Origin of the sequence: Thaumasiovibrio subtropicus, from assembly GCF_019703835.1 — a bacterium.
GTDB classification, from domain to species: Bacteria; Pseudomonadota; Gammaproteobacteria; order Enterobacterales; family Vibrionaceae; genus Thaumasiovibrio; species Thaumasiovibrio subtropicus.
Genome location: NZ_AP023054.1, coordinates 2,709,939 through 3,171,311, shown reverse-complemented (window position 1 = coordinate 3,171,311; position 461,373 = coordinate 2,709,939). Strand labels below are relative to the sequence as shown.

Annotated in this window: 393 protein-coding genes, 32 tRNA genes, 3 rRNA genes, 1 other RNA gene, 7 pseudogenes and 1 other annotated feature (2 of these 437 running past the window's edge); of the genes and pseudogenes, 216 read left to right on the top strand and 220 right to left on the bottom strand. The window is 47.1% G+C overall.

Annotated elements, in window-relative coordinates:
* Positions 1-242, top strand: the 3' portion of a protein-coding gene (locus tag TSUB_RS14095; RefSeq protein ID WP_087022242.1) for a hypothetical protein. It extends 49 nt beyond the left edge of the window; the window shows 242 of its 291 coding nt (coding positions 50-291); the start codon falls outside the window, past its left edge; it ends in the stop codon at positions 240-242.
* A gap of 217 nt (positions 243-459) precedes the next feature.
* On the opposite strand, the gene TSUB_RS14090 is transcribed toward TSUB_RS14095, so the two are convergent.
* From TSUB_RS14090 to hemL, 14 genes are all read right to left on the bottom strand, one after another.
* A complete protein-coding gene (locus TSUB_RS14090) occupies positions 460-1,875 on the bottom strand; it encodes a phosphoglucomutase/phosphomannomutase family protein (protein ID WP_087022239.1) in 1,416 nt (471 codons plus the stop codon).
* An 82-nt stretch (positions 1,876-1,957) separates the two neighbouring features.
* Positions 1,958-4,363 carry a glycoside hydrolase family 94 protein gene (locus TSUB_RS14085; RefSeq protein ID WP_087022236.1) on the bottom strand — a complete coding sequence of 802 codons (2,406 nt, stop codon included), beginning with the start codon at positions 4,361-4,363 and terminating at the stop codon, positions 1,958-1,960.
* A 27-nt stretch (positions 4,364-4,390) separates the two neighbouring features.
* Positions 4,391-6,316, bottom strand: coding sequence for a beta-N-acetylhexosaminidase (locus TSUB_RS14080; protein WP_087022233.1), 1,926 nt, complete (start codon positions 6,314-6,316; stop codon positions 4,391-4,393).
* Entirely contained in the window at positions 6,313-7,209 is an 897-nt protein-coding gene (locus TSUB_RS14075) for a glucosamine kinase nucleotide-binding domain-containing protein (RefSeq protein ID WP_246616374.1), read from the bottom strand. Before TSUB_RS14075 ends, TSUB_RS14080 begins: the two co-directional genes overlap by 4 nt.
* Positions 7,202-8,920, bottom strand: a complete 1,719-nt coding sequence (locus tag TSUB_RS14070) for a glycoside hydrolase family 9 protein (RefSeq protein WP_087022227.1) — start codon at positions 8,918-8,920, stop codon at positions 7,202-7,204. Before TSUB_RS14070 ends, TSUB_RS14075 begins: the two co-directional genes overlap by 8 nt.
* 8 nt (positions 8,921-8,928) lie before the next feature.
* Entirely contained in the window at positions 8,929-9,921 is a 993-nt protein-coding gene (locus TSUB_RS14065) for an ABC transporter ATP-binding protein (protein ID WP_087022224.1), read from the bottom strand.
* Positions 9,922-9,951: 30 nt separating this feature from the next.
* Positions 9,952-10,923, bottom strand: a complete 972-nt coding sequence (locus tag TSUB_RS14060; RefSeq protein ID WP_087022221.1) for an ABC transporter ATP-binding protein — start codon at positions 10,921-10,923, stop codon at positions 9,952-9,954.
* A complete protein-coding gene (locus tag TSUB_RS14055) occupies positions 10,920-11,978 on the bottom strand; it encodes an ABC transporter permease (RefSeq protein WP_087022218.1) in 1,059 nt (352 codons plus the stop codon). The genes TSUB_RS14060 and TSUB_RS14055 overlap by 4 nt, the downstream gene beginning before the upstream one ends.
* Before the next feature lie 2 nt (positions 11,979-11,980).
* Positions 11,981-12,967, bottom strand: a complete 987-nt coding sequence (locus TSUB_RS14050; RefSeq protein WP_087022215.1) for an ABC transporter permease — start codon at positions 12,965-12,967, stop codon at positions 11,981-11,983.
* A 129-nt stretch (positions 12,968-13,096) separates the two neighbouring features.
* Positions 13,097-14,767, bottom strand: a complete 1,671-nt coding sequence (locus tag TSUB_RS14045) for an ABC transporter substrate-binding protein (protein ID WP_087022212.1) — start codon at positions 14,765-14,767, stop codon at positions 13,097-13,099.
* A gap of 846 nt (positions 14,768-15,613) precedes the next feature.
* Positions 15,614-18,991 carry a hybrid sensor histidine kinase/response regulator gene (locus tag TSUB_RS14040; RefSeq protein ID WP_087022209.1) on the bottom strand — a complete coding sequence of 1,126 codons (3,378 nt, stop codon included), beginning with the start codon at positions 18,989-18,991 and terminating at the stop codon, positions 15,614-15,616.
* Positions 18,992-19,193: 202 nt separating this feature from the next.
* Positions 19,194-20,219 (bottom strand): 16S rRNA (guanine(1207)-N(2))-methyltransferase RsmC, encoded by a 1,026-nt coding sequence (rsmC, locus tag TSUB_RS14035; RefSeq protein WP_087022205.1) that lies wholly within the window; start codon positions 20,217-20,219, stop codon positions 19,194-19,196.
* 87 nt (positions 20,220-20,306) lie between these two features.
* Positions 20,307-21,392, bottom strand: coding sequence for an AI-2E family transporter (locus tag TSUB_RS14030; protein ID WP_087022202.1), 1,086 nt, complete (start codon positions 21,390-21,392; stop codon positions 20,307-20,309).
* Positions 21,393-21,558: 166 nt separating this feature from the next.
* Positions 21,559-22,848: a glutamate-1-semialdehyde 2,1-aminomutase gene (gene hemL / locus TSUB_RS14025; protein ID WP_087022199.1), complete on the bottom strand. Its 1,290-nt coding sequence runs from the start codon at positions 22,846-22,848 to the stop codon at positions 21,559-21,561.
* Positions 22,849-23,098: 250 nt separating this feature from the next.
* Between hemL and erpA the strand changes: the two genes are divergently transcribed.
* Complete coding sequence (gene erpA, locus TSUB_RS14020) at positions 23,099-23,440, top strand: iron-sulfur cluster insertion protein ErpA (RefSeq protein WP_087022197.1); 342 nt, start codon at positions 23,099-23,101, stop codon at positions 23,438-23,440.
* A gap of 66 nt (positions 23,441-23,506) precedes the next feature.
* Here the strand turns inward: erpA and TSUB_RS14015 are convergent, their stop codons facing one another.
* Both TSUB_RS14015 and TSUB_RS14010 read right to left on the bottom strand, forming a co-directional pair.
* A complete protein-coding gene (locus TSUB_RS14015) occupies positions 23,507-24,754 on the bottom strand; it encodes an MDR family MFS transporter (protein ID WP_087022194.1) in 1,248 nt (415 codons plus the stop codon).
* 499 nt (positions 24,755-25,253) lie between these two features.
* A complete protein-coding gene (locus TSUB_RS14010) occupies positions 25,254-26,570 on the bottom strand; it encodes a peptidoglycan DD-metalloendopeptidase family protein (protein WP_087022191.1) in 1,317 nt (438 codons plus the stop codon).
* Between the two features lie 142 nt (positions 26,571-26,712).
* Here TSUB_RS14010 and tyrS point away from each other — a divergent pair, with 142 nt between their 5' ends.
* Complete coding sequence (tyrS, locus tag TSUB_RS14005) at positions 26,713-27,900, top strand: tyrosine--tRNA ligase (RefSeq protein WP_087022188.1); 1,188 nt, start codon at positions 26,713-26,715, stop codon at positions 27,898-27,900.
* 87 nt (positions 27,901-27,987) lie between these two features.
* Here tyrS and pip read toward each other — a convergent pair whose 3' ends face one another.
* A complete protein-coding gene (pip, locus tag TSUB_RS14000; protein WP_087022185.1) occupies positions 27,988-28,935 on the bottom strand; it encodes a prolyl aminopeptidase in 948 nt (315 codons plus the stop codon).
* Positions 28,936-29,580: 645 nt separating this feature from the next.
* Between pip and TSUB_RS13995 the strand changes: the two genes are divergently transcribed.
* Positions 29,581-29,781: a YodC family protein gene (locus TSUB_RS13995; protein WP_087022182.1), complete on the top strand. Its 201-nt coding sequence runs from the start codon at positions 29,581-29,583 to the stop codon at positions 29,779-29,781.
* Between the two features lie 35 nt (positions 29,782-29,816).
* On the opposite strand, the gene TSUB_RS13990 is transcribed toward TSUB_RS13995, so the two are convergent.
* The 5 genes from TSUB_RS13990 to mtnN all read right to left on the bottom strand — a co-directional run bounded on the left by TSUB_RS13990 (position 29,817) and on the right by mtnN (position 34,533).
* Positions 29,817-30,641: a hypothetical protein gene (locus TSUB_RS13990; RefSeq protein ID WP_087022179.1), complete on the bottom strand. Its 825-nt coding sequence runs from the start codon at positions 30,639-30,641 to the stop codon at positions 29,817-29,819.
* A gap of 548 nt (positions 30,642-31,189) precedes the next feature.
* On the bottom strand, positions 31,190-31,804 hold the full coding sequence (locus TSUB_RS13985) for a TRIC cation channel family protein (RefSeq protein ID WP_087022176.1): 615 nt from the start codon (positions 31,802-31,804) through the stop codon (positions 31,190-31,192).
* 141 nt (positions 31,805-31,945) lie between these two features.
* Entirely contained in the window at positions 31,946-32,830 is an 885-nt protein-coding gene (gene btuF / locus TSUB_RS13980) for a vitamin B12 ABC transporter substrate-binding protein BtuF (protein WP_087022174.1), read from the bottom strand.
* A 41-nt stretch (positions 32,831-32,871) separates the two neighbouring features.
* A complete protein-coding gene (locus tag TSUB_RS13975) occupies positions 32,872-33,822 on the bottom strand; it encodes a cobalamin biosynthesis family protein (protein ID WP_343231772.1) in 951 nt (316 codons plus the stop codon).
* Between the two features lie 18 nt (positions 33,823-33,840).
* Positions 33,841-34,533, bottom strand: a complete 693-nt coding sequence (gene mtnN, locus TSUB_RS13970; RefSeq protein ID WP_087022299.1) for a 5'-methylthioadenosine/S-adenosylhomocysteine nucleosidase — start codon at positions 34,531-34,533, stop codon at positions 33,841-33,843.
* Positions 34,534-34,791: 258 nt separating this feature from the next.
* Between mtnN and TSUB_RS13965 the strand changes: the two genes are divergently transcribed.
* From TSUB_RS13965 to TSUB_RS13950, 4 genes are read left to right on the top strand one after another with little or no spacing between them, the layout of a single operon-like run.
* The gene (locus tag TSUB_RS13965) at positions 34,792-35,415 is read left to right on the top strand and encodes a CDP-alcohol phosphatidyltransferase family protein (protein ID WP_087022166.1); all 624 of its coding nucleotides are present in this window, start codon (positions 34,792-34,794) and stop codon (positions 35,413-35,415) included.
* Positions 35,405-37,159 carry a bifunctional alpha/beta hydrolase/class I SAM-dependent methyltransferase gene (locus tag TSUB_RS13960; protein WP_159064924.1) on the top strand — a complete coding sequence of 585 codons (1,755 nt, stop codon included), beginning with the start codon at positions 35,405-35,407 and terminating at the stop codon, positions 37,157-37,159. The genes TSUB_RS13965 and TSUB_RS13960 overlap by 11 nt, the downstream gene beginning before the upstream one ends.
* On the top strand, positions 37,156-38,211 hold the full coding sequence (locus TSUB_RS13955; protein WP_087022160.1) for a patatin-like phospholipase family protein: 1,056 nt from the start codon (positions 37,156-37,158) through the stop codon (positions 38,209-38,211). Before TSUB_RS13960 ends, TSUB_RS13955 begins: the two co-directional genes overlap by 4 nt.
* A gap of 10 nt (positions 38,212-38,221) precedes the next feature.
* Positions 38,222-38,965 (top strand): SDR family NAD(P)-dependent oxidoreductase, encoded by a 744-nt coding sequence (locus tag TSUB_RS13950; RefSeq protein WP_087022157.1) that lies wholly within the window; start codon positions 38,222-38,224, stop codon positions 38,963-38,965.
* Between the two features lie 60 nt (positions 38,966-39,025).
* Here the strand turns inward: TSUB_RS13950 and TSUB_RS13945 are convergent, their stop codons facing one another.
* From TSUB_RS13945 to gltB (TSUB_RS13920), 6 genes are all read right to left on the bottom strand, one after another.
* Positions 39,026-39,724 carry a phosphatidate cytidylyltransferase gene (locus tag TSUB_RS13945; protein ID WP_087022154.1) on the bottom strand — a complete coding sequence of 233 codons (699 nt, stop codon included), beginning with the start codon at positions 39,722-39,724 and terminating at the stop codon, positions 39,026-39,028.
* A gap of 137 nt (positions 39,725-39,861) precedes the next feature.
* Positions 39,862-41,274, bottom strand: a complete 1,413-nt coding sequence (locus TSUB_RS13940) for an FAD-dependent oxidoreductase (RefSeq protein WP_087022151.1) — start codon at positions 41,272-41,274, stop codon at positions 39,862-39,864.
* Positions 41,275-41,286: 12 nt separating this feature from the next.
* Positions 41,287-45,750 (bottom strand): glutamate synthase large subunit, encoded by a 4,464-nt coding sequence (gltB, locus tag TSUB_RS13935; RefSeq protein ID WP_087022146.1) that lies wholly within the window; start codon positions 45,748-45,750, stop codon positions 41,287-41,289.
* 371 nt (positions 45,751-46,121) lie between these two features.
* The gene (locus TSUB_RS13930; RefSeq protein WP_087022142.1) at positions 46,122-48,035 is read right to left on the bottom strand and encodes a methyl-accepting chemotaxis protein; all 1,914 of its coding nucleotides are present in this window, start codon (positions 48,033-48,035) and stop codon (positions 46,122-46,124) included.
* 282 nt (positions 48,036-48,317) lie between these two features.
* Positions 48,318-49,787 (bottom strand): glutamate synthase subunit beta, encoded by a 1,470-nt coding sequence (locus TSUB_RS13925; RefSeq protein WP_087022139.1) that lies wholly within the window; start codon positions 49,785-49,787, stop codon positions 48,318-48,320.
* Positions 49,780-54,324, bottom strand: a complete 4,545-nt coding sequence (gltB, locus tag TSUB_RS13920; protein WP_087022136.1) for a glutamate synthase large subunit — start codon at positions 54,322-54,324, stop codon at positions 49,780-49,782. Before gltB (TSUB_RS13920) ends, TSUB_RS13925 begins: the two co-directional genes overlap by 8 nt.
* A 600-nt stretch (positions 54,325-54,924) precedes the next feature.
* Between gltB (TSUB_RS13920) and mnmL the strand changes: the two genes are divergently transcribed.
* Genes mnmL through arcB form a run of 3 tightly spaced genes read left to right on the top strand, consistent with a single transcriptional unit; the run spans position 54,925 to position 60,100 of the window.
* Complete coding sequence (gene mnmL / locus TSUB_RS13915; protein WP_087022133.1) at positions 54,925-55,866, top strand: tRNA modification radical SAM protein MnmL/YtqA; 942 nt, start codon at positions 54,925-54,927, stop codon at positions 55,864-55,866.
* A 41-nt stretch (positions 55,867-55,907) separates the two neighbouring features.
* Positions 55,908-57,764 (top strand): GGDEF domain-containing protein, encoded by a 1,857-nt coding sequence (locus TSUB_RS13910; protein ID WP_087022130.1) that lies wholly within the window; start codon positions 55,908-55,910, stop codon positions 57,762-57,764.
* Positions 57,761-60,100, top strand: a complete 2,340-nt coding sequence (gene arcB, locus TSUB_RS13905; protein ID WP_087022127.1) for an aerobic respiration two-component sensor histidine kinase ArcB — start codon at positions 57,761-57,763, stop codon at positions 60,098-60,100. Before TSUB_RS13910 ends, arcB begins: the two co-directional genes overlap by 4 nt.
* Positions 60,101-60,179: 79 nt before the next feature.
* Here the strand turns inward: arcB and arcA are convergent, their stop codons facing one another.
* Positions 60,180-60,899, bottom strand: a complete 720-nt coding sequence (gene arcA, locus TSUB_RS13900) for a two-component system response regulator ArcA (protein ID WP_087022124.1) — start codon at positions 60,897-60,899, stop codon at positions 60,180-60,182.
* Between the two features lie 792 nt (positions 60,900-61,691).
* Here arcA and TSUB_RS13895 point away from each other — a divergent pair.
* On the top strand, positions 61,692-62,183 hold the full coding sequence (locus TSUB_RS13895; RefSeq protein ID WP_087022121.1) for a putative 4-hydroxy-4-methyl-2-oxoglutarate aldolase: 492 nt from the start codon (positions 61,692-61,694) through the stop codon (positions 62,181-62,183).
* A 77-nt stretch (positions 62,184-62,260) separates the two neighbouring features.
* On the opposite strand, the gene TSUB_RS13890 is transcribed toward TSUB_RS13895, so the two are convergent.
* Both TSUB_RS13890 and aceK read right to left on the bottom strand, forming a co-directional pair.
* Positions 62,261-62,740: a hypothetical protein gene (locus tag TSUB_RS13890; RefSeq protein WP_087022118.1), complete on the bottom strand. Its 480-nt coding sequence runs from the start codon at positions 62,738-62,740 to the stop codon at positions 62,261-62,263.
* 110 nt (positions 62,741-62,850) lie between these two features.
* The gene (aceK, locus tag TSUB_RS13885) at positions 62,851-64,566 is read right to left on the bottom strand and encodes a bifunctional isocitrate dehydrogenase kinase/phosphatase (protein ID WP_087022115.1); all 1,716 of its coding nucleotides are present in this window, start codon (positions 64,564-64,566) and stop codon (positions 62,851-62,853) included.
* A gap of 399 nt (positions 64,567-64,965) precedes the next feature.
* Positions 64,966-65,079, top strand: a sequence feature (Thr leader region).
* A 43-nt stretch (positions 65,080-65,122) separates the two neighbouring features.
* Between aceK and thrA the strand changes: the two genes are divergently transcribed.
* From thrA to thrC, 3 genes are read left to right on the top strand one after another with little or no spacing between them, the layout of a single operon-like run.
* Positions 65,123-67,582, top strand: a complete 2,460-nt coding sequence (thrA, locus tag TSUB_RS13880) for a bifunctional aspartate kinase/homoserine dehydrogenase I (protein WP_087022112.1) — start codon at positions 65,123-65,125, stop codon at positions 67,580-67,582.
* 2 nt (positions 67,583-67,584) lie between these two features.
* Positions 67,585-68,541, top strand: coding sequence for a homoserine kinase (gene thrB, locus TSUB_RS13875; RefSeq protein WP_087022109.1), 957 nt, complete (start codon positions 67,585-67,587; stop codon positions 68,539-68,541).
* Positions 68,538-69,818 carry a threonine synthase gene (gene thrC, locus TSUB_RS13870; RefSeq protein ID WP_087022106.1) on the top strand — a complete coding sequence of 427 codons (1,281 nt, stop codon included), beginning with the start codon at positions 68,538-68,540 and terminating at the stop codon, positions 69,816-69,818. Before thrB ends, thrC begins: the two co-directional genes overlap by 4 nt.
* A gap of 42 nt (positions 69,819-69,860) precedes the next feature.
* On the opposite strand, the gene TSUB_RS13865 is transcribed toward thrC, so the two are convergent.
* On the bottom strand, positions 69,861-70,241 hold the full coding sequence (locus TSUB_RS13865) for a VOC family protein (RefSeq protein ID WP_087022296.1): 381 nt from the start codon (positions 70,239-70,241) through the stop codon (positions 69,861-69,863).
* Positions 70,242-70,409: 168 nt separating this feature from the next.
* Complete coding sequence (grcA, locus tag TSUB_RS13860; protein ID WP_087022102.1) at positions 70,410-70,790, bottom strand: autonomous glycyl radical cofactor GrcA; 381 nt, start codon at positions 70,788-70,790, stop codon at positions 70,410-70,412.
* A gap of 355 nt (positions 70,791-71,145) precedes the next feature.
* Here grcA and nfo point away from each other — a divergent pair, with 355 nt between their 5' ends.
* Entirely contained in the window at positions 71,146-71,988 is an 843-nt protein-coding gene (gene nfo, locus TSUB_RS13855; protein ID WP_087022099.1) for a deoxyribonuclease IV, read from the top strand.
* Between the two features lie 278 nt (positions 71,989-72,266).
* Here nfo and TSUB_RS13850 read toward each other — a convergent pair whose 3' ends face one another.
* A complete protein-coding gene (locus tag TSUB_RS13850; RefSeq protein ID WP_087022096.1) occupies positions 72,267-74,042 on the bottom strand; it encodes a tetratricopeptide repeat protein in 1,776 nt (591 codons plus the stop codon).
* A gap of 169 nt (positions 74,043-74,211) precedes the next feature.
* Positions 74,212-74,628 carry a sel1 repeat family protein gene (locus TSUB_RS13845; RefSeq protein WP_087022093.1) on the bottom strand — a complete coding sequence of 139 codons (417 nt, stop codon included), beginning with the start codon at positions 74,626-74,628 and terminating at the stop codon, positions 74,212-74,214.
* Positions 74,629-75,095: 467 nt separating this feature from the next.
* Here TSUB_RS13845 and ung point away from each other — a divergent pair, with 467 nt between their 5' ends.
* Positions 75,096-75,755, top strand: a complete 660-nt coding sequence (gene ung / locus TSUB_RS13840) for a uracil-DNA glycosylase (RefSeq protein WP_087022090.1) — start codon at positions 75,096-75,098, stop codon at positions 75,753-75,755.
* Positions 75,756-75,927: 172 nt separating this feature from the next.
* Positions 75,928-76,464, top strand: a complete 537-nt coding sequence (locus TSUB_RS13835; RefSeq protein ID WP_246616372.1) for a hemerythrin domain-containing protein — start codon at positions 75,928-75,930, stop codon at positions 76,462-76,464.
* Positions 76,465-76,566: 102 nt separating this feature from the next.
* Here TSUB_RS13835 and TSUB_RS13830 read toward each other — a convergent pair whose 3' ends face one another.
* Positions 76,567-76,749, bottom strand: a complete 183-nt coding sequence (locus TSUB_RS13830; RefSeq protein WP_087022087.1) for a DUF3545 family protein — start codon at positions 76,747-76,749, stop codon at positions 76,567-76,569.
* A gap of 253 nt (positions 76,750-77,002) precedes the next feature.
* Between TSUB_RS13830 and TSUB_RS13825 the strand changes: the two genes are divergently transcribed.
* Both TSUB_RS13825 and yaaA read left to right on the top strand, forming a co-directional pair.
* The gene (locus TSUB_RS13825; RefSeq protein WP_087022083.1) at positions 77,003-78,463 is read left to right on the top strand and encodes an alanine/glycine:cation symporter family protein; all 1,461 of its coding nucleotides are present in this window, start codon (positions 77,003-77,005) and stop codon (positions 78,461-78,463) included.
* A gap of 70 nt (positions 78,464-78,533) precedes the next feature.
* Positions 78,534-79,319, top strand: a complete 786-nt coding sequence (gene yaaA, locus TSUB_RS13820) for a peroxide stress protein YaaA (protein ID WP_087022081.1) — start codon at positions 78,534-78,536, stop codon at positions 79,317-79,319.
* A gap of 91 nt (positions 79,320-79,410) precedes the next feature.
* Here the strand turns inward: yaaA and panC are convergent, their stop codons facing one another.
* The 7 genes from panC to sfsA form a co-directional block, all read right to left on the bottom strand.
* Positions 79,411-80,298: a pantoate--beta-alanine ligase gene (gene panC, locus TSUB_RS13815; protein WP_087022078.1), complete on the bottom strand. Its 888-nt coding sequence runs from the start codon at positions 80,296-80,298 to the stop codon at positions 79,411-79,413.
* 12 nt (positions 80,299-80,310) lie between these two features.
* Positions 80,311-81,102, bottom strand: a complete 792-nt coding sequence (gene panB, locus TSUB_RS13810) for a 3-methyl-2-oxobutanoate hydroxymethyltransferase (RefSeq protein ID WP_087022075.1) — start codon at positions 81,100-81,102, stop codon at positions 80,311-80,313.
* Between the two features lie 24 nt (positions 81,103-81,126).
* Positions 81,127-81,627 carry a 2-amino-4-hydroxy-6-hydroxymethyldihydropteridine diphosphokinase gene (folK, locus tag TSUB_RS13805; protein ID WP_087022072.1) on the bottom strand — a complete coding sequence of 167 codons (501 nt, stop codon included), beginning with the start codon at positions 81,625-81,627 and terminating at the stop codon, positions 81,127-81,129.
* Positions 81,624-83,021 (bottom strand): polynucleotide adenylyltransferase PcnB, encoded by a 1,398-nt coding sequence (pcnB, locus tag TSUB_RS13800; protein ID WP_414718384.1) that lies wholly within the window; start codon positions 83,019-83,021, stop codon positions 81,624-81,626. The genes folK and pcnB overlap by 4 nt, the downstream gene beginning before the upstream one ends.
* Positions 83,022-83,126: 105 nt before the next feature.
* On the bottom strand, positions 83,127-84,011 hold the full coding sequence (gene gluQRS, locus TSUB_RS13795) for a tRNA glutamyl-Q(34) synthetase GluQRS (protein WP_087022067.1): 885 nt from the start codon (positions 84,009-84,011) through the stop codon (positions 83,127-83,129).
* A 57-nt stretch (positions 84,012-84,068) separates the two neighbouring features.
* Positions 84,069-84,518 (bottom strand): RNA polymerase-binding protein DksA, encoded by a 450-nt coding sequence (gene dksA / locus TSUB_RS13790; RefSeq protein ID WP_087022064.1) that lies wholly within the window; start codon positions 84,516-84,518, stop codon positions 84,069-84,071.
* A gap of 134 nt (positions 84,519-84,652) precedes the next feature.
* Entirely contained in the window at positions 84,653-85,357 is a 705-nt protein-coding gene (gene sfsA, locus TSUB_RS13785; protein ID WP_087022061.1) for a DNA/RNA nuclease SfsA, read from the bottom strand.
* 135 nt (positions 85,358-85,492) lie between these two features.
* Between sfsA and hrpB the strand changes: the two genes are divergently transcribed.
* Together hrpB and mrcB are read left to right on the top strand one after the other, a co-directional pair.
* Positions 85,493-87,985 (top strand): ATP-dependent helicase HrpB, encoded by a 2,493-nt coding sequence (hrpB, locus tag TSUB_RS13780; RefSeq protein WP_087022057.1) that lies wholly within the window; start codon positions 85,493-85,495, stop codon positions 87,983-87,985.
* 143 nt (positions 87,986-88,128) lie between these two features.
* Positions 88,129-90,480 carry a penicillin-binding protein 1B gene (gene mrcB, locus TSUB_RS13775; RefSeq protein WP_087022054.1) on the top strand — a complete coding sequence of 784 codons (2,352 nt, stop codon included), beginning with the start codon at positions 88,129-88,131 and terminating at the stop codon, positions 90,478-90,480.
* A 64-nt stretch (positions 90,481-90,544) separates the two neighbouring features.
* On the opposite strand, the gene TSUB_RS13770 is transcribed toward mrcB, so the two are convergent.
* The 10 genes from TSUB_RS13770 to TSUB_RS13725 all read right to left on the bottom strand — a co-directional run bounded on the left by TSUB_RS13770 (position 90,545) and on the right by TSUB_RS13725 (position 94,233).
* Complete coding sequence (locus tag TSUB_RS13770; RefSeq protein WP_087022051.1) at positions 90,545-91,807, bottom strand: cyclic di-GMP phosphodiesterase; 1,263 nt, start codon at positions 91,805-91,807, stop codon at positions 90,545-90,547.
* A 432-nt stretch (positions 91,808-92,239) separates the two neighbouring features.
* Positions 92,240-92,315: transfer RNA gene (locus tag TSUB_RS13765), tRNA-Asn, on the bottom strand.
* A 47-nt stretch (positions 92,316-92,362) separates the two neighbouring features.
* A tRNA-Phe gene (locus tag TSUB_RS13760) sits at positions 92,363-92,438 on the bottom strand.
* Between the two features lie 7 nt (positions 92,439-92,445).
* Positions 92,446-92,521, bottom strand: a tRNA-Thr gene (locus tag TSUB_RS13755).
* A gap of 10 nt (positions 92,522-92,531) precedes the next feature.
* Positions 92,532-92,607, bottom strand: a tRNA-Asn gene (locus tag TSUB_RS13750).
* Positions 92,608-92,732: 125 nt separating this feature from the next.
* Positions 92,733-92,808 (bottom strand) — tRNA-Phe (locus tag TSUB_RS13745).
* Between the two features lie 1,057 nt (positions 92,809-93,865).
* A tRNA-Phe gene (locus TSUB_RS13740) sits at positions 93,866-93,941 on the bottom strand.
* A gap of 7 nt (positions 93,942-93,948) precedes the next feature.
* Positions 93,949-94,024, bottom strand: a tRNA-Thr gene (locus TSUB_RS13735).
* 10 nt (positions 94,025-94,034) lie between these two features.
* Positions 94,035-94,110: transfer RNA gene (locus tag TSUB_RS13730), tRNA-Asn, on the bottom strand.
* Positions 94,111-94,157: 47 nt separating this feature from the next.
* Positions 94,158-94,233: transfer RNA gene (locus tag TSUB_RS13725), tRNA-Phe, on the bottom strand.
* A gap of 246 nt (positions 94,234-94,479) precedes the next feature.
* Here TSUB_RS13725 and TSUB_RS13720 point away from each other — a divergent pair.
* The 12 genes from TSUB_RS13720 (at position 94,480) to TSUB_RS13665 (ending at position 107,373) form a co-directional block, all read left to right on the top strand.
* Positions 94,480-94,743: an STAS domain-containing protein gene (locus TSUB_RS13720; protein ID WP_087022048.1), complete on the top strand. Its 264-nt coding sequence runs from the start codon at positions 94,480-94,482 to the stop codon at positions 94,741-94,743.
* Between the two features lie 21 nt (positions 94,744-94,764).
* Positions 94,765-95,124, top strand: a complete 360-nt coding sequence (locus TSUB_RS13715) for a response regulator (protein ID WP_087022290.1) — start codon at positions 94,765-94,767, stop codon at positions 95,122-95,124.
* A gap of 28 nt (positions 95,125-95,152) precedes the next feature.
* Positions 95,153-97,279, top strand: a complete 2,127-nt coding sequence (locus TSUB_RS13710) for a chemotaxis protein CheA (protein WP_087022045.1) — start codon at positions 95,153-95,155, stop codon at positions 97,277-97,279.
* Positions 97,280-97,487: 208 nt separating this feature from the next.
* Complete coding sequence (locus TSUB_RS13705) at positions 97,488-97,979, top strand: chemotaxis protein CheW (protein WP_087022042.1); 492 nt, start codon at positions 97,488-97,490, stop codon at positions 97,977-97,979.
* A 2-nt stretch (positions 97,980-97,981) separates the two neighbouring features.
* Positions 97,982-98,437 (top strand): chemotaxis protein CheW, encoded by a 456-nt coding sequence (locus tag TSUB_RS13700; RefSeq protein WP_087022039.1) that lies wholly within the window; start codon positions 97,982-97,984, stop codon positions 98,435-98,437.
* Between the two features lie 64 nt (positions 98,438-98,501).
* Entirely contained in the window at positions 98,502-101,624 is a 3,123-nt protein-coding gene (aer2, locus tag TSUB_RS13695) for an aerotaxis transducer Aer2 (protein ID WP_414718383.1), read from the top strand.
* The gene (locus TSUB_RS13690) at positions 101,609-102,469 is read left to right on the top strand and encodes a CheR family methyltransferase (protein WP_087022036.1); all 861 of its coding nucleotides are present in this window, start codon (positions 101,609-101,611) and stop codon (positions 102,467-102,469) included. Before aer2 ends, TSUB_RS13690 begins: the two co-directional genes overlap by 16 nt.
* 6 nt (positions 102,470-102,475) lie before the next feature.
* Positions 102,476-103,117 (top strand): chemotaxis protein CheD, encoded by a 642-nt coding sequence (locus TSUB_RS13685; RefSeq protein WP_087022033.1) that lies wholly within the window; start codon positions 102,476-102,478, stop codon positions 103,115-103,117.
* On the top strand, positions 103,117-104,172 hold the full coding sequence (locus TSUB_RS13680; protein WP_087022031.1) for a protein-glutamate methylesterase/protein-glutamine glutaminase: 1,056 nt from the start codon (positions 103,117-103,119) through the stop codon (positions 104,170-104,172). The genes TSUB_RS13685 and TSUB_RS13680 overlap by 1 nt, the downstream gene beginning before the upstream one ends.
* A 12-nt stretch (positions 104,173-104,184) precedes the next feature.
* Positions 104,185-105,333, top strand: a complete 1,149-nt coding sequence (locus tag TSUB_RS13675) for a methyl-accepting chemotaxis protein (protein WP_246616371.1) — start codon at positions 104,185-104,187, stop codon at positions 105,331-105,333.
* 9 nt (positions 105,334-105,342) lie between these two features.
* Positions 105,343-105,642 carry an STAS domain-containing protein gene (locus tag TSUB_RS13670; RefSeq protein WP_087022028.1) on the top strand — a complete coding sequence of 100 codons (300 nt, stop codon included), beginning with the start codon at positions 105,343-105,345 and terminating at the stop codon, positions 105,640-105,642.
* A 51-nt stretch (positions 105,643-105,693) separates the two neighbouring features.
* The gene (locus TSUB_RS13665) at positions 105,694-107,373 is read left to right on the top strand and encodes an ATP-binding SpoIIE family protein phosphatase (RefSeq protein ID WP_087022024.1); all 1,680 of its coding nucleotides are present in this window, start codon (positions 105,694-105,696) and stop codon (positions 107,371-107,373) included.
* A 69-nt stretch (positions 107,374-107,442) separates the two neighbouring features.
* Here the strand turns inward: TSUB_RS13665 and mltC are convergent, their stop codons facing one another.
* From mltC to mutY, 3 genes are all read right to left on the bottom strand, one after another.
* On the bottom strand, positions 107,443-108,573 hold the full coding sequence (gene mltC, locus TSUB_RS13660; RefSeq protein WP_087022021.1) for a membrane-bound lytic murein transglycosylase MltC: 1,131 nt from the start codon (positions 108,571-108,573) through the stop codon (positions 107,443-107,445).
* Between the two features lie 89 nt (positions 108,574-108,662).
* Positions 108,663-108,935, bottom strand: coding sequence for an oxidative damage protection protein (locus tag TSUB_RS13655; RefSeq protein ID WP_087022018.1), 273 nt, complete (start codon positions 108,933-108,935; stop codon positions 108,663-108,665).
* The gene (mutY, locus tag TSUB_RS13650) at positions 108,932-110,014 is read right to left on the bottom strand and encodes an A/G-specific adenine glycosylase (RefSeq protein ID WP_087022015.1); all 1,083 of its coding nucleotides are present in this window, start codon (positions 110,012-110,014) and stop codon (positions 108,932-108,934) included. Before mutY ends, TSUB_RS13655 begins: the two co-directional genes overlap by 4 nt.
* A 534-nt stretch (positions 110,015-110,548) precedes the next feature.
* On the opposite strand from mutY, the gene TSUB_RS13645 reads away from it, so the two are divergent.
* From TSUB_RS13645 to TSUB_RS13625, 5 genes are all read left to right on the top strand, one after another.
* Complete coding sequence (locus TSUB_RS13645; RefSeq protein ID WP_087022011.1) at positions 110,549-111,160, top strand: peptidoglycan recognition protein family protein; 612 nt, start codon at positions 110,549-110,551, stop codon at positions 111,158-111,160.
* Entirely contained in the window at positions 111,151-111,573 is a 423-nt protein-coding gene (locus TSUB_RS13640) for a hypothetical protein (RefSeq protein ID WP_087022008.1), read from the top strand. Before TSUB_RS13645 ends, TSUB_RS13640 begins: the two co-directional genes overlap by 10 nt.
* A gap of 233 nt (positions 111,574-111,806) precedes the next feature.
* A complete protein-coding gene (gene trmB, locus TSUB_RS13635; protein WP_087022005.1) occupies positions 111,807-112,538 on the top strand; it encodes a tRNA (guanosine(46)-N7)-methyltransferase TrmB in 732 nt (243 codons plus the stop codon).
* 89 nt (positions 112,539-112,627) lie between these two features.
* Entirely contained in the window at positions 112,628-113,548 is a 921-nt protein-coding gene (gene glsB / locus TSUB_RS13630) for a glutaminase B (RefSeq protein WP_087022002.1), read from the top strand.
* A 30-nt stretch (positions 113,549-113,578) separates the two neighbouring features.
* Entirely contained in the window at positions 113,579-114,313 is a 735-nt protein-coding gene (locus TSUB_RS13625) for a DUF2884 family protein (protein WP_087021999.1), read from the top strand.
* 51 nt (positions 114,314-114,364) lie between these two features.
* Here the strand turns inward: TSUB_RS13625 and hemW are convergent, their stop codons facing one another.
* The 7 genes from hemW to TSUB_RS13590 all read right to left on the bottom strand — a co-directional run bounded on the left by hemW (position 114,365) and on the right by TSUB_RS13590 (position 119,319).
* Entirely contained in the window at positions 114,365-115,516 is a 1,152-nt protein-coding gene (gene hemW / locus TSUB_RS13620) for a radical SAM family heme chaperone HemW (RefSeq protein WP_087021995.1), read from the bottom strand.
* A gap of 44 nt (positions 115,517-115,560) precedes the next feature.
* Positions 115,561-116,151, bottom strand: coding sequence for an XTP/dITP diphosphatase (locus TSUB_RS13615; RefSeq protein ID WP_087021992.1), 591 nt, complete (start codon positions 116,149-116,151; stop codon positions 115,561-115,563).
* Positions 116,152-116,251: 100 nt separating this feature from the next.
* Positions 116,252-116,686: a DUF4426 domain-containing protein gene (locus TSUB_RS13610; protein WP_087021989.1), complete on the bottom strand. Its 435-nt coding sequence runs from the start codon at positions 116,684-116,686 to the stop codon at positions 116,252-116,254.
* Positions 116,687-116,864: 178 nt separating this feature from the next.
* The gene (gene yggU, locus TSUB_RS13605) at positions 116,865-117,158 is read right to left on the bottom strand and encodes a DUF167 family protein YggU (RefSeq protein ID WP_087021986.1); all 294 of its coding nucleotides are present in this window, start codon (positions 117,156-117,158) and stop codon (positions 116,865-116,867) included.
* Entirely contained in the window at positions 117,155-117,712 is a 558-nt protein-coding gene (locus TSUB_RS13600) for a YggT family protein (RefSeq protein WP_087021983.1), read from the bottom strand. The genes yggU and TSUB_RS13600 overlap by 4 nt, the downstream gene beginning before the upstream one ends.
* Positions 117,713-117,740: 28 nt before the next feature.
* A complete protein-coding gene (gene proC / locus TSUB_RS13595; RefSeq protein WP_087021980.1) occupies positions 117,741-118,559 on the bottom strand; it encodes a pyrroline-5-carboxylate reductase in 819 nt (272 codons plus the stop codon).
* Positions 118,560-118,608: 49 nt separating this feature from the next.
* Complete coding sequence (locus tag TSUB_RS13590) at positions 118,609-119,319, bottom strand: YggS family pyridoxal phosphate-dependent enzyme (protein ID WP_087021977.1); 711 nt, start codon at positions 119,317-119,319, stop codon at positions 118,609-118,611.
* A gap of 24 nt (positions 119,320-119,343) precedes the next feature.
* Here TSUB_RS13590 and TSUB_RS13585 point away from each other — a divergent pair, with 24 nt between their 5' ends.
* Both TSUB_RS13585 and TSUB_RS13580 read left to right on the top strand, forming a co-directional pair.
* The gene (locus tag TSUB_RS13585; RefSeq protein ID WP_087021974.1) at positions 119,344-120,390 is read left to right on the top strand and encodes a type IV pilus twitching motility protein PilT; all 1,047 of its coding nucleotides are present in this window, start codon (positions 119,344-119,346) and stop codon (positions 120,388-120,390) included.
* A gap of 12 nt (positions 120,391-120,402) precedes the next feature.
* A complete protein-coding gene (locus tag TSUB_RS13580) occupies positions 120,403-121,521 on the top strand; it encodes a PilT/PilU family type 4a pilus ATPase (RefSeq protein WP_087021971.1) in 1,119 nt (372 codons plus the stop codon).
* Between the two features lie 55 nt (positions 121,522-121,576).
* On the opposite strand, the gene TSUB_RS13575 is transcribed toward TSUB_RS13580, so the two are convergent.
* The 3 genes from TSUB_RS13575 to TSUB_RS13565 all read right to left on the bottom strand — a co-directional run bounded on the left by TSUB_RS13575 (position 121,577) and on the right by TSUB_RS13565 (position 125,958).
* Positions 121,577-122,440, bottom strand: coding sequence for a U32 family peptidase (locus TSUB_RS13575; protein ID WP_087021968.1), 864 nt, complete (start codon positions 122,438-122,440; stop codon positions 121,577-121,579).
* 18 nt (positions 122,441-122,458) lie between these two features.
* A complete protein-coding gene (gene ubiU / locus TSUB_RS13570; RefSeq protein WP_087021965.1) occupies positions 122,459-123,454 on the bottom strand; it encodes a ubiquinone anaerobic biosynthesis protein UbiU in 996 nt (331 codons plus the stop codon).
* A 464-nt stretch (positions 123,455-123,918) separates the two neighbouring features.
* Entirely contained in the window at positions 123,919-125,958 is a 2,040-nt protein-coding gene (locus tag TSUB_RS13565) for a sensor domain-containing protein (RefSeq protein ID WP_087021963.1), read from the bottom strand.
* Positions 125,959-126,164: 206 nt separating this feature from the next.
* Here TSUB_RS13565 and ubiT point away from each other — a divergent pair, with 206 nt between their 5' ends.
* From ubiT to rimI, 4 genes are all read left to right on the top strand, one after another.
* The gene (ubiT, locus tag TSUB_RS13560; protein WP_087021961.1) at positions 126,165-126,689 is read left to right on the top strand and encodes a ubiquinone anaerobic biosynthesis accessory factor UbiT; all 525 of its coding nucleotides are present in this window, start codon (positions 126,165-126,167) and stop codon (positions 126,687-126,689) included.
* The gene (locus tag TSUB_RS13555; protein WP_087021958.1) at positions 126,673-127,176 is read left to right on the top strand and encodes a GNAT family N-acetyltransferase; all 504 of its coding nucleotides are present in this window, start codon (positions 126,673-126,675) and stop codon (positions 127,174-127,176) included. Before ubiT ends, TSUB_RS13555 begins: the two co-directional genes overlap by 17 nt.
* Positions 127,177-127,313: 137 nt before the next feature.
* Positions 127,314-127,715 carry a DNA polymerase III subunit psi gene (locus tag TSUB_RS13550; protein WP_087021955.1) on the top strand — a complete coding sequence of 134 codons (402 nt, stop codon included), beginning with the start codon at positions 127,314-127,316 and terminating at the stop codon, positions 127,713-127,715.
* On the top strand, positions 127,705-128,175 hold the full coding sequence (rimI, locus tag TSUB_RS13545) for a ribosomal protein S18-alanine N-acetyltransferase (RefSeq protein WP_087021952.1): 471 nt from the start codon (positions 127,705-127,707) through the stop codon (positions 128,173-128,175). Before TSUB_RS13550 ends, rimI begins: the two co-directional genes overlap by 11 nt.
* Positions 128,176-128,228: 53 nt before the next feature.
* On the opposite strand, the gene arsB is transcribed toward rimI, so the two are convergent.
* Complete coding sequence (gene arsB / locus TSUB_RS13540) at positions 128,229-129,278, bottom strand: ACR3 family arsenite efflux transporter (protein ID WP_087021950.1); 1,050 nt, start codon at positions 129,276-129,278, stop codon at positions 128,229-128,231.
* Between the two features lie 186 nt (positions 129,279-129,464).
* Here arsB and prfC point away from each other — a divergent pair, with 186 nt between their 5' ends.
* Both prfC and TSUB_RS13530 read left to right on the top strand, forming a co-directional pair.
* Positions 129,465-131,048: a peptide chain release factor 3 gene (gene prfC, locus TSUB_RS13535; RefSeq protein ID WP_087021947.1), complete on the top strand. Its 1,584-nt coding sequence runs from the start codon at positions 129,465-129,467 to the stop codon at positions 131,046-131,048.
* A gap of 115 nt (positions 131,049-131,163) precedes the next feature.
* Positions 131,164-131,319 carry a hypothetical protein gene (locus TSUB_RS13530; RefSeq protein ID WP_192867849.1) on the top strand — a complete coding sequence of 52 codons (156 nt, stop codon included), beginning with the start codon at positions 131,164-131,166 and terminating at the stop codon, positions 131,317-131,319.
* Positions 131,320-131,392: 73 nt separating this feature from the next.
* On the opposite strand, the gene TSUB_RS13525 is transcribed toward TSUB_RS13530, so the two are convergent.
* The 4 genes from TSUB_RS13525 to TSUB_RS13510 form a co-directional block, all read right to left on the bottom strand.
* Entirely contained in the window at positions 131,393-132,358 is a 966-nt protein-coding gene (locus TSUB_RS13525) for an ABC transporter permease (RefSeq protein WP_087021944.1), read from the bottom strand.
* A complete protein-coding gene (locus TSUB_RS13520; RefSeq protein ID WP_087021942.1) occupies positions 132,358-133,464 on the bottom strand; it encodes an ABC transporter permease in 1,107 nt (368 codons plus the stop codon). The genes TSUB_RS13525 and TSUB_RS13520 overlap by 1 nt, the downstream gene beginning before the upstream one ends.
* Positions 133,461-135,020 (bottom strand): ABC transporter ATP-binding protein, encoded by a 1,560-nt coding sequence (locus TSUB_RS13515; RefSeq protein ID WP_087021939.1) that lies wholly within the window; start codon positions 135,018-135,020, stop codon positions 133,461-133,463. Before TSUB_RS13515 ends, TSUB_RS13520 begins: the two co-directional genes overlap by 4 nt.
* Before the next feature lie 105 nt (positions 135,021-135,125).
* On the bottom strand, positions 135,126-136,124 hold the full coding sequence (locus TSUB_RS13510) for a BMP family lipoprotein (RefSeq protein ID WP_087021936.1): 999 nt from the start codon (positions 136,122-136,124) through the stop codon (positions 135,126-135,128).
* Positions 136,125-136,460: 336 nt separating this feature from the next.
* On the opposite strand from TSUB_RS13510, the gene TSUB_RS13505 reads away from it, so the two are divergent.
* The 9 genes from TSUB_RS13505 to TSUB_RS13465 all read left to right on the top strand — a co-directional run bounded on the left by TSUB_RS13505 (position 136,461) and on the right by TSUB_RS13465 (position 146,089).
* Positions 136,461-137,240, top strand: a complete 780-nt coding sequence (locus TSUB_RS13505; RefSeq protein WP_087021934.1) for a TatD family hydrolase — start codon at positions 136,461-136,463, stop codon at positions 137,238-137,240.
* Positions 137,241-137,467: 227 nt separating this feature from the next.
* Positions 137,468-138,715 carry a NupC/NupG family nucleoside CNT transporter gene (locus TSUB_RS13500; protein WP_087021932.1) on the top strand — a complete coding sequence of 416 codons (1,248 nt, stop codon included), beginning with the start codon at positions 137,468-137,470 and terminating at the stop codon, positions 138,713-138,715.
* A 218-nt stretch (positions 138,716-138,933) separates the two neighbouring features.
* Complete coding sequence (locus TSUB_RS13495; RefSeq protein WP_087021929.1) at positions 138,934-139,104, top strand: XapX domain-containing protein; 171 nt, start codon at positions 138,934-138,936, stop codon at positions 139,102-139,104.
* 346 nt (positions 139,105-139,450) lie between these two features.
* Positions 139,451-140,224 carry a deoxyribose-phosphate aldolase gene (gene deoC / locus TSUB_RS13490; RefSeq protein ID WP_087021926.1) on the top strand — a complete coding sequence of 258 codons (774 nt, stop codon included), beginning with the start codon at positions 139,451-139,453 and terminating at the stop codon, positions 140,222-140,224.
* Between the two features lie 82 nt (positions 140,225-140,306).
* Complete coding sequence (gene deoA / locus TSUB_RS13485; RefSeq protein ID WP_087021923.1) at positions 140,307-141,641, top strand: thymidine phosphorylase; 1,335 nt, start codon at positions 140,307-140,309, stop codon at positions 141,639-141,641.
* A gap of 12 nt (positions 141,642-141,653) precedes the next feature.
* The gene (locus TSUB_RS13480; protein ID WP_087021920.1) at positions 141,654-142,874 is read left to right on the top strand and encodes a phosphopentomutase; all 1,221 of its coding nucleotides are present in this window, start codon (positions 141,654-141,656) and stop codon (positions 142,872-142,874) included.
* Positions 142,875-142,901: 27 nt separating this feature from the next.
* Positions 142,902-143,627 (top strand): purine-nucleoside phosphorylase, encoded by a 726-nt coding sequence (deoD, locus tag TSUB_RS13475; RefSeq protein ID WP_087021917.1) that lies wholly within the window; start codon positions 142,902-142,904, stop codon positions 143,625-143,627.
* A gap of 428 nt (positions 143,628-144,055) precedes the next feature.
* A complete protein-coding gene (locus tag TSUB_RS13470; RefSeq protein WP_087022281.1) occupies positions 144,056-145,033 on the top strand; it encodes a DUF1852 domain-containing protein in 978 nt (325 codons plus the stop codon).
* 21 nt (positions 145,034-145,054) lie between these two features.
* Positions 145,055-146,089: a methionine synthase gene (locus tag TSUB_RS13465; RefSeq protein WP_087021914.1), complete on the top strand. Its 1,035-nt coding sequence runs from the start codon at positions 145,055-145,057 to the stop codon at positions 146,087-146,089.
* Between the two features lie 135 nt (positions 146,090-146,224).
* On the opposite strand, the gene TSUB_RS13460 is transcribed toward TSUB_RS13465, so the two are convergent.
* The 3 genes from TSUB_RS13460 to TSUB_RS13450 form a co-directional block, all read right to left on the bottom strand.
* Entirely contained in the window at positions 146,225-146,572 is a 348-nt protein-coding gene (locus TSUB_RS13460) for a hypothetical protein (protein WP_087021911.1), read from the bottom strand.
* On the bottom strand, positions 146,569-146,943 hold the full coding sequence (locus tag TSUB_RS13455; protein WP_087022278.1) for a tlde1 domain-containing protein: 375 nt from the start codon (positions 146,941-146,943) through the stop codon (positions 146,569-146,571). The genes TSUB_RS13460 and TSUB_RS13455 overlap by 4 nt, the downstream gene beginning before the upstream one ends.
* Positions 146,944-147,196: 253 nt before the next feature.
* Positions 147,197-147,802: a YtjB family periplasmic protein gene (locus tag TSUB_RS13450; RefSeq protein WP_087021908.1), complete on the bottom strand. Its 606-nt coding sequence runs from the start codon at positions 147,800-147,802 to the stop codon at positions 147,197-147,199.
* 281 nt (positions 147,803-148,083) lie between these two features.
* Between TSUB_RS13450 and serB the strand changes: the two genes are divergently transcribed.
* A complete protein-coding gene (serB, locus tag TSUB_RS13445; RefSeq protein ID WP_087021905.1) occupies positions 148,084-149,061 on the top strand; it encodes a phosphoserine phosphatase in 978 nt (325 codons plus the stop codon).
* A gap of 43 nt (positions 149,062-149,104) precedes the next feature.
* Here the strand turns inward: serB and TSUB_RS13440 are convergent, their stop codons facing one another.
* Positions 149,105-151,471 (bottom strand): PilZ domain-containing protein, encoded by a 2,367-nt coding sequence (locus tag TSUB_RS13440; protein WP_087021903.1) that lies wholly within the window; start codon positions 151,469-151,471, stop codon positions 149,105-149,107.
* A gap of 137 nt (positions 151,472-151,608) precedes the next feature.
* Here TSUB_RS13440 and radA point away from each other — a divergent pair, with 137 nt between their 5' ends.
* Positions 151,609-152,985, top strand: a complete 1,377-nt coding sequence (gene radA, locus TSUB_RS13435) for a DNA repair protein RadA (protein ID WP_087021900.1) — start codon at positions 151,609-151,611, stop codon at positions 152,983-152,985.
* Positions 152,986-153,405: 420 nt separating this feature from the next.
* On the opposite strand, the pseudogene TSUB_RS13430 reads toward radA, so the two are convergent.
* The 4 genes and pseudogenes from TSUB_RS13430 to ettA all read right to left on the bottom strand — a co-directional run.
* Positions 153,406-153,690 (bottom strand): annotated as a pseudogene (locus TSUB_RS13430) (type VI secretion system PAAR protein); the annotation flags it as partial.
* Positions 153,691-153,880: 190 nt separating this feature from the next.
* A complete protein-coding gene (locus TSUB_RS13425) occupies positions 153,881-154,879 on the bottom strand; it encodes a M23 family metallopeptidase (RefSeq protein ID WP_087021895.1) in 999 nt (332 codons plus the stop codon).
* A gap of 12 nt (positions 154,880-154,891) precedes the next feature.
* The gene (locus TSUB_RS13420; protein WP_087021892.1) at positions 154,892-155,260 is read right to left on the bottom strand and encodes a PilZ domain-containing protein; all 369 of its coding nucleotides are present in this window, start codon (positions 155,258-155,260) and stop codon (positions 154,892-154,894) included.
* A 241-nt stretch (positions 155,261-155,501) separates the two neighbouring features.
* Positions 155,502-157,169, bottom strand: coding sequence for an energy-dependent translational throttle protein EttA (ettA, locus tag TSUB_RS13415; RefSeq protein WP_087021889.1), 1,668 nt, complete (start codon positions 157,167-157,169; stop codon positions 155,502-155,504).
* 433 nt (positions 157,170-157,602) lie between these two features.
* Here ettA and sltY point away from each other — a divergent pair, with 433 nt between their 5' ends.
* Positions 157,603-159,564, top strand: a complete 1,962-nt coding sequence (gene sltY / locus TSUB_RS13410) for a murein transglycosylase (protein WP_159064923.1) — start codon at positions 157,603-157,605, stop codon at positions 159,562-159,564.
* A gap of 160 nt (positions 159,565-159,724) precedes the next feature.
* Positions 159,725-160,030, top strand: a complete 306-nt coding sequence (gene trpR, locus TSUB_RS13405; RefSeq protein WP_087021883.1) for a trp operon repressor — start codon at positions 159,725-159,727, stop codon at positions 160,028-160,030.
* 129 nt (positions 160,031-160,159) lie between these two features.
* Here the strand turns inward: trpR and TSUB_RS13400 are convergent, their stop codons facing one another.
* Positions 160,160-160,798, bottom strand: coding sequence for a helix-turn-helix domain-containing protein (locus tag TSUB_RS13400; RefSeq protein WP_087021880.1), 639 nt, complete (start codon positions 160,796-160,798; stop codon positions 160,160-160,162).
* Positions 160,799-161,183: 385 nt separating this feature from the next.
* Here TSUB_RS13400 and TSUB_RS13395 point away from each other — a divergent pair, with 385 nt between their 5' ends.
* Positions 161,184-161,654: a BLUF domain-containing protein gene (locus TSUB_RS13395; RefSeq protein WP_087021877.1), complete on the top strand. Its 471-nt coding sequence runs from the start codon at positions 161,184-161,186 to the stop codon at positions 161,652-161,654.
* Positions 161,655-161,699: 45 nt separating this feature from the next.
* Here TSUB_RS13395 and TSUB_RS13390 read toward each other — a convergent pair whose 3' ends face one another.
* Positions 161,700-162,806 carry a M20/M25/M40 family metallo-hydrolase gene (locus tag TSUB_RS13390; RefSeq protein WP_087021874.1) on the bottom strand — a complete coding sequence of 369 codons (1,107 nt, stop codon included), beginning with the start codon at positions 162,804-162,806 and terminating at the stop codon, positions 161,700-161,702.
* Between the two features lie 173 nt (positions 162,807-162,979).
* Positions 162,980-163,603: a cupin domain-containing protein gene (locus tag TSUB_RS13385; RefSeq protein WP_087021869.1), complete on the bottom strand. Its 624-nt coding sequence runs from the start codon at positions 163,601-163,603 to the stop codon at positions 162,980-162,982.
* Between the two features lie 133 nt (positions 163,604-163,736).
* Here TSUB_RS13385 and TSUB_RS13380 point away from each other — a divergent pair, with 133 nt between their 5' ends.
* Both TSUB_RS13380 and TSUB_RS13375 read left to right on the top strand, forming a co-directional pair.
* Positions 163,737-164,681 (top strand): AraC family transcriptional regulator, encoded by a 945-nt coding sequence (locus TSUB_RS13380; RefSeq protein WP_087021866.1) that lies wholly within the window; start codon positions 163,737-163,739, stop codon positions 164,679-164,681.
* Positions 164,682-164,798: 117 nt separating this feature from the next.
* Positions 164,799-166,949: a TonB-dependent siderophore receptor gene (locus TSUB_RS13375; protein WP_087021862.1), complete on the top strand. Its 2,151-nt coding sequence runs from the start codon at positions 164,799-164,801 to the stop codon at positions 166,947-166,949.
* A gap of 278 nt (positions 166,950-167,227) precedes the next feature.
* On the opposite strand, the gene TSUB_RS13370 is transcribed toward TSUB_RS13375, so the two are convergent.
* From TSUB_RS13370 to TSUB_RS13360, 3 genes are all read right to left on the bottom strand, one after another.
* Positions 167,228-168,739 carry a PTS transporter subunit EIIC gene (locus tag TSUB_RS13370; protein ID WP_087021859.1) on the bottom strand — a complete coding sequence of 504 codons (1,512 nt, stop codon included), beginning with the start codon at positions 168,737-168,739 and terminating at the stop codon, positions 167,228-167,230.
* 178 nt (positions 168,740-168,917) lie between these two features.
* Positions 168,918-169,331, bottom strand: a complete 414-nt coding sequence (locus TSUB_RS13365; RefSeq protein WP_087021856.1) for a hypothetical protein — start codon at positions 169,329-169,331, stop codon at positions 168,918-168,920.
* Entirely contained in the window at positions 169,303-169,899 is a 597-nt protein-coding gene (locus TSUB_RS13360) for a hypothetical protein (protein WP_087021853.1), read from the bottom strand. The genes TSUB_RS13365 and TSUB_RS13360 overlap by 29 nt, the downstream gene beginning before the upstream one ends.
* A gap of 294 nt (positions 169,900-170,193) precedes the next feature.
* On the opposite strand from TSUB_RS13360, the gene TSUB_RS13355 reads away from it, so the two are divergent.
* A complete protein-coding gene (locus TSUB_RS13355; protein ID WP_087021850.1) occupies positions 170,194-172,041 on the top strand; it encodes a M3 family metallopeptidase in 1,848 nt (615 codons plus the stop codon).
* 118 nt (positions 172,042-172,159) lie between these two features.
* Here the strand turns inward: TSUB_RS13355 and TSUB_RS13350 are convergent, their stop codons facing one another.
* Together TSUB_RS13350 and TSUB_RS13345 are read right to left on the bottom strand one after the other, a co-directional pair.
* A complete protein-coding gene (locus TSUB_RS13350) occupies positions 172,160-172,903 on the bottom strand; it encodes a lipoate--protein ligase family protein (RefSeq protein WP_087021847.1) in 744 nt (247 codons plus the stop codon).
* Positions 172,904-173,018: 115 nt separating this feature from the next.
* Positions 173,019-173,417, bottom strand: coding sequence for a hypothetical protein (locus TSUB_RS13345; protein ID WP_221274545.1), 399 nt, complete (start codon positions 173,415-173,417; stop codon positions 173,019-173,021).
* Positions 173,418-173,955: 538 nt separating this feature from the next.
* Here TSUB_RS13345 and TSUB_RS13340 point away from each other — a divergent pair.
* Positions 173,956-175,398 (top strand): annotated as a pseudogene (locus tag TSUB_RS13340) (chitinase); the annotation flags it as partial.
* Between the two features lie 60 nt (positions 175,399-175,458).
* Here the strand turns inward: TSUB_RS13340 and TSUB_RS13335 are convergent.
* Complete coding sequence (locus TSUB_RS13335) at positions 175,459-176,421, bottom strand: LysR substrate-binding domain-containing protein (RefSeq protein ID WP_087021841.1); 963 nt, start codon at positions 176,419-176,421, stop codon at positions 175,459-175,461.
* 296 nt (positions 176,422-176,717) lie between these two features.
* Here TSUB_RS13335 and TSUB_RS13330 point away from each other — a divergent pair, with 296 nt between their 5' ends.
* Complete coding sequence (locus tag TSUB_RS13330; RefSeq protein ID WP_087021838.1) at positions 176,718-177,440, top strand: DUF1223 domain-containing protein; 723 nt, start codon at positions 176,718-176,720, stop codon at positions 177,438-177,440.
* Between the two features lie 31 nt (positions 177,441-177,471).
* On the opposite strand, the gene TSUB_RS13325 is transcribed toward TSUB_RS13330, so the two are convergent.
* Positions 177,472-178,281, bottom strand: a complete 810-nt coding sequence (locus TSUB_RS13325) for a cobalamin-binding protein (RefSeq protein WP_087021835.1) — start codon at positions 178,279-178,281, stop codon at positions 177,472-177,474.
* A gap of 207 nt (positions 178,282-178,488) precedes the next feature.
* On the opposite strand from TSUB_RS13325, the gene TSUB_RS13320 reads away from it, so the two are divergent.
* Positions 178,489-180,159 carry a SulP family inorganic anion transporter gene (locus tag TSUB_RS13320; RefSeq protein WP_087021832.1) on the top strand — a complete coding sequence of 557 codons (1,671 nt, stop codon included), beginning with the start codon at positions 178,489-178,491 and terminating at the stop codon, positions 180,157-180,159.
* A 52-nt stretch (positions 180,160-180,211) separates the two neighbouring features.
* Here TSUB_RS13320 and TSUB_RS13315 read toward each other — a convergent pair whose 3' ends face one another.
* Positions 180,212-181,054 (bottom strand): class I SAM-dependent methyltransferase, encoded by an 843-nt coding sequence (locus TSUB_RS13315; protein WP_107924991.1) that lies wholly within the window; start codon positions 181,052-181,054, stop codon positions 180,212-180,214.
* Positions 181,055-181,432: 378 nt separating this feature from the next.
* On the opposite strand from TSUB_RS13315, the gene TSUB_RS13310 reads away from it, so the two are divergent.
* Positions 181,433-181,840, top strand: coding sequence for a hypothetical protein (locus TSUB_RS13310; protein WP_087021829.1), 408 nt, complete (start codon positions 181,433-181,435; stop codon positions 181,838-181,840).
* Between the two features lie 222 nt (positions 181,841-182,062).
* On the opposite strand, the pseudogene TSUB_RS13305 reads toward TSUB_RS13310, so the two are convergent.
* The 8 genes and pseudogenes from TSUB_RS13305 to TSUB_RS13270 all read right to left on the bottom strand — a co-directional run bounded on the left by TSUB_RS13305 (position 182,063) and on the right by TSUB_RS13270 (position 187,731).
* Positions 182,063-183,328, bottom strand: a pseudogene (locus tag TSUB_RS13305) (DUF2075 domain-containing protein).
* Positions 183,329-183,461: 133 nt separating this feature from the next.
* Positions 183,462-184,539, bottom strand: a pseudogene (locus tag TSUB_RS13300) (IS3 family transposase).
* Between the two features lie 37 nt (positions 184,540-184,576).
* Complete coding sequence (locus TSUB_RS13295) at positions 184,577-185,188, bottom strand: hypothetical protein (RefSeq protein WP_087021826.1); 612 nt, start codon at positions 185,186-185,188, stop codon at positions 184,577-184,579.
* Positions 185,181-185,408, bottom strand: a complete 228-nt coding sequence (locus tag TSUB_RS13290; RefSeq protein ID WP_087021823.1) for a helix-turn-helix domain-containing protein — start codon at positions 185,406-185,408, stop codon at positions 185,181-185,183. Before TSUB_RS13290 ends, TSUB_RS13295 begins: the two co-directional genes overlap by 8 nt.
* Before the next feature lie 387 nt (positions 185,409-185,795).
* Positions 185,796-186,308, bottom strand: coding sequence for a formyl transferase (locus TSUB_RS13285; RefSeq protein WP_221274544.1), 513 nt, complete (start codon positions 186,306-186,308; stop codon positions 185,796-185,798).
* Positions 186,309-186,469: 161 nt separating this feature from the next.
* Positions 186,470-186,913, bottom strand: coding sequence for a hypothetical protein (locus tag TSUB_RS13280; protein WP_221274543.1), 444 nt, complete (start codon positions 186,911-186,913; stop codon positions 186,470-186,472).
* A 43-nt stretch (positions 186,914-186,956) separates the two neighbouring features.
* The gene (locus TSUB_RS13275) at positions 186,957-187,499 is read right to left on the bottom strand and encodes a DUF6879 family protein (protein WP_221274542.1); all 543 of its coding nucleotides are present in this window, start codon (positions 187,497-187,499) and stop codon (positions 186,957-186,959) included.
* On the bottom strand, positions 187,492-187,731 hold the full coding sequence (locus tag TSUB_RS13270; RefSeq protein WP_202819783.1) for a hypothetical protein: 240 nt from the start codon (positions 187,729-187,731) through the stop codon (positions 187,492-187,494). Before TSUB_RS13270 ends, TSUB_RS13275 begins: the two co-directional genes overlap by 8 nt.
* Before the next feature lie 525 nt (positions 187,732-188,256).
* Between TSUB_RS13270 and TSUB_RS13265 the strand changes: the two are divergent.
* A pseudogene (locus TSUB_RS13265) lies at positions 188,257-189,406 on the top strand (IS3 family transposase).
* A gap of 28 nt (positions 189,407-189,434) precedes the next feature.
* On the opposite strand, the pseudogene TSUB_RS13260 reads toward TSUB_RS13265, so the two are convergent.
* The 3 genes and pseudogenes from TSUB_RS13260 to TSUB_RS13250 form a co-directional block, all read right to left on the bottom strand.
* A pseudogene (locus tag TSUB_RS13260) lies at positions 189,435-190,355 on the bottom strand (IS30 family transposase); the annotation flags it as partial.
* Positions 190,356-190,445: 90 nt separating this feature from the next.
* Entirely contained in the window at positions 190,446-191,552 is a 1,107-nt protein-coding gene (locus TSUB_RS13255; protein ID WP_087022970.1) for a site-specific integrase, read from the bottom strand.
* Positions 191,553-191,824: 272 nt separating this feature from the next.
* Positions 191,825-192,289 carry a hypothetical protein gene (locus TSUB_RS13250; protein ID WP_087022968.1) on the bottom strand — a complete coding sequence of 155 codons (465 nt, stop codon included), beginning with the start codon at positions 192,287-192,289 and terminating at the stop codon, positions 191,825-191,827.
* 246 nt (positions 192,290-192,535) lie between these two features.
* On the opposite strand from TSUB_RS13250, the gene TSUB_RS13245 reads away from it, so the two are divergent.
* Positions 192,536-192,745, top strand: coding sequence for a helix-turn-helix transcriptional regulator (locus tag TSUB_RS13245; RefSeq protein ID WP_202819782.1), 210 nt, complete (start codon positions 192,536-192,538; stop codon positions 192,743-192,745).
* 1 nt (position 192,746) lies between these two features.
* Positions 192,747-193,508: a hypothetical protein gene (locus TSUB_RS13240; protein ID WP_087025766.1), complete on the top strand. Its 762-nt coding sequence runs from the start codon at positions 192,747-192,749 to the stop codon at positions 193,506-193,508.
* Between the two features lie 913 nt (positions 193,509-194,421).
* Here TSUB_RS13240 and TSUB_RS13235 read toward each other — a convergent pair.
* From TSUB_RS13235 to smpB, 7 genes are all read right to left on the bottom strand, one after another.
* Positions 194,422-195,315: a DUF3732 domain-containing protein gene (locus TSUB_RS13235; RefSeq protein ID WP_221274541.1), complete on the bottom strand. Its 894-nt coding sequence runs from the start codon at positions 195,313-195,315 to the stop codon at positions 194,422-194,424.
* Between the two features lie 288 nt (positions 195,316-195,603).
* Positions 195,604-195,975, bottom strand: a complete 372-nt coding sequence (locus TSUB_RS13230) for a hypothetical protein (protein WP_221274540.1) — start codon at positions 195,973-195,975, stop codon at positions 195,604-195,606.
* A gap of 488 nt (positions 195,976-196,463) precedes the next feature.
* Complete coding sequence (locus TSUB_RS13225; protein WP_221274539.1) at positions 196,464-196,721, bottom strand: hypothetical protein; 258 nt, start codon at positions 196,719-196,721, stop codon at positions 196,464-196,466.
* Positions 196,722-197,414: 693 nt separating this feature from the next.
* Positions 197,415-197,909 carry a hypothetical protein gene (locus TSUB_RS13220; RefSeq protein WP_221274538.1) on the bottom strand — a complete coding sequence of 165 codons (495 nt, stop codon included), beginning with the start codon at positions 197,907-197,909 and terminating at the stop codon, positions 197,415-197,417.
* A 64-nt stretch (positions 197,910-197,973) separates the two neighbouring features.
* Positions 197,974-199,185 (bottom strand): integrase domain-containing protein, encoded by a 1,212-nt coding sequence (locus TSUB_RS13215; RefSeq protein WP_087018756.1) that lies wholly within the window; start codon positions 199,183-199,185, stop codon positions 197,974-197,976.
* 168 nt (positions 199,186-199,353) lie between these two features.
* Positions 199,354-199,721: a transfer-messenger RNA gene (ssrA, locus tag TSUB_RS13210) on the bottom strand.
* Between the two features lie 121 nt (positions 199,722-199,842).
* Positions 199,843-200,325: an SsrA-binding protein SmpB gene (smpB, locus tag TSUB_RS13205; protein ID WP_087018755.1), complete on the bottom strand. Its 483-nt coding sequence runs from the start codon at positions 200,323-200,325 to the stop codon at positions 199,843-199,845.
* 167 nt (positions 200,326-200,492) lie between these two features.
* Between smpB and TSUB_RS13200 the strand changes: the two genes are divergently transcribed.
* Both TSUB_RS13200 and TSUB_RS13195 read left to right on the top strand, forming a co-directional pair.
* On the top strand, positions 200,493-200,927 hold the full coding sequence (locus TSUB_RS13200) for an SRPBCC family protein (protein ID WP_087018753.1): 435 nt from the start codon (positions 200,493-200,495) through the stop codon (positions 200,925-200,927).
* On the top strand, positions 200,917-201,237 hold the full coding sequence (locus tag TSUB_RS13195) for an RnfH family protein (RefSeq protein WP_087018751.1): 321 nt from the start codon (positions 200,917-200,919) through the stop codon (positions 201,235-201,237). The genes TSUB_RS13200 and TSUB_RS13195 overlap by 11 nt, the downstream gene beginning before the upstream one ends.
* A gap of 90 nt (positions 201,238-201,327) precedes the next feature.
* On the opposite strand, the gene bamE is transcribed toward TSUB_RS13195, so the two are convergent.
* The 3 genes from bamE to nadK form a co-directional block, all read right to left on the bottom strand.
* Positions 201,328-201,684: an outer membrane protein assembly factor BamE gene (gene bamE, locus TSUB_RS13190; RefSeq protein ID WP_414718339.1), complete on the bottom strand. Its 357-nt coding sequence runs from the start codon at positions 201,682-201,684 to the stop codon at positions 201,328-201,330.
* 374 nt (positions 201,685-202,058) lie between these two features.
* Positions 202,059-203,723, bottom strand: coding sequence for a DNA repair protein RecN (recN, locus tag TSUB_RS13185; protein WP_087018748.1), 1,665 nt, complete (start codon positions 203,721-203,723; stop codon positions 202,059-202,061).
* Between the two features lie 199 nt (positions 203,724-203,922).
* On the bottom strand, positions 203,923-204,813 hold the full coding sequence (gene nadK, locus TSUB_RS13180) for an NAD(+) kinase (protein WP_246616463.1): 891 nt from the start codon (positions 204,811-204,813) through the stop codon (positions 203,923-203,925).
* A gap of 183 nt (positions 204,814-204,996) precedes the next feature.
* On the opposite strand from nadK, the gene grpE reads away from it, so the two are divergent.
* The 6 genes from grpE to TSUB_RS13150 all read left to right on the top strand — a co-directional run bounded on the left by grpE (position 204,997) and on the right by TSUB_RS13150 (position 211,810).
* Complete coding sequence (gene grpE, locus TSUB_RS13175) at positions 204,997-205,620, top strand: nucleotide exchange factor GrpE (RefSeq protein WP_087018744.1); 624 nt, start codon at positions 204,997-204,999, stop codon at positions 205,618-205,620.
* Positions 205,621-205,907: 287 nt separating this feature from the next.
* Complete coding sequence (dnaK, locus tag TSUB_RS13170; RefSeq protein WP_087018743.1) at positions 205,908-207,836, top strand: molecular chaperone DnaK; 1,929 nt, start codon at positions 205,908-205,910, stop codon at positions 207,834-207,836.
* A gap of 89 nt (positions 207,837-207,925) precedes the next feature.
* Positions 207,926-209,065 carry a molecular chaperone DnaJ gene (gene dnaJ, locus TSUB_RS13165; protein WP_087018741.1) on the top strand — a complete coding sequence of 380 codons (1,140 nt, stop codon included), beginning with the start codon at positions 207,926-207,928 and terminating at the stop codon, positions 209,063-209,065.
* Positions 209,066-209,294: 229 nt separating this feature from the next.
* Positions 209,295-210,515, top strand: a complete 1,221-nt coding sequence (locus TSUB_RS13160; protein WP_087018739.1) for a multidrug effflux MFS transporter — start codon at positions 209,295-209,297, stop codon at positions 210,513-210,515.
* Positions 210,505-210,843, top strand: a complete 339-nt coding sequence (locus TSUB_RS13155) for a DUF2799 domain-containing protein (RefSeq protein ID WP_087018737.1) — start codon at positions 210,505-210,507, stop codon at positions 210,841-210,843. The genes TSUB_RS13160 and TSUB_RS13155 overlap by 11 nt, the downstream gene beginning before the upstream one ends.
* Before the next feature lie 307 nt (positions 210,844-211,150).
* Entirely contained in the window at positions 211,151-211,810 is a 660-nt protein-coding gene (locus TSUB_RS13150) for a helix-turn-helix transcriptional regulator (RefSeq protein ID WP_202819740.1), read from the top strand.
* A 39-nt stretch (positions 211,811-211,849) separates the two neighbouring features.
* Here the strand turns inward: TSUB_RS13150 and TSUB_RS13145 are convergent, their stop codons facing one another.
* The 4 genes from TSUB_RS13145 to TSUB_RS13130 form a co-directional block, all read right to left on the bottom strand.
* Complete coding sequence (locus tag TSUB_RS13145) at positions 211,850-212,572, bottom strand: ATP/GTP-binding protein (protein ID WP_087018733.1); 723 nt, start codon at positions 212,570-212,572, stop codon at positions 211,850-211,852.
* Entirely contained in the window at positions 212,569-213,546 is a 978-nt protein-coding gene (locus tag TSUB_RS13140) for an AvrD family protein (protein WP_087018731.1), read from the bottom strand. Before TSUB_RS13140 ends, TSUB_RS13145 begins: the two co-directional genes overlap by 4 nt.
* Positions 213,547-213,947: 401 nt before the next feature.
* A complete protein-coding gene (dapD, locus tag TSUB_RS13135; protein ID WP_087018729.1) occupies positions 213,948-214,979 on the bottom strand; it encodes a 2,3,4,5-tetrahydropyridine-2,6-dicarboxylate N-succinyltransferase in 1,032 nt (343 codons plus the stop codon).
* 251 nt (positions 214,980-215,230) lie between these two features.
* A complete protein-coding gene (locus TSUB_RS13130; protein ID WP_087018727.1) occupies positions 215,231-215,527 on the bottom strand; it encodes a YebG family protein in 297 nt (98 codons plus the stop codon).
* Positions 215,528-215,606: 79 nt separating this feature from the next.
* On the opposite strand from TSUB_RS13130, the gene TSUB_RS13125 reads away from it, so the two are divergent.
* Positions 215,607-216,293 (top strand): DNA-3-methyladenine glycosylase I, encoded by a 687-nt coding sequence (locus TSUB_RS13125; protein WP_087018725.1) that lies wholly within the window; start codon positions 215,607-215,609, stop codon positions 216,291-216,293.
* Here the strand turns inward: TSUB_RS13125 and TSUB_RS13120 are convergent.
* Positions 216,290-217,183, bottom strand: coding sequence for a LysR family transcriptional regulator (locus tag TSUB_RS13120; protein WP_087018722.1), 894 nt, complete (start codon positions 217,181-217,183; stop codon positions 216,290-216,292). The two genes, TSUB_RS13125 and TSUB_RS13120, sit on opposite strands and share 4 nt — an antisense overlap.
* 144 nt (positions 217,184-217,327) lie before the next feature.
* On the opposite strand from TSUB_RS13120, the gene TSUB_RS13115 reads away from it, so the two are divergent.
* From TSUB_RS13115 to recD, 4 genes are all read left to right on the top strand, one after another.
* On the top strand, positions 217,328-218,320 hold the full coding sequence (locus TSUB_RS13115; RefSeq protein WP_087018720.1) for a TDT family transporter: 993 nt from the start codon (positions 217,328-217,330) through the stop codon (positions 218,318-218,320).
* Positions 218,321-218,429: 109 nt separating this feature from the next.
* On the top strand, positions 218,430-221,786 hold the full coding sequence (gene recC / locus TSUB_RS13110) for an exodeoxyribonuclease V subunit gamma (RefSeq protein WP_087018758.1): 3,357 nt from the start codon (positions 218,430-218,432) through the stop codon (positions 221,784-221,786).
* A gap of 235 nt (positions 221,787-222,021) precedes the next feature.
* Entirely contained in the window at positions 222,022-225,732 is a 3,711-nt protein-coding gene (recB, locus tag TSUB_RS13105) for an exodeoxyribonuclease V subunit beta (RefSeq protein WP_087018718.1), read from the top strand.
* Positions 225,729-227,747, top strand: coding sequence for an exodeoxyribonuclease V subunit alpha (gene recD / locus TSUB_RS13100; RefSeq protein ID WP_087018716.1), 2,019 nt, complete (start codon positions 225,729-225,731; stop codon positions 227,745-227,747). Before recB ends, recD begins: the two co-directional genes overlap by 4 nt.
* A gap of 22 nt (positions 227,748-227,769) precedes the next feature.
* Here the strand turns inward: recD and argA are convergent, their stop codons facing one another.
* Positions 227,770-229,095, bottom strand: a complete 1,326-nt coding sequence (gene argA, locus TSUB_RS13095; RefSeq protein WP_087018713.1) for an amino-acid N-acetyltransferase — start codon at positions 229,093-229,095, stop codon at positions 227,770-227,772.
* Positions 229,096-229,258: 163 nt separating this feature from the next.
* Here argA and TSUB_RS13090 point away from each other — a divergent pair, with 163 nt between their 5' ends.
* Positions 229,259-229,624, top strand: coding sequence for a DUF2850 domain-containing protein (locus TSUB_RS13090; RefSeq protein WP_087018711.1), 366 nt, complete (start codon positions 229,259-229,261; stop codon positions 229,622-229,624).
* Between the two features lie 21 nt (positions 229,625-229,645).
* Here the strand turns inward: TSUB_RS13090 and TSUB_RS13085 are convergent, their stop codons facing one another.
* A complete protein-coding gene (locus TSUB_RS13085) occupies positions 229,646-229,879 on the bottom strand; it encodes a hypothetical protein (RefSeq protein WP_087018709.1) in 234 nt (77 codons plus the stop codon).
* A 233-nt stretch (positions 229,880-230,112) separates the two neighbouring features.
* On the opposite strand from TSUB_RS13085, the gene mltA reads away from it, so the two are divergent.
* Together mltA and tcdA are read left to right on the top strand one after the other, a co-directional pair.
* Positions 230,113-231,171, top strand: a complete 1,059-nt coding sequence (gene mltA / locus TSUB_RS13080) for a murein transglycosylase A (protein WP_087023507.1) — start codon at positions 230,113-230,115, stop codon at positions 231,169-231,171.
* A 71-nt stretch (positions 231,172-231,242) separates the two neighbouring features.
* The gene (tcdA, locus tag TSUB_RS13075; RefSeq protein WP_087023509.1) at positions 231,243-232,046 is read left to right on the top strand and encodes a tRNA cyclic N6-threonylcarbamoyladenosine(37) synthase TcdA; all 804 of its coding nucleotides are present in this window, start codon (positions 231,243-231,245) and stop codon (positions 232,044-232,046) included.
* A 106-nt stretch (positions 232,047-232,152) separates the two neighbouring features.
* On the opposite strand, the gene csdE is transcribed toward tcdA, so the two are convergent.
* Complete coding sequence (gene csdE, locus TSUB_RS13070; protein ID WP_087023511.1) at positions 232,153-232,581, bottom strand: cysteine desulfurase sulfur acceptor subunit CsdE; 429 nt, start codon at positions 232,579-232,581, stop codon at positions 232,153-232,155.
* Between the two features lie 9 nt (positions 232,582-232,590).
* A complete protein-coding gene (csdA, locus tag TSUB_RS13065; RefSeq protein WP_192867865.1) occupies positions 232,591-233,790 on the bottom strand; it encodes a cysteine desulfurase CsdA in 1,200 nt (399 codons plus the stop codon).
* 329 nt (positions 233,791-234,119) lie between these two features.
* On the opposite strand from csdA, the gene TSUB_RS13060 reads away from it, so the two are divergent.
* Genes TSUB_RS13060 through rlmM form a run of 4 tightly spaced genes read left to right on the top strand, consistent with a single transcriptional unit; the run spans position 234,120 to position 237,177 of the window.
* Positions 234,120-235,022, top strand: coding sequence for a transcriptional regulator GcvA (locus TSUB_RS13060; protein WP_087023515.1), 903 nt, complete (start codon positions 234,120-234,122; stop codon positions 235,020-235,022).
* An 11-nt stretch (positions 235,023-235,033) separates the two neighbouring features.
* Complete coding sequence (locus TSUB_RS13055) at positions 235,034-235,648, top strand: alpha/beta family hydrolase (RefSeq protein ID WP_087023517.1); 615 nt, start codon at positions 235,034-235,036, stop codon at positions 235,646-235,648.
* Positions 235,649-235,701: 53 nt separating this feature from the next.
* Positions 235,702-236,073 (top strand): DUF423 domain-containing protein, encoded by a 372-nt coding sequence (locus tag TSUB_RS13050; RefSeq protein WP_087023519.1) that lies wholly within the window; start codon positions 235,702-235,704, stop codon positions 236,071-236,073.
* Between the two features lie 9 nt (positions 236,074-236,082).
* A complete protein-coding gene (rlmM, locus tag TSUB_RS13045) occupies positions 236,083-237,177 on the top strand; it encodes a 23S rRNA (cytidine(2498)-2'-O)-methyltransferase RlmM (protein ID WP_087023521.1) in 1,095 nt (364 codons plus the stop codon).
* 91 nt (positions 237,178-237,268) lie between these two features.
* Here rlmM and xni read toward each other — a convergent pair whose 3' ends face one another.
* The 5 genes from xni to queF form a co-directional block, all read right to left on the bottom strand.
* Positions 237,269-238,057 carry a flap endonuclease Xni gene (gene xni, locus TSUB_RS13040; RefSeq protein ID WP_087023523.1) on the bottom strand — a complete coding sequence of 263 codons (789 nt, stop codon included), beginning with the start codon at positions 238,055-238,057 and terminating at the stop codon, positions 237,269-237,271.
* Between the two features lie 135 nt (positions 238,058-238,192).
* Entirely contained in the window at positions 238,193-239,548 is a 1,356-nt protein-coding gene (gene ppnN / locus TSUB_RS13035) for a nucleotide 5'-monophosphate nucleosidase PpnN (RefSeq protein WP_087023525.1), read from the bottom strand.
* Positions 239,549-240,287: 739 nt separating this feature from the next.
* Entirely contained in the window at positions 240,288-241,850 is a 1,563-nt protein-coding gene (locus TSUB_RS13030; protein WP_087023527.1) for a GGDEF domain-containing protein, read from the bottom strand.
* A gap of 172 nt (positions 241,851-242,022) precedes the next feature.
* Complete coding sequence (locus TSUB_RS13025; protein ID WP_087023529.1) at positions 242,023-244,266, bottom strand: tetratricopeptide repeat protein; 2,244 nt, start codon at positions 244,264-244,266, stop codon at positions 242,023-242,025.
* A 201-nt stretch (positions 244,267-244,467) separates the two neighbouring features.
* Positions 244,468-245,313, bottom strand: coding sequence for an NADPH-dependent 7-cyano-7-deazaguanine reductase QueF (gene queF, locus TSUB_RS13020; RefSeq protein ID WP_087023531.1), 846 nt, complete (start codon positions 245,311-245,313; stop codon positions 244,468-244,470).
* Between the two features lie 63 nt (positions 245,314-245,376).
* Here queF and syd point away from each other — a divergent pair, with 63 nt between their 5' ends.
* Together syd and TSUB_RS13010 are read left to right on the top strand one after the other, a co-directional pair.
* Positions 245,377-245,931, top strand: a complete 555-nt coding sequence (gene syd, locus TSUB_RS13015; protein WP_087023533.1) for a SecY-interacting protein — start codon at positions 245,377-245,379, stop codon at positions 245,929-245,931.
* Between the two features lies 1 nt (position 245,932).
* A complete protein-coding gene (locus tag TSUB_RS13010) occupies positions 245,933-246,709 on the top strand; it encodes a Zn-ribbon-containing protein (protein ID WP_087023535.1) in 777 nt (258 codons plus the stop codon).
* 7 nt (positions 246,710-246,716) lie between these two features.
* Here the strand turns inward: TSUB_RS13010 and TSUB_RS13005 are convergent, their stop codons facing one another.
* The 5 genes from TSUB_RS13005 to TSUB_RS12985 form a co-directional block, all read right to left on the bottom strand.
* Positions 246,717-247,106, bottom strand: a complete 390-nt coding sequence (locus TSUB_RS13005; protein ID WP_087023537.1) for a hypothetical protein — start codon at positions 247,104-247,106, stop codon at positions 246,717-246,719.
* Between the two features lie 68 nt (positions 247,107-247,174).
* Complete coding sequence (locus tag TSUB_RS13000; protein WP_087023539.1) at positions 247,175-247,450, bottom strand: hypothetical protein; 276 nt, start codon at positions 247,448-247,450, stop codon at positions 247,175-247,177.
* Positions 247,451-247,545: 95 nt separating this feature from the next.
* Positions 247,546-247,782: a DUF2789 domain-containing protein gene (locus TSUB_RS12995; RefSeq protein WP_087023541.1), complete on the bottom strand. Its 237-nt coding sequence runs from the start codon at positions 247,780-247,782 to the stop codon at positions 247,546-247,548.
* A gap of 296 nt (positions 247,783-248,078) precedes the next feature.
* Positions 248,079-248,384 carry a DUF3301 domain-containing protein gene (locus TSUB_RS12990; protein ID WP_087023543.1) on the bottom strand — a complete coding sequence of 102 codons (306 nt, stop codon included), beginning with the start codon at positions 248,382-248,384 and terminating at the stop codon, positions 248,079-248,081.
* A gap of 60 nt (positions 248,385-248,444) precedes the next feature.
* Entirely contained in the window at positions 248,445-249,482 is a 1,038-nt protein-coding gene (locus tag TSUB_RS12985; protein ID WP_087023545.1) for a DUF3549 family protein, read from the bottom strand.
* A gap of 580 nt (positions 249,483-250,062) precedes the next feature.
* On the opposite strand from TSUB_RS12985, the gene TSUB_RS12980 reads away from it, so the two are divergent.
* Positions 250,063-250,938: a hypothetical protein gene (locus tag TSUB_RS12980; RefSeq protein ID WP_087022883.1), complete on the top strand. Its 876-nt coding sequence runs from the start codon at positions 250,063-250,065 to the stop codon at positions 250,936-250,938.
* A gap of 85 nt (positions 250,939-251,023) precedes the next feature.
* Here the strand turns inward: TSUB_RS12980 and TSUB_RS12975 are convergent, their stop codons facing one another.
* The gene (locus tag TSUB_RS12975; protein WP_087022885.1) at positions 251,024-251,857 is read right to left on the bottom strand and encodes an alpha/beta fold hydrolase; all 834 of its coding nucleotides are present in this window, start codon (positions 251,855-251,857) and stop codon (positions 251,024-251,026) included.
* A 122-nt stretch (positions 251,858-251,979) separates the two neighbouring features.
* On the opposite strand from TSUB_RS12975, the gene TSUB_RS12970 reads away from it, so the two are divergent.
* The 4 genes from TSUB_RS12970 to TSUB_RS12955 all read left to right on the top strand — a co-directional run bounded on the left by TSUB_RS12970 (position 251,980) and on the right by TSUB_RS12955 (position 254,408).
* On the top strand, positions 251,980-252,369 hold the full coding sequence (locus TSUB_RS12970; protein ID WP_087022887.1) for a helix-turn-helix domain-containing protein: 390 nt from the start codon (positions 251,980-251,982) through the stop codon (positions 252,367-252,369).
* A 284-nt stretch (positions 252,370-252,653) separates the two neighbouring features.
* Positions 252,654-253,076 carry a YqcC family protein gene (locus tag TSUB_RS12965; RefSeq protein ID WP_246616368.1) on the top strand — a complete coding sequence of 141 codons (423 nt, stop codon included), beginning with the start codon at positions 252,654-252,656 and terminating at the stop codon, positions 253,074-253,076.
* Between the two features lies 1 nt (position 253,077).
* Positions 253,078-253,854 (top strand): tRNA pseudouridine(65) synthase TruC, encoded by a 777-nt coding sequence (truC, locus tag TSUB_RS12960; RefSeq protein WP_192867857.1) that lies wholly within the window; start codon positions 253,078-253,080, stop codon positions 253,852-253,854.
* An 89-nt stretch (positions 253,855-253,943) separates the two neighbouring features.
* Entirely contained in the window at positions 253,944-254,408 is a 465-nt protein-coding gene (locus tag TSUB_RS12955) for a flavodoxin (protein ID WP_087022890.1), read from the top strand.
* 217 nt (positions 254,409-254,625) lie between these two features.
* Here TSUB_RS12955 and TSUB_RS12950 read toward each other — a convergent pair whose 3' ends face one another.
* The 3 genes from TSUB_RS12950 to map form a co-directional block, all read right to left on the bottom strand.
* Positions 254,626-255,003, bottom strand: a complete 378-nt coding sequence (locus tag TSUB_RS12950) for a DUF3461 family protein (RefSeq protein ID WP_087022892.1) — start codon at positions 255,001-255,003, stop codon at positions 254,626-254,628.
* A 188-nt stretch (positions 255,004-255,191) separates the two neighbouring features.
* Positions 255,192-257,804, bottom strand: a complete 2,613-nt coding sequence (glnD, locus tag TSUB_RS12945) for a bifunctional uridylyltransferase/uridylyl-removing protein GlnD (protein ID WP_087022894.1) — start codon at positions 257,802-257,804, stop codon at positions 255,192-255,194.
* Between the two features lie 141 nt (positions 257,805-257,945).
* Positions 257,946-258,791, bottom strand: coding sequence for a type I methionyl aminopeptidase (map, locus tag TSUB_RS12940; RefSeq protein WP_087022896.1), 846 nt, complete (start codon positions 258,789-258,791; stop codon positions 257,946-257,948).
* Positions 258,792-259,086: 295 nt separating this feature from the next.
* Between map and rpsB the strand changes: the two genes are divergently transcribed.
* The 18 genes from rpsB (at position 259,087) to tilS (ending at position 280,011) form a co-directional block, all read left to right on the top strand.
* Positions 259,087-259,818, top strand: a complete 732-nt coding sequence (gene rpsB, locus TSUB_RS12935) for a 30S ribosomal protein S2 (protein ID WP_159064947.1) — start codon at positions 259,087-259,089, stop codon at positions 259,816-259,818.
* A 119-nt stretch (positions 259,819-259,937) separates the two neighbouring features.
* Positions 259,938-260,783 carry a translation elongation factor Ts gene (tsf, locus tag TSUB_RS12930; RefSeq protein ID WP_087022900.1) on the top strand — a complete coding sequence of 282 codons (846 nt, stop codon included), beginning with the start codon at positions 259,938-259,940 and terminating at the stop codon, positions 260,781-260,783.
* 90 nt (positions 260,784-260,873) lie between these two features.
* Entirely contained in the window at positions 260,874-261,602 is a 729-nt protein-coding gene (pyrH, locus tag TSUB_RS12925; RefSeq protein ID WP_087022901.1) for a UMP kinase, read from the top strand.
* A 49-nt stretch (positions 261,603-261,651) separates the two neighbouring features.
* A complete protein-coding gene (frr, locus tag TSUB_RS12920; RefSeq protein WP_087022903.1) occupies positions 261,652-262,209 on the top strand; it encodes a ribosome recycling factor in 558 nt (185 codons plus the stop codon).
* A 73-nt stretch (positions 262,210-262,282) separates the two neighbouring features.
* Positions 262,283-263,044 carry an isoprenyl transferase gene (locus TSUB_RS12915; protein ID WP_087022905.1) on the top strand — a complete coding sequence of 254 codons (762 nt, stop codon included), beginning with the start codon at positions 262,283-262,285 and terminating at the stop codon, positions 263,042-263,044.
* Positions 263,045-263,079: 35 nt separating this feature from the next.
* Positions 263,080-263,925 carry a phosphatidate cytidylyltransferase gene (locus TSUB_RS12910; protein ID WP_192867858.1) on the top strand — a complete coding sequence of 282 codons (846 nt, stop codon included), beginning with the start codon at positions 263,080-263,082 and terminating at the stop codon, positions 263,923-263,925.
* 42 nt (positions 263,926-263,967) lie between these two features.
* Positions 263,968-265,164: a 1-deoxy-D-xylulose-5-phosphate reductoisomerase gene (gene ispC, locus TSUB_RS12905; protein ID WP_087022909.1), complete on the top strand. Its 1,197-nt coding sequence runs from the start codon at positions 263,968-263,970 to the stop codon at positions 265,162-265,164.
* Positions 265,158-266,513 (top strand): sigma E protease regulator RseP, encoded by a 1,356-nt coding sequence (gene rseP, locus TSUB_RS12900; RefSeq protein ID WP_087022911.1) that lies wholly within the window; start codon positions 265,158-265,160, stop codon positions 266,511-266,513. Before ispC ends, rseP begins: the two co-directional genes overlap by 7 nt.
* 57 nt (positions 266,514-266,570) lie before the next feature.
* Positions 266,571-269,018 (top strand): outer membrane protein assembly factor BamA, encoded by a 2,448-nt coding sequence (bamA, locus tag TSUB_RS12895; protein ID WP_087022913.1) that lies wholly within the window; start codon positions 266,571-266,573, stop codon positions 269,016-269,018.
* Positions 269,019-269,042: 24 nt separating this feature from the next.
* The gene (locus TSUB_RS12890) at positions 269,043-269,540 is read left to right on the top strand and encodes an OmpH/Skp family outer membrane protein (protein ID WP_087022915.1); all 498 of its coding nucleotides are present in this window, start codon (positions 269,043-269,045) and stop codon (positions 269,538-269,540) included.
* 9 nt (positions 269,541-269,549) lie between these two features.
* Positions 269,550-270,581, top strand: a complete 1,032-nt coding sequence (gene lpxD, locus TSUB_RS12885; RefSeq protein WP_087022917.1) for a UDP-3-O-(3-hydroxymyristoyl)glucosamine N-acyltransferase — start codon at positions 269,550-269,552, stop codon at positions 270,579-270,581.
* Between the two features lie 84 nt (positions 270,582-270,665).
* Positions 270,666-271,118, top strand: a complete 453-nt coding sequence (fabZ, locus tag TSUB_RS12880) for a 3-hydroxyacyl-ACP dehydratase FabZ (RefSeq protein WP_087022920.1) — start codon at positions 270,666-270,668, stop codon at positions 271,116-271,118.
* The gene (gene lpxA, locus TSUB_RS12875) at positions 271,118-271,906 is read left to right on the top strand and encodes an acyl-ACP--UDP-N-acetylglucosamine O-acyltransferase (RefSeq protein WP_087022922.1); all 789 of its coding nucleotides are present in this window, start codon (positions 271,118-271,120) and stop codon (positions 271,904-271,906) included. The genes fabZ and lpxA overlap by 1 nt, the downstream gene beginning before the upstream one ends.
* A gap of 1 nt (position 271,907) precedes the next feature.
* Positions 271,908-273,059 (top strand): lipid-A-disaccharide synthase, encoded by a 1,152-nt coding sequence (gene lpxB, locus TSUB_RS12870; RefSeq protein ID WP_087022923.1) that lies wholly within the window; start codon positions 271,908-271,910, stop codon positions 273,057-273,059.
* Positions 273,046-273,648 (top strand): ribonuclease HII, encoded by a 603-nt coding sequence (rnhB, locus tag TSUB_RS12865; RefSeq protein WP_087022925.1) that lies wholly within the window; start codon positions 273,046-273,048, stop codon positions 273,646-273,648. The genes lpxB and rnhB overlap by 14 nt, the downstream gene beginning before the upstream one ends.
* A gap of 157 nt (positions 273,649-273,805) precedes the next feature.
* Positions 273,806-277,285 (top strand): DNA polymerase III subunit alpha, encoded by a 3,480-nt coding sequence (gene dnaE / locus TSUB_RS12860; RefSeq protein ID WP_087022927.1) that lies wholly within the window; start codon positions 273,806-273,808, stop codon positions 277,283-277,285.
* Positions 277,286-277,339: 54 nt separating this feature from the next.
* A complete protein-coding gene (accA, locus tag TSUB_RS12855) occupies positions 277,340-278,299 on the top strand; it encodes an acetyl-CoA carboxylase carboxyl transferase subunit alpha (RefSeq protein WP_087022929.1) in 960 nt (319 codons plus the stop codon).
* A gap of 365 nt (positions 278,300-278,664) precedes the next feature.
* Positions 278,665-280,011 carry a tRNA lysidine(34) synthetase TilS gene (gene tilS / locus TSUB_RS12850; RefSeq protein ID WP_087022931.1) on the top strand — a complete coding sequence of 449 codons (1,347 nt, stop codon included), beginning with the start codon at positions 278,665-278,667 and terminating at the stop codon, positions 280,009-280,011.
* A gap of 40 nt (positions 280,012-280,051) precedes the next feature.
* Here tilS and TSUB_RS12845 read toward each other — a convergent pair whose 3' ends face one another.
* The gene (locus TSUB_RS12845) at positions 280,052-280,504 is read right to left on the bottom strand and encodes a phosphate-starvation-inducible PsiE family protein (RefSeq protein WP_087022933.1); all 453 of its coding nucleotides are present in this window, start codon (positions 280,502-280,504) and stop codon (positions 280,052-280,054) included.
* Positions 280,505-280,779: 275 nt separating this feature from the next.
* Between TSUB_RS12845 and TSUB_RS12840 the strand changes: the two genes are divergently transcribed.
* Complete coding sequence (locus TSUB_RS12840) at positions 280,780-282,120, top strand: sodium-dependent transporter (protein WP_087022935.1); 1,341 nt, start codon at positions 280,780-280,782, stop codon at positions 282,118-282,120.
* Positions 282,121-282,179: 59 nt separating this feature from the next.
* Here the strand turns inward: TSUB_RS12840 and TSUB_RS12835 are convergent, their stop codons facing one another.
* The 10 genes from TSUB_RS12835 to TSUB_RS12790 form a co-directional block, all read right to left on the bottom strand.
* Entirely contained in the window at positions 282,180-283,286 is a 1,107-nt protein-coding gene (locus TSUB_RS12835; RefSeq protein ID WP_087022937.1) for a hypothetical protein, read from the bottom strand.
* On the bottom strand, positions 283,274-284,374 hold the full coding sequence (locus TSUB_RS12830; protein ID WP_087022939.1) for an ATP-grasp domain-containing protein: 1,101 nt from the start codon (positions 284,372-284,374) through the stop codon (positions 283,274-283,276). Before TSUB_RS12830 ends, TSUB_RS12835 begins: the two co-directional genes overlap by 13 nt.
* Positions 284,371-285,663, bottom strand: coding sequence for a F390 synthetase-related protein (locus tag TSUB_RS12825; protein ID WP_246616367.1), 1,293 nt, complete (start codon positions 285,661-285,663; stop codon positions 284,371-284,373). Before TSUB_RS12825 ends, TSUB_RS12830 begins: the two co-directional genes overlap by 4 nt.
* Positions 285,660-286,523, bottom strand: coding sequence for an MBL fold metallo-hydrolase (locus TSUB_RS12820; RefSeq protein WP_087022942.1), 864 nt, complete (start codon positions 286,521-286,523; stop codon positions 285,660-285,662). The genes TSUB_RS12825 and TSUB_RS12820 overlap by 4 nt, the downstream gene beginning before the upstream one ends.
* The gene (locus tag TSUB_RS12815; RefSeq protein ID WP_087022944.1) at positions 286,492-287,481 is read right to left on the bottom strand and encodes an NAD-dependent epimerase/dehydratase family protein; all 990 of its coding nucleotides are present in this window, start codon (positions 287,479-287,481) and stop codon (positions 286,492-286,494) included. The genes TSUB_RS12820 and TSUB_RS12815 overlap by 32 nt, the downstream gene beginning before the upstream one ends.
* Positions 287,478-288,440 (bottom strand): 3-oxoacyl-ACP synthase III family protein, encoded by a 963-nt coding sequence (locus tag TSUB_RS12810; RefSeq protein WP_246616366.1) that lies wholly within the window; start codon positions 288,438-288,440, stop codon positions 287,478-287,480. The genes TSUB_RS12815 and TSUB_RS12810 overlap by 4 nt, the downstream gene beginning before the upstream one ends.
* Before the next feature lie 470 nt (positions 288,441-288,910).
* Entirely contained in the window at positions 288,911-289,099 is a 189-nt protein-coding gene (locus TSUB_RS12805) for a DUF4250 domain-containing protein (RefSeq protein ID WP_087022948.1), read from the bottom strand.
* Position 289,100: 1 nt separating this feature from the next.
* Positions 289,101-289,304, bottom strand: a complete 204-nt coding sequence (locus TSUB_RS12800; protein ID WP_087022950.1) for a YaeP family protein — start codon at positions 289,302-289,304, stop codon at positions 289,101-289,103.
* 55 nt (positions 289,305-289,359) lie between these two features.
* Positions 289,360-290,232, bottom strand: a complete 873-nt coding sequence (locus TSUB_RS12795; protein ID WP_087022952.1) for a GGDEF domain-containing protein — start codon at positions 290,230-290,232, stop codon at positions 289,360-289,362.
* A gap of 4 nt (positions 290,233-290,236) precedes the next feature.
* Complete coding sequence (locus TSUB_RS12790) at positions 290,237-291,436, bottom strand: patatin-like phospholipase family protein (protein WP_221274537.1); 1,200 nt, start codon at positions 291,434-291,436, stop codon at positions 290,237-290,239.
* A 300-nt stretch (positions 291,437-291,736) separates the two neighbouring features.
* Here TSUB_RS12790 and TSUB_RS12785 point away from each other — a divergent pair, with 300 nt between their 5' ends.
* The 3 genes from TSUB_RS12785 to TSUB_RS12775 all read left to right on the top strand — a co-directional run bounded on the left by TSUB_RS12785 (position 291,737) and on the right by TSUB_RS12775 (position 296,414).
* Positions 291,737-293,212, top strand: coding sequence for a winged helix-turn-helix domain-containing protein (locus tag TSUB_RS12785; RefSeq protein WP_159064948.1), 1,476 nt, complete (start codon positions 291,737-291,739; stop codon positions 293,210-293,212).
* Positions 293,213-293,318: 106 nt separating this feature from the next.
* Positions 293,319-294,491 carry an outer membrane protein assembly factor BamB family protein gene (locus TSUB_RS12780; protein ID WP_087019216.1) on the top strand — a complete coding sequence of 391 codons (1,173 nt, stop codon included), beginning with the start codon at positions 293,319-293,321 and terminating at the stop codon, positions 294,489-294,491.
* A 351-nt stretch (positions 294,492-294,842) separates the two neighbouring features.
* Complete coding sequence (locus TSUB_RS12775) at positions 294,843-296,414, top strand: BCCT family transporter (RefSeq protein ID WP_087019213.1); 1,572 nt, start codon at positions 294,843-294,845, stop codon at positions 296,412-296,414.
* Between the two features lie 64 nt (positions 296,415-296,478).
* Here the strand turns inward: TSUB_RS12775 and TSUB_RS12770 are convergent, their stop codons facing one another.
* From TSUB_RS12770 to tsaA, 5 genes are all read right to left on the bottom strand, one after another.
* Positions 296,479-297,192 (bottom strand): 3'-5' exonuclease, encoded by a 714-nt coding sequence (locus TSUB_RS12770; protein WP_087019209.1) that lies wholly within the window; start codon positions 297,190-297,192, stop codon positions 296,479-296,481.
* A 3-nt stretch (positions 297,193-297,195) separates the two neighbouring features.
* Entirely contained in the window at positions 297,196-299,073 is a 1,878-nt protein-coding gene (locus tag TSUB_RS12765) for a DUF294 nucleotidyltransferase-like domain-containing protein (RefSeq protein ID WP_087019206.1), read from the bottom strand.
* A gap of 106 nt (positions 299,074-299,179) precedes the next feature.
* Positions 299,180-300,790 (bottom strand): putative bifunctional diguanylate cyclase/phosphodiesterase, encoded by a 1,611-nt coding sequence (locus tag TSUB_RS12760; RefSeq protein ID WP_087019203.1) that lies wholly within the window; start codon positions 300,788-300,790, stop codon positions 299,180-299,182.
* A gap of 180 nt (positions 300,791-300,970) precedes the next feature.
* Entirely contained in the window at positions 300,971-302,686 is a 1,716-nt protein-coding gene (locus tag TSUB_RS12755; RefSeq protein ID WP_087019200.1) for a proline--tRNA ligase, read from the bottom strand.
* Positions 302,687-302,733: 47 nt separating this feature from the next.
* Positions 302,734-303,435, bottom strand: a complete 702-nt coding sequence (tsaA, locus tag TSUB_RS12750) for a tRNA (N6-threonylcarbamoyladenosine(37)-N6)-methyltransferase TrmO (RefSeq protein ID WP_087019197.1) — start codon at positions 303,433-303,435, stop codon at positions 302,734-302,736.
* Between the two features lie 115 nt (positions 303,436-303,550).
* On the opposite strand from tsaA, the gene TSUB_RS12745 reads away from it, so the two are divergent.
* The gene (locus tag TSUB_RS12745; protein ID WP_087019194.1) at positions 303,551-303,814 is read left to right on the top strand and encodes a type B 50S ribosomal protein L31; all 264 of its coding nucleotides are present in this window, start codon (positions 303,551-303,553) and stop codon (positions 303,812-303,814) included.
* A gap of 54 nt (positions 303,815-303,868) precedes the next feature.
* Positions 303,869-304,012: a type B 50S ribosomal protein L36 gene (ykgO, locus tag TSUB_RS12740; RefSeq protein WP_087019191.1), complete on the top strand. Its 144-nt coding sequence runs from the start codon at positions 303,869-303,871 to the stop codon at positions 304,010-304,012.
* 111 nt (positions 304,013-304,123) lie between these two features.
* On the opposite strand, the gene TSUB_RS12735 is transcribed toward ykgO, so the two are convergent.
* The 3 genes from TSUB_RS12735 to metN form a co-directional block, all read right to left on the bottom strand.
* On the bottom strand, positions 304,124-304,954 hold the full coding sequence (locus TSUB_RS12735; RefSeq protein WP_087019189.1) for a MetQ/NlpA family lipoprotein: 831 nt from the start codon (positions 304,952-304,954) through the stop codon (positions 304,124-304,126).
* 89 nt (positions 304,955-305,043) lie between these two features.
* A complete protein-coding gene (locus TSUB_RS12730; RefSeq protein ID WP_087019187.1) occupies positions 305,044-305,730 on the bottom strand; it encodes a methionine ABC transporter permease in 687 nt (228 codons plus the stop codon).
* Positions 305,720-306,754 (bottom strand): methionine ABC transporter ATP-binding protein MetN, encoded by a 1,035-nt coding sequence (metN, locus tag TSUB_RS12725; protein ID WP_087019185.1) that lies wholly within the window; start codon positions 306,752-306,754, stop codon positions 305,720-305,722. Before metN ends, TSUB_RS12730 begins: the two co-directional genes overlap by 11 nt.
* A 394-nt stretch (positions 306,755-307,148) precedes the next feature.
* Here metN and gmhB point away from each other — a divergent pair, with 394 nt between their 5' ends.
* The 10 genes from gmhB (at position 307,149) to TSUB_RS12675 (ending at position 314,014) form a co-directional block, all read left to right on the top strand.
* Positions 307,149-307,706 carry a D-glycero-beta-D-manno-heptose 1,7-bisphosphate 7-phosphatase gene (gmhB, locus tag TSUB_RS12720; protein WP_087019183.1) on the top strand — a complete coding sequence of 186 codons (558 nt, stop codon included), beginning with the start codon at positions 307,149-307,151 and terminating at the stop codon, positions 307,704-307,706.
* A gap of 347 nt (positions 307,707-308,053) precedes the next feature.
* Positions 308,054-309,604: ribosomal RNA gene (locus tag TSUB_RS12715) — 16S ribosomal RNA — on the top strand.
* 194 nt (positions 309,605-309,798) lie between these two features.
* A tRNA-Glu gene (locus tag TSUB_RS12710) sits at positions 309,799-309,874 on the top strand.
* Positions 309,875-309,897: 23 nt separating this feature from the next.
* Positions 309,898-309,973: transfer RNA gene (locus TSUB_RS12705), tRNA-Lys, on the top strand.
* Between the two features lie 28 nt (positions 309,974-310,001).
* A tRNA-Ala gene (locus TSUB_RS12700) sits at positions 310,002-310,077 on the top strand.
* 30 nt (positions 310,078-310,107) lie between these two features.
* Positions 310,108-310,183: transfer RNA gene (locus TSUB_RS12695), tRNA-Val, on the top strand.
* A 283-nt stretch (positions 310,184-310,466) separates the two neighbouring features.
* Positions 310,467-313,350, top strand: a 23S ribosomal RNA gene (locus TSUB_RS12690).
* Positions 313,351-313,438: 88 nt separating this feature from the next.
* Positions 313,439-313,554, top strand: a 5S ribosomal RNA gene (rrf, locus tag TSUB_RS12685).
* Together the 16S, 23S and 5S rRNA genes with 6 tRNA genes alongside form the textbook arrangement of a ribosomal RNA operon.
* A 13-nt stretch (positions 313,555-313,567) precedes the next feature.
* Positions 313,568-313,644: transfer RNA gene (locus tag TSUB_RS12680), tRNA-Asp, on the top strand.
* Between the two features lie 293 nt (positions 313,645-313,937).
* A tRNA-Trp gene (locus TSUB_RS12675) sits at positions 313,938-314,014 on the top strand.
* A gap of 139 nt (positions 314,015-314,153) precedes the next feature.
* On the opposite strand, the gene TSUB_RS12670 is transcribed toward TSUB_RS12675, so the two are convergent.
* A complete protein-coding gene (locus TSUB_RS12670; protein ID WP_087019497.1) occupies positions 314,154-314,609 on the bottom strand; it encodes a MarR family winged helix-turn-helix transcriptional regulator in 456 nt (151 codons plus the stop codon).
* A 93-nt stretch (positions 314,610-314,702) separates the two neighbouring features.
* On the opposite strand from TSUB_RS12670, the gene TSUB_RS12665 reads away from it, so the two are divergent.
* From TSUB_RS12665 to TSUB_RS12655, 3 genes are all read left to right on the top strand, one after another.
* Positions 314,703-315,854: an Acg family FMN-binding oxidoreductase gene (locus TSUB_RS12665; RefSeq protein WP_192867836.1), complete on the top strand. Its 1,152-nt coding sequence runs from the start codon at positions 314,703-314,705 to the stop codon at positions 315,852-315,854.
* Between the two features lie 275 nt (positions 315,855-316,129).
* Entirely contained in the window at positions 316,130-316,459 is a 330-nt protein-coding gene (locus tag TSUB_RS12660) for a DUF1904 domain-containing protein (RefSeq protein ID WP_087019494.1), read from the top strand.
* Entirely contained in the window at positions 316,459-317,313 is an 855-nt protein-coding gene (locus TSUB_RS12655) for an endonuclease/exonuclease/phosphatase family protein (protein ID WP_087019491.1), read from the top strand. The genes TSUB_RS12660 and TSUB_RS12655 overlap by 1 nt, the downstream gene beginning before the upstream one ends.
* 17 nt (positions 317,314-317,330) lie before the next feature.
* On the opposite strand, the gene TSUB_RS12650 is transcribed toward TSUB_RS12655, so the two are convergent.
* The 3 genes from TSUB_RS12650 to gloB form a co-directional block, all read right to left on the bottom strand.
* Complete coding sequence (locus TSUB_RS12650) at positions 317,331-318,020, bottom strand: YIP1 family protein (RefSeq protein WP_087019488.1); 690 nt, start codon at positions 318,018-318,020, stop codon at positions 317,331-317,333.
* Positions 318,017-319,603 (bottom strand): LysM peptidoglycan-binding domain-containing protein, encoded by a 1,587-nt coding sequence (locus TSUB_RS12645; RefSeq protein WP_087019485.1) that lies wholly within the window; start codon positions 319,601-319,603, stop codon positions 318,017-318,019. The genes TSUB_RS12650 and TSUB_RS12645 overlap by 4 nt, the downstream gene beginning before the upstream one ends.
* A 69-nt stretch (positions 319,604-319,672) precedes the next feature.
* On the bottom strand, positions 319,673-320,431 hold the full coding sequence (gene gloB / locus TSUB_RS12640) for a hydroxyacylglutathione hydrolase (RefSeq protein WP_087019483.1): 759 nt from the start codon (positions 320,429-320,431) through the stop codon (positions 319,673-319,675).
* Positions 320,432-320,466: 35 nt separating this feature from the next.
* Between gloB and TSUB_RS12635 the strand changes: the two genes are divergently transcribed.
* A complete protein-coding gene (locus TSUB_RS12635; RefSeq protein ID WP_087019480.1) occupies positions 320,467-321,231 on the top strand; it encodes a class I SAM-dependent methyltransferase in 765 nt (254 codons plus the stop codon).
* On the opposite strand, the gene rnhA is transcribed toward TSUB_RS12635, so the two are convergent.
* Positions 321,228-321,695 carry a ribonuclease HI gene (gene rnhA, locus TSUB_RS12630; RefSeq protein ID WP_087019477.1) on the bottom strand — a complete coding sequence of 156 codons (468 nt, stop codon included), beginning with the start codon at positions 321,693-321,695 and terminating at the stop codon, positions 321,228-321,230. The two genes, TSUB_RS12635 and rnhA, sit on opposite strands and share 4 nt — an antisense overlap.
* Positions 321,696-321,742: 47 nt before the next feature.
* Here rnhA and dnaQ point away from each other — a divergent pair, with 47 nt between their 5' ends.
* Together dnaQ and TSUB_RS12620 are read left to right on the top strand one after the other, a co-directional pair.
* On the top strand, positions 321,743-322,486 hold the full coding sequence (dnaQ, locus tag TSUB_RS12625) for a DNA polymerase III subunit epsilon (protein WP_414718337.1): 744 nt from the start codon (positions 321,743-321,745) through the stop codon (positions 322,484-322,486).
* A gap of 8 nt (positions 322,487-322,494) precedes the next feature.
* Complete coding sequence (locus tag TSUB_RS12620; protein WP_087019474.1) at positions 322,495-323,748, top strand: TIGR03503 family protein; 1,254 nt, start codon at positions 322,495-322,497, stop codon at positions 323,746-323,748.
* A gap of 76 nt (positions 323,749-323,824) precedes the next feature.
* Here TSUB_RS12620 and fadE read toward each other — a convergent pair whose 3' ends face one another.
* Positions 323,825-326,278, bottom strand: coding sequence for an acyl-CoA dehydrogenase FadE (fadE, locus tag TSUB_RS12615; protein ID WP_087019471.1), 2,454 nt, complete (start codon positions 326,276-326,278; stop codon positions 323,825-323,827).
* Positions 326,279-326,614: 336 nt separating this feature from the next.
* Between fadE and lpcA the strand changes: the two genes are divergently transcribed.
* Together lpcA and TSUB_RS12605 are read left to right on the top strand one after the other, a co-directional pair.
* Complete coding sequence (gene lpcA / locus TSUB_RS12610) at positions 326,615-327,193, top strand: D-sedoheptulose 7-phosphate isomerase (protein ID WP_087019468.1); 579 nt, start codon at positions 326,615-326,617, stop codon at positions 327,191-327,193.
* Positions 327,194-327,214: 21 nt separating this feature from the next.
* Positions 327,215-328,042 carry a class II glutamine amidotransferase gene (locus tag TSUB_RS12605; protein WP_087019466.1) on the top strand — a complete coding sequence of 276 codons (828 nt, stop codon included), beginning with the start codon at positions 327,215-327,217 and terminating at the stop codon, positions 328,040-328,042.
* Between the two features lie 72 nt (positions 328,043-328,114).
* Here TSUB_RS12605 and purN read toward each other — a convergent pair whose 3' ends face one another.
* Together purN and purM are read right to left on the bottom strand one after the other, a co-directional pair.
* Positions 328,115-328,759, bottom strand: a complete 645-nt coding sequence (purN, locus tag TSUB_RS12600) for a phosphoribosylglycinamide formyltransferase (protein ID WP_087019463.1) — start codon at positions 328,757-328,759, stop codon at positions 328,115-328,117.
* Between the two features lie 3 nt (positions 328,760-328,762).
* A complete protein-coding gene (gene purM / locus TSUB_RS12595; RefSeq protein WP_087019460.1) occupies positions 328,763-329,803 on the bottom strand; it encodes a phosphoribosylformylglycinamidine cyclo-ligase in 1,041 nt (346 codons plus the stop codon).
* Between the two features lie 300 nt (positions 329,804-330,103).
* Between purM and upp the strand changes: the two genes are divergently transcribed.
* Entirely contained in the window at positions 330,104-330,730 is a 627-nt protein-coding gene (gene upp / locus TSUB_RS12590; RefSeq protein ID WP_087019457.1) for a uracil phosphoribosyltransferase, read from the top strand.
* A gap of 81 nt (positions 330,731-330,811) precedes the next feature.
* Here upp and TSUB_RS12585 read toward each other — a convergent pair whose 3' ends face one another.
* Complete coding sequence (locus tag TSUB_RS12585) at positions 330,812-332,035, bottom strand: uracil-xanthine permease family protein (RefSeq protein ID WP_087019454.1); 1,224 nt, start codon at positions 332,033-332,035, stop codon at positions 330,812-330,814.
* Positions 332,036-332,582: 547 nt separating this feature from the next.
* Here TSUB_RS12585 and TSUB_RS12580 point away from each other — a divergent pair.
* On the top strand, positions 332,583-333,668 hold the full coding sequence (locus TSUB_RS12580; RefSeq protein WP_087019451.1) for a DUF2066 domain-containing protein: 1,086 nt from the start codon (positions 332,583-332,585) through the stop codon (positions 333,666-333,668).
* Positions 333,669-333,738: 70 nt separating this feature from the next.
* Here TSUB_RS12580 and TSUB_RS12575 read toward each other — a convergent pair whose 3' ends face one another.
* The 4 genes from TSUB_RS12575 to bepA all read right to left on the bottom strand — a co-directional run bounded on the left by TSUB_RS12575 (position 333,739) and on the right by bepA (position 336,643).
* The gene (locus TSUB_RS12575; protein ID WP_087019447.1) at positions 333,739-334,161 is read right to left on the bottom strand and encodes a DUF2069 domain-containing protein; all 423 of its coding nucleotides are present in this window, start codon (positions 334,159-334,161) and stop codon (positions 333,739-333,741) included.
* Complete coding sequence (wrbA, locus tag TSUB_RS12570; protein ID WP_087019444.1) at positions 334,158-334,727, bottom strand: NAD(P)H:quinone oxidoreductase; 570 nt, start codon at positions 334,725-334,727, stop codon at positions 334,158-334,160. The genes TSUB_RS12575 and wrbA overlap by 4 nt, the downstream gene beginning before the upstream one ends.
* Positions 334,727-335,077, bottom strand: a complete 351-nt coding sequence (gene arsC / locus TSUB_RS12565; RefSeq protein WP_087019441.1) for an arsenate reductase (glutaredoxin) — start codon at positions 335,075-335,077, stop codon at positions 334,727-334,729. The genes wrbA and arsC overlap by 1 nt, the downstream gene beginning before the upstream one ends.
* A 120-nt stretch (positions 335,078-335,197) precedes the next feature.
* A complete protein-coding gene (bepA, locus tag TSUB_RS12560; protein ID WP_087019438.1) occupies positions 335,198-336,643 on the bottom strand; it encodes a beta-barrel assembly-enhancing protease in 1,446 nt (481 codons plus the stop codon).
* Between the two features lie 209 nt (positions 336,644-336,852).
* Here bepA and TSUB_RS12555 point away from each other — a divergent pair, with 209 nt between their 5' ends.
* A complete protein-coding gene (locus tag TSUB_RS12555) occupies positions 336,853-337,080 on the top strand; it encodes a sulfurtransferase TusA family protein (RefSeq protein WP_087019435.1) in 228 nt (75 codons plus the stop codon).
* A gap of 4 nt (positions 337,081-337,084) precedes the next feature.
* Positions 337,085-338,158: an AI-2E family transporter gene (locus TSUB_RS12550; RefSeq protein WP_087019432.1), complete on the top strand. Its 1,074-nt coding sequence runs from the start codon at positions 337,085-337,087 to the stop codon at positions 338,156-338,158.
* A gap of 61 nt (positions 338,159-338,219) precedes the next feature.
* On the opposite strand, the gene bcp is transcribed toward TSUB_RS12550, so the two are convergent.
* Together bcp and TSUB_RS12540 are read right to left on the bottom strand one after the other, a co-directional pair.
* Positions 338,220-338,687 (bottom strand): thioredoxin-dependent thiol peroxidase, encoded by a 468-nt coding sequence (gene bcp, locus TSUB_RS12545; protein ID WP_087019429.1) that lies wholly within the window; start codon positions 338,685-338,687, stop codon positions 338,220-338,222.
* 9 nt (positions 338,688-338,696) lie between these two features.
* A complete protein-coding gene (locus tag TSUB_RS12540; RefSeq protein ID WP_087019426.1) occupies positions 338,697-339,230 on the bottom strand; it encodes a glycine cleavage system transcriptional repressor in 534 nt (177 codons plus the stop codon).
* A 467-nt stretch (positions 339,231-339,697) separates the two neighbouring features.
* Here TSUB_RS12540 and dapA point away from each other — a divergent pair, with 467 nt between their 5' ends.
* Together dapA and bamC are read left to right on the top strand one after the other, a co-directional pair.
* Complete coding sequence (gene dapA / locus TSUB_RS12535; RefSeq protein WP_087019423.1) at positions 339,698-340,576, top strand: 4-hydroxy-tetrahydrodipicolinate synthase; 879 nt, start codon at positions 339,698-339,700, stop codon at positions 340,574-340,576.
* A gap of 14 nt (positions 340,577-340,590) precedes the next feature.
* Positions 340,591-341,625, top strand: a complete 1,035-nt coding sequence (gene bamC / locus TSUB_RS12530; RefSeq protein ID WP_087019420.1) for an outer membrane protein assembly factor BamC — start codon at positions 340,591-340,593, stop codon at positions 341,623-341,625.
* A gap of 78 nt (positions 341,626-341,703) precedes the next feature.
* On the opposite strand, the gene lipA is transcribed toward bamC, so the two are convergent.
* From lipA to leuS, 12 genes and pseudogenes are all read right to left on the bottom strand, one after another.
* Complete coding sequence (gene lipA, locus TSUB_RS12525; RefSeq protein ID WP_087019417.1) at positions 341,704-342,669, bottom strand: lipoyl synthase; 966 nt, start codon at positions 342,667-342,669, stop codon at positions 341,704-341,706.
* The gene (gene lipB / locus TSUB_RS12520) at positions 342,669-343,316 is read right to left on the bottom strand and encodes a lipoyl(octanoyl) transferase LipB (RefSeq protein ID WP_087019509.1); all 648 of its coding nucleotides are present in this window, start codon (positions 343,314-343,316) and stop codon (positions 342,669-342,671) included. The genes lipA and lipB overlap by 1 nt, the downstream gene beginning before the upstream one ends.
* Positions 343,317-343,454: 138 nt before the next feature.
* The gene (ybeD, locus tag TSUB_RS12515) at positions 343,455-343,727 is read right to left on the bottom strand and encodes a DUF493 family protein YbeD (protein ID WP_087019416.1); all 273 of its coding nucleotides are present in this window, start codon (positions 343,725-343,727) and stop codon (positions 343,455-343,457) included.
* 115 nt (positions 343,728-343,842) lie between these two features.
* Complete coding sequence (locus TSUB_RS12510; RefSeq protein WP_087019413.1) at positions 343,843-345,006, bottom strand: serine hydrolase; 1,164 nt, start codon at positions 345,004-345,006, stop codon at positions 343,843-343,845.
* A gap of 253 nt (positions 345,007-345,259) precedes the next feature.
* Positions 345,260-346,030, bottom strand: a pseudogene (locus TSUB_RS12505) (septal ring lytic transglycosylase RlpA family protein); the annotation flags it as partial.
* The gene (mrdB, locus tag TSUB_RS12500) at positions 346,030-347,154 is read right to left on the bottom strand and encodes a peptidoglycan glycosyltransferase MrdB (RefSeq protein WP_087019407.1); all 1,125 of its coding nucleotides are present in this window, start codon (positions 347,152-347,154) and stop codon (positions 346,030-346,032) included. The gene mrdB and the pseudogene TSUB_RS12505, both read right to left, overlap by 1 nt.
* A complete protein-coding gene (mrdA, locus tag TSUB_RS12495) occupies positions 347,151-349,091 on the bottom strand; it encodes a penicillin-binding protein 2 (protein WP_087019404.1) in 1,941 nt (646 codons plus the stop codon). Before mrdA ends, mrdB begins: the two co-directional genes overlap by 4 nt.
* Positions 349,092-349,097: 6 nt before the next feature.
* Entirely contained in the window at positions 349,098-349,568 is a 471-nt protein-coding gene (gene rlmH / locus TSUB_RS12490; RefSeq protein WP_087019401.1) for a 23S rRNA (pseudouridine(1915)-N(3))-methyltransferase RlmH, read from the bottom strand.
* Between the two features lie 7 nt (positions 349,569-349,575).
* Entirely contained in the window at positions 349,576-349,893 is a 318-nt protein-coding gene (rsfS, locus tag TSUB_RS12485; protein WP_087019398.1) for a ribosome silencing factor, read from the bottom strand.
* 96 nt (positions 349,894-349,989) lie between these two features.
* The gene (gene holA, locus TSUB_RS12480; RefSeq protein WP_087019396.1) at positions 349,990-351,024 is read right to left on the bottom strand and encodes a DNA polymerase III subunit delta; all 1,035 of its coding nucleotides are present in this window, start codon (positions 351,022-351,024) and stop codon (positions 349,990-349,992) included.
* Between the two features lie 3 nt (positions 351,025-351,027).
* Entirely contained in the window at positions 351,028-351,588 is a 561-nt protein-coding gene (locus TSUB_RS12475) for an LPS-assembly lipoprotein LptE (RefSeq protein WP_246616365.1), read from the bottom strand.
* A gap of 127 nt (positions 351,589-351,715) precedes the next feature.
* Positions 351,716-354,295 carry a leucine--tRNA ligase gene (gene leuS, locus TSUB_RS12470; RefSeq protein WP_087019393.1) on the bottom strand — a complete coding sequence of 860 codons (2,580 nt, stop codon included), beginning with the start codon at positions 354,293-354,295 and terminating at the stop codon, positions 351,716-351,718.
* A gap of 119 nt (positions 354,296-354,414) precedes the next feature.
* Here leuS and TSUB_RS12465 point away from each other — a divergent pair, with 119 nt between their 5' ends.
* On the top strand, positions 354,415-354,894 hold the full coding sequence (locus tag TSUB_RS12465; protein ID WP_087019503.1) for a zinc ribbon-containing protein: 480 nt from the start codon (positions 354,415-354,417) through the stop codon (positions 354,892-354,894).
* 77 nt (positions 354,895-354,971) lie between these two features.
* Here the strand turns inward: TSUB_RS12465 and TSUB_RS12460 are convergent, their stop codons facing one another.
* The 6 genes from TSUB_RS12460 to miaB all read right to left on the bottom strand — a co-directional run bounded on the left by TSUB_RS12460 (position 354,972) and on the right by miaB (position 361,398).
* Positions 354,972-355,550, bottom strand: a complete 579-nt coding sequence (locus TSUB_RS12460) for a lipid-binding SYLF domain-containing protein (RefSeq protein ID WP_087019390.1) — start codon at positions 355,548-355,550, stop codon at positions 354,972-354,974.
* A gap of 282 nt (positions 355,551-355,832) precedes the next feature.
* On the bottom strand, positions 355,833-357,371 hold the full coding sequence (lnt, locus tag TSUB_RS12455; RefSeq protein ID WP_087019387.1) for an apolipoprotein N-acyltransferase: 1,539 nt from the start codon (positions 357,369-357,371) through the stop codon (positions 355,833-355,835).
* Positions 357,372-357,382: 11 nt separating this feature from the next.
* Entirely contained in the window at positions 357,383-358,252 is an 870-nt protein-coding gene (gene corC / locus TSUB_RS12450) for a CNNM family magnesium/cobalt transport protein CorC (RefSeq protein ID WP_087019384.1), read from the bottom strand.
* An 87-nt stretch (positions 358,253-358,339) separates the two neighbouring features.
* Positions 358,340-358,804: an rRNA maturation RNase YbeY gene (ybeY, locus tag TSUB_RS12445; protein WP_087019382.1), complete on the bottom strand. Its 465-nt coding sequence runs from the start codon at positions 358,802-358,804 to the stop codon at positions 358,340-358,342.
* Complete coding sequence (locus TSUB_RS12440; protein ID WP_087019381.1) at positions 358,801-359,910, bottom strand: PhoH family protein; 1,110 nt, start codon at positions 359,908-359,910, stop codon at positions 358,801-358,803. Before TSUB_RS12440 ends, ybeY begins: the two co-directional genes overlap by 4 nt.
* Positions 359,911-359,973: 63 nt before the next feature.
* Positions 359,974-361,398, bottom strand: coding sequence for a tRNA (N6-isopentenyl adenosine(37)-C2)-methylthiotransferase MiaB (miaB, locus tag TSUB_RS12435; protein WP_087019378.1), 1,425 nt, complete (start codon positions 361,396-361,398; stop codon positions 359,974-359,976).
* Positions 361,399-361,695: 297 nt separating this feature from the next.
* Between miaB and TSUB_RS12430 the strand changes: the two genes are divergently transcribed.
* Entirely contained in the window at positions 361,696-362,856 is a 1,161-nt protein-coding gene (locus tag TSUB_RS12430; protein WP_087019375.1) for a 2-octaprenyl-3-methyl-6-methoxy-1,4-benzoquinol hydroxylase, read from the top strand.
* 183 nt (positions 362,857-363,039) lie between these two features.
* Here TSUB_RS12430 and TSUB_RS12425 read toward each other — a convergent pair.
* The 20 genes from TSUB_RS12425 to lolB all read right to left on the bottom strand — a co-directional run bounded on the left by TSUB_RS12425 (position 363,040) and on the right by lolB (position 369,649).
* Positions 363,040-363,114 (bottom strand) — tRNA-Gln (locus TSUB_RS12425).
* A gap of 32 nt (positions 363,115-363,146) precedes the next feature.
* Positions 363,147-363,231, bottom strand: a tRNA-Leu gene (locus TSUB_RS12420).
* Positions 363,232-363,327: 96 nt separating this feature from the next.
* Positions 363,328-363,412 (bottom strand) — tRNA-Leu (locus TSUB_RS12415).
* A gap of 47 nt (positions 363,413-363,459) precedes the next feature.
* A tRNA-Gln gene (locus TSUB_RS12410) sits at positions 363,460-363,534 on the bottom strand.
* A gap of 32 nt (positions 363,535-363,566) precedes the next feature.
* A tRNA-Leu gene (locus TSUB_RS12405) sits at positions 363,567-363,651 on the bottom strand.
* 96 nt (positions 363,652-363,747) lie between these two features.
* A tRNA-Leu gene (locus tag TSUB_RS12400) sits at positions 363,748-363,832 on the bottom strand.
* A 47-nt stretch (positions 363,833-363,879) separates the two neighbouring features.
* Positions 363,880-363,954 (bottom strand) — tRNA-Gln (locus tag TSUB_RS12395).
* A gap of 32 nt (positions 363,955-363,986) precedes the next feature.
* Positions 363,987-364,071: transfer RNA gene (locus TSUB_RS12390), tRNA-Leu, on the bottom strand.
* 87 nt (positions 364,072-364,158) lie between these two features.
* Positions 364,159-364,235 (bottom strand) — tRNA-Met (locus TSUB_RS12385).
* 42 nt (positions 364,236-364,277) lie between these two features.
* Positions 364,278-364,352 (bottom strand) — tRNA-Gln (locus TSUB_RS12380).
* A gap of 31 nt (positions 364,353-364,383) precedes the next feature.
* Positions 364,384-364,468 (bottom strand) — tRNA-Leu (locus TSUB_RS12375).
* A gap of 70 nt (positions 364,469-364,538) precedes the next feature.
* Positions 364,539-364,615: transfer RNA gene (locus TSUB_RS12370), tRNA-Met, on the bottom strand.
* A gap of 53 nt (positions 364,616-364,668) precedes the next feature.
* A tRNA-Gln gene (locus TSUB_RS12365) sits at positions 364,669-364,743 on the bottom strand.
* 27 nt (positions 364,744-364,770) lie between these two features.
* Positions 364,771-364,855: transfer RNA gene (locus tag TSUB_RS12360), tRNA-Leu, on the bottom strand.
* A gap of 34 nt (positions 364,856-364,889) precedes the next feature.
* Positions 364,890-364,966, bottom strand: a tRNA-Met gene (locus TSUB_RS12355).
* Between the two features lie 393 nt (positions 364,967-365,359).
* Positions 365,360-366,451, bottom strand: a complete 1,092-nt coding sequence (gene ychF / locus TSUB_RS12350) for a redox-regulated ATPase YchF (RefSeq protein WP_087019372.1) — start codon at positions 366,449-366,451, stop codon at positions 365,360-365,362.
* A 34-nt stretch (positions 366,452-366,485) separates the two neighbouring features.
* Positions 366,486-367,076 (bottom strand): aminoacyl-tRNA hydrolase, encoded by a 591-nt coding sequence (gene pth / locus TSUB_RS12345; protein WP_087019368.1) that lies wholly within the window; start codon positions 367,074-367,076, stop codon positions 366,486-366,488.
* 111 nt (positions 367,077-367,187) lie between these two features.
* Positions 367,188-368,135 (bottom strand): ribose-phosphate pyrophosphokinase, encoded by a 948-nt coding sequence (locus TSUB_RS12340; RefSeq protein WP_159064879.1) that lies wholly within the window; start codon positions 368,133-368,135, stop codon positions 367,188-367,190.
* 39 nt (positions 368,136-368,174) lie between these two features.
* The gene (ispE, locus tag TSUB_RS12335) at positions 368,175-369,023 is read right to left on the bottom strand and encodes a 4-(cytidine 5'-diphospho)-2-C-methyl-D-erythritol kinase (protein ID WP_087019365.1); all 849 of its coding nucleotides are present in this window, start codon (positions 369,021-369,023) and stop codon (positions 368,175-368,177) included.
* Complete coding sequence (gene lolB / locus TSUB_RS12330) at positions 369,020-369,649, bottom strand: lipoprotein insertase outer membrane protein LolB (protein ID WP_159064878.1); 630 nt, start codon at positions 369,647-369,649, stop codon at positions 369,020-369,022. Before lolB ends, ispE begins: the two co-directional genes overlap by 4 nt.
* A 119-nt stretch (positions 369,650-369,768) precedes the next feature.
* On the opposite strand from lolB, the gene hemA reads away from it, so the two are divergent.
* Genes hemA through kdsA form a run of 6 tightly spaced genes read left to right on the top strand, consistent with a single transcriptional unit; the run spans position 369,769 to position 375,068 of the window.
* Positions 369,769-371,022 (top strand): glutamyl-tRNA reductase, encoded by a 1,254-nt coding sequence (gene hemA / locus TSUB_RS12325; protein ID WP_087019360.1) that lies wholly within the window; start codon positions 369,769-369,771, stop codon positions 371,020-371,022.
* Between the two features lie 15 nt (positions 371,023-371,037).
* A complete protein-coding gene (prfA, locus tag TSUB_RS12320) occupies positions 371,038-372,126 on the top strand; it encodes a peptide chain release factor 1 (RefSeq protein WP_087019357.1) in 1,089 nt (362 codons plus the stop codon).
* A 15-nt stretch (positions 372,127-372,141) separates the two neighbouring features.
* Positions 372,142-372,987, top strand: a complete 846-nt coding sequence (gene prmC / locus TSUB_RS12315) for a peptide chain release factor N(5)-glutamine methyltransferase (RefSeq protein WP_087019354.1) — start codon at positions 372,142-372,144, stop codon at positions 372,985-372,987.
* A 2-nt stretch (positions 372,988-372,989) separates the two neighbouring features.
* Positions 372,990-373,370 (top strand): SirB2 family protein, encoded by a 381-nt coding sequence (locus TSUB_RS12310; protein ID WP_087019350.1) that lies wholly within the window; start codon positions 372,990-372,992, stop codon positions 373,368-373,370.
* A 12-nt stretch (positions 373,371-373,382) separates the two neighbouring features.
* Positions 373,383-374,195 (top strand): SirB1 family protein, encoded by an 813-nt coding sequence (locus TSUB_RS12305; RefSeq protein ID WP_087019347.1) that lies wholly within the window; start codon positions 373,383-373,385, stop codon positions 374,193-374,195.
* 18 nt (positions 374,196-374,213) lie between these two features.
* The gene (kdsA, locus tag TSUB_RS12300; protein WP_087019344.1) at positions 374,214-375,068 is read left to right on the top strand and encodes a 3-deoxy-8-phosphooctulonate synthase; all 855 of its coding nucleotides are present in this window, start codon (positions 374,214-374,216) and stop codon (positions 375,066-375,068) included.
* 85 nt (positions 375,069-375,153) lie between these two features.
* Here the strand turns inward: kdsA and TSUB_RS12295 are convergent, their stop codons facing one another.
* Positions 375,154-377,034: a methyl-accepting chemotaxis protein gene (locus tag TSUB_RS12295; protein WP_087019341.1), complete on the bottom strand. Its 1,881-nt coding sequence runs from the start codon at positions 377,032-377,034 to the stop codon at positions 375,154-375,156.
* Between the two features lie 308 nt (positions 377,035-377,342).
* Between TSUB_RS12295 and TSUB_RS12290 the strand changes: the two genes are divergently transcribed.
* From TSUB_RS12290 to TSUB_RS12275, 4 genes are all read left to right on the top strand, one after another.
* Entirely contained in the window at positions 377,343-378,662 is a 1,320-nt protein-coding gene (locus TSUB_RS12290; RefSeq protein WP_087019338.1) for a Na+/H+ antiporter NhaC family protein, read from the top strand.
* A 248-nt stretch (positions 378,663-378,910) separates the two neighbouring features.
* On the top strand, positions 378,911-380,584 hold the full coding sequence (gene ushA, locus TSUB_RS12285) for a bifunctional UDP-sugar hydrolase/5'-nucleotidase UshA (protein ID WP_087019335.1): 1,674 nt from the start codon (positions 378,911-378,913) through the stop codon (positions 380,582-380,584).
* 108 nt (positions 380,585-380,692) lie between these two features.
* Positions 380,693-381,166, top strand: coding sequence for a Cys-tRNA(Pro) deacylase (gene ybaK, locus TSUB_RS12280; RefSeq protein WP_087019332.1), 474 nt, complete (start codon positions 380,693-380,695; stop codon positions 381,164-381,166).
* 336 nt (positions 381,167-381,502) lie between these two features.
* Positions 381,503-382,627, top strand: coding sequence for a hypothetical protein (locus TSUB_RS12275; RefSeq protein WP_087019328.1), 1,125 nt, complete (start codon positions 381,503-381,505; stop codon positions 382,625-382,627).
* Between the two features lie 82 nt (positions 382,628-382,709).
* On the opposite strand, the gene smrA is transcribed toward TSUB_RS12275, so the two are convergent.
* The gene (gene smrA, locus TSUB_RS12270; RefSeq protein ID WP_087019324.1) at positions 382,710-383,291 is read right to left on the bottom strand and encodes a DNA endonuclease SmrA; all 582 of its coding nucleotides are present in this window, start codon (positions 383,289-383,291) and stop codon (positions 382,710-382,712) included.
* 115 nt (positions 383,292-383,406) lie between these two features.
* Positions 383,407-383,547 carry a DUF3149 domain-containing protein gene (locus TSUB_RS12265; RefSeq protein ID WP_087019321.1) on the bottom strand — a complete coding sequence of 47 codons (141 nt, stop codon included), beginning with the start codon at positions 383,545-383,547 and terminating at the stop codon, positions 383,407-383,409.
* Positions 383,548-384,040: 493 nt separating this feature from the next.
* On the opposite strand from TSUB_RS12265, the gene TSUB_RS12260 reads away from it, so the two are divergent.
* Both TSUB_RS12260 and TSUB_RS12255 read left to right on the top strand, forming a co-directional pair.
* Positions 384,041-384,117, top strand: a tRNA-Pro gene (locus TSUB_RS12260).
* 319 nt (positions 384,118-384,436) lie between these two features.
* Positions 384,437-384,513, top strand: a tRNA-Pro gene (locus TSUB_RS12255).
* A 232-nt stretch (positions 384,514-384,745) separates the two neighbouring features.
* Here TSUB_RS12255 and TSUB_RS12250 read toward each other — a convergent pair.
* The 4 genes from TSUB_RS12250 to TSUB_RS12235 form a co-directional block, all read right to left on the bottom strand.
* Positions 384,746-385,375, bottom strand: coding sequence for a DUF1007 family protein (locus TSUB_RS12250; protein WP_087019319.1), 630 nt, complete (start codon positions 385,373-385,375; stop codon positions 384,746-384,748).
* A 115-nt stretch (positions 385,376-385,490) separates the two neighbouring features.
* Positions 385,491-387,401, bottom strand: coding sequence for a hypothetical protein (locus TSUB_RS12245; protein ID WP_087019316.1), 1,911 nt, complete (start codon positions 387,399-387,401; stop codon positions 385,491-385,493).
* 271 nt (positions 387,402-387,672) lie between these two features.
* The gene (locus tag TSUB_RS12240) at positions 387,673-389,550 is read right to left on the bottom strand and encodes a hypothetical protein (RefSeq protein ID WP_087019313.1); all 1,878 of its coding nucleotides are present in this window, start codon (positions 389,548-389,550) and stop codon (positions 387,673-387,675) included.
* Positions 389,551-389,765: 215 nt separating this feature from the next.
* Complete coding sequence (locus TSUB_RS12235) at positions 389,766-392,495, bottom strand: insulinase family protein (RefSeq protein ID WP_087020356.1); 2,730 nt, start codon at positions 392,493-392,495, stop codon at positions 389,766-389,768.
* A 186-nt stretch (positions 392,496-392,681) separates the two neighbouring features.
* On the opposite strand from TSUB_RS12235, the gene sixA reads away from it, so the two are divergent.
* Entirely contained in the window at positions 392,682-393,152 is a 471-nt protein-coding gene (sixA, locus tag TSUB_RS12230; protein WP_087020414.1) for a phosphohistidine phosphatase SixA, read from the top strand.
* 194 nt (positions 393,153-393,346) lie between these two features.
* Here sixA and TSUB_RS12225 read toward each other — a convergent pair whose 3' ends face one another.
* On the bottom strand, positions 393,347-393,892 hold the full coding sequence (locus tag TSUB_RS12225; RefSeq protein WP_087020359.1) for an elongation factor P hydroxylase: 546 nt from the start codon (positions 393,890-393,892) through the stop codon (positions 393,347-393,349).
* Positions 393,893-394,259: 367 nt separating this feature from the next.
* On the opposite strand from TSUB_RS12225, the gene TSUB_RS12220 reads away from it, so the two are divergent.
* The 4 genes from TSUB_RS12220 (at position 394,260) to TSUB_RS25200 (ending at position 398,796) form a co-directional block, all read left to right on the top strand.
* Entirely contained in the window at positions 394,260-395,159 is a 900-nt protein-coding gene (locus TSUB_RS12220) for a hypothetical protein (RefSeq protein ID WP_087020362.1), read from the top strand.
* Positions 395,160-395,363: 204 nt separating this feature from the next.
* The gene (locus TSUB_RS12215) at positions 395,364-397,367 is read left to right on the top strand and encodes a YjbH domain-containing protein (RefSeq protein ID WP_246616363.1); all 2,004 of its coding nucleotides are present in this window, start codon (positions 395,364-395,366) and stop codon (positions 397,365-397,367) included.
* Between the two features lie 185 nt (positions 397,368-397,552).
* Positions 397,553-398,638 carry a chorismate synthase gene (aroC, locus tag TSUB_RS12210; protein WP_087020368.1) on the top strand — a complete coding sequence of 362 codons (1,086 nt, stop codon included), beginning with the start codon at positions 397,553-397,555 and terminating at the stop codon, positions 398,636-398,638.
* A 26-nt stretch (positions 398,639-398,664) separates the two neighbouring features.
* Complete coding sequence (locus TSUB_RS25200) at positions 398,665-398,796, top strand: PA3496 family putative envelope integrity protein (protein WP_281422911.1); 132 nt, start codon at positions 398,665-398,667, stop codon at positions 398,794-398,796.
* Between the two features lie 62 nt (positions 398,797-398,858).
* Here TSUB_RS25200 and TSUB_RS12205 read toward each other — a convergent pair whose 3' ends face one another.
* Together TSUB_RS12205 and smrB are read right to left on the bottom strand one after the other, a co-directional pair.
* Entirely contained in the window at positions 398,859-399,239 is a 381-nt protein-coding gene (locus tag TSUB_RS12205; RefSeq protein WP_246616362.1) for a hypothetical protein, read from the bottom strand.
* Positions 399,240-399,248: 9 nt separating this feature from the next.
* Positions 399,249-399,791: an endonuclease SmrB gene (gene smrB / locus TSUB_RS12200; protein ID WP_087020371.1), complete on the bottom strand. Its 543-nt coding sequence runs from the start codon at positions 399,789-399,791 to the stop codon at positions 399,249-399,251.
* A gap of 50 nt (positions 399,792-399,841) precedes the next feature.
* On the opposite strand from smrB, the gene prmB reads away from it, so the two are divergent.
* The 38 genes from prmB to TSUB_RS12010 all read left to right on the top strand — a co-directional run bounded on the left by prmB (position 399,842) and on the right by TSUB_RS12010 (position 441,426).
* The gene (gene prmB, locus TSUB_RS12195) at positions 399,842-400,774 is read left to right on the top strand and encodes a 50S ribosomal protein L3 N(5)-glutamine methyltransferase (protein ID WP_087020374.1); all 933 of its coding nucleotides are present in this window, start codon (positions 399,842-399,844) and stop codon (positions 400,772-400,774) included.
* 5 nt (positions 400,775-400,779) lie between these two features.
* The gene (locus TSUB_RS12190; RefSeq protein ID WP_087020377.1) at positions 400,780-401,046 is read left to right on the top strand and encodes a YfcL family protein; all 267 of its coding nucleotides are present in this window, start codon (positions 400,780-400,782) and stop codon (positions 401,044-401,046) included.
* Between the two features lie 707 nt (positions 401,047-401,753).
* Positions 401,754-402,881, top strand: coding sequence for a polysaccharide export protein (locus TSUB_RS12185; protein WP_087020380.1), 1,128 nt, complete (start codon positions 401,754-401,756; stop codon positions 402,879-402,881).
* A gap of 102 nt (positions 402,882-402,983) precedes the next feature.
* Positions 402,984-405,155: a polysaccharide biosynthesis tyrosine autokinase gene (locus TSUB_RS12180; protein WP_087020383.1), complete on the top strand. Its 2,172-nt coding sequence runs from the start codon at positions 402,984-402,986 to the stop codon at positions 405,153-405,155.
* A gap of 299 nt (positions 405,156-405,454) precedes the next feature.
* A complete protein-coding gene (gene pseB / locus TSUB_RS12175; protein ID WP_087020387.1) occupies positions 405,455-406,468 on the top strand; it encodes a UDP-N-acetylglucosamine 4,6-dehydratase (inverting) in 1,014 nt (337 codons plus the stop codon).
* A 19-nt stretch (positions 406,469-406,487) separates the two neighbouring features.
* Positions 406,488-407,651, top strand: a complete 1,164-nt coding sequence (pseC, locus tag TSUB_RS12170; RefSeq protein ID WP_087020390.1) for a UDP-4-amino-4,6-dideoxy-N-acetyl-beta-L-altrosamine transaminase — start codon at positions 406,488-406,490, stop codon at positions 407,649-407,651.
* Positions 407,651-408,343, top strand: coding sequence for a pseudaminic acid cytidylyltransferase (gene pseF / locus TSUB_RS12165; protein ID WP_087020393.1), 693 nt, complete (start codon positions 407,651-407,653; stop codon positions 408,341-408,343). The genes pseC and pseF overlap by 1 nt, the downstream gene beginning before the upstream one ends.
* Positions 408,340-409,425, top strand: a complete 1,086-nt coding sequence (pseG, locus tag TSUB_RS12160; protein ID WP_087020396.1) for a UDP-2,4-diacetamido-2,4,6-trideoxy-beta-L-altropyranose hydrolase — start codon at positions 408,340-408,342, stop codon at positions 409,423-409,425. The genes pseF and pseG overlap by 4 nt, the downstream gene beginning before the upstream one ends.
* Positions 409,422-410,072 (top strand): formyltransferase family protein, encoded by a 651-nt coding sequence (locus tag TSUB_RS12155; protein WP_087020399.1) that lies wholly within the window; start codon positions 409,422-409,424, stop codon positions 410,070-410,072. The genes pseG and TSUB_RS12155 overlap by 4 nt, the downstream gene beginning before the upstream one ends.
* On the top strand, positions 410,062-410,757 hold the full coding sequence (locus TSUB_RS12150) for a formyl transferase (protein WP_087020402.1): 696 nt from the start codon (positions 410,062-410,064) through the stop codon (positions 410,755-410,757). Before TSUB_RS12155 ends, TSUB_RS12150 begins: the two co-directional genes overlap by 11 nt.
* 1 nt (position 410,758) lies before the next feature.
* Positions 410,759-411,814 (top strand): pseudaminic acid synthase, encoded by a 1,056-nt coding sequence (gene pseI, locus TSUB_RS12145; RefSeq protein ID WP_087020404.1) that lies wholly within the window; start codon positions 410,759-410,761, stop codon positions 411,812-411,814.
* Positions 411,807-412,484: a PIG-L deacetylase family protein gene (locus TSUB_RS12140; RefSeq protein WP_202819748.1), complete on the top strand. Its 678-nt coding sequence runs from the start codon at positions 411,807-411,809 to the stop codon at positions 412,482-412,484. Before pseI ends, TSUB_RS12140 begins: the two co-directional genes overlap by 8 nt.
* A 205-nt stretch (positions 412,485-412,689) precedes the next feature.
* Positions 412,690-413,502 (top strand): hypothetical protein, encoded by an 813-nt coding sequence (locus TSUB_RS12135; protein ID WP_221274536.1) that lies wholly within the window; start codon positions 412,690-412,692, stop codon positions 413,500-413,502.
* A complete protein-coding gene (locus TSUB_RS12130; RefSeq protein ID WP_221274535.1) occupies positions 413,490-414,092 on the top strand; it encodes a capsular polysaccharide export protein, LipB/KpsS family in 603 nt (200 codons plus the stop codon). Before TSUB_RS12135 ends, TSUB_RS12130 begins: the two co-directional genes overlap by 13 nt.
* A 256-nt stretch (positions 414,093-414,348) precedes the next feature.
* Positions 414,349-415,542 (top strand): oligosaccharide flippase family protein, encoded by a 1,194-nt coding sequence (locus tag TSUB_RS12125; protein ID WP_221274590.1) that lies wholly within the window; start codon positions 414,349-414,351, stop codon positions 415,540-415,542.
* Positions 415,543-415,770: 228 nt separating this feature from the next.
* Complete coding sequence (locus tag TSUB_RS12120) at positions 415,771-416,550, top strand: ATP-grasp domain-containing protein (RefSeq protein ID WP_221274534.1); 780 nt, start codon at positions 415,771-415,773, stop codon at positions 416,548-416,550.
* A complete protein-coding gene (locus TSUB_RS12115) occupies positions 416,534-417,631 on the top strand; it encodes a hypothetical protein (protein WP_221274533.1) in 1,098 nt (365 codons plus the stop codon). Before TSUB_RS12120 ends, TSUB_RS12115 begins: the two co-directional genes overlap by 17 nt.
* 92 nt (positions 417,632-417,723) lie before the next feature.
* Positions 417,724-418,842, top strand: coding sequence for a glycosyltransferase family 4 protein (locus TSUB_RS12110; protein WP_221274532.1), 1,119 nt, complete (start codon positions 417,724-417,726; stop codon positions 418,840-418,842).
* A gap of 26 nt (positions 418,843-418,868) precedes the next feature.
* Positions 418,869-419,666, top strand: coding sequence for a glycosyltransferase (locus TSUB_RS12105; RefSeq protein ID WP_159064888.1), 798 nt, complete (start codon positions 418,869-418,871; stop codon positions 419,664-419,666).
* A gap of 366 nt (positions 419,667-420,032) precedes the next feature.
* Positions 420,033-421,037, top strand: coding sequence for an NAD-dependent epimerase (locus TSUB_RS12100; RefSeq protein WP_087019852.1), 1,005 nt, complete (start codon positions 420,033-420,035; stop codon positions 421,035-421,037).
* Positions 421,038-421,511: 474 nt separating this feature from the next.
* A complete protein-coding gene (locus TSUB_RS12095) occupies positions 421,512-422,678 on the top strand; it encodes a nucleotide sugar dehydrogenase (RefSeq protein WP_087017482.1) in 1,167 nt (388 codons plus the stop codon).
* Between the two features lie 1,938 nt (positions 422,679-424,616).
* A complete protein-coding gene (locus tag TSUB_RS12090) occupies positions 424,617-425,594 on the top strand; it encodes a hypothetical protein (RefSeq protein ID WP_221274531.1) in 978 nt (325 codons plus the stop codon).
* 92 nt (positions 425,595-425,686) lie between these two features.
* On the top strand, positions 425,687-426,202 hold the full coding sequence (locus TSUB_RS12085) for a hypothetical protein (protein ID WP_221274530.1): 516 nt from the start codon (positions 425,687-425,689) through the stop codon (positions 426,200-426,202).
* Between the two features lie 852 nt (positions 426,203-427,054).
* Entirely contained in the window at positions 427,055-427,681 is a 627-nt protein-coding gene (locus tag TSUB_RS12080; RefSeq protein WP_221274529.1) for a hypothetical protein, read from the top strand.
* Complete coding sequence (locus TSUB_RS12075; RefSeq protein ID WP_087024097.1) at positions 427,678-428,904, top strand: glycosyltransferase family 4 protein; 1,227 nt, start codon at positions 427,678-427,680, stop codon at positions 428,902-428,904. Before TSUB_RS12080 ends, TSUB_RS12075 begins: the two co-directional genes overlap by 4 nt.
* 38 nt (positions 428,905-428,942) lie before the next feature.
* Positions 428,943-429,710: a glucose-1-phosphate cytidylyltransferase gene (rfbF, locus tag TSUB_RS12070; protein WP_087024099.1), complete on the top strand. Its 768-nt coding sequence runs from the start codon at positions 428,943-428,945 to the stop codon at positions 429,708-429,710.
* Positions 429,711-429,714: 4 nt separating this feature from the next.
* Entirely contained in the window at positions 429,715-430,812 is a 1,098-nt protein-coding gene (gene rfbG, locus TSUB_RS12065) for a CDP-glucose 4,6-dehydratase (protein ID WP_087024101.1), read from the top strand.
* Between the two features lies 1 nt (position 430,813).
* On the top strand, positions 430,814-431,242 hold the full coding sequence (locus TSUB_RS12060) for a dTDP-4-dehydrorhamnose 3,5-epimerase family protein (protein ID WP_087024103.1): 429 nt from the start codon (positions 430,814-430,816) through the stop codon (positions 431,240-431,242).
* 6 nt (positions 431,243-431,248) lie between these two features.
* Positions 431,249-432,184 carry an NAD-dependent epimerase/dehydratase family protein gene (locus tag TSUB_RS12055; protein WP_087024105.1) on the top strand — a complete coding sequence of 312 codons (936 nt, stop codon included), beginning with the start codon at positions 431,249-431,251 and terminating at the stop codon, positions 432,182-432,184.
* 10 nt (positions 432,185-432,194) lie between these two features.
* Positions 432,195-433,094, top strand: coding sequence for a glycosyltransferase family 2 protein (locus tag TSUB_RS12050; RefSeq protein ID WP_159064983.1), 900 nt, complete (start codon positions 432,195-432,197; stop codon positions 433,092-433,094).
* Positions 433,091-434,071 carry a DegT/DnrJ/EryC1/StrS family aminotransferase gene (locus tag TSUB_RS12045; protein ID WP_087024109.1) on the top strand — a complete coding sequence of 327 codons (981 nt, stop codon included), beginning with the start codon at positions 433,091-433,093 and terminating at the stop codon, positions 434,069-434,071. Before TSUB_RS12050 ends, TSUB_RS12045 begins: the two co-directional genes overlap by 4 nt.
* Before the next feature lie 18 nt (positions 434,072-434,089).
* A complete protein-coding gene (locus TSUB_RS12040; RefSeq protein WP_087024111.1) occupies positions 434,090-435,073 on the top strand; it encodes a lipid II:glycine glycyltransferase FemX in 984 nt (327 codons plus the stop codon).
* 116 nt (positions 435,074-435,189) lie between these two features.
* A complete protein-coding gene (locus TSUB_RS12035; protein WP_221274528.1) occupies positions 435,190-435,819 on the top strand; it encodes a polysaccharide deacetylase family protein in 630 nt (209 codons plus the stop codon).
* Between the two features lie 141 nt (positions 435,820-435,960).
* The gene (locus TSUB_RS12030) at positions 435,961-436,800 is read left to right on the top strand and encodes a glycosyltransferase family 2 protein (RefSeq protein ID WP_221274527.1); all 840 of its coding nucleotides are present in this window, start codon (positions 435,961-435,963) and stop codon (positions 436,798-436,800) included.
* On the top strand, positions 436,794-437,954 hold the full coding sequence (locus TSUB_RS12025; RefSeq protein WP_087017660.1) for a glycosyltransferase family 4 protein: 1,161 nt from the start codon (positions 436,794-436,796) through the stop codon (positions 437,952-437,954). Before TSUB_RS12030 ends, TSUB_RS12025 begins: the two co-directional genes overlap by 7 nt.
* Positions 437,929-438,876 (top strand): UDP-glucose 4-epimerase family protein, encoded by a 948-nt coding sequence (locus tag TSUB_RS12020; RefSeq protein ID WP_087017658.1) that lies wholly within the window; start codon positions 437,929-437,931, stop codon positions 438,874-438,876. Before TSUB_RS12025 ends, TSUB_RS12020 begins: the two co-directional genes overlap by 26 nt.
* Positions 438,877-438,879: 3 nt before the next feature.
* On the top strand, positions 438,880-439,431 hold the full coding sequence (locus TSUB_RS12015) for a sugar transferase (protein ID WP_087017656.1): 552 nt from the start codon (positions 438,880-438,882) through the stop codon (positions 439,429-439,431).
* A gap of 84 nt (positions 439,432-439,515) precedes the next feature.
* The gene (locus tag TSUB_RS12010) at positions 439,516-441,426 is read left to right on the top strand and encodes a polysaccharide biosynthesis protein (RefSeq protein WP_087017654.1); all 1,911 of its coding nucleotides are present in this window, start codon (positions 439,516-439,518) and stop codon (positions 441,424-441,426) included.
* A 34-nt stretch (positions 441,427-441,460) separates the two neighbouring features.
* Here TSUB_RS12010 and TSUB_RS12005 read toward each other — a convergent pair whose 3' ends face one another.
* Together TSUB_RS12005 and wecA are read right to left on the bottom strand one after the other, a co-directional pair.
* Entirely contained in the window at positions 441,461-441,625 is a 165-nt protein-coding gene (locus TSUB_RS12005; RefSeq protein WP_159064810.1) for a hypothetical protein, read from the bottom strand.
* Positions 441,626-441,877: 252 nt separating this feature from the next.
* Positions 441,878-442,969 (bottom strand): UDP-N-acetylglucosamine--undecaprenyl-phosphate N-acetylglucosaminephosphotransferase, encoded by a 1,092-nt coding sequence (gene wecA / locus TSUB_RS12000; RefSeq protein WP_087017664.1) that lies wholly within the window; start codon positions 442,967-442,969, stop codon positions 441,878-441,880.
* 606 nt (positions 442,970-443,575) lie between these two features.
* Between wecA and TSUB_RS11995 the strand changes: the two genes are divergently transcribed.
* Positions 443,576-444,925, top strand: coding sequence for an MBL fold metallo-hydrolase RNA specificity domain-containing protein (locus TSUB_RS11995; RefSeq protein ID WP_087017652.1), 1,350 nt, complete (start codon positions 443,576-443,578; stop codon positions 444,923-444,925).
* Positions 444,926-444,987: 62 nt separating this feature from the next.
* The gene (galE, locus tag TSUB_RS11990; RefSeq protein WP_087017650.1) at positions 444,988-446,010 is read left to right on the top strand and encodes a UDP-glucose 4-epimerase GalE; all 1,023 of its coding nucleotides are present in this window, start codon (positions 444,988-444,990) and stop codon (positions 446,008-446,010) included.
* 65 nt (positions 446,011-446,075) lie between these two features.
* Here the strand turns inward: galE and mnmC are convergent, their stop codons facing one another.
* Complete coding sequence (mnmC, locus tag TSUB_RS11985) at positions 446,076-448,097, bottom strand: bifunctional tRNA (5-methylaminomethyl-2-thiouridine)(34)-methyltransferase MnmC2/FAD-dependent 5-carboxymethylaminomethyl-2-thiouridine(34) oxidoreductase MnmC1 (RefSeq protein WP_087017648.1); 2,022 nt, start codon at positions 448,095-448,097, stop codon at positions 446,076-446,078.
* Positions 448,098-448,589: 492 nt separating this feature from the next.
* Between mnmC and fabB the strand changes: the two genes are divergently transcribed.
* The gene (gene fabB / locus TSUB_RS11980; protein ID WP_087017646.1) at positions 448,590-449,804 is read left to right on the top strand and encodes a beta-ketoacyl-ACP synthase I; all 1,215 of its coding nucleotides are present in this window, start codon (positions 448,590-448,592) and stop codon (positions 449,802-449,804) included.
* A 192-nt stretch (positions 449,805-449,996) separates the two neighbouring features.
* Here fabB and TSUB_RS11975 read toward each other — a convergent pair whose 3' ends face one another.
* Entirely contained in the window at positions 449,997-451,091 is a 1,095-nt protein-coding gene (locus TSUB_RS11975; RefSeq protein WP_087017645.1) for a glycosyltransferase family 9 protein, read from the bottom strand.
* 333 nt (positions 451,092-451,424) lie between these two features.
* On the opposite strand from TSUB_RS11975, the gene TSUB_RS11970 reads away from it, so the two are divergent.
* The 10 genes from TSUB_RS11970 to TSUB_RS11925 form a co-directional block, all read left to right on the top strand.
* Complete coding sequence (locus tag TSUB_RS11970; RefSeq protein ID WP_087017643.1) at positions 451,425-452,201, top strand: DeoR/GlpR family DNA-binding transcription regulator; 777 nt, start codon at positions 451,425-451,427, stop codon at positions 452,199-452,201.
* Between the two features lie 279 nt (positions 452,202-452,480).
* The gene (locus tag TSUB_RS11965) at positions 452,481-452,924 is read left to right on the top strand and encodes a PTS sugar transporter subunit IIA (protein ID WP_087017641.1); all 444 of its coding nucleotides are present in this window, start codon (positions 452,481-452,483) and stop codon (positions 452,922-452,924) included.
* A gap of 12 nt (positions 452,925-452,936) precedes the next feature.
* Complete coding sequence (locus tag TSUB_RS11960; RefSeq protein WP_087017639.1) at positions 452,937-453,236, top strand: PTS sugar transporter subunit IIB; 300 nt, start codon at positions 452,937-452,939, stop codon at positions 453,234-453,236.
* A 161-nt stretch (positions 453,237-453,397) separates the two neighbouring features.
* Complete coding sequence (locus TSUB_RS11955) at positions 453,398-454,675, top strand: PTS ascorbate transporter subunit IIC (RefSeq protein ID WP_087017637.1); 1,278 nt, start codon at positions 453,398-453,400, stop codon at positions 454,673-454,675.
* 11 nt (positions 454,676-454,686) lie between these two features.
* Positions 454,687-455,541 (top strand): sugar phosphate isomerase/epimerase family protein, encoded by an 855-nt coding sequence (locus tag TSUB_RS11950; protein ID WP_087017635.1) that lies wholly within the window; start codon positions 454,687-454,689, stop codon positions 455,539-455,541.
* Positions 455,535-456,173 (top strand): dihydroxyacetone kinase subunit DhaL, encoded by a 639-nt coding sequence (gene dhaL, locus TSUB_RS11945; RefSeq protein ID WP_087017634.1) that lies wholly within the window; start codon positions 455,535-455,537, stop codon positions 456,171-456,173. Before TSUB_RS11950 ends, dhaL begins: the two co-directional genes overlap by 7 nt.
* Positions 456,174-456,176: 3 nt before the next feature.
* Entirely contained in the window at positions 456,177-457,178 is a 1,002-nt protein-coding gene (locus TSUB_RS11940) for a dihydroxyacetone kinase subunit DhaK (protein WP_087017631.1), read from the top strand.
* 2 nt (positions 457,179-457,180) lie between these two features.
* On the top strand, positions 457,181-458,125 hold the full coding sequence (locus TSUB_RS11935) for a class II fructose-bisphosphate aldolase (protein WP_087017630.1): 945 nt from the start codon (positions 457,181-457,183) through the stop codon (positions 458,123-458,125).
* Complete coding sequence (locus tag TSUB_RS11930; protein WP_087017628.1) at positions 458,122-459,477, top strand: L-fucose/L-arabinose isomerase family protein; 1,356 nt, start codon at positions 458,122-458,124, stop codon at positions 459,475-459,477. Before TSUB_RS11935 ends, TSUB_RS11930 begins: the two co-directional genes overlap by 4 nt.
* Positions 459,477-461,373, top strand: the 5' portion of a protein-coding gene (locus tag TSUB_RS11925) for a beta-galactosidase (RefSeq protein WP_087017626.1). The gene runs 320 nt beyond the window's last position; only the first 1,897 of its 2,217 coding nucleotides appear in the window; the start codon lies at positions 459,477-459,479; its stop codon lies beyond the right edge, outside the window. Before TSUB_RS11930 ends, TSUB_RS11925 begins: the two co-directional genes overlap by 1 nt.

The window sequence follows — 461,373 nt, the reverse complement described above, 5'->3', positions numbered from 1 at the left end:
CGAGCGGCTGCTCTACCACTAAACTTGCCTTAAACTGCCAAGGGGAAGCTGTGGATGTGGAGTTTGAGGCTGAGACAAAAGCCTATATCTATCGCAATCGAGATATTCGTTTAGCGCAGCACAGTGGCTACGATAAAGCGGGGGTCTTTCAAGATGATCGAGGCGATACCCGTTTGATCGACCAAGGGGATAACTGGTACTTAAAATGGGATGACGATCGGATGATCTGTCATAAACGGTAGGAAGATCATTGCAGGTCGATGTCGTTGAAAAAGGTAAAAAAAAGGTAGCCCAAAGGCTACCTGCGTTTCGCCCAAACCTACATGACTGACCCTAACGGCTGGCGAACAAGTTAAGTAACAGCTAATTGGTTTCCGCTGTCTGTACAAACCACACCTCGACAGACATTGGTTACCGAAACCCCCATTGCTGGGGGGAAAACACATCAAGGAGTGTGAATTACTGCTCTAAAAAGAAGGTGCGCATCTGGTTAACAATCGCTTCTGCTTGTGGCTGATCTTCCATTTCGGAGAACAGTCGTAGTAGAGGCTCTGTACCAGAGAAGCGAGCAAGTGCCCAGCCACCATTCTTGAAGTACACTTTTAAACCGTCAGCATAGCTGACTTTTTCAATATCATAGCCGAAGTCAGGCAGCGCCTTTTCGACATAAATGCGGTTGTGAATCTCAGGCTTTTTGCTGGCCTTAAAGGTGCAGTCGCCTTCTGCGGTATACGCAAAGCCGTAACGGCCGTAGATTTCATCCAGCATTTCAGAAAGCTTCTTGCCTGTGACACTGATCATTTCAACCAGTAGGCTTGAGGCAAAAACGCCATCCTTACCTTTGATATGGCCGCGGATAGTCAGACCACCCGAACTTTCACCACCAATCAAAGAGTCATCTGCTTCCATCTGCGAGCTGATATGTTTAAAGCCGACTGGGACTTCAAAGCTCTTCTCGCCATGGTCGGCAGCAATTTTATCGAGAATATGGCTGGTGGCAATATTGCGTACCACGGAACCTTTCCAGCCCTTGTATTTCAACAGGTAGTAGTAAAGCAGGATTAGTACTTCATTTGGATGAATAAAGCGTCCTGTCTCATCTATGATACCCAATCGGTCCGCATCACCGTCGGTACCTATACCTATATCGTATCCTTGCGTTGCGACGAGGTGTTTTAGACGGTACAGGGTTGCAGCACTTGGCGATGGCATCATGCCACCAAACGCTGGGTTTTCACTGTCGTTAATGACGTCGACGTCACAGCGACCGGAAATAAGCACTGTTTGTAATGCATTTTTTGCTACACCGAACATTGGGTCGATGAGCACACGTAGGTTTGCTTTTTTAATCGCGTCGATATCAATAAAGTCGACAATGGAATCGACGAAATCGTTCATTGGATTGATCTGTTCGATCAGTTTTTGTTCGATGGCTTCTTCGAAATCGATGGTTTTTACATCGTCAGCGCTGAGGTTAGCGATTTGCTGTTCGATTTTCGCCGTGATGATTTCGTCAGCGTCGCGACCCCCTTTGATGAAGACTTTGATGCCGTTGTAGTCCGCAGGGTTGTGAGAGGCGGTGATACACGCAGAGTAGTCGGCATTCATCTCTTTCGCTTGAAACATCACGATCGGTGTCGGTACATATTTGCCGATGTAGCTCACGTCAACGCCGTTGGCAGCCAATACTTCGGCGAACCAGCGACTGGCTTTGTCTGAAAGAAAACGACGGTCAAAACCAATGACGAAACCATTTTTGGTTACGCCTTCATCAATCATGATGTTAGAGAGTGCTTGTGCGACTAACTGAACATTTGCTTTGGTAAATTCGTCACCGATAAAGGCGCGCCAGCCTCCAGTACCGAATTGAATCATGGTGTTCTCCTTGACCTGAACTGAGCAGGTTGATGCATCTTAAAAGTGGTAGCGGCACATTGGCCGCTACCCAAATAGGGCATTAGCCCATCACAACAACAACTTCGTTTACGCTACCCGCTGGTTGCGCTGGAATCGCACCTTCAACTGCTTCACCATTGAGGGTGATAGACACAACGCCTTTGCTAACGTTGTTCGGGTTTTCAACTTTGATGTTGAAGACCGCATCACGCCATTCACGGCGAACTTCGAAACCAGGCCATGCAGTTGGAATACATGGGTCAACAGTTAGGCTATCGAAACCGGTCTGCACACCCAAGATGTAGTTAGTGACTGCAAAGTAAGCCCAACCAGAGGTACCAGTTAGCCATGGGTGGTTTGCACGACCGTGGTTTTCGTGGTCGCGACCCATGATGAACTGTACGTAAGAGTAAGGTTCAGCAATACGCTTCTCGATGATCTCGTTTTGGTTGTATGGGTTGAGTGCATCGTAGAACTTCATTGCACGGTCACCGCGGCCCAATTTGGTTTCTGCAACCCAAGCCCAAGGGTTCGGGTGAGAGAAGATCGCGCCGTTCTCTTTCACGCCTTGGTAAACACGGGTAACGAAACCGATGTCATCATTTGGTGTCGCGAATGAAGGCGCATTAAGGTGCAAGCCATACTCAGAGAACAGGTTCTCATCTACCGCATCCATCGCTTTCTCACCGCGCTCTTGAGAGACGGCACCAGACAATACCGCTAGGGTGTTAGACTCAAGGTGTACACGGCCTTCTTCTTGCTGAGCGGTACCAATTTTCTCACCATTCTTAGTAAGACCACGGATGTACCAGCCACCTTCGTCGTCCCATAGGTGCTCTTCACAAGCTTCACGTACGTTGGCTGCCATCTCGGTGTACTTCTGTACGGCTTCGTCGTCACCACGGTGCTTCGCAAGCTCTACAAACTCTTGCAGTGCCCAGAAGTGTAGGAACGAGACCATTGAAGACTCACCGCCACCTAGGTTTAGACAGTCGTTCCAGTCGGCACGAAGACCTTTACAGATACCGGTTTGACCGACGTACTCGGCAGAGAAATCCAGTGCCGCTTTCATGTGTTCGTAAACTGTTGCGTCGCCGCCGTTTGCGTATGGAATCACTTCGTCAATGAAACCGAGTTCCCCCGTTTCTTGAACAAACTTACAGATGGTCGGTACCAGCCATAGGTGGTCGTCAGAACAGGTATCTTCGATACCGTGGATCTTGTCGTCATCACTTGGTGTTGGTACGACTGTTGGCGATTTTGATGGCTCAACGTCCGCTTTTTCTGGATCGAACCAGTCTGGATCGAAGAGGTGCAGACCGTAACCTTCTTTCACTTGACCACGTAGCAGGTCAACAAGGCGCTTACGTGTCATTTGTGGGTTAGAGTGTGGTACAGAGATCGCGTCTTGCGCGGTATCACGGTATCCAAGACCAGTACGGCCACCGACTTCGATGAATGAGGCAAAGCGAGACCAAACCACACAAGTTTCTGCTTGGTACAGTGTCCAAGCGTTGATCATGGTGTCTAGGCCTTCGTTTGGCGATTTCACTTGGAACTTGTCACAACGGCTGCCCCAGTGATCTTTAATGCCAGCAAATGCTGCGTCAACGTTAGCAAGATCTTGGTATTTAGCACGTAGACGTTGACCTTCGCCTTTACCAATACCGAGAACAAAGGTAAAGCGTACTTCTTCACCCGGCTGAATAACGAACTGCTTGTGCAGTGAGCCACAGTGGTTGTAACAGGTTTGAACGTGGTTAGAGCATTTACCGTTTTCTAGCGCGATTGGGTTCGCTTCGTCACGGTATAGACCGATGAATGAGTCACGTTGGCCATCGTAGCTATCTGGGTCGAAGCTTGATGCCATAAAGTAGTAGCCATCTTTATCGTTGGTGTTGTAGTACAAGTCGTACTCAATCACACCCTCATTGTATGAGGTACCCGCAGAGTAAAGACTCATCTGATGGTTTTGGTTGTCAGACTGGATGTGGCTGAATGAGAATTCGACGAAAGAGAACGCACTGATGGTACGCGGCTGATCACTGTCATTCTTAATGGTGATGTCCCAAACTTGGCAATCTTCGCCTTTTGGTACGAACAAGGTTTTTTGTGCAGTGATGCCGTTGTATTCACACTTGAACTTAGAGTAAGACAAGCCGTGGCGTACTTCGTAGTTTGCTTCCTCTAGGCTTTTTGCAACAGGCTGCCAAGAGATAGACCAGTAATCACCCGACACGTCATCACGCAGGTACACATAGTGTCCTGGGCGATCAAATGTCGCATTCGGGCGGAACTTAGTGACGCGGTTGTACTCTGGAGAGCGGAAGAAAGAGTAACCACCTGCGTTATGAGAGATAACTGTACAGAATTCTTCAGTACCTAGGTAGTTCGTCCATGGCGCCGGCACGTCAGGGCGAGTGATAACATATTCGCGATTGTCGTTATCAAAATAGCCGTATTTCATCGTTACTATCCTTTGCGTAATAATCAGTTATTGGTTGTTATCAAGATGACGGTACTGAATACCCATCTTGTCCAAGTAGTTAAGGTGTTGGTTTAATCTGAGGGCAAAATGTCCCCAGTCACGTTCTTCACTCCACGCTACTTCTGCCACTGCAAACAAACGTGGATAAAGGAGATAATTTATCTGTTCTGGTGTTGCGACTGTCTCTGACCAAAGTGCGGTTTGAATACCGAGCACTTTGTGCAGCAGGTCTTGAGGCACCTTACCAAGCGGGTCGTAGTCGTACACTTTTTCAATCGGTAATTGACCTGCCCAATCGACACCCGCTTCATCGACATAGTCTCCTTGTACTAAATCAAGATAGAGAGACTGCGCGGGCTGCATGACAACATCGTACCCTTGCTCAATGCACTTCAAACCGGCTTCTTCACTTAGCCATGAATAAATAACGGTTTGCTTGCTGACCTTGTCACCATGCACGGCTTCTTCCCAACCCAGCATGCGTTTACCGCGTTGTGATAGGAAGTTTTCTGTGTGACGTAAGAGATGACCTTGCAGTTCCATCGGATCTTGATAACCGTGCTGGGCCATCAATTCGGCACAAGCTTGGCTATCTGTCCAAACGCCTTTAGGCACTTCATCGGCACCAATGTGGACATATGGCGCTGGGAACAAGGCGCAAACTTCTTCGAGGACAGTCTCAATGAAGGTATAAGTGCCTGCGAGAGCGGGATTTAAAATGTTGTCGGTATAGTTCTGGATGCTGACATACTTAGAGTGATCGTCAGGATCAACCAGCATGTCAGGGAGTGATTTAATCGCGGCGCGACAGTGGCCCGGGATGTCGATCTCGGGGATCACAGTAATACCACGCGCACTGGCGTAGGCAATGACTTCTCGAATCTCATCTTGGGTGTAGTAACCACCGTGACGGGATTCGAACTGGCTGTATTGCGCTTGCAGCACTTCATTAGGGCCACGCCACGCACCAATTTCCGTTAAGGCAGGCAGGGCTTTAATTTCAATGCGCCAACCTTCATCATCGGTAAGATGCCAGTGGAAAGTATTAAATTTAAGCCGTGCGAGTTGACCGATCACTTGTTTGACTTGCTCAAGCGAATGGAAGTGTCGCGCACAGTCGAGCATCATGCCGCGATAGCCTAAGCGCGGGGCGTCACTGATCTGTAAACAGGGTAGCGTGAATGCGCCACCTTCATTTGCGGTTAGTGGAATCAGCTGCAACAAGCTGGCGACGGCGGCAAAGAAACCCGCTTTATCACTGGCTTGAATCCAAATCGCTTCTGGTTCAACTAATAGCTCGTAGCTGCCCGAGGCGAGTTTACTGCGCTGTTCAACATGAATGTTGCCAGCACCTGACGTGGTACCCGTTGAAATCTGGATGTTGCACTGTTGCTCTATTTCCTCCTGCAACCAACGAGCTGCAGGCGATGTTGCTTGGTCACCCCTAATGACACAATGGGTGTCTAGGGTGAAAGTGCCTTGTAATACTTGCAGCGCCGCTGGTTGAGGAATAATGGAAATTGCCGCTGTTTCTCTCCCGTTTAAAGAAGACCCGGCGCCACGGCAATGAGCATCGGGTCCCAAACTGAGTGGCGTGACCTGCACGGGATACAGAGTCTCTCCGCTGCGGATGACCGCAGAGGGAATGCCATAAATCATCAAAGTAAGATGGGGAAGGTTGACCTCAAACTCAGTATAAAAATGCTGATTTGGTGCTAGGCTGCGCGACGTACTAGGGGGGGTAAGTCGGCAAAAGCTGCCAATTTGTTCGAGGTCACCTTGACTGAGTGATCTAACGTTAATGCGACGGGCATAGCTAAACTCTAACTGCCAGTCATTGAGAGGAACGTCGCTGAGATTACTTAAGCTCAGCGCCAGACGACTACCGGTCTCGGTATTGTCGATTAAGGTTAGATCTAAGCGGAGATTCATACCATACACTCGACGTTATAGAGGTTATGACTTTTCCCTGCCATCAATAGTGCGCCATCCATTGCGTCACCTTGTGGTTGTGCGATACGTGCTTGATACGGTGGCGAAAGCCAAAGATGCATTCGCTCGGCAATACCGCCCATCAAACATGCTTTTTCTGCCCCTTTACTGAACAAGCCATCGAGTAACATTTCAATGTCACGTGCAGTTTGTTTCAGTAGCGCAATGGCAAGGGCATCGCCAGAGTTGGCGTAGTGAAAGATCTGCGGAGAGAACATCCCATAGTCACGCGGCTTCGCTGTCTTAGACCAGCGGACAATGGCGTCAATGTCATGATTGAAATGCGCTAACACTTCTTGAGCCAAGCGAGAGTCGGGTTTGATGCCATCTGCGATCAAGAGGGATTCTTGAATGAGGCGAAGCCCCATGATAGCACCGCTACCATGATCGGATATCGGGAACTCTCGACCACCGACCACATGCTGTTGACCATCTTTGATCATCAAGCCAACTGAGCCCGTGCCTGCAATGAGAATTGCCCCATCTTTTCCTGCCCATGCGCCTAAACACGCGCCGTAGCCATCCGTATTTAGCGTTAAGTGAGCGAAAGGGTGAGGCAGGGCCATAAAGGCTTGCCATGCTTGGAACTCTTCTGCGCCTGCAAGAGCAAGGCCAACGGCCATGTCTGCAAAGCTATCAGTCGATAAGTTGGCTTGTTGTGCCGCAGCGCCAATAGCATCGAGGATCGATTGCATCGCTGCTTCAGCACCGAGCATGATGTTCGCACTGCCTGTTTTGGCTTCGCCGAGTAGTTGACCGTTGAGATCGGTGATGCGTGCACGGCAAGAGGTGCCGCCACCATCGATACCAACCAGATACTTAAAGTTAGCCACGTAGAAACTCCTTACGTTGCGCAGCAACGGCGAGTAAGAACCAAGCGCCATGTGGGATCCATTGTTCACCCCAGCGCCAGTTTTGCAGCATGTCGTCTTTTTGTCCGGCAGGTTTAAAGGCAATATCAGCTTCATTCTCAAAACCTGAGGTGATGCCGTTACATACGCCACCTCGGGCATTAAAGAAGCCGAGCTCCGGTAAGTAATCAGGATTGTTATGGCCGTGACCATCGATCATCGACATATCATAAGGGTTAAGTCCCACCACCCAGTTCAAGCAGCTAGCGCCATACTCGCGTAATGCGGTTTGCAGCTCGGCATTGTTGACGACGTCGATGGCTTGATAAGCCATGGCTGCAAGCGAGGCGATGCGTGCATTCTCGCCCTGCCACCAGTAGCCAGACTCGTTATTATGTGGCACGAAGAACTGGCTCTGTTTGTCGCCATCGACCGCTTGGGTGTATTGACGTGGATACCCAAATGGGTTGTGCACTTCACGGGTGATGTTGATTTCAAATTGCAGTGCCTGCGTGACGATAGTCGCGATATCCGCGCAGCGCTCTTCGTCTGTTTCAATTTGCAGGTATTGCATTAATGCGATGACAGGTAAGCCCGCTTCCGCCGCGTGATAATACGGACGTGTGTCGTTGGCTAACCAAAAATGTGTTTGATTTTCGTCACTGGCTTGACGTGCAGACAGGCGCTGCGCCCATTGGCGAGATTCGCTGAGGTAACGCTCATGTTGCGTCGCACGATACAGTTCCACTGCTGCCACTAAGGCACAGTATTCATCGATGATGTTTTCTTCACCATCGTCTAAGTATGCGAGATTGTGCTCACGCAAGTGCCAGTAACCCAGCTCAGCAGCAGTGAGATAATCATTAAGTGGCTCAGGTTGCGAGCCATAAAGTGTTTGATAGGCAGGATGGTTTTCCAATGCAGCCGCTTTAGCGAGTGCTGCAATGGTCATACCGCCACCCTGACGGAATCCGGCTTGATAGTTGTCGAACTTATGTCCGAGTTGGGTTTCATAGGCACACACTTCACGTTGCGTGATGTCTTTGCTCCACTTATCAAATACCGTCATATAGAAGTAGCCATCACTGGCTTGAAGACGCTTCAGAAACTCGCAGCCAAAGAGGGCTTCATCGAGCAGACGGGCTTGGGTGAAAGCGGGCATGTCATCGGAAATGTGTAGCGCTTCCAACATGTTCCACACCACCATTGGTGTTTGTTGTGGATTCAGGAAGTTGGCATAAGACAGATGACTAAGGTACTTGCTGACATCCCCCGAGGCATCATACCAGCCACCACGGACATCAACGGTCTTGTCGCTGCCAAAAATAGGTGCGTTGCGATCGGCTTCTTCGAAACGGCCAGTGCAGCGCTGAGATTTGAAATAGTGCAACAGATCCGAGAAGGTACGTTGCATCAATAGCCCCTCGGCAATTCGGAAAGTATGGGAGCGCTCGGCTCCCATTTGTAGATAGTAATCCCCTTCCGTTTCAAGGCTGTCAAAATTGACAACTGCGTGATGGCCTGTATGCCATTCGGCAACTTGACCACCCGCCGTGAGGGGCAGCTGTAACACAACACGATGATCGTCGGCATTACGCACTTCAACCTGCTGGTCGGGGGCAAACTCACCAGTAATAACGGCGTGTTTTGGGCCTAGACGTTCGTAGCCGATGTGGTTAGTTAACAGCTGCATGGTGACTCCTAGTTTTCGTACAAGTAACAGCGAACGAAGTGGTTTTCAGATAGCTGGGTGACACCCGGTAGTTGCTCGCGACACTTGTCAGTCGCTTGTTGGCAACGACCGGCAAATGGACAACCCATTGATTCTGGCGTCCACAGTGGGATCTCACCTTTATTACCTTTTAGCTTTTCGTGGATCGATTTTTTCGGATCCGGAACAGCGGAGACAAGGAGCTGAGTATATGGGTGTTGTGGATCGTGGATGATCTCTTCCGTATCGCCCCACTCAACCATGTGACCGACGTACATGACCGCAAGATCTTCGGCGATGTAGCGAGCCGTCGCGATGTCGTGCGTGATGTACAGCAGTGCCATTTCACGCTCAAACTTCATCTCTTCCATCAGGTTAAGTACACCTGCACGGATAGAGACATCCAGCATTGAGGTTGGCTCATCAGCCAGTACCACTTCAGCACCAACCGCGATGTTACGGGCTAAATTAACGCGCTGACGTTGGCCACCAGAAAGCTGGTGCGGGTATTTTTGAGCTGTCTCTTTCGGTGGAATAAGGCCCACTTGCTCGAGTAAGTCATAAACGCGCTCTTCAAGTTCTTTCTTGTTGCCTGATACTTTGTTGTGAATGAGCAGTGGACGCGCAATGTGGTGAAAAATGGTGTGGGTAGGGTTCAGCGAGCCGAACGGGTCTTGCCATACCATTTGAACGCCCTGACGGTATTCCATCAGGTCCGCTTTTTTATTGATGTCTGCAATGTCGCGACCGAAGTACTCGATATGGCCTTGCGTAGGCGCATACATTTTCGCAATCATTTTCGCAGTTGTAGATTTACCTGATCCAGATTCACCGACCACGGAGAGGCCGCGGCTCTTGTACATCTTGAAAGAGACATCATTGATGGCACGCATCCTTGAGCTCTTTAGAGAGTTAGAGTTAATCGGAAAGTCTTTTACCAGGTTTTTGCCTTCAATTATTGGTTTTGTAGTAGGTAAGCTCATCATTGTTTCCTTAGGTCTACTGGTAAAGCTTTAGCGATTTGTGAACAGGTGGCAGTTAGATAAACGGCCAGGTTCAATCTGCTGTAGCTGGGTTGGCTTACTGAAGCAAGCATCGTGTGCTTTACTACAACGCGCCTGGAAGCGGCACCCTTGTGGGATTTCCAGCAAGTTCAGTGGGTTACCCGGAATACCAGTAAGACGTGTCTTAGGACCAGTCAATGGTGGGAACGAGTTACCTAACCCTTCTGTATACGGGTGATACGGGGTTTCTAGAATCTGCTTAGATGGTGCAACTTCGATTAACTGTCCTGAGTACATGATGCCGATACGGTCAGAGAACTCGACCATCAATGACAAGTCATGAGTAATGAACAGAATAGAGAAGCCAAACTCTTCTTTAAGGGCATAAATCTTCTGTAGGATTTCACGTTGAACCACCACATCCAAAGCGGTGGTTGGCTCGTCCATGACGATCATTTTCGGATTTAGCGCTAGGGCGATCGCGATAACAAGACGCTGACGCATACCACCAGAGAACTGGTGCGGGTAATCGCGTAGACGGCTTGGGTGGATATCGACGATTTCCAATAGACCTTCCGCGCGGCGAATAGCCTGCTCGCGGGTCATGTTAGTGTGACGCATAATCACGTCACAAAATTGCTCTTCCATGGTAAGTACTGGGTTGAGCGCGTTCATCGCGCTCTGGAATACCATAGACATTTCTTTCCAACGGAAGTCGCTAACTTGTTGCTCTGAGTACTTCAGGATGTCTTCGCCATCGAAGAAGATCTCACCGCCAGTGATAAATGCTGGTGGCTTATGCAGTTGCATCAGTGAGAAGGCAACCGTTGACTTACCACAGCCTGACTCACCAGCCAAACCAAACACTTCACCTTTGCCAATATCGAAGCTTACGTTGTTTACTGCGCGGACATCGCCCGCGTCAGTAATGTAATCCACACACAGGTTGCGGATTGAAACTAATGGTTCTTGCTTGCTCATTTGTCACCGCTCCATGCTGCATTGTTAGGAATCGCGTTTTCACTTTTCTCGTTTTCAACTTCTCTTTCTTTCTGCATTTTCGCCCAGCGCTTCATGCCTTTTTGTGCACGTAACTGCGGGTTAGCAATTTCGTCGACAGCAAAGTTCAGCATCGCAAGACCGATAGCAACAAAGATAAGCGCGAGACACGGTGCGACAACTTCCCACCAAGCGCCAACCAACATAGAAGAAGAGGTACGCACGTTATAAAGCATGGTGCCCCAGCTCACTGCGTTCGGGTCACCTAGACCTAGGAACGACAGCGTAGATTCCATCATGATTGCGTACATCACCGAACCGATGAAGCTAGCACCAACGATAGAGATAAGGTTAGGCAGCAGTTCAACGAAGATGATGCGCCATGATGACTCACCCAGTACTTCAGCAGCTTTTACAAATTCTTTTTCACGTAGCGACATGGTTTGGGAGCGGACAACACGTGCGCCCCATGCCCAGGAGGTACAACCGATTACCACCGCGATAGTCAGTGGCCCCGCTTGACCGATAAAGGCCGCGATAACAAACAGCAGTGGGAATTGCGGTATTACCAGCATGATGTTCATGGCAGCGGTTAAGATGTCATCCACGCGTCCACCAAAGTAACCAGCTGAAATACCGATAATGGTAGCGAGGAAACAAACCACCAGACCCGCACCGAAACCTACACCGAGTGAGATACGTGTGCCGTAAACAAGTTGTGACCAGATGTCACGACCCATACGAGACGTACCGAGAACATGGTCTGCTTTCTTCGCAATGCTGATGGTACGACGGTTTTCGTTCTTAATGTCTTCTGCAACGTGGCCACCTAGTGTCGTTGCGATCCAGCCATCATGATTTGATAGTGCTGCTTTATACACAAATGACGGATGCTCATGCGGTGTACCGACACGCTTGTTAGGCGCATGAGAGGTCAAAAGTGGCGCAAAGATAGCTGCTAGGATAAAGGCGCCGACAATAAAGGTGCCGAACATTGCCTTCGGGTTACCACGCAGGATTTTCCAAAGTGCTTTCATGATTATTTACCTCCCTTACGAAGGCGAGGATCCAGGAATACGTATGCCAGGTCTGCCAACAGGTTAAAGAACAGCATGAAGATGGTCATAATGAACAGTTGTCCTTGCAGTACCTGGTAGTCACGCGCGTTAATCGCGTTAAGCAAAACGGTACCTAGACCCGGGTAGTTAAAGACGATTTCGATAATCAGCTGACCACCAATCGCCATACCTAGCGCCATAGAAAGTGCAGTAACAGAAGGCAGTAGGGCATTTCGCGCTGCGTAGTTGAAGACGACACGGTTTTCACTCAGGCCCTTACCTTTCGCCATGGTGATGTAGTCTTCATTCAATAGGTTAATCATGTTGTTACGCATGTTGATCAGGAAGCCACCAATCTGAATGATGGTTGCACAGAACAAGGGTAGTACGGCGTGGTAAGCCACCGTCTTATAGAACTCCCAGCTTGTCCAATCAGGTAGCATACCTGGTGTGTAAGCATAACCAGTCGGGAACCAGCGGGTCCCTACCGCGAAAGTAAACATAACAAGGATGGCGGTAACAAGCGCGGGAACGGCTTGAACGGCAAGCATTGCTGGGGAGATAAAGGCATCATATTTTGAGCCACGCTTCCACGCCGCGAAGATACCGAAGATGGACCCCAAGCAGAAAGACAAGATTACAGCCGTACCTGCAAGGAAAAGAGACCAACCTACAGAACCTGCAAGAATGTCGTTAACCGTCTGTGGATAGGTCGCGACGGAAATACCCAGTTCCCAAGTAAAGATACTTTTAATGTAGGTTAGGTACTGAATATAAATAGGGCCATCAACGAAACCGAGCAACTCTTTCATTGCTGCGATACGTTCTGGTGTTACCTGCACGCTAGCGTTGGCAAACATCATGGTAACTGGGTCACCTGGCATTGCCCGCGGAATAATAAAGTTAAGCGTTGCTGCAAAAAGCAAAGCCATCAAATAAAAAGATAAACGTCTTAGAAAAAATCCCATAACTCACACCTCTGCCATCCAATTTGCATCGGATTAAGGACGTAAAACCCCCTGACGCAGAGCGCCATAAATTCAATAAAGAGTGGGGGAAGTGGCGGTGCGCAAGGGCGCGCACCGCAATTTAGTTGGTTACTTCTTAGGTTTCAGGTCAAGTACTTGTAGAACACGCTCACCGATACCAGCCCATACCATTGGACGGCCTTTCGGATTGTCTTCGTTCCACCAACCAGTAAAGCGAGTTTCGTTGTACTGGAAGTTGTACGCACCAGACATAACAGGGATGGTTACTTGGTTAGAAGCAATCACTTCCTGAATTTGGTGTGCAATCTTAACTTGCTCTGAACGATCAGCAGTCTTGTAGAAGCTGTCTAGCAGCTGGTCTAGCTTCTCGTTTTCGAAGTAGTGACGTGCGAAACGTGGGTTACCGTCACCGTCTTGCAACGCAGAGTTGTAAGAAGAGTTCCAGTATACGTGTGGATCCGCACCGTGGAAGTAGTTGGTGTATGCAACATCGTAAGACGCTTCAGTCATAGATTGGTTATAAACTGAGAAGTCTGGAGTACGTGCAGTTGCTTTAATACCAACTTCTGCAAGTTGCTCAACAGCAAGCTGTACAGTGTTGTTGAAGTCAGTCCAGCCATTTGGAGATTGAATAGCTAGGTCGATCTTCTTACCAGATGGAGTTTCTACGAAACCGTCACCATTAGTATCTTTAAAGCCAGCTTTCGCAAGTAGTGCTTTCGCGCCATCTACATCGTAAGTCATGTATGGCTTGTACTTGTTGTGAGTCTCTTCGTTTGACCAAGACTCAAATGCGTAGCCAAGACCAGAAGCGAAGTCATTCACTACACCGCTACCGTAGAATGCGATATCGATGATAGTTTGACGGTCAAGAGACATTGAGAATGCACGACGGAAATCAATGCTGTTGATCGCTTCGTTGTTACCTGCGTTCGGTGTTTTGTAGTTCAACATGAACGCTTGAGTACCCGCTGGCGGATACCAGTATTTGTGGTTCGGGTTCGCAGCAGCGTAAGTACGGTCAACATCAGGAACGAACGAACTTGTCCAGTCCAGCTCAGAGTTGATGATCATACCAAGTAGCTGATCGTTATCTGCGATTTGAGGAACACGTAGACAGTCAACGTCTAGGTTCGCTGCATCCCAGTATTGTGGGTTACGACACTGGATGTATAGCTGAGGAGTAAAGGTGTCGATTTCAGTAAACGCACCAGTACCAACTGGGTTTTCGTTGGTGAAGGTCGCTGGGTCTTTAACGTCTTTCCATACGTGCTGAGGTACGATAGCAACACGAGAAATCTCGTATGGTACGTTAGAGTTCGCTTCAGTGAACTTGAACACGACTTCGTGATCGCTCACTTTCTCTACTGACGCAATCCAGTTGTTGATACCAGTTTGGTCTAGCTCAGTCTTCTCTTTGATCATGCCGTAAGTGAACACGATGTCGTCAGCAGTGAATGCTTGACCGTCAGACCACTTAACGCCTTTACGGATCTTAAAGGTTGCGCTCATCAAGTCATCAGCCAAGCTGTAAGATTCAGCAAGACGCATAACTGGCTCGTTACCTTTCATTTCGTTGAAGATAACTAGCGGCTCATAGATGAACTCAGAAGTTGTGTGTAGGTTAGTTGCTAGGTACGGGTTAAAGTTACGTACCATTGTAGGGTAAAAGTTTGGTACTACAGTCAGTTCACTGCGCGCAGCAGAAACTTGTGGCGCAGTTAGTGCAGTTGATGCTGCAAGTACTGCTAAAGCAATTTTAGTTTTATTGGCAAGCATAGCTGTTCCTTAACTCTGTGCTTATGTTTCACTTATGAGTAAGTGGCATGTAATCCGGCCACTTCTTGAGCTTGTTTTCTCTTCGTTAGTGATGCGATGAGAAATGGCCTACAAGCCCAAGCACTGTTAAGGAAACTACTTGCTGGGTAAATCGTCAATTGAGCATCCCGTTAAAAACGTCAAAACACGTTACCGCAACGTCATTTTCGTTAAAATGCATATTATTGCTTATTTTTTACCCACTCTGTTTTGTGAAGTACCTCATGTTAATCTTGTAGATAGAATGTTTCAGGTTAGTATTCGCTAACCCTGATGGTCCTTTTCAGCAAGGCTTATGACAAGGGTCTGACATTTGTGTGATCTGTTTATAAATGAGAACCGTTGTTATTTTATTCCGGAAATTATGAAGGGTGAAAATGTTGTGAGTTGCTTCTCATAACCTTAATTTAAATCTGACTAAGTCGAAAATTGATAACAATCGTCGCTAGATCTGCAGCTGAAACATACAAAAAACGAAGTGGTTTGGAACTTATTTTGCTATCAAAATAGCGCTGTTTTGCCTCGTTTTGAATGCGATAGATGCTAGATAGTTAGATGACCATTTTGGCGTTGAGGATGAGTGAAATGGCCTCAAGCGGATGCTGCCGTACGCTTATTAGGCATGAATACGGAGCGTTTATCAGGTATGAATACAAAGCATAGAACGGAGCAAAGAGTCACAAAGACATGCTCACTTTTGAGGTCGCTTAGGCAGAGTGAAGGCAGGCTGAAGGGCTAAAAAAAAGCGCCATAATGGCGCTTTAGTTTGGATTATTGCTTTTACTCGTGTTTTGATGAGCGCTTCGACTAGTGCTGCATATAGTGATGCAGTTTGTCTCGGTAAGACTCGAGTTGAGCGCGTTCTGGTGACGGCTGCTCTACGCGATCTAAGACGTAGTTAAGGGTGTTGAGCACGGTACGCCAACGGGGTGATTTGGGCAGGGTATCGATATGCAGATACTTGTCTAGCGTCCGTGTCTGTAGCGTGCTTCGGTCGAGATAGACGCGCCATAGACCACTCTCTTCTGCGAGGGCAAACTTTGTTTTACCTGTATTCCCTTCCCACAGCACCAAGCACTCGTTCATCGCTTTGACGGAGAGCTCCCGAATGAGGTCTGCTTTACTCTTCTCGTCTTGGCTCAACTTGTCAGCGAGACGAGTAAACTCGCCACCCAGCTCACGAAGCTGTTGAAGGTTCGATTTATCGCCATCAAAAGCGAATTCAGACAAGACCTGAAGTGCATTTTCGAGCATTTCGACCCGATATTGGTTTGATGGTCCCATCTGAGACAACACAATCATCATGTGTAGCCCTGAAGCTTCAGGCATCGGCAGCAAGTTCGCAGGCCAAGAATGCAGCGTGCCCTGGAGCTGGAAGTGCAAGGTTTCAACTTCTCCCCATTGCTCAAGCTGCGAGCTATCTGTGATGTAATCTTGGATATTAAGACGCTCTAAGATCTCTGCGGGGGTATTGAGAAGCTGCGCGGCTGCAAGGTTGGCATAGCGGATGCGGCCATCTTCTTGAATACAAACAATCGCCTCTGCCGTCGATTCTAGCAGGTTAAGCAGTTTGCTTTGGGTATCCAGTAACCCTTGCTCCACTTGTTTTCGGTGCTCAATCTCACTGAGGAGGCGTTGATTCGCCTCTTGCTCTTCTAGCATGCGTGCAGCACGCAAATGCGCGTGGATTCGAGCAAGTAGCTCCTCTTTGTTAAAGGGCTTATGTAAGTAATCACTCGCACCGACCTCAAAGCCCTTAATGCGGTCTTGTGGCTGGCTAAGTGCGGAAAGCATGATGATAGGTAGTGCTTCCGTTTCGCTGTTAGCACGTAAGCGGGCACACACTTCATAGCCATTTAGTTCCGGCATCATGACATCAAGTAACAGCGCCTTCGGCTTCTCTTTTTCAATCAACGCTAAGGCTTGGACACCGCCTTCTGCGGTCATCACGCGATAACCTGACATCCGCAGGTAGTTGGTGACGATCTGCAAATTTACCGGCTCATCATCGACAACGAGAATCAGATCCCCATCGCTGTTTTCATGCTCTTGCTGGCATTCCTCGACGGCTGAATTCTCTAGCTGAGGTGCATTGAAATGGTGAGCGAGGGCTGGTGAATTCGCTTTTTGCTCATCGGTCGCGCGATTTAAGGTGAAGCTAAATGTCGCGCCGACCATAGGTTGGCTGCTGACATACAAGTGTCCGCCCATCAGCTCAATCAACTGACGGCTGATCGTGAGGCCAAGGCCAGTGCCCTGACGGTAACGGCTACTGTAGGTTGAGGCTTGAATGAGCGGCTCAAAGATGTGCTCCAACTCTTCTGCTGGAATCCCTTGCCCTGTGTCGACAACCTGCACGCGCACTTGGTTATCAAGGACATCCGCAGACAATACTATCTTACCTTCCGTGGTGTATTTGATGGCGTTACCAACCAAGTTGTATAGCACCTGCTCTAAACGCTGCTCATCAGCACTGATCAAGGGCAGGTCATTAGGGATTTGATTGATGATGCGTACCGGTTTATCCCCCAAGAGGTGTTGAGAGAGCTCAAGCACTAAGCGCACCGCGGTGCTGACATCAACGGCATGCTGGTTCATCTCGAGGTTGCCATAGCGCATCTTGTGGTAATCAAGCAGATCGTCCACTAAGTTACTCAAGCGCTGCCCACTATTAATGATCATCTGTAGCTGCTGCAATTGCTGGGTCGGCACTGGACCATTAATTCCGGCTTGCAACGACTCGGCGATACCAATCATGCCATGCAGCGGGGTACGGAGTTCATGGGAAGTCGTCGCAAGGAAGTCATCTTTGAGTTTGTCGGCGGTTTCGAGCTCTTGGTTTTTCTGTTGGATAAGCTGAATGTTGTTCTCAAGTTCGCTATTTTGCTCGCGGATGAGGAGTAATTTTTCGCGTACAGAGCGTTGCATTCGCGCGAAGCTTATCGCAAGTCGGCCAATTTCATCGGGTCGGTCTGTGCCATCAATGTCCTGATCGAGATCGCCAGCCGAAACACGCTCTGCAGCCCAAGTAAGGCGCAGCAGGGGCGCGGTAATGGAGTTAGATAACCAGTGAGAGACCAAGATAACCAGTACGATGGCGGCTGTCATCGCGACGAGGAAGACTTTTTCCAGCTGTTCTATATGTGCAAACGCCTCTTTCTCGGGCAGTTCTACCATCAGTATCCAAGGGTTGCCAAGAATATCCACTGGGGTGTAGGCACTTAATACGGGAAGTCCAGATAGACTGTTAAGACGCTCCACTTGCGCGGACTTGTTAACTAGTGCCGCCATGTAATCCATTGAGGGGAGTTCAGGCATCTCGGCTAAGTTGTGGGCGCGAAGGACATTGTCTTGACCGATTAAAACAGTGTTGATGTAGCTCAGCTCTTCTACTTTTTCATCGATGAGCTGGTCCATCCCTGTGGTTGGTAGCTTAAAGAGAATGTAACTGTGCAGATAACCTTGTTGAATAACCGGTGCAGCAAGCCAAGCCACGTTCATTTTTAAATTGACGTCATAGCTGAAGTCAGTAAACACAAAGGGCCCTTTGCTTTCCAGCTCGTCCTCTTTATCTGTCATCGCTTGGATGTTGGCAAAAGTCTGCCCGGGCGCAGTCTGTGCAAACTCACCTTCTAGTAAATTTTCCCCAAACAGGTGGTCTTTGGTCACCGAATAGCCAACATTGCCGTTTATGTCGACCAGATAGATATTTTTAAATTCAGAGCGAGAGAGGTAGTCCTCAAACGCGGTGTGATAGCGTTTGTGGATCAAGCGATAGCGTTGGTTAGCAATATAGAGATTACCTTCCGTGCTGAGATCGACCTCTTTCCCGGTGAGCACGCCCTTAATGTAATCACTCTGCGCAATATCTCGCGCATCTTCTTCCGTGTTGGCGAGTTGGTTAAATGCGCCAATCAAACCATAAAACCGCCCGCCACTGGCATTGGCCAGCTCTGAACTGGCGAACGCCTGTGCTTCTTGCTTTTTGTTGTCAAAATAGCGCTCGATTTGACGAGATTTGTTATCTCGAAGCAGGGTGAGGTGGTTAAAGGTCTGGTTTTCGAGGTCTGAGATGTGCGAGTTGAGGAAAAACAGGGCAGTCAGTGTCAGTGGTGTGATACTGATCACCAAAAATGCCATCATCAACACGTGCTGTAAGCGATTGAAAGATCTGAAGAGTTTCATGAATGCCCTAGCGCCGAAGCTATTCCGTTAAAATCTCCGGCAAAAACGTCAAAATAGAGACCAGAGTGTATCCGGTCTTATTTTATGCTGGCAACTAAGTCGGCAATAAAGTTTGCTATGCACCACGTTTGCGATACGGAAAAGCGATGTATGAGTAACAAATGACCCATTCTAAAGAGGGGCTAAAAAAATCGCTGTGATATCAAGCGCACTTTTCTGCAAAGTAGATCTTGAAGCCATCACGGCTAGCAAGGGTTTTGCATTCGCCAAATTGCTTCTCAATAATCGGCGGGTATTGCAGAAAACTGTTGGCCACGATGCAAAGTGTGCCATTTTGACGGAGGTGTTTTGGCGCATCAGCGAGCAAGGTCTCTGTTGCGCTATAGCTGGTTTTTAAGCCAGCGTGAAACGGAGGGTTGGAGATTAGGAAGTCAACATTGACGTCAATATCGCTATAGACATTACTTGCAATGACGTTACCCTCAAGGCCATTTTGACGGAGGGTTTGTTGAGCGGAGGCGATAGCTAACGCACTGATATCACACATTGTCACGTCAATATCGTTAAACTTCGCTTTCATCCATGCACCAATGATGCCGGCGCCACAGCCAAAGTCGAGTACCTTGCCTGACAAAGCGGGCATATTTTCAAGCAGGAGGCGTGTGCCTTTATCAAACTCACCATGGCTAAAGACGCCGGGAAGAGAGTGAATGGTCAAGGTCACATCACCTAGCTGTAGTGGATAGTGTTTGAACCACTGATTGAGGTCGAACGGCTGAGGTTGGTGCTGACAACTGCCCCAGTAAAAGCTACACCGACGTGCACCATCATGCTTGATGAGTTTGGCATAGCTCGCCGACATTTTTTCTGCACTTTTAACGCCCGCGCGGTTTTCACCTACCACGCAAAGTTCGGTGTCAGCGGGTAATTGGCCGACGGTCATCGCGAGTAAATACTCTGCTTCAGCTTTTGCCTTTGGCCAGTACATTAGCACGGTATCGACACCCGCTAAAAAGTCATCGCTGATTTGGGCGGCAAACTCGCAACGATAGCTTTGTTTCAGTGATAAGTAATTGAGGTAATTTGTGGTAAATATTCGGACTGAAGCCGCGGTATCACTCAGTTCTGCTGGCAATGAGCCATCAAATTCGCCAATGATCAGCACATGACGAGACGCTAAAAAAGCAAGTTGACGTTCAACGACTTGGCTCGGTGCAGACAGTGACATGAATTACCTCAGACTATAACGATATCGGGCGCGGATTGTCCCACAATCCGCGCCCGCTGAAAACTGCTAATCGGCCTGCTGTTTGGCTTAGCAGGTATCTTGTTTCTCCAAGAACTCTTTAAACTCACTTTGGTAGAGCTTAAACAGGACGATAGTCAGCGCAAAGATGATAGGACCATAGATCAAACCAAGCAGCCCAAACAATTGCAAACCACCCATAATCGAGAAGAAGATCAGTAGGGTATTCATGCCAGAGTTACCTTGCATGAGAAAAGGGCGTAGCAAATTGTCGATAGAGCCGACGACCACCGCACCCCAAAATGCCATGAAGGCCGCCCATTCCCAACTTCCGATCAGTAACAGGTAGATGGCTGTTGGTACCCAGATGAGCGCCGTACCGACCACGGGGATAAACGAGGCAAACGCCATCATGGTGCCCCAGAAGAGACCCGGGAAGCCGACCAGCCACATCGCAAAGCCACCCGCCAATCCTTGGGCAATCGCGGTGAGAAATGAACCCAAGATCGCTGATTTAGAGATGTTCTCTAGCTCATCAAGCAAGACATCTTCTTGGCTGCGTGATAGCGGGATCGCTAAACGCAAGTTATGAACGATCTTTTCATGATCGCGGAGCAAGAAGAAGAGAATAAAGAGCATCAGGATGAAGTTGATCACCAGGTTGGTCACGTCGCCGACAATCTTCGCACTGATGTTGAGCATTTGAGAGCCCATACTGGTCGCAAACGTAGTGGCTTTTTCCACTAAGTTTTGAGGATCTAAGCCATCGAGCGGTGAGTATTGGTCGATGAGTCGAAATGTCGTCTCGACATAAGGATGTTCGACAATGGTTTGTGCACCCCCACTTCCTAACCATGCAATGGTGTTTTTCGAGAAAGTGACACCTTGATTCAAGATGGCAATCAAAACCAGAATGACCGGAATAACAATAATGAAGGTCATAATGCTACAGGAAGCGAGTGAGGCGAGGTTTTGCTTGTTGCCGAGTCGTTTCTCGATCCGATCATGAACCGGATAAAAGAGTAACGACAAGATAAAGGCCATCACAATCGGGCCAAGGTAAGGTTGAACAAGTCGATAACTGGCATAGACTGCCACGAGCAGGGCACCAATCAATATCCAATGACGAGGCTCAACTTTGAGTTGTTTACTCACAAAAGCTCCTTATTTGCGACAGGCTGTAGTGATTTATCGTAACGCGTATTGATGACAAAAAAGCCACCTTATCAAAGGTGGCTTCAAAACGGTAGATGACTAACTCACTGATGCTACTGTTACTTTGTTTAACTCAACATGAACAGCGGGCGAGGTACTTGTCACATTAGCCTTTTGCTAACGCGGCAAAGGCGTTATCGGCAGCGTTCAGTGTCGCCTCGATCTCTTTGTCGCCATGCGCAAGCGACGTAAAGCTCGCTTCAAAGGCTGACGGCGCAAGGTAAATGCCTTGATCCAACATCAGGTGGAAGAAGCGCTTAAACTTCTCTACGTCACATTTGGCGACATCTTCGTAAGTGCTGACTGCTGTTTGCTCGGTGAAGAAGAAACCGAACATACCGCCGACTTGGTGAACCAGTAAAGGCACGCCGTGTTTGTCAGCGAGAGCTTTAAAACCGTTCGCGAGCTGCGCTGTGATTGCTGCTAGCTTTTCTTCATTGCCTTCCGCGCGGATCAAACTCAAGCTCGCGCGGCCAGCCGCCATCGCGATTGGGTTACCGGAAAGGGTACCCGCTTGATAGACAGGGCCAGTTGGGGCAATAAATTCCATGATGTCACGACGGCCACCAAATGCGCCGACAGGCATCCCGCCACCAATCACTTTACCGAGAGTGGTGAGGTCTGGTTTCACCTTGTAGTAAGCTTGTGCGCCACCCAGAGCGACACGGAAACCTGTCATGACTTCATCGAAGATCAGCACAGCACCATACTCATCACACAGGGAACGAAGGCCAGGCAGGAAGTCGGCTTTTGGTGGAATACAGTTCATATTGCCAGCTACAGGCTCGACAATAATACAGGCGATTTGCTCAGGGTTAGCCTCAAAAGCGGCTCTCACTGAATCAAGGTCGTTAAAGGTGCAGGTCAACGTGTGTTTGGCAAAATCTGCGGGTACGCCCGGTGAGCTTGGGTGACCTAAGGTGAGTGCACCTGAACCGGCTTTAACCAATAGGCAGTCGGCATGACCGTGGTAGCAGCCTTCGAACTTGATGATTTTGTCACGATTGGTGAAACCGCGGGCAAGGCGGATCGCACTCATGGTCGCTTCGGTGCCTGAGTTCACCATACGAACCATTTCCATGGAAGGAACCAGCTCACTGACCAGTTCGGCCATGGTGATCTCTGCTTCAGTCGGCGCACCAAAACTTAAACCATGTTGGGCTGCATTGACGACTGCATCACGGATCTCTGGGTGATTGTGACCTAGGATCATTGGCCCCCATGAACCGACATAATCGACATAAGCTTTGTCGTCGGCATCATAAATATACGCACCTTCAGCGCGTTGGATGAAGACAGGGTCGCCACCGACGCCCGCAAATGCTCGGACAGGAGAGTTCACTCCACCCGGAATAGTTTGTTGAGCTTTGGCGAAAAGTTCTGCCGACTTAGTCATTGTTGTTATCCTTTGCAACGATTTTCGACGATTGTACCCAGATGTGTCGGGGATGACTATGCTCAGTTGATGAATCTTGAAAGGGGTAGCATTTTGCTGCTCAATTGACGGTATGGCTTTCAGGTGCTTGGGTGAACATCGGGATGGGCTGGCGGATGCGGCTAATCTGAAGATTAAATCGGGTAATACTTGAACGACTTAGTCAGGTATTAGATAATCCTTCCCCAAACGGCAATGTTGGAGAAGATAAATGAGCGATGTAGATTTGCCACTAAACTTCAGTGACGCAGCGGCAAACAAAGTGAAAACACTGATTGCCGAAGAAGAAAACCCTGAGTTGAAGCTGCGTGTGTATATCACGGGTGGTGGTTGTAGCGGTTTCCAATATGGATTCACCTTTGACGAAAACGTGAACGAAGGTGATATGACCATCGTTAAAAACGAAGTCACCATGGTGGTTGACCCAATGAGCTTGCAGTATCTCGTTGGTGGCACGGTTGACTACACGGAAGGACTAGAAGGGTCGCGTTTCTTCGTTGATAACCCGAATGCGCAAACAACCTGTGGCTGTGGGGCGTCTTTCAGCGTGTAACCCTTATTCAGAACAGCAAAAAGCCAAGCAGCTCGCTTGGCTTTTTTTATGTCTGCGGAACCTGAATCATTGCTCGGTGAGCGGTGAGGATCGTTGCACAAGATCTTCGGTGTGTTCCGCGCGCCAGTAAAGCCAAAACATCATGGCGCAAAACAGTAAGCAGACGGCAAACAACCAAAAGGCACTGAGCGATTCAATGATCATCCCGCCAACCAATGGCGAGACCGCAAAGCCCAGTGAGTAGAGCGCGGTTGCCCCAAAGTAAGATCCTCTGAGGTGGGCAGGAGCTAAGCGATCAATTTGCACATTGAGGGTCGGAAAGGCGACCACTTCCCCTAAGCTGAGAATAAAGCAGGCGATACCTAACCCGATCAAGGAGTCGGTCGGCGATAGCATAAAGCCTATCTGCGAAATCGCCATGAGCACCATGCCCAGACGCGTGCGCGCAAATAAAGGCACATTTTCCAACCACTTCAACATCGGAAACTGGAAGAGGATGATGGTTAAAGTATTGACCAGTACTAAGGTGGGAATAATTTGCCCTGCGGTTTCTTGATTCGATCTCACAATGATTTGCGGGATCGAAGAGTCTAACTGGGCATAGACAAACATCATCAAGAAGTTAGCCATCATCAGCAGCACAAAGATCTTGTCTTTGCTGATTACCCGCAGGGTGGCGAAAAAGTGCGGAAGCTGAGAGCTATCGGGCTTATCTGGCTTCGCGGTGCGCTCAATGCCAATTAATAGCCAAACACTGTAAACCACATAGGTCGCGCCAGTAATAAAGAAGAGATTTTGCGGCTCACTCAGCGCGAGGGTTACCCCAATAAGCGGCCCGAATGCGCCGCCAATATTGAGCAAGAAGTAACGGATATTGAGGGCGAGCTCGCGATCTTTGAGATCAGCGAGATTATCGCCGATGACCGCTTTTGAAGGCGCTTCAATCATAGGGCGCATTAGCCCAGTGAACATGAGTAAGATGTAGAATTGCCAAATCTGATCCGCAAGGGCGATGCCCGTATAAGACGCCGCAGCGATCCAGCTTCCCAGTACCATGACCCATTTTCGACCAAACTTATCGGATAGGTAGCCAGAGTAGAGGCCAGCAACGGCACCGACAAGGGCGGAGGCGGCGAGCATGGCACCGACTTGGGTCGCAGAGGCGCCGTAGTCTTGATAGAGAAAAATGATCAGGAAAGGCCAAGCCATAAAATAGCTGGTTCGCGCCAACAACACTCCGGTTAAGATAGTCCAGATGGGAAAGTTAAAGCGTTGAATACGTTGCCATTGAAAGAGACTATCTTGATTAGCCACTCATCCTCCTTGACGAGTAAGCATCACTATCAATGTGATGCTGATCATATTTTGTTCGTTGGTCTGTCAGTATATGATCATGAATACAAAAGGAAAGCGCTATTTTTTGTTGGTTTTTTATTCGTTTGGTGGATGGTTTTTCTTCATGCTGGCGGGCGAGTAGAGATAAAAAATGCCGCTTATACTCAAGTCACCTCAAGATGCTTGTTCAGCGAGAGTTTCTAGGTTTGCCATCGCGGCACTGCTTTGAAGGTCTAGTCGACTACATCAAAAAGCAGTAACAAGGGTGGCGAGCCTCGAAAACTCGCCCTTCGGGAAGTGACTAGCGCCCCGATTTCTGCGTTAAATGTGTTCGAACGGGGAAAGCCATTCCTTCACACCTTTGCCTTGGTATCTTTACCTTGACTTAGACGCGCTAGACCGCTTCTGAATCCTGCATCTTGAGGTAACTTGAGTATATAAAAAGCGGCATCTTTGCGGGTTGGTAAGCAGGGAACGCTTAATTTGCCACGGTCAAACCATCGATCAACATTAAGTTGCCCGCCAAAAGCTCATTGAAATGGCCTAACTGCGCGAGCTGGTTTTGTGCGTGACGTAAGAAAACAGTGTGTTCTTCCCCTTCCAATGACTCGGATTTTGGCAGTTCAACCGTACGTGGGTTTTTATGCACGCCATTAACTAAGAACTCGTAATGCAAGTGCGCGCCAGTAACACGGCCTGTTGCGCCGAGTGTACCGATCGTATCCCCCTGACGAACGCGATCACCCGCGCGTACCATGCGTTTCTTGAGGTGCAAGTACTTGGTCATATAGGTTGCACTGTGGCGGATAAACACATAGTTACCGTTGTATTTGTTGTAGCCTGATTCCGAAACAACGCCGTTACCTGCCGCCCAAATCGGTGTGCCGACCGGGGCAACATAGTCTGTACCACGGTGTGGGCGGACTTGGCCTGTCACCGGATGAAGTCGGCGAGGGTTAAAGTTCGAGCTGACCCGACGAAAATCGAGTGGGGCACGCAAGAACGCCTTTTTCATCGCGCGGCCTTCTTGATCGTAGTAGTCACCATTCGCAGCGCGAATAGCCGTAAAGGTGTCACCTAAGTTGGTAAACTGCGCCGCAAGGATATTGCCGCGGCCCATGTATTCCCCTTCAGACCAACGCTCTTCAAACATCACGCGAAAGCTGTCTCCGGCACGAATATCGAGGGCAAAGTCGATATCCCAACCAAACAGTGTCGCGATCTCCATGATTTGATTTGGGGTAAGACCCGCCGCAATGCCTGCGTTCCAGAAGCTTGAGGTAATTTCCGCTTGGGCAAAGTTTAATTGGGTATCGATGTTGCGGCTTTCAGTACGAGAGGCGAAAGTCGTGTCATCGATGCGATCGACAATAAAGGTGTCAGTGCTACTCTTGCGCTGACGCAGTTGCTGCAGTTTACCCTCATCATCGAGACCAAACTGGAGCTTGACCCCGGGGCGCAACTTGACCAGAGATTGTGTCCCTTCGTCACTGTTGACTAAAAAGTGCAAAGTGCGCGCACTTAGGCCGACTTTCTGGAAAACGATCGCCATACTTTCGCCTGAGGCGATGGTATGGGTTTTCCATTGCAGCTCGTTATCGTTACTGCTTGATGCTTGTTGTTCAGGCATCGCGGGTAGGTCGAGTTCGATGGGGTAGCGCACATCTGTTTCATAAGTATAAAAGTCAGCGGGTGGCTTACTTTCTGCTGGAATCAGTAGGGCGGTGGAGAGCGCAACAGCCGCAACAATGGCGATGAGTGCGGGAATTTTTTTGCTTTTCGATGACTTTGACATTGTGCTTTGCTGAGACGGATCCATGACTTCAAAACGTAGCGAGTAAAAATATGACAGCAAATAGTGTAACTGGTTTCAAAAATATATGCGATTCAAGTACACTGTTCCGCCTTAGTTTACGCAATTATTGGAGCACAGACACATGGCCAGCATTGAACAGGCGCTAGCTGAAATTAAACGTGGGGTTGAAGAACTGATCCCTGAAGAAGAACTGATTGAGAAGCTGAAAGAGAATCGCCCTCTTCGCATCAAGTTGGGTGCCGACCCAACAGCGCCAGATATCCACCTAGGCCATACTGTTATTTTGAATAAACTACGCGCCTTCCAAGATTTAGGTCACGACGTGACATTCTTGATTGGTGATTTCACCGGTATGGTAGGCGACCCAACAGGTAAGAACACCACACGTCCGCCGCTGACACGTGAAGACGTACTGGCAAACGCAGAGACCTACAAAGAGCAGGTCTTCAAAATTCTCGACCCAGCAAAAACTAAGATTGCTTTCAACTCAGAGTGGTTATCTGAGCTGGGTGCCGATGGCATGCTAAAGCTTGCGGCTAACCAAACTGTTGCTCGTATGCTTGAGCGTGACGACTTTAAAAAGCGTTATGCGGAAGGGCGTCCTATTGCGATTCACGAATTCATGTATCCACTGCTCCAGGGTTATGATTCCGTCGCGATGGAGACTGACGTCGAGCTAGGTGGTACGGACCAGAAGTTCAACCTACTGATGGGTCGCGAGCTGCAAAAAGCCAATGGTCAGAAGCCACAAGTTGTGTTGACCATGCCACTATTGGTTGGCCTTGATGGCGAGAAGAAGATGTCGAAGTCTGCGCACAACTACATTGGCGTGAGCGAAGCACCTTCAGAAATGTTCGGTAAGATCATGTCAATCTCTGATGATCTGATGTGGAACTACTACGAACTGCTCTCTTTCCGTCCATTAGAAGAGATTGCGCAGTTTAAGACAGACATCGCTAACGGTAAAAACCCACGCGATGTGAAGATCTTACTGGCGAAAGAGATCATTGCACGTTTCCACTCTGAGGCCGATGCTGATGCCGCAGAGCAAGAGTTCATTAATCGTTTCCAAAAGGGCGCGATGCCTGACGAAATGCCAGAGTTCACCTTTGAAGCGGGTATCGCGATTGCGAACCTACTGAAAGAAGGTGGCCTAGTCAACTCTACCTCTGATGCGATGCGCATGATCCGCCAAGGTGCAGCGAAGCAAGATGGTGAGAAGATCGAAGACACGAAATACGTACCTGCTGCGGGCACCTATGTGTTCCAAGTCGGTAAGCGTAAGTTTGCTCGCGTCACCATCGCTTAATCAGCCGTCACGCTGAGCGATATAGAAGAAACCCCGCGCTACGGCGCGGGGTTTTTTATTGGCGCTACGCTTTGCCCCATACCTTGGTTAACACTGCAAGCGATCAATTCCCTCAACCAGCGCTTGGATCATCTTGGTCCCGCCGTGGCCCTCTTCTTCAACGATCAAGAGTTCACTCTTCGGCCATGCCTGATGCAAAGACCACGCGGTATGAGGGGGAGAGCTGATATCCATGCGGCCATGGATCAGTATGCCCGGCATGGCCGCCAGTTTGGTCATGTTATCGAGTAAGTGGTTGTCTTTATAAAAGCCACTGTGGCGCCAATAATGGATCACTTGAGTGGCAAAAATGGCGCGGAACTGCGCATCGTTGAAGGCACTGTATGGGCTAAACCCTGGGTCAAGGGAGACATGAACGTCTTCCCACTGGCACCACGCATCACAGGCGGCTTGCCTGACACGTGGGTCTTCACTGGTGACCTTGGTGTAGTATGCCTCAATCACGGATTGGTCAGCTGAGGGGCTGACGGCATTCACAAAGGTTTGCCACTGCTCGGGGAACAGCTTACCCATGCTTTCAGTGATCCAATGTACTTCGTCTGCTGTGGTTAAAGTCACCGCAGCAAGGGCAAGTGCGCGGACCTGTTGTGGGTGGGCTTGGGCATAGGCGATAGCGAGTGTCGTGGCCCATGACATACCGCACACCAGCCAGTGGTCAATGCTCAGGTGTTGGCGGAGCTTCTCAATGTCAGCGATGAGGTGTTCGGTGGTGAAGCGCGTCAACTGATCGAGCGCTGCAGTAATTAGTGGCGTGCTTCTGCCACAACCGCGTTGTTCAAATGAGACAATCAGCGTGGTCTCGGGATTGAAAAAACGCCGGTAGCCCGTTTTTAACCCCGCCCCCGGCCCACCATGCAAATACAACGCAGGTTTCCCCATAGGATTCCCCGACGCTTCCCAATAAACTTGCATGCCATCGCCGACATCCAGTAAACCGCTATCAAAGCATTCTGATCTTGGGTAAAGAAAATCCATTTTTCCGGCTCCTTGGTGGTGGTAACAACATAGCGGGGTGCTGAATAAGGGCTGCGGATATTACAGTGTCCGTAGCGCGGCGCAAGGGATGAGTAAGATAAGTGTGAATATAAGCAGTTTGTCACTATAGGGTTGAGTTTTGATAATGGACTGCGAGATGAGAACCATCTTCTGGAGGGGATGAGTAAGTTAAGGCGACATTGAAAGCTGCGTGATAGTGATGGTATTGAATCAAAGCGAGTGCAGTGCTTTTGGGTTAAGTTTCTGCTTAATATAGAAGTGCCCCAAAGTGTTGGAAGCATAATTCGAAACAGCGCCACCAATACTACAAATAAAATCATCAAGCCTCGCTAATGTGAGGCTTATTCATGTCTGTTAGCTCGTTCACCAAGGCTGACAAACGAGAGTTTGTCCCGAAATGTTTTACGGAATTGAGTTGTACTCGTTTAATTTTTACATGCTACTCAGTGTAGTGTACCCGAAATGCGAACCTAACTTGTTCGGATATGTTTTGAGTGGAGTCAATTGACTATATCTAAGAAATGCACCTCAATGCTAACGTTAAACTTAGATCACGTTTTAGTTATTGTAACTTGGTTATGCTCAATATGTATGTGGTTGCTTATTTATGGGTAGGTGAATAGTATGGAATTTCAAGAAGGCGATGTTGTTCGACTTAAGTCTGGTGGTCCAGATATGACAGTTATTGAAGTAGATGAAGAGTATGGTTGTTCTTGCCAATGGTTTGATACGAAAGGAAACCTAATGAACTCAAACTTTAACCCCAAAGCGTTGGAAAAACCTAGTGATGATGTAGATATTGTATTTGACGTGATTAGGGGCTAATAAATGATTGGCGGCGGAGAAGCCGCCTTTACCCCCTATTTCAGACGTCCCACGACTTCGTTCATTGTATAGTGAACAAACTCACGCCCAAGTGGAGTTAATTCCCATCGTTTCACATCTTCAAATGGGGACTCTCTGACGTTAGAAGATGACGTTGAGCCTGATGACTTACTCTTCAAATACTGCCCATTGTGATTTGTTTGTCTCTGCTGCCATATAACACCTCCAGTGTTGAGCTCTCTCATAACTAAACCAAACAATCCTGCATCTGAACAGTCGTCACGTGGGACGCTATCAGAGAACGATAACCAAATGCTTCGTTTTGTTATGCCGACGCTTGCAGAAGAAGCTATCGCTTTGATGACCATAAAGTGAATCTCATTATATTTGTCTATCCATTCATTGAAGAGCCTTATCTGGTCATCAGGACATAACCTACTCGTAGCTGCATTTGTCAGTAGGTTCATAATATATCTTCTTTTGTCATTGGTCTCAGCTTCGTCCCAAGAACGGAAAGCTTTTCGAACTAGAGATAAGTAACTTTCTGATTCTAGACGTGAGTCTAGTTCTTCTTGATACTCATTAACTCGTTTGGAGAAGTCATTGAGGTCGTTATATAGCGCTTCTATTTTAACCTTGTGCGTATACAACCATTCTTGATGAAGTCGATTAACTTTACTCTGTTCTCTATCGTTGTGTATATTATTTCCGGCAGCAATCACCCCTCCGACCCATGGTATTACACTCATGGCATTAGCTGCTACCTTAAGAGTACCCTTATGTTTGCCTCCCTCAAGAAGGGCAAGGTCATGGATGATAAACTCCTCTGTTCTGTAACCACTCTCTACGATGTCTGTCATATACACTCCGCATAAAGTTAATATACAACTGGGTGTTTATAGGGTGGTACTGTAGAGCAAGTGAGAAGACAACAGCTTAACTTAGCTCACAGAATTAAGAATTAGTGCTGGAGAAAGAGTTAACTGAAAGATTTCACCATTGCAAGGACAAGACCAATCAAGTGGGTTCCTCTTTTGGTATTCGGATAAATTGTATATATGGTTGGTATAACGAAGTGGTACAAAGGGAAAATTTGGTGTGTTTTTAACTCTTTGTTTAGTAATGCTTTATACTTGCTGGCTTGCAATCGAGAGTTCGAATCTTATGTCTATGCACTTTTTTAACACGTTTCTGTCCAAAACGCGCTTCATACTTTATGACCGCGCCCGCTTCTCCATTGAAAATCATGGAACATTTTCGCTTGGTATAAACGTCGATGTTTTCCGCCAATAGGAGAATGGGAGAGATATAGAAGGTGAGATTGTTTAGGCTTGATCGCCTTTGATGTTGTTGTCTTTGTGCAGCTAGAAGTGATTGCCAGCACGGTTCCGTGTGCTGGCGGAAGGCGTTACGGTTGCTTAAGGGCAAACGTTGGCAAGGATAAATGCCATTTGATGGCGGCTAAGCGAATCGTCAAGGTCGTTACGATACCCGCGAGCATAGCGGCGTTAGTTGGGGCTGAGAGGGCGAGCGCGCCGGTGTGGACAATACCCCCCGCAATACAGGCGGTGGCATACACCTCAGTCCGCAATACCATGGGGATTTCACGCGCCAATACATCACGAATAATACCGCCACCACACCCTGTCATGCAGCCCATGATCACGGCCACAATCGGATCAGCGCCAAACGCGAGCGCCTTTTCAACCCCAATCGCGACAAAGACGGCCAGACCGATGGCATCTGAGACAGGCAATAGATACCAAGGTAAGCGCTTGGGGTTCTTGATCAACACCATGGATAACACCGCGGTGATCATAATGATCCAGATATACACTGAGTTGGTGATCCAGAATACAGGGGTAGCGCCCAACGCCATGTCGCGAATCGTACCGCCACCGATTGCGGTGACTGCAGCCAGTACCATCACACCAAAAGGATCCATCCGTAAACGTCCAGCGAGAATCACGCCGGAAATGGCAAAAATTGCCGTCCCAAAAAGGTCTAACACATAAATCAACATAGCGGTAATCACACCACGAATAGGAACAGGAGTGATGATTGTAAAGAAGATTTATGCGGAGGCAAGACCAATTGCTGGGGAAAAATTGCGCCACATCATTAGGATGGCGAAATCCTTCTCCAGCAGACGAAATGAAGGCGATTACTCGCCTTGATCTTGGGGGCTTTCTTGTGAAGAGAGCGGTTCAATATCAGGGTGCAACTGTCGGCAAACTTCTTCAGCGGCATACAGACTACGCGGGGTTGCGCGGTTGAGCCACGCACTGTTGAGCTGGATGATGCGATCGTTGTCGACCGCAGGGAGTTTGCCCTGCCAACGCTGCCACATTGTGGCATCAATATTGTGGTCACTCGGCATAAAGATCACATCCGGCTGACGATACAGGATCTGCTCAATATTGATCTGTGGGTAGGGAACGCGGCTATCGGAAAATACGTTCTCACCTTGGCAGAGTTCAAAAATAGGCCCGGGCCACGCAGCGGCGTTCATGGTCATCAAAGGCGTGCTGGCGAGTTGATAGAAAAAGCGGGTTGCGTCTGCATCCGCATAACGCTGACGCAGGGCATTCAAATGCGCAGTAAATGCTTTTGCTGCTTGCTGGCCTTGCTCTGGATGCGGTGAATACGTGCTGAGCGTGTTTAAAATGACGGCGATCTGTTCTAAATCCGTGGGGTAAGTATTTAGCACTTCATAGCCTAGTTGGCGCAATTTCAGCAGTTGCTGGGCTGGGTTTCCACCTTCCCACGCCAAAATTAAATCGGGGTCTAAGGCAACAACGCGTTCTAGATTGATGCCACGATGATTGGCGATACGTTCAATGTGATTGGCCGCTTCAGGGTAATCACTGTGCTCACTGACACCGATGATGTAGTCACCTAGACCCGCGGCGAAAGCTAACTCTGTGCCTTGTGGTGATAAGGTGACGATTTTCAGTGGTTTGGCTGGGGCGCTTTGTGCCACAGCGAATGATGAGGTGAATAAAACGTGGCAGAAAAACAGGGATAACAGCAGAGTAAGATTTCGCATCATGACATCTATATCAGTGGTAAGGGTGTGATAAGTGGCGGCTAGAAGACGAGCAACCAAGCGGAACAGAGACCTAACCAGCACCAAAGACGCCAGTAGAGTAGCTGTTGTAATTGAGCTATATGCAGTGCCGCGGGGGCGATAGGCCCACCGACGGTTGGCCGCTCGCGGCGTTGTTCGGCATAAATCGCAGGTCCACCGAGAGACAGTGTTAACTTGCCCCCTGCTGCGGCTAATAGCCAGCCGGGCCCCGGCAGTAGCCAGCGTTCGCCTTGATCCCACAGGGTTTTGATGGTGCCAGTGAGGTTGCGACCAAATGCGAGTAGCAGGGCAAAAAGCCTTAGCGGGATGATTTCAACGGTGGCAAGAATACGGACTGCGGGGAGGCCAAAGTCTTGAAACGCCAATCTGGATGGTGACCAACAACGGGCCATCGACATGGCGAGACGATACAAAATAGCGCCGATACCGCCGGCGAGGCAATACCAAAATAGGACACAGACGACTTGGCGACCATAGGCGAGTAGCAAGGTTTCGGCACTCGCTTTACCTAAACCAACCCGAGACAGCTTGTCGGTTTCGCGGTTTAATTCCAGTGAGAGAAGATGACGGCAGTAGCCAATTCTATCTTCGGCTAACCCTTTACTGAGCCGCTTCGCAAGCTGGTGCGGGTGTTTCCATTCGATCGCAAACCAAAGCAAGGTGAGGTTGAAGAGTGAATCGAACAAGACAAACTGCTTCATTGCCACCAAGGTGATCAACACCGTTAGCCACATCACAGACCAAGCCAGTAAGCCGGAAAGCTGGCGTTGTTTGGCGTTGTCTTTGGGGTTGTTTACTTTGGTCGCAACCGCGATAGCGGTTTGATGCCAAAGGCGAAGGGGGTGAAATTCAGGGGGAATGGGGATCAACCAATGCAACAAAATGGCGCCCCACATTGCTAGCAGGGTGCCATTCTCAAGAAGCAGTGTCATTAGTCCATTAATTGTCACGCTGCTTGTTGCCTCCGATTACTGGTTCAGCAGTTCAACCATTTTCACCGCCATGGCGGATGAGCTTTTCGCGGCGATAGGGAGGAACTCATTGAAGTCCATTGGCGACTCTTTGTCGACGACGTCAGAGATAGCGCGTACCACAACGAAAGGCGTGTTGAACTGGTGACACACTTGCGCAATGGCTGCGGCTTCCATTTCGGCTGCAACAATGCTTGGGAAGTGTTGGCGAATGTAGTCGATTTGTTCTTTCTTGCAGATAAAGGCATCGCCAGAACAGATCAAACCGCGCACCGCGTGGGTCTCGTTATCAAGGGCTTGCTCTGCCACTGTCATCAGTTTTTCGTCTGCGGTGAACGCCGCTGGCTGTTGTGCCATCTGACCCATTTCGTAACCAAACGCGGTCACATCGGCATCGTGATGACGTACTTCACTAGAGATAACTACATCACCCATGGTCAAAGAGCTATCAAAACCGCCTGCCGAGCCTGTGTTAATAACCACATCGGGTGAGAAGCGCTCAAGCAGTAATGTGGTACCAATCGAGGCGGCGACTTTACCTATGCCCGATTGAAGTAATACCACATCTGCGCCGTTGAGTTTGCCTTCAAGCAGTTTGCATCCGGCAACATCGGTCGTTGCGGCATCGGTTAGCAACGATTTCAGGATGGTCATCTCCTGCTCCATCGCGCCAATAATAGCGATTTTCATATTCGGTTCCGTTTCACTCGGTCGTTTTTGTAGATAGGTCAAGAGTGTAGCATGAGTTGGTGACGAAATAGAGCTGCGGGTGGCATTGGTCGCGGTGAAAACGGCCGTTTTTGCCTTGCTGTTCACAATATTAGACAGCATTGAGGTGCATCTTCTCGAATGATAGTCGCAGAGTCGTTATTGTCAGCAGTGATAACTGTACAAGGTTAACTCAAGGTGTTAATGGATACCATAACCGCCTGAATAACAAGGAATGTGATGAGTGTTTACCGATTAAAACCCGCTTTTCAGCGCCTATTGGCACCTTGTGTGCACGGGCTCGCGCGACGCTCAGTCACTCCTAATCAAATCACTGTGGCGACGTTGCTGATCACGGTTGCGGGTGTCGGGGCCATTGCGCTATTGCCGCCCCCTTATTGGTTAGGGCTGCCCTTACTGCAGTTTCTTCGCATGGCATTGAATGCGATAGATGGTCAACTGGCTCGTTTGTATAACCAAATAACGCCGCGCGGCATGTTGCTCAATGAAGTGGGCGATTTGCTGGCGGATGCGGTGGTTTGGCTGGCATTTTTAAGCCTCGGTGTACTGAGTCCTTTTTGGATTGCGGTGGTTGCATTGTTAACGTGGCTGACAGAATTTATCGCCGTGCTGGTAGCGCCAGTGACTGGGGAGCGCGCCAATCATGGCCCGATGGGAAAAAGTGATCGGGCAGTGGTGACTGGCGTGTTCGCGATTATTATCGCAGTGCAACCAAACTGGCTAGTCTACGGTGATGTGGCGTTGATTTTAGTGGCAGGGCTACTCTTGGTGACCGCGAGTCGTCGAGCGATGAAGGTGTGGTCTTTGGTGCCAGAGCAAAAGGATGAAAATAATGGAGAGTAAGCAACACTTTTATGCAGAGGATGGCACCAAGCTAATCTATCGCACGTGGACACCGGAAACACCGCGACATCGCGTGATTGTGATGTTGCACCGCGGTCATGAACACTCCGGAAGAATGGCAGAGATGGCGGCGTTTTATTGTCAGCAGGGCTATCTGGTGTATGCGTGGGACGCGAGAGGCAATGGCGAGTCTGAGGGGGAGCGTGATGCGGCTGATCACTTCACCGATTTTGGTCGTGACTTGCAAACGTTTATGGCACTCGTGGAGACGCAAAGCGGTATTCGGAGTGAAGAGACGGTGCTTATCGCGAGCAGTATGGGAGCAGTGATTGCGGCCAGTTGGCTACATGATTATGCCCCGAGCATTCGTGGACTTATCCTCGCCACTGCGGCATTTGATATTCGACTCTATGTGCCTTTTGCGATGCCAATGCTGAAGTTGGCGCGCAAACTGGGTGTGATGCCAACTGTGTCGAGCTACGTAAAATCGAAGTTGCTGACGCAAGATCGTCGAGAGCAGTTTGCTTATAACGATGATCCGTTGATTTCTTCCTCGATCGCAACCGATCTTTTGATCGACACCCACTACACCGCGCAGCGACTACTTGATGATGCGGGGGCAATCACGACGCCGATCATGATGCTATGTGCTGGGCGCGATTTTGTGGTGTCACGTCGCGCCCAACGACGCTTTTACGAACGACTTGGCAGTTCAATGAAGCAGTGGCGTTACTATCCTGATACCAGCCATGCGATTTTTCATGACTGGCAGCGGCCTGAGGTCTTTGCCGATTGTTTGAGGTTCATTGAAACCCTGTTCGAGCGTGAGTTGCCACCAGTACTGGCAGTGAATGATGATCAACAAGGCTATAGCCGCGACCGTGCTGATGCGGTTCGTTTGCCTTCTTATCACCCCGAGTACGGTTTAACGCGCTTGTCGCTTCATACTTTAGGTAAACTCAGTGAGGGTATCCGTTTAGGCCATAAAACGGGGTTCGACTCAGGGCAGACCTTGGATTATGTCTATCGTAATCAGGCCGCTGGGCGCAGTTTCCTCGGTAAAATGATTGACCGTACCTACCTCAACAGTCCGGGCTGGGTCGGCATTCGTCGTCGAAAACAGTTGCTGGAGTCCTTGCTCACGCGCTACCTCCCTGAATCCGCAACAGCAAGTGTGCTCGATATTGCCGCCGGAAATGGCCGTTATCTTCTCGATAAAGTCGCCTCCCAACCGGCATTGAGCGCAGAGCTGAGAGATTATGCGCCGGAGAACATTGCCGTAATGACGCAGGCTGTTGAAGAAAGGGGGCTAACGGAACGCGTTCGCGTGGTGGAAAAAGATGCCTTTGATCTCGCGAGTTATGATCAGCCCGCGCAGTTTCAGCTTGCTGTCGTCTCTGGATTATTTGAATTGTTTACAGACAATGAACCGCTCTCTGTTGCCTTGTCGGGTATTGCGACTCAGTTGCAGACGGACGGTATTTTGCTTTATACCAATCAGCCTTGGCACCCGCAACAAACATTAATCGCGAAGACTTTGACCAACCATCGCGGGCAACCGTGGTTCATGCGTTGTCGCACCCAAGCAGAAATGGACCAGCTCGTGATGGCGGCAGGATTTGAGAAAGTCGCGACCTATGTGGAACCGGGTGGTATGTTTACGGTATCGGTTGCACGACTTTCATCTACATCTTCGTCAGAAGCGCCACTCGCCGAGCAGGATGTTGAGAGCAACTTAGCATGATAGACGAGCAGCCTTACCAGCATGCACTTGTGTTTAGTGGTGGCGGGGCGCGGTATGGCTACTATTTAGGGTGGTATGCGGCGGCATTGCGTTATGCACGTAAGCCAGATCTTATTGTGGCGAGCTGTGGCGGGGCGATTGCGGCGGCGTTGGTGCGCGCGTTTCCCACTGATCCCCAAGCCCTTTTTGAAGCCCTCGCCAGTAAAAACATGTATCGGTTGCAACAGGCGATACAGCCCCATTCGCAGGCTAATATAGCGACACTGTTTGGCCAGTTAGTTGAGCGAAAGTTGCACCCTTGGGTCACATCGGTTTACCCCGATATTGATGCGTTAGCCCTGTTTGATATTGCGGATATTGCCGCGTGGCTTGCCTTGTTACCGACAGAAACCTCGACGGCAGATTCGCCTGACTGGATTATTACTGCCGGAAAGTTGCTCTATGCTGCGGAACAACAAGGTCATCGTCGCGAACCCCATGGTGATCCGCTCTACGCTGAGCAATGGTTGACGACATCTGCGGTGAAGAAGCGTTGCGCGCATATTGCTATGGAGGCTGCCATGGTTGCAGCACAAAAAAGTGGTACCGTGCTTTCGCAAGCACAATGGAGTGATGCCTTGCCGTTAGCCAGTGCAGTAAGGGCATCGATTGGCGATATCGGTTATCTGCCGACGTTTTCATTTCAACAGACACGCTATATTGGTGGGATGGTCAACTTGTTTCCGCTGGCCTTGGCAAAGTGTCTTGCCCAGCGCGTCAGTGCCGAGAGAAAAGCGCCGTTTAATCCTCACATTGCCACGCCACTCTTTCAGCGCTTTTTTGGGGTCGACCCCAATCAAGGGCGACGGCATTTTCATGCTTTGCCTGCCGATCATTGGCTAGACACAAGTGACAACAAAGCGCGAGTCCCCGGCGTGGGGAAACGGATTGATTGGTTGAAGCAACACATCGCCTTGCGACCCGCCGTCGGTTATTCGGCGTACCGACAACAGATGGAGACACAGTGGCGGTATGGTTTTCAACGCGCAGTGCGTGCTTATTTAACACGGTGAAGGAGCGCGTGTGCAAAAAGTGACAATCATAGGTGGGACAAAAGGCATCGGGCTCGCTTTGGCACAGCATTATGCGCAGCAGGGGAGGCAGGTCACCGTTTGGGGAAGAGATGAGAGCCATGTGATAACGCCTCAGCGATACGAATTTCCTATTGCGGCAGTGGTGGTGGATATTACTGATCGCACTGCGTATCAGCATCAGCTTGCGCAACTGGTATCTGCGCCGCCTGACTTACTCATCTATTGCGCTGCATACTATGAGAAGGATGACCTTAGCCGCGAGGATAGGGGTGTACGTGAACGAATGCGCCGCGTCTGTTTGGAAGGGATGGTGGAAGCATTCTCGCTAGTTGGAGCGGCAATGGTCACACGAGGTCGCGGGCATTTAGTGGCAATCTCATCGATTGCGGGGCTGCTTCGCCCTGAGACAACGTCATATTATGGCCGATTAAAGCGGGCGATGATTCAACAGGCGCAAGTGTTTCAACATGCATTGGGGGATGAAGGGATCAAGGTGACTTGTGCGATTCCGGGATACGTTGATACCGCCCGGTTGCGTGAACTCAACGGTGATGATTTATCATCAAAGCCGTTTGTTGTCAGTCAGCAGCGTGCGGTTGCAGAGATCACTAAGGCTATTGCGATTGGCGCTCATCAGGTGATTTTTCCGCGTCGAATGCTGGGGTTAGCTAGGTTGCTTAATAGACTGCCAGCCTCTTGGGTGATTGCCATTCAAAACAAGCGCAGCCGTTAGGGCCTATATCCTCAAACCACTTCAAAATAAAGGATTCACAAGCCGCCTAGCGCACTGAGTTTACGCCCACAGTATCAACCAAAGCGCGGGTGTGCTCAGCAATAAGCTATCAATGCGATCCAGTATCCCGCCGTGGCCGGGAATTAACGTCCCCATATCTTTAATACCTTGTTGCCGCTTATAAGCGGAAACAAGTAAGTCTCCTGCAATCCCCAAGCTTGATAGTAAAGCGCCGTAACTGGCGGCGCGTAGTGGCGAAATCTCTAATAACCACGGGGCAATGAAGCCGGCCAATAGGGTACTAAACAGCACGCCGCCAATCGCACCTTCTTGTGTTTTATTAGGGCTGACCGCCTCATACAGTTTGTGCTTGCCCCAGCGTTTACCACACAGATATTGAAGGACATCATTACCTTGGGTAAGAAGCAACAACAGCACGAGGAGAAGCGTTTCTCCGCGTAGCGCTAAAGTGATAAATAAACCAAGGTGTAAAGCGGTAAGCAAGCTGACACAAAGCGGCATTGTCCAACCACGGGCGAGTTGCGTATTTCGGTAGATCTCTGCGCTAGCCAGTAGGGCGATGACACTCCAAAGTAGCGTTAAACCATTCGGAATCCCTACTGCACACAACAAGATCGAGAGCATCCAGCTCCAGCTGCGGATACGTAAAAACAGACTGCTGCGCTTATCTTTAACAATAAGCTGGCCAATCAAACTGAAGGATAACGTGATGAAAACAATGATAAATGCCGGAGTCATGGTGCCATTCTATTGCTATGGGACTGACATTATGGCGTAGGGGGGAGACGTTAAACCCTTTCAATAGTGAGAAAGGTGAACTTGGTCGGAGAAACAGCGCCGCCAGAGCGGCGCTGTGCTAGAAGTAAAACTGCGGGTTACACCTCAAGGTAATCTAAGATGCCTTCGGCGGCTTGGCGACCTTCCCAGATAGCCGTCACTACTAAGTCTGAGCCGCGCACGGCATCCCCCCCTGCAAAGATTTTCGGGTTAGTGGTTTGGAACTTAAACTCACCATGCTCTGGGGCGATGACGCGTCCCCATTGGTCATGATCAACCCCGAACGCATCTAGCCAAGGCTTTTCATGGGGTTGGAAGCCAAAAGCCATGATCACCGCATCCGCATCTAAAGTGTGCTCACTGCCTTTCACGGGCTCGGGTCGACGACGTCCTGCGTCATCAGGCTCCCCCAATGTTGTCCGAACGACACGGACACCGCTAACCTTGCCTTGCTTATCCACCTCTAACCCCAAAGGTTGCAGGTTAAACATGAAATTGACGCCTTCTTCCTTGGCATTTTTTACTTCACGTCGTGAACCGGGCATGTTTTCTTCATCTCGGCGATACGCACAGATCACATTGCTCGCGCCTTGGCGAATAGAAGTGCGGACACAATCCATTGCGGTATCCCCGCCGCCGAGTACAACAACGCGCTTGCCTTTCATATCAATAAAAGGCGTGGTTTGCGGTAAATCCATCACTTCATTGGTATTGGAGACCAAGAAGGGCAGCGCATCGTAAACGCCGGGAGCGCCTTCATTCTCTAACCCTGCGCGCATATTTTTATAGGTACCGACCGCAAGAAACACCGCATCGAACTCATCAAGCAGCGATTGCATGGTGACATCTTTACCGACATCGGTATTGAGACGAAACTCGATGCCCATATCCGTAAACACCTCACGACGGCGTATCATCACTTCTTTTTCAAGCTTGAAAGAGGGGATTCCAAAGGTAAGCAATCCGCCGATTTCAGGGTAGCGATCAAAGACAACGGGTTTGACGCCATGGCGCACCAGTACATCTGCGCAGCCAAGCCCCGCAGGGCCTGCACCAATCACCGCGACACGTTTATCGGTCCATTCGACCCCCGACATGTCAGGACGCCATCCCATATCAAAGGCTTTGTCGTTAATGTACTTTTCAACATTGCCAATGGTGACGGCACCAAAGTCTTCATTCAGTGTACACGCGCCTTCACAGAGGCGATCTTGCGGGCAAACGCGCCCACAAACTTCAGGCAAGGTGTTAGTTTGATGTGAAAGCTCCGCAGCTTCGAAAATACGTCCTTCATTGGCGAGCTTTAGCCACTGTGGGATGTAGTTGTGGACCGGGCATTTCCATTCACAGTAGGGGTTACCGCAGCCTAAACAGCGGTCTGCTTGCGCTGACGCTTGTTGCTCGGTAAAAGGTTCATAAATCTCAACGAACTCAATTTTGCGAATATCGAGCGCCTTTTTTGGCGGGTCGATGCGGGCAACGTCGATAAATTGGTAAACGTTCTGGCTCATACAGACTCCTTTCTACTGGGCTTGAACGCGCAACTCGGCGGCTGAGCGGCTTTGATGACCTAACAGGGTGTTAATATCGGCGTTTTTGGGTTTTGCCAGATAGAAACGCAGTAGCCATTGATCGAAATCGGCAAGGATGTCGGCGGCGCGGCTCGAGCCTGTGAGTTCAAGGTGTTGGTCAATTAACCCACGTAAATGTTCTTGGTGAATAGGGAGTGTGCTAATGGGCACCGCTTCAACCGACTCGGTATTAATTCGGCCGACAAAATCGCTTTGCTCATCAAGAATATAGGCAAACCCGCCTGTCATGCCGGCGCCAAAGTTGACACCGGTATGACCCAGAATGGCGACAATGCCGCCTGTCATGTATTCGCAGGCGTTGTCACCCGCACCTTCGACCACCGCAATGGTGCCTGAGTTACGTACCGCAAAGCGTTCTCCCGCTTTGCCCGCAGCAAAGAGCTTGCCGCCAGTGGCACCATAGAGACAGGTGTTGCCCATGATGGTGGCCTGATGGGATTTAAACGCGCTACCAGGATGAGGACGTAGCGTCAGCAAGCCCCCCGTCATGCCTTTGCCGACATAGTCATTGGCGTCGCCCGTTAAATGCATATTGAGTCCGCCCGCGTTCCAAACGCCAAACGACTGTCCTGCTGTGCCGGTTAGGTGAAGCGTAATTGGATCGCTCGACATGCCTTGGTTGCCGTATCGGCTAGCAATTTCACCAGAAAGGCGCGCCCCGACAGAGCGATCTGTATTGCGAATGTTATGCCAGAAACTGGCACCACTGCGGCTCTCTATCGCCGGTAGCGCCTCGTGCACAAGGCGATTGCTGAGCTCGGCATTGTCGTAAGGGGCATTGGATTCAGAGCAGTACAAAGTCTTGCCTGCTTGTGGCTCGACGGTCGCTAAGATGGCGCTGAGATCGAGTTTTTGCTGTTTGGCGGTTAAGCCGGGTAAGACTTCAAGGAGTTCTGTACGACCGATGAGATCGGTGAGTTTCTCGACCCCCAGTTGAGCCAATAACTCGCGGACTTCGTTAGCCAAGCCTTCAAAGTAGGCCATGACTTGTTCAGGCAGGCCTTTGTAGAAGTCTTGACGCAGCTTTTCATCTTGCGTAGCGACGCCAGTTGCACAGTTGTTGAGATGACAGATACGCAGATATTTACAGCCCAGCGCGACCATGGGCGCGGTGCCAAAACCAAAGCTTTCTGCCCCTAAAATGGCTGCTTTAACGACGTCGAGCCCAGTTTTTAGTCCGCCATCCACTTGAAGGCGAATTTTATGGCGCAAGCCGTTTGCAACGAGTGCCTGTTGGGTTTCAGCAAGGCCTAACTCCCAAGGGCTGCCCGCGTATTTGACTGAGGTGAGTGGGCTAGCGCCAGTACCACCGTCATAACCAGAGATGGTGATCAGATCGGCATAGGCCTTAGCGACACCGGTTGCGATAGTGCCGACACCGGGCTCAGAGACGAGCTTGACCGAGACCATCGCACTGGGGTTGATCTGTTTGAGGTCGAAGATCAACTGCGCCAGATCTTCGATGGAATAGATGTCATGATGCGGTGGCGGCGAAATGAGCGTGACACCGGGCACGGAATAACGCAGCTTGGCGATTTCGGTTGTCACTTTGTGGCCCGGCAGTTGCCCACCTTCACCTGGCTTGGCGCCTTGCGCGACTTTGATCTGGATGACATCTGCATTGGAGAGATAATGGGGCGTCACGCCAAAGCGTCCAGACGCGACCTGTTTGATCCTTGAGTTTCTTTCGCTGTTAAAGCGGCGTGGATCTTCGCCCCCCTCGCCTGAGTTGGAATAGCCGCCTAAACGGTTCATCGCAATGGCTAACGACTCGTGCGCTTCTGGGCTTAACGCGCCAATCGACATGGCCGCGGAGTCAAAGCGTTTGTAAAGGTCGCTCGCCTGCTCAACCTTGTCGATGGGGAGTGGTTGTTCGCTTGGTTTGAGCTTGAGTAGATCGCGGAATGCGGCAGCAGGGCGCTCATTGACGGTTTTTGCGAACGTCGCATAGTCGTTGGCACTGCCAGATTTAACCGCTTGTTGCAGTTGGCCAACAACATCGGGGTTATAGGCATGGTACTCGCCACCATGGACATATTTGAGTAACCCGCCGTTATCAACTGGACGGCGTTTTAGCCAAGCGCGGCGAGAAAGATTGTAGAGATCTTGCTCGAAATCGCTGAAGTTGGCCCCTGATATACGGTTAGCAACGCCGTGGAAGCAGAGATCAACCACGTCTTGGTGAAGTCCTACGGACTCAAAAAGTTGCGAACAACGGTAGGAGGCAATCGTCGAAATCCCCATCTTCGACATGATTTTGAACAGCCCCTTATTGATGCTGTTTCTAAAGTTGAGCATGACATCGCGATAGGACGTGGCGATCACGTTACTGTCGACCATCTGCGCCAGTGACTCATAGGCTAAATACGGGTAAACCGCGGTGGCGCCAAAGCCGAGTAGCACCGCAAATTGGTGTGGGTCGCGTGCGGTTGCTGTTTCGATAACGATGTTGGCATCGCAACGCAAGTGTTGATCAACTAAACGCTTTTGCACCGCGCCCACCGCCATGGCTGCGGGAATGGGTAGGGTTTCTTTACTGATATTGCGGTCTGAGAGTAAGACCATCACCGCACCTTCACGCACCGCTTTCTCCGCATTATCACAAAGCGTCTGGATAGCCTGCTCAAGACTCGCTTGCTGCGGAGGGTAGTTTATATCGATGACTTGGTGCTTGTAGTGTGGTCCTTCGAGGTTGATCAATTGCTGCAAATCAGAATAGAGCAGCACGGGTGAACTAAATGCGATGCGATGGGCATGACCATCCGCTTCACAAAAGACATTCATCTCTTGGCCGATGCAGGTTGCCAGTGACATCACATGCTTTTCACGCAGCGGATCTATCGGCGGGTTGGTCACTTGCGCAAATTTCTGGCGGAAGTAGTCAGTGACGAGGCGCTCTTTACTGGATAGCACCGCCATCGGTGCGTCATCTCCCATCGAGCCTGTGGCTTCTTGGCCCATTTCCCCCATGACGCGCAGCACTTGGTCTAGCTCTTCATTGCTGACCGCAAAGAGCTTTTGATAAATCTTCAGTTTGTCCGCGTCGAAATCCCGTTGTCCTACCTGCTCATCTGCCAGTGATTCAAACGGGGTTAAGCGGTGTACATTGCTGTCCATCCACTCTCTGTAAGGGTGACGGCTTTGCAGTTCATTATCGATATCTTCTGAGTGCCACAGTTTACCCGTACGGGTATCAATGACGAGGAGTTCCCCCGGGCCCACACGGCCTTTTTCCGCGACTTCATCAGGGGCGTAATCCCAAATGCCGATTTCGGATGCCAAGGTAATGAACTTGTCTTTGGTGATCACATAGCGAGCAGGACGTAGGCCATTGCGATCGAGGTTACAGGCGGCATAACGGCCATCTGACATGACAATGCCAGCTGGGCCATCCCAAGGCTCCATGTGCATGGAGTTAAAATCGTAGAATGCGCGCAGAGCCGGATCCATGTCGGGATGGTTTTGCCAAGCGGGTGGCACCAACATACGCATGGCTCGGAACAAGTCCATTCCGCCCGCGAGGAAAAGCTCTAGCATATTGTCGAGGCTGGAAGAGTCAGAGCCTGTTTCATTGACGAAAGGCGCGGCACTTTGTAAGTCGGGCAGGAGCGGTGAGGCAAACTTGTATGCTCTCGCTCGTGCCCATTGGCGGTTGCCTTCGATGGTATTGATTTCGCCATTGTGAGCGAGATAGCGGAATGGCTGAGCCAGTGGCCAGCGTGGCTGTGTATTGGTTGAAAAACGCTGGTGGAAGAGGCAGATAGAGGTTTCTAGTCTGAGATCGGCTAAGTCGAGATAGAAGCGAGGTAAGTCAGCCGGCATGCAGAGCCCTTTGTAGACGACGACTTGCGTTGAGAGACTACAGATATAAAAATCGCTATCTTCAGCTAACCGTTTTTCGATACGACGACGGGCAATATAGAGGCGGCGTTCGAGATCTCGTGGTTTCCAACCCGCGGGGGCGTTCACTAACACTTGCTCAATTTGCGGTAAGGATTTGCTTGCGATTGGCCCTAATACAGCAGGCTCTATGGGTACATCTCGCCACGCTGCAATCGTCGTGGTCTCTTGGGCGAGTTCTTGACTGATGACATCACGCGCTTGTTGCGCTTTGACAGGATCGCGGCTAAGAAAAATCATCCCCACGGCAAACACGTTGGCGAGTTGCCAGCCGCTCTCTTCAGCAATGGTTCTGAAGTATTCTTCGGGCTTTCGAAGTAGAAGGCCACATCCATCGCCCGTTTTACCATCTGCAGCAATGCCGCCACGGTGTGTCATGCGATCCAGCGCCGAAATGGCCGTCCTGACTAATCGGTGGCTTGTTTCACCCTCCATGTGGGCGATTAACCCAAATCCACAGTTGTCCTTTTCAAGGCTCGGGTCATACAGTGTCATAGCATTTCTCCCTACATCACAACGGCCACCTCCTGTAACCAGTCGGCGGTACGCTTTGCTACTTGTCTGTCGCGAAGGTACCCAGTGTGTGGGGGAGCTATCCTGCTCAACGATACCTTCCAGTGTTTGTGTTCTTTTTTGATTATTAGATTAATAATTGCTCGACCCGACAAATTAACAATATCTCAACAAGTGGTCAACATGGCGCATAACTCTTAAAGGGGCATGCGTTTATGAGTATGTTCAGTGTAGACGTATTTCTAGAGAGGAGAGGTGGGTCATGGAGCAGAAAGACAGAGGGGAACGATGGGTGATCTCTGTAGCCAATATCAGAAATGGCGCACCCCGACGCGGTCGGGGTGCGAATCGGGTTAGAGCTTGAAGCCGCTCACTAGCGTATCAAGTCGTTGCGATAGGGTGCGCAGTGATTCGCTGGCATCAGCAAGTTGTGCGGCGCTGTCGGCACTGTTCTGCGTATTGTGATTGATGTCTTCGATATTGGTATTAATCTCGTTGACCACGGATGACTGCTCTTCTGTTGCAGTCGCTACTTGAATGTTCATATCCGATATCAAGCTAATACGGGCTGAGATCGCTTGAAGCGCCTGTGAGGCTTTGTCAGCGCCTTGAGCTCCTTCCTCACTCAGAGATTTACTTTGTTCCATCGCGCCGACCGCTTTTCCTGCTTCACTTTGGAGGCGATTAATCATCTCTTGTATTTCATCCGTCGAAGCGGCAGTGCGACTTGCGAGACTGCGCACTTCGTCGGCGACCACAGCAAAACCGCGACCTTGCTCACCAGCACGTGCGGCTTCAATGGCAGCGTTCAATGCGAGCAGGTTGGTCTGCTCTGAAATACCACGAATCACATCGAGAATACTGCCAATCGCTTGGGTGTTTTCTGCCAGCGACTCAATAGTCGCAGCAACGCCATTCATATCTTCAGCAAGTTGAACAATGTTCTCTCGCGCCTGTGTCACAACGTTTTGACCCGTTGCGGATTCCGTTTCGGCATTCTGGGCTGCATCGGCTGCTTGTGCTGCATTGGCGGCAATCTCGTTAATGGTTGCGCCCATTTCGTTGATTGCGGTGACGACTTGTAGAATACGGTCACGTTGATTATGGCTGTTGTCGAGGGTGAGGCGCGATTGATCGGCGACGGCCTCTGCGGCAGAGCGCAGGCTGTTACCTGTATCTGCAACCTCAGTGACTGACTGATGAATCTTGCTAATAAAGCCGTTGAAGCCTTGTGCTAGTTGCGCGAGTTCATCATTGCCTTTGACGTCGATGCGGTGACGCAGATCACCTTCGCCTTCACCGAGATCGGTGAACACTTCGGATAGCTTGGTAATTGGGCGTGTAATGGTGTTGCTGAGCCAAATCGCGAGTAGGCCAAACAAAATGACGGTGCCGATGGTCCAAAGCAAAATCTCGCGAGCGACCGCATCAATTTCAACAAAGGCTTCATCCGTTGGAAGTTCGGCGACAACATACCAATCCATCGATGGGATATAGCTTGCAGCGACTAAAATATCGATGCCATCGCGCTCGATTTCGACCAATGAGAATGCTGACTTATCAAGAAGGTGAGCGACACCATTCCCATAGTGTTGGCGCAAGGTGCGGTTGCCCGCAATGCTATCATCACGGTGAAGACGAATCATGCCGCTGGCATCCGCCATGTAGATAAAGCCTGTGTCTTCTAATTGGAATGTATCGAGGAAACGTACCATCTCATCGATGGATTTCGACAATCCTGACATGCCGACGCCATTGAGTTCTTGATAGTTCAGGAACATCTTTACGTCGCCATTCTCTTCTTCGAAGACGTTAACCATTCGCTCGTTGCCCGTATCGCGAAATGCATAGAACCAACCATCTTGCTGGTGGTTTAGGCGACGCAGGTAACCCGCCTGATTCCAGTAATCCCCTGTTTGGCGGTTCGCGACCGAGGCATCAAAAAGGTCGTATTGCTTGCGCACAGAACGAAGTACATCAATGACATCCTCTTCACCAGCAGGATCCTGTGTTTCTTCAATGCGTTCATGCACCAACTGGTTAGTCGCAAGCTGCTCGGCAGCAGCGAGGAGTAGCGAGATTTCCTTATCAATTTGATTGCGGATCTGCTGCAGGGTGGCGGGCAGCTCTCGCTCAATCAGACGTTGCTCGACAACATTGTGCGCTTGACGTTGACTGATAACACTAACCAAAGTGGTCGCTGCTAGCACAGCAAACACCATCGCAAACGTCAGCTTCTGACGAATGGTAAGTTGATTTAGCTTCATGGCTTATCTCGTATAGGGGCGAAAATCGGCATTAGTCTAAGGAATAATTCGAGATAAAACTATAGATGTAAGCAAGGTTTCCATTCGTGGTACGTAACTTGACGGCCAGTCTGAAAAGCGTGTTATGCACTAAAAGTCATTAGGTTTGCAATCTCGGGCAGCCTAGAGACGCGGTGAGAAAGGTAACTTGGTGCAGAGTAAAGAAAAAGCCAGTCGGTTGACTGGCTTTGAGGAGATTAGGTTGCTTAAACTTGCGTCAACTAATTCTGACAGTGTACTCAATTACACTGAAAGCATCAGTGAATCGGCTTTTGCTTCGAGGTTTGAACCACCCATCAGGTAAGCATCAACCGCACGTGCTGATTCACGACCTTCATTGATGCAACGTACCACCAACGATTGGCCTGTACGCATATCACCAGCGGCAAAGACGCCATCTTGGTTAGTCATGAAGCCTTCTGTCGCAACGTTACCACGTTCATCGAGCGCGATATCAAGTTGTGCAAGCACACCATGCGGTTCTGGGTGTAAGAAGCCCATTGCCAAGAACGCCATATCACAAGGAATAATGCGCTCGCTGCCTTCGACTTCGTTAAAGCCAGGACGTTGACCGGGTTGTGCTTCTTCCCACTTGATATCGGCAATGCGCAGTGCTTTAACGTTGCCCTTGTCATCACCGATGAACTCTTTGGTGAGGATATTCCAGTGACGCTCACAGCCTTCTTCATGAGAAGTTGAGGTGCGAAGGATCATTGGGTACTCAGGCCAAGGCTGATTTGCGGGACGCTTTTCAGGTGGCATCGGCATGATTTCAACTTGGGTGATGCTCGCTGCGCCGTGACGATTTGAAGTACCAACACAGTCAGAGCCAGTATCACCACCACCAATAACGACGACATGTTTGCCTTTCGCATGAAGCTCTTCACCTTTGAGGTCCATGTCGTTAGCACGGCGGTTGTTTTGACCTAGGAACTCCATCGCGAAGTGAACGCCATTGAGCTCACGACCCGGAATCGGCAGGTTACGCGGCACAGTTGAACCACCCGTGAGGAGGACAACATCAAACTCTTGGCGCAACTGCTGCGCATTGATATCAACACCGATGTGCGCATTCACCTCAAATTTGATGCCCGCTTCGGCCATCAAATTCACTTTACGATCAATGATATCCATACCGAGTTTGAAATCAGGGATACCAAAGCGCAAGAGACCACCGACTTTCTCATCACGCTCGTAAACGGTCACACAGTGGCCAGCGCTATTGAGCTGTTCAGCCGCCGCAAGACCAGCAGGGCCACTGCCGATGATGGCAACGGTTTTGCCAGAACGCTTACGTGGCGTTTTAGGTTTGGCGTAACCTTCACGGTAGGCAGTTTCGACAATGGTCTTTTCAATGTTACAGATAGTGATAGGGTCTTGGTTGATACCCAAGACACAGGCCGTTTCACATGGCGCGGGACAGACCCGGCCAGTGAACTCAGGGAAGTTGTTGGTTGAACTGAGAATGTTCCACGCTTCTTCCCAACTGTCGCGATACACCGCGTCGTTGAACTCTGGGATGATGTTACCAATCGGACAACCGTTGTGACAGAAAGGTACACCACAGTCCATACAACGTGATGATTGCTCATTGATTTTTTCACCGAACTCTTGGTTCAGTACGAACTCTTTGTTGTCCTGAATACGTACTTCAGGGGCAACTTTCGACGGCAACTCGCGGCCGTGCTCGAGAAATCCAGTTGGCTTACCCATTGATCGCCTCCACTTCCTTGTTTTCAGCTTCCGCTTTACGCTTCTGTAGTACTGCTTTGTAGTCTCTTGGCATGACCTTCACCATCCGGGTGAGGTTATCTTCGAAATTACCAAGGAATGTTTCTGCAACCGAGCTACCTGTCAATTCGACGTGCTTGGTTAGCATCTCTTTCAGTAGTACTTTGTCTTCTTCTTCGATTGGATCAAGATCCACCAACTCTTTGTTAAGTTTGGTTTCGAAGTTTTCGAACTGATCCCAGACGTAAGCGACACCGCCACTCATACCTGCTGCAAAGTTACGGCCTGTTTGACCTAGAATAACGGCCACACCACCTGTCATGTATTCACAGCCGTGGTCACCCACGCCTTCAACGACAACTTTGGCACCTGAGTTACGTACACAGAAACGCTCACCGGCCATACCACGAATGTAAGACTCACCGGAAGTTGCACCGTAGAAACAGACGTTACCGACCACGATGTTATCTTCTGGAATGATGTCAGACTTCGCATCTGGGTAAAGTACCAGCGTACCGCCAGAAAGCCCTTTACCCCAGTAGTCGTTGGCATCCCCTTCAACTTCAAAGGTCACCCCTTTGGCAAGGAAGGCACCGAAGCTTTGGCCCGCACTACCGTCGAACTTCACTTTCATCGGTTGAGGCAGACCTTTGTCTTTGTAAATCTTAGAGATTTCGTTAGACAACATCGTACCGGCGCTACGGTCAGTGTTGACCACTGGGAAGCTTGCTTCGACTGCAATGCCTTCGTAAAGTGCCGGCGCAGCCGCTTCGATGAGCTTGCGATCCAGTACCGCTTCAAGGCCGTGGTCTTGCTCACGTTGGCAGTAGTTGCCATCGATATCACGGGCTTCTTCAATGTGCAGTACAGGTGACAGATTCAGGTTCTTGTATTTCCAGTGACCGATGTCTTGACGGATACGCAGTTTCTGCGATTGACCGACCATCTCATCGATAGAGCGGAAACCAAGCTCTGCCATGATTTCACGTAAACCTTCTGCCATGTATTTGAAGAAAGTCACGACGTCTTCTACGCGACCATCAAAGCGCTCACGCAGTGTTTTGTTTTGGGTTGCGATACCGACTGGGCAAGTGTTCAAGTGACACTTACGCATCATGATACACCCTTCAACTACCAGTGCCGCTGTTGCAACACCCCACTCTTCGGCACCCAGTAGCGTTGCGACTGCCAAATCACGTGGTGTTTTCATCTGACCATCACTTTGAACAACGATACGGTTACGTAGGCCGTTTTTCAGTAGTGTCTGGTGTGTTTCTGCCAAACCCAACTCCCACGGTAGACCCGTGTGGCGGATTGACGAGATAGGTGAAGCACCCGTACCACCATCAAAACCAGCAATAAGCACAACGTCTGCTTTTGCTTTCGCAACACCTGAAGCGATGGTACCGACACCCGCTTCCGAGACCAGTTTCACGTTGACACGTGCTTCACGGTTAGCATTTTTCAAATCGTAGATAAGCTGTGCCAAATCTTCGATTGAGTAGATATCGTGGTGAGGTGGTGGCGAGATGAGGCCGACACCCGGAGTCGAGTGACGTGTTGCACCGATCCAGTCATCGACTTTGTCACCTGGCAACTGACCACCTTCACCTGGCTTCGCACCTTGTGCCATCTTGATCTGAATCTCTTCAGAGTTAGCAAGGTAGTAAGAGGTAACGCCGAAACGACCTGAAGCAACCTGCTTGATCGCTGAACGTTCCCAATCGCCGTTTTCTTTCTTCTCGAAGCGTGCTGGGTCTTCACCACCTTCACCCGAGTTAGATTTTGCGCCAATGCGGTTCATCGCAACGGCAAGTGTCGAGTGGGCTTCGTAAGAGATAGAACCGAAGCTCATTGCCCCCGTCGCAAAGCGCTTCAAGATGCTTTCAACCGGTTCAACGTCCGCCAGCGGAATGCTACCTGCTGGGTTCTTCACGAACTCAAGTTGGCTGCGTAGAGTTGCTGCATCATCGCCTTGTGAGTCAACTTCGTGGCAGTACTGTTTGAACTGGTCGAAGTCACGGTTACGGGTCGATTTTTGTAGTAAGTGAATAGTTTCAGGGTTGAACAGGTGTTTTTCACCACGCTGTTTCCACTGATAGACACCACCCACATCCAGCATTTGTACTGGGATTTCACGAGTTGGGTAACCTAGGCGGTGACGAATAAGGACTTCTTTCGCAATGTCATCGATGGTTAAACCTTCGATACGTGAAACCGTACCGCTGAAGTATTTATCAACGACTGATTTGCTAATACCCAGCGCTTCGAAAATCTGCGCGCCATGGTATGACTGCAGAGTAGAGATACCCATCTTCGAGAAGATCTTCAGCAAGCCTGCGTTAACAGCTTTACGGAAGTTCTCGAACAACTTGTCTGATGGTGTTTCAGGGTCAAGTTTGCGACGCTTCTGTAGGTCAATGATGGTCTCTGTAACTAGGTATGGGTTGACCGCATTGGCACCGTAACCCAGCAGGGTTGCAAAGTGGTGCGTTTCACGTGCATCACCGGTTTCGACCACGATGTCACATTTGGCACGCAGACCTTTGCGAATTAGGTGGTGGTGTACTGCACCGACCGCCAGCATCGCTGGGATAGCGGCGTGGTTAGAGTTTACAGCGCGGTCAGTCAGGATAATGATGGAGTAGCCATCGACAACCGCATCTTCAGAGTACTGACAGATACGCTTCAGCGCGCGCTCTAGCTTGCCATCTTCGCCACTGGCATTGAACACGATATCCAGCGTTTTTGCTTGTAGATGCTCGTTATCAATCGCACGCAGCTTTTCAAGCTCCGCATTGCTCAGGACTGGAGATTCAATTTCGACTTTAAGGCAGTGCTCAGGCGTTTCTGTTAACAGGTTGTGGCTCTTACCGAGGTAAGTCTTAAGCGACATGACCATGCGCTCACGGATCGGGTCGATCGGCGGGTTGGTTACCTGTGCGAAGAGCTGCTTAAAGTAGTTAGAAAGATGCTGTGATTGATGCGAAAGCACGGCGAGTGGCCAGTCAGCACCCATCGCACCGAGCGGTTCTTTACCGTCACGCGACATCGGTACGATGATTTCGTTAACTTCTTCACTGCTCACACCAAACGCTTGTTGGTGGTGCATCAAGCGCTCTGGACTTGGCTGATGATGCATGTTGTCTGCTTCTGGCAGCGCATCCATGTTCAACAGGTGTTTCTTCACCCAGTCTTCATAAGGTTGTGCTGTCGCGATTGAGTCTTTCACTTCTTCATCTGAAATGATGCGACCTTGCTCTAAGTCAGCAACGAAGATACGACCCGGCTGTAGGCGACCACGGTATTGAATGTTCTCTGGCTCAATCTCAACAACACCTGACTCAGATGCCATCACAAGGAAATCATCTTTAGTGACTGTGTAGCGAGATGGGCGTAGGCCGTTACGGTCAAGCGTTGCACCGACTTGCACACCATCGGTGAAACACACAGAGGCTGGGCCATCCCATGGTTCCATGACATTGGCATGGTACTGGTAGAAGGCACGGCGTTTTGCGTCCATGGTGTCGTTTTCTTGCCATGCTTCTGGGATCATCATCATCAGTGCATGTGGCAGCGTACGACCAGAAAGAACGAGAAGCTCAAGCGCCATATCGAAGTTGGCAGAGTCTGAGGCACCTTCTTGGCAGATTGGCAGCAGCATGCTGAGCTCTTGCTCAGTGAACAGCTCAGAGTCGAGCAGGGCTTCACGTGCCTTCATCCAGTTAAGGTTACCGCGAACGGTGTTGATTTCACCATTGTGGGCAATGTAACGGAAAGGCTGAGCCAGACGCCATCTTGGGAAGGTGTTGGTCGAGAAACGAGAGTGAACCAGCGCCAGCGCGGTCACCATGGTTGGGTTCTGTAGGTCTAGGAAGTACTGAGGTACCTGCTCAGTGGTGAGCTGACCTTTGTAGACAAGTGTCTTGTATGAGAAAGAGTTAATGTAGAAATCGTCACCGATGTTAGAAACGCTTTCTAGGCAGACACGTACTGTATAGTTTCGAAGTACATAAAGTTTACGCTCTAGGACCGCTGGATCCATGTTCGCGCCGCCGGTTACAAACACATGTTCGAATTGCGGTTCAGTACTTAGCGGATCTTCACCGATCATCGAGTTATCGGTAGGCAGTACGCGGTAGCCAATGACTTCGAGATCAAGGCGCTTCGCATTGCGCTCTAGGATGTCACGACATTGCTCGCGTTTGTGCTCATCTTTCGGGAATAGCACAACACCGACACCATATTGTTCAAATGATGGGAGTTTAATGCCAATCTTTTGGGTCTCTTCTAGCAGAAACTCATGTGGTTTCTGTAGCAAGATACCCGCACCATCACCACTGCAAGGGTCGCAGCCCTGACCACCACGGTGTTCCATCCGTGCCAGCATATCAAGTGCTTGGGTGACGATTTGATGAGATTTACGATTCTTAAGGTGGGCAACAAAGCCGATACCACAGGCATCATGCTCCATTTCAGGCACATAAAGTCCCTGAGCCTTTTGCTCTAGATCTGTCATAGATACGTCCTTCCAGTGTCAACAGGCTCTATTCCGTGGCCTGTCTTGTCCTTAGTCCTAGTGCTTGCCGAGACCAGAGAGCAGTCTGTTGAGGGCAAGCACGCGTTTGCACATAGCTGATTTTGCGCAAACGAATCCTTTTTGCATGCACTTAAAGATAGTGAAACATGCTAAGAAGTTTTATTAATTATGATTTATTCGCTGTTTTTAGCGATATAACGGTATATCCCATTGCTCAGAAAATACACATTTATGTAACTATCCTACAATTTTGACACTTTAATTACCAACAAAAGTTTGCGGTATGTCATAAAAAAATCCCTAACTCTCTATAGGCAATCGTTTTCTTGGTGGGTTTTTATACCATTATTGATAATGAACTCGACTAAAGTTGAATAGATTCTGCATTTGAATGCGAAGAGTGACGTGCTACAGCCCAATAAAGTGTTGAAAATACCTTTCAAACGCCGAGGAAAGTTGTGTAATTAAATTACTTTGCAGTGACTTTCACCAATTGAAGGCCGTTTGTTCTAAGGCAAAGTTCTAAGGTATGAGGAATGGTAGAGTGCGCGGCTATCTGTTTTGAATGAGAGAGCCCCTGTGCAGTTACATGAACTGGTAAATACTTTTGGTCAAGATTTGCAGCGTCGTTATGGCGAGCGTGTGCATAAGCTCACCTTGCATGGTGGTTTCTCTTGCCCAAATCGTGATGGCACGATTGGCCGTGGGGGGTGCACCTTTTGTAATGTCGCTTCGTTTGCGGATGAGAGTGCAAAATTGATCCCGATAGAGCAGCAGCTAGCGAACCGCGCGGGTGAAGTGGATAGAGCGCGGCGTTATCTCGCCTACTTCCAAGCCTATACCAATACCTATGCTGAAGTGGAAACATTGCGTCATATGTATGAGGAAGCACTGCGAGGTGCAGATATTGTTGGCTTGTGTGTTGGCACCCGGCCTGATTGTGTGCCTGATGCGGCTTTGAAACTTTTAGCCGAATATCAACAACAAGGCTATGAGGTGTGGCTGGAACTGGGGTTACAGACGGCACACGAGAAAACGCTGAAACGTATTAACCGCGGCCACGATTTTGATGCTTATGACGTTATCACTCGTCGTGCCCGAGCTTTAGGCTTAAAAGTCTGTTGTCATCTTATAGTTGGATTACCCGGCGAAACCGCGCAAGACAATCTGTCAACCTTGAAGCGCGTGGTTGATACGGGTGTCGATGGTATCAAGCTACATTCGTTGCATATCGTTGAAGGCAGTACCATGGCTAAAGCTTGGCAAGCAGGACGACTAGAGGCGATCGGTTTAGAGGAATATTGTGATACTGCAGCGTTGATGATTCAGCACACGCCTGCTGAAGTGGTATATCATCGTGTCTCTGCTTCTGCACGTAGGCCAACCCTGCTCGCACCTCTATGGTGTGAAAATCGATGGCTTGCGATGACCGAGATAGGTCGCAGATTAGATGCAACAGGTGCACAAGGCAGTGCTGTCGGCGCGCCTTTTGTATATACTCAACCACAATGTCAACGTTGAGACACAATTGATCTCATTGAGGTTTCTCAAGGAAGAGAAGTATGCGCAACGCCATCCGCCACCTTGGCCTGGTACTGTTACTGCTCCCAGTCGCAGCACTGAGCTATTTTTTATTGACCACATTAAGCATCGACTTTCTTCCCGAATTCGTTGCCGATTATTTAGCGCACCTGTGTGGCATCATCTTTGTGATTGGCGCGGCAATTCGCTTGTTAATTAAGCCAGACACCCGTCCTGACTTTTCCGCTATTTATCCCACATTAACGCGTTTACCGACCTGCACTCTCGTGATCCGAGCCAAAGACGGACAACTACTTTACGGCAACAAAACAGCGCGAGAATTTCTGCAAGTGCGCAAAGTCGGTAAGAACTACTTTTACCCGCCATCACTGGACGCGCAAGTATTCCAACAGTTATTGCGCCATTATGATTTTGAGCGCGGGTTTAGCTTTGCCAAAGAAACCTTTTATTTGGCGGACCAACCCCCTATGAATGTGGTGATGTCTGGCGAGCAGATTGCTTTTCATGGTGAAAGGGCGCACCTGTTGTTTATCACGCCACCGTATCGCAGCTCGACATCAAGTGCTTCCAAGCATACCGAAACCCAAGTGTTTCAGAGTGTATTGAACTCGTTAGCGGAGATGGTGCATTACACCAATAATGACGGCAATGTACTCGGTACTAACAAGTCGTTTGATCGGTTTTGGCAAGGCCGGGTTGAAGAAGGCATCATGTCAGATGAGACCGAAGCGGGTTTAGGTCGTCGCTCTAGCACCAATTGGACTACCGCTCCTGATGGCACAAGTCGACTGCTTGAGACAAGCCAAACGTCACTCATCGATGATAATGGTGGTGCTTTTGGTACCTTATTTATTAGTCATGATGTTACTGACTGGCATGAAATGCAGGAGAGCTTGCGCCAAGAGATAGAGAAGCGTGAGTTAACTGAGCAGACGCTAGCTCAACGCACAAATTTGCTCGATACCTTGTTCGCGGCCAGCCAAGATCCCATCGGCCTTTACAACGAACATGGTATGTATGTGGGTTGTAACGAAGCTTTTATTCGCTGGGTCGCGCACGGTCGCGATGACCTACGCGGTATTCGCGTTGCTGATGTGTTGGGCGAAGAAGCGTGGCAAGAGCAGCAAGCCAAAGATATGGAAGTGATGGAAGAGGGCAAAACCATCAAGGATGAGGAGTATGTGATCCTCGATGATGGAACGCCGCTTTGGTATGAAGTGATGCGCTCACCTTATAATGATCCGCTCAGTGATTCTAAGGGTGTGCTCCTAATGGCGCGCGATGTCACCGAGCGGAAGATGGCTGAGCAGCAGTTAGCTGATGCGATCATGGATCTGCAAGAGCTCAGTTTTGTTGATAGCTTAACCAAAGTCGCTAACCGTCGTAGTTTTGATGAGCAGTTAACCAAACTTTGGCATACCCATGTCCGTGAGATGAAACCTTTGTCGTTGATCTTATGCGATATTGATTACTTCAAAGCGTTTAACGATAACTATGGCCACCAGCAGGGTGATGAAGCGTTGAGACAAGTAGCGCAAGTATTTAAGTCCGTCATTCGTCGTGAGAGCGACGTCGTTGCACGTTATGGTGGTGAAGAGTTTGCATTCTTACTCCCCAATACGGATAACCTCGGCGCGCAGGTTGTATCGACCTCAATCCATGAAGCGTTAGCAGAGAAAGGCGTTGTTCATGGCCACTCACAGGTTGCTGATGTATTAACTGTCAGTTTGGGCATTGCGACTATCGTACCTACTCGTGAACAAGACTATGGTGAACTCGTCGCGTTAGCAGACAAAGCGCTTTATATCGCCAAAGATGCGGGGCGCAACCGAACACACAACCTAATTGGCTCACAGGATAAAGTATTAGAACAATGAAACAGATAAAGATCCTCGCCCAATATTACGTCGACCTGATGGTCAAACTGGGGCTGATGCGCTTCAGTATGTTGCTCGCCATTGCCTTAGTGGCACTGGCCGTTGTGATGCAAGTCTCGATCACCTTGATTTTGAATGGCTCAGTGCACGATAGCGATATTTTGCGCTCCGTTTTTTTTGGACTACTGATAACCCCTTGGGCGGTCTATTTTCTCTCAGTGGTTGTGGATCAACTTGAAGATTCTCGCCAGCGGTTATCAAAGCTGGTCAGTAAACTGGAAGAGATGCGAGGCCGAGATCTCGAGCTTAATCAACAGTTACAAGCGAACATTACGAAGCTGAATCAGGAAATTGAAGAGCGTCAAAAAGTGGAAATGAGCTTGCAGATCGCGCTCGAAGATCTTGAAAGTGAGGTATTTCATCGTGAGAAAGCGCAGCTCGACCTTGCTGAGCAAAGTGTCTTATTACGCTCCTTCCTCGATGCCTCACCTGATCTTATTTATTATCGTAATGAAGAGTTTCAATTTTCAGGCTGTAACAAAGCCGTGCAGGAGCTAACGGGTAAAACGGAAAAAGAGTTAGTAGGCTTAACGCCTGCCGATGTCTACAGTGAAGAAGAAGCGACGCGAATCATTGAAACCGATAAGCAAGTGTTCGAGTCCAATATCTCGTTAACCTATGAGCAGTGGCTCAAATACCCTGATGGGCGACAAGCCTACTTTGAGCTGCGCAAAGTGCCTTTCTACAATCGTAGTGGCAAGCGACTTGGCTTAATGGGTTTTGGTCGGGACATTACTGAGCGTAAACGTCACCAAGAGTCATTAGAAAAGGCCAGTCGAGATAAAACCGCCTTTATTTCCACCATCAGCCATGAGTTACGTACACCGCTCAATGGGATTGTCGGGCTAAGTCGTATGTTACTGGATACGCGACTCAGCGATGAGCAACGTACTCATCTGCGTACGATTCACGTCAGCGCCATCACTTTAGGTAACATCTTCAACGACATCATCGATATGGATAAGTTTGATCGTCGCAAGATGGAGCTATTACCAAAACCGACGAACTTCCATGACTTTGTCACTGAAGTGGGGTCCATTTCCCAGTTGATGGCCGAGCAGAAAGGACTGCGTTTTGACTTAGATGAACTCAGCGATTTGCCTGAGTTTGTTGATATTGATGGTACCCGCTTGCGTCAAGTCTTGTGGAACTTGATGAGTAACGCCATCAAGTTTACCTCAGAAGGAGGCGTCGTACTCTCAGTGAGTGCGGATGTACAAGATGGTTTAGCGGAAATAATCTTTGAGGTCGAAGACAGTGGGATTGGTATTCCAGAGCAAGAGCTCGATAAGATCTTTGCCATGTATTACCAAGTGAAATCGAAAGATAACAACCTGCACGCGTTGGGGACTGGGATTGGCTTAGCGGTTTCTCGCCAATGGGTGCAAATGATGCATGGTGATATCACCGTGGATAGTGAACTTGGCCATGGCAGTACGTTCACTGTAACCATTACCGTGCCACTTGCTGATGGCATTGAATCGGAAGAAGAAGGGGTAACGACGGCACATCGCGCGCTGCAAATCTTGATGGTAGAAGATATTGAACTCAATATTACTGTCGCGAAGTCGTTGCTTGAAAACCTAGGCCACAACGTGTCTGTTGCGAGAAACGGTCACGAAGCTTTAGAGCACTTCCAACCGGAAGAGTTTGACCTCATCTTACTCGATATCCAATTGCCAGATATGACGGGATTCGATATCGCTAAGCAGTGGCGTTTGTCTTGTAGTCACTTGCCGCCAGTTATCGCGCTGACGGCCAACTTAATGAAAGATAAGCAGCAGTATCTTGATAGTGGGATGGATGATGCCTTGAGCAAGCCGCTGAATGTAAAAGCGATTAGCCAAGTGTTGAGCCAGTACTGTCCTGAAGCCGATTTACCGATGCCAGAAGAGACGGAGGTGCGCGTGGCGCCTGATTACGAAGATATTCTTGATCTCGACATGTTGGAATCTTATGTCGATATTGTCGGGACGAAACCTGTCTATGACAGCATTGCGATGTTTGAGAAGCTCATGCCTGACTATATGGCGATTCTCGATTCGAATATGACTGCGAAAGACCAGAAAGGTATCGCCAGTGAAGCGCACAAGATAAAAGGTGCCGCGGGCTCTGTTGGTTTGAAACACATCCAGCAGATAGCCCAGAAAGCCCAGTCGCCTGAACAGCCAGCTTGGTGGGAGAATATTGAAGACTGGATTGAGCAGATTCGCGCAGGCTACCCGGAAGACATTAAGATGTTGAAACAGTGGTTGGATGCGCAAGTCGACGGTTAACTGTTGGCAGTCACGTCGTCACATAGAACGAGAAAAGGCACCTAACGGTGCCTTTTTCAATGCCATGGTTATTGAAGGATCAAATCTCTTCAATCTCACCGCAGAAGCGGTAACCTTCACCGTGAATGGTCGCAATGATCTCTGGTGTATCAGCAACAGATTCAAAGTGCTTACGGATGCGACGGATAGTGACGTCAACCGTACGGTCATGAGGTTTAAGGTCACGGCCTGTCATCTTCTTAAGAAGCTCGGCACGTGTTTGAATCTTGCCTGGGTTCTCGCAGAAGTGCAGTAGAGCACGGAACTCAGAACGTGGCAGTTTGTAGTTTTCACCGTCTGGGCTAACAAGAGAGCGGCTGTTGATTTCTAAGCTCCAACCGTTGAACTGGTAACGCTCAACCAACTTCTTCTCTTCAGTTGGCGCGCCTTGGTTCATCGCGCGGCTAAGTAGGTTGCGTGCACGAATAGTCAGTTCACGAGGGTTGAAAGGTTTGGTGATGTAATCATCAGCGCCAATTTCAAGACCAAGGATCTTGTCGACCTCATTGTCACGACCCGTCAGGAACATTAATGCCATGTCGCCTTGCTCACGCAATTCGCGAGCGAGCAACAAGCCGTTTTTACCTGGCAGGTTGATATCCATAATCACTAGATTAACGTGATGTTCTGAAAGAGTTTGGTGCATTTCTGCGCCGTCACACGCTTCATAAACTGTGTAACCTTCGGCTTCGAAGATGCTTTTCAGGGTGTTACGTGTTACGTGCTCGTCTTCTACAATCAGAATTTGAGGGGTTTGCATTGGCAGTACCTAATATCTAAAGCGTAAATCGGTAAACGAAATAGAATGTTTAAATTCTATGTGTATTTTTCACATACAGGCAAGGCGTCGGTCGCAGTGCACTCTGCTCCACCTGTGTGGTACGCCATCCATTGAATCAGTATTGGGGGATCCCAAACTGAGTTACGCCCGATATGGGCATTGGCCGGTAAATTCCTTAGATGGCTGGGATTGTAATCACTTAACAGCTTCCTAACAACGTGTTAAGGAAAACAAGCCTTTAGAATTTGTATTATCTTTGATGTGTATCAATAAAAAGCGCACATCCCCCTTAATCTACATACTTTGTAACATTCGATAAATCGATAATGCAAATTGCTGTTTTTGTCAGCATCTATGCATAAAAATATAGTGAAATGCAGCGCTTATCAAACCTTTTACCATACATTGTGTAACATCGTGGATACATTCTTCGTTTTGTGAATTGGTGATAGCTTTTTAGCGATGCTTGCTGCATTTCCCGACTTTAACGTCTTTTCCTGAATTTAAATCAATGAAAAGTATGGTCTTTTGGTGTTTATCTTGATGAGATTTATTCTCATTTTGTAATCTGGGGCACATTTTGGATTGTTAAATTGTATCGATTTGTGTCGCTTGTGGTCTTTTTCAATGGTTTAGACGAAAATTGGTGGATTTTTCTCCATCACTTGATTGTGCCGTCTATCTTTCTTTTAGCGCTGAATGCGCTGAGAGCAGTGAATCACTGTCTCGAAGATTGAAATTGATCACATTTAACAAGGCTAAGGAAACCAAATGGACGATTTGTTACCAGACCTGTGTGATGTTTATCCAGATGATGTGCAGTGGTTGCCGATGCAATGGCAAAGCTATGGGGCCACTAAAATTTTCTCTGGTGAAATAGTCACTTTACGCTGTTATCACGATAACAGTTATGTGAAAAAGTGGGTCAATGAGCCCGGTAATGGGCGGGTGCTGTTTGTTGATGGCAGCGGGGCGACACAGCGTGCGTTGCTTGGCGATATGCTGGCGGAAAAAGCGCTCGAGAATGGCTGGGCAGGTATCGTGATTAACGGTGTGATTCGCGATGCGGGGGCGATTGGGAAGATGGCGATAGGTGTCATGGCGTTGGGTACTTGTCCGATTAAGACCGAAAAACGTGACAAAGGAGAAGAACAGATTGCCCTGCGTGTACATGAAATAGCGGTGTCGCCCGGTAACTATCTTTACGCTGACTTGAATGGGGTGGTGATATCACAAACGGCGCTCGATCTTAGCGCACTGTAATAACTTGGGGGCGTATCGACGTCCCTGAGCCGACTGACATTTGACGGTATTGAAAGTGTTTTTCTGATGAGAGAAAGCTAGAAACGGTAGCCAATGCCTAAGATGTATTGTTGCTCAACACTCTCATAATCATAGGTCGCGTGAACATTGACGTTCTCGGTGATATGAAAACGGCTTGAGACTTCAAAGCTCACCGGGCTGGCGACTTTTTCATCGTTTTGAATGTCTTCGGGCGTGCTACTCAAGGATGTTGTTACTGCGGACTCAATAGAAACGCGTGGCGTGATGCCATACTTTATCCCGCTCGTTAGGCCTCGGGTTGGTTCAACGGTTTCGTTGCCTGAATAGAGGGACGTACTGAGGTAGAGCTGCAAGTTCGGTGCAACAGAGTAAGAGTAACCACTGTTTAACTGCCATACATCGAAGTTGTGCTTTTTTACGCTTTGCGATGAGACATACCAACCACTGCTGGTGTTGGTTGCAGGGTCTGCTTCTGCGTAGACCGCAGGTGCACAGAGGATCAGACTGATAGCAGCTAGCGATGCTAGTATCTTCATAGATCCTCCTTGAAAAGTGTGTCGAATTTTCATAGTAGCGCAAGCGTGCCACTTATTACATATTCAACTTCAAAAAAGTTCCCCTAATTTTTAGAATTTAAAGGAATATCTCATCCACTAAACCTAAATGCTTCGTTATAAGGGTAGACGTCAGTGACTTGGCCTTGTTGCACTTGCGCCTGAAGTTGCTTCCAAAGTGCTGAGGTAAAGAGATCCTCGTGATCGATAGCGAAGAGGTCACGTGTATGGCGATCAACAAATAAGAAGGTGCGAAACTCCTCAGGAAACACGTCATTTGGGCCGACGCTATACCACGGTTCGGAGGCCATCTCTTGCTCGGGTGTTTTGGGTTCAGGGATGTCTCTGAAGTTAACCTCATTCATATAACTGATTTCATCATAATCGTAAAAAACCACGCGCTTGTGGCGTGTAACACCAAAGTTTTTTAATAGCATGTCGCCCGGAAAAATGTTGGCAGCCGCGAGTTGTTTGAGGGCGTTGCCGTAGTCTCTTACCGCGTGTTGGCGCTCAGCCTCATTGGCAGATTCTAAATAGAGATTCAGCGGAGTCATGCGACGTTCCATGTAGAGGTGTTTAATCAACACTTTGTCATCTTTGAGCTCAATATTAGAAGGCGCGACAGCAAGCAGCTCGTCGATAAGTTCTTGGCTAAATCTGTGTCGGTCAAAGACGAAGTTTCGATACTCTAAGGTATCTGCCATTCGACCTACACGGTCATGTTCTTTGACCAGCTTGTATTTCTCTTTCACCGTCGCATGCGTAATCTCTTTCTGAGGGGCGAACTTGTCTTTGATGATTTTGAAAACGAAGTCGTAAGAAGGGAGGGTGAAGACGGACATCACCATCCCTTTGATACCGGGGGCGAGCACAAACAAGTCATCTGAGCTTTCAATGTGATTTAAGTACTCCCGATAAAGTTCGGTTTTGCCATGCTTTTGACAACCAATGGCGGTATAGAGCTCTGCAAGGGTTTTTTTAGGCATCAGATCGCGCAAGAAGGCGACGAGGATAGAAGGTGCTGAGCAATACACCATGAAATAAGAGCGGGCAAAGCCAAAGATAATACTCATCTCTCTGCTGTCGCAGATGCAGGCATCCACATACAGAGCTTTGCCCTCACGATTGAGTAATGGGATGACAATGGGGGTTATCTCATGCCCCTCTTGGTGGATCTTGCCTACGAGGTACGCCGCTTTATTCCGGAAAAAGGGTTCTTTGACCATTTCGATATGCGACTCAACTTCTTGGCAATTGGGTACTTGCTCTAGCACGCTGAACGCCAAAGAGGCGATGTCACGTTCTCGGTTCTCCCATGGAATATGAAAGGGCGTATCATCAATGATGCGCTCCAACGCGGGGGCCAAATCGCCATTAATGACATAGTGCTTACTAATGCCTGCAGGGTAAGTGGGGATACGTCCTTGCTGAGAACTGCGTACAAACAGTTTTTCGTGCTCGATGTTGCGGTGTTCAAAAATACGGCAGTACACCGAGTTAAAGAAGCTTTCAGCAATGTCGTAGCGGGGGTAGTCGAGCAATAAGTCTTCATATTCCGCTTTTACTGCCATTAAGAACTGACGGTTTGCGTACTTACGACCCAACATGATCTGAATTTGATTGGTCACCAATGAGACGTGTTTTTGGTAAAAGGAGATGCGGTTTTTCATCGCTTGATGCACGGCTTGCCAGTCGGCTTGTTCGAAACGTTGCTGTGCGCCTGCCGTCACATCGAGAAAACGCCCAAACATGGCATCAGAGCCCTGTAGTATGGTGTGAGCAACCAATTGCTCCATCGCAGCTGTCATATCTATCCCTGAATAACTATTCTATCAAAAGAGAATCTGTGTCTACCCAGTGGCCTCGAGTCAACGAGCGAGGAAGGTGACCAAGCATGACGAGCCAACAAGATGCTCGCGCGTAGGCGTCATTATTACTCCGACAATGACAAGCCATCAAAGTGCGCCTTCAAATTACGCATCGATACAGCGAGATGAGGATGGTTGAGTATCTACCCTATGCAAAAAGCGTAGCAGAGCCTAAGAAAATAGGTTGCTGAAATAATTAGCTAATTGGAAATTCTCTTTGAAGCGTAGTAAGGAAAAAACGGGACTTTTTTATGGTTTTTGTTGACGAAACGCTAAAAAACCTGTAACTCTAAGTAGCAATAATGAAGCGAGATTATTCAATACAAATGCACAACATCGTTACCCGCACAACAACCATTACAACAATTACCGGCATTATTGGTGTTGGGGCGGGCTAATACGCGAAAAGAACATAAGAAGCCCGCAACCTCACAAGGTGCGGGCTTTTTTTTCACCATTTTTCAGATAGACAGACAGGACGTTGGGAGTAATAGGGATGCGAGTATTAAAGTTTGGAGGATCGTCTCTGGCAGATGCCAGTCGATTTTTACGTGCGGCAGACATCATTGCAAATAATGCGCAGCAAGAAGAAGTTGCGGTCGTACTTTCTGCACCAGGCAAGGTGACAAACAAGCTGGTTGCTGTCATTGATAACACCATTGCACATGGTGAAGCAGACCGCCAGATTGAAGACTTGGAGTCTGTTTTTAAATCGCTGTTTGACGGTATCGAAGCGGAAGTGGCGGATTTTAGTCGTCAAGCCGTAGAGCAAAAACTGCATAGCACGCTGAGCCAGTTGAAGCAGTATGTGCACGGTATTGCGCTACTTGGTCTTTGTCCTGATAACGTGTACGCGCGCATCATCAGTAAAGGCGAGCGTGTCTCGATTGCATTGATGAAGTCTGTGCTAGAAGCACGTGGTCAAGCGGCGAGTCTCATCGATCCTGTTTCATACCTGTTTGCGAAAGGCGATCACCTTGAAGCCATGGTGGATATTGATGTCTCCACGGCTAACTTTAAGCGCAATCCATTGCCGGAAGGCCATGTGAATATCATGCCGGGCTTCACTGCTGGGAATGAGAAGGGTGAGTTGGTGACACTAGGTCGTAATGGCTCTGACTATTCTGCGGCAGTGTTGGCAGCCTGTTTACGTGCTGAGTGTTGTGAGATTTGGACGGATGTGGACGGTGTATACAGCTGTGATCCTCGCGTTGTTCCTGATGCACGTTTGCTTAAATCGCTCAGTTACCAAGAGGCAATGGAGCTATCCTACTTTGGCGCGTCTGTACTTCATCCAAAAACCATTGCACCCATTGCTCAGTTCCATATTCCTTGTCTGATTAAGAACAGTTTTAACCCGCAAGGTGCAGGCACTCTAATTGGTCAAGATACGGGTGAAGATAACCTCGATATTAAAGGGATCACTACACTTGATAAACTGACAATGGTCAATGTGTCTGGCCCGGGTATGAAAGGCATGGTTGGCATGGCGAGCCGCGTGTTCGGTGCCATGTCTTCTGCGGGTGTGTCAATCGTACTCATCACCCAGTCTTCGTCGGAGTACAGCATCAGTTTTTGTATCGAGGCGCAAGATAAGCAAGCGGCAGAGCAAGCACTGCAAGATGCCTTTGAACTTGAGCTAAAAGATGGCCTACTTGAACCCGTTGAATACATTGATGATGTTGCGATTGTCACCTTGGTGGGTGACGGTATGCGTACCTCGAAAGGCATTGCCTCGCTCTTCTTCACTTCTCTTGCCGAAGTCAACGTTAACATTGTGGCTATTGCTCAGGGGTCCTCTGAACGCGCTATCTCTGCGGTAATCCCTGCAGATTCTATCTCTGAAGCGATCAAGGCATGTCACGAGAACCTGTTTAATTCCAAACACTACCTTGATGTCTTTGTGATTGGTGTCGGTGGTGTTGGCGGTGAGCTAGTGGATCAAATCAATCGCCAACAAGCAAAACTTGCCGCGCAGGATATTGAAGTCCGTGTTTGTGGCTTGGTAAATAGCCGTGGCATGGTGTTGGATCATAATGGTATTGCGCTGGATAACTGGCGTGATTTGGTGTCGGACCCAGCACAAGGGTTCAGCTTGGCGAGTATCATTCAATTGGTGAAACGCCATCACATCATCAACCCTGTTATCGTTGATTGTACGTCAGACCAAGCGATTGCCGATCAGTATGTCGACTTCTTGTCTGCGGGCTTCCATGTCATTACCCCGAACAAGAAAGCCAATACCGCTAGCATGGACTACTACCACCAGTTGCGCCAAGCAGCGCGCGGTACTCGTCGTAAATTCATGTACGACACGACGGTAGGTGCGGGCCTGCCAGTTATTGAAAACCTACAGAATCTATTGGCAGCGGGTGATGAGCTGGAGCGTTTTAACGGCATCTTATCTGGTTCGCTGTCATTCATCTTTGGCAAGCTGGATGAAGGTATGAGCTTTAGTGAGGCGACAAAAGTCGCGCGTAGCAACGGCTTTACTGAACCGGATCCGCGTGATGACCTTTCTGGTATGGATGTTGCCCGTAAGTTGCTTATTCTTGCCCGTGAAGCTGGGATGCAGCTTGAATTGGATGACGTTGTTGTTGATCAAGCGTTACCGCCTGGCTTTGATGCGAGTGGCGATGTAGAAAGTTTTATGGCGCGTTTGTCAGAAGCGGATGCGTATTTCGGTGAACTGACTGCTAAGGCGGCTGAAGAAGGCAAGGTGTTGCGTTACGTCGGTGAGATAGATAATGGTCAATGCCAAGTCAAAATTGCCGCTGTAGACGGTGATGATCCTATGTTCAAAATTAAAGATGGCGAGAATGCCTTGGCATTTTATAGCCGTTACTATCAACCTATTCCGCTCGTTCTGCGCGGTTACGGTGCAGGTAATGAAGTGACAGCCGCTGGGGTGTTTGCTGATTTGATGCGTACATTGGGCTGGAAGTTGGGAGTATAACTATGGCTGTTGTGGTATATGCTCCGGCATCAATTGGTAATGTCAGTGTTGGGTTTGATGTTCTAGGGGCGGCAGTGTCGCCCATTGACGGCACCCGCCTTGGGGATCGCGTTGCGATTGAAGCCGGCGAGAAACCTTTTAGTCTCCAGTGCGTGGGCCGATTTGTCGCAAAACTGCCAACCAATGAGAAAGAAAATATCGTGTATGATTGCTGGCAGGTGTTTTGTCGAGAGCTCAAGCAAAAAGGGCTTGAAGCGCAGCCTGTTGCAATGACGCTTGAGAAAAACATGCCAATAGGCTCTGGATTGGGGTCTAGCGCTTGTTCCATTGTTGCGGCGCTCGATGCGCTAAATCAGTTCCACGGTAACCCATTGTCAGAGATGGAGTTGCTCGCGCTGATGGGCGAGATGGAAGGGCAGATTTCAGGCGGTGTGCATTATGATAACGTTGCACCATGCTATCTGGGTGGTTTGCAATTGATGGTGGAAGAACTTGGAATCATTAGCCAAGCGGTGCCAAGTTTTGATGAGTGGTATTGGGTGATGGCTTACCCGGGGATCACGGTCTCTACTGCGGAAGCGCGCGAGATTCTGCCATCGCAGTATCGCCGTCAAGACATCATAGCGCATGGGCGTCACTTGGGTGGTTTCATCCACGCGTGCCACACCCAGCAGCCAGAACTCGCCGCTAAGATGATCAATGATGTCATCGCTGAACCGTATCGTGAAAAGCTCTTACCGGGCTTCTCAAAAGCACGTCAGTGGGCGTCAGAAGCGGGAGCGTTAGCGACCGGTATTTCAGGCTCTGGACCGACGCTATTTAGTATTTGTGCCAGCGAAGAGACCGCTCAGCGTGTCGCACGTTGGCTCAATGAAAATTATGTTCAAAATGAAGAAGGATTTGTCCATGTGTGTAAACTCGACGCACAGGGCTCACAGGTAACAGGAAGTCAATTATGAAGCTGCACAACTTAAAAGATAACAGCGAGCAGGTGTCGTTTGCTCAAGCGGTCCGCCAAGGGCTTGGGCGTAATCAAGGACTCTTTTTTCCTGAGTCTTTGCCGCAATTTGATGATGTAGAAGCGCTGTTAGCCCTCGACTTCCATACCCGTAGCGCGAAGATTCTCTCGGCGATGTTGGGTGATGAGTTTACAGAAGCAGAAGTCAAAGCTTTAGTCGATGCCGCGTTCCAATTTCCTGCCCCTATCAAGCAAGTGGAAGCGGGTGTTCACGCATTAGAGCTTTTCCATGGCCCAACGCTTGCGTTTAAAGACTTTGGTGGTCGGTTTATGGCGCAGTCGCTAGCCGCCGTCTCTGATGGTGGGAAGATCACTATTCTAACGGCGACGTCTGGTGACACGGGCGCGGCGGTAGCGCATGCATTCTACGGAATGGAGAATATCAATGTGGTTATTCTCTATCCGAAAGGAAAAATCTCTCCGCTGCAAGAAGCGTTGTTCTGTACCTTGGGTAACAACATTACCACGGTGGCCGTCAATGGTGATTTTGATGATTGCCAAGCCCTTGTCAAAAATGCGTTTGATGATGAAGCGTTACGAAAAGAAGTGGGACTTAACTCAGCGAACTCAATCAACATCAGCCGTTTGATGGCACAGATCTGCTACTACTTTGAAGCAGTGGCACAGTTGCCAGTAGAGCAACGCAAAGAACTGGTGATCTCTGTGCCGAGTGGTAACTTTGGTAACCTCACGGCGGGGCTATTAGGCAAAGCAATGGGCTTGCCTGTGAAACGTTTTATCGCTGCAACCAACGTAAACGATACGGTACCACGCTACCTTGAAACAGGTGAATGGGATCCAAAACCAACGATTCCTACGCTATCGAACGCGATGGACGTCAGTCAGCCAAACAACTGGCCACGTATCGAAGCGCTGTGCGAGCGTAAAGGCTGGGGCTTGAACGAGCTGGGTAAAGGCGCGGTAACAGATGAAGAGTCCAAAGAGAGTGTTCGCGCCTTGGATGCGCAGGGCTACCTTTGTGAGCCCCATGGTGCGATTGCTTACCGTATCTTGAAAGAGCAACTAACGGAAGGCGAGACAGGTCTATTCCTTTGTACGGCACACCCAGCTAAGTTCAAAGAAGCGGTGGATGACATACTTCAGCGTGACATTGACTTACCTGCGCCATTGGCGAAACATGCTGCGTTGCCACTTCTCTCTCTTGAACGAGATGCCGATTTCGAGCAGTTGAAGCAAGTGCTGCGTGATGCACAGTAAATACGTCCTTGTCGTTAAAAAAACCGCCGAAAGGCGGTTTTTTTATGCGGTGATTTCGATGCGATTTCCATCCGGATCAAGCACTACACTCTCATAGTAGCCGTCGCCAGTTCGTCGTGGTCCATCAACACAGCAATAGCCTTCGCTCTTTATCCACTCAGTTAATTCATCTACCGCTTGCTCCGAGCCGACACTCAAAGCCATGTGTGCCCAGCCTATTGTTGGCTGTGGCGATTGCGGGTGAGAGGTTGGTGTGTGCATTAACTCTAGTCTTCCACCCTGTGCGAAAGAGAGGAAATATGAACTGAAGGCTTTCGTGGGATTGTGATAACGCGCTGAGCTCTCGGCGCGGAAAAAACGTTGGTAGAATGCTCGGCTTCTTTCTATGTCTGTTGCCCAAAGGGCGGTGTGCTCTAATCTCATTGTCGTCTCCAGTGCCAAATCATTGTTTGGTCGATATTCCATCATGGAGTTCGATAGGGAAAAACAGAACAATAGGAGAATAGAGATTTCCGCATTTAGGAAAGGAGTGCAGAGGCGATAAACAAAAAAGGGTGGCCAAAGCCACCCTTTATCAACTCGTTGCCAAAATTATAGGCTTTGAGTGAAGGTACGTGCGATAACGTCTTTTTGTTGTTCAGTCGTTAGAGAGTTAAAACGCACGGCATAACCAGATACACGGATAGTCAGCTGAGGGTACTTCTCTGGGTGGTTCACCGCGTCTTCTAGAGTTTCACGCTTAAGTACGTTAACGTTTAGGTGCTGACCGCCTTCGATTTTAACTTTCGGCGCTTCAACAGCCAGTTCGCGGTACTCGATCTCACCTAGGTCTGTCGCTGGAACAACTTGGTCTGCTTCAAAACCCGCTGTTGCTGCAACACAACGCGCTTCGTTGTTGTCGCTATCAAGTAGCCAGATAGAGTTCAGTAGTTCGTCGTTTGCTGCTTTAGTAATTTGAATACCTGTGATCATGGTTGTCACCCCTCTTGAAGAAAATTTGAAATTTTATAAAACTTGTTGAGCTGGGCTTATTATATACTCAAGTGATTTCAAATTGGTATTGATTTGGATCAAGTTACAACAAAAAACCTTCAATATCGTAAGGCTGTTTTTTTGTTCTAAGTCAATAAAAGTCGCTTTATACAAGGGTGTTATAAAGTTGTTGTACTTTTTAACTGATGGATAAATAACCAGTGCCACTGTTGTTTTGTTGTAATTTTACTACAAAATAGTAAGCCGCGTTTTTCGTGCCGCTAGGTTTTTCAAGGCTCCTAGTGGTGCAGTTTGTATGCCTTGATCTCACAGAATTACACAGTTTGGAGCAGTAATGAAACTGATCGGTGCCCATGTCTCCGCCGCAGGAGGCGTGTTTAATGCCCCATTAAATGCACAAAAATTAGGTGCAAATGCATTTGCACTTTTTACAAAAAATCAGCGTCAGTGGGTGGCAAAACCACTAGAAGAGGAAGCGATCACGGCGTTTAAACACTATTGTGAGGTGCATGGGTTTGAACCAGAAGCAATCTTGCCGCATGACTCCTATTTGATTAATTTGGGTCACCCTGAGGCGGCGGCCCTAGAGAAATCACGTCATGCTTTCGTTGATGAAATGGAACGATGCCAACAATTGGGGTTGCACCTACTGAACTTTCATCCAGGTAGCCACTTGAAAAAGATCGATGAAAAAGATTGTCTTTCTCGCATTGCAGAATCCATCAATCTAGCGCACCAGTTGGTGCCCAATGTTGTCGCCGTGATTGAAAATACTGCGGGGCAAGGTAGTAACTTGGGATGGCGATTTGAGCATCTAGCCGCGATTATCGCAGAGGTTGAGGATAAATCACGGGTCGGAGTTTGTCTTGATACCGCGCACACCTTTGCTGCTGGGTATGATTTACGTACCAAAGATGCCTGTGAGCAAACTTTTGCAGCGTTCGGCGAGGTGGTGGGTTTTCAGTACTTACGTGGTATGCACTTAAACGACTCTAAAACCGGATTGGGCAGTCGAGTCGATCGCCACCAGTGTTTAGGGGATGGCGAAATAGGCATTGCATGCTTTGAATACATTATGCGAGATGCGCGCTTTGATGGTATTCCGCTGATCTTGGAGACGATCGACGATACTCGCTGGGCGGAAGAGATTGCCATGTTGAGGCAATTTGCCGCCTGATGGATGCACATTTGTGTGGCAATGATGGGCAGAAAAGGGGCAGGCTTTCTAGTCATCGTTGACCTGTTTTTTACTAAAACTTTGATTTTCCATGACAATACAAATGTGGCATTGATCTTTCATTATAGGGATTGTCTGAAAAGAAAAGGATCCCCGTTATGAGAGCGTCAAATATTCCACAACCCAATCGCCATGTTCAGGGCCGAGGCCACTTTCGCACCCCAACACGTCGCGTAAAATAGATGAAAAAGCTGCCCCTTGTTGGGGCAGCAGTGCTTTTATTGCGCGGTACGTTTGTCGTGGTTCATTTTAAGTTTGAGTTGTAACAAGAGACGTCGGCTGTTTTCTGTGCCGGCTTGGGCATAGTATTCAAGCGCCTTCTGTTCGTCTTTCGGCACGCCTAAGCCATGTTCGTAGAGATAGCCTAGGCCTTCCAAGCTGTTGGCTGATTCAAACAGGGAACGAGCTTGCTGAAAATCTCGTGAGACACCGCGGCCATCAATATAGAGAATTGCAAGGCTGTGCATTGCTTGTATGTGTCCGAGATTGACGGCTTTTTGGTAGTAGCTCGCCGCCTTGGAAAAATCTTGGTTTACACCATGCCCCGCCTCATAGGCTCGGCCCAAGTTGTAAGCGGCGGATTTGTTGCCAAGATTGTCTGCTTGCTGGTAGAAGGCTAATGCTTGTGCTTGGTCGGCGCTGACGCCGATGCCAACTTCATGCATATAACCTAAGTTATTGATGGCGGCAGCGGCGTTGCGATCAGCCGCTTTTTGTGTCCAGTAAATAGCGAGCGCTTCATTTTGGACATTAAACTCCGGTGTGGCATAGAGTTCCCCTAGATTAATTTGCGATTCTAAATCGCCACTCTCTGCGGCTTGTCGATACCAAGCAATCGCTTGATGAGGACTCGCCTCGACACCGAGAAAACCATTGAGATAGATGTTGCCGAGTGCCCGTTGGCACAGTGAGCTTTGAAGTTCTGCACCTTGATTCAGCAAAGTGAGTGCTTTTTCATTGTCTAGAGGGGCGTGAACGCCGTCAGCATAAATCATCCCTTGCAAGCAGTAAGCGTCGGGTATTTCGCCTGCCAATGCGACCTCAAGATGGTGTAAGTACTGAGGGATGTCGAGGGTGATATCACCATCAACATGCAGTGCAGCTAGCACGTAGTGCGCATACGGCTCATTCATTTCAGCCGCGCGTTCAACCCATGCCAACCCTGTTTGCACCTCTTTGGGAATCCCATCGCCCTGAATGTACATAGTCCCTAAACGCGCCATCGCTTTAACGTTAAATTCTGCACTTTGAAGGAAGAGTTGGTGCGCTTTCGGGAGATCTTGCTCAACGCCTAGTGCAAGGTAGTACATCTCACCAATTAAATATTGAGCTTCAGGGTGACCCAGTACCGGGCCATCAGAAATTTGCCCTTCTTCACTTCTTGGCCAGCGGAAAAAGTCTATTTCTGCCTCTGTCAGCGCATCGACATCATTAGGAAAAGCAAGTGGGTAAAGCAATTGATAAGCGCGAGCATCATCTTGTTCAACCGCGTTACCGTAGTAATAAAGAATACCAAGCCATAGTTGCGCAGGCAGGAAGTCTTGCGAGTAGGCGAGGTTAAAAAGGTGTACCGCTTCAGCACGCTTTTTCTCGTCCTCTAGACTGATGTAATGATAGGCAAGATTGTGCTGTGCATAAGGGCTGCCCGCATCGGCAGCTTTCTTAAGCCAGACTTCTGCCAGTGTGGTATTCACAGGCGTGCCTTCACCGTATAGGTGCATTAAGCCCAGTTCGGTCATCGCCGCGATGTCACCTTGAAAGGCTAAGTCTTGCATATAGTTGAACAACTCAAGATCATAGATCGCTTCGTCACTGAGCCCGTTGTCACCGTACTGACTTGCAAAATCGCGACGCGTAGATTTTTCAATAGATGGCGCTGCATCACCACTTTGATGAACTTCAATTTCCGGCGACTCAAATTTTGCGGATTCTTGGGTCGCACATCCTCCGAGTAGAAGTGATGCGATAACAAAGGGAAGAGGTTTTATCGGCATGAGGTATCCTTTCTAGCGCCGCTTGAGCGATATCGACTGAGCGGGTATAGCCACAAATAAATGAGTAAAAATAACTCGTTAAGATAGTGTCACCAGTTGGGACGCGATGTAAAAAAACTTTCGGAATAAATGCGCAGGTTTGCGGGCTGACATCACGTACGCAGCATATTTAATGCAGGTGTGAAGTGTTTTTTATTCGCGTTAACCAATCGATAGCGGCTTTGGTGTCTTGTTCAACCCCATGGCCCAGCAGATAGTAGGTACCGAGATCGGCCATTGCTTCGTGATCATTATTGTTTGCCGCTTGCTCTAAGTGGGCAATGTGCGCGTCCAATGTCATTTCTTGAGGTTTGGTCGTTGCAAACACAACGTGATGGCTCACAGGAAAGTAAATGTAGTGTGTGAGAAAGTCTGGGTTGGTCTCGCCATAATGGTAAGTAGCATCGTTCTGAGTATCGATTGGCTGACTTTCGGCTTGGCGTACGTTTTCATGCAGTGTGGACTGGCAACCCGCCAAGGCGACAATAAAAAGGAAGATGAATAAGAGGGTAAGCCACCACTGGGGGTGTTTATAAGCGCGTTCCATTGCTTGACCTGTAAAGCGAGAGACAAAATTGCGACGAGTTTAGGGGCATCAGTTAAAGAAAATAGATTGAACCTTATGTTCTATACTCACGCCACCTCAAGATGCAGGATTCAGAAGCAAACTAGCGCGTCGAGTTCAAGGCAAAGGTGTGAAGGAATGGCTTTCCCTTTCAAGCACCTTTAACGCAGAAATCGGGGCGCTAGTTGCTTCCCGAAGGGCGAGTTTTCTAGGCTTGCCATCTTTGTTACTGCTTTTTGATTTAGTCCACTAGATCTTCAAAGCAGTGCCTCGATGGCAAACCTAGAAACTCTCGCTGAACAAGCACCTTGAGGTGGCTTGAGTATAAAGCCTAACGCATGTAAGGACTGGAAAATTAGACAATTAATGGGACGAAATAGGCTTTGATTGTCATTTCTCTCTGTTTTGAAGGAAAATGTTTCCTTTGATAATGAGTAGCAGGAGTTGAGATGAGCAGTTGGGAGACATGCTTACAGGCTGAAAAGCAAAAAGCATACTTTACTGAGATGATGGCGCATATCGACGCTGAGAGGGCTGCTGGGCAGGCAATCTACCCACCTCACGATGATGTGTTTAATGCATTGACCGCTACACCCCTTGAAAAGGTTAAAGTCGTCATTCTTGGCCAAGATCCTTACCACGGTCCTGGGCAAGCGCATGGGCTTTGCTTTTCCGTGTTGCCGGGCGTAAAAACGCCGCCATCACTAGTGAACATGTATAAAGAGCTTGAGACGGATATAGATGGCTTTGTCACGCCTGAGCATGGTTATCTGCAGTCTTGGGCAGAGCAGGGCGTGTTGATGTTAAATACGGTACTGACTGTGGAAGAAGGTAAAGCGCACTCTCATGCTAAATTGGGTTGGGAAACGTTTACGGATGTCGTCATAGAGACGGTTAACCAAGAGTGCGAAGGGGTGGTGTTTATACTTTGGGGAGCACACGCGAAGAAAAAAGGCCGCCGCATTGATACGCAACGTCATCATATCCTAGCGGGTCCTCACCCTTCACCATTGTCGGCGTATCGCGGTTTTTTTGGCTCAAAACCTTTCTCAAAAACCAATACGCTATTGGCCGCTATGGGGAAAACAGAAATTGATTGGCAAGTTTAAAACGATCGAGTTAACAATTTTGCAAACACTTTAATGAGATTTTCACTTTACTGATGTAGCTCAATTCTTGAGCGTATCGCCTCTCCTTACACTGAAACGGATCCGATTCAACTGCTTCTTATACCATTTGGGGATGGTCGAAGCAGGCAGACAGGGAAATGAGGAGGGCATTATGCTCAAAAATATTCACCAAGAGCACAGCCAGATGGCTCGATTGTTGCGTTTGCTGAGGGATAAGCTGCGTATCATCGAGAAGGGTGAGCGGGAAGTGGAGTACCCGCTGATCAAAGTGGTTGTTGAGTATTTGCAAACACGTGCAGATAAATATCATCATCCCAAAGAAGACATTTTGTACCACCACCTTGTTGCGCATTATCCAGAGCAAGCCAAGCTGGTGGATGACTTGGAGAAAGATCATCAAGCCTTAGCGGCACTGACTGAGCAGTTTGCGGATACACTGACGATGATCCTGATGGATGCGGTGATCCCATTAGATATGTTGGCGCAAAGCCTGACAGAGTTTGTCGACCGACAACAGGCCCATTTAGAGTTTGAAGAACGCGAAGTATTGCCGTTGATTCAAAAACTGTTCACGGATCAAGATTGGCAAGCCGTTAATAGCCAATGGCATGACGAACAGCCTGATCCCTTGTTTGGTGAGCGGGTGGAAAAACGTTATGAAGTGCTCGCGCAACGGTTGGCCATGTAAGATTAGTGTTGGTTTTTTGTTGCTTGGGATAATATAAACGCGGCACAAAAGCCGCGTTTATTGCTATTCGGGAAGTGTTGCATTTCGTCTGTAGGTTAAGGGTTAAATATCGACATCATCTAATGAAAAATCACCGAGTTGGTCAATTTCCATCAGTTCTTTACGTAAGCGTTGTTTGTCCTTCAAAGCCTCTATTTCACGCCATTTTCGTTTCTGAGGTTTACTGCGAGTGCCGCGTTGCGGGCGTTCCACTGTCTCATAATTGTCAAAAGCGAAGCTATCCATAAGCCACCTCTTCTTACGTGTAAGGTCATAGTTTTAATATCAAAACGATTTAAAAATAAAATTGACTTGTTTCACATATGTTGCCATTGGATGAATTATTTATGCTCAAGCAAGAATAGGATCACACAATGCTAATTTAGCGCGACGTGATGGTTTTTGTTACGAGAAAGATCATGCCTTGCCAAGCTTCAGGTATACTTGCCACATCTCAATGGATAGTTGGCCTAGTCATTTAGTAAAAAGGAGCGGTAACTTGGCGTCATATATGAGCTTTTTTAAAGATCTCCTCTGGGGATCTGTGCTGATTTATCTGCTGCTAGGCGCGGGGCTTTACTTTTCGTGGCGCTTGAATTTTCTACAGATCCGTCACTTCCGTCACCTCTTTACCGTTATGAAGCACAGTCGACGTCATAGTGCTCAAGGCCTCTCGCCCTTTCAATCTTTGTGTACAGGGTTGGCTGCACGTGTTGGGACGGGGAACATGGCCGGGGTCGCGATTGCGTTGACACTCGGTGGCCCTGGCGCAATTTTTTGGATGTGGTTAATTGCTATTTTGGGGATGGCGACAGCCTTTGCAGAGAGCAGTTTGGCACAGCTCTATAAGACGCGAGACCAGCAAGGTATTTTCCGAGGAGGGCCAGCGTATTACATGGAGCATGGCCTGGGTATGCGTTGGATGGGCATTCTGTTCTCTGTCCTCCTGATTATCTCATTTGGCTTAGTGTTTAACGCTGTGCAGGCTAATGCTATCTCAACAGCGCTCTATTTCGCTTTTGGCTGGTCTGAACAATGGGTAGCGGTGTTACTAGTAGTGACTGCTGGTGTGGTGATTTTCGGCGGTTTGAAAGCCGTTGCGCGAACAACGGAAGTGATTGTTCCTTTTATGGCAATTGGCTATGTGGGTATCGCTTTTTACATCACTGCGACGCACATTACTGAGGTCCCTTCGATCATTATGTTGATCGTGAGTAGTGCCTTTGGGTTGAATGAAGCGGCATCAGGTGCAATGGGCTATACCATTGCGCAAGGGGTGATAAATGGCTTGCAACGTGGCTTGTTTTCAAACGAAGCGGGTATGGGCTCAGCGCCCAATGCGGCCGCATCGGCTGACCCCTATCCTCCGCATCCTGCCTCGCAAGGATATGTTCAAATGCTTGGGGTCTTTGTCGATACGTTAGTGATCTGCTCTGCGACCGTGGCGGTTATTTTATTGTCAGGCGAGTTTGTGCCTGGCGGTGAGGTCTCAGGAATTGAGTTGACTCAGCGCGCATTAACTGCAGAAGTAGGAAGTTGGGGAGGCACTTTTATTGCCATCGCCATCCTGTTTTTTGCCTTTACCTCTGTGGTGGCGAATTATGCCTATGCGGAGACTAACTTTTTGTTCCTCGGCAAACGGGGTGGCGTCGCCTTGATGCTATTTCGTGTTGGGGTGCTCTTTATGGTGTGGTTTGGTTCGATTGCTTCTCTGCCAACGGTATGGACTATGGCTGACGCATCGATGGGGTTGATGGCGATTGTTAACTTGCTAGCCCTGTTTTTGTTGTCCGGTACGGTCGTTAAGTTAGCGAATGATTACTGGTCTCAATGGTCTCGTGGTAAAGTGCCGCACTTTGACCCTTCTGCCTACCCTGAACTTTACGCCCAAATTGATGAGTCTGTTTGGGGGCCGGCAAAAGGTGGACAAGGAAAAACCGATGGCAGCAATAGAAAATAGCCGTTGGCCTCAACAGGCAGAGTTTTGATACGCTTTGTTATAACGAAAAAGAGAAAGTAAGGAAGTCGATATGCTCATGGTGGTCTCACCAGCGAAAACGTTGGACTATACCTCGCCGCTTGCGACAACAACAACCAGTCAGCCAGAGTTCATTGCGCAATCTGCTGAGCTAATTGAAGTGTGTCGTACACTGACCCCAGCCGATATCTCAAGCCTAATGAAGGTGAGTGATAAAATTGCTGGTTTAAATGCCGCACGTTTTGCAGAGTGGTCAGAGACGGTAACCTCGGATAATGCACGCCAAGCGCTGCTCGCGTTTAAAGGTGATGTTTATACAGGCTTAGAAGCTGAGACCATGAGCGAAGCAGATTTTGCTTGGACGCAAGATCATTTACGTATCTTGTCTGGCCTGTATGGGTTGTTGAAGCCCTTAGATTTGATGCAGCCTTACCGTTTGGAAATGGGCACTAAACTAGCGAACCCTAGAGGCACCAACTTGTATCAGTTTTGGGGCAACACCCTGACAGATAAGTTTAATGCGCTCTACAAGGAACGTGGGGAAAGTGAAGATGCGGTGTTGATTAACCTTGCCTCTAACGAGTACTTTAAAGCGGTGAAGCCAAAACAACTGAACGCAAAAGTGATCACGCCTGTCTTTAAAGACTGTAAAAATGGGGTCTATAAGGTAATTAGCTTCTACGCTAAAAAAGCGCGCGGCATGATGGCGCGTTACATTGTTGACCACCGTATCGAGGATCCCCAAGCCATTAAAGCGTTTGATGTGGCGGGTTACTATTACAGTGAAGCTGATTCGACAGCGACTGAATGGGTATTTAAGCGCGAAGAACAATCGTAAGTGGATTCGAACTACTCAAGACACTTCAAGTATAGAAAAAGCCCTGCACAGGATAGCCGTGCAGGGCTTTTTTGATTGTTGGCGTTGGCGGCTACTCTTCGCTTTCGTCAGCAGTAGCGTCTTTCGGCTCAGGTAGATCGACGACTTGGTTGTCAATGAGACGCGCTTTACCGAGGAAAGCAGCAATAAGAATCACCACTTGCGTCGTGTTCTCATCAATCGGTGCAAGGCTTTTGGCATCGACGAGATCGATCTGATCGGGTTCTAATCCTGCAGCGCGTAGCTGATCTTTTCCGTCCAAAATCAGATCGGCATAGTCATTACGGCCGCCGCGAATCTGGCTACTGATCCAGCGCATGGTTTTAGAGAGAACCGGAGCGCGTTGACGCTCATCGACAGTGAGGTAGCCATTGCGTGAGCTCATGGCTACGCCATCCATCTCTCTCACGGTCGGAACACCGATGATTTCGATGTCCATTGCCATGTCGATGACCATTTGGCGAATGAGCGCCAGTTGTTGGTAGTCTTTTTCACCAAAACAAGCGACATCAGGACTGACAATGTTGAACAACTTTGTGACAACAGTAGACACGCCTTTAAAATGCCCCGGTCTTGCGGCACCCTCTAAAATGCGCCCTAAGGTTGGCACCTCGACATACGTTTGCTTATCGAGGCCGTCTGGATACATGATGTCCGGTGTTGGGGTAAAGACAAGTTCAACACTCTCTTGACTTAACTTGGTTAAATCATCGTCTAATGTGCGCGGGTAGGCGTCAAGATCGTCGCTTTTGTCAAACTGCATTGGATTAACAAAAATACTGGCGACGACCACATCGGCATTTTCACGAGCAGTGCGGACTAAAGTAAGGTGACCGTCGTGAAGGTTTCCCATTGTAGGGACAAATGCGATGCGCTTGCCTTCCTGCTTTAACAACTTAATCTGTTCACGTAGCGACGCGATATCAGAAAATGTTTGCATCATGCATCCTTATTAAAATGTATGCTCTGGACCTGGGAAGCTACCCTGCTGCACTTCTTCAATGTAACGGCTTACGGCTGTGCGTAAGTCACCCGTTTCTTGAAGGTAGTTTTTCGAAAAGCGAGGCATGTAATTGGCTGATATTCCAAACATATCATGCATGACCAAGATTTGACCATCGGTTTTGTTACCCGCTCCAATGCCGATCACAGGGACATCTACGGCTTGGGTTATGCGCTCTGCGAGATCACCCGGCACACACTCTAATAGAATGATTTGTGCGCCTGCTTTGGCGAGCAGAATAGCATCTTTTACCATCTGTTCTGCGGCATCATGGTCGCGCCCTTGCACTTTGTAACCGCCAAAGATGTTGACGGATTGAGGGGTTAACCCCAAATGCGCACAAACGGGCACAGCGCGCTCTGTTAGCATTCTCACGGTGTCAGCAAGAAAGGCACCGCCTTCTAGCTTCACCATATTCGCACCCGCACGCATGAGCGTTGCCGCATTCTGGCATGCCTCTTCCGGGGTGGCGTAGCTCATGAATGGCATATCTGTCATTAAGAGCGATTGGCTATTGCCCGCGCGCACAGAACGTGTGTGATAAGCTAAGTCTTCAACACTGACATCCAAGGTATCAGCTTTACCTTGCAATACCATGCCCAGTGAGTCACCGACAAGAACAACAGGCATCTCTTGCTCTTCGAATAACTTACCGAAGCTAGCATCATAAGCCGTGACAGACGCGAACTTACGACCCTCTTTTTTCCAAGCAAGGAGGTCGTTGATAGTAATTTTTTTCATAATTTCTCCCAAAGCCTGATAAGACTACGCTGTGCCTTCGACAGGTGCAGACCATACCGTTAATCCGTTACGATCAACCTGAGTAAGTAGTGCTTGTACGCGACTACCGTCAGGCAGGGTCAAATCAGGGGCGATTTCGGCGAGTGGATAAAGCACAAACTCTCGCACTTTCATCCCATAGTGTGGGACAGTGAGGCGAGGCTCATCAATGACGCGATCGCCATAGAGCAATATATCCAGATCTAAAGTTCTTGGTCCCCATCGCTCTTCTTTGCGCTCGCGGCCATGCTCAAGTTCGATGGCTTGCGTAGTATCTAAGAGACGAATTGGGTCAAGAGTTGTGGTGATCTCGACAACCGCATTAATGTAGTCCGGCTGGTCGGCCGGACCCATAGGTTTGCTGCTGTAGAGTGACGAAGCCGCTGTTACAGAAATTCCTTCTGCCTGTTTCAGCGCTTCGATGGCAGCCAGCGCTTTTTGGTCTGGCTTGCCCAAGTTACTCCCAATGGCAATATAAGCAATCATGCTTCACTTCCAGAGGTCGGTTTCTTTTTGCGTCGTTGCTGAGGTCGACGACGACGTTTCTTGGCTGGGCCACCTTGATTGATGACTTGCACCATTTTTTGCTTCTTAACGCGGTCAGCGCTTTGGAAAGCGCGCCACCAATCGGCTAGCTCACGCGTCTCCTTCGCTTCAAACTCGGCGCGCATTTCAAGCAGATCATAAGATGCTCGGAACTTTGGCTGCTCAAGTAGTTTGAATGCGCGCTTGCCTGCACGGCGCGACAGGCGTAGTTGGTTTTGCCAGATATCACGGATCATCGCCGTAAAGCGACGTGGAATTGCGGTACTACGTACTTGCTCATCGAGGATATCATTGGCACAAACTAAGAAGGCATCGTAAAACGCAAGGCCACTGGTGAAGGCCATCTCTTCTGCGCGTGTCGTCAACGGATACCAAAGCATCGCTGCAAATAAAAAGGCAGGGTTGATACGCTGGTCTTCTGCGATACGGCGGTCGGTTGATGCCAACACATGCTCAAGCATGCGCTCACACTGACTGCGTCTATCTTCGGTGAAGTGGTCGCCAATCAGTGGGAAAAGCTGTTCAAATAGACCGTAATCGCGCAACATGCGGTAGGTTTCAAGACCTTGTCCCGATTGCAGTAGCTTTAGGCTCTCTTCATAGAGGCGAGCTGCGGGAATATCACGCAGTAAAGGCGCGAGACGCTCTATCGGATCTGCGGTGGCTTCTTCAATGTCCATGTCGAGTTTAACCGCGAAACGAACGGCACGTAGCATACGCACAGGGTCTTCACGGTAACGGGTTTCTGGATCACCAATGAGGCGAACGACACGATCGTCAAGATCATGAATGCCGCCCACAAAATCTCGAATGGTAAAATCAGCAATGCTGTAATAAAGCGCGTTGACGGTAAAGTCACGGCGCTCGGCATCTTCTTCGATGGTGCCGTAAACGTTATCACGCAGCAGCATGCCTTGTTTGGATTGCGCTGAGACCTGCTTTTGTTCTGCCTTCTCATCATGGTGCCCACGCAGTGTGGCGACTTCAATGACATCACGGCCAAACAAAATATGCGCTAAACGGAATCGACGTCCAATCAAACGGCAGTTGCGGAAAAGCTGTTTAATCTCTTCCGGTGTCGCATTTGTCGCTACATCAAAGTCTTTCGGTTTTGTGTCGAGTAAGAGATCACGAACACCACCACCCACTAAATAGGCCTCAAAGCCTGCTTTATTCAGGCGATAGAGTACCTTCAGTGCGTTTTCACTGATGTCACTGCGTGAAATACCATGGTCCTGACGCGGAATCACCTGCACAGCAAGCTCCTGTGTTGGTAGGTTTTCTTCGTTGCGATTCAGTACCTTACGGCAAAAACTGGCAACTCGATTTAAGATAATACACCTCGTATTTTGTATCTCTGGGTAGCGAACAGCGGCAAATCATACCTTAAAGGTGCGATTTTGAGAATGTTTCTCTACCTAAAGGCGTGGTATCGCAACTTATTCGGGGTAAGTTATTTCTAGTCTGTTAGGTAAAACATCACTGTGCCAACGTTCGACTCCCCATGCGAGTAGCGTTTCTGGCGATGTTGTTTCTGGTGCTTCATGAACGGGTAGTCCAAGGTAACCCATCGCCGCGCGAAGAGCAGGAATCGGCTGTTGCCTGTCGATAGCAGGTGCTTGATTCTGCTTTGATAGTTTATACCCTTCCTGTGTGACAGCCAGTGGAAGATGCAGGTATTTCACTTCTGGCACACCGAGTAAGCGGTAGAGGCTTATTTGGCGGCCTGTTGGCTCGATAAGATCAGCACCGCGCACGACTTCCGTTACCCCTTGCGCAATGTCATCGAGCACTACCGCGAGGTTATACGCGTATAGGCCATCTCGGCGGCGAATAATAAAGTCCTCTTGCGCTAGCTTCTCTGGGATTGTCATTGTGCCATAACGTTGATCTTCAAAAGAGGTGATCACATGTTGTTGATGCAAACGGATTGCCGTATCGCCTTGTGGCAAATGACGATCTCGACATGTCCCTGGATAGTAGCCACCCACTTCTTTGATCTGCTTTCTGGAACATTGGCAAGCGTAGGCGATACCCTCTTTTAACCATGTCTCTATCTGCGCCTGATAAGCGCCATGACGTTGGCTTTGATAGATGATCTCGCCATCCCAGTGCAACCCGTAAGCCTCAAGTGTACGGAGTATATCGGCAGATGCGCCGGGCATTTCTCGTGGCGGATCGAGATCTTCAATACGCACTAACCACTGACCATTTTGCGCTTTTGCTTGCAGATAGCTGCCTAAGGCTGCGAGAAGAGAGCCAAAATGGAGTGGGCCTGAAGGTGAAGGGGCGAATCGGCCAATGTAAGATTGAGATAATGTCATGGTATAAACTTAAAAAAGGGAGCAATGCTCCCTTTTTCTGGTGTGAATGCAGTAGGATTAACCTGCCATCTGCTTCTCTTTGATTTCTGCCAACGTTTTACAGTCGATGCAGAGATCTGCAGTTGGACGCGCTTCAAGGCGACGAACACCGATTTCAATGCCGCAAGATTCACAAAAGCCGAAGTCGTCATCTTCAATTTTTTGAAGGGTCTTCTCGATCTTTTTGATCAGTTTACGTTCGCGGTCACGGTTGCGAAGCTCTAAACTGAATTCTTCCTCTTGCGCAGCTCGGTCTACAGGATCAGGGAAATTGGCTGCTTCGTCCTGCATGTGGTGAACAGTACGATCAACTTCTTCACGAAGCTGGTTACGCCATGCTTCGAGGATCTTTGTGAAGTGCGCCAGTTGGTCCTCATTCATATACTCCTCACCTGGTTTTTCCTGGTAAGGATTCACCCCAGCAATAGCCAGGATTCCTAGCGATTTCTTAGCGTTGCTCTCTGGCATATAGCTTCTCCTAATATACCTTCTAACCGTCACTGGTTAAGTAGGGCGGTATCTATAGCAGAAAGGAAACTGAGTGGCAATTCTGTTGCACGCGATATTAAAGTCTCTGTGATTAAAGCAACATAAAAATCCACTTAGTGATGAAAATTTATGCGCTTGCACAGGCTAATCCCCTCGGGGGTGATATCGGCGTTGTAGCACAGTATTTCTACGCCAGCTTTTTCCGCTTGTTCAAGTAAATTTGCGTATGCCGGGTCTATATGGTGTGCCGGTGACACTTTTTCAATGCCTGAATGCAAAACAGCGAAAAAAATTATCGCTCTGTGTCCTTGTTGCGCCATTTCCATCAATTCCCTGAGGTGCTTTTGGCCACGTTGCGTCACCGCATCTGGGAAATAGCCTTGGTTGCCTTCAAGCAAAGTCACGCTTTTGACTTCGACATAGCATTTCAAGTTATCGGTTGATTCTAGCAGAATATCGATACGGCTGTTTTCTTGGCCGTAGCGAACTTCTGTTTTTATTGTTGCATAGTGTGACAGTTCGCTAACTTTGCCGTCTGCAATCGCTTCCGCAACCACGGTATTGGCGCGGGCTGTATTGACACAAATCCAGTGCCCTGCTTGTGTCACTGAAATTTCCCAACTGTTTGGGTACTTTCGTTTTGGGTTGTCAGAGGTGGAGTACCAGACTTGGTTGCCGGGTTCGGCACAACCTGTCATCGCACCTGTGTTAGCACAATGGATAGTACGTGTGGTGCCATCATCGAGTTCAATATCGGTGAGAAAGCGTTTGTAGCGCTTGAGTAAGGTTGCGGATTGCAGTGGCGCGTTAAATTTCATACTGGACTCTCTTTCATTCTCTTTCCTGCCCCGAACCCCTTATGATTGGGGAGGTTGGGGAAACAGATTTTATTCATCGTTTGATGGTACACTTTGCCACAAACGTTAAACAGTGTATTCCAAAGCGAGTTCTGCATGTCCCAGCCGGCACTGCCCATTGACGAAGTACTGCCAGTACTCCTCTCATCTCTTCAACAACAGACGCAAGTGATTCTCAAAGCCCCACCAGGGGCCGGTAAATCAACCCGCTTTCCGCAGCATTTAATGGCACAGTTTTCCCCAGAGAATCGCATTATATTGCTGGAACCTCGTCGATTGGCTGCCCGCAACATTGCCCGGTTTCTCTCGAGTCAGTTGGGTGAAAAGGTAGGCGAGACCGTCGGTCTTCGTGTGCGTGGCGAGACGCTCACTAGCGCAAAAACCAAGCTAGAGGTTGTGACAGAAGGTGTCTTGACCCGCATGGTACAGAGTGAGCCTGAACTCGATGGGGTGGGTTGCATCATTTTTGATGAGTTTCATGAACGTAGTCTGCATGCCGATACGGCACTGGCGCTTTGCCTTGATGTTCAAGCCGCACTGCGTGAAGACCTGCGTCTTGTCGTGATGTCTGCCACCTTAGATGACTCCGCACTTCGGGCGTTAATGCCTGAGGCTGTTTATGTCGTGTCAGAAGGGCGGAGTTTTCCTGTGGAAATGCGCTATCAACCTATCGAGAGTGGCGTTAACCCAAACGCAGCGATAGCAAATGCGGTGTGCGCTTTGCTCAGCAGTGAAACGGGCTCAATGCTGGTTTTTTTACCTGGCGTTGGTGAAATAAAGCAGTTGCATGAGAGGTTGATGGATTGCGTGAGTGATGATGTTGATATCTGTCCACTCTATGGCCAGCTAGAGGCAACGGCGCAACAAGCGGCGATCATGCCCGCGTCACGCGGCCGGCGTAAAGTCGTATTGGCGACAAATATTGCCGAAACCAGTTTGACGATTGAGGGCGTACGGTTAGTTGTTGATAGCGGGTTAGAGCGCACATCACATTGGGATCCTAAGGCCGCGCTTAATCGACTAGACGTCAGCAGAATTGCGCAGTCTTCAGCAGAGCAACGCGCAGGGCGTGCAGGGCGATTAGAAGCGGGTATCTGTGTGCGTTTATACAGTGAATCTAGCTTGCAAAGCCAGCCGCCTCAGCCCATCCCTGAGATTCTTCGCAGTGATTTAACCCCACTTGCGATGGAGTTACTGCAATGGGGATGCGTTAACGGAGAGAGTTTACATTGGCTTGATGCGCCGCCAAGAGGCAACCTCAGTCAAGCGCAGGCTTGGTTGCAATGGGCGGGGATCTCGAAGGATAACGGACAACTGTCGACATTAGGGCAAAAGGTCGTGACGGTTGGAGGTGAGCCTCGCCATGGTCTTATGATGGTTTATGCACAGCAGTGGGGTGACGCAGCGATGCGTTGTGCCGCATACCTTTTGGCGCTGTTGGAAACCCCATTACGAGGGCAAACAGGCGCAGATTTGGTTCGTCAAATCGTTCAGCTCGCAGACAAGCCGCAAGGTCACCGTCGTCACTGGCAAAGAGCGAAGCAGTGGGCGGGGAAAATGGGTATCCAACTCGGCCGAGAGATTGAATCTCAATGGGTCGGCCTGTTATTGGCGGCTGGGTATCCGGATCGTATTGGACAGTCTCGCGGCCAGGGGGGGCGATTCGCACTTTCCGGAGGGCAGGGGGCCGTTGTTGATGAAAGCGATCCGTTAGCCTTGCATGGAGCGATTGTCGTTGCTGATATGATGCGTACTCGACAGGGTGATGCCAAAGTGTTTAGCGGTGCTGAAATCGATCTTACGCTTGTCGCTGAGCGGTTACCTCATTTAATTATCGAGCGCGAGTGGTGTGATTGGGATGACAAGCGTGGAAAGCTGATTGCGGAGAAGCAGACTTGCTGCGGTAAGCTAGTCATATCCAAAAAAGCACTGCCATCGCCGACGGCAGAGCAGTCGAGCTTAGCGATTTTGCATGCGATTCAGCGCAAAGGCTTAGCGTCATTACCGTGGGACAAGCGCACCGAGTGCTTAGTGCGACGCGCGCGTTATGCGGCGCAGCTGCAATCTGCGCAGGCCATCAACCTTGCCATAGCGCTGCCGGATTTGAGTGATAACGCGTTACTTGCCGCTGCAGACATGTGGTTGCTGCCTTTCTTGCAAGGTGTCACCCAATGGCAAGCCGTGCAGAGCATTGACCTTTACAGTGCCCTAGAAGCGCATCTGGGCTGGGATACGGTGAAGTCTTTGAATCAGTTACTGCCAACACACTATGCCGTGCCGACAGGCTCCAACGTTCGGTTACGTTATTCAGAGACTAGTGCGCCAGTTTTGTCTGTCAGAATGCAAGAGATGTACGGTGAAGCGGCCACGCCCATGATCGCAGATGGACAGATTGCGCTGGTGGTTGAACTACTGTCGCCAGCACAGCGACCTTTGCAAGTCACCCAGGATCTTGCTGCATTTTGGCGAGGTAGTTATAAAGACGTGCAGAAAGAGATGAAAGGCCGTTACCCAAAACATATTTGGCCTGATGACCCAGCGACACATGTCGCAACGACGAAAACGAAGCGCCACTTTAGTAGTAAGTAAAGGCGATCGTTTTAGTTTGTCTGTTCGTTGACATACGCGATGCAATGTTGCGGTAGCCTGCGACTGTTTCTCGTTGTTTTTTCGTTCCTAAGTGTTTTTTAGGATCACATTTTTATTCAGTTTCAACCAGCACGGAAAAGGCCATGGCCGAAAGAAAATCGCCCGCAAAAAAAAGAACAAGCGCGAAAACCAAAACGACAACCAGAAAACGCCGCGCAACGAAAAAACGCACAGTTAAAACAAAGCCGTCGCGCCGCTGGGGGCGTTGGCTATTCGGATTCACCGTGAAGCTGAGCTTACTGGCAATTGCTGTGTTGGTTGTGGTGGGTATCTATCTTGATGGTGTGATTCGTGATCGGTTTGAAGGCCAACTGTGGCATCTCCCCTCTGTGGTTTATGGTCGTGTGTTAACGCTTCAGCCGGGCCAGAGTATTTCCCACGCGGCAGTGCTCAAAGAACTAGAGGTACTGCGCTATCAGAAAGTGGCGACGCCGCGCCGTCCGGGCGAATACTCTGCGTCATCGACTCGCATTGAAATGATCCGTCGACCCTTTGAGTTTGTGGAAGGCTTTGACCCTGAGCGTCATATCATGTTGACGTTCAATGATAGCGGTCTTCAAAAAATAGAGCGTGTCGGGCAGGGTGGGCAGCTGGGTTTCATTAATATCGAACCAAAAATGCTGGGTATGCTGGAGTCACGTAGTGAAGAGCAGCGTTTGTTTGTCCCAAGAGAACAATTGCCTGAAGTGCTGATTGACGCGCTGCTGGTTACTGAAGATAGAGACTTTTACCATCACGATGGTGTTTCCCCGCTCGCCATTGTTCGTGCGATGTTGGTGAATGTGCAAGCAGGCCGCACAGTGCAAGGGGGAAGTACCCTGACTCAACAGTTGGCCAAAAATATGTTCTTGAGTCGTGAGCGGACGTTATGGCGCAAGCTGCGCGAAGCGTACATTGCGATCATTCTCGACTATCGCTACAGCAAAGACAGTATTCTTGAAGCCTACATGAATGAAGTTTACCTAGGGCAGAGTGGGGCAGACGCGATTCATGGTTTTGGGCTTGGGGCGCGTCTCTATTTTGACCGTCCATTAGAAGAGCTGCGTGTTGATCAACTGGCGATGTTAGTCGCGGTTGTCAAAGGGCCTTCTTACTACAACCCTTGGCGGAACCCAGAGCGTGTTACTCAACGTCGGGATTTAGTGCTTAAGCTGCTGTTGGAGAATGGCAATTTAACCGCGGGTGAGTATGAGCAAGCGGTGTCTCGTGGTTTGGATGTGCAATCTCAGGCGCGCATCGCGTCGCGTCAGCCAGCTTATTTCCAACAACTGCGTCGCGAGATCAATACGCATGTGGGGGATAACTTTGAACCCGGCATTGGCTTACGCGTGTTTAGTACCTTAGATCCGTTGTCACAACAATCTGCAGAGCAAGCCGTTCGGCAGATGGTGCCAAACTTGGGGAAAAACCTGGAAACCGCGATGGTCGTGGCGGATCGCCGTTCAGGTGAAATTCGCGCGATGATCGGGGGGGTAAACCCAGGTTATGCGGGCTTCAATCGTGCGCTAGACGCTCGTCGTCCAATAGGATCTTTGGTGAAACCTGCGGTCTACCTTAGTGCGCTTGCCGATCCAAGTCGTTATCATCTCGGCACAACGCTAGACGATAAACCGATTCAGTTAAAGGGAAGCCAAGGCTCTGTTTGGCAACCCCGTAATTACGATCGTAAGTTTAGCGGTGAGGTGCCCTTGTATCAGGCGTTAGCGCGCTCACTAAACGTACCAACGGTCAACTTAGGGATGGCTGTTGGGTTGGAGCAAGTGAAGCAGACGATGACAGAGCTCGGCGCACCCGCCGCTGAGATCCCGACGGTGCCGGCGATGTTGCTCGGCAGTGTTAGCTTAACGCCGTATGAAACCACTCAGATGTTCCAAACCATCGGAAGCGGTGGCCAGCGAGCCCCCTTAACCGCGTTGAGAGCGGTGTCGGACATAGAAGGGAATGTACTTTATCAGTTCTGGCCAAGAGCCTCACAGCAAGTACCTGAGCAGGCAGCATGGTTGACGACGTTTGCGATGAAGCACGCTGTTGTGAGTGGTACAGGACGGCGCCTACATAGCCAATACGCATGGGCAGCCTTGGCTGGCAAAACCGGGACCACAGATAACAACAGAGACAGTTGGTTTGTGGGCATTGATGGGCGTGAAGTTGCCACGGTATGGATAGGTAAAGATGATAACAGCGATACTGGACTGACTGGTTCGAGCGGTGCTTTGCGTTTATACCAGAGCTATCTAGAACGTCGAGTGCCTGAACGTCTTCAGCTCAGTTGGCCAGCTCAGTTGAGTACGGCTAAGTATACAAAACAGCAGTCAGGTCGCCTCAAGTTGGACTGCCGTGGCAAGATGGAACTGCCTGTGTGGGATAAAGACGGTGAGCTCAAAGACGCTTGCAATGACCCATTGGGAGGGTTTATTCAGCGATTGTTTAATTGATAAGGCGTATTGAGAGAAAAGTTCAAGGCGACCATTTGGTCGCCTTTTTAGTTTGCCTATACGATTAACTATTTGGGTCAAAGTAATAGGACACACGAACCCTTGGGTTTAGGTAGTTGTAAACCTTATCAGGAAGTTTGTTAGGCGGAATGGCTCGCTCAATCTTCATGTCACTGTGCTCAAGGTCCAAGATCGGCGCTTCATTAGAAGGCACGCTTGGATCGTAAAGCAGAATATTAGGAAATAAGAGCTTATTGGAGTTCACTGAAATGACCATCCCCAACTGCTGGTTGCTCAATTGCACGACACTGCCCGGTGGATAAACCCCCATCATTTTCACAAACAGGTTGAGGTATTCCGGGTGGTATTGCTCTTTGTGTTTCTTAAACAGGAACGAAAGGGCGCTAAATGGCGTCCTTTGCTTCTTGGGGTTCTGAGGGTGGCAGAGATTGTCATAGGCATTCACGACCGCGACCAGTTTGGCGTAAGGGTTGATATCGTCACCCTTTAAGCCCTGAGGATAACCACTGCCATCAATGAGCTCATGATGCTGCTCCAAAATAGGCAGCGCCTCATCAGGAAAACGGTCTGACAGTGAGGCTAGCTCAACACCGTATTTGGTATGAAGCTTGAGGTAATTCAGTTCGGGGTCCGTCAGTGGATCGGTCTTGCGAGTGATAGCGGTTGGAATTTTGAGTTTACCAATATCATGAAACAAGGCACCCAAGCCGATGATTTTAATGTCATGACTATTCATCTTGGCCGCTTTGGCTAGCATCATCGCCAGTACCGCAACATTGAGCGAATGAAAGTAGATGCTCTCGCCGTCGTCTCTGTCATTCATCAGGTGAAGGGCAGTTTCTTCTGTACTGAGTAACATCTCCACCATGCTATCAACAAGCTGGTCTGCTTCTTCTACCGCGGTGACTGGGCGGTTCTTTATTTTTGTCACCACGGAGCGAAGTTGGGCAAGTGAGCGCTCGTAGTTCTTTTCACAGCGCTGAATTTGACGTTTATAGTTCTTGAGGCGCTCAATGCGATTCGTTTTTTCTTGCCAAAGCTTATCCATTTCAGGTGAGGCATCATCAATGGCTGGAGAGCGAGCCTCTTTCGCCGCACTGATAGGCAACGGCTCACAGTCGCTTTTTTCAGGGATTAGGTACAGGTAGTTGATGTTGAGACCACGAATGAGTTTTAACTGCTCTTCATCTTTTATCTTGAACTGGTTAAGCAGAAAAGGGTGATCTGACCATGAAAGAGGCAGGCGAACATAAAGTCCTACGCAGACCCGTTCGATGGCAATTTTGATTCCTGTAACTGATGTCATTTCTTATTTTTCAGACATGTGATGAATTCAGGTTAGCGATAATATTATCAAGATGTAACTTGATCAATGCCTTATTACCAATATCTGTGTGTAAGATAACTCGCATGTATAACTATAGGGCATCCTAGTATTTTTATCTGGTCTTTCATGGGGTTACTGAGAGTAATTGGTGCCTGGGTCAATTTTTTTGTGACGGTATTGCCTCGAATGGAAGCGCATTGTCTGTCGTAGTACCTCGTGTGAAAGATAAAGTCCAGTGTCTGGAATAGAAGTCATTTCTAACTATCTAACCTATCTGTAGTTTACTTGTAATTATATGCATTAATCGTTTGGGTGATGGATTGATTCGAGAGGGGATTGAAGCGAGTAGGGTAGTGTTTAAAAGCTAGAAACGAAAAAAGCCTCAGTCTTTCGACTGAGGCTTTCTCAAAGTGGCTCCCCCTGCTGGACTTGAACCAGCGACATACGGATTAACAGTCCGCCGTTCTACCGACTGAACTAAGGGGGAATTGTCTTTTATGTTGCCGTTGCTTTCACAACCACACCATTTAATAGTGGTGCCTCGAGGCGGAATCGAACCACCGACACGGGGATTTTCAATCCCCTGCTCTACCGACTGAGCTATCGAGGCAAATAAATGGTGCCGACTACCGGAATCGAACTGGTGACCTACTGATTACAAGTCAGTTGCTCTACCTACTGAGCTAAGTCGGCACACTTTATTTGGCTCCCCCTGCTGGACTTGAACCAGCGACATACGGATTAACAGTCCGCCGTTCTACCGACTGAACTAAGGGGGAATTGTCTTTTATGCTGTCGTTGTTTTCACAACCACACCATTTAATCATGGTGCCTCGAGACGGAATAACGGGCCCGCCTAGGGCACTGGCCGGTGTTTTTCAAAAGAAAACAGCGGCGAAAATAATGGTGCCTCGAGGCGGAATCGAACCACCGACACGGGGATTTTCAATCCCCTGCTCTACCGACTGAGCTATCGAGGCAAGGCGCTCACCGAAGGTTTCGTTTGTTTCCCTTGGCGACGGGGACGCATTAAAAAGGTTTTCGGGTTCTGAGTCAACGCTAAAATTGTTTTTTTTAGTTCGTTCGCTGCTTTTTTGTCTCATGTGCTGTGGATTTGCGCATATCCCTCACTTTTTACACAGAAATAGACGAACAAACTAAGGCGGAGTGGTGGTTTTCTTAAAAGGGCGGTGCCGACGAAATGAGAATTTGTATTCAAAGGGATAAGCTTAATTGAGCAAAGATACAGCAAGAGAAAGCCGTCACTTTGCCTTTACTGACGAAGCATTCACTCTTAGTGCCGTGTTTTTGTTCATGTCGACGATGTTGGTTAGTGGGGCTTCATAGGACAAAACGTTTACTTGCTTCTGTATAAATGCCCTGAGCGCTTTGTCAGAGCTTCTTAAGAGGTAGAAATGAAATAGGGTGGGGGAGTGGTGTAGTGAGGGGCTAAATCAATGGTGCCTCGAGGCGGAATAACGGGGCCGCCTAGGTCACTGGCCGGGGATATTCAACATAGTTTGCTATCGCCCAGATACGAAAAAGCCCCGAACATGCGTTCAGGGCTGAATCACGGTGCCTCGAGGCGGAATAACGGGGCCGCCTAGGTCACTGGCCGGGGATGTTCAACATCGTTTTCCATTGCCCAGATACGAAAAAGCCCCGAACTTGCGTTCAGGGCTAAATCAGTGGTGCCTCGAGGCGGAATAACGGGGCCGCCTAGGTCACTGGCCGGGGATGTTCAACATAGTTTGCTATCGCCCAGATACGAAAAAGCCCCGAACATGCGTTCAGGGCTGAATCAATGGTGCCTCGAGACGGAATAACGGGGCCGCCTAGGTCACTGGCCGGGGATGTTCAACATCGTTTTCCATTGCCCAGATACGAAAAAGCCCCGAACTTGCGTTCAGGGCTAAATCAGTGGTGCCTCGAGACGGAATAACGGGGCCGCCTAGGTCACTGGCCGGGGATGTTCAACATCGTTTTCCATTGCCCAGATACGAAAAAGCCCCGAACATGCGTTCAGGGCTGAATCAATGGTGCCTCGAGGCGGAATCGAACCACCGACACGGGGATTTTCAATCCCCTGCTCTACCGACTGAGCTATCGAGGCAAATAAATGGTGCCGACTACCGGAATCGAACTGGTGACCTACTGATTACAAGTCAGTTGCTCTACCTACTGAGCTAAGTCGGCACACTTTATTTGGCTCCCCCTGCTGGACTTGAACCAGCGACATACGGATTAACAGTCCGCCGTTCTACCGACTGAACTAAGGGGGAATTGTCTTTTATGTTGTCGTCGCTTTCACAACCACACCATTTAATCATGGTGCCTCGAGGCGGAATCGAACCACCGACACGGGGATTTTCAATCCCCTGCTCTACCGACTGAGCTATCGAGGCGACGGAGGTGCATTAAATAGATTTTCGCTTTGGGAGTCAACGTTTTTTTTAAAAGAAGTGTTTGCTTGCTGATTTTTTGTCCTTTTTTGCCCTCGTGACTAGACTTATATACAACTAAGTGACGCTGTTACTGCCATATTTATCAATTTACTAACATGCGATGCGGTTTTTCTTATTGTTGCTACACTTCTAAAACGGAATACCCAACGCATCAAATATACCAAATAGGAAATAAAGGGAATTTGGATGAAATGTGTACTGGATAGTGCTCTGGAGATTGGCACGGTTTTGCAAGCGAAAGCAAAGTATTCCGAGTGGTTAGCTAATGGTGACTCAATCGAAGTCGTGGGTTCAGAAGTGAGTCGCATTGATGCGGCTGGACTCCAGGCGTTAGCTTCACTTTTTGTTTCTGCCCGGGAAGGGAGCAAAACTATAAAGCTTGTTCAACCTTCCCAAACTTTGAATGACGCAATTGAGACGCTCAAACTTCATAGCCTGTTTTTAGAATAATGAAGTAATTAGGGGATGAAAATGACGAAAATCTTAGCGGCCGATGATTCGGTATCGATTCGACAAATGGTCAGCCATACACTGAAGGATGCTGGTTATGATGTTGAAACAGCCAACGATGGGAGCGATGCATTAAAAAAAGCACAAGCGACCAAATTTGATGTCGTAATTTCAGACGTTAATATGCCAATTATGGGCGGCCTAGAGCTTGTAAAGGCCTTACGCGGCAATCCTCAATATAAATTCACACCTATCCTGATGCTGACGACTGAAACATCAGCAGAGAAAAAGCAACAGGGTAAAGCAGCCGGTGCGACAGGTTGGTTAGTGAAACCTTTCAATCCTGACACGTTGCTTAAAACGCTCAAGCGTGTGATTTAACTTTTCTAAGTGAGTTGAGGGGTGTGACATGGCTTTGGATATGAACCAACTTCGAAAAATGTTTTTCGAAGAGTGTAGAGAGAATTTAGAAGTTCTCGAAACCGAGCTATTGGGGATTCAACCTGAGAATGTCGACCCCGAAACCATCAATACCATTTTTCGCGCAGCACACTCGATAAAAGGCGGTGCAGCGACCTTTAATCTGCTCGATATCAGTGAATTTACGCACGCGATGGAAGCCTATCTCGATGAAGTGCGTAATGAAAAGCTGTCATTAACCAGCCATAGTGTTGACGTGCTTCTTCGTGGTGGGGATTGCATCAAAGAGATGCTAGTTGGCCATGAGAATGATGCACCTGTCGACCCAGAACTCCGTTCAACAGTGACCAATGAGCTGAAAAAGCTACTTGAGTCAGATACGGATAGTTCGTCGACTGAGTCTGCGCCAGTTGAAGATAGCGCCACCGTCGTTGATCAAAATGCGCCTCGTGTCGGCTGGCATGTCAATTTTCTTCCTCACCAAGACCTTTTTTTCAGTGGCAACGATCCTCTGCGAATCATCGGTGAGTTATTAGAAATCGATGCGAGTGCCGAGGTGGTGTGCGATTCTTCAAAGCTGCCGCCCCTGGCGGGTTTTGAGGCTGAGTTGTGTTACCTGAGCTGGCAGGTCAATCTTGATGGGATGATCGAAGAAGATGCCATCAAAGAGATATTTGAATGGGTAGAAGATCAATGCGACCTTCACATTACACCGCAATACGGTGATCTGGAGAGTGCTCAAACTGACACGGCAACAGCAGCCGAGCCGGAGGCTGTTGTCGAGAAGACGGTGAGCACAGAGCCGCAACCCATGGCTGAGTCAGCGTCAGTGACCAAGGTTGCTGAGAAAACACCCGAAAAAGCAACAGCAGAGGATAAGCCTCAGCGAGCAGCAAAAGCAGACTCTAGTGTTAGCTCTATTCGTGTGGATATCGACAAAGTCGACAACTTGATCAACTTAGTTGGTGAGCTCGTTATCACGCAGTCGATGTTGACTGAAATCGGTAACGACTTTAGCAACGACAAAATTGGAAAACTAAAATCGGGTTTGGACCAACTGTTACAAAACACCAAAGAGCTTCAAGAAAATGTATTGAATATTCGTATGCTCCCGATGAGTTTCGCCTTCAGCCGCTTTCCTCGCCTAGTCCGAGACCTCTCTTCGCGTCTGGAAAAACAGGTCAATTTGGTGATTTCTGGTGAACATACGGAGCTGGATAAAACGGTACTCGAACGCATTGTTGATCCTTTGGTGCACTTGGTCAGAAATGGGATTGACCATGGCTTAGAGCTGCCGGATGTGCGTACTGAGTCTGGTAAAGATCCCATGGGTACGATCTCGCTCAATGCCTATCACCAAGGCGGTGCGATTGTTATAGAGGTGAAAGATGACGGTGCGGGTATTGACTGTGATCGTCTTTGGAATAAAGCAATGGAAAAAGGGGTTGTCTCTTCGGACATGCGCCGTGAAGAGATGACCGATAAGCAAGTACTCAACCTTATCTTTGCCCCTGGCTTCTCTACAGCCAATGAAGTGTCGGATATTTCAGGGCGTGGAGTGGGGATGGACGTTGTCCGCAGAAATATTGAAGAACTGGGTGGTCATATCGAGGTTGAATCGGCAGTCGGTGTTGGCAGCTCTTTTACGATTAGCCTACCACTCACGTTAGCGATTCTAGATGGCCAGCTGGTGAAAGTCGCGGGTGAAGTCTACGTGATTCCTTTGATCACGATTGTTGAATCCATTCAGATAGATACGCAATGCGTTAAGTTGGCATCAGGCGGCATAGAACTCTACCGATTGCGAGAAGAGAACATTCCTATTTTACGCTTGCATGAAGAGTTTGGGCTGGGAGAGAGCGGATCGCTTGATGGGCGGCTACTCTGCTTAGTGGAGGCAGCGGGCAACCGCATTGGACTCTTGCTTGACGAGTTGTTAGGTCAGCAACAAGTGGTTATTAAGAGTTTGGAGTCGAACTACACTAAGGTATCCGGTATTTCCGGCGCAACGATTCTTGGTGATGGTTCTGTTTCTCTTATCCTAGATATACAAGGACTCATCACAGCATTTAAGCGCCGTCAGGCTGATGGAAGCAGTGGCGGTATTGCTGCATAAGTAGAAATAACAAAAACAGTAGTGCCGAGACTTTAGCACTCGCTTACTGGGCAGTATTACGTCTGTTTTAATTCCTATTTGGAATTTAATCCGTTGTTTTTTGGTTTTTATATTCTAATTGGGCTTATGAAGTAATTAATACCACAGACCAATATCGATGAGAAAGCGCCATAGAGTGTATGGATGTTGAGCGTGAAGAGGGGAGCGCATGAGCGATGTGAGTGAACAGTTACCTGTTGACAGTGAGATCAGTGAAAACGCAGATTTTCTAAGCTTTTGTCTGGCAGGCGAACTCTACGGTGTCGATATCCGTGACGTGGAAGAGATTCGCGTCTGGGAGCGACCTACCCCTATTCCCCGTTCTCCCATGTTCATCAAAGGCGTGATTAACCTTCGCGGCATGATTGTCCCGATCATGGATCTCCGATTGCGTTTTCGCGTTGGGGAAGCGGACTATTTACCGACGACTGTGGTCTTGATTCTGCGTTCAGTGGCCGATGATGAAGAGCGTTTGATTGGCATTGTGGTTGATGCGGTTGCTGATGTGATTAGTCAAGGTGAGCAAACATTGACTCCTGCGATTGGTGAATCAACGGTAACCCCATTTGTGACGGGCTTGCTAAACGTAGGAGAGCAAGTTCTTACCCTGTTGAACACCGAAGAACTGCTTAATATCGACACCATTCTTTCAGAGGGATAACCATGGGGACGAAAGAGTTTTTGAGTTTTGTACTCGCGGAAGAAGAGTATGCCGTTGATATTTTGGATGTCAGGGAGGTACGCGGTTGGAGTGACGTTCGCCCCATACCTAATAGCCCTGAGTTTTTACTTGGCGTACTAGAGCTGCGCGGTGAATACGTCCCGATCGTAGATCTGCGAAGCCGCTTTGGTATGGAGCCTGCGGTACTGAACGCCACAACGGTGGTGATAGTGCTCAACGATGCTAATGGCAAACCGCTAGGCATTATCGTCGACGCTGTGTCAGAGGTCTATCCGCTGAGTGAAGAGCAAATAAAGCCTGCACCGAGCCTATCTGTCTCTATTGATCACCGCTATATCGTGGGGATCACGGCAGTTGAAAATGGGCATGTAGTGCTAATAAATCTGGAAGCCTTATTTGATATAGGCGAACTAAACCAACTATCTGAAACTGCATAGTTATGTAGGGGTAAGTAGCATGTCGTGGTGGAATAAAGAGAAACAACAGTCTTCAGCAGAGCCTATGTCGGTGATAGAAAAACCTCAACCGGCGCCGGAAGAGACGAACGGTGGGATAAGTAATGCGCATCTACTTTCCGCTCTGAATGTCGCACAAACCGCTTTGATGATGATTGATCGTGATTTTCAGATAACCTACTTGAATAAGCGTTCTCTGGATCTTCTTAAACAACATGAAGGATTATTTCAAAGTGTTTGGCCTGGTTTTAGAGCTGAGCATGATGCCTTAATTGGCTCGTGCATTGATATGTTCCATGCAAATCCAGCCCATCAAAGACAGATGCTTTCATCGCCCGCTAACTTACCCTATACAACAACGATCGATATCCGTGGTGTGTTACTTGAACTGAATGTCGGAGCGATCATTGATGAACGTGGTCAGTATATTGGGAATACCCTTGAATGGTCCGACGTCACAGCATTGCGTGCCAAAGATAACGATATGTCTCGGCTGCAAGCTGCGGTAGACCAAGCGCAAACTGCGATGGTGATGATCGATCGCGACTTCCTTATTACTTATGCGAATGAAAAAACCATAGAGCTGTTTAAAGTGCATGAAGCGGCCTTCAGAACGGTGTGGTCAGGCTTTACGGCATCAGAAGAGTGGTTGATGGGACGTTGTATCGATGAGTTCCACAAGAATCCACCGCATCAGCGCCAAATGTTAGCGGATCCTTCAAATTTACCTTACAGCACAGATATCACCATTGCGGATGTGAAAATTGAGTTGAACGTTGCAGCGATTCGCGATGCTGAAGGTAACTATATCGGTAATACCTTGGAGTGGTCAGACGTTACGGCTTTGCGAGCCAAAGAAGATGATATCTCTCGTCTGCGCTCTGCGGTGGATCAAGCGCAAACTGCGATGGTGATGATCGATCGTGATTTTCTCATCACCTATGCGAATGAAAAAACCTTAGAGCTGTTTAAAGTGCATGAAGCGGCCTTCAGAACGGTATGGTCAGGCTTTACGGCATCCGAAGAGTGGTTAATGGGGCGTTGTATCGATGAGTTCCACAAGAACCCGCCTCATCAGCGTCAAATGTTATCGGATCCATCTAATCTACCTTACAAGACGGATATTTCGATTGCAGATGTCCTCATTGAATTGAATGTTGCAGCGATTCGCGATTCTGAAGGCAAATACATTGGCAATACCTTGGAATGGTCTGATGTAACGGCATTAAGAGCGCGAGAAAATGATGTGTCTCGATTGCAGGCTGCGGTTGATCAAGCACAAACTGCAATGGTAATGATCGATCGAGATTTCTTTATTACTTATGCCAACGAAAAAACACTCGAGCTGTTTAAAGTACATGAGACTAAGTTCAGAACAGTATGGTCAGGTTTTACCGCTTCAGAGGAGTGGCTGATAGGCCGATGCATTGATGAGTTTCATAAGAACCCAGCACATCAACGTCAGCTACTCGCTGACCCTTCCAACTTGCCTTACAAAACCGATATCGCGATAGCAGATGTCCTGATAGAGCTAAATGTTGCCGCGATACGTGATGCGCAAGGGAACTATATTGGTAATACGTTAGAGTGGAATGATGTTACTGCTGAGCGCCAGCGCGAGATAGAGATTGGCCGTTTGGTTTCCTCGGTGGAAGGAATGACGACCAATATTATGATGGCGGATAAAGACGGCATCGTTCAGTATATGAACCCCGCCTTAAATACGCTATTGAGTAGCAGAGAAGCGGAACTGAGAGATATTTTCCCTGGGTTTAAAGTGGATGACCTTGTTGGTAAAAACATCGATATCTTCCATAAGAACCCGGCCCATCAGCGTGGGATCATCAGTAACCCCGATCGACTTCCCTTTACGTCAGAGATTAAAGTTGGTGGCCTAGAATTCAGACTTACCTGCATCGCAATGCGTGATGCCAGCGGTGAATATATCGGCCCAGCTCTGCAGTGGGAAGATATTACAGAACAGCGAGATGGCCAACGTCAGGTCGAGTCTCTGATTCAAAATGCGATTGTAGGCCGCCTTGATGATCGCATTGATACCTCAGCGTACAGTGGCTTTATGGCGGAGCTGGGTGACAGCGTGAACAGCTTACTCGAAGCGATTGTTGAACCTATTCGCCAGTGTACGAGTGTGATGACACAAGTTGCTGATGGCGATCTCAAAACGAGTATGTCGGAAGACAGTGAAGGTGACTTTGCGAAGTTAGCGGAAGCGGTCAACACATCAATTATTAATCTTCGCAATATGGTCGATAAGATTACTTCTTCCTCAGCACGTGTTGCAACGGCATCCACTGAGATTGCCGAAGGGAACAATGACTTAAGTCAGCGAGTCGAGGCGCAAGCTTCGAACCTCGAAGAAACCGCAGCTAGCATGGAAGAGATGACCACAACCGTTAAGCAAAATGCGGAAAGCGCTAAGGGTGCGAATGGCCTTGCCAATGATGCCGCTGAAAAAGCACGTAAAGGCGGTGAAGTGGTGGGGCATGCTGTTTCCGCGATGTCTGAGATTAACACCGCCAGTAAGAAAATCTCTGACATTATCGGTGTTATTGATGAAATTGCCTTCCAGACTAACTTGTTAGCACTGAATGCGGCAGTGGAAGCCGCGCGAGCAGGCGAGCAAGGACGTGGCTTTGCTGTGGTAGCGGGCGAGGTGAGAAACTTAGCCCAGCGCAGTGCCGCGGCAGCAAAAGAGATCAAGGGGTTAATTAACGACAGCGTCGATAAAGTGGCTGAAGGTTCACGCCTAGTGGATGAATCTGGTGAGACACTGAATGAGATTGTAGATGCCGTTGCTAAAGTCACTGATTTGATTGGTCAGATTGCAGGTGCTAGCCAAGAACAAGCGACGGGTATTGATGAAATCAGTCGCGCCATTGCCGCTATGGATGAGATGACCCAGCAAAATGCGGCGCTGGTTGAAGAGACTTCAGCGGCGAGTCAATCGCTGAAAGATGAAGGTAAGGAGTTAATCAATTTGATGAACTTCTTCTCTACGGACAGTAATGTCGCCACGATTAAGCAGTCCCCAAAAGTTGCGCCAGCGAGTGTGAGCCCTATGCGTGCTGCCCCTGCACCCGCGCAACCGAAAGTAGCGAATTCGCCAATAAAAATGGGGGACGATGGTGACGAATGGGAAGAGTTCTAGACGCGATGACTAGCGCAGGTGTGATACCCGAACGTGAGTTCGAGTTTACCGATAAGGACTTCAAGTTTGTGCAGTGGTTTATGCATAAGCATGTCGGTATCTACCTTTCTGATAAAAAAATGCCGATGGTGTACGGGCGCATTGCTCGACGCCTTCGGGAGCATAAGTTACAGCGATTCAGCGATTACAGACCTCTGATCGAAGAGGAGGGTGAAGAGCGGGTTAATTTCATCAATGGTCTCACCACAAACAAGACACATTTCTTTCGAGAAATGCACCATTTTGATCATGTTGAGAAGGTGTTGATACCAAAATGGATTGCCGAAAAACGCACTAAGGTACGTATCTGGTCAGCAGGCTGCTCAACAGGAGAAGAGCCCTATAGCTATATGTCGCTGTTAGCATCGACACCGTTATTTGACCGAGTGCCTGATGTGAAGCTGTTAGCGACGGATCTTGATACCAATGTACTCGCGACGGCGGAAAAAGGGGTATATAGCGAAGAGCAGATTTCAGCGATTCCTAAACCGTGTCTCAAAGCCGGGTTTGTGCGAGGGCGTGGTGAGCACGAAGGGATGATAAAGGCAAAAAGCGATCTGCAGTCACATATGACTTTTCGACAGCTTAATCTGTTTTCGCCATGGCCGTTCAAGGGACCGTTTGATCTGATTTCTTGTCGTAATGTGATGATTTACTTCGATAAGCCAACGCAACAGGATTTAATACAACGCTTTCATCAATATTTGGCGTCTGATGGTCACCTCTTTATCGGACACTCGGAAGGGATTGGAGAGTGTGCGGATCGGTTCGAGAATCTCGGCCATACCATGTTTCAAAAACGGTGAGGCAACATGAAAGGATTAGAAGCGCGGATGAAAGAGTCCGCATCAGATTACAGCCGATTCTATCATCCTCAGCACAAACGTCATGTTGTCAAGGTAATGCCGGGAGGCGTCTATATTACCCAAGAGCATGAGATTATCTGTACTGGCCTGGGATCATGCATCGCCGCCTGTATGTGGGATGCTGAACGCCAGGTGGGCGGGATGAATCACTTTATGCTGCCGTTTGATGATAAATATGACCTTGAGCACTGGCATGCAACAGAGATTGTCTCTACGGCGTCGCGATATGGCAACTACGCCATGGAGATGCTGATAAATCAGCTGTTATCAGCAGGGGCCTCTCGAGATCGACTACAACTGAAGCTGTTCGGTGGTGCGCAGATGATGGGGAAAACGGCGCTGATCGGCGACAAAAACATTGAGTTTGCGCGGAGTTTTGTCGAAACCGAGCACTTCCCTTTGGTTGCGCAGGACTTGGGTGGCATGGATCCCAGAAAGGTCATGTTCGACCCTCTCACCGGACAAGCTTGGGTCAAGCGGATTCGATTCGCTGATGTTGAAAAAGTGAAACGTCGCGAAGCGGAATATCAACAACAGTTGGACAAAGAAAGTCACGCCCCTCACGAAGATGATGTGGAACTATTCTAATGACTAAAAAAGTACGCGTAATGGTCGTTGACGACTCGCCAGTATTCAGGGCACTTCTTACTGAAATTATTAACGCCGACCCGATACTGGAAGTGGTCGCAGCAGCAGAAGACCCCTATGAAGCGAGAGATCTTATCAAGCAGTACCACCCAGATGTGCTGACGCTCGATATTGAGATGCCGAAAATGAATGGGGTGCAGTTTCTGAAAAACCTCATGCGGTTGCGCCCTATGCCTGTGGTGATGATTTCGACACTGACACAGCATGGTGCCGATGTCACGATGGAAGCGTTGGAGCTAGGTGCGGTTGATTACTTTCCTAAACCGGCGCTCGATGCAACCTCTGAGATGGTCGATATTGCTTATCGAGACATGATCAATGAAAAGATCCGAATGGCGGCAGGTGCGAATGTGGCATCTAGCCCGTCGCCAGCAGAGACCAGCATTGAGAAAGCCAAGCCAAAAGGAAAGCACAGTGCTGTTGATTTGATTGCGATTGGTGCATCAACGGGGGGCACTGAGGCGATTCGGCAGGTGCTCAGTGCGCTACCCGATAAGATGCCACCGATTGTGGTGACACAGCATATTAGCGCTCTGTTTAGCGGCTCGTTTGCGCGTCGTCTCGATATGGTCTGCGAGCTGAAGGTTGTTGAGCTCAATGTCGATCGTTCCCCTCTTATTGCTGGTCATGTCTATATCGCCCCCGGTGATAAACACATGGTGATAGAGAAGCGCAATGGTGGTCTGTTTGGCGTGCTTGATGACCGTCCTCCGGTTAATCGTCATAAACCTTCCGTGGATGTGATGTTTGATTCGGTTGCCGAAACCGTTGGTCAGAGCGCGATTGGCGTGATTCTAACGGGGATGGGCAACGATGGCGGTCAAGGGTTACTGTCAATGTATCAACAAGGTGCGATGACTGCCGCACAAGATGAAGCAACAAGCGTGGTGTGGGGAATGCCTCGAGTCGCGACCGAACTTGGTGCGGCGCAGAAACAGTTACCGCTGGGTAAAGTGGCGTCCTTCTTGGTTTCTAATGCGTTTAAGTCTGATTGATAACGAGGTGTGATGGTGGATAGACCGATCTCTTCTCGAACCTTGATGGTGACCGTTGTCGCACAGACAACACTGCTAATTGGCTTACTGTGGATACAGAAGAGTGGTTTGGGACTCTCATTTGCCACTGTTGTTTTGGCGTCTTTGCCTTGGTTTTTGCTGTTTCAACAGCGACATAGTACCAAGCCCGAAATTATTGTTCAGGAAAAAGAAGCCAGTATTGAAGAAATCAGCCGGCTGTTGGCGGAAGAGTTACCGATCATTAAAGAGTCCTTAGATAACCAGAAAGCGGTGATGCATGAATCTGTTGAGACGCTCAATGACAGTTTTTTTGGTATGGAGGGGACGTGTAAGGAGCAAAACACTGTCGTTGATCGCTTAGTGACAAACTTGCTGGCGAATCAAGACAGCGAATATAGCTTGACGAAAGTACTTCCAAAAACAGAAGACATCATCAATCAATATGTTGAGATTCTAGTGAATGTCAGTGACCGCAGTATTTCGGCGGTGCACAGTATTCATGATATGTCGGATAAGCTGGATGGTGTGTTTCAATTACTTGCACAAGTTCGAGGTTTATCTGAGCAGACCAATCTATTGGCTTTGAATGCTGCAATTGAAGCGGCGAGGGCGGGTGATTCGGGACGTGGATTTGCAGTGGTGGCGCAAGAAGTGAGGAACTTGTCACTCAAAGCTGAAGATCTTAATGATCAGATTCATAAAGAGATTAACGTCGCTAAAGAAACCATGGAAGAGGCGCGTAAAACGGTCGGAGAAATCGCCTCGATCGATATGACGATTGCGATTGAGTCAAAAGATCAAGTTGATGACATGCTACATGGCGTGCAGCAAGTCAATGTTGAGATCCAGACCGAGATTGAGCATGTCAACCGACTTGGTCGCGAGCTAGAACGAGAAGTCGGTGACAGTATTCGTGCCCTTCAGTTTGCCGATATTGTGGTGCAACAAGGGGATCACGCTGTAAACAGTGTAAATGCATTAGAGTCACTGACGGATCTGTTTGATCACTACTATCATCATGATATTCCACTTGAAGATTTGATCTCACAGATCCGAGAGTTGGTTGAAAACGCGAAGAATCGAGGTGAGGCGGCGGCGCAGCAGTCCAACCTTGATGAAGGTGAAGTTGAGCTTTTCTAGGGAGTGAATATGTCGATTACATCAGATGTAGATAACACAGGTAAAAAGGTCACTATTAATGTTGAAGGGCCGTTTGGGTTCAACTTGGTACAAGAGTTTCGTGAAAGCTATCAAGACAAGCAGGACTTTCAGTTCGTGATTGATTTTCGAAAAGCGGACTATATCGATAGTGCGGGTTTGGGCATGTTGCTCAATATGCACAAATACCTTAATCAAAACGATGGCCAGATATCGATCACTAACTGTATGCCACAGATAAAGAAAATCTTACTGATTTCACGTTTTGATAAAAAATTTACGATTAGCTAGCGTTTAAAACGCACCGTTTTCGTTTTGTAGCGCTTTGACAAAGAGAATGCCATGAGAGTTCTCATCGTTGATGATCAAAAAATTAATCAAGAAATCTTCTCTGATATGTTGCGTAGTCTGGCAGATACTATCCATGTCTGCGATGACGGCCAGCAGGCGGTAGACTACTTAGAAGAGACCGAGAACTTGCCTGACATCATCTTGATGGATGTGATGATGCCCGTAAAAGACGGTTTTGAGGCCGCGAAAGAGATACGTTCAAAGTTTAGTCAGCGTCACATGCCGATTCTGTTTTTAACCGTGCTAGATGACCGCGACTCCTTCGGTCGTTGTTTGTTGTATGGTGACGACTTTATCCTAAAACCTGTTGGGCGCAGTACCCTGATCGCTAAGGTACAAGCGCACTACCGTACCGCTAAAATTCATAATGAAGTCGCGCGACAGCGTGATGAGTTGAGTACTTTCCGTGAGCAAGTGAAATACGACTACGCGATAGCGGAGAGCATCTTTGCGAACTTGATGGAGAACACCAGCAAATCGATTCCCGGTATCGATTTTATTACAACGCCATCCACTGTTTTTAATGGTGACCTGATCGTTGTCGCCAATCGCCCCCAAGGTGGGGCCTATGTCATGATCGCCGACGCCACGGGACATGGCCTTCCCGCGGCTATTTCGACTATTCCCGCGTCACGCGCTTTCTTTACAATGGCCGCAAAGGGCATGGCGCTAGGTGAGATTGCGATAGAAGTAAACCGCTCTTTGGTTGGCTTTCTACCCGTCGGCATGATGATGGCAGCAAGTTTGATAGAGATCTCTGCGAATGGCTTGGATGTCAGCTGGTGGGGCGGAGGATTGCCGGATGGTTTCTTGCTTGATAGTGAGGGCAACATTGTTAACGCATTGACGTCAACACACATGCCGCTTGGCGTGCTGTCCGCGAAAGAGTTTGAAGCTGATTTGGTGCACTTTCGTTTAGAAGCGGGTCAACAGTTGGTTTTCTATACTGATGGTCTCACTGAAGCGGCGGATAAGCATGGAGAACAGTTCGGCGAGCAACGACTCAAGGCGGCGTTAGATGGAACTAAGACACCTGTCATTCCCACCTTGTTAGAAGCAGTGAATGGGTTTACGCCGGAGACCAAACAAGATGACCTCTCTATTCTGAGTCTGACGTTCCCGGTTTGTAATCAAGATGCCGTGACAGAGCCACTCGATCCTGCCTTTATCAGTGGGTTGGCAATCAAGTCGCAGCTCTATTTTGATAAAGACGCTTTGCAGAGCTTGGTGGTGATGGCGGAAGTTCGTCAATTTCTGTCGGGTATTTTAAGCGGCGGCTCAGACCTTGATTTGCTCTGCTCAGTGTTGTCTGAACTTTTTGCCAACGCAACCGAGCATGGGCTGCTGGGTTTAGATTCAAAAATCAAAGACGATGAAGATGGCTTTCTGGTTTATTATCAATTGCGTGAGGAACGTTTAGCGCAGCTCAGTGACGACGCTTACCTTGCGCTAGACGTAAAATACCTTCCGAATAAATGCCAACTCGTGATGTCATTAAAGCAGAGTGCTGGCGGCTTTCGAAGTGATGACTTTGAAGTAACGAAAGAGAGTGAAGATGCACATGGCCGTGGCATTTTACTGGTGTCTGAACTGTGTGACTCGGTAAGGTACAGTGAGGAGGGGACCCGTGTGACCGTTGTTTACCAAATTGGCGGGCAGACTCAAATCTAACCACTTCCTTAACGCCTTTTCAAAGCCGTTGAAACCCGAGAGGGCGCAACGGCTTTGTGCTGTTTGTCGCTAGATCTTGCCTTGGTTAAACTCACGCTGAAAGTGAGTTACCTTTTCCAAATAGCGCTTTGATTCTGCCAATGGGTGGCGGTTGGTCAGTGCCCAATAAACTTGGTTGGGCTGCAATTGATTGATGTTTCTCATCGCTTGATCGCGATTGGTATGGAATGTGCGCAGGACGTTACCGGTGCCGCCATTGTAAGCAGAAATCATCGCGTAATGGAGTGTGAGCGGGTCTTCGACATCTTTTAGGTAGCGGTGCTTGAGTAAGTAGAAGTAAGCGGTACCCATATCGATGTTATAAGCAGGATCAAAAAGCTGCTCAGGGGAAGGTTGGCCGGGTTTGTTTTTGACTAAGCGATAGACATCAACCCCGGCGGTTTTCGGAACGATCTGCATTAAACCATAGGCATTTGCCCAACTGACTGCATAGGGGTTAAAACTGCTTTCTGTTTTAATAATGGCGTAAATGAGGTCTTCAGCAATGCCATATTTTTGAGATGCCTGACGAACAATACTGGCGTATTTGTAACCGCGCATATCCGCGTGGTTCGCCACCATAGGTATTTCGACATACAAGCTGTTTTGAAAGAGAATTTTGCCTTGTTGTAGGTTGTTGGCGATGAGGTGATCGGCAAAACGATTTGCGCGCCACTCCCATGCAATCGCTTTACCTTCATGGTCCAAGACTTGTTCAAACAGGAAAGGCTTACCCTTTAATGTCACTTCTGCTGCTGAATAGAGGTCAACACCCGCTGGATCATCCGGGGTAAGCAGCGTTGTGACGATGGCTTGTTTAAGATGGGCTGAGCGATCTGTTTTGGCGACAGTCGAGATCGTTATCACGCCACGAGTAAAATCGACATGGGCACGGCTCAGGTAGTTGTCGGTGTACTTAACGTAGTCGCGTTTGCCAGCCATTAACACGTCATCGCCCCAATGACGCTTAACTTGTCCCGTAAACTGGCCAATCAGGCTATCGAGAGCGGCGATATCTTTTTCAAACTGACCTGGCAGGGGAGCGAGATTAGTCGCAAAGCGGTTAGTCGTGGTGTAGTCCACCTCGTAGATAGACTCAATGAACTCACGGCTACAGCCCGCAAGAAGTAAAAAAGCGATGATAGACAGGGCTTTAATCATGACATTACCTCCGAGTCGAAATAATGTCATGGTTGTCTAGTGTTAGCCATATCATTAATGATGGAATTAACGAAATAGAGAGCTAACGCTTATTGGCTTGGTGGGGTGTAGCCGTCGATTTGAACGTCTTTTCCTTCGAATAGGAAGTTGACCATTTCTGTTTCTAGCAGCTTACGATGCTCTGGATCCATCATGTTAAGCTTCTTTTCGTTGATCAACATGGTTTGTTTACCTTGCCAAATCGCCCAAGCTTCTTTCGAAATATTGTCGAAAATGCGCTTACCGAGGTCGCCCGGGTAGAGTTGAAAATCTAGACCATCAGCATCTTTTTTTAGGTGCTGGCAGAAAACAGTACGGCTCATTGAGGCGCTCCTTGTGACTGTTCAGAAAGTTGATAGTGGTGGGTTAGCTCAGTCAGGATACGTTTGACAGGTGTCGCTAAACCTACCTCTTCAGGTTGTTGTAAGTTATACCAGAGACCCTGCCCGCCTTCCATGATGTTTTGTGGTGCTGCAGAGAGCTCGACTAAGACCGGGGTCACTTCAAGGTGGAAATGACTAAAGGTATGACGGAAACCACTGAGGATCTCAAACTGTGGTTGGGCATCGGGATAGTGGTGAGCGATTTGCGCTTCTAGCGCAGGACGATTATCAAGTTGCGGAAAACAAAATAGCCCTCCCCATGTGCCACTGGCAGGGCGTTTTTCTAGCCATACCTCACCTTGATGGCTCGCTATCACAAACCAACCTTCGCGAACGGGTAGGGTCTTCTTGGGTTTTTTACCGGGATAGTCTTGCGGGTTGCCTTGTGCAAAAGCTTGGCAGCTTTCACTGACAGGACAAAGATCGCACTTAGGTTTGCTGCGGGTACAGATCATTGCGCCCATATCCATCATTGCTTGGTTGTAGCGCTCCACCCCTTCGGCAGGGGTGTTCTCTTCAGCCCAAGCCCAGAGTTTGTTCTCTACCGCTTTTTGCCCCGGCCAGCCCTCAACAGCATAGTGGCGGGCGAGTACACGCTTTACGTTACCGTCGAGTATTGGGTGATGCTGTTTCAATGATAAAGAGAGAACTGCACCCGCTGTACTGCGTCCAACGCCAGGCAGAGCTTGTACTTCTTCAATGGTGGTTGGGTAGATACCCTTATGCTCGGTAGCCACCATCTGCGCAGCTTTATGAAGGTTTCGTGCCCGTGCGTAATAACCTAGCCCTGTCCAAAGGTGCAGGACTTCATCTTGTTCCGCATTCGCAAGGTCAACAATGGTCGGGAACCTCTCCATAAAGCGTTCAAAGTAAGGGATCACGGTTGCAACTTGGGTTTGCTGCAACATGACTTCAGATAGCCATACTTTATAGGGTGTTTTCTCTTGCTGCCATGGCAGGGTTTTGCGTCCATACTTGTCGTACCAAGTTAGGATCGACTTGGAAAATGCATTACTCACGTGGGCTCACTTACTTCAGTTTTATATACTTAAACAGCTTTTCAAGAATGAAAACACTTTAATAGAAGAGATTATTGTTCTTTGCCGTACAGCACGCTCTGATTAGTAGTTCGCTTTAGCCATAAAGACAGTGCCTTCTAAGAGAAGCTCTTTGATTTTTTATATTTGTTGAAGGAGTATATCGCTAATTTGTGCGACCTAATACCTGAAGTGGATGAGGGTATATATTCTGCTGTTACTAAAGAGTCCCGCACTCTGACCTGCTTCCTAGGCTTGTCACTTTTGTTACTATTTCACTGCCTAGCTTTTCAACGTTGTGCTTTGGTGACAAGTGTAGATGTTCTGGCTGAACAAACATTATGTGTACATCGCTTCTTCTAGAGAATAAATATTAAATAAAGATCACTTTTTTTGAGAGAGTGAGACGTTTTGTTTCAAACGCGAGTAGTTTGCCTCCCAGATACAGTTTGTTGTTTCGAGTTGCATATGTTGAAGCGTCACAATGGTGTCAGCTTGTTTACCAAGGAGAAACATATGAATGGGGTTGTCACTGTAGATGTGGATGGGATGCTAGTATCTGATAAGATTCATCTTAAGCGTTACCGAAATCTGGAACACGGGGATTTAGATGCTGTCAATGCGCTTGTCCTGCACCAAACTGATACAAGAAGTTCATCATCAGTTTTTAATAGCTACGCAGTAAATGCACATGGCGCACATTTTCTAATTGATAAGTCAGGCAAGATTTATCAAACCGCGAGCGTGAAAAAACGTTGCTATCACGTAGGCGCAAGGATTAAAGCCAAATGTTTGACTCTTTACCAAGAAAGCTGTTCTGATCCTGAGCTGATTAAATTTAGAACAATGACTTGGCGGCAACAAATTAACAACATTAATGAGCATGAAAGGCAGAAAGACTACCCTGACAGGTATCCTGTTAATAGTGATTCTATCGGTATCGAGTTAGTAGGTAGGCATCTTGACGATGAGCGTTATGAATCAGTGACGGCTTTACAGCTGACGTCTGTGCAGTGGCTCATTGATGAACTCTACAGACTGTTTTCTTTAGATAGCGATGATGTGTACCGCCATCCTGAAGTGTCCTATAAACATCCAGGTGAAGCTGCGAGTGTGACATGGAAATAAAAAAGTGCCATCAGCTTAGTCTCTTGAGATTTCTTTTGATTGTTTTTTGGGGGGCAACGATGGGATGTTCTGTTACAGCAGAGCCTTTGCCTAGTCCGACATTCCACAGTGTCGATGCGAGTTGCCGATTATCCGATGTTTTAACGTTGACCTCGGAAGAGTTGGTGGACCCATCAGTGGTTAACCAAAAAGTGACGCTTTTTTTTGAATCCGCAGAGGTAGTGAGTTCAAGAGTCATGCACGAACGCTTCGACTTTGCACCTTGCTATATCACTGGCAAAACACTTGTGGATGAGGAAGTTTGTCGTTTTGAGGTGCGTGCTGGAATGACAGGTATTATAGATTGTCCTCTGGAGACTCAATATTTTGGTTGTCAATCAGAAGTATGCGCCTCCATGTTTTTAAGTGATTGATTATGATGGCTGAGCTCTCTTTAGTGATATTTTATTCTGCGAAAATATCAACAATGTGACTGCTGATCGATTTTGCTGTTGCACGAATTCTACGTACTGAAGGTATAATCCTTTGCCACAATCTGAGCCGTATGGGTTAGCAAACCCGCATGGATCACTTGCACTATTGGTTAATCTTTGGATAATGCGCGATCCATTCTGTTTTGTTTTGAATTCGATTGTAGGTAGCCACCATGAGCCAAAAAACGTCCGGCGAAGTAACACTGAATGAGTTTACGGAAGACGGCAAACTGATCCGCAAAGTGCGCAGCTTTGTTCGTCGCGAAGGTCGATTGACTAAAGGTCAAGAGATGGCGATGGAGCAACACTGGCCAACAATGGGCATCGATTTTGAAAAGAATCTGCTGAATTGGTCGGCTGTGTTTGGTCGCGAAGCGCCAGTGGTACTTGAGATTGGTTTTGGTATGGGGGCTTCTTTCGTTGAGATGGCGAAGAATGCGCCAGAGAAAAACTACATTGGTATTGAAGTGCACTCTCCAGGTGTCGGCGCGTGTTTAATGGCCGCGGGTGAGGAAGCGCTGACCAATTTGCGCGTGATGTGTCACGACGGCGTTGAAGTGTTCGATCACATGATTCCAGACGGCAGCCTAGATACAGTGCAGCTGTTTTTCCCTGACCCATGGCACAAAGCTCGCCACCACAAGCGTCGCATCGTACAGCCTGACTTTGTTGAAATGGTGCGTAAAAAGCTAAAAGTGGGCGGTATTTTCCACATGGCAACGGACTGGGAAAACTACGCAGAGCACATGATTGAAGTGATGAAAGCGGCGCCAGGTTATGAAAATATCGCCACTGATGGTGATTTTGTTCCTCGCCCTGAAGATCGCCCATTAACGAAATTTGAACAACGTGGCCACCGTTTAGGTCATGGTGTTTGGGATATTAAGTTCGCACGTAGCGAATAATCTCAACGCGTCTGATTGCGGTCAGGCGGCGTGCGTTACCTATTGAAAGCCAGCCTTAGTGCTGGCTTTTTTCTCCCTTGGAGTAAGAAATGAAACCGACTCAAGCATTGTTAGAAGAGATTTTGGATGAAGCCCGTTCGTTGATCGGCAAAGGCAAGGTAGCCGACTATATCCCCGCGCTAGCGCAAGTACCGAATCATAAGTTAGGTATTGCCGTGTGTTACAACGATGGCGATATATTGACGGCGGGTGATGCTGACGAAGCCTTCTCTATTCAATCCATCTCTAAAGTGTTGAGCTTAACGCTCGCCATGACCATATACGAGCCGGAAGAAATTTGGCAGCGCGTCGGTAAAGAGCCTTCTGGGCATGCCTTTAACTCCATGATTCAGTTGGAAATGGAGAATGGCATTCCGCGTAACCCATTCATTAATGCCGGGGCGTTAGTGGTTTGCGATCTGTTGGCGAGCCGCCTCTCAGCCCCACGTCATCGCATGTTGGAACTGGTACGTATGCTTTCGTCTGATGACAAAGTAATTTACGACAAAGTGGTTGCCGCGTCAGAAATGCAACACAGTGATCGTAACGCTGCCATTGCTTACTTGATGCGCGCCTTTGGTAACTTTGATAACGATGTGATGCCCGTCCTTCACAACTACTTCCACTACTGTGCATTGAAGATGAGTTGTCGCGATTTAGCGAAAACCTTTAGTTATCTTGCGAATAAGGGACTTCCTTTAGGCGCAGAAAAAAGCATTATCAGCCAAACTCAAACTAAGCAACTGAATGCGCTGCTTGCGACTTGTGGTTTATATGACGGTGCTGGCGAATTTGCTTATCGCGTTGGCATGCCGGGTAAATCAGGAGTAGGCGGCGGTATAGTCGCTGTGGTTCCAGGAGAGATGACCATCGCCGTGTGGTCACCTGAGCTTGATAAGTCAGGTAACTCATTGGCGGGGACATTTGTGCTGGAGCGGCTTGCAGAACGGATTGGCCGTTCGATTTTCTGACCCAGGCTAAAAAGCCTGACGGAGTATGCTATGCGTTTAGGCTTAATGTTTATCCTCTTGGCGATGGTATGGCCTGCCATCGCATCTACTTGCTATCCTCAGCTTCACAATGATATCCAAATTCGCGACGGCAATGTGCTGATTCAGCAATATGGTGAAACCTTCACGATTTCTGAACGCGGCACCTTAAAGTTCGCCGTTCATAATGTCTCTTTGCGGGATGAGCAGCAGCGCGCTTTGGCTGACTACTATGCCATGCTGGTGACGGATTTACCTTACATGCGAATGACGTTACGCAGTGAACTCCATGACGTTGTGCGACATGTTGATTCGCTGTTGGTGGACCAACTCGGTGCGCAGAGTGGTTCGCGCGTGCAACTCGCACAGTTTCACCATCAGATGGATATGCAAGTTGGGCAGGTTTTCGGATTTGATGAGCCTCACTTTCGCTATCAACGTTTACTTGAATTCTCATCGCAAATCGAGGGCCAAGTCGATCAGCTTATGCTCAATATGGGGGTGAGTGGTATGAAAGATCTTGCCTTGCAGCCCGTGCCGGAAGGCCAAGAGCGTATGGTGGTAGTGACGGAGCGACTGACGGAGCTGAAAGATTCGGTCACAGATTTGCTGCGTGATAAGCGTCCGAAAGTGCAGACCTTAACGCATAACTTTTGTCAGCGTTTAGCGCGTTGGGAACGGCAAGAAAATCATATTCAATCGCTGATCCCGGCGTTAAAAGACTGGCAGACGGTGACGTTACATTGAGCCAGCGTCAGGCTCACAAAGGTGAGCCTGAAGGATGCCGACGTCACTCGATTACGCTTCGCCAACAAAGAGGCCGATCAGGTCATTGAAAAAGAGCTGCCCTTTGGGCGTGATATGCCAATGTGTCTCATCTTCTTCGATGAAACCTTCTGCCTTTGCGGCGGATAGGCCGTCAGCGATGCGGGTGAGCGGTAAACCCGTGCGGGCGGTAAAGTCCGCTTTCGGGCAAGGCTCGACCAATCTAAAGCGGTTCATAAAGAACTCAAACGGCCTATCGTTTACCTCAACATTGGTCTGCTGGTCGAGGTAAGGCTTGAGCATATTCAGGTAACCTCGTGGATGCTTCACTTTTACCGTGCGCGTAATGCGGCCATCCTCAAAGCTCACTTTCCCGTGTGCACCACAGCCAATGCCGAGATAGTCCCCAAAACGCCAATAATTGAGGTTGTGGCGGCATTGCATCCCGGGTTTGCTGTAACCTGAAATTTCATACTGCACGTAGCCAGCCGCTTTGAGTTTTTCGTTGCCGAGTTCGAAGATATCCCAGAGGTCATCGTCATCTGGCAGTTGTGGTGGCTTTGAATAGAACAAGGTATTGGGTTCAATGGTCAGTTGGTACCAAGAGAGATGAGGCGGCGACAGCGCAATGGCTTTATCGAGGTCAGCCAGCGCTTGCTGTGGCGATTGATCCGGTAGGCCGTGCATAAGATCGAGGTTGAAGCTGTTTAATCCCGCTTCTTGTGCGAGTCCGGCCGCTCGAATTGCCTCACTACGACCATGGATGCGACCCAAACGTTTGAGTTTCTCATCCTCAAAGGACTGAATGCCGATAGAGATGCGATTCACACCTGCTTGGCGGTAAGCAATAAAGCGATCAGCCTCTACTGTGCCGGGATTGGCTTCCATGGTGATTTCAATGTCATCCGCAAAGGGAAGTTGTGAATCTATCCCCCTTAGTAACCGACCAATTTCTTGGGGAGAGATTAAGCTCGGAGTACCACCACCAATGAAGATAGAGTGCAGTGGTCGAGGGGTGATATTGAGGCGCTGAAGATCGGTTGCCAAATCTTCCAACAAGGCATCGATATACTGCTTCTCTGGGATTTCCGCCTTCTGAGCGTGAGAGTTAAAATCGCAGTATGGGCACTTTTGTACACACCATGGAATGTGCACATAGAGGCTCAGCGGGGGTAAGGTGATCATGGGATTCTCATTGCGCATAGTTGGTTTGGGCACGCTTAAGCGAGTTATTGTTGCGCTTGTAACGCATCAAACAGGGCTTTCAGCGCTTGGCCACGATGGGAGCGTTTTTTCTTCTCTTGTTGTGGCATTTCTGCAGCGGTGCAAGCGAGATCTGGGACGATAAAGACAGGGTCATAGCCAAACCCTTCGCTACCACTGGCTTGCTCTGCAATCTCACCTTCCCAGCTACCGTGGCAAATCAGTGGTGTTGGGTCGTCAGCATGGCGCATGAGCACCAATACACAATGAAAGCGCGCCGAGCGCTGGCTTTGCCCTTGCATCGCTGCCAGTAGCTTGTCGATATTGTCTTGGTCTGAGGCTTTTTCGCCTGCATAGCGAGCTGAGTAAACCCCTGGCGCGCCCATTAGGGCATCGACTTCGAGTCCAGAATCATCAGCGATAGCGGGCAAGCCTGTCACTTTCGCGGCGTGGCGCGCTTTGATAATGGCGTTTTCAACAAAGGTGGTCCCCGTTTCAGGCACGTCTGTTACGTTGAATTCGCTTTGTGCACTGACATCAAAGCCAAATTCTGCCAGCAGATCTGCCATTTCACGCACTTTGCCTTTGTTACCGGTTGCCAAGACTAATTTCGCCATTTTCTTCACTCATCACTATCGAATATGGGGCGTAGTGTAGCGATAGCGCCGCCTAAGGGGAAGGGCGACGCAAAAGAGTGCAGCTGAGAAGTGAAGAGTCTTAGTTATCGGTATAAAAAGTTTGCTGAAAGTTCAGTGTGTTAGTCACGCCACCCGCGGTGGTGACATCAATGGTGAACTTGAAGCGTTCTTCGTTGGTATGTTTGACTTCAGCAAGATAGTAAACCGCTTCGCCTTCCCGAATCTCTCGGAAAGTCAGGGGTGTTTTATGGCCAAGTAAATTCACCGCTTCGCCGCGGATAAAGGCGATTGCGGGTTGGTTATTTTGTGCGGTGTCTAATACGGCGATATTGAGTAGTGCGGCATATTTGCTGCGTTGAATCTGGTAGCTGCGGGCAATCTCGGCGCTAAGAAAGGTGGTCGGAATCGCAGAGTAGTGCACTTCAAGTTGGTCAAACTTTACGAATTGCTCGGCATTGGCATGAGTACCAAACAGGCTGATAACTAGAGTAACCAATGTGAGTAACTGTTTCATGATCTCTTCCCTTTGTGTGGGAGCAAGCCCCGTCTAATGCGTGAGTATGGCAGTGCACGCCCATCGCGACTATAAGCAATGATACGTAGGCTGATAGGGGGCGATCAACGGATAGGTGTCTCACTTTTTGCTGCACGCCATTATCCTGTTGCCTAACTAGACATAGGCGTGCGTGAGGTCAGCTTTGCAACAGGTCGGCGATGGGGGCGGGTAGGTGCGAGGGGGCGTGAATACGGACTTGTTTATGCCGTCCAAGCTCGCCTTTTTCAATCGATACTGCGCCTTTCGCTACCTTAAACTGCTTCGCTAAGAACTTGATGAGATGGGCATTTGCCTTGCCATCAACGGGAGGTGCAGTAATGGCGACTTTGAATTCGTCGCCATGAAGGCCAACCAGGTTATCCCGGCTGGCTTTCGGTTGGATGTAAAGGCGTAGGATCAGATCGTCATTTTGACGATGAATGGCAATCACAGTTGATACCAAACCGGCCCGATGAACTCGCCAATGGCGATGTTTAAGAAGTTCAAGCCAATGAGGAAGACCATGACACTTAAATCAATGCCGCCCATTGATGGCAGAATGCGACGAATAGGGGCAAGGACAGGCTCACTCAACTGATGCATGACATACTCTACCGGACTGCGTCCCTGGCTAACCCAAGAGAGAATCGCGCGCAGTATCATGACCCAGAATACGAGGCTACCTGCGGCTTTAACCAGTGCCATCAAGCCAATGAGTAGCCACTCTGGTGAGATAGCGACAGCGCCTTTGGTCAGTACCAGTTGCAGTACCAAGAATTTAGCGGTGGATAGCACATAAGCAAAAAGTACAGTGGCAAGATCGAGCGAGCCAATTGGCGGAATGAGGCGGCGTAATGGCGCGACCACAGGTTGAGTTGCTTTAACGACAAACTGTGAGAATGGGTTGTAGAAGTCTGCACGAGACCACTGGAGCCAAACTCGTAGCAATACGACCATGATGTAGAGGTCGAAAACAGTTGTGACGAGAAATGCAATAGCGTTCATAAGTTACCTTTTATTATTGCTGTTATGCTTAAAACAGTTTTTCCATCTCTTCGGCACGACTTACAGCAGCCTTCATGGCGCTAGAGACAGTGTCGCTGAGTTGGTGTTCATTGAATGTTCGGATCGCTTCGGCGGTTGTACCACCTTTCGATGTCACTTGTTCACGCAGTGTAGCGAGTGATAATTCCGCATTTGCCTTGACCATTTCTGCCGCGCCTAGTGCGGATTGCTGCACCAACTCACGCGCCGTATGAGCATCAAAGCCTTGGGCGATGGCCTCTTTCTCCATCGCTTCCATAAACAGGAAAAAATACGCGGGAGAGCTGCCCGCTGCGGCAATGATATTGTTGATGCCGCTCTCTGCTTCAACCCAACAGACTTTGCCGACAGCCTTCATGAGTGCATCAGCAAAATCTTTATCTTGAGTCGGAAGTGAAGGCGCAGAGTACATCCCACTCATGCCAAGACCAAGAAGGCTTGGTGTATTAGGCATGACACGCACGAGGTGCAATGGCTGTCCCAGGTATTCATTGTATCGGGATGAGACAATGCCCGCGGCAATCGTTATCACCAGCTTAGATGATAAATCGAGAATTTGCAGAGGCTTACACACCTCTTCCATCATTTGCGGCTTGACGGCGAGCACGATAACGTCGGCATCGTTGGCTGCTGTTAGGTTGTCATCAGTGGTGTTAATGCCGTATTCATTTTCAAGTGGCTTTCGGCGTGTTTCGCTCGGTGCTGTGGCGGTGATGAGCGCCGCTGGGTAGTCACTGGCAACTAGGCCAGCAATGATTGAGCGCGCCATGTTACCTGCGCCAATGAAGGCGATACGTCTCTGTTCCATCGTTTATTACCCCAAAAAGGTGTCTGAATGCCGGCGTTGAACCAGCTCGTTATGCTTTATTGCTGTAGTCGCGAGCACCAAACAACGCGGTACCGATACGCACCATGGTACTGCCCGCTTCAATCGCCGCGTCCATATCACCACTCATACCCATCGATAGCGTATCCATGCTTGGATGAGTCTGTTGTAATACCTGCAATGCCTTACTAAGAGACTGAAACGCGCGCAGTTGACTCTCGTAATCATCAGCGCGCTCAGGGATAGACATTAAGCCACGCAACACGATGTTAGGCATGGTCGCAATGGCAGCGGCCAGTTCACTGACAGAGGCAAAGTCAGTGCCGGATTTACTCGTTTCACCACTGGTATTGACCTGTAGTAGTACCTGCAGCGGCTTGGCACCCTCGGGACGTTGATCGTTTAAGCGTCGGGCGATTTTTTCACGGTCGACGGAATGTACCCAATCAAAGTGCTCGGCAATGTGTTTGGTCTTATTAGATTGAATGGGGCCGATAAAGTGCCATTTCAATTGCTCTGCGTGAGGCGTCGTGGCGAAATGTTGCACTTTTTCCACCCCTTCTTGCACGTAGTTTTCACCAAAAGCGAAGTGGCCAGCATCGATCGCTTCTTGAATGGCAGTGATGGGTTTGGTTTTGCTGACAGCCAAAAGTTGCACTGAATCGGGTTTTCGGCCGCATTTTTCAGTCGCTAAGCGTATCTGATGAGTGATCTGCTCTATATTTTGTTTGATACTAGCCATAATTTTTTTCTGTGGGAAATGTGAATGGATATCACCGAATTATTGGACTTTAGTGTAAAGCACGACGCCTCTGACTTGCATCTCTCTGCCGGGGTCCCCCCGATGATCCGTGTGGATGGCGATGTGCGAAAGCTCAGTCTACCAGAATTAACCCATGCTGAAGTGCACAAATTGATCTTTGATATCATGAATGATGCTCAGCGTCGGGAGTATGAAGAGAAACTTGAATGTGACTTCTCTTTTGCCGTACCTAATGTGGGTCGATTCCGTGTGAACACTTTCCACCAAGCACGCGGTAGCGCGGCGGTGTTCCGTACGATCCCTGAGAAGATTCCAACCTTGGATGACATCAAAGCACCAGAGATATTTAAAAATATCAGTGAGCTGCAAAAAGGTTTGGTGTTAGTGACCGGGCCAACGGGCTCTGGTAAATCGACAACCTTGGCGGCGATGGTGAATTACATCAATGAACGTTATAACCGTCATATCCTCACCATTGAAGACCCGATTGAATTCGTCCATACCAGTCAGAAGAGCTTGGTTAACCAGCGTGAAGTACACCGTGATACGCACAGCTTTAACGCGGCGCTACGTTCTGCGCTTCGTGAAGACCCGGATGTCATTCTGGTGGGTGAGCTTCGTGACCAAGAGACGATTAGCTTGGCGTTGACTGCGGCGGAAACCGGTCACCTCGTTTTTGGTACTTTGCACACCAGTAGTGCAGCCAAAACGGTTGACCGTATCATTGATGTCTTCCCGGGTAACGATAAAGCCATGGTGCGCTCGATGCTATCGGAGTCATTACGCGCGGTGATTTCGCAAACCTTGATGAAGTGCACTACGGGCGGGCGTGTCGCGGGTCATGAGATTATGTTGGCAACACCGGCGATCCGTAACTTGATCCGTGAGGACAAAGTCGCTCAGATGTACTCCATGATTCAAACCGGTGCGAGCCAAGGGATGCAGACGATGGAGCAAGCGTCGCGGATGTTGGTTGCGCAAGGGCTGGTGGAAGCGGAAGAGGCGCGACGTAAGACGGCGGGGCCAAATAGTCCACAGCAACAGATGTAGTGAGGCGTTGTCATGCAGATTAATCAGGTTTTGAACGAAATGGTCAGTGTAAAGGCATCCGACCTTTACATTACTGTGGGGGCACCTGCGTTGCTCAAAGTGAACGGTCGACTCAACCCTTATGGCGATGAGCTGTCTCAAGCGGCGGTCAACATCATGCTGAATAGCGTGATGGATGATGATAAGCGACAAGAGTTTTTTGATAGTCGTGAGGCGAACTTTGCGATCGTGCGCGATTGTGGACGTTTTCGTGTTAGCGCGTTTTGGCAGCGTGATATGCCGGGGATGGTCATTCGTCGTATCGAAACTCATATTCCACAGTTCCAAGAACTTTCGTTACCGCGAGAGATGGAACATATGGTGATGTCGAAACGTGGTCTGATTCTGGTTGTTGGGGCGACAGGCTCGGGTAAGTCGACCTCGATGGCGGCGATGACAGGGCATCGAAACCGCAATGCCAGTGGTCACATTTTGACAATCGAAGACCCGATCGAATTCGTACATGACCATGACAACTGTATTGTCACGCAGCGAGAGGTAGGACTCGATACGGAGAGTTATGAAGTCGCGCTGAAGAACTCTTTACGTCAAGCGCCAGACATGATTCTGATCGGTGAGATCCGTACCCGAGAGACGATGGAATACGCGATGATGTTCGCTGAAACGGGCCATTTGTGTATGGCGACGTTGCACGCCAACAACGCTAACCAAGCCTTAGAGCGTATTTTGCATCTAGTGCCTAAAGAACGTCGTGAGCAGTTCTTGTTTGATCTCTCTTTAAATCTTAAATGTGTATTGGCGCAGCAGTTGGTGCCTGATATTAATGGTAAAGGGCGTCATGGGGCGTTTGAGCTGCTGATCAATACCCCGCGGGTTTCTGATTTGATTCGCCGCGCTGAGTTGCATGAACTAAAAGAAGTGATGCGACGGGGTAAAGAGCAAGGGATGCGAACCTTCGACCAAGCGCTCTATCAGCTGGTGACAGACAGTAAGATCTCGGAACTGGAAGCGATGCACCATGCGGATTCTGAAAATGAATTGCGCTTGATGATCAAGCTCGGCAGCAGTGACGACAAGCCACTAGATGGCAGTGGTAGCAGTCTTAAAGATGTGAAAATCGAGATGGATTAGTTCGATGGAATCAAGAGAGGCGCAGCGAAGGCTGCGCCTTTTTTTGAGTGACGGTTTAGATGATGGTGTCCATTCCGGCGACTTTGTGCCAATAGCCATTACAGTCTCGGGTTGATAGCTTGGTCGGCGTTTGGCCGCGAAACTCGGTGACTTTCTGCAGTGTTTCAATCCCCAGCGGGGAGAGACGTACCACGTCCACCAAGCCTTGCATTGAAGCGAGATCATTTTGCAAGTTGTAGCAGTAGCCAGACTGGGTCTGAATGCCGTTTAAGGTAAAGACTTCTTGCTGCTCTTGGCTTTCAACGGTTAACCCTGTTGGATAGCGAATACAGCAGGTCTCACAGTCATCTTTGGCGCGATTTTCAGCTCGAGCGGTAAAGCAACGCGCGGAGTAGGCGAGAGGTAAGTAACCATAGCTGAAGACTTCCGTTTCAAATGCGTCACGAATACCGAGATCGTCACACTGATGCATTACTTGGGTTAGCCAGTCTCGAGAGAGCTCGACGGGCATGCACCAGCGTGTCATACCTTGGCGTACAAAACGCTTTAACGTGTGAGCGTTATAGGCATTAATGGCAGGGCCCACCACAAAAGGGACTTTTTGCTGTTCCGCAAGGCCAATGGCACCGACATCATTTGCTTCGATGGCAAATTCGCCATTGTCGACGTACCGTTTCATGATATTGACTTCACTGGGGGCTTCTAGCAGTGCCATGGTACTGAGAACAACCTGTTTGCCGTTGTCAGCAAGTTGGCGCGCGATATCGAGCCAGTCTTTTGCCTTCATTTGGCGACGTTTGGAGCAAACAGTCTCTCCCAAGTAAATGATATCGGCATCGCTACTGATCGCGTGGCGGTAGAAATCTTCTACTTCTGTTTTTGGCCAAAAGTAAAGGAGTGGGCCTAAGGCATATTTCATCGTGTTCGTCCTTCTCGCTTATTGCCAGTTGCGGTGGTAGGCGCCAAGGGTGGTTTGGCTACCTTCAGACACTTTATCGAGTGCAGCATTCCATTGCGGCTCAACTCGGTATTGCTCTGGTGATTGAAGGTAACGATCAATCGCCGCACGCCACGTTCGGGTGACTTGTTCGACATAGGCAGGGCTACGCTGGCGCCCTTCAATCTTCACAGAGGCCACGTTCGCCGCAAACAGCTCTGGCAAAATGGACAAGGTGTTTAAGCTAGTCGGTTCTTCAAGGGCATGGAAGCAGTGGCCTTGAACATGGAAGCGGCCTTTACACAAAGTCGGGTAGCCGGCGGTTTCCCCTTTGGCATAGCGGTCAATCAGGACATCATTGAGGCGGGTTTCAAGCGCATCATCGGTCTCTTGCCAACGAACAAACTTTGCGGGAGAGCAGGCGCCTACAGTATTGGGGGACTCGCCTGTCATATAGGAAGACAGGTAACAGCGCCCTTCAGACATGATGCACAAGCTGCCAAAGGCAAAGACTTCAAGCTGGACATTCGTATTGCGTGATAACTGCTTGACCTGATGGATAGAGAGCACGCGTGGCAGCACGACACGTTTGATGTTGAAGTTACGTTGGTAGTAGTCGATAGCCGCGATGTTGGTCGCAGAGGCCTGCACGGAAAGGTGCAGTTCTAAGTCGGGATACTTCTCTGCTGCATATTCTAGGATGCTGATATCAGCGATGATCAATGCGTCAATGCCAAGTGCTGCAGCATTGTCGACGGCTTGGGTCCAACGATTAAAGCCATCGGGGTGCGCAAAGGTGTTGAGCGCTACGTGGATTTTACGTTGATGGTCATGAATGTACTGCACCGCTTTTTCAAGCTTACGACCCGTGAAATTCAAGCCAGCAAAGTGGCGGGCATTGGTATCATCTTTGAAACCGATATAGACCGCATCAGCGCCACAGTCGACCGCTGTTTTTAAGGCGGGAAGATTCCCTGCCGGGCAGAGCAGTTCCATTTACACTCCCTGTAGATTGGATGAAAAGCCTCTTCCTCAGCGGCATTTGAATCCTGCAGCTTGAGGTAACTTGCGCAAAGTGTATTCCGATAGAAAAAGAATACGGTGCCTAAAGAAATATACTCAAACCACCTCAAGATGCTTGTTCAGCGAGAGTTTCTAGGCTTGTCAACAAGACACTGTTTTGAAGATCTAGTGGACTAAATCAAAAAACAGTGACGACGGTGGCGAGCCTAGAAGACTCGCCCTTCGGGAAGCGACTAGCGCCCCGATTTCTGCGTTAAAGGTGTTTGAAAGGGGAAAGCCATTTCTTCACACCTTTGCCTTGAACTCGACGCGCTAGGCCGCTTCTGAATCCTGCACCTTGAGGTGGTTTGAGTATAAGATAGTAAGGGGATATGCGGGCTGGAAGATTGATTTAAGGCAGGTTTTAGCGACTTTGTTGAACCCAAAAGCCAGCAAGATTACGCGTGCTGGCCGATGTTTTCGAGGAGTAGGCTTTCGAACTCATTGCGTGGCATCGGCTTGTAGAAATGGAAGCCTTGGATAGCATGGCATTGTAGGTTTGCCAGTAGTGTTGCTTGCTCCAGGGTCTCGACCCCTTCAGCAACGATCTGCATATCCATCGATTTACCCAAATGGATGATGCTTTCCACCAGCGTGGCTTGCTTTGGCAAGGTATCGAGATCTTTAATGAAAGCACGGTCTATTTTAAGTTCATCGAGCGGAAAGCGCGTCAAATAGGCCAGTGATGAATAACCCGTACCAAAATCATCAATAGAGAGCGCTGCACCGAGACGTTTGATCGCATTGAGCATTTGGATCGCGTGTTCGCCGTCACTCATTACCGCACTTTCAGTGAGCTCAAAGGTGATGTCACTGGGGGTGACTTGCTCATCATCAATCAGATTTTTGACATCTTTGATGAGGTTGGGGTTACCAAATTGTTGAGGTGAAAGATTAATTGCGATCCGCCCGGGCAGGATCTTGTTCTGACGCCATTGGCGTACCGAGCGAAACACCTCGCGTATCACCACTAACCCTAGTTGTTCAATTAAACCGGAGCGCTCCGCCACAGGAATAAATTGTGCGGGGCTTATATAACCTTCTACCGGGTGCTTCCAGCGCACAAGGGCTTCAGCACCACAGATCGCGAAACTGCGCGCATCGACCTTAGGTTGGTACCACACTTCAAGGGTATGATTTTTTATCGCTTTCTGTAGTTCTATCTCCAGCCAGAGACGCACGCGGGCATCTTTACTCATCTGAATATCGAAACAAACAAAGCGGTTTCTGCCCCGAGTTTTCGCTTCATACATTGCGGTATCCGCATTCTGCATCAAGGCGCGAGCATCTTTGCCATGCGCTGGGTAGTTAACCACACCAATAGAGCAGGCCAAGTGCTTACTGAAATGGAGAAGATCAAAGGGGGAATTAACCAAAGCGATGATCTCTTGGGCTAGCACTTGTGCAGAGCGCTCATGCTCCGGATTTGGCAGGATCACTCCAAATTCATCACCGCCAAGGTGACCTAGCACGGCGTTAGGAGGAAGTAACTGCTGGAGACGTATCGCGATTTCTTTTAGTACGCGATCACCAATGTGATGGCCAAGAGAATCATTGATGTTCTTAAAGTTATCGACATCAATATAGAGCATTTGCAGACTTTTCTTCGTCTGGATCATCTGCTCAAGCTGTAGGCTGAAACCATGGCGGTTCATCAAGCCCGTTAACGGATCTTTTGTTGCGATCTGCACCGAGTTCGTCGCAGCTTTGGGCAGTTTCTTTTCTACCAGCTTAACCAACTTTGCCGGTGCGCCCATCAAACTGATGTCGGTGGCCGTCACTTCCAACAAACGCTGTTGTTTCGCATGGGGAGATGTCTGACACAGTTTTACTTCACCCGTTGGGATCTGATTGAGCTGATCATCCAACACGCGGCGGGTTTGCGGATCAATGAGATAGCGACCTAATGATTGCCCTTGGAGATCTTGCTTCGGGCTGACCCCTAACAACTGAATGGCTTGCTGATTCGCTTTGAGAATATGGCTGCCTTCTGTAATACAGATGCCATCAGAGGTAAGTTGCGTCAATGCACGCAGCTGATTTTCGGCTTCTTCTAATGAGCTGAGCAAGATCTGGCGCTCAGAGGTATCAACACCATGGAGAATGATGGCTGTTGGTGCTTCATCACTGTTGCCTTGTAGCGGAGTAACACTGAAGTAGAAACTACTATCGAAATGGTGCTCACCGAGGTTTATTTCTGCTTCAACCTGCTCACCCTGAAATGCGCGGGTGTAATAAGGGGCGAGTGATTGGTAGTAATGCGCACCCAATACTTCACTGTCGTTCTTACCGATCAATTCATCGCGGTTGTAACCACTGATTTCGCAATAGCGGCTGTTTACCATCTTGTAGTTGTGTTTCTCATCAAGAATGGCAAAGAGAAAAGGGCTATTATCGGTCAGCAGTGGAAACCAATATGAAAGTAGTTCGGTGGGCATGCAACACGTCGTAGATGGTGGTGATAACTGAGTATTAACATAACACTTTAAAGGCTAGTGAGACGAAGGCAAGGATTAATTGATTTTAGTGTTGTATTGGTGGCACGCTTGTCTCAGAAAGTGACACTTTTTTTGATATAACCCCGTAATAAACAAGTGAATGCTCCTCTACAATGCGACAACACACACAGTAAAAGGATTGCATTGTGATTCGCCAATTTCATCATACCTTAGTGACTCAAGGACCGAGCTGGTTACGTTTTCCAGCACAGTTGACGCCGTTTGAAGTGAAACGTCGTGTACTGCTATCAACACTCGAGCATGTGTTTAAAGAAGCCTTGGAAGATGGCGATTTTGAATTTTTAACTGATCGCTGGTTACGGTTGAGTGTGACCGACATGCAGTTAACGGCATACATCAGTTTTGATGATGACTCTGAGTCGCTTAAAATTGCAGAACAGTGCGACGTACCCGATATTTGCTTTGAAGCAACGGCCAATGATCTAGTTCTCATTGCGGCAAGATTTGAGGATCCCGATACGTTATTTTTCCAGCGCCGTCTAAAAATTGAAGGCGACACTGAGTTAGGCTTAGAGGTGAAGAACTTAATAGACAGTGTTGATTGGGCCGTGTTGCCTAAACCACTGACCGCGATGCTGACACAATTAGCGCGCTTTATTGAAACTGGGCTCGCCCCAACAACGGAACCATTACATGCTGATCAGAACTGAAGTCCCTGCTGATATCCTTACTATTGATAAGTTGCTTAAACGTGCTTTTGAGACGCCCGCTGAAGCTGGGCTGGTGCAATCGTTGCGTGAAAACAGCAAGCTAACATTATCGCTTGTGGCGTGTGACGATGAAGGTGAAGTGGTTGGTCATATTCTTTTTTCGCCAGTGACAGTGGCGGGTAAAGACCTTGGTTGGCAAGGACTCGCACCGTTGGCCGTTGCCCCTGAGCATCAAGGCCAAGGTATTGGTCGTCGATTGATTCGTGAGGGGTTAATTACCTTAGAAGAGTTGGGCTATCCTGTGGCTGTAACCCTTGGTAATCCAGAGTGTTATGCCTCGTCAGGGTTTGAAACGGCGGCAAAACGTGGCTTAGATTGTGCTTGGGACGTGCCAGAAGAAGCATTCATGGTGTGTGAACTGATGAGTGATGCACTTGATGGGCACCATGGTCGGATTGAGTACAGTGCCGAGTTTTCCGCGCTTTAAAGGCGAGCCCAAAGGGGATGACAATGCTGCCATGGTTGCTCAATCATGGAGGTTGCCCAAGGATAATTGATTGTCAGCGTGCGTTCCCCTTAGTAGGATGCACGCTGTTTTTATTTGTGTGAGGTTTTCTGCTGCTTATGACTATCACCGCTGAGCAACGACTGAAGGCGATGGGGTTGCAGCGTTGGCAATTGCGCCATCCGCATTTCTACCCGGACTACCAGCAGCCAGTGATCAACTTGCCTGATGAGGTGGTATTGCTGTTTGTTTCCGATGCCACGCTGAATGAGCATGATGCTTGGCTATTTGGGCGCATTCTTGCCAGCATGAAGCTTGAGCCTGAACAAGCCAGGCAGTTGACATCTGACGGTGCGCTCCAGCTTGGTGAGCATCAACTGCAATGGGTTTGGTTTGCTGGATGTGAAGGAAATGCGCCCACGGGGGTGAATGTATTGAGTTCGATACCGCTGGCAGAGATGCATCAGCAACCTAACGCGAAAAAACAATTGTGGCAGCAGATTTGTAGTTATGACAGTTAATATCCACCCGTTAGGTGATGATCACCTTGATAAAGTTTGGCAGATTGAGCGTCAGGCGCATGCCTACCCATGGTCAGAAAGTCTGATCCGTAAACCCGCCTCAAAAATAGGCTTCAACCGCGTATTGTTGGTCAATGATGAAGTTGTGGGCTATTTCTATGCTCAACACGTCGCGGGTGAAGCGACGTTATTGAATGTTGCGGTCTCCCCTCAACATCAAGGAAAAGGGTATGGCCGCCAACTGGTGGAAGCGTTTTTAGAACAAAGTAAAACGCTAGGTGGCGAAGAGGCGTGGCTCGAAGTGAGAGCCTCAAATCAAGGCGCTTATTTTCTGTATGAAAAACTCGGATTCAATGAGATCAATCGTCGCGAAAATTACTATCCCAGTAAAGATGGGCGTGAAGATGCGTTGATCATGACTTGTCTGCTGCTGGACGATACGATGTTTCAGTTTTCGTAGTGAATATACTCAAGCACAAACGGCGCCGATGGGCGCCGTTTTTCATTGCGCGTTTACTTCTCTTCGCTCAATGCTGCACTGCTGGTGGGAGTCTCATCAAACCAGTGGCGCGTCTTATTGACCATATAAACGAGTGACAACATGACAGGGACTTCGACCAGCACACCGACCACAGTGGCTAACGCCGCCCCAGAGTGCAAACCAAACAGTGAAATCGCCACCGCAACGGCGAGTTCGAAGAAGTTAGATGTACCAATCAGACTGGCTGGACCGGCGACGTTATGAGGAAGACGCATTTTCTTTGCGACCAAATAGGTCAGTAGGAAAATGGCATACGTCTGAATTAAAAGCGGAATCGCGATCAGTACGATGGCTTGTGGCTTCGCGATAATGGTTTGCGCTTGAAACCCAAATAGCAGTACCACAGTGCCAAGTAAGCCGATAACAGACCAAGGTTTAAGGTGACCTAACCACTTTTGGATGTCTCTGTTTTTTTGCTCTAGCTGGCGACGTGTTATGGCACCAGCAATCACCGGAAGCACGACGTAAAGTACGACGGATAACAGTAAGGTGTTCCATGGGACCGTGATATCGCTTAAACCTAAAAGTAGTGCAGCGATAGGCGCAAAGGCGAAGACCATAATGATGTCATTGGCGGAGACTTGCACCAGCGTGTAATTGGCATCGCCTTTCGTCAACTGACTCCACACAAACACCATGGCAGTACAGGGGGCAACACCCAATAAAATCATACCCGCAATGTATTCGCTAGCCGTTTGCGGGTCGACCATATCCGCAAAAATGCCTTTAAAGAAGAGCCAACCAAGCAGAGCCATGGAAAAAGGTTTAATCAGCCAGTTAATCACCAGCGTTAGCACAATGCCTTTCGGTTTGCGGCCCACATCTTTTATCGCGGCAAAATCAATCTGCACCATCATCGGATAGATCATGACCCAGATCAGCACCGCAATCACCAAGTTCACATGGGCAAACTCGAGCTTTGCAATCACCGTAAATACATCAGGGAAAAGGTTACCCAGCAGCACGCCAGCAGCAATACTGAGCCCAACCCAAACAGAAAGATAGCGTTCAAAAATACCCATGATTTTGCCTCGCAGAATATATATGGGAAATAGCATATATGATTTTTCGAATGTGTAAACCCGGTGCTTAAAAAAGAATCATGCATTCAGATTTGAGTCTGGCGCTAATTTCAGCGAAAATAGCGCCCAATTTCGATTTAGTCCTTGCCGCAGCCTTATTGCGGTGCCAACCAAGAAGAGACTTCAATGTCAGATTATCAGCAGCACGTTTCAAAGAGACGTACGTTTGCCATTATCTCGCACCCGGATGCGGGTAAAACCACCATTACTGAAAAAGTACTCTTGTTCGGAAACGCCATCCAACAAGCGGGTACGGTGAAAGGCCGTGGCTCTAACCAACATGCGAAATCTGACTGGATGGAGATGGAGAAAGAGCGTGGTATTTCGGTTACCACCTCGGTGATGCAGTTCCCTTACAATGACTGCCTGGTCAACCTGCTTGATACCCCCGGACACGAAGATTTCTCGGAAGATACTTATCGTACTCTAACAGCGGTTGACTCCTGTTTGATGGTGATCGATGCCGCCAAAGGTGTCGAGGATCGTACCCGTAAACTGATGGAAGTTACCCGTCTGCGTGATACACCAATCGTCACCTTCATGAACAAATTGGACCGTGATATTCGTGATCCAATGGAACTGCTTGATGAAGTGGAAAGCGAGCTCAACATGGCGTGTGCGCCAGTTAGTTGGCCGATTGGTTGTGGTAAAGAGTTTAAAGGTGTTTACCACATTCACCGTGACGAGACGATTTTGTACTCAACGGGCCAAGGTCACACTATTCAAGATGTACGCACTATCAAAGGCTTGGATAACGCTGAGCTGGACGAAGCGGTGGGTGAAGATCTCGCTGAGCAGCTTCGTGATGAGCTTGAGCTTGTTATCGGTGCATCGCACGAGTTTGATCAAGAGATGTTCCTAAAGGGTGAGCTGACCCCTGTCTTCTTCGGTACGGCATTGGGTAACTTTGGTGTTGACCACATGCTAGATGGTTTGACGTCGTGGGCACCCGCGCCAATGTCACGCCAAGCGAATGAGCGTGAAGTCAACGCAGATGAAGAGAAGTTCTCTGGATTTGTCTTCAAGATCCAAGCAAACATGGATCCAAAGCACCGTGACCGTATCGCCTTTATGCGAATTGTCTCTGGTACCTATAAGCAAGGCATGAAGATGAATCATGTTCGTCTGGGTAAACAGGTGAGTATTTCTGATGCGGTGACCTTTATGGCGGGCGACCGTGCTCGTGCTGAAAACGCCTATGCGGGGGATATCATCGGTCTGCATAACCACGGAACCATTCAGATTGGTGACACTTTTACCCAAGGTGAAGCGCTGAAGTTCTCAGGCATTCCAAACTTTGCGCCAGAGCTGTTCCGTCGTATTCGCTTGAAAGATCCATTGAAGCAAAAGCAGTTGCTAAAAGGTTTGGTTCAGCTGTCGGAAGAGGGTGCCGTACAGGTGTTCCGCCCACTACAAAACAACGATCTCATCGTGGGTGCGGTCGGTGTGCTGCAGTTTGACGTGGTTGTTGCGCGCCTAAAAGCGGAGTACAACGTAGAAGCCATCTATGAGAGCGTCAATGTTGCAACCGCACGTTGGGTAGAGTGTGGCGATGCGAAGAAATTGGACGAGTTCCAACGTAAAAATCAGGTAAACCTCGCATTGGATGGTGGTGATAACTTGACGTACATCGCCCCAACCATGGTGAACTTGAACTTAGCGAAAGAACGTTTTCCTGACGTTGATTTCCGCGCTACGCGCGAGCACTAATCACGCGCGATATGCGTGAGTAAAAGTCTTAAACAAGTCACCGAATCGGTGGCTTGTTTTGTTTATGATGGCAGGAAAACAAAATGAAGATTAGCGTAAGCCAACAGGTGCCATGATGTGGAAAAAACTGAAACAATGGGTGGCAAGATATGATGCATGGTGTGCGTCGGTGGGGTTAGCGCCTGAGCAACGCCGTAGTTGTTGTCCGTTGAAAGCGGAAGATGTAAAAGCATCGAAATCAGAAGAGACACCGTCTACCGATAAAAACTAAGCTGGCCGCAGCCAGCTTAGTGGTTCTTAGTCTACTTTCGATATCTGCTAGATTCGTTTTCTACACGCTGCGATTACTCGCGCTCTTTAGTGTACGGTACACCAATGGCTTTAGGCGCGATGGCTTTACCAATGAATCCGGCGAGTAGGAAGACCGTCAGTACGTAAGGTAAGGCTTCAATGGCTTGTACTGGGATTGGGAAATCACCAATCGTCACCCCTTGCATTCGAATAGCTAACGCATCTAAGAAGCCAAAGAGTAAACAGGCCAACATAGCGGTAATCGGTTTCCATTTTCCGAAGATAAGCGCAGCTAATGCCATATAGCCTTTACCTGCACTCATATTCGGAATGAACTGTGCTGTTTGACCCACAGAGAGATACACCCCACCAATACCGACCAAAATACCGCAGATAATGAGTGCGCTATAACGCATCTTAACCACTGAGATACCGGCAGTGTCGACCGCATTTGGCGACTCCCCCACGGCACGCAAACGCAAGCCAAAACGCGTTTTGAACAGTAAGTACCAGCTCACTGGCACAGCAAGAAAGGCGACATACACTAACAGTGAATGACCACTTAGCAGGTTAGAGTACAGTGAGCCAACCAAGGGGACATCTTGCAGTGTTTCTGCCAGTGGCAGTTGGATAGGTGCAAAGCGCGCGTCACCTGTCAGTGATGGCGTCTGTCCACCTTGCTGGAACCAGTGACGTCCTAAGGTCACTGTCAGTCCTGCGGCGAGAATATTGATTGCCATACCGCTGACCACCTGATCGCCACGGTGCGTAATGGCCGCAAAGCCGTGTAACAGTGAGAGAAGTATAGAAATTCCGATCCCGGCAAACAGCCCCAACCACGCTGAGCCTGTCACATGCGCCATGGCTGCACCGGTGAAGGCTGCCGCGAGCAGCTTCCCTTCTAAGGCGATGTTAACAACGCCAGAGCGTTCACTGAACATGCCTGCGAGAGAAGCAAGAATCAGTGGCGTGGCGACTCGCATGGTGGCATCGAGCATTAAGATAATGGTATCGAACATCATGCGACTCCTTGCTTGGCGAAGAACTTAAGATAGGCTTTTTCTAGTGAGGGGCGGAACATATGCTCCAAGGCACCAGAGAAGAGGATCACCAGCCCTTGCAGGACGACGACAATATTGCGGTCGACGCCATACTCAAAACTGAGCTCGGCACCACCTTGGTATAAAAAGCCAAAGAGTAGACTGGCGAGTAACACGCCGACTGGGTGATTGCGTCCCATTAGTGCAACTGCGATCCCGGTAAAACCAAAGCCCTCAACAAAGTTAAGTTTGATTTGATGCAGCTCGCCTTGCAGCACATTGAGGCCAAAAAAGCCCGCAAGCATGCCAGAAATCAGCATGGTCACTACGATGACTTTAATGTAGTTAATGCCCGCATATTTCGCTGCGGAAGCATTCGCACCCAGTGAGCGTATCTCGTAACCCCAGCGGGTATGCCAGATAAACAGCCATACAAACAGACAGCAGAGAAGCGCGAACAAGAAGCTTAGGTTGAGTGGGCTAGCCGCCATTTCAATACCGAGTGGTGAGAGCATTTCATGCATCTTAGGCAGCCAGCTATTGGCGTTAAAGACACGACTTTCTGTCGCCATGGTATTTTCTGGCTTAAGCACATTGACCAACAAATACCCCATCAGTGATGCAGAGATGAAGTTAAACATGATGGTCGTGATCACGATGTGTGAGCCGCGTTTTGCTTGCAGATAGGCTGGGATAAAGGCCCAAGCCCCACCAAACAATGCCCCAGCTAACACCGCGACGGGGAACACAAGATACCACGGGGCATACTCGCCTAACGTTAAGCAGACTAACCCGATACCTAGACCACCGATATAGGCTTGACCTTCCCCCCCGATATTGAATAGGCCAGCATGAAAGGCGACCGCAACGGCTAAGCCTGTAAAGATAAAGCCGGTGGCGTAATACAGGGTATAACCGAAGCCCTCTGCATACCCAAAGGCACCAATCCACATGACTTTGGCGGCATCAATAGGGCTGATATCGATATAGAGGAACAAAAGTGCGGAGACAGCAAACGCAACCAACACATTGATGGCGGGCAGCAGGGCGACGTTGACCCATGCAGGTACTTTAGCTTGACTCATTGTTCACCTCCCTGAGCCACAGATTTTAGATGCTCTGGGATGATGTTGGCCATCATCAGACCGAGGGTTTTCTCATCGGCTTGTGAGGCATCGACTTCACCGACGATGCGACCTTCGAAAAAGACAATGATCCGATCAGCAAGAGAGAGGATCTCATCAAGCTCGACTGACACTAACAACACCGCTTTGTTCGCGTCGCGGCTCGCAATGATCTGCTGGTGGATATACTCAATCGCACCGATATCGACGCCTCGGGTCGGTTGACCAATCAATAAGATATCGGGATCTTGCTCCATCTCACGGGCAATGACGATCTTCTGTTGATTACCCCCAGAAAAGTTAGCCGTCTTAAGGTGGATGTCATTCGGGCGTACATCCCATTTATCCATACCTTGTTGGCAGAGATCAGCGATGGCCTTTTTATCCTGCAAGGTGCCTTTGTTGTACATTGGAAGGTGGTGGTAGCCGAGAATATAGGCTTCTTGGGCGGCGAACTTATTGATCAAGCCTTGCTTGTGTCGATCTTCTGGAATATGCCCAACCCCCATGGCGCGGACCTGACGAGGATCCGTCGGATGTTCAGCGTCAATGGTGTAGCCATTGAGTTCAATACGGCCCTTGGAAGGCGCGAGGCTGCCAGAGAGTAAACCCAGTAACTCAGATTGGCCATTCCCTGACACCCCGGCAATGCCAACGATTTCACCTTGGCGCACTTCTAGGCTGACGTTATCAACGCGCGGTACCTGATTTTCGTCGAGAAAACTGACGTTATTTACCTTGATGAGCGCTTTATCGGGGGTGGCGCTATCTTTGTCAGCTTTTAGGCGCACTTTGCGTCCGACCATGAGTTCAGCAAGATGTTCTTTATTGGTCTCTGCGGTTTTAACATGGGCAACCATGGCGCCTTGACGCATCACCGACACATTATCGGTAATGGCGAGCACTTCACGTAGTTTGTGGGTAATGATGATAACCGTCGTGCCTTGAGCACGCAGCTTATCAAGAATATTAAAAAGGTGGTCAGCTTCTTGTGGTGTGAGAACCCCAGTCGGCTCATCAAGAATCAGTATTTTGGCGTCTCGGTAAAGCGCTTTTAGAATCTCTACCCGTTGTTGGAGGCCAACAGGCAGCTCGCCAACAATGGCATCGAGTGGCACTTCAAGGCCATAATCTTGCTCGATTTTTAGGAGCTTCTCGCGGGCGGCTTGTTCGCTCTCTTTCAGCTTCCAGCCGCTTTCTGCGCCAAGAATAATGTTCTCAAGTACGGTAAAGGTGTCTACCAACATGAAATGCTGGTGCACCATACCAATCCCTGCCGCGATAGCCGCTTGAGAGTTCGCAGGGCGATAGGGTTGATGATTGACATGCATTTCACCACTGTCAGCATGGTAGAAGCCGTAGATGATGCTCATTAATGTCGATTTTCCTGCACCATTTTCACCCACAATGCCGTGGATGGTGCCGGAGGGAATTTGTAGATCGATCGCTTTGTTGGCGTGGACTGCGCCAAAACGTTTGTCGATCTGTTTTAGCTCAATGGAAAAGGTCTGCGTCACGTGTCGCCTCTGAATACAACGATACCCAAACCACAGTGTAGTGTGGTTTGGGTATTAGGCACGGCGAAAATACCGTTGTTATTATTTGCTAGCGAAAAGAGTCGCTTAGTAGGTACACTCGTTATTCGACATGTAGTCATGAACAACGATCTTGCCAGCGATGATGTCAGCCTTTAGGCCTTCGACATACGCTTTCATGTCATCGCTCACCAACGCTTGGTTGTGCTCATCGAGTGCCCACTCAACACCATCTTCCGCAAGGCCAAGGACTTGAATACCCCCTTCCCAGTTGCCTTCCATGCTGTCGACCCACGTTTTCTTCGCCGCCAAACCGACACGTTTCACCATTGAGGTCAACATGGTGCCCGGTTGCAAGTGGTTTTGGTTCGAGTCAACACCGATAGCAAGGTTACCTGCGTCTTTTGCTGCTTGGTAAACACCCATACCTGTGCCACCTGCCGCTGCATAGATGACATCCACACCTTGAGAGAACTGCGACATGGCGAGCTCAGACCCTTTGGCTGGGTCAGCAAATGCCGCTGGTGTTGAGCCAGTCATGTTCTGCAGTACAACTGCTTCAGGATTTGCGTACTTTGCACCTTGCTCGTAGCCACATTGGAACTTACGGATCAAGGGAATATCCATACCACCCACAAAGCCTACTTTGCCTGACTCAGAGGCTTTAGCTGCCAATGCGCCAACCAGGAATGAACCTTCATGCTCTTTGAACACGATAGATTGCACGTTCGGTTTTTCGATAACAGAATCGATGATGGTGAACTTGGTCTCAGGGAACTCAGTGGCGACTTTCTCCACTGCTGAGCTCATGTTGAAGCCAACCGCAACAATGGGGCTAAAGCCGCGGCTTGCTAGGCGGCGCAGACCTTGCTCACGTTGCGCTTCGTTTTGTGGCTCGAACTCACGGACTTCGACGCCGCGCTCTTCTTTAAGCGCCACGACACCGTTTTGGTATACAGCTTCGTTGAATGATTTATCGAATTTACCTGCGGTGTCATAGATGACTGCAGGCTTAGGAGCGGCGAAAGCACCAAAGCTGGAGATAGCCAGCGCGAGTGCTGAAAGTTTGATGATTTTGTTTTTCACTGTTTGGGTCCTTATTGATCGTCCTAACCGAAATCAATGGTCGGCGGTCGCGCTGCTTTATACATAAACAGTACGACCGCTATACGATAATAAAAAAGCCTTCAGAGTCGGAACGGTAAACCTCGAAAACCCTCCTTGAACCACAGCAAAAAATGTCACAATTGGTAACTCACGAATAAGGAGGTGATACATATCACAACTCCATATGTGGGTTATGAGCTTAGTAATCGCCTGAGTGTGATGGCGAATGGAGAAAAGTGAGTAGTCACACAAATAGTTGCTCATATACTATTAATGAGTGTGATACCTAAAATGGCAATCTAGAGACCTAACTTCATGAATTTTGAGCCTCTTATCGATACCCACTGCCACCTCGACTTTGACGTTTTTCAAGCTGATCACAACGCGTTGTTTGCTTCTGCCCATGCGGCTGGCGTCACTCGTTTTATTGTGCCCAGTGTCGGGGCATGGAACTGGCAGCAGGTCGAAACATTGAGCGATAACCATCCCGGCGTCTACTATGCGCTTGGTATGCACCCCTATTTTCTTGCAAGACATCAGCAAGGTGACGTTGAGCATCTGGCTACGCGATTATCCAACGCCTCAGCGGATTGTGTCGCGGTTGGTGAGTGCGGGCTCGATTTTTTTCAGAAAACGACGGATACCCAATTGCAGCTCAATATATTGGAAGCCCACCTGATGTTGGCAAAAGCACATCAACTCCCTGTCATTCTGCATTGTCGACGTGCCCATGGTGAGATGCTCAAAGTACTAAAAAAGTATCGACCTAATAAAGGAGGGGTTGTCCACGGCTTTTCGGGAAGCTATCAACAAGCGATGGATTTTTTCAAATTGGGTTTTGTGATTGGGGTGGGAGGGACTATTACTTATGAACGCGCTAAAAAAACCCGTGATGCGATCAGTCGATTACCGTTAGAAGCCTTGGTATTGGAAACCGATTCGCCGGATATGCCTCTCGCTGGGTTTCAAGGTGAGCCTAATAAGCCAGACAGGTTGCCACTCGTCTTGCGGGCATTGGACGAAGTACGAAAAGAGTCGATCAAGGACTTAGCGAGCGCAACGGTACGCAACAGCGAAGCGCTATTTGGGCTGTGAATGGATGAATCGTTATCACGACGTAAACGTTTGCGAAAAACGTTTGCGTGAAATGCTGTCTATAATGTGACCTATATCACGGTTTTAGATCTCATTTCCTTTTGGTTGCTTTTAAAAGTGTGATTTTGACATTATTTTATCGCGCCGCGCATCCGTATAATGCGCTGGACTCTTTTAGAGCCAAAACTGTCGAGACGCCAAATATAAATTTTAGGAACCCCTTTACTATGAGCCTAATTATGAGCCTGGTTGGGATGGTGGTATTAATAGGCATTGCCGTACTACTGTCTGATAACCGTAAAGCGATTAACCTTCGCACCGTTGGTGGTGCATTTGCTATCCAGTTTATCTTGGGTGGTTTTATCCTTTTTGTCCCTGCGGGCCAGAAAGTACTTAAAGGCGTTTCTGACGCTGTATCTAACGTAATTGACTACGGCCAAGAAGGTACTGGTTTCCTTTTCGGTAACCTTGTTAACTTCTCTGTGGACGGTCTGGGCTTCATTTTTGCGTTTAAGGTTCTTCCTACGCTGATCTTCTTCTCAGCTCTGATCTCAGTACTTTACTACCTGGGTGTAATGCAGTGGGTTATCAAGATTCTTGGTGGCGGTCTGCAGAAAGCGCTGGGTACTTCTCGTGCCGAATCTATGTCTGCCGCTGCGAACATCTTTGTTGGTCAAACAGAAGCCCCATTGGTTGTTAAACCTTTCGTTCCTAAGATGACTCAGTCTGAGCTATTCGCGGTAATGTGTGGTGGTCTAGCTTCTATCGCTGGTGGTGTAATGGCGGGTTACGCGTCAATGGGCGTGCCAATTGAATATCTTGTTGCGGCTTCTTTCATGGCGGCACCAGGTGGTCTTCTATTCGCTAAAATCATCAAGCCAGAAACGAATGAGCCAGTTGAGCAACTTGCTGACATCGGCGCAGAAGGCGATGACAAACCAGCAAACGTTATCGACGCAGCAGCGGGCGGTGCGGCTTCTGGTCTTCAGCTTGCGCTAAACGTGGGTGCGATGCTAATCGCGTTCATCGGTCTGATCGCGCTAGTGAATGGTTTCCTAGGTTGGGCGGGTGGCCTATTCGGTCAAGAGAACCTAACTCTAGAAGGTATCCTAGGTCTAATCTTTGCACCACTAGCATGGCTAATCGGTGTACCTTGGGCTGAAGCGACTATCGCAGGTGAGTTCATTGGTCTTAAGACTGTTGCAAACGAATTCGTTGCATACGCAGGCTTCGCACCTTACTTAGGTGATGCTGCACCAGTAGTACTTTCTGAGAAGACGAAAGCGATCATCTCGTTTGCACTATGTGGTTTCGCGAACCTATCGTCTATCGCTATCCTGTTGGGTGGTTTGGGTAGTCTGGCACCGAAACGTCGCGGCGACATCGCGCGTCTAGGTGTGAAAGCAATCATTGCTGGTACCCTATCTAACTTGATGGCTGCAACCATTGCAGGCTTCTTCCTGACACTCGCGTAATCCGCACACTGTCAGAACCAAACGCCACAGCTTGCTGTGGCGTTTGTTGTTTCTGAAGCCTAAAAATGGCTGGCCTAGAGTGAGGGATGCAAAACGTTTGCTTTTTATCTCCACGGCACCAATAGCAGAAAACACTTAAAATCCGACGCTCCTCCTCCTTTTCATCGTGCGTTGTGCGACTACACTAGGAGAGGGATTTGCAACATAGAGATTATGAGATGCAAGAAGTTGTGATGGCGTTAATCGCCGGTATGGTGGTTGGCGTTCTGTTTTCAGCGATTAAGCTGCCTATTCCTGCGCCACCTGTTCTGTCTGGGGTGATGGGAATCGTTGGTGTCTATGCTGGCGGCCAGCTATATCAATGGATCATTGAGCGTTTTTTTTCTTAACCAAGCAGATTGTGATCTCGTGCAGTGATTGGTGCTGCTGGGAAACAGTGATAACGCGTTAAGAAACGTATCGGCCGTAGAGGCTTGATACATGGGTTGCTACACTGGGTTTTCACCTGTTTAGCAATCTATCACTAGGTGGTTGGGCGACAAGCTTCGTTACAACGGTTTAGTGAGCGAGCCAGCAGATGATGTGAGGTTCGCGCGGTGTACATGGATGTCGATTGAGCCTGAGAAAGGTTTAAGTCTTCAAGGAACCAAGTCCGCTCAGCTCTGCAGTAACAAGACGTTACTGGCAGCGGAAAACAGATTAACTTGGTAGAAAGTATTAGGACTGGAGATAGTCATGAGCGAATTGAAAGCAGCAGCATTACGTGCCTTAAAACTGATGGACCTAACAACGTTGAATGATGATGATACCGATCAGAAAGTGATCGACCTGTGTCATGCAGCGAATAGCCCAGCAGGCGCAACTGCCGCCATTTGTATCTATCCACGTTTTATTCCTATTGCGAAGAAGACGCTGCGTGAACAAGGTACACCAGAAGTAAAAATTGCGACGGTGACCAACTTCCCGCATGGTAATGACGACATTGAGATCGCCGTTGCCGAAACAAAAGCTGCCGTTGCTTACGGTGCTGATGAAGTCGATGTGGTATTCCCATACCGCGCATTGATGGCAGGCAACGAAGACGTTGGCTTTGAGTTGGTGAAACAGTGTAAAGCCGCTTGTGGTGATATTACGCTGAAAGTGATCATCGAGACTGGCGAGCTGAAAGAAGAAGCGCTTATCCGTAAAGCCTCAGAAATTTCAATTCACGCAGGCGCGGATTTCATCAAAACCTCAACAGGTAAAGTGCCTGTTAATGCCACACCCGAATACGCTGAGATCATGCTGACAGTCATCAAAGAGATGGGTGTCGCTGATCGTGTTGGTTTTAAACCAGCTGGGGGTGTGCGTACCGCTGAAGATGCTGCGCAATACCTTGCGATGGCCGATCAGATCTTGGGTGACAGCTGGGTTGATGCTAACCATTACCGTTTCGGTGCATCAAGCTTGCTTGCAAACTTACTTCACACGCTTGGTGAAGGTGAGAAAGCAGCAGAAGGCGGTTATTAATCGCATTGAGAAGGCATGCCGATGGGGATGCCTCTTTACTTTCTGTTCGTTGTATTTTCTCAAAAACTGAGAGGTGTGGGTGATGTTTTTACCACAAGAAATTATTCGCAAAAAGCGCGATAACATTGCGTTGAGTCGCGAAGAGATCAACTTTTTTATCCAAGGAATCGCGACAGACACCATCTCCGAAGGGCAGATTGCCGCGTTCGCGATGGCAATTTTCTTTAACGATATGAACATGGACGAGCGCGTTGCACTCACGTGTGCGATGCGTGACTCAGGTCAAGTGCTTGATTGGTCACACATGAACTTTGGTGGCCCCGTCGTTGATAAACACTCCACTGGCGGTGTTGGTGATGTGACATCCTTGATGCTGGGCCCGATGGTGGCCGCGTGTGGTGGCTTCGTGCCGATGATTTCAGGCCGAGGTCTAGGCCACACCGGCGGCACATTGGATAAGCTTGAATCTATCCCCGGCTACAACATCACACCAACCAATGCGGTATTTGGTCAAGTTACCAAAGAGGCGGGTGTGGCTATCATTGGCCAAACGGGCGACCTCGCGCCGGCGGATAAACGTGTTTACGCGACACGCGATGTTACCGCAACGGTTGATAATATCTCCCTGATCACAGCATCGATTCTTTCTAAGAAATTAGCCGCTGGATTGGGCTCTTTGGTGATGGATGTCAAAGTCGGTTCAGGGGCTTTCATGCCAACCTATGAAGCATCAGAGTCACTAGCGAAGTCGATTGTGGCGGTTGCAAATGGGGCGGGCACGAAAACAACTGCGTTGCTGACTGACATGAATCAAGTGTTGGCGTCAACGGCGGGTAATGCCTTAGAAGTGCGTGAAGCGGTACAGTTCCTGACTGGGGAAGGTGTTCGCAATCCACGCCTTTACGCCGTGACCATGGCATTGTGTGCTGACATGTTGTTGAACGCAGGTTTAGCGAAAGACGATGCTGAAGCGCATCAAAAGCTTGATGCTGTGCTGGCTAATGGCCGTGCCGCAGAGTGTTTTGGCAAGATGGTGTCAGGCTTAGGTGGCCCGACGGATTTTGTAGAACATTATGACAAGTACCTACCGACCGCCGAGATTGTTCGCCCTGTTTACGCGACCCATAAAGGGTATGTGACGGCAATGGATACGCGAGCGTTAGGCATGGCGGTCGTTGGAATGGGCGGTGGCCGCCGCGTTGCCAGCGATAACATCGATTACGGTGTGGGCCTAGCAGAGATGATTCGCCTTGGTGATGTCGCAGACAGTGACAAGCCACTTGCTGTTGTTCATGCCCGCAATGAAACCCAGTGGCAGGAAGCAGCTGATGAAATCCGTGGTGCAATGGTGATTACCGAGCGAGCGCCAGAAGCGTCGCCGGACGTCTATAAACGCATCACTATGGATGATGTGTAAAGGAATAAAGCAATGAAACGAGCAATTATTTGTGTCTTAGATTCATTTGGTATTGGCGCAACGGCCGATGCTGAGCAATTTGGTGATGTTGGCTCAGATACGTTGGGCCATATCGCTGAGCAGTGTGCCAAAGGTGCCGCTGATAATGGCAACCGTCAAGGACCATTAACGCTACCTAACCTCTCAAAACTCGGTTTGGGTAAAGCGGCAGAAGAGTCGACAGGGCATTTCCCTCAGGGGTTAGATGCTGAGGCTGAGATCATTGGTGCGTATGGCCATGCAGCGGAAATTTCCTCTGGGAAAGATACGCCTTCAGGTCACTGGGAAATTGCAGGTGTGCCTGTTTTGTTTGACTGGGGATACTTTACCGACAAAACCAACAGTTTCCCTCAAGCACTGCTTGATCGCATCGTCGAGCGCGCTAACCTGCCGGGCTTCTTGGGTAACTGTCATGCATCAGGTACGCAAGTACTGGATGACTTGGGTGAAGAACACATGGCAACAGGTAAGCCTATCTTCTATACCTCTGCCGACTCTGTGTTCCAGATCGCCTGTCATGAAGAGACCTATGGCTTAGATAACTTACTTGAGTTGTGTCATATCGTCCGTGAAGAGCTCGAAGACTACAACATTGGCCGTGTTATCGCGCGTCCGTTTGTGGGAGCGAAAGCGGGGGAGTTTGCTCGAACGGGAAATCGTCGTGATCTTTCTGTAGAACCACCATCAGCCACCGTATTGCAAAAGCTGGTGGATGAGAAAGGTGGTGAGGTGATCTCGATTGGTAAGATTGCCGATATCTACGCAAACTGCGGTATCACTCAGAAGGTGAAAGCCACAGGGATCCCTGCACTTTTCGATGCAACCTTGGCACAATTGGACGAAGCGGGTGATAACTCGATTGTCTTTACTAACTTCGTTGATTTTGATTCGGCTTATGGCCACCGTCGTGATGTCGCGGGCTATGCGGCAGCGTTGGAATATTTTGATAGCCGATTGCCTGAGCTGCTAGAAAAACTGCAGCCTGACGATGTGCTGATCTTCACGGCGGATCACGGTTGTGATCCAACATGGCCGGGTACCGATCATACGCGTGAGCACGTGCCTGTGCTTGTGTATGGACAGAACATCGCGGCGGGCTCTCTCGGTTTGCGTGACACGTTTGCTGATATCGGCCAAAGCCTTGCTGGCTATTTTGAAACAACTGAGATGGACTACGGCAAGTCCTTCCTGTAACTCTTACTAACTGAAAAGGAAAAGAGAATGGCAACTCCGCATATTAACGCTGAAATGGGTGATTTCGCTGACGTAGTTCTGATGCCAGGTGACCCACTACGCGCGAAATACATTGCTGAAACCTTCCTTGAAGACGTTGTACAAGTGTGCGACGTACGTAGCATGTTCGGTTTTACCGGTACATTTAAAGGCCGTCGTATCTCTGTGATGGGCCACGGTATGGGTATTCCATCTTGTTCTATCTACGCGACCGAGCTTATCAAAGACTTCGGTGTGAAGAAGATCATTCGTGTTGGTAGCTGTGGCGCCGTGCGTGACGATGTGAAACTACGCGACGTTGTTATCGGTATGGGCGCATCGACCGATGCTAAAGTGAACCGTACCCGTTTCCACGGCCATGACTTTGCGGCACTTGCTGACTTTGACATGGTTCGCCATGCGCATGAAGCTGCGAAAGCGAAAGGCATTCCTGTGCGTGTCGGTAACATCTTCTCTGCGGATCTGTTCTACTCACCAGAACCTGACTTCTTCAACACCATGGATAAGTACGGCATTCTAGGTGTTGAAATGGAAGCGGCGGGTATCTACGGTGTTGCGGCTGAATTTGGTGCAAAAGCGCTGACGATTTGTACGGTTTCAGACCACATTCTTCGTGGTGAGCAAACAACCTCTGAAGAGCGTCAATTGACCTTCAATGAGATGATTGAGATCGCGCTAGAATCTGTTCTATTGGGTGATGCTGAAGAAGCGTAAGCGCCTTTTTAGCGAAACTTCTGTAAAAGCCTGCTCCTTGTGAGCAGGCTTTTTTATACCATTTTTTTGCAGTGTGTTTTTGTCTCTTTAACGGCTATCAAGCAGAGTGAAGCGGAGAACAAAAAGCGACAAATCGAGAAACGACTCGCGATCATGAAGAAATCTCATGTTGAGTATGAAATTAAACCACTTCTATTCAAACAGGTGGCTGAGTATAAAAGAGTCCTTGCTCTTAACTTTAGTTTAACTTGCAGTTAACGAATAAAAAGGCAGTCAGCCAAACATCATAAGATTGCGAGTCCTATTGACTGGGAAAATCAGACAACAAATGACGATATTCAAACGTCCTTGATGAGTTTGCGTATCTCCCCAGAAAGTGTAAGGAATATATAGTCAGGTTTAGCTCAGCAAATAGGATGCCCATCGTCATGAGTAGAGATTTCACGTTTTCTATTAAAAGTCTTCGTTTCGACGAAAATTATAGCCCTTCAGACAATACGCGTATTACGACAAACTTCGCTAACTTGGCACGTGGTGAAAGCCGCCAAGAGAATCTTCGCAATGCATTGAAGATGATTGATAACCGCTTTAACGCGCTGGCGAATTGGGACAATCCGGCGGGCGATCGTTATGCTGTTGAACTGGATATCATTTCTGTCGATATCGATATTGAAGGGAATGACAACACCTTCCCAACGATCGAAATATTGAATACGACTATCTTAGATAAAAAGACGAATCAACGCATTGACGGTATTGTCGGTAACAATTTCTCATCGTATGTTCGCGACTATGATTTTAGTGTCCTACTACTTGACCATAATAAAAACAGAGAGCAATTTACTGTGCCGGATAACTTTGGCGATCTTCACGGCAAATTGTTTAAATATTTTGTGGCGTCATCGTTTTATAAAGAGCGCTTTAAGAAGCCGCCAGTAATGTGTCTCAGTGTTTCTGATAATAAAACGTATCACCGTACTGAGAATGAACATCCAATACTTGGCGTGGAGTACCAACCGAATGAATCGTCACTGACGGAGAAGTACTTCCAGAAAATGGGTCTAGAGGTTCGCTACTTTATGCCGCCGAATAGCGTCGCGCCTCTCGCCTTTTACTTCTTTGGCGATCTTCTCAATGATTACACCAATCTAGAGCTGATCAGTACGATCAGCACGATGGAAACTTTCCAGAAGATCTATCGTCCTGAAATTTATAATGCCAATGCGGTTGCAGGGAAGTGTTATCAACCAAACTTGAAGCATCAAGACCACTCCCTGACGCAGATAGTGTATGACCGAAAAGAGCGCAGTCACTTGGCTGTTGAGCAAGGGAAGTTTGCGCAAGAGCATTTCATTAAACCGTATCAAGCGATCCTTGAACAATGGTCAGCTAATTACGTTCGATAACGCGCAGAGGCATACAGTATTATGACAACAAAGATTTTACTTCCGACGTCAACCGCGGGCAGTTTGCCAAAGCCATCTTGGTTGGCAGAGCCTGAAAAACTCTGGTCTCCTTGGAAACTGCAAGATGAAGAGCTTGTTAGCGGTAAGCACGATGCGCTTTTGCTGTCTTTGCAATCACAGCAACATGCCGGGATCGATATTGTCAGTGATGGTGAGCAAACACGCCAACATTTTGTCACCACTTTCATTGAACACTTAGACGGTGTCGATTTTGAAAAACGTGAGACCGTCAGAATTCGTAACCGCTATGAGGCGAGTGTCCCCACAGTGGTTGGCCCGGTGAGCCGCCCTAAATCTGTGTTTGTGGAAGACGCTAAGTTTCTGCGTCAGCAAACGGATAAACCGATTAAGTGGGCACTTCCTGGTCCTATGACCATGATTGACACCCTGTACGATGCGCACTACCAGAGTCGCGAAAAGCTGGCTTGGGAGTTTGCTAAGATTCTCAATCAAGAGGCGAAAGAGTTAGAAGCGGCTGGGGTTGATATCATTCAATTTGATGAGCCTGCGTTTAATGTGTTTTTTGATGAGGTGAATGACTGGGGGATAGCCACCCTTGAGCGCGCCATTGAAGGGCTTAAGTGTGAAACCGCCGTGCACATCTGCTACGGCTATGGCATCAAAGCCAACACAGATTGGAAAAAAACCTTAGGCTCAGAATGGCGCCAATATGAAGAGGTATTTCCAAAGTTACAACAGTCGAATATCGATATTATTTCTTTGGAATGTCAAAACTCACGGGTGCCGATTGAGTTGCTGGCCCTTATCCGCGGCAAAAAGGTCATGGTTGGCGCGATTGATGTCGCGACGAATGAAATCGAGACCCCAGAAGAGGTCGCAGAGACGTTGAGAAAAGCATTACAGTTTGTCGATGCAGATAAGCTTTACCCTTGTACCAACTGCGGCATGGCACCGTTATCTCGTGAGGTGGCAACAGGGAAGTTAAATGCCTTAAATGCGGGGGCTGAGATAGTGCGAAGGGAGCTGTTAGGTTAACTGAGCGAGTCCCCTTACTCTTTGGTGTTATTCAGCACTGCTTTGCAGTGCTAGCCGATTCAATCAAACGGCAATAATAAAGGTGGCGAGCCTAGAAAACTCGCCCTTCAAAAAGCGACTCAGCAAAGTAGCTGCTTACATTGCGCCAGATTCTTTCTGTACCCAGTAAATCTTTACGCCACTCATTGAACACTCTTCAGCAGAAGCGTCATGAAGCGTAATTGCTTTAAAAACGCGGTTATCATTTAAAGTGAGGGTGACTTCATGTACTTGCCGGTGAACTTCTTCGTCTAAAGGTTGATTGGCGATCCTTTCCACGTCGATCTTTTCAATATCACTTAACGTGATACCAAATTCATTTTTTAAGTTCACCTGAACCATTGCAGAGGGCCAACGTTCAGCGCCTGAACAATCAGGTATGTTGTCTGCATTGACAAAACAGCTGTAGGTAAGAAAAGTGGCACAGAGAAGGAATAACTTCATTGAGATTTCCTTCTTTTTACTTCTAATTCGTGATCACCACTGTCCCAGATTTTAGTGCGGATATTACGGGTAAGAATGATGCAGCCAGAAGAGGCGGTGCCGGGATCACTAATCGAGTCGCCATGAATTTGAAAAGCACTACGTCCGTGCGCAGAGTGTCCAATTGGCGTTAAAGGTAATACATAAGGGCCAGTCCTTTGACTTCGTCTTGGAGAGCCAATGCTGTATTTCCCTCTAGGTATGGGACCCTGACCCACGATGTGCTCGCTGTCTGGTTTGTTCTTATGGTCGCCTTTGCCTGAATAGCCCTGTGCGACAAATTCATCATCTAAGTAAAGATTGCCAGTCGATTGATAGTATGTCCAAGTCATTATCTTGTCCTCGATTTTCAATTTAAGGGACATGCTATCTAAGCGAATATCAGTCTAGAAAAGAGTGCACATGATTTCGAGTATTGGTTCTCAGTAATAGATGCAACATCGCCGAATTACGTATTATGTCTGGATCGATGTCATTGCAATCAAGCGTTGGGTAGTTAATTGAATGAATGTTATTGTATTGATTGTAAAGGAAAAATTGAGCTTGACGCGGCTCAAGCTCATTAATGGTTGTTAGCTGCCGGAGTTAATTGCGTTGATGTGGCAGCAGAAAGAGTGGTTGATCGCTTTTACGTCTGGCGAAGGTAAAGACCAACAAGGCGCCGAGGGCCATAGCGGCCAAAATGAGGCCACGAATAATGTTGATATGGGCATCGACTTGGTTATTTGCCGCCGCGTTGACACGGCCTTTCTCAAGTGTAATGCGGATAAATCCGACCATGTTCCCTTCAAACAAAATCGGCTCCACTAACTGGCGCCGCCCTAAACTGGCGACCGACAGAGGCGTGTTCAAGCCGAGTGTTTGGCTTAAAGGCATTGCGTTCTTGGTGCGCGCAATGGTAATGCCTTCTGCGTCATAGATGGTGGCATCAAGCAGCAGTGGTTCGCGGCTCAACTGAGTGATGAGACTCTCGAGCGCTTGTTGATCACTTTCTGCAATGGATGGGGCTGCGGTATCCGCTGCTTGACGAATCACCACGCGCGATAAAAGCTCTGTTTGCTCGTTAATGGCCTGATTATTCTGCACACTGAGGTGAGCAGAATACTTGAGCATAATGGCTAAGCCACCAAGGGTCAGTAAGATAACTGTCACCTGCCATACGCGAAGTAAGCGCTTTCTATAATTACTCATCTTCGAATTCCGGGCTGAAATTTACTGGGAATTACTATACATTGACACAGGTAGGGACGCTAGTTTCGACAGAAACGTAAACGACTTATAGTCAAGCCACCTCAAGATGCAGGGTTCAGCATCTTGAGGTGGCTTGAGTATATAGGCAAATTGTCTGGTGAATTCAACGCTTACCATAGCGGTAGTCACGTTAGAGATAGCGCTTGTGTTGAGGTCGGTTATGTTTATGCCGAAGCATGAATGAATAATTACACTGACACTGTGAAAGTAAAGGATATGTCATGAATGGATTCTCTCCACTGCCAATAAAGAAGCATACGGGCTTGATGTCTCGCTTCCCAACTCAGCGCGGAGCCAAAAAACTCAACCTAACGCAAGCCAATTGGCTATTATTCGGGCCGTTTTTATTGCCAGCTCAACTAGAGGATATTGAAGCCTACACCGGAGAAACCCCAGTTGTGTTGAACAGTTGGCAAGTCGGGGATTACGAAGTATTGCTGATTGAAGGGGAACTGACTGAGCAAATCAAGACCATTGTAGATGCCTTAGGTTTAGATTATGCATCGTTAGATGAGCTACCTGATCTGTCAGAACCCGGCTTAGTGCTGTTTGATATGGACTCGACAGCGATTCAGATTGAATGTATCGATGAAATTGCGGCGCTAGCCGGGGTAGGTGAGCAAGTTGCCGAAGTCACTGAGCGAGCGATGCAAGGTGAGTTAGATTTTGAAGAGAGCCTGCGTCAACGTGTTAAAACGCTCGCAGGGGCTGATGCCGCAATCTTGGATAAGGTGAAAGACAATTTGCCGCTCATGCCGGGAATGGCACGTCTTACTGCTACCTTGCAAGCGTGTGGGTGGCATGTTGCGATTGCGTCTGGCGGCTTTACTTACTTCTCGGATCACCTCAAAGAGATGCTCAACTTAACCGCAGCCTTTTCTAATCAACTTGAAATCAAAGATGGCAAGCTGACTGGTGAAGTCCTGGGTGAGGTAGTGGATGCGCAGCGTAAGGCCGACATACTCACCGAGTTGGCGGATCAGTTTGATATTCCTCGTTACAACACCGTCGCGGTAGGGGATGGTGCAAACGACTTAGTGATGATGGCTGCCGCGGGGACGGGGATTGCTTTTCATGCCAAACCGAAAGTGGTGGCGCAAGCGCAAAAGGCGGTTCGCCATGCGGATCTCACTGGGGTGATGTGCATGCTATCCGCTTCTTTGCTGCCACAGCGCTTGAGTTGGAAGCGGTATCGGTAATTTCGGTCTGTGACTCAGGGAGCGTAATGCTCCCTTTTTTGTGTTAGACCGCGTTGAGCGACAAGCGTGTTAGTACTTCCTCCGTAATGTCTGTGACTTCACCACAGCCTACCAGCGAACTAAACTCACTTTCGATGGCACGTGCACGATGCAGTGTATGCTGCGCCAACTCGGTTAAATATTGACTGGTGAGTAGTGTTAGCGCCCCTTTCATGGGCAGCGCACTGGCGCGCAGGGCGTAAAAGGTGCCATTACTTTGTGCTGTTTTGATGAATTTGATCCGCTCTTCCGTGGACTCAAATTCTGAAAGTAACTTGCATTCGACATCCGTGATGCGATCACCCAGTTTGAAGATTTTTAAATAGAGCTCGTTTACAGTGGGTTTAGGGGGATCAATCGGTCGCATTGGATCCGTGATCACGGGCTTCATTTTGCCTTTGAACAGTGCTGCCATGGAGTACTGTCGATCGTTACCGCCGCTATGTTGACTTAATACGGATAAGACTTTGTGGAAACCTAAAAGGGGGAAGTTGAGGCCAATGGTTCTCAAGTTCAAGCGGTGGTTTTGCTTGTCTGCGAAAAATGGCACACATTTGAGTCGACTGAGCAGTACTTGATAGAGCACCAGAAGTAGCTCTTTATGGCTGATATTCTCTTCGATTTGCGTCAGTTTACTGTGATTTTTGGTCAGCAACTGGTCGAGGTAGGCGACGGCCTTATGATCAGGATCGTCGCAGACGACTTGAATGCTTTTTCTATCGGGGGCGACACGCACGACCCGGTATTGCACCGCTGTCAGTACATTGGCCGGGGCTTTTTTAGTGAGCTCATCCAACGTGAGTGGAATGACATCTCCACGATTGAGCGGTACCGGTTTCGTAAGACCAATGTTGAGGCCATGGGCTGAGATATCGAGTGTTGAGGTTGATATCTTACCGGTTTTCTTGCTGGCGAAAGTGACTTTGGTACTGAACTGATAGCGATTTTCTGCCCGCTGCGGTTGAGGGTCAAAGTAACGGGTCAGCTCTTCACTGATTGTATCTCGTCCATGAACAAAGACGTTGAGCTCTTTCGCGTTGATGCTTGGCTTCGAGACTAATAAGTAATCGTTTTTACTCTCTTCTAAGGTGAGGTCTTCGACTAGCGCGACATGGCTCAGCTTTGCATGTTCTTCGACCAGATTTGGCGCAACATCATCCATGCGCTGATGATCATCATCATTGAGAGGAAATACCGATAACCGAAATACGCGCCAGCTTTCTCGCTTAGCGCCTAGTAGCCAGAAAAGTCGCCGCTGTTCAAGGCTCAGTTCTGGCATGGCTGCTGAGTAGAAGTATGTTTTGTCAGCTTGTTGATGCTGGAAAGAGTAGATTAAGGTGGTAGCTTGCTTAAGCCCGGGCTTACCTAGCGCACGCATCCGAGTTTTATTCAATAAATGGTGGATAACAGGCTGATTGCGTTCATCATGCCAGTATTCCCAAACAGGATGGTTTTGTGCGGTCAGCAGAACATGGCGAATTTGATCATCTGCGAAGTAAACCGGCAAGGCGCTCGTTTGCTTTAGGTAGCAATTCTCATAACCTTTTGATTTCGCTTGCATAGCGAGATCATCGGTATTTTTTTTCACCTTTTGGGTGTTGTTTTTTTCGTACTCAATGGCTTTAGCCACTGCTTCGCTGGTATCTAACCCTTTTAAGCGTAGCCAGCGGAAGCTGTCGTTATCGCTTTTATCCACACCGATTATTCGGTATTTGATGCCGGTTAAAAGTTCGCGCACTCCTGCGCGTTCACCTAGCTCAATATAACGTGCAGTGAGGGTTTGCCCTAATCCGTAGTTAAATGCAGACGGGACTTTGAACTTTGCGCCACTGGGTGAAATGTCAGACGTAACGCCATTCACCATCTGTTTGAGGGGTAACTGAATCTCAACAGGCGTGGAAATAAACAGGCGGCTTTCACTGCGTGACATGTAGTTGCCAAACCGAAGCGCATTGACCACGAGGGTATCGTCAGCAGCCGAGAGTGACTTTTGTTTAGGCTCGTTAGGATCGACACCTTGCTGGTGCATGACACGGAAGTTGTTCCGTGTGTTCATCAGCTCTTCATAAAGCCCTTCCCGATACTGATTCCCATAGAATTTAATACGGCGATGGTAGGTATTGATGGCGACATCATCGAGCCAGTGACTCAAGCCGTGTAGTTGGTACTCACGGCATTCGCCATTCACTTTACCGCGTAGATCAATGAGCTTATGGCAAGGGGCCATCAAGCGGTTAATTTCCATTTTAACCTGTAAACGAGTAGGCGGAGTTGCGCCTTCCATGAGGAAGCCGACCATCTCGTCGTAATCGTCACTATCATAGAGTGGGATTAACTTTTCAATGATGTCTTTATGTTCGTCCAGTGACATTGGGTTTTCTGTTAGACTGTCAATTTCATACTATTACAGTCTATTTTACAGTAATTTCACATTTTCACTTTGATTAATTCCTGTTTTTAAAGGTGAAAAGAGAGAGCTGTAGCAGGTTTCATGGAAGTGATTCGCTCATGGCAAAAACAAAACGCGCTTATGTCTGTAATGACTGTGGCGCAGATTACCCTCGGTGGCAGGGGCAATGTACCGCGTGTGGCAGTTGGAACACCATTACTGAAGTTCGATTAGCCGCTTCCCCGACTGTGGCGCGCAACGAAAAATATGCGGGTTATGCTGGACAGGCTGAAGGCAAGGTGCAAGTCCTGTCTGAGATTGATCTGCAGGAAGTCCCTCGATTTAGCTCAGGGTTCAAAGAGCTAGATCGCGTACTCGGTGGCGGTGTTGTGCCGGGGGGCGCTATCTTAATTGGTGGTAATCCCGGGGCAGGTAAGAGTACCTTACTGCTGCAAACCATGTGTTGGTTGGCCGAGCAGATGCCTACGCTCTATGTCACTGGTGAGGAGTCTCTGCAACAAGTCGCGATGCGAGCTTCACGACTCGGGTTACCGAAAGATAAGCTAAAGATGTTGTCCGAAACCAGTGTAGAGAACATCTGTACTGTGGCTAAGCAAGAGCAGCCGAAAATCATGGTCATCGACTCGATTCAGGTGATGCATGTTAACGATGTTCAGTCCGCACCGGGCAGTGTTGCGCAGGTGCGAGAATCCGCCTCGGCGCTAACGCGTTTTGCGAAGCAGAACAATGTCGCCATCTTTATGGTGGGCCATGTCACCAAAGATGGCACCCTCGCGGGACCAAAAGTACTAGAGCACTGTATTGACTGTTCCATTCTTCTTGATGGCGGCAGTGATACTCGATTTCGCACCCTTCGTAGCCACAAGAACCGCTTTGGCGCGGTGAATGAACTTGGCGTTTTTGCGATGACGGAAAAAGGGATGCGCGAAGTGAGTAACCCTTCGGCCATTTTCCTAACGCGTGGTGAAGAACAAACATCGGGCAGTTCAGTGATGGTGGTATGGGAAGGCACCCGTCCGTTACTTGTTGAGATTCAAGCGCTGGTGGATTACTCGCAGATGGCGAATCCGCGCCGTGTTGCGGTGGGATTGGAGCAAAACCGTCTTGCCATTTTGCTGGCAGTACTGCACAAGCACGGCGGCTTACAAATGGCCGATCAAGATGTGTTTGTTAACGTGGTTGGTGGGGTGAAAGTGACCGAAACCAGTGCCGATCTTGCGTTGATCATGGCGTTGATTTCAAGCTTCCGCGATAGATCACTACCGCAAGACTTAGTGGTTTTCGGTGAAGTTGGTTTGGCGGGTGAAATTCGACCTGTCCCAAGCGGCCAAGATCGCTTAAATGAAGCCTTCAAGCATGGCTTTAAAACAGCGATTGTGCCAGCAGCCAATATGCCTAAAGGGGGCATTGAAGGGATGAAGATTTATCCCGTGACTAAGCTTGATCAAGCCGTGGAAGTCTTCAACGAAATGTAGGGCAATTTTCACGCATCTTGAGTTTGCTTGAATAGCAAACAATGTGAACCTGAAAAGCTCGCGGTGTTTCCGCGAGCTTTTTTATGGGTCTCAATCTGAGTATTTAAAACCCATCACAGTGAGCATTGGTCGTTTGTGAATATAGGATATGAGTTGACTTAAAACGACAATTGAAATGACAGAGGCGACTTCGCGACTGATTAAAAAAGGCCACTCTCGGTAGATGGGTTAATACCAACTAAAAGGGTAGTCCCAAACATACCAGTCGAGGGAAATAGGATTGAGTTTGGCGACCAAGAAGAGCTTGATTTAGCCGGCTAATACGGTGAGTAGTTTGAATGACCTCATCTATCCTTCATACTGCGGCAACTCGACAGGGGAAATCGGTGATGAGCTTAAACTGGCGACTTCAGGCGCATCTCCAATGGTGACGGTACCGCTACCTTGGGTGTTGCCGCCGCAGCTGACACTGCCACCGTGCAGTGCGGCGGGCTTGCCATTCACAAAGACGGAACCTGCGCCGGAGGCGATACAGCGGCCATGCGGTGGGTGCTTAGGTTTGGAGTGGGGCACCAAAGGATCGCCAACTCGACCAGCAGGTTTACCGTCCATGAAAACGTTCGGTGAGCCACCGCAAACGGGCGTAGGCGGAAAGCCGTCGTGACCAGTACCAATATCACCCAGTTTTACTGCTTTACCACCCATGATGCTCACCTTTTTACTTCGTGTACATGACTACTTTACGAGCAAAAGTAAATTATCGGGATGCTGGCAGTAAAAACTTTCGAGGTGTTAGGAAGAAGTGCAATGCAAACTGAAGTGGTTGACTAGATTTTGAGGAAAAGGTCACAAACAAAAAGAGCAAGGTGATCCTTGCTCTCTGGAAATAGTGGCATCAGCCTTCATCATTCTCTTGATGTATCTGGTGGTGCACTGCAAGGGCTGGTGTGCCGTTGCTTCCTTGTGTCAATTGCACCGGTAAGGTCATTGATTCGGCGATGACATCAATCATGCTACTCCAAGCAATGCTTTTCTCTTTTTGGAACAAGCTATCAAAGTTGTCGGGTGCCCAGTTGATGAAGGATTTCGGGTTAAGGGCCCGTCCCAAAAAGCGCACTTCATAATGTAGATGGGGGCCAGTCGACAGTCCTGAGTTACCTGAATAGGCAATGAGTTGGCCTTTGTTGACAAACTCACCGGCTTTGACCGTGTAGTCATCAAGATGTGCGTATACCGTGGTAAAGCCAAAGGCATGTTGCATCCGCACCATGTTGCCGTATCCAGAGCGGCTGCGGCGAACTTGCTCAATCACACCATCAGCGGGCGCATAGATTGGGGTGCCAATATCGGCAGTAAGGTCTAACCCTAAGTGGCTACGCACTTCCCCCGTTACCGGGTGGACACGTTTGCCGAAGCCGGATGAACGGCGGAAACTCTCGATAGGTTGCCCACTTGGAATCAGGCGTAGCATCGTTGCACGCATCGCGGTGTTGATGGCGGCGGTATCGACGCGACTTTCCAAGGCTTCAGCTTCAGGCGCGTCTTGAATCCCCATGGCAATTTCAACACTGTCCATGCGTTCTTCAAGAAGATTCATTTCAACGTCTTGCTGCGCGAGTCGCTCGTCACGTTCGCGGAGCAGTTGTTGTTGATAAAAGCTGGCGGTCAGCAGAGTGTGACGGTCAGCAGTCAGTGACTGATTGCGTTCAGTCAGCATGTTGATCTGTTGTTCTTGCGAATGGTAGTGCTCGAGGGCGTGATCGCGTTGAAACTTCATCCCTGCAACAGCGGTGATAACAGTCGCGAAAACCACCAGGCCAATCGTCCTTGGCCAAGGGTGACAATCGAACAGCGATGTAGGTGCCGATGTGTCGGCAGTCGATTCTTTACTCATTGAACAACGGAATTAGTGATTATGTAAATCGCTGAGTTGTTCCAATTCCCGGTGTAAGAATTCATCATTACCGACATTGAGCTCAACCAGCCGCTTGAGGTGACTAATACTGTCGATGTCGATATGCGCAATTTGCATGCGAAGATAGTCGTCACAGTAGTGCACCAGTTCGGTTTCCATTTGCAATACGATGTCGCTGTCTTGCAATGAAAACGCGACATTATACATGTTATTGTGAACTGGCTTCCACTCTTTTGGTCGAATAAGCAGCAATCCATGAAGGGAAAGGTCGCGAATTTCGCTCTGCCATTGCTGTTTTTGTTGCGAGATGGTTGCGGGCGAGTTGTAAACAATGCGAATAAATCGACGATGTTCGGTCATGATAGATCTCCTGCTTTATTCTAGCGTAACCAGTCGGTGGTGATTTCACCAGTTCTGGGTGGTGATTTTGTAACCTGTATCGGTGTTTTTTGTTAGGGAATTGTCTGTTTTGTCATCAGTGAGAGGTGGGACGCAGATTTTTTACTGGAGAACGAAAAAAAGACCGCCGGAGCGGTCTTTTGATGAGCGAAAAGTCAAATAAGTGCCCTTAATACCTCATGGTGAGATATTCGAAGCATCATTACTTCGCAATACGCTTGTACTTGATACGATGTGGTTCGGCGGCTTGTGCACCTAGAGTCTTTTTCAACCACTCTGCATATTCGGTAAAGTTACCTTCGAAGAAGTTCACTTGGCCTTCATCACGGTAATCAAGAATATGTGTTGCGATACGGTCTAGGAACCAGCGGTCGTGCGAGATAACCATGGCACAACCTGGGAACTCAAGTAGCGCTTCTTCTAGTGCGCGCAAGGTTTCAACATCAAGGTCATTGGTTGGCTCATCGAGTAGCAATACGTTGCCGCCTGCTTTAAGAAGTTTCGCCAAGTGCACGCGGTTACGCTCACCACCGGATAGCTCACCGATGATCTTTTGTTGATCGCTGCCTTTAAAGTTGAAGCGCGAGCAATAAGCGCGTGCAGGAATTTCGAAGTTGTTGATTTTAATGATATCAGCGCCTTCAGAAATTTCTTGATAAACCGTCTTGGTATCGTCCATTGAGTCACGGAACTGATCAACCGACGCCAGTTTCACCGTATCGCCAAGCTCGATCGTGCCTGAGTCAGGTTGTTCTGTACCGCTAAGCATTTTGAAGAGGGTCGATTTACCCGCACCGTTGGCACCGATGATACCGACGATAGCCCCTTTCGGCATGCTAAATGAGAGATCATCGATAAGCACACGATCACCAAACGATTTGGTGAGGTTGTTCACTTCGATGACTTTGTCACCAAGACGCTCACCTGGCGGGATGAAGAGTTCATTGGTCTCATTACGCTTCTGATGGTCGCTGTTATTCAGCTCTTCGAAACGTGCCATACGGGCTTTTGATTTCGCTTGGCGACCTTTTGGATTCTGGCGTACCCACTCTAGTTCTTTTTCGATTGTCTTCTGGCGAGCTTTCTCTTGTGAAGCTTCTTGCTTCAAACGGGCATCTTTTTGCTCTAGCCATGAGGTGTAGTTGCCTTGCCATGGAATACCTTCACCACGGTCAAGTTCTAGAATCCAGCCTGCAGCGTTGTCGAGGAAGTAACGGTCGTGGGTGATGGCCACAACGGTACCGTTATAATCGACTAAGAAGCGCTCAAGCCATGCGACAGATTCTGCATCCAAGTGGTTGGTTGGCTCATCAAGTAGCAGCATATCTGGCTTTTCAAGTAGCAGGCGACAGATAGCAACACGACGACGCTCACCACCAGAAAGATGCTCAACTTTGGCATCCCATTCTGGCAAGCGCAATGCATCAGCAGCACGCTCTAGGGCGTTATCCAGATTGTGACCATCTTTGGCTTGAATTAAAGCCTCAAGTTCACCTTGCTCTTTGGCTAGTGCATCGAAGTCAGCATCAGGTTCTGCGTAGGCTGCATATACTGCGTCTAAACGAGAAAGTGCGTCCGCGACATCAGAAACCGCTTCTTCTACCACTTCACGAACCGTTTTGCTTTCATCAAGTTGCGGCTCCTGTGGTAGGTAACCGACTTTGATGCCAGGCATTGGACGTGCTTCACCATCGATATCAGTGTCGATACCCGCCATGATGCGCAAAAGGGTCGATTTACCTGCACCGTTGAGACCCAAAACACCGATCTTAGCGCCAGGGAAAAACGAGAGGGAGATGTCTTTCAGGATTTGTCGCTTCGGTGGCACGATTTTGCTCACCCGCAACATGGAATATACGTATTCAGCCATAACTGATTGCGTTCTCTTTCGATAGTCGGAAATGGGTAGTGTAACTCCAATTGGGATGAATCTAAATCCTGCACCGTGAAGTCACTATAAGTTTAACAGTGATTCTGCGGGATGTGTTGTATAGATAAGAGAGTGGCGGTGAGCGGTAAGAAGAAAAGTTGAAATTGGATCAGCTTCAAATAACCCATACGGATACCTTAGGGCTGCTAAAGTATACTAGCGCGATTGCATAAATTATCTGCATTTCGTTGATTATGCGGTCACTTATGTCTAAGAAGTGTGAAATCCTTGGCAATAAGCGCCCTGGTTAATGAGTTGTAACAAATTGTACACTGATGAACCCTGTGTTCATCTTGTGGTCAGCATCTTGAGTAGAGAAGAATAACGTATTGTTCTGACATGAGTATCGGAACATTTTCAGAGGGAAGAGAAAGTGCGAAATAGAGTAGGATGGGCCGTGATTGCAGCGGCCTTGATGGCGATGCCGACTCAGGCAACAGACACAGCAGCTTCGACAGATTCAGAACACGTCGCGCAGGCAACGCCGCTTGCTATGGCGAAAAAGCGTGACGATTACACGGCCGCTAAGGAAGCATTGGATGCGGGGAACGTGGTCAAATTTGGTATGTTGAGTGCGCAGCTTCACAATTATCCTTTGTGGCCATACCTTGATTACCGCATGTTCCGTCGCGACTTGTCATCACGCTCGATCGATGAGGTCAATCATTTCTTAGCCAAGTACCCAGATTTACCCTTCATTAATTCTGTCAAAGATGGCTATTTACGTCAGCTTGCCGCTAAAGGTGATTGGCAGGGGTTTCTTGCGCTCCAGCCGGATGAGCCTCGCACAGAAGTCTACCGCTGTTATTATTATCAAGCCCTGGCTGGGACAGGACAAAAATCCTTGGCTTGGCAAGGTGCGAAAAAAATTTGGCTAAACGGCAACAGCATTGACGAGCGATGTGACCCGTTGCTTAAGCAGTGGCGAGCCACTGGTGGGCTAACGGGAGACCTCATTTTAGAGCGTATGGTCCTCGTTTATAAAACGGGAGCAATTGGCCGTTTGAAGTATTTGCAAAAACAGCTTCCAGCGACCCATGCAGCGCAAGGCCGTGAAATTGTCGCTTTGTTTAATCAACCTGCTGGTGTAGCAGCGTTTTCCAAACGTAGTACCGTGATCCCGCACAATCAAGCTTTAGTCGAAGCAGCATTTGCTCGTCTCGCGCGAGCGGATGTCAACAAAGCTATCGCACAAGTTGAGAAGGCGGCGGAAGGTCAACATTTTGATGAAGCGCGTACCCAAGCGATGCGGGATGTCGTCATTCGACGTTTGTTTAGCTCCAGTAAACCACACCTAATTGCATGGCGTGATGCGGCATTAATGACAACCCAAGATACGGCGTTGCTTGAACGTCGTATTCGTTTGGCTATCCGTGAAGCCGATCGAAGTGGCGCGTTGAAATGGGTTCAGCAACTGCCAGACGAAGAGCGACAAAGTAAACGTTGGACATTTTGGCATGGTAAGTTGCTTCATGATCAAGGGGATGCGCAAGGCGAAGTTCTGTTGCGTTCTTTGCTTGAGCATCGTCACTACTATAGTGTTGCCGCGGCCACGTTACTCGGTGAGCCCGTGAGTTTTCCTGTTGCGGAGGTGCAAACGCTGGATGTCGTTTTACCTGAACACAGTGCGACTTTCCTGCGTATTGATGAGCTGAAAGCACTTGGCCTAGAAGACAGTGCGCGCAGCGAATGGCGCCATCTCATGTCTCGCGAAGACAAACCGGGGCGCCTAAAATTGGCACAAGAGGCAACCAAACGAGGTTGGCATGCGGAGGCAGTGCAGGCGACCATTTCGGGTAAGCATTGGGAACACATTCGGTTACGTTTCCCTCTCGCCTATCAACAGCAGTTCGCTCATATGGCCGCTGAGACGGGAACGCCGATGGTGACCTTGATGTCGATTGCGCGACAAGAGAGCGCTTTCAACCCAGATGTCACGTCTAGCGCAGGTGCACGTGGTTTGATGCAGCTTATGCCAGCCACGGCCAAAGCGACGGCTCGTGAACACAAAGTGCCTTATAGCGGTGTGAATAGCCTGTTTACGCCGGAAGTGAATATCAAACTCGGCAGCGAGTATTTAACCGGATTGCTGGATGATATGGATAAAAACCGTATTCTTGCATTTGCCTCTTACAATGCGGGTCCTCATCGTGTTTCACGTTGGCTTGCACGCAGCAATGGTGAGCTCGATGTGTTCGAGTTTATTGAGGCAATTCCTTTCAACGAAACGCGCGGCTACGTGCAGAATGTGTTGATGTTTGAAATTTACTATCGTCAACTGCTCGATAAGCCCGTCTATTTGCTCACTCGGAACGAGATGGAGCGTCAATACTGATCAAGACACCTTGATTTTTGGGCGTGTTTTGAGGTCACTAACGTGTATCAATGGCCTGCCTTTGGTGAGGCCATTTTTCTTGCCTGAGGGAAGGTGAGAGGTTGGGTTTTGGCTGAATTTGGGTATAGAATGCGTTCAAACAATGAAGAAAGGATAGACCATGGCGGAGAAAGCAGATTTTACCGATTGGCAGCAAGTCATCGCTTTACTCAAAACTTCATTTGAGCAGGGACGTGAAGAAACGATATTACAACTTCTGCTTACGCCAGATGAGCGGGAGTCCTTGTTAGGGCGCGTGAATATAGTGAACGAACTGCTAAAAGGTGATCTAAGCCAGCGTCAAATTAGTCAACTTTTAGGTGTTGGGGTCGCGACAATCACCCGAGGTTCGAATGAGTTGAAGCAGAAAGATGAAGAGACCAAGCAGTGGCTTGATGATCTTTTATCCACATACCGTGACTCGTAAAGGCGTTTCTCGCTGAACAAGCACCTAGAGATACAAACAAAAAAGCGACCCAGTGGGTCGCTTTTTTTCAGCGGTTCAGTTCAACTGAGGCTGATGCACGTTCATTGCTCAAACGTTTGCGTCGTTGATTTAGCTCAGTTGCTCAAAGTGCCATTCTGATTGCACGATATAGCCGTGGATTTGGTACTCATCATGACTCACAAACAGATTTGGAAAATCAGGCTGAGAGGTTGAGAAAACAACGCCATCGGCGATTTGTGTCATGTGGTAAAAATCAGGCTCACTGCCGCGTACAGAGGCAAGTACAGGCTGTTTTGGTTTATACTTTGCCTTCAGTGATGTTAAAGCAAAGCTGCCCATCGGTGCACACTGCGCGATATTTTCGTTATCAACAACGATACCTAGGCAACCTTCACCATCAAGGTGTTCAGGCAGTGATTTCTTACTGATCACTGACACTTTTTCGCCACTGGTATAAGAGGTGAAATCACGGCGGTTGATCACTGGCACGTAGGTGCGAGTTTGGCCATTGAGTTCATTTAACGTCGTGGTACGTTGTGCTTCACTGTCTATTTGGCCAGTTAACAAGTAGCCCACAGTGGTTTGCAATGCGCTTGCAATTTTTTCTAGCTCACGTACTTCAATGCCATACTTTCCAGACAACTTGCGGCTCATGGTACCTTGTTGAAGACCCAGCGCATCTCCAAGTTGCTTTTGGCTAATTCCTTGTACTTTAGCCAGACGCTTAATTCTGTCTAAATATTCCATATACTTTTTCCCGCTGAAATTAAAATGTCATCAAACAATAACAAACATTGATATTTTACTCGGTGGACGAAAAGACGTCAGAGTGGAAAGTGTGATCTGCGATAGGCATCGGGTTCATATACTTGGGTATCCTCAGAATGGGTAAAAAAGGGAACAAATTTCACATTTTTTGCCATGCAAAAAGGGCATTTGGATGGCATGGAGTTGCGCTAATGGCTTATTGAGCCGTCATAAACTTTGTTTAAATTCTTGTGAAGGATGGATTATTGCTCTAAAAGGTATGGATGGAGTGGTGATAAAGAATGACTTTCATTGTCTATAATATGAAATGGTATGCATTTTATATTGATGGGTAATGATACAAAGCGATTAATGGGTGCAAAGTATGCAATTGGTCAGATTGGTCTACGCCAGTAAAAAAACCGCAGAATTTTTGTCACATGACTTGGAAGCTATTTTAAGAAAATCGAACACCAATAATGAGCACCAGAATATAACCGGTATGCTCTGCTTCAATCGAAAGTTTTTTTTGCAATGTCTAGAAGGCTCGCGAACGAGCGTCAACAGGCTGTATAACAAAATAGCCAATGACCCAAGGCATGAAGATGTGATGTTGCTTCAGTATGAAGAGATATCAGAGCGCTGCTTTGGTGATTGGATGATGAGCTTCCTACCTGAAAGTCACCTACACCGCTCACTCCTATTGCGCTTTTCGATCAACGAAGATTTCAACCCGTATACCATGAGTGCAAAGAGTTGTTTCTCTTTACTCCACTATGTGCACGAGCAACTTCTTGATCCGCAAAGCGACTATTATGTTGATCAACACAGTGAAGAAAAGAAAGCGCAGACGTGAAGTGCGTCTGCGCTTTGTGGCCAGTGAATGTATCTATACTACGGCTTAGTGCGTTAAGTAGGTGTATAGAAAATCAGTGATCTTCACCATGTCCGAGATCTTAATGAACTCTTCAGTGGTGTGTACTTTTGCCATGCCAGTAGACAAGTTAATCGTTTTCAATCCATGACCATTGAAGATGTTGGCATCACTACCACCGCCAGTTGGTGCGGTGAATGGTGAGATGCCATTGCGGTCAAAAGCGGCCATGACTTTCTGGACCAGAGGATCATTGTCTTCGATGCGGAACGCGTTGTAGGCGCGGCTTGATACAATCTCAATCTCAGCGCCATGACGTTCAGCAGCAGCTTCAAATTCGCTAACCATGTGTGCGACTTGCGCGGCGAGTTTGTCATCGTTGAGTGAGCGAGCTTCCGCTTCGATATATAGCTCAGGCATCACGATATTGGTTGCAAGGCCCCCTTTCACCACACCGATGTTTGCCGTTGTCTCTTCATCAATACGAGACAGTTTCATGTTCATGATCGCATCAGACGCCACAGTTAGGGCATTAATGCCTTCTTCTGGCGCTAAACCAGCGTGTGCTGGACGACCTTTAATGGTCACTTTCATGTTCTGCTGACCCGGCGCGACGGTGATGATGGTACCGATCTCGCCACCGGAATCGAACACGATACAATCTTCTGACTCGAGCTTACCCATGTCATAGTGTTGAGAGCCGTGCAGGCCACCCTCTTCATAGACTGTGAAGGCGAGTTCAATGGTTTGGTGTGGTTTACCATCGGCTTTAATCGCACGTACCGCTTCCATGATAGCCGCAATGCCTGATTTGTCATCACCACCCAATACCGTTTCACCAGCCGTGCTGATAATGTCACCGTCAATCACTGGTTCGATGCCGATACCAGGAGTCACGGTATCCATATGACAGCTCAATGCGACGCTACCGTCGAGTTCTCCCGGCAGTTTTGCGTAGATATTGAAGCCATTAGACAAGGTTTCTGGCACTGGCAGTTTCTCGACACTAAAGCCAATTTGACCTAGTTGTTCTGCCAATGCTTCGGCGATCGCTTTTTCGTTGCCTGATTCGCTATCGATTTTAACGATATCGATAAAATGATTTACCAGACGTTCTTGATTGATATTTGACATATTCACCTCCTAAAGGACGAGAATATCCTAGACGAAATTGGAGAGGGATGGTCTCGATTTGTGGTCAAAAAATGGAATGAATCACTATTTAAATTCAAATGTAAAGTGATAATTTCTTCAGTATTCTTTGTTTGTGGTTTAATTGTTTTTTGGTTGTTGGTGGGATGTTGCACTTAACCCTGTTTTATCAAAATGCGAGTAGGTGCATTCGCTGTTGTAATGACCCCATCGAAGTGGGGCAAGCGAATCCAATGGCTGCCTTGATAGACTTTTTCAGCGATTTTCAGGCTACCTTCAATAACGAGAAACTCCACTTTTGCATTAGGAGAACTAATCGGTACATCGGCACTCTCAGCGGTTTTCAATAGGCGAGTTATACAAGCGCGGTGTTGGTGAAGGCGGTGTGGTTTGGTGCTGTCATCGAGCATCGCAGTATCGATGCGCACCTCCTCGGTATCGTCGGGATGGAACTGGTTCAGTTTGACGAAAAGAATGCAGCCTTCGTAGCTAAAAGGTGAGTGATTACTGCCGGGCGCATTACGTAAATAGGTCCCAGCCGGGTAGTCGCCATACTCATCTGAAAAGATACCCTCTAGGATGAAAATCTCTTCACCAATAGGATGTGGGTGCGGAGCAAAGGAGGTCCCTTTTTGATATTCGACGATGCTAGTGGTGTAACCAGACTCAGGTGCCGAGCGTTCTAAAGGTTTACGCATCACCCCATTTGCGGGGCTATGCTGCCAGTCAAGATCATCGAGGCAGAGGGCAATAGGAACAGAAAAATCCATATTTAGCATGAGGACAACCTTAGGTTATGGCTTACTTGCTAAGTATAGAGATGGCTGAGTATATAGAAGTCAATATTGGTGACTCTTTTATCGGTATGGCAAAATGAGCGCAGTTTTTGAGCGTTACAAAGGATAAAGGAAGATGTCCCGACAAGATAAACAGCAAGGTTTTGAGCGGATAAAGCGGATCTTGACCTACATCCATCAGAATATTGAAGAACCCTTGTCGGTCGCGGAACTTGCCGAGCAGAGTTGTTGGTCACGTTGGCAATTACAACGCGTGTTTCAAGAGCAAACCGGATCGACTGTGGCTAACTATGTGCGCGAAATTAAACTGAGTCATGCCGCAGAGCAATTGCTAAACGGTGAATCTCGAATGATTGATATCGCTTTTTCGCTTGGATTTAGTTCAGAAATTAGTTTTAGTCGTGCATTCAAGCAAATGTTTGGCCTTGGCCCGCGCGCTTACAAACAGCGCGGTCAACGCATGGGGCTAAGAAAGCCGCTCGAAGCGCCTCGTGTTGCGGCACACCTTCAACATCCAGCACTCTCGCCTGTCGAAATTTCTCGCTTGGTGGAAGTCAGGATTGAGACGCGCCCCGTATCGCGGCTTTATGGTGTGAGTGGTGATATCACTGGCCTTCTGTCGCCAACACCCAACTTTCAACAACAAGTCCCCAAGATATGGCAACAGCTTTACAATCGATTTGATAATCAACCGTCACTGATGGCGCAGTTCACGGGGCAAGCCTCCGTTTACGGGATTGTCGATACGACAGCCATGACTGCCGAAGGAGACCAAATTCGTTATTGGGCTGCGCTGGAACCACAGAGTGAGGCGTTGTTGGCCACGCTGGAAAAACATCGCCTGCAACAGGTTGACATTCCGGCACAGACCTATGCGGTTGTGGAGCATAAAGGGCCAGCCATCGCTTTGGCTCAGACAGTGGCTTGGTTCATCGCAGAGTGGCTTCCGGAGTCGGGGTATCGAGGTTTAGATGGGTACGAACTTGAAGTTTACCCTTGGGACTATGATATGCATTCCCAAGCCGCAAAGATGGCCTATTGGATCCCCGTGACACGCTAATGTTTCGATTTGCCCCAATTTGTTAACTTTTACCGTTCACAACTCCCTAGAATGCAAATGATATTGATTCTCAATTAATATCTTTAACAATAACATCAGTCGCATTCGAGGGAAACGATGCAGCATTCTGTTTTTTTTAAGCCTTCAACATTGGCCGTCGCGGTAGCATCGCTCTGCTTGTTACCGGGACACCTTGCCGCTAGTGCTGACAATCATAACGCCGAGGGTGAAGTGGTGACGGTGCTCGGCGAAACTTATCGTCATACCGCAACGAAGTCAGCGTTAGCCCCACAAGAAACCCCGCAAGGCATCTCGGTAATCACCAGTGATGCGATGCAACAGCGTGGGGTGAGTAGTGTGAGTGAGGCGTTGCGTTTTGTTCCAGGTGTGAATACCGAACTACGTGGTGGCGCTGTATCGCGTATGGATTTTTATACCATTCGTGGCTTCGACAGCGATTACAACTTTTATGATGGTTTGCCACTGCAATACAACAGTTGGAATCTCCAACCGCAAATAGACCCAGTTGCCATCGAACAGATTGAAGTGTTTAAAGGCCCCACCTCTGTGCTGTATGGCAATATACCGCCGGGTGGCATGGTGAACATTATCGCTAAAGCCCCTCAACGCACTCCGCAGCATAGCTTGACGTTGGCTTCAGGGACACGTCGTTTGGCTGAACTGCAGTGGGATAGCACGGCGCAAATTGGTGACAGTGATTTCGCTTATCGTTTTGTTGGGCTGGTTAGAAAGCGGGATGGCCAAGCTGATACCACCAAGGAAGAGCGTTTAGTGCTGGCGCCATCAGTGAATTGGTACATGAGTGAGCAGACGTTGCTCAATGTGAATGTCTACTTCCAAGATGATCCGCACATGGGAATGTATACCTCCTTACCCGCTAGCGGCATGGTAACACCGAACCCGCATGGCACCACTTCGCCTTCGACTTTCCCCGGTTCAAGCCATTGGAATGAGTATGATCGTCGCGTGACCATGCTGGGATACAAGCTGCAACATCGTTTCCAAAGTGGTTGGGTTTTCCTACAAAATGCCCGCTATATGGATGCCAAAGCGTATCAGGAGAACACGTATAACAACCCGGCGGGTTTAAATGATGATCAGCGCACGATTGGTTTGAACGCCTATTTGACGGATGAAAAATCAAAGGGCTTTGCCATCGATAACCAATTGAGTGGGCAACTTACCACTGGACGATTTGAGCACAACCTGTTGTTTGGGATTGACTATCAGCGGCTAAAGTCGGATATCCTCTACAAAGATACCTCAGATAATTATGCGCATACGATCGACATTTTTAATCCAGATCATGGGGTGATTGATCGCGGTAATTTGACGTTCAACTACTCACAAGATCTGACCATTCGTAGTCGTCAAACTGGTTTCTATGTGCAAGATCAAGTGCGATTGGGTGATCTGGTTTTGATCGGTGGTGGTCGATACGATCTTGTTAAGTCTGATCAAGAGACCAAAGCCCTTTATCAAGGCTTTCCGAGTCAGTCTTCCGAGCATGCTGATCAAAAGCATTTTTCATTCCGTGTTGGTGGGTTATATCAACTGGCAAACGGCTTTTCGCCTTACATAAGCTACGCAGAAAGCTTTGAGCCTGTACTGGGTATCGACAAAAACGGAAAAGACTTCGAGCCTGCAACAGGTCACCAGTGGGAAGCGGGGGTGAAGTACGAAGACAGTGATCGTCAGGCGACCATTGCGCTTTTCCAGATTACCAAAGAGAACACTTTGGTGGCTGATCCGGAGAACATTTACGGCCCGAAAATGCAAACCGGTGAAACGGAATCGAAGGGGGTGGAGTTTGAAGGCCAAGCGTATTTGACTGATGCGCTATCGCTCGCGGTGAATTACACCTACATCGATATGGAAATTACTAAAGATACAACAGGCTTACAGAGTAAAACGCCTATTTGGGTACCGGAGCAAACCGCCACAGCGTGGTTAAACTATGCACCTTATCAAGGTGTATTTGCGGGGACGGAATTTGGCTTAGGGATTCGCCATATTGGCGAGACACAAATGGATGCCGCCAACAGCGACACGGTGCCGAGCTATACGTTAGCCGATCTTTCAGTCAGTTATGATCTGGGAGGAATGGACAACGATCTGACAGGCTCGAAGGTACAAGTGGCCGCCTCTAACTTGTTTGATAAAGAGTATTACTCTTGCTACGACAAAGCGAACTGTTGGTATGGCGCTGAGCAATCCATTGAGCTGAGCTTAACCCTAAGTTACTGATCCTAGAGTGCTGCAATGAGAAAACCGCCCGCAAGTGATTGCGGGCGGTTTCTGTTGTCGCGTGTCATTTGCCGTTGTCTTATCGACAGTTGTCTATTGCGATAGCTATGACACGTAATGTGGCTATTGGGTGCCACTCTTTTTTGCCACTACTTTCAGGCGAATAAATCACCTTAGTAGTTTGAGTTGCCCTCCGTACCTCAGGAGTGTTCGGAGTCAGTACGAAGGGCGGGAACGATGTACCTTTAAAGGGGGAAGATACATCGTTATTTAGTCACCTAGGCGAAACTAGGTTCTGAGTGAGCGCCTGGGTTATTGAGGATCTCAGCGACAAATTGGGCTTTGGCACCAAGGATAACTTGCACACCGGTTGAGCCGACTTTAATCACACCCATGGCACCTAGTGCTTTAATGGCTTCTTCATTCACTTTGGTGACATCTTTAACTTCGAGACGCAGACGTGTGATACAGGCACCAATGGATGTCAGGTTGCCACGGCCACCTAGATGTACCAAGATTTGTTCCGCCAACTCTTCGTTGCTGAGGGTAATCTCTGTGATTTGCTCCTTATCTCGTCCCACGGTACGTAAGTCAAACTTACGAATCGCGAAGCGGAAGACGAAGTAGTAGATGGCTGCCATGATTGGCCCCCAGATGAACAGATTCACCCAGTTGGTTTCAAACCCATCGAGACCTGGTAGCACACCGAAGGAGACAAAGTCGATGATGCCCGCAGAGAAGGTCTTACCAATATGTAACTCAAGTGCGTAAGACACGGCATAAGAAACACCGGCCATCACTGCTGAGAAGATATACAACATTGGCGCGACGAAGATGAACGCAAATTCGACTGGCTCAGTGATACCCGTTACAAAAGAGGTTAGCGCGGCTGAACCAAGAATACCTGCAGCAATTTTACGGTTCTTGTCGTGTGCTTCGTGGTACATCGCTAGACACGCCGCAGGGAATGCAAACATATAGATAGCGAAGTTGCCTGAGAGGAATTTACCCGCATTCTGGTACTCATGGTTGCTGAAAGAGGTGACGCCATCTTCGAGCATTTTGAACCAAATAGTGTGGTCGCCGTTCACAACGGTGCCAGCAGCGGTCGTGTATTCACCGAAGGAGAACCAGTAAGGGCTGTAGAAGATATGGTGCAGTCCAACAGGGATCAGAGCACGCTCCATAAAGCCGTAGATAAAGGTGGAGACATACATGTTACCGTCGTTAGCCATGACTGATAGTGCGTCAATGCCTGACTGAATGTATGACCAGATATATGGCAGGATTAGGCCGATGATAAACGCAGTAAAGGCTGTGACAATCGGGACAAAGCGCTTACCCGAGAAAAAGCCGAGAAAGTCGGGGAGCTTAATGCTGTGAAAGCGTTCATACATGTTTGCGGCAAGAATACCCGCAATCAAGCCACCAAACACACCGGTTTGTAAGGTTGGAATACCAATTACCATGGCGTAGCGGCCACCGCTCATCGCCATCTCGGGGGTGATGTTCAACGCAACCCCCATCGTGGCATTCATTACCGCCATTGCCACAATCGCCGCGAGCGCCGCGATGCCAGAATCTTTGGTTAACCCCACAGCAGCACCGACAGCAAAAAGGAGAGCGAGGTTATCAAAGATGACGCCACCAGCACGCATCATGAGGGGAATATCAAGTTTTGCGCCGAAAGCCAGTAGTAGACCCGCAGCAGGTAAGATCGAAATCGGCAGCATGAGTGCTTTACCGATTGAAGAGAGTTTCGACAAACTCTGTTTAACTTTATCGTTCATAACCAGTCCATGTATTTAAAGTGATATGTAGGGTTTATTCATCAGACTGATGAAATCCTTTTCATGGTACGGTTAAAGACAAGGATGAAGGTTACAAATACGGGGAGGATTGTAACGATCTACTTACAATTGGATAGGTAATGTGTCTCAACATCGCCGCCAATTGGCGGCGATGGATTTAATCAAAACAGCTTGCTGCGTCGTTGTAGTTGAGTGCACCAGCTAGGCATACTCGCTCATCTTCGTAGACGGCGGCATCTCCCGCCAGCAGCAATTGGAGCGCTTTTTCCTGCCGATTCTTAAAAACGGCTTCAATTGAAGGCTGCGGGTTACTCATCACGGAAACGGAAAGTATGGTGTATTTTGCACATTGATATTGGTTATTCGAATTCAGAGCGGATTTCGCAGCACCACACCAGAGTTTGTAGTTTAGCCCTATATTGCTTGCTCCAACGTCTTTCGCTTGCTGCTCTAGAGCAGCGCCGATAGCGGCATTGCCTAGATCGTCGGCGATAACTGTGGAGGTAACGACGAAGGAGAGACTCGCTAAATAGACTTTAGCTTTAGTCTTGAACAGTAACTTTGCCAACATTGAGTCCACCACTTTCTCTAGCCAATAAAAGTTTCTCGCATAGCGCATCCCACTTTGATACTTCTTCGATGGTTATACAACCTAAACTGACAGCACCAGGATGAAGGTATCGATCATTATTGTTGCTAACAGCCGCGCCTGAACCAAGGTAAAACCAAGTCATTGCAAGTTGAGCTTGTGATAGGTAACCTCGGCCTAACTTATGAGGAAAGTCAGGAATCTGAATAGGATGGGTGCCATTTGGAATTGGGTTATCATCATCTGTGATAGCTTTAATTTTTCCCAATGGTGTGATCAGGCATTCCTCTCCTTTTTTAAAGATTAAAGATACGCCACTCCCGTAGTCAGGTAATGGGGTGCCTAGCCACGATTTACCATTACTCTTTAAGGAAACTGAAGCAGCCTTATCTTTATATGTCCCCTCTTTAATTGTGAAATGATCTCTCTTATTTTTTGTTTCTAGTAGATCCACTTTAAGATATTTTGGTAAAGCAACTACTTGGCTGGTAGATGTCAATTTTACGTTTAGCCAGCCATGGCTATCTCCTGTGATGTACATTTCTGTCATGCTTTATCTCCTTTAGCTATAAGCACTAAAAGATGTTTTTAACTAGATGACAAACTCAAGGCGTTTTTGCTTGGAAGTGGTTCGTTTATTCAAACGAGAAGCTGATATGTTGTTCATTTCTTTTGAAGGAATATCACAGGAATAAGATCCCTTTTCTAATCTTCGTTGTTGCGCTTGAGTCCAAATCTGCGAGCCAGTTTGGCTCTAAAGCTGAGACAGTGGCTATGCAATTCGTTTAGATATCTTATCCATGCCATAATGATCCCCTCTCCAAACCCATTTTGAAGGACGAAAATGACGGCGACCGCATACCTTAACGCGCTTAATCAGCACTACCTGACATTACACCGCGTAAAAGAAGATTTCTTCTGGGAAACTTACATGGGCATCAGTGATGACCATGAGGGGTCTACCAAAGCGCAAACGGCTTGGACACAGTTTCTCAGTGATGCCTCGAAAATTGAGGAGATCAAACAGCAGCTTAAGCAAGCAGAGTCGATTGCGGATAGTGAAGAGAAGTCCAACACAGTGACTGGGCTGATGGGGTGGTTAGCGATGTTTGAAGCGCACGCGATTGCCTCAGAAGATGCTCAAGCCTTGAAAGCCGACCTGATTCAGTTCGAGGCTGATTTGTTCGAGAAGAAACAAGCGCACATCATGACCTACATTGATGAGCAAGGTGAGCAACAGGAAGGCTCACTGCCTGTGATGGGGTCAGTGATCCGAACGAGTGACAACCAAGTCGTTCGCCAATCGGCACACCAAGCACTGCTTGATTTAGAGCAATGGCTATTAGATAACGGTTTTTTGGAGCTGGTAAAGCGCCGTAACGCGTTTGCGCGTTCATTGGGGTATGACAACTTTTTTGATTACTCGGTCGTGAAAACCGAGCACATGACGTCGGATGAACTCTTCTCCATCTTGGATGATTTTGAGCAACGCACCCGTGATAGCCATCAACAAAGCCTCGCTGCTCTAGCGAAAGAGAAGGGCGAAGAGGCGTTAACAGGCTATAACTTCATCTTCTCGTTTGCGGGTGATGCGATGCGCGATCTTGATCCGTACGTCCCCTTCTCTAAGTCGTTGCGTCGTTGGGTCGAGTCCTTTGGTCGCTTGAACATTGATTATTCTGGCGCTGAACTGACGCTTGATCTGCTCGATCGTAAAGGGAAGTATCCTAACGGCTTTTGTCATGGGCCTGTTCCTGCTTTTTATGATCAAGGGAAATGGGTTGCGGCACAGGTTAACTTTACCTCGAACGCGAAGCCTGATCAGGTGGGCAGTGGCTACGATGGGATTAACACGCTGTTCCATGAAGGTGGACACGCTGCGCATTTCGCGAATGTGAAGATGAATGCGCCGTGTTTTTCTCAGGAGTTTGCACCTACCTCAATGGCTTACGCTGAAACGCAATCGATGTTCTGCGATAGCCTTCTCACCGATGCGGACTGGTTGAAGTTGTATGCGCATGATGCTGAAGGGAATCCGGTACCGGATGCCATTATCAAGGCGATGATTGACAGCCGTCAGCCGTTTAAGGCTTATGAAGAACGCAGTATTTTGGTTGTGCCCTATTTTGAGCGGGCATTATATCAGCTCAGTGATGATGCACTCACTGCGGAAGCCGTGACGCAATTAGCGCGGGAATGTGAGCAGAGAATACTCGGGCTCGCTTGCAGCCCACGCCCACTAATGGCAATTCCTCATTTGTTGACAGATGAAGCGTCGTGCGCGTATCAAGGCTATTTGCTAGCGCACATGGCGGTCTATCAAACGCGTGCGTTCTTCACTGACAAGTTCGGCTACCTGACAGATAATCCAGAAATTGGTCCTTTGTTGGCAAAGCACTATTGGCATACAGGGAACAGTACGTCACATAACGAGACGATTAAGTCGCTCACAGGCGAAGGCTTCAATGCTAAGTACTTAGCCGATACTTGTAATCTCTCACCTGAGCAAGCGTGGGAAAAAGAGCAAGAGAAAATTGCGAGTTTAGCGACACGTCCGCGTACCGCTATTGCGTCATTGAATGCCACGATTAAAGTGGTGGATGGTGCAACGGATTTGGCCAGCAATCAGCTTTCCGATGATGCAATGTGTCGCGCATTTGAAGACTACATTGCCCGTACTTACGGTTGCTAATCTGTGTCTAAATCCTGCATCTTGAGGTGGCTTGAGTATAAACAGCGAAGCGATGGCTTCGCTGTTTTTTTATGGTTGACGCCACATCGACTCGATTCAAATGCTTGAATATGCTGGATTAGGCTTGTGGGTGAGAGGTGTTGTTGAGAAACGCCTCGGTCAGCGCTTGGAATAGGGAGTCAGTCGTCGGCTTGCTTTCAACATGTTCTAAGAGCGCGGTATGCACATCGGCTTTGATGGTTTCTGGATGCCCACAATGTAGATTGCAAAGATTGACTGGCGCGACAATGTCATCCATATCGGCGTCGATTAAAATACACGCTTGCGATAAAACGACTCGTCCTCCTTCCTTCTTTAGCAATACACGCTGTGCGGTCCCCACTATCTTTTTGCCATTGATGTTCAAGTTGTAGTCGCCATCGCAATAAGAACCCGGTGTGGCATGTATGTCTGTTTTAACCCCAAAGCGCTCAAAGAAAGATTGCAGTATGCGACAAAGATGCAGGTAAGTGGCTCGAATATCGTACTCTTGATGACTCTCTAGGCTGTAGATGTAGGACAGGTTGATGATACCGGGACGTTGAGGTACGGGAGCGCCGCCTGTTTTTCGCGAATAGAGATCCCACCCTGATGTTTTAAGCGCGGACGTTAAGGTGTGGGATATCGGCCATTTCTTGCCTGCAGGAAGGACTAATGTCGATGATTTTGCTTGCCATAACATCAGTACTTGAGAGAGTTCTCCGTTCTGGACTTGTTTTAATAGCCCTGCTTCTTTTTCAAAGGCATCAATCGCCTCGCTATTTGGCAAACGAACCAAGCGGTTTTTACTTGCTGAGGGCTGAGTAGAGGAGTGTTTCACCATCGTACCTTCTCATGGGAAGAGTTTGTCGCATTATATTAGCGGTAATCGTCTAATGAAGGAAAGGCTGTTTGAGAGTTGTTCTCATTGGCTGCGGTGAGTTGAAAGTAATTGTCACTTATGGCTTATCCCAAAACCAATCAATGATTGCGCCTTCTTCATCTGTGATGACATAAAAGTAAGGCGAGAGCACGTGGTCTGAACGGTAACGTTGCAGTTGCTCTGCTAAGACAGGTTCGTTTAGTGTCATCACATAGGCGCGTTGATTGGCGCGAGAGAAATCGACTTCCGTCAACTGCGGTTCTCTGGCGTGGGCCAGTAAACGTTCAATGGACAGGGGCGCACTATGGTTTTGCCATAGTTCACGCCACATTTGGTAGTCGGCGGCAATATTTTGGCTGCGCAGCTTTTCTTCAGCCAACGCTTGCTTTAACTCTGTAATGGTAAAGAGTGACCAGAGTAAATAGAGCTGACAACCGACAATGGCTATCACGCAGTTTCTAATTGTATTGGACATATACCTGTCTCTTTTAGTGTGCACTAAAATCCGTTAGGATACGCTTTGTCTATTTCTTCCTGATTAACCTTTTTTCGCTATTTTAGAAATGAATCTTTTATGGCGGCAAAATAAGGTCTGTTGAGTGATTAGATGAATATCATATCAGCATCTTTTGTTGTAGTTATATATACTGTTAGCGTCTTTGTTGGCGACATTTATCACAAAAATAGCACGCAAATTTCCCCATATTTTTCATTACAAAAGATCTGAGTCGCAAAAGATAAACTTATCAATATAAAGCGTATTCCGCGCTTTACGCAATCCAGTGTTCCTTGCGAATTTAAATTCTGTGTCTTTATTATCTTCTGATTAAAATGTCTGCAATTTTTGACATTTACAGAGAAGTCTGGAGGTTTTGACGGTTTTGCCGTAGTGATGATCTTTACAATCTGGGTGACATAATTGTAGGCAAGAGAGGCAAATAAATTAGATAAAATAAATGACCGCTTCTCTGTGGCGTAGGCGTTATTTCACCTATTTAATGGAGTAAATTAAGATGAACATCAAATACCCTGCTCTGCTTTTTGCTTGTACCCTCGCATCCAATGCTATGGCGTTGACCGTAGTGACAGATCCAGACAATCCCGCCGGTTATGTTATTGCTCGCGCAGATATTGAAGCCAGTGAGGCGGCAAAAACCAGTGACCCTATGTACGCGATTTGGTCAAAAGCCCTTGAAACGGCACCGAACGCGGTGGTTGAAGCGATTCAGCCGGGTCTTGCTTCTAACCCTGCCAATGTGATTCGAGCAGAGAAGGTATTCCCTGAAAGTGACTGGCATTTCCTGACACAAATGGCCACGCACGAATACACATATACGCGTTTCTTGCGCGCGATTGGTAAGTTCCCAGCTTTTTGTGGTGATTACACGGATGGGCGCGATGCCGATGCGATTTGTAAGAAGTCCATTATTACCGCGTTCGCACACTTTGCGCAGGAGACGGGGGGACACATTGCTGTCGACAATGAATCCGATAATCCACTAGGGTTGGAAGAGTGGCAACAGGCACTGGTGCATGTGCGCGAAATGGGGTGGGAAGAGGGACAGCCAGGCTATACCACAGGATGTGGCCAAGATGATTGGCAAAACCGCCGTTGGCCATGCGCCGAAAACCAAGGGTATTTTGGTCGGGGTGCGAAACAGCTCTCTTATCACTTCAACTATGGCATGTTCTCTGAAGTGATGTTCGATGGTGATGCGACAGTGCTATTGAACAATCCCGGGCTCGTTGCGGATTCTTGGTTGAACTTGGCGTCGGCCATTTGGTTCTTCATGACGCCGCAAGCCCCGAAACCTGCGATGATCCATGTGATTGATCGTACTTGGGTGCCGTCGCAGCTAGAGAAAGATCATGGTATTGGCTACGGCTTTGGTACCACGATCAACATTATTAATGGTGGTATTGAGTGCGGTGAGCACAATAAAGATAAAGGCCAACCCAAAAACCGTATTGCCTATTGGGAAGGCTTGTCTGGTTTCTTCCAAATCCCTGTGGAAGCAGATGAGTTAAACACCTGTTGGCAGCAAACGCCGTATGGCAGCATTCGTTTAGATGATGCGCCAGATGTGTTGTTGACGAACTGGGAAGGGGATTGGACATACCATGCTGATCGTCCGGAAGGTGTTTCGTTTGAATGTAAGCTTGTGGCTTATCAAACCGCTTATTCGGCGCTAGTACCCGGTGATTATGAGAAATGTGTGACCAATTTCTATGACTCACATGCTAACTGGCCTGCTGTTCGCATCGTGACGGAACTGCCACCGACTGACGGTCCGGGTGTGCCACCAGAAGATGGTAACTATAAAGCGTGGCTGGCAACAAGCGTGTACAACAAAGGAGACCGCGTGACACACCAAGGGGCTGACTATGAGGCAAATTGGTGGACACAAGGTGATGAGCCGGGGTTAAGCGAAGCTTGGACCCTACTCCCGACGCCTGTGCTATAAACTCAATGAACTAATAGGCGGTTGAGAACAATGGCGCTCACTGAAGCGCCATTATTTTTCGCTGGACAAGCAGATCAATTTATTGGCATCCCAGTTAAGTTGAGAGAGGTCAATAGGATTGTCTGGTGCCTGCTGATGGCGAGCCACTTCACCTTTTATCCATGCCTTAAAGCGCTGAATCTTTTCACGGCGAAAGTGCCCCTTGGGTGCACAAAGAAAATAGCTATAGCTGGATTTAATTGCGCGATCTCCGATTCGAACCAGTTTTCCCTCTTTAATGAAACGATCTGCGATGCTGTGTTTAACCAACGCGACCCCTTGCGCTGCGAGCACACTTTCCATGACGTACTGCGAACCATCATAAATCACGTTAGCGCTAAGGCTTTCCATCCCCAACGCATCAAACCACAGCTTCCATTCGACGTCTGGCACCATGTCTTCAATCAAATCTGCACTGCATAAACACGCTAGGCTATTGATTTTATGCTTAGCGAGATAGGAAGGGTGACAAGCGGGATAGAGGGCTTCATCCATTAACCAATGGCTTTCTACATTTGGGTACTCGCCATGGCCATATCTGACGCACAGATCAATGGCATCATTTTGAAAGGTGATGAGCTCATTACCCGGGTCAACGAATAAAGTGATGTCAGGGTTTTGAGTGCGAAACGAACTGATTCGCGGAATGATCCAGTAGTGTGCAAAGGTAGGATGGGTGGAGACTGCCAATCGATGTGGAGAGGGATCTTGATGCAGTGCGCGCACGCCGGCTTGTAAGTGATCAAAGCCCTTTTGTGCATGCCGGTACAGGGTCTCACCTTCGGCCGTTAAGGTCGTTTTTCGATGTGTACGTACAAACAGCGGGCTATCTAGCCATGCTTCTAATATTCGGATCTGTTGGCTAACCGCAGCCGCGGTCACAAACAAGTGCTCGGCTGCCGCTTTAAAGCTGCCTTTGTCGGCGGCCACATAAAAATAGTACAGCGCCTGTAGCGGGGGCATTCTCTCTTTCAAGTAAGCAATCCTTAACTGTATGAAAGGCGTTATCGTTTGAATCTTAGTGTGAACACGATAATTTATGCGCCATATTTAAGCAAGGCAAAGCGTTGTTTAGGCGTATCTTGCTGATAAATAGAAATCATACGAGTAACGAATACTAATCTTAATGGAGTGCGGGATTGACTGAACTCAGTGTGCCTCAAATTGGTAGAAGTGAGCGCTACTGGGGCATGTAACCATGAAAGAAAGCGCGCGTTGCGAGGTCTTATAGTCAATACCATGATCAGGATAGACATCATAGGACCTAGGTTATGTCGTTACTTTCGCGAAATTCTGTTAGTCGATCACTCTCGGTGTTGCTCACCTTGCTACCTGCGGCTGCGTTAGCGCAAACATGGACACACCAAGGACAGCCAGCGCAACTGGTGGAGCTGTTTACGTCGGAAGGTTGCTCTAGCTGCCCTCCGGCTGATCGCTACCTCAGTCAGTTTCAGCAATCGCCGGATCTTTGGCAATCGATTATTCCTGTCGCGTTTCATGTCGACTATTGGGACCGATTGGGCTGGAAAGATGAATTTGCGCATCCAGCATACAGTCAGCGCCAGCGTTTGTATCGCGCCTATGGCGATATTGGGTCGGTGTATACCCCGGGCTTTGTGGTGGATGGCAAAGAGTGGCGCGGGTTCTTTCGTCGCAAAGCCCTACCGAATCAATTTCAAAAAGAGGGCGGCACACTCACCTTGAGTCGTGATGCGGATCAGTTCACGGTTCTCTATGATCAACAGGGTAAGTACACAGCGCATATTGTGTTACTTGCCATGGATGAACACACCGAGGTGAAAGCGGGTGAAAATCGAGGTCGAGATTTAGAGCATGACTTCGTTGTACTTGAAAAACGCCAATTGAATGCGGAAAAACAGTGGCGATTTGTGGATATTGACGTGGCGGACAATGCGGATGCAGTCGCTGTATGGTTAACGCAAGGTAGAGAAAGCCAGCCCGTTCAAACCGTCGCGGGCTACTTTCATCCTTGAGGTGCCGACAGGCAGGGTGAGTGAAAGGAGGTTATTGCCTTTCACTCCACGCTTTAATGATGGTGTGCAGTTGTGCCACACCATCTGTTAATGCGGCGGGTCCAGGCTGTAAGATATCGCTGGAGTTCAGCTCATAGACATCGTCATTTTGGATGGCAGGAATACGTTGCCAACCTTCCCGTTGGGTGAGTTTCTCTTTTTGAAAACGTCGGCCACACCAAGAAGCGATAATGATATCGGGTTGCTTTTCAATGACCTGCTCGTGGTGCTCGATAATGCGGTTTTTCGCCAACGATTCTTTGGCAAATTCTTGATAGCAGTCAATGCCTCCGGCTAACTCAATGAGCTCACTGACCCACGTAATACCCGTAATGAGTGGATCGAACCACTCCTCAAAATAGACTCTCGGCTTGTGCGCGAGGGCATCGGCACTGGCCTTAATGTCAGCAAGATGTTGTGTGAGAGAGGCGACAAGTTGCTCCCCTTTTTGCGGCTCGCCGATCAGCGCGCTGAGGGTGCGGATCATCTGCAGTGTTTCACTCAAGGTTCTATGGTTGAAGCAATGTACATCAATGCCTTCTTTGACCAAATCTCTGACTATATCGGCTTGGATGTCGGAGAACGCCAATACCAAATCCGGCTTCAATGCCAAGATTTTCTCAATCCGCGCGCTAACAAACGCAGAGACCTTGGTTTTTTCACGTTTGGCTCGCTCTGGCCGCACGGTGTAGGCCGATACCCCGACAATTCTGTCTTCTTCCCCCATGAGATAAAGCGCTTCTGTGGTCTCTTCTGTTAAGCAAATGATGCGTTGTGGCCATTGTGGCGTTGCAATTGGCATAGTGTCACCCATGGGTTGGTGAGTTAATAGGTTGATGAATTATAAGTAAATATTGGAAAGATGAAAGAGGCTGTGCCCGATTGGTTACAAAGCAGAACTAAACATTCTTTTAACAAGATCACACTTAGAGGTACTATTGCGCAATCAATAGTTCTAGATCACCAATGGAAGTGGTGAATGAGTTTTGCAATATGAAGGGAGTCATGGGTGTTTAAAAAGCGGTTTGATGATATTAATTTGAAAGGCGATCTATTTGGCGGGGTGACCACCGCGATTATCTCCTTACCTCTCGCGCTGGCATTTGGTGTTGCGTCTGGTGCGGGTGCTGAAGCGGGATTATGGGGGGCGATCCTCGTTGGGTTGTTCGCTGCCCTTTTTGGTGGCTCATCCACCCTGATCTCTGAGCCGACTGGCCCAATGACAGTGATCATGACGGCGATCCTCACGACCATGATGGCAAAGTATCCCGAGAATGGGATGGCGATGGGCTTTACCGTGGTGATGATGGCTGGCGCCTTTCAGATGCTACTCGGTACCTTAAAGTTGGGGAAGTATGTCACCTTGATGCCTTATAGCGTGGTGTCCGGTTTTATGTCGGGGATCGGTGTCATCTTAATTATCCTTCAGCTCTCTCCGTTGCTCGGGCATCCTGCGCCTGCTGGTGGCGTGATGGGAACCTTAAAAGCGTTGCCCGATATTGTTGAATCAATGCGTTTTAGCGAGCTGTTTCTTGGTGGTTTAACACTCGCGATTCTGTTTTTGCTTCCCAAGCGTTATCGTCGTTATGTCCCCGCACAGCTAGTTGCATTGGTGGCAGTGACTTTACTCTCTATCATCATTTTCGATACCGACAGCATTCGCCGCATTGGTGAAATTCCTGTTGGTCTGCCATCTTTTGTGATCCCGACCATCAACAGTGAAATCTTCGTGAACATGGTGATTGATGCCCTTGTGCTCGGCACATTAGGTTGCATCGACACCTTGCTCACGGCGGTCATCGCTGATTCTTTAACCCGTAAAGAACATGACTCTGATAAAGAGCTGCGCGGGCAGGGGCTAGCCAACATCATTGCAGGCCTATTTGGTGCCTTGCCCGGCGCAGGCGCGACGATGGGCACCGTCACTAATATTCAAGTGGGCGCACGCTCGCCGTTATCCGGTGCAACCCGTGCGATGGTTCTTGCTGTGGTTGTACTGGCCGCTGGTGGTTTAACCGAACCGATCCCGATGGCGGTACTGGCAGGCATTGCAGTGTATGTGGGGTTCAACATTCTAGATTGGAGCTTCATTCAGCGCGCGCACAAAGTGAGTTTGCAAGGCATGGGCGTGATGTATGGCGTGATGTTGCTAACTGTATTCGTGGACTTGATTGTCGCGGTAGGGTTAGGGGTGTTTATCTCGAACATCATTATTATCGAGCGCCTCAGCCGTGTACAAGCGCGTCAGGTGAAAGCGATCAGTGATGCCGATGATGATAGCTTGCCATTGACCGACAGTGAGCGCGGCTTACTCGATAAAGCAGAAGGAAAAGTGCTGTTCTTCTACCTTTCTGGGCCGATGATCTTCAGTGTCTCTAAAGCGATATCGCGCCAGCATAGCCATATCGGTGATTATGAAGTGATGATCCTTGACCTCACGGACGTGCCGATGATTGACGTCACGGTTGGCTTGGCACTCGAAAATGCCATTAAAGATGCGCAAGAGGCAAACTGCGAGGTGTTGCTGCTGTGTCCGAACAAGCGCACACGAGAGCAGCTAGAGAAGTTCCACGTCCTCGACCTTGTGGCAGATGATTGCACCTTCCGATTCAGATATGAAGCGCTCCGCTCTGCCGTGCGCTACTGTGAGAAAACCGGCAAGGTGGTATTGAATCATTGAGGGCTGGCGGCGAAGAAGAGATAGGTAAGGGGCTCCGATTTTGGAGCCCAATTTAAGTTCGCTGTTTAATGCAGTGAAATGAGTGCTGTCGAGCAATACCCTTGAACAGTGGTATGTTCAAAGAGAGCAGGCAGTCTATCTTTCCTAAAAGGCTACCAAGACGGCCAGGGGAGGTTATTTTTAGTTCTGGACTAAAAAGTACTTCTGTGAATCTTTGCGTAGGACGGGAGCCGAAAGTAGCACTGATTGATTGATATTGCGCTTTCGATGCGCGTTCTAAGAAAAAGCTACCCGGAACCTCTCCCTTTAAATGATAGTGTTTGCCCAATATTTTATAAAGGCTTCGTACGCAAATTTGGTTATTTAACGAATAATTCGAGAATGCGCCACCACTTTTTAAAACGCGGTGAGCTTCTGATATTGCTATAGAAAAACTAGGTATATGCTGTAGAGCCTGAACTGACCAATATCCGTCAAAGGTTTCATGATCGAATGGTAGTTGAGTTGCATCTCCATGGACGAGATAGATGTTTTTATTGATCCTGTCGCCTAGTACTTGAGATGCGTAATGAAGGTTAGTGCGAATAAAGTCGACGATGACGATATTCAGATCTGGTCTTTGTGCTTCAATGGTTCGCCAATGCCAGCCCCAACATCCGCCAACATCAATGATGAATCCATTTTTAGGTATCTGGCTTATGAACGTGGTGACTTCTTGATCCATTACTGGAATAGAATGATGAATTGAGAGAGTATCAAGATAATCTTGTGGAACTTCTTTGGCCACTTCCTCTCTCATCTTAATCTCTTCACTTTGTTCTTGGTTGGTAAAGTGAGCGGAGTAGATACCATCTTGTCCAAGCGAAAGCTGTTTTAAAAGTTGTTCTGGTGTCATTTCGACAATGATCCTCTTTTGATTAATGTGTTTAGGAAGGCAAGTTAATGTCTACCGATTCCTAATAGCGTGTCTATCAGGTGTGACTATTGGCTGACTTACGCTGTTGTCATTATGGTTAAGGGGTGTTTGCTTTTTATAGCAATTAGAGAGAGCATTTAGCCACTATATGCAATATATTCCCACTGCTTAAAAGGTATGTCTAGAACTACGGTGATACTTAGTCATTATGGCTGTGCTTTGGTCGAATATTTTTCTGTTCAGCTATCCTTGTTCATTGTTTAGAAAGGGGGGCCATCAACTCAACGGGTTCAGTAGAGCCCTATAACAGCTTAGTTCACTATGACGTGCGGGGCACCGCAGCAAGGTGGGGTTAAAATGAGAAATTTCGCTTTTGTACTGGCCTTGCTCTGTATAACTTCGTCTGTGAATGCGTTACCTGAGCCTGAAGTCGGCTATGGGGAAACGACGTTTGATACCCATGAGGCGACAGAGGCACTATCTTTGATGTCTGATGCGCTACTTAGCTTTAATCAGATGACGAATTTTGCCAGTGAAGAACTAAAAAACCAAGTCGATCATACAGGCTGGGAAGTGCAGAACATTGCTTTCAATAACTGGTCTCACTATGTACACGGTACCTTGTTGCAACAACAACTCAAAATTGCCACGCTAGAGAGACAACAAGCTACTAGCCCACAAGATATTGAGCGTACTCAAACGAATCTCGAGGCGGCTAAAAGCGCTTATCAGGATTTCATAAACAGTGCGGTGATCGCTGACTAAACCAAGTGTACGTCCCTAGCGCATGAAGGTATTCAATGCGCTAGGGATAGTCATTTCAAAGCTATCTTGTTGGAAATTTTCCGCGAATTTTTTAGCTTGGTTCATTGGCCCTTTAGTGCAGCATTATTGTGTCGCCTTCATCAGACTCTCACTTGCCCCAAGTGAGAGATTTTATATTGTATAAATCCAGTCGAATGAAATTGAACTCATCGTTTTTTACCTTTACTCAGGTAGTTTTTTCAAGCCGCAGTCTAAAAGGTACTGATAAGTATGTTGGTAGTATTCTTTAGGCCTTGTAACGTCGCTATCACACCCATGAGGTACAAAAATGACTAAACCTTGTCGAGCTCTTGTAAGTAGCACCCTATAAGCATTTTCGAGATATTGCTTTTCTACTTCCTTATGGCGTTTTTGTCATCTTGTGCCTTTAAAACGCCAATGTTCAAATGCTTGAGCGTTAAAGCGATAATCTGCGTCCCAACACACTAGACACCAGTCTAACTCTAAGCCTTGGACGTCAAACTCGGTTGCGACATCTTCAAGAAAGTGGCAAGAGCGAATATCATCATGTTCAGATAAAAACCAATTAACAGGGTCAAATTTGTTTTTGACGAATATTCCTTCTGCTTTTAAACGGATGCCATTAGAGGAAGCGAGTACGCCACTAGATTCATTTCCTCGTACTTGTTGTCTGATCCATTGCTTTGCTTGAGTTAAATCTCTTGTTATGTAAAGAGGGTATTGCTCTCTGATATTTTCGGCTATTAACGCAGCCTTTATGGTTTCTCCGGCAATTAAATGGTGCACAAAGTTAGATAGGTTTTCTGCACGAAAAGAACGCATTGAAGTGGATAGGTGCAGGCTTTGTTCTTTCTTGAAGTTACTTAGTTGCTCTGATGTTAGTCCATTGGATATGTAATTTCTGCTTAGTAATTTTTCAGAACAGTAAACTTGCCAGTGAGGGAAGCTTTGCTGTAATGCAGAAAACCAGCCGAGTAGCCCAGACTCGCCAGTATTGATTTCTTGCCCGCCACCAATTAATGCAATGATAACAGCCCAATCCTTGTGACGATCCATGACTTCAATGAGAAACTCGGGTTCAGATTTAAAGAAATCGGTTTGCCCACGTTTCGATTGCATAAATTTTGATGTTTGCTCTGCATTCCACGCTCGTTGGGCTTCGTCGAAAATGGCTACGCGCTCGGGTGGTGTGGATCCATCTAAGGCTTCGTCGCGAAAGCGGTGAATATTCTGGATAAATTGTGATGTCTCTCGTCTTGCCTTTGCTTTACTGATTGACTCGCGTTTCGATTTATCGATAGCAAGTGCTTCTTGAAGAACACTGACGAGCGGACCGTTGCCACTTAGAAACACGGAATACTCGTTATCTTGAGGCTTTGAATGTGTGTTTGCTATGTTCAAGCCGACAAGTGTTTTTCCTGCTCCGGGTACACCCGTTACAAAGCAGATTAGTTTAGCTTTCTCCATTCTCGCTTGATGAATAAGTTTGAGTAACTGCTCGCTAGTAACACCTAGATTTTGAGTATCAGCTTCATTGCGAGCAATGTCTTCTACGGCATGGTTAGCATATAGTGCTTGTGCAGCCTTGTCAGCTTCCCCATTAGTGAGACAATCCATAACTAGAGGTTTCCAGTTGTCTCCGGTATACAGCCGGAGGTGTATTTCTCAAGCTATCATGGGGGCGCTCTTCGTTATAATCACACATCCAGGCCCATGCCATATCTCTGACCTGCTCTAATGAATCAAAGAGGTAGGCATTCAAAAACTCACGGCGAAATGAGCCATTGAAGCGTTCAACAAAGCCATTTTGCTGAGGTTTGCCAGGCTGGATGTAAACAAGCGTGATATTGTGCTCCTCACACCACTCGGTGAGCTGTGATGATATCAGCTCAGGACCATTGTCCATCCGAAGCTGCTTGGGTAAACCGCGCTCTTGTTTTAGCTGCTCTAGTACACGTACCACCCGACCTGCGGGTAAGCTGGTATCAATCTCTATTGCAAGGCACTCTCGTGTCGATTCGTCGAGAATGTTGAGTGTTCGAAATCGCTTGCCGCAATACAGTGTGTCATGCATAAAATCGAGCGCCCATTGGTGATTAACTTTATCGACGACGTCTAGGGGCATGGCGATACGGGGCGGTAGCACGCGCTTTTGGCGTCGCTTTAGATTCAACCCCATACGGCAATAAACGCGGTAAACACGTTTATGATTAAACTGCCCATGCTTGAGCCTGATCCGCCGGAAACACTTCCGGAACCCAGCATTCGGTGACTTCTCAAGTACGTTATTCAGTGCGTCGATCACGTTCGGTAGTAACTCGCCCGAGCGATAGCCGCAAGTTGGCATGCCTTGACGATGTTGAGCCCAAGCTCCACGAGGAGATGAGCACAGTTACGTCGGTCATCGACTACCAGCCCTTTTTTGCAAAGAGTTCTTTCATTGCATGGTTTTCTAAGCTGACATCGGCAAACATCTTCTTGAGCTTGGCATTTTCTGTCTCGAGTTCTTTAATGCGCTTCAGCTCAGAGGCATCCAAACCACCATATTTGGCTTTCCAATTGTAATAAGTCGCTGTACTGATACCGTGCTGGCGGCAAATTTCATCCACCTTCATACCAGCATCAGCCTCTTTAAGGATCGAAACAATCTGTGACTCGGTGAAGCGTGACTTTTTCATGGTGCTCTCCTGCGTTTATGGGGCAGAAAATTCCAGTTTAGACTGTCTCAGTATAGGGGAAGCTGACAGCCTCAATAATGGTTGGTGTTGGGAGATAGCCGCTATCGGCCCACTTTACAGCATCAATAGGCTGTGCGAGTTCTACTTGTGACGTAAACGCGATGATTTCACTCAGATCACTCTGACTGGCTTTGATAGGTTTCGCGAGATTATCGGCATCAAAGCGAAGCTGATACTGCACTGAAGCTGCTTTTGTTGCGACGAGAATTGGGATAATGGGTTGAGAATGGCTACCGCGATGGAAGTGTTTAAGGTCAAGGGCATAACTGACTGTTTGCCGTATGTCGACAGCATGAAACTGGCTGGCACCGACTTTAAACTCAATGACGTAGATGACTCCATTTAACACTATTACTATGTCAGCACGTTTGCCCATGCGGGGAATGAGAAACTCAAAAAAAACATGACCATCGTGCACATCTAAGTGGTTTAATGCTTGCTGAAGAATTTGTGTTTGTACATGCCAAGCACTCGTTTGTTCATGCCTTAATTGTTGAGTGTGGTTGCTGGTTATTACACCAATGATATGGTCTGCAGAGGTGTTCATGAATTCTGCAATGGGTGCAGAGTAAAAGGCTCGTCTAGTCATTTTTTTCCTCGAAGACGAGAAGCTGCTCTGCAGAAACGTTCAGTGCCTTGGCTATTTTGACTAAGTTAATCAAACCAACATTACGACGGCCTCTTTCTATGCCGCTAATGTAGGTGCGATCTAGTCCACTCAAAGCGGCAAGTACCTCTTGGCTCAGGTTTGCTTGTTTTCTTAGGTGCTTAACACGTTGACCAAATAGTTTCAGAATCTCGTCGCTCACAAGTCTTCACTTTCTCATGATTTATTAATGACATGCTGCTTCTATGTAGACTTTTGGTCTACGGACTATGAGTCACATATTGGAAGGATGCGTGATATGAGCCGAAAGGAAGTAAAAGCAGAAGAGGTGATGAACAAGCAACAAAAAAGGCGGTAACCTTTCGGTTACCGCCTTCCCAAACGTTTGGTGGAGCTGGCGGGAGCGTCCACTGGTCTTAGTTAAGTGTTTGTAGTTTTAGCAGTTTATTTGTTTTGTGTTTATGTACAACAACTTTATAGTACCTTACTTTAGAACTTTTCAACCAATCGTTCAAGGGTAAGCATTACAACAATTGAATACGCTTTTTCTCATTTGTAGATCATGGGGCTAAGTCCAAAGCAAAAGTCATTAGGATTTCTCCGATTTTCTTAAAATTCCTTTGGCTTCCTTAACAAATTCAGATATTGGTTTATGTTGCCATTCTTCAGTAAACAACTGTGATAAAGGTTCCTGAGATTTCAATGTATGAGCCTGTACATTGATATCAGGATGCTGTGCATTTCTTTTGGAATTTCCTGACCGAAAAGTAGGCCATGTTTTACTAAATAAATTTTCGCATTCATCGATCAATTTATCAAAAGATGACTTTAAAGTTTCATTGGAGTCAAACAGAATATCACTAGTTTCGATAATATCACCAGTATCAACTCCGTCATCAATATAGTGTATGGAGACACCATGTTTAAGTCCATTAACCCAAGCCCATAGATGAGGGTTAGGACCTCTGTTAAATGGTAATATCCCACCGTGGATATTGATGCAGGTAACTGATTTTATGATTTTTTTTGGTATGATATTAGGGTATCCAAAGCATACAATGATATCTATATTATTCTTATTAATAAGTTTACGATCTATCATTATATTCGGGTCGTTAATAGTTATTACTTTATCACCAAGCTTTTCTATAATTGGTGATAGCCTAGTTGACAATGAGCCTAATAATAGGACGTTCCAAAAACTTCTGTGGTCAAGTTGTCTTCTTAGTAAACCGAATTTATTGAGGCTATACTTAATTGAATCTAGTTTTCCTTTACACTCCAAAAATCAACGAACTCTTTATTGTAGAAGACACGGTTGTCATGCCAGACTTTTCGAGGTATTGGTAGCGACAAAAATTGATTAAAGTCTAGAGAGATTTTTTCTATTTCTATCATATGACTATACTTGCCAAAATAGAACGAAGAAGTAGCGTGATTAAGAAGAAGCTGAATGAATCGTTTTTCATTATATGTTACCGGTTCTTCTAATAGATTAACGTCTGTCTGTAGTACCCTTTTAAATTTGTCATAGTCATCAATTGTCAACTTCCAAATTTCACGATGAGATTTTGTAATCTCCTGAAAATTAGCTGTCTTTTGGGCGCTAACACTTCTAAGTGTCGAAAAAAAATTGAGTAGTAACGCGATAGTTGATACCAACAAGCTACCAATGACACCAAGAGTTTTTGCGTCTTCAAGTGTCATGAAGCCTCCTTAGAATAATGCTCCTCTATAGGGTATGAATTTTTCATAATATATTCAAAAGTGTCTTAAAACTAGCTATTTTATTACTGTCAGTCGTCATCCATCCACCTTGAATCAACCCATTTTCATCGTAGTTATGAACTAACGCAACTTTATCGTCAAAAAGCATGAAGTCATGCAAAGCATGAGTTTTGTAAATATCTAACCCTTCTGACAAAAAAATTAACTCACCTTGCTTTGAGTTTTCTTTATAGCATTCAAATTCCCAGTTTAAGTAATCAGAAAGAGGTAAAAGTACCGGACGACATCGATAAACATTAACTCCTCGTTTCCTAAGGGATTCATACACTGGATAGTCTTTCTCCTTAGATTTTTTGATTAGCTCAATTGCTTTGTCAAGGTCTCCTCTAATGTAAGCGTCATAACTTGGGTTATCGGTTTCTTGATAGCTCATTTTCGTTTCGAGCTTATAAACTCTAGTGCTAACGTTTTTCCATGCAGCTGGAAAGTTAGAAAAAAAATCACTGGCTGAACAAAAATAGATCATATCTCGAGTTAGAGTTTCTGTTGAGAAAAGCTTAGGCATCAGGAATAACCTTTTTAGCACGAGTTAGAGTTTTTCTTGGGATTACAACAATCTCTTCATCAACACCACATCCAGCACTTTCAGGCAACAAGGCGCGTAATTCGTTAGTTTGCTTTAATCCTATAATGGCAAATGAGCCATCCTCTAGTTCCCATATATCAGGACAACCATCTAAGTTTGGAGTCATTTCTCCGTTAGAGTGAGGATCGGGGCCAAGTCGATGTTTAAACATAATTATTCCTTGAGTTCAGTTTGTTCTGGTTGATATTTGAACAATTATAGTCAGGTTTTGTGCTGATAAAGTGTGATCAGTGTTGTCTTGTGGCTAATGTGAGTTATGTCATTAGAGGCTCAGTTTTTCCTAGTTTGATACATATTCTTGTTAAGAAAGATAAACACATTACATTATGTGGGAAACTTTAAGGTAAAAGGTATGTTCAAACGTGAATCCACTACGTAGTTACATGTTGGTAACCTATTGTTGAGAAAAGTTGATTACGCCGTTTCAGTTCTGAAATGGGAGTTGAATCGACGTAGTGTCCTTAACCAACTCAAATGAAGAGGACGATTCCCTACGTAATAACTTGATATACAGCAAGGTAAGTGAGTGTCTCAATTGTCATATGCAACAGTAGCATGTAATGTTCAAACTATTGATTTTCAGCCTGTCTTGAGCACAGGGTAAACCATAGAGTGATCTGAACCAGCTGTTTTAGACACTGAGTTAAGCGAGTAAAATCACTTAGCGAGGTAAACAATGACAAACACTAAAACACGTATTAAGCACACTGAAGAGTTTAAGGAGCAGGCGCTTAAGCTTGTTGAAAGAACATCGGTTACAGAGGCTGCACGACAACTCAATTTACATGCATCCCAAATATACGGCTGGCGTAAGATTGCAAGGAAGGACTCCACCAGTGAACGCGAGGCTGACCTTGCAGCCGAAAACGCTCGTCTGAAGCGCCTCCTCGCTGAGCAAGCGGAGGAGCTTGAAATAGTAAAAAAAGCCGCCACCTACTTCGCGAAGCATCTAAAGTAGCAAGCTTCGAGTTCATGCAAGTGCACATTGAGCAGTTCTCTGTAACAGGAATGGCCAAGGTTCTTGCTGTATCGCGTAGTGGGTTTTACTACTGGTTAAAGCATCGTCATGAAATCAGTCAACGAGAAAGAGCACGTACTCTGCGTGACATAACGGTCAAAAAAGCGTTCGAAGCTAGCAAAGGCCGGGACGGTGCAAGGCGTATCCAGGTAGGGCTGGCAGAGCAAGGGAACAAGCACAACCTCAAGACGATATCAGAGAGTATGAAAAGGCAAAGCCTGGTTGCAAAAGCTGCGCGTAAATTTAAGGTCACGACAGATGGTAAGCATTCGTTACCCGTTGCACCTAACCTTCTGGAACAAGACTTTACTGCTGATGCACCGAATCAGAAGTGGGCTGGCGATATCACTTACTTGATGACAAGTGAGGGCTGGCTTTATCTTGCTGTAATTATTGACTTGTACTCTAGACAGGTAGTCGGCTGGTCGATGGAGTAACTCGTATGACAGCAAGCTTAGTCGGAGATGCGTTGAAAATGGCACTGTTCCGTCGTGGGCTCCCTGAAGAGGTCATTGTTCACAGCGACCGAGGCAGCCAATACTGCTCGAAAAGTTACCGCGAGATAATCCACTCCCATAATTTAAAACAAAGCATGAGTCGAAAAGGAAATTGTTGGGATAATGCTTGTGTAGAAAGCTTCTTCCATTCGCTAAAAGTTGAAGCTATCCATTACGAACCGATTATGACTAAAGAAATGATGCGGCAAACGGTATTTGAATATATTGAGGTTGATTACAACCAAACAAGAAGGCACAGTGCGCTAGGGTATCTAAGCCCTGTCGTATTTGAACAGAAGAATGTCGCTTAACTTGGTGTCCAATCTTGTTGGGGTAGATCATGACGGCTGGTTGCTTGAACCCTAAACACTTTTTCGGTCGGTTGTTTATCCTAGTTTGAGCAAACTCAATTTGTTCATCAGTGACTGTTCTCAAATCCGTGCCTTTTTTCACATATTGCCGTAAAAGCCCGTTAGCGTTTTCATTTGCGCCTCGCTCCCAAGAGCTGTAGGGATGAGCAAAGTACAGCTCAGCCTCCAACGCCTCGGCGATCTCCTGATGACCTGCAAATTCACGACCGTTATCGGCTGTGATTGTATGCACAAGGTGTTTGTACGGCATCAACATCTCTATTGTTGCTTTCGTCACCTCAACCGCTGATTTCGACACCACTTTTTTGATCAGATAAAATCGGCTCTTGCGCTCTAAAATGGTGACTATAGCGCCGCTGCCGTGCTTACCCAGTACAGTGTCGATCTCCCAGTCCCCATACCGTTCACGAGTATCGACGACCGATGGACGTTCATCAATTGAAACCGCATGCTTAATCGTTGGCGCCTTTACTCTCTGTCCCTTGCGATAACGTTTGTGCCCTTGCCTTAAGTGGCGATACAACTTGCCGCCAGTACGTTTATCAAAAGCAATGTATTGGTAGATCCATTCGTGACTAACAGGCGCTACAGCGCTCGTTAGAACATTAGCAATTTGCTCAGGACTCCAATCGATACTCAGTAAAAGCTTTATGAACTCAATACGTTCAACAGGTATACGATACTTACGAGCCGCTTTTCGCCTTTCCATGGTCGAGGCTTCAGCCTGCACGGGGCAATAGAGATCGCTTGTTCGGTTTCTTTTTAACTCACGATAGATCGTGGCACGGTGACACTTCACCTTTTTGGCAATTTCAGAGACTGATATTCCCAGTTCCAAAAGGGCAGAAATCTGGTATCTTCTCCCCTCAGTCAACTGCTGATAACTCATGGTAGTACTGCTTATTTCTTTGGCGAGAAGAGCGTATCACTTTCGGCAGTTGGCTTCCTCTTCTACACCTTCCCATGAGTGTCGCACTTATTATCTGAAATCGGGGGTATGTCTAAATGAATGGAAGTCATGACCCTTTTCAAAACCAAGTTTAGTTTTGAATCTACCGAACCATTTTGAAGCGCTTGTGGCATAACCATCTCTCTCCAGTTTTAGTTCGGAAAATATTCGGTCGTTGTCTACAGTTTGAGTAAACTCGATGAAACCAAGCGTAAGTAACTTAGAGTGTATGGGTATGACCCTTTCTGCATTAGGCGTTTTTAAGCGCTTATCAGGCGTGTTTCTATTGATGTGTATACAGTAGGTGCCATTTACGATGGTTATGTCTTCTTTGCGAAGCTGGCACAGCTCGTTGATCCTCGCACCTGTAAGTCTAGCCAGTATAGGCAGCCAGTACTGATAGTTGTGCTTGTACACCTTCTTGGTAAAAATCTCGTTGCTGAAAATGCTCGAGAGCTGCTCTGGGCTGTAAGCGTTTTTCTGCTTGCTAACCTTATGCTCCAATTTAAATTTGAAACCTTTAAATGGGTTTATGTCTGTAAACTCCATTTGCACGCACCATTCAAAGAATGATGATGTCTTTTGAATATAGTCTTTTACGCTGCTCTGAGAGATAACAGGCAATCCAAGCTTATTGTTTAGTTTTATAGCTTCAGAGGTAGTTAAACCAACAAACTCTTGGTGTTTTTTTATGTTAGAAGGTAGAGAGGCCAATATTTGCCTCGCACTTTCTGCATCGTTGCGTCTTATACTTGCTAATTTCTTCTTGTTTACTATCTCAAGTACTACACGGCATTTAGCTGTAGCGCCTTCAATTGTCTTGGCGGAAACGTAGGAAGACTTATATTTTCGATACAATTCTAGGCATTGCATAGGGCAATACCTATGAGGGTGCTTTCTTTTTGTTTCTAAGGAAGGTGTTTTTTCTGCGAGCTCAGCATGTGTAGTGCTTACGTCAGCTATTTTGCGTCTAATCTCTAACTCTAGCTGAAGTGCTAGTAGCTTTGCATTGGATCTACATGAGGTTCTGAGGCTTCTTTTTATCTCAGATCTGTTATCAAACAGGCTGCGATACTTTGATGGGATTTGGAATCTAAACGACCAGATTCCACTGTTATTGAGGGTGAGATAGCGCATATTTTAGTACCTATGTTTAGTACAAAACTGCGAAAACTTGACCCTTGAATACAAAAAGGGCGATAACTCAATGAGTTACCGCCCTTTCCAAACGTTTGGTGGGCTGGCGTCATCTGAATCTTAGCTATCAAGCGGCTGATTTTTAATGGTTTTATTGGTTTGTAATTTAGCTTTTGGGTAAATCATTGGGTATTAAGAGATTTTGTCATCTACATTAAATCTGACATTAAATCGGTATTAGAATAAATCACATGGAAGATTGAACCTTGCGGCTACTTTCTTTTGTTCTTACCTCTTAGTGCTTCTATCCACTTTGGACACCAAGAGCTTGGTTCGACTCGTTCTCTGAAACTGCTAGTGTGTTTACCTACTAATGACTCTAACTTGGGCACGTTATAGTGCCATTTGTTCATAAATGCGATCACACTTGAAGGGTCATCTTTTTGCTTTAAGCGATAGCGGACAATCTGCTTTAGAGTGTACGTGTACTGCTTATCTTTGGTATCTATCTCTTCGACAGCTTTATTTGTAGTTTTAGAGTATCTTGCCGCAATACAGCTTCTCACAACAGCGGAGTATTCTTCATCGGTTAGTTTTCCATCGTAACCCATCTCCTCTGCGATCTTCTTGATTCGATCTAAGTCTTTAGCGAAAAAATACAGACGCTTAGTTTGGTAGCCAGACTCTTTCCTTCTGTCGGATACTTTTTGTTGGCGAACATTGTCATATGAGCTCATTCTAGCTGTCCATTGCTATGTCTTTGAGCCAACAGTTTACCTAAAAAATAAGAATAATTCCCTGTGAGCCTCACGGATATATTGTGAGCCTCACGGATATATTGTGAGGCTCACAGATGTATCTATATGATTTGATTGATTTATAAGTGAGTCTCACAATTTTTTAGGAATTTCAATCGATAAAGGGATTGTTGGGTCTGATAACTCTAATTCGAGCGTGAGTAACAGAATGAAGGAGGATTACTCATGCCAGATATAAAGGTTGTCAGAATGAAAGATGTTCAAGAAATGACAGGTCTTTCCAGAGCAACAATCAATAGGTTGAGAAAGGAAGGTTCTTTCCCTCCGCATATAAATCTAGGAGCACGAGCTGTCGGTTGGTTTGAGCATGCAATCACAGAGTGGCTACAAGCTAGGATGTCCGGTCAAACTCTGTCTTATGGAGAGGAGTGCTGATATGGCGATGGAAGTCAGCACACTCGAAGATTGGCCTTTGTTTGAAACTGTTAAGCAAGCTAAAGAAGAAAATGAGGCTAGGATTGACATTCTATGGGCTGTGGGCGGCGAAGAGAATGTCAACCTAGCTCTTGAACTTGAAGCTTGCACTTATGACGAAAAAAAGTGCAACAGTGCTGCGTGTAAGATTTGTAATCGTGAGTACCGTATGCAGCTGGTCAATCCAAGAGTTTCAATGATGGCGGAGTGTGGATTGGATCACTGGATGCTAACAGTTATCGACTACAAAGGAGCCTTTAGTCATGAGCAACTGACAGCATTCGATGTAAGAAAGGCGAAAGATAGGCTCAGAAAACAGTTAAGCAGAGCAGGCTTTCATGGCCCAATATTTGGTTCAATTGAACTCGACTATCATGATGAATGTAAACTATGGCTTCCGCATGCACACCTAATTGTTCCCATTACGGAACAGAATGTGAATGCAAAAAAGGCTTTAATACAACAGTACAAACGAATGAATCTTTGTCATATCAAAAACAACCGAAAAGCTAAGCCTTTACAGTTTGATTCCATAAACCATGACTATCACCAAGTCTCTTACTGTTTTAAATTATCATTTTTTGAAGTGGTTGATATTAAATCAAAAAAAGGTAATCGCTACACTCGCAAGCAACGGTTGAAGCGGAGAAACTTCTGCGACTCATTGGTAAGCCAGCATTTAGCAGGGAGAAGAGGTTATGTATTCAGTTTTGATGAAAGGTAGTTTGAATATATTCACTGTCCGAGAAACGAGTAATGGCTATATTGATTGATGTAGCTATAGGTTGTACTGGTGCAGATAAAGAGTGTTTTCATTGACTAAGGAAAAGAACACTAGAAGATTAACGAGTGAACTAAGGAAAGAAATGCATGGTCTAAGTAGTGTAGCCACCGACTCTTAGCCATGCAATTTCCGGTTTGCACTTTAATTTGAGCTGCCTTCAGCTCTGGCAGCATGATGATTCATGCTAGATTTGGTTATACCTGCCTTAATTGCCGCTTGCATGGCGAGTGCTTGCTAAATTCAAATAAGAACAGTCGATTAACAAATTGCAGCGCTGAGTCACTTATGTGCGTCCACTTAAATGTACAGCAACTAGAAGCCAATCTATCCTTGCGAACTATGATGAATTACGTCTTACAGAAGCGTAGCAACCGCGTTGTATCATAGCCGACGACTCCCAATTAAAATGTAGCCCAAGGTGGTTTAAAATCAATATAAATTTTTTGTTGTTATTATTCAGTTGGTTATGGGTTCTGCAAGGGTTCTATAAGGTTTCCTTAAGGTTTCCTTAAGGTTTCTCTATTCCCTTTTTAAGGAGGGTGTATTATCATGTTCTCAAATTGCAACAATTGAGTTAAATATGTCAAGAGCCGCGTCAGCTATCGCTGAAAACATAATTGAATTAATGCACAAGCAAAATCTGAACTGTACGACTATTCCGTGGAATAAGTTCTACATCCTTTGTAAAGAGAAAGAATACAAAGTACTTTTTGGATAATTTACGCTATGAGCTAAAGAAGAAAAGCTTCTTAATGACAGAGGGGCATGCTGTCATTTGCATAGCAAAAGATTTTAATTTTTCTGAATTAAATATTGGTGAATAAAAAAGGGCTTATTTAATAAGCCCTTTTTATTACTCTATATCTTCTATTATGTTCTCTTCACGTACTAATGCATTTCCATGCCTAAACTCTTCAACTATATTCACATGTTTATATTCAGATAATATCTTTTTAGGCACATGTTCTAAAACAATCATCTGAAAATTGCTATTCAAGTCTATTTGTCTTGATATAAAATCGTCCAGAAGTTTAAATGCCTTTTTGATTTTTGCCTCATCACTGCTATCTAACTTTTTCTCATCATCAGATTCGTCGCCATAATAAGGCCTGCTTGGTTGATCAATAATTAAGTATGGCGCAACAAAACTAGAATTGTTATTTTTGATTACTTCATGGATAGATAACATAAAGAACAAATGTAAAAACATTTGGTTTGAACTACTACCAACATTTTCTTCAAATGTTGACTTTGGCTTTCTTAATGATAGTGCTTTTTCCTTATATTTGAAATATGGTTGATAACCTTGATAGTTTTCAAGTGAGGTTCCTACCATTTCAATATATTCAGAAATTATCTCTTCAATAGCTTTTATTGTTAGTTCTTTTTTCTCTGATGTGTCATCAACTTTAATGCTTTCTATTTCATTTTCAATTTTGGTTTTATCTAAATCAACGTATGAGTCTGTGCTATCATTATATAGGTTAGCTTTAGCTAGTAATTGTCCCATAAAGAAGTATTTTTCTTTAAGAGAAGAAAAAGAATATACTTCAGAAGGCTGAGATTTTAATCTTTCTTCAATATCTTTAAGCTTTATCTTTGAGGTTTTTATTTCATCGTTAACCTGCAAGCTAAGAGGAGTTCGCTTTACTCTCTCTAATTTAATATTCTTAATTTGATCAGATAAATGGCTGGTTATATTTTCAAATATTGAAGTTTTAATCAGATCAGAGTCGTGACTCCTCAAATAATCAACAGGCTTTATTGAATCTTCAATTCTTTGAAGTGAATTCTTATATAGGTCGTATTCATTTTGGAATTTAGTTAGTTTTTTATTTTATTAAATTCTTTGAAGTATTGCTGCTCTAATTGTTCTCTGTTATCGATTACTTCAGGGCGGAGTTCTGATTCAATGTCAATATTTAAAATATTTTTCCAAGACTCATCATCATTTAAATCTGGGTTAATAATTGAATACTCTTTTGCTTTTTTATCAAAGCGCTTCTTTCGTTAATAAAGTCACTTCTTTTGTCATTTATTCTTCTGTTTTTCTTTCTATCCTTGATAATTCTTTTTCTAACTTATCTAGCTTTTCTTTCTTTAATACATTACCTACAGTTTCAATACCTACTGCTAAGTCGAATATTCGAGGCAGAGCCTCTCTGTATCTATCATCATTCTGTTTGTCAAAGAAAACTCCAGAGCTATTTTCAATAATATCGCCAGAGATGGTATTGAACATTTGGAAATATCTAACCGATATCTTTGAACCGGGTTTAATATAACTTCCACCATATTCAATCTTTGCATTGCTATCTATAGAAAAAATCGACTCAAATAACTTTTTGACTGTTTTTTCATTAGTGTTACTTGTGGGTTTCTCTGGAACTTCCCCGATAGATGACAAGTAGTATTCAGCAGAGACTTTAGATTGATATGGTGCTTTTCTAGCAAAGCTATAAGTATTTCCGTTTGAACTAACGACTAATCCATACCAAGTTGAATTTTCATTAATTTGGCTTTGTGAAAATTTAAACTTAGACGCAAAAAGCAGTAGTCTATTATATCTAATATTGCAGACTTACCTGTATTACTTCTACCTGTAATAACATTAATTTTATTTGGTAAGAATTCCAGTTCTCTTTTAGTTCCATTCTTAAACCAAACTATAAGTTTTGATATATTAAAAATCATAAACTTACCCTTAAATTTAGATATAGTTTGTCTGATGGATCTTTAATAATGTTGGAAACATTTAAAGATGCCTTGTATATTTTTTCCACGTGTTTCCCCATTTCTTTTGCATAGGGAATCTCTTTTTTAATATGATATCACCATTAACTATATCTATATGCATCATTTGGTACATATACTGAATAGCATTAATTGTTGGTTTTATTTGGTCATAAAAATTTCATCGAAGTTAGAAAACCATTGAGGGTTGTTTATTATTAACTTATCAAGAGATTTAACTTCATTATTCTTTTTAGATAGATATGAAAGAAGTTCTTTCTGATAGACTAGAGGATAAACTATTAAAGCTTTATCCATAGGCAAAGATTTTGTATGTTGTAATACTGAGTTCAGTGCCAATACACACATGGGAAAATTATGGTTGATTTTATTTTTCATTTTTATATTTATCCCAGTCATATCTCCAACCTAATGTCGGAATATCTGATAGGTAATAATAATATCCATTGGATAGGATAATATTTTCTGGTAAATCAGAAAAATTGATTTTTATATCTCGCGTTTCGTCAATAACGTCTATAGCTATTTCATTTGCCTTTTCTTCTTTAGGTGTTTTACGATATTTTTTTCTGAAAATATTTTTCCACCTTTGAATACTATCTTATCTAATTGTGTCTAATTCTCCGTATGTTAAATCACCATTATCCTTCCAACTAGATAGATTTCTTTTTATTTTTAACATGTGAGATGTATACTCTGCCATTATTTCAACATCATCTTGGCAAAGTCTTCTATTTCTAACAACTGCTTTTACAAAAGTTGGTCTTGAAAGTTTTAGGCAGTTGTTCATTAAAAGTATATACTTGTAGAGATTCATTTCGTGCATTATCAAAATATCTACTGTACTTTCTATAGAAATCATCAAAGCTAATAAATATTTTTCTCCTTTTTATGTTTATAAAATTATCCTTCCTAATTGCTGAGTCAATATCACTAAATACTTGGCATATTTTTGACTCTGGTATCATTTTTGATTTTATTGATTTATAGCAATTATCAAATATGTCATTTTCTTCGAGTTGAAATGAAATTCTATCAAGAAAACATTTAAGTACTTGATTTGGAATACTTAGGATGTCTTCAAAATATTTTTTATTGCATCAGATTGAGTTTTTTCTTTAGAGATTTCAGGTTTTCTCTTGCTTCCTCTATAGTGATTTCACCTTCTTGTAGCGATTTGATTATTTTTGCAAATTCATTATTACTTGACTCCGATTTATTTGAGGCAAGTACAAAGTAAGTTTTATCTATAAATTTTATCTGCTCATTCTGTGTCGAACGTGAAGCGTTAGTATCGGTGATCACTTTCGACCAATTTGATAGAGTTTTCCAAAGATCAATATCAAATGTCGTTAAGTTAGATGGCTTTTTAGTTTTTTCTGATGTTTTAATAGTGTGTTTTACTTGATAGAGAATCTGAACATCATCAGCTAGATCTGTATGCACATCATCTTTACACTCCAGACCAACTGTTTGTCCAATTTCAAGTGATAACAGTTTCCACAAGAAAAAATAGTATTGGTAATCGAAGCCAATACCAGTCTTATCTGCTGAGGTTATATCTGCTTGTGTTGTGGCTGAAACCATCCCACTCTCTCATCATTGAAAAAAGAATGGGATAAATTCTACCTCATAGTGTCACCATAATAATTCACGCGTGTATGGTTTTTTGTTGTGCATCAACTATGTACGTACTCCACCACTCCATTAGCTCTCGCCTCCTTTCAAGATAGTCAGTTCTATTGTATGCGCGTCTGACCTCATTTTTGTCTACGTGAGCTAAGCAAGCTTCAATTAGCATTGGATCAAAGCCATGCTCATTCATTGCCGTACTAGCGATGGAGCGCATACCATGTGAAACTAGCTCCCCACCATAACCCATTCGTTTTATTGCAGCATTTGCCCCTTGTTCACTTCGATGCTCCAAAGGGTTTTTATCTGACGGGAAAATATGCTCTCGATGTGATGATATAGGCTTAATATCATTCAATAAGTCAATAACATGTTGTGATAAAGGGATTCGGTGCTCCCTTTTCATCTTCATCCTCTCTGCTGGTACAATCCAAACTCGATCTTCAAAGTTGATTTCCTCCCATCTCGCTCCAGCTGCTTCACTAGCCCTAGTTATAGTATGTAGCTGAAAGTGTATTAGATAGCGAGTGAGCACCCTTATATTGGCCTTGTGGATGTCTCTCATGAGGTTTGGAAGCTCGCTTGGGGGTATCGTAGGCATGTTCTTCTTTCGAGGCTTGAGAAAGGCTGCTTTTATACCTTGAAGTGTGTTTGAGTGGATTGCCCCACAATTTACAGCATAGGTCATTATATCGTTCAGCCTTTGGCAGAGCCTTCTCAAAGTCTCTAGAGAGCCAGCAGCCTGTAAGGGCATTAGCGCATCTATCATAATGGGCGCTGTAATTTCTTTTATTGGTGTGTTTGCATGTGAGGGGAAGACATGAAGCTCTAATGAGCGCCATACATCTGCTGCATAGTCTTCAGAAATGGTTGATTTTTTAACCTCCATCCAGTCTGAAGCGACTTTAAGTAACGTCCCATTTGCGTCTAGTTGTGCTTGTCTCTGTTTCTGTTTGCGGTTTTTTTTAGGGTCAATCCCAAGAGCAATAAGTTCTCTAGCTTCGTGAGCCGCTTTTCGTGCATTGGCCAGAGAGATCTTTGGGTATGTAGAGATGTACAAGCTAGATCGCTCTCCCGTTTCGGGATTTTTATATAGCAATCGCCAAGATTTTGTACCATTTGGCAGAATGCGAAGTTGTAGGCCATCTCCATCAGTCTTCACATATTCTTTGTCTTTTGGCTTGAAATGCTTGATTTGTTTGTCTGTGAGTGGGGGAGTCTTCCGTGCCATTTGATTTTACCCAAATTAATGTACCCAATGAACTTAGGGTAAATGATTGGGTATTAAAGCAGCAAGATATTGTGAGACAACATGAGACATTAAGATTAGATAACTTAATGATTTGGAGGGGTTTAGATACTAAAACGGGACGTCCTGAGACGTCCCGTTCCAAACGTTTGGTGGAGCTGGCGGGAGTTGAACCCGCGTCCAAAATCAGTCTAACTAATGGCGCTACATGCTTAGTTTATCTTTATTCTCGTCAATGCACTGCGGACAAACACGCCATACAGAGACACACCTGAATCGAGTTTAACGCTTCAGATCCCAGGTCAAATCATCCACGCGATCCTGTTTGGGTTTGACTACCCTGGATCCCCGTCCTACAGGCTAAGGCTAGGGAGGATAGGCTCTATGCAGGTTATTAAGCTGCTAGTGCGTAGTTTTCGTCGTTTGCGACTATTTTTTTGCGGTTTTTTAGCGAGGCCAACCGCACCTCGGCATGCTCCACGAGCCTTCGTGATCCTGTCGAATCCTGAATCAGCCCCTGAGATCTAGAAATGCTATCAGAAAAAACGCCAGCGTCAATCAATATGACCACTGCCGTTATGTAATTGCTCGATTATTCAACGCTTTTCAGCAAAAATCGCTCAAAACACTCTGTTTTGCTTAGCGATTCGCGTTTTTCATGATGCGCGCTTTGTCACGTTGCCAATCTCTGTCTTTCTTGTCGGCGCGCTTATCGTGCATTTTCTTACCTTTTGCGGTACCGATCTTCATTTTCACCCACGAGCCTTTCCAGTACATCGAAAGGGCGACAATGGTTTCGCCATCACGGTTAACCGCACCGGCTAACTTATCGAGCTCGCGACGGTTGAGGAGTAGCTTACGTACACGGGTTGGGTCTGCGACAACATGTGTAGATGCCGCTTGTAGTGGGGTAATGGTCATGCCGGAAATGAAGGCTTCACCATTACGCAAGAACACGTAGCTCTCGGTGAGGTTCACCTTGCCATGACGAATCGCTTTGATTTCCCAGCCCTGTAACTCCATGCCAGCTTCATAATCATCATGAATCGAAAACTCATGACGTGCGGAGCGATTTTGCGCAATGGTATTGTCAGACGGCTTCTTTTTAGGTTTCTTTGCCATACTTCTTTTTTCCTGTCCCAGCTAAGGCTGGTCGATGTGCCGCTATGGGCACGGGTTAGGCCAATTTTGGCTCTTTCGCGAGTAATGGTATCATCGCGGTATCGGTTGTCATAGCTTTGTCATTACTGTGACCCATGCCGGTAGTCTATTTGTTTTAAGGAGACCTTATGCCGCAGATTTGTCGTACTGCATTAGTGCCTTTCAGTGCGCAGCAAATGTTTGATTTGGTGAATGATGTGGATGCTTACCCTGAGTTTCTACCGGGGTGTACCGGAAGTACGATTCTGGAGCGTTCTGATCAGCATATGATGGCTTCTGTGGATGTCGCGAAGGCAGGAATCCGAAAAACCTTTACCACGCGCAATGTACTCGAAAGCTTTCATCGTATTGAAATGCAGTTAGTCGATGGCCCTTTCAAAAAGCTCGTCGGTGGCTGGAAGTTTATCGAGCTGGATGCCCAAGCGTGTAAGGTGGAGCTTGAACTCGATTTTGAGTTTACTAACCGTATGGTAGAGATGGCTTTTGGTAAGGTGTTTAAAGAATTAACGGGCAGCATGGTGCAAGCTTTTACCCAGCGCGCGAAGGAAGTGTATGAGTTCTGAAGGCATGATTCATGTTGAGGTAGTGTATGCACTGCCCAATATTCAGCGCGTGATTAAAGTGATCGCCAAAACAGAAAGTACGGTTGAGCAGATCATTCGCCAATCGGGCATTTTAGCGATGTTTCCAGACATTGACCTCAGCAAAAATAAAGTCGGTGTCTATAGCCGGAATGTGAAACTGGATGCGACGGTGCGAGAAGGGGATAGAATCGAGATTTACCGCCCATTGATTGCCGACCCGCGTGAGATTCGCCGTAAGCGTGCTGAGAAAGCGAAACTCGCTGAACAAGAAGCTAAGAAAAGCAAATAGTACGAATTGAGAATGCGAATATACAAAAAACAGCCTGATTGAATCAGGCTGTTTTTTTTATGTTTAGCGGTTAACGCAAAGCGAGGGGCATTAGCCGATAGGCGTATAAAACTGTTCGCCAGGGGCATAGTCGCCGTCGATATGGGTCAGCAAGCCTTGCTCATCGAAGAGTACAATTAGGTTGCGTTGAACGATGTCATCATGGCCGGGCTGCTGGTGGTAGATGTAAAACCAAGTATTTGGATCGTGGCTCTCGACGAGCATCGGGGAGCCCAATACAAAGCGAACTTGCTCTCGGCTCATGCCAAAACGAAGCTTGTTTACGTCTTCATCAACAATGTAGTTACCTTGGTTGATGTCAATCTTGTAGACCAAACGGTCTGCCACAGAGCAGCCGCCTAATACGCCTGCGAGAAGGGCCATTACGGCAAGTTTCTTGATAGCCACGGTTGTTCTAATCCACCTTTTCCCTAGTAGCTTTCGCTATGCTTTATTGGTGCGGTTTGTCGCTGGGAGTGACGCGTTATCGCGTATCTATTTCACTCGCTCATGCTGCCATAGTTGAGCGTGGCAGTGCGTCAAACTGAGCGTCTGGCGCTGATGATAGCGCACTTTCAATACAATTGGCACTCTCTCCACTCGAAACCGCGAGATAGCGAAAACGGGGCAGCGATGACACCGTATTAACAGGGCTTTTTATATAGAAGCCTTGCGGTTAGGTGTTTGCCAGTGAGAGGTGCAGCGAGACCACTGCGTATTGAGCAGCGGCCATCGGGGATTAAGACCGTCGTTTAGTATGAGAGTTCGCGTTAATTGCGACATTACGCCGCAATAAGCAGTTCTCTGGCATTGGCGAGGGTGGTGTCGGTGATTTCGCTGCCACCAAGCAGGCGTGCCAGTTCACCCACACGGGCATCACTGTCGAGCAGTTTCATACGCGTTTCGGTTTGGCCTTTTTGCGTCTTCTTGGCGACAAACATCTGTTGATGGCCACATCCTGCGACTTGCGGCAGGTGGGTCACACACATGACTTGGGTTGATTGGCCGAGTTGTCGTAGTAACTTACCAACAACCGCAGCGGTTGGGCCGCTGATCCCAACGTCGACTTCATCGAAAATCAAACTTGGGGTATCCACTTTTTGCGCGGTAATGACCTGAATGGCCAACGAGATACGTGAGAGTTCGCCCCCAGATGCCACTTTGGCCAAGGGAGAAAGCGGTTGGCCCGGGTTAGTTGAGACTAAGAAATCAACCCGATCAAACCCGCGTGGAGTAAGCTGTGTTTCACTTGGGCTCACGTCGATACAGAAGGTACCGTGCTCCATGCTCAGTTCGTGCATGCTAGAGGTGATTTTCTTGTTGAGCTCTTTGGCATACCGCTGGCGGCTTTTGCTGAGTTTTTCACAGGCGGTGAGGTATTTTTCTTTCTCCGCATCAACTTGCTGTTGCAGCTCTTCAAGCTTTTCATCACTGCAATCGAGGCTACTCAGCTCTTCTAACAGTTGTTGGTGCTTAGTGTAGAGCTCGTCAGGCTGAACATAGTGTTTGCGTGCTAAAGACATGACACGGCCTAAACGTTCATCAAGATAGTGGAAGCGCTCGGGATCCATCTCCATGCTTTCCATGTAATTGCGCAGCTCACCAGATGTTTCTTGAATCTGAATGGTTGCTTCTTCCACCATGGGTGCCAAATGGGCGAGTTGACTGTCTAACTCGTTGAGTTCAATTAACTTGTGGCTGGCGGTTTGAAGAAGCTGCAAGACGTTGACCTCTTCGCCATCAAAAAGCATATCCAGCACTTGTTGGCTGGTTGCGGCCAGTTCACTGCTGTTAGAGAGGCGTTTGTGCTCTTCTTCGATTTGCTCAAATTCCCCTTCGGCGACATTCAGTTCATTGAGCTCTTTTACTTGGTATTCCAACAACTGTTTTTGCGCCATGTTGTTATCACGGTTTTGAATCAAGCTTTTGAGGTGATTGTGGCTCTGGCGCCAAGTTTGATAGCGTGCTTGGGCTTTCTCAATGAGTGCGATGTGCCCCGCATATTGATCAAGCATATTGAGTTGGTGTTCTGGTTTCACTAACTGTTGGTGTGCATGCTGGCCGTGAATGTTGATCAGCAATTGGCCGAGTGCGCGTTGTTGGGATGCGGGTACTGGGCTGCCATTAATAAACCCGCGTGAACGCCCCTCTTTTGTGATGACGCGGCGCAAAATGCACTCTTCGCCATCCATGAGTTCGTTATCTTCTAGCCAACGACGTGCCGCGGTGTTGTTCTCTAATGCAAAGGTGGCGTTGATCTCGGCTTTCTCTTCACCTGGGCGTACCATGCTGGCTTCGGCGCGATCGCCTAAGCAAAGGCCGAGCGCATCAATGGCAATGGATTTACCTGCGCCCGTTTCCCCTGTGATGGTGGTCATTCCGGCCATTAACTCAAAGTCGAGCTGTTTTACGATCGCGAAGTTAGCAATGGTCATGTGAGTAAGCATGTGTGTTCACCTGTTTAAATCAACACCTGTATTAATGCACAGTATATACTGTGTTTGTATACAGTAAACTTTTTTGTGTGTTTTTTTCTACGAGGGTGAGGGCGGTCGCAAGTTTTTTGTAAAAGGTATAGGTGGTGAGATTGAATGGGGAAACAAAAAAGCCGACTCGGCGTCGGCTTTCAGGAGAGGGTTGGGGGGACTAGAACAGCTTACTCGACCAACCGAGTTTATTACGTAACACGTTGTAATAGTTGTAAGAGTTCGGGTGCACTAAGTGGAGCTGTTCAGGGCTTTGATAGATGTGGATTTCATCGCCCGGATTCACTGGCAAGGAGACTTGTCCATCACAACGCACTTCAAGCGAGTCGCTATTTCCTGGCGGAACCACAAGCTTAATGCGGCGATTGCCATCGACGACGAGAGGACGACTGGAAAGCGTGTGCGGAAACTTAGGGACTAAGGTAATGGCATTAATACTCGGCGAGAGAATGGCACCACCCGCAGAGAGCGAATAAGCCGTAGAGCCCGTGGGTGTCGCGACGATGAGGCCATCAGAGCGCTGCGAAAACGCGAATTTGTCATCAATGTAGACTTCAAACTCGATCATATGCGCCACTTTGCCGGGGTGGAGAACACATTCGTTGAGTGCGCCGTTACGGCTTTTGAGTTGGCCGTGGCGATAGACCTCGGCTTCCAGTAAGAAACGGTATTCAGGTTGAAAATCGCCGTTAAGTACTTCACCGAGTTCAGTTTCAAAATCGTCGGGATCAAGGTCAGTCAAGAAACCTAAGTTGCCACGGTTTACCCCAATTACTGCTATATCAAAACGGGATAGAACGCGCGCCGCACCGAGCATGTTGCCATCACCACCCACAACAATCGCAAGGTCAGCCTGTTGGCCCATGGCAATCATGTCGTGGAAATCAGAAGCGGGGATATCAAGATCATTAGAGAGTCGTTGTTCAACGAGTACCCGATAGTTACGCGCCGTCAGCCAATTATAGAGATTTTGGTGCGTCTGAATTGCTTCCGGATTTCGGGGCTTGCCAATGAGGGCGATAGTATTAAAGATCCGCTCCATGTCGTTGATCCTTGGTAATAAGGTTGAGCCAGTATAGCGCTCTCTTGTCGCAAATGTCGCCACTTGTATCGCGTTTGTGGTGAATTGTGACCATTAGACGCTTGAATCGCGCCACTTCATCCCCATAATAAGCAACAACAGTTTATGGGAATTTGTTATCCCGGGTAATTTCGAGTTCTTGGCGGAGTGAACATGAGCAAAGAAGAGAACAAAGTACAGGATGAGCAGCAAGAGGCTGCAGTAGAATCTGCTGAGCAAGAAGAGCAGCGAGTGGAAGAGGGTGCAGAAGAGCAAACTCAAGAAAGCTTGCTCGAAACGAAAATCGAAGAGCTTAAGAAGGCGCTAGCGCAATCGGATGCCACAGTACAAGAGCAGCGTGATTCTGTTTTACGTGCGAAAGCTGAAGTAGAAAACATGCGTCGTCGTACTGAGCAAGAGATCGATAAAGCGCGTAAGTTTGCCCTTGAGCGTTTTGCTGGCGAGTTGCTACCGGTTATCGACAACATGGAACGTGCGGTTGATATGGCGGATAAGAGCGACGAAGCGATCAAGCCAATGGTGGAAGGTGTTGAACTGACTCTGAAAACCATGACGGATACCGTTGCGAAGTTTGGTCTTAAAGAGATCAATCCAGTGAACGAACCGTTTAACCCTGAATTGCATCAAGCCATGTCGATCCAAGAGAGTGCGGAGCATGAGCCAAACACGGTGATGATGGTGATGCAAAAAGGGTATGAGCTGAATGGTCGTGTTGTGCGTCCTGCAATGGTGATGGTATCAAAAGCCGCTGCGGGTAACGTCGATACGCAAGCTTAAGTGCTAATTTGGGCAGGCTAGTCAGCCATTAAAGGCCCAAATGGCAGTGGCTATCGAAATTGTTCGATAGTCAAATGATTGAAAAAACCCGTCATTTTGCGGGTTTTTTTATTTTTTGTGTTTTTTTTCCTTTTTGCCCTTGAAAAGGGGTTTGCCGCCCTTATCTATGAGTCATACAAGGTCATAAACCATTCTGGGATACGCTGAATGTGCTTATCCCTTTATCGAAGATTGCAGTCCGCGCTTCGGTAATTAAAGATGAAACAACGAATTTCGGAGAAAACCTGATGGGTAAAATCATTGGTATCGACTTGGGTACAACCAACTCTTGTGTAGCAGTACTAGATGGCGATGCGCCACGTGTTATCGAGAATGCTGAAGGTGAGCGTACTACCGCATCGGTTATCGCTTACACCCAAGACGGTGAGACTCTGGTTGGTCAACCAGCTAAACGTCAAGCGGTAACTAACCCAGAGAACACGCTATTTGCGATTAAGCGTCTAATCGGTCGTCGTTTTGAAGACGAAGAAGTCCAGCGCGACATCGAAATCATGCCATACAAAATTGTTAAAGCTGACAATGGCGATGCATGGGTAGAAGCGAAAGGCCAAAAAATGGCGGCACCTCAGGTTTCTGCTGAAGTTCTTAAGAAAATGAAGAAAACAGCGGAAGACTTCCTTGGTGAGGAAGTGACTGGCGCTGTTATCACAGTACCTGCGTACTTTAACGATGCACAGCGTCAAGCAACCAAAGATGCTGGCCGTATCGCAGGTCTAGAAGTTAAGCGTATTATCAATGAGCCAACAGCGGCAGCATTGGCATACGGCCTAGATAAAGATGGCGGTGACCGCACTATCGCTGTTTACGACTTAGGTGGTGGTACGTTCGATATCTCTATCATCGAAATCGACGAAGTTGAAGGCGAGAAGACCTTTGAAGTACTTGCAACTAACGGTGACACTCACCTTGGTGGTGAAGACTTCGATAACCGCATGATCAACTACTTGGTTGACGAGTTTAAGAAAGATCAAGGTATCGACCTTAAGAATGACCCGCTTGCGATGCAGCGTGTGAAAGAAGCGGCTGAAAAAGCGAAGATTGAGCTTTCTTCTGCACAGCAAACTGACGTTAACCTGCCATACGTAACGGCAGATGCGACAGGTCCTAAGCACATGAACGTGAAAGTAACACGTGCGAAGCTTGAGTCATTGGTTGAAGATCTTGTTCAACGCTCTCTAGAGCCATTGAAGATTGCACTTTCTGATGCAGACCTTTCTGTAGGCGACATCACTGACGTTATCCTAGTGGGTGGCCAGACGCGTATGCCTATGGTTCAAGCGAAAGTGACTGAGTTCTTCGGTAAAGAGCCACGTAAAGACGTGAACCCAGATGAAGCGGTTGCAATGGGTGCTGCTGTTCAAGGTGGTGTACTGGCCGGTGACGTGAAAGACGTTCTACTGCTAGACGTTACGCCTCTCTCTCTCGGTATCGAGACGATGGGTGGTGTGATGACCAAGCTTATCGAGAAGAACACCACTATCCCAACGAAAGCGAACCAAGTGTTCTCTACGGCTGAAGATAACCAAAGCGCGGTAACTATCCACGTACTTCAGGGTGAGCGTAAGCGTTCTCTAGATAACAAGTCTCTAGGTCAATTTAACCTAGAAGGCATTCAACCTGCGCCACGTGGTATGCCTCAAATCGAAGTGACTTTCGACCTTGATGCTGACGGTATCCTACACGTTTCTGCGAAAGACAAGAGCACAGGTAAAGAGCAGAAGATCACTATCCAAGCGTCTGGTGGTCTAAGCGAAGACGAAATCAACAAGATGGTTCAAGAAGCAGAAGCAAATGCTGAGTCGGACAAGAAGTTCGAAGAGCTAGTGACTGCGCGTAACCAAGCGGACCAACTTGTACACGGTACTCGTAAGCAGATCGAAGAAGCAGGTGAAGCACTACCAGCTGACGATAAAGCGTCAATTGAAGCTGCGGTTTCTGCGCTAGAGACGGCTGCGAAAGGCGAAGATAAAGAAGAAATCGACGCGAAAGTACAAGAGCTAGTTCAAGCTTCTCAAAAGCTGATGGAAATCGCTCAACAGCAAGCACAAGCTCAGCAAGCTGCTGAAGGTGCCGGCGCTGAAGGTGGTCAGCAAGCACAGCAAGACGACGATGTTGTTGATGCTGAGTTTGAAGAAGTTAAAGACGACAAAAAATAAGACTAGCTAGTTAGTGTTATTTTAAGCAGCGCGGGCGTTGGAGTTACCTCCTGCGCCCGTCGCTGTATTTAAAGCAGGTTCTGATCAATATGTCGAAACGCGATTATTATGAAGTGTTGGGTGTCGGTCGTGACGCCTCTGAGCGCGATATTAAAAAGGCGTACAAACGTCTTGCGATGAAATTTCACCCTGACCGTAACGCGGGTGATGAAAGCGCTGCAGAAAAATTTAAAGAAGTAAAAGAAGCTTATGAAATTCTGACCGATGCGCAGAAGAAAGCAGCTTACGACCAATATGGCCATGCCGCATTTGAGCAAGGTGGTATGGGCGGTGGCGGCTTCGGTGGCGGCGGTGCAGATTTTGGTGACATCTTCGGTGATGTCTTTGGTGATATTTTCGGTGGCGGTGGTGGTCGACGTCAACAGCGTGCACAGCGCGGTTCAGACCTACGCTACAACATGGAATTAACGCTGGAAGAAGCGGTCCGTGGTGTGACCAAAGAGATTGAAGTCCCTACCTTACAACATTGTGATGTCTGTGATGGTAGCGGTGCAAAACCGGGCACATCAGCAACGACCTGTGGTACCTGTCATGGTCACGGTCAAGTGCAGATGCGCCAAGGTTTCTTTGCCGTGCAGCAGACGTGTCCAACCTGTCATGGTCGCGGTAAGATCATCAAAGATCCATGTAACGCCTGTCATGGTCAAGGTCGAGTGCAGAAGAGTAAGACTTTGTCTGTGAAGATCCCTGCTGGTGTTGATACGGGCGACCGTATTCGCCTTTCGGGTGAAGGTGAAGCGGGTGAGTTTGGTGCACCAGCGGGCGATTTGTATGTGCAAGTGCATGTCCGCGAGCACAACATCTTTGAGCGCGATGGTAATAACCTTTACTGTGAAGTGCCAGTCAGCTTTACCATGGCCGCCTTGGGTGGTGAGGTGGAAGTGCCGACCCTCGATGGCCGTGTGAGCCTGAAAGTACCGGCTGAAACTCAAACGGATCGTATGTTCCGTATGCGTGGCAAAGGCGTTAAGTCGGTGCGTAGCGGTGCAGTGGGTGATCTGATGTGTAAACTGGTTGTGGAAACACCTGTGAACCTCAGTAGTCGTCAAAAAGAACTTCTGAAAGAGCTAGAAGAGTCTTGTGGTGGCGCAGCAGCAACGAAACATAAACCGAAAGCAGAAGGCTTCTTCAAAGGCGTGAAGAAGTTCTTTGATGACCTAACGGGTTAATCGGTTGTGCGATACCCAAGCAGAGTAATGCTTGGGTATGCGTGAAAGGAAAGCCGCGATGGTTATCGCGGCTTTTTTTATGCTTATCCATCCTGAGGTGATTTCCGCATCTCTGTGTCAGTTCTAAAGGCGTGATACTAATCTTTCCTGCTAGGACCGAATCCCCTGACGAGGTTTCCGCACTCAATATTGGGTTTTCGGGCGATAATAGTCGGGTGGAGGTCATTCAATGCCAGATAAATTTTTGTTTCGCCCTGTCTTACTCGCTTGCCTTATCGTTAGTATTGGTCAACTCAGTGTTGGGTTGCTGTTTCCCTCTCTACCTTGGATTGCCCAAGAATTTCAATTACCAGCAGAACAAGTTCAGCTACTTATTTCAATCTATTTACTCGGCTTTGGTCCATCGCAGTTACTGTATGGCCCCCTCTCTGATTCTCTAGGTCGCAAGCCGATTTTATTGATTGGGTTATTGCTGGCGGTATTGGGGCTAACGGTGTCAGTGGTGGGTGCTGCGCAATTTGAATGGTTGCTGGCGGGGCGATTTATTCAAGGCTTAGGCGCGGGATGCTGTGCGGTATTAGCCCGTGCCTCTATTCGAGACAGCTACAGTGCAGGCCATTTGACCCAAGCGTTAACGTGGTTAGCCATGGTCGCATCCATTTGTCCGATTATCGCCCCCGTTATTGGTGGTTTCATTAATCATCATTTTGGCTGGTTGGCGGTGTTTGTTGTGCTGCTCTCATACGTGGCACTGGTATGGTTGATCTTTGTGGTGATATTTAAAGAGACCCTTGCGAAACGTAAGTCGATTCAGTCTCCGAAAGTCATGCTAAAGCAGTACAAGCAACTCGCGGGTTCGGCCTATTTTGTCAGTTTTTCTGCGATTGGCTGGTTGAACTATGGGCTGGTGGTCGTGGCTATCTCTTTGATGCCGTTTGTGATGCAAGTTGAAATAGGGATGAGCTCAGATCAGTATGCGATGTGGTCTTTGCTGCCTACGTGTGGCCTCCTTGTCGGAGGGATGATCTGTAACCGATTTAGACCACGTATAGGGACAGAGAAGATGCTGAAATTTGCGCCTCTGATTCAGGTAACAGCAGGTATGTGGCTTATATTATGTCCGTTGACACCTTTTGCGGTCATGTCCGGTCAATTTCTAATGATAGTTGCGAATGGTGTTGCTTTTCCTTGTGCGCAGTCGCAACTTCTCTTGCCATACAAAGATAATGCGGGGGCAGTTGCTGCGTTATCGGGGGCTTGCCAAATGGTATTTGCTTCATTGCTAAGCATGGGGTTGATGTCGTTAGGTATCGCCAACGCATGGCACTTGGGCGTATTGCTTTTGGTTGCTGCAGCGTTAAGCTATACGTTAATTAGTCTAGGATTTCGCTCGCATTCTGAACATCGAAATCGTGTGCAGAATGTAGTGGGAGGTGTACATGAAAACTAAGCTTTTATGGCTACTTGCACCCATAGCGCTCGTCGGATGCCAGTCTACCTATGTTGCAGAGTATGCGAATAACGAGCAGTGGTATCAACTGGGTGAGGAAGATGCATTGCGTGGCTTACATGTCCGAAATGCGTCGATGAATGAGGAAGCGCTCTCGCTCTATGAAGAAGGGTATGCGATTGGCAAAGCGCAGTACTGTGAGAGCAGCAATGCGTGGATGCTGGGGCGAATAGGTAAGCCTTATCTGGGGATCTGCCATGACTTGCCTCATGGTTGGTCGTTCCAGTTAGACTACGATGCAGGCCGAGAGCGGTGGAGAAAGTGGTAAGTAAGGTGCGCAGCAATGGCTGCGCTTTTTTTTGGTTATCCTACGCAAACTAATGCTGAAATGACAATGTAATCGATTTCAGTTAATGATGTTTACCTTCTCATCTTTCCTTTCTCAATAGGCGACTTGCTTTATCTCCCTTGTTTGTCTGTATTAAATGATGTGCATATTCAATGAAGCCATCTTGAGGTGGCTTGAGTATCAGTCTGCAATTTTAAAGAGACCGCGATAGTCAGCGTCGTGGCAGGTCTCTTTGTCTTCTCGCAGAGCATGATAGTCAATGGGAAATGATCACAAGGGACAGGCTATGGACAAGGAGCAGTTTTTCCAGCTCACGCAGCAAGTGTCAAACATCACCACGGAGAACGAGTTAAAAGCGTGGTTTCGCGCGTTCGCAAAGGTGGTACCACACCAGTTTTGTCTTCTTGGCGAATGGCCATTAACGCTCGTGTCTTTGCCTGTTTGCATTAACTTTCCCGTCGAGAAGCTCAAGGCTTGCTTAACAGACACGCAATGGCAGAAGGATCCGCTGTTTATCTCGCTTGATAACCGATTGGGTCGTTCATTGTTGGCGGTGGATCCGATCGCACATCCCATCTTCGGACGCCGCTTGATCGTCTATGGCGCACCTGGGCCGCAACTCAACAATATGTTGCTGATGTCTTTTGGCAATAGACAACCTAGTGAAGATGAGATCAATGCGATCTACTTTCTCGCTCCTCACCTGCACCACGCCGTGAAACAGCTTGGTGGGGGGAGTGTACCTGACACGGGTATTGATTTATCTTCCCGTGAAAGAGAGATCTTGATCTGGTTAAGGTATGGAAAGAGTAACTGGGAAATCAGTCAGCTCATGTCGATCACTGAACGGACAGTGAAGTTCCACCTACAAAATATCTATAAGAAGTTGAATGTGAACAACCGAACCTATGCCGCGATTCGCGCCAATGAAATGGGATTGATGTAGGCAGGGATCTGGTACTGCAATCCAGATCCAATGTGCAGGCTAGGCTTGTTGGGTGTTTAAGACAGCAAGACGATGGTTTTCTATTTCAATCGCTTCAGCTTTTACCTTTTTCACCGCTAACTCAATCGCGAGTTCAGGATCCATTTTTAGCGGAATACCAAAATGATCGGTGATGGTGTGAATGCGAGTGCTGAGGTCGCCACCTGCTTCAATATAAGGGATCTGCAGTTCTTGTAAGGTCGAAAGCAACAGATCATTTGAGAGTTTGCGAAAAGATTCAGATACCGGGCGGTGACCATCCGCAACAAGGTCGAACTCAACAGGCAAGTGGACAAAGTGAGTGTAGGTATTTTTTGCATGACGCTTTACCACATCACCAAATGCCTTCATATAGCCAATGTGTGTTGCAGCAAAGGGCATACCGATTAAGCGTTTTAGTGCGAGAAGGAGGTTACCATCGGCTGGATTGATGCCCGTTTGCAATCTCGCGGCGCCATAGACCCATTCATGCAAGCATGATCCATCTGAGAAGTAGTGCTCCCCGGCGCGTTCTTCATTGACGACACGTTCTGAAAGACGTGATAGGCCGAGGTTCATCAGCTCATAAACATTACATTGTTCAAGCGTTTTACCCGGTACTGCATCAGGCAATATTTCCCGCATGGTTCTCGCCTGTGTTCTTTGTACCCCAGTGGCGAGGGCAAGGGCTTCAGTTAATGTGGTTTTTCCGGTTGAGTACGTCCCTGAAATAGCGATTTTCATGCGTTTTCTCCTTTTGGCAGTGCGTGGCAAAGTTTAGCTTTGATGGTGAAATCAGGGTGGCCTGCGATTGCGCCTGTCGCGGTGCTAAGCCGCCAGTTTTCGCCATTCATTGGAATAATGGTGCTTTTTCTGTTAATGACAGAGATGGTCTGTTTGACTCGCGGTACGATGGGATAAGGGCAGGTTAACGTCACGTGGCGCATCCAAAGGTTGTTGGTTTGCGCGCGGTCAAGGTTGTCGAGTCGATACATCATGACTTGCGCCAGTTGGGCAAAACTGACGGCAATGTCTAACACCATCAGCGACATTGGGTAGGCGCCCATCACCCCATCAAGCATATGAAGATAATCAGTTCGAAGGCGCAGATCGCCGGTGACCGATAAGTTGTCTTCGGCTGGCGTGATGCCGCTGATATCACACAAGCGATCGAGGTAGCCTTGGGTAAAGTACTGCCCTTCATTAACTTGATTTAACGGATCACTATCAAGGGTATGGTCTAAACAGAGGTCAATTTCCATCGTGCCTAAACGTGTCTTAAACTGGCTCAGAAAACCAAACAAGCTATCAGTGTCTTCCCGTGTAGCCAGTAACTCAGTGTGCACTGGGACGGCGTCCAAATCTTCTTCAGCAAGCTGACCTGCATTGATAGTGATACTACGTAGCCAAACTTGTTGGCAGTGAGATTTAGAGAGGCGATGTTTTTTTTGCAGCAGGGTCGAGGCAATTTGGCCTGCAATTAAAATCGCATCAACCGTACTGAGATGAGGGTTGCGTGGTTTGGTGGTCTTTTTCTTCGACCAATCAGTCCGATAACGAATCTGTACGTGGCCTTCAGCGTTATCCTGACGGTAATTGACTTGGGGAGCATAAACGGTGCGTTTAAACCCCTCACCAAAATAACGGCTTGATGATGGCCCTAGAATATCGTCGATATGGGGTCGTGCTGCTGTTGTGAGTTCGGTATTTAACGTCATCTCTCAATCCTGCCTTTTTGACTTTAAAATTGGGTTTTTGTGACTGCTTTTGTTAACAGCTCGAGAAAAATAGTAAGTCTCGGTTGGCCTTTTTTGAGCTGATTGGAAGGGTAGGCCCCTGTCCTTTCGGGCAATGCGCAATAAAAGGTGAGCAAATGTGCAAGTGGGTCGCTTTGATGGCAGGTGCTGATTTGCTGCAAAATCGGAGGGTTACGATGAGCTTTATGTCATTAATGGCAGGGTTTGAAGCACGTTGATGGTGTAGCATCAATAATGCACAAGATTTGGGTATTGCTTTGCGAATTTGTTACTTGTTTTGAGTGGGGAAGCCGTCGAGTGAGAAAAGCGAAAACAAAAAAGCCTTCCGAAAGGAAGGCTTTGAAAAGGTTTTTACAGCACGATTAGTTGTTGCTGTGAAGCTCGCTGTTAAGCTCAACCGCTGTTTTGTTGGTGAGGCATTCGATTTGGCCCGTTACTGAGTTGCGGCGGAAAAGTAAGTCTGGTTTACCCGCTAAATCACGCGCTTTGACCACTTCGACTTCTTTGCCTTCTGAATCCAGCATGCGTACTTTAGAGCCCGCCGTTACGTATAGACCTGATTCAATTGTACAACGGTCACCCAGTGGGAAACCAAGACCCGCATTGGCACCAAGTAGGCTGTTTTCGCCGATAGAGACAACGACGGTACCACCGCCAGAAAGTGTGCCCATGATAGAAGCACCACCACCGATGTCTGAGCCATCGTTCACAACAACACCTGCAGAGATACGACCTTCAACCATGCTGACACCCGTGGTGCCTGCATTGAAGTTGATGAAGCCTTCATGCATCACGGTTGTGCCTTCACCCACATGTGCACCAAGGCGTACACGAGAAGTATCAGCGATGCGCACACCTGCTGGTACAACGTAATCCACCATTTTAGGGAACTTATCGACACAATCGACAGAGATAACTTCGCCGTTCAGACGCGCGTCCATTTGGCGCTCAGCCAGCTCTGGTAAGTCGATTGGTCCTTTGTTGGTCCATGCGATGTTGTGGAGCAGGCCGAAAATACCATCAAGTACCACACCGTGTGGTTTTACTAGGCGGTTAGAGATAAGTTGCAGCTTCAAAAAACCTTCTGCGACAGAAGCGGGTTTTTCGTCAGCAGCAAGAATCACAGCAACCAGAGGTTGCTCAGAAGAGGCTGCTTTATTCGCGAAGAGTGCCGCTTGTGCTTGGCCTGCTGCTTCAAATGCTGCTGCGAATGCTGACATTTGAGAAGCATTCACTTCAATTGCTTGGTTACCTTCTTTGTAACCAGCCACGTCTGCTACCGCACTGACTAGTTCGTCGCTTGGATTAAGGATAGGTGCAGGGAAAAATGCTTCAATGATTTTGCCATCACGGTTTTTAGTTGCCGTGCCTAGCGCAAGTGCAAAGCTAGCCATGTGTGAGAATTCTCCATTTCAAAAATGTGTAGAGCGCTGTGTAATTCACGACCCGAAAAAGTGTGAGGTCAACAACAAATCCCTCATCTTAATGCTACAAAACGGATTAATGAAGCGTTTCCGAAAGATTAAGTGGAAAATGTTGTTTCAGAAGTTTTGAGTTGAAGTTTAGCGCTGTAGAAGGGTATAAAAATGGCGCATTCTATGGATGCGCCAGATTGATTTGCTGCGATTTGAGTCACAGGCTTGCGTTACGCTGCGTCTTCCACCGCGTCTGCATCAGCGGCTGGCTTTGCGGCTTTTTTCTTCGGGGCTGGCTTACGTTTAGCCCCTAGCGCTTCCAGTACATCATCGCGATTTTCAGCGAGGAACATCGCAAGCTCTTCACGCTTTCCTTCGTCTTCGACCAAATCACTCTTCTCAATTACTGCGAACAGGGCATCAGCCATATCCAGCATTTTGTCATAAGCGTCGGCTTCGGCTTTAGAGGTGAAGGTCATTTTTTCTTCTCCGTTTCGCTCTACCACGTATTTAATGATAACAGCCATGGGTCGTCTCCAAGTTGATTTACTGGCTTTTTATACAGTAGCATTATAGGCATTGTCCAGCGGGGAGGAGAAAAACGCGATGACGCAGGAAAAATTTACTGCAATCTATCAACGAGCAGCAGAAAGAAAGGGGGGCGTTACCGCGTTAGAGGAGCTGTTGACGCCGCCTATGCCTGCTGATGCGTTAATCAGCGTGCCGGATGATCGCTGGTTAGCTGCGATGAGTCAGAAAGTGTTTCAATCTGGACTGAGCTGGAAAGTGGTGCGGAATAAATGGCCCGGGTTTGAAGAGGTGTTTTGGGGCTTTGATATTGAGAAGTTGCTGATGATGCCTGACGAGATGTGGGAGCAAAAATCACAAGATACCCGAATTATTCGCAACTTTACGCGGGTGAAGTCGATTCGTGCCAACGCACAGATGATTTACGATATTCAGTTGACGCATGGTAGCTTCAGTCGCTTCATTGCTGAATGGCCAAGCGAGGATATCATCGGTCTCTGGGCTGCTTTAAAACAGAAAGGTGATCGCTTGGGGGGAAACACCGGACCGTACACTTTACGAGTGATGGGGAAAGAGACCTTCTTGCTCACCAAGGATATTGAAGACTATTTGCGTCATACCGATATTATTTCTGGTGGCGTGAACAGCAAACGTTCTCATGCCGCTGCGCAAGCGGCGTTCAATGAGTGGCAACAGCAAAGTGGCCGCTCGTTGAACGAGATCAGTCAAATCATTGCTTTCAGTGTCGGCGATAATCGCATTTAAACTTTTTTGTCCTGCCACTGCTGACAGAAGGCGACGAAGGCTTGCAATAGCGGACTTTGGTATTTTTGCTGGTGGTAGACCAAATAGTAATCGCGGCGGAGATCAAGTGGCAGGTTCAAAGCGGTTAAGCGTCCGTCCGCGATGGCGTGCTGTACGGCACGTTGTGATAGACAACTCATCCCTAAACCGGCTGCGCAACTATTGATCAACGCTTCCGTGGTATTGAGTTCAAAGGCCAGTTTCCAATCGGCCAATCTGGCGGCGATCTGATTGAGGAAAAACTCGCGGGTGCCCGAGCCGGGCTCGCGAAGCAACCACTGGGTTTGCTCTAAGTCGAGTAGTGTGACAGTTTTCCGCTTTGCAAGCGGATGATGTGGCGAGCAAACCACCACCATTTCATCGCCAAGCCAGGGGGTGGATTGCAAGGAAGGGCGTTGTACACGGCCTTCCACTAACCCGATATCGATTTCGAAATCGAGCAGTTTATCCGCGATATCTCGGGTATTGCTGATAAGCACACTCTGTTCACTGTGCTGGGTTTTTTCTCGAAAATCTTGCAGTAAAAAGGGGAGGACTTGGTTCCCGACGGTATCACTGCATCCAATCGCCAGCTGGCCAGCGAGTTGGCGACCTTCTTCGAACAATGAAGCGATGCTTCCGGCACGCTCTAAGAGTTCAGCCGCGAGTGGCAGTAGCTGCTTTCCTTGATGATTGAGAATAAGTCGGTTCTTATGGCGATCAAAGAGCGCATGATTGAGCTGTTTCTCTAACTCTGATAAGGCCATGCTTACCGCAGGTTTCGTCAGGAAGAGTTTTTCTGCAGCTTGCGTAATCGACCCTTCTTGCGCAACAGAAACAAATACTTGTAATTGTCTCAATGCAATATTCACTCATCTCTCCCGTCACTTCCCGTTCAAACGTTTGCACTGTTAAGTAAAACTTAACGTGTGATTAAATATATTCAATTATTCATAATTAGTAAGCTCCTTTACACTTTATTCCTGAAAGTTAGACAACCATCATGAGTGCTCGTTATGCCACGATTTCTCCTTCGACAAGTGAAGCATGCCCCAACCCCAATGGCCGGGTTAGCGCTGGGTATTGCAAGCCTCGGCTTGTGTTGGGAAGGGGCGATTGGTGGGCGTTTTTTTAGCCTTGGCGCGGTCACGTTTGATGGTGAGCTGATCAGACAGATCACAGCCTTCGTTGCCGCGAGTTTGGTCATCACTTTATTGGTGAAGTTTCTTCGTCATCCACAGCTGCTGAAAGATGATTTAGCCCATCCTGTGGTGGGAAGCGTGGTGCCGACCATGGCGATGGCGAGCATGGTGTTGTCTGTGACCTTAGCGGATTGGTTTCCTCTGCTGGGTCAAGCGGTGTGGCTCGCGGCAGTGTTGGCCCATATCAGCTTTCTCGCCGTGTTTTGCTACCACCGCTCTCGTGAGTTTCAACTGCACCACATGGTGCCAAGTTGGTTTGTGCCGCCTATCGGTATGATTGTTGCTGCGGTGACATTTCCGGGGGGGCAACTCGATTGGGTCGCATCGATGACCCTTTACTTCGGCATTGCTGCCTATGCAGTGTTATTGCCTGCAATGCTCTTTCGCTTGTTGTTTGATAAACCCGTGCCTGAGCAAGCCAAGCCAACCTTGGCGATCCTTGCTGCTCCCGCGAGTCTCTCTTTAGCGGGCTATTTGAGCTTTGTTGAGCAGCCTTCTATGTGGTTAGTCGCCTTGTTAAGCGTGGTGGCTGTCACCATGACTTCGCTGGTTTACCTCTTGTTGCTGCGTTTGATTCGTCTTCCTTTTACACCCGGATATGCGGCGTTTACCTTTCCACTCGTCATAGGCGCTACCGCGCTGTATAAACTTGCTGAGTGGTTATGCCAAAGTGGCGTCGCTGATCATTATCGTGATCGGGTGATTTTGTTGGCAAACATCGAACTGGCCGTGGCGACGGTGATGGTGGTCTATGTGAGTTATCGCTACCTTAGCCATTATCAGTGGGTGCCTCAGCGCGATTTGTAATCGGTTAAGGCTCAGATTCACAGCATGCTGATTTGAAACGAAGTAAAGCAGTACCTCGATGGAGAGCGGAGGGGTATACTAAGCCTCTTTCACTTTGGTGAGTGCTGCCGTGTTTACCGTCTATCATTCCAATCAGCTCGATGTATTAAAGTCCCTGCTCGTTGAGCTGATCCGTCGAGACCCGCTAGCGAACCCGTTGCAAGCGGAGCAGATTCTGGTGCAAAGCCCCGGGATGTCACAATGGTTGAAGCTAGCACTTGCGAATGAGCAAGGTATTGCTGCCAATCTTGCTTTTCCTCTTCCTGCGACTTTTATCTGGCAACTGTTTATTGATGTATTGGAAGGGGTTCCGCAGCGCAGTGCTTTCAACAAAGAGGCGATGACCTGGAAGCTGGTTAAGCTGTTGCCCGATTTTCTTGAACACCCTGAGTTTGTGCCTTTAGCTCGTTACTTGGAAGAAGATAACGATGGCTTAAAAACCTTTCAGCTGGCGCGAAAAATTGCTGATATTTTTGACCAATACTTGGTGTATCGCCCTGAATGGATGGCCGCGTGGGAAGCGGGTGAAACGGTGCCTGAGCACGAAGAACTGCACCCTTGGCAGCCGATACTGTGGCGAGCTATTTACCAGATGACAACGGACCTCGGTCAGTCGCATTATCATCGTGGCAATCTCTATCAAACCTTCATTGAAACACTGGTGGCCCATCAGGCACGCGGCACGGTGCCGGATAATTTGCCTGATCGTCTGTTCGTTTTTGGCATATCCGCGCTACCGCCAAGGTATCTGGATGCGTTAGAAGCGTTGGGCGCCCACATTGATGTCCACCTGATGTTCACGAACCCCTGTCAGCATTACTGGGGAGATATTCGTGATCAGCGCTTTATCGATAGATTGGCACGGCGGACGCATCGTCAGATCGTTTGGCGCGATGATCACAGTGAAGTGATTGGCGAGCGTCCAACACTGAAAGGTGAGCCACAAGCCTATATTGATGACGTGCATGGGCATCAAGTCGGCAATAGCTTATTAGCCTCCATGGGGAAGTTGGGGCGTGATAACCTTTGCTTACTTGCTGAAAAAGAACCGCTGGATATTGATGCGTTCGTTGAGATAGATCGTCGCGGGCTATTACAGCATATCCAAGCGGATATTCTTGAGTTGGAAGACAGAGATAATCATGCCTTGGCGTTAGATAGCCAACACAAAATCGGCTTAACCTGTGGCGATGACTCCTTGTCTATTCATGCCTGTCACAGCGCTATGCGTGAAGTCGAAGTCTTGCAGGACCAATTACTCGCGATGTTCGATCGCGATCCTACATTGAGTGCGCGAGACATTGTTGTGATGGTCTCGGATATCAACCAATACAGCCCGGCGATTCAAGCGGTGTTTGGCAATGCGCCCAATGATCGTTACATCCCTTTCTCGATCTCTGACCGTACCGCGGACACCGAAAACCCTATCTTACTGGCATTCCATCATTTGTTGCTGTTACCAAGGCAGCGCTGCAGTGCCTCTGAACTGCAATCGCTCCTTGAAGTACCGGCAATTATGCGCCGTTTCGATATTGCGTCAGAGCAGTTGCCTACCTTGACGCAGTGGCTGCAAGAGTGTGGGGTGCGTTGGGGATTAAATGCGCAGACCGCGACGCAGTTCGACTTGCCATCGCAACACGTCAACACTTGGCTGTTTGGCTTGCAACGCATGTTGCTGGGCTATGCGATGCCTGCGGGGATGGGGATCTACGAAGAACAGCTAGCCTATGATGAAGTGCAGGGGCTGAATGCAGAGTTGGCAGGCAAACTGGGCTTGTTTATTGAGCAGGTTATTTGGCTAAGAGAAGCGCTACAGAGCCCTAAGTCGGGTATCGCGTGGCAAGCGTTAATTAATCAAATCTTGGACAAGTTATTTTGCTTTGAAGCGGACGACGAGCGCGTGGTGACACTGGTTCGCGATAAAGTAGAGCAGTTGGTGACCCAGCTTCAGGATGCGACATTCGATGAGGCGCTAGGGCATGGCGTTATCATTAGTTACTTTCGTGATGCATTGAACAATGAGCGAGTCTCACAACGTTTTCTCGCTGGGCAGTTGAACTTCTGCACCTTGATGCCAATGCGCTCAATACCTTTCCGTGTGGTTTGTTTGCTGGGGATGAACGATGGTAGCTATCCTCGCTCAGTGAATCGCGAAGGCTTTGACTTGATGGCGCTGCACAATAAGCGCGGTGATCGTTCACGTCGTGACGATGATCGCTATCTGTTCTTGGAAGCGTTGCTGTCAGCGCAAGATACACTGTATATCAGCTATGTTGGTCGCTCTATTCGCGACAACAGCGAGCTAGCGCCTTCCATCTTAGTGAGTGAATTGCTTGATTACTGCCAAGCGGGATATTGCCTCTCGACTGATCACGCGCTTGAGCCTGCGGATTCGGCAACATCCTTGCGTGATGCCTTGGTGCGCCAGCACACATTGACCCCCTACAGTGCCGCGTCTTTTTCTTCGCAGAGACCGAGCTATGCGAAAGAGTGGTTACCTCATTCTCGAACGCTGACACCAGACCATGAGAAAAACGCTGGATTTGCGCTCGACGGATTATCACCGCATGAGTGGGGAGAGGAGAACATCACTTTACCCGAACTTATTCGCTTTTGGCGCTTGCCTGTGCAGTACTTCTTTAATCGACGCCTTAAAGTTTGGTTCGGTGACATCGCATCCAGTGTCAATGATGATGAGCCTTTTGTGTTTGAGCCACTGGAACGCTACCAAACGCGGCATGCCATGTTGGAGTGGGTAATTCATCATGGGGATGACGAATCGGCACTCACGGCCTTTCGCGCCGATCAAAAGGCGGCTGGCAAGTTACCGCACGCAGCGTTTGGTGCTTTGACACTGACTGATATTGAGAAAGACATTTTGCCGTTAGGGCAGCGCATTCGAACCATGGCGGTAGGGCCTCAACCGGACGTTGAAGTCCGTTTGCCGGGCCTTGAAGGATGGATTCGTCACCGCTATGCCGTGGGGTTGGTTCGTTATCGCCCCGGTAAATGGCGCAGCCAAGATCTGCTTTCAACATGGATAGAGCACTGTTGCTTGAATGCTATGGGCCACGCTGAGCCTACCTTCTTTATTGCGCTGGACGCCGAACTTGTCTTTAAGGCGTTATCGGTGGATGAGGCCAAATCGCACGTTGACGCTTACCTGAAAGGGATGCGAGAGGGCATGAATCAACCGATCGCCTATTTCCCACTCACCGCACTGGCTGGGTTAGAAAATCCCGATAAAGCATCGCAAAAAATGGCAGCCGCTTTTGAGTCAGGCTTTATGCCGGGTGAAGGAGAGAATGCTTACATTCAACGGGTATGGTCTCGTTGGGGTGAAGCGCTGGAAAGTGACGTGTTAGCCTTGGCTGAGCAGTGGTTATCACCAGCATTAGCGCAGGTGAAAATAGAGAAAGGGGAGTAGTGTGGTCGCCGACAATATATTGTTGTGTGTAGGGGTTTTTGCCTGACGACCACCGGCCAGAGGTGACCTGTTTCTGGGGACTCACTCTACTTAAGCTGTGGCAGACAAACCGTGAATTACATCGCATCTTGATAGATGCATTGATAACAAAAAGCGCCTAAAAATCAGAATGATCGACTCAGTCACATAATCGAATGTTGTCATGACTGGGACGCACAGGTGAATGAGAGATACCATGACGGATAAACCTATCCAACTTGATCCATTGACGTTACCCTTAGCGGGGATGCGATTGATTGAAGCCTCAGCGGGTACAGGGAAAACCTATACCATTACGGGGCTTTACTTACGCCTGTTGTTAGGACATGGAGGGCGCAATGCCTACCCGCAGCCGCTCAGTGTCGATCAGATCTTAGTGGTTACCTTTACCGAAGCGGCAACCGCTGAGCTTCGGGATCGTATTCGTCGTCGGATCCATGAAGCCCGTGTCGCCTTTACGTTAGGTCAAAGTGATGATGATCTGCTCCAAGCACTCTTGGCGGCCACCGATGATCATGCTCTTGCGGCTCGTCAATTGTTAGCCGCGGAACGTCAGATGGACGAAGCGGCCATCTATACGATCCACGGTTTCTGTCAGCGTATGCTGAGTCAAAATGCATTCGAATCGGGTACCTTGTTTGAACATGAGTTCATTACCGATGAAAGTCGGATCCGTTTTCAAGCGGTGGCGGACTATTGGCGGCGACGCTTCTATCCACTGGATGCGACATTGGCTAACCTCGTGCGTCAAGAATGGAAAAGCCCGTACGATCTCCATCCCCAAATCGATAAGTACCTCAGTGGCAGTGAAGTGGCACTTATGTCGGAGGTGGAAACACTTGATATCGCAGCACTACATCAAGAGAACTTACAGCGCATTGATAGCGTAAAAGCGCAGTGGCGAGCCGTTGAAGGTGAGTTGCATGCCCTTATCAGTGAGTCCGGGGTGAACAAGCGTAGTTATACCAAAACGAGTTTGCCAAAGGCGCTGCAGGAAGTGACGGCTTGGGCCGCACAGTCGACACTCGATTACCAATTGCCTAAGTCATTGGAGAAGTTTAGCCAGCAAGTGCTGGTGGAGAAAACACCGAGCGGAGAACCGCCACTCCATGCCGTGTTTGAGGCGATAGAGGCACTGTTGGCGGAGCCGCCATCATTACGAGCGAGATTGATGGCTGATGCCATCACTCATTGTCGACAAGGGCTGCAAGATCTTAAAGCACAACAGTCGTGGCTCTCTTTCGATGATCTGCTGACCCAATTGAGTGATGCGTTACGCCACGATAGTGAAAAGATCCTGACTGAGCGAATTCGCGCTTTGTATCCCGTCGCTATGATCGATGAATTTCAAGATACCGATCCATTGCAATACCATATCTTTGCCTCGGTGTATGCGCAGAGTGATCTTCCGGCGTTAAGCGAACAGCCTGTGGAAGCGACGATTTCAGCCTCGCCGCAGCTCGATCTTTTTGCGGAGCCGCCACAAGCAATGGTAGCGAATCCCTCCTCAGAGAGTCGCGTGAACACGGCGAGTGGGCTGTTAATGATCGGTGACCCAAAGCAGGCCATTTATGCTTTCCGTGGTGCCGATATTTTTACCTATATTCAAGCCCGTCGTCAGGTGCAGGCTCGCTATACCTTGGGCGTTAACTGGCGCTCGACCGCTGATATGGTCAAGGCAGCCAATGCTATCTTTGCCCATGCACAGCGGCCTTTTATCTATGATGATGACATTCCTTTCTTACCGGTTAACCCAAGTCCAAAGGCAGCGGAAAAAGGGTGGTGGGTCGAAGGCGAACGCATGCCCGCGATGCAGATTTGGGATCTCCCCGCAGAGGTAAAAACGACCAAAAAAGGTGACGAGTCTGTTCCGGTGAGCGCTGACCATTACCGTCAACAGATGGCTCTGGCATCGGCGCGAGAAATTGCCCGTTTGTTGACGCGCTCACAGCAAGGCGCGGTCACGCTCGGCAAAGAAGAGACGGGCAATGCACTTCAGGCGGGAGACATTGCCGTTTTGGTGCGCACTGGGTTTGAAGCACGTACGGTGCAGCAAGCCTTGTCGCGCTATGGCATTGATAGTGTGTACCTTTCTAACCGCGACAGTGTCTATGCCCAACCGATTGCGATAGAGATATTGCGACTTCTGCATGCGGCGATGGAGCCTGAAGATGAGTTGGTGTTGCGTGCCGCGCTCGCAACACCCCTGTTAGCGGCGACTGCGCAAGAGCTAGATGAACTTAATCACAGTGAATTGCTGTGGGAAACTGCAGTGAGTGAGTTTCGCGATTACGGCCAATTGTGGCGTCGTCGCGGCGTCATGCCTATGTTGCGCCAAGTGCTATTTCGTCGTGAGTTAACGGATCGCTTGTTAGCAGAGGATGGTGGCGAGCGGGTCCTGACGGACTATCTGCACTTGGGGGAGATGCTACAAGCTGAGCGACAGAAGTTAGACAGTGATCAGGCCTTGGTACGTTGGTTTGAGCAACAGATACTCGCGCCTGCTCAGCAAACTGATGATCAGCAAGTGCGCTTAGAGTCTGAGCGAAACCTCGTGCAAATCGTCACCATTCATAAATCGAAAGGGTTGGAATACGATCTGGTGTTTTTACCTTTTATTAGCCACTACCGAGCGATGGAAACGGCGATCTTTCACCAAACGGCAGCCTCTGGTGAGTCGCAAGTGGTTCTCGATCTGCAGCAACGCCAAGAGAATCTTGATAAGGCCGAAAAGGAGCGCTTGGCAGAAGATCTTCGTCTGCTGTATGTTGCCATTACACGGGCGGTCTATGGCTGCTACCTCGGGGTTGCACCGATTCGCTTAGGGCGCAGCAGTAAAGCGCCAACGGGCAACCATCGCACCGCGATAGGGTGGCTGTGGCAAGGCGCGGAACCCGATAGTTGTGAAGCGTGGTCAATGGCGGTAGAGAAGTTTGCCATGGTCAGTGGTGCCAAGGTTTGTTCGCTTCCCGAAGAGGTCGCCCCATATCAAGAGCAAGCCGTTATTGATGATGATCGCCAAGCCGCGCAAGTTGCGCGGACGTTGCCGCGAAACTGGTGGGTAACCAGCTATTCTGGCTTAGTCAAACAAGGTCATAGTTATGATGCCTCGTTTGAGATGCCGGGGTTTGATCGCGAGGTGGATGTAGCGGAGAGCCTGCCTTTGTTTATTGAACAACAAACGTTGTCGATTGCCGATTTTCCCAAAGGTGCAGGGCCGGGGACTTTCCTGCATACGTTGTTTGAGTTAATTGATTTTACCCTGCCTGCCGATCATCCCGACACCATGACGATTATCGAGCAGTTATTGCAGCGCGAGGGGTATGAAGAGAAATGGCAACCTGTACTGCAACAGTTGGTCAGTGATGTGCTATCAGCTTGCCTTGATGGTGAAGCGCTGACACTCAACACGAAATCCACGTCGCAAAAGTTAGTGGAAATGGAGTTTATGTTTCCCATTAAACAGCTTTCTTCTAGCGCAGTGAATACGCTTTTGGCCACCCATGATCCCATTGCGGCAAAAGCTGACGGGTTTGGGTTTGAGACGGTGAGCGGCATGCTCAAAGGTTTTATCGATCTCGTGTTTGAGCACCAAGGCAAGTATTACATTTTAGATTGGAAATCGAACTGGCTAGGGGAGACAGCGACTGATTATCGTCTCCCTGCACTGCAGCAAGCGATGATGGATCATCGTTATGATTTGCAGTACCTGCTTTACTGCGTAGCGTTACACCGCTATCTCGCCACTCGAATTGCTGATTACGACTACGAAACGCATTTTGGCGGCGTCTACTATCTCTTTCTTCGCGGTGTCACTGCGCAAGGAGACAAGGGTATTTTTTATGACAGGCCATCACAGGCACTCATTGCAGAGCTGGATTTATTGATGAAAGGAGAGAGTGAATGAGCGAGCAGGAAAATATCTCTCTGGTACTTGCGCGATTCGCTGAGTTAGTGGATAGAAATGCGATACGTGCCATTGATTATCAGTTTGCTCGCTATGTCTCGATGCAGCCTGAAATGAGCGCAACAGCGGTACTTTGGGCGGCGCAAGTCAGTTATCGCGCTGGGCAAGGTCATGTCTGTGTCGATCTCAGCGCAAGACAACGTTGGTTTGATCTGCATTCCCAAGAAATTAACTGGCTATTGGAAGGGATTACGTGGCGCGATCCGAGTAGCGCGCTAGCGAATGCGCATTGTGTAGGGGATGGCGATCGGCCGGCACCCCTGATTCTAAATGGCTCGCGCCTTTATCTTGCGCGCTACTGGTTTGATGAACAAGTCGTCGCACGTTATTTGCGCTCTAACTCTGCCGCGGTGGAGGTATTGGCTTCATTGCCACACACCTTGGACGCGCTTTTCACGCCTTACCTGCCGGCACTGCAAACAAAGCTACGGCACAGCGGGTCCCCTGAAGCCATGCAACAAGCAGTCATTGACAGCTTAGATATCGTTGCGCCGCAACAGGTAGATTGGGCGGCAGTGATGACACTTGTTGACAAACAACCGAATCTCAGCGAGCTTGCTGAAATTCTTCAGTATATCCCTGCAACAGCGTGTTTGAATTGGCAGAAAGTTGCTGCTGCCGTTGCTTTATCACGTCGCTTTAGTGTGATTTCTGGTGGCCCCGGCACGGGAAAAACGACCACGGTGGTGAGGTTACTGGCTGCTTGGGTTGAACAAGCACAAGGTGTACCACTGGTCATTAAATTGGTGGCACCCACTGGCAAGGCGGCAGCGCGGTTAACGGAATCTATCGGTGGCGCGTTGCAACAGCTAGCGGTGGCTCCGGAAGTGAAAGTGGGTATTCCGACCGAAGCGACGACACTGCACCGTCTACTCGGGGCGGTGCCTGATCGTGTGGCGTTTCGCCATCATCATCAAAATCGATTGCACCTTGATGTACTGGTTGTTGATGAAGCATCGATGGTTGATCTGACCATGATGGCGAGATTAATGGAAGCCATGCCGGATCATGCGCGATTAGTCCTGCTCGGTGATAAAGACCAACTTGCGTCCGTAGAAGCCGGCAGTGTACTTGGCGACATATGCCAATTTGCGGCACAAGGCTACAGTGAGTATCAAGCAGCGCATTTGTCGCACCTCACTGGCTATCACGTGCCGGTCGGGAATCCTACGACACCGCTGGCAGACAGTTTATGTATGCTGCAGAAAAGCCATCGCTTTCATGCCCAATCGGGGATTGGGCAACTGGCTTATGCGGTGAATTGTGGTCATCCGGCTATGGTTGACGCGGTATGGCAGCAAGGGTTTGCCGACATTGATCACCATGCGCTAAGCGGTGAAAACTATGCGGCGTTAATTCGCCGTTTGAGCAACGCGTATAAAGCCTATTTTCTTGCCGCGAAAGAGGGGCAATCGCCAGAAACCGTGTTGGCGTTGTTTGCCGATGTGAGACTGCTTTGCGCGATACGCGAAGGGGATACGGGGGTCATCGGGATGAATCAGCGCATAGAGCGCCATTTGCGACAGCAAGGGCTAATTCAAGACCGCGATGAGGTGTGGTACGTCGGCCGTCCTGTGATGATTAATCAAAATGATTATGCCTTAGGCCTCTCTAACGGGGATATCGGTATTACGCTATATGATGCGGAACAACAGCGTTTGAGAGTCTATTTTCAGCTGCCTGACGGTGATTTGAAAGGTGTGTTGCCAAGCCGCTTACCGGGCCATGAAACGGCGTATGCAATGACGATCCATAAGTCGCAAGGTTCTGAGTTTGCCCATACTTTTATGTTGTTGCCCGCGAAAATGAACCCGGTGATCACAAAAGAGCTTATCTATACAGGGATTACTCGTGCCAAGCAGCAACTGAGTATTTATGCAGATATGAGCGTGTTACAACAAGGCATCACCAAGCAAACGGAACGCTTGAGTGGGCTACCTGCTTTACTGCAATAAAGCAGGTTTCAAGCGCACGCGATCAGAGTTTTAAGGTGAGAATTTTTGAGCGGCGTTGGAAGTTATACAGCGCCTGCTTGGCGATGGGGAGCTCTTCAACATCCGATTCAACAAAGCCTTGCTCTCTGAACCAATGAATGCTGCGAGTGGTCAGTACGAAGAGACTTTTGAGTCCCATCGCTTTCGCTTGTTGTTTTAGCTTGTTGAGCAAAGTCAGGCCTCGCTCGCCATCACGATAGTCGGGGTGAACGGCGACACAGGCCATTTCGGCGGTCAGCTCTTCTCGGAAAGGATACAAGGCAGCGCAGCCAATGGTCATATTGTCACGCTCGATGACCGTAAAACGGTCAATCTCCTGTTCCAGCTGTTCACGGGAACGACGGACTAAGATGCCATCTTTTTCCAATGGATGGATGAGATCTAATATCCCGCCAATATCGTTGATGTCAGCACTCCGGACACGCTCAGCACTTTCCATCACCACCTGCGTACCAATACCTTCGATAGAGAACAGCTCTTGAATCAATGAACCATCTTGTTGGTAGCTGATTAAGTGACTTCTTGGGACGCCGGCGCGGCATGCACGAATCGCACCGCGTAAGAAACGTCCGGTTCCCGTGTGCGCTTGGCCTTTATCTTTTAAAGTCTTTAGGTGCTGTTCTGCTTCGTTAGGTAATAGTTCAGAGACGACTTCACCACTCTCTAACTGAATACCTTGTTGAGAGCAGTAGCCAATCAATTTGTCGGCTCTTAACGCAATGGCGGTTTGAGTCGCCACGTCCTCAGAGCTGAGGTTAAAACACTCGCCCGTGACGCTGCTGGCAATAGGTCCAAGTAATACAATGCTGTTGTTTTCAAGCTGGCTCTGAATTGCGTCAACATTTAAGCGTCGAATACGCCCGCTGTGGCTATAATCAATACCATCGTCGACACCGAGCGGTTGCGCAATGACAAAATTGCCACTGACAACATTGATTTGAGAGCCCGCCATTGGCGTGTTGTTCAAGCACATGGAAAAGCGAGCCGTGATATCAAGCTGCACTTGTCCTGCCGCTTGTTTGACTATCTCAAGGCTGCGTTCATCCGTGACGCGGATCCCTTTATGGTAGGGCGTGGCAAGCTGATGAAGTTCCAACAACTGATTGATCTGTGGGCGAGCGCCGTAGACCACAACAATCTTGACCCCCAAACTGTTCAAGAGGGCAATATCATTGAGGATATTAGAAAAGTTCTGGTCAGCAATCGACTCACCACCCAGCATGATCACCACGGTTTTCCCACGATGAGCATTGACGTAGGGGGTGGATTGCCTGAAGCCTTTAACAAGGGCAGTACTTCGGAATTTCACTCAGCTTCCTTGGTAATTATGTTTTAAATGTGAATATCTATGCTGAATATAATCTCAATAACGCGTCGAGTGCAAGCGAAAGTTGTGATCCTCGACAATACGCCGTCGCCCTTTCAGAGGTAGGTTTGCTATAGTAACAGCTTGATTTGTCTATCTTCATGAAATGAAAACAAATAAACGACATCTAATTCAAACTATCCTGCTCTTCACATTTCTGGCAGTGAGTCTATTTGCATTGGGCTTGTTAGCGATGGGAGCAGTGAAGCGCGGCCTGTTTGAGCCGCCACCGATAGACAATATCTATGGCGTGTGGGAAGAGCAGGAAGTCCCGGGCTATATGGCTGATGCCTTTGAGATTCGCGAAGATGGTATTTATGTTGGTGGCTCGATTGTGACCACGCGCTATAACTTTAATGGTGTGACCTTGACCTACCATGTAGGCCAACAGTTGTACCTTTATACCTATTCATCGCAAAAGCTCATCCGAGATAAGCCTGCTCATTACCGCTCTGTTTTTGTCCGAAAGTAAAGTGTGGCGTAGAAAAGAGGCTTATTCGGCGACTAACAGATGCAATTCAGTCAACAATTGGTTAATAGAGACTTCTTTGATGGCGACTTGTCTTAGCAAGTTGGCAGTACGTTGATCTCCACCCAAGCAGCGTTGAATTGATGCGTTTATTTGTGTACGGCTTGTCCCTTCGCTTGCTAAACTGCGAATCCATTGATACTCGACAGCATTAGGATCAAGCAGTGTATTAAGTCCGAGTTTAAAACTGGTTTCCATGGCGTCCTCCCTACCAAGTTCTATTGCACTTTTTTTTATTATTAATGACATTTTTACTGCTTGAAGATGACATAAATATGACACTCATTGAGTATGGTGAGAAAGTGGAAACTATCCAGATAGAAAATGTATTTTAAATAATACCTAAGTAATGCGTATTAAACATATTGAGTGTTGAACTGAGTACTTTTTGCTAGATCGTTACACTCATAAAAAGACTAAAAGGAATAAAAGTGGTTCGTCTAATTAGTGTCATATTTTTGAGTATTCTCTCAGTGGGGTGTGCGAGAAATAGCGAGCAAGGGCAGCAATACCTCGATGGTAAGTTGCTCAATGAACTCAATACAGTTGCTGAAGTAAACAGTGAACTGGCACTGGCGGAGACGACAGATTTTGTTGCCCAGACAGACCTCGTCGTGCAACGCTCGCCTTCCATGGCGGCAAACTTTGCTCCCTTGTATCAAGAGATTAAACACTGGCTGGCGCAAGGAGGAGAGCTAAGTGAGCTATCTGGCACCGCGTTACAGATTGCGCAGTTACAAGGGGCCGATGGCTTCGGTAATGTCTTAATGACCGGCTACTTTTCTCCAGTGATCGAGATGCGCCATCAACCGGATGAAGTCTACCAATACCCAGTTTATGGCAAACCGAACTGCCAATCAGACTGTCCAACGCGCGCTGAGATTTATTGGGGGGCATTGGACGGCCAAGGGCTAGAGTTGGGCTATAGTGCGTCGCCTTTAGATAACTTTATGATGGAAGTGCAGGGCAGTGGTTTTGTCCACTTCGGCGATAACGACCAGATGCAGTATTTTGCCTACGCAGGTAAAAATAACCACGCATACACCAGTATCGGTCGTGTCTTGATTGAGCGTGGAGAAGTGGCGCGTGAAGCTATGTCTCTTGAAGCGATCCATCAATGGGCGGCTAAGCAAGATGAAGCGGCTGTGTTTGAGTTGATGGAAAACAATGCTTCTTTTGTATTCTTTCAACCCACCGATGTACTGGATGTTTTGGGGAGCGCAGGGATCCCACTGGTAGCGGATGCCAGCGTTGCAGCGGATCGTTCTCTGTTACCCCTTGGCAGTGTACTGTTAGTAGAAGTTCCTCAACTGGATGCGCGCGGCGTGTGGACAGGGGCGCATGAGCTGCGACTGATGGTTGTACTTGATACTGGCGGCGCTGTGAAAGGGAATCACCTTGATCTCTACCATGGCATGGGGAATGAGGCAGGGGTGAAAGCGGGCCATTACAAGCACTTTGGCCGTGTCTGGCAGTTATCCATGCCATAACTGGACAAACCTTAAGAGAGCGCGTATAAAACGCGCTCTTCTTTTATTTGTAATAAATTCAGGACTAGATGATGCGTGACGATCTCTCTCCAGCCAGTGAACAATATGACCAACGTTTTGGCGGCACGCGTCGTCTTTATGGGAATAATGAAGTAGAGATTTTACGTGCATCGCATGTCTGTGTGATCGGTATTGGTGGGGTTGGATCGTGGGCGGCTGAAGCTTTAGCGCGTTCTGGGGTTGGCGAGATCACCCTCATTGATATGGACGATGTCTGTGTGACAAATATCAACCGCCAAATTCACGCGATGTCCGGCACGGTAGGACAAAGCAAAATCGAAGTGATGGCGGACCGTATTCAACTGATTAATCCTGAGTGCGTTGTACACCTCATCGACGACTTTATCACGCCTGAAAACGTCGCCGAGCACTTGGATGGTCGTTACGACTACATTTTAGATGCAATAGATAGCATCCTACCGAAAGCCGCATTACTGGCCCATTGTAAGCGAAACAAATTCAAAGTAATCACCACGGGTGGCGCGGGTGGGCAAGTCGACCCGACACAGATTCAAATTGCCGATCTGACGAAAACGATTCAAGACCCGCTAGCCAAAAAACTGCGTGATACCTTACGTCACCGCCATAACTTCTCGAAGAACCCGAAACGTAAGTTTGGTATTGATTGCGTGTTTTCTACTGAGCAACTGAAATACCCGCAACCCGATGGCTCGGTGTGCGGCGTGAAAGCGAGTGCCGACGGGGTGAAGCGCATGGATTGTGCTGCGGGCTTCGGCGCTGCCACTATGGTCACTGCTACCTTTGGTTTCGTTGCCGTTTCACGGATTATCGCTAAGCTAACGGCGAAGAAGTAGTAGTTGCTGTGGATGGATTAAAAAAGCCCGACGGTGATCCTATCACTGTCGGGCTTTTGTCTTCTTTGGCTTACTAATATGGATCTAAGGTAGTCCATTTTTGGGGTTAGCTACCGCCGATCTGCTTTATCTTCTCAACAATGGCATAGATGCCATTGCTACGCGTGGGGGTTAAGTGGTTCTCCATACCGAGTGCAGCAAAGTAAGCGCTAAAGTCGAAGGCTTGGATCTCTGGCGCCGTTTTATTGTGGTAGGCGGCAAGTACTAAACAGACTAGCCCTTTGACAATGCGTGCATCCGAGTCGGCGGCGAGTTGGTAACGGCCATTGTCATCAAGGTGCCAATGAAGCCACACGTTGCTCTCACAGCCACTCACTTTCGCGCCATCGGTACGCGCCTCTTCAGCAAGAGCGGGAAGTTGCTTCCCCCATTGAATAACTTGACGGTAGCGGTTCTCCCACCCTTGCATCGTGCTAAGTGTTTCCTGAACGTGTTCAGCGGTAATCTCTGTGCCAAAGGGATGAGCTTGCTTCATGAGGGTGCCTTATAACAGATCGCAGGCTTTGGTGAGCGCAGCGATGAATTTATCAATATCTTCCTCTGTATTATACAGGGCGATAGAAACCCGAATAGTCCCGGCGATGTTTAGCGCATCGCAAAGTGGATGGGCACAGTGATTGCCCGCGCGTACCGCGATGTTTTGTTGGTCAAGTAGCATGGCAATATCTTGATAATGGATGCCATCAATCACAAAGGAAAACACCCCGCTGTGGGTTTGTAAGCCAATGAAGCGAAGGTCATCCAGTGACGATAGGGCAGCAATCGCCTTATCTTTGAGCGTTAAGATATGCGCTTCTGCGCCATCACGATCCAGTTCAGACAACCATTGTATGGCTGTTGAGAGTGCGACAGCACCAGAGATGTTTGGTGTTCCCGCTTCAAACTTGCCGGGCAACCCCGTAAAGGTGGTACCAGAAAAAGAGACCTTTTCTACCATCTTCCCGCCGCCGTGCCATGGTGGCATGGCATCAAGTAGGGCCTTTTTGCCATAGAGGACCCCAATGCCTGTGGGAGCGAACAGCTTGTGGCCTGAAAAGACATAGAAATCTGCGTCGAGGGCTTGAACATCCACATTTTCGTGGACGATGCCTTGCGCTCCATCCACCACGACAATAGCCCCCACTTCATGGGCTTTTTGAATCAGGGTTTCGATAGGCTGGCGCGTGCCAGTGACATTCGTAATGTGCGCGACAGCGACAATCTTAACCTTGTCGGTGAGCAAAGCGTCAAAGGCGGCCATATCTAACTGGCAGTCCCTCGACATGGGAATTTTTTGAATGGTGGCACCGGTTTGTTCCGCAACCATTTGCCACGGCACAATGTTGGCGTGATGCTCCATTTCACCGACGAGAATGATATCGCCCGGCTGAAGCCGTGGTCTTGCATAGCTTTGCGCAATTAAGTTTAACGCTTCGGTCGCGCCGCGTGTCCAGATGATTTCTTGACTGAACGTCGCGTTTATAAAGTGTTGAACCGTTTTCCTCGCAGCCTCAAATGCCGCTGTTGCATTGGCTGTGAGCTGATGGTTGCCACGATGCACATTGGCATGTCCCTGTTGATATGCTGATTGAATGGCGTCTAACACCACTTTGGGTTTCTGGGCCGTCGCTGCGCTATCGAGATAGACGGCAGCAGGTACTTGGAGCGCAGGAAATTGACGGCGGATGGCATCGATATCAAACATAGCTATAGTCATTTGGGAGTTTGGCGTGATCTTGCGGCGCGGTGAAGCAAACTGCAAGCAAAAAAATAGCACTGTGTTGGGGCACAGTGCTAATGTAGAACTTTGACAGACAGGTCAAAAATACAGGAATTGTTGGGTATCACTACCCGATTCGGCAACGCGCCGAAAAAATGCAAACACAACATCGCAACAAAATATTCAATACCTTGTAAAACAACGCATCGCAATCTTTCGTTGCGTAGCAAACTATAGGGATTCTCTAGCCAGGGGACAACGGACAATTTATAATATTTGAGATTAAAAAAACTAATACTATTGAGACCTTTGGCATGGCAAGACGTTTACCTCCACTCAACTCGCTCAAAGCCTTTGAAGCGGCCGCACGTAACCTCAGCTTTACTAAAGCTGCGGATGAGTTATTTGTGACTCAGGCCGCTGTGAGTCATCAAATCAAGGCATTAGAGGAGTTTCTCGGATTAAAATTATTTCGGCGAAGAAACCGCTCTCTTTTGTTAACAGAAGAGGGACAAAGCTACTTCCTCGACATCAAAGATATCTTCACCTCATTATCGGATGCTACCGATAAAGTATTGGAAAGAGGATCGAAAGGGGCGTTGACCATCAGTTTGCCGCCGAGCTTTGCGATTCAATGGTTGGTGCCTCGCCTCAGTGATTTCCATCAGTTACATCCTGAAGTCGATGTTCGCATTAAAGCCGTTGACATGGATGATGGATCACTCACTGACGATGTGGATGTGGCTATCTATTACGGGCGCGGTAACTGGAGTGGTTTGCGCTGCGATAAGCTGTATCAAGAATATCTGCTGCCCGTTTGTTCACCTATGCTGCTGACCGGCAACAAACCACTGCGCAACCTTGTTGATATCAAAGCACATACCTTATTGCATGACACCTCGCGTAAAGAGTGGAAGCATTTTTTCCGTGAGTTTGGTCTTGAAGGCACTAACTTTAATCAGGGGCCTATTTTTAGTCACTCGACCATGGTGTTGCAGGCGGCAGTGCACGGACAAGGCATTGCGCTTGGTAATAATGTATTGGCGCAACCCGAACTAGAAGCAGGACGCTTGGTGTGTCCCTTTGAAGAGAAGCTGGTCAGCAATAATGCGTTCTATTTTGTTTGTCATGAGAAGCAAGCGGAAAGTGGTCGCATTGCTATTTTCCGGAACTGGATTTTAGCCAAAGCCAGCAGTGAACAAGATATTTTCAGCTAAGGACAGGTGGTATGTATTTAATCGATGGGCCAGACGATAGCCCTATCAACTTCTTGTTTGCCCACGGTGCTGGTGCGGGGATGGATCATGATTTCATGACGGCAGTAGCAAAAGGCCTCGCGAATGAAGGGATCCGGGTGATTCGATTTAACTTCCCTTACATGGTGAAGCGAGCGGAAGATGGCAAAAAGCGGCCGCCCGATCGTGCCCCTAAGTTATTAGAGGACTTTCAACAGCACATTGATGCGCACAGCGAGCGCCCTTTAGTCATCGGTGGGAAATCCATGGGGGGAAGAATGGCGAGCTTAGTTGCCACTGAAAACCCCACCTTGGCAGGTGTGGCATGCTTAGGTTTTCCCTTTCACGCGCCGGGTAAAGATGTCTATCGAGGCGAGCACCTTACCAACTTCAGTTTGCCTTGTCTGATTTTGCAAGGTGAGCGGGATACATTTGGTCATCGTGCTGAGGTCGAAAGCTATTCATTTTCGGCACAGGTTAAGGTGCAGTTCTTACCGGATGGTGATCATAGCTTTAAGCCGCGTAAAGCGTCTGGGAAAACGGAAGCGGAGAACATTGCTGAAGCCGTAGACTCTCTGAGTCGCTTCATTAAAGCTCAGCTTGCCTAAACGGTGTGGGATAGCGCCGCGTCTTATCGCGGCTTGTGAACGGAGAGTGTGAAATGGCGAAATGGATTTTGGTGCTGGCTTCGTTGAGTGGTGCATTGAGTGTTATGTTAGGAGCCTTTGCTGCACATGGATTAAAGGCGAAATTGCCGCCACATCTGCTGGATGTTTTTCAAACCGGTGTGCAGTACCAGTTCATTCACACATTGGTGTTGCTGGTGGTGGGGATTTGGATGCGCTTTTTACCCACATCTGGGTTATCATACGCGGCCTTGTTTTTTGCGCTTGGTATCGTCATGTTTAGCGGCAGTCTTTATGCCCTCGCATTGACGGGGATTAAGTGGTTTGGGCCAATCACGCCGCTTGGCGGGCTCTGTTTTATTATTGGTTGGGTTGCCCTTGCTGTGGCAGCTTGGCGGTTAGCGTGAGGTTGAAACGTGAATCAGGTTTTACTTTATTGTCGTCCGGGCTTTGAAAAAGAGTGTGCTGGCGAGATCCAAAATAGAGCCAATGAGGCTGAGATTTATGGATTTCCGCGCCTCAAAGCAAACAGCGGTTATGTGTTGTTTGAATGTTATCAGGGCGGTGATGCAGAAAAACTGATAGAGAAGATAGCCTTCTCAAGCCTGATCTTTGCGCGCCAGATGGTGGTGGTGGTTGGGCAGGTCAGTGATATGCCAGCGGGTGACCGTATCTCGCCGTTATTGGCAGCATTGGCAGAGTATGAATTAGCGTTTCCTCGTTGCGGTGACTTGCGTGTCGAAATGCCAGACACCAATGAAGGTAAAGAGCTGTCTAAGTTCTGTCGTAAGTTTACCGTGCCACTGCGTCAGGCATTACGTAAACAAGATTACCTCTACCACAAAGACAATAGTCGTAAGCCGGTATTCCACTTGTTCTTCACGGCGCCGGGTGAGTGCTTCATTGGTTACTCTTTGAGTAATAACAACTCGCCCTTTTTCATGGGTATCCCGCGCTTGAAATTCCCAGCAGATGCGCCAAGCCGTTCGACATTGAAACTCGAGGAAGCCTTTCATGTCTTCATTCCTCGTGACGAGTGGGATACGCGTTTGGCAGCCGGTATGTGGGGTGTGGATTTAGGGGCGTGTCCAGGCGGTTGGACTTATCAATTAGTGAAGCGCTCGATGTTTGTTCACGCCATTGATAACGGCCAGATGGCAGATAGCTTGATGGAAACCGGTCAGGTTAAACACCATGAAGTCGATGGCTTCAAATTTGAACCACCACGAAAAAATGTCACTTGGCTTATCTGTGATATGGTCGAGAAACCAGCACGTGTGGCGCATCTAATGGGTGAGTGGCTGGTAAAAGGTTGGGCGAAAGAGACTATTTTTAACTTGAAGCTGCCAATGAAAGGCCGTTATGACGAAGTGCTTCAAGATATTGAGAACTTAAAAACCTACCTGATCCAAAACAAGGTGAAGTTTAAGCTCCAAGCGAAGCACCTCTATCACGACCGCGAAGAGATCACGGTACACATCCAAGTCTTAAACGAGATCTCACCTTACTAGTGGGTTTGATGATATTGAATACTCGCCACCTCCGTTGAGGTGGCTTTTTTATGCAAGGTTGCTAGCGTAAGCGCGGTGAGGCCTGAGAACGCTATGCAGGTGATTGTGTTGCATCGGCAGCGTAGCGGATATCTTGTAGGTTAAAGCCAAGCAGGATATCGGTTTTCAGCTTCGAGACTTGTTGCGCAGCGCGGGCGTCGTCGTGATGACCATCGAGCTTCTTCGCGTATTTGCTGGGGATGTCCTCGGCGCTAAGGACCTTATCTAAGCTGCCGTATTGTTCTAATAAAGCCAATGCAGCTTTAGGGCCAATGCCCGGCACGCCTGGGATCTTACTTGAACTGATCCCCGCTAAGCCCCAATAGTCGGTGAGTTGCTCTGGTAGCACGCCAAATTCTTTTTCAATAAAGGCACTATCAAGCCAGCGTTGTTGAAAGTAGTCACGGATCTGTAGGGTTGGCTGTAGAAGTTGGCAGAATCCTTTGTCTGTCGACACTATGGTGACCTTTTCGCCACGGTTGGCTACTTTGAGCGCGATGGTCGCAATGAGGTCATCCGCTTCATCGCCATCCGATAGCAGCGAATCAATACCCAACTGCCAAAAGTCTTCTTGAAGACGATCTAAGCTATTGAGTAGCACCTCAGGCATGGGTTTACGACCCAGTTTGTAGTCCGGGAGCAAGTCTGCCCGCCAGCCTCTGTCTTCGCTTAAGTGATCAAACACGGCAACGATGTGGGTCGGTTCACTCATCTTGATAATTTTTGTTAGTGCTTGGCAGCAAACTCGTGAGGTTGCGTCGATGTCATCAGGATTCGGTTGTGCCGCGTGAACACGACGAATAAGGTTCAGAGCATCGATAACAACAAGGTGAATGGCCATAGCGCGTTAGAAGTAGTGAATCGTAGGGCGATGATATCAGGGGGAGGGAGTGAGGAGCAAATGAGACGAAGAAAAGCCGCCGTAATCACGGCGGCTTTGGCTTCATGATGATGATCGAGCGCTAAATAGCCTCGATTAGGTCGCGATTTTGTAGCAAGGCACGTAGGCGGTGCCCGGCAGTTTCATACGCTGTTGATCGACAAAGCCTTGCAGAAGCTTGTCCATGTCTTTCATTAATTTGCCGTCGCCATTGATAATGAAAGGGCCATGACGTTCAATTTCGCGGATCCCTTCATCTTTGACGTTACCTGCAACGATACCTGAGAAGGCGCGACGAAGATTCGCGGCAAGAATTTCCGGCTTTTGATTGAGGTGGAGATCCAGCGATGCCATTGCTTCGTGAGTGGGTTCAAAAGGTAACTGGAACTCAGGCTCGATGCGCAGTGACCAGTTGTAACTGTATGCATCTCCGATCGATTGGCGATGCTCTTTGACCTTCGGCATGGCGATTTTCATGATCTTGGCGACTTTCTGCGGATCATCAATGACGATTTGATAATGCTTACGTGCTTCCTCACCGAGCGTGTTTGCGATGAAGGTATCAATGGTACGGAAGTAAGCTTCGCTTTCTTTCGGCCCAGTTAACACCAGAGGCATTGGCTGATCGGCATTGGCTGGGTGCATTAAGATACCAAGGATATAGAGTAGTTCTTCCGAGGTGCCGACACCGCCCGGGAAGATGACAATACCATGCGCAACCCTGACAAAGGCCTCAAGGCGCTTTTCAATATCAGGCAAAATCACCAACTCAGAGACGATGGGGTTTGGTGGTTCAGCGGCAATGATCGAGGGCTCAGTCAGGCCGATAAAGCGACCTTCTTTGTAGCGCTGTTTTGCATGACCTATCGCTGCGCCTTTCATTGGCCCTTCCATCGCACCCGGTCCACAGCCTGTGCAGACATTAAGTTCACGTAAGCCAAGCTGATGGCCGACCTTTCGGGTGTATTCATATTCGATGTCATTGATCGAGTGGCCGCCCCAGCAGACCACAAGGTTGGGATCTACCCGTGGGCGCAACAGCGTCGCATTGCGTAGGATATCAAAGATGAAGTTAGTATTGTGGGCGGCACTGGTGAGGTTTAGGCCTTCACGTTGAGTGACATGGCTGTTGAGATAGAGAATATCGCGCAGCACAGAGAACATGTGTTCACGAATGCCTTTGATCAAGCGGCCATCAACAAACGCGTGCTCTGGTGGATTAATCAGTTCCAGTTTCACACCACGTTCACGACGCAGCACATTGATATCAAAACTGGTGTATCTATCGAGCAGCTCTTTTGAGTTATCGGTATGGCTGCCTGAGTTCAAAATCGCCAGTGAGCAGTTGCGGTAGAGTCGGTACAGGTCACTGGTCGCGGTGTGTTTCAGTTTGTCCACTTCAATTTGAGAGAGGAGATCCATTGACCCTGTCGGGCTAATGTGTGTGATCATAGTTACCTCCAAAGGCGCTTATCAGCGCTGGATATTATTGTTATTTTACATTCAATCAAGCTGTCGATGCTGCGGTCGAAGTCAGTGTAAGTTGGGCGATAGTGTGTGTCGTTAGGTGATCGCCTTGGCATTTACATCTGATGCCAATGAGCGTACTGCGCCGAAACCGAAAGGCGGGAAAGGAGAGTTAAACGCTGCTTGAGCTCGACATTGATCGAGCATATCGCGGGTTTACTGTGATTGAGTTGTCCTAATACTGCAGCGGACTCAGCCAATTTCATTCCCTATATACTCAAGCCACTTCAAGATGCTTGTTCAGCGAGAGTTTCTAGGCTTGTCAACAAGACACTGTTTTGAAGATCTAGTGGACTAAATCAAAAAACAGTAACGACGGTGGCGAGCCTAGAAAACTCGCCCCTCGGGAAGCGACTAGCGCCCCGATTTCTGCGTTAAAGGTGTTTGAAAGGGAAAGCCATTCCTTCACACCTTTGCCTTGAACTCGAAGCGCTAGGCCGCTTCTGAATCCTGCATCTTGAAGTGGTTTGAGTATAGTTCATCTACTTGAGGTTGATTGAATACGTACTGTCATCTTTCAACATACACAGCTATGAGCATATTGACCAGTTAAATTCAATGAAAGTTTTGGGTCTGGTAGGTTGAAAAAGGGTGATCTTGCGTTGGAATTAAGGTGTGAGTTGTCGTCAATGAGAAGTGAAGTATGGCGGTAGTGTTGGAGGCGTTATACCCATATAAGTTGGTTGCGACCTGAGTCTTTGGCATTGTATAACGCGCGATCGGCGCGCTCTTGGACTAGGTCAGGGGTATCGTTAGTGGTAAACAGCGTCGCACCAATCGAAATACTGATGGAGACTGATTTATCCTTAAACTTGAAGGGCAGCGCGTAGACCGCTTCACGAACTTGGTTTAGTTGGTCGGTCAGTGTTTGCTGATCGCGTTCAGCCATTAACAGCACGAACTCTTCGCCGCCATAGCGGGCGACAAAGTCAGTATCAGGGACATTCTTATAAATCGTGCGCGCAATGATCTTCAACGCTTTATCGCCCGCAATATGCCCATAGCTGTCATTGATATCTTTAAAGTGGTCGATATCGATAAATGCCACACACAGTGGGTGTTGGTAGCGCAGCCAACGTTTGTACTCATGTTCCATGCGATCCGCTAAGGCTGCACGGTTATATACTTTGGTGAGATGATCCATGAACATTTTACGTTCTTGATCATTGAGGCGGCGGCGGTAATCTAGCGTCTGCTCGTACAGTGAGGTGATTTTAGATTCGTTATAGCGGATCCGCTCAAGCAGGGCTTGCTCACGTTTTTCCAGTGCGCGGTTGCGCTCGACAAGCCCTTGCATCTCGTGGCAAGCCTCATGAACGGAGACAATCAGCTTGCTCATATCTGACGCTTTCTCTGCTTGCGATTGCAAGCGTTGCCGAATAGAGGCGAGTTCACCCGTTAGCCCCTGATGATGCAGCACCATGGTTTCGCTATGGTCTAGGCTCTGGTGCGTCGCTTTTTGCAGGCTCGCAAGGTCTTTGTTGATGGTATTAAGAAACTGCTGCGATTGATTACGTTCGTTATGGGTTGCATCGATCACGAGGCGGATCAGTTGCAATGCCAATTTGAGGAGTGTTTCGCTGTCGACGCCGATCAACAGCTGGTTGCGAATATCGAGTAGCTTATCGCCGGATTCCCCTTCGAAATCAAGTTCAGTGATGAGGTTTTGCAACTCATTAGAAAGCTGTAACTGGATATCTTTATCCACCAACTCTTCTAAGCTGTCGTTAAACTCGTGTGCTGACGTCACCAACTTCATAGCGCGCTCGTAGATTTCGAGCAACTCGATGACTTTCTTCACTGAATGGTGTTGGGTACTCGGGGCGTTGCGAAGCATGAGGCTGCGCAACTCGCGCTTTAGTTGGGGAGGCAAACCGCGGACGCGTTTCAGCACCTCACCGGATTGTTCAATCTGACGATCCAATCGTTGAAATTGTTTTTCTTTGTTCGCGGACTGCTTAATCGTCATACGCTCTGCTAAAGCCAGTTTTGGGATAAGTTGACTGATCTGTGTCTCAGGATTTTCTAATGCGTGGCGAATGTCGACCAGTAAGGCGTCTAACTCGTGGTCATAACCGCGAAGGGCGATACTGATTCTTGCGACCAATCGTTTTAGCACATTTTTTTCACGGCGGGATTGAAGTGTTGCATCCCGAAACTCTCGTTGCGCCGATTCGAGTCTCAATCGTAGCGATGATAGCTGACTAACATACTGGTTATCATTCATGATTGATGTCTAACAGCTCCGCGACAGAAAATTACATACAGGAATGCGGCACAGATCTGAAAAGTACCGCGTACACTGTAACAAATTTTGTATATCACGCCACTATTAACAGGCTAAATAGTAAGCAATTGACGGTGTGAAATGGGAGTTTTTGTAACGAAGCGTGATCCCATTACCAGCTAACTTCACTTTCTGACGAAGTAAGTACCCTTAGTAACCCATTTTGTAATCCTTGCTGACAAGCTTCCCGGATAGGCTTGTTAACAAAACTAGCCGCAGGTGCAGCTTCAATTGCTCGTAAATGGACCCACTCACTTTTGTTACTGTTTTTACTTAACTTTTTTGCTGCATCCATCGCCATTAGCAAGATGTCGATCAACTCTTGATCGTTAATTGCGGTGTAGGCGCGGGGGAGGAAAGGGTACTCAGCTAAACCCATACGGGTGACGGATTCCACTGATTGGCTTTCCATAAATCGATTGATCAAAGTGTTAAGGGAATCAGACAGTTGGTCTGGGTTACTGCTCATTCTGGCATTTGGTTCAAGATAGAGGAAGATACCATCAGAAAAATGATATATACGCGCAGGTTCGAATATCTCTCTAAGCAGATAATCACCAAACTCACGCTCAAACTTCAGCCCCTGCTGATACCCTTTTTCGACATAGACTTGGCGCAGAACAGGGACATCTATCAGGGCAAAACGAAGGCGATCACTGAGTGGTTCGTTGATGATTTCACCCAGATGCCATTGCTCAAAGTTGGCGCTGGTACGCTGTAGCGAGCTCGGTAAGCGAGCGTTGAGCATGCGTAAATTCTTCAAACCACTTCGCGGGTGTTTGTAGAAGTCTCGGCGTAGATCGAGTAACTGCATGTGCAGTTCATCGCGCTTCTTAGTGCGGTTACGTGCGTAGAGGAATATCAACACGAGTGCGATAGTGAGGCCGAGAATAATGCGCTCATTGCGATAGAGCACGAGCTTTTGCTCAAGCTGCATACGTTCCATATCTTCGAGCTTAATATTGCGCTCTAGCATGCGCTGGCGGCCCTTGAAGACTTCGATCTCATTCTTATCGCGGGTTTGTTGTTGCGTCTGTTGCAACTGTTCAAAGCGACGCTGCGCCATAAGGGCTTCGTAGAAGTCTTTATCTTCCTGATAGGCTCTAGATAGAAGGCGCTCACCATCCATTTGCATGGTTAAGTTGCCAACTCGTCCTGCGAGGGCTAAACCGCGTTGTAAATGCTCAATGGCGAGGGGATAGCGGCTTTGTGCGATGAATAGTTCGCCAAACATGATCTCCACTTGGGCTGTGACATTGTCGTTGCCATTTTGCTTAGCGATGCGTTTAGCGTCCATCAAGTACTTTTCACTCTGAACGTAGTTGTAGAGCTGCCAATAGACTCGCGCAACGTTAAGGCGCAACTGGCTGCTACGTGAGTGCTTACTAAGTTGCTTCTCTAGATCAAGCGCATTGAAGTAATGAACCAGCGCCAGGTTAAAACGCATTTGCTGCTCGTAGATGGAGGCAATTAAGGTCAGCGTCTGTGATAGCTGTTTTTGACGTTGGTGGGATTCGTAAAAGTCGCCAGCGGCAGAAGCGTGTTGAAGCGCTTTATCAAAGATTTGTCGACGTTCATAAAGTTGTGCAAGTAACAAGTTAGCATCTGCTAACTTTGCGATGATCTCTGTATCACTCGCAAGCCAAAAGCCGGCGATAAGTTGGTCGAGAGCTAAGTTTTCGTGCTTGTACTTGAGGTAGTGACGCCCCATGGTGAGGTAATAGTCAATCTTGTCACTGTCGTCATCAAGATGCTCGAGATAACTCTGCGCTTTCGTCAGCAACTGAACGGCTTGATCCTCGTTGTAAAGCTCTGATTGGATATGTCCACGTAATAGGGTTGAACGGAAATTTAGCTGGCGTTGAATGCTAATTAACGCGCGATTTTGAGGGATGCTTAAGGCCGCATCGACGCGATTTAGCAAATTCATCGCGGTGTCGTGGTCGCTGAGTGCTTGCCAGTGTACTTGAGCTTGCAGCAGTTCCGTTTCGATACCTGCCATCAATAGTTCGTACTGCTGGGCGAGGATGAGGGCTTGCTCTAGGGTGTTCAATGCGGCGTAACTGCGCTCCAAGTTGCTTTCTGCTCGCGCTTTGATGTGCATGGCTTGAATCACATTTACTGGGCTGCGCAGCGTTAAATCGCGATCGTCGCTACTGCGGAAAGGCTCGCGATTTTCGTCCATACTTTGGCGACGTGCTTGGTGAACATACTTTTGGGTAAGGCGAATGGCTTCCTGCGGATTTGTATCAACATAGTCGTTTGCTTCGGCAAGCGCTGGCACACTGTAAATTCGTGCATGAAGGGAGAAACTAAGGCAGCTGAGGAGAAGCAGCAATAAAGGAAGTAAGCGCATACCACGTCAATGTGTTGATTATAGTGACGCTATCTTAACGGCTGAGGTGGTGAAGTCTAGGCCGATTTGTGTATTCAGCGCGCAATACTGGTGAGATGTGACATCAGTAAAGACAGGCGTGTTCACATTTCGAGCTAACTGGGGGCTCAATGGTGTGCCACGCCTGACTTAGGCTACTAACGTTGCAGTGACGCTTTGCGATTATTGACGCGCAAGACGGAAATTATCACTCGGCGTTTTACCCATGTTAGTACGGTATGGGTTGATGTCTAAACCACCACGACGCGTATAGCGGGCATAAACGGTTAGTTGGCTAGGTTGGCAGTATTTCATCAGATCGGTGAAGATGCGTTCGACACACTGTTCGTGAAACTCGTTATGGTTTCGGAACGACACAAGGTAGCGCAACAATTTTTCTTGATCGATCTTACCGCCAGTGTAAGCGATGCGCACACTGCCCCAATCGGGCTGATTAGTGATTAAGCAGTTCGATTTGAGTAAATGGCTATGCAGCGTTTCGGTGACCACGACATCATCTGCAGCATCTTTTAGGATCTCTGGGTCAAACTCATAATCACTGATTTCGATATCTTGATTGTCGATACTGTTGCCGCTGAAGTTGACGATCGGTTGGTCATCAAACTCATCCAGCGGCGACAGCGTGACATCAACGTGCTCGCCAGCACAATCGCTAAGATCTTTTTGTAAGGTATCTGCGATTTGTTGCCAACTAGCAAATTTGGTTTGATTAAAGCTATTGAGATATAACTTGAAAGATTTAGACTCAATCAAGTTTGGACTGGTGGCAGGAAGGCGTACTTCGCCAATGGCTACTTGTGGTAGTCCTTTACTGTTTAGCCAAGAAAGCTCATACAAAGTCCAGATATCATATCCGGTAAATGGCAGGGTATCACCCAAGTCAAGGTCATCACGGTTGAGGCTACGTGGCACAGCTTGTAGCAGCGACGCATCGTAATGAGACTGATAATCTGTCTTTTGACCCAATGTTAAACCAGCTAGCGCTGGGGCATCTTTGTATTTGCTCATACTGAAAACAACACATTTCGATTAGAATATCTAAAGTTTACTGAATCTTTTAAGAGGTTGCGAATGGAACATTCAGTTGCCAGAGCATTATTTTCATTTACTGAGCGTTATCAACAAGCCTGGCAAGCAGAAGGGTATGCATTACCCCAAGATGATCAATTGAGTGGCTATGCATCACCATGTGTAGAGCGGGACTCCGGCTTAGATGTCAGCTGGCAGCGTGTTGCGCGTCAAGCCCTAGCGGATTTTGACAATGTGGAGCAAGCCATTGAGTTGCGCCTGCATGAAGATATCAAAGTCTTTTATGGTAGCCAGTATGCGGCAGATATGCCTGCGCAGTTCCGCCAACACCCGTTGACACTGTTGCAAGTTTGGAGTGATGAAGACTTACCCCGTTTACAAGAGAACATGCTAGGTCACTTAGTGATGCAGCGTCGCTTAAAGCTGAAGCCCACCATGTTTATTGCGGCTATTGATAACGATGAGCAGAAACTGATCTCGATTTGTAACTTGAGTGGCGAAGTGATTCTCGAAACGTTAGGTCGTGGCGAACATGAAGTGTTATCTGATTCGGTAGAAGATTTTCTAGCGGAGTTAACGCCGCGAGTGGTGGCTTAAGATGTACGTTGTTGAATTGCAGTTTGACCTGTTTGACAACTCGACGTTGAGCGATGTCGATCGAGCCATCAATGGTGTGATGGATGCATTGCGCTATAATGGGCAAGTGTTGGGGCGTGAGTTTCCAATCATCATGGGGGAGGGTTCTTTCACGGTGCGTGCCGTCTGCCCTGAGACTGAAAGTCTGCACCCGGACTATCATAGTCCACAAGTCACGGCCTGTCTGAAGCAACTCTCGGTGGCTGGATTGTTGTCGCCAAAGGTTAAAGTACTCGGTCGAGACCTCAACTCTGAAACGAGCAGTGAAACCGAACGCCCAGCATGGATGGTACTCTACACCAGCTTTGTGCATACCTGCTCACCATTAAAATGTGGTGATGCCTTACAGCCTATACCTCTCTACCACATCCCCGCGACGCTCAATGGTGACCATAAAGCGATCTTGAAATGGCAAACAGAGTGGCAAGCGTGCGATGAACTGCAAATGGCCGCGGGGTGCCAAGCTGAGCATGCGGCGTTGCATGAGATTCGCGATATTGGCAGTGATCTATTTCGACGGGGGTGGGATTTACGTGGGCGGATTGAATACCTCACAAAGATCCCAACCTATTACTACCAGTATCAAGTGGGTGGAGAAAGCTTGGCGCAAGAGTTGGCGAGAAGCTGTCCAAAGTGTGGTTCAAAAACGTGGAAGCTCGACTCACCGCTTCATGATCTATTTCAGTTCCGTTGCGATGACTGCCGGATTGTATCCAATCTCTCTTGGGATTTTCAGTAGCGGACTATTATGGCGTTTCGCATTGACCGAGAATCGTGCCAACAAAGAGCGTGCCGCCATTGTAAGTGCCATAGCCATTGATGGTTTTGGTGTAGAGGGCGCGCGCTTGTTCTGGATAGAGAGCCCAGGTTTCAATCACGGATTCCCCGCCTTCTCCGACATGAAAGCAGATCAAGGTATTGCCGCCCCCGAGTGTACAGTCAATATCACTTGGGCTGACACCGCTGGCTTTGCCATCAATAGTGACTTCAAAAACCTGTTTAGACTCTGATGGGGTGTTGAGGGCGTAATCATTTTGCTCTCTCACCGTATAGCCTGCCATGTCTCCGACTTTATAGCAGTTGGCGAGCGCTGATGAGGACAACAGTGTCAGTAAGATGAAAGGGATAGCCTTCATAGCAAGCTCCTCTAAAAAGGGCATTGAGCAGAAAGGGGAGAACGCTTTTGAGAGCGACCCATTTGCCCCTATTTGTTAGACGCCAGTTGGTTGAGTTGTTCTGTTAAGTTTTTAACCTGTTCTTCTAAAGCCGCGACCCGTTGTTCTAGCGTCTGTTCTGGCTGAATTTGTGTATATCCCGGTACCTTTTTAGTTCGTTTCCAACTTTGCAAGGCAGAGATAATCACTGGCATCGGCACAGGTTGAGAGAGGCGTGATTTTATCAGCGCCGTTGTAGGCTCTTTGCCGTCATTGATCAGAGATTGAATGGCGTTTTCTAGCAGAGTTTGGATATCGTTTGCCACTATATGGTGTCCTTACTGGTATCGATCTGATCACCATAGCCTGTATTTGCTTTGTCACGCAAGTCTAAGCCATTGAAAGCGGACTTCGCACCGTGCTAATGCGTTTTGCGCAGTAGGGTGTCGAGCAGATCGATCGCTTCAGCCCAATCGGCATCTTCGTTCAGCGCTTCAGAGAGAAAACGTTGCTGAGAAGGTTGCCAAAAAGTTGCGTCATGGAGGTTTTCGCCACCACGCAGTTTATGTTCAGTGACAAACAGATTGATCGCCTGTGGTGAGCTATCTAACCCGAGTTGTTCAAAAAGCGAGGTTAAGTTGTGAGAAAATAGTTCCATAATGAGCGCCTCCGCGATTTGTGTAGATACGCAAACACTGCTTTTCGAGTTGAGTGAAAATCAGGTTTGAGTCTAAATCCAGTATAGACAGGCCGATTGAATTGCAGTGATTTACTGGGGAAAAAGGTACTGGAAGATAAGAAGGTCGCGCCCTGTGATGAAGGGCGAGTATTCTAGGCTCGCCATCTTTGTGACTGATTGTTGATTTAGTCGACGAGAACGTCAAAGCCGTACCTCAATGGCAGACCTAGACATTCTCGCTGAACAAATATCTTGAGGTGACCTGAGTCTAGGTATTAAAAGTCAGGTAGGTGGTGAGGGGGGATATCAAATCGGAGTAAGTGCTGGCCTTGCATCCAACACTGCCCTTGATAGTAATCTTGCCCATTGGCTGAAAATTCAAAATGGAAAAGTGCAAAGATCCCTTTTTTTCCCTGCGGTGAGGTGAAGCAGTAGCGCCCTCGGCTTGTGGAGAGTAGCTGTAGGCCTAACTGCTCACAACGCTGCTTGATTAACCGATTGGCGAGCTCTGACTGTTTTCGTTGTTGCCAGAAAAGGGTGGCGATGAGGATCACGCCGACAATTACAAATAGATCACTCATTAAACTCTTTTCTCTTCCTCAATATGCTAAATCTACGTCACCAAGATACTGTACTGCTAATCAGTGTTGCAAACCCGCCTGCATTTCTTGTAACGCCAGTTGCAGTTTCTCAGGGAGTGGTTGATGTAACAGCGGCAATATATGACAACGCAGAGCTGGAATAGCAACAAGATCGGCAAATAAGGCGTTGAACAACCCTTGATTGCCGTTTTTTGCCAATTTAAGCAAGTAAGCGAGTAAGGTGTCATCATCCAAGCCATGCCAACAGCGGCCCGCAATCGCGACCAATACGTCATCGACATTGACTAATGGATGCTGTAACAGCTGCTGCAATTGTTGTTGGAGCATGGCTTTGGGTGCGCCTGCAAGCGCACGTATTAAAGCGGCAATATGCTGACTGTCTGCTGTGGTAGAAGACAAAGCGAGGTTAAGATCATCCGCTAGCCGTTGCGCCAAGGATGCTGGCAGATCGACATGCTCTAAGCAGCCCAATAGCGCGTAACGTGGCGCATCAGGCAGTTTAGCGAGCGCCGCGCGTATTTTTGTGGTGTTGTTATCTTGATTAAGGCGGGTAGCAATATCAGCAAGGCCTTGAATGCCCAACTGTTGCCACTGCGTTTTATCACTCTCTGCAGTAAAGTACTCACTGGCCGCAGCATAGAAGTGGGTTGGTGCTTGGCCGAGCTCACAACGCAACTTGGCGTGCAGTATGGCGAGTTTATCTTCAGAAGGTTTGAACAGATAGGGGTTGCTTGCGAGGGCCTGCTGTTCATCTTCCGTGAGTGGTGCGGTGAGCTGTTTTCCCATCGCTTCAGCGACATAACGAATAAAGTCGCCAACAGGCGCAGCTTTCAGTAAACCGCGTTCATCTAGAGGAAATTTAAGCAACCATAAAAAGGGCGCTTCTTCTTGTTGCTTGCGAAACACAACGGCAATCTGAGCGTGTTGGCGCAATGGGTAAGGGTAGGGCTGACGGTTTTCTTCCACTGCACGAAAGAGAGCGTTCGGAATCAGCGTCACACGACGGCCTAAATCGTAGATGGTAAATTCGCAGTCTGCTTGGTCAAGCAGTTGGCTCAAATGGTGCAGGGTGGTCATAATTCACTTCCTCATTGATGAACGCGAAAGTATATCATTCTTTATCCTCAAGTAACTTCAAGATGCGTGCTCGGTGAGAGTTTCTCTGCGAGTATCATAGATACAGCGTTGAGGTATTGTCAGCAAAACCTACCCAACGGCGTAGATATACTCAAGCCACCTCAAGATGCAGGATTCAGAAGCAGACTAGCGCGTCGAGTTCAAGGCAAAGGTGTGAAGGAATGGCTTTCCCCTTTCGAATACCTTTAACGCAGAAATCGGGGGGCTAGTCGCTGCCCGAAGGGCGAGTTTTCTAGGCTCGCCACCTTTGTTACTGCTTTTTGATTTAGCCCACTAGACCTTCAAAGCAGTGCCTCGATGGCAAACCTAGAAATTCTCGCTGAACAAGCGTCTTGAGGTGGTTTGAGTATAATCCAATGATAAGGAAGCCTAAAAAGTTTTATCTAGGAAATACGTGTTTAATATTTCCCAGTAATATTATAGCAGCTTGTTATGGTCATTTTTTATATTAATTGCTTATGTGAGAAATGAAATTATAAAATGCAGGTGCTACTTGGGCGATAAAAAGGAAGTTGTATTCATGCAGAACACTAAGTTGTCCTCACTGCCAACTGAGCAAGAGATTGAAAATCTAAACGAGTCGTTTAAAGATATCGAAACGCAAATTGCTATCTCTATGTCTTATGTGCGAAGAGTGAATCAGATTTCTTTTGCAGATTTGAAAATGCGATTTTCTGGTATCCGTTCCGAGACGTTACAAAAATACTTGCAACCCTCATATGAAAGTACTCGTCCGTTACATGTTGTTGCTGCATATTCTTGGGCAATGATGGTGCCTATGACAGCTCTTTATCATGGCATGAAGTTGCGAGAGTACTATAGAGGCATGGATGAACAGTCGATAGAGGGGTTAATCCGTATTGGTAAGTTACCTGAGCAAGCATTCAATGCTGTGCTTGAGATTATTCTTACTTTGCTGGATGAACAAGATAGACAAGCGTTTATTGCTCTTCGAGATGAGTTGAATGCGACGACGATAAATATGTCTTATGATGAAATCCTTCCTCCTCGTAAAATCGACCTGGAGTGTTTTGCTGAGGACTATTACCGTTCTCTAGCAATTAACATGCGTCAGTTTAGGCATAACCATGAGATCAGTGTTGATATGATGTCTCGTGTACTTGGTTTGTCAGTTTATCAATACAAAATGCTTGAAAATGAACGCAAGACAATGCCAGTTTCAGTCTCAGTTGGATTTAGAGGTAAGCTGGGGTTTAAATTAAATTCTCATGCTAGCTTCACAAGTGAAATGCGAGTTTATCCACAGTTTCATTTACTGAGAATTGCTCAAAATCGACGTGATGTATTGATAGTTGACATATTAAATCGACTGGAGTTAAAGAAAAAAGAGACCTTCTCTCAAATACTGTGTCTCATTTCTCAATTGTACAGATAAAAATGTGACGCATCATCTCTTACTGAAAAAGGTCAACATAAAACTCGTAGAATTTTACGTTGACCGATTTATGTCAAAGTGTAAATTAAACAGTGAGCTCGTTGAGAGTTCTCTCGATGCTAACGGCTGATGAAGCAAGTAAAATGAGCGCTTTTGTTACTTTTTCTGGTTGCTCCAAATGAGCAAGGTGATCTGACTTTGGAATTTCATAGTAGTGGCTGTTGGGGAGTTGTTGGGCAAACTCTTTTGCTATTTTTGTTGTGACATAGGGGTCATGTTCAGCAGCACAAATGACAGCAGGAATGGCAATTTTATCTAAATTGATAGGCTTATGGACGAGTAATCTCACGGAGTTGTTAAAAAACATCTGTATCCGATCTTCTTCGAGTTGAGAAATGTTCTTTTCCATTGCTTTTTTAATGACACGTTGTCTTGGAATATCGTCTCTGTTTACGGTTAAAGACTCTATAAACGATTTTGCGAACGCTGACTTTCCGAGCATAGATGCTGCAATCATATTTTTAGTCGCAGCAACTCCTGACTGTGGTATGCCTGGCACACCTCCGCATATGCTGAGTGATTTTACCCCGGGCCAGATATGGCAAAGCTCTACAGCAATGGCTGTCGCGTATGAGAATCCGATAATATGGGCTGAGCTTATGTCCATATAATTGATAAAGTCGAGAAGAATACAGCCTTGATCGTGAATACTTACGGTAGGGTCAAGGGGTTCTGCGTATCCAGTGCCTGGAATCTCCACTGTTATGCAAGTGAGTATTTTGGAGAATTGCTCTGTATATTTAGAGACGGACTCAATGTCTTGTAATGCGCCGAGAAGAAAAATTGCAACCTGTTTTGTACTTGTATTTTCCATAACAGTGTAACGATACATTTTATTATTAAGGATTACTTGCTTCATTTCATTTCCTCTTGTTGATGGAAATAGCAATATAACGACTCTAGGTATGGTTTATTACTCATCGCAAAGTGAAATAATCATCGTTAAGACGAAAAAATATTTTTTATAGGCAAGGTGAATGTATGAAAATGGGTATTGATAAGCAGGATTTACCGGCAAAGATAAGGGCAGCCAGAGTGCTGGCTTCAAAGACTCAGCAGGATATGGCAACAGAATTAAGTGTCGCTAGACAGACTTATTTAGATTTAGAAGCTGGTAGAACGATTCCACGTGTTGATGTCCTTGAAAAAATCGCTAAAGCAACAGACTTTCCAATCGTGTGGTTTTTAGAGCAGAGCGTACCGGATGTAGACTATACTGATATAAAAGAAAATAAGGAGGTGATTGATTTATTGATGACAATATCAAAACTTCCTTGTGAACATAGAACGGAGATGGTCAGAACGAGTAAGAGAATAGCGAATCTGCTTTTGTTAAATTTACCAAATGAACCGATGAGGTGTGTCGACTAGTTGCGCCAATAGATAGTCGTTTTGGATAGTTGACACTTTTGTCATTCGTTTTTATTTCAAGAGAGAATAGCATTCGTGGGAGTACGTTGTTCATTTCTTTGCGAGTTATTCTTTTTTGGGTATCGCGTTATGTGAATACCTGCCTTTTGATTGAGTCCACGTCATCTTCAAAGTAAAGGCTCTCCGCTGTTTAGACTGTTTTTTGATATAGCCCACTCGAACTTCAAAACAGTGTCTTGTTGACACACCTAAACATTCTCGCTGACCAAGCTGCGTGAGGTGGTTTGAGTATACAGACAGTTGCCATCTCCTCGCGCAGTGTTATCCTTGCCGCCCAATCAAGAATCGGCGGCGTTTCTCCTTGGGATGGCGCAAGTGAGGCGGAAATGACAAAACATCAAAGATGTCAGCAATTGCTGGCTGAGTTAAAGCGCGTATTAGTTGATAATGAAGTATGGCAAATAGCGCCTCCCGAGCCTTCGCGTTTAGAGAGTGTCATGCCGTTTTCTGCCGACATGTTATCCGGTGAAGAGTGGTTGCAGTGGGTCTTCATCCCCCGTATGACCGCGGTGCTTGAACAAGCGCATCCCTTACCGCATGGTTTTGAAATCTCGCCTTACTTTGAAGAAGTCACGAAGGGCCAGCCTTATGCTGCGGCACTCCTCGAGATTACCCAAGATCTTGATCGTTTGATGGGAGAACAGTGACATGTGTGAAGAGCAGAAAGTCTCACCAGCACCGATAACTCTCGATATTCTTTATCAAGATGAACACTATGTTGCGGTGAATAAGCCCGCTGGGATGCTCGTGCATCGCTCTTGGCTCGATCGTCACGAGACGCAGTTCGTTATGCAAACATTGCGTGATCAGATTGGGCAGCATGTCTTTCCTTTACACCGCTTAGATAGACCGACATCGGGTGTGCTGTTGTTTGGTTTGTCCAGTGAAGCCGCCAACAAGATGATGCCAGTGTTCGCTGAGCACCGTTTAACGAAAACTTACCATGCGGTGGTGCGCGGTTGGATCACCCAAGGTGATCGGTTGGATTATCCGTTAAAAGAAGAATTGGACAAGATAGCCGACAAGCAAACGCAGCAAGACAAGGCCCCTCAGGACGCCGTGACAGTGTATGCACCTTTAGCAAGGGTTGAAGTGCCTATCGCGACAGGCCGCTACGAGACGAGTCGGTATTGCTTGGTGCGCATGTTACCCGAAACAGGACGAAAGCATCAGCTGCGCCGCCATATGCATCATCTTAGTCACCATATTATTGGTGATGTGAATCATGGCGATGGCCGTCACAATCGTGTTTTTCGTCAGCATTATGATTGCCATCGCTTGATGCTACATGCATCTCGATTAGTGTTCACTCATCCCTACACTGAGCAAAAAGTGGATATCTATGCGCCCGTCGACGCGAGCTGGCTGCGTGTCCTCAATGCTTTTGATTGGTCAGTATCCCTGTTAGAAAGTAAGGATAATTAGTCGACGAAAATATCAATATTTCATGTGCTTACTTGCATTATCTGTGGTTTGAGCCACGCTATAAGAAAGCGTTTATCATGGAGATTGAGATGGCAAAAGTAGGTATTTTCGTCGGTACTATGTATGGCACCGCGCAGGGATTGGCGGAAGCTTTTGCTTCAGCGCTTCAGCAAGAAGGGCATCAAGCGGAAGTGTTTGATAATCCACAGTTCGATGACTTTGTGGCTTATCAAAATGATATTGCCATGATTGTCACATCGACCACGGGACAAGGTGAGTTGCCTGATGGTTTAGTGCCATTGTATGAAGAATTGCGTTCCCGTTTTCCTCTGCTCACAAATATGCATTATGCCGTCGCTGCGTTAGGCGACTCCAGTTATGGTGATCATCGCTTTTGTGGCGGTGGCCGTCTGTTTGATACGTTAATGTTAGAGCTGACAGCGACGCCTTTACATGATCGTTTGGATGTGGATGCTTGTGAGACATTTGAACCCGAAGAGGCGGGTTTGCCCTGGTTAAAAAGCGTGGTTGAGAAGTTGGCCGTAATCAGTTAGAACGCGAGACTGCGTCCAGTTAAAAACGCATTTGGGCTGTGATGATCCAAATGCGTTTTTTGTTATTGGGTACCAGTAACTCAATGGCTTCTTAAGCTGAGTGAACTTTATTAATTATTTGATTTTTATGAGATTTTGTTTTATTGCTTTAAATGATGTACAGCTCGGAAAGCATTTGGCCTATGGGTGGCCAAATGCTTTTCATGTGATTGGAATGCTATAGCTTTTCGAGGTCGGCTTCGATTTCAGCTATTTTTGAGGCGACGACTTTTTCGAGGTGGCGAAGATCACTGAGAATCTTCTTCTTCACATCTTGCTCTTGGTGGGAGGTATTGGTGATTTGATCAAGTTCATCAATGATTTTAGTGAGGGTGCGATTAATCTCAGTGATATTGCGGTATTGCTGACTTCCACCGCTAATCAACACTGATTTTTGTTGCCGAGGAAACTTGAATTTGACACTTTTCGCAAACAGTTCCCCTTTCTGGCGATGGAAGTATATTTTTAGAATGTCGGATTGGGCTTCTTGGCGCAGACTATAACGCTCGATCTGCTCTGGCGTTTCAATGCCGATGGCCTTGAGTTGAGGGTACATACAAGATCTCCTTTCTCAAATGATCTCTTACAATTGGGGTAAGCGGTGTTGTACTAACGCGAAGGGTCTTGTCTAAAATTAGCAGAGGATCGTCAGGCCTGCGTGGGAGCTTTGTTGTCATCGAGGCAGCATTAAAGCGATAGGGCGTGTACATGACACACCCTATTGTCTCTTTGTATAAAGCAGGGTTATTGCTCGCCGAGTGCTTCAATCTCCTTGCGTAGCAAATTGGCGAGCTCTTCTTGTTCACTATCGTTAAGGGTATCACCATCGCTGGTGGTTAAAGTAAAGAAGTCCTCCGCGCGCTCGCCAATTGTCGTAATTTTTGCTGCATGTAGATTTAAGTTGAGCTGTTCGAAGACTTTACCTATCACAGCCAATAGTCCCGGCATATCCAATGCAACGAGTTCCATTAGCGTCTTGCGCTGAGTACGTTTTACTGGAAGAAAGGTGACGACGGTTTCCACATCGAAATGTTGTAGCTTTCGTGATGGGCGGTGGCGCTTGGGTGTTGAGCTACCGGTGGTAATGGTCTTCGTTAAGGCTTCAACGATACGATCATGGCGGTTAGCGGGAATGGCTTTACCATTCGGGTCGAGTACCATAAAGGTATCCATAATAAAGCCATCTTTACTGGTCATGATTTGCGCGTCATGAATACTCAAGTTTTTCTTATCTAGTTCAGCCGCCACATTGGCAAATAGGCTCTGTTTATCCCGAGTATGGATAAAGACTTCGGTACCGCCGCGAGTGGCTTTGCGACTGACTAAAACGAGCGGTTTATTCAGATCATCATGCTCAATTAAGTGCTGGCTGTGCCATGCAATCTGTTTGTGGGTATGACGCAAAAAGTAATCACTGTTAAAGCGCTGCCATAAGGTTTCAATATCGCGGGGAGCGATATCTTGTTTTCTCAGCAGGGCGGACGCCAGTTGTTGATTGTGCTTGATGCGATCACGGACATCCGGCGGATTCTCTAAACCGCGGCGTAGCGTCTTCTGGGTGCTGTAGTAGAGCTCGGCGATCAAGGTCCGTTTCCAACTGTTCCATAGCTCTTTGTTGGTCGCACAGATGTCAGCAACGGTTAGGCATATCAGATAGTCTAAGTGCTCTTCATCGCCAACTTCTTCCGCAAAACCAGCGATGACTTCTTGGTCGTAGATGTCGCGACGTTGGGCGGTGACCGACATTAAAAGGTGATGGCGAACAAGCCAGGCGACGAGTTTTGCTTCTGGTCGTGTGAGTCCATGTTGAATGCAGAAATGATAGGACTCTTCTTCGCCTATTTCACTGTGATCGCCGCCTCTACCTTTGCCGATATCGTGGAAGATACCAGCCAATATCAAGAGGTCTTTTTTGATCAGGCGTGGATAGACTTCACAACAAACCGGGTGACGTTCGCGAGACTCTTCTAATGAAAATTTCTGTAAATTCTTCAGTAAACGCATGGTGTGCTCATCCACGGTGTAGACATGGAAGAGATCAAACTGCATTTGGCCAACAATCTGGCTCCATTGTGGTAAGTAAGCCGCGAGTACGCCATGACGATGCATCAGGGGGAAAGCGCGAAGCAGTGCATTTGGGTGGCGCACCAGTGCCATAAACTTGTCTCTTGCTTCGGGGATGTCGATCAAAAAACGATTTAGGCGACGGCGAGCGGTGCGCAGTTGCCGCAATGTTGGCGCGGCGATGCCATCGACTTCTGAATGGCTGGCGATGTGCAGAAACATATCTAAGATAGTATCGGGACGCGCTTGAAAGAGCGCCGGTTTACGCGCTTCAATCACGTTGCCTTTGATTTCAAAGTCGTCATCGAGGATCTGTGAAGTCTTGGGCTGTTTATCTTCGAGGATCGCTTGCTGAAACAGCTGTAAGAGCATCTTGTTGAGCTCTACCACACGCTGCAAGGTGCGATAGAAGTCCTTCATCATGCGCTCAACACCTTGGTTCCCCTCGCCTTGGTATTGCAATAGCTCGGCGACAGAAGATTGATGTCCAAAAGTGAGTCGATTGTCATAGCGACGCAGCTCTAAGTGCAACGCAAAACGGACTCGCCATAAAAAGTCTTGGCACTCGGCGAGCTCTCGAAATTCGGCATCGGTTAAAAAACCGTACTTGCTCATCTCACGCAGGCTGGTAGCGCCAAAGTGACGTCTTGCGATCCAACTTAAGGTGTGAATATCACGTAGTCCACCCGGTGTCGATTTGATATCGGGCTCAAGGTTATAGGCGGTATCGTTATAGCGCGCATGACGAGTCAGTTGCTCATTCACTTTGGCGGCGTAGAAATCGGCACTTGGCCAAAACGTGTTGCTTTCAAAGTGATCGACGAGTTGTTCATAGGTGTCGTTATGGCCGCAGAGTAGGCGCGACTCTAGCAAATTTGTTGCCACGGTAAGGTCTTCATCAGCGATCTTCTTACACTCAGCCAGCGTGCGAACACTGTGACCAACATCTAAGCGTAAATCCCACAACAGCGTCACGAACTCACTTAACTGCTTGGAGATCGCATCGTCAAGGGGCGTTTGGCTCAGAAATAGAATATCGATATCTGAGAGCGGGTGTAGCTCTGCGCGGCCATAGCCGCCGACCGCGATTAACGCGAGATCAGGATGGTTATCGAACCCGTAATGTTGCCAAAGCGATAGCAGCATCTTGTCCATAAACTGGCTGCGTTCTAGTACCAGCTCGGTAACGTGTCCACCAGTACAAAAAGCGTCTTTCTGCTGTTGCGCGTAGTCGTCGAGCTGCTGCTTGATCGAGTGAGTTTCAATGGGGGTGGTAAGTTCGATGCTGGTCATGTTCTTCCTTGGTATCGCCGTCAATATGATAAAGCCGGAGTAAGCCATTAGACCGTCGTCTATAGCGACAAAAAAGCCGACAATTCTGTCGGCCATTTTAACTTAGTCGGCAGCTTTATGCTCGCCTTGTATACGGAGCGCTTAAGCGCCTTTCACGTGTCTAGGCAGGCTTTCTTCACCGCGTAATGTTAACACTTCACAGCCTGTGTCGGTGACAAGCAAGGTGTGTTCCCATTGCGCCGAGTTCTTATTATCTACAGTGTAAACTGTCCAGCCATCTTCTGCATCGACATCACAGCCGTACCGGCCAGCATTGATCATCGGTTCAATGGTGAAGCACATGCCAGCTTTAAGCACAGTGCGGTCATTGTTTTTGTAGTGGACGACTTGCGGTGATTCGTGGAACTCTGCACCAATGCCATGACCACAAAAATCTTTCACGATTGAGAGCTTCATTCGCGGATTATTTTTGTTTTGTGTCTTGATGAATTTCTCGATAGCAGTGCCGATTTCACCCAGCTTCAAGCCAGGCTTCACCTTTTTGATGGCAAGATACAAGCTTTCTTGCGCCATACGACACAAACGTTTGTTCTCGACTGATACTTCACCTACTTCAAACATCTTGGAAGTATCACCATGGTAGCCATCTTTGATGACGGTAATGTCGATGTTGATAATATCACCGTCCGCTAGCACGGCAGGTTTTTTACGGAAACCGTCAATGACACCCTCTTCCTCTGCGGGAATACCGTGACAAACGACGTGGTTTATCGAAGTACAAATCGATTTAGGGAAACCGTGATAGTTGAGTGGTGCAGGGATCGCACCTTGTTCGTTAACGATAAATTCGTGACAAAGACGATCTAATTCTTCAGTGCTAACGCCAGGTTTTACATGGGGTTCAATCATCTCTAGCACTTGAGCAGCCAGCTTGCCGGCCACGCGCATCTTTTCAATTTCTTCGGCGGTTTTAATCGTAATTGTCATCTAATCGTCTCAGTTGGCTGATATTGCTATACGGCTCTATGTTAGCAGGGGCTAGGCGCTCTGAAAACCAACAAAGGTTTTTGCAGCCAAAAGACTAGTAAATAGACTGCAAAATATGGTATAAAGCGCGCCGTAATCGTACTTACTGTCACCTAAGATGGTGTGCGGTTAACACCACGAATTTATTTTTAATGACTCACACATATCGACACATTCTCCGGGGTGCCCGACGCATAGCTGCTGACGGTCGGTAGAATGGGGTATGTGGACGCCTAACCCCATAGAGGATATTTCAATGGCAACTGTATCAATGCGCGACATGCTTAAGGCTGGTGTACACTTCGGTCACCAAACTCGTTACTGGAACCCAAAAATGAAGCCATTCATTTTCGGTGCTCGTAACAAGGTACATATCATCAACCTTGAGAAAACTGTTCCTATGTTCAACGACGCTCTAGCGCAAATCAGCAAAATTGCTGAGCGTAAGGGTAAAGTACTTTTCGTAGGTACTAAGCGTGCAGCCAGCGAATCAATCAAAGAAGCAGCTCTAGGCTGTGACCAGTACTACGTGAACAACCGTTGGTTGGGCGGTATGCTAACTAACTGGAAAACTGTTCGCCAGTCAATCAAGCGTCTTAAAGATCTTGAAGCTCAGTCTACTGACGGTACTTTTGACAAGCTAACTAAGAAAGAAGCGCTAATGCGCACCCGTGAAATGGAAAAACTTGAGAAGTCTCTTGGCGGTATCAAGAACATGGGTGGCCTACCAGACGCTATCTTCATCATCGATGCAGATCACGAGCACATCGCGGTTAAAGAAGCGAACAACCTGGGTATCCCAGTATTCGCAGTAGTTGATACTAACTCTAACCCAGACGGTGTTGACTACGTTGTTCCAGGTAACGACGACGCAATCCGTGCAATCCAACTGTACACTGGTGCAGTCGCTGCTGCGGTAACTGAAGGTCGTAACCAAGACATCGTTGAGCAAGCTGAAGAAGACGGTTTCGTCGCTGAAGCTGAGTAAGACTACCAGCTCCATTTGAGCATCTTTGTCTACAATCGATAGACGAAAGAATGGTTATCAGGGGCCTATGGGCCCCTGAATTTTACACCTTGTGTGATATTCAAACAGAGGAATAAACAATGGCAACTGTTACCGCTGCCCTAGTTAAAGAACTGCGTGAGCGTACTGGCGCAGGCATGATGGAATGTAAGAAAGCTCTAGTTGAAGCAAATGCAGACATCGAGCTAGCGATCGAAAACATGCGTAAAAGTGGTGCTGCTAAAGCTGCTAAGAAAGCTGGCAACATCGCTGCTGAAGGTGCAATCCTTATCAAAGAAGCTGACGGCGTTGCTGCGCTAGTTGAAGTTAACTGTCAGACTGACTTCGTTGCTAAAGATGCTAACTTCCTAGGTTTCGCAGAAGAAGTTGCTGCTGCAGCTCTAGCTGAGAAGCTAGACGTTGAAGGCCTAAAAGCTAAATTCGAAGAAACACGTATTGCACTAGTTGCTAAAATCGGTGAGAACATCGATATCCGCCGTGTTGCTTACATCGAAGGTACTAACGTTGGTTCTTACCGTCACGGCGACCGTATCGGTGTTGTTGTTGCTGGTGAAGCAGACGCTGAAACGATCAAGCACGTTGCTATGCACGTTGCTGCTTCTAAGCCTGAGTACGTTAACCCAGAAGACGTACCAGCTGACGTTGTAGAAAAAGAGCGTCAAGTTCAGGTTGAGATCGCGATGAACGAAGGCAAGCCTGCTGAAATCGCTGAGAAAATGGTTACTGGTCGTATGAAGAAGTTCACCGGTGAAGTTTCTCTAACGGGTCAGCCATTCATCATGGAACCAAAGCAAACTGTTGGCGATTTCCTAAAAGCGAAAGGCGCGACAGTTTCTAACTTCATCCGTCTAGAAGTTGGTGAAGGTATCGACAAAGGCGAGCAAATGAGCTTCGCTGACGAAGTAGCAGCTGCACAGAAAGGTTAATCCTTACTCGTTGCTAATAAATAAGGACCGTGGCCAAGGCTGCGGTCTTTTTATGACTCCCACACTCTCCTAAATTTGGAAGGTATAAGAATGACCACGAATCCTAAACCAACCTATCAACGAATCTTACTTAAACTTAGCGGTGAAGCACTTCAAGGTGATGAAGGCTTTGGTATCGATGCCCAAGTGCTCGATCGTATGGCTCAAGAAATCAAAGAGCTGGTTGAATTAGGCGTACAAGTTGGCCTTGTGATTGGTGGCGGCAACTTGTTCCGAGGTGCAGGTTTGGCGGAAGCGGGTATGAACCGCGTAGTGGGCGACCACATGGGTATGCTGGCAACTGTGATGAACGGTCTGGCTATGCGTGATTCTCTACATCGTGCCTATGTGAACGCTCGTGTAATGTCAGCCATTCCTCTGAATGGTGTGTGTGATAGTTACAACTGGGCTGAAGCGATCAGCCTGTTGCGTCAAGGTCGTGTGGTTATCTTCTCAGCAGGTACGGGTAACCCGTTCTTTACCACTGACTCTGCTGCGTGCCTACGCGGTATTGAGATTGAGGCAGATGTTGTGCTCAAAGCCACAAAAGTGGACGGTGTTTTCACTGATGACCCGGTAAAGAACCCAGACGCAGAACTTTATGATAAGCTTGCTTACCAAGACGTTCTGGAAAAAGAACTGAAAGTCATGGACCTGGCTGCATTTACGCTAGCTCGTGACCACAATATGCCGATTCGTGTCTTTAACATGAACAAGCCTGGTGCATTGCGCCGCGTGGTAATGGGTGAGCAAGAAGGCACACTGATCTCAAACGACTAATGGAATTTTCGGCTTGTGAAGCCGGAAAGTGATTTAAAAGGTACAGACAGTGATTAATGAAATCAAAGATGATGCGCAGCAGCGCATGGAAAAAAGCGTTGAAGCGCTAAAAAACAACCTAGCAAAAATCCGTACTGGCCGTGCACACCCAAGCCTACTAGACGGCATTCAGGTTGAGTACTACGGTGCGAACACACCGCTTAAGCAGTTGGCTAACGTTGTTGCTGAAGACTCTCGTACGCTTGCAATTACCGTTTTCGATAAAGAGCTTGCGCCGAAAGTAGAGAAAGCAATCATGATGTCTGATCTGGGTCTTAACCCAATGTCAGCGGGCACTGTGATTCGTGTTCCTCTTCCACCGTTGACAGAAGAACGCCGTCGCGATCTTGTGAAGATTGTACGTGCTGAAGCTGAACAAGGCCGTGTTGCTGTGCGTAACATTCGCCGTGATGCTAACGCAGACGTGAAAGCACTATTGAAAGAAAAAGAGATTTCAGAAGATGAAGATCGTCGCGCGCAAGAAGACATCCAGAAGCTGACAGATGCAGCAATTAAGAACATGGATGAAGTCCTTGCGGGCAAAGAAAAAGAGTTGATGGAAGTCTGATTTAAGATACACTCGACTGCTAAAGTGGAGCGCTGTGCGGCTGCATGGCGCTTTTTGTTTATTAGGGAGAGATATGACAGAGCATACATTGGCTGAACAGCTTCCCTCTGACGCCTTACCAAAGCATATCGCTGTGATCATGGACGGCAATGGTCGTTGGGCTCAAGCCCGAGGCAAAGCGCGCGTTTTTGGTCATAAAGCAGGGGTAGATGCGGTAAGGAAGACCGTCAGCGAAGCCAGTCGGCTTGGTATTGAGGTACTTTCTCTGTTTGCTTTTAGTAGTGAAAACTGGCGACGTCCGGAAGACGAAGTCAGCGTATTAATGGAGTTATTTATTACTGTGCTAGGACGTGAAGTAAAGCGCCTACACAAGAATAACATCCAGCTACGCGTTGTCGGCGATGTCAGCCGATTCTCTAAACGCTTACAAAACAAAATTGAAGAAGCGCAAAACCTGACCGCCAACAATCGTGGCATGGTCTTGAATATATGCGCCAACTACGGCGGCCAGTGGGACATAGTCCAAGCTGCACAAGCCGTGGCTAGGAAAGTACAAACTGGAGAACTGACTCCAGATGACATTCAAGAAACTGATATAGCCCAACATTTGACGATGGCAGATTTGCCAAATGTCGATTTGATGATTCGCACGAGTGGCGAATGTCGAATTAGCAACTTTATGTTGTGGCAGGCAGCGTATGCCGAGCTTTACTTTACCGACCTCTTCTGGCCAGACTTTGATGAGCGCGCCTTACAGGATGCACTTTATTGGTTTGTTCATAGAGAGCGCCGTTTTGGCTGTACGGGTGAGCAAGTCCAGGCCACGCACGTCTGATCAAGCATACACAAGAATAACGAGGTTACAGTTTGCTGAAACAACGTGTCCTAACAGCGATGATCTTGGCACCACTTGTGGTTGCCGGGATTTTTTTCTTACCTTTTAACTATTTTATTTTCGCTCTACTCGGATTAACTTTTATTGGTTTTTGGGAGTGGAGTCAGTTCACTCGACCAGCAAAGCGCCTGATTGAAAGCGTGTTAATGAGCAGTGTGCTTGTTGCCTCTGTATTGATCTTTCCGACCGATGTGGCAGCACTTCAAGCGCTGACTGTTAGCCACAAAGGGTTGCTGGCGCTGGGTGGCATTTGGTGGGCTTTAGCCTCCGTGATGGTGGTACGCTATCCCGCCTCAACACCAATGATTGCTTCACATGTGCTGTTTAGGCAGCTTTATGGTCTAGTGACGCTCATTCCTTTCTTTTGGTCCATTTTACTGTTGCGTGCTTACGATTATGATGCCAACCCTTACCACGGCGCGCAGTTAGTGATGCTCGTCTGTTTCTTGGTGTGGGCTGCCGATAGTGGTGCTTACTTCAGCGGAAAATCGTTCGGTAAGCATAAAATGGCGCCAGCAGTTAGCCCAAATAAGACGATTGAAGGCTTGATTGGCGGCATCGTCGCGGCTATCGCCGTAACATGGGCCGGGGCAAACGCCTTTAATATTCCTTTTCAGACCCCTTGGAGCATGTTGGTGATTGCGATGATTGCTGTCATTGCCTCTGTCATGGGCGATCTTGTTGAAAGTATGTTTAAGCGTGTCTCAGGAATCAAAGATAGTGGTCGAATTCTACCGGGACATGGTGGTATTCTCGATCGAATTGATAGCCTGACAGCCGCATTCCCAGTGTTTGCGCTGCTTTACCTTTGGCTACTTTGAACCTAAAAGCCGCGGTAAGTCCCGCGGCAATTAAGTGATAGCATGCGAAATCTTACCATCCTTGGAGCAACAGGCTCTATCGGCTCTAGCACCTTAAAGGTCGCTCAGCAAAACCCTGAACTGTTTAATATCGTCGCCTTAGGCGCTGGCAGTAATGTCGAGGCGATGGTGGCGTTATGCCTTAAGTGGCAACCGCGCTATGCCGCAATGGCGAGTGAAGCCGCGGCAAAAGCATTACAGCAACAACTGCGCGAAGCGGGTTGTAAGACACAAGTGCTTGCAGGGCAGCAGGGTCTTTGCGACATTGCGGCTCTTGATGATGTTGATACCGTGATGGCCGCGATCGTCGGTGCGGCAGGCTTGATGCCAACCATGTCAGCAGTGAAAAGTGGCAAGCGCGTGCTTTTGGCGAACAAAGAAGCGCTTGTTATGTCGGGTCAGCTGTTCATTGATGCCGTAGAACAGCATGGTGCTGAGTTGTTGCCGGTTGATAGCGAGCATAATGCGATTTTCCAATGCATGCCGGAAGCGATACAGCGCCGTATGGGACGCTGTGATCTGGACGATGCGGGCATCAGCCATATTTTGCTGACTGGTTCGGGTGGCCCATTCCGATACAGTCCAATCGAGTCACTCGCGCAGGTCACACCTGAGCAAGCGATTGCTCATCCGAATTGGTCGATGGGGCCGAAAATTTCGGTAGATTCTGCCACCATGATGAATAAGGGGTTGGAGTATATTGAAGCTCGTTGGTTGTTTAATGCCCAACGTGAACAACTGAAGGTGATCATTCACCCGCAGTCTGTTATTCACTCCATGGTGCAATACAAGGATGGCTCGGTACTCGCGCAAATGGGTGAACCTGATATGTGTACACCTATCGCGTGTACGATGTCGTACCCGAATCGCGTGAATGCCGGGGTAAAACCACTGGATTTTACCCAAGTCGGTGAGTTTACTTTTTTAGCGCCTGATTATGATCGGTATCCATGTCTGGCGTTAGCGATTGAAGCCTGTTACAGCGGCCAAGGGGCGACAACGGCACTGAATGCGGCGAACGAAATTGCAGTCGCTGCGTTCTTAAATGAACAGATTTCGTTTACAGATATTGCAGTGGTGAATAAGACAATCCTCGATCAGCTCAATATTGCTGAGCCAAGTTGCTTGGAAAGCCTTATCGAGCTGGATAGAATAACCCGTCAACAAGCCACACAACTGATCAAGGGGATGGCATGCTAGGGATGTTATGGAACGCTGGGGCATTTGTTATCGCATTGGGTATTCTCATTGCGGTACACGAATATGGTCATTACTGGGTAGCGAGACGATGTGGTGTTTATGTTGAGCGTTTTTCCATTGGCTTTGGTAAAGCCCTATGGAAGCGCACAGCGAAGAACGGTACAGAGTTCACCTTGGCGATGATTCCACTCGGTGGCTACGTGAAGATGCTGGATGAGCGTGTTGAGCCCGTCCCCGCGGAGCGACGTCACGAAGCGTTCAATAACAAAAAGCTCTGGCAACGCAGTGCAATTGTTGCAGCCGGCCCTATTGCAAACTTTGTTTTTGCACTTTTTGCTTATTGGGCGATTTTTGTTATCGGCGTGCCGACAGTGAAGCCGATTGTTGGTGACGTTGCCCCGCACTCCATTGCCGCAGAGGCAGGAATTACACCAGGAATGGAACTTACCTCTGTTTCAGGTATCAAAACCGCAGATTGGGAATCGGTAACGTTAGGCATTGTTTCACGTATTGGGGAAGATGATTTAACCCTTACCGCATACTCAACGGATGCGAATCGCCAGCAAACGTTCTCCCTCAATCTTGAACATTGGAGTTTTGACCCAGAGTCAGAGAGTCCAATTCAGACGATCGGTATAACGCCCTACCGTCCAGCCATTTTACTTGAGTTGGCGATGGTAGCGGAAGAGGGTGCAGCGGCGAAAGCCGGTTTACAGGTTGGCGATAAACTACTATCTCTTGCCGGAACTGAACTTCAGGAGTGGCAACAGGTCGTAGATATTATCCAAGCTAACCCTGAACAAGCGGTGATCATGGAGATAGAAAGACAAGGACAACGTCTTGCTATTGAGTTGATCCCGGATGCGAGGGCTGGTCATGATGGTGGCGTGACAGGTTATGCCGGAATTGCGCCAGCAGGTGAAGCATGGCCAGAGAGCTATCTTATTGATTTACAATATGGTCCAATAGCGGCTGTTGGAAAGGCAGCGGAAAAAACCTGGAATATGGTGGCGCTGACTTTTGAAATGGTGAAAAAGCTGATCGTTGGGGATGTTGCCCTAAACAACCTCAGCGGGCCAATTTCGATTGCAAAAGGTGCAGGAACAACAGCTGGTTATGGTCTCATTAGCTTCTTGGGCTTTTTGGCTTTGATCAGCGTTAACCTCGGTATTGTTAACTTATTACCTCTGCCAGTATTGGATGGTGGCCATCTACTGTTCAATGCAATTGAAGGAATTACGCGCCGTCCGGTATCTGAGCGCGTCCAAGAAGTAGGATATCGGATAGGTTCGGCGCTACTTGTAGCGTTGATGGCCGTAGCGCTATTTAATGATTTTACCCGCCTGTAATGTTACTGCGAAGTAGTAGGGCAGAGTGCGAAGTAACAAGGATTAATCACAATTACAATGGCAATGAAGAAACTGCTAATTGCGTCAGTATTGTTTAGCAGCAGCATGGCTGCGTACGGCGCTGCACCGTTTGTCGTGGATGACATTCGGTTTGAAGGACTCCAGCGTGTCACTCTTGGTGCTGCTCTTTTGCAAATTCCTGTCCGGGTTGGTGATCGAGTTGACGACAAAGACGCCGCCGAGATCATCCGAAGCCTGTTTGACTCAGGCAACTATGAAGATGTGAAAGTCTTCCGCGATGGTGATCAACTGTTGATTCGAGTCACCGAGCGTCCAACGATTGCAAACATTAGCTTCTCTGGTAACAAAGCGATGAAAGAGGAGCAACTGAGCGAGAACTTGGGTGCCTCTAACATCCGTATTGGTGAAGCACTGGATCGTACGACGTTACGCGAAATCGAGAAGGGTCTTGAAGACTTTTACTACAGCGTAGGTAAATACAGCGCGAGCGTTAAAGCGGTCGTAACGCCACTGCCGCGTAACCGTGCTGATTTGCGCTTTGTTTTTACCGAAGGTGTGTCTGCAAAAATTGAACAGATTAACTTTATCGGAAACAGTGTCTTTACAGATGAAGAGTTAGCGGCCGGTTTCCAACTCCGTGCTAACGTGCCTTGGTGGAACTTCCTTGCGAATGAAAACTACCAGAAGCAGGCACTAGCCGGCGATCTAGAAGGTCTTAGTACCAAGTACCTCAATGAGGGGTATTTGAAGTTTCGTGTTGAATCGACAAATGTCTCTATCTCACCAGATAAGAAGGGCGTCTACATCACCTTACAGGTAGATGAAGGCTTGCCGTACTCAGTGAAAGGCATTGATTTCCGTAACACCGAAGGTGGCGATACGTCTGGCTATGCAGAGTTGGCGACCTTTGAGGTGGGCGATATCTATAATGGCTCGAAAGTCACCGCCCTAGAAGAGGCGGTGATCAAGAAGCTTGCAGACTCAGGTTATGCTTACCCTCAGGTGCAGACTTTCCCTGAATTTGATGACGATAATCAAACCGTGAATTTGATGGTGAATATTGACCCGGGTAAGCGCATGTACGTGCGTAATATCGAGTTCACGGGTAACACCAATACCAAAGACGAAGTACTGCGTCGCGAAATGCGCCAAATGGAAGGTAGCTGGTTAAACTCATCCTCTATTGAGCGTGGTCGTGAGCGTCTTAGCCGTACGGGCTTCTTCGAGACGGTTGAAGTACGTACCAATCGTGTACCGGGTACGGAAGACATGGTTGATGTTGAGTATGTTGTGCGCGAGGCCAATGCGGGTAACATCAACTTTGGTATCGGCTATGGTACTGAGTCAGGTGTGAGTTTCCAGGCGGGTATTCAGCAAGATAACTTCCTCGGTACGGGTAATCGATTTGGTATTAATGCCATGATGAACGATTATCAGAAAAATATCAGCCTAGAATACCGTAACCCTTACTTCACGCTGGATGGTGTCTCTTTGGGTGGGCGCATTTTCTACAACGAGTTTGAAGCCAAAGATGCAAACATTGTTGACTATACCAATGAAAGTTATGGTACGACGTTGACATGGGGTTTCCCGTTTGATGAGTTGAACTTCTTTGAGTTCGGCTTAGGTTACACCCATAACAAGATCTCTAATCTGGATGCATATTTACAGATTGAGCAATTTTTGAAAGTGCAAGAGCCTAACATTGATCGTTCAGATAACAGCTTGAACGTCAATGACTTTGACTGGTCAATCTCTTGGACTCGCAACAACCTTAACCGTGGTTTCTTCCCGACGGCAGGTAGCTATCAGAACGCCTACTACAAAATGACCTTCCCAGGTTCAGATGTACAGTTCTATAAAGCACAGTACGAAGTCAGAAAATACTTCCCGCTGACAGACGGCCATGAGTTCAGCTTTATGCTACGTGGACGTTTAGGCTACGGAAACGGCTATGGCGATATTGATGGTAATGACCATTTATTGCCATTCTACGAAAACTTCTACGCGGGTGGTTTCACTACATTGCGTGGCTTCCGCTCAAACACAGCAGGTCCAAAAGCCGTCTATGATGGTAACACCAACTGTGTGGGTGGCGGCGGAGACATTATCGGTGGCAACCAGTGTTTGACTGGCACAGATAAGTCGGTCGGTGGTAACGGGATGGCGCTAGCGAGTGCTGAACTGTTTGTCCCGACACCATTTGCCTCAGAAGAGGCACGAAATCAATTACGCACCAGTGTCTTTATCGATATGGCTTCGGTTTGGGACACAGAGTTTGATTTGTCAGGTAAGAGCATAGGCAGTGGCGGTCAGTACATTTATGATTACTCTGACCCAACGAATTTCCGTGCTTCTTACGGTGTTGCCCTACAGTGGATGTCACCTATGGGGCCGTTAGTATTCTCTCTCGCTAAGCCTATCAAGAAGTTTGAAGGCGACCGCGATGAGTTCTTTTCATTCACAATTGGACGAACGTTCTAATTACGATTCTTGAGGAAAACTGTTTTGAATAAATGGATTAAAGCTGCATCACTAGGTCTGATTCTGAGCACTGCGACAGTTGCGGCACAAGCAGCACAAAAAGTAGGTTTTGTCGTTAGCTCTCAAATCATGCAAGAGATTGCAGTGTCTTCTGATGTGAATGGCAAGCTTCAGCGTGAGTTTAAAGACCGCATTGCTGAACTACAGGCATTAGAGAAAAAAGTACAACCAAAACTAGAAAAGCTGCAGCGTGACGGTGAGTTGATGACTCAAGACGAGCGTCGCAAGCTTGAGCGCGAGATTCAAGCGATTGAGTCTGATTACAAACTAAAAGCGCAAGCACTACAAGAAGATCAGCGTCGTCGTGGTGCTGAGGAAGAGCAAAAAATGGTTCAGCGTCTACAAGACGTTGTGCAGGAAGTGGCAGAAGCCAATGGTTACGACATGGTTATCGATCGTAACGTTGTTGCATTCGGCGACCCTTCACACAACCTAACTGAGAAAGTAATTAAAGCGCTGTAAGGAATTTTTATGGCAACCCAGATGACACTTGCTGAACTAGCGTCGTTTTTAGAGGCAGAGCTACATGGCGACGGAGACGTCGTGGTGAGCTCTGTGGGCAGTACTGACACGGCTAAAGAGGGACAAATTACCTTTTTGACCAGCAGTAAGTACCGCAAAGCTTTGGCAAACTCACAAGCTTCCGCTGTTTTGGTCAAAGAGGGTGATCGCGAGTTTTGTCAAACGAACGCACTTGTGGTCAAAGACCCTTATCTCGCGTATGCATGGTGTGCGCAACTGTTTGATACCACGCCACCTTGTGCTGTCGATATTGCACCCTCTGCCGTTGTTGCAGATGATGTGAAGCTTGGCGAAGGGGTGAGCATCGGTGCCAATGCAGTGATTGAGTCAGGTGTCGTTTTGGGTGATCGCGTCCAGATTGGCGCGGGTTGTTTCGTGGGTAAAGAAGCCGAGCTTGGTGCAGAAACCAAGCTTTGGGCTAATGTCACCATTTATCACCGTGTAAAAATGGGTGAGAAGTGTTTAGTGCAATCAAACTCCGTCATTGGTTCCGATGGCTTTGGTTACGCGAATAAAGCTGGCCAGTGGATTAAGATCCCACAAACGGGCACGGTGGTGATTGGTGATCGTGTTGAGATTGGTGCGTGTACGACGATTGATCGTGGCGCGATTGAAGATACCACCATTGCAGATGGCGTTATCATCGATAACCAATGTCAGATTGCGCACAACGTTTCAATCGGCGAAAATACTGCGATTGCAGGTGCGACTGTGATGGCGGGTAGCTTGAAGATCGGTAAGCATTGCCAGATAGGTGGTGCATGTGTGATTAACGGTCACATAGAAATAGCTGATGGGGTGATTATCACGGGGATGGGGATGGTGATGAGACCAATCACTGAACCCGGTGTATACTCCTCAGGTATCCCGCTGCAAACTAACCGCGAATGGCGTAAAACGGCAGCTCGCGTTCTTAAGATCGACGAGATGCAAAAGCGCCTAAAAGCTGTTGAAAATCAGCTAAATGACAGCGATAGCTGAGCAGCCTTGATCACATGAGCTATTATTGGCCCGCGACCTGTGGGCCATTTTTGTTTTTCGAACTAATGACACAGGAATACCGTTTTGACTAGCGAGAAAAAAACGCTAAACGTTAACGAAATCAAAGAATTGCTTCCACATCGTTATCCGTTTCTTTTGATTGACCGCGTGACAGATTACCAAGAAGGTGAATATCTACACGCGCTGAAAAATGTCTCTGTGAATGAGCCTCAGTTTACCGGACATTTCCCTGCGTTACCGGTTTTCCCGGGTGTATTGATCCTCGAAGCGATGGCCCAAGCGACAGGCTTGCTGGCGTTTAAAACTTTCGGTGCGCCAGCAGAAAATGAGCTGTACTATTTCGCTGCAATTGATAATGCAAAGTTCCGTAAACCTGTGGAGCCGGGCGATCAACTCATGCTGGAAGTTGAGTTTGTTAAAGAACGCCGCGGTATTGCGCTATTTAATGGTATCGCCAAAGTCGATGGTGCAGTCGTATGTTCTGCTGAACTGAAGTGTGCAAGACGAGAATTCTAATGATTGATTCAACCGCTCAAATTCATCCCTCAGCCGTTGTTGAAGCTGGCGCAGTTATCGGTCCTGGCGTAAAGGTTGGTGCATTTACTTACATCGGATCTGATGTTGAGATTGGTGCGGAAACCGAGATCATGAGCCATGTCGTGATTAAAGGCCCAACGACCATCGGTAAACAGAATCGTATTTTCCAGTTCGCCTCTATTGGTGAAGCATGTCAGGATCTCAAGTATGCTGGTGAACCTACCAAGCTCGTTATTGGTGACCGCAATACGATTCGAGAGAGTGTCACCATGCATCGTGGTACGGTGCAGGATGAAGGCATTACGATTGTTGGTAATGACAACCTCTTCATGATTAACGCTCACGTTGCCCATGATTGTGTGATTGGCGACCGATGCATCTTTGCGAATAATGCCACGCTTGCGGGCCACGTTAAAGTGGCAGATCATGCCATTATTGGTGGCATGTCGGCAATTCACCAATTCTGTCATATTGGTGCACATTGCATGCTAGGCGGCGGTTCGATTGTCGTTAAAGATGTCCCTCCATTTGTAATGGCGCAAGGCAACCATTGTGCACCTTTCGGTATCAATGTCGAAGGACTGAAACGTCGTGGTTATAGTAAGCCAGCTATTATGGCGATTCGTAAAGCGTATAAGCTGATTTATCGCAGTGGTAAAACGCTGGCTGAAGCACGTCCAGAGATAGAGGCGCTTGCGCAAGAGCATGAAGAAGTAAACACGTTTATTGAGTTTCTAGATAAATCCACGCGCGGAATTATTCGATAAGATGACCCGACCTCTTCGTATTGGTATCGTCGCCGGAGAAATCTCCGGCGATATTTTAGGTGCGGGGTTAATCCGTGCTATTCGAGAGCAGCACCCTGATGCCGAGTTTGTTGGTATCGGAGGCCCTCGCATGAATGCCCTCGGTTGTCAGTCACTGTTCGAGATGGAAGAGTTGGCTGTTATGGGGCTCGTGGAAGTGCTCGGCCGATTACCACGCTTGTTAAAGGTGAAGGCTGAGTTGGTCAACGCTTACAAAGCGAATCCGCCGGATGTGTTTGTTGGCATTGATGCGCCTGATTTCAACTTACGGCTCGAGCAAACGCTAAAAGAGCAGGGGATGCGCACTGTGCACTATGTCAGCCCCTCCGTTTGGGCATGGCGTCAGAAACGTATTTTTTGGATAGAAAAAGCGACGCATCGAGTACTGGCCTTCTTGCCTTTCGAAAAAGCCTTTTACGATAAGTTCAATGTGCCTTGTACCTTCGTTGGCCACACCATGGCTGATGATATCCCCCTTGAGATGGACAAATCGGCAGCGCAAGCCGCGTTAGGGTTGGACAGTAATAAACGTTGGTTAGCTGTTTTACCAGGGAGTAGAGGGGGTGAAGTCAGCAGGTTGAGTGAGCCTTTCTTGCAAACCTGTGTTCAACTCAAAGCACAACACCCTGATCTCGCGTTTGTTGTTCCGATGGTAAATGAAAAACGTCGTCAGCAGTTCGAGGCGATTAAAGCCGCCGTCGCCCCAGATTTGCCAGTTACCGTTGTCGGCGCTGAGGCAAGAAATGCCATGGCGGCAGCGGATGTCGTGCTACTCGCTTCGGGGACTGCGGCGTTGGAATGTATGCTAGTGAAGCGCCCTATGGTCGTGAGTTATAAAGTTAACAGCTTTACTGCCTGGCTGATGCGCCGTTTACTTAAAACACCTTATGTCTCCTTGCCCAACATTCTCGCCGACCGAGAGTTGGTGCCTGAATTGCTGCAAGAGGAATGCGACCCTAAGTTATTGGTAGAAAAATTAAATCACTACTTATCGAGTGATAACCGCGCATTAATTGACATATTTACTGAGTTGCATCACTCGATACGATGTGACGCAGACCGCACGGCCGCGAAAGCTGTGTTAGAAGAGATAGCACTACATGAAAGAGTTTGAACCTTTTGAATACCCGCAAGCAAACTATATTGCGGGAGTTGATGAAGTCGGTCGTGGTCCTCTCGTTGGCGCTGTTGTGACTGCAGCCGTGATTTTGGATCCTGATAACCCGATCGAGGGGTTAACGGATTCAAAGAAACTGACGGATAAAAAGCGAGAAGCGCTGTTTGATGAAATCAAAGCGAAAGCACTGAGTTGGTCTCTAGGCCGATGTGAAGCCAGTGAAATCGATCAACTTAACATCTTGCAAGCAACAATGGTCGCCATGCAGCGGGCGGTAGCCGGACTCGATGTTAAGCCGGACTATGTCTTGGTGGATGGAAACCGAACCCCCGAGTTTGGGGTGACGGCTCAAGCCGTCGTAAAAGGCGATCTGCGCGTCGCTGAGATTTCTGCTGCGTCTATTCTTGCTAAAGTGACCCGTGATCGCGAAATGGCTGAATTGGATGTCCAGTTTCCCGCCTACGGCTTTGCAAAGCACAAAGGTTATCCAACCAAAGCACACTTTGAAGCATTAGCCGAGCATGGCCCAATCAGCGAACATCGTCGTAGCTTTAAGCCAGTGAAGCGTGCGCTCGGTATCGAGTAAGCCTTAGCACGAGCAATAAATTGCAAACTCACTCGTTGGTTTGCGTATACTGATTTAAGTTCAGCACTCTCAAGGGCTGAACGAGTTGTAATCCCAATATCTATCCGCCAGACTGGGCAGGAACAGATAATCTATTCTCTCGGAAGTATTACCCCGTATGGCTGAACCGCGTTTTATTCATCTTCGAGTTCATAGTGATTTCTCTATGGTCGATGGTTTGTCAAAAGTCGGCCCGCTGGTGAACAAGGTTGCTGAGTTAGGCATGCCTGCCATGGCGATGACAGATTTCACTAACCTTTGTGGCTTGGTGAAATTCTATTTTGGTACTCATGGTGCAGGCATCAAGCCGATTATTGGCGCTGATTTTAAAGTGCAGTGCGAGCAGCTTGGTGATGAGCTCACTGACTTAACTGTATTAGCAATGAATAATACCGGGTATAAAAACCTGACGTTGCTGATCTCGAAGGCCTACTTGCGCGGTCATGTGCAGCATATGCCAGTCATCGACCAAGAGTGGTTAATAGAGCTCAGTGAAGGGTTGATCTTACTCTCGGGCGGTAAAAACGGCGATCTAGGCAAGGCACTACTGAAAGGTAATATGGCTTTGGCGAACGAGTTTGCCGATTTTTACCAGACGCATTTCGCTGACCGTTACTACTTAGAGCTGGTGCGCACAGGTCGACCAGATGAGGACGCATACATAGGTTTTGCTGTCGAGTTTGCGCAAGCGCGAGAGCTACCTGTAGTGGCCACCAATGATGTACGTTTTATCTCCCAAGATCAGTTTGATGCTCACGATATTCGTGTCTGTATTCACGGTGGTTACACCCTTGAAGATCCGCGACGCCCTCAAAACTACAGTGAGCAGCAGTACCTTCGTAGTGAAGAAGAGATGTGCGAGCTGTTCAATGATATCCCTGAAGCGATAGAGAACAGTGTTGAAATTGCCAAGCGTTGTAATGTCACCGTGCGGCTGGGGGAATATTTCCTACCTAACTTTCCTACTGGCGACCTGAGTGTTGAAGATTACTTAGTAAAAGTCTCTGAAGAGGGGCTTGAACGCCGTTTGCAGTTTTTGTTCCCAGACGAGAAAGAGCGCGCTGAAAAACGCCCTGAGTATGATGAACGCTTAGAGATCGAGTTAAAAGTGATCAATGACATGGGGTTCCCGGGTTACTTCTTGATCGTCATGGAGTTTATCCAATGGTCTAAAGATAACGGGGTGCCCGTAGGGCCTGGGCGGGGCTCGGGTGCGGGTTCATTAGTTGCTTATGCGCTAGACATTACTGATCTTGACCCACTCGAGTTTGACCTGCTATTTGAGCGTTTCCTCAACCCTGAACGTGTCTCCATGCCCGACTTTGATGTCGATTTTTGTATGGACAAGCGTGACTTGGTCATTGATCACGTTGCTGAGTTGTACGGCCGTGATGCGGTATCGCAGATTATTACCTACGGTACAATGGCTGCGAAAGCGGTAATTCGTGATGTAGGGCGTGTGCTTGGCCATGGTTATGGCTTCGTCGATCGAATTTCGAAGCTCGTACCGGCCGAACCGGGCATGACGTTGAAAAAAGCGTTTGAAGCAGAGCCTCAGCTCGGTGAGATCTACAACGCGGATGAAGAAGTCAAAGCACTCATTGATATGGCGCGCGTGCTCGAAGGGGTGATTCGAAATGCCGGTAAGCACGCAGGTGGTGTCGTTATCTCGCCAACCACGATTACTGACTTTGCGCCTTTATATTGTGACGCAGAAGGCCTTAACCCGGTCACCCAGTTCGACAAGAATGACGTCGAAACAGCAGGCTTGGTCAAGTTTGACTTCTTGGGCTTGCGTACGCTGACCATTATTGACTGGGCGTTGGGGATGATTAACCCGCGTTTGGCGCGGGAAGGCAAAGAAGAAGTCAACATTGCGGCGATTCCGATGGCAGACCGTCGAAGCTTTGACATGCTGCAAAACGCTGAAACGACAGCCGTCTTCCAGCTCGAATCCCGTGGCATGAAAGAGCTTATCAAGCGTCTTCAACCGGACTGCTTTGAAGATATGATCGCATTGGTTGCCTTATTCCGACCGGGACCATTGCAGTCAGGCATGGTAGATAACTTTATCGACCGTAAGCATGGTCGAGAAGCGATCTCTTATCCCGATGAAACCTGGCAGCATGACTGTTTGAAACCCATCCTAGAGCCGACTTACGGCATCATTCTCTATCAAGAGCAGGTGATGCAGATTGCTCAGGAGCTATCCGGCTACACCTTGGGTGGCGCAGATATGCTTCGCCGTGCGATGGGTAAGAAAAAACCCGAAGAAATGGCGAAACAGCGCGCGACATTCGAAGAAGGCGCAGTAGCCAACGGTGTCGATGGCGAGTTGGCGATGAAGATCTTTGACTTGGTTGAGAAGTTCGCCGGCTATGGTTTCAACAAATCTCACTCTGCGGCCTATGCACTGGTCTCCTATCAAACCTTGTGGCTAAAGGCCCATTATCCGGCTGAGTTTATGGCGGCGGTCATGACGGCGGATATGGATAACACCGATAAGATTGTTGGCTTGGTGGATGAGTGTTTGCGGATGAAGCTCACCATCTTACCGCCGGATGTCAACAGTGGTTTATACCGCTTTAACGTTAATGAAAAAGGCGAAATTGTATACGGTATTGGTGCGATTAAGGGGGTCGGTGAAGCGCCCATTGAAAACATCATTGAGGCGCGTGAGAAGGGAGGCTATTTCAAAGACCTCTTCGATTTTTGCGCCCGTATTGATACCAAAAAGGTCAATAAACGCGTACTTGAAAAACTGATTAAGGCGGGAGCGTTAGATAGACTAGGCCCTCATCGTGCCGCGCTGATGGCGTCACTGGATGATGCGGTGCGTGCAGCGAGCCAGCACCATCAAGCACAAGCTTTTGGTCAGGGAGATATGTTTGGTGTCCTCACTGAGGCGCCGGAGGAAGTTGAAACCAAGTATGCACAAGTGGCGGCTTGGCCCGATAAAGTCTGGTTAGAAGGCGAGCGTGAGACATTAGGGCTATACCTCACAGGGCATCCGGTCAACAGCTACATTAAAGAGCTCAAGCACTATACGACGTATCGCTTAAAAGATGCGCAGCCGAGCGGGCGCGATAAAGTGGTAAGTGTTGCGGGGCTCGTTGTTGCTGCACGCGTGATGACAACAAAACGTGGCTCACGAATCGGTCTCATGACGTTAGATGATCGTTCAGGCCGGATGGAGGTCATGTTATTTTCAGACATACTGGATAAGTACCTAGATCTGGTAGAAAAAGACCGTATTGTGGTTGTCAGTGGACAGGTCAGCTTTGATGACTTCAACGGTGGCCTTAAAATGACAGGCCGTGAAGTCATGGATCTCTCTTTAGCACGAGAGAAGCATCTGCGCGGTTTGGCAATCTCGGTAACTGATAAGCAGATTGATGATCAATTTTTTGCGCATTTTAGCGACATACTCGAACCGCACCGAGCAGGATTGATCCCCATAAATATTTACTACCAGCGTCAGGATGCTCGGGCCAAATTGACGTTGGGCACAGAGTGGCGTGTTACGCCAACAGATGAACTAATTGATCAACTGAAGCTCCTACTAGGTGAGCAACAGGTAGAACTTGAATTTAACTAAACCCCGTATGCAGTTTCACTTCATGTGAGGTGCATAAAAAGGATTTGAATTGGTATGAGCCTTAATTTTCTAGAGTTTGAACAGCCAATCGCGGAACTTGAAGCGAAGATCGAAGCCCTGCGTGGCGTATCTAAGCATGATGAGAATGCCGCGGTTGATTTAGGTAAAGAGATTGAGCTGCTTGAGAACAAGAGTCTTGAGCTAACGAAGAAAATTTTCTCTGATCTGGGTGCATGGCAGGTGGCTCAGTTAGCGCGTCATCCACAGCGTCCTTACACTCTGGATTATATCGAGCATATCTTCACTGAGTTTGATGAGCTCGCAGGTGATCGTGCCTACGCAGATGATAAAGCGCTTGTTGGTGGTGTTGCTCGCCTCGATGGTAAACCAGTGATGATTATTGGTCACCAAAAAGGCCGTGAAACCAAAGAGAAAGTGATTCGCAACTTTGGTATGCCAAAACCTGAAGGTTACCGCAAAGCGCTGCGCCTAATGGAAACCGCCGAGCGTTTTAACATGCCAATCATCACTTTTATCGATACGGCCGGTGCTTACCCGGGTGTTGGTGCAGAGGAGCGCGGTCAGTCTGAAGCCATCGCACGTAACCTAAAAGTGATGTCAGGATTGAAAGTTCCCGTTATCGTTAACGTTGTTGGCGAAGGGGGTTCTGGTGGCGCACTGGCTATTGGTGTGGGCGATGTGGTTAACATGTTGCAGTATTCCACTTACTCGGTGATTTCACCAGAAGGGTGTGCCTCTATCTTGTGGCGTGATGCCAACAAAGCTGACCAAGCGGCTGAAGCGATGGGGATGACCGCAGATCGTCTTAAAGAGTTAAGCCTGATTGATAATATTATTCAAGAGCCAATGGGCGGCGCGCACCGTGATGTGCGTATGATGGCTGAGAACGTTAAAGCTACGTTGCTGGCGAATCTTGCGGATCTTGAAGGTCTTGATACTGAGAACCTTTTGGCACGTCGTTATCAACGTCTAATGAGCTACGGTTACTGTTAAGCCGCACCTCTCAATGTCATTGAGAATACAAGGGCCGACAAGTTTGACTTGTCGGCCCTTGTTTTTAACAATGCCTATACTCAAGCCACCTCAAGATGCAGGATTCAGAAGCAGACTAGCGCGTTGAGTTCAAGGCAAAGGTGCGAAGGAATGGCTTTCCCCTTTCTAACACCTTTAACGCAGAAATCGGGGCGCTAGTCGCTTCCCGAAGGGCGAGTTTTCTAGGCTCGCCACCTTTGTTACTGCTTTTTGATGTAGTTGACTAGACCTTCAAAGCAGTGCCTCGATGGCAAACCTAGAAATTCTCGCTGAACAAGCATCTTGAGGTGGCTTGAGTATAAGATTGACTGACCTTTTGAGCACCTATGATCTATTCCCTTGTTGAACAGCAATTACTCAACACGCTTTCCCCTTCTGGCCGCATTGTTTTGGGTTTCAGTGGCGGCTTAGATTCACGTGTTCTCCTGGAGTTATTAGCCAGGTTTCATCAGCGCCATCCGCAGTACGCTGTGCACGTTGTTCATGTTCATCATGGCTTGAGTCAACATGCCGATGATTGGGAAAGTCAGTGCGAACAGTGGGCGAGAGAAGCTGGTTTACCCTTTCAGTGTGAAAAGGTGGTGGTTGACGCCAGTGACGGCGGTATCGAGCAAGGTGCTCGGCGGGCGCGATACGCAGCGCTGCGTAAACACATGACCTCGGATAGCTTATTAGTCACCGCTCAGCATCAAGATGATCAGTGTGAAACCCTGTTGTTAGCGTTAAAGCGTGGCTCTGGGCCGAGAGGACTCGCTGCAATGCCAGCACTTTGCGCCTTTGCTGGCGGCTTGCATCTCCGTCCACTTTTGTCGTTGTCGCGACAGGCGCTGGAAACGTATGCCGAAGCGGCGAATCTGAGCTGGGTTGAGGACGAAAGTAATGCCGATGATCGCTATGATCGCAACTTTCTACGGAACCAAGTGCTGCCCATGCTCTCCGCCCGCTGGCCGGCGGTGAGTCGCAACATCGCCCGCAGTGCGCAACTGTGCGCTGACCAAGAATCCGCTTTGTCGTTATTGCTAGTCGAGAAGCTCTTGGCGATATCAACACCCCAAGGGCAACTGCGATGTGACGCATTGTTGGCTCAAGATAAGGTACTGCAACCCCAATTGTTGCGCCAATGGCTTGCTAATCAGCATTGTACTATGCCGTCAGCCGCACAGCTTGCCGCCATGTTGAGTGAGGTGGTGGCAGCCAAACAGGATGCCAATCCACAATTATGCTGGCAGTCATATCAATTGCGTCGCTTTCAAAACACGCTGTGGGTGGTTAGGCCAACTCAGTCGCTAGTCGAGTGTGAGGTGAAGCTAGAGGTGGGTAAGGCCACTGTGTTGCCTGATGGTCTTGGTGAGTTGCTCTTAGTGCCGAGAGAAAGTGACGCGCCCGATGATAGAGCAAGTGAGTCGTTGGCTTTACCGTTACGCCAACCGGAGGCAGGGCAAAAGGTGCAAGTGCGCTTTGGGGTTGAGGGGTTGAAAGTACAGCCTGTCGAGCGACAGGGTGGTCGCCGCAAAATGAAGAAGTTGTTCCAAGAATATGCGGTGCCGAGTTGGCAGCGAGATCGGATGCCAATGGTCTTTTATGGCGAAGAACTGGCCGCGATTGCGGGGTTATTTGTCTGTAAGGGCTTTGAAGGGACGGCATTAACGCTGCGGTGGAGCGCGCCTAAATAGGTTTGAATATATCTAGGCGCAAAAACGGAGTTGCTATCGCTTAATCAAGCGTTTCGTGTACTTTGTCTTTTGACGGTATTTGATGAACAAACCAGTACGCAAACGATGCAGCAAAGAAAACCAATGCCAATGATGCCACTTGCCATGCGTCGTATTTCTCTAAGTCAAGCACAATGACTTTTCGTGCGGCTGCCATCAACGCGGTGGCAATAACGATCTTCACGTGGATCACTTCTTCTCTCAGGTAGACTGTGATGTTGATGAAGATTTCAATGGCAATTAACACCGCCATGAAAGCGCCAAATAGCGCGAGTAGATCTGATACCTTCAAGACAAAGTGAGGAGGGTGCATCAGTTTTTGTGCCATCGTCCAGCCGACATCTAGCACACCCATCACAATCAATACAACCATGAACAGTGCTAAGAGTTTTACTGACAAGTGAATGACCCGGTGGAAGGCATCAATCATCTTGTCGTCAGTATGTTGTTTCATGGTAAACCTCCCAATCATTTAAGGAGAGGGGAAGATAGCAGGGGTTATTATGGAACTTAAATTGTGATGTATGTCGATGTGTAACTAATGCCGCTGATATGTAAATGGTTGCGGTTATCCCGAGTTGGCGTGTCAGTAATACCGAATCAGTACAAAAACTCACCATTTCGTAATGGCTGGTTTACAAAATTTAGGGATTTATTTTGCTATTGGGCTTGTACTCAATACACTTAAAGACTAGTGTACTAGCTCGCTAGTTTATTTGAGGTGTGGCGATGCAACGCGAACATTTTAGCTCCCGATTAGGGTTTGTATTGGCGGCCGCTGGTGCTGCGGTAGGCCTTGGCAATATCTGGGGGTTTCCAACCCAAGCTGCGTCTAACGGCGGCGGCGCTTTCCTTTTTATCTATCTCCTTTTAATTTTGATTGTTGCTTACCCAATGCTATTGGTTGAGATGGCGATTGGTCGTCATGGTCAAGCAAACCCGATCGACAGTATGCGCGCGGTAGGGAAAACGCCCTTAACCAAAATGTTGGGTGAAGGGGTGGGCTGGATTGGCTTGGCCGTGCCTTGTTTAGTCCTTGCGTTTTATAGTGTGGTTGCCGGCTGGCTTGTCGCGTCGATGCTAGGGGCAGCGGCACACCTTGCGGGATTAACCTCGGCAGCAGAATGGCTCAAAGGCTTCAGCGTTGGCCGTAATATCTTTGGTGTCGTGCTGTTCTATTTACTGACCATCTTGATTGTTAAAGGTGGCGTCAAGCAGGGCATCGAGAAGTGGTCGAAACGTCTCATGCCTGCACTGCTTGCTCTGTTTGTGATGATGTTTGTCTACATCATGACGCAGCAAGGTGCCGTTGAAGGTTTGAAACACTATCTGGTGCCCGATTTTAGCCGTATCTGGGATAAAGATTTAATCCTCGCAGCGATGGGACAAGGTTTCTTTTCTTTGACCATTGGTGGCTGTTCAATGCTGATCTATGGTTCTTACCTAAGCAAATCAGAATCCTTACCTAAAACGGCCATGTCTGTGACCTTGGTTGATACAGGGGTGGCGTTTTTAGCAGGCTTGGTTGTATTACCGGCCATGTTTGTCGCGATGCAAAATGGTGTTGAAATTTATGATGCCAATAACCAGTTGATCGACTCTGATACGCTTGTGTTTAGTGTATTGCCCTTGCTGTTTGATAAGTTGGGTTATGTGGGTGACATTGTTGCGCTGGTGTTCTTTGTATTGATGACAGTGGCGGCGTTGACCTCTTCGATTTCGATGTTGGAATGTCCAGTGGCGTTGGTCAGCGAGCGTAGCGGTGTCTCTCGCGGTAAAACAAGTTGGTTGCTGGGTGGCGTGATTGGTTTGTTTAGTATTGTATTGGTGTTTAACTTCCCGGGTATGTTTGGGATGGTGGCGACCATTGCGACACAATATTTCCAACCGTTTGCTGCGTTGCTCTTCTGTCTATTTGGCGGCTGGGTATGGTCTCGTAACGGCAAGATGAATGAAATTCTGCAAGGAGATCCGGATTTTGCACAGTCACTCTATGGGCGCATCTGGCCTTGGTACGTGAAGTTTGTTTGTCCTGTCTTGGTCTTCACCGTACTTTGGGTCACCATTTAATCGTCTTAGTAATCCCATCATGGACCGAAAGGAGAATCTCAGATTCTCCTTTTTTATTGTTACAACTGATTTTTCTCCAACATGGGCGCATAGAAACGACGTGTGAGTTGACTCAATGTCTGCCAAACCATTCGTTGCAGCATGGATAAGTGTGCCACATACACATAGCTGCACTCGATGGTCGGCTTAGCATGGCGACTACGTTTATAGTGGGGCGCGCCAGCGCTAAGGTTAAAGCTGAGCTGGTGGCGGTGAGCATAATCGAGGGTGTACCACGATAACCGCCGATACAGTTGTTCTGCTTGAGGGCGAGTCGTATCGAAACCAAAAACCGGTGTGGTCATGGTGTTGTCTTGCACCACAAAGCCCACTGCACCTCGCAAGGTCGCTGTTTTCCCTTCACTCGATGGCATGTCTTGGAACAAGCCAACGAACTGCATCAATCCTTGAGCCTGCATGGTTTCCATATACTCAAGGGTAAAACGAATATTGTGTTGACTGTATTTCTCTAAGTAGAGCATGTCGTAGTAGCGTTTGGCCCATTGAAACTCGTCTCGGCCCTGAAGAGGGCGATAATGCCAACCCGCTTGGTTCGCCAGACGCGTATCTTGTTTAAAGTCTGTGCCCGGTTTGCCGTCTGGCGTGAGCACGTACACTTGCCTCGTTACTATGGGTAACCAATTGTCTCTCTTTAGTGAGGCAATGAGTTTGGGTTGCTGAATGGTATTGAGCGAGCGCAGCATCAATGCATGTTGAGGGGCGCGTTCAAGTGCGTGGTTGCGTAGTTGGCTTATATCGGTTTGCTGCCAGCTCTCATCATACATATTGGTGGAGAGGCATTGGTTGTTCAGTACCTGTAGTTTATCTACCTTGGCCCAACGTAGGGGGAGTGAGGCCAGTTTAAGCAATAGCTTGCTGGCCGCGCGTTGAATAGGATGAGTGAGCTTAATCAATTCATCTTGGCCGTATCCCAGTAAGAGTGTAGAGGGCGCGACCACATAGCAGTTGTTCTCTTTTGGCTCACTGAGGGTGGAAAAGTACCGCTGGTTGTTCACGGTGTATTGGGCAAACTGACACGCCAAACGCTCGATAGCGCATCCCCCTTTTTGCTGCATGAGAGTAGTAAATGCGTTTTGCCACGCCTCGGTATGATTTATCCGTTCCATTCAATATCCCATGTCGATGCACGTGTCAGGGAGCAGCCTTGACGCAGGCTTTCGACCCACAACGCGATAAAACTGAGCGTTGAGGCCAATGGCGGTAACGCTGCCTCTGTTAAAACCGCTTCTCCTTGCCGATAAGTATTGAGTAACCCCCGGAAGTTATTGTCTTGAAGAGCTTGTTTGGTAAACAGCCCGAACAATGGCAAGCCAATGTGTTGCAAAGTAGCTTTGTAAGGCTGGGTTCTCCAATTCCCTTTGCTATCGAGAGAAATGCCTTTGGCGAGGAGATGTAGGCCACTGGTTGCGCGAGGATTGCACTCAATCACGAACAGCTGGTTGTCCTTTTCAATAAAATCGAACGCAACTTGGCCATGATATTGAGTGTGTTGACCAAAGTGCTGCATAAAGCGAGCGAGCTCCGCATTGTCATAAGGTGCAAATGCGGTGGCCGCACTGCCATTTAAGCCCCATAAGGGACGATAAGCTTGATGGGCAATGAGACGACCGTGCGTATATATGGCGTAGTTGCAGATCGGTTCGCCATCAAGCATACGCTGGGCAACCCAAGGTTGTGTTGAGGATGGCTGACAGTTGGCTCGGCATTGGCCGGGATAGATCACCGCTTCGCCAAATCGACTAAAAACAGGCTTGAGTAAGTGATCTGGGTATTGTGCCAGTTGATCTCGATGCTGAAGGAGCCGGGTTTCTGGTACAGAAACACCAGCGATGTTGTTAATGAGTTGAAGAGCGGCATATTTATTATGGAGTTGGCTCAATAGACGGTGATTCGGTGCAAACAGTGGCAGTTGATCATGCGGGTATTGGGAAAGATGGAAGACCTCTTCACAGGTTGGAATGACCAAATCAATACGCTGCTGCTGACAGAAACTGGCAATGGCGTGAACACAGCTCTGCGGAGTAAAGCGCGGCGCGGGGTAGCGAAAGAAGCCTTCGATATCCTTTGCAAATCGTCCTAGAGGCCAACGTAGGCTGTCCGCAAGCCAGACGCGATGCTTATTTCCTGCTTGTCGCAGGATATTGACCCACTCTACCGCAACAGGCGCACGTGCACCGGTAATGAGAATGTTCATGGCATGCTCCTTAGTGTTGAAGCGGCGAATGGCGGATTGTGTTGGTTAACGACGCGACGCTGTTTAACACTGGGTTGCCATAGGGGCTCTGGGGCAAATTGAAACTGTATATCGCTGCTGCCAAGTTGTTTAAACAGGGCTTGTAAACCCTTAGCGATCACGTGGTGTTGCTCGTTAGGCGCTTCAACACTCACTAGTGCATGACCGATTTGGCTGATACGGTAATTACACTGTGGGAAGGCGTGCAGGGTTATGGTGCGGCTGATCAAATCAGGTAGCACAGAGATGGCTTTTTGCTCAGTGTTTGCCGCAGGCAATGAAAAGCAGTCGCCGCATCGCCCTACAATGCGGTTAATCGCTGCAAATATGCCGTCATCTTGCCGATGTTCAATGATGTCATCAAGTCGGTAGCGAATAATGGGCTGTGTCGTACGCTTTAGATCGGTGATGATCGGCACGTAGTGTGTTTTGTCTGTATCGATCCACTCTTTTTCCAGATAGATCAGATCTTCATTCCAACGCAGCGTGCCATGTTGATCACTGCACGCTAAAAAGCCTTCGGTACATTGATAGATTTCATGCACATCACAGCGCAGTTGCGCTTCAAGCCAATGCCGATCCTCTTGAGTCAGTACTTCTGCTCCAGAGATGACGCGATCAGGGGCGAGCGTTTTTTGATGCGAGGCGGCCAACATTAACGCTTGCGCACTGCCAACCATGAGTGTGGGGTTGAAACCCTCTAGTTGAGGTAACCACGTCGAGAGTGGTTGCGTGAGATCGCAGTAGTGAAAGGCGATGCGTCCACGTTTTACACTGTGATAAAGCGGGCTATCAGCGCGTAGCAATAGGGCAATGCGCTGCTTTTTTACTAATGAAGGTAACAGTTTACCGGTTATGCTTGCCGCCCATAACGCGCGTTCATCATCACTGGCGAGAAACAGACCTCGCCTTCCAGACGTTCCGGAGGAGAGTCCAACGGTTATATTGCCCAGCTTGGAATCACTAAACTGACGTGACTGCTCGGCGTGTAATGCGGTCGCCATTAAGTCAGTACTGGATAAGCCTTGTGTGTTGAGGCTATCGAGATTGTCCATCATGGTGGCTTTGTCCATGATAGGAAAATCCGTTAATGCGCGACCTCGATAGGGGGCGTAGAAAGGTGAGTGGGCGCATACCCAATCGAGCTGTTGAGAAAGGCGTCGTTGTTGCCATTGTTCAAGTTGAGCGCGATGGCGAAACCGAGGCCAACGTGCATGCATAAAATCCTTGGCAAATGTTAGCGCTTTCATCGCATCCATTCCTTCTGTTTGAGTGCATTTAGCGTGTCACTGCAATGCGAAGGGACGAGGATCATTTTGTCACCCAGAGTATGGTAACACTGGCGTAGCGCCTGCAAGGTTTGCTGATAAGCGCTGCGATCATCGCAGATAATCCCAGCAATCCAGTGTTGATCAATATTGTCCCGTAGGTTATCGATCAGCCAGCAGGCATCAGCGACGAGAAAAAGCCATTGGGTTTCTAATCGGATCAATAGACCAAGATGACCCGCAGCATGGCCCGGTAAATTAACGAGGTAAAGCTGGTGGTCGTCATCCAAGTTTGCCGCATATAGCGGGATGGGATCGGGTGTCTTCAGTATCTCATCTAAACGACGAGAAAATTGCGAGTGATAATGGCATTGGCTGCGTTGCGACGCTGGCAATAGTGCATTGAGATACCCTTTACGTACCGCTTTCCATCGCGGTTTTTTACTCAAAGCCTCAATGCCTCGTGGATGACAGTGGAGTATCGCCTCAGGAAACTCGCAGACGGCAGCGATATGATCGGCGTGAAAGTGCGACAGGACAATATGGCGCACGGCACTCTTTTCGATGCCGATCTGCGTGAGTTGAGTCACGATGTGCTCTGTCTGATCGAAATGGCAGGGCGTGGTCATCGCGTAGCACTTTTCAGGAAAATGTCGCGTGGCATCGAAAAAGCCTTGATGGTAACCCGTATCAAACAAGATCACCCCCATGCTTGGATGGCGAATAACCGCAATGCCTGCGGGGAAACGACGAGGTTTCAGGCCGAGCTTAGGATTCACCACAAATCCTGGGTGGGTGCAGTGACCCACTTCAAGCAGTCTGACTGAGATACCATTTGGCATAGCGTTCAATTCCTTCTTCGAGTGATACGTGAGGGTGATAACCGAGTTCACGTTGCGCTTTACGGATGTCGAGGGTTTGGTGGTAATGCAGCAGTGCTGCGCTGTAGCGTGTCAGAACCGGCTCGGGTTGGTGAGGTAACCATTGGCAAACGCGCTCCACCAAGTGAATCAAGGGTTTTATCCACGGATAGGATAAATGGCGAAAACGCACGGGTTGTCCGAGTGCGTCAAATAGCTGAGATAGCACCGACTGCAACGTGGTGGGTGTCCCATTGGTGATGTTATAGATTTCACCGCGACGGCGTTTGTCAGTGGTTTCTAAGGCAAGTAGGCAGGCGTCAGCGACATTATCGACGTAGGTTAAATCCATTAGCGGCTGCCTTGACGATGGCAAGGTCAGGACACCATGGCGTCTTGCTCGCAGCAGGCGCGGCACAATGGCGGTGTCTTCCGGGCCAAAAATCCCCCTCGGTCGTAAAATGGTGGAATGTAAATCTTCGGCTAACACGACCGACTCTGCTGCGGCTTTGCTGGTGGCATAGTGATTGCAAAACTGCGTCGGCAGTGGCTGTGCTTCGCTAATATTCTCTGCATCACGATAAGCAAAATAGACACTGGGTGTTGAAACATGGATAAGTGTCTTAACCCCATTGACGTGCATCGCTTCCATTAGGTGTTGCGTGCCCGTCACATTGTGTTGATGAAAGGCTGCGGGTTTTCCCCACGGGCTGGACAGCGCTGCGCAGTGAATGACAGCATCTATGTTCTCGCAAGCGCGAATCAGTGCTTCTTTATCCCCTAAATCAACGTGTTGACCTTCTACCTTGTACTGGTCACTGATTTGCGACAATTTGGCTTGGTTACGCCCTATAAAGCGGATGGGGTAGTCTTGATGTGCTTGACGAATGATGGCTTGGCCCAGCATGCCCGTCCCGCCGGTAATCAATAGTGTTGTCATAAGGTGATCACTCCCATACCAAGTGATAGCCCCGCGGCAGTGCCAACGAGTAGGACTTTTTTCCCCGCCGCATTTTTTCCGTATTGCTGGCGCTGTAGATGCAACATTGTGGGTAGAGAAGCGGAGACCTGATTGCCCAGCCAACTGATATGATTACTGATCTTTTCGGCGTCGATGCGCAGTAGTTTCGGCAGTTTAGCGAGTGCTAACGCACTCGCTTGATGTGGGATGACGGCATCAAGCTGATCAAGGGTAATGCCTGCACTGTTGAGAGTGCGTTCAACAAAGGTCGGCAGCAATTTGGCAGCATGACGAAAGAGCTTGCGACCTCGCATTTCAAATTGACTCGCGGCAAGAAGCTGTTCATAGCTATTCTGGCGTGGATTGAGCCCCGTTCCTCCGGCCTTGATTTGGCAATAGTCGTAACCGCAGGGGTGGGTTTCAAAGTTAGTTGCAGATAAACCTTGCCCTTCGGGTGAGGCTTCAATGATAAAAGCGGCCGCACCATCACTGAATAGCGAAGCAACTTCTGCCTCCTGATATCGAGTCGTTGGGGAGGCGAGCTCGCTGCTGACAATCGCAATACGCTGATATCGGCCAGCTATTAGTGCGGTTTGCGCCATATCGAGTGCTGTCAGAAAGGAGAGACAGGTGCTGTTAATATCAAACGAAGCAATGGGCACAGGGCAGCTGAGATGGTGAAGCAAGGCCGCGGCATCGTAAGGCAATGCTTGATGCTGAGTGCCACTGGCGTAGATGAGTAAATCGATATCTCGCCATTCACAGTTTGCTTGCTGGAAAGCCTGTTGAAGCGCATCCGCCGCCAGTGTGAGCGCGCTTTGTTGGTTGGTTGCCCAAAAGCGTTCTTTCACACCAAATCGCGTGGCAAGTGTGTTGCTATCAATATTGAGCTGAGCAGATAAGCGATTGCGGCTAAGGTGGTCATCGCCTAATCGCATTCCGCTACCTATTATCCTAAAGGCCATCATCTTTCCTTACTGCTTTAATTGAACGGTGTTCATTTTAGCTTTAATTATACATTGTTCAATAATCATTCAGGTTTGATGCGAGCAATATCACATTGCATCTGGCGAAGGGGAGCAGCGAGAGAGGAGGGAATATAAAGGTGAAGGAGGTTCACCTTTATACTCAAACCACCTCAAGATGCTTGTTCAGCGAGAATTTCTAGGCTTGTCAACAAGGCACTGCTTTGAAGATCTAGTGGGCTAAATCAAAAAGCAGTAACACAGGTGGCAAGCCTAGAAAACTCGCCCTTTGGGAAGCGACTAGCACCTCGACTTCTGCGTTAAAGGTGTTTGAAAGGGAAAGCCATTCCTTCACACCTTTGCCTTGACCTCGATGCGCTAGGCCGCTTCTGAAGCCTGCACCTTGAGGTGGATTGAGTATATAGCTAATAGCGCGATCGCGCTTATCGAAACTGTTTAGCGTCTTCGAGGTACTCAAAGCCCGCTTTGGCGAGACGATCCACGAGGAGCGCTTTATCAAGATCAAGCGACTTGACGAGGTTATCAAGGTCGCCAAACTCATCGCGGAGTTTCATGTTGACAATGCTCATCAGCATCACGGGATCCATGGTTTGATAGTTACTCAAGCTCATCTTAATCCTCGTGATCACTCATTAGCAGGTTTGCAGCTGCAAAAGCCGCTTTTTCACGGACATGCTGTGGGACTTCAGTGCTGTTGGCTATTTCATTCAGTGCACGGACAGAGCAGGCGATAGATTGTGGGATAAAGCCCAAATCACCACTGCCGATCTGCGCATAGACTTCACGAACCAAGTCACAACAATCATAAACTTTCATTGGTTTTCTCTCATAATAAGTACTGCGATCAATATACTTCAAATGAGAGAAAATATCATCTACGCGCTTTTTTAAAGCGCTTGTTCTCGTAGAGGTTGGCATCAGCACGCTCGTATAAGCTGCGTGCATCGTCGCCTTTTTTCCAGTAGCTATAGCCGAAAGACGTGCCAACGTTGTAGTCTGGAAGCAGTTGGTCTTCCGCTATTAATTTGACGAGGCGTTGGGTAATCACTCGCGCGGATTTGACGCAGGTCGGTTGAATAATGGCAAGAAACTCATCACCACCAAGGCGGTAACAACGATCAGAGGTACGAATAGCCTGCTTGAGGAGTTGAGCAAAACGCACCAACATATCATCCCCCATACTGTGACCATGCATATCATTGACCTGTTTGAAGTTATCCAAGTCAAATGCCATTAAGATCAGGCCATCCTCATGACGCTGACTGATGGCGATGGCATGTTCAATATCATGCTCGTAGCTTGTACGGTTGCCTATGCCAGTAAGGTGATCCTGCAAAGCCATGTTTTTGACTCGCTGGTACTCTATCGCCATCATCAAAGGGCCTGCTAAAAGGCGATGATATTGATGCAGCATCTCAACTTCGTCGCGATCCAGCGCGTAAGGGGTGAAGTATTGCAAGCTGCCCAAACTGTGTTGTGCGTATTTTAAGGTAAAGGTATGGCGGTATTCAGAAGGTTGACCGCGGCGAATGATGCTGCAGGTATCTTCGAAATCCCAGATCAAGCGACTAATGTCGATCTGCTTTTCCACTTCACGAATGAATGTTTCCATGAGCAGACTTAGATCCAGTTTCCCTTGTAGTTTCTGGAGCACGAGTAAACGCTGATCAGACTCTAGACGCCGCATTGGCATCGTCTGTTCAGCAGTACTGCTTACGGATTGTGTCCACATAAACTGATCCATTTTATCACCTATAACGTTGAGCAATATTATCTAAGCAATTAATGAGCCAGATCAACCTTAGGTGAAAAAATAGACACATAAGATAATGAAAATTAAGAGAGAAATTTTTGATTTCAGTTTCCCTTTCTATGGTGTCGTCAAAACCTCGACGGATGAGTGACTGAATATAGTCGCTCTCAAATAGGATGTAGCTGGTAATGGCAGCATCTTGCCGAGGGCTAATCCCTATCATGCGCAAGAGCAGTCTGGCTGCTTGCGGCATATGGCAATAGTTCTCCTCAGCAAGCGGCTCAAAGGGCAGCTGTGGGGACAAGTGCAAGTTGTCAATTGTACGTAAGGTGCTGTTTGCTCGGCTCTCTTCGCTGAGGCTGGCAATGAACTCATTAAGACGTTGCATGTGGCAGAGATCCGCCTCTAACGAATCGCTGAAAATGGTATCCATGAGATGGCCTCCCAATTGTGCTAATCCTGGCGTTTTCGGCGGACGGTTGAGTCTTTGGGATTTGTTGATGAGATCAATCACCAATATTTTGTCAGCCCCCATCTCGATGGCGGGTTTTAATGGCGCAAGCTGGTGGATTGAACCATCGCCGTAATAATGACGATCAATGCGTGAGGCTGGGAAAAGTAACGGGATTGCAGAAGAGGCGAGTAGATGCTCGGTGTGCAGCAGTTGCCTCACACCCTCTTGTTTACTGGATCGCCAGTTGGCAATCTTATTATTGCCTTGATAAAAGGTGACTGCGTGGCCATCGTGATACCGCGAGGTCGTGATGCTAATGGCATCCAAGGATCCTTGGTGGATTTGTTTTTCTAGTTTGCTGTAATTCACCACTTGGTTTAGTAGGTGCCGTAGCGGGCGATTATCAAACAAGCCAAAAGGGCGTGGCTCTAGATGTTCACTCTGCATTCTAGAAAGCCATTGTCGGCCGATATGACGGCTTACCCCAGACCAGTTGGCGGCAAAGATACGCTCAGTGTGCAGCCGCGCCCAAAGCCATTCCAATTTTTTGACGCCCAATCGAAAGCTACTGTTGTAGCAGGCGAGAGAGACAGCATTGATGCCGCCTGCGGAGGTGCCGCAAATGATGTTGAAGGGGGAGTGGTGGACTCGCGGGTACCATGAGGCAATCGCTTTTAATACCCCGACTTGATAGGCGGCACGGGCACCTCCCCCGGTAAGAACTAAACAGGTTTTGCTCATAGGCTCCCTTTGTTTTGTGGTGAGAGTCGAGATGAACGTACTGTAACTCAATGAAAATGCTTTTCTTTAAGCATAATTCATCCCATGGAGTTCGCGTGTTTTTTATCAATAGCAATGCCGTTCACGACTGAAAGGGGGAGCTTGCGCGATGTTTGCGATGGGGTGTGAACCTTCCCGCATAACTGTTGAGATTCATTTTAATCTGCCTGTGACCGACGAGAAGCATGAGGTAAAGCGATACGTGGTTGGTTACATTGAGCTAGCGTAGATGAAAAGAATCAATAGATGGAGGAAGCCGTGATGCCGTGGATGCTAGGTGAGGCGTTGGAGTTCAATGCGGAAACGCTACAGTTGAGCAATGGGGAAGAAGCCATTGATCTTGAACCTAAGCAAGCGGCGTTACTTCACCTTTTCATCACTCATCCAGGACGAGTTATTTCAAAGGAGGAGATCTTAGCGCAGGTTTGGTCGCAGCGCGTTGTCGGAGATGAAGTGATTTATGTGGCCGTCGCTGGGTTGCGTCAAGCGTTAGGCGATAGTGCGCGAAGCCCACGTTTTATCCGCACAATGTCAGGAAGAGGGTATCAATGGGTTGGAGAGGCATCACTGCAAGCTGATCAAGCCGCTCATTCTGAAGAGAAGACGCGCGATACAGAGGTGAAGTCGTCTAGGACGGCGCAACAGAGTCTGGGATCACGGCGTTATGTCTATGTTGTGCTGATGCTGATTATCTTTGCGATGGGATATAGGGGATGGAGATCATTAGAACAGAGCGCAGAAGACGACAGAAGTGGCGCTTCTAATGCTTCACAAGCTGTGTCGATTGAGGCACTACCGCCTGAATCTGTTGAGCTATTTAATCAGGCTCGGTATTTGCTCTCTCAACCAGCCTCGCATTATCGAGAAGCAGAAATGCTACTCAAAGAAGTGATCTCTCAACATCCCGATTTTGATGAAGCATATTTATCGCTGGCAGCAGCAAAAACAGCGAGGATGTTCGACGACTACCCGAGGGTAAAAGCCAAAAGAGCGGCTATTGCGCGTTTGCTGGAGAGGGTGCTTGAGTTATCCCCAGATCATCGCCTCGCTCATGCACGAATGGCAAATGTTGAGTTCGTCTTATTTCGGCACTTTGATAAGGCTCGCCACCATTACGAAATGAGCTTGCCCAATGTGGAAGGACACTTTTTTTATAGCCAGTTTTTATTAGCCATGGGTGAGTACGAAGAGGCGCGGTCGCAACTTCAGGATTATATCAATGCGTATCCGCAAGGTTACTCCAAAGAAAGTGTTGCTTGGGTCTATACCATGGGGGGCGATTATCAAAAAGCCTTAGAAGAAATTGAAAAGCTTGCGCCCTATGCCAACGAGCACTTTTACTACCATGTTTCCAAACAAGCCGTGCATGAGCTGTTGGGGAATCATGATTTGTCGTTTCAATCGCTAAAACGCGTGATGGCTGATGCAGGCTATCAATCTAAGTCACTGGATGAGGTTCAGCATCGATTTGAGCAACAAGGGCTGGCAGGCGTCTACCAATGGTTGCTAGACGACCCTCGACAGCTCGATATTGGGCAATATCACCCGCCCTTGTCCCTCGCCCGGTATGCGATAGGCGCTGGCGACAATGCATTGGCATTGACGTATTTAACGCAAGCAATGCAAGAAGATGATTATCGATTATTGTGGCTTGGCAGTGATCCTAAATACTTACCGCTTCACGGTGAACCAGCGTTTAAAGCCATGCTAGAGCAATTGGGGTTGAAGGGGTCTTAAGCTTATCTTAAGAAAACCTTTAGATTATATTTATATAAAATTCAGGATCTTAATAGATGGTGTGATTAATGTTTAGAACGCACATTGTTTAAAAAGGAACTGAAAAATGAATGCGTTAAAGGCGATGTTATATCCGCAAGTATGGGCAATAGTATTGCTCTGTTGCTCGACTACGTTATCGGCGGCGATGGATACCGATCGCTATTTGTCGAGCTATCAAATCGGCAGTGAGTTGTGGGCATCGCCCATTGTAAAAGACAATATTGCTTATATTGGTGCAGATAACGGTATTTTTTATGCGGTTGATTTAGAGGGGCAAGGAGCGAGATGGACTTTCGAGACTGGGGGAAAAATTCGGTCTGACGCGGCAATCTCACAACATCTTATCTATTTTAGCAGTGACGATGGCTATCTGTACGCGTTGAATCGTTGGAGTGGTGTACTACGTTGGAAGTTTAATCTTGCCGACGGTGATGTAGAGCGCATCTTGCCAGCAAACTATGCGCCATGGGCGTTTGATTTTACTAAGTCGTCACCTGTCGTTGATGGCCAGTTTATCTATGTAGGAAGTGCAGATGGCCACTTGTATGCCATTCATAAGACAACGGGTAGCTTGCGTTGGCGCTTTAAAACCGAGGGTATGATTCGCTCAACCGCAGCGGTAAACCAACAACATGTCTATATCACCAGTTGGGATGGCAGCATCTACGCGTTAGAGAAAGCAACGGGTCAACTCGCTTGGACATACAAGACAGGTGCGACGATTTCGTCTGATCCGGCGCTTATTGGGGAGATGCTTGTTGTCGGTTCCCGCGATGCACATCTCTACAATATTGATGCGCAAACAGGCAAACTGGTTTGGCGCCAGCCTTTGCCGGGACAGTCTTGGATTGAGTCAACCGCGGTAGAAGCGGAAGAGGCAGGCTACTTCTATATTGGGTCTTCTGACGCCAAGTTGTTGATGAAGCTTGAGGCCCTATCGGGTGACATTGTCTGGCAAGCTGACACGCAAGGCTGGTCATGGTCGACACCACTGGTCACTGAAGACGCTATTTACATCGGTAGCGTCGGCGCTCAAGAATACTGGACGCCAGTAAAGCGTGGCTTCTATGCGGTAGATCCAGAGAGCGGACAACACCTCTGGCAATACCAACCTGCAGCTTCTGCAAAGTGGTTGCATGGTGGCGTTTATGCGACACCTGCGACAGTCGGAGAAAACAAGCTTGTGATTGCCGATTTAGATGGATATCTACATCTCTTAAAGGCCGATATTGACTAACAAACTGTCATACGCTCATGTCTGCTGTTGACGTGAGCGTTTTTGTTTACGCCTCGCACTTTTTCTCCTCAGTGGCGTTAACCCGCTTGGGTATCCCACACGTTTTTTGAAATGCCCTCGATGATGATCAAGCGTCAACCGACATTGCATGCATAGGTATTGTGACGACTTTGGTGAAGATGGTCGTTAGAGGTTAAATTTTTGAGTCTAAATCTTTCATGCGGAATCTCCTCTGAGAACCCTTATTTGATAAGGTTGACATTGAGTAGTGTTCAATGTTTTGATCGGCGCTCATTCGTAAAAAGCTTATAGTACGAAACAAATGTGCTGGGCGGATATTCAGGATAAATAATGAGTAAACACGATAAGTACAGTATTGATAGTACTGACTACACGGTAGGGCAGGATAATGTCCAGAAATGGGGGTTTGACGTCCATAACCCTGTTTTTGGTATCAGTGCGGGATTAATCGTACTGTTTCTACTTGCGGTAATGTTGAGCGACGCAGCGTCTGCTAAGGCCGCATTAGATGGACTAAAGTGGACCATTATTGCTAAGTTTGATTCCCTCTTCTTATGGGCCACGAACCTTTTTGTTCTCTTTTGTATCGGTCTAGCTGTTTCGCCTTGGGGTAAAATTCGTATCGGCGGACAGGACGCGGAAGCGGAGTACTCGCGCATTTCTTGGCTTGCGATGCTCTTTGCCGCGGGCATGGGTATTGGCCTAATGTTCTGGGGTGTCGCTGAACCTGTTGCTTATTTTACGGGCTGGTATGAAACGCCGTTGGGCGTTGAAGCCAATACGGAAGCCGCGAAAAAACTCGCTCTGGGTGCAGTCATGTATCACTGGGGACTACATCCTTGGGCTATCTATGGGGTTGTTGGTCTGGCGTTGGCATTCTTTGCCTTCAATAAAGGGCTACCTCTCTCTATTCGTTCTATCTTCTATCCTATCCTTGGTGATCGTGCATGGGGTTGGCCGGGGCATGTTGTCGATATTCTTGCCGTATTGGCGACGCTATTTGGTTTAGCGACCTCGCTTGGACTTGGCGCGCAGCAAGCCGCCAGTGGTATCGAGTATGTGTTTGGTATCGAAAGCTCACTCGGCGTGCAGGTCGCAGTGATCAGCTTTGTAACGCTATTAGCTATCTACTCTGTGGTTCGTGGTATTGATGCAGGGGTTAAGTTCCTCAGTAATATCAACATGGTCGTTGCGATTGTGTTGGTTATTTTTGTTGCACTGGTCGGCCTTGCGGTTTCTATGGGGACGATTCCGACCTTGATCGGTGGTTACATCGAGAACATTATTCCATTGAGTAACCCACATGGTCGTGAAGATGAAGCTTGGTTCCATGGTTGGACTATCTTCTACTGGGCGTGGTTTATTTCGTGGTCACCGTTTGTCGGGATGTTCATTGCTCGTGTTTCAAAAGGCCGCACAATCCGTGAGTTTATGGCGGGTGTGTTGATTGCACCGACCTTGTTCACTGTGATCTGGATGTCAGTGTTTGGTGGTCAAGCGATCGACCAAGTACAAAACAAGGTCGGTTTACTGGGTGAAAATGGTCTGACAGACGTATCACTTGCTATGTTCCAGATGTTTGATGCCCTGCCGATGGGCACTGTCTTGTCTTTTGTCGCGATTGTGCTGGTCATGGTGTTTTTCATCACTTCGTCGGACTCAGGTTCGTTGGTTATCGATAGCATTACAGCAGGTGGTAAGATTGATGCACCCGTCCCTCAGCGTGTCTTCTGGGCAACGGTCGAAGGGGCAATTGCAGCCGCGATGCTATGGGTTGGTGGTAAAGAAGCGATTGAAGCGCTGCAAGCGGGAGCGATTTCAACGGCGCTACCTTTCGTCTTTATTCTGCTTTTGATGTGTGTGAGTTTGGTGCTTGGGCTACGGACTGAGCCTCGCAATTAATTCGCGCTGAGTCGATCATGATTGAGGCCTTCCCCGTGGGAAGGCCTTTTTTATCCCTTCAATACTATACCCAAAGCGCAGACAGGGGAGTCTCGGGCGTATAGTGGTGGGCGATTTGTGCTTGTAACAACTCTGCGGTTGCGATGGCATCGCTCAGCGCATGGTGAGGTTGGTAGACGGGTAATCCATAGCGCTCCCGAGAGGATCCTAACCGCACTGATCCCGGTTTTTTCCCCATTAATCTGTTAATCCATCCGCCATGCTGTTGACGCTGTACCGCGCTTTCAATGGCCATCGTATCAACTACCGGAAACTTGATGCCCTCGCCAAGGCGTACTTTTAGGGCTTCATCAAGAAAACTGCGTTCAATATGTTGGTAGTGAACGACAATGATCTTTCCTGTCAAGTGATCGAGTAGTGGTGTGAGTAAACGGCGTAAGTCAGGGGCTTCGTCTATCTCTGAGTGAGTAATGCCATGGATAACCACGGACTCTTCACTGAGTGGTTTTCGTGGATTGACAATCCAATGTTGAGCCTCTCGGCAGTAGATACGCTGTAGTGTGAATGGGACGAGACCAATACTAATGATGTCATCTTTTTTGGCGTTAAGCCCAGTGGTTTCAAGATCCAGTGCGACAAACTCGACTTCAGATAAGGGCGTGCTAGCCGCTTGAACCCCTTGGCGATAAAAGCGCTGCAAGGCGAGATCTTTACTCTTTTGCGCTTGGTTTTGGTAGATGTTCTGCCAATCGAGGGCTGTTTTGGTCAGCGGTTTCATGGTTTACCCTCTGCGATTCGCGCTGTAGCGGAATTTAAGGAAGTTCTGCGCATTGCTGAGAATTTGAAAAGCATCCTTGAGATTACGTCGCTCGAAATCAGACATATTTTCAGGTTCGATGTTGTTATCTGGCTCAATATGACTCTCAACATCAATGGCCTGATGGCGGATACGCACCATCGAGATAAACTCGAGCGCATCGCGTAAATCGTGTCCTCTGCCTTTTGGCAAGATACCGGAATCGATAATATCGTCGAGGCGTTCGAAGGAGTTTTGTGCCCGTGAACCACAGGCTAACGCATGGACGCGAATAAGGTCCGCGAGCGGCGCTGTCCCTCGACGTTTTAAGTTGATGGAATTGTTGTGGCGGCCATCTTTTTCCATCACGAAATCTTTGAAGAACCCTAATGGCGGTGTGCGATTAATGGCGTTGCGAGCGAGACAAGCTAAGAAACGGTTGTTTCGGCGCGCACGGCGAACAATAAAGCTATTGAGTTGTTCAGCCCATTTTGTTCGACCATAAATGCCATCTAAATCGAAGAAGATAGAGCTGTTGAGTAAGGCTTGAGGCTTAGGGTTATCAATCCAATCCGCAAAGCAGGCTTCCCACTCGGTACGCGTCTTACGCCATTCAGGGTTTGAAGCCATAATATCGCCAGTGCAATATTTGTAGCCACAGGCTGCTAGACCGTCGCAAACAAACTTAGCCAATGCCGCATAGTACTCACCATGTTGGCTTTCCTCATAGCTGTCGTCCAAAATGATGGCGTTGTCTTGGTCTGTCACTATTAACTGTTCATCGCGAGCCATGGAGCCTAAGGCGAGAAAACAATAAGGCACCGGTGGTTTACCCAGTGATTCTTCGGCAAGCTCAATCAATCGCTGTTTGAAACTGCGGCCGATAACAGCCATCGCGCTACCCACCATATGTGAGTTAGCATCTTCATTGACTAGGCGTACGAAGCTGTCTTTGACTTGTTCAGAAAGCGTAATGAGTTCTTCTGTGCTTTGTTGTTGGAAGATGGAGCTGACTAAAAGTAGGCTGTTTTGAGATTCATAGCGAACGATATCGGTCATCTCTACGATACCGATTGGGAGCCGATTACGCATTACAGGGACATGGTGAACGTTGTAGCGCAGCATGGTTAGCATGGCTTCATAAACGTAGGCGTTGTAATCCAGCGACACTAACTCCGTGGTCATGACATCACTGACCGGGGCACCAACATCGACCCCTTCTGCTAATACTCGCGTACAGAAATCACGCTCGGTAAGAATGCCAACCAGGTTACTTTCGTCTTCTTCGATAATCTCAGGATCTTTGATCAACAGTGAACTAACAGACTCCTCCGCCATAATTTTTGCTGCGGTCTGAATGTCCGTATGGTTCTCAATGATCACGGGTTCCCGAGTCAATAATGTTCGGACTTTTGAGGTGGTGAGGTCATTGGCATCTTGTTGAGAGGAAACTGCCTGACGCAAACGAGCCCTATCTTCAATTTCAACAAAATCTGCGAAACTATCTTCTTGCTCGTACAGTGATTTGAACAAGGTATTAGGAATACAGTAAACCAGGGTGTCTTCTATCGCTTTTGCGGGCAGGCGCACTTGGTTGTTCATCAACAAGCCCATTTGGCCAAAGATATCCCCTTCATCTAAGCGATTGTAGAGCTCGCCACGACGGCGATAAATTTCAACCACACCACTACGAATCAAATAGAGGTCTTGGATCTCGTCTCCAAAGTTGAGAATCATATTCCCGGCTCGAAAATAGGCGATCTCGATGTGTGATGCGACTTCCTGTTGTTGCTCTTCAGTTAGCGCATTAAATGGCGGGTGTTTAGCGACAAATTGTTGAATGTCGTTGAGCTCTGCTTGCATCGCGGTCTTCCTAGATTGAGCCTGAGGGGTATCAGTAAACGGGGGAGTGAGGCCCGTTTACTGAGAATGTAGTGAGTATACCGAAATGCAATGTCGAGGGGAGGGGTTATCCGTTGATAGATTGTTGAATTGGGAAATTGTCTTCTAGCCAATGACTGAAGTCGTCGCATGAGAGGGGTTTGGTAAACCAGTAGCCTTGGAGTAAGTCGCAACCAAAGTCGGTCACCATCTCAGCGTGCTCTTGCTCCTCAATCCCTTCCGCAACGACAGGGACATTAAACTGCTGCCCAATGTACTGAATCGCTTGAATAATCACCTGATGTTGATGGGAGTTGTTGCGAATAAAGCCTTGATCGATTTTTATCTGACTGAAAGGGATGGAGGTTAATAGAGATAAAGAGGAGTATCCCGTACCGAAGTCATCCATACTGAGTTTTACCCCGATATGGTGCAGGCCATCAATGACTTTCTTAGACGTCGCTGAGTTTTCAATGATGGCGTTTTCAGTGATTTCTAACACTAAGTATTGCGGGGGGATCGGATGTGCTTGCAACACTTCACGGATGAAGTTAAGGAAGTCCTCGTCTTCAAGATCGCGCACTGACACATTGATTTGTAAGTTGAAGCTATAGCCCATTTTTAGCCAGTTACAGTACTCAGAGAGTGCTCTGGCAATCACCCAGCGGGTGATGGTACGCATTAGGGCGGTTTGCTCGGCAAAGGGAATAACGTCGTTGGCTGGTAGTAAGCGCCCTGATGGGAGCCGCCAGCGAATTAACGCCTCGACACCTGCGAGTTGATGATTATGACTGTGGAAGAGCGGGTGGTAGTGAATCTCAAACTGATCGTTTTCTACCGCAGTCGTGAGCTTGGCGTTGATATCAAAACTCTGCTGCTGGTGGTCATTCATCGCAGGGCTATAAAAAACATAGTGGCGTTTTAGGCGTTTGGATGAGTACATTGCGATGTCGGCGCAGCGTACTAGTTGCTCCATATTGCGACCATCAATGGGGTAACGAGAGACACCGATGCTGGCCGACAGTGAAATGTGTTGATTGGCGACGGAGACCGGTTTTGTTAACAGTTCGCTCAAGGCGATACAGTGCGTGCCAATGGCGTCTTTATCGTCGGTTTCTATTAACATTGCAAACTCATCGCCACCTAGGCGGGCTGCATAAAATTCTGCACTGTAGTTTTTTAGGCGCTCGGCAAAGGCTTGAAGTAGCTTGTCGCCCACCTGATGGGTTAAAGAGTCATTGATGCGTTTAAAGTCATTGAAATCAAGCAGCAAAACAGAAAAACAGCGTCCGGTATGTTCCGACAATGCGATGACTTGTTCGAGTTTTTGCATCAAATGGTGACGATTAGGCAGTTTCGTCAGTGTGTCGTGTTCCGCATCAAATCGCGCGAGTTCACGTTCGTTGTCGAGGCGCTTGATACTTTGAGAAGAAAGACGAATGGTCGAAAAGACAAACAACCCGCCTAAAGACAGAATAGCACTCAATAAGGTATCACTCAGACCTGTTGATGGTTCTATCATCAGTAAAGTGGCGTGACCACTATAACCGATGATAAAGAAGACCATCATGTAGACTAACAGTGTCCAACTACCGTCTGGATCTTGGCGTTTTATGCGAAACGCGGGGGCTATAGAACTTGCAACTAGAATAAGCCCAGTGAGAGTGAGCACCAGATTCATCAGCTTTATCGTGAGCACGAACAACCTTCCCTTATGCGCGATGTGCAAAGAGTATAGTTGAAGATCTTCACTTGCTTCTGAGTGATACTGTGTCAAAACTCAGACAATGTTCGTTTTGTTAGAGTCAATGACCTAGAAACAAAAAAAGCCCGCTAAATTAAGCGGGCTTAGATGTACTGAAAGGTAACTATATCGCGATTAAACGAGTTTTGCCTTGATGAAGTCTGCGATTGCATCAGCAGCAACCGGCTCTTTCTCACCCGTACGGCGGTCTTTGTATTCGACTTCGCCATTTTTCAAGCTACGGTCACCGATGACAACGGTGTGGGGCACACCAACAAGCTCCATGTCTGCAAACATGACGCCAGGGCGCTCTTTACGATCATCAAACAGGACTTCAATACCTGCAGCTGTCAGGTTCGCGTAGAGCGCTTCTGCAGCTTCACGCACAGCTTCAGACTTGTGCATGTTCATTGGTACGATAGCCACTTGGAAAGGCGCTAATGCGTCTGGCCAGATGATGCCGTTTTCGTCGTGATTTTGCTCGATAGCAGACGCCACCACGCGAGATACACCGATACCGTAACAACCCATTTCTAAAATGGTGTTTTTGCCGTCAGCACCTAGTACGCCACAGTTCATTTTCTCTGAGTAGTTTGTACCTAGCTGGAAAATGTGACCAACTTCGATACCACGCTTAAGCATGATAGTACCGTTGCCGCATGGGCTTGGATCACCTTCAACGACGTTGCGGAGATCTTCTACCTGACCGAGTTCAACATCACGACCCCAGTTGATACCGAAGTAGTGTTTATCATCGATGTTTGCACCAGCGCCAAAGTCACTCATTACCGCAACGGTACGGTCAACGATGAATGGCAGTTCAAGACCGACAGGACCTAGAGAGCCAGGGCCCGCACCAATCAATGCACGGATCTCTTCTTCCGTTGCCATCTCCAATGGTGAAGCCACTTCTTTCAGGTTTTCCGCTTTTACTTCGTTTAGCTCGTGATCACCACGGATGATCAACGCAATAAGGTCGGCATCTACTTCATCAGACGCTTTAACGAATAGCGTTTTCACCGTTTTTTCGATTGGTAGCTCAAATTGCTCTACCAGTTCAGCAATGGTTTTTGCATTTGGTGTATCAACCAGCGTCATCTCTTCGCTTGGTGCTGCACGTTCAGCGGTAGGTGCAAGCGCTTCTGCTTTTTCAATGTTTGCGGCGTAATCAGATTCTGTTGAGAAGGCAATTAAATCTTCGCCACTTTCTGCGAGAACGTGGAACTCGTGTGAGCCACTGCCACCAATAGCACCGGTGTCAGCCAGAACCGGGCGGTAATCGAGCCCCATGCGGTCAAAGGCTTTACAGTATGCTTCATGCATCGCTTCATAGGACTGTTGCAGGCCATCTTTGTCGAGGTCGAAACTGTAAGCGTCCATCATGCAGAATTCGCGTGCACGCATAACACCGAAGCGTGGACGACGTTCGTCACGGAACTTCGTTTGAATTTGGTAAAGGTTAAGTGGCAGCTGTTTGTAAGAGCTTACCTCGTTACGGACCAAGCTGGTGATCACTTCTTCTGCTGTCGGACTTAATACAAACGGACGCTCATGGCGGTCAGTCAGTCGAAGCAACTCCGCGCCCATTTTTTCAGAGCGGCCAGTTTCTTCCCAAAGCTCGAAAGGCTGAACAACGGGCATCAAAGTCTCAACAGCACCTGCATTGTTGATCTCTTCACGAACGATGTTTTCGACTTTACGCAGGACGCGCAGACCGGTCGGCAGCCAGGTGTAGAGACCTGAAGCAAGCTTGCGGATCATGCCGGCACGTAGCATCAGCTGGTGGCTGATAACTTCTGCGTCGTTTGGTGTTTCCTTCAGAGTAGACAGAAGGTATTTACTGGTACGCATTGATGGTATCCGTTGGTTGAGGTTAAAAAATATGACTCGCTAGTGTATCAGTCATTTGTGGATTGGCAAACGGCTTCCACGGCTGTGACGATGACCTTTTGTGCATTTACTTTAAATTTCACGTTAAAGCGAAAGAGGTGGACAGCATATTCCTTCTCATCAGGTTTACTTTTCTTATAAGCAGGCCGCGGATCTTGTGAGAGCACTTCTTTAATGACTTGCTGTTGATGAGGAGTGAGGTGTTGAGCTACCTGCTCGTTAATCATTACATCAAGAGTTGCGGGTTCCTCATTGGCAAATCCGCCAATGGCTTCGGGGTGGCTGTCGGAGTAAGGGATATAAGGTTTGATATCCATGATCGGTGTACCGTCAACGAGGTCGACACCACCTAATTCAAGAATGACCTGACTGCCTTGAATACGCACACCTTTAAGTGTCACTGCTGACATGCCTATCCCATTTGGACGAAAAGTGGCTCGACTTGCAAAGACGCCAATACGCTCATTGCCACCTAGTCGAGGTGGCCTGACAGTAGGGCGCCATCCGGCTGCCAAGTTTTGGTCAAACATAAAGAGCAACCACAGGTGGCTGAATTGTTCGATGCCTCTAACGGCTTCGGGGACATTCGCTTCGCCACAGAGGTGTAGTTCTGCAGTGGCACTGGGTACAAGGTTAGGTTGACGTGGTACGGCAAATTTCTCTTTGTAAGGAGAGCGAATGATACCTACGGGTTCGATGGAAAACGGCATGGTGTTCGGTCATTGATGAAAAGAATCGATAGCCTAGCACAGAAAAAGCTGGACATATTAAGTGATAATCATTATCGTTCGCTACGTTATATTGTAACAATAAAGGAATGCAGCTATGAAACAAGGTATTCATCCTGAATATCGCACAGTGGTCTTTCATGACACTGCCGTTGATAAGTACTTCTTGATCGGCTCAACGCTGAAAACAGAACGTACGATTAAGTGGGAAGATGGTAAAGAGTACCCTTACTTCACTTTGGATGTATCTTCAGAATCGCATCCTTTCTATACCGGTAAGCAGCGCGTTGCGAAAGCCGAAGGCCGCTTGGCTACCTTTAGCCGCCGCTTCGGTAGTTTCTCTAGTAAGAAAGAGAAGTAACACACCGCTATTTACGCTCGCTGTTTGGAATTAGGAAGTCTAAGGAGAAGTAAGATGCAGGTACTAAGCTCACTGAAAAGCGCAAAGAATCGTCATAGAGATTGCCAGGTCGTTAAACGTCGAGGCCGCATCTATGTGATTTGTAAGTCAAACCCACGCTTCAAAGCCGTTCAAGGCAAAGTAAAGAAGAAGCGTTAAGGTTTTTTATCTGATGTTGGCGCATAAAAAAACCTCTGCTTGTTGAGCAGAGGTTTTTTTGTGGGTGTGCTAAATGAGGCAATGAGCGTACTTTGGGTACGCCCATTAAAATTACCAACCTTTAACGACACCACCTTTGAAGATTTCAAGTGCTGCTTGATGAACTTCATCGGTTTGGTAAGAGGCAACGAAGGTTTTGATTGCTTCGTCGTTGATGTTGTCTTCACGTGCAACAACAAGGTTCACGTATGGAGACTCTTTGTCTTCAACGAACACGCCATCGCGCTCTGGCGTTAGGTCGATGCTGCTTGCATACGTTGTGTTGATGATCGCGAGATCAACATCTTGCAGTGAGCGTGGTAGTTGCGCGGCTTCTAGCTCGACAATTTTGATGTTTTTCGGGTTTTCGACGATATCAAGTACCGTTGCAAGTAGACCAACACCTTCTTTAAGCTTAAGAAGGCCTTGCTGCTCGAGTAGGATCAGAGAGCGACCAAGGTTAGTAGGATCGTTTGGTACCGCAATTTGAGCACCTTCTTGAATCTCTTCTACACTTTCAACTTTGCTAGAGTAGCCTGCAATTGGGTAGACGAAGGTGTTACCAGCGATAGCCAGTTTGTAACCACGATCTTCGATTTGCTTGTCTAGGTATGGCTTGTGTTGGAATGCGTTCGCATCAATAGAGCCTTCATCAAGTGCTGCGTTTGGGGTGACGTAGTCAGTGAAAGTAATCAGTTCCACGTCTAGGCCATGCTTCTCTTTTGCAACGCGCGCTGCGATTTCAGCGACTTGCTCTTCAGCCCCCGCCATTACGCCGACTTTGATTTTAGTTACTTTGACTTCTTCTGCTGCTTGCTCTGGTGCTTTGTCACCACAACCTGTTAGCGCCAATGCAGACGCGATACCCGCTGCAGCTAAAAGAGACTTCAAATTAAACGCCATAATTTACTCCTTAATTTTGTCTGCACCGCACTCCGGCGGTGCTGCCATCATTGTGTTTGTCTTTAATGTTTAGGGTGTCAAATTGTTGCTTATCGGTGATCGACTTTGTTCACAAGTCGGTCGCCGAGGGATTGAATCACTTGTACTAGGATAACCAAAAGTACAACGGTAATAGCCATAACAGTGCCATCAAAACGCTGGTAGCCATAGCGGATACCCACATCGCCAAGGCCACCACCACCGACGGTACCCGCCATTGCCGAGTAGCTTACAAGTGTTACCAGTGTAATGGTCACAGCATTAATAATGCCTGGCAGTGCTTCAGGGAGTAGCACTTTTAAAATAATCTGACTCGGGGTTGCGCCCATTGCTTCGGCCGCTTCCACAAGGCCTGAAGGGACTTCCATGAGTGCCCCTTCAACTAAGCGCGCAATAAATGGGATAGCAGCAACCGTCAGCGGTACAACTGCCGCTGCGGTTCCAATCGAACTTCCCGTCACGAAACGTGTAAAGGGGATGATAGCGACGAGGAGAATGATGAAAGGAATGGAACGGCCAATATTGACGGCAATGCCCAATACTTTATTCACTTTAGGTGCCGATAGAAGGCCACCCTCTTTGGTGATATGAAGAGAAACACCAAGCGGGATGCCAATCAAGAATCCGATCAAGCCAGAAGCAAAAACCATGATAAGGGTTTGCCACGTTGCATCGATCAGTAGGCTGACCAAGCGGTCATTTTCCGCAAACCACGCGGAGACTGAATTAATCAACATAACCTAATACCTCTACTTGTACTTTGTGGTCTCGGATGAAGGCAAGCGCCTTCTCTGTCGCTTCTTCCGTGCCGCAGAGCTCGGTAAGCAACAGACCAAATTTCATGCCGCCAGCGTAATCAATGTCTGAGCAAAGGATATTGGCATCAATATTAAATTCACGCGCAACTTGGCTTAGCAAAGGTGCATCTACAGAAGCGCCAGTGAACTCTAAACGGACTAGCGGGTATCGGTTATCTCCGCGTTCTTTGGTGAGACGACGTTCATAGTCTTCAGGGATAGAAAGATCTAACGTTGAACGAATGAACTGACGAGCAAGGTCTGTTTTAGGATGCGCAAAAATGTCTGCGACAGGGCCTTTTTCAACTAACTCACCGTCACCAATAATAGCGACTTCATGACAGATGTTTTTGACGACATCCATTTCATGAGTAATGAGCAGGATAGTCAGGCCAAGTTGTTGGTTAATCTTTTTGAGAAGCGCCAAAATCGACTGCGTTGTCGCCGGGTCAAGGGCACTCGTTGCTTCATCACAAAGCAATACTTTAGGGTCACAGGCTAGCGCACGGGCAATCGCGACACGCTGTTTTTGACCGCCACTGAGATTGGCTGGGTATGACTCGTGTTTATCGCTTAGGCCAACGAGGTCAAGTAACTCTGTCACTTTGCGTGTAATCTCAGCGTTGCTTTTCCCGGCCAGTTCTAAAGGAAGTGCAACGTTAGCAAACACAGTACGAGACGACAGCAAATTAAAGTGTTGAAAAATCATACCGATTTTACGACGAGCTTGCGTTAACTCTTGATTGGAAAGGGCAGTAAGCTCAGTGCCGTCTACGGTAATGGTGCCTGAAGATGGGCGCTCTAAAAGGTTCACACAACGGATAAGGGTACTTTTACCCGCACCTGAAGCACCAATGACACCAAAGATGGTGCCTTGCGAGATTGTTAAATTGGCATCTCGTAGGGCATGGATTTGCTTATTGCCCTGCTGGAACACCTTGTTGACTCGGCTGATTTCAATCATCCCACGTCCTGATTTATGCTGCTGTTGTTTGCTTTTCCAGTACAAAATTGTGCTGCACTGGTTATATTGATGGAAATGATGCTAAGGCGTCTAGACGGCCAAGTCAACAGAAATATTTACGTCTAGACGTCTAAACGCGCGAGAGATGCAGGGTTATTCTGCAAGGGTAAAGATGAATACGCGTGTCGGACGCACGATAATTTACTGATATACTCTAGCCACCGCATGGGGCTTGCTCAGCGAGAATTTTCAGGTTTGTCAGCAAAGCATCGCTATGAATGCCTTGCAGATTAAATCATAAAGCCGTAACAAAAGATGACGGTGCTAGAAAACTCGTTCGGTGGAAAGCGTCTTGAGGTGGCTTGAGTATACTGTAATTAATGAGGGCAATACTGTGGCAAAAGCGGCTGTATTTATCGATCGTGATGGTGTGATCAATGTTGATCACGGTTATGTACATACCACGGATGATTTTGAATACATCGAAGGGGTCTTTGAAGCCTGTAAGCAGTTTAAAGCAATGGGCTACTTATTGGTGCTGGTGACTAACCAATCAGGTATTGCGCGAGGCATGTTTACAGAGGATGAATTCCTCACCCTCACCGAGTGGATGGATTGGAACTTCGTTGACAATGGTGTGGAATTTGATGGCATATACTATTGCCCTCACCATGCTGAAAAAGGGCAAGGAGACTACAAAGTAGATTGTGATTGTCGCAAGCCGAAACCGGGAATGTTTAAATCCGCACAAGCATTTTTGAAAATCGATATGGCGAAGTCAGTGATGATTGGCGATAAAAAGGAAGACATGATGGCTGCTGAAGCGGCGGATATTCCTACTCGCATTCTCGTACGGTCAGGTAAACCTGTTACTGCGGAAGGCGAAGCGCTAGCGAGTGTGGTGGTTGATAGCGTTGCAGATGTACCTGCCTACCTAAAATCAGAGGCTTAATGTGTGTTTAGCTTAAAATGTCGGCAGTTGGGTTTTTTTTGTCATTTTTCTCTTGCGGATATTTTTAAGCTCCCTATAATGCGCCTCCGTTGTCACGAAAAACACAGCGTTCTTCGCTGAGTTACCAAGTAAGACAACAACGTTCTTTAACAATATGACCATGCAATCTGTGTGGGCACTCGTTGAATAGATAGTCAAAACTGTTTGTCTTCACTTTTAAAAAGTGAAAGCAAATATGGCATCAATGATACTAGTGACCAAATTAAGACTTCGGTCTTAGCACAGTCAATTCGTTCATTACTTCGGTAGTGAATATCAGTATTCATTGAGTCCAAATCAAAAATCTTTAATTGAAGAGTTTGATCATGGCTCAGATTGAACGCTGGCGGCAGGCCTAACACATGCAAGTCGAGCGGAAACGACTTAACTGACCCTTCGGGTGACGTTAAGGGCGTCGAGCGGCGGACGGGTGAGTAATGGCTGGGAACCTGCCCTAACGAGGGGGATAACCATTGGAAACGATGGCTAATACCGCATAATCTCTACGGAGCAAAGAGGAGGACCTTCGGGCTTCTCGCGTTAGGATGGGCCCAGTTGGGATTAGCTAGTAGGTGAGGTAACGGCTCACCTAGGCGACGATCCCTAGCTGGTTTGAGAGGATGATCAGCCACACTGGAACTGAGACACGGTCCAGACTCCTACGGGAGGCAGCAGTGGGGAATATTGCACAATGGGGGGAACCCTGATGCAGCCATGCCGCGTGTATGAAGAAGGCCTTCGGGTTGTAAAAGTACTTTCAGCAGTGAGGAAGGTTTAGTAGTTAATACCTGCTAGATTTGACGTTAGCTGCAGAAGAAGCACCGGCTAACTCCGTGCCAGCAGCCGCGGTAATACGGAGGGTGCGAGCGTTAATCGGAATTACTGGGCGTAAAGCGCATGCAGGCGGTCTGTTAAGTCAGATGTGAAAGCCCGGGGCTTAACCTCGGAACCGCATTTGAAACTGGCAGGCTAGAGTCTTGTAGAGGGGTAGAATTTCAGGTGTAGCGGTGAAATGCGTAGAGATCTGAAGGAATACCGGTGGCGAAGGCGGCCCCCTGGACAAAGACTGACGCTCAGATGCGAAAGCGTGGGGAGCAAACAGGATTAGATACCCTGGTAGTCCACGCCGTAAACGATGTCTACTTGGAGGTTGGAATCTTGAATTCTGGCTTTCGGAGCTAACGCGTTAAGTAGACCGCCTGGGGAGTACGGTCGCAAGATTAAAACTCAAATGAATTGACGGGGGCCCGCACAAGCGGTGGAGCATGTGGTTTAATTCGATGCAACGCGAAGAACCTTACCTACTCTTGACATCTACAGAAGCTTGAAGAGATTCGAGTGTGCCTTCGGGAACTGTAAGACAGGTGCTGCATGGCTGTCGTCAGCTCGTGTTGTGAAATGTTGGGTTAAGTCCCGCAACGAGCGCAACCCTTATCCTTGTTTGCCAGCACTTCGGGTGGGAACTCCAGGGAGACTGCCGGTGATAAACCGGAGGAAGGTGGGGACGACGTCAAGTCATCATGGCCCTTACGAGTAGGGCTACACACGTGCTACAATGGCGCATACAGAGGGCGGCCAACTTGCGAAAGTGAGCGAATCCCAAAAAGTGCGTCGTAGTCCGGATTGGAGTCTGCAACTCGACTCCATGAAGTCGGAATCGCTAGTAATCGTAGATCAGAATGCTACGGTGAATACGTTCCCGGGCCTTGTACACACCGCCCGTCACACCATGGGAGTGGGCTGCACCAGAAGTAGATAGCTTAACCTTCGGGAGGGCGTTTACCACGGTGTGGTTCATGACTGGGGTGAAGTCGTAACAAGGTAGCCCTAGGGGAACCTGGGGCTGGATCACCTCCTTAACGATAAGACTGCTGTTAAATGCAGTGTCCACACAGATTGCTTGGTCGTAATGTGAAGAGTGTCGGGTAGTGTTTTGCACTATCCCTATTAGTGTGCCCAACACACTAGTAAAAAGTGAGATGATGTCGTTCCTCACAGGTTCGTCACTCGCTAACACAAAGTTTGCAAAACATGTTTTGCAGACAAACTCAGTGTCCCATTCGTCTAGAGGCCTAGGACACCGCCCTTTCACGGCGGTAACAGGGGTTCGACTCCCCTATGGGACGCCACTTCTCTTTTGAAGTGACAAGATGGGTCGTTAGCTCAGTTGGTAGAGCAGTTGACTTTTAATCAATTGGTCGCAGGTTCGAATCCTGCACGACCCACCATCTTCTCCCAAGAAGATGTAATAAAAATGGGGCTATAGCTCAGCTGGGAGAGCGCCTGCTTTGCACGCAGGAGGTCAGCAGTTCGATCCTGCTTAGCTCCACCATCTTCTGCCACGAAGATGTAAAACTATTGTGGGCGATTAGCTCAGTTGGGAGAGCACCTCCCTTACAAGGAGGGGGTCACTGGTTCGAGCCCGGTATCGCCCACCACTCTCTAAAGGTTTTTCCTTAAGAATCTTTAGAAAGTGCAAGCTAACAAGCTTCACATGCTCTTTAACAAACTGGAAAGCTGACTAGTAAATTCAATCGAATAGATTGAATCGTTCATTGAAAAATGAACAAGTTCTCAAATCGTATTTACGCAAGTAAATACAACAAACACATTCAAGTGTCTTGTATTGAGTCCGGCGAAAACATGTAAACCTTGGTTGCTGTCATACGCCTATGTGTCTTCACTTTTGTAAAGTGAAATAAAGACGCCTTGGGGTTGTATGGTTAAGTGACTAAGCGTACACGGTGGATGCCTTGGCAGTCAGAGGCGATGAAGGACGTGCTAACCTGCGATAAGCCATGAGAAGACGGTAAGAGTCACTATACTCATGGATTTCCGAATGGGGAAACCCGGCCGCATAAGCGGTCATCATAACGTGAATACATAGCGTTATGAGGCGAACTCGGGGAACTGAAACATCTAAGTACCCGAAGGAAAAGACATCAACAGAGATTCCGAAAGTAGCGGCGAGCGAAATCGGAGTAGCCCTTAAGCTGGCTTGGGATTAGGTGAAGGCTCTGGAAAGTGCCGCGATACAGGGTGATAGCCCCGTAACCGACAATCCCTTATCAGTGAAATCGAGTAGGACGGCGCACGTGAAACGTTGTCTGAATATGGGGGGACCATCCTCCAAGGCTAAATACTCCTGACTGACCGATAGTGAACCAGTACCGTGAGGGAAAGGCGAAAAGAACCCCTGTGAGGGGAGTGAAATAGAACCTGAAACCGTGTACGTACAAGCAGTGGGAGCCCTTCGGGGTGACTGCGTACCTTTTGTATAATGGGTCAGCGACTTACATTCTGTAGCAAGGTTAACCGCATAGGGGAGCCGTAGGGAAACCGAGTCTTAACTGGGCGTACAGTTGCAGGGTGTAGACCCGAAACCAGGTGATCTAGCCATGGGCAGGTTGAAGGTGAGGTAACACTTACTGGAGGACCGAACCGACTAATGTTGAAAAATTAGCGGATGACTTGTGGCTGGGGGTGAAAGGCCAATCAAACCTGGAGATAGCTGGTTCTCCCCGAAAGCTATTTAGGTAGCGCCTCGGACGAATACTACTGGGGGTAGAGCACTGTTAAGGCTAGGGGGTCATCCCGACTTACCAACCCTTTGCAAACTCCGAATACCAGTAAGTACTATCCGGGAGACACACGGCGGGTGCTAACGTCCGTCGTGGAGAGGAAACAACCCAGACCGCCAGCTAAGGTCCCAAATTACTACTAAGTGGGAAACGATGTGGGAAGGCTCAGACAGCCAGGATGTTGGCTTAGAAGCAGCCATCATTTAAAGAAAGCGTAATAGCTCACTGGTCGAGTCGGCCTGCGCGGAAGATGTAACGGGGCTAAGTAGTAAACCGAAGCTGCGGCAATGCATTTATGTGTATTGGGTAGGGGAGCGTTCTGTAAGCTGTTGAAGGTGTGCTGTAAGGCATGCTGGAGGTATCAGAAGTGCGAATGCTGACATGAGTAACGATAAAGGGGGTGAAAAACCCCCTCGCCGGCAGACCAAGGGTTCCTGTCCAACGTTAATCGGGGCAGGGTAAGTCGACCCCTAAGGCGAGGCTGAAGAGCGTAGTCGATGGGAAACGGGTTAATATTCCCGTACTTCTTACAATTGCGATGGAGGGACGGAGAAGGCTAGGTGGGCCTGGCGACGGTTGTCCAGGTTCAAGTATGTAGGTTGGGTGTTTAGGCAAATCCGGACACCTAAGACTGAGATACGACGTCGAGCTGCTACGGCAGTGAAGTCATTGATGCCATGCTTCCGGGAAAAGCTTCTAAGCTTCAGATTGTAAGGAATCGTACCCCAAACCGACACAGGTGGTCGGGTAGAGAATACCAAGGCGCTTGAGAGAACTCGGGTGAAGGAACTAGGCAAAATGGTACCGTAACTTCGGGAGAAGGTACGCTCCTGTCGGTGAAGTCCCTTGCGGATGGAGCTAACGGGAGTCGCAGATACCAGGTGGCTGCAACTGTTTATTAAAAACACAGCACTGTGCAAAATCGAAAGATGACGTATACGGTGTGACGCCTGCCCGGTGCCGGAAGGTTAATTGATGGGGTTAGACTTCGGTCGAAGCTCTTGATCGAAGCCCCGGTAAACGGCGGCCGTAACTATAACGGTCCTAAGGTAGCGAAATTCCTTGTCGGGTAAGTTCCGACCTGCACGAATGGCGTAATGATGGCCACGCTGTCTCCACCCGAGACTCAGTGAAATTGAAATCGCAGTGAAGATGCTGTGTACCCGCGGCTAGACGGAAAGACCCCGTGAACCTTTACTACAGCTTGGCACTGAACATTGAGCCTACATGTGTAGGATAGGTGGGAGACTTTGAAGCGTTGTCGCCAGATAGCGTGGAGTCATCCTTGAAATACCACCCTTGTATGTTTGATGTTCTAACTTGGCCCCATTATCTGGGGTGAGGACAGTGCCTGGTGGGTAGTTTGACTGGGGCGGTCTCCTCCCAAAGCGTAACGGAGGAGCACGAAGGTGGGCTAATCACGGTCGGACATCGTGAGGTTAGTGCAATGGCATAAGCCCGCTTGACTGCAGAGACTGACAAGTCGAGCAGGTGCAAGCAGGTCATAGTGATCCGGTGGTTCTGAATGGAAGGGCCATCGCTCAACGGATAAAAGGTACTCCGGGGATAACAGGCTGATACCGCCCAAGAGTTCATATCGACGGCGGTGTTTGGCACCTCGATGTCGGCTCATCACATCCTGGGGCTGAAGTCGGTCCCAAGGGTATGGCTGTTCGCCATTTAAAGTGGTACGCGAGCTGGGTTTAGAACGTCGTGAGACAGTTCGGTCCCCTATCTGCCGTGGGCGTTGGAGAATTGAAAGGGGCTGCTCCTAGTACGAGAGGACCGGAGTGGACGAACCTCTGGTGTTCGGGTTGTGTCGCCAGACGCATTGCCCGGTAGCTAAGTTCGGAATCGATAACCGCTGAAAGCATCTAAGCGGGAAGCGAGCCTTGAGATGAGTTCTCCCTGGCAGTTTAACTGTCCTAAAGGGTTGTCGTAGACTACGACGTTGATAGGCAGGGTGTGTAAGCGTTGTGAGGCGTTGAGCTAACCTGTACTAATTGCCCGTGAGGCTTAACCATACAACACCCAAGGTGTTTTATCGGACTTAATCGCGCTTGAATGTGAAGAAGAACACTAGCCAGTTTTCATAGTTTGAACAAAATTTTGCTTGGCGACCATAGCATTGTGGACCCACCTGACTCCATGCCGAACTCAGTAGTGAAACGCAATAGCGCCGATGGTAGTGTGGGGTCTCCCCATGTGAGAGTAGGACATCGCCAGGCTTTGAATTAGTGCGGAGTGGTAGTTCAGTTGGTTAGAATACCGGCCTGTCACGCCGGGGGTCGCGGGTTCGAGTCCCGTCCACTCCGCCAATCATTGAGTCCCTAGCAGCAATGCTGGGGACTTTTTGTATGTGCAGTATAGAGCGGTAGTGAGGCTACCGATGGTAATCTTGGGGTCGAGTAAAACGACAACGGTGCGTGCATTTGACGATAGTTCCAAGCTGATTTCTAATTTTCTGGTCAAAATTTATTCAAAAATGGCCTTTATTTCAATGAATTAACATTGATTTGCCCTTTATGGAAAGAAATGAGATCTCGTGCGTAATTGTTTTGTTCACAATCGTTGTATTTATGCTGAATACCTTTTACAATGCTTGCGCTTTAGGGGTGTAGCTCCAATTGGCAGAGCAGCGGATTCCAAATCCGCGTGTTGGGAGTTCGAATCTCTCCACCCCTGCCATATTCAAGGCTCTAGCAGAAATGCTGGAGCCTTTTTCGTATGTGCCAAATTTAAGTTTGTGTTACTGCGTAATAGCCTCAGACTAGGCGTCCCCGTCTAAAGACTGGGGCTTTTTTGCATCTGTTGCTTCTGCGTTTTTTTACAACCCTCGGTTGTTATCTAGCCAAGTCTTGAGTTTGTTGACTTTGGCGAGTGTTTCTTGCATCTCATCTTCTTCCCATTCTGCAAACACTTCTGCCATGAAGGGTTGAAAGCGCATGTACGCCTCTGAAACTTTCTTCAGTCCGTTTTGATTGATGTTGACCCACTTCTTGCGGCCATCATTACTGTCTTTTTGTATTTCTACGAGTTCCATTTCATAGAGTTTGTTGACGATCTTGGTGACTGCTGGCTGGTTCATCTGCATGACACGAGTAAGCTCGCTGACTGTCACTGCTTTTTCACTATGGCGTGCAAAGTGGGAGAGGACATTGAATTGGGAGATACTGAGGCCGAACTGGCCAAGGTGACGCATTAAAAAACTATCGGTAAGTTGATGTACTATTCCTAATGAAATGAAAAGGTTATTGGCAAGGTCATTTTTTGCATTAGGCATGATTACATATTCTCTCTTGAAATTACATTCCTTGGAATGTAATGTTTATTCCGTGGAATGTATTTTAGCGTGAATCATGATGGAGAAGAAGTGATGAACAGACGAAATTTTATAAAAGTCGTGGGTGCAGGCACTGTCGCTATGGTGGCACTACCTCATGTAACGGGGCTGGGAGACGGGGTTGAGCTTGGTGAACTTCGTCCTGCTCTTGATCAGTCTGACATTCGCATGCTGTTATTGAGCTACGCGATGCTCGCGCCAAATCCGCATAACACACAGGCTTGGAAGGTACATTTGATGGATAAAAACACCCTTCGTCTGTTTGTTGATGAAACGCGCCTCTTACCAGAAACGGATCCTATCTATCGACAAATACATGTTGGACAAGGCTGCTTTATTGAGAATCTGGTGATCGCAGCAACGCAGTTTAGCATTCGCGCTGAAGTCGAATATTTTCCACAAGGCAGCTATGACAACCAGAGTCTGGCTAACTTACCTGTTGCCGATATTCGTTTAGTCGCCGACGAATCTGTTACGCCCAGCCCGTTGTTTAAGCTATTGACCACCCGTCAGTCGAATAAGACCGTTTATGGTAAAACGCCACTGCCGACAGAGACGTTAGCTCAACTTACTTCGGCTATTGCGATGGCGGGTTTCGGGCTCGACATGATAGATGCGCCATCTCAACGCCAACAGATGGAGCAGTTTTTGGTGAAAGCGATGGAAATTGAAGAGAGCAAATCGACACGCACACTAGAAACGATTTCGATGTTTCGGTTTAACGATGAAGAGTTCCAGCAGTATCGTGACGGTTTTGGTTTACCGCAAAATGGCATTAATGGTATTAAACGAGTCATTGCAGAGTCGTTTTTCTTGAGTCGAGAGAGTGCAGAGAAAGACCCAGTCGCTTTTGGTAAAGAGAGCGTCAAAACGGTGAAAAAGGTTGTGCTAGATAACCCACATTACGCGTTACTCATCAGTGATGACAACAGTCGACTTAGTCAGGTTAAGGCAGGGCGTATGTATTGTCGTTTAAACCTAGTGGCAAGTCGCCTTGGAGTATCTATTCATCCTATGAGTCAGATATTGCAAGAGTACGAGGCCATGCTGCCACTTCAAGCAGAGTTCAAACGGGCTTATGGTGTGGCGAAGTCGCAAACCGTCCAGATGTTGTTCCGTGTTGGCAAGGCCGATCCTACCCCGCCTGCGCCAAGAAGAGATGCGAACGATATCGTTGTGGCTTGAGCAGTGGAATGGTTGCTGATTAGGAGCTGGCAATCCAGCAAGGGTTCAGCTTACTTTGATAGTCTAGCTGCCATACTCAAGTCACCTCGAGTATATTCATTGCCCAAGCTTACAGAAAGCCAGATGATGAGTGTCCACGTCGTTATCGACTGCGAAGGATTATCAGCACTAACATTGCCAATAAAGTGCATAACATCAGCTAGGATCATTTAATACGCACAAGGATGAGTGGTAGTATGCCGTTTTGTGTCAGCATTATTGATTAAGAGGTTGTTATGCCACACTTACGTATTCGCGCGGTCGAGAGCAACATAGTTCAACAGCTTTCAACGGCTTTCGTTGACCAACTGCAGCCATTGATGGACTGCCCTCGTGAAGACTTTACGATAGAACTCGTCGCAACGCAGTTTTTCGCGGAAGGCGAAAAGACGCAGGCATATCCCTTTGTTGAAGTCCTTTGGTTTGATCGCGGCCAAGAGACACAAGATCAAGTCGCAAAGATCATCACGGATCTGATCAAATCTCAGTATGCTTGTGATGATCTCGCGGTCATTTTCACGGCACTTACCCCAGCGACTTATTACGATAATGGCGAGCATTACTAATGCAGTCTAAGCGACGTCAGCTGTTTGCTGTCTCGGCGATTGCTTTAGCGGTTGCGGGTGTTGGGTCATGTAGCTTCATGGGTATGAGTTTTGATATCCCTCAAGAGGCACAAGTTATGACCCTGACCAGTGAACAGCTGCGTTGTTTTGAAGCCAGCAGCGAACTTACTCAGCCACTTGATGTGGACGGGGTGTTGCGCCTGTCTGTTTGGAATATCTATAAAGGTGCGCTGCCTGGGTGGCAAGAAGAGCTAGACAGTCTAACGGCAAAATCTGACCTCGTGCTACTTCAAGAAGCCAGTTTACATGAAGATTTTCGTCACTATCTAGATAGCAAGCAGTGGCAAGTTGCGATGGCGAATGCCTTTTCGTTGTTTGATCAAAGTGCCGGTGTCCTTAACCTATCGCGTGTTGAAGCACTTCAATCTTGCGCTTACCTGACCACAGAGCCGTGGCTACGTCTGCCTAAGTCGGCACTTTATGCGGAGTTTCCCTTGAGTACTGGCGAGGTGCTGGCGGTTGTGAATTTGCATGGTATTAACTTCACGCTCGGTACTGAAATTTATGCCGAGCAACTGGCGCGCTTAGCACAGGCTTTGTCAGAGCACGAAGGGCCAATAATCGTGGCAGGCGATTTTAATACTTGGCGAAAAGGACGACAAAAGATAGTGGAAGCCTTTGCCGAAAAGCTTGGAATGCAACATGCGCAGTTTGGCGATGATTATCGAACGCGTGTTTTAGGTCGTCCTCTCGATCACCTTTTTTATCGTGGTTTGACGCTAGAAAACGCAGAGGCACCGGAAACCGATGCCTCTGATCATAACCCGCTTTGGGCGCAGTTTCGTCTGGGCTAATGCTAGCCCCTTCCTCGTTAGAACAAAACGATGCTGATAGGCCAGATAATTAGGAGTCCTAGCCAAGGGAGCAGGGCGACGCTCATTGCGTGCCCACGTTGGAAGCTGGTTGTCATACTGAGGGCGATATAGCTGAGTGCGACATACCAAGGCATTAGCAGTGGTATGGTTTCAGCAAAACTTGCCCAAGGATGATTCATCGGCAGTTTCAACAGACCATTTAAACTATTGAGGTCGGCTGTGTTAGGCATCACTTGTCCATAGTTGAACAGGACATTGACGTAGCTGGCAACATCCCCAATCACCATAGGCAGAAAAATAAAGCAACTTACGCCTAGCCAGCGAAGAAAGCCGAGTTTGTTTTCTTGCTCTCGCGTCGCTAACGTAAACCACAGTGCCATAAACAATATGACGGCGGTGCGACCCACAATATCTTTGATCACTTCGCTGGTGAGTAAGAGGTCGATGGTCAACCACTCTGTATTTTCACCATCAGCAAAGAAAGGATTTTGCGCGACGATATTGTTAAAAAGCCAAGTTTGATTGACTAAATCAAAGTAATAGCCCCAAAACATAAAGGGGCTAAGAATAATGAACAACCAAGCAAACCATCCCCACTTCGGGCGTTGAAACACCCCAGCTAAACACTCTGCGGGAGAGCGAAACAGGTCAATCAAAGCGATGAAAGGGTTGGCGGATGGCGTCATGCACTTACCTTAGTGACATCAATGTGTAGCGTTAACTTCTGCCCTGGGCGTAAGTACTTGCTCGTGTCGAGATTGTTCCATTTTACAAGGTCAGACACGCGTACTTTGTAACGGCTAGCAATGGTACTTAAGCTATCGCCGCTGCGTACAGAATAGCTGATAGTACGGATAATGCCTTCGCTATTACTTGCTTGTTGGCTTGCTGCGCTGCCTTTTTGCCATAAGGTTAACGTTTTACCTGCACGCAATGTCGTGTTGCGAGAGATGCCATTCCAGCGGGTAATTTGGTCGATGGACACGCCGTGCTTGCGTGCAATGGTCCACAAGCTATCGCCGGACTGAATCACATACTCCACTCGGTGTCCCGTGCCATGTGAAGTCTGTTGTGTCGTACGTGCAGACGCCAATGCCGAACCATCTTGCATCGCAACCGGAATCATTAGGTGGCGACCAGCACGCAGCGCCGTTGACTCCATGTTGTTTGCTTTCATGATAAGGTCGGTGCGGGTGTTATGCTTTTCTGCCAATTGGCTTAAGGTGTCGCCGGGTTGAATTTCATAGCGGATCAAGTTCATGCCCTGATTGTTATTGGCTGTGAACTGTTCATTAAAGCGTGCTGCATTTTCAAGTGGGAGCAAGAAGTGATTAGTCCCCGAAGGTGCGGTAGCCCATTGGTTATAGGCCGGATTTAAGCGCTGCAACGCTTTGACATCCATGCCTGCATATTTGGCGGCAAGGCCAATATCCATTTGAACGCCCGGCTCAACCAGTTCAACGACTTGTTTATTGGCAATAGCTGGGATCTCAATACCATATTCGTCGGCATTGGAAATAACGTCTGCAACAGCGAGAAGTTTTGGCACATAATCACTGGTTTCACGCGGTAATTTTAGTGCCCAAAACTCGGTAGACTTGCCTTCTGCTTTATTGTTGCGAATCGCGCGGAACACACGGCCTTCCCCAGTGTTGTAGGCAGCAAGCGCATGTAGCCAGTCACCGTCAAACTTCTTCTGAAGATAATCAAGGAGGTCCAATGCCGCATCTGTCGATTTCACTACATCACGACGGCCGTCATACCACCAGTTTTGCTCAAGACCAAACGTTCGGCCGGTTGGCGGGGTAATTTGCCATAGACCCGCGGCGCGACCGTGTGAGTAAGCAAACTGGTCAAAGGAACTTTCAACAATCGGTAGCATGGCAAGTTCAAGCGGGAAACCACGCTCTTCCACTTTTTCCGTGATTAAGAAAAGGAAAGGTTCAGCGCGCTCAGCGACGGTTTTTAAGTGAGTTGGGTGACGAAGATACCATTTGCGGTAGTATTCAACGCGGTCTTCATCTGGCACCTCTAGAGAGAGTTGCATCGTGATGCGATCCCAGACGTTTTCTTGTTGCTGTGGTGTCAGGGCTTTTACCACTGGTTTTGAAACAGCGTCCGTCTGTTTTGCTGTTGCGTTGCTACCCGTTTGCGTTGTAGCAGCGTCTGCCGGTTGATTCTGTTCAGGTTGCGAGGTGTCTACTGTCGTATTCGACAGTTGGCAACCGGCTAAGAAAAGCGCGCTTGCTACTAGTAATTTCGATTTCATAATTGAGTCTTTTGCCAAAACGGTCGTGAATCATACTGGTCTAGCCCACAGATGCACAACCCTTGTTGGTTAAAAATTGTCCTTCCAATGCCTGAGTTGTGTAAAAGTTTCGATATCGTCGCGATTTTGCGTGCGATCCATCACAGACTGCTTGACGGCATCGAGATGACAACGCAGGAATGGATTCACTGTTTTCTCGTGACCAATACTGCTGGGTAAGGTGGGGAGTGATTGGGCTCGAAGGTGGTTGACCTCGTCGCGGTAGGTCTGTAGCGCTTCATTGTCTGGGTCTACTACTAAAGCAAAAGCGATGTTGCTGCTGGTGTATTCATGGGTGCAGTAGACGAGGGTCTCTTCTGGCAACTGGGCCAAACGCTGCAGAGAATGATACATCTGCTCTGGTGTGCCTTCGAACAGGCGTCCACAACCGGACGCAAAAAGGGTATCGCCGCAAAATAGCTTTCCATCGCCATAAAAAGCGATATGGCCAAGAGTATGTCCAGGCACATGAAGCACGCTGAAGTTAAGGCCAAAGAGGTCGAGTTGGTCTTCATCGTCGAGTTCGACAGTTAAACCCGGAATTGGGTCATGTCTTGGCCCGATAACCTTACAGTTAGGAAAGTGACGTTTGAGCTCGCTGATGCCACCTGTGTGATCCGCGTGATGGTGGGTAATAAGTATGGCATCAAGGGTCATCTCATGCGCAGACAAGTAATCAAGGACGACACGTGCATCGCCCGGATCGACAACCACGGCACGTTTATCTTGATTGTGAATCAGCCATATGTAATTGTCGTTAAATGCAGGTATGCTCTCAACTGTAAGCATGGATCATCCTTTCTAAGGTATTGAATAGTCATTATATGAAGCCCGCTCGTATTTCCAAACATATTCAAGCCCCTTCTTCTTGGCAAGCGCTTTCAAACGGCCAGTGGGCGAGTGAGTTGTTGCAAGCACGCTTAGACGAGTGGTGTCCGAAAATTTTTGGCTACCATTTTCTTAAAATTGGCGGTCTAAGTTGCGAGCTCGCGAGCATGCATTGCAATGTACCACACCATATCCATCTCGATATGACGAACCCGCATCGAAATGTGACTGCGACTCCAGAAGCGTTGCCTTTTATAGAAAAATCGATTGATGCGGTTTTGATTGCCAACCAGCTAGAGTACAGCGCCGATCCTCACGGCATGTTGCGTGAAATCGATAGAGTCTTAGTGGATGACGGCTATCTACTTATTGGCGGCTTTAATCCCTTTAGCCTCTATGGCATCACGTCAGTTTTGCCATGGAAGCGGAAGAAATACCCCTGGTGTGGCCGACTATTTACCCCCTATCGCGTAAAAGATTGGTTGGGCGTGCTTAATTACGAGGTGGTTCATCACGAATCTTTCGCGATTTTACCTGCGACTAAGCATGAAGTGTGCTGGGCTTGGGCTGAGAATGCCTTAGTGGATTACTTTTCCTCACTAGGCTGCATGTATTTCATTGTCGCCAGAAAGCGCACAGTACCATTGAAGCCAGTTAAGCCGGGTTGGTTGCTGCGCCGGCGATTAACCACGGCTGGGGCAAATTTGAGCCAGATGGGAAAAGGAGCGCATTCGAAAACGCGCTCTCAGGATAAGCCTTAACGGCTCGGCTCGTAGCCTTCATCTTCTTGTTGTGGTGCTTCAGCTGCAGTGCGAGCGAGTTCATCACAACGTTCATTTTCTGGATGACCAGCATGCCCTTTGACCCAGTGCCAGTTAACCTCATGGTGCTGGCATTGTTCATCGAGTTTTACCCAAAGGTCAGCATTTTTCACCGGCTTTTTATCTGCGGTTTTCCAACCACGTTTTTTCCAGTTATGGATCCACTGCGTAATCCCTTGGCGGACATATTGGCTGTCAGTGGTGAGATCGACAGTGCAAGACTCTTTCAACGTTTTGAGACCAACGATTGCCGCCAGTAATTCCATCCGATTATTGGTGGTGAGATGGAAGCCATCACTGAGCTCTTTGGTATGCCCTTTGTAGCGCATGACGACGCCATATCCGCCCGGCCCCGGGTTACCTAAGCAAGATCCATCGGTGAAAATCTCTACCTGTTTGCGCATATTTGGTAGTATTCAATAATTAACAATGCCAGTAGTGTGACACAGATATGATGTTTGAAGCCAGTAACGAGCGCATTATCGTGCTCGATACCGAGACCACGGGTATGAATATGGAGAGCGGTCCCCATTACCTTGGGCACCGTATCATCGAAATTGGTGCCGTGGAGATCGTGAATCGTAAATTGACTGGAAACAATTTCCACGTCTATATCAAGCCCGATCGCGCCATTGATCTCGAAGCGATAGACGTTCACGGTATCACCGATGAATTTTTAGAAGATAAGCCGGATTATGCCGCCATCCATCAGTCATTTCTTGATTACATCAAGGGTGCTGAGTTAGTTGCGCATAACGCGCCCTTTGACGTCGGCTTTATGGATTATGAGTTTGATAAACTCAAGGCTGGGGTGAAAACGGCCGACCTTTGTCATGTGACCGATACTTTGGCAATGGCGAAGAAGATCTTCCCCGGGAAGCGGAATAATCTTGATGTGTTATGTTCGCGATACGGTATAGATAACTCGCACCGTACCCTTCACGGCGCTTTGCTCGATGCCGAGATCCTCGCCGATGTCTACCTGATGATGACGGGGGGACAGACAAGTTTGGCTTTTTCTGATGGCAGTGGCGATGGAAATAGTGACACAGGTACAGAAAGTGGCATTCGACGTCTCGCCAGTGGCAGAAAAGCGCTAAAGGTCATCAAGGCATCGGCCGATGAAATGGATGCACACGAGTCCAGACTTGATCTGATTGAAAAGAAAGGGAATACCTCCCTCTGGCGACAATAGGAGCAGATATGACGGCACGCTTTATCGGTATTCTTCTCAGTTTCCTGCTCTCTTTGCCCGTTTGGGCAGAGATGGAAATGCAACTGCTAGAAAATCGATTTCGTGTTGACCCCTCTATTGAGCGTATCACCTTCATGATTTACCGCGACGAAGGCAGTACACCCGTCGTGCTGGTGCGTCCTGATGGAACAAAATATTATGCATGGCGGCATCCGTCTTATATCGAATGGTATCAAGAAGACGGTATGGATATTGTCTCGGTTAATGAACCTATGCCGGGGCCGTGGCAAGCGATAGGGCAGGTTTCGCCAGACAACAGTATTAAGTTGATGACGAACCTTATCATGAGCTTAGATCAGTTTCCGCGTCGTCTTTACTATGGTGAAACCTTGAAATTTACCGCGCGGCTAACTGAAGAAGGCGAGCAGGTTCGGAGTCGAGATTTTCTCGATCGGATCAAGCTTCAAGTGATTTTCACCAAAGCCATGGAGAACGTTGAATCTTTGCCAGCGGCTGCTCGCCCGATACCACAAGTGATTGGTGAGTTTGTCGATGATGGCACCATGATGGACGAGCGTGCGGGTGATGGCACCTTCACGGTAACGCTGCCTATTTCGGTCGCGCCAGGAAAGTACAATGTGCGGATCTCCTCAGAAAACGGTGTTTTTATGCGGGCTGAGGATCAACAAGTGTTGGTGTATCCTTCGCCAATCATGGTGAGCTTTATTCAAGGGCGCACCGCCGAAGAGCCGCATAAGATTGCTGTTGAACCAGAACCGGGCACCATTGTGCCAGGCAGTTTGGCCATCCATGTTGAACAAACTTTTCCGGGTGGGCAAATGGAGATCGACCAAGCGCAAGCCATGCAAGATGAAGAGACGCTGGTGGCATCGATTACTAACGGCAAAGAGCCCGGTAGATATGGCTGGCAGGGCTGGTTGTATGCCACAGATGCTTACAACGATCGCGAATTAATTTTTGAGTTGCCAGAGCAGTCTTTCGCTGTACAGGCCGAACTGCAGCTCGATAGGAATCTCGAAGAGTTTCGACGCGTCCAAGAAGAAAAAGAGCGTTTGGAACTGGAAGCGAAAATGGCAGAAGAACGCGCGGCAGCACAGAAGACGACAATGATGATTGTGATAGTCACAAATGTCGTGATCCTGCTATTGGCGATTGTGATAGCCATTATTATTAAGAAACGCCGCACAGCGAAGATGATGGCTGACAGTATGCCTGATCTCGATTCGCCGGAGTCGAGCTAAACGATCAAGCGTGCTGGTGGGAATAGACGAAGAGGCAGCACATAGGCTGCCTCTTTTTGTTGCTCAAGATAGTGGCTTAGGCTGCGTTGATATGATCGCTTTGTTTCCCTTTCACTTGGCTGGCCTCAAGAGCTACAGGGTCAAAATCATCCACATTAATGGTTTGTAAGCGCGCTTGCTCTGCTTTGATCAATACCTCTGCTTCAGTGTCATTGATGGCATTTTTGGCTAGCCCTTGAGCCGCCACTTCATCCAGTCGAACGAAAGGTAGCTTCTTACCGAGTGCAACACAGACGCGATCAAAAATGGGCTCTGCCGCGAGTACGGCGTTGAGTGCGGACTCGATATTGCCTATTGGGTTATTTACTCCAGCGATTAAATACTGGTTGCGACCCAGACGAGAACGTGTCTCAGAAGGGGTTTGCAGTATCCGTGCGACGCGATGATCGGCGATGTCACTCGGCGCACGCTGACGTTGTCCAAGCGGCATGACGATGGCTGCTAAGCCTGTTGCTATCCAGCGATTAGGGAAGTTAGCTAAGAAGGCTGCCATAGCGACTTCGCATTGATAAAGCGCATCTTGGACGGCCCAATCCAATAGGGGGAAGTCATCTGCTTGTCGGCCTTCATCGTCAAAGCGCTTGAGTGCTGCCGTAGCAATATACATTTGGCTAAGCATGTCACCAAGACGAGCAGACAGGCGCTCTTTACGTTTTAAATCGCCACCAAGAACAGCCATCGACACATCGGAGAGTAGCGCAAGGTCAGCACTGTAACGATTGAGCTGTTGATAATAGCGTTTGGTTTTGTCTTTGTAGGGGGATGCGCTGCTGCGACCCAGCGTGAGACCAAGGTAGAGAGCGCGCACGGTATTACTGATAGCAAAACCAAGATGGCCGAATAATGCCGCATCGAAGCGTGTTAAGGCGGCGTGTTGATCGTCAAGATAAGCGGAATGCATCTCTTCGAGTACATAGGGGTGACAGCGGATCGCGCCTTGTCCAAAGATGATCATCGATCGTGTGAGAATGTTTGCACCTTCGACGGTAATGGCGATGGGAGCGGCTTGATAGCCTCGGGCAAGGAAGTTGTTAGGCCCCATGCAAATGCCTTTACCGCCAGCGATATCCATGGCATCGATAATACAACGTTGGCTGCGATGGGTGCAGTGATACTTCACGATGGCGGAGATGACGGAGGGTTTTTGGCCTTGATCGATACCTGATACCGTTAACGTCGTCGCGGCATCCATGGCATAAGCATTCCCTCCAATCCGCGCGAGTGGCTCTTCAATGCCTTCCATTTTACCTATCGGGAGTTTGAATTGACGACGAATCCGCGCATAGGCACCGATAGCGAGAGCGGCCGATTTTGCGCCGCCGGTGGAGTTGGAAGGGAGAGTAATACCACGACCCACCGACAAACATTCGACCAGCATTCGCCAACCTTGACCAGCCATCTTCGGCCCGCCGATGATGAAGTCGAGTGGTACAAAGACTTTTTCGCCTTGTGTTGGACCATTTTGAAAAGGAATGTTGAGCGGAAAATGACGGCGTCCTATTTTCACTCCGTCGAGATCCGTTGGGATCAATGCGCAGGTGATCCCGAGCTCTTCTGTGTCACCGAGTAAATGATCGGGATCGGAGAGTTTAAATGCGAGTCCAAGGACGGTGGCGATCGGCGCAAGTGTGATATAGCGTTTGTTCCATGTGAGTTCCATACCAAGGATCTCTTCACCGTCCCACATGCCACGTTTAACCACACCAAAATCAGGGATCGCGCCAGCATCGGAGCCTGCTTCTGGACTCGTGAGGGCGAAACAAGGCATCTCTTTGCCGACAGCAAGGCGTGGTAAGTAGTGGTTACATTGGGCTTCGGTACCATAGTGTTGTAACAGCTCGCCGGGGCCCAATGAGTTTGGGACACCGACTGTTGATGCCAGTACACTCGAGACGCCAGTGAGTTTTTGTAATACCAGAGATTGTGCATACGCAGAGAACGCCAGCCCGCCGTACTCCTTTTTGATAATCATCGCGAAGAAACGTTGCTCTTTGAGGTATTGCCAAATAGGCTCTGGAAGGTCGGCTAACTCATGGGTAATTTCAAAGTCATTGGCCATTTTACACACTTCATTGACTGGCCCCTCCAGAAACGCTTTCTCTTCAGCAGTCAGCCGCGGCACAGGGACATCGTGAAGTCGTTGCCAATCTGGCTTTCCTGCAAACAGTTCAGCTTCCCACCATACCGTCCCGGCTTCAATGGCAGCTTTTTCTGTTGGGGACATTTCTGGCATCACACCACGAAAGAGTTGCAGTAGCTTATGGCTAACTGGCAAGCGTAAAGAAGGTGTGTTCAAAAAAAGGAATAACGCAGCCGCGGTGAGCCAAGTATATAAACCGACAATGGAGAAAGCGGTGCCAATGAGCAGAGTGATCGCTGTGATGAAAGTAAAGGTCTTCAAACTGGCGCGATGGTACGCGAGAGTACCGAGTACGCCAATCATGAGTAGAGTAAAGCTGAGGGTTGTCATAGTGCTCTCCTTAAGACCTTGGTAAGAGGTCTAACCACTTATTGAGTGTAATGTCATCTTTGATAAGTTGTAAAATAATTGTGAATAAGCTTGTGAGCAGGATCAGTGTTTTTACTCTAATTTTCAGAGAATCAACTGTTTACAGATTGCGCAGTCAAATTTGGCTATTTCGCACTACACTTTGTAATAGATCTATTAAATTCAAACTGTTATGGCGAATGGGTGTTTGGGGGCTGTTCACAACCTCCGGGCGCAAAGGTCGACAGATTTTGTTTTTTGCAGTTAAATGATGGCAAGGCTTAGCTGTAGCGTACAGCACTGACAAAAGAGACTGATATGTATAGCGATTTGATTCGCGGTGAACTAGAAGAAGCCGCACGTGTTTTGAATGAATTCCTAAGTAATGACGACAACATTTCTGATATTCAGCGTGCAGCGGAGATGCTAGCGGCGTCTTTTAAGCAGGGCGGAAAGGTACTATCTTGTGGTAACGGTGGCTCGCATTGCGATGCGATGCATTTTGCCGAAGAGCTGACGGGGCGTTACCGTGAAAATCGTCCTGGTTATCCTGGTATTGCGATTTCAGACCCTAGTCACCTGTCTTGTGTCAGCAATGATTTTGGCTATGACTATGTGTTCTCGCGCTACGTGGAGGCGGTAGGTAGCCAGGGTGATGTGCTACTGGGTATATCGACATCTGGTAACTCAGGCAACATCTTGAATGCTATCGATGCAGCTAAGAAGAAAGGCATGAAAACGATCGCATTGACCGGGAAAGATGGCGGTAAAATGGCAGGTCTCGCGGATGTAGAGATTCGAGTGCCGCATTTCGGCTATGCTGATCGTATTCAAGAAATCCATATTAAGATTATCCATATCCTGATCCAATTGATTGAGAAAGAGATGGAAAAGTAATCAAAGGAGATCACAAGGAATATGTGTGAACTACTTGGCATGAGTGCCAATGTGCCGACTGATATCTGTTTTAGTTTTACCGGTCTGATGCAACGAGGCGGAAAGACCGGCCCTCATTGCGATGGTTGGGGCATCACGTTTTATGATGGTAAAGGGTATCAGAACTTTAAAGATCCTAATCCAAGTTGTGAGTCGCGTATTGCGCAGTTAGTGCAACAGTACCCCATTAAAAGTTGTGCCGTGATCAGCCATATTCGCCAAGCAAACCGTGGCTCGGTGAGTTTAGTCAATACGCATCCCTTTACTCGTGAGCTTTGGGGGCACTACTGGACCTTTGCACACAATGGTCAGTTGAGTAATTATCAGGGATTGGAGACGGGACGTTTTGTGCCGGTTGGCGATACGGACAGCGAGATTGCCTTTTGTTGGTTACTCAACCAATTGGAGCAACGTTTTGCGACCCGCCCTGATGACGACGCACTCTTGTTTAGCTTCATGGCGGAATGTTGCGATCAGTTACGTGAGTTGGGTGTTTACAACATGCTGCTTTCTGATGGCGATGTCGTGGCTAATTACTGTACCAATAACCTACATTGGATCACGCGCCGTGCACCCTTTGGTGAGGCGTCCTTGATCGATGAAGATGTCACCATCGACTTTCAGAAAGAGACCACCCCAAACGATGTGGTCTCCGTCATTGCCACACAGCCATTGACAAACAACGAACAGTGGCATCGTATGCTGGTGGGGGAAATGTGTGTGTTTAAGAAGGGTGAAGTGATTTATCATCGTGAAGGCACGCCTCATCCAGAGCCTCAGCAGGGCAATGAGGCAACATCTTCGCAGTAGCGAAGTGGCTGGAAACACGGCATAAAAAAACGCGACTCATTGAAGTCGCGTTTTTTGTTGCTTAACAAACGATTACTCGTCGCTCGCATAGCCTTGTGAGGGCAGCACTTGCCCATCTAAGATCGCTTGCTCATTGTTCATGACTAAACGCCCAGAGACAAACCAATCAGCAACAAGCGGATAGATGCGATGTTCTTGTTGTTGAACACGCGCTTGTACGTCATCGGCTGTGTCTTCCGGAAACAATGGCACCTTCGCTTGCAAAATGACTGGACCGCCATCAAGCTCTTCAGTGACAAAGTGCACACTTGTGCCATGCTCTTTGTCGCCGGCATCAATCGCACGCTGATGGGTATGTAGGCCCGGATATTTTGGCAGTAACGAAGGGTGGATGTTAATCATCTTGCCGAGATAGCGACGAACAAACTCACCAGATAAGATGCGCATATACCCCGCCAGAATCACTAAGTCTGGCGTGTAAGCATCAATTTTATTGGCAAGCGCATCATCAAAGCTATCGCGGCTGTCGAAGGCTTTCGCATCTAAGCTAATCGCATCCACACCGGCTTGTCGTGCGCGCTCTAAGCCATAGGCACTCTCTTTATTGGAGAATACGGCTACAACTTGGCTGTCTGCAATCTTACCTTGTTCACAGGCATCCAGAATGGCTTGTAAATTCGAGCCACTGCCGGAAATCAGCACAACGATCTTTTTCATGGCTTAGATAATCTCTACTTGCTCTTCGCCTTCGGCTGCATCGGCGATCTTGCCGAGTAGCCAAGCGTTTTCACCTTCTGCTTTCAAGATCTCAATCGCTTGTTCAGCTTGCTCTTGAGGTAGAGCGATAACAAGACCAACACCACAGTTGAAAGTACGGAACATTTCGTAACGCTCAACGTTGCCTTGCTCTTGTAGCCAGTTGAAGATTGCTGGCCATTCCCAGCTGTTGCCATCAACAACGGCTTTGGCACCTTCAGGTAGAACGCGTGGGATGTTTTCCCAGAAACCACCACCTGTGATGTGAGAGATAGCATGTACATCGGTGCTTTCTAGCAGCTTAAGTACTGACTTCACATAAATCTTGGTCGGCTCAAGCAGGTGCTCAGAAAGTGCTTTACCTTCAAGCTCTTCAGAAAGATCAGCTTGAGACACTTCGATGATTTTACGCACAAGCGAGTAGCCATTCGAGTGAGGACCACTTGAACCCAGTGCAATCAGTGCATCGCCCGCTTTCACTTTGGTACCGTCGATCACTTCTGATTTCTCAGCAACACCGACACAGAAACCGGCGACATCATAGTCTTCGCCATGGTACATGCCAGGCATTTCAGCCGTTTCACCACCGATCAGTGCACAACCTGACTGCAGACAACCTTCACCAATACCCGCAACAACAGCCGCTGCCGTATCAACGTCTAGCTTACCTGTCGCGTAGTAGTCCAAGAAGAACAGAGGCTCTGCCCCTTGAACAATCAAATCGTTTACACACATGGCCACAAGGTCGATACCGATTGTGTCATGCTTTTTCAAATCCATTGCCAAGCGTAGCTTTGTACCTACGCCGTCCGTACCTGAAACCAGTACAGGCTCTTTGTATTTTGTTGGTAGCTGGCACAAAGCACCAAAGCCACCGATACCGCCCATCACTTCAGGACGATGGGTGCGCTTTACCACCCCTTTGATACGATCAACCAAAGCATTACCAGCATCGATATCAACACCCGCATCTTTGTAACTAAGAGAAGAATTATTGCTGCTCACAAGGGGACCCTCACCGCATTGAAGATAAAAAAGCGGGGCTATTCTAACAGCAGACGTCACCTAAAGGAAAACGTTTGCGTAAAAATATTTTTTCTAGTTATTGTCACGCTAAATTGGCGTGCTGAGATGTGATGAGTACGTGCTGCAACAGAAGATAATGATGAAGTGCATGAAAATGGTGTGATTAACTATACGAAAATAGGCAGTTAGTGGGTGCGGATAGCTGCCATATTCGTGGGTCTGAGGTATAATTTCCCCATATTTATCAGTTCGAAGAATAACTAATTAGGACAGCATTCTATGAAAATCGTTGAGGTCAAGCACCCGCTGGTTAAGCATAAAATTGGATTGATGCGTGAAGGTGATATCAGCACCAAGCGTTTCCGTGAGTTGGCAACCGAAGTGGGTAGCCTATTGACCTATGAAGCAACGGCGGACTTTGAGACTGAGAAAGTGACCATTGAAGGGTGGAATGGCCCCGTTGAGATCGATCAAATCAAAGGCAAGAAGGTCACCGTTGTGCCTATCTTACGTGCTGGTCTTGGTATGATGGACGGCGTACTGGAGCATATTCCTAGCGCGCGAATCAGCGTGGTTGGTATCTATCGTGATGAAGAAACCCTTGAGCCGGTGCCTTACTTCAACAAGCTGGCTTCTAACATTGATGAGCGAATGGCATTGGTTGTCGATCCGATGTTAGCAACGGGTGGTTCAATGATTGCCACGATTGACTTGCTGAAAGAGAAAGGCTGTAAAGCGATTAAAGTGCTGGTGCTTGTCGCGGCACCTGAAGGCATCGATGCGTTGGAAAAAGCGCACCCAGATGTTGAGCTATATACTGCCGCTATCGATGAGAAGTTGAACGACAAAGGTTATATCGTGCCGGGCTTAGGTGACGCTGGCGATAAGATCTTTGGTACTAAGTAAGCACTGAGTCATCTTCGAGAAAAGGGCGTAACCGCTGGGTTACGCCCTTTTTTGTTGTTTAACCGATGTGCGATGACTCTGTTAGCTATGTTTGGATGTGTCACCCAAGTCTTTTGGGAGCACGAGGTTTAGAAGGATAGCGACAATACCACAAAGGCTAACGCCTTCTAGGCTATGCTCACCAATGCCTAATGCCATGCCACCAATACCAAAAACAAGTGTAATCGCGACGATGACAAGGTTTCGAGGTGCGTTCAAATCTACTTGGTTTTTGATCAGTGTATTCAAACCCACCGTGGCAATGGATCCGAACAGCAAAATCATGATGCCGCCCATCACAGGGACTGGAATTGTTTGCAATAGCGCACCAAGCTTACCGACAAATGCGAGTGTAATGGCAGTAATGGCAGTGTAGGTCATGATCACCGGGTTAAATGCTTTGGTCAGCATGACAGCGCCTGTGACTTCACTGTAAGTGGTGTTTGGTGGAGCACCAACCATAGAGGCAGCAATGGTTGCTACGCCATCACCTGCGATGGTGCGATGCAGGCCAGGCTTCTTGATATAGTCCTTTCCGGTCACATTCGATATCGCGAGCATATCGCCGACGTGTTCGACGGCAGGTGCAATTGCTACCGGGATCATAAATAGCACAGCGCTGAGATTGAACTCAGGCAAGGTAAAGGCTGGCATGGCTAGCCAAGCGGCTTGCTGCACGGGCGTGAAATCAACCACACCAAAAAACAGACTCATGCTGTAGCCAACAATGATGCCGGCCATGATAGGGATCAGTTTAAAGAACCCTTTTGCAAAGACGCTGACGGCAATTGTGGTCAGCAATGAAGCGGCAGCAATGAACATCGCGATACTGCCATCAATAAGTTGCACCGCACCATCTCCGGTCTTGCCAAGGGCCATGTTGACGGCGACAGGGGCTAGCCCTAAACCGATCACCATGATCACTGGGCCAACCACAACAGGGGGAAGTAATCGATGAATGATGGCAACACCGCGTACTTTGATGAGACCGCCGAGGCAGATATAAACCAAGCCTGCAGCCATCAGTCCGCCCATGGTGGCAGGGATCCCCCAGTTTTGAACACCAACAATGATAGGGGCGATAAAGGCAAAAGAAGAAGCGAGAAAGATGGGGACTTGGCGTTTGGTAATGAGTTGGAAGAGAAGGGTACCGGCACCTGCGCCGAAAAGAGCAACATTGGGGTCTAGGCCGGTCAGCAACGGCACTAAGACCAGAGCACCAAATGCAACAAATAGCATTTGCGCTCCTTGGAGTATATGCAACATAATTAGCCTCGCAAAAAAACAAAATCGGCAGATCTTATCACTTGCCCTGCTTACTGCCTACCACTGTTATATTTGTCAGTTATAAATCCTGTTATTTTCACACGATTTTCGGTGCAAAATGTGCGGAAAATGGCACTTTAGTCCTTTGGTGTGTTCTAACCGAAAGGACAGAAAAAAATGCCTTACCAGACTACGACGGCAGTTAAGGTTGCCTTCACTGTCTAGTTGTCCAGATATCGATTTCGAATCAACAATTTGTGTTGGGTTAGGGTATTATTAATTTGGTCAATTAAATGAGCCATTAGTGATAATCTAGAAAAGCGTTATCAGTATGCTTGAAATTGACCTGACATAAGGCAGGTAGAGTGACACCTTGATGCATAATGCAATTTATCAGTGCTGAAACGGTATTAGGGCAAGGCTGTCGGTTTTGCCAAACAGAAAAGCAGTAATTTAGTGATTTGTGAATCTTTTTTGTCTTAAAACATTGCTGCCCTAAAGGGTGGACAGTAAGATCATCATAGAGTGATAGTTTAACGAGTGAAGTATGTTTAGAGTGATTTCAATGGCCCTCGGCTTGTTTTTCGCAGCTTGTAGCGTAAACGCAGCAACGGTGGCCAACCTGTATCATGTGCAGGTACCGCTGGCCGACAGTGATCGTGGCAGCGAGCAAGCAGCTAGGGAAGCCGCCTTCGAACAAGTGTTGATTAAGCTGACCGGCGATGAAGCCATTCTGGATAATGAAGCGTTGAAAAAAGCCCAGTCAAGTTCAAGCCAATATGTCCGGCAGCTTAGCTATGGCCAACTGGATGGGGCGAGAAGCTTGAATGTGGTGTTTGAACCCGCGCAAATGCAAGCGTTATTGACTCAAGCGCAAGCCTCATTCTGGCCTCAGGAGCGTCCATTGATGCTGGTCTGGATGGTGGAAGAAGACAATGGTCGTCGCCAAGTTGTTTGGGATCAATCAACAAATCCAGCCATAGGAAAAATTAAGCGCGCTGCAGATAGTCGCGGTGTTCCTATGTTGATGCCTGTGGGTGACTTTGATGACCAAACTGCCGTGACTGTGCCCGATATTTGGGGCGGCTTCGCGCAACCTGTTGGTGTGGCTTCTGAACGCTATGCAGCAGAATCTGTGCTTATGGTGAAAAGCCGAACACGCACGGGTGAGAAAGCGTTGGAATGGAGCCTGTATCCTGTCAATGCGAAAGTGATGCAAGGCCCAAGACCAGAAGTGGTACGTGGACAAGCATTTGGTGATGATGCCTATGATCGGATGATGGCGGATATTGCTGCCTTTTATGCTAACCGTTATGCGGTACCTTTGGGTGTGAAAGGCGAAGAAGGTCTGCAAATCACGGTCACCAATATTGATCGCTTTGAAGAGTTGGTCGCCATCGAACGTGCGTTAACTGCATTGCCGAGCGTGGCATCAGCAAGCATGGTGCAGTTTACTGGGAATCAAGCTAACTTTGCGATCAACTTATTGGGTGATGAGGCGACATTTGAACGTGAGTGGGTAGGGCATAGTCAGGTTGAGAAGGCCTTTACACCCGCGCCACCGGTCATTGATGTCAGTGGGGCTGAAACAACCCAACCAACCCCTCTTCGTCCCGTTTATGCATGGCAGTAAGACTGGATTGATGGAAAGCCTTAAAGAGATTAAAACCGCTGTTTACAGCGGTTTTGTTACATCTGAACGCTTATTTTGATTCGTGCTGAAAACGGGCTTTTTCTGCTTTCTCTACTTCAGAGAGTTTAGGCAGCCTGCTGCCGAGCTCTTTGCCTTTAGCTCTAGCGAAATAGGTGTTAGAGACAAAACTGCTGCTGACTAAAATGAGTTCAATGACAGCAAGCCATCTCTCCCCTTCATCAATCCAAAGAATCGTAAAGGCATGCATAAAATAGAGCATCAACACAAAGTTAGCCCAAGCATGCGTATAGGGCTTACCTTGCAAGATACCTTTCAAGGGAAAGAGGAGTGGCGGTACCCAAAGCGCGAGCAAAAAGTATCGTGATAGTTGCTCGTGAGGTGATAGCCATCCATGCCATGAAATGACCCAAGCGAATAAGCTGAGATAGCTAACGAGGGCGAGCTTTCGCCATGTTGTAGAGACAAATTTCATAACAGTTTTACCGCGGTTTGCGCCAACCTTTTCCCCATACATTGAGCCAGTTGGATCTCTTCCTTCGTCAACCCATGACTGAGGTGAACCACATGACTTGGGCCATAAGGTGTGCCCCCTGAACGTGTTTCGTGCAACGTTGGCTCAGAATATGGCAGCCCTAATACCATCATGCCGTGGTGAAGGAGTGGCAACATCATGGATTGTAATGTCGTCTCTTGGCCACCGTGTAGCGAGGTAGAGCTGGTGAAAACGCACGCGGGCTTTCCCTCTAAGCTGCCGGACAACCACATTTTACTGGTGCTATCGATGAAATGCTTGAGTGGAGCAGCCATGTTGCCAAAACGCACAGGACTACCCATGGCGAGTCCAGCACATTGTTGTAGGTCAGCTTCGCTTACCAACGGGTCTTGACTGCTTATACGCGTTTCCTCTGAGGTAATCTCAGCAACAGTACGTAGTTTTGCTTCACAGCCGGGGACTTTTTCAATGCCTCGCGCGATCTGCCTAGCCAGAGCGCGAGTAGACCCGTGTCGGCTGTAATAGAGCACCAAAAGAGTTGCCATTAGAGGATATCCAACACCTGCTCGGGTGGACGACCCAATGCGGCCTTATCGCCGTTGACGACAATAGGTCGCTCGATTAGCTTTGGATTATCAACCATGGCTTGGATGAGCGTTTCTTCACTCACACTGGCGTCTCCTAGGTTTAACTCTTTATAGAGGGCTTCTTTGGTACGCATTAACTGACGCGGATGATCAAAGTTAAGTTGCTTGAGCAAGGTGACAATTTGCGCGGCATTAGGTGTGTCATCTAAGTATTTCACCACGGTTGGCTCAATGCCTTTTTCTGTTAATAAAGCCAAGGTTTCGCGGCTCTTCGAGCAGCGTGGATTGTGATAAATGGTAATTGACATAGTGCTTTCCGGTGTTGTTAGAAATATGTTGTGATTGTATGTGTTTTCAGAAGAGGAAACAAAAAAGAGGACAGAAAATCTGTCCTCTATCATGTTGTTAGCGCGGTATAGGTTTGGGTATTACAAGGCTTCGAATCGTTGTCTCGCGATACGGAGTTGATCAATGCGCGCATCATAAATTGACTGCTGCATCGAGCCTGTTTCAACGATGCGGCTGGCCTGAATATAGTCGGATATTGCCTGATCCCAACGACCTCTTAGCGCAAATTGCTCTGCACGCGTTGCCAGTTCACCAGCACGATCCCCTGTTTTCGCATAGGCTTCATTGAGCATGGCCCAGCCGTTAAGATCGGTTGGATAGTCAAAGGTATAGCGACTAAGTAGTGGGACGGACTCTTCGTACCTTCCCGCTTCGTGCAAGACATAGACTTGGTTGATACGCAGTACCGCATTCCCCGGAGATCGAGTAAGGGCGGTCTCTAATCTTGCCAACGCCTCGTCGTAATGCTGCTGTTTGACATCTAAATCGGTCGCCGCATCAATGTAGTACCGGTTGTAGGGCTCTGCTTTGAGTAGCGGATCGAGTAACGACTTGGCTTTGTCATAGCGGTTGTTGTCGATATGGACCAAGGCTTGGCCGTAGTGTAGTGCGTTTTTACGTTCAGCCTTGTTGCGTCGTAGCTGTCGCTCAAACCAATCCAGTGCGGCGTCGCCCTCAATGCCTGCATGACGTGCGACGATACGTGAACGTGCATGATAATAGCGTGTGCCGTCTGGGTCATTCACACGGCCGAATTGCGCAGCGCGCTCGCGACTTTCAGTTAAGCGCTCTTCTGGTAATGGGTGGGTCAGTAACATCGCGGGAGGCTTACTGGCATAGCGGTACTGCTCGGCCATACGACCAAAGAAGCGTGGCATGGCTTGTGGGTCAAAGCCGGATTTCGCTAATGTCGACATGCCGATGCGATCTGCCTCGCGCTCATTACTGCGGGTATAGTTGATTTGGCCTTGCATTGAGGCCGCAGTGGTAGCGTGTAATGCCGCTATTCCGGCCTCGGGTGCGGCTATTGCTAACATCAGTGAGCCAATCATGGCAGCCATGGTCGCGGGTGATCGCTTTGCTTGCTCTTCCATACTCCGCGCAAGGTGACGTTGGGTGACGTGAGCAATTTCGTGTGCTAGAACAGAGGCGAGTTCACTTTCGGTATTGGCATGAAGAAAGAGCCCTGAGTGAACACCAATGTGTCCGCCGAAAAAAGCAAAGGCATTAATATCGCTGTTCTGAATCAGAAAAAACTTAAACGGTGTACGGACATCGCTGGCATTTGCGACCAGCTTACTGCCCAAGTTGGTGAGATACTCGTTTAGCAAAGGGTCAGCAATGATGGGCTGACTGGCGCGCATCATGCGCATGTAGGCATCGCCGTACTCGATCTCTTTATCGATAGTCAATGTCGACGCTGCCGCGGTGCCCATATCTGGCAGCGAGGAGATATTTGCTGCCGCAGGCGTGATACTCAGGCAGGAAATCAGAAAATAGGTCGACAATTTAGAAAATTTAAACATGACGGGCGAAACGACCTCGGTTATTCTCTTAAGTCTGTATAAGACACCAAAACCTCGTAGAGGTTTACTAAGGCTTATCAGCGCGTGTTATCTCTTTCAATGTCATCAACGCTTTTCTGTCCTGAGTTCAGGGAACGTTCAGTTATTAGCGCGGTTTAGGCTGCTATGTTGATGAGGCTCAAAAGTATAATAGCGATTGATAAAAGCGTATGACAATACAAATCCTTGATTTGAAGAATGAACGTTGCCCTATGGCACTGTTACTCGCGAAGCGAGCGGCGTGTCAGTTGTCAGTGCATCAACGACTCGACATTCATTTGACTGACACGGCAAGCCTTCAGGATATTACCCGTTATTTAACCCAGCATCACTATTCAGTATCAATGGAATGTGAATCTGAGTCGGTTATGCGTCTCAGAGTGATAAGAGAAGAATAAACCCATGTTTGAAATGTTGAACAGTTGGTACAAACGCCGCTTTTCTGATCCCCATGCGACCGCACTTCTCGTATTGCTGGTGGTCGGTTTTCTTACCATTTACTTCTTTGGGCATTTGATTGCACCCGTGCTCGCCGCCATTGTGTTGGCGTATCTACTCGAGTGGCCAGTGATGCGCATGACCAAACTGGGTGTACCGCGCACGATGTCCGTGGTGGTGGTGATCGTGCTGTTTATGGGTGTGATGCTATTGGCGCTCTTTGGTTTACTTCCGACGGTTTGGCGTCAGGTCATCAATCTAGTCGCGGATATTCCGAACATGTTTAATAGCTTCCAAGGGTTCGTGCTGAGTTTACCTGAGCGTTACCCTGAGCTAGTTGATGAGGCGCAAGTGGTCACTGTGATGGATACGCTGCGCTCTAAAATGCTTGGCGTGGGCGAAACGGTACTCAAAGGCTCTGTCGCTTCTTTAGTGAGTATAGCAACCTTGGCCGTCTATCTGATTTTGGTGCCCCTCTTAGTCTTTTTCCTGCTGAAAGACAAAGATGAAATGCTCTCTATGCTGAGCTCTATTCTGCCCAAGAATCGCCGTTTGACGAACAAAGTGGGTGACGAGATGAACCTACAGATCTCAAATTACATTCGCGGTAAAGTTACTGAAATCATGATTGTGGGTGGGGTGTCTTATGTCACCTTCTTGGTGCTTGGTCTGCAATATGCGGTGCTATTAAGTGTCTTGGCGGGTTTTTCAGTATTGATTCCCTACATTGGCGCTGCCGTGGTAACGATTCCTATTGTGATGGTGGCACTCTTTCAATGGGGTGTTGGGCCTGAAGTCTGGTGGGTCTTGGTTGCCTATGGTGTTATCCAAGCGCTCGACGGCAATGTCTTAGTACCTATCCTTTTTTCAGAAGCGGTCAATTTGCACCCTGTGGCAATCATTATTGCGGTGCTCGTCTTTGGTGGTCTGTGGGGTTTTTGGGGGGTCTTCTTTGCCATCCCGCTCGCGACATTAGTTAAAGCCGTATGGCGCGCTTTTCCATCCCCCGATGAGGATGCTGAACTGACGGCTAAGTAATGCGGCATTAAAAAGGCAGCTTGCGCTGCCTTTTTTGATCGTGAGAGGGGGTGCTCAAAGCTTACTCGCCATTGAGATAGCGGAGTACGACTTCGTGGTGATCTTTGGTTTTGAACTTATCAAATACTTTTTCAACCACGCCTTCTTCGTTGATCAGGAAACTAATGCGATGTAAGCCATCGTAGACTTTCCCCATGAATTTTTTCTCGCCCCAGACGCCGAATTGGTCGGCAACTGCGTGATCTTCGTCTGATAGCAACGTGAAGTTGAGGTTATCGCGCTCGATAAACTTAGGGAGACGCTTTACCGCATCAATGCTCACCCCTAAGATCTCAACATTGTGACCTTCAAACTCGGCCTTGCTGTCGCGGAGTGCACATGCTTGGGTAGTGCAACCCGGCGTCATTGCCTTTGGGTAGAAATAGACTAAGACTTTTTTGCCCGCAAAATCGCTCAGTGTGACCGTTTCGCCATCTTGATTTAGCAGTGAAAAGTTGGGCGCAGCATTACCTGCAGCAAGGTATTCCATGATGTCTTCCTATAAATTATTTTGATTGAAGGTGACGGTTCCTGTGGCGTTGAGCTCAGTGCACAGGTTTTCAAATTCTTCTTGTATTTGAATAATGTGGCACCCTTCAGGTAAGCGACTGCTAATGTAAATAACTAATTGCTTAGTACCATCTTTATTCATGTGTGTGTTGGCGCTTAGCGCGGTGAGATCGATACTCCGCTCAGCCATAAAATGTGTGAACCGGACAATGAGTCCAGGTCCATCACCCAGCGCAATATTGAAGTCAGCGGTATATTCTCCTACAGCAACGTGCTGCGGCGTTGTACGTTTGATCAAGGTGATAAGATCACGCTGTTGCGCCATTGGAGGTAATCGCATTTCCACTTGAGTGATCGCGGGTAAACTGCCAGAGATGAGCATGATCATGGTGAACTCACTTCCGAATCCGCCTATCCGACTATCGACGATGTTACACTCGCATTCACTGATCAGTTGAATGACTTCATCGCATATACCGGGACGATCCTTTCCCATTGCGGTTAGCACGATATGGTGTTCCATAGTTCGCCTTTATATGGTTGTTTAAGTCGCAATCGTCTGTTAAGCAGACGTGAGGGTGCTACCTATAAGAGTACTGAAAAAGTGTAGTAAGACAAATGGATATTGCGGAAATAAGCGGAGAGATCGATTACCTGAGTAGGGAATATCCAATAGTATCAAACCAGCAAAACCGTTCGCTTGGCAAAGTAACATCACGTCAAGGTTGCGATTAGGCAGATTTTGACAGGAAATACCGATGATTTTCTGGCTTCGCCTATCTGTCTATTTACGCGGGATTGAGAGAGCACGAATGCAGCAAACTTCCTGATGAGATCATGCGCTTTTGAGTGTTTTCATCAAAGGCATTTTTAGGGAGCAGGAAGTGTGACGAAGAGTCTGGATAATTGTCGCGTATTTCACCGCGTCAGGCTTGTGTTTCCGGTTTGGCAAAAGTACCATGAGACACTGATCTATAAGGGGAGAAGGACATGTTTACAGGAAGCATGGTAGCTTTGGTCACGCCTCTCGACGAGGCTGGCAATGTTGATTATAAAAGTTTGCAGAATTTAGTTGAGTACCATGTAAATGCAGGGACTTCAGCAATCATTTCTATGGGTACCACAGGTGAGTCAGCGACACTCAGTGTTGAAGAGCACGTGGAAGTCGTACTCAAGACCATCGCATTTGCTGCAGGCCGCATAAAGATTATTGCGGGTACAGGTGCAAATGCGACTCATGAAGCGATTGAGTTTAACCAGCGTTTTGCAAACACAGGTATCGATGGATGCCTCACTGTGACTCCTTATTACAATCGTCCAACGCAAGAAGGTTTGTACCAGCATTTCAAAGCGATTGCTGAGTCTGCGGACGTCCCACAGATTCTTTACAATGTACCAGCTCGTACAGGTGTCGACCTCCTTCCTGAAACCGTAGCACGCTTGGCTAAGCTGCCGAATGTTATCGGTATTAAAGATGCAACAGGTGATTTGGCACGTGTGAATAAAACACGGGAACTTTGTGGTGAAAACTTCATCCAACTGAGCGGTGATGATCTGACTGGCCTCGATTTTGTGGCGCTAGGTGGTCACGGTGTGATTTCGGTTACGGCGAATATTGCCGCGGCAGATATGGCTGAAATGTTTAAGCTAGCCTTGGATGGCCAGATTGAAGAAGCGCGTTTGATTGACCGTCGTTTGTCAGCACTGCATAAGAATTTATTTATTGAATCAAGTCCGACCCCAGTGAAGTGGGCGGCAAAGCAATTAGGCCTGATTGAGAATGCTCAACTGCGCCTTCCACTGGTTGATTTGAGTGACGCGGCCGAGCCTGTGGTTCGCCAAGCACTTGTTGATGCTGGTTTGCTGTAATTTCAGGAGAAGTAATGAAGTTCACCTCTAGGCTAGCGCTAAGCAGTACCGTCATTTTGCTTCTAGCTGCATGTTCAAGTAACCCCGAGGCGCGTCGTCAGGCAAAACAAGATTTTGACTACCTTGATGCGCCAGCTTTAGAAGCAATGCGTGTGCCTGAGGGCATGAATATGCCTGTTTACTCTGACTATCGTATTCCAGAAGGTCAGTTCCAAGGTGGTACGGGGCCTGAGGTGGATATTCGTTCACCTGTTCAGGTGCTAGAGCTTATTCCGGGCGCGCGTACACAAGTTGATGCCGATGGTACCGTGACAGTTTGGCTCGTTTCTGAAGAAAATCTTGAAAAAGTTTGGGATGTCTTTAAACGTGCTGTGACCCGTTCAGGGGTTGATGTGCGTCGTCGCGAGCCTGGGTTGATTGAAACCAACTGGATTCGTTGGACACAAGAAGGCGATGATGAAGCCGGGATCAGCTCTCGTTATCTGATTCGTATGGTGATGGATGGACGTCGTTTTGGCTTCATGGTGAAACCGCTTGAGTTTAAGAAAGAGGGCTTTGATGCGCTTCCTGCCGATCAGCTCACACGTCAGCGCTACAGTGCCATCATGACCAACTTGATCACATCACGTTATGACCAAGAGATGCGTGAAGAAGCGCAGCGTTTGGCCCAACAGCAGATTAAGCGTATTCCAATCAGTATGGGACAAGATCGCAGTGGTTTACCTGTGATTATCGCTCGAGCTTCGTATGATGTGTTCTGGGAGCGTATCCCGTCACTATTGAACAAGTCTGGCTTTACGTTAGAAGGGCGAAACCGCTCGCAAGGTGAGATTGATGTACGCTTCAAACCGGCGGACGACGAGTTCTGGCAAGAGTTGGGTGTGAAGCCAATCCGTTTAGGTAGTCGTACTTATAAAGTGCAATTGGGTGATTTGGGTAACCGTACCTCAATCAATGTCACCGATGGTAACGGCAAGCCGGTTGCAGAACAGGATCTTGAAAGCTTAGCGTTGGCTTTTGCCGCATTTGTTGAGCGTAGTGCTGAGTAAGTACTTTGAAAGCTTGAAAGCCATATGTAAAAAAGCCAGCGATAAGCTGGCTTTTTTGTGTCGGAGAGTAGTGAAGGGTTACTTCACCTCTTCACCTTTCGCTTGCAGGTCTGCATGGTAAGAAGAGCGTACAAAGGGACCACAAGCGGCATGTGTAAAGCCAAGTTCAAGGGCAATCTCTTTTAACTCATCAAACTCTGAAGGTGGTACATAGCGCTCGACAGGTAAGTGGTGACGACTCGGTGCGAGGTATTGGCCTAGCGTTAGCATAGTCACGCCATGGGCACGAAGATCTTTCAGTACTTCAACAATCTCTTCTTTTGTTTCACCAAGTCCCATCATCAAGCCTGATTTCGTTGGGACGTCAGGATGCATTTCACCGAATTTCTTCAGTAGCTCGAGAGACCACTTGTAGTTTGCACCTGGGCGAACTCGACGGTACAGGCGTGGTGCAGTCTCTAGGTTGTGGTTAAAGACATCCGGTGGATTGTCTTTTAATAGCTCGAGTGCTCGATCCATGCGGCCGCGAAAATCTGGTACAAGGGTTTCGATGCGAATGTTGGGTGATTTCGCTCGAATTTCTCGGGTACAGTCAGCAAAGTGCTGCGCACCGCCATCGCGAAGGTCATCACGGTCAACGGAGGTGATCACAACATAGCGCAGCTTCATGTCAGCAATGGTTTGTGCCAGTTTTTGAGGTTCTTCAGCACTTGGTGGCAACGGGCGGCCATGGGCAACATCACAGAATGGACAACGGCGTGTACAAATCGCCCCAAGGATCATAAAGGTTGCCGTACCATGGTTGAAACACTCAGCCAAGTTCGGGCAAGACGCTTCTTCACAAACTGAGTGCAGTTTGTTTTTACGCATTGCTGCTTTAATGTCTTGAATACGCTGGCTATCCGCTGGAAGCTTGATTTTCATCCAGTCAGGCTTGCGCAGTGCTTGCTTTGGCTCTTCGGTGACGTGTTTCACCGGAATTAGCGCCATTTTGTCGGCATCACGGTATTTGACGCCAGTTTCCATTTGAATAGGCTTGCTCATTATTGCTTGTTTTCCGTAGTCCACTCAATCTGCTCATATCCGAGAAGCGCAGTGAAGTGTTGTATTAAAATAGGCTGTATGTCCGACAATTGACTTGACTCGTTGAGCTGAGCCACCTGTGTCATTTCCATTCCAGCATAACCACAAGGGTTAATGCGCAAGAAAGGTGCTAGATCCATATTAACATTGAGTGCCAGACCATGAAACGAGCATCCCTTTCGAATGCGAAGTCCGAGTGAGCAGATTTTCTGGTGATTTACATAAACACCAGGTGCATCAGGTCGAGCTTTCGCGTCGATATTAAGAGAGCCGAGAGTGTTGATGACGGTATTTTCAATGTGTGTCACCAAATCGCGAACGCCGAGCTTGCGACGACGCAGGTCAATTAGCACGTAAGCGACGAGTTGCCCCGGCCCGTGATAAGTCACCTGTCCACCTCGATCTGCCTGTACAACCGGAATATCGCCTGGATTGATCAGGTGCTCAGCCTTTCCTGCTTGTCCTTGGGTAAAAACTGGGTGATGTTCAACTAACCATACTTCATCCGTGGTGTCTTCGCCGCGTTGATCGGTAAAGTCATGCATGGCTTGATAAGTGGTTTGATAGTCACATCGGCCTAGATTGCGAACAATAAGGTGGTTTAGCACTGAAATACCCATAGTAAAACGATTGTTATCAGGGAGTGTCACGTCCGTTGGCGGACATTATAAAGAATGGATTCGGAGAAAGATAGACGACCACGTTGCGCGGCCGTCAGTTACAATTCACACCAGAATTGCAGGGTTTTACAGCACCATCTTAACGATATCAATATCAGCAAGCTCTTTGTAAAGTGTTTCCACTTGCTCAATTGAGGTTGCAGTAATGGTTACTGAGACTGAATTAAAGTTCCCTTTAGCGCTCGGCTTAACGCGTGGCGTATAGTCACCTGGTGCGTGACGTTGAATCACTTCAAGGACGAGATCTGGAAGCTCCGGCTTCGCTGCGCCCACTGCTTTGTAGGTAAACGAGCAAGGAAATTCCAATAGATCGCGCAACGTGGCTTGTGGTTGTTGCATAACAGGCTCCAGCAATATTATTAAGCGGGGAATAGTAATCTCAAGTGTTGAAGAACTCAAGTCACTGTATGCCCCGCGATAGGAACAAAATACGTTCTGGGCTAACCTATTGAGATTAGCCGAACCAGCCCGATACAGAGAGGGAGAGCTTGTCCTGCATTTGGCTAAACCAGCTGCCTTCTTTGATATCTTCCAGTGCGACTAACGGATATTCGGCAATATCTTCGCCATCAGCATGGTAGTAGATGGTGCCCAGTACATCACCCGTTTTAATCGGGGCTTTAAGTGTTTCATTCAATGTAAAACTTGCTTCAAGCGATTGAATTTGGCTGCGAGGTAACGTTAGGTGAATATCTTGTTGCAACCCTAGCTTGACGGTGTCTGTTTCACCCATCCAGACGCGCTCAGTAGCAAATACGTCACCGGCTTGATTCGGGGTAATGTTGCCAAAGAAACGGAAGCCGTAGCTAAGCAGTTTTTTGCTCTCCGCTTTCCGTGCATCCGGACTTTCTGTTCCCATCACAACGGCAATAAGGCGCATGTCGTTTTGGGTGGCCGTGCTGACCAAACTGTAGCCTGCTTTGTTGGTGTGGCCGGTTTTCATGCCGTCTACGTTGAGGCTTTCATCCCATAAAAGACCATTTCGGTTGTACTGAGTGATGCCGTTGTAGGTGAACGACTTTTCACCATAGATAGGAAACTCTTCAGGTAGATCACGAATAATCGCTTGCGTCAGCAATGCCATGTCATATGGAGTCGTGTAGAGCTTATCGTCATCTAAACCGTGTGGATTGGAGAAAGAGGATTGCGTCATGTTGAGCGTGGTTGCCCAGCCATTCATCAGCTCTGCAAACGCATCCGTCGAGCCAGCAATATGTTCTGCCATCGCGACACAGGCGTCATTACCCGATTGAATGATGATACCGCGATTGAGGTCGGAGACTTTGACGCTTGTGCCTACTTCGATGAACATTTTTGATGAGCCGGGAAAGTTTTTCGCCCAAGCCTTTTCACTGATAGTGACATCATCATCGTGTGACAGGTTACCTTGCTTAATTTCTTGGCCGATGACATAGCTGGTCATCAGCTTTGTCAAACTGGCTGGGTGGAGGCGAGTGTCTTGGTGGTTTTCGGCGAGGATTTGCCCCGACTTAAAGTCCATTAACACATAACCTTTCGCTGCAATACTTGGAGCATCAGGCACGATTGCAGGCGCAGCAGTGGCAGAAAGAGACATGAAACAAAGAGCAGGTAACGAACGCAAAGCTAATTTATACATAGAGAAATCTTATTGTTTAGGGTGTTGTAACCCCACTATCTTAACAAATTCCGTTTTCAACAGCAGCGAGTGCTTTGAAGCAATCTCAAGACGAAGGTGCCTTATCACTCACTTGGGAAGCACTTTTTGTTGGTGTGGTTTGAACCTCAGCAGGTGTCGAGATTGTATTTTGAGACGTTGCAACACCAAACTGGATAGTTGAGCTAGCTTCTGCAACGACACCATCTTCTTTTGCCGTTGGACGTTTTACCGTGATGATATAAGCGTGGGTAAATCCGTGTTGTTTGGCAGCCGCTTGTGCTTGCGTTGCGGCATGGCGGTCATTAAATGGGCCGAGACGCACTCTGAACAGACCGCGATCTGGGTCTTCTTCGCTGATCACTTTGGTGCTATGTGATTGCGCGAGTGGCGCTGCTTTAGCAATGACGGCATCGGGCTGACTCACCGCGGCAAGTTGCACGTAATAGTGATTAGGGCTAATCGTGTGCACTTCATCTTTGCCCGGTTTCGGGACTGTGATGACTTCGATGTTGACTGGGACCGTCCCTTTTTCTAGCGAGCCAATACGTTTTGCGGCTGCATAACTGAGATCGATGATGCGCCCTTCATGGAATGGACCTCGGTCATTGACACGAACGATGACGGTTTTCTCGTTTTGTAAATTCGTCACTTTGACATAGCTAGGCAAAGGCAGCGTCTTATGTGCGGCCGTCATCGAGTACATGTCATACACTTCACCGTTGGAGGTGAGGTGGCCGTGAAATTTTTTCCCGTACCATGAAGCATCACCTTGCTCGGTAAAGCCCTCGGTGTCAGTAATAATTTGATAAGACTGACCACGCAGTGTGTAGTCTTTGTTTCCTGCAAGGCTATAAGGCTCATAACGAGGTTGAGCATTCTCAAGGTGCACCACGTCAGGCGTATACTCTGGCGCAATGTCATCGGCTAAATCATAGCGCTCTGTTGTTGTGCTGTTACAACCTGCAAGTAGTAACGCTGCGGTAAATAGAATCCTTTTTCGCATTATGTCGCCTTAGACAGCATTTTTCGGTGAGTGTGAATTGACATTAAGATGCCAAAACCAGCGAGAAGCGTCACCATGGATGTGCCGCCATAACTGATTAATGGCAACGGTACGCCTACTACAGGCAAAATACCACTCACCATGCCAATATTTACAAAAATATAAACAAAGAAACTGAGAACGACACTGCCTGCCATCATGCGACCAAACGCGGTTTGCGCACGACTCGCAAGTAGCAGACCACGCCCGATGATGAAGAGGTAAAGGATCAGCAGGGTAACAATGCCTGCGAGCCCCCACTCTTCGGCGATGACCGCAAAGATGAAGTCGGTATGACGTTCGGGGAGAAACTCGAGTTGCGACTGGGTGCCTTGTAACCAGCCTTTGCCTGTAATACCCCCTGAGCCAATCGCAATCTTAGACTGAATGATGTGATAGCCAGCCCCAAGCGGATCTGATTCAGGGTTAAACAGTGTTCGAACGCGGACACGTTGATAGTCTCGCATCAAGAAAAACCACAATATCGGCATGAATGCGCCCGCTAAGACACCAGCAGAAAATATCAGCCGCCAACTCATTCCAGAAAGAAACAGGACGAAAATACCTGACGCAGCGATAAGAATAGAGGTGCCAAGGTCGGGCTGTTTCGCGATTAAAATGGTCGGAATAACGATCATCACTAAGGCAATCATTAAGTTCCTGAAGCTCGGCGGCAGAGGTTGATTACCAATAAACCGTGCCACCATGAGTGGCACAGCAAGCTTTAACAGTTCTGACGGCTGGAAGCGGATAAAGCCAAGATCTAGCCAACGCTGCGCCCCTTTTGATGACACACCGAAAAACAACACGCAGAGCAGTAGAATCACGCCAGCAAAGAACATGTAAGGGGCCCAGTTTTCATATTGTCGCGGGGGGATTTGGGCGAGCACAAACATGACACCAAAAGCCATACCAATACGTATGACCTGACGCTCCATCATCGCGACACTCTGACCACTGGCGCTCCACATCACGAGTAACCCAAAGGCGACAACTGCAATTAAGCCAAGGAGTAGCGGCAAATCGAGGTGAATACGTTCAAAGATCGTTTTCTTTTGGCCGGTTACTGAAGATAGGGTGTTCATTCTTCTACCTTTCTTAATTCTGCGGTCGTTATTTCAGGTGTGACTAAGATGTGGTCGAAAATACGTCTAGCAAGTGGGGCGGCGTTGGATGAACCCCCGCCCGCATTTTCAAGTACCATGGAGACAACCAGCTCAGGTTTATCAAATGGCGCAAAGCCGACATAGAGGGCATGGTCACGAAGATGTTCCTCAATCTCATCCGCCTCATACTCTTGGTCTTCGGCAAGGCCAAAGACTTGCGCTGTCCCGGTTTTACCGCCTGTCTCATAATCCATTTGCGTAAAGCTCGCTCGCGCCGTGCCTTTTTTACCATGGTTGACGAGCCGCATTCCCTCCAGCGCAACCTCCCAGTGACGCTCGCGCACAGGCGTAATGTTTTCGAATGGACGTGGCACGATGTCGGATTCGTCGCCATCACCGATACGCATGAGAAGTTGCGGCGCATCGACTTTGCCATGGTTAACTAACACATTGGTTGCTTTTGCGAGCTGCATTGGGGTCGCTGTCCAGTAACCTTGTCCAATGCCGATTGGAATGGTGTCACCCTTATACCAAGGTGTTTTATGCCGCACTTGCTTCCATTCACGGGTTGGCATGTTGGCGCTGCTCTCTTCGAAGATATCGATGCCGGTATAATCACCAAAACCAAACTTATTCATCCAAACCGACATGCGATCAATGCCGAGATCATAGGCCATTTGGTAATAGAAGGTATCGACAGACTCTTCAATCGCTTGGAATATATTCACCTTACCGTGCCCCCAGCGCTTCCAGTCACGGAAGGCGCGCGCGCTACGTGAATCGGTGCCGGGAATACGCCACGAACCATGATCATTTCGCGTTGTTTCTTCGTCGATAACCTCCTCTTGCAGTGCGGCGACGGCGAGATGAGGTTTGATAGTCGAGGCAGGAGGGTAAATCCCCAGCGTGACACGGTTAACCAGAGGGCGGCTATTGTCATTCAGTAGACCACGGTAATCTTTAGCGGAAATACCATGTACAAACAAGTTAGGGTCATAACTTGGGCTCGACACCATCGCGAGTACGGAAGCATCATCCGGATCTAGGATGACGATTGCGCCACGTTTTTGCACTTCACGTATTTCGCCAGTCTCTGGGTCGGTGACTTCTCGAGTCAGTTTCTTTTGCACGTAAAGCTGCAAGTCGATATCGATGTTAAGGTAGATGTCTTTGCCAGGTATTGGCGGCACATATTTCAAGGTACGAATGACGCGGCCACGGCTATTTACTTCAACTTCTTGATAACCGGCAGTGCCATGCAACAGGTCTTCATAGTAACGCTCAACCCCAAGTTTGCCGATATCACGTGTTGCTCGGTAGTTGCTGATTTTCTCTTCGCGTTCGAGGCGGGCAACATCTCGATCATTAATACGGGCAACATAGCCCAGCGCGTGGGTTAATGCATCACCAAATGGATAGTGACGTTTTAGGTGAGCGCGCACTTCTACACCGGGAAAACGGTGTTGGTTTACATAGAATAGGGCTACTTCATCTTCTGTTAGCTGGTTTTTGAGCGGGACGGCATTGAAGCGTCGTGTGCGGCGTCGCTCGCGCTCAAAGCGGGTTATTTCCGCTTCGGTGATGGGAATAAGCTCGCTCAACGATGCGATAGTTTCGTCTAAGTTGGGGCTTTGCTCGGGGGTGATGTCCAGAGAAAATACGGGCAAATTCTCTGCGAGTACAACGCCATTTCTGTCGTAAATCAGGCCACGGTTTGGGGCGACAGGAACAAATTTGATGCGGTTGTCGTTAGAGCGTGTGGCGTAGTCTTCGTACTCACTCACCTGAATGTTGTACAGGTTGACAAGGAGTAGGCTGACGAGCACAAGAATGCCCGCGAATGAGACCAATGCTCGGCGAAAAAAAAGGGCCGATTCAGCACGGTAATCGCGGATCTGCGTTCGCTTTTGTCTCATTGGGCGTTATTCTCGGTGATACGGGTGGTTGGCGGTAATGCTCCAAGCGCGGTATAAGCTTTCAGCCATCACGACACGGACAAGTGGGTGAGGCAAGGTGAGGGGCGATAGCGACCAGCTTTGGTCTGCTGCAGCCTTACACGCGGGCGCTAATCCTTCAGGGCCGCCAATGAGAATAGACACATCACGGCCATCCAACTTCCAGCTTTCTAACTGCTGAGCGAGTTGGTCTGTATCCCAGCGCTTTCCTGGGATATCTAAGGTTACAATCCGATTGCCTTTTGGCACGGCGGCTAACATGGCTTCGCCTTCTTTTTGCAAAATACGCGCAATGTCAGCATTTTTTCCACGTTTGCCCGCTGCGATTTCAACGAGTTCGAGTGGCATGTCTTTTGGGAAGCGACGACTGTACTCTTTGTAGCCTTCTTCTACCCACTTTGGCATCTTAGTGCCAACGGCAATCAGTTGTAACTTCATTAAGGGGTTAGCTCCACAGTTTTTCTAACTGGTAAAGCTCACGAGCGCTTTCTTGCATGATGTGCAGCATCACACTACCCATATCCACGATCACCCACTCTGCATCGTCTTGACCACTTATGCCAAATGGAGGAAAGTCGACTGCTTTGCTCTCTTTTTCAACGTGGTCGGCAATCGATGAAACATGGCGATTCGAGTTACCTGTGCAGATAACCATAACTTCAGTGATGCTAGATTTACCTGCAACATCGAGAGTGACGATATCAACAGCTTTCATGTCGTCGACTTTATCAACAATAAAGTCTTGAAGTTCTTGTAGTTGCAAAAGAATTCCTCAATTTGTCTGCAATATGCCGCATTAGCGCAGCATTAAAAATTATAGATGAAGCCTGAAAGCGAAGGAGTATAGCATTCGCCGTTGTCAGGGCAAGTGCGTTGGAGGCGGGCTTATCGGTAAGCCGCACATACCAATGCTAAATTGGCGCAGTCCCAACCAGATATCATGATCAAAACTGGTCTTCGCTTCCACTTCGAGCTGCGCGAGATGTTGAATCAATACGGTAACACGCTGTCTAGGGAGGCGTTGTAAAGCGCCGGTTAAAAGTGGTCGTCGTTGTTGCCACACTTTAAGGTGTTCAAAAATGTTTGCGAGGGTTTTTCCCTCTAGTCCCATTTCATGAATACGGTTAAGTTGGAAAAGCTCTTTTTGTAACGTACGCAGTAAGATAATGGGCTCTACGCCTTCACCTTGAAGCTGGGTGAGTACCCGTTGGCTGCGTTTTGCTTGACCGGCGAGTAACGCATCAACCAGTTGAAAGGGCGTAAAGTGATTATGCCGACTGGATGATTCTTGTAAGCGAACGAGCGTTAACTGGCCATCAGGATAGAGCAGCGATAGCTTTTCTAAACTCTGTGCGAGGGCAAGCAGGTTTCCTTCATGAGATTGAGCCAACATCTGTATAGACTCATGATCTGCTTGAAGATTCAGTTGCTGGCAACGTTGCTGAATAAAACGGGGCAACTGTCGCACATCGGGCGTGTTGCACGGTACCCAGAGGCCATTTTTTGTGAGTGCTTTGAACCATTGTGCACTTTCTTGGCGTTTGTTAATTCTTGGCCCAAGCACAACCAGCAAAATATCTTGATGCAGCAGGCTGGCAAGTTCAACGAGCTGTTTACTCATGGCCGTATTGAGGCCATTGTCGGGCAAACTGAGTACGATGATTTGGCGTGCCGAAAATAAGCTCAAGGCTTGGCAGCAGTCGAAAATGGCTTGCCAGTCCGTTTGCGCATTGATCTCAAAGTGGTGTTTCTCGTCAAAACCCTGCTGTCGTGCAGCTTGAAGCAGGGTTTGCATCGATTCATTGAGCAATAAAGGTTCATTGCCGAGGAGTAGGTAGCTTTGCTTCAGCGGTTGTTTTAACTGCGTCGCAAGCTGTTCAGGAAATACGCGCATAGATTAGGATTGAGTATCCGTCGCGTCAGCGTCGTTTTCAGTCGTTTCGAACAGACGATTAACACGCGCAAGTTGACGCATGATTTGAGAGACGGCCTGCTCACGCATTTCGTTTTCAACCAACTCACGTTCTACCGATTTTGCGAGTGCAGTTTGCGGGTTATCGAGGAAGTTTCGGTTCACCTGCGTCGTCAAAAACAGGGGCGCTTTGCCCGGCAAGCTAATGGTATAAGAGACTTCCATGGTGAGTTCATACTCAGCTCGACGGCTATTTTGATACAGAGACAGGGTGCGCTCTTCAATGATCTCACTGGAGAGGTGCAAGTTTGGCGTATCCGCCGTTGGAGGTACATGCTCAATACCATACAAACTCATTTGATTCCGCATGATACGGCTCAATGGGCCATAGATGTCAAAACTACTGAGAGAGACATGGTCGAGTTCTGGTGGAAGCAGGCTAGTATCACGTAGCTGAAAACCGCAAGCACTGATAAACAGTGTCATGGTGAGTAGGGCAAGATGACGAAAACGTCGTGACAACAGACGATGGAAAACAGTGATCACTGATTCACTCCTTAATTCTTTTCCAAACTACCTTGTTAGCAGTGAACGTTATGGCTTCACGCTGTTAGCGGTGTCATGAGGTGTCCAATCACCAACGCGGCGACGTGCGCCGCGTTGGTCAAGGGGCTTAGTTTGCAACGATGTTGAGTAGTTTACCCGGAACGTAAATCACTTTACGGATAGTTTTACCATCGGTGAACTTAGTGACATGCTCGTCGGCGAGGCCAAGCGCTTCAACGTCTTCTTTAGACGCGTCAGCGGCAACAGTGATTTTCGCACGTAACTTGCCATTCACTTGAACAACGATCAGTTTCTCGTCTTCTACAAGCGCCGCTTCATCCGCCACAGGCCAAGCCGCGTTGTCGATATCAGACTGCCCTAGCGCTTCCCATAGCTCAAAACAGATGTGCGGGGTAATTGGGTAAAGCATGGTGACAATGGCCTTTAAGGCTTCATCAAGCAGTGCACGGTCTTGTTCCGTCTCTTGACTTGCCTTGTTTAGCTTGTTCATCAGCTCCATCACTGCCGCAATCGCAGTATTGAAAGTTTGACGACGTTCGATGTCATCGGTCACTTTCGCGATTGTTTTGTGAATGTCACGACGCAGTGCTTTTTGGTCAGCGGTTAGACTTGCGATATCAAGGGTACTTGCTTCGCCTTTTTCGGTATGCTCGCGAACTAACTTCCAAACACGTTTAAGGAAACGGTTTGCGCCTTCAACGCCCGAATCTTGCCACTCAAGGGTTTGCTCTGGTGGTGCAGTGAACATCATGAATAGACGGACTGTATCGGCACCGTACTGCTGGATAACGGTTTGCGGGTCGATACCATTGTTCTTCGACTTAGACATCTTGCTCATGCCAGCAGAGAGTACAGGCTCGCCGTCGACTTTGTGCCAAGCTTTGATGATACGACCTTTTTCATCGGTTTCAGTCAGCACATCTTCTGGAGAAATCCAGATGTCGCCGCCTTTTTCGTCTTTACGGTAGTAAGTATCAGCCAATACCATGCCTTGGCAAAGTAGACGCTCGAAAGGCTCATCAGAGTTAACTAGACCAAAATCACGAAGTAGTTTGTGGAAGAAACGCGAGTACAGTAGGTGAAGGATCGCGTGTTCGATACCACCGATGTACTGGTTTACAGGTAGCCAGTAGTTCGCTGCGCCAGGTTCAAGCATGCCTTCGTCAAAGCGTGGGCTACAGTAGCGCGCGTAGTACCAAGATGACTCCATGAAGGTATCAAAGGTGTCTGTTTCGTGGAACACAGGCTGACCATCAACGGTTGCTTTTGCCCACTCAGGATCGGCTTTGATTGGAGAGGTAACACCATCCATCACCACATCTTCAGGTAGACGTACAGGCAGCATCTCTTTAGGTGCGGCTAATTCAGAGCCATCTTCTTTGTTCAGCATTGGGATTGGAGAACCCCAGTAGCGCTGACGAGATACACCCCAGTCGCGTAGGCGGAAGTTAACGGTTTTCTTGCCTTTCCCTTCAGACTCTAACTTGCCTGCAATGGCATTAAATGCATCTTGGAAGTTAAGGCCATCGAACTCGCCCGAGTTAAACAATACACCTTTCTCAGTGTAAGCGGCTTCTGAAATGTCTAGCTCGCTACCGTCTTCAGGCTTAATTACTGGGACAATGTCTAAACCATATTTAGTGGCAAACTCAAAGTCACGTTGGTCATGGCCAGGGACCGCCATCACAGCGCCTGTGCCGTAGTCCATTAGTACAAAGTTGGCGACGTAAACGGGTACTTCGCGACCGTTAAGTGGATGGATAGCTGTCATGCCGGTTGGCATGCCTTTCTTCTCCATCGTCGCCATTTCGGCTTCGGCTACTTTGTTGTTCTTGCAATCGTCAATGAAGACAGCAAGTTCAGGGTTGGTTTCCGCAGCAATCGCTGCCAGTGGGTGACCGGCGGCAATACCAACGTAAGTGACACCCATTAGCGTATCTGGACGCGTGGTGTAGACCTCGAGATCCGCTTGGCCGTCAACTTTAAACGTCAGCTCAACACCTTCCGAGCGACCAATCCAGTTGCGCTGCATGGTTTTTACTTGCTCTGGCCAATGATCGAGTTTGTCCAGATCGTCGAGAAGCTCTTGAGCGTAATCTGTGATCTTAATGAACCACTGTGGAATCTCTTTTTGCTCAACAATGGCACCCGAACGCCAGCCTCGACCATCAATCACCTGCTCATTAGCAAGGACTGTCTGGTCTACCGGATCCCAGTTTACCGTCGACATCTTTTTGTAAACTAGGCCTTTTTCGTACAGCTTAGTGAAGAACCATTGTTCCCATTTGTAGTACTCAGGGTGACACGTCGCGATTTCACGATCCCAGTCGTAACCAAAGCCAAGGAGCTTAAGCTGGTTACGCATATAGTCGATGTTTTCGTATGTCCACGTAGCTGGGGCAGTGTTGTTTTTGATCGCCGCGTTTTCAGCAGGTAGACCAAAAGCATCCCAACCCATAGGTTGCATCACGTTTTTACCTTGGAGGCGATGAAAACGAGAGACTACATCACCGATGGTGTAGTTACGTACGTGGCCCATGTGGAGTCGGCCACTTGGGTAAGGGAACATAGAAAGACAGTAGAATTTTTCTTTGCTTTCGTCTTCGGTAACGACAAAGGTGTTGCTGTTGTCCCAGTGCTGTTGAACTTTCTGTTCAATGTCCTGTGGGCGATATTGTTCTTGCATCGATGGCATCCAGGAAAGTGTGAGTTTGATTGAAACACAATTAAGTTAATCGGCATAGAATAACTAATGCAGCCTGTGTCAACAAGTACGCAAGCATTATCAATATGGGGGTATTCGCAATGCCTGAGCAAAAAGCCCGATATGAAGCCATGTTGGAGGAGGCGAAAGAGGCCTTACAACACAGTCCAGATGCGTTCAAAGAATGGGTGGAGACGAGCGAAAAAGTGCTCCAAGCTGCTTCTGATATGACGAAAGACGAGCTGGCGCTGATTCATCAATACTTAAAACGTGATTTAAAAGAGTTCGGACGCAATGCGACGGATAACTACCCGTTGCAGTCGAGTCTTTTTTATCAAACCATCACCAACACGATTTGGCAGAGCCTTGCTGATATTACGGATAAAACCCAGCTAGAGTGGCATGAGGTTTTCACTGACTTGGAACATCAAGGTATTTATAACACTGGTGAGATTGTTGGCTTGGGGATTCTGGTGTGTGAAAAATGTCAGCATCAAGAAGTTTACCATCACCCGCAACGTGTGGCGTTATGCAGTCGATGTGGCCATGATCAGTTCAGTCGGCAAGCTTTTGAGCCATGATAGCCATACGCCTTGATAAACCGTCAACGCCACAAAAGTGGATACATGTGGCGTTGTGCTTTTTGGTTCAAGGCGTTTTAGATTGTCTCTGGGATGATCGGCGTGTAACTGTATTTTTGACCCGCGATGGAGGCTTCGAGCATTAATCCACCTTTTGCGACAGTAAAAATGGCCATGCCATTGGTATAGCCTGCATGGTTTACGTTCTCGTTGGCTTGAGCGCTACGACCTTGTGTGCCTGCACGCGCAGAGGCATGTTCGGTTAACGCTGTGGCTGAAGATTGAGCATCGAACTCAAAACTGCCGCTGGTGAAACGATCGTAAGCGCGTTTATCTTGGAAGAAGACGATTTGGCTGTAGGCTTGTCCGCCAAATTGAAGACCAATCGAGACTTGAGTCATTTTACTCTCGCCTTGCAGTACATTGTCTTTGAATACCTGACCGCTGCCGTGTGCCCCTCCTACAAAGAACCCACCCTTGCCGATGGATGGAAAAACCGCGTAGCCATAAGCCGTCGCGAAGAAAGGCTCGGTTTCAGGTGCACGCTGAAACTGTTGTAGGGTTGCATCTACTTCATAGTTTTCCGTAGCGAATGCTGGAATGGCGATGAATAGCACCAGTAAAGGCAGCAGTGCGTGTTTAACCCGTTGAAACATAATCTTTCCTTTTTCAATCTTGCCGCTTAAGCGTCTGTTATTAGCGCTTGAGTATACTTATGACTCCTGAACAGACGCTTTTCTCCTGAAAAAGCGTAACAAAATGTAGCTTGGCAGCCCTGTCACACTTTTAAACGCAAGCAACCTCAAAAGGCTTGTCGCACGAGATTGCTTTAGGCTTTTCAGCCGGAAGTTGGTTTAAACGTTTTATACTCATATATGGTAGAGGCAATAGAAAAAACGCCTATCAAGTAGGCGTTTTACTGTGTTTGAGGGGGTGTTTTACTGGCAGCAGGTCGCCGGCTTTTGCTTGCGCTGAGCAACGAGAAGCAGTCCGAGACCAAGTAAACTTGCTATCCAAAGAGGCATAGAGCCATAGCGATGATAGGGTGTTTGCCCGACGGTAGGAACGAGGTAGTCGCGTAACACCGTTTGTTCAAACTGCGGAATGGTCGCAATGATTTGCCCTTTGTGGTTAATCAAGGCTGAAATTCCCGTATTGGTTGAGCGTATCATTGGCCGTCCTAACTCTAATGCCCGCATCTGTGCGATTTCTAAGTGTTGATGAGGCCCTATCGAAGCGCCAAACCACGCATCATTAGAAAGTGTTAAGAGAATATCTGTATCGGCGGTGACATTGCGGCGAACCTGCTCGTTATATGCGACTTCGTAGCAAAGTGCAGGGGCGATCTGATTCTCGCCTGCAATCAGATTCGGTTGAATGTAATCGCCGCGGCTAAAAGAGGACATCGGCAAGTTAAATATGGGGGCGAGTGGGCGTAGGATCGATTCAAACGGTACGAATTCGCCAAAAGGCAAGAGGTGATGCTTGCTATAACGTTGTGCCGTCTCGTAGGTGTACTCATCTTGGCCATTCTCACCAATAGTCAGGATGTTGTTGAAATAGACTTGCTCGCCCACATGGTCGAGTACACCAGTGATTAACGTCGCCTCGTTAAGCTTAGCAGCACTGTCCATACGTCCAATGAACATCGCAACTTCTTCTTCGAGTGCCGGAATCGCGGCTTCTGGCCAAATAACAATATCTGCTTGCCAGTTCTTGCGGGTGAGATCGGCATAAGTCATCAGTGTTGGCCAACGTTGGCTGGGTAGCCATTTCAGCTCTTGCGCAATGTTGCCTTGAATAATTGCGATGTCGACTTTACGTTCTGGCTCTGGCGTCACCCATTGTGTCTGGTGACTAACAAAGGTCATTGTCGCAATCAGTAGAGGCGCACTGATAAGACGATAGCGCTTTTCTGCAATGATGCCTGCAAGCGCGGCGCTAATCACCACGATGGCCACTGTGATGCCTTCGACACCTAAAATGGGTGCAATCGGAGCCATTGGCCCTTCTGTTTGACTATAACCTAGCCATAGCCAAGGAAAGCCAGTCAAGAACCAGCCTCTGAGCCAATCGAGCAATAGCCAAAGTATCGGAGCAAAGAGAACAAGGCGCAATGGTGAGCTCAACTGCCTGAAAAAACGGTTATAGAGGTAACCAAATGCCGCTGGATAGAGGGCGAGATAGCCGATGAGCAAGGCCATCATAAACCAGCCAACAAGCAGGGGAACGCCGCCAAAGTTAGCAATGCTGACATGTACCCAGCTAATACCGGTGCCAAATTGACCAAGCCCCCACAGTAGACCGATGAGTGCCCCTTGTTTGGCTGACTGCTTGTGAAGGCACAAAAGCAGCACAGTGGTTGACACTATTGCCAGTGGCCACCAGTGATAGGGGGCAAACGAAAAGGTGGCGATTGCCCCAGAAAAAACGGCCCCGAGGGGCCGTAGATATTTGATTAAGCTAACAGGCACGATGCGCTGACTCTCTACTTTATATTCGGTTTTGGTGCGTCTTCTGGAATCGTGACCTGAAGCTGCACAATGCGACGGTTGTCGGCTGACGTCACTTTAAACATGTAGTTGTTGATCTCAACCACCTCACCTTTATCAGGTAGATGACCAAAACTCGTCATTACGAGACCACCAACGGTATCAACTTCTTCATCACTAAATTCAGTATCAAAGATCTCGTTGAAATCTTCGATAGTGGTGAGTGCTTTGACCGCATAGGTGTGCTTACTCAGTTTACGGATCTCTTGTTCTTCATCGTCGTCGAACTCATCTTCGATTTCGCCAACGATCTCTTCAAGAATATCTTCAATGGTAATCACCCCAGAAACACCGCCAAACTCATCAACGACGATGGCCATGTGGTAGCGCTCTTCGCGGAACTCCTTAAGCAGGCGATCGACTCGCTTGCTTTCCGGCACAACCACTGCGGGTCTTAAGATTTCATCGATGTTGAAAGGTTCACTGTCTGGGCGAAGATAGCGTAACAAATCTTTCGCGAGTAGGATCCCTTCAACATGGTCTTTATCATCACTGATCACGGGATAGCGCGAGTGGGCTGTTTCAATGATCAAGTCAATCAGATCTTCAACCTTCTGAGAACGTTCAATGGTGACCATTTGCGAGCGCGGGATCATGATGTCACGTACCCGCATTTCGGAAATTTGCATCACACCTTCGAGCATGTCGCGTGTGTCATGATCAATCAGGTCGTTTTCTTCGCTATCACGAAACATTTCAACGAGTTCTTCGCGATTTTGAGGTTCACCCTGAAAGAGTTGGCCAATACGTTCTAAGAAGGTCTTTCTACTCGGACCATCCGAATTTTGTGAGTTATCGTCGTTCATCTTTTCTTCAGTTAACTTCGCTATCAGATGTGTGATAGCACACGAGAGAAAGCGCCCTGCAATAGTCTGTTAATTGCAGGCCAGCTTTCATTCCTTCTCTTCGATGTAGGGGTCATAGAACCCCATGGACTGCATGATGGCTGTTTCTAGAGATTCCATCTCTTCAGCTTCTGCATCGTCGATATGATCATAACCTAACAGATGCAGGGTGCCGTGTACAACCATATGCGCCCAATGAGACATGAGGGGTTTGTTCTGCGCTTTCGCCTCTTTTTCAACCACCTGACGGCAAATGATCATATCGCCTAGTAGTGGAAGCTCTATGCCCGGCGGGGCATCAAACGGGAATGAAAGCACATTCGTGGGATAGTCTTTGCCGCGGTATTCGGCGTTTAGCGCTTGGCCTTCGTCTTCATCAACGATACGAATCGTTGCTTCAGACTCGTCGCGGCGTTCGCCAACGGCATTCACAAACCATTCGGTGAGTTGCGCTTCTGAAGGCAATCCTTGGCTCTCTTCACTCGCTATTTGCAGGTCAAGATAATGGCTCATGATGGATTTGTCTCTGCCGCTTTCACTACGGCTTGGATGGCGGCTTGTTGAAGTTGCTCTTGCGCTTGCTGTTTAGCTTCGCGTTCAGCGCGTCGCTTCTCTGCTTCTTTCTTGTGTTTTAGCTCTTCGGCATCCCAAACATCGTAAGCTTGAACAATCCGTGCGACAACAGGGTGACGCACCACGTCATCTGATTGGAAGAAGTTGAAGCTGATTTCATCGACGTCTGACAGAACTTCAATGGCATGACGCAGGCCTGACTTCGCATGGCGAGGTAGGTCTATTTGCGTAACATCACCCGTGATGACGGCGCGAGAATTAAAGCCGATACGCGTCAGGAACATTTTCATCTGCTCGACTGTTGTGTTCTGGCTCTCATCAAGAATGATGAAGGCGTCGTTGAGCGTTCGTCCACGCATGTACGCTAATGGCGCTACTTCAATCACATTACGTTCTATCAACTTCTCGACACGCTCAAAGCCCATCATTTCAAACAGGGCATCGTAGAGTGGACGCAAATAGGGGTCGACTTTCTGTGACAAATCACCCGGTAAAAAACCGAGTTTTTCGCCAGCTTCAACCGCGGGACGTGTCAGCAAAATACGGCGTACTTCTTGGCGCTCAAGCGCATCAACGGCCGCCGCAACGGCGAGGTAGGTTTTACCTGTACCTGCAGGACCAATACCAAAAGTAATGTCGTGCGTAACCATGTTCGAGACATATTGCGCCTGATTTGGTGTACGCGGTTTGATCACCCCTTTTTTGGTTTTGATGAAGATTTCTTTGCCGTAAGGGATCGATGACTCTTCCGTCTGTTCCAGCACCCCTGACTCTTTGATAGCCAGATGGATCATATCGGGCTCAATGTCAGGGAAGACATTGCGCACAGGCGCTGTTTCAACGTAAAGATCTTTAAGAATTTTGGTCGCTGCTTCCGCAGTATGGGGTTTACCGACGACAGAGAATTGGTTGCTTCGGTAATTGATTTCAACGCCCAGACGACGTTCTAAGTGCTTGATGTTGTCATCGAAAGGACCACATAGACTGGATAAGCGTTGGTTATCAGCCGGTTCGAGCACAAGCTCGAGGGTAATAATTTTACTCAATGTTGCCTCACATTAGGCTGCGGATTGGGCTGAGGCCCAACCCGCGGCGTTTATTGGGATTCATTAAGGAGTATACACCCCTACACCCAAATCATCTTCTTTGCGGGTTTTCTCTATGACTTCCGCTGGAGACATCGCAGTGCGCAAGTCCATATCAGCTTCGGTACGTAGGAGTTCTCCACGCAGAGAGTTACTAAATACATCCGTGATCTTCACATCGACAAACTGGCCGATCAAGTCTGGAGAGCCTGCGAAGTTAACCACACGGTTGTTTTCAGTACGACCACGTAGCTCCATGAGATCTTTCTTCGATGGACCTTCCACTAGAATACGTTGCTCAGTGTCTAACATTTGACGTGAGTAACGCATTGCTTGGGTATTTACTTGTTGCTGCAGTTCGTACAAGCGTTGTTTTTTGGTCTCTTCACTAAGATCGCATGGGTAATCTGCTGCTGGTGTACCTGGGCGTGCTGAGAAGATAAAGCTAAAGCTCATGTCAAAATCAACGTCTTTGATCAGCTTCATTGTCGCTTGGAAATCAAAATCTGATTCGCCAGGGAAGGCAACGATGAAGTCAGAGCTTATCGTAATATCAGGACGCGCTTTGCGTAGCTTACGAATGATCGACTTGTATTCAATCGCGGTGTGTGGGCGCTTCATCAAGGTGAGGATGCGATCCGAACCACTTTGCACTGGAAGGTGCAAGAAGCTGACGAGCTCAGGCGTATCTTCGTAGACAGCGATGATGTCATCAGTAAACTCAATCGGGTGGCTGGTGGTAAAGCGAATGCGATCGATACCATCGATGGCCGCGACATAGCGCAGTAACTCAGCAAAGCTGCAGATCTCACCATCGTGCGTGTCACCACGGTAGGCATTGACGTTTTGGCCGAGTAGGTTGACCTCTCGTACCCCTTGTTCTGCCAACTGCGCAATTTCGAAAAGCACGTCGTCGAGAGGTCGGCTAACTTCTTCACCACGGGTGTAAGGCACGACACAGTAGGTACAGTACTTCGAACAGCCTTCCATGATCGACACGAAGGCGGTTGGACCTTCAGCGCGCGGCTCAGGCAAGCGGTCGAACTTTTCGATCTCTGGGAAAGAGATATCCATCACAGGCGCATGATCGCTACGAGACTGCTTAATCATCTCAGGCAGACGGTGTAGTGTCTGTGGGCCAAAGATAACGTCAACGTATGGAGCACGGTCTCGGATGTGATCACCCTCTTGGGTCGCAACGCAGCCGCCAACACCGATAACAAGCTCTGGATTCTTGTCTTTCAGGTTTTTCCAGCGACCTAGTTGGTGGAATACCTTCTCTTGCGCTTTTTCACGGATAGAGCAGGTATTCAGGAGTAGCACATCTGCTTCTTCTGGATCCTCGGTAAGCTCATAGCCGTTAGCGGCATTTAGCAAGTCGGCCATTTTTGATGAATCGTATTCGTTCATCTGGCAGCCCCAGGTTCTAATCAGCAGTTTTTTCGCCATCTCTTACTCTTTGTTTTAACTATGTTTGGTTGCTTCAACAGTGCTTGCACAGATCATTTCTGTGGAATGATAGGGCCTGATGTCACGTTTTTACGCCACCGGACCATTAGCAAGCCGCGTATTGTACTGCTTTACGCCGTCTCTGACTAGATCCTCACCACCCTGAATCGAGTGTGGGAATTTAAGTTTACGCTTTGGCTTTGGTTAACGATTTGAGGCGAAAACGCACTGCCATCTCGAACTCTTGAATAACCTCATGATAAACTGCGGTTAATTGAATTTAGACAAGGAATCACCATGGAACGCTTCGATTGCGTGGTCGTTGGTGGCGGTATGGTGGGTGCTGCTGCTGCATTGGGTTTGGCCCAACAGGGAAAACGTGTCGCGGTTATCGAAGGGCAGCAGCCAACTGCCTTTGACGCAACACAACCCATGGATCTGCGTGTTTCAGCCATTTCGCCTCATTCCGTCAAGCTGTTGGATGCGCTTGAGAGCTGGGAGGGCTTGAAAGCCATGCGTTTATGCCCTTTTCGACGTTTAGAGACGTGGGAGCATCCCTTATGTCGTACGCGTTTTAGCACTGAAGGTTTAAACCGAGATTGGTTAGGTTACATCGTTGAGAACCGATTGATTCAGTTATCACTTTGGGCGCAGTTTCGGCATTTTCCTCGATTACGTCTATATTGTCCTGACCGATTAGTCTCCTTGGAAGAGCGGGGCAATGAGGTGCTGTTGACACTGGAAAGTGGAGAGCAGATCTTCTCTGAATTGGTGGTTGCTGCTGATGGTGCCAACTCAAAAGTCCGCCAATTGGCCGGGATTGGGATTACAAGTTTCGATTACCGCCAGCATTGCATGTTGATCAACGTTGAAACGGAAGCTGCCCAACAGGATATAACTTGGCAACAGTTTACTCCCCAAGGCCCTCGTTCATTTTTACCGCTGCCGGGACATCAAGCCTCACTGGTGTGGTATGACTCACCACAGCGAATTCGCCAGCTCGGTATGATGAGCAATAAACAGCTCGAACAGGCAATCGACGAGCATTTCCCTGAAGAGCTAGGTGAGGTGAAAGTCATTCGCCATGGGGCGTTTCCGTTGACTCGTCGTCATGCGCAGCAATATTTCTCTGGCCGAGTCGTATTAATGGGTGATGCCGCCCATACGATTAATCCGCTAGCAGGACAGGGGGTAAATCTTGGTTTTAAAGATGTCTCTGCTTTTCTAGGGCTCGCCGCTGAGGTCGATGATTTTTCTTCACCTTTGCCTTTACTCCAACAGTATGAGTGTCGGCGTCGCGCTGACAATAGCTTGATGCAGTCAACAATGGATCTGTTCTATGGTGTCTTCAGCAATGATTTGCCGCCGTTGAAGCTGCTACGAAATGCCGGGTTAGCCTTGGCAGAAAAAGCGGGTCCAGTAAAAGCGCAGGCTTTGAAGTACGCGATGGGGTTGTAGCTCAAAATGATATCGAAAGAGAAGGTAGCGTAAGCTACCTTTTTTATTCCGTGGAACTTCTGATTATTTAGGGCAGACTTTGAAAGATGCAAAGAGATAAACGACAAAACCCAGCCGAGGCTGGGTTTTGAATAACAACTTATCGTAACTTAGCAAGCGATGGCTTGCAGAGTTAGAAAGAAGTGGCAGGGCTACCTGGATTCGAACCAGGGAATGGCGGCATCAAAAGCCGCTGCCTTACCGCTTGGCGATAGCCCTGTAGAAAGTATCAAAAGACACTTATCAAATTATGGTGCGCGGGGAGAGACTTGAACTCTCACACCTTGCGGCGCCAGAACCTAAATCTGGTGCGTCTACCAATTCCGCCACCCGCGCATAATTTGTTTTCAAGTTTTGTGCTAGCTCACCGCATGGGCTGCATAGCGACCGTAAAAACAGCTTTAAATCAGTGTAATTTGACTAGAGAGTCAATGGTGCGCGAGGAGAGACTTGAACTCTCACACCTTGCGGCGCCAGAACCTAAATCTGGTGCGTCTACCAATTCCGCCACCCGCGCATTACTGATTGTGTTGCTACTTTTACACTTACTTTCGTAAGGAAAAGTGGCAGGGCTACCTGGATTCGAACCAGGGAATGGCGGCATCAAAAGCCGCTGCCTTACCGCTTGGCGATAGCCCTGTAGATAGTATCAACAGATACTTATCAAATTATGGTGCGCGGGGAGAGACTTGAACTCTCACACCTTGCGGCGCCAGAACCTAAATCTGGTGCGTCTACCAATTCCGCCACCCGCGCATAATTTGTTTTCAAGTTTTGTGCTAGCTCACCACATGGGCTGCATAGCGACCGAAAAAACAGCTTTAAATCAGTGTAATTTGACTAGAGAGTCAATGGTGCGCGAGGAGAGACTTGAACTCTCACACCTTGCGGCGCCAGAACCTAAATCTGGTGCGTCTACCAATTCCGCCACCCGCGCATTACTGATTGTGTTGCTACTTTTACACTTACTTTCGTAAGGAAAAGTGGCAGGGCTACCTGGATTCGAACCAGGGAATGGCGGCATCAAAAGCCGCTGCCTTACCGCTTGGCGATAGCCCTGTAGATAGTATCAACAGATACTTATCAAATTATGGTGCGCGGGGAGAGACTTGAACTCTCACACCTTGCGGCGCCAGAACCTAAATCTGGTGCGTCTACCAATTCCGCCACCCGCGCATAATTTGTTTTCTAAATTTTTCTCAATGAAAACAATAGATGTCAATCATTGAGGTTAGATGACTTGTAGCAAGTTATCTAAAATAATGGTGGCTACGACGGGATTCGAACCTGTGACCCCATCATTATGAGTGATGTGCTCTAACCAACTGAGCTACGTAGCCAACGTACATAATCGCTAATTGTATAGCCACTATGTGAAATAGTGGCAGAGCTACCTGGATTCGAACCAGGGAATGGCGGCATCAAAAGCCGCTGCCTTACCGCTTGGCGATAGCCCTGCAGAAAGTGTCTACGACACGTTCTAAATAATGGTGCGCGAGGAGAGACTTGAACTCTCACACCTTGCGGCGCCAGAACCTAAATCTGGTGCGTCTACCAATTCCGCCACCCGCGCACAAATTTTGCTTAGCAGTGCTTACTACTACCAAGTAGTTGTTACTCAACCGGAGTTAACAACGAATCAATGGTGGCTACGACGGGATTCGAACCTGTGACCCCATCATTATGAGTGATGTGCTCTAACCAACTGAGCTACGTAGCCATCCTGTATATCACTCGCACTTTTGAGAGCGAAGCAGTATACCTTAAAAATTATGGCAGGGCTACCTGGATTCGAACCAGGGAATGGCGGCATCAAAAGCCGCTGCCTTACCGCTTGGCGATAGCCCTACAAAAATCATTTTGTCTACTTGAAGATGGTGCGCGAGGAGAGACTTGAACTCTCACACCTTGCGGCGCCAGAACCTAAATCTGGTGCGTCTACCAATTTCGCCACCCGCGCATTTTCAAGTTGTACCTCCTGCAAGGAGGGAGAATGGTGGCTACGACGGGATTCGAACCTGTGACCCCATCATTATGAGTGATGTGCTCTAACCAACTGAGCTACGTAGCCATTTCTCTGATTTTCTGTTTCCTCACGACGTTTTCTTTCGAAGCCGCTGTGTCGGGAACGGGGCGCATTATGCTTATCTCAGAAAAAACCGTCAACTGTTTTTTTGCAGAATCTTGGATTTCTAAACCGTTCGCTGTTTATTTGGACAAAACGTTGTAAACATCGACCAAATGTGCCGTTTTTCAGCACAAGCAGACAAATTGAATTTCGACAGCTTCTTGGCTTGGTGCGTATACGCAAGCGACTTCGAGATGCTTGTTCAGCGAAAATTTCTAGGTTTGTCAGCAAGGCACTGCTTTGACGGTCTAGTGGACTACATCGAAAAACAGTCTATCAAGCAAGAAAAGGCTACCTGCTGGTAGCCTTCTAATTCAGAGAGTAAACGTATAAAAATTAAACGTTGAAGCGGAAGTGAACCACATCGCCATCTTTTACGATGTAATCTTTACCTTCTAGACGCCATTTACCCGCATCTTTTGCGCCGCTTTCGCCACGGTGCTCAATGTAGGCGTCGTAACCAACGACTTCTGCTCGGATAAAGCCTTTTTCAAAATCGGTGTGGATTTTACCCGCGGCTTGTGGCGCTGTCGCACCGACAGGAATTGTCCATGCACGCACTTCTTTTACGCCTGCCGTAAAGTAAGTCTGAAGGTTCAATAGCTCATAACCGCTACGAATAACGCGGTTTAGCCCTGGCTCTTCAATCCCCATATCGGCAAGGAACTCTTCACGGTCTGCATCATCGAGTTCTGCGATTTCTGATTCAATGGCGGCACAAACAGGCACTACAACAGCATTTTCTTTCGCCGCATGCTCACGCACTTGGTCTAAGAAAGGGTTGTCTTCAAAGCCGTCATCATTGACATTAGCAATGTACATGGTTGGCTTCAGTGTTAGGAAGTTGAGGTACTCAATGGCGGCGCGTTCTTCTTTTGCTAACTCGACAGCGCGTGCCATGCCGCCTTCTGTTAACGTTGGCAATAATTTTTCAAGTACGGCAATTTCAAACTTCGCGTCTTTGTCACCGCCTTTAGCGCGTTTTGCTTGGCGTTGAATAGCACGCTCACAGGTATCAAGGTCCGATAATGCTAACTCAAGGTTAATGACTTCGATATCTTCAAGCGGGTTAATTTTACCTGCAACGTGAACGATGTTTTCGTTCTCAAAACAGCGCACAACGTGACCAATCGCGTCAGTTTCGCGAATGTTTGCGAGAAACTTGTTACCTAAACCTTCCCCTTTTGATGCGCCCGCAACCAGACCTGCAATGTCAACAAACTCCATGGTTGTTGGCATGATGCGTTCTGGGCTAACGATGTCAGCCAGTGCATCAAGACGAAGATCGGGTACAGGAACAACCCCTGTATTTGGCTCAATTGTACAGAAAGGAAAGTTCGCAGCTTCGATACCTGCTTTAGTTAACGCATTGAAAAGCGTTGATTTACCCACGTTTGGCAAACCGACGATACCGCATTTAAAACCCATTGATGGAACCCTTTGTTCGTAAATTCAGTAATAGCTATTCAGCTTTAAATGTATGTAGGCGATTCTGTGCTTTGTTCAAACCATCTTTTAATAAGATGTCGAGACAGCGAGTTGCCTCATCGACTGCCGCATCAATGCACTCTTGCTCTTTGGTAGGAGCTTTACCTAACACAAAACCCGCAACGCGGTTTTTATCACCCGGGTGACCAATGCCAACCCTTAGGCGATAGAAATCTTTGTTGTTTCCCATCTTGCTGATGATGTCACGTAATCCATTATGACCGCCGTGACCGCCCCCTTTTTTGAACTTCGCGACGCCTGGAGGCAAGTCTAGTTCATCATGTGCGACCATGATTGATTCGATGGGCAGTTGATAAAATTTGGCCAACGCCGACACCGATTTTCCAGACAGATTCATAAAAGTGGTTGGAATAAGTAGGCGTAAATCACTGCCATTGAGGGTGATTCGACCGGTTAAACCAAAGTACTTTGGATCGTTTTTCAGTACGACATTGTGCATGCGGGCGAGTTCTTCGACCACCCATGCGCCCGCATTGTGGCGGGTTCGTTCATATTCTTTACCTGGGTTAGCTAGGCCAACCAGAAGGCGAATAGACTCACTCACTTACGTGTCTCTCAGCATGATAGGTTTAAAAAAGTGGCTTATAGTAGCACAAACCCTAAACGACAACACCCCGCCGAAGCGGGGTGCTTAGTCTGTTCAAACGTGTCAGGATTACGCGTTGAACATTGCAGAGATAGACTCTTCGTTGCTGATGCGACGAATCGCTTCAGCTAGCATACCAGACAGCGTAAGTTGTTTTACTTTGCCTGTTGCAATCATCTCTTCAGAAAGTGGGATTGAGTCAGTCACGATCACTTCGTCAATCACAGAATCTTTGATGTTTTGTGGTGCGTTACCAGAGAACACAGGGTGGGTTGCGTAAGCAAATACACGCTTCGCGCCACGCTCTTTTAGTGCTTCAGCGGCTTTACAGAGTGTGCCACCCGTATCAATCATGTCATCAACGATGATGCAGTCACGACCTTCGACGTCACCGATAAGGTGCATTACTTGAGACACGTTTGCACGTGGACGACGCTTGTCGATGATAGCAATGTCTGTGTCATCAAGCAGTTTTGCTGTTGCACGTGCACGCACAACACCACCGATGTCTGGAGAAACCACAACAGGGTTCTCTAGGTCACGCGCTTGCATATCTTCTAGAAGAACAGGTGAACCAAAGATGTTATCTACTGGTACATCGAAGAAACCTTGAATCTGCTCAGCGTGCAGGTCCACTGTCAGAACGCGGTCAACGCCAACGTTTGAAAGGAAGTCTGCAATCACCTTTGCAGTGATAGGCACACGAGATGAACGCACACGGCGGTCTTGACGGGCATAACCGAAGTAAGGGATTACAGCGGTAATACGACCTGCAGAAGCGCGGCGCAGGGCATCGATCATAACGATCAGTTCCATTAAGTTGTCGTTTGTCGGTGCGCAGGTAGATTGGATAATGAAGACGTCGCTACCACGGACATTTTCATTGATCTGTACTGCAATTTCACCATCAGAGAAACGACCAACAGATGCATCTCCTAAAGAGATGTAAAGACGATCAGCGATGCGTTGGGCTAGTTCTGGTGTCGCGTTACCAGTAAACAGCTTCATATCAGGCACGGTGGAAACCTCAGGGTTGCGTCCAAAATGGGTTCTGACTTAGGAGCGTTGCAATGCAATCAACAAAGGTGATCTATTGATGCCTTTTGCAACAAAACCCTCTAGCCAGTCGGGTAATTTGTTAAATACGGTAACGGCATCTTCACGTGTTTGGAACTCGGCAAACACGCATGCGCCAGTACCGGTCAATCTTGACGGCGCGTATTCTAGCAGCCACGAAAGTGCCTTATCAACCTCCGGATGCAGTTCAGTGACAATCTTTTCGCAATCGTTTTCGTAATTCTGGCTGAGAAGCGTTGATAAATCACGTTTTGGGGTGTTTCTTGTCAATTTAGGGTGAGTGAAAATGGACACAGTGGAAACATCCACTGGAGGTTTGACGACTAAGTAGTATTTCTCTTCCGGCTCGGCTGCCTGAAAAATTTCGCCGACACCTTCAGCAAAGGCTGCTTTACCCCGAACAAAAACGGGGACATCAGCACCGAGTTTCACGCCAATCTCTGCGAGCTCATCTTCACTGAGTTGGGTATCCCATAAATGGTTGAGTGCCACCAATGCCGTAGCCGCATTTGAAGAACCGCCGCCTAAACCACCGCCCATTGGTAACCGTTTATCGAGGTGAATATCGGCCCCAAGGGTGGATTGTGCCTTTTCTTGCAGTGCGATGGCGGCCTTATAGATCAAGTTACTTTCGAGTGGGACCCCGTCGATAGCCGGAGCAAGGGTGATTTTCCCAGTTTGATTAGGTGTAATTGTCAGCGTATCGCCGTGGTCAACAAATTGGAATAGGGTTTGTAGCTCGTGATAGCCATCGTCACGGCGGCCATTGACGTAGAGAAAAAGGTTCAATTTGGCGGGTGAAGGCCATTGTGTCGCTGAGAAAGTCATTCAAAGTCCCATTGATTGATGATGACAGTAATTCGCTGCGTTTCGTTTCGCAGAGTGAGCTTTTGGGGTAATGCTGGGTCGAGGTCGTAGTGGTAGCTATCGACGCGCATCTCCCATTCTTGCCCTTGAGTAGAAACTTGCAAGGAGGCCAGTCGTTGCTGTTCATTGAGCTGATAGCTATCCGCACCTGTGGGTAATCCAATCATCCAGTCTTGCAGTTCCTCGACGGGAATACGCAGTCCTGTCAAGTAATAGGTCATATGGTTGATATCATGACCGATGTGCTGGTTACCATCGAGATCAGTCACTAGGGTGCGATTGGCGTTCTTATTAACCGAGAGAAGCGTTTTGCCTAAAAAGTTGATCAGTTTGATCTCTGTCTGTTCGGGAGACTGTGCCCAATAGAGCGTTGCACTGACACGTTGATCTTCACCTTTGTACGCAAGTCGACCTTTGGCGGTATAGTGCGTGAGCGAAGTGAGTTGAGATTGATGTTTATCCCATTCGGTTTGGGTTGGTTCAAGGGTTGCACAACCTGAAACAGTAAAAATGGTGAAAAGCAGTTTGAAAAGCTTACAAATATCCGCTTTATTTTTGTAGGAGCGAAATAGCGCGTGATTGATCACAAGTTGTTTCCATTTTGGCCCGAGTAGAAAAATAGTTTGCTTTTATTCATTAGGGTCATCAAGTAAAATTGCCCCTCAAATTGTCGAACACTGGCTGTAGAGAATAAAAATTCACTCCCATGACCCTGCTTGTATTAGGAATAAATCATAAGACGGCATCGGTGGAGTTGCGCGAAAAAGTCGCGTTTTCCCCTGAAAAGCTGTCGAATGCGCTAACGGAATTAGCGCATAGAGAGCAGGTAGACGGCGGCGTTATTGTGTCGACATGCAATCGCACCGAGCTCTATTGTCAATTAGATGGCAAAGGGAATCATGGTCTCATTGATTGGTTAAGCCAATTTCACGATATCAGCTTAGAAGACTTGATGCCGAGTCTTTACCTTCATGAAGAACAAGCCGCTGTTAAGCATCTTATGCGTGTCGCCTGTGGTTTAGACTCCCTCGTTTTGGGTGAACCACAAATTCTCGGGCAAATAAAGCAAGCGTACTCCCATTCTCGTGAAGCATCGACGGTGCATGGCTTGCTAGAGAAACTGTTTCAAAAAAGCTTTACTGTCGCGAAACGCGTGCGAACGGAAACGGATATCGGCGGTAATGCCGTGTCGGTTGCGTACGCGGCGTGTTCATTGGCAAAGCAGATATTTGAAGCACTACACGAAACAACCGTGATGTTGATTGGCGCGGGAGAAACCATTGAGCTAGTCGCTCGTCATCTCTATGAACATGGATGTAAAACATTGATTATCGCTAACCGAACGCCAGAAAATGCGCAGTCTCTTGCTGAAGAGTTTGGTGCAGAGGTCATCGGGCTCCCTGAAATTCCTGACAATATGCATCGCGCTGATATTGTGATTAGTTCGACAGCGAGTCCACTACCCATTGTCGGCAAAGGCATGGTTGAAAAAGCACTGAAGCAGCGCCGTCATCAGCCAATGTTGATGGTTGATATTGCTGTACCACGTGATATTGAGTCGGAAGTAGGCGACTTGCGTGACGTCTACCTTTATACTGTCGACGATTTACAATCGATAATTGATAAGAATATCGAACAACGAAAAGCCGCAGCGATGCAAGCTGAGGTGATTGTGAGTGAAGAGAGTGCTGATTTCATGCACTGGCTACGCTCGTTGGAAGCGGTAGATAGCATTCGTGAGTACCGCCAGCAAGCGGAAGCCGTCAAGCAGGATGCCTTACAACGCGCACTGCATGCGCTGCAAAATGGAGGCGATCCAGAGCAGCTGCTTACCGAGCTAAGTAACAAACTGACTAATAAACTGATCCATGCACCGACACGTGCCATGCAACAGGCGGCCCAAGACGGTGAGCCTGAACGCTTGGCGCAAATACGTGCCACACTAGGCATGGAAGACTAACCAAATCGAACTCCTATGAAAGCATCTATTTTACAAAAGCTTCAGACGCTAGTAGAGCGTTATGAAGAGGTTCAACATCTGTTGGGTGATCCTGAAATCATTGGTGATCAAGACCGATTCCGCGCACTATCCCGTGAATACTCGCAGTTAGAAGAAGTAACGCAGTGTTTTCAGCGTTACCAACAAGCGCAAGAAGATCTCGACGCGGCAGAAGAGATGGCAAACGAAGACGATCCTGAAATGCGCGAAATGGCGCAAGAAGAGATCAAAGACGCAAAAGCCACCATTGAATCGTTGACGGATGAGCTACAGATTCTTCTCTTACCAAAAGATCCCAATGATGAGCGCAACTGTTTTGTTGAGATCCGCGCTGGTGCGGGTGGCGATGAAGCCGGTATCTTTGCGGGCGATCTTTTCCGCATGTACAGCAAGTTTGCCGAGTCAAAGAGTTGGCGTGTTGAAGTGATGAGTGCCAATGCCAGTGAACAAGGTGGCTACAAAGAGATGATTGCTAAAGTGTCAGGCGATGGCGCTTATGGTGTGATGAAGTTTGAATCTGGTGGACATCGCGTTCAGCGTGTTCCGGCAACTGAATCACAAGGTCGCATTCATACGTCTGCCTGTACGGTTGCAGTGTTACCGGAAGTGCCGGAAGCCGAGATCCCTGAAATCAACGCAGGCGACTTGAAAATTGATACATTCCGAGCGTCTGGCGCGGGTGGTCAGCACGTTAATACCACGGACTCAGCGATTCGTATTACTCACTTACCGACCGGTATTGTTGTCGAGTGTCAAGACGAGCGTTCGCAGCACAAGAATAAAGCAAAAGCGATGTCTGTGTTAGCGGCGCGTATTACGAAAGCGGAAGAAGAGAAACGTCACGCTGAAGAAGCCTCAACACGTCGTAACTTACTCGGCAGTGGTGATCGTAGTGACCGAATTCGTACTTACAACTACCCGCAAGGTCGCGTCTCAGACCACCGTATTAACCTGACTGTTTACCGTTTAAACGAAGTGATGGAAGGGGATGTCGGTTGTTTGGTTGATCCTGTCTTACAAGAGCACCAAGCTGACCAACTTGCCGCCTTGGCTGATAATAACTAAGTTGTGTCTGTCGCTATGACTGTTGAGCAGTGGTTAAAGTATGCCAAGCAGCAACTGACAACGGCGGGCTCATCGAGCCCCGCCATTGATGCAGAAGTCTTGTTGCTATCGGTGCTTGATAAACCGCGAAGCTATCTGTTCACTTGGCCTGATAAAGCGTTGACCGCAACGCAAAGCGATCAGCTTCAGGTTTTCCTCTCTCGGCGTTTGTCTGGTGAGCCAGTGGCTTACATTACGGGGGTGAGGGAGTTCTGGTCACTGCCGTTGCAAGTCGCACCCTCTACCTTGATTCCTCGCCCAGATACAGAAAGACTGGTTGAGTTAGCGTTACAGAAACTACCGTCTTCGGGAGGAGATGTCCTTGATCTGGGGACGGGAACAGGAGCCGTTGCGCTGGCGTTGGCGAGTGAAAGGCCAGACTGTCAATTGACTGGGATTGATCTGCAGCCAGAAGCCGTATCGTTGGCTAAGTCGAATGCGACGGCCTTATCTATCGAAAATGCCACGTTTTTGCAGGGGAGTTGGTATTCGCCACTACAAGACGGCACAAAGTTTGCTGTCATTGTGAGTAACCCGCCGTATATCGACCCAGATGACGAGCATTTGACGCAAGGTGATGTGCGCTTTGAACCGCTGAGTGCGCTAATCGCTGACAAGCAAGGTATGGCGGATATCGAATGGATTGCAGAACAGGGTCGTTGCCACTTATCTGACGGTGGCTGGCTGATGTTTGAACATGGTTATGATCAGGGCCCGTTAGCGAGAGACTGCTTAACGGCGCTGGGATATTGCGATGTTGTCACTGAACAAGATTATGCGGGGCATGACCGCGTGACGATGGGGTGTTGGAAAGGATTATGAACATGTATATGGCATTGAAGCACACGCATTTACTGTTAATTGTATTAAGCGCAGTGTTGTTTATTTTTCGTTTTGGTTTGAAAGTAACAGATTCGCCATTGCTACAGAAGCGGGCATTAAAGATTGCACCGCATGCCATTGATACCTTTTTGTTGTTGAGCGGTGTGGCATTAGTCATGCTGACGGGTTTTATGCCTTTCACGCCTGCGGGTGAATGGTTAACGACGAAGCTGTCGTGTGTGTTGGCCTATATCGCGTTGGGTGTGTTTGCGTTTCGTAGCCATAGCCGCCTATTCCAAACCTTTTGCTTTTTGGGGGCAATGGGCTGGTTAGTCATGGCTTACAATATTGCCGTGACCAAATCGACGACCCTGTTTGGGTGATTTGAGAATAAGATGTACCAATTTACTGACGATCAATTAGATACAATGCCGCTCGCTGAGGGAGGCGCGCGTTTGAACGCGTTGATTGACCCTTCTCAGCCCTTTGAGGCGGTGATGAATGCACTGGATGACCTTGCTGAAGACGCTGAACAACACTGTATGGTGTTACCAGACGAGCGAGATCGGTTCGACTGTCTGGTGCGCCTATTCTATGGTGAATGGGGGTTTTGTGGTGACCACGAATCTTTTTACCATTCAGATAATTTATTTCTTTCCAAGGTGCTTGAAGCGCGTTCTGGCTCTCCCGTCACGCTGGGGGCGATTTTCCTCTACATCGCGGAAGATATGGAATTGCCTGTTAAAGCCGTCAATTTTCCAACGCAGTTTCTTTTGCGCGTGGATTGGCGTGATAGTCGTGAACCAAGTTATTTTGATCCTTTCGAAGGTGTATTTGTTACCCAACATTTGATGCAGGCATGGCTGATTGGTCAAGAAGGCCCTGTTGCCGAGATCAAAGAAAAAGACCTGAAAGCGACGGAACATTCGACCATTATTGGCCGCTGGCTTGGTGTCGCAAAAGGGGCACTAATTCGAGAAGAAAACTATCCTTTGGCTTTGCGTTGTAGTGACCTTGCGCTGCATTTTAGTCCCGAAGATCCCCACGAACACAGAGATCGGGGGTACATCTATCAACAACTAGAAGTGAGCCATTTGGCGGCGCAGGACTATCAATATTTCATCGATCAATGCCCTGAAGATCCTGCAGCAAATGTATTGAAGCTGCAGGTCATGGTATTGAACGAAACCCCAGCGGTATTGCATTAACTAATCTAAATCGGAGTGATGATGGATCAGAAAACGGTTCGTATCGGCGACATCGACGTCAGCAACGACAAGCCATTTGTTTTATTTGGTGGCATGAACGTGTTGGAATCGCGCGATTTAGCGCTACGTATCTGCGAAAAGTATGTGGAAGTGACCGACAAGCTTGGTATCCCTTATGTATTTAAGGCGTCATTTGACAAAGCAAATCGTTCCTCTGTGCACTCTTATCGCGGCCCGGGTATGGAAGAAGGCCTAAAAATCTTCGCCGATCTGAAGAAAGAGTTTGGTGTTAAAATCATCACGGACGTGCATGAAAACCACCAATGCCAACCCGTCGCCGAAGTCGTTGATGTTATTCAGCTGCCTGCTTTTTTAGCGCGCCAGACCGATTTGGTCGAGGCGATGGCAAAAACCGGGGCTGTGATTAATGTCAAGAAGCCGCAGTTCATGAGCCCTGGCCAAGTCGGCAATATTGTTGAGAAGTTTGCCGAGTGTGATAACCATAACATCATCTTATGTGAACGCGGTGCGCTGCATGGTTACGATAACCTTGTCGTTGATATGCTTGGGTTTAATATGATGAAGAAGGCGTCGAAAGGCAGCCCGATTATCTTTGATGTTACCCATGCATTACAATGCCGTGATCCGCTGGGCGCAGCGTCTGGTGGACGTCGTGAACAAACGGTTGATTTGGCGCTGTCTGGTATGGCAACCCGTATTGCGGGTCTCTTCATGGAAGCGCATCCAGACCCTGATCAGGCTCGATGCGATGGTCCATCCGCTTTCCCATTGGATAAGTTAGAGCCATTCCTAGCACAAGTGAAGCAGCTTGATGATTTGGTAAAAGGTTTTGAAAAGATAGATATCGCCTAACCTCTTCCCTATCGAATGCAAAAAACGCCCTCATTGTTTGAGGGCGTTTTTGTTTGTCGCCGTCGTGTGCCAAACGGTGCCTGTTTTAGTAGGTGAACTTATTGATTTGCGTTTCAAGCGAGTCAGCAAGCTCGGTAAGTGAGTTTGCTTGGTTTGCCGCAAGTTGAGCGCCTTCAGCAAGCTGATCGGTCAGGGCACGGATGTCTCGAGTATTGGTATGAATGCTTTGGGTCACCTGCGCTTGTTCTTCAGCAGCAGCCGCAATAGTTGATGCCATATCATTGATACCAGCGACAGCGTCGGTAATACTGCATAGGTTTTCAGCCGCAGTTTGCGCATCTTGAACGCTGGTTTCTGCCAACGTATGACTGCGGTTCATGTTCTCTACAGCTTGATGAGTGGTGGTTTGCAGCGTATCGATATTGGTTTGGATCTCTTGTGTTGCATCATGGGTGCGCTGACTCAAAATTCTCACTTCATCAGCAACGACGCTAAAGCCGCGTCCTTGCTCGCCTGCTCTAGCCGCTTCTATGGCAGCATTTAGCGCGAGTAGGTTGGTTTGCTCTGAGATACCTTGTATCGAATGGAGGATGTCAGAAATCGCCTCTGATTGACGTTCTAACGCGGCAATGACTGTGGCAGAGGTTTGAATACCGTTGGCAAGTTCAGCAATAGAAGATTGCGTTTGTGTCACTTGTTGATTGCCTGAATTGGCCTCACTATGGGCTTGGTTGGCTGATTGGGCCGTGAGTTCAGCATTCTTGGCGACTTCGGTGGTTGAACCTGTCATCTGCTCCAGCGCACTTGCAACACTAATCACCTCTTGCTGTTGGTGGAGAACTTGCGATTTACGTTGCTCCGCTTGTTCTGCTATGTGATGACTTTGCGATTTCAATTCTCCTGCAACCTTGGCAATTTGCTGGATGATGCCCTGCATCTGGTCAGTGAAGAGGTTGAAGTTGTGAGCCAGTTTGCCGACTTCATCCTTATTTTTTGGGTTGAGGCGCTGTGTGAGGTCACCGTTGCCACTGGCTATTCGCTGGAGTGCTTTCGAGACATTAGAGAGATCACGAAAGAGTAGATTGAGGATAACCATCGTGAGCGCAATGATCACTGTGGCGCTGAGTATGCCAATCAGTAACATGGTTCGAATCGCTTGTGCGGCATCCGCCATTTCTATGCGTTTATCGAGCTCAAGTGCTAGCCACCAATCGGTGTTCGGTATAGGGGAGAAGCGAAACAGTTTCTCCTCGCCTTCTACATTTATGGTGATGTCAGCTTGAGATTGATATGCAGACGTAAAAAAGTCTGTCGAAAAGTGACGATCTATTCTTTTCACCGACTGATTTAACATATGAGGAAGGTGATGCGCCAAAATGGTCTCTCCGCTAAAGAGATAGGTATGGGCATTTTCTCCGACCACAATATGAGTGAGCTCTTCAATGAGATCATCGATCTCGACGTCTGCGGCGATAACACCAACAAGTTGGCCATGTTGATAGACGGGTACAGAGAAGGTCATTAAGTTTCCGCCTGTTCCAGCATCTGGGTAGACATCAGACATGACCATTGTCCCCTGAGAGACCGCATCTTTGTACCAATCGCGAGTTCTAGGGTCGTAATCGCTCGGTAACTCATCATCAAGACTGATAAACATGCCGCCATGAGGGTCTGCGAAATAGACATCAAAGAAGTCTGCTGACTGACGTGCTTGAATGAGGGCAGGCTTTGCAGGAGGAAAGGTATCTGCGATCACCAGTGCTTCAATGATCTGGCTACGATCGGCAATCCAATCTTGCACTATGGCAGTGAGTGCAATGGTTGCGAGCTCTGTTTTCTCATTAATGTGATGAGCCGTGTTGCGGTAGAACTGGTTCCCGACGATCAATGCGTTAAGAAAGCCCACCGTCAGCAGTGACAAGAGCGTCACGCCAAGTATTTTTTGCTTGAGAGTTAACTGCTTCATAATCTCAGACTCTTAAAAAGTGTTGCATACATAGTTAGTACAACCATGCGACGAAGTGTCTGCTTATTTTGTCATTAAAGTGGTCGCAATTGCATATTGACAGACAAGTTTTATAGAGATGAGCCTCAAATAAGACCCGTATTGATACGGGTTATCAACATCTAGAGCGGTGTTTTTACATCTCGCTAAGAACCGTTGATGTTATTTAAACTGGAAATAGACATGAAGCGGTTTAGCCATCCAGACGTTGACATGGATAGATGTAATGTATAGTCTACGCCGAATTTTTAGAATGATGAGCTGAAAAAATGCCAAGCAACAACATTAATGTAGATACCCAAGCGTCAGCAATAGCGCTGCTTCCGTTGGGACTTTTCCTGCTTATTTTTATCGGTACTGGTACTTATATGACCCTTCAAGGGGTTGATATGGCGTTTTATCAGTTATCAGCGCCTGTTGCAGCCTTACCTGCGATTGTGTTGGGTATATTGCTCAGCAAAGAGAAGCTTAATCGTGCGATTGAGCAGTTTCTTAATGGTGCCGGACATAGTGACATCATTGCGATGTGTATGATCTACTTGCTAGCGGGCGCTTTTGCTGCCGTTGCCAGTGCAACGGGGGGAGTAGAAGCGACGGTTAACCTAGGGATGATGATGATTCCGGATACATTGATTCTACCGGGAATCTTTGTGATTTCGGCTTTTATAGCGACATCAATGGGCACATCAATGGGGACGATTGCTGCGGTTGCGCCTGTTGCGTTGGGGATAGCAAACGCTGCTGATATGGATATCGCCTTGACCGCCGGTGTTGTGCTGAGTGGGGCGATGTTTGGTGATAACCTGTCCATCATTTCGGACACGACAATTGCTGCTACCCGTTCGCAGGGTTGTGAGATGAAAGATAAGTTTCGTGAGAATATCCGTATCGCACTTCCTGCCGCTATCGCTGCCATGGTGTTGTTTGCCTTTAGCAGTAAAGTCAGTTCAGCTCCTGTGGCAGAGCAAGTCGAATGGCTCAAGGTTCTGCCTTATCTCACCATTTTAGTGTTAGCCGTTGCTGGATTGAATGTGTTTGTTGTGTTGAGTATCGGTATTCTGTTGGCAGGTTTGATTGGCTTTATCTCATCGCCAACCTATATGCTGTCGACATTCGCCAATGACATCTATGGTGGGTTTAGCAAGATGCAAGAGATCTTCCTGTTGTCTATGATGATTGGTGGTTTGGGAGAGCTGATGCGTCGCCAAGGTGGACTGGTATTTATTACTCGCCTTATCAGTCGTCTGTTGAAAGGTAAAGCCCACACTACTCGAAATGGTGAAGCGGGGATTGCTGCTGTTGTCGGGTTAACCAATGCCTGTACGGCAAACAATACGGTCGCGATTATCGTTGCGGGTGGAGTCGCAAAAGAGATTGCGGAAGAAAACCACGTTTCACCACGTCGAAGCGCAAGCTTACTCGATATCTATTCGTGTGTTGTACAGGGGTTATTGCCTTACGGCGCGCAGGCATTACTGTTGGGATCCGTGTTTGGACTATCGCCGCTTACCGTGGTTAGTCACTCGTACTATTGTTTCTTTCTCGCCATTGCTGCTGCTGTAACTATGGTGTTTCGTAAGCGTCACTAATTGTTCAATGCACTGTGAAGCATTTTTTAACATGCTTTCAGTGCATTCCTTTCAGGTATGGCAATTTCATAATTTCTAACACTCTCAATATCATATGTGACATGGATATCATTTATGATGTTGTCCGAATGCATTGATAGTCAAATAAATTAGACTTTCACTGTTTTCCAACACAAAACAACACGCCTAAACTCTCTGTCTTTAATAAAAAATGTGCACCTGTTCGCACATTTATGTGGGTGATAATAATGAAACATTCTCGAGTTTTCCGCACTGCTGTGAGTGCCGCCGTTTTGGCTGGCTTGTTTGGTTGTACGACAACGTCAACAACACAAGCTCCAGGATGGGAAGAGGATACGGTTTATAAGCTAACGATTCTTCATACTAATGACCATCATGGTCGCTTCTGGGAAAACCGTCATGGTGAATATGGTATGGCGGCGCGTAAAACACTGCTAGATGAACTTCGCATGGAAGTCGCTGCTGAAGGTGGTACGGCATTGTTACTATCAGGCGGTGATATCAATACGGGTGTACCTGAGTCAGATTTACAGAACGCAGAGCCTGACTTTAAAGGTATGAACATGCTTGGTTATGATGCGATGGCGTTAGGTAACCATGAGTTTGATAATTCGTTGGATGTTTTGCGCCAGCAACAAGAGTGGGCTAACTTCCCAATGCTATCGGCCAACATTTATGATCGTGCCAGTGGTGATCGTGCTTTCCAACCGTACGAGATCTTTGAGCAGCAAGGGATCAAAATTGCCGTCATCGGTTTAACCACAGAAGATACCGCTAAAGTAGTGCATCCAGACAATGTGCGAACGCTTGAATTCCGCGACCCTAAGGTTGAAGCACAGAAGCTGATTGATAAGTTAAAAGCGACAGAAAATCCTGATGTTATCATCGCGACGACGCATATGGGTCACTACGTTGATGGTAATCATGGTGTGAATGCTCCAGGTGATGTTGCATTGGCTCGTCATTTAAATGAAGGGGATCTCGACATTATCGTTGGTGGTCACTCTCAAGAGCCTGTGTGTATGGAAGGCCCTTCCATGTACAACCTTAACTTCAAGCCAGGTGAAGAGTGTCAGCCAGATAACCAAAATGGTACTTGGATAGTACAAGCGCATGAGTGGGGTAAATACGTCGGTAAGGCGGATTTTGAGTTCGTCAATGGTGAGCTCAACATGGTGAGTTACGATCTGATCCCGGTAAACCTTAAGAAGAAAGTGACCCTTGAGGATGGCAGTTCGAAGCGCGTATTTATCCAAGATGAAATCCAAGCAGATGAAGATGTGCTTGAGTTTTTGCGTCCGTTCCAAGAGCGTGGTCAAGACTTGCTTGGAGAGGTGGTTGCAACCTCGACTGACAAGTTGGAAGGTGACCGTAATGTCGTCCGTTTCCAACAAACCAATCTAGGGCGTCTGATTGCTAAGTCCCATATGGAGCGTGCTAACGCAGATTTTGCAGTGATGAACTCAGGCGGTGTGCGTGATTCGATTGAGTCAGGTGAGTTTACCTACCGTGACGTACTGATTGTTCAGCCATTTGGTAATATGGTGACCTACAACGACTTTACGGGTGCGGAAGTCATTGATTACCTAAACGTGGTTGCGACTAAACCCGTTGATTCTGGTGCGTATGCACAGTTCTATGGCATTGAAATGACGGTTGCAGATAATCAAGTGCTTGATGTTCGCATTGGTGGTGAACCGATTGATATGAACAAAACTTACCGTTTTACCGTGCCTGACTTTAACGCCAACGGTGGTGATGGCTACCCTGTGATTACAGATCATCCTGGGCATGTCAATACGGGCTTTGTTGATGCTGAAGTGTTAAAAGCATACTTAGAAGCAAACAGTCCTATCAACCCTGCGGATTATGATCCTCAAGGTGAAATCACTTACAAATAAGCCACTTGTTAGTTAAATTCAAAGGCGCTCTCAAAAGGGGCGCCTTTTCTTTTGGCTCAATAAAGGTAAAGTACTTAGTTCGCGATTTGATAAGTGGGAGGGTGAGCTTTGACACCAGCAATCAATTTGCTAAAGAAAAAAAAGGTGCCTCATAAGGTACACCAGTATCATCATGATTCGAGTAATACGGACTTTGGTCTTGAAGCTATTGAAGCGCTCAATCAAGACGGCGAGCAAGTGTTTAAGACGCTTCTTTTTTGTATCAACGGCGATCCTAAGGCATTGAATGTTGCTGTTGTACCGGTAGCTAAAAAACTTGATTTAAAAGCCGCGGCGAAGGCAGCCGGTGCAAAAAAAGCCGAGATGGCAAACCCAGACGTCGCAGAGAAAGCAACTGGATATATTGTGGGTGGGATCAGCCCCCTAGGCCAAAAAAGACGATTGCCGACTTTTGTCGCGGCTTCAGCGCAGCATTTTTCGACCATGTTTGTTAGCGCGGGGAAAAGAGGTGTTGAAGTTGAACTCTCTCCCAGTGACTTGGCTAAATTAACGAATGCACGTTTTTCAGATATCGCGCGTTAAATTGAGTTTCATAAAATTGACAGTTTTATTGATATTTATCTAATCGATTGATTTTTATGATATGGAACGCAAATCAAGCTGTAACCGCTAAAATATGACAAAATACGTATTTTTCACGGTGTTGGTGGTAGATGTATATAATGAATCTGTCGGCATTCGTAGTCTGATTTGGTGATAATGATTAGGTATTATTGATTTTCTAGCGCTTTGTGTGACTTTTAATGGAAAGAGTCACTTATGACATTTTTTTCTGTTTTTTATTGGCAAAAATTATGACCCTCCCTAATACTTGATATGCAATGGATGAATTGTGATTCAAGTATTAAGGAAACAATTATGAATAAAATAGCGAAGGTCTCAGCGTTAGCCTTAGCTTGTTCTTTGGTGTTGACAGGCTGCCCCTTTGATAGTGATGATGACCTACCACCAGCAACAAGTAATCCGGGCACAGTGACGCTTTCAGGGACGGCGACCAAGGGTGTGTTAGGCAGTGCAACTGTTGTTGGTTGTTTAGTGACGTCTTCGACGTGTACAAGTAGTACTTTGACAGCGGCGGACTTCGGCGCTGTGGGCGAAAGTCCGGTCACAGGGCAAGTCGGAACCACACAGTTAACGAATGCCGATGGTTCGTATAGCTTGGATCTTGGTAGCGCAGCGAACGGATTACCTGTCTTAGTAAGAATTTTTGCCACGTCTGCAACAACCGTTGAATGTGACTTTACCGGATGTAATGGTGGTGCCGGGCAGGATCTGCCGGTCAATTTTGAGCTTCAAACCGTGCAACTGATGAGTGACCCATCAAATAATACACTTTCGAGCAATACTGCTAACGTAAGTGCGTTGTCGACAATTGCAGCAGAAGCCTTTGTGGAATCGGTAAGTCTACCGACGGGCAAATTGACTGCGTCTGAGTTTGAAGCGGCGCAAAAAGTTGTGAGCGACTCAGTGGCCAGTGTCTTGGGGCTAAATACAGCGGTAACTGGAGGTACGGTTAACTTGTTTGATCTCCAAGTACCGACGGCTAATGCATCGACACTTTCTGGTGTTCAGGATCAAACAGTTGATGGGTTAACAGTACCTGCTGCGCTAGTGCAAGAGCTTGCGTTATTCAATGCATCTTTTGGTGCAATCGGTGTAAAAGATGGTAATTTAGATGCGGTGACAAACTCAGTGGCAAATGTTGTTAAGAAACGTTCTAACAACGAAACCGTTAGTGATGCTGATTTGGGTGACTTGAAAACGAAGATCGGCGAAGTGAAGGCGGAAGCCGCAGCTCAAACAACGGCGGTGAATAATGACCCAGATACGGATTTAAATCTTTCTGAGCCAACCGTTGCCGACCCGGATGATATCGTGGATAACTCCAATAATACCACTGTTGATATTCCTGATGTTACACCAAGTGATCCAGATCCAACTGGCGGTACTGGTGGTGGTAATGAAGGCAGCAATGACGGTTAACATCTAGTTGCCGACAGTAGTAATAAAGACAAAAAGCGCCATAGGGCGCTTTTTGCGTTATATGTTTCACCGTTGGAAGGTGCTAGCCTAAACGCTTTTGATGTCGTTCTCTGTTTTCAAGTTTCTTTTCCGCACTTTTCTTGATGGACACGTACAGCGCACCTGTACCGCCATGAAATCGTTGTGCCGAGTGGTAACACATCACATCACTCAGTTGCTCTAGCCAAGTTGACAGGTAGCTTTTCATCATGGCTGGAGGATTAGACTTTTCGCCCTTTCCATGAACGATCAAAACCTGGCGAATATCCACACGTTGGCATTCTTTCAAAAACTGTAGGACGTCTTCTCTTGCTTGCTTCAGTGTCTTTCTATGCAAATCGAGCCGTGCTTGAATCTCATATTTACCAAGCCGCATTTTGCGAAAAACCCCTTCTTGCACACCATCACGTTTGAACGCGAGAAAATCATCCGGTTTAACCATATTGGCATAGTCCAGAGAAAGGTAGTCAGTGTTGCTTTCAGCGAGGGATTGCGCGGCTTTTTGTCGTTCGCGATGCGCATCGGTTGTTTGGTGCTTTTTTTGCTGCTGCACTTGGTCCTGTTCCAAAGGCGTGATATCCGCCATCATGGAGCGAAACAGATCTAGGTCGTCGTGTTCTGTCATGACTCGTCTTCTTCAAACAAATGAATCATGCAGTGAGAATAGAGAAAGAGAGAAAAGAAAGCCAGAACTGAAAGTGCTAAAGAGTATCTGGCTTGAAAGTGTGATAGAGATGGAACTACTGAGGAGTAGGGGCTTTCAACACCTTATAGATAAAGAAGCCAGCAAAGAACAGCATGAGGCCTAACGCACCAAAGATGACGATCATTGACGACAGTCCGATAGCATTACCGAACAGTAGGTCTAGCCAAAATTCCATGTTGAGCTCCTTATCAATCGGTTACCCAGTTCCACTTTCCCTCTTTTCGCGCGTTGTTGTGATGATCTTGATCAATGGTTAATGGATTTTATATTGATTGGGGTTATTTTGTGATGACATCGAAATTTGACGAGACACTTCGTGATGAGATGCTGGTTTGCTGAGCGAGTTGTTGTAAATATCTGCATTTGAGCCGATTAAGCAAAAAAAGTCCCTTAAAGCTATTGTCAAATGAATCTGGAACAGTATTATAGGCGTCCTTGCTAAGGGTGATGTATTCGCTTAGAAGCAAAAAGTATCTCGGTGAATAGCGCAGTTTGATAGCGCATCTCCGGCTTTTAGGAATAGCGGACCAGAGGGCGACCCTCTGTTACTATGAATAAAGCAAAAAATATCTCGGTGAATAGCGCAGTTTGGTAGCGCATCTCCGGCTTTTAGGAATAGCGGACCAGAGGGCAACCCTCTGTTACTATGAATAAAGCAAAATATATCTCGGTGAATAGCGCAGTTTGGTAGCGCATCTGGTTTGGGACCAGAGGGTCGGGGGTTCGAATCCCTCTTCACCGACCACATTTAAGAGTTTGGTTGTGTTGCTTTTCAAAGCAATGAGGGTCGGGGTCTGGAAGCCCAGCCGCGTCGTTCCTTCTTCACAGACCACATTCTGTACAGTGTCGATACGTCGATATTCGTAAAATTATCGGTGATAGCAAAATTTGATAGCGTATCTCCGGCTTTTAGGAATAGTGCACCAGAGGGCGACCCTCTGTCACTATGCTTAAAGCAAAAAGTATCTCGGTGAATAGCGCAGTTTGGTAGCGCATCTCCGGCTTTTAGGAATAGCGGACCAGAGGGCGACCCTCTGTTACTATCAATAAAGCAAAATCTATCTCGGTGAATAGCGCAGTTTGGTAGCGCATCTGGTTTGGGACCAGAGGGTCGGGGGTTCGAATCCCTCTTCACCGACCACATTATAAGCCTCGTCATTTGACGAGGCTTTTTTCTATCTGTAGGTTTGGATTTTGGCCTGATTGAGGGTCGTGGTCTGGAAGCCCAGCCGCGTCGTTCCCTCTTCACCGACCACCTTATAAGCCTCAACTTGCCGTCCGCGTCGTTTGACGAGGTTTTTTGTTATCTGCTAGTTTGGCTCCCCCCTTTACCGCTCTTTCAATAAGTTAAATCATTGATTTACAATCGTTAGTTATTCTTCCGAAGTACTGCATTGGGCTGTAATGAGCTGTGAGAAAGTGAAGCCTAGATTATCGATGGATGGGTTATCGCTTTTATCTAAATTTTCGGCGTAAGCGAGTAAGTCGTCATCAATCACGGGCTCTGTAATTGAAAACGTACAGGGGAGTTGAGGAGATACAGTGATATTGATATCTGATAACGCTCTGTGTTGCATGTCTACATAATATTCTGACTCATAGGTACGCCATGAGAAAGGAGATGTCACTGCGAGACCTTCGGGAAGTTCAAGCCTGAACTTTATCGCTATCTCTGTTTTTTCTTGGAATATCTCAGCATCGGTTAACCTTAAAGGCTCAATAGCGAGCTGGCTATGCTGGAACTGACTGAAATAGTTTTGTGAAGTGATACTGTCGACAAGCCCATCTTTAAGGTTGTCGAGCATATCTTGAGGAACTTGACCCGTTAAGTTTAATCCCATGACCATTTGACTGGAAGACATGGGATCGAAGTACCATGTCATATCAACGTATCGCCACTGATGCTCATGAATATGAATTTCAGACTTTAGTGACATCCACGCGTGAGGGTGGGCGATGCTGCTTGTTGAAACAAGCCAGAGTAAAACTAGTAGAGGTCGCATTGCTTTATAGTGTGTTATTTGTTTGGTGTAGTGTACTTTCTAGATGATAGAAAAACAAAAAGCATGTCTTTTTTAGACATGCTTTGACGTGACTTTGAGGTTAACTTAAGTGGTATTAAGAGTCACCACCACCTGCGCCACCGTCACCACCTGTGCCGCCCGTACCACCAGTACCGCCGTTATCGACTTCACATTGTACCATGTAGTTAACTGTGTAGGTTTGATTAGACTCGGTCAATGAAACATTGGTGGTCTTAGCACCATAACCATTACCATTGACGAAGGTGTATACATTGAGGTCAAGGTTATCTGCGACAACGGATGGGAACTCCGCTGCGCCAGTACTCGTGTTAGCGCTGTGATAGTAGCGGTTCCCTGAAACGCGAATATAGGCAGGTTGAGATTTCACAATGCTATTGTCTTGCTCACACATGGCTTGCACATTGATCTGCGGGGTAATTGTTGTTAAATCGTCGGTACTCAAGCTCAACTTAACCGCATCCAACGCACAAAGTGAACCCGTGTAAGCACCATTTTCAACCCCTGCTGTGGTGAAGCTACCACCATTAACTCTGACGCCTTCTATTTTGCTCTCACCATCAATAAGAAGCTGCATGGTCATCTCGATATCAGGTGTATAGGTAATGGTGAGCCTTTCTGGGTTTGTTTCACTGAAGAAGCCAGTACCAGAGAAGCCACTTGCTCTTAGTGTTGGATAAAAGTTAACAACGTTTGGTGTTTGACCATCTTGGAAGACAATATCAATGTTACGAGTTGGCGTGCTACAGCGTTGGCTTTGTACCCAGTCTAGGTTCCAGTATGAAAGGTGTTCAACTTTCATCTCAGTGATAAAGACGTTGTTCTCTTTATCGAAGTGCTCATCAGATTCGGTGTTCAAAGTGACAACAGAGTTGTGTTTAGACTTTGTCCACTCTCCCGTAGATTCTTCGTAACTCCAAGTAGGAATTGAGATAGTTTCGTCTGGGTTATCTTGGGCATCGGCAATATCGATAAGCGATTTACCAATCCAATCTTGCGGTTGGTCCAAGCTGGTTTCTGCTTCATCAAGATCGACTTGCCAAATAGTGTCGGCGGGTACGCGCATTTGAACAACAACAGGTTCGCCACCTTCTTCAACGCCAAAGCGTTTAACGGCCTCGCCTTCATCGGTGGTGATGTCGATAGCAACAAAGCCTGCTGAAATAAAGGCAAAGTCATCGACAGTGTCGTCTGAGCCTTCAACAGCTGCACTCGCGACATTAAATCCACCCGGGAAGCTATCTAGCGCGGATGCAGACGCCTCGCCAGTACCACGTGGTTCGTTAGAGAAGTAATTCATTCTGACATCAATGTTGCTACCAGACACAGCGTTGCCATTTGCGTCTTGGAGTACAGCGTCGGTGCTGATTACTAACTTAGCTGCGCCACCCGCTAAGGCTGTATTATCTTTGCCATCTGTCGCAGCGCTACCTGTGTCGATTTCAATGGCTTCAGGCAGTGTAGCATCTTCATTGATCTCTTTTTTTGCGCCAGCAAAAACAACGGCTTTATCAGTTTCGTTGACACTCTCATCAAATTTAACCAGTTGAACTGGTGAAACGAAAGCCGACTCAGGAGAGCGTGGGTCGATACGAATCAGCGTAGAAGTGGACGTGTATCCAGTACTTTCTACAACAGCGGTGATGACTTGAGTGTCTGCCTCTTGGCTAATGCTATCATCAATGAGAAGGTTTAAGGTACCACTGTCGCTTGGCTCTAAAGGAAAGCTAAGTTCCGACGTTGTGGCTGGATCAACCGTTTGCTTTGATAGGTATTGCGCACCTTTACCTGATAGCGTGACTGTTGCAGCATTGGTGAGTAAGTTGCCTTCGCTATCAATAAGAGTGAGGGTCAGAGAGTGACCGACAGGATCAACAGCTGGCGGCGGTGTATAGCTCTGGTGGAAGGAGTCAGAATCGGAACAGGCTGTTACACCCAATAGCCCAGTAAGAATGGCGGTGGCAAGCGCCGTTTTTTTAAGAGTCATGATATCCGTATTGCCTTGTTATGAATGAAAGAAAACTAATAAATACAATAAATAAATGTGACAAAAGTCACCAGGTGTTGAAATTATCATACATTTTGTGTTGTAAAAAATGATCTTCGTTCAGTAACTATAAAAAGTGGATACCGACTCATATTAATGTTAATAACTTTGGTTGGTTATTTTTGTTGGGAATGTTTGATGGTGAAGGTGTTTTCTATGGCGATTAAAAAGGCATGCCGAAGCATGCCTTGTAGTGCACGTGCGTTGAGAATTATGAATCGTTGTTGTTGTCGTCACCAGCACCTGTACCGCCGGTGCCACCTTCACAAGTTACAGAACGAACAAGTTCAACATTGGAGTTAGAGTCGACGCTGAATGTTGTTGAGATAGTATCATAGGTAAAGTTTTCAACATCCCAAACATACGCGTCAGCTCGGTAATCACCCTGTTTCAAGTTTGCCTTAACTGGTGCGCTTGCACTTGTATAACGCCAAGTTACCCAGCTACCTTCACTGGTATAGATATAAACGTAACCAGGTTGTTGGGTTTCAAGGCTTGCGTTATTACAACGGTCGACAATAGTAAAGTCTACGTCAAAACTTGGAAGAGGAGTGACATCGAGAGTTATCGCATAGTTGATCAGGCGATCTCGTTGTCCTTCGCTACCGCCACAGTAATTTAGCCCAGAGACTGTGCCATTCTCTAATGTTCCGTTATCTAGCGCATTACCATTTGCGTCTGTGATTACAAGGCTAGAAATGTTAGAGGTTGATGTACCTGCCAGTCCCATTTTCAGTGTGCCTGTATAAGGTGGGACACGAACTAACGTTATATTAGGGCTATTGTCATACGTGGTTTTGTACTTCTGCCAACCACCGCTTGCTCGACGCATACTCAGTGACAGATTTTCATTCGTTTCACCAGTGCTGTCGCTAACCGTCATTTGAATCTTACAGCGGTCTCGGCCAAAGTAGTCTAAGTTGAAGTAAGAGAGGTGATTGACACTCACAACGGCAGGGAAGTTGCCATCTGCATCTGCTGCACCCAAGGTTGCATCACCTTCGTAGCTCCACTCTCCTGCTGTTTCATCATAGCTCCAGAATGGAATGACACTGCCTTCCCCGACTTCATTGCCATTTTCATCTTTTGTACCAGCTGGAACAGTGAAAGTGATTTCGACGGGTTTAGATTCTTCGTCGCCGCCAGTTGAGAATTCTTTTACCAAGTTGCCAGCTTCATCTTCGATCTCGATAGCAACAAAGCCAGCACTAATGAACGAACCACCTTCTTCGCCATCGTCAAAGTTAGCGACACTGGCTGGTTCTAAACCGCCAGGGAATTGATTTAATGGCGATTTCTCTTCTTCCGCTGCGTTATCCGGGTCAGCTGAGAAGTATGAAACGTTGGTAGAAAGTGCTCCGGAGACGACGACGGTTTCACCTGCAGCATTTTTGGCGATCAGAGTTGTGTTTGCTGGAATTGAGACAGAAGCAGTCGCACCTTTGTTAACGCTTGCGAGATCACCTTCTTCTAGTTTAGGTGTCACTGATGCGATGGGTACGGTAATGACCGCAGTTTTTTCCTCAGTATCAACAGTGATATCTGTGCTTGCGGTGGTGACTTCTTCTGCTGAGGCAATCGCAATATTTTCAGCCGCGGCATCAAAAGTTTTTGACGTTAAAGGAACTGTAGCGGTAATCGTGCCGGATTCTGCCGCCGCTTTATCCACAGAAACAGTGACTTTGTTTGAGAAGTTGCCATCTGCAGTGACGACAAAGTCTATCTGAACCGTCACACCATTATCAAATGCCCCTTCGTCATACGCGAGCGCTAACGCAACTACGCCATTAGTTGGGATTGCCACTTCAGTGAGCGTTTTTCCATCACCATCCACAACACGCACTGACTCAGACGCAGCAGAGGCGGCGGCTCCAGCATTGACAGAAATCTTCGCTTTACCGTTTTGGAGATTAGAAACAGGGTTACCATTGCTGTCAGGTACGACTAGCGAGATAACCGTTGAGAACTCTTTGGCCGCTGGAGGTGCTACTGGCCCAGTCTGAGTAACACCGTCAGAGTCTGAGCAAGCAGATAGGCCGAGTAATGCAGCAAACACTGACGCTGCAAGTGCCGTTTTTTTTGTGTACATATATATCCCTACTAACCTAGCATTAATGAAAAATGCTGCGTACTGCATTCCCTCGCAGCAATACTCAGTTGGATGGATGAATTGAGCCAACACAAGCAAGAAAAGGTTAGCATGTGTCTTAGTGCTACAAGTATGTCAATAGGGTGTTGTTTTTATGAATTGTGATTCCTATTAAATATTTAATGTAAATTTCAATATTCTCAATAAATGTGTATTTATACCTCCCAGTGATTTAATGAGCCTAGTTCATGATGCTTTTTTCCTTGTGAATACATGATGATACGATCTGCTGATCGAGGTTTAAGGGTTTCGACAACAAATTTTATCATGTCAATGCGTTGTAACGAGCGGATCGAATCAGCAACTTTTTGTCGGTGGTTGAACTCGGTATCTTTGTTACCAATGGCAACCCAATAGCGTTGAGCACGTGCACGAAGGTTTGTGTCGGGTTCTGAAATTTGCGCAATAAGTCCTGCCTTGCTGCTTTCCCACTGCTCGTCACTTAGCTCTAGTAACTCGAGGGCGAAGGCATTAATGAACTCGTCAATCGCATAGTGAAGGTCTTCTGTTCCTTTCAATGGACTTTGAATATAGAAGATGATGCCGGGATAACGATTTAACGGCATGTTAGCGGTGCCTACCATATAACCAAGTTGCTGCTTGGTTCTTAGCTGGTGGAAGAAGGTCGCTGACATTAAGTGATTGGCTAAAGTGTATGTAGCCACGGCCTTTGGAGATTTATTGGGTGATTGGTAGTAAACCAAGATGGCCGAATCATCATGATCTATTTTCAGCTCATGTAACCCTGTCCCTAGTCCTTCTAATCGATGTAGTGGGCGCTCAACTTCTCCATATTTTTGATCGATAACGCGAAAGGTGTCTTTGAGTGTTTCTGCAATCTTGAGTGCATCACTTTTTAACCAGTCGCCATAGATAAACGCATCAATGTGGAGCTCAGAGAGAATCGACTCAACAAATGATGGCAGCTCCTCAAGAGTAATCGTCTCGAGCTCTCGCAAAAGCTCCGCATATGGAGGGTTGTTGGGCTGGAGCAACCCAGAGAGAGTATTAAACAGCTGAGAAATTGGTTTCTCTTTTGTGGCATTTTGCCAGTTCCGTGTCATTTGCGCTTTGATGAAATGAAAGCGCTCTTCATTGAAGTCTCGACGGGTAAACTTGTCTAAGAGTAGTTGCAATAAAAGTGGCTGCTTCTGAGAGAAACCAGACAGTTGCAGGGTGACGCCGCCTTGGTGGGCATAGAGGTTGTAACCCAACCCTGCGATTTCTGCTTGATATGCCGCCTCATTGCACGCCTCAAGCAGCATTTCAACGCAAAGTCGCGTTTTGACAATGCTTCGGACGGATGCCACCGCGGCAGGGCTGTCGATCGCAATATACATGACACCTTTTGGGAGGTGAAACTCACTGTCTTGTTTGTGCCATAATCGAAACCCAGGGAGTTCTTGAAGGAGTGTTGGCAGCTCACCTGCACTATCTTCAATAGGTTTTGGGTCGAGAGACTCAGTGATAAAGGGGTTTTGTGTCGGTAACTGATGCTGAGGGCTCAGCATTGCGTTGGACCACTTTTTTAGTTGTAACGGTGTAAAGGGTTCAACGGCATAAGGTGTATCATACCATTTAGCGACCCTATCCGTTTCGACACCTCTGGCTACCATGGTAAGTCGCATATTTGCTGGGATGAGTAAATCAAGCAAGCCAATGATGAGCCCTTCGTCATAGGCTTGCATCATGTAATCGCCATAAACAATATCTTCGGGCGCGTAATTGAGTAGGTTAAGCACCAAATAGGAGACGGTGTCTAAAGGGCGGGATTTCTCTTGAAATCGGAATGCAGATTCAAGCACTGCGCATTTCTCATCATATCGCCACGATTGTAACCCTGTTGTTCTCACTCTCGCGATATATGAAAATATCTCTTCGACGATTTCATCTATGCGGCTGAGTCCTTTTGGCGTCAAATTAACGCTAATGGTGAATTCTCGAAAGTTTGAACCTGAAAGACCGCCTCCGGCAGCCAACGCATTGATAAGTTCCTGAGATTTTAGGCTAGACATAAGGCTGCCTGGACCTTCATAGCCAATCAAGTGCGCGATGTAAGAGAGCGGTTTAACTCTGTAATGCTCATCGATGTTAGGTAGCGCAAACGAAAGAGTGAGTTTGCGAACATCTTTTATTGGTTCGACTCGGATAAACTTCGCTTGCTCTCTCTCTGTCAAAAAGGGGACCGAGATAGGCGTCGAATGAGTGTTATTAAAGGGGACGTCGTTAAAATAGCTTAGCGCAAACTTTTCGAGTTGCTCTAAGGGCTGAGGACCCATTAAAACGAGCCCCATTCGATGAGAGGAGTAGTTCTGTTGATAAAAAGCAATTAAGTCGTCACGCACAGATTGGTTGGGGCGATCATTGAGTGTTGATAGGCTGCCGACGGAGAACTTGCTAAACGGGTGTAATGGGTTGATGGTTTCTTTATAGACTTGATAAATGCGACGTGTGTCATCGCTTATCTTGAGTTTGTATTCTGAATCAACCGCATTGCGTTCTTTGTCAACCGCATCGCTATTGAACAGTGGTGCGGTAAAGAATTGTCCAAATCTATCTAGCCCTTCAGCAAATGCATTTGGTCTAACATCAAAAAAGAAAGTTGTATTTTCAGTACCAGTCCAGGCGTTGTTACTTCCCCCAGCCAAATTGATAAAAGACTGGAAATCACCCACTTTAGGATACTTTTCAGTGCCTAAAAACAGCATGTGCTCTAGGAAGTGCGCCATTCCTTGGCGGTCTTCTGGGTCATCAAAGTGGCCGATTTCCACAGAAAGTGCGGCGGCAGACCGAGTTGCATCACTATCATGAACAAGGAGGACTCGAAGTTGATTGTCGAGAACGAGGTGCTGATACTGTTTACTATCGTTGGGGCTAACGTGCACAGGGAACCTTTTCAATCTCAGAACGTCATCACAATGACGAGATAAGTAAAATGTGACAGTACTTTCACATTTATATAATTCTTAATTATGACGGGGATAACGCTTACTGGCAAACCAATGCTTTACCATGACAGAGTTCCGCTGGTAGCATTAGCAGTGAGATCTCATATAGCCGGACACGATTACATGCAAATACTCATAATGCGCCATGGTGAAGCTCAGACCTTTGCTCACACGGACCCGCTTAGGCCTTTGACTGAACGTGGTCGTCTGGCATCCATTAAAATGGGGCAGTATCTGGTAGAAAAAGGGATCGAGAAGGTTGATCTGGCAATGGTCAGTCCCTACTTACGCGCTGAGCAAACATGGCGGGCAGTGAATACCTACTTGTCAGCGCAGAGCGTAGAAACCGAAGAGATGATTACCCCCTATGGTGATCCGGAAACGGTATCTGCGCTGATTAAAGCGACAGTGGCGATAAGGAACTTGGAATGTATGATTTTGGTTTCTCATTTACCGCTTGTTGGTTATTTGACCTCAGAGCTGGTACCTGAAATGTCACCACCTATGTTCCCGACATCAACAGTAGCGTGTATTGAATATAATACACACACAGATCAGAGCGTATTAGCCTGGATAGAATCTATATCGGCATAATTTGTACTTAACACCTCTATTAAGTGCTGTGTGTTTTTAAATTCTCGATCCCTCACCACACAATATGCATGGATAAGAAGTGAGTTAGCGCTTCGAGTTGATGGCAAAGTGTGATGGTGTGGTATGTAGCATATGGAGTAATTCAAAGTGAAACGGGAATCTTGAAATAAATACCTGTCCAACTATTTATACTTCTAATTTGGATTCCATTCTAGATTGATGAATCGAGATATCTCTAACTTATCGATCTTATAAAAATCTCTTAACGCGTGACTGAGTTGCTCTGCGCGCTTAGGAAGGCCGCTTTCAAGATAAGAATGGACTTGATCTAGCACTCTTTCAGTAAACTGGTGGCGATTGACCTCTGCGCCACTTAAATTATCACAACTGACTCTAAACGGTTTTCCACAGCTAGCGCTTAAAACCCACTCTATTGCTTGTGGTTTTATCTCTACAATTTCAAATTGAGCTTGCTGCGCCTCAGTCCGCCCATCAGGCTCGTACCAATATCCGTAGTCAACGAGCATGCGTCTTTGGTCGCCTGCAATGCACCAGTGCGCTATTTCATGTAAGGCGGAAGAAAAGTATCCGTGTGCAAATATAACTTGATGAAATGCATTTTCGTTATTTGCGGGCATATAGAGAGGCTCATTATCACCTGCAATGAGTTGAGTATTATAGGTGGCTAAAAATTGCTGGTTAAAAACGCTTATAAGGTCAGATACGTCAAATGTGTTCATAATATTAGGTCTGCTTTATCCTCGTGATTAAATAGTAAGGCAATTTTGTCGTGATTAATTATGTTGTCAACAAATAAAAGCGATAACTTGTAACACCTCTATCTCATTTCAGGTTTTAAAGTGCGAACTGTAGGGCTAATTTGCTGAAAACATATAAATTTAATGTGCCATCTGTTTATAGATAGTGATAACATCTTTTTCTTGTGAATGCTTTGTTCGCGTTCATAATTTGTATGATTGTTTTGCTGTGCTTTTTACAACACGGATAGCGACTGCTTTTTGAGTGCTTATTTCTTGTTGGTTAGGTTGGGTTTTCTTTGAAAACTCATTGAGTACGGCTATTTGTTTTACAGCTAAGGAGACGGTAGTGAAAAAAACAATGTTAGCTACTTTGGTAACCAGTGTGATGTTATCAGGGTGTTTTTTAGATAGTGATGACCCGGCACCAGCGCCACCTACACCGACCAAATCTGTGCAAGCGTTTGACCCAGCCGTTCGTGGCATGGATGCTGTTGTGACGTGTGATGACGGCTCAGTAACGCGTCCAGGAAAGTCAGGTCAAGATGGCAAAGTGGCTGTAACAGGCACTTTTGTTGAGAAACCAGAAACATGTTCAGTGACGTTTACAGGCGCTGATGGTGCGGTTGATGTTTCAAACGGCAAAGACATGTCACGCGCGGCGTACACTGCACCAAAAGGGCTATTTGCAAAAGGTGAAGAGGCGGCAGCGACGCCATTTAGTACTTTGATTGCGAAAGAGCTAGGCGATGAGGCATATGATGAGCAAAAAGCGTTAGAGGTATTTGAGAAGCTTGGCTTAAGCGATATCGTTAACAGTACTGGTTCAGTACAAGCGCTTCTACAAAATCCGGAAGCTGTGATTAATGCCCTCCCAGCAGCGCAAAAGGCGAAAGCACTTGCAACAACAACCGTGCTTTCTGATGCGTTGGTCGCACAAGGTGGTAAGTCGGTCGCTGAAATTGCTAATGTTGCAAAAGTGACTGCAGAAGATGTCGTAAATAAAAATCCAAACTATCCAACTTCCCCACAGGGCGGGTTGATCTATGTGGATTTAACCGAATCATTTGCGAAAGAAGACGTGTTTAATGCAGCCGCAAATGCGGATTCAGCAGCCGATCTACCTTCCGAGGTAACTGATGCGGTTGACAACCCTTCAGACGGTAAGCCCGTAGAACCGCCTAAACCGCCAACGGGTGGTACTGGTGGTACTGGTGGTGACGGCGGCGCTGGTAGTAACGATAGCTAATTTCATCATTTTTGTTTAAAGGCACCAGTAGGTGCCTTTTTTATTCCTTGATAAAATGAAATAATACCTCAATAACTATTTATCTCTTTCTTTACAAGGATGTTGGCCGTGATAAATCTTCAAGGCAGATCTTTTCGTGTACCTCTCTTGAGCATTGCATGCTCAATGATTAGCCTTCCTCTTTCTGCTCATGTAGAGCAATTCATGAGTAACCAGAGTTTTACTGGCCTTATCAACGTGCCTAATGCACAGGTGGTTGATTTTGGCGATCTCAACTTCTCTTACGGGAAAGGATTACCGAAAGGAAAGGGAGATCGTCGGTACGGTACTATTGCCGACTTGGATAATTGGGTGGGTGCATTAGGTTTTATGCCAGGAGTGGAAGGTGTTGGACGAGTTGTCACTGAGACTTATGATTGCAATATCTATTTTGACCCTGGTTGCGGTATTCGCGATCTGTCTGCATCGTTAAAGGTTCAGATACCTTTTGTTTACGAGTTAGCTGGGGTTCATGTTGCTGTTGGTATGCAAGATATAGGTGGCGCAGCGAGCAACTATGATGCGAAATACATTGTTGCGGACAAAACTTTTAGCGCATTTCCAGTCCGAGTTTCTGCAGGGTATGGTCAATCAGAAATGGCAGCAGACACAATGAATGGTGTATTTGCCGGTTTCGAGTATCAACCTTTTTCCTTTGCACAGGTAGTTGGCGAGTATGACTCAGCAGAGCTTAATGCAGCCATTAGGCTTTTTACACCGGAAGGCTTGCTGCCTTTGGATTCTCAATTGGGACTGCAGTACCAAATTTATTCTTCACACGATAGTGATACGAACGTTTGGAACTTGAACGCGTCAATTCCTCTGGTAGGGAGAGACCGGAACAAACGTTACGAAACATTGCAAGAGGAGATAACCATCGAAGAGAATTTGGTGGTTGAATTTTCTCAAGCAGAAGCAGCGTCTGATGCAGCGCTTGTCGATGCACTGCTGGATGAAGGCTTTTTGAATGTTCGACTCGGGGAGCGAGCGCTTGAGAGCGGTAAGACTATTAACGTCATCGCGTTGGAAGATCGCCGATATAACCACAACAAAGCCGATGCTTTGGGTGTGGCGCTAGGGATTGTCGCCTCACACTCTTCGAGTGAGTCCGACGTTAATGATATCGAAGTCATTCTACGTGCGAATGACGTCCCCATGGTGGCTGTTGAGACTAATGCCGCCTGCTTTAGAGAATTTTTGCTCAGTGGTGTGCCGTGCTCATCGACGCAGTTTGCTACTATGGGTCTAAGTAAGCGCATTGAGAGTACAAACTGGCGTGGTGAGAAACAGGCTTCGGGCTTTGGTCGTTTGCAAGTGGTGGCGGGCCCATCTTTGTATCACGCATTGGCGACCGAATATGGCTTCTTTGATTATTCTCTGGCGCTAGCAACCAATGCTTATTTGCCGCTTTGGTATGGTGCGGCGATTGATGTGCGTCACTTTACTCCCTTGTCGAACAGTGATGACTATGATGACGGAAAACTGTGGGCATCAGGTCGTCATGAGAATGAAATTGACCGCGTAATGATCCACCAAACTTTCCGTTTGCCTTTTAATATTTATAGTCAGTTTAGTGCAGGACGTTCGTTTGGTACTTACGATGGTTGGTTGAATGAGACGGTGTGGAACTCGCCTAAAGGGATGCATACACTGGGCTTACAGGTTTCTGAGTGGGAGCCGAAAGACCGTTATGACAGCCGAGGTCGATACATCAAAAATCGAGAGACAGAGCTTTATAGTTATACCTTGAACTTGCCACAATTTAATTGGCAAGGTCAGTTTGAAACCGGGCGTTATTTTAGTGGCGATGAAGGGTACAGCGTTTATAGTAATCACTGGGTTGGTGATACTAAAATCACTGCGCGCTACTTGAAGAGCGAAGAAGAAGAGTTCTTAACTTTGGGTGTCACCATTCCTCTGACCTTTAATCGGGACATGAAGCCGGGTTATGTGCAGGTAAGAGGTATGGATGAGTTTGAGTATGCGATTCAAACGCGTATTGGCGATAGTCATAACAATCTGAATACGGGCTTGGGTAATCGTATCCGAATGCAAAATCGTTTGGAGCGACGCTACCTCAACCGAAACCGTATGTCTCCAAGTTATTTTGAAGCAAACATCCAACGATTACGTAACGCTTACCTGAATTATTTAAATGTGCGTAAATAAGTATGCATTTTAAGACGAAAAAGGCTTCTATTGGGAAGCCTTTTTTTGATTTTGGTGCCTCATTATTCTTGACTAGAATTGGTTTAAGTCTTGCGTTTACTACCCAAATCACGCATTATCGAATGTTCATAATTATTCACAATATGTGATCGAAGTCGGACAAGCAAAGTGCAACAGGGGAAGTCATGGCAGGAAACTCTATCGGGAATCTTTTTCGGGTAACGACATTTGGTGAAAGCCATGGCTTAGCATTAGGTTGCATCGTTGACGGTTGTCCTCCTGGCCTTGAAATCAGTGAGATTGACTTGCAAGTTGATTTGGACCGACGCAGACCTGGTACTTCCAAATACACCACTCAGCGCCGCGAACCTGATGCAGTTAAAATTTTGTCTGGTGTCTTTGAAGGTCGTACAACAGGTACATCGATTGGCTTGTTGATTGAAAATACGGACCAGCGTTCTAAAGATTACTCTGCGATATCACAATTGTTTCGTCCTGGTCATGCTGATTATACTTATCACCAGAAATACGGTATCCGTGACTACCGTGGCGGTGGTCGTTCTTCTGCTAGAGAGACGGCAATGCGCGTGGCAGCAGGGGCGATAGCTAAAAAATACCTCAAACAAGTTCATGGCATTGAGATTCATGCTTATCTTTCACAGATGGGCGATGTTTCAATCGAGTCCGTAGACTTTGCGCAAATTGAGCAAAACCCCTTTTTCTGCCCCGATGCCTCTAAGCTAGAGGCATTTGATGAGCTCATTCGAGCACTTAAAAAAGAAGGGGATTCCATTGGTGCGAAGGTGTCAGTTGTGGCAACGGGTGTACCTGTGGGCTTGGGTGAACCGGTATTCGACCGATTAGACGCAGACCTTGCGCATAGTTTGATGTCTATTAATGCAGTAAAAGGGGTCGAAATCGGTGATGGTTTTGATGTCGTCAATCAAAAAGGCAGTCAACACCGAGATGCAATGACACCAGAAGGTTTTAAGAGTAACCATGCAGGTGGTATTCTGGGCGGTATTTCCTCGGGACAAGATATCGTGGCACATATGGCATTAAAGCCAACGTCGAGTATCACTGTACCGGGTGAAACGGTTAATTTGCAGGGTCAGTCAGCTGAAGTCATCACGAGAGGGCGTCATGACCCTTGTGTTGGGATTCGAGCGGTGCCTATTGCTGAAGCAATGATGGCAATTACTTTGATGGACCATTTATTGAGACATCGAGGACAGAACAGCGGTGTTGAGACAGAAACACCAAAAATCTAAGTGTATAACTAGAAAAGGAATAACAAATGGCTCAGGGACGAATAGAAAAAGAAGACAGTGCGCCGAAAACGGCAAAACAGCGTGAAGCGGAAGCGAGACGTCGCATCGAGGAGTACTTCGAAAAAAAGGCGCTAGAAAAAGAGTTAGAGTATTTTTAACGTTTGAGAGTTTGACTAAAAAGGGCCTGCTAAGGCCCTTTTGTGTTTCTGGCGTTATCTGTCTAGTAGTCTCCGTACATACGCAGGCGGCCCACTTTTTCGACTTTACCTTCGTTCATCATTGTCACTTCAGTGTTGGAGCAAATGGTAAGTCGGCGTCGTAATTCATCTTCAACGTAATAATGCTCACAATCGCCATTACGGGCGCTATCGATTCGGTTATAAATAGAAACGCCATTTGGGGAAAGCAAACTTGCTCGTCCGGGAAAGGTGAGTGTACTGCCCGAAGGGGAGATGATCATCTCGTCTTCGCTACCGTCGGACCAACGAATCGCGCCATTAGCTTCTAAATTGGTAAAACGGTTAGATGTAGCTCCACCGCCTAAACTAAGGCAGCCCGTTAACAAAAGGGTTGTTAATATTACTAAAAGCGTTGCTCTCATCCTTGTTACCTACTTATCTTGAATTTCGATTAAAACGAGGAGGGCGCCATCACCACCGAATTCAAGTGGCGCTTGATGAAACGCCATAACAGCGGGGTGTTGTGCTAACCAAAGTGGCGCTTTCTGCTTCAAAATGTGCTTCCCAAGCCCATGCATGACACAGCAACATGAGACACTCTCTTTAACGCACGCGCTTAACATGGCTGCAAGTTCACGTTTCGCTTCTTGTTGCGTCATGCCATGCATATCGAGAAACATATCAGGAACATAGACACCGCGTCGAAGCTTTTTTACTTCATATTTTGAGACGTCATGCCTTGCGTAGTTCATTGGTCCCTGCTCATTGAGTAAAGGTTCGAACTCATCCGAAAAGTAAAACTCGTGGTTCTCTCTTTCTCTTATCGACAGTGATTGCCGTTTCCTTGAGCGAGAAGTGTCAGATGGCTTACGCTTGTCATGAGTTATGGTATCATTCGCTATCTTTTTTACGCCTTTCATTGCGTCGCGGAAAATGGCGTTTTCGTCATCCGCGTCCGAGTTGAATCGAGTCATGGTTATTTCCTGTCTTGCTGGCGATATTGTACCCCTTTTCGGAGGCTGATTTGGATAAGATTTTTGTTGATGAGGCAGTAAAAGAGCTTCATACCTTGCAGGACATGTTGCGTTGGACTGTTAGTCGATTTAATGCTGCAGGTCTCTTCTACGGCCATGGTACTGACAATGCTTGGGATGAAGCAGTGCAACTTGTGTTGCCAACACTTTATCTTCCTATTGATATTCCGGCGCATGTTCGAGAGTCACGTTTAACAAGTAGCGAGAAATTGCGTGTGGTAGAGCGTGTGGTTCGCCGCATCAATGAGCGTCTACCTACCGCATACCTCACAAATAAAGCCTGGTTCTGTGGGTTGGAGTTTTTTGTTGATGAACGTGTGCTTGTGCCGCGTTCACCGATTGCTCAACTGATTGAAGCGGAATTTCAGCCATGGTTGACCGAAGCGCCTACCCGGATTATGGATTTATGCACGGGGAGTGGCTGTATTGGTATTGCTTGTGCTCATGCTTTTCCTAGTGCAGAAGTGGATGTGGTTGATATTTCCGTCGATGCACTTGCTGTCGCTGAACAAAATATTCAAGACCATGGACTAGAGCAGCAAGTGATCCCATTACGTTCAGATCTGCTGAGGGATGTACCAAAAGATAAGTATGACTTGATTGTAACTAATCCGCCTTATGTCGATGAAGAAGACATGAACAGCTTACCCGAAGAGTTTGAACACGAGCCTGAGCTTGGGTTAGCTGCTGGCAGTGATGGATTAAAGCTGGTCAGACGTATCTTAGCCAATGCACCTGATTATTTGAATGACAACGGGGTGCTAGTTTGTGAGGTGGGTAACTCGATGGTGCACATAGAAACTCAATACCCGCAGATACCGTTCACATGGATCGATTTTGAAAATGGTGGGCATGGTGTGTTTGTGTTAACCAAAGAACAGTTGGTGAATTGCCAAGATACTTTCAAGCTTTATAAGGATTAAGCCAGATGTCGATACAAGCATTTGAAGAGTCGGTACTGGCAAAGATTGATCAGCAAGTGGCTTCAGCATCTGATGATCAGTTGTTTGCAGGGGGCTATCTCATTGGTCACGTTTCTCTGTCCGCTGCCCAATGTATGGAAGAAGGCACTGACGATGTGAAGGCGCTGATCAACATGGTGTCCGATAGTTTGCGCCATGCGAAGTCTGAACTAAGCCCCTCGGACTATGAGATAGTACTCGGCTTGTGGCAGTCATTGACGGCGACTGGGTAGTTATTTCTATGAAACCATAGATTAAACTTTACACTCAATCCGTTTTTCTCTTCTATAGTTTCTATAGGGAAAATGGTTAAGATTTTGAATTTGCTACTATTCCTAAGCGGTATTGGGTCGTGTATTAACTTGTGGCTCATAACTGGAGCTTAGGAAAGTAGTTTAAAATCAAGATTCATAACGACTGTGTATGAATGTGTGTTGTAGCGATCGGCGAGCCGCGAAACTTGAACGGTCTCGATAGTGTATCAAAATTGAACATAATCATCGCTCGCAACATGGTAATCATTGCGTCTCTCTAATATTACTGTAATATTACGGAGTTATTTTTACTGATTAAGTCAGTAAGCTGGCGGTTAAAAGTCGCTACAAGAAAAAGTTGCGAAATAAGTATAAATGGCCGTTATCTTACTAGGAAAAGAGATAATTTAAGCATGGATAGCGTTTGGGAGCTGCAACCTAAGGGCGGTAGCGTACCTGAATGATAATGGGAAGGTTAGGTTTGTGCTATTTATTGCTAAAATAGCGCATGCAACGGAATGTAGTCATGAACATCAAGATTGTATTTTGTTGCTTTTGGTTCAGTAAGCGCGGTAGCTTTAACATTTCTGGCTGCCCTGAAGTTGAACGAAGAAAGACTGCCTACCCCTCTGCGTCCACCGCTAGGTCTTTCTCCTCGTTTTCACCTATTCAGAAAGTTGAACCAAATGGCATTTCAAAAAAAACTCATTGCAATTGCGGTTTCTAGTCTGGTGTTGGCTGGCTGTACGATGCCGGGGCAGCACCTCTCTCTCACGGATAAGCAAGTTGTATCGAGTGACGTTGTAGAACAAGATATCTCTTCACTCGTTTCAGTTTACCCTCTTACGCCATCACTTCTTAACGATATCCGTGTGGTCGAACCCTATGCGCGAACAAATCCTGCATTAGACGTGGAAGTTGCGCAGTTTGAGTATATCGTCGGCCCTTCAGATATTCTAAATATTACTGTTTGGGATCACCCAGAATTAACAATTCCCGCGGGCTCGTATCGAAGCGCTGCTGATTCAGGCAACTGGGTAAACGCAGATGGTACTATTTTCTACCCGTATATTGGTAACGTACATGTAGCGGGTAAAACTGTGTTGCAAATTCGCAAAGAGATCACTCGTCGTTTAAGAACCTATGTTGAAAGCCCGCAAGTTGATGTGAAGCTTGCTGCGTTCCGCTCTCAGAAGGTTTATATTACTGGTGAAGTTGCTTCCCCGGGCGTTCAGCCCGTCACGGATATTCCCTTAACCTTGCTAGATGCTGTTAACAAAGCGGGTGGTCTCGCAGCCGATGCAGACTGGCGCAATATTAGTTTCACGCGCAATGGCGTGGAAGAAGTTATCTCACTTTACGCTTTAATGCAGCGTGGTGACCTTTCTCAAAACCGTTTGCTGCGACATGGTGATATTATCCATATCCCACGAAATGATTCGCAGAAGGTGTTTGTGATGGGCGAAGTCAATGACCCTCAAACACTTAAAATCGATAGAGCAGGAATGAGTTTAACTGAAGCACTCAGTGGTGTGGGTGGTATAAAACAATTGGCTGCTGATGCTACTGGTGTGTTTGTTATTCGCGGCAATGAAAATGGCGAGCAGCAAATTGCTAGTATTTACCAGCTAGACATTACCGATCCAAGCTCAATGGTATTGGGAACGGAGTTTAACATGCAGCCATACGACATTGTCTATGTCACAGCTGCTCCTATTGAGCGTTGGAATCGTGTAATTCGACAGCTATTACCAACAATTTCAGGCTTTAATGAGCTAACTGAAGGCGCTTTGCGCGTGCGTAATTGGCCTTAAGTGGCCCTTTATTTAATTCAGCTTTTGTTGTTGGTTCAGTTTTGCTGCTCGTTGTTTGAGTAAGTAATTGAAAGTTTGTGTTATTTGGAAATCAATTAAATTATGACAACTAACCTTAATATGCCCCCAGCTGCAGGCCAAGAGAGTGATGAGATCGACTTGGGAAAGTTGTTTGGTATCTTGCTAGATAGTAAATGGAAAATTGTTGCTTGCACATTCATCTTTGCTGTATTGGGTATTGTTTATGCACTAATGGCTACTCCTATTTATAAAGCTGACGCGATTATTCAAGTGGAGCAAAAGAGCTCAGGTGGTATTGCAGCAGCTTTGGGCGAAATGGGAGATTTGTTTGCTCAGGAGTCATCTTCTTCTACTGAAATAGAGATATTAAAGTCGCGCATGGTACTAGGTGAGACGGTTGATAATCTCAACTTAACCATTTCTGCTGAACCTCGGTACTTACCTTTTTTAGGGGAGGGGTGGGCTCGTTTGACAGGGGATGCTAGTCAAATTCGTGTTTCACGTTTTGAAGTTCCCCACGCCTCTGTAAGCCAAGGCTTTACCCTCGTAGCAGAAAGCGAAAAGAGCTACTTGCTTCTTGATTCAGAGCAGAAGCAAGTTCTTCAGGGGACAGTGGGAGAGCTAGTTTCTAAAGGTGGTTTTTCTCTACTGGTTACAGACTTGACTTTAGGTACGACCAATCAATTCGCACTTGCTAAAAAGCGCCGATTTGATGTTATTACGAATTTACAGCGCTCGCTATCTGTCTCTGAACGCGGCAAGCAAACAGGTATTTTGCAGTTGACATTAGAAGGTGAAGACAAAAACAGTATAGTTGAAATTCTCAATGATATTAGTCGAAATTATTTTTTGCAAAATGTTGCGAGAAACTCTGCGGAAGCAGAAAAGAGCCTAGACTTTTTAAGTGGGCATCTACCTGATATTCGTAGCCAACTCGCGAACTCTGAAGATGTACTTAATGCATACCGTATTGAGAATGATTCTGTTGACTTGGGCTTAGAAGCCAAAGCGGTACTTGATGTAATGGTGAAATTGGAAGCACAGTTGAATCAACTTACATTCAAAGAAAGTGAAATATCTCAGAAGTTTACTAAAGAACACCCAGCCTATAAATCTCTGTTAGACAAACGCGCAACATTACTCCAAGAAAAACGCCGTTTTGAAGATCAGATATCAACTTTGCCAAAGACACAACGTGAAGTATTACGCTTAACCCGTGATGTAGAAGTAAACCAACAGATTTATGTACAATTACTAAACAAAGTACAGGAGCTGAATATAGTTAAAGCAAGTACTGTGGGTAATGTACGCATTCTGGACGAAGCAGAAGCTTATACCTATGCAGTGAAACCTAAAAAACCCCTTATTGTGATTCTCTCAACCATGTTTGGGGGTATATTGGGTGTTGCGATTGCGCTTCTTAAAGCAGCATTTCACCGAGGTATTGAAAGCCCTGATCAAATAGAAGCAATAGGCCTTCCTGTTTACGCTAGTGTGCCAATGTCTGATTGGCAAATCGAAATGGACAAGAAGGCAAAAGCCAAAAAGCGAACTACTATTGAAGATACTTTGTTGGCAGCATCGAATTCATCGGACTTGTCTATTGAATCACTTCGAAGTCTACGTACTAGCCTACACTTTGCAATGATGGAAGCTAAAAACAATATCATCATGATTTCTGGTCCGAGTCCAGGTATTGGTAAATCATTTGTTTCAGCCAACATGGGAGCGGTGATTGCCAAAGGAGGTCAAAGAATTCTGGTGATTGATGCCGATATGCGCAAAGGTCGAATGGAAAAGCAAATGTCCGCAAATCGAGGACCAGGCCTTTCCGATATTTTGGTTGGTAAATTGAAGGCTGAAGAGTGTGTGCAGGATGTGGGTGTTGAAAATATGGATTTTATTGCACGTGGTGATGTTCCACCCAATCCGTCAGAGCTGTTAATGCACCCACGTTTTAAAACCTTGATGGACTGGGCATCGGCTCAATACGATATGGTACTTGTCGACACCCCACCTATTTTAGCTGTAACTGACCCTGCTATTGTAGGGGCACATGCAGGTACTACACTTTTGGTTGGTCGTTTCAATCAAAATGCAGTCAAGGAAGTCGAGATCACTAAGCAGCGTTTTGAGCAGAACGGCATCGAAGTGAAGGGGTTTATCCTAAACGCTGTGGTGCGTAAAGCAAGTAGCTACTATGGTGGTAACTATGGATACTATAATTACAGTTACAGCTCTAGCAAGGCTTAATTGACGAAATTTATTGCCAGCCTTAGTGGCTCTATTTAATATCTATTAGATCGAGTGGTAGCGTCTCATTTTGATAGAGAGCTACCTCAAGATTTACAAATCATGGGCGAAAAATGTAGTTTTGCAGACTTCGAGAGTGAGTTAAAGCAACCTATGTATTTGTTAGAAGGTCTGGGTATTAGACTAGACTCTTTCTTTTGCCAGAAAAAATTGGCTTAAAACATTGTGCTATTGAATAAGAGCACGGTATTAGTCCTAACTTTCTATATAACAGCATTACTGAAAATTGTGAGGAAATAATGCTAAATAATAAAACAGTTCTTATTACTGGTGGTACAGGCTCTTTTGGTAAACAATTTATTAAAACTATTTTAGAGCGCTACCAGGATGTAAAAAAAATTATTATTTACTCTCGTGATGAACTAAAACAGTTTGAGATAAAGCAACAGTATCCAACTGGAAAATATCCGCAATTGCGCTTCTTTATCGGAGATGTACGCGATCAAAACCGTATGATTCAAGCGTGTGAAGGTGTTGATGTAATTATTCATGCAGCTGCAATTAAACAAGTCGATACGGCTGAGTATAATCCAACGGAATGCATCCGCACTAACGTTGATGGTGCAGAAAATGTCATTCAGGCTGCTCTTCAGTGCGGTGTTAAGAATGTAGTAGCTCTTTCTACCGATAAGGCGTGTGCACCAATTAATCTATATGGCGCGACGAAACTTGCTTCCGATAAGTTGTTTACTGCAGCAAACAACATCAAAGGCTCAAAAGATATTCGATTCAGTGTTGTACGTTACGGTAATGTGATGGGGTCGCGTGGGTCTGTTATCCCCTTCTTTATGAAAAAGAAAGAAGAAGGGGTGTTACCAGTTACTCATGAAGAGATGACACGCTTCAATATTTCTCTTCAAGATGGTGTGAACATGGTGATGTATGCACTGGAAAATCACTTGGGTGGAGAAATCTTCATTCCTAAAATCCCGTCTTATAAGATCCTAGATATTGCAGAGGCCGTGGCGCCTGGAGTTGAAACAAAAGTAGTTGGTATTCGTCCTGGAGAGAAATTGCACGAGGAAATGATCACAGACACGGACTCATTGAACACTATTGATCTTGGCCGCTACTACGCGATTTTGCCTTCAGTGTCGTTTACCTATAGCGAAGAAGAGTACATGGAACACCACAAGGCTGAAAAAGTTCCGTTTGGCTTTAAGTATAACTCTGGTACTAATACTGAGTGGGAAACCATTGATAGCTTACGAACGCTTATCAAAGAGCATGTAGATCCTAACTTCACCGTGTAAGAAAAGTGAGATTTAGCAAGTGATTCCATATGGCAAGCAAGAGATAACTCAGCAGGATATTGATGGGGTTGTAGAAGTCTTACAATCTGATTTTTTGACTCAAGGACCAAAGGTCCCTGAATTTGAACAGGCATTAACTCGACATACAGGGGCCAGCTATGCTCTAGCAGTAAATAGTGCAACATCCGCTTTGCATCTGGCTTGTCTTGCTCTGGGGTTAGGCAAAGGTGACCTGTTATGGACATCTCCGATAACGTTTGTTGCTTCAGCTAACTGCGGGCTCTATTGCGATGCGAAGGTTGATTTTGTGGATATCGACCCTAAAACTTACAATATGTGCCCGAATAAGTTAGAGCAAAAACTTATAGAAGCTAAAGCGATTGGCATGCTGCCTAAGGTAGTTATCCCTGTTCATCTTTGTGGGCAACCATGTGATATGCAGGCTATTGGGGCGTTGGCTAAAGAATATGGCTTCAAAGTGGTTGAAGATGCCTCCCATGCGATAGGTGGTCGATATCATGATGAACCTATTGGAAATTGCGCATTTTCAGATATTACCGTGTTCAGCTTTCACCCTGTCAAAATCGTCACGACAGCGGAAGGTGGCGCCGCGGTCACTAATCAGAAAGATCTTGCTGACAAAATGTCATTATTGCGTAGTCACGGTATTACTCGTGATAACGAGAAAATGGTTGGAGAAAGTCATGGTGGGTGGTTTTACCAGCAAATCGACTTGGGGTTCAATTATCGAATGACCGAGCTTCAAGCAGCACTGGGTGTTACGCAAATGAAGCGATTGGACGATTTTATTTCAGCTCGACATCATCTAGCCAATCGATACTATAGAAAGTTAAGCGACTTGCCTTTGGAGCTGCCTTATCAACTTGAAAATACCTACTCTGGCTTACATCTTTACGTTATTCGACTGAAGCTTGATGATATTTCGTCGTCACAACGTGAAGTATTTGAAGCACTACGAGCTAAAGGTATTGGAGTGAATTTGCACTACATCCCCGTTCATACCCAACCATATTATCAAGGCCTTGGGCACCGCGAAGGGGACTTTCCAAGCTCAGAGCAATATTATAAAGAAGCGATTTCGCTTCCTATGTTCCATGGGATGACGGAGCAACAACAAGATGAAGTCGTACGCGTGCTAACAGAGATTTTGACGGAGAAGTAATGAAAATCGCAGTTATTCCTGCTCGCGGTGGCAGTAAACGAATTCCCCGAAAAAATATAAAGTCATTTCATGGAAAGCCTATTATTGCCTACCCGATAGAAGCGGCTTTGAAATCTGGCTGTTTTGAACAGGTAATAGTCTCGACGGATGATCCTGAAATAGCTGAGGTAGCCAAAGGTTATGGCGCTGATGTTCCTTTTATCCGAACCCCCGAGTTAGCTGATGACATTACTGGTACAAATGCCGTTGTTGCCGATGCGATACGACAAATAGGTATAAATACTGGTGAGGCTTGTTGTATTTATGCTACTGCGCCTTTTGTAACGGTGGAGGCTATAGTCAAAGGTTTGGAGACTTTAAAAGATAGTAACAGTGAGTTTGCTGTAACAGTGACGTCATTTCCTTTTCCAATTCAACGTGCTACGGCGGTCAATGCTAACGGAATGTTAGAGTTAAACGAATCCGAGCATCGGATGACACGCTCACAAGATCTACCAGAAATGTTTCATGACGCAGGACAAATTTACTGGGGAACGGTTGAAGCATTTTTGCAAGATAAACCTCTTTTTTCGGGCACGACGGCTCCAATAGTACTACCTAGGCACTTTGTACAAGATATTGATACTCGAGAAGACTGGGTTCGTGCAGAGGCAATGTATGAGGTCTTGCATTCGCAGGGAGCCTTTAAGTGAACATTGTCGTGCGAGCTGACTCAGGTATTGAGATAGGCACGGGCCACATAATGCGTTGCATAACTTTGAGCAAAGCTCTCAGGGATAAAGGGCATCATATAATTTTTGTCTGTAAAGCTCATGAAGGAAATATAGTAAAACTTATTGAAGAAATAGGTATCACTGTATTTACCTTGCCGTTGAGTCAACCTTCCGATGAAGGCCTAGATCATTCTAGGTGGTTAGGTGGGACATTGCAGAAAGATGCTGAGATGACTGCCGAGTTGAGTGAGGAGTTTTTCGGGGCAGCCGCAAACCTCATTATCGTTGATCATTATGGCATTGACGCGAGGTGGCATACTGCCATAAAAGCACGTTCGAGCCAAACTAAGATCTTTGTCATTGACGACTTGGCCGATAGAGATCTTGAATGTGACTATTTATTAGATCAAACTTTTATGCGTTCTGAAATAGACTACCACTCGCGCGTACCTGCTAACTGTCAACTGCTACTCGGTACTCAATATGCATTACTCCGGCCAGAGTTTAGCGAACATAGTGTGTCTGCGAAAGAGAAACGCGCTTTAGGCATCGAGAAAACAGCTAAGCGTGTACTCGTGATGATGGGAGGAACCGATCATCTCAACATGACCGAGAAAGTTCTGAATGCGATTCAAGATGACAAATCAATTATAAAACTCACAGTTGTGCTAGGGCCAACTGCTCCTTACAGAAGCGCGATAGAGAAAACATTTGGTAAAGATAGTCGTGTTGAGTTTTTAGCTGGTGTTTCTAACATCGCAGAACTTATGCTGGAGCATGATGTTTGCTTTGGTGCTGCGGGAGCGGCATCTTGGGAGCGCTGTGCTATGGGTCTACCAAGCCTTTTAGTTGCTTTTGCGAGCAACCAGACAACAATTTTGTCGATGCTGGGCGATTTCGGAGCTATTTCAATATTTGGGGTATCCGATACTCCTGAGCAAATCAAAGAGCAGTTGAATCAAATCTGCATGCCTGAGCAGTATAGTAAGATGGTTGAGAGTTGTTTCAAAGTAAGTGATGGCCTTGGCACTCAACGTGTATTAGGAGTATTAACTCAATGAAAAAAATACAAAAAGTTAATGTACTGGTTGATAATGATTCATGGGTCCTCCCTTATGCAGAGCAGTTGGCCATTGAATGCAAAGCGATGGGGTTAGATGTAACGTTAGCTAGAAGCCAGCACCAACTTGTTAATAGCGATGTGAGCTTTTTTATTGGCTGTACGCAATTAGTTAGTTCAGATAATCTAAAGAAAAGTACACTTAATCTCGTTGTTCATGAAAGTGCACTACCGTTGGGTAAGGGCTTTGCGCCGGTAGCTTGGCAAATATTGGCAGGGCAGAATGAGATTCCTATATGCTTAATTGAGGCATCAGAATCTGCGGATAGTGGGGATATTTGGCTTCAGGACACTTTTCCACTTTCTGGCCAAGAGCTCTACAAAGAGTGGAGGGCAAAACAAGGGAAAGCAACACTAGAGATATGCACTAAGTTTTTAAAAGAATACCAAACCCTGACGCCAGTTAAGCAAGAAGGTGCTGAGTCTTTTTACTCGCGTCGAACCCCTAGTGATAGCGAGTTGTCCGTAAATAAAACTTTAGAACAACTGTTTGACTTATTGCGCACTGTTGACAATGATAAATTTCCTGCGTTTTTCCACCATCGAGGGAAAACATATAAACTCGAGATCTCGGAATATGAAAAATAATACCTACGTTGTTGCAACAATAAAGTCTTGGAATATTGAGCAGTTTCATAGCGTAGAAGATAAGCTTCCAGGCCAATGGCACCTAATTACAGATCATACCGAACTGACTGTCGAGAGATTGGAGGAACTTAACCCACGTTATATCTTTTTTCCACATTGGAGTTGGATAGTCCCTCGCGATATATTAGAACGTTGGGAGTGTGTTTGTTTTCATATGGCTGACGTTCCTTATGGTCGCGGCGGCAGCCCATTACAAAACCTCATTGAGCGGGGACATACGGAAACTAAACTTAGTGCACTTAGAATGGTGAGTGAGTTGGATGCTGGCCCTGTGTACTTTAAGGTACCGCTTTCTTTGGGTGGTTCCGCTCAAGAAATCTTTCACCGCATGGCCCCATTGATATTCAGACTGGCTACAGATATTGCTGTCGATGAACCTGAACCTAAAGAACAGCAAGGTGAAGTCGTTGTATTTAAGAGGCGAACACCGGAGCAGAGCGTATTACCACATAGTGGTGATATACCGAAACTCTCAGACCACATTCGAATGCTGGATGCTGAGACATATCCAAAGGCATTTATACAGCATGGAGAATTTCGCTTAGAATTCAGCCATGCTGAAATTGACGAGAATGGCCAGTTAAACGCTCGCGTGAGCTTTACAAAGAATAGTTTGAGTAAATAATATGAAAGAAATTAAAATTGATGGGCGCACGATTGGCCCAAATAGTAAGCCTTACATCATTGCTGAACTTTCTGCAAATCATAATGGTTCCATTGAACGCGCTTTCGAAACGATAGAGATGGCCAAGCGCGCTGGCGCTGACGCGATCAAGCTGCAAACATATACCCCAGATACGATGACTATTGACTGTGATAAGACCGATTTTCAAGTCGAAGGTGGTCTTTGGGATGGGTATAAGCTTTATGATTTGTATAAGTGGGCTCATACGCCATTCGAATGGCACCAAGCCATGTTTCAAAAAGCGCGAGAGATAGGTATTACGGTTTTTTCTACGCCATTCGATGAGACTGCAGTAGAGTTACTTGAGGAACTTGATGCACCAGCCTATAAAATCGCATCTTTCGAACTAACCGATCTTCCGTTGATCAAACGTGTTGCTCAAACAGGTAAACCCATGATTATGTCTACGGGGATGGCGAACTACGAAGAAATTGCTGAAGCGGTGAAAACAGCGCGAGATAATGGCTGTAGAGAGCTAGTCGTATTGCATTGTATTAGCGGTTACCCTTCTCCAGTCGACCAAGCTAATCTAGCGACTATTCCTGATATTGCTAAAGAATTCAATTGTGTTGTAGGCCTATCTGACCACACATTGGGAACAGCTGTTTCTGTAGCTTCGATTGTCATGGGGGCAACTCTTATTGAGAAGCATGTGACAATGAGTAGAAAAGAGAAAGGGCCTGACTCAGAGTTCTCTTTAGAGCCTCATGAACTGAAATCGTTGTGCGATGATACAGAGTCGGCTTGGAAAGCAATTGGTAAAGCAGGCTACGAACGTAAACCCGTAGAAGAGTCAAGCATGAAGTTCCGACGCTCGATCTACTTCGTAAAATCGCTTAAAGCGGGTGACGTGATAACAAAATCGCATATTCGAAGAGTGCGGCCAGGATATGGGCTCGCGCCTAAGTATTATGATGAGCTCATCGGGAAACATGTAAAGGTTGACGTGGAATTTGGTGACGCTACATCTTGGGAGAACATTGAACGTGGTGAGTAAGAAGAAAGTAGTACTGGTTGTGGCGGCGCACTCTGACGATGAGGCGCTAGGCTGTGGAGGTACTATCGCCAAGCATGTAGATAATGGAGACGACGTTTACGTCGTCTTTATGACAGATGGTGTAGCCTCACGTGTAGAGAATGGTATAAATGAGAGTAACGAACGCCTTGATGCATCAAAAGCCGCGCTATCGGTTCTTGGAGTAAAAGAGGTATTTCGGTTTGATTTCCCAGATAATAAAATGGATAGTGTACCGTTGTTATCAGTGGTGAAGGAGGTAGAGTCGGTTATTTCAAGGGTATTACCTACCATTATATACACTCACTTCCAGGGGGATTTGAACGTTGACCATTACGTTACTCATAAGGCTGTGATGACAGCTTGCCGCCCTCAATCCTGGTGTTGTGTTAAAGAAATCTATTGTTTCGAAGTACTATCGTCAACGGAGTGGAACTCTAAGGCGGAGAAAGCTTTTTTACCTCAAAAAATAGTTGATGTAGCAGCGCAGTGGGATCAAAAAATTGAAGCTCTTTCTTGTTATCATCGGGAAATGAGGACGGCTCCTCATAGTCGAAGTATAGAGAGTGTTGAGGCATTAGGAACGCTTAGAGGAGCAACACATGGCCTTGATAAAGCAGAGGCGTTTTTTGTTGAAAGAATTGTCAACTGAAATTCTATGTGAAATTGCTTATGTGCGTGTATGGTTAAAGGTCCGAGTAAATAGTGAAGTTTGACCAATGCCGAAAGCCAAGCTTTCGGTGAATAAAAATAAGAGGCAGCTGCGAAGAAAACCTTTGTTGTTCATTTAGAGCCTTTTTGATTTTGATTAGAATATTGATCTTTCATCAGTCAGAGAAGAATTAAGTCATAGTAATATGAAACGTATGAATGCGATTTATTGTTGTTGTATATCCAATGTATGGATTAAAACAGCTGAGTACTTGGTAAATGAATGCAACATTGAACCTAAATATTTTGTAGGTTGGAAGGGTGATCTTCCCTTAAATAAACATAGTGATGTATTGAGAAATTGCTTTACACAGTATGTTGAAGATGCTTGGCGTGGCATTGGTTTTCCAAGTTATGTAGACAGCACTATTGAGTGCTTAGATGAGCCAGTAATAGCAAGTTATTCTCATGAAATATCGGTTGGAATTAAAATGATCGATAGACTAGACCCCACTGGAGAAATGTTTCCTTTTACGGAGAGGTATTTTTGGTTTTTAGGTTTGGTAGAAAAATGGTTACGAGTAATTGAAACAGAAGATATCGAGGTGGTTATTTCCCCATCTATTCCTCATCGAGTCTTTGACTACGCTCTCTATATTGCTGCGAGAATAAAGAGTGTTCGCTTTGTCATGTTTCAGATGACGCCTTTCTCTGACAAAAGCTTTATTATTGACGATGTTAACTCGACCTGTAGTTACATGAAAGAAGCAATTTCTTCCAATCAGTTTACCGAAAAAACGTTAGATAGTGATATTCAGAACAGGCTAAATCTATTGTTATCCTCTTATGAGGATGCTGTTCCTGACTATATGATTAAGCAAAAAAAAGAGAGTAAGATTAGCAACAGAATATCAAGTAAAATATCTAAACTAAAAAATTGCCCTCTGTTTTTGGCGTTGCTAATACTTACAGTATTATTAAAAAAAGCCAACCAAGCTATGGTAAAGTGTCAAAGCTAAAGTATAACTACTCTTTACTTAAAGGTGAGCATTATAAGCATAGACTTAAAAATAAGTATGCAGAAGCGGTTACGAGTAGTATGCCAAGAAGACGAGATGGTGATCAGTATTACTTGGTCGCTTTACACTATCAACCAGAAGAAACAAGTTGTCCAACGGGTGGTGTGTATGTCGAACAGCGGCAAATTGTAAAGCTACTATGTGAAGTAACGCCACCAGATTTTAAAGTATATGTCAAAGAGCATAGTTCGCAGTTTCACCCTAATATGGAAGGTGAAGCTGGTCGAAGTGAAAATTATTATGATGACCTACTTAAGATATCTGAAAAAGTAGTTTTGATCGGTGTTGAAGAAGATACTTTTGGCTTGATTGATAATGCTTTAGCTACCGTTACGGTAAGCGGAACTATTGGGTGGGAAAGCGTTTTTCGTGGCTCTCCCGCTATCGTTTTTGGTCGTGCATGGTATGAAGACATGGCCGGTGTCTTTAAAGTAAAAAGTAAAAGCGATTTGAAAGCTGCTGTATCCTTAATTAATGAAGATGGTGTGGATATTTCGCATGATAAACTAATTTCGTATCACAAAAATTAAGTGATTTTCTTATTTCGGCTTCTCATTATAAGGCAACCGCTGATAAAGGAATTACGGGTGTTGAAGATTCAGCAATAAATATCTCAAAGGCTGTAGCGAAATACCTTAATAACAGCTCTGTATAAAATACATACTTTTATAAAAAGATAGCAACGCCTCGGATGGTGTTACTGGAATGAATAGATGTTTAGAAACATTTTGAATTTAAAATGGAAGAAATAATCTGAATGCGTAGCCTGTTTTATATTTTTGGTACATTTTTAAATGCCGGCATACCTTTTTATTTCTACCTATATTAACAAGAGTATTAACTGCTGATGAATATGGTGAGCTCAGTCTGTTAATGACCGTGTACGCTTTATTGCTTCCTATATTATCTATAGCGTTACCACAATATGTTTTCAGGAGCTTTTTTGACTCAAGCGAAGAGTTCTCAAGCCGGCTTCAAAATGGACTATCAACAGTTTTGGCTTGGACTGCTGTCGGGAATATATTGGCTATTTCAGTGTCGGCTGCAGCCTTCCTTTTAAATTTTTTGTCCATGGTACAAGCTTCGGCTTGTATTGTCATTGTTGTATCAGCTTCGCTCAATTCTCTTTTTCAGATTCGCTTACTACTTTTTAATGCGGAAGGAAAGGCGAAGAGCTTTGTTACGTTTCAAATATCCTATAGCCTTTTACTCTTTGTTATAACATTGGCAAGCCTTTTCTTTCTCCAAGCAGGTTCATTTTCGAGAGTTCTTGGTGTTTTAGTTGCAGATATAATATTCGCTATCCTAGCATTTAGGGAGATAAAAAGAACATTTGGAGCTAAAGTCGTATTTCCAAATTCATTTTCAAACTCTTTAGATTTTCTTAAGTTTGGAGGAGGACTTGTTCCCCACTTGATCGCTTCAGTTTTATTGTCGTCTTTAGATAAAGTTATTATTGCTTCAAAAATGACAATGTCAGATCTTGCTGGGTATGCGATTGCAGTACAATTTACGAGTGTACTAATGATTTTTACTCAAGGCCTTAGTAAAGAATGGTCAAGGTACTACCTTGCTAACAGAGGTGGTAGCAGAGTAATGTTAAGAGGCCTTACTCTTGTAGGCATTATTTCAGGCGCAGGAGTGGTAATCTATTTACTTAAAGATGTATTTTTCTTCATTTTCGTAGGTGATGGTTTTTCTGTAAATCCAACCGTCATTGTATTTTTACTTATAGGCCAAATTTTTCACTCAATCTATATGATTGTGTCTATAGAAATCACCTATCTTAAGAAAACTCACATCCTTTCATCATTGACTCTACTTTCTTTGTTTCTGAATTTGATGGTTAGTTTTGCACTTGTTGACAGTTACGGTACGGTAGGGGTCGCTATTGGGACAATGACGGGAATGGCAGCCAAGTTAATAGTGGTATCTATGTTTGTTTTGTATCAGCGCAATCGGTTGGTAGAGGAAAAATAGTTTGAAAAGAAATATTATAATACTCACCCATAGAGGTTTTTTACTCAACACCTTCAAGAGTACCAAAATGTTGACCTTGATGTAATAAAAAGCTATGGAAAGCTCAGGGTTCTCAGTACATTTTTAGAGTACAGTGATCTTGCTAAGTATGATTATAAAGTTAATGATGCAGATATTTATTGGACCGGTAGCCATCAAAACATTAGTGTTAAACAGTATATTAATGATGTGTTGGCTTCTCGTTTCATAGGTCGGGATAATTTAATTCCTTCGCTCGATACTGTTTTAGCTCATGAAAACAAGGGAATGATGGGAATATTGGCAGCAGAGCGAGGTCTACCTTACATAAAGCAAGATTATTGCATATCACACAGAAATGAATCTAAACAAGAGTTGTCATACCCATTTGTCTATAAAGCACTTGGCGGAGCGGGAAGTAAGGGCGTTTCTCTAGTACATAATAAAAAAGACCACAGCCGATCTATAGGTCGCTCTCTATTTGCCGACCTCAGTATTCGCGAATTTAAAGAAGGTGTAAAGAATACCGTTAGAAAATTACTCAATAGAAAGGCTCAGGCAGAATATTTGGCTCAACAAGCTCGATATTGTGCCCAGGAATTTGTACCCGGATTGCAATCTGACTTTAAGGTGTTAGTTTTTTGGGATAAAGTTTATGTACTTAAGCGCTCCGTTCGGGAAGGAGACTTTCGAGCGAGTGGCTCAGGTAAATTTGAGATACAGAATGAGATCGATCCGGTTTTAGCTGAGCTCGCTATTGAATGTAGAGCGAAGCTATGCTCTCCATTCTGTAGTTTGGATTTCGTAACATTGTGCTCAGGTGAATATAAGCTCATTGAGTTTCAAACATGTCATTTTGGTCCTTATACTTATCTCAACGCTTACTGTTATAGAATTAAGAGTGAACTAGTTGAAGTTTCTAAAAATATTTCATTTGATAAGGAACTGGCATTATCTTTGGTTAACTATTTAAATGAAAATTCAGTATAAATTACTCCAACTATTCCCACTATTTTTGTTTTATTTCCCAACCCTCAGAGTCGGGGGAATACCATTCAGATTTGAAGACTTGTTGTGTGTTACTTTTTTTATTAGTGCACTATTTTTCGGTACGCAAGGAGTAAAGAAAAAACAAGCATCAGCATGGGTTGCATATTGGCTAATGATCGCCATATTGACTGTCTCAGCCATTTACTATTCTAGTATGTTAAACATCAAGAGTTGGATCATAGGTGTTAGCTTCGCTAAGTATCTTTTATGGTATTTTGTAATTTCAAAGGTGTCTAGCAGTATTTCTAGAGATGGCTTTAGAGATGGCTTAGTAAAAGTTCTAAAGATTTGTTTTTATTTGCAGTTTATTATACTTATTTTTCAAAAGTTTAATATTTTAGGGTTCGCTAGTGGAGTACCTTTCCATTTTGTAGTCAAGTTCTATTCGATACCAAATATATACGCAACTACAACGGATATTGAAGCACTTATTTCAACACACATGAATTTTGCTTTTAGACCAGCTGGAACTTTCGGTTCTTCTACTGTTACCGGTATCTCTATGTATATTGTGGGTAGTCTTATTTCTCTTTATTATGGTAAGGTATATTACAAGTTGCTCGGATATTTGGCCGCATTCATTTGCTTTTCAAAGATAGCGATTGTTGCTGCTATTTTCTGTGATTTTATCTTGCCTGTAATTATCAAGTTTCGTGTACGTACCTTTATGATATCTGTCGCTAGCTTTCCGATACTTCTGTTAGCAGGATATTTTTTAATGGATTTCTTAGGTGTAATGCATAATCTTCAAGGCGCACTTGATGGGACTGATCGGGGAGTCACACACCGTTTAGCTGTTACAGAATATATGTTTGACATGCATTGGTTTGAATTGTTTTTTGGAAATTTGGGTCCTTTACCGTTTGGCTTCTTTGATAGTGGAACATTGCTATCCATATTTAGATACGGTTTGTTATTCTATATGCTAGAGTACGCAGTGCTTTATTTAATGTTTTTCTCTTTCTCGAAGAAAAAGTTATACTCAGTATCTTTAGTCGCTTTAGTGTTTTTGCAGATTTGACTTTTGGATCAGTTTTTAATCCTGTTTTTCTAGTATGATATTGTTTTTGATTTTATTTACTGGATCTATGAATTTAATGAGAAGGCGATGATTTGAAAATACTATATTGTTGTTCCACGTTAGAACGAACGGGGCCTACATCTCAATTGTTTAACATAGTCACAGGCGTGATTAACTCTCGAAGTGAAGTTATTGTTGTTACTCTATCTTCTGAAAAAGAAAATTCTTTAAAAGACAAGTTTGAAAAGGCAGGTGTAAATGTTGTTTGCCTTGATGAAGCAGGCGTATTGGGAATTAAAGGATTAAGTCAAAGGCTTTTAGGTTTGATCAACGATGGAGCGATTGAGTGTGTACATACGCAAGGGATCAGATCTGACATGATAATGAGTCTGTTGACTAATAAAGTAAGTGTTAGATGGATTTCCACTCTTAGAAACATTCCTTATTTAGACTATCCTGCACAATACGGAAAATTTAAAGGTTGGGTTATGGCAGTAACCCACATTTTAGCTCTGCAGCGTTGTAAGAATTTGGTCGTGGTCAGCCATTCATTGAAGAAACCATTACAGCGCTTCTTTAGACGCAATATTAATGTGGTTCCTAATGGCATTGATACTGAATTTTATTCCAATACTAACACCCCTCTTGATGAAATCGCTACAATAAGACATGAGATCCAATTGAGTCCTGACGATCGAGTTTTGGTTTACACCGGTGTACTGGAAGAAAGAAAGAACCTAGTGTCTATATTGAATTCCATTGACAAGCTCGATGGGTTTCGATTGTTATTAGTTGGGGATGGTAGCTTGGCAGACGAGCTAGCCTCGCACCCGGCGACTAAGATTGGTAAAGCTGTGTTGGTAGGTGCAGTTAGCGATGTCAGACCTTACATTTTGATGGCCGATGCCTTTCTGTTACTCTCAAAAGCAGAGGGCCTGCCTAACTCAGCTTTAGAATCTTTATCCTTGGGTTGTCCAGTCATTTTGAGCGATATCGGTCCGCATCAGGAAATAAAAGAAAAGGCGAATAACTGCGCCCAGTTAATAGATCTTGCAGAAGATGAAGGTCTAACTGATTTCCTTAAAGTGCGGTATGACGATTGGATACGTGGTTTAAGTCAAGGAGAGTGTAGAGAAATAGCTGATTATAGCTTCTCGGCGCGAGTCAATTCTAATGCTTATCAAGAACTATATCGGTTGGGAAAGTCGTGAATAGAAAACCCAAAGTAGCAGTGATTATGTCTGTTTATAAATCAGACAATTTAGACCATTTTAAAGAAGCTGTAAACAGTGTGCTTGACCAAACTTATGATGCGTTTAGCTTATTTATTTGGCGAGATGGTGAAGTACCAGAGTCCATAGACAACTTCTTGAATGAGTTGGAGTTTGAATCAGACGTTCAGGTGTTTCGAGAGAGTCAGAATAGGGGGTTGGCTAGTGCCCTAAATGCTCTCATTGATAAGGTAGTTGAAACTGACGAGTTCACTTACATTGCAAGAATGGATAGCGATGACATAAGCTATTCAACTAGGTTATCGAAGCAAGTTAGTTTTATGCAAGAAAATGTCGATGTCGATGTTTTAGGTACAGGTTGCCGTGAGTTCGGAGCAGACTTTGCGCTCGATAAGAAGTGTTTGCCACAGTCACATGACGAGTTAGTGGATTTCAGTGTAGCTAGATGCCCGTTCATCCATCCTTCTGTAATGTTAAGAAAAGCGATATTCGAGCGTAGCGAGTTGCGCTATCCAACCAATACCGACTTTACCGAAGATATGGGACTTTGGTTTTTGTTATTGGAGGCAGGGTTTAGATTTGCTAATTTGCCAGATATATTGTTAGATTATCGGCTCAACGACGCAACGCTTTCTCGTCGTCGTGGTATTGGGAAGTCATTGAGTGAAGTTCGAATTCGCCTTAAGTATATGTTGTTGCTGAAGCGAATCTCTTTTACGAATGTTGCGAAGGTGCTTTCACGTTTAATATTTCATGTTATGCCAGTTTCAATGGTTAGAGTAGCCTATAAGAATTTACGTTAGTCTTCATGACGCAGCTAATGGGTGTTTAATGCACTATGAATGTCGTTCTTTTGGTATTCTTTAGTTTTCAAAAGATTTGACCGATAGGTTTCTTAATGTTTACTACTCCGTGTAAGTAAAACGTGAATTTAATAGATTTGAAGCGATAGCTAACTAGGCGAAGCATGCTAATGCAGGTCATTAGACGAGAAAGATTAGTCCTAAATTGAGATATCCTCATATATATGCAATATCTGGACGGTTTGAATTTGTTTAAATATTGCTTTTTAAGAGTTGTTAAGGTTCTATAAGTTTGTACTGTTTCAGCGAGTGCGCTGATTTGAAAAGCTTTATTATTTATCAGTTGGCTACATATTGGGAACTAAGATGAAGTATTTGGTAACAGGCGCTGCAGGATTTATTGGTAGTGCAGTTGTAGAGAAGTTGAACGCGAGCGGCGCTTTCGTTGTTGGTATAGATAATTTAAACGATTACTATGATGTGTCGCTAAAACATGCACGTCTTCGCCGAATTGAGAATTCGAATTTCAAGTTTGTAGATTTAGACATCTCTGACAGGAAAGCAGTATCGGAACTGTTTGAACGTGAAATGTTTGATTGTGTCATTCATCTAGCAGCACAAGCGGGTGTTCGCTATTCACTCGAAAACCCGCATGCATACGCCGATTCAAACTTGGTTGGGCATTTGAACATCCTAGAGGGATGTCGAAACATTAAAGTGAAACACCTCATTTATGCTTCATCTAGCTCTGTTTATGGTTTGAATGCTAAAGTACCATTCTCTACTGGCGATTCTGTTGACCATCCTGTATCACTGTATGCGGCGACAAAGAAATCGAATGAGCTGATGGCACATAGCTATTCACATCTTTACGACATTCCCACTAGCGGTTTGCGCTTCTTTACTGTGTACGGTGCATGGGGCCGCCCAGACATGGCGCCGTTTATCTTCACCAAGAAGATCTTGGAAGGTGACACCATTGATATAAATAACAATGGTGATATGTGGAGAGACTTCACCCATATCGACGATATCGTTCAAGGTATTGTGCGTGTTGTTGACGTTATCCCTACTCGAAATCCTTCTTGGACGGTCGAAAATGGCAACCCTGCAAGTAGCTCAGCACCGTATGCTGTATATAACATTGGTCACGGTTCGCCTATCAGTCTAATGGACTTTGTTAGGGCAATTGAAGACGAGCTTGGGATTGAAGCGAAGAAAAATTTCCGAGAGATGCAGCCTGGCGACGTCTATCAAACATATGCTGATACAACCGACTTATTTAAAGCAACTGGGTATCAACCCAAGGTTTCGATTGAAGAAGGTGTGGCCGAATTTGTTCAATGGTACCGTACGTATTACAACAAATGATCAATGATAATGTGTTACCGGCTAGTATGTTTCTCGTGAGCCTTTTAATAAAGACTAGCCGTTTATAAGATGTCAGGATTTTAACTTTTTTTGAATGTAATACAGTAACTGTTTGGTTTTTTCGGTCTGATACGTTTCATTCTTTGTTTGCCACACTAAGGAAAAAGTTAATTTAGCGGCACTAATATTGGCGTAATTCGTTCCTCAGGTAAGTCACATAGCTCATTAGTAATATTGATTGCTTGAGGATATCTATTGTTATGGGTTTGACTTGAGTACGCAAAGTACTAAGTTTATCTAATGGCACATATTAATAATCAAGAGTGCATATATAGCTTTACTTTATTTATCAGTTATAAGAGCGTTCTGTAATTAGAATAATACAAGCCTTTTTCAGTTGCTCTAGTACTAGGCTTCTTTGTAAAGCTAAATGTGGATTGAGTAACCGAATACAGTGGTATAGAGATTTATATAATGAAGATTGCAATAGCAGGGACAGGCTATGTTGGTTTGTCAAATGCGATGTTATTAGCACAAAACCATGAAGTGGTCGCTGTTGACATTGTTGAAGAAAAAGTCGAGATGTTGAACAAGGGGAAATCTCCTATTGTCGACCGAGAGATTGAAGATTTTTTAGTAAACAAATCGCTTACGTTTCGTGCAACGCTGGATAAGCATGAGGCTTATCAAGGAGCGGAGTACGTAGTAATTGCAACACCGACAGATTACGATACTGAAACTAATTACTTCAATACTCATTCAGTCGAAGCAGTCATCAGGGATGTCATGTCCATCAACCCTGAAGCAGTAATGGTTATAAAATCAACTGTTCCTGTAGGTTACACACAAAGAATTAAACATGAACTAGCGTGTAGTAATCTTATTTTTTCTCCTGAGTTTCTGCGCGAAGGTAAGGCACTCTATGACAACCTTCATCCTTCACGTATTATCGTAGGCGAGCAGAGTGAACGAGCAAAAGTGTTTGCTGATCTATTAGTCGAAGGGGCTCTGAAGGAGAACATCGAAGTCCTATTCACCGATTCAACAGAAGCAGAAGCGGTAAAATTGTTTTCAAATACCTACCTTGCTATGCGCGTGGCGTATTTTAATGAACTTGACTCCTATGCAGAAACGCACGGTTTGGATTCGCGGCAAATTATCGAAGGAGTAGGATTAGATCCGCGCATTGGGAACCACTATAACAACCCCTCATTCGGTTATGGTGGATACTGCTTACCCAAGGATACTAAACAGCTCTTAGCCAATTACCAAGATGTTCCAAATAATATGATTCGAGCAATCGTCGATGCAAACACTACGCGAAAGGACTACGTAGCTGATGCAATATTGAAACGTAAGCCTAAGGTTGTAGGCATATATAGGCTTATTATGAAGTCTGGGTCAGACAATTTTCGAGCTTCGAGTATACAGGGGATTATGAAGAGATTAAAAGCCAAGGGTATTGAAGTTCTGGTATACGAGCCTGTGTTAAAAGACGATGAGTTTTTTCATTCTGAAGTAGTCAAAGATTTAGAGCTGTTTAAAGCTCGAACCGATGTTATTGTTTCTAACCGGATGGCAGGTGAGCTGATTGATGTCTCGGGTAAAGTCTATACGAGAGACTTATTTGGTTCTGACTAGCTTGTCATAGCATAGCGGCCACTGTCTTTGGTGGCCGTTTAGTTTCATTCTAGTATGGTAAAGCCTCGAGAGGTTAGTTGCTTTTTCAAACAAAATATGACTGAATAATCGGCCGTTTTTAAAAGTGAGTTCATAATTCGCTTGTCGAACCCTCACAGTCATCTATTGACTCCGGGGTTGTGGTTCTTGGCTTGATTATAAAGTGGGCTATGATTGAAAATAGTTCACTGACGTAGCTGACTAGCTTTGAAATGTTGTCCTCTTGTGGCATGCTGTTCATATTAAGTCACTTCTTTACTCCACCCTCCTAATTAGTGAGACAACCAATAGCTAGAGGTTTTCAACTGTCTCACGATATCATTTCAGGACTATTGTTTATCCGAAGCTGTTTTGGTACACCACGTTCTTGTTTTAACTGCTCAAGATGATTAGCACTCAACCTGTAGGTAATCTGTATCTACCTCGATTGAGAGGTATTCTCGCGAGGGCTCTTCAGGAATGTAGAGCGTTCGAAACGGCTTTCCGTAAGCCGGTATACCCTGACGACGTTGAGTCCTAGACCAGCTAGAAAACTGGCACAGTCATGGCGGTCATCAACTACCAGCACTTTTGGTAACGAGCTTTTCCATGGCATTTTTTTCTATGCGTACATCGACAACCATCTGCTTGAGCTTAGCATTGTCAGTCTGGCGAGTTCATTATGCGTTTGATCGCTAGATATTCTAATTACAGTACTTCGCTTTCCAGTTGTGTTTGGTTGCTGTTTTGATACTGTGCTGACGGAAAACGCCAGTCTAGCGTGTCTCAATGCAAGGTAAAGAGGCCAAATTCGCTTTGTTATATTTCAAGGAGTTGGCACGTTATCTTCAAAGGGTATCGATGAAGTTGTTCACTTTTGACCTTGCAGTTTCTCTGACTCGACGACAAAGTAAACGCTGGCGAGCTTAATTATGTCCCTTTCCTATATTGCCTATTTAAGTACTGTTTTTGACGTTTTGAATACACTCTTGCATCTGAGTGCTCTTTCTTTTTACTGAGTCGCAAAGCCATTAGTAGCTCACTTCAGGCACAAAGCGGTGAGATTGAGTGCATAGCGATGCTCAACGAGTTTTTCAACAGCTTAGATTTTGAGCTGCTTTGTGTACCGTGTTCTATTGATAACAACACATTGGAATAATACAACTACTAAATGACTATGGAAGTGCGGTCTTATCAGCAGTAGTTAAACTTTTTGTACTTGTTGCACACGGATTCGGTCTAGAGTCGAAATTATAGTGTCAAAATAAGAAGAGTAAGTGACTAATTTGGTGCCATCTCTGATATGGCTCGCTACCGACTTTCGTTTGATGTAAAATCCTGACGATCTGCCTCAGGGCGATGTGGCAACTATAATATGCTTGGTACTGCTGTTTGGGAGCTTAACCCAAGGGCGGTAGCGTTGTTTATTTGATGAGTAATCTATCCATTGGATATGAAATTGGATGCGCAAAAAACAATCGCTGTGGCCGTGTTTTTTGAGGAGTTGACAGCTCTTTTGGTTGCGTGTTATTTCCAAAAGTCGTTCACTTACCGGTGTTAAATGCCAAATGGTAATAAAGAATTGAACTCAAGTAGTAGACTATTTTCTAACTTTATGAATACAATCTAAGAGAGTGAATAGCGTGATTATTGTTGTTTCTGAGTGATTGTTTTTCAAGCAATAGTAATGCTTAATATACATATAGTTTTGCTGACAAGTAAGTTTGTTTCTGTGTTGGTTTTATATCGCCGCAAAGTATCTTCCCATAAAGATACATGGTTGCATATTGCAGTAATTTCTTATCATTTGCTGATATTATTTAACTGTTAATAGTGATTTGATTTATCTTGAGGCTAAAATTCGTATTTTAATAATTCGTTATAGACGACTTGAGATTCACCTATATTTTTGAGATTTCAATGCCTTTGACTTATACTGTAATTGTGGAGATTAGTAATAAAGTCTCTGATATAAATGCTATTACTTCATACCTACACCAAAATGATCGGATATTGTCCGTTACGCCTTATTCAAGTTATGTCCTAGATAAGTTAGGTTTTGAGTATGATACATTTGAATCCATTATTAATGTGGAGCAATTCAATAATGATGTTATTAATAGGTATGACTATTTAGAACAAGTCGAGAATAAGTATAGTACAGGATATCTAAACCTGATATTTAGTGATATTATACATTATATTACGCTAGATGAATTTGTTGAAGTACTGTCAAATAATATAAATGAACGAACTAGATATATAGGTGATGAAGGTCGCAGCACAGGTTTGATGCCTCGAATAGACGAGTTTATCAAATTTAATTCTTCAAAGTTTTTAGAGAGAGATAACAAATACTATCTACTTAACAAGATAGCTCATCAACGAAAAAGAGTTACTCTCAAAAACATAGAAAAAATCTTCAACAAAGATTATCTCTCTTATCGATGCGATAATTATAATCTGCGAAATGTTTTCAAAAGTTATAGAGTAGAAACTGAACGTTGCCATGATCTGAGCCGAGAAGTTGAACTGTTTACACCAAGCAGTGCATTCTTTAGTGAGGGAATAAGAAGTAAGGCTTATGAATGCTTGATGAATGTTTTAAAGACTTACAGAATTAAAGATGAACACTTTAAACCGTTCACGTTTTTATCTGGGAATGCACTATACAACCGATATCTTCAGTATAAAGAGAACGATATTCCGAAAGTTTTCTACCAGCATGGTTCATATCTTCATCAGTCACTTATGTTAAAGTATGCTGAGATTCAGGTCGCAGATGTAAACTTAGTATACAATGAATTTACTAGAAAAATGTTTGAAAAGTTGGGGGCTAAAGATGTTCGCGTTGTTGGAAGTAATGTCTATAATGTAAACATTAAAAAGAAAAAATAAAATATGATTTTGTCTATATTACTTATTGTGCACAATATAACAACACTGCTTTCGTTGTTAATAATGCTGTGGCTAGGTCATCACCAGATGGAATGACTATTTACCGTAGGCATAAATTTATTATCGAGTTGTTTGGTGAGAAGCTAAAAAATAAAAATATTTGTATAAAACTTCAGCAAGGAGTTTGCTTGGGGAACTTTCAATATGTTCCTCTAGAAGAATTGGCAGAAAAATATGACAATATTAAAGTGGTTTATGATACCCCACTCAATAAGATAATATCAAAATCAGAGTGCATTATTTCAGACTATTTCTCTAGTGAGTTTTCAAATTATAATATATTGAGGAATTATCCAGTTATTCTTTTTAATGATATAATTAGATTAGAAAATGCTGAAATAGAAAGTGATTTATCTAAATTTATTGCTCTAGCTAGTTCTAATGATGATATCTCGAAGTTGCTTAACAAAGAGGACCTTGTTCAGAATTTGAAGCAATGTAGAGAAAAAAATTCGAGGATCATTGAGTACTACTCTTCAAGTATACAACCAAATGAAAATAGAGCTCTAGTTAGAAGCGTTATTAATGAAGTGATGAAGAATGGGTGAGTTAAAGAAAAGAGTTGTATTATCATTTTTTGTTACAGTGCTTAGAGCAAGCCTTTCTTTTCTTACAATCATAGCATTAGCAAGAGGTCTTGGGCCTAGTGAGTATGGTAACTACGGTTACTTGTTGGCAAGTCTGGTCGCGACATATGATCTGCTTAACCTTGGTACATCTAACGCGTTTTTTACTTTTATATCTAAATATGGTCTTAGCAGACAACATCTGCGATGCTATTTAGCATGGCTGTTAGTCCAGCTATTTCTATTTTTATTGCTGGTGTTAGTTCTGCCTAGTAGGCTAAGTGATTCTATTTGGTTGAATTTAGATAGCAATTTGGTTATTACTGCGTTTGTTTCATTCTTTTTTCATCAAAGAGTTATCTTAACTCTAACCCAAATTGCCGACTCACAGAGAAGGACAGTAGTGTTCCAAATATGGAATACGCTACTAGTAGCAATTAACCTTTGTATAGTGATATTTCTTGTTGTATTTGACGCTTTGGATATAAATCTTTACTTAGGTATTTTGTTTTTGAGGTCTTAATATTTACTATAGTTTTCTTTTCACTGTTCTCTATTGATTTCTCCTCTTCTAAAAGAGTGAACTTTAAGTATTATTTTGAGTACTGTTGCCCATTAGTTGCTTCCATTTTTATTATAGCTTTAGCTGCTTACTCAGATCCCTGGATATTAAGACACTCTTCAGGTTCGGAAGAGCAAGCTTATCTATCAATTTCTAATCAGTTTGCCGTAGTAGTATTGATTTTTACAACGTCAGTTTTGAATATTATCTGGAAGGAAGTCGCTTTTCATTACTCAAGAAACGATTATGATAGAGTTAGGAAATATTTTAAATTGGCTTTAGATAAGCTCTTTCTAATAGGGCTGATAATATCAGGAAGTATTATTTTTCAGTCAGAATCCATATTGATTGTTTTGTTTGGTTCTGATTACTCGGCTGCTTATCTTACTTTTGCTTTGATGTTACTTTATCCTATAGATCAAGCGAGAGGTCAAGTAACAGGAATGATGTTTCTAGCAATGGAAAGAACCAAGACAGCTTTATTAGTTTCATCTTTTTCATCAGTTATTGGTGTTTTCTTTACTATCGTTCTAGTGAGTAGAGTGCCCAATTTTGGCATGGGCCTTGGCTCGTCAGGTGTAGCGTTGAAAATGCTAATAGTTCAGTTCTTTACTGTTAATTTTTCAATATATCTACTTTCAAGATCTCTTAAATTTTCTTACGATTATTTGTACCAGTTTCGAGCAATTGCCGTTGTTATGTTTCTGAGCTATATCATTGACAATTTTCTTGCGACAATATGGACGTGGGAAGGATACCTTCTCGTTGAGATAATATTAAATGTTGGGCTTACTTTTCTTATAATTACTGGCTTTATATTGTTCAGACCGAAGTGGTTTTCATTCGAAGAGCAAGAGATATCCGCTCTAAGGCATTACGTTAGGAAATTTAGATTTTGAAAGTAGTCATTTACACTGAATGCTATTACGAAGGCGGTTTGGACACGTTTATATCCACTTTAATAAACTATTGGCCATCTGAAAGCGACGAAATTATATTTTTATGCAACAGTGAACACGCGGGTTACGATTCTGTGCTGAGGAGGATAAATAGAAATAATACAGAAGCAAAGAAAGTGCGAGTGTATAGCCCGGCTACTATAAGTAAACTGTTTGAAAACTGGCCTAGTTTGGTTAGAAAGAGCCTCGTGGGTTTTCTTCGTATACCATCTTTTATTATCACGTACTTACGTTTGACTCATTTGTTCAAAGAACTTGGAGCCGACCGTTGTATCGTTGTAAATGGTGGCTACCCGGCAGGCCAATCTTGTTTGGCTGCTTCTATTGCATGGAAGAACTATAAACCAGATGCTCCTGCAATTCATAATTTTCATAACTATGCGACACCGGAAAGTGTCCTTTTTGGTCGTTGGGAAAGGTGGATTGATAAGAAGGTCGCCGAGAGTACGGAGTCTTTTGTTTCTGTCTCGAAAAGTTGTGCTGAATCGATTAATAATCGAGCATCATTAAGCAGTGTGAAGCCTCGATTCATCTATAATGGTATCCAACGGCCCGAATCAATTAGCCCTGTTGCTCTAGAAGAGGTAAAAGAACGATTGATAAAGCTAGGGATTGGCGAATCAAGCAAAGTGTGTGTTTTGTTGGCGACATACGAAGAGCGTAAAGGACATGATTTTCTTTTTAAAGCTTTTGAGTATGTGCTTAATAGTTATAATGGTGATGTCCATTTGTTAGTATGTGGGTTTTATACGGAGAACGATTTTAAAAGGGTTAGTTCTCTTAAGAATTTAATTATTACGAAGTCGCATAACGTACATTTGGAGGGCTTTTTTCCTAATCCTGCAGCTGTTATTGAAAAGTCTGATTTGGTCTTAGTTTCGTCGCAAGCATATGAGTCTTTCGGCTTAACTAGTGTCGAAGCTATGTCTCGAGGCGTGCCAGTCGTCGCAACAGATGTAGGAGGTATCCCAGAAGTGGTAAAAAGCAATGATGGAGGTATGCTAGTACCTTCTGAAGACTATGTTGCATTTGGGGACGCCATATTAAAGCTTTTGTCGGACTCAGATTTTTACACCGAACAGTCAGAAAAAGGAAGACTAAGATATGCTAGGCTTTTTGAATCTGAAAGAATGTCCAAAGAATACTATGATCTTTTATCGTAGTTATATTAAGTGATTATATATATTAGTCGAGTTAGTTTATGAAAGTATGCATATTAGCTGGTGGTTTCGGTACTCGTTTATCTGAAGAAACAGGGTTGAGACCAAAACCGATGGTTGAAATTGGTGGAAAGCCTATCCTTTGGCACATTATGAAGATGTACTCACAACATGGCTACAATGAGTTTGTTATTTTGCTAGGCTACAAAGGTTATTATATTAAAGAGTACTTTGCTAACTACTTCTTACATCAAAGTGATGTCACGATCGACCTAGCAACGAATGAGATGCAGATTCATAAGAACAGCTCCGAGCCTTGGAAAGTCACTTTGCTCGATACTGGACTTCACACGATGACAGGTGGTCGGATAAAACGAGCAAAAGAAGTCATTGGTAATGAAGACTTTATGCTGACTTATGGCGATGGTGTCTCGGATGTAGATATCTCATCATTGGTTAAATTTCATCAGTCTCATGATAAGAAAATAACAATGACGTCTGTTCAGCCTGATGGTAGGTTTGGTGCACTCCAGATTGAGGGCGATCAGGTTAAAGAGTTCTTTGAAAAACCGAAAGGAGATGGCGCATGGATAAATGGTGGTTTCTTCGTTTGTCATCCAAGCGTACTAGACTACATCGAGGGTGATGAGACTGTTTTCGAGCAGGCACCGTTACAAAATTTAGCGCGGGACAATGAGCTTATGACGTACAAGCACACTGGTTTTTGGAAGTGTATGGATTCTTTGAACGACAAACAGAAGCTGAACGAAATGCTCGAGTCTAATAATGCAAAATGGAAGTCTTGGTAATCCTATGTTTAATGATATCTATCGTGGAAAAAAAGTCTTAGTCACTGGCCATACCGGCTTTAAGGGAACTTGGTTAACTACATGGCTTTTGGATCTTGGAGCAAAGGTCTGCGGTATCTCGAAAGATATTCCTACAAAGCCGTCGATGTTTGAAGAACTTGGTTTGGAAGATAGAATTGAGCATCATATCGAGGATGTCAGAAATTTGGCAGAGATTGAGCGAATTTTCACAGACTTCAAGCCTGATTTTGTTTTTCACTTGGCTGCTCAGCCAATTGTCTCTCTTTCCTATCAGGACCCGCTAGACACAATCTCGTCTAACGTTATGGGTACCGCTAACGTACTTGATGTGTTAAGAAGATTTGCCCATCCATGTCATGCAGTTATTGTAACGAGTGATAAATGTTACGAAAATGTTGAGTGGGTATGGGGGTACAAGGAAACAGATCCCGTTGGCGGTCGTGATATTTACAGTGGCTCTAAAGGTGCTGCAGAAGTTATTTTCCATGCCTACCAGCAGTCATTCTTTTCTGCTACACATAAGGTTAGGATAGCGACAGGACGAGCTGGAAACGTTATTGGGGGAGGCGATTGGGCGGCAGATCGTATTGTCGCAGATTGTATGCGAGCATGGAGCGAAAATACGAGTGTCGAAATTCGTTGTCCTGAAGCAACAAGGCCTTGGCAACATGTGCTAGAGCCATTGAGTGGGTACCTTGCATTAGGACAAGGACTCGCTGAGCGCGAAGCACTGCATGGTGAACAATTTAACTTTGGGCCAAAGGCAGAGCAAAACCATACTGTTAAAGACTTATTGGCTGACCTTAGCTATTATTGGAACTTTCAGTCAGCATCAGATGCATTTGTCGTGACCGATAATATCCCCTTTCATGAGGCGGGTTTGCTTAAGCTCAATTGTGACAAAGCGTTATCATCATTGAAGTGGGCTCCGACGTTGAATTATAAACAGTGCATCAAGTTTGTTAGCGAATGGTACTTTTCGTATTATGAAGGAAAACAAGAGATGTTTGAATTCACCTTGGAGCAGATACGCGCTTACGAAGAAGAGGCGTTGAATCAGAACCTGGTTTGGTGTAACTAACATGATAGATGGAATAACAGTTACGCCATTGAAGAAAATAGCGCATGATAAAGGCGATATATTTCATGCGCTAAAATGCTCTGAGACGTCATTTTCTAAATTTGGCGAAGCTTACTTTTCGACAGTTAAAAAGGGGGCAGTTAAAGGGTGGAAGCTACATCGGGAGATGGTTCTTAACTTGGTCGTCCCTGTTGGAAGTGTTCGATTTGTTTGTTTTGACAGTAGAGTCGATTCTGCTACATTTGAGCAATTTTTCGAAGTCACACTTTCGCCATGTAACTATTGCCGTCTAACTGTACCCAATGGCATTTGGATGGCGTTCCAAGGAATAGGAGAAGGGACTAACTTACTGCTTAACATCGCCAGTATTGAACATGACCCGACAGAAAGTACGACATGTGACCTTTCAGAAATAGCATACTTTGAGTGAGGTTTCATGAAGATATTGATTACCGGCGGGCAAGGAAATCTAGGTCTTTGGTTGGTCGAACATTTCCTTGCGCATAATCATGAAGTCCATGTACTTGGGCGTGATAAAAAAGTAGAAAATAGCCACCCTAATTATCGCTTTTTGGCCGCGGATATCACAAATTTATCTATACTTACTTCTGTAATAACCGAACGCTATGACTGGTGTATACATACTGCTAGCTATAATGAACACTTCCATGAGGGTTATGCTGAAAAGGCTCTTTTGATTAATGCAGGTGGAACACGAAATTTATGTGATGCATTATCCGTTCATGGTGTAGGTAAGTTAGTCTATTTTAGTACTATTCACGTGTATGGCCTGAATGTACCATATGTCGACGAGTTATCGCCTGTAAATCCAGCGAACCACTATGGTTTAACACATTATTTTGCCGAAAAATATATAGAGCATTTCTGTAGAAAGGAGGGTATCGCATACTCTATTTGTAGACTTTCAAATAGCTATGGATGTCCTAAACTTCCCGATACTGATAAATGGTATTTGATTTTTAATGACTTTTGTCGCCAGGCGCACGAAAACGGACAGATTGTTCTTCAATCGAATGGTTTGCTTTATCGAGATTTTATCTGGATAGGGGATGTTGTGAATGTGGTAGATAGATTGCTAAACAGTAATGGTTTAGGAAATGGCATTGTAAACCTGTCTTCTGGCACTTCAATATCACTATATGATTTGGCATTGCTTGTAATAGAAGCTTATAATGATTTTATTGGGATGAGTAAAGGTAAAGTTATAATTAATGGTGAAGACAAAAATAGTTATCCGAAAGTTGTTTTCGAGAATGAAAAACTTTTATCTATTTTTCCAATGAAGTTTAATTCCCGCCATAAAGAAGAGGCCAATGAAATTTTTTCTCTCCTCAATGTGCCAATAAAATAGGATCAGAGTTTTGTTCTCAGTCATAATCCCTGCTTACAATAGAGAGTCGGAAATTAAAAAGTGCTTAGATTCTGTACTATCTCAGACGTTTGAAGATTTCGAAGTAATTGTTGTTGACAACGGTTCTACTGATAAAACAAAGCAAGTTGTTGCTGAGTACGTTAATAAAGACAGCAGAGTAAACTACTATTGGCAAGAGAATTCTGGCTCGCCAGCAGGAAGTCGCAATACAGGTATTCGTTTTTCGAAACGGGAGTGGATAGCATTTCTTGACTCAGATGACTATTGGTTGCCAGAGAAACTGGCTAAAGTCAAAGAAGCGATATCCTCTTCGAATACTGATTTGGTAATAGTAAGCCACTTTGAAGAAAAACATGTAGATGGCCGCTGTGTTGGTGTTTTAAAGCATGGTCAGAGCCTTTCAGGTAATAATAACTATCATCGTCTGCTTTTTGATGGTAATAGTCTTTCGACTTCAGCTGTTGTAGCTAAGCGAGACGCGGTAATCGAGGCTGGCCTTTTTGATACAAGAAAAGAATACTTCGCTGTAGAGGACTACGATCTTTGGTTGCGCCTTTCAAAGCTAGGGAGTATTACATACATAGATAAGGTGCTCGGTGTTTTTGTTATTGAAGGCTCTAATATGTCTTCTAATATTGAGCTTATTAACAATAATCTAAAGGTGTTGATTGAAAATCATATACGAAGCTTAGGTTATTGCCAGCGAGAAGAAAAAAAACTTTTGAGGCAACACACATCCCGAGTTGATTACTATAAAGGGCGCTCTTACCTATTGACAGGGGATTTAGCCAAAGCCCGAGAAATACTTTGGAAATCACTGTGTGTTTATCCGTGGTCGGCTAAAAAATTGGTTTCATACATTTTTTCTCTCTTGGGGATTGTACGATGACGCCTTTTGACATTCAAAAGACCTCTGACGAAACTGTTTTGTTTTCCCAACTTTATCAAAACATTACATTTTATCCTTACGCAAGATTTGCGCTATATGAGTATTTGAAGTCAATTGAAGCTAAAAGTATTTATCTTCCAGAGTTTATTTGTAGTGACGTATTGGAACCCATAAACGCAATTGGTATCGATGTCAGCTATTACGAAGTCAATGAAGATTTGACGCCAGGTAAGCTATCACAATGTTGTGACGCAATTCTAATGGTAAACTATTTTGGTTTTGAACAAGACATTACTCCATTTTCTCAGTACAAAAAACAGTTTGGTGCTGTTTTAATTGAAGATAACGCACATGGTCTTTTTAGCCGCGATCGATATGGTAACTTACTTGGTGGGCGTGGTGATGCTGGTTTACTCAGCCTAAGAAAAACATTGTCTCTTCCGAATGGTGCAGCATTGATTTTAAAAAATGGCATTAAGGTATCGGCTTCACAAGTTGCAACTTCGCTAGATGATCATCGGCATGCAAGAAAGGACAAGTTTCGGCAGCGTTTACCAAGCCCAATACTGGGAATTGCCGCTTTCCTGTTCAAGCAATGGCTTAGTAAATTACGGAAAAATAGTCAAGCGTCTAATCTAGACGCAAATGCTTTTAGTCAACAAGAATATCTCAGCCCGATGCTTGAACAAGGAGACACTAACGTCGACATTGAAGCCGAAATAACTAGACGTATAGGTATGTATAAGTTGTTGACGAAGATAGCTGAAAAGTATGGAGTAACGCCTATCTATAGTTTTTATGATGGAGTTGTTCCGTATCTTTTTGCTTACATTGATAGGTCCGATGACAATAGATTTTCGCGTGCTATTCTGAGTAAAGGATTCTTTACTTTATCATGGCCTGACTTGCCTCCACAGGTATCTGTGAAGGATAAAACCTTTTATAACAAGGTAAAGGTTGTTCCATTTCTTTGGTAAACAGATTTAAGAGTTAAAATGTTTGAGTTAATAAAAGTAGAAGATAAGGAAGAGTGGAACAAATACCTATCTCAGTGTATTAATGTTAGTGTTTTTTCTACTTGGGAGTGGGGAGAATTTAAGTCCAACTCATTTGAAGTTATTCGTTTAGCTGTTTTAAAGAAAGAAAGATTTCTTGGTTTGGCCCAGATTACCTTGAAGTCAAAATTTGGACTATCTTTTGGTTGGGCTCCTGGCGGGATTAATTTTATTAATCAAAGTGACTTACCATCGATAATTTCCTCCTTAGAAAGTTACTTTGACTTTAGAAGAACCGTTGTGCGTTTTAGCTTTAGTGACGAATATTCTAGTAATTCTTCATATTTATTTTCGCAGGTCAATGACCTCAAGCCTGCCCTTGTGAAGGTTAATAGCGGCTTCTCTATTAAACATGCTATTAATATTGAAACCCCAGTTCTATCGTCTTTTAGTAAAAATAATCGATATTACTATCGGAAGTCGTTGAAAGAAGAATTGAGCTTTGAGATAAAATCTGCAGAATTGGAAGAGTTTTCTGTAGTTCACGACGAGATGGTTGCAATAAAAGGGAGGTCAGACCTTCAACTCTCCCAGAGTGAGTTTCAATTATTGTTAGATACTCATAGTGATAATGTTAAAATGGCCTTAGTACGCAATAGTCGAGGTGAAATATTGTGTGCATCAATACTTATTGTGTTCTCAAATGTTGCAATTTATTACTTAGCCGGTTCAACACAAGAGGGTAGAGAGCGTCATGCCTCTTTCTTTATGGTCCATGAACTGTTAACTAATTTAAACGAGTTCGGTATTAGTGATTTTGACTTTGGGGGAATTACTCCCTACAAAGCTGATGCCGCTGGCGTGAATCGATTTAAGTTAGGCTTTGGAGGTAGGCTGATAGAATATATTGGTGAACGAGACTATACTAAGTCTTGGTTTTTGAGAGCTCTCTTTAATGCATACATCGGTTATATATTGCGATAGATTATGTTAAAAAGATAATTAAAAACATTATTGCTTGGGTTAGTTTCTACGGATACTATAAGTATTTTAGAAAGAAAGGTAATACGGCATTAATCTATCATGCTTTTGGAACTAAGTTGCCTCACGATTCTTATGGTATCAGTATATCACCCGATCGATTTGAAGATCATGTCAAGTTTTTAAAAGAGAGTGTTGCTGTTATCCATCTAAATGCCTTAGCTATTGAAAAAATGGGCGTAGAGCCGTCAGTTTCGATTACTATTGATGATGGCTATAAAGATACATTAGTCGCCGTGGATATTCTCGAAAGACATGGCTTGCCATATACTATTTATATGATAACTAATAATATAAACAGGGATGGATACTTATCAACAGATGACTTGAAGCAATTAGCTAAAAGCCCACTGTGTCAAATCGGTAGTCATACAAAAAGTCATACTCATTTATCAAGTCTTAGTAAAGAGCAACAGCGTGATGAGATTGTTGGTTCCAAATTAGATTTGGAGCGTGAGTTGGAAATGGAGGTTACTCATTTTTCATTTCCTTATGGCGATTTTGATCAGCAGGCGTATGAGATTGCTTGTCAAACATACACTACGATTGCTACAAGCAAGGTGGGCGTCAATGTTGCGGGTAGTAATGCTAAACTTCTAAGACGAATTGAAGTTGTGGCATCAGATACAACTGATTCTGTTTATAGAATGATATCTGGTTATTTCGATTATTTGAGTTTAAAGCGTTAGGAGTTATAAAACAAAAGATCTTCAGTGGGGCAATTAGTGGCTTTACCACACTTAAAATTTCATGATAATTAATGGTTCTTGGTAACTTGCTAACTATTAATGATGTTAATGTTCTTTCAATAAATTTTTTAGGATGAGTGTGTGTCTGATTACTCTGTAGTAATACCTGTTTTTAATAACAAAGAAATCATTGAGGATATCTTTAATCGATTACTTCGTTTGTCTGAAGTGTGTAATGATATAATTATTGTTGATGACTGTAGTACTGATAATACACTCCAACTTTTGGTTAGTTTTGTTACTAAATTTAATTTAACTGACACTATTAACATATACTCGAATAATAAAAATATGGGACCTGCCCATAGCCGAAATGTCGGTATTAAGCTGGCTAAGAGTGATTACATCGCGTTTTTAGATAGTGATGATGATTGGCATCCACAAAAAATCCATTGTCAAATTTTACTGATGAAAGAGTTGGGTGCGGATGTTTCTGGAACTCAGCACGCTGTGGTATCGAAAGCAGAGTTTATGCAGTTCTCTCAAACTCGTGTTTTAAGCAGCAATATTGACGTTGTCCCTATCACTTGGCCGAGGGTATTGTTTAAGTCTCCATTTTCTACTCCTAGTGTTGTAATGCGCAATGGGTTGGGTATGTATTTTGACGAGACACTGCGTTTTTCGGAAGATTTTAATTTGTGGATTCGTCTGTCGAAGGAGTTCAAAGTTATTAGGCTCGATGAACCCCTTACATATACATTCAAACACGATTATCTCTCTACAGGTGGTTCATTGAGCTCCAACTTGAGTGCAATGCAGAAAGGTGAACTTGCAAATTTTTTTAGTTTGTTAGCCGGTCGCTCGCTTTCATTTTATGAACGATGTACTTTACTAGCAGCAATCGTATTTTCTTGTTTTAAGTTTATTCGACGGCTTCTGTTAAGTATTATTCTAAAAGCTAAAGTTTGGGTGAAATGTTGAAGATAGTGTACGTTGTAAACGTTTCGTGGTTTTTCCACTCTCATTTTTATCGGTTAGCTGAACATAACCGCGCTAAGGGGCACTCGGTACATATCGTAACGGGTGATGAAGAGAAACGTGCTGAATACGAAACGCAAGGTTTTAAGTATCACAACTATGGTGTAACGCGCGACGGAACTAATCCCTTTAGCGAAATCAAGGTGGTATTTAGGCTTTTTCGAATTCTAAAAACTATAAAACCTGACTTGTTGCATGCCTTTACAATTAAGCCTGTCCTTTATAGCGGCTTATTGAGCAAAATATTTCCCCGTTTAGGGGCTCTACGCTCTATCTTTTCAGTGACTGGCTTGGGTTCGCTTTCTCTGGCTGAAAATCGTAGGGGAAAAGCTCTTTGGAGAGGAGTCGAATGGCTCTATCGCTTGGCGCTTTCTCGTCCCAATACGACTGTGGTTTTTGAGAATTGTGATGATCGCGATTTGTTCATTCGAGATGGAATTGTTCCCAAGTCGGCCACTGCGATCGTTAATGGAGCTGGTATCGATACTGAAGTATTTACACCTAAAGAAAGCGATAACGCGAAAGTGGTAGTCGCTTTTGTCGCAAGGATGCTAAAAGATAAAGGCGCAAAGGAGTTTATCGATGCCGCTAGTCTCTTAAAGCAGCGTCAGGTCCCTGTTGTGATGCGCATGGTTGGCAGTGTTGATAAAGAAAATATCTCTTCACTTTCAGTACAAGATATAGAGGCTGCAGCTTCGAAAGGTTTTGTAGACTATCTTGGCCATCAAACTGATATTAGGATGATTTATCAGCATGCCGATATTGCTTGTTTACCCTCTTATCGGGAGGGGTTGCCGAAGTCATTGATCGAGGCAGCATCTTGCGGACTACCAATAGTGACTACTGATACCCCTGGTTGCCGGCAGTTAATTGACGTTAAAGATCCAAATGGCGTTTTGGTCCCACCTCGAAATGCCGTGGCGCTGGCAGATGCAATACAAGGGCTAGTAGAGAATCCCAAGTTGAGAAAGGTCTATGGTGAGCAGAGTCGAAAGATGGCTAAATCTAAGTTCGACTATCACAGTATTCTATCGTCCTTTGATTGTATTTATGGCTTAACAAGAGATACAAATGAAAGTTCTACTAACAGGTGCTAGCGGTTTCGTTGGCAGTCACATTCTAAAATATTTAACTCAAAGCCATGATGTGACTTGCTTTGGGCGTACAGTGCCATTCGGGTGGCATGGTTCATTTGTTGATGGTGAGTTGGAGCACATTGAAAGTAAAGAGCTTAATCTTGCCGAGTTTGATGTCGTTGTACATAGTGCTGCGCGCGCGCATGTAATGCGGGACAATGAGCAGAGTCCTCTAGAGGTTTACCGCCAAGTAAATACCCATGCAACACTCAACCTTGCGAAGTTGGCAGCACAACAAGGTGTAAAGCGCTTCGTTTTTATCAGCTCTATTAAGGTGAATGGAGAGTCTACTCATAATGAGTGCTTTAAGGCTAATGATATTCCAGCACCAGTCGATGATTATGGAGTGTCAAAAGCGGAAGCGGAATCACTTCTTCTTGAACTTGGTAAAACAACGAAAATGGACGTCGTGGTTATTCGCCCTCCTCTTGTCTATGGCGCGGGTGTAAAGGCAAACTTTGCCGCCCTTTTTAAGGTTGCGGGTAAAGGGTGGCCCCTACCTTTTGGTTGCTTTGATAAAAACAGACGAAGTCTTGTTTCTGTTAATAACCTAGTCGATTTTGTTTCCACTTGTATGACACACCCGAATGCAGCAAATCAGATTTTTCTTGTTTCAGATGGTGATGATATTTCGACACGAACGCTGATTGAAAACTTGGCGTTGGCGCAGGGTAAGTCGCTTTGGATGATACCTATTCCTTTGAGCCTGTTTAACTTGGTTGGAAAGCTTTTGGGTAAAGGTCATATCATAGATCGGTTAGCAGGTTCATTGCGTGTGGATATAGGAAAAAACAAAGAGTTGCTTGGCTGGACGCCTCCACATACTATGGCGAGAAGTTTAGAGTTAATGATTGACGATTTGCAATCGATTGAAGATGAGTGATTTATGTTACGACTGTTTGATTTCATTTTGGCTGCTGTTGGTTTGTTAGTGACCTTTCCCCTATTACTGATAGTGATGATCATCGGTTATTTCGACACGGGTTCACCGATTTTTGTTCAAGAGCGTGTTGGTAAAGATAAGAAGCCGTTTCATTTGGTGAAATTTCGTACGATGCGTGTAGATACTGAGTCAGTAGCAAGCCATCTAGCGAGTCGAAATGCGATCACAAAATTAGGTGGCTTTTTGCGCAAGACAAAGATTGATGAGTTGCCACAGCTGATAAATGTAGTAAAAGGCGAGATGAGTTTAGTGGGGCCTCGTCCAAATTTGTTTAATCAGAAAGAGCTGATTGAAGAACGTGAAGCTTTGGGAGTTTATGACGTATTGCCCGGCATTACGGGGCTGGCTCAGGTGAGTGATATTGATATGTCTGAACCTAAACAACTCGCTATCACTGATAGAAAAATGCTCGATACGATGAGTGTGAAGAACTACTTCAAATACATTATTATGACAGCCACCGGTAAAGGTTCAGGCGATAGAGTTAAAAGCTAATGTTAGAACCAGTATCGATAAAGCCGCAATTGCGGCTTTTTTTGTTATTATACGGTGCCTATAAGAACAAATGACGAGTGATTAGTGAGCTATTTAAACCCTATCTGGAATATGCCACGCCCAATGAAGCGGGTTGTGAGTGTTATCTTTGACTCTCTTTTTATCTGCGCAGCTTTTTGGGGAGCGTTTTTCGCGCGCTTGGGTTACTTAGACGGATATGTTGACGCCAGTGAATATTGGCGATTGCTAGGTATTGTGACAGCGATTACCCTTGCCGTTTTCGCTCAAAGTGGTCTATATCGAGCGATACTTCGTTATCTAAGCCTTCATGCCGTGATTAGTATCTGTATTTCTGCGGCGATTTCTGCTCTTTCGATTGTATTGGTCGCCTATTACGATCAAACGTTTTTGCCGCGTTCTGTACCTGTGATCTATTTAACTTTTCTCGTTGCCCTGTGTGGAGGCTCTAGATTGGTGGTGAGAATGTTGGTTGCTGAGATACTTGGACGTCATAAAGAGCCTGTATTGGTTTACGGCGCAGGTACCGCTGGTCGCCAGCTCGTCAACATACTTCGGCAGGGTAAAGAGTACAATCCAGTTGCTTTCATTGATGATGATAGAAAGTTGCATAAAACAACGATTCAAGGGACGACTGTTTATCGAAGAAAATATTTGGACCGTATGTTGAAGAAGTACCGAGTGAGCAAGGTATTGCTCGCCATGCCATCGGCAACAAGGGCACAACGCCGAGAAGTAGTAGAGTTACTGACGGAGCGTCATCTCGATGTGTTAACCATTCCTAATTTAGAAGAGATGGTCAATGGTGCGCTTTCTATCGATCAGTTGAAAGAAGTGGAGATTGAAGATCTCCTAGGAAGAGATCCCGTTACGCCTGACCAAGCGCTTCTAGAAGTGAACATTTTAGATAAAGTTGTGATGGTATCAGGTGCTGGTGGCTCGATTGGCTCGGAGCTTTGTCGGCAGATTGTAACCTTAAGTCCGAAAACACTGGTACTTTTTGATATCTCTGAATTTAGCCTATATCAAATTGACCGAGAGCTCTCAGCTGTTATCAATGAACTCGGCGTAGAAGTAAAGCTTGTTCCCATATTAGGCTCTGTACAATCTTTTGAGCGGGTAAAATCTGTAATGGATGCTTATGGCGTTGAGACGGTTTATCACGCAGCTGCTTACAAACACGTCCCCATTGTGGAATACAATGCAGCGGAAGGGGTGAAGAACAACATACTAGGTACATACAATACCGCAAAGGCGGCATTGCATGCAGGTGTGAAGTCTTTTGTGCTTATTTCAACAGATAAAGCGGTAAGACCAACCAATGTCATGGGCGCGACGAAACGTATGGCTGAGTTGGCACTTCAAGCATTGGCCAAGGCGTATGTTGATAAAGGAACAAACTTTTGCATGGTCAGGTTTGGCAATGTGCTTGGTTCATCTGGCTCGGTTATTCCGGTATTTAAGCAACAGATAGCACTTGGCAAACCAATTACAGTTACACATCCAGATATCATTCGATATTTTATGACGATTCCTGAAGCGGCTCAGTTAGTGATTCAAGCGGGGGCAATGTCGAAGGGCGGCGATGTCTTTGTCCTTGATATGGGTGAACCAGTTAAGATTGCGGATCTTGCCGTGAATCTTGTTCAATTATCAGGATTAGAGGTTAAGTCAGAAGATAATCCAGATGGTGATATTGAGATTCAGTATACGGGACTGCGGCCAGGTGAGAAGTTATTTGAAGAGTTGCTGATAGGCGATAACGTGAGTAGAACTTCTCATCCACGGATAATGACCGCAAGTGAGACATTTTTAGACCTCGAGGAATACGATGGTTTAGTCGTGTCACTCCGTTTAGCATGTGATAGCGATGACCAAGCCGCAATTCGTCGTCTATTGCTAAGTGCGCCCACAGCGTTTAAGCCAACGGATGGAATAGGCGATCTTGTTTGGCAAGCTCGCCAACAAAAAGCTTAAAAAAATAGGCACTCGATAGAGTGCCTCTTTCCCCTTAGTTATTGCTCAATCTTTCTTCTCGACGCATCTGCTTGGCTTCTCTATCGTAACGATCAAGCTCATCGGAAAAATTAACTAACCAGATTGCCAACTTAAGGACGTCCTGTTCTAAGGTTGGGAACCACTGATGGATATGTGTAAAGCGTAAAAACATATTCATAGCTCCTCCTCAGGAATCGATTACCACATAGAATCGAGTCTTTAGTATCTACCTATCGTACCTGTATTCCTACTGTGAAGTGAGAAAAACAAGGGTGATATCGCATGCCATATTGACTATTTGTGAACTTGAACTCTATAAAGCGTGATACGGACTAATAAGCAAAACTTGTGCCTACTGAGCTTAAATTAAGCAATAAAAAAGCTCGCCAAGGATAGGCGAGCTTAACTGTCATAATTGACTTTGAATACGCTACTTCTGTTCAGCGTGAAGGTGTTCTTCTGTTAGTGGCATACCTAAAGTGCGGCGCAACATTGCTGTGATACGCCAGATATGGCTGATCGTGTAGAAGTATATGCCAAAGGTTGATAGGAATAAGAAGAACATAACTTTCTCACTCACTTGCATGACCTCTCCCCAAACACCAAAACCAGCGAGAGAGGCGGAAATCGCGCAGATAGTCACAAGAGTCATGCGTGATGATAGTCCTAGTCTTTGACAAATGTGATGTAGGTGCTCTCTGTCTGGTTTGAATGGCGACTGACCTTTTCTTATTCTGCGAACCATAATGGTAGCCATATCCATAAGAGGTATGGCGATAACCCATAAAGCGGTAACAGGTCTGACTGGCGCACCGTCACCTTGTGTGCCATTGACCAACATCCAAATCACAGTAAAGCCGATAAAAATGCTACCCGCATCGCCCATAAAGACTTTGTATTTGCGCCCTAGTGGGATGCCCAGATTAAGCATGATATAAGGTATCGCCGCGACGACGATCAGCGCGCAGAAATGAAACAGGTCGACTTGACCGTCGATTAAGAACAGCACACCGAGTGCGCTGAAAGTAACTGTTGCCAAACCACCAAGTAGACCATCGATTCCATCAACCATGTTAAAGGCGTTGATAGCGCCTATCACGGCGATGATAGTAAAGAAGTAGCTCATCCCAGTGCTCATGACCAAAGTATCTTCACTGAGTAAGTGACCAAGGTTATGTAGATTCATCTGACCAAAATACATCATGATAATCGACATCGCCGCTTGAATGACGAGTCGGACTTTAAAACTGATGTCGAGTTTGTCATCTATGGCGCCAACGATGACCAGTACGGTGGCACAAAAAAGGTAAAGCGGAGTGTTGCGTGCCAACTCAGGAAAGAGGAACACAAGCGCGAAAGTAACAGTTAAAAATATGGATATTCCACCAATCAGTGGAATAACGCCTTGGTGATGCTTCCTTTCGTTAGGTCGATCTACTAAATCTATTCGTTTTGCTATTTTTCTTAATATAAATAAACTGCAAAAAGATAACGCAAACACTAATGTGAGTTCGAAAATCATTATTTTGTCATCCATTGGATTTATTCCCTAGCCGCCGGACATTATATAGCATGCCTACGAATACATAAACGACATTATGCCTAAAAGGTGACGGAAAAATGACGTCGTGACGTATCGAAGGCTTGCGAAGATACGCATACATGAATATGTTAAATCTACCGCATGCCAGTATCATCCTTGCTTTATTATTCGTTTTACAAATCTTAGACCGTTAATAACGGTATGGGAAACGAATAGTGAAAATTGTGACTATGAGGCAATTTTTGCATGTCTATGTGGCTTTTTTAGCATATTGTCAGTCAAAACAACATATCGCTAAAAAGTATCTATAAGTTCAGAGTAACGAAGCTGTTTAGCCTTTTATGTTAGTCAAATTTGTATTGCTTTCTAATTTTTTTACCTGAGTTAGCTAAAAGTGCTCAAGAGTCGATTTTGTATAGTTAGTCGTGTCTGTTTTTTGACAATTTTGCGCTCAGCGTCAATTTTTTGAATCTCAAAGTGTGAACTCACCCGAGCGCCTGAACAAACCTACCTACAGTTGTTTTTAGCGGTGAAATAATTGTTTCCATCTCATGTAAATATAAACAAACACAGTAGAAATCAGAGATGAAAGTGATTCACCATGGAGCAAGGACAGGCGTGACAGGCTCCTGTCACGAATTGGTTGATGAGCAGTGTCGATTGCTCGTTGACTGTGGTGTTTTTCAAGGGAAGGAAAAGTCTGCTTCACCAGACATTGAATTTGATATTAAAGGTATTCAAGCACTATTGATTACGCACGCCCACATCGATCACATTGGGCGTATTCCTTGGCTTTTGGCTGCTGGCTATAATGGGCCGATATATGCTAGTGAGGCAACTGCCCACCTAGTCCCCATCATGCTGGACGATGGACTGAAAATTCAGTTAGGACTCAACAAAGAGCAACGCAAGCGCTTTCTCGATATTGTGAATACCCGTATGAGGCCAATCCCTTATCATTGTTGGGTGCAGCTTTCACAAATGGTTGGGCCACCGGTGAAGTTTCGATTCACGCCTGCTGGACACATATTAGGGTCAAGCATCGTTGAGATCGAAACGAGTCAGTCAAAAAGGGTTGTTTTTAGCGGGGATCTGGGGAGTTATGGTACATCATTGTTGCCTGACCCGAGTGTCGTTGAGCGGGCCGATATGTTGGTACTGGAATCAACGTATGGGGGGAAACGGCATGAGGGGGTAGACACACGGCAGCAAGCTCTCAAGGCGATTATCGAGCGTTCTTTTGAGAATGGTGGCGCGATTTTAATCCCAGCCTTCAGTATTGGACGGACGCAAGAACTGCTTTTCGATATTGAAAACATCATTGCACATAGTCAGCCCAACGGCCCATGGCAAGAGATCCCCATTATTTTGGACTCGCCTCTAGCGGCAAAAGTGACTGAGCAATATCAACAATTTAAACGCTTCTGGAGTGCAGAAGCTAAAGAGCGACTCGATGCTTTTCGTCACCCCATGGCTTTTGAAAGTTGTGTTCGTATTGAAACGCATGATCATCATGAAGCACTGGTGGAAAGATTAAGAATCTCTGGTGAACCTGCTGTCGTGATTGCGTCAAGTGGGATGTGTACCGGGGGCAGAATTGTTAACTACTTAAAAGCACTATTGCCTAACAATAACACCGACGTGATTTTGGCAGGTTATCAAGCGGAAGGCACCCTGGGCGCCCAACTGCTCGCTGGCAACTCAAATGTGAAAGTAGATAATAAAATGGTGGATGTGAAGGCACAAGTGCATGCGTTGTCGGGTTATTCTGCCCATGCCGATAGCCAAGATCTCATTCGCTTCGTGACTGAGTTTGAGTCTGAGCCAAAAGTCATTAGGCTGGTACATGGTTCGCCAGACGCACAAAAAGCGTTGGCCGAGAAATTGCGTATCATAGGCGCCAATATCGATATTCAGCTAGGGTGTGAAAGTTGATGTGGGTTTTACCTAAATTGTTTAAACTTAGAGTGTTTAAATCATTTGGCTAGGGATTAGAAATGGCGATTTTAGTGACAGGCGGAGCGGGTTATATTGGCTCACACACAGTACTGCAGCTGTTGGAAAAAGGCGAAGAGGTTGTTGTTCTGGATAATCTTTCAAACTCCTCTGAGGTTTCTTTGCAGCGTGTTGAAGCGTTAGCGGGAAAAAGCGTCACTTTTGTCAGAGGCGATATTCTGGATAGGAGTGTATTGCAATCCTTGTTTTCTGAATATCAGATTGAGTCTGTTATTCACTTTGCCGGTTTAAAAGCGGTTGGAGAATCAGTCGAGAAGCCATTGGCGTATTATCAAAACAACGTCACTGGTTCTGCTGTGCTGGTGGAGGAGATGCAGAAAGCAGGTGTCTTTAAGCTAGTGTTTAGCTCTTCAGCAACGGTGTATGGTGACCCTGCATCTGTACCTATTCGTGAGGATTTCCCTGTCGGCGGTACGACTAACCCTTATGGGACCTCGAAGTTGATGGTAGAACAGGTGCTTCGTGATGTTGCGGTATCTGACCCTCGGTTCGCTTTTGTCATTTTACGCTACTTTAATCCGGTTGGTGCTCATGAGTCTGGTCAAATCGGCGAAGATCCGAATGGCATACCGAACAACTTGTTGCCGTATATCTCCCAAGTTGCCATAGGAAAGTTACAACAGCTTGCCGTCTTTGGCGATGATTACCCGACTGCAGATGGTACTGGCGTGCGGGATTATATTCATGTTGTTGATTTGGCTGAAGGTCATTTAAAGGCATTGGAGAAGATTGAAACCACCTCGGGCGTGTTTACCTACAATTTAGGCACCGGAAATGGTTACTCGGTGTTAGAAATGGTGAAAGCGTTCGAGATTGCTTCTCAAGTTTCAGTACCCTACAAGATTGCTCCGCGACGTACAGGCGACATTGCCGAATGTTACGCTGACCCTGCACTAGCTGCTACGGAATTGGGGTGGAAAGCCACTCGCGGTATTGAGGCCATGATGGCAGATACGTGGCGCTGGCAAAGTAAAAACCCGCAAGGTTACCCAGACGCGGAATAATCGATATGCAAAAGAAGACGGAGAACTCAAATGGCTCTCCGTTTTTTATATTCAAGCCAAGACATCTACTCTACGGCTTTTCCTTTCAGAAGTTTACGTACCCACATTCGGCTGGGGTGAAGCGCATCTAGCACCGATTGTGGTAGTGGAAGAGGGTCGCCGCACATTTGTGACGCGAGCAGCTCACCGAGCAAAGGCGCAGAACTTAAGCCTCGAGAGCCCAGCCCGATAAGACAATAAAGATTGTCGAACTGTGCGACATCATTGGCTGCTTCTTGCTGTTTTTGCAGCGTTTGATAGTCATCAATTGCTTTTTGCTTATCACCGAGTGCACCAACAAAAGGAAGATGATCTCGCGTTGCACAACGGATCCCAACACGCGCATCATCGTCACTGAAATCAATTGAGTGTGGCCACTCGAGGTCAGGTAAACAGTTAATCAGGCGTTGTTGATTGTCTTTTTGATGTGATTTGCTGTATTCCAGTGCGGTTTCATTGCGGTCATAACTCGCCCCAATACAATGCTGGTCGTTGTTTGCAGGCGTTAGGTATCCATCATAACAAAGTACGCTTTTCAGTGGGCGCAGTTGTGAGTTGGTCGGAATATGGCTTACCTGTCCACGCACTGGGTAGGCTGGAAGTGTCTCCGATTGAGAAAACTGAGTAAACGCATGACCATTGGCGACAATGACATGAGAATGGACAAATCGTTGCTCTTTGCCAACGAGGTGCCAGTTTTCGTCATCGGCTTCTAGATCCTGTATCTCAACGTTTTTCAGTGTGATAAGGCTTGACCCATTTTGCTGCGACAAACTTGCAGCTAAGTTCATTGTGGCATGCGTTAGTTGTTGCGGACAGACCCAGCCACCCAAAGGATAATGGATAGATTCACAGCCGACCTTAATACCAGCGACCTGTTCTGTTTGATGAATATCCAACCCATGAACCAATTGAGGGTCAAATTGACCATCTAGCAGTTTGTTGAGCTTACTCTTTGCCTTGTCATCATATTTGAGCTGGGTAACACCGCACCAGGCATGTTGGTAGGGTATCTTCGCATTCACTTGCTCACCAAGCTGTCGTGCATAAATAAACGCGGTCGAAAAAAAACGAGAAATCGCATTAAACTGATTGTTGAGAAGGGGATACACAGCGCCTTGTCGGTTGCCGGACGCGCCATTGGCCAACTGTGAGTCTTTGCAATAAATGGTGACATTGATGCCGCGCCGCGCAAGAGACAAGGCTGTGGTTGCGGATGCGATGCCGCCGCCAATAATGGCGACATGGCTATTCGCATCTAACGTTGATGGAGGTATCGCATACCACGGCGCATGTGATGCCGCCTGTGTCCGCGAGTCTAGGGTGCCAGCTAGCATCTCTCGCTTAGTGCCAAAGCCTTTTACCTTTTTCATGGTAAAGCCTGCCTCAATCAAGCCACGGCGTACAAATCCAGCGGCGGTAAATGTCGCTGTTGTGCACGCTTTTCGCCCAAGTCGTGCCATTTGGTTAAACACCGTTTGGCTCCACATCGCCTCATTTTTACTCGGCGCGAAGCCATCGAGAAACCAGCAATCGACAATCCCGTCTTTTCCTGTCCATACCTGAGGCAAGCAGTCCTGAATATCGCCAAACCATAAATCAAGGGTGATCAATCCGTCTTCCAGAACGATGCGATGACAGTCGGCGACGGCAGGTGGGTAGTGAGCCTGAAGTTGCGTCGCTAGCTCGGCCAATTCAGGCCATGCTTGATGGGCTTTTACGAGGTCATCTAAGGTGACAGGGAACTTCTCGAAACTAATGAAGTGGAGTTCTTTAATCTTGGCTTCTGGATGATTTTCACGAAACTGCTTAAATGCTTGCCATACAGCGAGAAAATTGAGCCCGGTACCAAATCCCGTTTCACCGATAACAAAACGGCGTTGCTCACCTGATTCCCATCGCTGTGGTAGTTGATTTTGCGTGATAAACACATAGCGCGACTCTTCAAGTCCGTTGTGATTGGAAAAGTAGACATCGTCAAAGGCGTTTGAGACTGGTGTGCCGTTGTCGTTCCAATCGAGTTGGGCATGGTCAATTCGAGTGTTCACTGCAAAATCCTAACATTCGGAGGGGGAGATAGGCGCGAATGATACCAAACTCTCATTCGTAGCCAGAGTATTTTTCTATTCTTGTTTATACTCAAGCCACCTCAAGATGCAGGATGAAGCGGACTAGCGTATCGAAGTCAAGGTAACGATACCAAGGTAAAGGTATAAAGGAATGGCTTTCCCTTTCAAATACCTTTAACGCAGAAATCGGGGCGCCAGGCGCTTCCCTCTGGGCGAGTTTTCTAGGCTCGTCATCTTTGTTACGGCTTTTTGATTTAGTCCACTAGACCTTCAAAGCAGTGTCTTGCTGATAAACCTAGAAATTCTCACTGAACAAGCATCCTGAGGTGATTTGAGACTATAGGCTAAAGATCTGGTATATGAATTTACTGACAATGTGAGGTGAGTTTTGTCGCATAACACGGAAAGCTGACCACTTATTCAAGGTAAAGCCGTTATCATGCACGGCGTTGTTGAAATTAGGGAATTATCATGAAAAGAGCTGTAATCACAGGCATGGGTATCGTATCCAGCATCGGTAACAACGTGAAAGAGGTGCTGGCGTCTCTTAAAGAGGGCAAGTCTGGGATCAACTTCTCTGAGCAGTTCGCGGAAATGAAACTGCGCAGTAATGTTTGGGGTGATCTGAAACTCAACCCTGCGGAGCACATTGACCGCAAAATCATGCGATTCATGGGTGATGCGGCAGGTTACGCATACCTTTCTATGGAGCAAGCAATCGAAGACGCGGGTCTAACGGAAGAGCAAGTATCGAATTTCCGTACAGGTCTTGTTGCAGGCTCAGGCGGTGCATCTGCCGTTAACCAAAAAACAGCGACAGACACAATGCTGGAGCGCGGTGTGCGTCGTATCGGTCCATACATGGTTCCACGCACCATGTCTTCAACGGTATCAGCCTGTCTTGCTACGCCTTTCAAAATTAAAGGTGTTAACTACTCAATCAGTTCAGCATGTGCGACATCTGCACACTGTATTGGTCACGCACTAGAACTTATCCAGTTGGGTAAACAAGATGTTGTCTTCGCTGGTGGTGGTGAAGAGCTCGATTGGACACAAACCATCATGTTTGATGCAATGGGCGCACTCTCAACCAAATACAACGACAATCCAAAAGCCGCATCACGCACTTATGACGCAGATCGCGATGGCTTCATCATCTCTGGTGGTGGCGGTATTCTCGTTATCGAAGAACTCGAGCATGCGAAAGCGCGTGGTGCGAAGATCTACGGTGAAATCATCGGCTATGGTGCAACTTCTGACGGTTACGACATGGTAGCACCATCAGGTGAAGGTGCCGTGCGTTGTATGCAAATGGCGATGCAAGATTTCGAGGGTGATGTTGATTACATCAACACGCACGGTACGTCTACGCCAGTGGGTGACACCAAAGAGCTTGGTGCGATTCAAGAAGTGTTTGGTGATAAGTCACCGGCTATTTCAGCAACTAAAGCAATGACAGGTCACGCATTAGGTGCTGCAGGTGTACATGAAGCAATCTACTCAACCTTGATGCTAGAAAACAACTTCGTTGCTCCAAGCATCAATATCGACAACCTAGACGAAGCTGCTGCGGGCTTAGACATTGTCACTGAAACTCGCGAAGCAGAGCTTAAGACCGTGATGTCAAACAGCTTCGGCTTTGGCGGTACGAACGCGACCTTGCTCATCAAGAAGTACGAAGACTAACTTTAGACGTCTTTTCAATTACTCACAGCCATTGAACTTCAATGGCTGTTCTTTTTCCAGGTGTTGGTAGCGTAAGCTTATCAACAAAACAGACGCTCGTTATCTGCTGGGTGAAAACCATCAAGGAAGATAACGTTTTTTCCTGGACACGCCCCGGCTATTGGCCGGGTTTTTTGTTTCTGCTTTTGGGTGTTAAGCGCGGCGCTTATCTTCTTGCTGGCTCTGTGAAATGAGTGTTTGAGCCTTCCCTAGTAATTCATTGAGATCAAGATCTTGGGTATCGATCTCTACACCAGGCGCTTTGTCTTGTCGAATAAACGTCACGTCGCTGAAGAAGGCGCTGGGTGGCCACTGATGATAGTTGTCCATATCGTAGCGGTAGATGCCCAACGTGGGGGTATTCAACGCGCCTGCCATGTGTATGACGGCGGTATCAGGCGAAATACATAACGCGGAGACACTGAGTAAATATAAAGTATTGCTAATGCTCGGTGTAATATCTGGTAGGTAAATCGATGGATGATTTAGACTTGAAGTTACGTCATGCAAAAATGCCATTTTATCTGGCGTCGGTATGAGGATAATTTGATGATGCTTAAATTTGTTAGCCAAGTTGTCTAAAAAATAAATTGCCGCTTTTTTACTGAAAGTTCTTTCAATATTAGCACCAAATAAATTGACACAAATAATATCTCTCTTTTGAATAACCTTCCCTGACATCTGGTGGTTATTGTAATCAGGAACGGGTAATGGCATTGGCTCTTTATCGCCAGTAAATAGCGCTGCCAGTTCAATATAGCGTTGTTGAAAATTCAGGGTTGTGAGTTGCTGATTGAACGTTTTAAAATCGTTCTGCTGATAGCCAATATTCATACTGGCCTTCAACACGCGCATCGCATGCAATGTTTGATGGCTCAATCGGCATGAGAGCTCAGCGACCGCGTCAAACCTCCCCTGATGTTCGCGCAGTGTTTTAAGTGCACGCTTGTTTTTACCTTCGACAAGCACAAACTCGACATTACCAATGTGTTTAAGCCACTGGTAGGCAGATTGAGTTGTGATGATGGTGATTTTGATATCAGGGCGATATCTATTTAACTGCTGAATGAATGCGCCGCTAACAATAGAGTCACCAAGTTTCCCATCCCAACGTAATAACGCAATGGATGTGATCTCTTTGGTAGAAATTGCTTTTTTTCTTGTTAATAGGTTGGTAATGAAATCTATTATTTTCAAGCGCGCAAAGCGCCGCCATTGATGGAAACGGTCAATGTTTACTAAGGTCATGTGCTGAGTACCACTTAAAACAACGGCATGATTATGCGTTAAACAAACCAGTAGGCAATGAAATTTTTATTTTTATGGTTGAGTTTTAGTTTATTTTTAGATTAATGTAAATTGTCTTTTAATATAGTGTTCAGAGTGATTCTTTTTATTAATGCTTAATATTAATATTATTGAGTTTCGTGTTGTTCGCTGTCTCTCTTCGCTAGGATAACGAAGGTTGTCTTTGATAGTGAAGGTTTGTGCTTTGCCCTGTGATTTTGGTTGATGGTCTTGACTTTTTATCCTGCTCGTCGTTTCATTTGAACATTCAATTGAAGTTAGGATGTTGCTGAGATGGATGATGACAAGTTATCGCTTAGGCAAAAGCAAATTTGCCAGTTACTAGAGGAAAAGGAGAAGTTGCACACTGATGATCTCGCTGACCATTTCTCCGTTTCCACGCAGACAATTCGCCGTGATATCAATCTGCTTTGCGAGATTGGTGTCGCAAGGCGCTATTTTGGCGGCATCACAAAGAACAACCAGTTTAGCAATAAGCCTTTCTTTGAGCGTCAAGCGACAAACTATGAGACGAAAACGGTCATTGCCGAGCGGCTCGTAGAGGATATTGGTGCAGGTACCAGCCTCTTTCTGGGCTTCGGTACAACTGCCGAGTGTGTTGCACAGGCATTGCTACAACACCAAGATCTCCGTGTTATCACCAACAACATTTCTGTGGCCAGTATTTTGTCGCAAGCCCCGGCCATCGAGGTGGTGGTGGTGGGAGGAGTGCTACGCCATGCGGATAAAGATTTGGTGGGGTACAGCACGATCAATGCCTTTCAACAGTTCAAAGCTGATTACGCAGTGGTCAGCTGCGGTAGCATGGATATTGATGATGGGATCTATGATTATGATATCAGTGAAGCGGATGTCACCCGATGCCTTATTGCGCAAGCGAGCCATACTTTGCTGATCACCGATAGCAGTAAATGGGTAAGGCGATCACAAGTAAAAATAGCCGCATGGTCTTCAGTTCATTGTCTTTACACGGACTACATTGAGCCAGATAAAGTTGAGATGCTGATGCGAGATGGTGTGCGATGTATATCCGTTAATGACCCCGCCTAATACCGTATAAGAATTGAATAAAATGGCAGCCAATCAGGGCTGCCATTTTTTATCAATATCCATTGCTGTTTTCATTTTTAGTATTTATATTGCTCATTTGAGCAATTTTGAGCTTCCTGTCACTATTTTTTGTTTCAAATGAGCAAAAATGAAGGGGTTAATCACGTAATTTAAATGTGGGAATAGTTTCCTGTTATGGACGATATATAGTCTTTTCTAGACAAATAAGAAAGAAACAACAGATTTACTCACACCCTACAGTGCAAAGGTAATCGAAGCATGCTGAAAGACTACATCGATGAACACGTTGTTCAATTGAATGCTCAAGTGAGCGGCTGGGAACACGCTGTGCGAACAGCGGGACAACTGTTATTGGACACAAACCAAGTTGAACAAGCCTATGTTGACGGAATGGTGGATGCAATTAAGGAGTTAGGCCCCTACGTTGTCATTGCTCCGGGTATTGCTTTTGCGCATGCAAGGCCAGACAGCAGCGTGAAAAAAGATTGTATCAGTGTGCTGACGTTAGATACGCCGGTCGAGTTTGGTTCTGCAGAGAACGATCCGGTCGATACTGTGTTTGCGTTTGGGGCAACCAGTAAAGATTGCCATATGTCAGTGCTAACAAATCTGTGTGAGTTCTTATCTGATGACGACAACCTCACCTTTCTGCGCGAAACCGATAACAAAGCGCAGTTGGTTGAGAAAATGTGTGAATACTAAAAGGTGAAAATCATGTCTAAGAAACTAAAAATTGTCTCTGTCTGCGGTTTTGGTGTTGGTAGTAGCCTCATCCTGAAAATGACCATTGATAAAGTCGTAAAAGCTCATGGTATAGATGCCGAAGTTAACCCGGTTGATGTGACCTCGGTATCCGATGGCATTGCAGATCTTGTCTTCACCTCTAATGAGATCGGTGGCCAGATGCGCGACAAAGTCACCTGTCCGGTCATTGTTATTGATAACTTTATGGATGACAAAGAAGTCGCCGCTAAAGGGCTTGATGTGATCCAAGAGATTCTCGCCACCGCTTAAAATCCTGAGCCCAAATGGCATGACCAACCCGTCACTACATCAGCGGATTCGGTGACGTTGACGGAGTTGGCGCTAAGTGTTTGGGCTTCCTCTCTCTTTTCGTTGTTTTGGCCTGATTTTAGGTCATGGCTTCGTATTGCCTGAATTCAGGGGAAATAGGCATGGACACCATATTAACTATGCTTCTTGAGCTGATTAGAGACCCAGCTATTTTCATTGGTCTTATTGCAATGGCGGGTTTGATTCTGCAAGGCCAATCGGCATCGGCAGTGATCAAAGGCACAGTCAAAGCCATTGTGGGCATGTTGATACTGCTTGAAGGGGTGAGTTTTATCATCCGCGGTATTGACCCGCTAGCCCAAGCGTTCACGACACTGTTTGCTATCGAAGATGTCGCGTATGAAGGCGCGGCTTTAGCTAATTTTGGCGACTTTATTGCGGAGTTTGGGACAGAAATCGGCATCGTTATGTTGCTGGGGTTTGTCTTTAACATCGTGATAGCGCGCTACACCCGTTTTAAGTCTATTTACCTCACCGGCAATGTACTCTACTGGTTCGCCATGATCTTTGTTGCCATGGGGGTAGAAGCGGAAATTAATGGCTTAGCGTTAATCGTGTTTGCGACGATTTTCCAAGTAGCCTACGTGGTAATTTCGCCAGCGATTGCAAGGCCATTAGTGAAGGAACTAACGGGTAATGACGGATTTACGATAGGGCACACTGCGACCATATTCTGCGCCTTGGGTGCGTTCATCGGCAAGTTTGTTGGTGATCCTAATAAGTCGACGGAAGACATTAATGTCCCGCCAGCGTTAGATTTTTTCCGCGAAACAACCGTGACCTCGGGTTTGGTGGTGGCGGCTGTCTACTTCATTGTTGGTCTCGTCATTGGTGCAGAAGCACGTGCTGACATCTTCGGTGAACAAATATTGCTCAGTTTCGCCATTATTCAGGGTCTCACCTTTGCGGCGGCAATGGTGATTATTCTGCAAGGTGTGCGAATGATGCTGAATGAGATTGTGCCTGCATTTAAAGGGATCTCGGACAAACTCGTGCCGGGTGCCATTCCCGCCTTAGATATCCCATTAATTTTCCCTTACGGACAGAACGCGTTGCTGATTGGCTTTGTGGTCTCGATGATCAGCTCGATCGCCACTCTGTTCTTCTTGAGCAGCTCCGGTTATTTGGCTTACGCCATTATCCCATTGACGATTGCCTGCTATTTCGATGTCGCACCGGGCGCGATTTTTGCGAACAAACGCGGTGGTATCAAAGCGGCGGTGCTAACGAGCGCGATTGGTGGCATCACATTGATGCTCCTCGTGGCCTTTACCATTCCTATGCTCGCGAGCACAGTTGGCAACTTCCTCATGTTGTATGGCGGCAATGAATTCTCGTTGTGGGCAGGGATTGCTAGTTTGTTTGCTGGTTTGTTCTAGGGGAGAAGGTTATGAAGTTTGGTATTCATTTATCGACCTTGACTAAGCAATGGGGTGACGACCTGTTCAGCCTGATGCCGAAAGTCAAAGCGCTGGGCTATGACGGGGTCGAGTTTCCGCTCATGTCCCCTGAGACCTTCGACATCGAAACCGCCAAAAAAGCGCTCGAAGATAACGGACTGCAGTGTACTTGTGGCACGGGTTTGCACCCAGAAGCCGATATCACCTCTGCGGATCCGCAGCGCCACGCGAATGGCGTCCAGCGTTTAAAAGCCTGTATCGATATTTGTGAGCAGCTTGGCTCAGATACCTTAGCTGGGGTCATCTATGCACCTTGGGGGGTGTTTACCTCGCGCCAAGCAGGTGCCGCCGGCATTGAGCGCAGTCTGGCGACATTAAGAGAGCTTGGCGATTATGCCGCGGCGCGCAATGTGACGTTAGCGATGGAAATTCTTAATCGCTATGAGTCTTCCTTTGTGAATACGGTGGAAGAAGGGCTGATGTATATGGCCCGCATTGACCATCTGAATGTACGCCTTCATCTCGATACTTTTCATAGTTTTATTGAAGAAAAAGACTTAAGTGCAGCAATACATCGTGGCGGTGAGTTTATCCATCATGTGCACCTTTGCGAAAACACGCGGGGCATTCCGGGAACCGGGGCGATTGATTGGCAAGGCGTCAAGGCTGCACTACAAGCGATTAATTATGACCGCTGGCTAACGATTGAAAACTTCGTTATGCCCGATTGCGAGGTGGGCGAGGCTACCTTTATTTGGCGCCATGTTGAAACCGATGGTTGGGCAGCAGCTCAAGGTGGAATTGCCTTTATGCAACAGCAGTTTAGTGAGGAACAGACATGTTAAAAGCGACGGAAGTACGTGCGTTATTGATCGACATTGCGGAAATGTTTATCGCTAAGAAAGAAGAGTTGTCCGATTACGATTCGGTGATTGGCGATGGCGATCACGGCTTCACCATGGCGCGTGGTGCCGAAGCCGCCAAATTGAAAATGTTGGAAATGGACGCGGCCAGTTGTCGCGACTACTTCAAAGTGTACGGCAGAACTTTAATCTCCACATTAGGCGGCGCGATGGGGCCACTCTATGGCAGTGTTTTTTTAGAGCTATCAAAAGCGTGCAGAGGAAAAACGGAAGTTGGGCTAAAAGAGTTTGCGGAAGGGTTCGTCAACGCGCACCAAAAAGTGACGGATCTTGGCGGGGCAAAACCGGGAGACAAAACCATGGTTGATGCCATGGTGCCTGCGGCTTTGGCTTTGGTCGACGCGGAACAAAATGCGCGTTCACTGTTAGCCGGTTTTGATGCTGCTGTGCTTGCGGCTAACGAAGGTGTGCAATCGACGATTCCCCTTATCGCTAAACGCGGTCGGTCGCGTTACTTACAACAAAAAGCCATCGGTCATCAGGATGCGGGCGCAACGTCGTTTAGCTATCTGATCCACACCATTCATCAGTTTATTGCTCGTCGGGAGGCCTAAATCATGGTAGCAAAAAAGTTTGTTAACGCACCGGAAGCGATCGTTGCTGAAACCTTAGCGGGTTTTACTGCGGCCTATCCAGAAACCGTCCGCTTATTACCCGGCACGCAAACCGTTGTACGTAGTCAGCGAAAAGCTTCGGATAAAGTGGCGGTGGTGATCGGTAACGGTGCTGGGCATGAACCCGCGTGTATCGGTTTTGTTGGTGAGAACATGCTGGATGCCAATATCTGTGGTGGTTTGTTTGCCGCTCCAGGGCCAGACCCGCTACGTGATGCCGTTGAAATGATGGACAGTGAGGCGGGTGTCTGTGTACTGATTTCGAATCATGCAGGTGACGTGCTGAATTCGAAAATGGCACTTGATATGGCAGAAGACGATGATCTTCGTTGTAAAGGCGTCATCTTGTACGACGACATTGCCTCTGCTCCCAAGGGAGAAGAGCATGAACGTCGTGGCACTGCAGGCACCTTGTTCAACTACAAGATAACCGGTACCTATGCAGATCAAGGGCATGACCTTGAGGCGGTCTGCGCAATGGCTGAGCGAGTAAGGGACAATACGAGAACCCTCACCGTGGCGTCGATACCGGGTACCTCCCCTGTCACAGGAAAGCCCATGTTTGAAATTGCCGACGATGAAGTTGAGATTGGCATTGGCGTTCATGGTGAAGCCGCAGCACATAATATGAAGCTCAAAAGCGCGGCCGAAGTTGCGAAGGTGATGACGGAATCCCTCTTGGAGGATGGCGAATACCGTGCGGGTGATGAACTCGCAGTGATCGTCAATGGCTGCGGTCAGACCACGTATATGGAACTGCTGATTTTCTTTAATGACGTCAACCAGATCCTTAAGTCGCGTGGCATCGCGTCGGTGAAGCCAGCGATTGGCAACTTCATCACAACACAGGAGATGGGGGGCATTGCGTTGTCCTTCTGTCGTGTGGATGACACCTTGAAAGCGCTTTGGCTTGCCCCTTCAACTGCGATTGGCTTTGGGTGGTAAGCATGAAGGAGAATCGATTACAGCGATTGCTGGATCAAGCTGAGCAACATAATTCCGCGCTGGTGGCTGTCAATGTCAGCAATGTGGAGACCATCAAAGCGGCACTACATGCAGCAGAATCAACGCAAACCGCATTGATTTTGCAAGTTGCCCCGTTACAGCTGGACTTTCAAGGCATCGATTATGATGAGTTTGTCGAGTTGGTGAGCGTATTGGCTAGACGACACAATGTTGACTATGCCCTGCACCTCGATCATGCAGAAGAGGTTGAGCACTGCCTGCGAGCCATCGATGCTGGGTTCGACTCAGTGATGTTTGATGGTTCAAAGCAAAGCTATGACCAGAACCTTCAAGGTACAAAGGCCGTTTGCTATGCCGCACACCGAAAGCAGGTTTTAGTTGAGGCTGAACTGGGTCGGGTGCTGGGTAATGAAGCGGGAAGCGATGAGCCGTCACTGGACGATGTCTATACAGATCCGCAATTAGCGAAAGCGTTTGTCGAGGAAACCCAAGTTGACTTACTCGCTGTCGCGATTGGCAATGCACATGGCTTCCATGTTGGCCCCCCTAAGCTCGATTTTGAACGCTTAAACCAAATACGCTTGTCCATTTCACGCCCCATTGTGCTTCACGGCGGTACAGGGATACCCGTTGATGATATTCGCCAGTCTATCGCTCTCGGTGTTCGAAAAATCAATTATTTTACAGAGCTCGATAGCACCTTTATGAACGCGATTAAGCAAGAGGCAAAGGAGAACCCATCGGCATTGATGATTCAAAGCTTCGCAAAAGCGCAGCGCGCGCTTAGCGATGACATCATCGCCAAGATGACCTATTGCAGCAGTGCCATTTTGGGGAAAGCGACCACCCCTCTCGCATCAACATCTTCAAACGCCTACCAACCGCATGTGACCGCCAGTGCGCAGACAGAAGAGGTAATCGCATGACAATGAAAGTTGCCCACTTATCGTTGGGTTTCCCGAATTTTCGCTTTGATATTGCCCAGCAATATTTGACTGAAAACAGTGCATTTCTGCGCCAGCGTGACGATATTCAGTTGCTGTCAGAAGCAGAGATACTGATTGATGAGCAGCAAGCGCGTCAGGCGATTGACCGACTTGCCGCAAAGCAGCCCGAACTGGTGTTAGTGGAGTGTGGCACCTACAGCTTCGGCAGTGTCATGATGTACTTGATCGAGACGTTTCGCCATACCCCGATGATGCTCATTGGCTACCGTGAACCCCTGCTTGAGGGTGACATCAGCCTACCGCTCAACTCCTTGTGCGGCGTGAACATGTTCGCGAGCTTTATGAAGAAAGTCGGCAAGACATTCAGTTATTGCTACGGCACGCGCGAAGAAAACCTGCCCGCCATCGACAGAACAATCAAGGCCGTAAAAGTGCGCAGTCGTTTCCGTAGAGCGCGTTTTTGCTTAGTGGGAGGCCGTGTGCCTGGGTTCTATCTTTCGAATGTCGATGAGCTCAACTTCCGCGATCGTCTTGGCGCTGAAATCATCTACTACGACTTGTCGACGTTGATCCGTGATGCGAAAGCGATAGAAAACACACGCGTGGATACTGCGGTTGAGGGTTTTCGCGCTAGCGTGGCGCAGTGCTTGGTCAGTGATGACATTTTAGAAAAATCGGCACGTGTCTATCTCGCGCTGATGGATTTCAAAGCGGCGCAAGGTATTGATGGTTTTGCAATTAAGTGTTGGCCAGAGTTTCAGTCCGAATACCAGTTCAGTGTATGTGGCGTGGTATCGCGATTGAACAATGAAGGCATCATGACAGCCTGTGAGGGCGATATTGCTGCCTTGGCGACTATGTTCATTCATCACTCCCTGTATCAAACGCCCTGTTTTCTTGCTGACCTCGTCAATGTCAATGAAGTGGGACACCTCAAGGCGTGGCACTGTGGTCCTGCCGCACCTCAACTGGCACGATTTAGAGAGGAAACGGCCTACACCACGCACCCAACCATCAAGCAAGGCATTGGGATGGCGGCAGAATTTCGATTGCAGTTGGGGCGTGTCACTATGCTCAAGCTGCATGAGACATCACATGGCTATCAGTTGTTTACCGCGATGGGCACAGGCGTAGAAGAAGACAGACCACTTTGCGCAAACCAATTGGACATTCAGCCAGATGTGCCAGCCGAAGCGATCCTCGACACGATCATGGCGGCGGGGATCGAACACCACTATGTGATTTCTTACAGCGACGATTTGCCGCTGATTAAAGAGGTGGCGAAGTGGTTACATCTCGATTTATTGCTCTGCGGTGGAGAACAAAAATAATGACACAGTCGTCTTTTCTATATGGTGCGGGTTATTACCCGATGATGCATAGCCGAGAAGAGTGGGAACATGACCTGCAATTAATGCATGAAGCAGGGATAAAACTGATTCGCACCGCGGAGATCTTTAACAGCTGGGATCGTATAGAGCCGGAACCGGGGCAGTATGATTTCGACTTTTTAGATGCGTTTTTTGACCGATGCCACGCCTATGGCATGAAGATTTTACTTGGCACAGGCACCTGCTCCCCACCATTCTGGCTGACGAAAGAGTACCCAGATGTCAATTTGCTGAGTAGCAGCGGTAAACAATACCCAAATAACGTCTCTTACACTTGGGCGTGCCCTGACCATACTGGATTCCGTCGTGAAGCCGAGCGCTATATTCAGGTGCTCGTTAATCGCTACAAAGATCATCCCGCTCTGGGTTACTACCAAATCCACAATGAAATCAGCATGCCGTTCATGCCGGTTGATGGCAGTGATGTGGCGCTGTATTGCTATTGCGAGCACTCAGTGAAGGCGTTCCAGTCTTGGTTGAAAAACAAGTATGTCACCCTCGATGCACTGAATCACGCTTATCGCTGGGGGGCAACCAATACGGTGCATACAACGTGGGAGGAGATTCAGCCTCCGAAGGTGAAATGTACCGGATGGTCGAGTGTGACGCGTTGGATGGACTGGCGTCTGTTCTGGATGGAAAACCTGGTCAACTTTATTGGTTGGCAGCATGAGTTAATTAAAACGTTAGATACCGAGCACCCGACGACGGCCAATATCTTTTTCTTGAAATCACAAGATCCTTTGGGGGTATTGACCGCCTTAGATCAATTCGAGATGAGTAAAGTTGTCGACATCATTGGTTATGACCTTTACCCCGGTAGCGGTGACAAGTTAGAAACCACGCCTGAATTTGCCTCGATGTTCCTCGATATGGCGCGCAGTACAGTACGCCCGCTTAATCGCGATTATTGGCTAATGGAAACAGAAAGTGGCCCAATCAATGGGTGGTTGCTCGGCCCAAGCCGAAATGTGAAAGGCTTCGATATTGAAAGAAATATCACTGAAGCCATTGCCCATGATGCCAAGATGACCCTGTTCCAAGGCTGGCGAGAGTGGGAGTTTCAGCCATTACATTGGGGGGCGATTGTTGATCTTAAAGGCAATCCAACATCACGTACCCCTTCCGCCAACTGGGTGGGAGAGCATGTCAATGCCAAAGGGGCAGAGATCATGGATCTCACCACGGGCAAAGGCAAAGTGGCGATCTTGATGTCAAAAGAGAATGCCATCGTCGCCAATGGTGTGGATCAAGAAGCGTTTTTAGTAAAAGCACTGCGCGGCGCGTATCGGGTGTTGTGGGAGCAGCAGTTCAACATCGACTTTGTGACGCCGGAGCTTGTGAAGTCGGGTTATGCCAATGATTATCAAGCGATCCTGATGCCTTTCATGACGGTCATTGATCAACCCTTAAGTACGGCACTGGCACGCTACGTAGAACAAGGTGGTTTACTGGTCGGCTCAGCGCGTTGTGGCATGCTAGGTCGCAATGGTTGGTACAACACGGATATCCCGTGTCACGATTTACAGTCTGTGTTTGGTATTCACGCTTTTGATGCCTACGCCAACGTCAAACCGATTGTGAGCTTTAAAGGCCATAACTATCCCGGTCACTGGCATAAGGAAGAGATCACCCCATTGGCAGAGGATGTCGAGGTACTAGGACGTTTTATTGATGACTCTCCGGCGATCACCTTGAATCAGTACGGCCAAGGTCAAGCACTCTATTTTGGTACCCATGCCGATGTGGCGCACTTAGAAGATAACTCACGCTTGATGTGGGATGTGTTGCGCTATGTCTTTGAGAAAAATGCGATTCAGCCCACATTGCACCTTG

Coding starts and splice junctions, on each gene's coding strand:
- TSUB_RS12835 (WP_087022937.1), bottom strand. CDS start 283,286: ATGGAACGGATAAATCATACCGAGGCGTGGCAAAACGCATTTACTACT.
- TSUB_RS13385 (WP_087021869.1), bottom strand. CDS start 163,603: ATGCTAAATATGGATTTTTCTGTTCCTATTGCCCTCTGCCTCGATGAT.
- TSUB_RS13680 (WP_087022031.1), top strand. CDS start 103,117: ATGACTAAAAAAGTACGCGTAATGGTCGTTGACGACTCGCCAGTATTC.
- TSUB_RS11965 (WP_087017641.1), top strand. CDS start 452,481: ATGCTGAAAGACTACATCGATGAACACGTTGTTCAATTGAATGCTCAA.
- TSUB_RS12810 (WP_246616366.1), bottom strand. CDS start 288,440: ATGCGATTAGGCGATGACCACCTTAGCCGCAATCGCTTATCTGCTCAG.
- panB (WP_087022075.1), bottom strand. CDS start 81,102: ATGAAAAAAATTACTATCAACGACCTCCTTGCTTGGAAAAAAGAGGGT.
- TSUB_RS12100 (WP_087019852.1), top strand. CDS start 420,033: ATGAAGTATTTGGTAACAGGCGCTGCAGGATTTATTGGTAGTGCAGTT.
- TSUB_RS12275 (WP_087019328.1), top strand. CDS start 381,503: ATGAATAAAATAGCGAAGGTCTCAGCGTTAGCCTTAGCTTGTTCTTTG.
- dksA (WP_087022064.1), bottom strand. CDS start 84,518: ATGCCAGAGAGCAACGCTAAGAAATCGCTAGGAATCCTGGCTATTGCT.
- TSUB_RS14060 (WP_087022221.1), bottom strand. CDS start 10,923: ATGAGCAAGCAAGAACCATTAGTTTCAATCCGCAACCTGTGTGTGGAT.
- smpB (WP_087018755.1), bottom strand. CDS start 200,325: ATGGCAAAGAAACCTAAAAAGAAGCCGTCTGACAATACCATTGCGCAA.
- TSUB_RS12660 (WP_087019494.1), top strand. CDS start 316,130: ATGCCACACTTACGTATTCGCGCGGTCGAGAGCAACATAGTTCAACAG.
- TSUB_RS13495 (WP_087021929.1), top strand. CDS start 138,934: ATGCAAGAAGTTGTGATGGCGTTAATCGCCGGTATGGTGGTTGGCGTT.
- TSUB_RS12185 (WP_087020380.1), top strand. CDS start 401,754: ATGGCATTTCAAAAAAAACTCATTGCAATTGCGGTTTCTAGTCTGGTG.
- kdsA (WP_087019344.1), top strand. CDS start 374,214: ATGATGGATCAGAAAACGGTTCGTATCGGCGACATCGACGTCAGCAAC.
- upp (WP_087019457.1), top strand. CDS start 330,104: ATGAAAATCGTTGAGGTCAAGCACCCGCTGGTTAAGCATAAAATTGGA.
- hrpB (WP_087022057.1), top strand. CDS start 85,493: ATGTCCCAGCCGGCACTGCCCATTGACGAAGTACTGCCAGTACTCCTC.
- TSUB_RS14065 (WP_087022224.1), bottom strand. CDS start 9,921: ATGAGCTTACCTACTACAAAACCAATAATTGAAGGCAAAAACCTGGTA.
- tsf (WP_087022900.1), top strand. CDS start 259,938: ATGGCAACTGTTACCGCTGCCCTAGTTAAAGAACTGCGTGAGCGTACT.
- deoD (WP_087021917.1), top strand. CDS start 142,902: ATGGCAACTCCGCATATTAACGCTGAAATGGGTGATTTCGCTGACGTA.
- TSUB_RS13025 (WP_087023529.1), bottom strand. CDS start 244,266: ATGCGCTTACTTCCTTTATTGCTGCTTCTCCTCAGCTGCCTTAGTTTC.
- TSUB_RS12115 (WP_221274533.1), top strand. CDS start 416,534: ATGAAAATTCAGTATAAATTACTCCAACTATTCCCACTATTTTTGTTT.
- TSUB_RS13005 (WP_087023537.1), bottom strand. CDS start 247,106: ATGAAGGCTATCCCTTTCATCTTACTGACACTGTTGTCCTCATCAGCG.
- TSUB_RS13220 (WP_221274538.1), bottom strand. CDS start 197,909: ATGGTTTCAGCCACAACACAAGCAGATATAACCTCAGCAGATAAGACT.
- aceK (WP_087022115.1), bottom strand. CDS start 64,566: ATGACAGCTGCGATGGAGCAATTGGTTGCTCACACCATACTACAGGGC.
- TSUB_RS13465 (WP_087021914.1), top strand. CDS start 145,055: ATGACAACAAAGATTTTACTTCCGACGTCAACCGCGGGCAGTTTGCCA.
- TSUB_RS11940 (WP_087017631.1), top strand. CDS start 456,177: ATGGTAGCAAAAAAGTTTGTTAACGCACCGGAAGCGATCGTTGCTGAA.
- bepA (WP_087019438.1), bottom strand. CDS start 336,643: ATGTTTAAATTTTCTAAATTGTCGACCTATTTTCTGATTTCCTGCCTG.
- TSUB_RS12240 (WP_087019313.1), bottom strand. CDS start 389,550: ATGTACACAAAAAAAACGGCACTTGCAGCGTCAGTGTTTGCTGCATTA.
- TSUB_RS12005 (WP_159064810.1), bottom strand. CDS start 441,625: ATGAATATGTTTTTACGCTTTACACATATCCATCAGTGGTTCCCAACC.
- rseP (WP_087022911.1), top strand. CDS start 265,158: ATGCTAGGGATGTTATGGAACGCTGGGGCATTTGTTATCGCATTGGGT.
- accA (WP_087022929.1), top strand. CDS start 277,340: ATGAGCCTTAATTTTCTAGAGTTTGAACAGCCAATCGCGGAACTTGAA.
- TSUB_RS12205 (WP_246616362.1), bottom strand. CDS start 399,239: ATGAGAGCAACGCTTTTAGTAATATTAACAACCCTTTTGTTAACGGGC.
- TSUB_RS12955 (WP_087022890.1), top strand. CDS start 253,944: ATGGCAAAAGTAGGTATTTTCGTCGGTACTATGTATGGCACCGCGCAG.
- hemW (WP_087021995.1), bottom strand. CDS start 115,516: ATGATCACCTTACCCCCGCTGAGCCTCTATGTGCACATTCCATGGTGT.
- purN (WP_087019463.1), bottom strand. CDS start 328,759: ATGAAAAAGATCGTTGTGCTGATTTCCGGCAGTGGCTCGAATTTACAA.
- grpE (WP_087018744.1), top strand. CDS start 204,997: ATGAGCAAAGAAGAGAACAAAGTACAGGATGAGCAGCAAGAGGCTGCA.
- TSUB_RS12915 (WP_087022905.1), top strand. CDS start 262,283: ATGACAGAGCATACATTGGCTGAACAGCTTCCCTCTGACGCCTTACCA.
- arcA (WP_087022124.1), bottom strand. CDS start 60,899: ATGCAAACCCCTCAAATTCTGATTGTAGAAGACGAGCACGTAACACGT.
- TSUB_RS13240 (WP_087025766.1), top strand. CDS start 192,747: ATGGCGATGGAAGTCAGCACACTCGAAGATTGGCCTTTGTTTGAAACT.
- TSUB_RS12225 (WP_087020359.1), bottom strand. CDS start 393,892: ATGAACACATTTGACGTATCTGACCTTATAAGCGTTTTTAACCAGCAA.
- TSUB_RS13270 (WP_202819783.1), bottom strand. CDS start 187,731: ATGTTTAAACATCGACTTGGCCCCGATCCTCACTCTAACGGAGAAATG.
- TSUB_RS13150 (WP_202819740.1), top strand. CDS start 211,151: ATGGACAAGGAGCAGTTTTTCCAGCTCACGCAGCAAGTGTCAAACATC.
- TSUB_RS13925 (WP_087022139.1), bottom strand. CDS start 49,787: ATGGGTAAGCCAACTGGATTTCTCGAGCACGGCCGCGAGTTGCCGTCG.
- TSUB_RS13395 (WP_087021877.1), top strand. CDS start 161,184: ATGCAATTGGTCAGATTGGTCTACGCCAGTAAAAAAACCGCAGAATTT.
- dnaQ (WP_414718337.1), top strand. CDS start 321,743: ATGATGTTTGAAGCCAGTAACGAGCGCATTATCGTGCTCGATACCGAG.
- TSUB_RS13585 (WP_087021974.1), top strand. CDS start 119,344: ATGGATATCACCGAATTATTGGACTTTAGTGTAAAGCACGACGCCTCT.
- TSUB_RS12845 (WP_087022933.1), bottom strand. CDS start 280,504: ATGAAACAACATACTGACGACAAGATGATTGATGCCTTCCACCGGGTC.
- TSUB_RS11935 (WP_087017630.1), top strand. CDS start 457,181: ATGAAGGAGAATCGATTACAGCGATTGCTGGATCAAGCTGAGCAACAT.
- radA (WP_087021900.1), top strand. CDS start 151,609: ATGGCAAAAACAAAACGCGCTTATGTCTGTAATGACTGTGGCGCAGAT.
- gloB (WP_087019483.1), bottom strand. CDS start 320,431: ATGCTTACAGTTGAGAGCATACCTGCATTTAACGACAATTACATATGG.
- smrB (WP_087020371.1), bottom strand. CDS start 399,791: ATGACTCGATTCAACTCGGACGCGGATGACGAAAACGCCATTTTCCGC.
- TSUB_RS13250 (WP_087022968.1), bottom strand. CDS start 192,289: ATGAGCTCATATGACAATGTTCGCCAACAAAAAGTATCCGACAGAAGG.
- TSUB_RS12295 (WP_087019341.1), bottom strand. CDS start 377,034: ATGAAGCAGTTAACTCTCAAGCAAAAAATACTTGGCGTGACGCTCTTG.
- TSUB_RS12635 (WP_087019480.1), top strand. CDS start 320,467: ATGAAGCCCGCTCGTATTTCCAAACATATTCAAGCCCCTTCTTCTTGG.
- TSUB_RS13010 (WP_087023535.1), top strand. CDS start 245,933: ATGTACGTTGTTGAATTGCAGTTTGACCTGTTTGACAACTCGACGTTG.
- grcA (WP_087022102.1), bottom strand. CDS start 70,790: ATGATCACAGGTATTCAAATTACTAAAGCAGCAAACGACGAACTACTG.
- dhaL (WP_087017634.1), top strand. CDS start 455,535: ATGTTAAAAGCGACGGAAGTACGTGCGTTATTGATCGACATTGCGGAA.
- TSUB_RS12645 (WP_087019485.1), bottom strand. CDS start 319,603: ATGAAATCGAAATTACTAGTAGCAAGCGCGCTTTTCTTAGCCGGTTGC.
- mrdB (WP_087019407.1), bottom strand. CDS start 347,154: ATGAACACCCTATCTTCAGTAACCGGCCAAAAGAAAACGATCTTTGAA.
- TSUB_RS12060 (WP_087024103.1), top strand. CDS start 430,814: ATGATAGATGGAATAACAGTTACGCCATTGAAGAAAATAGCGCATGAT.
- TSUB_RS12830 (WP_087022939.1), bottom strand. CDS start 284,374: ATGAACATTCTCATTACCGGTGCACGTGCGCCTGTTGCGGTAGAGTGG.
- galE (WP_087017650.1), top strand. CDS start 444,988: ATGGCGATTTTAGTGACAGGCGGAGCGGGTTATATTGGCTCACACACA.
- TSUB_RS13610 (WP_087021989.1), bottom strand. CDS start 116,686: ATGAAACAGTTACTCACATTGGTTACTCTAGTTATCAGCCTGTTTGGT.
- TSUB_RS12670 (WP_087019497.1), bottom strand. CDS start 314,609: ATGCCTAATGCAAAAAATGACCTTGCCAATAACCTTTTCATTTCATTA.
- TSUB_RS12265 (WP_087019321.1), bottom strand. CDS start 383,547: ATGGAATTTTGGCTAGACCTACTGTTCGGTAATGCTATCGGACTGTCG.
- TSUB_RS13245 (WP_202819782.1), top strand. CDS start 192,536: ATGCCAGATATAAAGGTTGTCAGAATGAAAGATGTTCAAGAAATGACA.
- mtnN (WP_087022299.1), bottom strand. CDS start 34,533: ATGAAAATCGCTATTATTGGCGCGATGGAGCAGGAGATGACCATCCTG.
- TSUB_RS13895 (WP_087022121.1), top strand. CDS start 61,692: ATGGACGATTTGTTACCAGACCTGTGTGATGTTTATCCAGATGATGTG.
- TSUB_RS12995 (WP_087023541.1), bottom strand. CDS start 247,782: ATGGAACTATTTTCTCACAACTTAACCTCGCTTTTTGAACAACTCGGG.
- TSUB_RS12465 (WP_087019503.1), top strand. CDS start 354,415: ATGCCTGAGCAAAAAGCCCGATATGAAGCCATGTTGGAGGAGGCGAAA.
- TSUB_RS12025 (WP_087017660.1), top strand. CDS start 436,794: ATGTTGAAGATAGTGTACGTTGTAAACGTTTCGTGGTTTTTCCACTCT.
- TSUB_RS13985 (WP_087022176.1), bottom strand. CDS start 31,804: ATGTTGATTTATGTGTTAGACCTTTTTGGGACGGCAATTTTTGCCATT.
- TSUB_RS12095 (WP_087017482.1), top strand. CDS start 421,512: ATGAAGATTGCAATAGCAGGGACAGGCTATGTTGGTTTGTCAAATGCG.
- TSUB_RS12215 (WP_246616363.1), top strand. CDS start 395,364: ATGAGTAACCAGAGTTTTACTGGCCTTATCAACGTGCCTAATGCACAG.
- TSUB_RS13450 (WP_087021908.1), bottom strand. CDS start 147,802: ATGAGTAATTATAGAAAGCGCTTACTTCGCGTATGGCAGGTGACAGTT.
- TSUB_RS12805 (WP_087022948.1), bottom strand. CDS start 289,099: ATGAGCTTGAGTAACTATCAAACCATGGATCCCGTGATGCTGATGAGC.
- TSUB_RS11970 (WP_087017643.1), top strand. CDS start 451,425: ATGGATGATGACAAGTTATCGCTTAGGCAAAAGCAAATTTGCCAGTTA.
- TSUB_RS12510 (WP_087019413.1), bottom strand. CDS start 345,006: ATGTATAAATTAGCTTTGCGTTCGTTACCTGCTCTTTGTTTCATGTCT.
- TSUB_RS13940 (WP_087022151.1), bottom strand. CDS start 41,274: ATGAGCCAGAACGTTTACCAATTTATCGACGTTGCCCGCATCGACCCG.
- TSUB_RS13060 (WP_087023515.1), top strand. CDS start 234,120: ATGGCAAGACGTTTACCTCCACTCAACTCGCTCAAAGCCTTTGAAGCG.
- TSUB_RS13375 (WP_087021862.1), top strand. CDS start 164,799: ATGCAGCATTCTGTTTTTTTTAAGCCTTCAACATTGGCCGTCGCGGTA.
- TSUB_RS13590 (WP_087021977.1), bottom strand. CDS start 119,319: ATGGCTAGTATCAAACAAAATATAGAGCAGATCACTCATCAGATACGC.
- TSUB_RS12730 (WP_087019187.1), bottom strand. CDS start 305,730: ATGTTGATTAATTCAGTCTCCGCGTGGTTTGCGGAAAATGACCGCTTG.
- dapA (WP_087019423.1), top strand. CDS start 339,698: ATGTTTACAGGAAGCATGGTAGCTTTGGTCACGCCTCTCGACGAGGCT.
- lpcA (WP_087019468.1), top strand. CDS start 326,615: ATGTATAGCGATTTGATTCGCGGTGAACTAGAAGAAGCCGCACGTGTT.
- gltB (WP_087022146.1), bottom strand. CDS start 45,750: ATGACACTGTATGACCCGAGCCTTGAAAAGGACAACTGTGGATTTGGG.
- TSUB_RS13140 (WP_087018731.1), bottom strand. CDS start 213,546: ATGACGTTAAATACCGAACTCACAACAGCAGCACGACCCCATATCGAC.
- TSUB_RS13255 (WP_087022970.1), bottom strand. CDS start 191,552: ATGCGCTATCTCACCCTCAATAACAGTGGAATCTGGTCGTTTAGATTC.
- pyrH (WP_087022901.1), top strand. CDS start 260,874: ATGACCACGAATCCTAAACCAACCTATCAACGAATCTTACTTAAACTT.
- metN (WP_087019185.1), bottom strand. CDS start 306,754: ATGATTGAAATCAGCCGAGTCAACAAGGTGTTCCAGCAGGGCAATAAG.
- TSUB_RS13350 (WP_087021847.1), bottom strand. CDS start 172,903: ATGGTGAAACACTCCTCTACTCAGCCCTCAGCAAGTAAAAACCGCTTG.
- TSUB_RS12780 (WP_087019216.1), top strand. CDS start 293,319: ATGAATGCGTTAAAGGCGATGTTATATCCGCAAGTATGGGCAATAGTA.
- TSUB_RS13910 (WP_087022130.1), top strand. CDS start 55,908: ATGCGCAACGCCATCCGCCACCTTGGCCTGGTACTGTTACTGCTCCCA.
- TSUB_RS12245 (WP_087019316.1), bottom strand. CDS start 387,401: ATGACTCTTAAAAAAACGGCGCTTGCCACCGCCATTCTTACTGGGCTA.
- TSUB_RS11975 (WP_087017645.1), bottom strand. CDS start 451,091: ATGACCTTAGTAAACATTGACCGTTTCCATCAATGGCGGCGCTTTGCG.
- TSUB_RS13960 (WP_159064924.1), top strand. CDS start 35,405: ATGGAGAGTAAGCAACACTTTTATGCAGAGGATGGCACCAAGCTAATC.
- TSUB_RS13615 (WP_087021992.1), bottom strand. CDS start 116,151: ATGGCGAAATTAGTCTTGGCAACCGGTAACAAAGGCAAAGTGCGTGAA.
- TSUB_RS12790 (WP_221274537.1), bottom strand. CDS start 291,436: ATGAGCAAAACCTGTTTAGTTCTTACCGGGGGAGGTGCCCGTGCCGCC.
- TSUB_RS13965 (WP_087022166.1), top strand. CDS start 34,792: ATGAGTGTTTACCGATTAAAACCCGCTTTTCAGCGCCTATTGGCACCT.
- pseI (WP_087020404.1), top strand. CDS start 410,759: ATGAAAGAAATTAAAATTGATGGGCGCACGATTGGCCCAAATAGTAAG.
- TSUB_RS13145 (WP_087018733.1), bottom strand. CDS start 212,572: ATGAAAATCGCTATTTCAGGGACGTACTCAACCGGAAAAACCACATTA.
- TSUB_RS13675 (WP_246616371.1), top strand. CDS start 104,185: ATGGTGGATAGACCGATCTCTTCTCGAACCTTGATGGTGACCGTTGTC.
- recD (WP_087018716.1), top strand. CDS start 225,729: ATGAGCGAGCAGGAAAATATCTCTCTGGTACTTGCGCGATTCGCTGAG.
- TSUB_RS12785 (WP_159064948.1), top strand. CDS start 291,737: ATGCCGTGGATGCTAGGTGAGGCGTTGGAGTTCAATGCGGAAACGCTA.
- proC (WP_087021980.1), bottom strand. CDS start 118,559: ATGGAACAGAGACGTATCGCCTTCATTGGCGCAGGTAACATGGCGCGC.
- rnhA (WP_087019477.1), bottom strand. CDS start 321,695: ATGCGCAAACAGGTAGAGATTTTCACCGATGGATCTTGCTTAGGTAAC.
- lpxB (WP_087022923.1), top strand. CDS start 271,908: ATGACCCGACCTCTTCGTATTGGTATCGTCGCCGGAGAAATCTCCGGC.
- queF (WP_087023531.1), bottom strand. CDS start 245,313: ATGAGCAAATACAAAGATGCCCCAGCGCTAGCTGGTTTAACATTGGGT.
- TSUB_RS13155 (WP_087018737.1), top strand. CDS start 210,505: ATGAAAACTAAGCTTTTATGGCTACTTGCACCCATAGCGCTCGTCGGA.
- ispC (WP_087022909.1), top strand. CDS start 263,968: ATGCGAAATCTTACCATCCTTGGAGCAACAGGCTCTATCGGCTCTAGC.
- rlmH (WP_087019401.1), bottom strand. CDS start 349,568: ATGAAGTTACAACTGATTGCCGTTGGCACTAAGATGCCAAAGTGGGTA.
- TSUB_RS13525 (WP_087021944.1), bottom strand. CDS start 132,358: ATGTTCGATACCATTATCTTAATGCTCGATGCCACCATGCGAGTCGCC.
- TSUB_RS14040 (WP_087022209.1), bottom strand. CDS start 18,991: ATGAAACTCTTCAGATCTTTCAATCGCTTACAGCACGTGTTGATGATG.
- TSUB_RS14010 (WP_087022191.1), bottom strand. CDS start 26,570: ATGTCAAAGTCATCGAAAAGCAAAAAAATTCCCGCACTCATCGCCATT.
- TSUB_RS12305 (WP_087019347.1), top strand. CDS start 373,383: ATGTACCAATTTACTGACGATCAATTAGATACAATGCCGCTCGCTGAG.
- sixA (WP_087020414.1), top strand. CDS start 392,682: ATGCAAATACTCATAATGCGCCATGGTGAAGCTCAGACCTTTGCTCAC.
- TSUB_RS12310 (WP_087019350.1), top strand. CDS start 372,990: ATGTATATGGCATTGAAGCACACGCATTTACTGTTAATTGTATTAAGC.
- TSUB_RS13275 (WP_221274542.1), bottom strand. CDS start 187,499: ATGCCTAAGCTTTTCTCAACAGAAACTCTAACTCGAGATATGATCTAT.
- TSUB_RS12820 (WP_087022942.1), bottom strand. CDS start 286,523: ATGCCAAATGGTATCTCAGTCAGACTGCTTGAAGTGGGTCACTGCACC.
- rimI (WP_087021952.1), top strand. CDS start 127,705: ATGACAGTTAATATCCACCCGTTAGGTGATGATCACCTTGATAAAGTT.
- TSUB_RS25200 (WP_281422911.1), top strand. CDS start 398,665: ATGGCTCAGGGACGAATAGAAAAAGAAGACAGTGCGCCGAAAACGGCA.
- TSUB_RS13360 (WP_087021853.1), bottom strand. CDS start 169,899: ATGACAGAAATGTACATCACAGGAGATAGCCATGGCTGGCTAAACGTA.
- serB (WP_087021905.1), top strand. CDS start 148,084: ATGAATGGATTCTCTCCACTGCCAATAAAGAAGCATACGGGCTTGATG.
- TSUB_RS13665 (WP_087022024.1), top strand. CDS start 105,694: ATGAGAGTTCTCATCGTTGATGATCAAAAAATTAATCAAGAAATCTTC.
- TSUB_RS13370 (WP_087021859.1), bottom strand. CDS start 168,739: ATGAACGATAAAGTTAAACAGAGTTTGTCGAAACTCTCTTCAATCGGT.
- thrC (WP_087022106.1), top strand. CDS start 68,538: ATGAAGCTGCACAACTTAAAAGATAACAGCGAGCAGGTGTCGTTTGCT.
- TSUB_RS13195 (WP_087018751.1), top strand. CDS start 200,917: ATGAGTTCTGAAGGCATGATTCATGTTGAGGTAGTGTATGCACTGCCC.
- wecA (WP_087017664.1), bottom strand. CDS start 442,969: ATGATTTTCGAACTCACATTAGTGTTTGCGTTATCTTTTTGCAGTTTA.
- TSUB_RS13580 (WP_087021971.1), top strand. CDS start 120,403: ATGCAGATTAATCAGGTTTTGAACGAAATGGTCAGTGTAAAGGCATCC.
- TSUB_RS13380 (WP_087021866.1), top strand. CDS start 163,737: ATGTCCCGACAAGATAAACAGCAAGGTTTTGAGCGGATAAAGCGGATC.
- btuF (WP_087022174.1), bottom strand. CDS start 32,830: ATGCGAAATCTTACTCTGCTGTTATCCCTGTTTTTCTGCCACGTTTTA.
- TSUB_RS13645 (WP_087022011.1), top strand. CDS start 110,549: ATGAATGGGGTTGTCACTGTAGATGTGGATGGGATGCTAGTATCTGAT.
- tcdA (WP_087023509.1), top strand. CDS start 231,243: ATGCGTGACGATCTCTCTCCAGCCAGTGAACAATATGACCAACGTTTT.
- recN (WP_087018748.1), bottom strand. CDS start 203,723: ATGCTTACTCACATGACCATTGCTAACTTCGCGATCGTAAAACAGCTC.
- csdA (WP_192867865.1), bottom strand. CDS start 233,790: ATGTTTGATATCGATGCCATCCGCCGTCAATTTCCTGCGCTCCAAGTA.
- TSUB_RS13550 (WP_087021955.1), top strand. CDS start 127,314: ATGACTATCACCGCTGAGCAACGACTGAAGGCGATGGGGTTGCAGCGT.
- dnaK (WP_087018743.1), top strand. CDS start 205,908: ATGGGTAAAATCATTGGTATCGACTTGGGTACAACCAACTCTTGTGTA.
- prfA (WP_087019357.1), top strand. CDS start 371,038: ATGAAAGCATCTATTTTACAAAAGCTTCAGACGCTAGTAGAGCGTTAT.
- TSUB_RS13930 (WP_087022142.1), bottom strand. CDS start 48,035: ATGAAGCTAAATCAACTTACCATTCGTCAGAAGCTGACGTTTGCGATG.
- TSUB_RS13310 (WP_087021829.1), top strand. CDS start 181,433: ATGAGAAATTTCGCTTTTGTACTGGCCTTGCTCTGTATAACTTCGTCT.
- TSUB_RS13030 (WP_087023527.1), bottom strand. CDS start 241,850: ATGAATGATAACCAGTATGTTAGTCAGCTATCATCGCTACGATTGAGA.
- TSUB_RS13285 (WP_221274544.1), bottom strand. CDS start 186,308: ATGATAGATCGTAAACTTATTAATAAGAATAATATAGATATCATTGTA.
- TSUB_RS13200 (WP_087018753.1), top strand. CDS start 200,493: ATGCCGCAGATTTGTCGTACTGCATTAGTGCCTTTCAGTGCGCAGCAA.
- TSUB_RS13720 (WP_087022048.1), top strand. CDS start 94,480: ATGAAATGTGTACTGGATAGTGCTCTGGAGATTGGCACGGTTTTGCAA.
- rnhB (WP_087022925.1), top strand. CDS start 273,046: ATGAAAGAGTTTGAACCTTTTGAATACCCGCAAGCAAACTATATTGCG.
- recB (WP_087018718.1), top strand. CDS start 222,022: ATGACGGATAAACCTATCCAACTTGATCCATTGACGTTACCCTTAGCG.
- TSUB_RS12015 (WP_087017656.1), top strand. CDS start 438,880: ATGTTACGACTGTTTGATTTCATTTTGGCTGCTGTTGGTTTGTTAGTG.
- fabB (WP_087017646.1), top strand. CDS start 448,590: ATGAAAAGAGCTGTAATCACAGGCATGGGTATCGTATCCAGCATCGGT.
- TSUB_RS14080 (WP_087022233.1), bottom strand. CDS start 6,316: ATGAATCTCCGCTTAGATCTAACCTTAATCGACAATACCGAGACCGGT.
- TSUB_RS13625 (WP_087021999.1), top strand. CDS start 113,579: ATGCGTTTAGGCTTAATGTTTATCCTCTTGGCGATGGTATGGCCTGCC.
- hemA (WP_087019360.1), top strand. CDS start 369,769: ATGACCCTGCTTGTATTAGGAATAAATCATAAGACGGCATCGGTGGAG.
- ushA (WP_087019335.1), top strand. CDS start 378,911: ATGAAACATTCTCGAGTTTTCCGCACTGCTGTGAGTGCCGCCGTTTTG.
- TSUB_RS13600 (WP_087021983.1), bottom strand. CDS start 117,712: ATGAACGCTATTGCATTTCTCGTCACAACTGTTTTCGACCTCTACATC.
- TSUB_RS12605 (WP_087019466.1), top strand. CDS start 327,215: ATGTGTGAACTACTTGGCATGAGTGCCAATGTGCCGACTGATATCTGT.
- aer2 (WP_414718383.1), top strand. CDS start 98,502: ATGTCGGTGATAGAAAAACCTCAACCGGCGCCGGAAGAGACGAACGGT.
- bamA (WP_087022913.1), top strand. CDS start 266,571: ATGGCAATGAAGAAACTGCTAATTGCGTCAGTATTGTTTAGCAGCAGC.
- TSUB_RS12840 (WP_087022935.1), top strand. CDS start 280,780: ATGCAACGCGAACATTTTAGCTCCCGATTAGGGTTTGTATTGGCGGCC.
- TSUB_RS13565 (WP_087021963.1), bottom strand. CDS start 125,958: ATGCCCACCGAACTACTTTCATATTGGTTTCCACTGCTGACCGATAAT.
- ykgO (WP_087019191.1), top strand. CDS start 303,869: ATGCAGGTACTAAGCTCACTGAAAAGCGCAAAGAATCGTCATAGAGAT.
- TSUB_RS13390 (WP_087021874.1), bottom strand. CDS start 162,806: ATGTCAAATATCAATCAAGAACGTCTGGTAAATCATTTTATCGATATC.
- TSUB_RS13520 (WP_087021942.1), bottom strand. CDS start 133,464: ATGAGTCAAGCTAAAGTACCTGCATGGGTCAACGTCGCCCTGCTGCCC.
- TSUB_RS11960 (WP_087017639.1), top strand. CDS start 452,937: ATGTCTAAGAAACTAAAAATTGTCTCTGTCTGCGGTTTTGGTGTTGGT.
- TSUB_RS13115 (WP_087018720.1), top strand. CDS start 217,328: ATGCCACGATTTCTCCTTCGACAAGTGAAGCATGCCCCAACCCCAATG.
- tilS (WP_087022931.1), top strand. CDS start 278,665: ATGATCTATTCCCTTGTTGAACAGCAATTACTCAACACGCTTTCCCCT.
- glsB (WP_087022002.1), top strand. CDS start 112,628: ATGAAACCGACTCAAGCATTGTTAGAAGAGATTTTGGATGAAGCCCGT.
- leuS (WP_087019393.1), bottom strand. CDS start 354,295: ATGCAAGAACAATATCGCCCACAGGACATTGAACAGAAAGTTCAACAG.
- TSUB_RS12085 (WP_221274530.1), top strand. CDS start 425,687: ATGACTATTTACCGTAGGCATAAATTTATTATCGAGTTGTTTGGTGAG.
- gluQRS (WP_087022067.1), bottom strand. CDS start 84,011: ATGACATTATCTCAATCTTACATTGGCCGATTCGCCCCTTCACCTTCA.
- TSUB_RS13575 (WP_087021968.1), bottom strand. CDS start 122,440: ATGAAATATGCCTTAGGCCCACTCCTTTACTTTTGGCCAAAAACAGAA.
- TSUB_RS13500 (WP_087021932.1), top strand. CDS start 137,468: ATGAGCCTAATTATGAGCCTGGTTGGGATGGTGGTATTAATAGGCATT.
- smrA (WP_087019324.1), bottom strand. CDS start 383,291: ATGACAGAACACGACGACCTAGATCTGTTTCGCTCCATGATGGCGGAT.
- TSUB_RS12580 (WP_087019451.1), top strand. CDS start 332,583: ATGTTTAGAGTGATTTCAATGGCCCTCGGCTTGTTTTTCGCAGCTTGT.
- TSUB_RS13640 (WP_087022008.1), top strand. CDS start 111,151: ATGGAAATAAAAAAGTGCCATCAGCTTAGTCTCTTGAGATTTCTTTTG.
- TSUB_RS12020 (WP_087017658.1), top strand. CDS start 437,929: ATGAAAGTTCTACTAACAGGTGCTAGCGGTTTCGTTGGCAGTCACATT.
- TSUB_RS14090 (WP_087022239.1), bottom strand. CDS start 1,875: ATGATTCAATTCGGTACTGGAGGCTGGCGCGCCTTTATCGGTGACGAA.
- bamC (WP_087019420.1), top strand. CDS start 340,591: ATGAAGTTCACCTCTAGGCTAGCGCTAAGCAGTACCGTCATTTTGCTT.
- TSUB_RS12795 (WP_087022952.1), bottom strand. CDS start 290,232: ATGGATCAGTTTATGTGGACACAATCCGTAAGCAGTACTGCTGAACAG.
- TSUB_RS12800 (WP_087022950.1), bottom strand. CDS start 289,304: ATGAAAGTTTATGATTGTTGTGACTTGGTTCGTGAAGTCTATGCGCAG.
- TSUB_RS13470 (WP_087022281.1), top strand. CDS start 144,056: ATGAGTAGAGATTTCACGTTTTCTATTAAAAGTCTTCGTTTCGACGAA.
- TSUB_RS13955 (WP_087022160.1), top strand. CDS start 37,156: ATGATAGACGAGCAGCCTTACCAGCATGCACTTGTGTTTAGTGGTGGC.
- TSUB_RS12970 (WP_087022887.1), top strand. CDS start 251,980: ATGAAAATGGGTATTGATAAGCAGGATTTACCGGCAAAGATAAGGGCA.
- nfo (WP_087022099.1), top strand. CDS start 71,146: ATGAAACTGATCGGTGCCCATGTCTCCGCCGCAGGAGGCGTGTTTAAT.
- TSUB_RS13280 (WP_221274543.1), bottom strand. CDS start 186,913: ATGACACTTGAAGACGCAAAAACTCTTGGTGTCATTGGTAGCTTGTTG.
- arsC (WP_087019441.1), bottom strand. CDS start 335,077: ATGTCAATTACCATTTATCACAATCCACGCTGCTCGAAGAGCCGCGAA.
- lpxD (WP_087022917.1), top strand. CDS start 269,550: ATGGCAACCCAGATGACACTTGCTGAACTAGCGTCGTTTTTAGAGGCA.
- truC (WP_192867857.1), top strand. CDS start 253,078: ATGTGTGAAGAGCAGAAAGTCTCACCAGCACCGATAACTCTCGATATT.
- TSUB_RS12155 (WP_087020399.1), top strand. CDS start 409,422: ATGAAAAAAATACAAAAAGTTAATGTACTGGTTGATAATGATTCATGG.
- TSUB_RS12430 (WP_087019375.1), top strand. CDS start 361,696: ATGGAACGCTTCGATTGCGTGGTCGTTGGTGGCGGTATGGTGGGTGCT.
- ubiU (WP_087021965.1), bottom strand. CDS start 123,454: ATGGAACTGCTCTGCCCGGCAGGGAATCTTCCCGCCTTAAAAACAGCG.
- TSUB_RS13480 (WP_087021920.1), top strand. CDS start 141,654: ATGAAACGAGCAATTATTTGTGTCTTAGATTCATTTGGTATTGGCGCA.
- wrbA (WP_087019444.1), bottom strand. CDS start 334,727: ATGGCAACTCTTTTGGTGCTCTATTACAGCCGACACGGGTCTACTCGC.
- sfsA (WP_087022061.1), bottom strand. CDS start 85,357: ATGAAATTTAACGCGCCACTGCAATCCGCAACCTTACTCAAGCGCTAC.
- TSUB_RS12825 (WP_246616367.1), bottom strand. CDS start 285,663: ATGAAAGCGCTAACATTTGCCAAGGATTTTATGCATGCACGTTGGCCT.
- TSUB_RS12950 (WP_087022892.1), bottom strand. CDS start 255,003: ATGTACCCTCAACTCAAGGCCATCGGCATTGAAACGCCAGAGCAGATC.
- panC (WP_087022078.1), bottom strand. CDS start 80,298: ATGCAAACATTTTCTGATATCGCGTCGCTACGTGAACAGATTAAGTTG.
- miaB (WP_087019378.1), bottom strand. CDS start 361,398: ATGGCGAAAAAACTGCTGATTAGAACCTGGGGCTGCCAGATGAACGAA.
- TSUB_RS12180 (WP_087020383.1), top strand. CDS start 402,984: ATGACAACTAACCTTAATATGCCCCCAGCTGCAGGCCAAGAGAGTGAT.
- TSUB_RS13400 (WP_087021880.1), bottom strand. CDS start 160,798: ATGGAATATTTAGACAGAATTAAGCGTCTGGCTAAAGTACAAGGAATT.
- TSUB_RS13455 (WP_087022278.1), bottom strand. CDS start 146,943: ATGACTTGGACATACTATCAATCGACTGGCAATCTTTACTTAGATGAT.
- TSUB_RS12135 (WP_221274536.1), top strand. CDS start 412,690: ATGAAACGTATGAATGCGATTTATTGTTGTTGTATATCCAATGTATGG.
- TSUB_RS13125 (WP_087018725.1), top strand. CDS start 215,607: ATGACGCAGGAAAAATTTACTGCAATCTATCAACGAGCAGCAGAAAGA.
- TSUB_RS13460 (WP_087021911.1), bottom strand. CDS start 146,572: ATGAAGTTATTCCTTCTCTGTGCCACTTTTCTTACCTACAGCTGTTTT.
- TSUB_RS13215 (WP_087018756.1), bottom strand. CDS start 199,185: ATGGCACGGAAGACTCCCCCACTCACAGACAAACAAATCAAGCATTTC.
- TSUB_RS13710 (WP_087022045.1), top strand. CDS start 95,153: ATGGCTTTGGATATGAACCAACTTCGAAAAATGTTTTTCGAAGAGTGT.
- lipA (WP_087019417.1), bottom strand. CDS start 342,669: ATGAGCAAGCCTATTCAAATGGAAACTGGCGTCAAATACCGTGATGCC.
- TSUB_RS11955 (WP_087017637.1), top strand. CDS start 453,398: ATGGACACCATATTAACTATGCTTCTTGAGCTGATTAGAGACCCAGCT.
- map (WP_087022896.1), bottom strand. CDS start 258,791: ATGACAATTACGATTAAAACCGCCGAAGAAATTGAAAAGATGCGCGTG.
- TSUB_RS12150 (WP_087020402.1), top strand. CDS start 410,062: ATGAAAAATAATACCTACGTTGTTGCAACAATAAAGTCTTGGAATATT.
- TSUB_RS12575 (WP_087019447.1), bottom strand. CDS start 334,161: ATGAAATTTGTCTCTACAACATGGCGAAAGCTCGCCCTCGTTAGCTAT.
- tyrS (WP_087022188.1), top strand. CDS start 26,713: ATGGCCAGCATTGAACAGGCGCTAGCTGAAATTAAACGTGGGGTTGAA.
- TSUB_RS13890 (WP_087022118.1), bottom strand. CDS start 62,740: ATGAAGATACTAGCATCGCTAGCTGCTATCAGTCTGATCCTCTGTGCA.
- TSUB_RS11950 (WP_087017635.1), top strand. CDS start 454,687: ATGAAGTTTGGTATTCATTTATCGACCTTGACTAAGCAATGGGGTGAC.
- ppnN (WP_087023525.1), bottom strand. CDS start 239,548: ATGATCACACACATTAGCCCGACAGGGTCAATGGATCTCCTCTCTCAA.
- TSUB_RS13770 (WP_087022051.1), bottom strand. CDS start 91,807: ATGACATCAGTTACAGGAATCAAAATTGCCATCGAACGGGTCTGCGTA.
- TSUB_RS13160 (WP_087018739.1), top strand. CDS start 209,295: ATGCCAGATAAATTTTTGTTTCGCCCTGTCTTACTCGCTTGCCTTATC.
- TSUB_RS12620 (WP_087019474.1), top strand. CDS start 322,495: ATGACGGCACGCTTTATCGGTATTCTTCTCAGTTTCCTGCTCTCTTTG.
- TSUB_RS13090 (WP_087018711.1), top strand. CDS start 229,259: ATGAAAACAAATAAACGACATCTAATTCAAACTATCCTGCTCTTCACA.
- TSUB_RS13330 (WP_087021838.1), top strand. CDS start 176,718: ATGTCGTTACTTTCGCGAAATTCTGTTAGTCGATCACTCTCGGTGTTG.
- TSUB_RS13225 (WP_221274539.1), bottom strand. CDS start 196,721: ATGACTGGGATAAATATAAAAATGAAAAATAAAATCAACCATAATTTT.
- fadE (WP_087019471.1), bottom strand. CDS start 326,278: ATGACAACCCTCAGCTTTACTCTACTCATGATTGGCGTACTCGGTACT.
- mrdA (WP_087019404.1), bottom strand. CDS start 349,091: ATGAGACAAAAGCGAACGCAGATCCGCGATTACCGTGCTGAATCGGCC.
- TSUB_RS13315 (WP_107924991.1), bottom strand. CDS start 181,054: ATGACACCAGAACAACTTTTAAAACAGCTTTCGCTTGGACAAGATGGT.
- TSUB_RS11930 (WP_087017628.1), top strand. CDS start 458,122: ATGACAATGAAAGTTGCCCACTTATCGTTGGGTTTCCCGAATTTTCGC.
- ybeD (WP_087019416.1), bottom strand. CDS start 343,727: ATGCAACAACCACAAGCCACGTTGCGCGATCTATTGGAATTTCCTTGC.
- arsB (WP_087021950.1), bottom strand. CDS start 129,278: ATGGGTATTTTTGAACGCTATCTTTCTGTTTGGGTTGGGCTCAGTATT.
- TSUB_RS13685 (WP_087022033.1), top strand. CDS start 102,476: ATGAAAGGATTAGAAGCGCGGATGAAAGAGTCCGCATCAGATTACAGC.
- rpsB (WP_159064947.1), top strand. CDS start 259,087: ATGGCAACTGTATCAATGCGCGACATGCTTAAGGCTGGTGTACACTTC.
- TSUB_RS12290 (WP_087019338.1), top strand. CDS start 377,343: ATGCCAAGCAACAACATTAATGTAGATACCCAAGCGTCAGCAATAGCG.
- TSUB_RS14085 (WP_087022236.1), bottom strand. CDS start 4,363: ATGAAATACGGCTATTTTGATAACGACAATCGCGAATATGTTATCACT.
- erpA (WP_087022197.1), top strand. CDS start 23,099: ATGAGCGATGTAGATTTGCCACTAAACTTCAGTGACGCAGCGGCAAAC.
- thrA (WP_087022112.1), top strand. CDS start 65,123: ATGCGAGTATTAAAGTTTGGAGGATCGTCTCTGGCAGATGCCAGTCGA.
- thrB (WP_087022109.1), top strand. CDS start 67,585: ATGGCTGTTGTGGTATATGCTCCGGCATCAATTGGTAATGTCAGTGTT.
- pseF (WP_087020393.1), top strand. CDS start 407,651: ATGAAAATCGCAGTTATTCCTGCTCGCGGTGGCAGTAAACGAATTCCC.
- TSUB_RS12815 (WP_087022944.1), bottom strand. CDS start 287,481: ATGACAACACTATTGATTACCGGCGGGACGGGCATGCTGGGCCAAGCC.
- TSUB_RS12665 (WP_192867836.1), top strand. CDS start 314,703: ATGAACAGACGAAATTTTATAAAAGTCGTGGGTGCAGGCACTGTCGCT.
- TSUB_RS13690 (WP_087022036.1), top strand. CDS start 101,609: ATGGGAAGAGTTCTAGACGCGATGACTAGCGCAGGTGTGATACCCGAA.
- TSUB_RS12655 (WP_087019491.1), top strand. CDS start 316,459: ATGCAGTCTAAGCGACGTCAGCTGTTTGCTGTCTCGGCGATTGCTTTA.
- prmC (WP_087019354.1), top strand. CDS start 372,142: ATGACTGTTGAGCAGTGGTTAAAGTATGCCAAGCAGCAACTGACAACG.
- TSUB_RS12755 (WP_087019200.1), bottom strand. CDS start 302,686: ATGCGTACCAGTAAATACCTTCTGTCTACTCTGAAGGAAACACCAAAC.
- TSUB_RS12770 (WP_087019209.1), bottom strand. CDS start 297,192: ATGAAACCGCTGACCAAAACAGCCCTCGATTGGCAGAACATCTACCAA.
- TSUB_RS13355 (WP_087021850.1), top strand. CDS start 170,194: ATGACGGCGACCGCATACCTTAACGCGCTTAATCAGCACTACCTGACA.
- TSUB_RS12555 (WP_087019435.1), top strand. CDS start 336,853: ATGACAATACAAATCCTTGATTTGAAGAATGAACGTTGCCCTATGGCA.
- TSUB_RS12775 (WP_087019213.1), top strand. CDS start 294,843: ATGAGTAAACACGATAAGTACAGTATTGATAGTACTGACTACACGGTA.
- TSUB_RS14070 (WP_087022227.1), bottom strand. CDS start 8,920: ATGCAGCTGTTAACTAACCACATCGGCTACGAACGTCTAGGCCCAAAA.
- TSUB_RS13715 (WP_087022290.1), top strand. CDS start 94,765: ATGACGAAAATCTTAGCGGCCGATGATTCGGTATCGATTCGACAAATG.
- TSUB_RS13700 (WP_087022039.1), top strand. CDS start 97,982: ATGGGGACGAAAGAGTTTTTGAGTTTTGTACTCGCGGAAGAAGAGTAT.
- TSUB_RS13425 (WP_087021895.1), bottom strand. CDS start 154,879: ATGAGTAAAGAATCGACTGCCGACACATCGGCACCTACATCGCTGTTC.
- TSUB_RS12045 (WP_087024109.1), top strand. CDS start 433,091: ATGACGCCTTTTGACATTCAAAAGACCTCTGACGAAACTGTTTTGTTT.
- TSUB_RS13830 (WP_087022087.1), bottom strand. CDS start 76,749: ATGGATAGCTTCGCTTTTGACAATTATGAGACAGTGGAACGCCCGCAA.
- TSUB_RS12250 (WP_087019319.1), bottom strand. CDS start 385,375: ATGCGACCTCTACTAGTTTTACTCTGGCTTGTTTCAACAAGCAGCATC.
- TSUB_RS14045 (WP_087022212.1), bottom strand. CDS start 14,767: ATGCTTGCCAATAAAACTAAAATTGCTTTAGCAGTACTTGCAGCATCA.
- TSUB_RS12040 (WP_087024111.1), top strand. CDS start 434,090: ATGTTTGAGTTAATAAAAGTAGAAGATAAGGAAGAGTGGAACAAATAC.
- dapD (WP_087018729.1), bottom strand. CDS start 214,979: ATGGCTAGCTTTGCACTTGCGCTAGGCACGGCAACTAAAAACCGTGAT.
- tsaA (WP_087019197.1), bottom strand. CDS start 303,435: ATGCCGTTTTCCATCGAACCCGTAGGTATCATTCGCTCTCCTTACAAA.
- TSUB_RS13055 (WP_087023517.1), top strand. CDS start 235,034: ATGTATTTAATCGATGGGCCAGACGATAGCCCTATCAACTTCTTGTTT.
- glnD (WP_087022894.1), bottom strand. CDS start 257,804: ATGACCAGCATCGAACTTACCACCCCCATTGAAACTCACTCGATCAAG.
- TSUB_RS13555 (WP_087021958.1), top strand. CDS start 126,673: ATGCTGATCAGAACTGAAGTCCCTGCTGATATCCTTACTATTGATAAG.
- TSUB_RS12055 (WP_087024105.1), top strand. CDS start 431,249: ATGAAGATATTGATTACCGGCGGGCAAGGAAATCTAGGTCTTTGGTTG.
- mrcB (WP_087022054.1), top strand. CDS start 88,129: ATGGCCGAAAGAAAATCGCCCGCAAAAAAAAGAACAAGCGCGAAAACC.
- TSUB_RS13530 (WP_192867849.1), top strand. CDS start 131,164: ATGTGGAAAAAACTGAAACAATGGGTGGCAAGATATGATGCATGGTGT.
- ung (WP_087022090.1), top strand. CDS start 75,096: ATGAGCAGTTGGGAGACATGCTTACAGGCTGAAAAGCAAAAAGCATAC.
- ispE (WP_087019365.1), bottom strand. CDS start 369,023: ATGACTTTCTCAGCGACACAATGGCCTTCACCCGCCAAATTGAACCTT.
- TSUB_RS13845 (WP_087022093.1), bottom strand. CDS start 74,628: ATGGAACGCGCTTATAAACACCCCCAGTGGTGGCTTACCCTCTTATTC.
- prfC (WP_087021947.1), top strand. CDS start 129,465: ATGTCAGATTATCAGCAGCACGTTTCAAAGAGACGTACGTTTGCCATT.
- TSUB_RS13130 (WP_087018727.1), bottom strand. CDS start 215,527: ATGGCTGTTATCATTAAATACGTGGTAGAGCGAAACGGAGAAGAAAAA.
- rsmC (WP_087022205.1), bottom strand. CDS start 20,219: ATGTCACTGTCTGCACCGAGCCAAGTCGTTGAACGTCAACTTGCTTTT.
- rfbF (WP_087024099.1), top strand. CDS start 428,943: ATGAAAGTATGCATATTAGCTGGTGGTTTCGGTACTCGTTTATCTGAA.
- xni (WP_087023523.1), bottom strand. CDS start 238,057: ATGGCCATTCACCTTGTTGTTATCGATGCTCTGAACCTTATTCGTCGT.
- ychF (WP_087019372.1), bottom strand. CDS start 366,451: ATGGGTTTTAAATGCGGTATCGTCGGTTTGCCAAACGTGGGTAAATCA.
- bcp (WP_087019429.1), bottom strand. CDS start 338,687: ATGGAATACCTTGCTGCAGGTAATGCTGCGCCCAACTTTTCACTGCTA.
- gltB (WP_087022136.1), bottom strand. CDS start 54,324: ATGACAGATCTAGAGCAAAAGGCTCAGGGACTTTATGTGCCTGAAATG.
- TSUB_RS12990 (WP_087023543.1), bottom strand. CDS start 248,384: ATGAGTGATCTATTTGTAATTGTCGGCGTGATCCTCATCGCCACCCTT.
- yaaA (WP_087022081.1), top strand. CDS start 78,534: ATGCTCATGGTGGTCTCACCAGCGAAAACGTTGGACTATACCTCGCCG.
- TSUB_RS12980 (WP_087022883.1), top strand. CDS start 250,063: ATGCAGAACACTAAGTTGTCCTCACTGCCAACTGAGCAAGAGATTGAA.
- TSUB_RS12735 (WP_087019189.1), bottom strand. CDS start 304,954: ATGGCGTTTAATTTGAAGTCTCTTTTAGCTGCAGCGGGTATCGCGTCT.
- deoA (WP_087021923.1), top strand. CDS start 140,307: ATGTTTTTACCACAAGAAATTATTCGCAAAAAGCGCGATAACATTGCG.
- ybeY (WP_087019382.1), bottom strand. CDS start 358,804: ATGAGCCATTATCTTGACCTGCAAATAGCGAGTGAAGAGAGCCAAGGA.
- TSUB_RS12540 (WP_087019426.1), bottom strand. CDS start 339,230: ATGGAACACCATATCGTGCTAACCGCAATGGGAAAGGATCGTCCCGGT.
- aroC (WP_087020368.1), top strand. CDS start 397,553: ATGGCAGGAAACTCTATCGGGAATCTTTTTCGGGTAACGACATTTGGT.
- TSUB_RS13085 (WP_087018709.1), bottom strand. CDS start 229,879: ATGGAAACCAGTTTTAAACTCGGACTTAATACACTGCTTGATCCTAAT.
- TSUB_RS13705 (WP_087022042.1), top strand. CDS start 97,488: ATGAGCGATGTGAGTGAACAGTTACCTGTTGACAGTGAGATCAGTGAA.
- csdE (WP_087023511.1), bottom strand. CDS start 232,581: ATGAAGCAAGCTCATCCCTTTGGCACAGAGATTACCGCTGAACACGTT.
- TSUB_RS12105 (WP_159064888.1), top strand. CDS start 418,869: ATGTCTGTTTATAAATCAGACAATTTAGACCATTTTAAAGAAGCTGTA.
- TSUB_RS13345 (WP_221274545.1), bottom strand. CDS start 173,417: ATGTCCAATACAATTAGAAACTGCGTGATAGCCATTGTCGGTTGTCAG.
- deoC (WP_087021926.1), top strand. CDS start 139,451: ATGAGCGAATTGAAAGCAGCAGCATTACGTGCCTTAAAACTGATGGAC.
- dnaJ (WP_087018741.1), top strand. CDS start 207,926: ATGTCGAAACGCGATTATTATGAAGTGTTGGGTGTCGGTCGTGACGCC.
- TSUB_RS12745 (WP_087019194.1), top strand. CDS start 303,551: ATGAAACAAGGTATTCATCCTGAATATCGCACAGTGGTCTTTCATGAC.
- TSUB_RS12585 (WP_087019454.1), bottom strand. CDS start 332,035: ATGTTGCATATACTCCAAGGAGCGCAAATGCTATTTGTTGCATTTGGT.
- pip (WP_087022185.1), bottom strand. CDS start 28,935: ATGGATTTTCTTTACCCAAGATCAGAATGCTTTGATAGCGGTTTACTG.
- arcB (WP_087022127.1), top strand. CDS start 57,761: ATGAAACAGATAAAGATCCTCGCCCAATATTACGTCGACCTGATGGTC.
- TSUB_RS13995 (WP_087022182.1), top strand. CDS start 29,581: ATGGAATTTCAAGAAGGCGATGTTGTTCGACTTAAGTCTGGTGGTCCA.
- TSUB_RS13050 (WP_087023519.1), top strand. CDS start 235,702: ATGGCGAAATGGATTTTGGTGCTGGCTTCGTTGAGTGGTGCATTGAGT.
- TSUB_RS12650 (WP_087019488.1), bottom strand. CDS start 318,020: ATGACGCCATCCGCCAACCCTTTCATCGCTTTGATTGACCTGTTTCGC.
- rfbG (WP_087024101.1), top strand. CDS start 429,715: ATGTTTAATGATATCTATCGTGGAAAAAAAGTCTTAGTCACTGGCCAT.
- TSUB_RS13835 (WP_246616372.1), top strand. CDS start 75,928: ATGCTCAAAAATATTCACCAAGAGCACAGCCAGATGGCTCGATTGTTG.
- corC (WP_087019384.1), bottom strand. CDS start 358,252: ATGAACGACGATAACTCACAAAATTCGGATGGTCCGAGTAGAAAGACC.
- TSUB_RS13990 (WP_087022179.1), bottom strand. CDS start 30,641: ATGACAGACATCGTAGAGAGTGGTTACAGAACAGAGGAGTTTATCATC.
- TSUB_RS13365 (WP_087021856.1), bottom strand. CDS start 169,331: ATGTTGGCAAAGTTACTGTTCAAGACTAAAGCTAAAGTCTATTTAGCG.
- lpxA (WP_087022922.1), top strand. CDS start 271,118: ATGATTGATTCAACCGCTCAAATTCATCCCTCAGCCGTTGTTGAAGCT.
- TSUB_RS13505 (WP_087021934.1), top strand. CDS start 136,461: ATGAATTTTGAGCCTCTTATCGATACCCACTGCCACCTCGACTTTGAC.
- trmB (WP_087022005.1), top strand. CDS start 111,807: ATGAGCCAAAAAACGTCCGGCGAAGTAACACTGAATGAGTTTACGGAA.
- ettA (WP_087021889.1), bottom strand. CDS start 157,169: ATGGCTGAATACGTATATTCCATGTTGCGGGTGAGCAAAATCGTGCCA.
- TSUB_RS13945 (WP_087022154.1), bottom strand. CDS start 39,724: ATGACTCCGGCATTTATCATTGTTTTCATCACGTTATCCTTCAGTTTG.
- TSUB_RS14050 (WP_087022215.1), bottom strand. CDS start 12,967: ATGGGATTTTTTCTAAGACGTTTATCTTTTTATTTGATGGCTTTGCTT.
- TSUB_RS13440 (WP_087021903.1), bottom strand. CDS start 151,471: ATGTCACTGGACGAACATAAAGACATCATTGAAAAGTTAATCCCACTC.
- mltC (WP_087022021.1), bottom strand. CDS start 108,573: ATGATTAAAGCCCTGTCTATCATCGCTTTTTTACTTCTTGCGGGCTGT.
- TSUB_RS12765 (WP_087019206.1), bottom strand. CDS start 299,073: ATGCAAGCAGAGCTCAACGACATTCAACAATTTGTCGCTAAACACCCG.
- TSUB_RS13295 (WP_087021826.1), bottom strand. CDS start 185,188: ATGACTAGACGAGCCTTTTACTCTGCACCCATTGCAGAATTCATGAAC.
- trpR (WP_087021883.1), top strand. CDS start 159,725: ATGGCGGAGAAAGCAGATTTTACCGATTGGCAGCAAGTCATCGCTTTA.
- TSUB_RS12090 (WP_221274531.1), top strand. CDS start 424,617: ATGCCTTTGACTTATACTGTAATTGTGGAGATTAGTAATAAAGTCTCT.
- TSUB_RS13655 (WP_087022018.1), bottom strand. CDS start 108,935: ATGAGCCGTACTGTTTTCTGCCAGCACCTAAAAAAAGATGCTGATGGT.
- TSUB_RS11995 (WP_087017652.1), top strand. CDS start 443,576: ATGAAAGTGATTCACCATGGAGCAAGGACAGGCGTGACAGGCTCCTGT.
- holA (WP_087019396.1), bottom strand. CDS start 351,024: ATGCGCGTATTTCCTGAACAGCTTGCGACGCAGTTAAAACAACCGCTG.
- TSUB_RS13325 (WP_087021835.1), bottom strand. CDS start 178,281: ATGCCAATTGCAACGCCACAATGGCCACAACGCATCATTTGCTTAACA.
- folK (WP_087022072.1), bottom strand. CDS start 81,627: ATGATTGCTTATATTGCCATTGGGAGTAACTTGGGCAAGCCAGACCAA.
- dnaE (WP_087022927.1), top strand. CDS start 273,806: ATGGCTGAACCGCGTTTTATTCATCTTCGAGTTCATAGTGATTTCTCT.
- TSUB_RS12985 (WP_087023545.1), bottom strand. CDS start 249,482: ATGACCACCCTGCACCATTTGAGCCAACTGCTTGACCAAGCAGACTGC.
- TSUB_RS12550 (WP_087019432.1), top strand. CDS start 337,085: ATGTTTGAAATGTTGAACAGTTGGTACAAACGCCGCTTTTCTGATCCC.
- TSUB_RS13420 (WP_087021892.1), bottom strand. CDS start 155,260: ATGACCGAACATCGTCGATTTATTCGCATTGTTTACAACTCGCCCGCA.
- TSUB_RS14055 (WP_087022218.1), bottom strand. CDS start 11,978: ATGAAAGCACTTTGGAAAATCCTGCGTGGTAACCCGAAGGCAATGTTC.
- TSUB_RS13865 (WP_087022296.1), bottom strand. CDS start 70,241: ATGAGATTAGAGCACACCGCCCTTTGGGCAACAGACATAGAAAGAAGC.
- syd (WP_087023533.1), top strand. CDS start 245,377: ATGGAACATTCAGTTGCCAGAGCATTATTTTCATTTACTGAGCGTTAT.
- TSUB_RS13850 (WP_087022096.1), bottom strand. CDS start 74,042: ATGCCGATAAAACCTCTTCCCTTTGTTATCGCATCACTTCTACTCGGA.
- pseB (WP_087020387.1), top strand. CDS start 405,455: ATGCTAAATAATAAAACAGTTCTTATTACTGGTGGTACAGGCTCTTTT.
- hemL (WP_087022199.1), bottom strand. CDS start 22,848: ATGACTAAGTCGGCAGAACTTTTCGCCAAAGCTCAACAAACTATTCCG.
- TSUB_RS12190 (WP_087020377.1), top strand. CDS start 400,780: ATGTCGATACAAGCATTTGAAGAGTCGGTACTGGCAAAGATTGATCAG.
- TSUB_RS12975 (WP_087022885.1), bottom strand. CDS start 251,857: ATGAAGCAAGTAATCCTTAATAATAAAATGTATCGTTACACTGTTATG.
- TSUB_RS12460 (WP_087019390.1), bottom strand. CDS start 355,550: ATGTTTCAACGGGTTAAACACGCACTGCTGCCTTTACTGGTGCTATTC.
- TSUB_RS13670 (WP_087022028.1), top strand. CDS start 105,343: ATGTCGATTACATCAGATGTAGATAACACAGGTAAAAAGGTCACTATT.